456 protein-coding genes, 4 tRNA genes, 1 pseudogene and 3 riboswitches (2 of these 464 running past the window's edge) are annotated in these 461,373 nt (G+C 44.0%); of the genes and pseudogenes, 307 read left to right on the top strand and 154 right to left on the bottom strand.

Annotation, left to right across the window (positions count from 1 at the left end; genetic code table 11):
* Positions 1-778, top strand: partial view of a 2-octaprenyl-6-methoxyphenyl hydroxylase gene (ubiH, locus tag AB1Y31_09670; GenBank protein MEW4983440.1) — the 3' portion only. It extends 422 nt beyond the left edge of the window; only the last 778 of its 1,200 coding nucleotides appear in the window; the start codon falls outside the window, past its left edge; the stop codon is at positions 776-778.
* Positions 778-1,959: a UbiH/UbiF/VisC/COQ6 family ubiquinone biosynthesis hydroxylase gene (locus tag AB1Y31_09665; GenBank protein MEW4983439.1), complete on the top strand. Its 1,182-nt coding sequence runs from the start codon at positions 778-780 to the stop codon at positions 1,957-1,959. The genes ubiH and AB1Y31_09665 overlap by 1 nt, the downstream gene beginning before the upstream one ends.
* Positions 1,960-1,962: 3 nt before the next feature.
* On the opposite strand, the gene AB1Y31_09660 is transcribed toward AB1Y31_09665, so the two are convergent.
* A complete protein-coding gene (locus AB1Y31_09660) occupies positions 1,963-2,199 on the bottom strand; it encodes a TIGR02647 family protein (protein ID MEW4983438.1) in 237 nt (78 codons plus the stop codon).
* 305 nt (positions 2,200-2,504) lie between these two features.
* Between AB1Y31_09660 and AB1Y31_09655 the strand changes: the two genes are divergently transcribed.
* From AB1Y31_09655 to AB1Y31_09625, 7 genes are all read left to right on the top strand, one after another.
* On the top strand, positions 2,505-4,043 hold the full coding sequence (locus AB1Y31_09655) for a methyl-accepting chemotaxis protein (GenBank protein ID MEW4983437.1): 1,539 nt from the start codon (positions 2,505-2,507) through the stop codon (positions 4,041-4,043).
* A 175-nt stretch (positions 4,044-4,218) separates the two neighbouring features.
* Positions 4,219-4,307: riboswitch (glycine riboswitch) on the top strand.
* Positions 4,308-4,322: 15 nt separating this feature from the next.
* A riboswitch (glycine riboswitch) is annotated at positions 4,323-4,417 on the top strand.
* Positions 4,418-4,463: 46 nt separating this feature from the next.
* Positions 4,464-5,555 carry a glycine cleavage system aminomethyltransferase GcvT gene (gene gcvT, locus AB1Y31_09650; GenBank protein MEW4983436.1) on the top strand — a complete coding sequence of 364 codons (1,092 nt, stop codon included), beginning with the start codon at positions 4,464-4,466 and terminating at the stop codon, positions 5,553-5,555.
* Between the two features lie 12 nt (positions 5,556-5,567).
* Entirely contained in the window at positions 5,568-5,957 is a 390-nt protein-coding gene (gene gcvH, locus AB1Y31_09645) for a glycine cleavage system protein GcvH (GenBank protein MEW4983435.1), read from the top strand.
* Between the two features lie 6 nt (positions 5,958-5,963).
* The gene (gene gcvPA, locus AB1Y31_09640; protein MEW4983434.1) at positions 5,964-7,328 is read left to right on the top strand and encodes an aminomethyl-transferring glycine dehydrogenase subunit GcvPA; all 1,365 of its coding nucleotides are present in this window, start codon (positions 5,964-5,966) and stop codon (positions 7,326-7,328) included.
* A 10-nt stretch (positions 7,329-7,338) separates the two neighbouring features.
* Positions 7,339-7,839 carry a thiol peroxidase gene (tpx, locus tag AB1Y31_09635; protein MEW4983433.1) on the top strand — a complete coding sequence of 167 codons (501 nt, stop codon included), beginning with the start codon at positions 7,339-7,341 and terminating at the stop codon, positions 7,837-7,839.
* Between the two features lie 14 nt (positions 7,840-7,853).
* On the top strand, positions 7,854-9,311 hold the full coding sequence (gene gcvPB / locus AB1Y31_09630) for an aminomethyl-transferring glycine dehydrogenase subunit GcvPB (protein MEW4983432.1): 1,458 nt from the start codon (positions 7,854-7,856) through the stop codon (positions 9,309-9,311).
* The gene (locus AB1Y31_09625; protein MEW4983431.1) at positions 9,311-10,243 is read left to right on the top strand and encodes a carbohydrate kinase family protein; all 933 of its coding nucleotides are present in this window, start codon (positions 9,311-9,313) and stop codon (positions 10,241-10,243) included. The genes gcvPB and AB1Y31_09625 overlap by 1 nt, the downstream gene beginning before the upstream one ends.
* Before the next feature lie 51 nt (positions 10,244-10,294).
* Here the strand turns inward: AB1Y31_09625 and AB1Y31_09620 are convergent, their stop codons facing one another.
* The 10 genes from AB1Y31_09620 to rlmKL all read right to left on the bottom strand — a co-directional run bounded on the left by AB1Y31_09620 (position 10,295) and on the right by rlmKL (position 18,430).
* Entirely contained in the window at positions 10,295-10,630 is a 336-nt protein-coding gene (locus AB1Y31_09620; GenBank protein ID MEW4983430.1) for a zinc ribbon domain-containing protein YjdM, read from the bottom strand.
* Positions 10,631-10,768: 138 nt separating this feature from the next.
* Positions 10,769-11,074, bottom strand: a complete 306-nt coding sequence (locus AB1Y31_09615; protein ID MEW4983429.1) for an NIPSNAP family protein — start codon at positions 11,072-11,074, stop codon at positions 10,769-10,771.
* A gap of 202 nt (positions 11,075-11,276) precedes the next feature.
* The gene (gene arfB, locus AB1Y31_09610; protein MEW4983428.1) at positions 11,277-11,690 is read right to left on the bottom strand and encodes an alternative ribosome rescue aminoacyl-tRNA hydrolase ArfB; all 414 of its coding nucleotides are present in this window, start codon (positions 11,688-11,690) and stop codon (positions 11,277-11,279) included.
* 27 nt (positions 11,691-11,717) lie between these two features.
* The gene (locus AB1Y31_09605; GenBank protein MEW4983427.1) at positions 11,718-11,939 is read right to left on the bottom strand and encodes a DUF3622 domain-containing protein; all 222 of its coding nucleotides are present in this window, start codon (positions 11,937-11,939) and stop codon (positions 11,718-11,720) included.
* 27 nt (positions 11,940-11,966) lie between these two features.
* Positions 11,967-12,803, bottom strand: a complete 837-nt coding sequence (locus AB1Y31_09600) for a S1-like domain-containing RNA-binding protein (GenBank protein MEW4983426.1) — start codon at positions 12,801-12,803, stop codon at positions 11,967-11,969.
* Positions 12,804-12,943: 140 nt separating this feature from the next.
* Positions 12,944-13,369: a potassium channel family protein gene (locus AB1Y31_09595; GenBank protein ID MEW4983425.1), complete on the bottom strand. Its 426-nt coding sequence runs from the start codon at positions 13,367-13,369 to the stop codon at positions 12,944-12,946.
* A gap of 149 nt (positions 13,370-13,518) precedes the next feature.
* Positions 13,519-13,812, bottom strand: coding sequence for an antibiotic biosynthesis monooxygenase (locus tag AB1Y31_09590; GenBank protein MEW4983424.1), 294 nt, complete (start codon positions 13,810-13,812; stop codon positions 13,519-13,521).
* 54 nt (positions 13,813-13,866) lie between these two features.
* On the bottom strand, positions 13,867-14,922 hold the full coding sequence (locus tag AB1Y31_09585) for an endonuclease/exonuclease/phosphatase family protein (protein MEW4983423.1): 1,056 nt from the start codon (positions 14,920-14,922) through the stop codon (positions 13,867-13,869).
* Positions 14,922-16,205, bottom strand: coding sequence for a TAXI family TRAP transporter solute-binding subunit (locus AB1Y31_09580; protein ID MEW4983422.1), 1,284 nt, complete (start codon positions 16,203-16,205; stop codon positions 14,922-14,924). Before AB1Y31_09580 ends, AB1Y31_09585 begins: the two co-directional genes overlap by 1 nt.
* Positions 16,206-16,222: 17 nt before the next feature.
* A complete protein-coding gene (gene rlmKL / locus AB1Y31_09575) occupies positions 16,223-18,430 on the bottom strand; it encodes a bifunctional 23S rRNA (guanine(2069)-N(7))-methyltransferase RlmK/23S rRNA (guanine(2445)-N(2))-methyltransferase RlmL (protein MEW4983421.1) in 2,208 nt (735 codons plus the stop codon).
* A 407-nt stretch (positions 18,431-18,837) separates the two neighbouring features.
* On the opposite strand from rlmKL, the gene AB1Y31_09570 reads away from it, so the two are divergent.
* Positions 18,838-19,584 (top strand): MBL fold metallo-hydrolase, encoded by a 747-nt coding sequence (locus AB1Y31_09570; protein ID MEW4983420.1) that lies wholly within the window; start codon positions 18,838-18,840, stop codon positions 19,582-19,584.
* Positions 19,581-21,206: a bifunctional diguanylate cyclase/phosphodiesterase gene (locus AB1Y31_09565; GenBank protein MEW4983419.1), complete on the top strand. Its 1,626-nt coding sequence runs from the start codon at positions 19,581-19,583 to the stop codon at positions 21,204-21,206. Before AB1Y31_09570 ends, AB1Y31_09565 begins: the two co-directional genes overlap by 4 nt.
* A gap of 76 nt (positions 21,207-21,282) precedes the next feature.
* Here the strand turns inward: AB1Y31_09565 and AB1Y31_09560 are convergent, their stop codons facing one another.
* The 5 genes from AB1Y31_09560 to AB1Y31_09540 form a co-directional block, all read right to left on the bottom strand.
* Positions 21,283-23,274: a methyl-accepting chemotaxis protein gene (locus AB1Y31_09560; GenBank protein ID MEW4983418.1), complete on the bottom strand. Its 1,992-nt coding sequence runs from the start codon at positions 23,272-23,274 to the stop codon at positions 21,283-21,285.
* A gap of 315 nt (positions 23,275-23,589) precedes the next feature.
* Positions 23,590-24,672, bottom strand: coding sequence for an endonuclease/exonuclease/phosphatase family protein (locus AB1Y31_09555; protein MEW4983417.1), 1,083 nt, complete (start codon positions 24,670-24,672; stop codon positions 23,590-23,592).
* A 41-nt stretch (positions 24,673-24,713) separates the two neighbouring features.
* Complete coding sequence (locus tag AB1Y31_09550; GenBank protein ID MEW4983416.1) at positions 24,714-25,292, bottom strand: SPOR domain-containing protein; 579 nt, start codon at positions 25,290-25,292, stop codon at positions 24,714-24,716.
* On the bottom strand, positions 25,292-27,049 hold the full coding sequence (gene argS, locus AB1Y31_09545; protein ID MEW4983415.1) for an arginine--tRNA ligase: 1,758 nt from the start codon (positions 27,047-27,049) through the stop codon (positions 25,292-25,294). Before argS ends, AB1Y31_09550 begins: the two co-directional genes overlap by 1 nt.
* A gap of 109 nt (positions 27,050-27,158) precedes the next feature.
* Complete coding sequence (locus tag AB1Y31_09540) at positions 27,159-29,360, bottom strand: primosomal protein N' (protein MEW4983414.1); 2,202 nt, start codon at positions 29,358-29,360, stop codon at positions 27,159-27,161.
* Positions 29,361-29,994: 634 nt separating this feature from the next.
* Between AB1Y31_09540 and AB1Y31_09535 the strand changes: the two genes are divergently transcribed.
* Both AB1Y31_09535 and AB1Y31_09530 read left to right on the top strand, forming a co-directional pair.
* Positions 29,995-30,504, top strand: coding sequence for a sigma-70 family RNA polymerase sigma factor (locus AB1Y31_09535; GenBank protein ID MEW4983413.1), 510 nt, complete (start codon positions 29,995-29,997; stop codon positions 30,502-30,504).
* Complete coding sequence (locus AB1Y31_09530) at positions 30,501-31,202, top strand: DUF3379 family protein (GenBank protein ID MEW4983412.1); 702 nt, start codon at positions 30,501-30,503, stop codon at positions 31,200-31,202. The genes AB1Y31_09535 and AB1Y31_09530 overlap by 4 nt, the downstream gene beginning before the upstream one ends.
* Here AB1Y31_09530 and AB1Y31_09525 read toward each other — a convergent pair.
* The gene (locus AB1Y31_09525; GenBank protein ID MEW4983411.1) at positions 31,199-34,243 is read right to left on the bottom strand and encodes an efflux RND transporter permease subunit; all 3,045 of its coding nucleotides are present in this window, start codon (positions 34,241-34,243) and stop codon (positions 31,199-31,201) included. The two genes, AB1Y31_09530 and AB1Y31_09525, sit on opposite strands and share 4 nt — an antisense overlap.
* An 8-nt stretch (positions 34,244-34,251) precedes the next feature.
* Positions 34,252-35,325, bottom strand: a complete 1,074-nt coding sequence (locus AB1Y31_09520) for an efflux RND transporter periplasmic adaptor subunit (GenBank protein ID MEW4983410.1) — start codon at positions 35,323-35,325, stop codon at positions 34,252-34,254.
* A gap of 193 nt (positions 35,326-35,518) precedes the next feature.
* Here AB1Y31_09520 and AB1Y31_09515 point away from each other — a divergent pair, with 193 nt between their 5' ends.
* Complete coding sequence (locus tag AB1Y31_09515) at positions 35,519-35,929, top strand: hypothetical protein (protein MEW4983409.1); 411 nt, start codon at positions 35,519-35,521, stop codon at positions 35,927-35,929.
* Here the strand turns inward: AB1Y31_09515 and AB1Y31_09510 are convergent.
* Together AB1Y31_09510 and AB1Y31_09505 are read right to left on the bottom strand one after the other, a co-directional pair.
* Entirely contained in the window at positions 35,926-36,525 is a 600-nt protein-coding gene (locus AB1Y31_09510; protein MEW4983408.1) for a hypothetical protein, read from the bottom strand. The two genes, AB1Y31_09515 and AB1Y31_09510, sit on opposite strands and share 4 nt — an antisense overlap.
* On the bottom strand, positions 36,522-37,676 hold the full coding sequence (locus AB1Y31_09505) for a GNAT family N-acetyltransferase (GenBank protein ID MEW4983407.1): 1,155 nt from the start codon (positions 37,674-37,676) through the stop codon (positions 36,522-36,524). Before AB1Y31_09505 ends, AB1Y31_09510 begins: the two co-directional genes overlap by 4 nt.
* Before the next feature lie 87 nt (positions 37,677-37,763).
* Here AB1Y31_09505 and AB1Y31_09500 point away from each other — a divergent pair, with 87 nt between their 5' ends.
* From AB1Y31_09500 to AB1Y31_09480, 5 genes are all read left to right on the top strand, one after another.
* Positions 37,764-39,383 (top strand): hypothetical protein, encoded by a 1,620-nt coding sequence (locus AB1Y31_09500; GenBank protein MEW4983406.1) that lies wholly within the window; start codon positions 37,764-37,766, stop codon positions 39,381-39,383.
* A complete protein-coding gene (locus tag AB1Y31_09495; protein ID MEW4983405.1) occupies positions 39,383-40,156 on the top strand; it encodes an MOSC N-terminal beta barrel domain-containing protein in 774 nt (257 codons plus the stop codon). The genes AB1Y31_09500 and AB1Y31_09495 overlap by 1 nt, the downstream gene beginning before the upstream one ends.
* An 85-nt stretch (positions 40,157-40,241) precedes the next feature.
* Positions 40,242-40,688, top strand: coding sequence for an Rsd/AlgQ family anti-sigma factor (locus AB1Y31_09490; GenBank protein ID MEW4983404.1), 447 nt, complete (start codon positions 40,242-40,244; stop codon positions 40,686-40,688).
* Between the two features lie 7 nt (positions 40,689-40,695).
* Positions 40,696-41,238 (top strand): NUDIX hydrolase, encoded by a 543-nt coding sequence (locus AB1Y31_09485; protein ID MEW4983403.1) that lies wholly within the window; start codon positions 40,696-40,698, stop codon positions 41,236-41,238.
* Between the two features lie 21 nt (positions 41,239-41,259).
* Positions 41,260-41,841 (top strand): CoA pyrophosphatase, encoded by a 582-nt coding sequence (locus AB1Y31_09480; GenBank protein MEW4983402.1) that lies wholly within the window; start codon positions 41,260-41,262, stop codon positions 41,839-41,841.
* A 16-nt stretch (positions 41,842-41,857) separates the two neighbouring features.
* Here the strand turns inward: AB1Y31_09480 and AB1Y31_09475 are convergent, their stop codons facing one another.
* From AB1Y31_09475 to AB1Y31_09445, 7 genes are all read right to left on the bottom strand, one after another.
* On the bottom strand, positions 41,858-42,331 hold the full coding sequence (locus AB1Y31_09475) for a DUF1456 family protein (GenBank protein MEW4983401.1): 474 nt from the start codon (positions 42,329-42,331) through the stop codon (positions 41,858-41,860).
* A gap of 83 nt (positions 42,332-42,414) precedes the next feature.
* A complete protein-coding gene (locus tag AB1Y31_09470) occupies positions 42,415-42,930 on the bottom strand; it encodes a methylated-DNA--[protein]-cysteine S-methyltransferase (GenBank protein ID MEW4983400.1) in 516 nt (171 codons plus the stop codon).
* A 170-nt stretch (positions 42,931-43,100) separates the two neighbouring features.
* A complete protein-coding gene (pepN, locus tag AB1Y31_09465) occupies positions 43,101-45,740 on the bottom strand; it encodes an aminopeptidase N (GenBank protein ID MEW4983399.1) in 2,640 nt (879 codons plus the stop codon).
* Positions 45,741-45,745: 5 nt separating this feature from the next.
* Positions 45,746-46,066 carry a DUF423 domain-containing protein gene (locus tag AB1Y31_09460; GenBank protein ID MEW4983398.1) on the bottom strand — a complete coding sequence of 107 codons (321 nt, stop codon included), beginning with the start codon at positions 46,064-46,066 and terminating at the stop codon, positions 45,746-45,748.
* Between the two features lie 60 nt (positions 46,067-46,126).
* The gene (gene moaB / locus AB1Y31_09455) at positions 46,127-46,651 is read right to left on the bottom strand and encodes a molybdenum cofactor biosynthesis protein B (GenBank protein MEW4983397.1); all 525 of its coding nucleotides are present in this window, start codon (positions 46,649-46,651) and stop codon (positions 46,127-46,129) included.
* A gap of 5 nt (positions 46,652-46,656) precedes the next feature.
* Complete coding sequence (locus AB1Y31_09450; GenBank protein MEW4983396.1) at positions 46,657-48,021, bottom strand: DegQ family serine endoprotease; 1,365 nt, start codon at positions 48,019-48,021, stop codon at positions 46,657-46,659.
* Positions 48,022-48,036: 15 nt separating this feature from the next.
* Complete coding sequence (locus AB1Y31_09445; GenBank protein MEW4983395.1) at positions 48,037-48,456, bottom strand: DUF6524 family protein; 420 nt, start codon at positions 48,454-48,456, stop codon at positions 48,037-48,039.
* Positions 48,457-48,675: 219 nt separating this feature from the next.
* Between AB1Y31_09445 and AB1Y31_09440 the strand changes: the two genes are divergently transcribed.
* Entirely contained in the window at positions 48,676-53,217 is a 4,542-nt protein-coding gene (locus AB1Y31_09440; GenBank protein ID MEW4983394.1) for a cyclic nucleotide-binding domain-containing protein, read from the top strand.
* Entirely contained in the window at positions 53,208-53,606 is a 399-nt protein-coding gene (locus tag AB1Y31_09435; GenBank protein MEW4983393.1) for a Rieske 2Fe-2S domain-containing protein, read from the top strand. The genes AB1Y31_09440 and AB1Y31_09435 overlap by 10 nt, the downstream gene beginning before the upstream one ends.
* Positions 53,607-53,660: 54 nt before the next feature.
* On the opposite strand, the gene rpmG is transcribed toward AB1Y31_09435, so the two are convergent.
* From rpmG to radC, 3 genes are all read right to left on the bottom strand, one after another.
* Entirely contained in the window at positions 53,661-53,816 is a 156-nt protein-coding gene (rpmG, locus tag AB1Y31_09430; GenBank protein ID MEW4983392.1) for a 50S ribosomal protein L33, read from the bottom strand.
* 10 nt (positions 53,817-53,826) lie between these two features.
* Positions 53,827-54,063, bottom strand: a complete 237-nt coding sequence (rpmB, locus tag AB1Y31_09425; GenBank protein MEW4983391.1) for a 50S ribosomal protein L28 — start codon at positions 54,061-54,063, stop codon at positions 53,827-53,829.
* A gap of 127 nt (positions 54,064-54,190) precedes the next feature.
* Positions 54,191-54,865: a DNA repair protein RadC gene (radC, locus tag AB1Y31_09420; protein MEW4983390.1), complete on the bottom strand. Its 675-nt coding sequence runs from the start codon at positions 54,863-54,865 to the stop codon at positions 54,191-54,193.
* A gap of 96 nt (positions 54,866-54,961) precedes the next feature.
* On the opposite strand from radC, the gene coaBC reads away from it, so the two are divergent.
* Genes coaBC through argB form a run of 4 tightly spaced genes read left to right on the top strand, consistent with a single transcriptional unit; the run spans position 54,962 to position 59,922 of the window.
* Complete coding sequence (gene coaBC, locus AB1Y31_09415) at positions 54,962-56,170, top strand: bifunctional phosphopantothenoylcysteine decarboxylase/phosphopantothenate--cysteine ligase CoaBC (GenBank protein MEW4983389.1); 1,209 nt, start codon at positions 54,962-54,964, stop codon at positions 56,168-56,170.
* The gene (dut, locus tag AB1Y31_09410; protein ID MEW4983388.1) at positions 56,151-56,606 is read left to right on the top strand and encodes a dUTP diphosphatase; all 456 of its coding nucleotides are present in this window, start codon (positions 56,151-56,153) and stop codon (positions 56,604-56,606) included. The genes coaBC and dut overlap by 20 nt, the downstream gene beginning before the upstream one ends.
* Positions 56,536-58,992 (top strand): phosphomannomutase/phosphoglucomutase, encoded by a 2,457-nt coding sequence (locus AB1Y31_09405; GenBank protein ID MEW4983387.1) that lies wholly within the window; start codon positions 56,536-56,538, stop codon positions 58,990-58,992. Before dut ends, AB1Y31_09405 begins: the two co-directional genes overlap by 71 nt.
* Positions 58,993-59,028: 36 nt before the next feature.
* Positions 59,029-59,922, top strand: coding sequence for an acetylglutamate kinase (gene argB, locus AB1Y31_09400; protein MEW4983386.1), 894 nt, complete (start codon positions 59,029-59,031; stop codon positions 59,920-59,922).
* Here argB and AB1Y31_09395 read toward each other — a convergent pair.
* Positions 59,919-60,872, bottom strand: a complete 954-nt coding sequence (locus AB1Y31_09395; protein ID MEW4983385.1) for a DUF4124 domain-containing protein — start codon at positions 60,870-60,872, stop codon at positions 59,919-59,921. The two genes, argB and AB1Y31_09395, sit on opposite strands and share 4 nt — an antisense overlap.
* Before the next feature lie 214 nt (positions 60,873-61,086).
* On the opposite strand from AB1Y31_09395, the gene aceE reads away from it, so the two are divergent.
* From aceE to ubiA, 13 genes are all read left to right on the top strand, one after another.
* Positions 61,087-63,765 carry a pyruvate dehydrogenase (acetyl-transferring), homodimeric type gene (gene aceE / locus AB1Y31_09390; protein MEW4983384.1) on the top strand — a complete coding sequence of 893 codons (2,679 nt, stop codon included), beginning with the start codon at positions 61,087-61,089 and terminating at the stop codon, positions 63,763-63,765.
* Between the two features lie 21 nt (positions 63,766-63,786).
* Positions 63,787-65,373, top strand: a complete 1,587-nt coding sequence (gene aceF / locus AB1Y31_09385; protein MEW4983383.1) for a dihydrolipoyllysine-residue acetyltransferase — start codon at positions 63,787-63,789, stop codon at positions 65,371-65,373.
* Between the two features lie 8 nt (positions 65,374-65,381).
* Entirely contained in the window at positions 65,382-67,124 is a 1,743-nt protein-coding gene (lpdA, locus tag AB1Y31_09380) for a dihydrolipoyl dehydrogenase (GenBank protein MEW4983382.1), read from the top strand.
* 22 nt (positions 67,125-67,146) lie between these two features.
* The gene (locus tag AB1Y31_09375; protein ID MEW4983381.1) at positions 67,147-67,917 is read left to right on the top strand and encodes an alpha/beta fold hydrolase; all 771 of its coding nucleotides are present in this window, start codon (positions 67,147-67,149) and stop codon (positions 67,915-67,917) included.
* A gap of 45 nt (positions 67,918-67,962) precedes the next feature.
* Positions 67,963-69,117: an OmpA family protein gene (locus AB1Y31_09370; GenBank protein MEW4983380.1), complete on the top strand. Its 1,155-nt coding sequence runs from the start codon at positions 67,963-67,965 to the stop codon at positions 69,115-69,117.
* Positions 69,118-69,180: 63 nt separating this feature from the next.
* Positions 69,181-70,398, top strand: a complete 1,218-nt coding sequence (locus AB1Y31_09365) for an argininosuccinate synthase (GenBank protein MEW4983379.1) — start codon at positions 69,181-69,183, stop codon at positions 70,396-70,398.
* Between the two features lie 565 nt (positions 70,399-70,963).
* Positions 70,964-71,581 (top strand): guanylate kinase, encoded by a 618-nt coding sequence (gene gmk / locus AB1Y31_09360; protein ID MEW4983378.1) that lies wholly within the window; start codon positions 70,964-70,966, stop codon positions 71,579-71,581.
* 63 nt (positions 71,582-71,644) lie between these two features.
* Complete coding sequence (rpoZ, locus tag AB1Y31_09355; protein MEW4983377.1) at positions 71,645-71,926, top strand: DNA-directed RNA polymerase subunit omega; 282 nt, start codon at positions 71,645-71,647, stop codon at positions 71,924-71,926.
* A gap of 108 nt (positions 71,927-72,034) precedes the next feature.
* A complete protein-coding gene (locus AB1Y31_09350; GenBank protein ID MEW4983376.1) occupies positions 72,035-74,200 on the top strand; it encodes a bifunctional (p)ppGpp synthetase/guanosine-3',5'-bis(diphosphate) 3'-pyrophosphohydrolase in 2,166 nt (721 codons plus the stop codon).
* A 10-nt stretch (positions 74,201-74,210) separates the two neighbouring features.
* Complete coding sequence (locus AB1Y31_09345) at positions 74,211-74,600, top strand: RidA family protein (GenBank protein MEW4983375.1); 390 nt, start codon at positions 74,211-74,213, stop codon at positions 74,598-74,600.
* Between the two features lie 45 nt (positions 74,601-74,645).
* Positions 74,646-76,727, top strand: coding sequence for an ATP-dependent DNA helicase RecG (recG, locus tag AB1Y31_09340; protein ID MEW4983374.1), 2,082 nt, complete (start codon positions 74,646-74,648; stop codon positions 76,725-76,727).
* Positions 76,728-76,742: 15 nt separating this feature from the next.
* Positions 76,743-77,303 carry a chorismate lyase gene (locus tag AB1Y31_09335; GenBank protein ID MEW4983373.1) on the top strand — a complete coding sequence of 187 codons (561 nt, stop codon included), beginning with the start codon at positions 76,743-76,745 and terminating at the stop codon, positions 77,301-77,303.
* Entirely contained in the window at positions 77,300-78,184 is an 885-nt protein-coding gene (gene ubiA, locus AB1Y31_09330) for a 4-hydroxybenzoate octaprenyltransferase (GenBank protein MEW4983372.1), read from the top strand. The genes AB1Y31_09335 and ubiA overlap by 4 nt, the downstream gene beginning before the upstream one ends.
* Here ubiA and AB1Y31_09325 read toward each other — a convergent pair.
* Complete coding sequence (locus tag AB1Y31_09325) at positions 78,181-78,870, bottom strand: ComF family protein (GenBank protein ID MEW4983371.1); 690 nt, start codon at positions 78,868-78,870, stop codon at positions 78,181-78,183. The two genes, ubiA and AB1Y31_09325, sit on opposite strands and share 4 nt — an antisense overlap.
* Positions 78,871-78,948: 78 nt before the next feature.
* On the opposite strand from AB1Y31_09325, the gene bioB reads away from it, so the two are divergent.
* The 9 genes from bioB to AB1Y31_09280 all read left to right on the top strand — a co-directional run bounded on the left by bioB (position 78,949) and on the right by AB1Y31_09280 (position 87,763).
* Complete coding sequence (bioB, locus tag AB1Y31_09320) at positions 78,949-79,944, top strand: biotin synthase BioB (GenBank protein ID MEW4983370.1); 996 nt, start codon at positions 78,949-78,951, stop codon at positions 79,942-79,944.
* An 8-nt stretch (positions 79,945-79,952) separates the two neighbouring features.
* Entirely contained in the window at positions 79,953-81,110 is a 1,158-nt protein-coding gene (gene bioF, locus AB1Y31_09315; protein MEW4983369.1) for an 8-amino-7-oxononanoate synthase, read from the top strand.
* On the top strand, positions 81,107-81,889 hold the full coding sequence (locus AB1Y31_09310; GenBank protein ID MEW4983368.1) for an alpha/beta fold hydrolase: 783 nt from the start codon (positions 81,107-81,109) through the stop codon (positions 81,887-81,889). Before bioF ends, AB1Y31_09310 begins: the two co-directional genes overlap by 4 nt.
* Positions 81,886-82,695: a malonyl-ACP O-methyltransferase BioC gene (gene bioC / locus AB1Y31_09305; GenBank protein ID MEW4983367.1), complete on the top strand. Its 810-nt coding sequence runs from the start codon at positions 81,886-81,888 to the stop codon at positions 82,693-82,695. Before AB1Y31_09310 ends, bioC begins: the two co-directional genes overlap by 4 nt.
* Positions 82,696-82,719: 24 nt before the next feature.
* Positions 82,720-83,418 (top strand): dethiobiotin synthase, encoded by a 699-nt coding sequence (gene bioD, locus AB1Y31_09300; protein ID MEW4983366.1) that lies wholly within the window; start codon positions 82,720-82,722, stop codon positions 83,416-83,418.
* A gap of 41 nt (positions 83,419-83,459) precedes the next feature.
* Positions 83,460-83,939, top strand: coding sequence for a DUF2244 domain-containing protein (locus AB1Y31_09295; GenBank protein ID MEW4983365.1), 480 nt, complete (start codon positions 83,460-83,462; stop codon positions 83,937-83,939).
* A gap of 39 nt (positions 83,940-83,978) precedes the next feature.
* Entirely contained in the window at positions 83,979-85,109 is a 1,131-nt protein-coding gene (gene coxB / locus AB1Y31_09290; GenBank protein ID MEW4983364.1) for a cytochrome c oxidase subunit II, read from the top strand.
* Positions 85,110-85,125: 16 nt separating this feature from the next.
* Complete coding sequence (ctaD, locus tag AB1Y31_09285; protein MEW4983363.1) at positions 85,126-86,706, top strand: cytochrome c oxidase subunit I; 1,581 nt, start codon at positions 85,126-85,128, stop codon at positions 86,704-86,706.
* 193 nt (positions 86,707-86,899) lie between these two features.
* Positions 86,900-87,763 (top strand): cytochrome c oxidase subunit 3, encoded by an 864-nt coding sequence (locus AB1Y31_09280; GenBank protein MEW4983362.1) that lies wholly within the window; start codon positions 86,900-86,902, stop codon positions 87,761-87,763.
* Between the two features lie 54 nt (positions 87,764-87,817).
* Here AB1Y31_09280 and AB1Y31_09275 read toward each other — a convergent pair whose 3' ends face one another.
* Positions 87,818-88,060, bottom strand: coding sequence for a DUF2909 domain-containing protein (locus AB1Y31_09275; protein ID MEW4983361.1), 243 nt, complete (start codon positions 88,058-88,060; stop codon positions 87,818-87,820).
* 73 nt (positions 88,061-88,133) lie between these two features.
* Here AB1Y31_09275 and AB1Y31_09270 point away from each other — a divergent pair, with 73 nt between their 5' ends.
* The 6 genes from AB1Y31_09270 to AB1Y31_09245 are packed head-to-tail and all read left to right on the top strand — an operon-like array spanning position 88,134 to position 92,486.
* Complete coding sequence (locus tag AB1Y31_09270; protein MEW4983360.1) at positions 88,134-88,850, top strand: SURF1 family protein; 717 nt, start codon at positions 88,134-88,136, stop codon at positions 88,848-88,850.
* Positions 88,843-89,424, top strand: a complete 582-nt coding sequence (locus AB1Y31_09265) for a hypothetical protein (GenBank protein ID MEW4983359.1) — start codon at positions 88,843-88,845, stop codon at positions 89,422-89,424. Before AB1Y31_09270 ends, AB1Y31_09265 begins: the two co-directional genes overlap by 8 nt.
* 4 nt (positions 89,425-89,428) lie before the next feature.
* The gene (locus AB1Y31_09260) at positions 89,429-90,400 is read left to right on the top strand and encodes a COX15/CtaA family protein (GenBank protein MEW4983358.1); all 972 of its coding nucleotides are present in this window, start codon (positions 89,429-89,431) and stop codon (positions 90,398-90,400) included.
* A gap of 25 nt (positions 90,401-90,425) precedes the next feature.
* Entirely contained in the window at positions 90,426-91,304 is an 879-nt protein-coding gene (cyoE, locus tag AB1Y31_09255) for a heme o synthase (GenBank protein MEW4983357.1), read from the top strand.
* A 17-nt stretch (positions 91,305-91,321) separates the two neighbouring features.
* Positions 91,322-91,903 carry a tetratricopeptide repeat protein gene (locus AB1Y31_09250; protein MEW4983356.1) on the top strand — a complete coding sequence of 194 codons (582 nt, stop codon included), beginning with the start codon at positions 91,322-91,324 and terminating at the stop codon, positions 91,901-91,903.
* 31 nt (positions 91,904-91,934) lie between these two features.
* Complete coding sequence (locus AB1Y31_09245; protein ID MEW4983355.1) at positions 91,935-92,486, top strand: TIGR02281 family clan AA aspartic protease; 552 nt, start codon at positions 91,935-91,937, stop codon at positions 92,484-92,486.
* On the opposite strand, the gene rpoH is transcribed toward AB1Y31_09245, so the two are convergent.
* Positions 92,483-93,352, bottom strand: coding sequence for an RNA polymerase sigma factor RpoH (gene rpoH, locus AB1Y31_09240; protein MEW4983354.1), 870 nt, complete (start codon positions 93,350-93,352; stop codon positions 92,483-92,485). The two genes, AB1Y31_09245 and rpoH, sit on opposite strands and share 4 nt — an antisense overlap.
* Positions 93,353-93,899: 547 nt before the next feature.
* Between rpoH and AB1Y31_09235 the strand changes: the two genes are divergently transcribed.
* The 3 genes from AB1Y31_09235 (at position 93,900) to AB1Y31_09225 (ending at position 97,196) form a co-directional block, all read left to right on the top strand.
* Positions 93,900-95,042: a hypothetical protein gene (locus AB1Y31_09235; GenBank protein ID MEW4983353.1), complete on the top strand. Its 1,143-nt coding sequence runs from the start codon at positions 93,900-93,902 to the stop codon at positions 95,040-95,042.
* Between the two features lie 11 nt (positions 95,043-95,053).
* Entirely contained in the window at positions 95,054-95,464 is a 411-nt protein-coding gene (locus tag AB1Y31_09230; GenBank protein MEW4983352.1) for a hypothetical protein, read from the top strand.
* 109 nt (positions 95,465-95,573) lie between these two features.
* Positions 95,574-97,196: a methyl-accepting chemotaxis protein gene (locus AB1Y31_09225; GenBank protein ID MEW4983351.1), complete on the top strand. Its 1,623-nt coding sequence runs from the start codon at positions 95,574-95,576 to the stop codon at positions 97,194-97,196.
* A 379-nt stretch (positions 97,197-97,575) separates the two neighbouring features.
* On the opposite strand, the gene ftsX is transcribed toward AB1Y31_09225, so the two are convergent.
* Genes ftsX through ftsY form a run of 3 tightly spaced genes read right to left on the bottom strand, consistent with a single transcriptional unit; the run spans position 97,576 to position 100,195 of the window.
* Positions 97,576-98,535, bottom strand: coding sequence for a permease-like cell division protein FtsX (gene ftsX, locus AB1Y31_09220; protein ID MEW4983350.1), 960 nt, complete (start codon positions 98,533-98,535; stop codon positions 97,576-97,578).
* Complete coding sequence (ftsE, locus tag AB1Y31_09215) at positions 98,528-99,190, bottom strand: cell division ATP-binding protein FtsE (protein ID MEW4983349.1); 663 nt, start codon at positions 99,188-99,190, stop codon at positions 98,528-98,530. The genes ftsX and ftsE overlap by 8 nt, the downstream gene beginning before the upstream one ends.
* A 6-nt stretch (positions 99,191-99,196) precedes the next feature.
* Positions 99,197-100,195 carry a signal recognition particle-docking protein FtsY gene (ftsY, locus tag AB1Y31_09210; protein MEW4983348.1) on the bottom strand — a complete coding sequence of 333 codons (999 nt, stop codon included), beginning with the start codon at positions 100,193-100,195 and terminating at the stop codon, positions 99,197-99,199.
* Positions 100,196-100,270: 75 nt separating this feature from the next.
* On the opposite strand from ftsY, the gene AB1Y31_09205 reads away from it, so the two are divergent.
* The 6 genes from AB1Y31_09205 to ggt are packed head-to-tail and all read left to right on the top strand — an operon-like array spanning position 100,271 to position 105,919.
* On the top strand, positions 100,271-101,623 hold the full coding sequence (locus AB1Y31_09205) for a pitrilysin family protein (GenBank protein ID MEW4983347.1): 1,353 nt from the start codon (positions 100,271-100,273) through the stop codon (positions 101,621-101,623).
* Entirely contained in the window at positions 101,613-102,932 is a 1,320-nt protein-coding gene (locus AB1Y31_09200) for a pitrilysin family protein (protein MEW4983346.1), read from the top strand. Before AB1Y31_09205 ends, AB1Y31_09200 begins: the two co-directional genes overlap by 11 nt.
* A complete protein-coding gene (gene rsmD, locus AB1Y31_09195; protein MEW4983345.1) occupies positions 102,932-103,513 on the top strand; it encodes a 16S rRNA (guanine(966)-N(2))-methyltransferase RsmD in 582 nt (193 codons plus the stop codon). Before AB1Y31_09200 ends, rsmD begins: the two co-directional genes overlap by 1 nt.
* Positions 103,506-103,985, top strand: coding sequence for a pantetheine-phosphate adenylyltransferase (gene coaD, locus AB1Y31_09190; protein ID MEW4983344.1), 480 nt, complete (start codon positions 103,506-103,508; stop codon positions 103,983-103,985). The genes rsmD and coaD overlap by 8 nt, the downstream gene beginning before the upstream one ends.
* 2 nt (positions 103,986-103,987) lie before the next feature.
* On the top strand, positions 103,988-104,245 hold the full coding sequence (locus tag AB1Y31_09185) for a YfhL family 4Fe-4S dicluster ferredoxin (GenBank protein MEW4983343.1): 258 nt from the start codon (positions 103,988-103,990) through the stop codon (positions 104,243-104,245).
* A 3-nt stretch (positions 104,246-104,248) separates the two neighbouring features.
* Positions 104,249-105,919 (top strand): gamma-glutamyltransferase, encoded by a 1,671-nt coding sequence (gene ggt / locus AB1Y31_09180; GenBank protein ID MEW4983342.1) that lies wholly within the window; start codon positions 104,249-104,251, stop codon positions 105,917-105,919.
* Between the two features lie 42 nt (positions 105,920-105,961).
* On the opposite strand, the gene AB1Y31_09175 is transcribed toward ggt, so the two are convergent.
* The 10 genes from AB1Y31_09175 to AB1Y31_09130 form a co-directional block, all read right to left on the bottom strand.
* The gene (locus tag AB1Y31_09175; protein MEW4983341.1) at positions 105,962-106,345 is read right to left on the bottom strand and encodes a hypothetical protein; all 384 of its coding nucleotides are present in this window, start codon (positions 106,343-106,345) and stop codon (positions 105,962-105,964) included.
* 102 nt (positions 106,346-106,447) lie between these two features.
* Complete coding sequence (locus AB1Y31_09170; protein ID MEW4983340.1) at positions 106,448-106,861, bottom strand: CBS domain-containing protein; 414 nt, start codon at positions 106,859-106,861, stop codon at positions 106,448-106,450.
* On the bottom strand, positions 106,858-107,208 hold the full coding sequence (locus AB1Y31_09165) for a P-II family nitrogen regulator (GenBank protein ID MEW4983339.1): 351 nt from the start codon (positions 107,206-107,208) through the stop codon (positions 106,858-106,860). Before AB1Y31_09165 ends, AB1Y31_09170 begins: the two co-directional genes overlap by 4 nt.
* Position 107,209: 1 nt before the next feature.
* Positions 107,210-108,007, bottom strand: coding sequence for a DUF1538 domain-containing protein (locus tag AB1Y31_09160; GenBank protein ID MEW4983338.1), 798 nt, complete (start codon positions 108,005-108,007; stop codon positions 107,210-107,212).
* Positions 108,004-108,738, bottom strand: a complete 735-nt coding sequence (locus AB1Y31_09155) for a DUF1538 domain-containing protein (GenBank protein ID MEW4983337.1) — start codon at positions 108,736-108,738, stop codon at positions 108,004-108,006. The genes AB1Y31_09160 and AB1Y31_09155 overlap by 4 nt, the downstream gene beginning before the upstream one ends.
* A 101-nt stretch (positions 108,739-108,839) precedes the next feature.
* Complete coding sequence (gene mutM, locus AB1Y31_09150; protein ID MEW4983336.1) at positions 108,840-109,655, bottom strand: bifunctional DNA-formamidopyrimidine glycosylase/DNA-(apurinic or apyrimidinic site) lyase; 816 nt, start codon at positions 109,653-109,655, stop codon at positions 108,840-108,842.
* Positions 109,648-110,505, bottom strand: coding sequence for a DUF4340 domain-containing protein (locus AB1Y31_09145; protein MEW4983335.1), 858 nt, complete (start codon positions 110,503-110,505; stop codon positions 109,648-109,650). Before AB1Y31_09145 ends, mutM begins: the two co-directional genes overlap by 8 nt.
* A 3-nt stretch (positions 110,506-110,508) precedes the next feature.
* Positions 110,509-111,759 carry a Gldg family protein gene (locus AB1Y31_09140; protein MEW4983334.1) on the bottom strand — a complete coding sequence of 417 codons (1,251 nt, stop codon included), beginning with the start codon at positions 111,757-111,759 and terminating at the stop codon, positions 110,509-110,511.
* A gap of 95 nt (positions 111,760-111,854) precedes the next feature.
* Positions 111,855-112,610 (bottom strand): ABC transporter permease subunit, encoded by a 756-nt coding sequence (locus tag AB1Y31_09135; protein ID MEW4983333.1) that lies wholly within the window; start codon positions 112,608-112,610, stop codon positions 111,855-111,857.
* Entirely contained in the window at positions 112,603-113,535 is a 933-nt protein-coding gene (locus AB1Y31_09130) for an ATP-binding cassette domain-containing protein (GenBank protein ID MEW4983332.1), read from the bottom strand. The genes AB1Y31_09135 and AB1Y31_09130 overlap by 8 nt, the downstream gene beginning before the upstream one ends.
* A 151-nt stretch (positions 113,536-113,686) precedes the next feature.
* On the opposite strand from AB1Y31_09130, the gene AB1Y31_09125 reads away from it, so the two are divergent.
* Positions 113,687-115,651: a hydantoinase/oxoprolinase family protein gene (locus AB1Y31_09125; GenBank protein MEW4983331.1), complete on the top strand. Its 1,965-nt coding sequence runs from the start codon at positions 113,687-113,689 to the stop codon at positions 115,649-115,651.
* A 96-nt stretch (positions 115,652-115,747) separates the two neighbouring features.
* Here the strand turns inward: AB1Y31_09125 and AB1Y31_09120 are convergent, their stop codons facing one another.
* Entirely contained in the window at positions 115,748-116,275 is a 528-nt protein-coding gene (locus tag AB1Y31_09120; GenBank protein MEW4983330.1) for a hypothetical protein, read from the bottom strand.
* A 268-nt stretch (positions 116,276-116,543) separates the two neighbouring features.
* Between AB1Y31_09120 and AB1Y31_09115 the strand changes: the two genes are divergently transcribed.
* The 4 genes from AB1Y31_09115 to AB1Y31_09100 all read left to right on the top strand — a co-directional run bounded on the left by AB1Y31_09115 (position 116,544) and on the right by AB1Y31_09100 (position 119,495).
* Positions 116,544-116,936, top strand: a complete 393-nt coding sequence (locus tag AB1Y31_09115; GenBank protein MEW4983329.1) for a limonene-1,2-epoxide hydrolase family protein — start codon at positions 116,544-116,546, stop codon at positions 116,934-116,936.
* Between the two features lie 113 nt (positions 116,937-117,049).
* A complete protein-coding gene (locus AB1Y31_09110; protein ID MEW4983328.1) occupies positions 117,050-117,910 on the top strand; it encodes an alpha/beta hydrolase in 861 nt (286 codons plus the stop codon).
* Positions 117,904-118,707, top strand: a complete 804-nt coding sequence (gene hpaH, locus AB1Y31_09105) for a 2-oxo-hept-4-ene-1,7-dioate hydratase (protein ID MEW4983327.1) — start codon at positions 117,904-117,906, stop codon at positions 118,705-118,707. Before AB1Y31_09110 ends, hpaH begins: the two co-directional genes overlap by 7 nt.
* A gap of 23 nt (positions 118,708-118,730) precedes the next feature.
* Complete coding sequence (locus AB1Y31_09100; protein ID MEW4983326.1) at positions 118,731-119,495, top strand: HpcH/HpaI aldolase/citrate lyase family protein; 765 nt, start codon at positions 118,731-118,733, stop codon at positions 119,493-119,495.
* A gap of 83 nt (positions 119,496-119,578) precedes the next feature.
* Here AB1Y31_09100 and AB1Y31_09095 read toward each other — a convergent pair whose 3' ends face one another.
* Both AB1Y31_09095 and AB1Y31_09090 read right to left on the bottom strand, forming a co-directional pair.
* Complete coding sequence (locus AB1Y31_09095; GenBank protein MEW4983325.1) at positions 119,579-120,154, bottom strand: aromatic-ring-hydroxylating dioxygenase subunit beta; 576 nt, start codon at positions 120,152-120,154, stop codon at positions 119,579-119,581.
* 47 nt (positions 120,155-120,201) lie between these two features.
* A complete protein-coding gene (locus tag AB1Y31_09090; protein MEW4983324.1) occupies positions 120,202-121,536 on the bottom strand; it encodes an aromatic ring-hydroxylating dioxygenase subunit alpha in 1,335 nt (444 codons plus the stop codon).
* A gap of 209 nt (positions 121,537-121,745) precedes the next feature.
* Here AB1Y31_09090 and AB1Y31_09085 point away from each other — a divergent pair, with 209 nt between their 5' ends.
* Both AB1Y31_09085 and AB1Y31_09080 read left to right on the top strand, forming a co-directional pair.
* The gene (locus AB1Y31_09085) at positions 121,746-122,633 is read left to right on the top strand and encodes an EamA family transporter (GenBank protein ID MEW4983323.1); all 888 of its coding nucleotides are present in this window, start codon (positions 121,746-121,748) and stop codon (positions 122,631-122,633) included.
* 136 nt (positions 122,634-122,769) lie between these two features.
* Positions 122,770-124,230 carry a 2-hydroxymuconic semialdehyde dehydrogenase gene (locus tag AB1Y31_09080; protein ID MEW4983322.1) on the top strand — a complete coding sequence of 487 codons (1,461 nt, stop codon included), beginning with the start codon at positions 122,770-122,772 and terminating at the stop codon, positions 124,228-124,230.
* 69 nt (positions 124,231-124,299) lie between these two features.
* On the opposite strand, the gene gstA is transcribed toward AB1Y31_09080, so the two are convergent.
* On the bottom strand, positions 124,300-124,905 hold the full coding sequence (gstA, locus tag AB1Y31_09075; protein ID MEW4983321.1) for a glutathione transferase GstA: 606 nt from the start codon (positions 124,903-124,905) through the stop codon (positions 124,300-124,302).
* A 164-nt stretch (positions 124,906-125,069) separates the two neighbouring features.
* Between gstA and AB1Y31_09070 the strand changes: the two genes are divergently transcribed.
* Positions 125,070-125,486, top strand: a complete 417-nt coding sequence (locus tag AB1Y31_09070) for a BphX family protein (GenBank protein ID MEW4983320.1) — start codon at positions 125,070-125,072, stop codon at positions 125,484-125,486.
* 38 nt (positions 125,487-125,524) lie between these two features.
* Entirely contained in the window at positions 125,525-127,957 is a 2,433-nt protein-coding gene (locus AB1Y31_09065; GenBank protein MEW4983319.1) for a heavy metal translocating P-type ATPase, read from the top strand.
* 2 nt (positions 127,958-127,959) lie between these two features.
* Here the strand turns inward: AB1Y31_09065 and AB1Y31_09060 are convergent, their stop codons facing one another.
* A complete protein-coding gene (locus AB1Y31_09060) occupies positions 127,960-129,834 on the bottom strand; it encodes an EAL domain-containing protein (GenBank protein MEW4983318.1) in 1,875 nt (624 codons plus the stop codon).
* A 215-nt stretch (positions 129,835-130,049) separates the two neighbouring features.
* Here AB1Y31_09060 and glnE point away from each other — a divergent pair, with 215 nt between their 5' ends.
* Genes glnE through AB1Y31_09025 form a run of 7 tightly spaced genes read left to right on the top strand, consistent with a single transcriptional unit; the run spans position 130,050 to position 139,708 of the window.
* Positions 130,050-132,905: a bifunctional [glutamate--ammonia ligase]-adenylyl-L-tyrosine phosphorylase/[glutamate--ammonia-ligase] adenylyltransferase gene (glnE, locus tag AB1Y31_09055; GenBank protein MEW4983317.1), complete on the top strand. Its 2,856-nt coding sequence runs from the start codon at positions 130,050-130,052 to the stop codon at positions 132,903-132,905.
* Between the two features lie 44 nt (positions 132,906-132,949).
* On the top strand, positions 132,950-133,870 hold the full coding sequence (locus AB1Y31_09050; protein MEW4983316.1) for a branched-chain amino acid transaminase: 921 nt from the start codon (positions 132,950-132,952) through the stop codon (positions 133,868-133,870).
* Positions 133,871-133,877: 7 nt separating this feature from the next.
* Positions 133,878-134,891 (top strand): lipopolysaccharide heptosyltransferase II, encoded by a 1,014-nt coding sequence (waaF, locus tag AB1Y31_09045; GenBank protein ID MEW4983315.1) that lies wholly within the window; start codon positions 133,878-133,880, stop codon positions 134,889-134,891.
* Positions 134,892-134,900: 9 nt separating this feature from the next.
* Positions 134,901-135,920, top strand: coding sequence for a lipopolysaccharide heptosyltransferase I (gene waaC / locus AB1Y31_09040; GenBank protein MEW4983314.1), 1,020 nt, complete (start codon positions 134,901-134,903; stop codon positions 135,918-135,920).
* Positions 135,887-136,816, top strand: a complete 930-nt coding sequence (locus AB1Y31_09035; GenBank protein MEW4983313.1) for a GNAT family N-acetyltransferase — start codon at positions 135,887-135,889, stop codon at positions 136,814-136,816. Before waaC ends, AB1Y31_09035 begins: the two co-directional genes overlap by 34 nt.
* Complete coding sequence (locus AB1Y31_09030) at positions 136,813-138,258, top strand: PIG-L family deacetylase (GenBank protein ID MEW4983312.1); 1,446 nt, start codon at positions 136,813-136,815, stop codon at positions 138,256-138,258. Before AB1Y31_09035 ends, AB1Y31_09030 begins: the two co-directional genes overlap by 4 nt.
* Positions 138,259-138,274: 16 nt before the next feature.
* Positions 138,275-139,708, top strand: coding sequence for a lipopolysaccharide kinase InaA family protein (locus AB1Y31_09025; protein MEW4983311.1), 1,434 nt, complete (start codon positions 138,275-138,277; stop codon positions 139,706-139,708).
* A 35-nt stretch (positions 139,709-139,743) separates the two neighbouring features.
* On the opposite strand, the gene AB1Y31_09020 is transcribed toward AB1Y31_09025, so the two are convergent.
* Genes AB1Y31_09020 through AB1Y31_09000 form a run of 5 tightly spaced genes read right to left on the bottom strand, consistent with a single transcriptional unit; the run spans position 139,744 to position 144,246 of the window.
* A complete protein-coding gene (locus AB1Y31_09020; protein ID MEW4983310.1) occupies positions 139,744-140,715 on the bottom strand; it encodes a hypothetical protein in 972 nt (323 codons plus the stop codon).
* A gap of 19 nt (positions 140,716-140,734) precedes the next feature.
* A complete protein-coding gene (locus tag AB1Y31_09015) occupies positions 140,735-141,634 on the bottom strand; it encodes an alpha/beta hydrolase (GenBank protein ID MEW4983309.1) in 900 nt (299 codons plus the stop codon).
* 5 nt (positions 141,635-141,639) lie between these two features.
* Positions 141,640-143,019, bottom strand: a complete 1,380-nt coding sequence (cysG, locus tag AB1Y31_09010) for a siroheme synthase CysG (GenBank protein MEW4983308.1) — start codon at positions 143,017-143,019, stop codon at positions 141,640-141,642.
* 3 nt (positions 143,020-143,022) lie between these two features.
* Positions 143,023-143,589: a DNA-3-methyladenine glycosylase I gene (locus AB1Y31_09005; GenBank protein MEW4983307.1), complete on the bottom strand. Its 567-nt coding sequence runs from the start codon at positions 143,587-143,589 to the stop codon at positions 143,023-143,025.
* Between the two features lie 3 nt (positions 143,590-143,592).
* Positions 143,593-144,246 (bottom strand): HAD family hydrolase, encoded by a 654-nt coding sequence (locus AB1Y31_09000; protein MEW4983306.1) that lies wholly within the window; start codon positions 144,244-144,246, stop codon positions 143,593-143,595.
* Between the two features lie 203 nt (positions 144,247-144,449).
* On the opposite strand from AB1Y31_09000, the gene AB1Y31_08995 reads away from it, so the two are divergent.
* Complete coding sequence (locus AB1Y31_08995; GenBank protein ID MEW4983305.1) at positions 144,450-144,950, top strand: RNA pyrophosphohydrolase; 501 nt, start codon at positions 144,450-144,452, stop codon at positions 144,948-144,950.
* Here AB1Y31_08995 and cpdA read toward each other — a convergent pair whose 3' ends face one another.
* The 7 genes from cpdA to AB1Y31_08960 all read right to left on the bottom strand — a co-directional run bounded on the left by cpdA (position 144,951) and on the right by AB1Y31_08960 (position 153,218).
* Positions 144,951-145,772, bottom strand: coding sequence for a 3',5'-cyclic-AMP phosphodiesterase (gene cpdA, locus AB1Y31_08990; GenBank protein MEW4983304.1), 822 nt, complete (start codon positions 145,770-145,772; stop codon positions 144,951-144,953). It abuts the gene before it with no gap.
* 87 nt (positions 145,773-145,859) lie between these two features.
* The gene (argA, locus tag AB1Y31_08985) at positions 145,860-147,413 is read right to left on the bottom strand and encodes an amino-acid N-acetyltransferase (GenBank protein MEW4983303.1); all 1,554 of its coding nucleotides are present in this window, start codon (positions 147,411-147,413) and stop codon (positions 145,860-145,862) included.
* 68 nt (positions 147,414-147,481) lie between these two features.
* Positions 147,482-148,648 carry an acetylornithine deacetylase gene (gene argE, locus AB1Y31_08980; protein MEW4983302.1) on the bottom strand — a complete coding sequence of 389 codons (1,167 nt, stop codon included), beginning with the start codon at positions 148,646-148,648 and terminating at the stop codon, positions 147,482-147,484.
* 53 nt (positions 148,649-148,701) lie between these two features.
* Positions 148,702-150,396, bottom strand: a complete 1,695-nt coding sequence (ilvD, locus tag AB1Y31_08975; GenBank protein MEW4983301.1) for a dihydroxy-acid dehydratase — start codon at positions 150,394-150,396, stop codon at positions 148,702-148,704.
* Between the two features lie 21 nt (positions 150,397-150,417).
* Entirely contained in the window at positions 150,418-151,083 is a 666-nt protein-coding gene (locus AB1Y31_08970; protein MEW4983300.1) for a TIGR04211 family SH3 domain-containing protein, read from the bottom strand.
* Positions 151,084-151,123: 40 nt separating this feature from the next.
* Positions 151,124-152,026: an ornithine carbamoyltransferase gene (gene argF, locus AB1Y31_08965; GenBank protein MEW4983299.1), complete on the bottom strand. Its 903-nt coding sequence runs from the start codon at positions 152,024-152,026 to the stop codon at positions 151,124-151,126.
* 25 nt (positions 152,027-152,051) lie between these two features.
* The gene (locus AB1Y31_08960; protein MEW4983298.1) at positions 152,052-153,218 is read right to left on the bottom strand and encodes an aspartate aminotransferase family protein; all 1,167 of its coding nucleotides are present in this window, start codon (positions 153,216-153,218) and stop codon (positions 152,052-152,054) included.
* A 117-nt stretch (positions 153,219-153,335) separates the two neighbouring features.
* Between AB1Y31_08960 and AB1Y31_08955 the strand changes: the two genes are divergently transcribed.
* Both AB1Y31_08955 and grxD read left to right on the top strand, forming a co-directional pair.
* On the top strand, positions 153,336-154,871 hold the full coding sequence (locus AB1Y31_08955; protein MEW4983297.1) for a hydantoinase B/oxoprolinase family protein: 1,536 nt from the start codon (positions 153,336-153,338) through the stop codon (positions 154,869-154,871).
* A gap of 50 nt (positions 154,872-154,921) precedes the next feature.
* Entirely contained in the window at positions 154,922-155,239 is a 318-nt protein-coding gene (gene grxD, locus AB1Y31_08950; protein MEW4983296.1) for a Grx4 family monothiol glutaredoxin, read from the top strand.
* On the opposite strand, the gene rnt is transcribed toward grxD, so the two are convergent.
* Complete coding sequence (rnt, locus tag AB1Y31_08945; protein ID MEW4983295.1) at positions 155,226-155,849, bottom strand: ribonuclease T; 624 nt, start codon at positions 155,847-155,849, stop codon at positions 155,226-155,228. The two genes, grxD and rnt, sit on opposite strands and share 14 nt — an antisense overlap.
* A 101-nt stretch (positions 155,850-155,950) precedes the next feature.
* Here rnt and AB1Y31_08940 point away from each other — a divergent pair, with 101 nt between their 5' ends.
* Positions 155,951-156,685 (top strand): VacJ family lipoprotein, encoded by a 735-nt coding sequence (locus tag AB1Y31_08940; protein ID MEW4983294.1) that lies wholly within the window; start codon positions 155,951-155,953, stop codon positions 156,683-156,685.
* A gap of 62 nt (positions 156,686-156,747) precedes the next feature.
* On the opposite strand, the gene pyrC is transcribed toward AB1Y31_08940, so the two are convergent.
* Positions 156,748-157,782 (bottom strand): dihydroorotase, encoded by a 1,035-nt coding sequence (gene pyrC / locus AB1Y31_08935; GenBank protein ID MEW4983293.1) that lies wholly within the window; start codon positions 157,780-157,782, stop codon positions 156,748-156,750.
* Between the two features lie 161 nt (positions 157,783-157,943).
* Here pyrC and AB1Y31_08930 point away from each other — a divergent pair, with 161 nt between their 5' ends.
* From AB1Y31_08930 to nadA, 3 genes are read left to right on the top strand one after another with little or no spacing between them, the layout of a single operon-like run.
* Complete coding sequence (locus tag AB1Y31_08930; GenBank protein ID MEW4983292.1) at positions 157,944-158,198, top strand: zinc ribbon domain-containing protein; 255 nt, start codon at positions 157,944-157,946, stop codon at positions 158,196-158,198.
* 59 nt (positions 158,199-158,257) lie between these two features.
* Positions 158,258-160,042, top strand: a complete 1,785-nt coding sequence (aspS, locus tag AB1Y31_08925; GenBank protein ID MEW4983291.1) for an aspartate--tRNA ligase — start codon at positions 158,258-158,260, stop codon at positions 160,040-160,042.
* An 11-nt stretch (positions 160,043-160,053) separates the two neighbouring features.
* Positions 160,054-161,151, top strand: a complete 1,098-nt coding sequence (nadA, locus tag AB1Y31_08920) for a quinolinate synthase NadA (protein ID MEW4983290.1) — start codon at positions 160,054-160,056, stop codon at positions 161,149-161,151.
* A gap of 49 nt (positions 161,152-161,200) precedes the next feature.
* Here nadA and AB1Y31_08915 read toward each other — a convergent pair whose 3' ends face one another.
* The 4 genes from AB1Y31_08915 to AB1Y31_08900 all read right to left on the bottom strand — a co-directional run bounded on the left by AB1Y31_08915 (position 161,201) and on the right by AB1Y31_08900 (position 166,964).
* Positions 161,201-161,989: a hypothetical protein gene (locus AB1Y31_08915; protein ID MEW4983289.1), complete on the bottom strand. Its 789-nt coding sequence runs from the start codon at positions 161,987-161,989 to the stop codon at positions 161,201-161,203.
* 1,170 nt (positions 161,990-163,159) lie between these two features.
* Positions 163,160-163,756, bottom strand: a complete 597-nt coding sequence (locus tag AB1Y31_08910) for a prepilin-type N-terminal cleavage/methylation domain-containing protein (GenBank protein ID MEW4983288.1) — start codon at positions 163,754-163,756, stop codon at positions 163,160-163,162.
* Positions 163,757-163,958: 202 nt separating this feature from the next.
* Entirely contained in the window at positions 163,959-165,326 is a 1,368-nt protein-coding gene (locus AB1Y31_08905; GenBank protein MEW4983287.1) for a sigma-54 dependent transcriptional regulator, read from the bottom strand.
* Between the two features lie 6 nt (positions 165,327-165,332).
* Positions 165,333-166,964: a HAMP domain-containing sensor histidine kinase gene (locus AB1Y31_08900; GenBank protein MEW4983286.1), complete on the bottom strand. Its 1,632-nt coding sequence runs from the start codon at positions 166,962-166,964 to the stop codon at positions 165,333-165,335.
* A 94-nt stretch (positions 166,965-167,058) separates the two neighbouring features.
* On the opposite strand from AB1Y31_08900, the gene sucC reads away from it, so the two are divergent.
* From sucC to AB1Y31_08885, 3 genes are all read left to right on the top strand, one after another.
* Positions 167,059-168,219 (top strand): ADP-forming succinate--CoA ligase subunit beta, encoded by a 1,161-nt coding sequence (sucC, locus tag AB1Y31_08895; protein MEW4983285.1) that lies wholly within the window; start codon positions 167,059-167,061, stop codon positions 168,217-168,219.
* 12 nt (positions 168,220-168,231) lie between these two features.
* Complete coding sequence (sucD, locus tag AB1Y31_08890) at positions 168,232-169,104, top strand: succinate--CoA ligase subunit alpha (GenBank protein MEW4983284.1); 873 nt, start codon at positions 168,232-168,234, stop codon at positions 169,102-169,104.
* Positions 169,105-169,192: 88 nt separating this feature from the next.
* Positions 169,193-170,815 carry an NAD+ synthase gene (locus tag AB1Y31_08885; GenBank protein MEW4983283.1) on the top strand — a complete coding sequence of 541 codons (1,623 nt, stop codon included), beginning with the start codon at positions 169,193-169,195 and terminating at the stop codon, positions 170,813-170,815.
* 24 nt (positions 170,816-170,839) lie between these two features.
* Here the strand turns inward: AB1Y31_08885 and AB1Y31_08880 are convergent, their stop codons facing one another.
* Positions 170,840-171,694 (bottom strand): outer membrane protein assembly factor BamD, encoded by an 855-nt coding sequence (locus tag AB1Y31_08880; GenBank protein MEW4983282.1) that lies wholly within the window; start codon positions 171,692-171,694, stop codon positions 170,840-170,842.
* A 38-nt stretch (positions 171,695-171,732) separates the two neighbouring features.
* Between AB1Y31_08880 and rluD the strand changes: the two genes are divergently transcribed.
* The 4 genes from rluD (at position 171,733) to clpB (ending at position 176,940) form a co-directional block, all read left to right on the top strand.
* The gene (gene rluD, locus AB1Y31_08875) at positions 171,733-172,725 is read left to right on the top strand and encodes a 23S rRNA pseudouridine(1911/1915/1917) synthase RluD (protein ID MEW4983281.1); all 993 of its coding nucleotides are present in this window, start codon (positions 171,733-171,735) and stop codon (positions 172,723-172,725) included.
* A 7-nt stretch (positions 172,726-172,732) separates the two neighbouring features.
* On the top strand, positions 172,733-173,467 hold the full coding sequence (pgeF, locus tag AB1Y31_08870) for a peptidoglycan editing factor PgeF (GenBank protein ID MEW4983280.1): 735 nt from the start codon (positions 172,733-172,735) through the stop codon (positions 173,465-173,467).
* A 10-nt stretch (positions 173,468-173,477) separates the two neighbouring features.
* Positions 173,478-174,257: a ZIP family metal transporter gene (locus tag AB1Y31_08865; protein MEW4983279.1), complete on the top strand. Its 780-nt coding sequence runs from the start codon at positions 173,478-173,480 to the stop codon at positions 174,255-174,257.
* A gap of 88 nt (positions 174,258-174,345) precedes the next feature.
* Entirely contained in the window at positions 174,346-176,940 is a 2,595-nt protein-coding gene (gene clpB, locus AB1Y31_08860; protein ID MEW4983278.1) for an ATP-dependent chaperone ClpB, read from the top strand.
* Here clpB and AB1Y31_08855 read toward each other — a convergent pair.
* Both AB1Y31_08855 and AB1Y31_08850 read right to left on the bottom strand, forming a co-directional pair.
* On the bottom strand, positions 176,937-177,041 hold the full coding sequence (locus tag AB1Y31_08855) for a DUF3047 domain-containing protein (protein ID MEW4983277.1): 105 nt from the start codon (positions 177,039-177,041) through the stop codon (positions 176,937-176,939). The two genes, clpB and AB1Y31_08855, sit on opposite strands and share 4 nt — an antisense overlap.
* A gap of 67 nt (positions 177,042-177,108) precedes the next feature.
* On the bottom strand, positions 177,109-178,899 hold the full coding sequence (locus AB1Y31_08850; GenBank protein ID MEW4983276.1) for a bifunctional diguanylate cyclase/phosphodiesterase: 1,791 nt from the start codon (positions 178,897-178,899) through the stop codon (positions 177,109-177,111).
* Between the two features lie 203 nt (positions 178,900-179,102).
* On the opposite strand from AB1Y31_08850, the gene phoB reads away from it, so the two are divergent.
* The 17 genes from phoB (at position 179,103) to AB1Y31_08765 (ending at position 194,136) form a co-directional block, all read left to right on the top strand.
* Positions 179,103-179,798 (top strand): phosphate regulon transcriptional regulator PhoB, encoded by a 696-nt coding sequence (gene phoB, locus AB1Y31_08845; GenBank protein ID MEW4983275.1) that lies wholly within the window; start codon positions 179,103-179,105, stop codon positions 179,796-179,798.
* A 2-nt stretch (positions 179,799-179,800) separates the two neighbouring features.
* Entirely contained in the window at positions 179,801-181,096 is a 1,296-nt protein-coding gene (gene phoR / locus AB1Y31_08840) for a phosphate regulon sensor histidine kinase PhoR (protein MEW4983274.1), read from the top strand.
* A 116-nt stretch (positions 181,097-181,212) separates the two neighbouring features.
* Complete coding sequence (gene pstS, locus AB1Y31_08835; protein MEW4983273.1) at positions 181,213-182,211, top strand: phosphate ABC transporter substrate-binding protein PstS; 999 nt, start codon at positions 181,213-181,215, stop codon at positions 182,209-182,211.
* Between the two features lie 78 nt (positions 182,212-182,289).
* Positions 182,290-183,312, top strand: coding sequence for a phosphate ABC transporter permease subunit PstC (gene pstC, locus AB1Y31_08830; protein ID MEW4983272.1), 1,023 nt, complete (start codon positions 182,290-182,292; stop codon positions 183,310-183,312).
* On the top strand, positions 183,312-184,121 hold the full coding sequence (gene pstA, locus AB1Y31_08825; protein MEW4983271.1) for a phosphate ABC transporter permease PstA: 810 nt from the start codon (positions 183,312-183,314) through the stop codon (positions 184,119-184,121). Before pstC ends, pstA begins: the two co-directional genes overlap by 1 nt.
* 3 nt (positions 184,122-184,124) lie before the next feature.
* On the top strand, positions 184,125-184,910 hold the full coding sequence (pstB, locus tag AB1Y31_08820; protein ID MEW4983270.1) for a phosphate ABC transporter ATP-binding protein PstB: 786 nt from the start codon (positions 184,125-184,127) through the stop codon (positions 184,908-184,910).
* Positions 184,911-184,920: 10 nt separating this feature from the next.
* Positions 184,921-185,619 carry a phosphate signaling complex protein PhoU gene (gene phoU / locus AB1Y31_08815; GenBank protein ID MEW4983269.1) on the top strand — a complete coding sequence of 233 codons (699 nt, stop codon included), beginning with the start codon at positions 184,921-184,923 and terminating at the stop codon, positions 185,617-185,619.
* A gap of 172 nt (positions 185,620-185,791) precedes the next feature.
* Entirely contained in the window at positions 185,792-187,006 is a 1,215-nt protein-coding gene (locus AB1Y31_08810) for a putative porin (protein ID MEW4983268.1), read from the top strand.
* Positions 187,007-187,130: 124 nt separating this feature from the next.
* Complete coding sequence (locus AB1Y31_08805; GenBank protein MEW4983267.1) at positions 187,131-187,811, top strand: TIGR00153 family protein; 681 nt, start codon at positions 187,131-187,133, stop codon at positions 187,809-187,811.
* A gap of 13 nt (positions 187,812-187,824) precedes the next feature.
* Complete coding sequence (locus AB1Y31_08800) at positions 187,825-189,075, top strand: inorganic phosphate transporter (protein MEW4983266.1); 1,251 nt, start codon at positions 187,825-187,827, stop codon at positions 189,073-189,075.
* A gap of 182 nt (positions 189,076-189,257) precedes the next feature.
* Entirely contained in the window at positions 189,258-190,034 is a 777-nt protein-coding gene (pomA, locus tag AB1Y31_08795; protein MEW4983265.1) for a flagellar motor protein PomA, read from the top strand.
* A 21-nt stretch (positions 190,035-190,055) separates the two neighbouring features.
* Complete coding sequence (locus AB1Y31_08790) at positions 190,056-190,985, top strand: MotB family protein (protein ID MEW4983264.1); 930 nt, start codon at positions 190,056-190,058, stop codon at positions 190,983-190,985.
* The gene (locus AB1Y31_08785; protein MEW4983263.1) at positions 190,982-191,551 is read left to right on the top strand and encodes a PilZ domain-containing protein; all 570 of its coding nucleotides are present in this window, start codon (positions 190,982-190,984) and stop codon (positions 191,549-191,551) included. The genes AB1Y31_08790 and AB1Y31_08785 overlap by 4 nt, the downstream gene beginning before the upstream one ends.
* Before the next feature lie 66 nt (positions 191,552-191,617).
* Positions 191,618-192,613, top strand: a complete 996-nt coding sequence (gene birA, locus AB1Y31_08780; protein ID MEW4983262.1) for a bifunctional biotin--[acetyl-CoA-carboxylase] ligase/biotin operon repressor BirA — start codon at positions 191,618-191,620, stop codon at positions 192,611-192,613.
* Positions 192,614-193,351 (top strand): type III pantothenate kinase, encoded by a 738-nt coding sequence (locus AB1Y31_08775; protein MEW4983261.1) that lies wholly within the window; start codon positions 192,614-192,616, stop codon positions 193,349-193,351.
* A 26-nt stretch (positions 193,352-193,377) separates the two neighbouring features.
* On the top strand, positions 193,378-194,016 hold the full coding sequence (locus tag AB1Y31_08770; protein MEW4983260.1) for a hypothetical protein: 639 nt from the start codon (positions 193,378-193,380) through the stop codon (positions 194,014-194,016).
* A gap of 44 nt (positions 194,017-194,060) precedes the next feature.
* Positions 194,061-194,136, top strand: a tRNA-Thr gene (locus AB1Y31_08765).
* Between the two features lie 74 nt (positions 194,137-194,210).
* On the opposite strand, the gene AB1Y31_08760 is transcribed toward AB1Y31_08765, so the two are convergent.
* Positions 194,211-195,059: an alpha/beta fold hydrolase gene (locus tag AB1Y31_08760; GenBank protein ID MEW4983259.1), complete on the bottom strand. Its 849-nt coding sequence runs from the start codon at positions 195,057-195,059 to the stop codon at positions 194,211-194,213.
* Between the two features lie 378 nt (positions 195,060-195,437).
* Here AB1Y31_08760 and leuC point away from each other — a divergent pair, with 378 nt between their 5' ends.
* Genes leuC through AB1Y31_08745 form a run of 3 tightly spaced genes read left to right on the top strand, consistent with a single transcriptional unit; the run spans position 195,438 to position 199,006 of the window.
* Entirely contained in the window at positions 195,438-196,838 is a 1,401-nt protein-coding gene (leuC, locus tag AB1Y31_08755; GenBank protein MEW4983258.1) for a 3-isopropylmalate dehydratase large subunit, read from the top strand.
* 4 nt (positions 196,839-196,842) lie between these two features.
* Positions 196,843-197,457: a 3-isopropylmalate dehydratase small subunit gene (leuD, locus tag AB1Y31_08750; GenBank protein ID MEW4983257.1), complete on the top strand. Its 615-nt coding sequence runs from the start codon at positions 196,843-196,845 to the stop codon at positions 197,455-197,457.
* Positions 197,458-197,479: 22 nt separating this feature from the next.
* Positions 197,480-199,006: an alpha-isopropylmalate synthase regulatory domain-containing protein gene (locus AB1Y31_08745; GenBank protein ID MEW4983256.1), complete on the top strand. Its 1,527-nt coding sequence runs from the start codon at positions 197,480-197,482 to the stop codon at positions 199,004-199,006.
* Between the two features lie 148 nt (positions 199,007-199,154).
* Here the strand turns inward: AB1Y31_08745 and leuB are convergent, their stop codons facing one another.
* From leuB to AB1Y31_08725, 4 genes are all read right to left on the bottom strand, one after another.
* Positions 199,155-200,261, bottom strand: a complete 1,107-nt coding sequence (gene leuB / locus AB1Y31_08740; protein MEW4983255.1) for a 3-isopropylmalate dehydrogenase — start codon at positions 200,259-200,261, stop codon at positions 199,155-199,157.
* An 85-nt stretch (positions 200,262-200,346) separates the two neighbouring features.
* Entirely contained in the window at positions 200,347-201,444 is a 1,098-nt protein-coding gene (locus AB1Y31_08735) for a ribonucleotide-diphosphate reductase subunit beta (protein MEW4983254.1), read from the bottom strand.
* Between the two features lie 32 nt (positions 201,445-201,476).
* Positions 201,477-204,257, bottom strand: coding sequence for a ribonucleoside-diphosphate reductase subunit alpha (locus AB1Y31_08730; protein MEW4983253.1), 2,781 nt, complete (start codon positions 204,255-204,257; stop codon positions 201,477-201,479).
* A 94-nt stretch (positions 204,258-204,351) separates the two neighbouring features.
* Positions 204,352-204,487: riboswitch (cobalamin riboswitch) on the bottom strand.
* A 33-nt stretch (positions 204,488-204,520) separates the two neighbouring features.
* Positions 204,521-205,417, bottom strand: coding sequence for a LysR family transcriptional regulator (locus tag AB1Y31_08725; protein MEW4983252.1), 897 nt, complete (start codon positions 205,415-205,417; stop codon positions 204,521-204,523).
* A gap of 97 nt (positions 205,418-205,514) precedes the next feature.
* On the opposite strand from AB1Y31_08725, the gene metE reads away from it, so the two are divergent.
* The 4 genes from metE (at position 205,515) to AB1Y31_08705 (ending at position 209,849) form a co-directional block, all read left to right on the top strand.
* On the top strand, positions 205,515-207,818 hold the full coding sequence (gene metE, locus AB1Y31_08720) for a 5-methyltetrahydropteroyltriglutamate--homocysteine S-methyltransferase (protein MEW4983251.1): 2,304 nt from the start codon (positions 205,515-205,517) through the stop codon (positions 207,816-207,818).
* A gap of 105 nt (positions 207,819-207,923) precedes the next feature.
* A complete protein-coding gene (gene ychF / locus AB1Y31_08715; GenBank protein ID MEW4983250.1) occupies positions 207,924-209,015 on the top strand; it encodes a redox-regulated ATPase YchF in 1,092 nt (363 codons plus the stop codon).
* Positions 209,016-209,146: 131 nt separating this feature from the next.
* Positions 209,147-209,223, top strand: a tRNA-Met gene (locus tag AB1Y31_08710).
* 275 nt (positions 209,224-209,498) lie between these two features.
* Positions 209,499-209,849: a hypothetical protein gene (locus tag AB1Y31_08705; GenBank protein MEW4983249.1), complete on the top strand. Its 351-nt coding sequence runs from the start codon at positions 209,499-209,501 to the stop codon at positions 209,847-209,849.
* 102 nt (positions 209,850-209,951) lie between these two features.
* On the opposite strand, the gene AB1Y31_08700 is transcribed toward AB1Y31_08705, so the two are convergent.
* The 3 genes from AB1Y31_08700 to AB1Y31_08690 form a co-directional block, all read right to left on the bottom strand.
* The gene (locus AB1Y31_08700) at positions 209,952-212,222 is read right to left on the bottom strand and encodes a DUF87 domain-containing protein (protein ID MEW4983248.1); all 2,271 of its coding nucleotides are present in this window, start codon (positions 212,220-212,222) and stop codon (positions 209,952-209,954) included.
* Positions 212,223-212,348: 126 nt separating this feature from the next.
* Positions 212,349-213,380 (bottom strand): hypothetical protein, encoded by a 1,032-nt coding sequence (locus tag AB1Y31_08695; protein MEW4983247.1) that lies wholly within the window; start codon positions 213,378-213,380, stop codon positions 212,349-212,351.
* Between the two features lie 232 nt (positions 213,381-213,612).
* Positions 213,613-214,176, bottom strand: a complete 564-nt coding sequence (locus AB1Y31_08690; GenBank protein MEW4983246.1) for a hypothetical protein — start codon at positions 214,174-214,176, stop codon at positions 213,613-213,615.
* Between the two features lie 266 nt (positions 214,177-214,442).
* On the opposite strand from AB1Y31_08690, the gene AB1Y31_08685 reads away from it, so the two are divergent.
* Both AB1Y31_08685 and AB1Y31_08680 read left to right on the top strand, forming a co-directional pair.
* Positions 214,443-215,375 carry a Tim44-like domain-containing protein gene (locus tag AB1Y31_08685; protein ID MEW4983245.1) on the top strand — a complete coding sequence of 311 codons (933 nt, stop codon included), beginning with the start codon at positions 214,443-214,445 and terminating at the stop codon, positions 215,373-215,375.
* A gap of 120 nt (positions 215,376-215,495) precedes the next feature.
* Positions 215,496-215,939, top strand: coding sequence for a YtoQ family protein (locus tag AB1Y31_08680; GenBank protein MEW4983244.1), 444 nt, complete (start codon positions 215,496-215,498; stop codon positions 215,937-215,939).
* 192 nt (positions 215,940-216,131) lie between these two features.
* Here the strand turns inward: AB1Y31_08680 and AB1Y31_08675 are convergent, their stop codons facing one another.
* On the bottom strand, positions 216,132-216,749 hold the full coding sequence (locus tag AB1Y31_08675; protein MEW4983243.1) for a GIY-YIG nuclease family protein: 618 nt from the start codon (positions 216,747-216,749) through the stop codon (positions 216,132-216,134).
* 675 nt (positions 216,750-217,424) lie between these two features.
* Here AB1Y31_08675 and mraZ point away from each other — a divergent pair.
* The 17 genes from mraZ to lpxC all read left to right on the top strand — a co-directional run bounded on the left by mraZ (position 217,425) and on the right by lpxC (position 236,164).
* Entirely contained in the window at positions 217,425-217,928 is a 504-nt protein-coding gene (gene mraZ, locus AB1Y31_08670; protein ID MEW4983242.1) for a division/cell wall cluster transcriptional repressor MraZ, read from the top strand.
* Complete coding sequence (gene rsmH, locus AB1Y31_08665) at positions 217,928-218,863, top strand: 16S rRNA (cytosine(1402)-N(4))-methyltransferase RsmH (protein ID MEW4983241.1); 936 nt, start codon at positions 217,928-217,930, stop codon at positions 218,861-218,863. The genes mraZ and rsmH overlap by 1 nt, the downstream gene beginning before the upstream one ends.
* A complete protein-coding gene (ftsL, locus tag AB1Y31_08660) occupies positions 218,860-219,141 on the top strand; it encodes a cell division protein FtsL (GenBank protein ID MEW4983240.1) in 282 nt (93 codons plus the stop codon). Before rsmH ends, ftsL begins: the two co-directional genes overlap by 4 nt.
* Positions 219,138-220,877: a penicillin-binding protein 2 gene (locus AB1Y31_08655; GenBank protein ID MEW4983239.1), complete on the top strand. Its 1,740-nt coding sequence runs from the start codon at positions 219,138-219,140 to the stop codon at positions 220,875-220,877. Before ftsL ends, AB1Y31_08655 begins: the two co-directional genes overlap by 4 nt.
* A complete protein-coding gene (locus tag AB1Y31_08650; GenBank protein ID MEW4983238.1) occupies positions 220,874-222,436 on the top strand; it encodes a UDP-N-acetylmuramoyl-L-alanyl-D-glutamate--2,6-diaminopimelate ligase in 1,563 nt (520 codons plus the stop codon). Before AB1Y31_08655 ends, AB1Y31_08650 begins: the two co-directional genes overlap by 4 nt.
* The gene (murF, locus tag AB1Y31_08645) at positions 222,433-223,824 is read left to right on the top strand and encodes a UDP-N-acetylmuramoyl-tripeptide--D-alanyl-D-alanine ligase (protein ID MEW4983237.1); all 1,392 of its coding nucleotides are present in this window, start codon (positions 222,433-222,435) and stop codon (positions 223,822-223,824) included. The genes AB1Y31_08650 and murF overlap by 4 nt, the downstream gene beginning before the upstream one ends.
* The gene (gene mraY, locus AB1Y31_08640; protein MEW4983236.1) at positions 223,815-224,897 is read left to right on the top strand and encodes a phospho-N-acetylmuramoyl-pentapeptide-transferase; all 1,083 of its coding nucleotides are present in this window, start codon (positions 223,815-223,817) and stop codon (positions 224,895-224,897) included. Before murF ends, mraY begins: the two co-directional genes overlap by 10 nt.
* Positions 224,898-224,908: 11 nt before the next feature.
* The gene (gene murD, locus AB1Y31_08635; protein MEW4983235.1) at positions 224,909-226,294 is read left to right on the top strand and encodes a UDP-N-acetylmuramoyl-L-alanine--D-glutamate ligase; all 1,386 of its coding nucleotides are present in this window, start codon (positions 224,909-224,911) and stop codon (positions 226,292-226,294) included.
* Positions 226,291-227,493 (top strand): putative lipid II flippase FtsW, encoded by a 1,203-nt coding sequence (gene ftsW, locus AB1Y31_08630; protein MEW4983234.1) that lies wholly within the window; start codon positions 226,291-226,293, stop codon positions 227,491-227,493. Before murD ends, ftsW begins: the two co-directional genes overlap by 4 nt.
* The gene (gene murG, locus AB1Y31_08625) at positions 227,478-228,539 is read left to right on the top strand and encodes an undecaprenyldiphospho-muramoylpentapeptide beta-N-acetylglucosaminyltransferase (GenBank protein MEW4983233.1); all 1,062 of its coding nucleotides are present in this window, start codon (positions 227,478-227,480) and stop codon (positions 228,537-228,539) included. The genes ftsW and murG overlap by 16 nt, the downstream gene beginning before the upstream one ends.
* Positions 228,536-229,990, top strand: coding sequence for a UDP-N-acetylmuramate--L-alanine ligase (gene murC, locus AB1Y31_08620; protein MEW4983232.1), 1,455 nt, complete (start codon positions 228,536-228,538; stop codon positions 229,988-229,990). Before murG ends, murC begins: the two co-directional genes overlap by 4 nt.
* Before the next feature lie 15 nt (positions 229,991-230,005).
* Positions 230,006-230,905: a UDP-N-acetylmuramate dehydrogenase gene (murB, locus tag AB1Y31_08615; protein MEW4983231.1), complete on the top strand. Its 900-nt coding sequence runs from the start codon at positions 230,006-230,008 to the stop codon at positions 230,903-230,905.
* Positions 230,902-231,846, top strand: a complete 945-nt coding sequence (locus AB1Y31_08610) for a D-alanine--D-alanine ligase (protein ID MEW4983230.1) — start codon at positions 230,902-230,904, stop codon at positions 231,844-231,846. Before murB ends, AB1Y31_08610 begins: the two co-directional genes overlap by 4 nt.
* Entirely contained in the window at positions 231,843-232,634 is a 792-nt protein-coding gene (locus AB1Y31_08605; GenBank protein ID MEW4983229.1) for a cell division protein FtsQ/DivIB, read from the top strand. Before AB1Y31_08610 ends, AB1Y31_08605 begins: the two co-directional genes overlap by 4 nt.
* A gap of 5 nt (positions 232,635-232,639) precedes the next feature.
* Positions 232,640-233,869, top strand: coding sequence for a cell division protein FtsA (gene ftsA / locus AB1Y31_08600; GenBank protein MEW4983228.1), 1,230 nt, complete (start codon positions 232,640-232,642; stop codon positions 233,867-233,869).
* Between the two features lie 53 nt (positions 233,870-233,922).
* Entirely contained in the window at positions 233,923-235,086 is a 1,164-nt protein-coding gene (gene ftsZ, locus AB1Y31_08595; GenBank protein ID MEW4983227.1) for a cell division protein FtsZ, read from the top strand.
* A 163-nt stretch (positions 235,087-235,249) separates the two neighbouring features.
* Complete coding sequence (gene lpxC / locus AB1Y31_08590; GenBank protein ID MEW4983226.1) at positions 235,250-236,164, top strand: UDP-3-O-acyl-N-acetylglucosamine deacetylase; 915 nt, start codon at positions 235,250-235,252, stop codon at positions 236,162-236,164.
* Here the strand turns inward: lpxC and AB1Y31_08585 are convergent.
* A complete protein-coding gene (locus AB1Y31_08585) occupies positions 236,161-236,604 on the bottom strand; it encodes a DciA family protein (protein MEW4983225.1) in 444 nt (147 codons plus the stop codon). The genes lpxC and AB1Y31_08585 overlap by 4 nt on opposite strands.
* A gap of 27 nt (positions 236,605-236,631) precedes the next feature.
* Between AB1Y31_08585 and AB1Y31_08580 the strand changes: the two genes are divergently transcribed.
* The 4 genes from AB1Y31_08580 to AB1Y31_08565 all read left to right on the top strand — a co-directional run bounded on the left by AB1Y31_08580 (position 236,632) and on the right by AB1Y31_08565 (position 242,621).
* Positions 236,632-237,543, top strand: a complete 912-nt coding sequence (locus AB1Y31_08580) for a M23 family metallopeptidase (GenBank protein MEW4983224.1) — start codon at positions 236,632-236,634, stop codon at positions 237,541-237,543.
* Positions 237,544-237,688: 145 nt separating this feature from the next.
* Positions 237,689-240,346, top strand: a complete 2,658-nt coding sequence (gene secA, locus AB1Y31_08575) for a preprotein translocase subunit SecA (GenBank protein ID MEW4983223.1) — start codon at positions 237,689-237,691, stop codon at positions 240,344-240,346.
* A gap of 97 nt (positions 240,347-240,443) precedes the next feature.
* Positions 240,444-241,664 (top strand): bifunctional glutamate N-acetyltransferase/amino-acid acetyltransferase ArgJ, encoded by a 1,221-nt coding sequence (argJ, locus tag AB1Y31_08570; GenBank protein MEW4983222.1) that lies wholly within the window; start codon positions 240,444-240,446, stop codon positions 241,662-241,664.
* Positions 241,665-241,691: 27 nt separating this feature from the next.
* On the top strand, positions 241,692-242,621 hold the full coding sequence (locus AB1Y31_08565; protein MEW4983221.1) for a Nudix family hydrolase: 930 nt from the start codon (positions 241,692-241,694) through the stop codon (positions 242,619-242,621).
* A gap of 33 nt (positions 242,622-242,654) precedes the next feature.
* On the opposite strand, the gene yacG is transcribed toward AB1Y31_08565, so the two are convergent.
* Genes yacG through pilB form a run of 6 tightly spaced genes read right to left on the bottom strand, consistent with a single transcriptional unit; the run spans position 242,655 to position 248,111 of the window.
* Entirely contained in the window at positions 242,655-242,843 is a 189-nt protein-coding gene (gene yacG / locus AB1Y31_08560; GenBank protein MEW4983220.1) for a DNA gyrase inhibitor YacG, read from the bottom strand.
* Positions 242,844-242,847: 4 nt separating this feature from the next.
* Positions 242,848-243,615, bottom strand: a complete 768-nt coding sequence (gene zapD, locus AB1Y31_08555; protein ID MEW4983219.1) for a cell division protein ZapD — start codon at positions 243,613-243,615, stop codon at positions 242,848-242,850.
* Between the two features lie 41 nt (positions 243,616-243,656).
* Entirely contained in the window at positions 243,657-244,262 is a 606-nt protein-coding gene (gene coaE / locus AB1Y31_08550) for a dephospho-CoA kinase (protein MEW4983218.1), read from the bottom strand.
* A gap of 6 nt (positions 244,263-244,268) precedes the next feature.
* A complete protein-coding gene (locus tag AB1Y31_08545; protein MEW4983217.1) occupies positions 244,269-245,144 on the bottom strand; it encodes an A24 family peptidase in 876 nt (291 codons plus the stop codon).
* Positions 245,145-245,171: 27 nt separating this feature from the next.
* A complete protein-coding gene (locus AB1Y31_08540; GenBank protein MEW4983216.1) occupies positions 245,172-246,392 on the bottom strand; it encodes a type II secretion system F family protein in 1,221 nt (406 codons plus the stop codon).
* A gap of 6 nt (positions 246,393-246,398) precedes the next feature.
* The gene (gene pilB / locus AB1Y31_08535; protein ID MEW4983215.1) at positions 246,399-248,111 is read right to left on the bottom strand and encodes a type IV-A pilus assembly ATPase PilB; all 1,713 of its coding nucleotides are present in this window, start codon (positions 248,109-248,111) and stop codon (positions 246,399-246,401) included.
* 177 nt (positions 248,112-248,288) lie between these two features.
* Between pilB and AB1Y31_08530 the strand changes: the two genes are divergently transcribed.
* The 9 genes and pseudogenes from AB1Y31_08530 (at position 248,289) to AB1Y31_08490 (ending at position 256,748) form a co-directional block, all read left to right on the top strand.
* Positions 248,289-249,047, top strand: a complete 759-nt coding sequence (locus AB1Y31_08530; GenBank protein MEW4983214.1) for a glycosyltransferase family 2 protein — start codon at positions 248,289-248,291, stop codon at positions 249,045-249,047.
* A gap of 61 nt (positions 249,048-249,108) precedes the next feature.
* Positions 249,109-250,398 (top strand): flippase, encoded by a 1,290-nt coding sequence (locus AB1Y31_08525; protein MEW4983213.1) that lies wholly within the window; start codon positions 249,109-249,111, stop codon positions 250,396-250,398.
* Complete coding sequence (locus AB1Y31_08520; GenBank protein MEW4983212.1) at positions 250,388-251,038, top strand: hypothetical protein; 651 nt, start codon at positions 250,388-250,390, stop codon at positions 251,036-251,038. The genes AB1Y31_08525 and AB1Y31_08520 overlap by 11 nt, the downstream gene beginning before the upstream one ends.
* A gap of 164 nt (positions 251,039-251,202) precedes the next feature.
* Complete coding sequence (locus tag AB1Y31_08515) at positions 251,203-252,399, top strand: NAD-dependent epimerase/dehydratase family protein (GenBank protein ID MEW4983211.1); 1,197 nt, start codon at positions 251,203-251,205, stop codon at positions 252,397-252,399.
* A 2-nt stretch (positions 252,400-252,401) separates the two neighbouring features.
* Positions 252,402-253,364 carry a glycosyltransferase family 2 protein gene (locus tag AB1Y31_08510; GenBank protein ID MEW4983210.1) on the top strand — a complete coding sequence of 321 codons (963 nt, stop codon included), beginning with the start codon at positions 252,402-252,404 and terminating at the stop codon, positions 253,362-253,364.
* Between the two features lie 65 nt (positions 253,365-253,429).
* Positions 253,430-254,335 carry a class I SAM-dependent methyltransferase gene (locus AB1Y31_08505; GenBank protein MEW4983209.1) on the top strand — a complete coding sequence of 302 codons (906 nt, stop codon included), beginning with the start codon at positions 253,430-253,432 and terminating at the stop codon, positions 254,333-254,335.
* A complete protein-coding gene (locus AB1Y31_08500) occupies positions 254,332-255,576 on the top strand; it encodes a glycosyltransferase family 4 protein (GenBank protein MEW4983208.1) in 1,245 nt (414 codons plus the stop codon). The genes AB1Y31_08505 and AB1Y31_08500 overlap by 4 nt, the downstream gene beginning before the upstream one ends.
* Position 255,577: 1 nt before the next feature.
* A pseudogene (locus AB1Y31_08495) lies at positions 255,578-255,721 on the top strand (GDP-mannose 4,6-dehydratase).
* Between the two features lie 19 nt (positions 255,722-255,740).
* Positions 255,741-256,748 (top strand): glycosyltransferase family 4 protein, encoded by a 1,008-nt coding sequence (locus tag AB1Y31_08490; GenBank protein ID MEW4983207.1) that lies wholly within the window; start codon positions 255,741-255,743, stop codon positions 256,746-256,748.
* On the opposite strand, the gene AB1Y31_08485 is transcribed toward AB1Y31_08490, so the two are convergent.
* Genes AB1Y31_08485 through AB1Y31_08475 form a run of 3 tightly spaced genes read right to left on the bottom strand, consistent with a single transcriptional unit; the run spans position 256,735 to position 259,674 of the window.
* Complete coding sequence (locus AB1Y31_08485; protein MEW4983206.1) at positions 256,735-257,964, bottom strand: glycosyltransferase; 1,230 nt, start codon at positions 257,962-257,964, stop codon at positions 256,735-256,737. The two genes, AB1Y31_08490 and AB1Y31_08485, sit on opposite strands and share 14 nt — an antisense overlap.
* A 29-nt stretch (positions 257,965-257,993) precedes the next feature.
* Complete coding sequence (locus tag AB1Y31_08480) at positions 257,994-258,866, bottom strand: glycosyltransferase family 2 protein (protein MEW4983205.1); 873 nt, start codon at positions 258,864-258,866, stop codon at positions 257,994-257,996.
* A gap of 16 nt (positions 258,867-258,882) precedes the next feature.
* Positions 258,883-259,674 (bottom strand): response regulator, encoded by a 792-nt coding sequence (locus AB1Y31_08475; GenBank protein ID MEW4983204.1) that lies wholly within the window; start codon positions 259,672-259,674, stop codon positions 258,883-258,885.
* A gap of 210 nt (positions 259,675-259,884) precedes the next feature.
* Here AB1Y31_08475 and AB1Y31_08470 point away from each other — a divergent pair, with 210 nt between their 5' ends.
* Positions 259,885-260,091 carry a DUF2970 domain-containing protein gene (locus AB1Y31_08470; protein ID MEW4983203.1) on the top strand — a complete coding sequence of 69 codons (207 nt, stop codon included), beginning with the start codon at positions 259,885-259,887 and terminating at the stop codon, positions 260,089-260,091.
* A 195-nt stretch (positions 260,092-260,286) separates the two neighbouring features.
* Here the strand turns inward: AB1Y31_08470 and AB1Y31_08465 are convergent, their stop codons facing one another.
* The 3 genes from AB1Y31_08465 to AB1Y31_08455 form a co-directional block, all read right to left on the bottom strand.
* Positions 260,287-263,052: a valine--tRNA ligase gene (locus AB1Y31_08465; GenBank protein ID MEW4983202.1), complete on the bottom strand. Its 2,766-nt coding sequence runs from the start codon at positions 263,050-263,052 to the stop codon at positions 260,287-260,289.
* A 600-nt stretch (positions 263,053-263,652) separates the two neighbouring features.
* Positions 263,653-264,075, bottom strand: a complete 423-nt coding sequence (locus AB1Y31_08460; protein MEW4983201.1) for a DNA polymerase III subunit chi — start codon at positions 264,073-264,075, stop codon at positions 263,653-263,655.
* A gap of 6 nt (positions 264,076-264,081) precedes the next feature.
* Positions 264,082-265,569, bottom strand: coding sequence for a leucyl aminopeptidase (locus tag AB1Y31_08455; protein ID MEW4983200.1), 1,488 nt, complete (start codon positions 265,567-265,569; stop codon positions 264,082-264,084).
* Positions 265,570-265,677: 108 nt separating this feature from the next.
* Between AB1Y31_08455 and lptF the strand changes: the two genes are divergently transcribed.
* Complete coding sequence (lptF, locus tag AB1Y31_08450; protein ID MEW4983199.1) at positions 265,678-266,784, top strand: LPS export ABC transporter permease LptF; 1,107 nt, start codon at positions 265,678-265,680, stop codon at positions 266,782-266,784.
* On the top strand, positions 266,781-267,845 hold the full coding sequence (gene lptG / locus AB1Y31_08445) for an LPS export ABC transporter permease LptG (protein ID MEW4983198.1): 1,065 nt from the start codon (positions 266,781-266,783) through the stop codon (positions 267,843-267,845). The genes lptF and lptG overlap by 4 nt, the downstream gene beginning before the upstream one ends.
* Here lptG and AB1Y31_08440 read toward each other — a convergent pair whose 3' ends face one another.
* Both AB1Y31_08440 and AB1Y31_08435 read right to left on the bottom strand, forming a co-directional pair.
* Positions 267,846-268,271, bottom strand: a complete 426-nt coding sequence (locus AB1Y31_08440; protein ID MEW4983197.1) for an RDD family protein — start codon at positions 268,269-268,271, stop codon at positions 267,846-267,848. It abuts the gene before it with no gap.
* Between the two features lie 17 nt (positions 268,272-268,288).
* Positions 268,289-269,785, bottom strand: a complete 1,497-nt coding sequence (locus AB1Y31_08435) for a M48 family metalloprotease (protein ID MEW4983196.1) — start codon at positions 269,783-269,785, stop codon at positions 268,289-268,291.
* Positions 269,786-269,824: 39 nt separating this feature from the next.
* On the opposite strand from AB1Y31_08435, the gene tusD reads away from it, so the two are divergent.
* From tusD to AB1Y31_08415, 4 genes are read left to right on the top strand one after another with little or no spacing between them, the layout of a single operon-like run.
* On the top strand, positions 269,825-270,217 hold the full coding sequence (tusD, locus tag AB1Y31_08430; protein ID MEW4983195.1) for a sulfurtransferase complex subunit TusD: 393 nt from the start codon (positions 269,825-269,827) through the stop codon (positions 270,215-270,217).
* A gap of 1 nt (position 270,218) precedes the next feature.
* Positions 270,219-270,575: a sulfurtransferase complex subunit TusC gene (gene tusC, locus AB1Y31_08425; GenBank protein ID MEW4983194.1), complete on the top strand. Its 357-nt coding sequence runs from the start codon at positions 270,219-270,221 to the stop codon at positions 270,573-270,575.
* Positions 270,575-270,865: a sulfurtransferase complex subunit TusB gene (tusB, locus tag AB1Y31_08420; protein MEW4983193.1), complete on the top strand. Its 291-nt coding sequence runs from the start codon at positions 270,575-270,577 to the stop codon at positions 270,863-270,865. Before tusC ends, tusB begins: the two co-directional genes overlap by 1 nt.
* Positions 270,865-271,182 (top strand): TusE/DsrC/DsvC family sulfur relay protein, encoded by a 318-nt coding sequence (locus tag AB1Y31_08415; protein ID MEW4983192.1) that lies wholly within the window; start codon positions 270,865-270,867, stop codon positions 271,180-271,182. The genes tusB and AB1Y31_08415 overlap by 1 nt, the downstream gene beginning before the upstream one ends.
* Positions 271,183-271,186: 4 nt before the next feature.
* On the opposite strand, the gene AB1Y31_08410 is transcribed toward AB1Y31_08415, so the two are convergent.
* Together AB1Y31_08410 and grxC are read right to left on the bottom strand one after the other, a co-directional pair.
* Entirely contained in the window at positions 271,187-271,585 is a 399-nt protein-coding gene (locus AB1Y31_08410) for a S4 domain-containing protein (protein MEW4983191.1), read from the bottom strand.
* A gap of 6 nt (positions 271,586-271,591) precedes the next feature.
* The gene (grxC, locus tag AB1Y31_08405) at positions 271,592-271,843 is read right to left on the bottom strand and encodes a glutaredoxin 3 (GenBank protein ID MEW4983190.1); all 252 of its coding nucleotides are present in this window, start codon (positions 271,841-271,843) and stop codon (positions 271,592-271,594) included.
* A 148-nt stretch (positions 271,844-271,991) separates the two neighbouring features.
* Between grxC and AB1Y31_08400 the strand changes: the two genes are divergently transcribed.
* The 7 genes from AB1Y31_08400 to AB1Y31_08370 all read left to right on the top strand — a co-directional run bounded on the left by AB1Y31_08400 (position 271,992) and on the right by AB1Y31_08370 (position 277,474).
* A complete protein-coding gene (locus tag AB1Y31_08400; protein ID MEW4983189.1) occupies positions 271,992-272,309 on the top strand; it encodes a cytochrome c in 318 nt (105 codons plus the stop codon).
* 33 nt (positions 272,310-272,342) lie between these two features.
* Positions 272,343-272,672 carry a cytochrome c gene (locus tag AB1Y31_08395; GenBank protein MEW4983188.1) on the top strand — a complete coding sequence of 110 codons (330 nt, stop codon included), beginning with the start codon at positions 272,343-272,345 and terminating at the stop codon, positions 272,670-272,672.
* An 80-nt stretch (positions 272,673-272,752) separates the two neighbouring features.
* Positions 272,753-273,118 (top strand): hypothetical protein, encoded by a 366-nt coding sequence (locus AB1Y31_08390; protein MEW4983187.1) that lies wholly within the window; start codon positions 272,753-272,755, stop codon positions 273,116-273,118.
* 94 nt (positions 273,119-273,212) lie between these two features.
* The gene (gene phaC / locus AB1Y31_08385; GenBank protein ID MEW4983186.1) at positions 273,213-274,934 is read left to right on the top strand and encodes a class I poly(R)-hydroxyalkanoic acid synthase; all 1,722 of its coding nucleotides are present in this window, start codon (positions 273,213-273,215) and stop codon (positions 274,932-274,934) included.
* 119 nt (positions 274,935-275,053) lie between these two features.
* Positions 275,054-275,254: a DUF1289 domain-containing protein gene (locus tag AB1Y31_08380; protein ID MEW4983185.1), complete on the top strand. Its 201-nt coding sequence runs from the start codon at positions 275,054-275,056 to the stop codon at positions 275,252-275,254.
* 91 nt (positions 275,255-275,345) lie between these two features.
* The gene (locus tag AB1Y31_08375) at positions 275,346-275,729 is read left to right on the top strand and encodes a DUF6394 family protein (GenBank protein ID MEW4983184.1); all 384 of its coding nucleotides are present in this window, start codon (positions 275,346-275,348) and stop codon (positions 275,727-275,729) included.
* An 11-nt stretch (positions 275,730-275,740) separates the two neighbouring features.
* Entirely contained in the window at positions 275,741-277,474 is a 1,734-nt protein-coding gene (locus tag AB1Y31_08370) for an NAD-binding protein (GenBank protein MEW4983183.1), read from the top strand.
* 257 nt (positions 277,475-277,731) lie between these two features.
* Here AB1Y31_08370 and AB1Y31_08365 read toward each other — a convergent pair whose 3' ends face one another.
* Entirely contained in the window at positions 277,732-278,589 is an 858-nt protein-coding gene (locus tag AB1Y31_08365) for an alpha/beta hydrolase (GenBank protein MEW4983182.1), read from the bottom strand.
* An 81-nt stretch (positions 278,590-278,670) separates the two neighbouring features.
* On the opposite strand from AB1Y31_08365, the gene bktB reads away from it, so the two are divergent.
* Positions 278,671-279,858 carry a beta-ketothiolase BktB gene (bktB, locus tag AB1Y31_08360; GenBank protein ID MEW4983181.1) on the top strand — a complete coding sequence of 396 codons (1,188 nt, stop codon included), beginning with the start codon at positions 278,671-278,673 and terminating at the stop codon, positions 279,856-279,858.
* Positions 279,859-279,922: 64 nt separating this feature from the next.
* On the opposite strand, the gene ispH is transcribed toward bktB, so the two are convergent.
* From ispH to rraA, 3 genes are read right to left on the bottom strand one after another with little or no spacing between them, the layout of a single operon-like run.
* Positions 279,923-280,861 carry a 4-hydroxy-3-methylbut-2-enyl diphosphate reductase gene (ispH, locus tag AB1Y31_08355; GenBank protein MEW4983180.1) on the bottom strand — a complete coding sequence of 313 codons (939 nt, stop codon included), beginning with the start codon at positions 280,859-280,861 and terminating at the stop codon, positions 279,923-279,925.
* Positions 280,862-281,428: a cob(I)yrinic acid a,c-diamide adenosyltransferase gene (locus tag AB1Y31_08350; GenBank protein MEW4983179.1), complete on the bottom strand. Its 567-nt coding sequence runs from the start codon at positions 281,426-281,428 to the stop codon at positions 280,862-280,864.
* A gap of 4 nt (positions 281,429-281,432) precedes the next feature.
* Positions 281,433-281,912 (bottom strand): ribonuclease E activity regulator RraA, encoded by a 480-nt coding sequence (gene rraA, locus AB1Y31_08345; GenBank protein ID MEW4983178.1) that lies wholly within the window; start codon positions 281,910-281,912, stop codon positions 281,433-281,435.
* 132 nt (positions 281,913-282,044) lie between these two features.
* Here rraA and AB1Y31_08340 point away from each other — a divergent pair, with 132 nt between their 5' ends.
* Positions 282,045-282,854, top strand: coding sequence for a hypothetical protein (locus tag AB1Y31_08340; GenBank protein MEW4983177.1), 810 nt, complete (start codon positions 282,045-282,047; stop codon positions 282,852-282,854).
* Positions 282,855-282,863: 9 nt separating this feature from the next.
* Here the strand turns inward: AB1Y31_08340 and AB1Y31_08335 are convergent, their stop codons facing one another.
* The gene (locus tag AB1Y31_08335; protein ID MEW4983176.1) at positions 282,864-283,298 is read right to left on the bottom strand and encodes a hypothetical protein; all 435 of its coding nucleotides are present in this window, start codon (positions 283,296-283,298) and stop codon (positions 282,864-282,866) included.
* Between the two features lie 94 nt (positions 283,299-283,392).
* On the opposite strand from AB1Y31_08335, the gene AB1Y31_08330 reads away from it, so the two are divergent.
* Positions 283,393-284,157 (top strand): hypothetical protein, encoded by a 765-nt coding sequence (locus tag AB1Y31_08330; protein MEW4983175.1) that lies wholly within the window; start codon positions 283,393-283,395, stop codon positions 284,155-284,157.
* Positions 284,158-284,236: 79 nt separating this feature from the next.
* A complete protein-coding gene (locus AB1Y31_08325) occupies positions 284,237-285,280 on the top strand; it encodes an MBL fold metallo-hydrolase (GenBank protein MEW4983174.1) in 1,044 nt (347 codons plus the stop codon).
* A gap of 43 nt (positions 285,281-285,323) precedes the next feature.
* Here the strand turns inward: AB1Y31_08325 and AB1Y31_08320 are convergent, their stop codons facing one another.
* The 10 genes from AB1Y31_08320 to AB1Y31_08275 form a co-directional block, all read right to left on the bottom strand.
* Entirely contained in the window at positions 285,324-285,965 is a 642-nt protein-coding gene (locus AB1Y31_08320) for a hypothetical protein (GenBank protein MEW4983173.1), read from the bottom strand.
* A gap of 2 nt (positions 285,966-285,967) precedes the next feature.
* The gene (gene panD / locus AB1Y31_08315) at positions 285,968-286,348 is read right to left on the bottom strand and encodes an aspartate 1-decarboxylase (GenBank protein MEW4983172.1); all 381 of its coding nucleotides are present in this window, start codon (positions 286,346-286,348) and stop codon (positions 285,968-285,970) included.
* 123 nt (positions 286,349-286,471) lie between these two features.
* Positions 286,472-288,217, bottom strand: a complete 1,746-nt coding sequence (locus AB1Y31_08310; protein ID MEW4983171.1) for a mechanosensitive ion channel family protein — start codon at positions 288,215-288,217, stop codon at positions 286,472-286,474.
* Positions 288,218-288,233: 16 nt separating this feature from the next.
* Positions 288,234-289,085, bottom strand: a complete 852-nt coding sequence (panC, locus tag AB1Y31_08305) for a pantoate--beta-alanine ligase (GenBank protein ID MEW4983170.1) — start codon at positions 289,083-289,085, stop codon at positions 288,234-288,236.
* Between the two features lie 2 nt (positions 289,086-289,087).
* Positions 289,088-289,900 (bottom strand): 3-methyl-2-oxobutanoate hydroxymethyltransferase, encoded by an 813-nt coding sequence (gene panB, locus AB1Y31_08300; protein MEW4983169.1) that lies wholly within the window; start codon positions 289,898-289,900, stop codon positions 289,088-289,090.
* 17 nt (positions 289,901-289,917) lie between these two features.
* Positions 289,918-290,583: a deoxynucleoside kinase gene (locus AB1Y31_08295; GenBank protein ID MEW4983168.1), complete on the bottom strand. Its 666-nt coding sequence runs from the start codon at positions 290,581-290,583 to the stop codon at positions 289,918-289,920.
* Between the two features lie 78 nt (positions 290,584-290,661).
* Positions 290,662-291,150 carry a 2-amino-4-hydroxy-6-hydroxymethyldihydropteridine diphosphokinase gene (gene folK, locus AB1Y31_08290; protein MEW4983167.1) on the bottom strand — a complete coding sequence of 163 codons (489 nt, stop codon included), beginning with the start codon at positions 291,148-291,150 and terminating at the stop codon, positions 290,662-290,664.
* 1 nt (position 291,151) lies between these two features.
* Complete coding sequence (pcnB, locus tag AB1Y31_08285; protein MEW4983166.1) at positions 291,152-292,456, bottom strand: polynucleotide adenylyltransferase PcnB; 1,305 nt, start codon at positions 292,454-292,456, stop codon at positions 291,152-291,154.
* Positions 292,457-292,583: 127 nt separating this feature from the next.
* Positions 292,584-293,465, bottom strand: coding sequence for an alpha/beta hydrolase (locus tag AB1Y31_08280; GenBank protein MEW4983165.1), 882 nt, complete (start codon positions 293,463-293,465; stop codon positions 292,584-292,586).
* Positions 293,462-293,887, bottom strand: coding sequence for a thioesterase family protein (locus AB1Y31_08275; GenBank protein ID MEW4983164.1), 426 nt, complete (start codon positions 293,885-293,887; stop codon positions 293,462-293,464). Before AB1Y31_08275 ends, AB1Y31_08280 begins: the two co-directional genes overlap by 4 nt.
* A gap of 90 nt (positions 293,888-293,977) precedes the next feature.
* On the opposite strand from AB1Y31_08275, the gene AB1Y31_08270 reads away from it, so the two are divergent.
* Positions 293,978-294,868, top strand: a complete 891-nt coding sequence (locus AB1Y31_08270; protein MEW4983163.1) for a DMT family transporter — start codon at positions 293,978-293,980, stop codon at positions 294,866-294,868.
* Here the strand turns inward: AB1Y31_08270 and AB1Y31_08265 are convergent.
* Together AB1Y31_08265 and AB1Y31_08260 are read right to left on the bottom strand one after the other, a co-directional pair.
* Entirely contained in the window at positions 294,865-295,479 is a 615-nt protein-coding gene (locus tag AB1Y31_08265; protein MEW4983162.1) for a hypothetical protein, read from the bottom strand. The genes AB1Y31_08270 and AB1Y31_08265 overlap by 4 nt on opposite strands.
* Before the next feature lie 10 nt (positions 295,480-295,489).
* On the bottom strand, positions 295,490-296,422 hold the full coding sequence (locus AB1Y31_08260) for a cation diffusion facilitator family transporter (protein MEW4983161.1): 933 nt from the start codon (positions 296,420-296,422) through the stop codon (positions 295,490-295,492).
* 130 nt (positions 296,423-296,552) lie between these two features.
* Between AB1Y31_08260 and AB1Y31_08255 the strand changes: the two genes are divergently transcribed.
* The 3 genes from AB1Y31_08255 to AB1Y31_08245 all read left to right on the top strand — a co-directional run bounded on the left by AB1Y31_08255 (position 296,553) and on the right by AB1Y31_08245 (position 298,859).
* Positions 296,553-296,996, top strand: a complete 444-nt coding sequence (locus tag AB1Y31_08255) for a hypothetical protein (GenBank protein ID MEW4983160.1) — start codon at positions 296,553-296,555, stop codon at positions 296,994-296,996.
* A 71-nt stretch (positions 296,997-297,067) separates the two neighbouring features.
* Complete coding sequence (locus AB1Y31_08250; GenBank protein ID MEW4983159.1) at positions 297,068-298,129, top strand: AI-2E family transporter; 1,062 nt, start codon at positions 297,068-297,070, stop codon at positions 298,127-298,129.
* A gap of 31 nt (positions 298,130-298,160) precedes the next feature.
* A complete protein-coding gene (locus AB1Y31_08245; protein ID MEW4983158.1) occupies positions 298,161-298,859 on the top strand; it encodes a BON domain-containing protein in 699 nt (232 codons plus the stop codon).
* Here the strand turns inward: AB1Y31_08245 and AB1Y31_08240 are convergent.
* The gene (locus AB1Y31_08240) at positions 298,856-299,329 is read right to left on the bottom strand and encodes a peroxiredoxin (GenBank protein ID MEW4983157.1); all 474 of its coding nucleotides are present in this window, start codon (positions 299,327-299,329) and stop codon (positions 298,856-298,858) included. The two genes, AB1Y31_08245 and AB1Y31_08240, sit on opposite strands and share 4 nt — an antisense overlap.
* Positions 299,330-299,485: 156 nt before the next feature.
* On the opposite strand from AB1Y31_08240, the gene dapA reads away from it, so the two are divergent.
* The 4 genes from dapA to purL are packed head-to-tail and all read left to right on the top strand — an operon-like array spanning position 299,486 to position 305,629.
* The gene (gene dapA, locus AB1Y31_08235; protein MEW4983156.1) at positions 299,486-300,355 is read left to right on the top strand and encodes a 4-hydroxy-tetrahydrodipicolinate synthase; all 870 of its coding nucleotides are present in this window, start codon (positions 299,486-299,488) and stop codon (positions 300,353-300,355) included.
* Between the two features lie 18 nt (positions 300,356-300,373).
* Positions 300,374-300,994, top strand: coding sequence for an outer membrane protein assembly factor BamC (gene bamC, locus AB1Y31_08230; protein ID MEW4983155.1), 621 nt, complete (start codon positions 300,374-300,376; stop codon positions 300,992-300,994).
* Positions 300,991-301,779: an MBL fold metallo-hydrolase gene (locus tag AB1Y31_08225; GenBank protein ID MEW4983154.1), complete on the top strand. Its 789-nt coding sequence runs from the start codon at positions 300,991-300,993 to the stop codon at positions 301,777-301,779. The genes bamC and AB1Y31_08225 overlap by 4 nt, the downstream gene beginning before the upstream one ends.
* Positions 301,772-305,629 carry a phosphoribosylformylglycinamidine synthase gene (purL, locus tag AB1Y31_08220; protein MEW4983153.1) on the top strand — a complete coding sequence of 1,286 codons (3,858 nt, stop codon included), beginning with the start codon at positions 301,772-301,774 and terminating at the stop codon, positions 305,627-305,629. The genes AB1Y31_08225 and purL overlap by 8 nt, the downstream gene beginning before the upstream one ends.
* A 112-nt stretch (positions 305,630-305,741) precedes the next feature.
* Here purL and AB1Y31_08215 read toward each other — a convergent pair whose 3' ends face one another.
* From AB1Y31_08215 to greB, 4 genes are all read right to left on the bottom strand, one after another.
* Complete coding sequence (locus AB1Y31_08215) at positions 305,742-305,948, bottom strand: SHOCT domain-containing protein (protein ID MEW4983152.1); 207 nt, start codon at positions 305,946-305,948, stop codon at positions 305,742-305,744.
* Between the two features lie 73 nt (positions 305,949-306,021).
* Positions 306,022-307,008, bottom strand: a complete 987-nt coding sequence (locus AB1Y31_08210; protein MEW4983151.1) for a diguanylate cyclase — start codon at positions 307,006-307,008, stop codon at positions 306,022-306,024.
* Between the two features lie 73 nt (positions 307,009-307,081).
* Positions 307,082-307,567, bottom strand: coding sequence for a YchJ family metal-binding protein (locus AB1Y31_08205; protein ID MEW4983150.1), 486 nt, complete (start codon positions 307,565-307,567; stop codon positions 307,082-307,084).
* Positions 307,560-308,054 carry a transcription elongation factor GreB gene (gene greB / locus AB1Y31_08200; protein ID MEW4983149.1) on the bottom strand — a complete coding sequence of 165 codons (495 nt, stop codon included), beginning with the start codon at positions 308,052-308,054 and terminating at the stop codon, positions 307,560-307,562. Before greB ends, AB1Y31_08205 begins: the two co-directional genes overlap by 8 nt.
* A gap of 55 nt (positions 308,055-308,109) precedes the next feature.
* On the opposite strand from greB, the gene AB1Y31_08195 reads away from it, so the two are divergent.
* The 5 genes from AB1Y31_08195 (at position 308,110) to AB1Y31_08175 (ending at position 312,672) form a co-directional block, all read left to right on the top strand.
* On the top strand, positions 308,110-308,586 hold the full coding sequence (locus tag AB1Y31_08195) for a hypothetical protein (protein ID MEW4983148.1): 477 nt from the start codon (positions 308,110-308,112) through the stop codon (positions 308,584-308,586).
* Complete coding sequence (locus AB1Y31_08190) at positions 308,583-309,908, top strand: MFS transporter (protein ID MEW4983147.1); 1,326 nt, start codon at positions 308,583-308,585, stop codon at positions 309,906-309,908. Before AB1Y31_08195 ends, AB1Y31_08190 begins: the two co-directional genes overlap by 4 nt.
* A gap of 167 nt (positions 309,909-310,075) precedes the next feature.
* Positions 310,076-311,044: a protein-methionine-sulfoxide reductase catalytic subunit MsrP gene (gene msrP / locus AB1Y31_08185; GenBank protein ID MEW4983146.1), complete on the top strand. Its 969-nt coding sequence runs from the start codon at positions 310,076-310,078 to the stop codon at positions 311,042-311,044.
* Between the two features lie 114 nt (positions 311,045-311,158).
* Positions 311,159-311,683: a protein-methionine-sulfoxide reductase heme-binding subunit MsrQ gene (locus AB1Y31_08180; protein MEW4983145.1), complete on the top strand. Its 525-nt coding sequence runs from the start codon at positions 311,159-311,161 to the stop codon at positions 311,681-311,683.
* On the top strand, positions 311,683-312,672 hold the full coding sequence (locus tag AB1Y31_08175; GenBank protein ID MEW4983144.1) for a hydrolase: 990 nt from the start codon (positions 311,683-311,685) through the stop codon (positions 312,670-312,672). The genes AB1Y31_08180 and AB1Y31_08175 overlap by 1 nt, the downstream gene beginning before the upstream one ends.
* A gap of 8 nt (positions 312,673-312,680) precedes the next feature.
* Here AB1Y31_08175 and AB1Y31_08170 read toward each other — a convergent pair.
* From AB1Y31_08170 to thiO, 3 genes are all read right to left on the bottom strand, one after another.
* A tRNA-Thr gene (locus AB1Y31_08170) sits at positions 312,681-312,756 on the bottom strand.
* A gap of 48 nt (positions 312,757-312,804) precedes the next feature.
* Positions 312,805-313,218 carry a Fur family transcriptional regulator gene (locus tag AB1Y31_08165; GenBank protein MEW4983143.1) on the bottom strand — a complete coding sequence of 138 codons (414 nt, stop codon included), beginning with the start codon at positions 313,216-313,218 and terminating at the stop codon, positions 312,805-312,807.
* A 53-nt stretch (positions 313,219-313,271) separates the two neighbouring features.
* A complete protein-coding gene (thiO, locus tag AB1Y31_08160; protein ID MEW4983142.1) occupies positions 313,272-314,354 on the bottom strand; it encodes a glycine oxidase ThiO in 1,083 nt (360 codons plus the stop codon).
* 97 nt (positions 314,355-314,451) lie between these two features.
* On the opposite strand from thiO, the gene pip reads away from it, so the two are divergent.
* Both pip and hspQ read left to right on the top strand, forming a co-directional pair.
* A complete protein-coding gene (pip, locus tag AB1Y31_08155; GenBank protein MEW4983141.1) occupies positions 314,452-315,402 on the top strand; it encodes a prolyl aminopeptidase in 951 nt (316 codons plus the stop codon).
* 350 nt (positions 315,403-315,752) lie between these two features.
* Positions 315,753-316,076 carry a heat shock protein HspQ gene (hspQ, locus tag AB1Y31_08150; GenBank protein MEW4983140.1) on the top strand — a complete coding sequence of 108 codons (324 nt, stop codon included), beginning with the start codon at positions 315,753-315,755 and terminating at the stop codon, positions 316,074-316,076.
* 203 nt (positions 316,077-316,279) lie between these two features.
* On the opposite strand, the gene pqqE is transcribed toward hspQ, so the two are convergent.
* From pqqE to AB1Y31_08120, 6 genes are all read right to left on the bottom strand, one after another.
* The gene (gene pqqE / locus AB1Y31_08145; GenBank protein MEW4983139.1) at positions 316,280-317,389 is read right to left on the bottom strand and encodes a pyrroloquinoline quinone biosynthesis protein PqqE; all 1,110 of its coding nucleotides are present in this window, start codon (positions 317,387-317,389) and stop codon (positions 316,280-316,282) included.
* Positions 317,364-317,639, bottom strand: a complete 276-nt coding sequence (pqqD, locus tag AB1Y31_08140; protein ID MEW4983138.1) for a pyrroloquinoline quinone biosynthesis peptide chaperone PqqD — start codon at positions 317,637-317,639, stop codon at positions 317,364-317,366. The genes pqqE and pqqD overlap by 26 nt, the downstream gene beginning before the upstream one ends.
* Positions 317,636-318,361, bottom strand: coding sequence for a pyrroloquinoline-quinone synthase PqqC (pqqC, locus tag AB1Y31_08135; GenBank protein MEW4983137.1), 726 nt, complete (start codon positions 318,359-318,361; stop codon positions 317,636-317,638). The genes pqqD and pqqC overlap by 4 nt, the downstream gene beginning before the upstream one ends.
* 2 nt (positions 318,362-318,363) lie before the next feature.
* The gene (pqqB, locus tag AB1Y31_08130; GenBank protein MEW4983136.1) at positions 318,364-319,272 is read right to left on the bottom strand and encodes a pyrroloquinoline quinone biosynthesis protein PqqB; all 909 of its coding nucleotides are present in this window, start codon (positions 319,270-319,272) and stop codon (positions 318,364-318,366) included.
* Between the two features lie 80 nt (positions 319,273-319,352).
* On the bottom strand, positions 319,353-319,427 hold the full coding sequence (pqqA, locus tag AB1Y31_08125; GenBank protein ID MEW4983135.1) for a pyrroloquinoline quinone precursor peptide PqqA: 75 nt from the start codon (positions 319,425-319,427) through the stop codon (positions 319,353-319,355).
* A 102-nt stretch (positions 319,428-319,529) separates the two neighbouring features.
* Entirely contained in the window at positions 319,530-320,279 is a 750-nt protein-coding gene (locus AB1Y31_08120) for a molybdopterin-synthase adenylyltransferase MoeB (protein MEW4983134.1), read from the bottom strand.
* Positions 320,280-320,573: 294 nt separating this feature from the next.
* Here AB1Y31_08120 and groES point away from each other — a divergent pair, with 294 nt between their 5' ends.
* The 24 genes from groES to AB1Y31_08000 all read left to right on the top strand — a co-directional run bounded on the left by groES (position 320,574) and on the right by AB1Y31_08000 (position 347,125).
* Positions 320,574-320,861, top strand: coding sequence for a co-chaperone GroES (gene groES / locus AB1Y31_08115; GenBank protein ID MEW4983133.1), 288 nt, complete (start codon positions 320,574-320,576; stop codon positions 320,859-320,861).
* 28 nt (positions 320,862-320,889) lie between these two features.
* Positions 320,890-322,551 carry a chaperonin GroEL gene (gene groL, locus AB1Y31_08110; protein ID MEW4983132.1) on the top strand — a complete coding sequence of 554 codons (1,662 nt, stop codon included), beginning with the start codon at positions 320,890-320,892 and terminating at the stop codon, positions 322,549-322,551.
* A gap of 129 nt (positions 322,552-322,680) precedes the next feature.
* Positions 322,681-323,016, top strand: coding sequence for a pentapeptide repeat-containing protein (locus tag AB1Y31_08105; GenBank protein ID MEW4983131.1), 336 nt, complete (start codon positions 322,681-322,683; stop codon positions 323,014-323,016).
* An 81-nt stretch (positions 323,017-323,097) separates the two neighbouring features.
* Positions 323,098-323,844 carry a YebC/PmpR family DNA-binding transcriptional regulator gene (locus AB1Y31_08100; protein MEW4983130.1) on the top strand — a complete coding sequence of 249 codons (747 nt, stop codon included), beginning with the start codon at positions 323,098-323,100 and terminating at the stop codon, positions 323,842-323,844.
* Between the two features lie 2 nt (positions 323,845-323,846).
* Positions 323,847-324,344, top strand: a complete 498-nt coding sequence (gene ruvC, locus AB1Y31_08095; GenBank protein ID MEW4983129.1) for a crossover junction endodeoxyribonuclease RuvC — start codon at positions 323,847-323,849, stop codon at positions 324,342-324,344.
* On the top strand, positions 324,341-324,940 hold the full coding sequence (gene ruvA, locus AB1Y31_08090; GenBank protein MEW4983128.1) for a Holliday junction branch migration protein RuvA: 600 nt from the start codon (positions 324,341-324,343) through the stop codon (positions 324,938-324,940). The genes ruvC and ruvA overlap by 4 nt, the downstream gene beginning before the upstream one ends.
* Before the next feature lie 12 nt (positions 324,941-324,952).
* A complete protein-coding gene (gene ruvB / locus AB1Y31_08085) occupies positions 324,953-325,999 on the top strand; it encodes a Holliday junction branch migration DNA helicase RuvB (GenBank protein ID MEW4983127.1) in 1,047 nt (348 codons plus the stop codon).
* A gap of 23 nt (positions 326,000-326,022) precedes the next feature.
* Entirely contained in the window at positions 326,023-326,433 is a 411-nt protein-coding gene (gene ybgC, locus AB1Y31_08080; protein ID MEW4983126.1) for a tol-pal system-associated acyl-CoA thioesterase, read from the top strand.
* A complete protein-coding gene (gene tolQ, locus AB1Y31_08075; protein MEW4983125.1) occupies positions 326,430-327,131 on the top strand; it encodes a protein TolQ in 702 nt (233 codons plus the stop codon). Before ybgC ends, tolQ begins: the two co-directional genes overlap by 4 nt.
* Before the next feature lie 16 nt (positions 327,132-327,147).
* Positions 327,148-327,537, top strand: coding sequence for a protein TolR (gene tolR / locus AB1Y31_08070; protein ID MEW4983124.1), 390 nt, complete (start codon positions 327,148-327,150; stop codon positions 327,535-327,537).
* 14 nt (positions 327,538-327,551) lie between these two features.
* Complete coding sequence (tolA, locus tag AB1Y31_08065; GenBank protein ID MEW4983123.1) at positions 327,552-328,436, top strand: cell envelope integrity protein TolA; 885 nt, start codon at positions 327,552-327,554, stop codon at positions 328,434-328,436.
* A gap of 6 nt (positions 328,437-328,442) precedes the next feature.
* Entirely contained in the window at positions 328,443-329,744 is a 1,302-nt protein-coding gene (gene tolB / locus AB1Y31_08060) for a Tol-Pal system beta propeller repeat protein TolB (protein MEW4983122.1), read from the top strand.
* A gap of 14 nt (positions 329,745-329,758) precedes the next feature.
* Positions 329,759-330,295 (top strand): peptidoglycan-associated lipoprotein Pal, encoded by a 537-nt coding sequence (gene pal, locus AB1Y31_08055; protein MEW4983121.1) that lies wholly within the window; start codon positions 329,759-329,761, stop codon positions 330,293-330,295.
* Entirely contained in the window at positions 330,295-331,068 is a 774-nt protein-coding gene (gene ybgF / locus AB1Y31_08050; protein MEW4983120.1) for a tol-pal system protein YbgF, read from the top strand. Before pal ends, ybgF begins: the two co-directional genes overlap by 1 nt.
* A gap of 30 nt (positions 331,069-331,098) precedes the next feature.
* On the top strand, positions 331,099-331,746 hold the full coding sequence (gene queE / locus AB1Y31_08045) for a 7-carboxy-7-deazaguanine synthase QueE (protein MEW4983119.1): 648 nt from the start codon (positions 331,099-331,101) through the stop codon (positions 331,744-331,746).
* A 21-nt stretch (positions 331,747-331,767) separates the two neighbouring features.
* Positions 331,768-332,442: a 7-cyano-7-deazaguanine synthase QueC gene (queC, locus tag AB1Y31_08040; GenBank protein ID MEW4983118.1), complete on the top strand. Its 675-nt coding sequence runs from the start codon at positions 331,768-331,770 to the stop codon at positions 332,440-332,442.
* A gap of 88 nt (positions 332,443-332,530) precedes the next feature.
* Positions 332,531-332,606: transfer RNA gene (locus tag AB1Y31_08035), tRNA-Lys, on the top strand.
* Positions 332,607-332,864: 258 nt separating this feature from the next.
* Positions 332,865-333,374: a P-loop NTPase fold protein gene (locus AB1Y31_08030; protein ID MEW4983117.1), complete on the top strand. Its 510-nt coding sequence runs from the start codon at positions 332,865-332,867 to the stop codon at positions 333,372-333,374.
* 47 nt (positions 333,375-333,421) lie between these two features.
* On the top strand, positions 333,422-339,472 hold the full coding sequence (locus AB1Y31_08025; protein ID MEW4983116.1) for a VCBS domain-containing protein: 6,051 nt from the start codon (positions 333,422-333,424) through the stop codon (positions 339,470-339,472).
* 1,288 nt (positions 339,473-340,760) lie between these two features.
* Entirely contained in the window at positions 340,761-342,029 is a 1,269-nt protein-coding gene (locus AB1Y31_08020) for a hypothetical protein (GenBank protein MEW4983115.1), read from the top strand.
* Positions 342,030-342,083: 54 nt separating this feature from the next.
* The gene (locus AB1Y31_08015; protein MEW4983114.1) at positions 342,084-342,662 is read left to right on the top strand and encodes an ANTAR domain-containing protein; all 579 of its coding nucleotides are present in this window, start codon (positions 342,084-342,086) and stop codon (positions 342,660-342,662) included.
* A gap of 160 nt (positions 342,663-342,822) precedes the next feature.
* On the top strand, positions 342,823-344,214 hold the full coding sequence (locus tag AB1Y31_08010) for a CmpA/NrtA family ABC transporter substrate-binding protein (GenBank protein MEW4983113.1): 1,392 nt from the start codon (positions 342,823-342,825) through the stop codon (positions 344,212-344,214).
* A gap of 74 nt (positions 344,215-344,288) precedes the next feature.
* Positions 344,289-345,431: an ABC transporter permease gene (locus tag AB1Y31_08005; GenBank protein MEW4983112.1), complete on the top strand. Its 1,143-nt coding sequence runs from the start codon at positions 344,289-344,291 to the stop codon at positions 345,429-345,431.
* Between the two features lie 14 nt (positions 345,432-345,445).
* Positions 345,446-347,125 (top strand): nitrate ABC transporter ATP-binding protein, encoded by a 1,680-nt coding sequence (locus tag AB1Y31_08000; protein ID MEW4983111.1) that lies wholly within the window; start codon positions 345,446-345,448, stop codon positions 347,123-347,125.
* A gap of 378 nt (positions 347,126-347,503) precedes the next feature.
* Here AB1Y31_08000 and AB1Y31_07995 read toward each other — a convergent pair whose 3' ends face one another.
* Both AB1Y31_07995 and AB1Y31_07990 read right to left on the bottom strand, forming a co-directional pair.
* Positions 347,504-347,836, bottom strand: coding sequence for a hypothetical protein (locus tag AB1Y31_07995; protein ID MEW4983110.1), 333 nt, complete (start codon positions 347,834-347,836; stop codon positions 347,504-347,506).
* The gene (locus tag AB1Y31_07990; GenBank protein MEW4983109.1) at positions 347,817-348,425 is read right to left on the bottom strand and encodes a helix-turn-helix transcriptional regulator; all 609 of its coding nucleotides are present in this window, start codon (positions 348,423-348,425) and stop codon (positions 347,817-347,819) included. Before AB1Y31_07990 ends, AB1Y31_07995 begins: the two co-directional genes overlap by 20 nt.
* Before the next feature lie 124 nt (positions 348,426-348,549).
* Here AB1Y31_07990 and AB1Y31_07985 point away from each other — a divergent pair, with 124 nt between their 5' ends.
* The 68 genes from AB1Y31_07985 to gspD all read left to right on the top strand — a co-directional run bounded on the left by AB1Y31_07985 (position 348,550) and on the right by gspD (position 396,277).
* Entirely contained in the window at positions 348,550-348,831 is a 282-nt protein-coding gene (locus tag AB1Y31_07985; GenBank protein MEW4983108.1) for a hypothetical protein, read from the top strand.
* A gap of 114 nt (positions 348,832-348,945) precedes the next feature.
* Positions 348,946-349,428 (top strand): hypothetical protein, encoded by a 483-nt coding sequence (locus AB1Y31_07980; GenBank protein ID MEW4983107.1) that lies wholly within the window; start codon positions 348,946-348,948, stop codon positions 349,426-349,428.
* Positions 349,425-349,742, top strand: a complete 318-nt coding sequence (locus AB1Y31_07975) for a DNA-binding protein (GenBank protein MEW4983106.1) — start codon at positions 349,425-349,427, stop codon at positions 349,740-349,742. The genes AB1Y31_07980 and AB1Y31_07975 overlap by 4 nt, the downstream gene beginning before the upstream one ends.
* On the top strand, positions 349,739-351,907 hold the full coding sequence (locus tag AB1Y31_07970) for a transposase domain-containing protein (GenBank protein ID MEW4983105.1): 2,169 nt from the start codon (positions 349,739-349,741) through the stop codon (positions 351,905-351,907). The genes AB1Y31_07975 and AB1Y31_07970 overlap by 4 nt, the downstream gene beginning before the upstream one ends.
* 65 nt (positions 351,908-351,972) lie before the next feature.
* The gene (locus AB1Y31_07965) at positions 351,973-352,731 is read left to right on the top strand and encodes an ATP-binding protein (GenBank protein ID MEW4983104.1); all 759 of its coding nucleotides are present in this window, start codon (positions 351,973-351,975) and stop codon (positions 352,729-352,731) included.
* Positions 352,731-353,318 carry a hypothetical protein gene (locus AB1Y31_07960; protein MEW4983103.1) on the top strand — a complete coding sequence of 196 codons (588 nt, stop codon included), beginning with the start codon at positions 352,731-352,733 and terminating at the stop codon, positions 353,316-353,318. The genes AB1Y31_07965 and AB1Y31_07960 overlap by 1 nt, the downstream gene beginning before the upstream one ends.
* Entirely contained in the window at positions 353,311-353,658 is a 348-nt protein-coding gene (locus AB1Y31_07955) for a hypothetical protein (GenBank protein MEW4983102.1), read from the top strand. Before AB1Y31_07960 ends, AB1Y31_07955 begins: the two co-directional genes overlap by 8 nt.
* Positions 353,651-353,911 (top strand): hypothetical protein, encoded by a 261-nt coding sequence (locus AB1Y31_07950; GenBank protein MEW4983101.1) that lies wholly within the window; start codon positions 353,651-353,653, stop codon positions 353,909-353,911. Before AB1Y31_07955 ends, AB1Y31_07950 begins: the two co-directional genes overlap by 8 nt.
* A gap of 22 nt (positions 353,912-353,933) precedes the next feature.
* Positions 353,934-354,545, top strand: a complete 612-nt coding sequence (locus AB1Y31_07945; protein MEW4983100.1) for a DUF3164 family protein — start codon at positions 353,934-353,936, stop codon at positions 354,543-354,545.
* Between the two features lie 132 nt (positions 354,546-354,677).
* The gene (locus tag AB1Y31_07940) at positions 354,678-354,890 is read left to right on the top strand and encodes a hypothetical protein (GenBank protein MEW4983099.1); all 213 of its coding nucleotides are present in this window, start codon (positions 354,678-354,680) and stop codon (positions 354,888-354,890) included.
* A complete protein-coding gene (locus tag AB1Y31_07935; protein MEW4983098.1) occupies positions 354,887-355,351 on the top strand; it encodes a hypothetical protein in 465 nt (154 codons plus the stop codon). The genes AB1Y31_07940 and AB1Y31_07935 overlap by 4 nt, the downstream gene beginning before the upstream one ends.
* Entirely contained in the window at positions 355,348-355,755 is a 408-nt protein-coding gene (locus AB1Y31_07930; protein MEW4983097.1) for a regulatory protein GemA, read from the top strand. The genes AB1Y31_07935 and AB1Y31_07930 overlap by 4 nt, the downstream gene beginning before the upstream one ends.
* A gap of 12 nt (positions 355,756-355,767) precedes the next feature.
* Complete coding sequence (locus AB1Y31_07925; protein ID MEW4983096.1) at positions 355,768-355,953, top strand: hypothetical protein; 186 nt, start codon at positions 355,768-355,770, stop codon at positions 355,951-355,953.
* A complete protein-coding gene (locus tag AB1Y31_07920) occupies positions 355,950-356,171 on the top strand; it encodes a hypothetical protein (GenBank protein ID MEW4983095.1) in 222 nt (73 codons plus the stop codon). Before AB1Y31_07925 ends, AB1Y31_07920 begins: the two co-directional genes overlap by 4 nt.
* 77 nt (positions 356,172-356,248) lie before the next feature.
* On the top strand, positions 356,249-356,437 hold the full coding sequence (locus AB1Y31_07915; protein MEW4983094.1) for a hypothetical protein: 189 nt from the start codon (positions 356,249-356,251) through the stop codon (positions 356,435-356,437).
* 74 nt (positions 356,438-356,511) lie between these two features.
* On the top strand, positions 356,512-356,979 hold the full coding sequence (locus AB1Y31_07910) for a hypothetical protein (protein MEW4983093.1): 468 nt from the start codon (positions 356,512-356,514) through the stop codon (positions 356,977-356,979).
* A 97-nt stretch (positions 356,980-357,076) separates the two neighbouring features.
* A complete protein-coding gene (locus AB1Y31_07905) occupies positions 357,077-357,637 on the top strand; it encodes a hypothetical protein (GenBank protein ID MEW4983092.1) in 561 nt (186 codons plus the stop codon).
* Positions 357,638-357,639: 2 nt separating this feature from the next.
* Positions 357,640-358,017: a helix-turn-helix domain-containing protein gene (locus AB1Y31_07900; protein ID MEW4983091.1), complete on the top strand. Its 378-nt coding sequence runs from the start codon at positions 357,640-357,642 to the stop codon at positions 358,015-358,017.
* Positions 358,018-358,042: 25 nt separating this feature from the next.
* Positions 358,043-358,555: a hypothetical protein gene (locus tag AB1Y31_07895; GenBank protein MEW4983090.1), complete on the top strand. Its 513-nt coding sequence runs from the start codon at positions 358,043-358,045 to the stop codon at positions 358,553-358,555.
* A 162-nt stretch (positions 358,556-358,717) separates the two neighbouring features.
* The gene (locus AB1Y31_07890) at positions 358,718-359,239 is read left to right on the top strand and encodes an N-acetylmuramoyl-L-alanine amidase (protein ID MEW4983089.1); all 522 of its coding nucleotides are present in this window, start codon (positions 358,718-358,720) and stop codon (positions 359,237-359,239) included.
* Complete coding sequence (locus tag AB1Y31_07885; protein ID MEW4983088.1) at positions 359,236-359,721, top strand: hypothetical protein; 486 nt, start codon at positions 359,236-359,238, stop codon at positions 359,719-359,721. Before AB1Y31_07890 ends, AB1Y31_07885 begins: the two co-directional genes overlap by 4 nt.
* Positions 359,714-359,944, top strand: a complete 231-nt coding sequence (locus tag AB1Y31_07880) for a TraR/DksA C4-type zinc finger protein (GenBank protein MEW4983087.1) — start codon at positions 359,714-359,716, stop codon at positions 359,942-359,944. Before AB1Y31_07885 ends, AB1Y31_07880 begins: the two co-directional genes overlap by 8 nt.
* Positions 359,934-360,260, top strand: coding sequence for a DUF2730 family protein (locus AB1Y31_07875; protein ID MEW4983086.1), 327 nt, complete (start codon positions 359,934-359,936; stop codon positions 360,258-360,260). The genes AB1Y31_07880 and AB1Y31_07875 overlap by 11 nt, the downstream gene beginning before the upstream one ends.
* A complete protein-coding gene (locus AB1Y31_07870) occupies positions 360,257-360,553 on the top strand; it encodes a hypothetical protein (GenBank protein ID MEW4983085.1) in 297 nt (98 codons plus the stop codon). The genes AB1Y31_07875 and AB1Y31_07870 overlap by 4 nt, the downstream gene beginning before the upstream one ends.
* 3 nt (positions 360,554-360,556) lie before the next feature.
* The gene (locus AB1Y31_07865) at positions 360,557-362,038 is read left to right on the top strand and encodes a hypothetical protein (GenBank protein ID MEW4983084.1); all 1,482 of its coding nucleotides are present in this window, start codon (positions 360,557-360,559) and stop codon (positions 362,036-362,038) included.
* Between the two features lie 15 nt (positions 362,039-362,053).
* Complete coding sequence (locus AB1Y31_07860; protein MEW4983083.1) at positions 362,054-362,440, top strand: hypothetical protein; 387 nt, start codon at positions 362,054-362,056, stop codon at positions 362,438-362,440.
* Positions 362,441-362,447: 7 nt separating this feature from the next.
* The gene (locus AB1Y31_07855; GenBank protein ID MEW4983082.1) at positions 362,448-362,747 is read left to right on the top strand and encodes a hypothetical protein; all 300 of its coding nucleotides are present in this window, start codon (positions 362,448-362,450) and stop codon (positions 362,745-362,747) included.
* Positions 362,747-363,295 (top strand): DUF3486 family protein, encoded by a 549-nt coding sequence (locus tag AB1Y31_07850; protein ID MEW4983081.1) that lies wholly within the window; start codon positions 362,747-362,749, stop codon positions 363,293-363,295. Before AB1Y31_07855 ends, AB1Y31_07850 begins: the two co-directional genes overlap by 1 nt.
* Entirely contained in the window at positions 363,246-364,805 is a 1,560-nt protein-coding gene (locus tag AB1Y31_07845) for a hypothetical protein (GenBank protein ID MEW4983080.1), read from the top strand. Before AB1Y31_07850 ends, AB1Y31_07845 begins: the two co-directional genes overlap by 50 nt.
* The gene (locus AB1Y31_07840; protein MEW4983079.1) at positions 364,802-366,376 is read left to right on the top strand and encodes a DUF935 domain-containing protein; all 1,575 of its coding nucleotides are present in this window, start codon (positions 364,802-364,804) and stop codon (positions 366,374-366,376) included. Before AB1Y31_07845 ends, AB1Y31_07840 begins: the two co-directional genes overlap by 4 nt.
* 150 nt (positions 366,377-366,526) lie before the next feature.
* Positions 366,527-367,741, top strand: a complete 1,215-nt coding sequence (locus AB1Y31_07835) for a PBECR2 nuclease fold domain-containing protein (protein ID MEW4983078.1) — start codon at positions 366,527-366,529, stop codon at positions 367,739-367,741.
* Positions 367,742-367,840: 99 nt separating this feature from the next.
* Complete coding sequence (locus AB1Y31_07830) at positions 367,841-368,281, top strand: phage virion morphogenesis protein (protein ID MEW4983077.1); 441 nt, start codon at positions 367,841-367,843, stop codon at positions 368,279-368,281.
* Positions 368,282-368,469: 188 nt separating this feature from the next.
* Positions 368,470-369,471 (top strand): phage protease, encoded by a 1,002-nt coding sequence (locus AB1Y31_07825; protein MEW4983076.1) that lies wholly within the window; start codon positions 368,470-368,472, stop codon positions 369,469-369,471.
* Positions 369,471-369,872, top strand: coding sequence for a hypothetical protein (locus tag AB1Y31_07820; protein MEW4983075.1), 402 nt, complete (start codon positions 369,471-369,473; stop codon positions 369,870-369,872). The genes AB1Y31_07825 and AB1Y31_07820 overlap by 1 nt, the downstream gene beginning before the upstream one ends.
* Positions 369,873-369,884: 12 nt before the next feature.
* A complete protein-coding gene (locus AB1Y31_07815) occupies positions 369,885-370,931 on the top strand; it encodes a Mu-like prophage major head subunit gpT family protein (GenBank protein MEW4983074.1) in 1,047 nt (348 codons plus the stop codon).
* Between the two features lie 66 nt (positions 370,932-370,997).
* Positions 370,998-371,273 carry a hypothetical protein gene (locus AB1Y31_07810; GenBank protein ID MEW4983073.1) on the top strand — a complete coding sequence of 92 codons (276 nt, stop codon included), beginning with the start codon at positions 370,998-371,000 and terminating at the stop codon, positions 371,271-371,273.
* Complete coding sequence (locus tag AB1Y31_07805) at positions 371,273-371,692, top strand: phage protein Gp36 family protein (protein MEW4983072.1); 420 nt, start codon at positions 371,273-371,275, stop codon at positions 371,690-371,692. The genes AB1Y31_07810 and AB1Y31_07805 overlap by 1 nt, the downstream gene beginning before the upstream one ends.
* On the top strand, positions 371,692-372,249 hold the full coding sequence (locus AB1Y31_07800; protein ID MEW4983071.1) for a phage protein Gp37: 558 nt from the start codon (positions 371,692-371,694) through the stop codon (positions 372,247-372,249). Before AB1Y31_07805 ends, AB1Y31_07800 begins: the two co-directional genes overlap by 1 nt.
* A gap of 9 nt (positions 372,250-372,258) precedes the next feature.
* Positions 372,259-372,450: a DUF2635 domain-containing protein gene (locus AB1Y31_07795; GenBank protein ID MEW4983070.1), complete on the top strand. Its 192-nt coding sequence runs from the start codon at positions 372,259-372,261 to the stop codon at positions 372,448-372,450.
* 3 nt (positions 372,451-372,453) lie between these two features.
* Complete coding sequence (locus AB1Y31_07790) at positions 372,454-373,920, top strand: phage tail sheath subtilisin-like domain-containing protein (GenBank protein ID MEW4983069.1); 1,467 nt, start codon at positions 372,454-372,456, stop codon at positions 373,918-373,920.
* 21 nt (positions 373,921-373,941) lie between these two features.
* Positions 373,942-374,295 (top strand): phage tail tube protein, encoded by a 354-nt coding sequence (locus tag AB1Y31_07785; GenBank protein MEW4983068.1) that lies wholly within the window; start codon positions 373,942-373,944, stop codon positions 374,293-374,295.
* Positions 374,295-374,684, top strand: a complete 390-nt coding sequence (locus AB1Y31_07780; GenBank protein MEW4983067.1) for a phage tail assembly protein — start codon at positions 374,295-374,297, stop codon at positions 374,682-374,684. The genes AB1Y31_07785 and AB1Y31_07780 overlap by 1 nt, the downstream gene beginning before the upstream one ends.
* A gap of 108 nt (positions 374,685-374,792) precedes the next feature.
* Positions 374,793-376,541 (top strand): phage tail tape measure protein, encoded by a 1,749-nt coding sequence (locus AB1Y31_07775; GenBank protein MEW4983066.1) that lies wholly within the window; start codon positions 374,793-374,795, stop codon positions 376,539-376,541.
* Complete coding sequence (locus tag AB1Y31_07770) at positions 376,541-377,689, top strand: DNA circularization N-terminal domain-containing protein (GenBank protein ID MEW4983065.1); 1,149 nt, start codon at positions 376,541-376,543, stop codon at positions 377,687-377,689. The genes AB1Y31_07775 and AB1Y31_07770 overlap by 1 nt, the downstream gene beginning before the upstream one ends.
* On the top strand, positions 377,682-378,728 hold the full coding sequence (locus AB1Y31_07765; protein ID MEW4983064.1) for a phage baseplate assembly protein: 1,047 nt from the start codon (positions 377,682-377,684) through the stop codon (positions 378,726-378,728). Before AB1Y31_07770 ends, AB1Y31_07765 begins: the two co-directional genes overlap by 8 nt.
* A complete protein-coding gene (locus AB1Y31_07760) occupies positions 378,718-379,170 on the top strand; it encodes a phage baseplate assembly protein (GenBank protein MEW4983063.1) in 453 nt (150 codons plus the stop codon). Before AB1Y31_07765 ends, AB1Y31_07760 begins: the two co-directional genes overlap by 11 nt.
* Positions 379,170-379,439: a hypothetical protein gene (locus tag AB1Y31_07755; protein ID MEW4983062.1), complete on the top strand. Its 270-nt coding sequence runs from the start codon at positions 379,170-379,172 to the stop codon at positions 379,437-379,439. The genes AB1Y31_07760 and AB1Y31_07755 overlap by 1 nt, the downstream gene beginning before the upstream one ends.
* A gap of 1 nt (position 379,440) precedes the next feature.
* Entirely contained in the window at positions 379,441-379,875 is a 435-nt protein-coding gene (locus tag AB1Y31_07750) for a phage GP46 family protein (GenBank protein ID MEW4983061.1), read from the top strand.
* A complete protein-coding gene (locus AB1Y31_07745) occupies positions 379,876-380,952 on the top strand; it encodes a baseplate J/gp47 family protein (GenBank protein ID MEW4983060.1) in 1,077 nt (358 codons plus the stop codon).
* The gene (locus AB1Y31_07740) at positions 380,952-381,539 is read left to right on the top strand and encodes a putative phage tail protein (GenBank protein ID MEW4983059.1); all 588 of its coding nucleotides are present in this window, start codon (positions 380,952-380,954) and stop codon (positions 381,537-381,539) included. Before AB1Y31_07745 ends, AB1Y31_07740 begins: the two co-directional genes overlap by 1 nt.
* A gap of 2 nt (positions 381,540-381,541) precedes the next feature.
* Positions 381,542-382,528 carry a hypothetical protein gene (locus tag AB1Y31_07735; protein ID MEW4983058.1) on the top strand — a complete coding sequence of 329 codons (987 nt, stop codon included), beginning with the start codon at positions 381,542-381,544 and terminating at the stop codon, positions 382,526-382,528.
* Between the two features lies 1 nt (position 382,529).
* A complete protein-coding gene (locus AB1Y31_07730; GenBank protein ID MEW4983057.1) occupies positions 382,530-383,072 on the top strand; it encodes a hypothetical protein in 543 nt (180 codons plus the stop codon).
* 2 nt (positions 383,073-383,074) lie between these two features.
* Positions 383,075-383,452 (top strand): hypothetical protein, encoded by a 378-nt coding sequence (locus AB1Y31_07725; GenBank protein ID MEW4983056.1) that lies wholly within the window; start codon positions 383,075-383,077, stop codon positions 383,450-383,452.
* Between the two features lie 140 nt (positions 383,453-383,592).
* A complete protein-coding gene (locus tag AB1Y31_07720; protein ID MEW4983055.1) occupies positions 383,593-383,733 on the top strand; it encodes a Com family DNA-binding transcriptional regulator in 141 nt (46 codons plus the stop codon).
* A 223-nt stretch (positions 383,734-383,956) separates the two neighbouring features.
* The gene (locus tag AB1Y31_07715) at positions 383,957-384,202 is read left to right on the top strand and encodes a hypothetical protein (GenBank protein MEW4983054.1); all 246 of its coding nucleotides are present in this window, start codon (positions 383,957-383,959) and stop codon (positions 384,200-384,202) included.
* Between the two features lie 2 nt (positions 384,203-384,204).
* A complete protein-coding gene (locus AB1Y31_07710) occupies positions 384,205-384,810 on the top strand; it encodes a DNA-binding domain-containing protein (protein MEW4983053.1) in 606 nt (201 codons plus the stop codon).
* A 626-nt stretch (positions 384,811-385,436) separates the two neighbouring features.
* Complete coding sequence (locus AB1Y31_07705) at positions 385,437-385,592, top strand: hypothetical protein (GenBank protein MEW4983052.1); 156 nt, start codon at positions 385,437-385,439, stop codon at positions 385,590-385,592.
* A gap of 325 nt (positions 385,593-385,917) precedes the next feature.
* Positions 385,918-387,594 (top strand): GspE/PulE family protein, encoded by a 1,677-nt coding sequence (locus AB1Y31_07700; GenBank protein ID MEW4983051.1) that lies wholly within the window; start codon positions 385,918-385,920, stop codon positions 387,592-387,594.
* A 12-nt stretch (positions 387,595-387,606) separates the two neighbouring features.
* Complete coding sequence (locus tag AB1Y31_07695; protein MEW4983050.1) at positions 387,607-388,818, top strand: type II secretion system F family protein; 1,212 nt, start codon at positions 387,607-387,609, stop codon at positions 388,816-388,818.
* 48 nt (positions 388,819-388,866) lie between these two features.
* Positions 388,867-389,310, top strand: a complete 444-nt coding sequence (gspG, locus tag AB1Y31_07690) for a type II secretion system major pseudopilin GspG (GenBank protein MEW4983049.1) — start codon at positions 388,867-388,869, stop codon at positions 389,308-389,310.
* Positions 389,311-389,390: 80 nt separating this feature from the next.
* Positions 389,391-389,837, top strand: coding sequence for a GspH/FimT family pseudopilin (locus AB1Y31_07685; protein MEW4983048.1), 447 nt, complete (start codon positions 389,391-389,393; stop codon positions 389,835-389,837).
* Positions 389,827-390,246, top strand: a complete 420-nt coding sequence (locus tag AB1Y31_07680; GenBank protein MEW4983047.1) for a hypothetical protein — start codon at positions 389,827-389,829, stop codon at positions 390,244-390,246. The genes AB1Y31_07685 and AB1Y31_07680 overlap by 11 nt, the downstream gene beginning before the upstream one ends.
* A complete protein-coding gene (locus AB1Y31_07675) occupies positions 390,233-390,859 on the top strand; it encodes a prepilin-type N-terminal cleavage/methylation domain-containing protein (GenBank protein ID MEW4983046.1) in 627 nt (208 codons plus the stop codon). The genes AB1Y31_07680 and AB1Y31_07675 overlap by 14 nt, the downstream gene beginning before the upstream one ends.
* Positions 390,852-391,835, top strand: a complete 984-nt coding sequence (locus AB1Y31_07670) for a hypothetical protein (GenBank protein MEW4983045.1) — start codon at positions 390,852-390,854, stop codon at positions 391,833-391,835. Before AB1Y31_07675 ends, AB1Y31_07670 begins: the two co-directional genes overlap by 8 nt.
* 26 nt (positions 391,836-391,861) lie before the next feature.
* Complete coding sequence (locus AB1Y31_07665; GenBank protein ID MEW4983044.1) at positions 391,862-392,944, top strand: PilN domain-containing protein; 1,083 nt, start codon at positions 391,862-391,864, stop codon at positions 392,942-392,944.
* Positions 392,941-393,522, top strand: a complete 582-nt coding sequence (gene gspM, locus AB1Y31_07660) for a type II secretion system protein GspM (protein ID MEW4983043.1) — start codon at positions 392,941-392,943, stop codon at positions 393,520-393,522. The genes AB1Y31_07665 and gspM overlap by 4 nt, the downstream gene beginning before the upstream one ends.
* The gene (locus AB1Y31_07655; protein MEW4983042.1) at positions 393,522-394,088 is read left to right on the top strand and encodes a hypothetical protein; all 567 of its coding nucleotides are present in this window, start codon (positions 393,522-393,524) and stop codon (positions 394,086-394,088) included. The genes gspM and AB1Y31_07655 overlap by 1 nt, the downstream gene beginning before the upstream one ends.
* Before the next feature lie 23 nt (positions 394,089-394,111).
* Positions 394,112-396,277, top strand: a complete 2,166-nt coding sequence (gene gspD / locus AB1Y31_07650; GenBank protein ID MEW4983041.1) for a type II secretion system secretin GspD — start codon at positions 394,112-394,114, stop codon at positions 396,275-396,277.
* 307 nt (positions 396,278-396,584) lie between these two features.
* Here gspD and AB1Y31_07645 read toward each other — a convergent pair whose 3' ends face one another.
* From AB1Y31_07645 to AB1Y31_07635, 3 genes are all read right to left on the bottom strand, one after another.
* Positions 396,585-398,498 carry a DUF4105 domain-containing protein gene (locus AB1Y31_07645; protein MEW4983040.1) on the bottom strand — a complete coding sequence of 638 codons (1,914 nt, stop codon included), beginning with the start codon at positions 398,496-398,498 and terminating at the stop codon, positions 396,585-396,587.
* Between the two features lie 67 nt (positions 398,499-398,565).
* Positions 398,566-399,072, bottom strand: coding sequence for a DUF3015 family protein (locus tag AB1Y31_07640; GenBank protein ID MEW4983039.1), 507 nt, complete (start codon positions 399,070-399,072; stop codon positions 398,566-398,568).
* A 282-nt stretch (positions 399,073-399,354) separates the two neighbouring features.
* Entirely contained in the window at positions 399,355-400,548 is a 1,194-nt protein-coding gene (locus AB1Y31_07635; protein ID MEW4983038.1) for a response regulator, read from the bottom strand.
* Positions 400,549-400,997: 449 nt separating this feature from the next.
* On the opposite strand from AB1Y31_07635, the gene AB1Y31_07630 reads away from it, so the two are divergent.
* The 7 genes from AB1Y31_07630 (at position 400,998) to AB1Y31_07600 (ending at position 411,973) form a co-directional block, all read left to right on the top strand.
* Entirely contained in the window at positions 400,998-402,044 is a 1,047-nt protein-coding gene (locus AB1Y31_07630) for an efflux RND transporter periplasmic adaptor subunit (protein MEW4983037.1), read from the top strand.
* Entirely contained in the window at positions 402,037-405,126 is a 3,090-nt protein-coding gene (locus tag AB1Y31_07625; protein MEW4983036.1) for an efflux RND transporter permease subunit, read from the top strand. The genes AB1Y31_07630 and AB1Y31_07625 overlap by 8 nt, the downstream gene beginning before the upstream one ends.
* A gap of 139 nt (positions 405,127-405,265) precedes the next feature.
* Positions 405,266-405,871, top strand: a complete 606-nt coding sequence (locus AB1Y31_07620) for a TetR/AcrR family transcriptional regulator (protein ID MEW4983035.1) — start codon at positions 405,266-405,268, stop codon at positions 405,869-405,871.
* Positions 405,872-405,896: 25 nt separating this feature from the next.
* Positions 405,897-406,991, top strand: a complete 1,095-nt coding sequence (locus AB1Y31_07615) for an efflux RND transporter periplasmic adaptor subunit (GenBank protein ID MEW4983034.1) — start codon at positions 405,897-405,899, stop codon at positions 406,989-406,991.
* On the top strand, positions 406,984-410,259 hold the full coding sequence (locus tag AB1Y31_07610; GenBank protein ID MEW4983033.1) for an efflux RND transporter permease subunit: 3,276 nt from the start codon (positions 406,984-406,986) through the stop codon (positions 410,257-410,259). The genes AB1Y31_07615 and AB1Y31_07610 overlap by 8 nt, the downstream gene beginning before the upstream one ends.
* On the top strand, positions 410,259-411,548 hold the full coding sequence (locus AB1Y31_07605; GenBank protein MEW4983032.1) for a TolC family protein: 1,290 nt from the start codon (positions 410,259-410,261) through the stop codon (positions 411,546-411,548). The genes AB1Y31_07610 and AB1Y31_07605 overlap by 1 nt, the downstream gene beginning before the upstream one ends.
* A 41-nt stretch (positions 411,549-411,589) precedes the next feature.
* Positions 411,590-411,973 carry a DUF2721 domain-containing protein gene (locus AB1Y31_07600; protein MEW4983031.1) on the top strand — a complete coding sequence of 128 codons (384 nt, stop codon included), beginning with the start codon at positions 411,590-411,592 and terminating at the stop codon, positions 411,971-411,973.
* 15 nt (positions 411,974-411,988) lie between these two features.
* Here the strand turns inward: AB1Y31_07600 and can are convergent, their stop codons facing one another.
* Entirely contained in the window at positions 411,989-412,603 is a 615-nt protein-coding gene (gene can / locus AB1Y31_07595; GenBank protein ID MEW4983030.1) for a carbonate dehydratase, read from the bottom strand.
* A gap of 247 nt (positions 412,604-412,850) precedes the next feature.
* Here can and AB1Y31_07590 point away from each other — a divergent pair, with 247 nt between their 5' ends.
* The 3 genes from AB1Y31_07590 (at position 412,851) to AB1Y31_07580 (ending at position 413,896) form a co-directional block, all read left to right on the top strand.
* Complete coding sequence (locus AB1Y31_07590) at positions 412,851-412,967, top strand: DUF3149 domain-containing protein (GenBank protein MEW4983029.1); 117 nt, start codon at positions 412,851-412,853, stop codon at positions 412,965-412,967.
* Positions 412,968-413,177: 210 nt separating this feature from the next.
* Entirely contained in the window at positions 413,178-413,387 is a 210-nt protein-coding gene (locus AB1Y31_07585; protein MEW4983028.1) for a dodecin, read from the top strand.
* 143 nt (positions 413,388-413,530) lie between these two features.
* On the top strand, positions 413,531-413,896 hold the full coding sequence (locus AB1Y31_07580) for a DUF393 domain-containing protein (GenBank protein MEW4983027.1): 366 nt from the start codon (positions 413,531-413,533) through the stop codon (positions 413,894-413,896).
* Positions 413,897-413,902: 6 nt separating this feature from the next.
* On the opposite strand, the gene AB1Y31_07575 is transcribed toward AB1Y31_07580, so the two are convergent.
* From AB1Y31_07575 to AB1Y31_07565, 3 genes are all read right to left on the bottom strand, one after another.
* On the bottom strand, positions 413,903-415,039 hold the full coding sequence (locus tag AB1Y31_07575; GenBank protein ID MEW4983026.1) for a VWA domain-containing protein: 1,137 nt from the start codon (positions 415,037-415,039) through the stop codon (positions 413,903-413,905).
* A gap of 11 nt (positions 415,040-415,050) precedes the next feature.
* Positions 415,051-415,932 carry a MoxR family ATPase gene (locus AB1Y31_07570; protein MEW4983025.1) on the bottom strand — a complete coding sequence of 294 codons (882 nt, stop codon included), beginning with the start codon at positions 415,930-415,932 and terminating at the stop codon, positions 415,051-415,053.
* Between the two features lie 534 nt (positions 415,933-416,466).
* Positions 416,467-417,801, bottom strand: coding sequence for an MFS transporter (locus AB1Y31_07565; GenBank protein MEW4983024.1), 1,335 nt, complete (start codon positions 417,799-417,801; stop codon positions 416,467-416,469).
* A gap of 393 nt (positions 417,802-418,194) precedes the next feature.
* Between AB1Y31_07565 and AB1Y31_07560 the strand changes: the two genes are divergently transcribed.
* The 3 genes from AB1Y31_07560 to AB1Y31_07550 all read left to right on the top strand — a co-directional run bounded on the left by AB1Y31_07560 (position 418,195) and on the right by AB1Y31_07550 (position 421,138).
* Positions 418,195-420,168: a DUF2075 domain-containing protein gene (locus AB1Y31_07560; protein MEW4983023.1), complete on the top strand. Its 1,974-nt coding sequence runs from the start codon at positions 418,195-418,197 to the stop codon at positions 420,166-420,168.
* Between the two features lie 116 nt (positions 420,169-420,284).
* Positions 420,285-420,506: a hypothetical protein gene (locus tag AB1Y31_07555; GenBank protein MEW4983022.1), complete on the top strand. Its 222-nt coding sequence runs from the start codon at positions 420,285-420,287 to the stop codon at positions 420,504-420,506.
* A gap of 146 nt (positions 420,507-420,652) precedes the next feature.
* Positions 420,653-421,138: a hypothetical protein gene (locus AB1Y31_07550; GenBank protein ID MEW4983021.1), complete on the top strand. Its 486-nt coding sequence runs from the start codon at positions 420,653-420,655 to the stop codon at positions 421,136-421,138.
* A gap of 19 nt (positions 421,139-421,157) precedes the next feature.
* Here the strand turns inward: AB1Y31_07550 and AB1Y31_07545 are convergent, their stop codons facing one another.
* The 3 genes from AB1Y31_07545 to AB1Y31_07535 all read right to left on the bottom strand — a co-directional run bounded on the left by AB1Y31_07545 (position 421,158) and on the right by AB1Y31_07535 (position 427,822).
* Positions 421,158-421,769, bottom strand: a complete 612-nt coding sequence (locus AB1Y31_07545) for a DUF3750 domain-containing protein (GenBank protein MEW4983020.1) — start codon at positions 421,767-421,769, stop codon at positions 421,158-421,160.
* Between the two features lie 95 nt (positions 421,770-421,864).
* Positions 421,865-426,763 (bottom strand): CHASE3 domain-containing protein, encoded by a 4,899-nt coding sequence (locus AB1Y31_07540; GenBank protein MEW4983019.1) that lies wholly within the window; start codon positions 426,761-426,763, stop codon positions 421,865-421,867.
* A 447-nt stretch (positions 426,764-427,210) separates the two neighbouring features.
* Positions 427,211-427,822, bottom strand: a complete 612-nt coding sequence (locus tag AB1Y31_07535; GenBank protein MEW4983018.1) for an arylesterase — start codon at positions 427,820-427,822, stop codon at positions 427,211-427,213.
* On the opposite strand from AB1Y31_07535, the gene AB1Y31_07530 reads away from it, so the two are divergent.
* From AB1Y31_07530 to AB1Y31_07515, 4 genes are read left to right on the top strand one after another with little or no spacing between them, the layout of a single operon-like run.
* Positions 427,821-428,498: an ABC transporter ATP-binding protein gene (locus tag AB1Y31_07530; protein MEW4983017.1), complete on the top strand. Its 678-nt coding sequence runs from the start codon at positions 427,821-427,823 to the stop codon at positions 428,496-428,498. The two genes, AB1Y31_07535 and AB1Y31_07530, sit on opposite strands and share 2 nt — an antisense overlap.
* Positions 428,495-430,975 (top strand): FtsX-like permease family protein, encoded by a 2,481-nt coding sequence (locus tag AB1Y31_07525; GenBank protein MEW4983016.1) that lies wholly within the window; start codon positions 428,495-428,497, stop codon positions 430,973-430,975. The genes AB1Y31_07530 and AB1Y31_07525 overlap by 4 nt, the downstream gene beginning before the upstream one ends.
* A gap of 51 nt (positions 430,976-431,026) precedes the next feature.
* The gene (locus AB1Y31_07520) at positions 431,027-431,566 is read left to right on the top strand and encodes a DUF2058 domain-containing protein (protein ID MEW4983015.1); all 540 of its coding nucleotides are present in this window, start codon (positions 431,027-431,029) and stop codon (positions 431,564-431,566) included.
* Positions 431,560-432,114, top strand: a complete 555-nt coding sequence (locus AB1Y31_07515; GenBank protein MEW4983014.1) for a DUF1415 domain-containing protein — start codon at positions 431,560-431,562, stop codon at positions 432,112-432,114. The genes AB1Y31_07520 and AB1Y31_07515 overlap by 7 nt, the downstream gene beginning before the upstream one ends.
* A 65-nt stretch (positions 432,115-432,179) precedes the next feature.
* On the opposite strand, the gene AB1Y31_07510 is transcribed toward AB1Y31_07515, so the two are convergent.
* Positions 432,180-433,793: an ABC-F family ATPase gene (locus AB1Y31_07510; protein MEW4983013.1), complete on the bottom strand. Its 1,614-nt coding sequence runs from the start codon at positions 433,791-433,793 to the stop codon at positions 432,180-432,182.
* Between the two features lie 39 nt (positions 433,794-433,832).
* Complete coding sequence (locus AB1Y31_07505) at positions 433,833-435,164, bottom strand: DEAD/DEAH box helicase (GenBank protein ID MEW4983012.1); 1,332 nt, start codon at positions 435,162-435,164, stop codon at positions 433,833-433,835.
* A 342-nt stretch (positions 435,165-435,506) separates the two neighbouring features.
* On the opposite strand from AB1Y31_07505, the gene AB1Y31_07500 reads away from it, so the two are divergent.
* Both AB1Y31_07500 and AB1Y31_07495 read left to right on the top strand, forming a co-directional pair.
* Positions 435,507-435,707, top strand: coding sequence for a cold-shock protein (locus tag AB1Y31_07500; protein MEW4983011.1), 201 nt, complete (start codon positions 435,507-435,509; stop codon positions 435,705-435,707).
* A gap of 125 nt (positions 435,708-435,832) precedes the next feature.
* Positions 435,833-436,786, top strand: coding sequence for an AEC family transporter (locus tag AB1Y31_07495; GenBank protein ID MEW4983010.1), 954 nt, complete (start codon positions 435,833-435,835; stop codon positions 436,784-436,786).
* Here the strand turns inward: AB1Y31_07495 and tatB are convergent.
* Positions 436,752-437,096: a Sec-independent protein translocase protein TatB gene (gene tatB / locus AB1Y31_07490; protein MEW4983009.1), complete on the bottom strand. Its 345-nt coding sequence runs from the start codon at positions 437,094-437,096 to the stop codon at positions 436,752-436,754. The genes AB1Y31_07495 and tatB overlap by 35 nt on opposite strands.
* A gap of 176 nt (positions 437,097-437,272) precedes the next feature.
* Between tatB and AB1Y31_07485 the strand changes: the two genes are divergently transcribed.
* From AB1Y31_07485 to der, 9 genes are all read left to right on the top strand, one after another.
* A complete protein-coding gene (locus AB1Y31_07485; GenBank protein ID MEW4983008.1) occupies positions 437,273-437,722 on the top strand; it encodes a hypothetical protein in 450 nt (149 codons plus the stop codon).
* Positions 437,723-437,789: 67 nt separating this feature from the next.
* On the top strand, positions 437,790-438,119 hold the full coding sequence (iscA, locus tag AB1Y31_07480; protein ID MEW4983007.1) for an iron-sulfur cluster assembly protein IscA: 330 nt from the start codon (positions 437,790-437,792) through the stop codon (positions 438,117-438,119).
* A 170-nt stretch (positions 438,120-438,289) separates the two neighbouring features.
* On the top strand, positions 438,290-438,721 hold the full coding sequence (gene ndk / locus AB1Y31_07475; GenBank protein MEW4983006.1) for a nucleoside-diphosphate kinase: 432 nt from the start codon (positions 438,290-438,292) through the stop codon (positions 438,719-438,721).
* A gap of 7 nt (positions 438,722-438,728) precedes the next feature.
* Positions 438,729-439,808 (top strand): 23S rRNA (adenine(2503)-C(2))-methyltransferase RlmN, encoded by a 1,080-nt coding sequence (gene rlmN, locus AB1Y31_07470; protein ID MEW4983005.1) that lies wholly within the window; start codon positions 438,729-438,731, stop codon positions 439,806-439,808.
* Positions 439,805-440,587 (top strand): type IV pilus biogenesis/stability protein PilW, encoded by a 783-nt coding sequence (gene pilW, locus AB1Y31_07465; GenBank protein MEW4983004.1) that lies wholly within the window; start codon positions 439,805-439,807, stop codon positions 440,585-440,587. The genes rlmN and pilW overlap by 4 nt, the downstream gene beginning before the upstream one ends.
* 14 nt (positions 440,588-440,601) lie before the next feature.
* Positions 440,602-441,867 carry a histidine--tRNA ligase gene (gene hisS / locus AB1Y31_07460; GenBank protein ID MEW4983003.1) on the top strand — a complete coding sequence of 422 codons (1,266 nt, stop codon included), beginning with the start codon at positions 440,602-440,604 and terminating at the stop codon, positions 441,865-441,867.
* A gap of 13 nt (positions 441,868-441,880) precedes the next feature.
* On the top strand, positions 441,881-442,576 hold the full coding sequence (locus tag AB1Y31_07455) for a tetratricopeptide repeat protein (protein ID MEW4983002.1): 696 nt from the start codon (positions 441,881-441,883) through the stop codon (positions 442,574-442,576).
* Complete coding sequence (gene bamB, locus AB1Y31_07450) at positions 442,573-443,799, top strand: outer membrane protein assembly factor BamB (GenBank protein MEW4983001.1); 1,227 nt, start codon at positions 442,573-442,575, stop codon at positions 443,797-443,799. Before AB1Y31_07455 ends, bamB begins: the two co-directional genes overlap by 4 nt.
* Position 443,800: 1 nt before the next feature.
* Complete coding sequence (gene der, locus AB1Y31_07445) at positions 443,801-445,207, top strand: ribosome biogenesis GTPase Der (GenBank protein ID MEW4983000.1); 1,407 nt, start codon at positions 443,801-443,803, stop codon at positions 445,205-445,207.
* 7 nt (positions 445,208-445,214) lie between these two features.
* On the opposite strand, the gene AB1Y31_07440 is transcribed toward der, so the two are convergent.
* From AB1Y31_07440 to xseA, 3 genes are read right to left on the bottom strand one after another with little or no spacing between them, the layout of a single operon-like run.
* Positions 445,215-445,490, bottom strand: coding sequence for a hypothetical protein (locus AB1Y31_07440; protein MEW4982999.1), 276 nt, complete (start codon positions 445,488-445,490; stop codon positions 445,215-445,217).
* A 5-nt stretch (positions 445,491-445,495) separates the two neighbouring features.
* Entirely contained in the window at positions 445,496-446,341 is an 846-nt protein-coding gene (locus AB1Y31_07435; protein ID MEW4982998.1) for a peptidoglycan DD-metalloendopeptidase family protein, read from the bottom strand.
* Positions 446,328-447,716 carry an exodeoxyribonuclease VII large subunit gene (xseA, locus tag AB1Y31_07430; GenBank protein ID MEW4982997.1) on the bottom strand — a complete coding sequence of 463 codons (1,389 nt, stop codon included), beginning with the start codon at positions 447,714-447,716 and terminating at the stop codon, positions 446,328-446,330. Before xseA ends, AB1Y31_07435 begins: the two co-directional genes overlap by 14 nt.
* Before the next feature lie 44 nt (positions 447,717-447,760).
* On the opposite strand from xseA, the gene guaB reads away from it, so the two are divergent.
* The 4 genes from guaB (at position 447,761) to AB1Y31_07410 (ending at position 452,229) form a co-directional block, all read left to right on the top strand.
* Positions 447,761-449,227, top strand: a complete 1,467-nt coding sequence (guaB, locus tag AB1Y31_07425; protein MEW4982996.1) for an IMP dehydrogenase — start codon at positions 447,761-447,763, stop codon at positions 449,225-449,227.
* Between the two features lie 15 nt (positions 449,228-449,242).
* The gene (gene guaA, locus AB1Y31_07420) at positions 449,243-450,832 is read left to right on the top strand and encodes a glutamine-hydrolyzing GMP synthase (GenBank protein MEW4982995.1); all 1,590 of its coding nucleotides are present in this window, start codon (positions 449,243-449,245) and stop codon (positions 450,830-450,832) included.
* A gap of 9 nt (positions 450,833-450,841) precedes the next feature.
* On the top strand, positions 450,842-451,288 hold the full coding sequence (tadA, locus tag AB1Y31_07415; protein MEW4982994.1) for a tRNA adenosine(34) deaminase TadA: 447 nt from the start codon (positions 450,842-450,844) through the stop codon (positions 451,286-451,288).
* Between the two features lie 107 nt (positions 451,289-451,395).
* Positions 451,396-452,229: a lysophospholipase gene (locus AB1Y31_07410; protein MEW4982993.1), complete on the top strand. Its 834-nt coding sequence runs from the start codon at positions 451,396-451,398 to the stop codon at positions 452,227-452,229.
* Here AB1Y31_07410 and mltF read toward each other — a convergent pair.
* From mltF to AB1Y31_07390, 4 genes are all read right to left on the bottom strand, one after another.
* Positions 452,224-453,645: a membrane-bound lytic murein transglycosylase MltF gene (mltF, locus tag AB1Y31_07405; GenBank protein ID MEW4982992.1), complete on the bottom strand. Its 1,422-nt coding sequence runs from the start codon at positions 453,643-453,645 to the stop codon at positions 452,224-452,226. The two genes, AB1Y31_07410 and mltF, sit on opposite strands and share 6 nt — an antisense overlap.
* A gap of 133 nt (positions 453,646-453,778) precedes the next feature.
* On the bottom strand, positions 453,779-454,699 hold the full coding sequence (ylqF, locus tag AB1Y31_07400; protein MEW4982991.1) for a ribosome biogenesis GTPase YlqF: 921 nt from the start codon (positions 454,697-454,699) through the stop codon (positions 453,779-453,781).
* A gap of 45 nt (positions 454,700-454,744) precedes the next feature.
* Positions 454,745-454,954, bottom strand: coding sequence for a SlyX family protein (locus AB1Y31_07395; protein MEW4982990.1), 210 nt, complete (start codon positions 454,952-454,954; stop codon positions 454,745-454,747).
* A 3-nt stretch (positions 454,955-454,957) separates the two neighbouring features.
* The gene (locus AB1Y31_07390; protein MEW4982989.1) at positions 454,958-456,736 is read right to left on the bottom strand and encodes a DEAD/DEAH box helicase; all 1,779 of its coding nucleotides are present in this window, start codon (positions 456,734-456,736) and stop codon (positions 454,958-454,960) included.
* Positions 456,737-457,108: 372 nt separating this feature from the next.
* On the opposite strand from AB1Y31_07390, the gene AB1Y31_07385 reads away from it, so the two are divergent.
* Positions 457,109-457,567 (top strand): hypothetical protein, encoded by a 459-nt coding sequence (locus AB1Y31_07385; protein ID MEW4982988.1) that lies wholly within the window; start codon positions 457,109-457,111, stop codon positions 457,565-457,567.
* Between the two features lie 103 nt (positions 457,568-457,670).
* Here AB1Y31_07385 and dmpG read toward each other — a convergent pair whose 3' ends face one another.
* Both dmpG and AB1Y31_07375 read right to left on the bottom strand, forming a co-directional pair.
* Positions 457,671-458,741, bottom strand: coding sequence for a 4-hydroxy-2-oxovalerate aldolase (dmpG, locus tag AB1Y31_07380; protein ID MEW4982987.1), 1,071 nt, complete (start codon positions 458,739-458,741; stop codon positions 457,671-457,673).
* A complete protein-coding gene (locus tag AB1Y31_07375) occupies positions 458,741-459,655 on the bottom strand; it encodes an acetaldehyde dehydrogenase (acetylating) (protein ID MEW4982986.1) in 915 nt (304 codons plus the stop codon). Before AB1Y31_07375 ends, dmpG begins: the two co-directional genes overlap by 1 nt.
* 572 nt (positions 459,656-460,227) lie before the next feature.
* Here AB1Y31_07375 and AB1Y31_07370 point away from each other — a divergent pair.
* A protein-coding gene (locus tag AB1Y31_07370) for a sigma 54-interacting transcriptional regulator (protein MEW4982985.1) crosses the window boundary here: on the top strand, positions 460,228-461,373 show its 5' portion. Its footprint extends 279 nt past the window's final position; only the first 1,146 of its 1,425 coding nucleotides appear in the window; its start codon is at positions 460,228-460,230; its stop codon lies off the right edge, out of view.

Raw genomic sequence — 461,373 nt, 5'->3', positions numbered from 1 at the left:
TAGCTCAGCGGTAACAATTAGTTTAGATGGTAAAGAGCAAACCTTATCTTGTCAGTTATTAGTCGGTGCCGATGGTGGCTTGTCGAACGTTCGTCAGCTCGGTGGTTTTGAGCTTAAAGAGTACTCATATGACCAGTATGCTATTACTGGTTTGATTAAGGTTGAGTCGGATGTGAAAGACGTCGCTTATGAGCGATTTACTGCAGAAGGCCCGATTGCGATGTTGCCGCACTTTGATGGCTTATATTCATTGGTTTGGACCATGCCGTCAGCGCTAGTCGAGAAAATTAAATGCTTATCGGAAGAGGCCTTTTTGGAAAGGTTGCAATCACAATTTGGCCACTGGCTGGGTGAGCTATCAGTGTCGGGTGAGCGTCAAACATTTCCATTAAGTTTGTCCTATACGCCGCATAGTACGTGCGCTCGCACAGTGCTCATTGGGAATGCCGCGCATCAGCTTCACCCGGTGGCGGGGCAAGGGTTTAATTTAGGTCTACGAGATGCTGCCATGTTGGCGGATGTACTCATGTCGGCGAAGCAAGATATTGGCACTGACGAGATGCTTGAAGCGTATGCGCGGCAACGAAAAACCGATCAGGCGCTAGTCATTGGATTTACAGACACGGTGATAAAGCTGTTTTCAACAGACAGCGCGCTCTTTAGCGTTGTGCGTAATAGTGGCTTGTTGATGTTAGATAAGGTGCCGGTGTTGAAAAACCAGTTTGCACGACAAACGATGGGCTTAGGCTCTCGCTTTACTAGGTTAGAGGCGAACTAATGGATGTAAAAGCATATCAAGTCGCGATTATAGGCGGCGGCATGGTGGGTGCTACGGTGGCGTGTTTGTTGGCTAAAAGAGATATCTCGGTTGCGTTGATTGATGCGGGAGATCCATTAGTCGCTTGGCCGAAAGATAGCTATGATTTCCGTGTGTCGGCGCTCACTTTGGCGTCTATTAATGTGTTTAAGTCACTGGGCGTGTGGGATGAGATTGTTCGCTTAGGCGAGCAGGCGGTGCAAAAAATGTTTGTATGGGATCATTTTGGTGCTGGCGAATTGGATATTGATTCAGCCGATGCCGGTGAGCGGCAAATGGGCTCGGTGGTGGAGAATCGCATAACGGTGTCGGCACTTTGGAAGAGGTTACAGGATTTAGCTGCTTGCGATATATACAAAACGACGCAATTAAATGGTTTTGATATAAATGATGAAGGCGTTGATATTCAATTATCGAATGATCGGCAGATAACGGCTCAGTTAATAGTCGGTGCCGACGGCTCAAATTCAAAAATACGGCAATTAGCAGGGATAGATGATTACGGTTGGAGCTACCAACAAAAAGCATTAGTGGCGACAGTTAAGTCTGAAAAACCACATCAAAATACCGCGTGGCAGCGATTCTTACCAGAAGGGCCGCTAGCGCTTTTGCCTTTACGTGATGGTTTGATTTCTATTGTGTGGACCTCAAAAACAGAAACCACAGAGGCCAATTTAAAACTATCAGAATCAGCGTTTTGTGATGCCTTAGCCGACGCATCTGAGCATCAGTTGGGTAACTTTGAGTTAATAGGCGAGCGTGGCGGATTTCCCCTAAAGCTACAATTTTCATCAGAATACTGTCAACAGCGGGTGGTGTTAATCGGAGATGCTATTCATACCATTCACCCGTTGGCTGGACAGGGAGTGAACTTGGGGTTGAAAGATGCGGTGGCCTTGGCGGGCGTTGTGTTAACAGCGCAGGAGTCAGGGCGTAGCATAGCTAGTCAACAGGTTTTGCGTCGGTATGAACGTCAACGCAAAGGCGATAACTTGATGATGATGGCCATCATGGATGGTTTTAAGCGACTATTTAGCGCCGATGAACAATTAGTTCAGTTCGCTAGAAGTTCAGGCATGGGTATGGTAAATCAATCGACTTTGTTGAAGAACCAAATCTGCAAGTACGCGATGGGAATTTGAGCGTTAATTAGCGGTCAGTAAGCCAGAAATAGCCTGGGCATGTTCCGCCGTTGTTCTGCCGATAGTCGTTAAATAACCGCCGTCCACTTGATCGATTAAGCCTTTTTCAAACAAGCGCTGCGCTGCGTTGGAAACATTTGAATCTGCGTCGTGATGGATTTTGATGCCTTGCTGCGTGTTAGATAAGTCGAATTGTAAAAGAATATTTAGTTCATCAAGTGTGTTTTGATTCAGTTTCATTTTTCTACCTCGTGTTTTATTGGAATTAGCATAACGCTTTGTTTTATGCGAATGCAACTTGCGTGGTTTGTTTCGATAATGATGTTTCAAGTGTAGCACTGTTACGCAATGATTTTGGCTGAGTTGCTGTCATTAACATGATCAAAAAACATAAAGAGACTGAGGTATAAAAGTCTATCGATTGAATGCTCATTAGCTGCTAAGGTATGAGTGGAAGAAAGGAGAGGTTGACTAGACTGCTTGTTGTTAAAGCTATAGGTGGGGTTGGTCGATAATACCGTTTACATGGAAATAAGAAGAGGGATATGGTGAAGGGATTAAATCTGGAAGCAAAGTTCAAGCTGCAAATTGTAGCGGCTGTGTTGGCTTTGTTAGTTGTTATGTTTGGTGTTCGCTTAATGGGTAAGGTCATAGATTTCGCATACTATGAGCGAGAACATATTGTTGCAATAACTAAAATCAATGAGTCTCTCCTGAAGTCTCCTGTAAAAAGAGACTGGGTAGTTGAGCATGCGCAGAAGGCGCTTCAGCAGACAGCCAATGTCAATGAGGCGGTTTTTGGTGTTGAGAAGCTGCTTTTTAGGTTGCTGGGGCAAGGTTACTTGCTTGATTTAGTTATCGACGATGCAGAGCTGCTTAGAGAGGTTTTGATTTACTTAGAAGAGGTTCCTAGTCATCGCTTAACGATTGAAGAAGTGACTACCCTTGGTGCGATGATGGAGGCACCAAAGGAGCTCACCGCAGCTTTTGGCGCTGGCTTACGTAGCGCAGGAGCGTTTGTTAAAACAGTCGTGATTTTATTGGTTGTGTTGATGCTTGGCGGTGTTATTTTTCTGATTGTCGATCTCATGCGGGCGACGGTGAATCCATTGAAGAAGATCGGATCTATTATTGATGAAATTGCAGAGGGTAACCTTACGGTTGCAATTGATAGTGGAGCAGGTGGTGCGGTTGAACATATAAACCAAGCAGCGATTAAGATGGTTGAAGGCTTGCGCAAAGCGGTTAATGAAATTGATCAGGCATCAGCTGAGTTATCTAGAGAGGCGTCCAGTGCTTCAGATGTTACCGACCAAACGCTTCGGGGTGTTACCGACCAAAAGGCCGAAACGGATAGCCTTGTTGTGGCTCTTGGGCAGATGGGAGCTGCGGTTGCAGATGTTGCCAGTTCATCATTGAGAGCAGTTGATTCCGCAGGAGAAGGCAATGATGCCGCGAATAGAGGTAAGGCAGTTGTTGTAGAGGTCGTAGCGTCGATTAATGCGTTAGCCACTGACGTTGAAAGTTCTGCTCAAGCAATCCGTCGTATTGAGTCAGATAGCGTAAAAATTGGTTCAGTTATAGAAATGATTCAGGGTATTACGGAGCAAACCAATTTGCTTGCATTGAACGCTGCCATCGAAGCGGCTAGAGCTGGGGAGCATGGGCGAGGTTTTGCTGTTGTTGCAGATGAGGTGAGAACTTTAGCGCAGAGAACTCAAAGCTCTACGCAAGAAATACAGGAAATGATTGAAGAGCTGCGTAGTGGGACACGTGAGGCGGTGGAAATTATGGACCGCAGTCGAGAGCGAGCTCAAGCTAGCGTTGAAAAGGCGAACCAGGCCGGCTGCGTGATTGAAGAAATAGCCAGCTCTGTGTCATCTATCGAGGTGTTGAATACACAAATAGCCCAGGCAGCACAAGAGCAAGCGGCGGTTACAGATGAAATTAATAGTAATACGCAAATGATTAAAAACGTTGCTGAGCAGACAGAGGTTGGTGGGAAGCAGGCCGTGCAATCGAATAAGCAACTCGTGGTGTTGTCTCAGCGCTTGAGGCAAGTCGTAGGAGGGTTTGCGCTGTAAAAAAGATCTGCAAAGGCTTTATGCTTTGCCCACTTTAGACGGGTTTGATAAGCATAGCCAAGGCAGTTGGCTAAAGGGCCTCTTCAATATAGAGCTCGAATTAAAATAATGCTCGAGTCTGTTATAGTCAAAACGTAGAAAAAACTGACTTTTCTACGTATAATGCTCGTCTAATTTAACTCTTTTGGGAGAGATCGGCGTTATGCCGACGCCGAAGGCGCAATCCGTCCGGAATCGCTCAGGCAAATGGACCATAAGAGGGAGCGCGTATTAAGGTGCTTAATTAGCTCTGGAGAGCGGTTGAAATAACCCACCGAAGAGGAAAGAGAGCATTATTGCTCTTAAACTTTCAGGTTTTGGACAGAGGGGCGGCATGTGGTTTTCGCGTGCCGCCCTTTTTTTGTGCTGAGAAAATAGATAATGACTAAAAAAACAGTTTTAAATAATGCGCATCGTGAGTTAGGCGCCCGTATGGTGGATTTTGGTGGCTGGGATATGCCGGTGAATTATGGTTCGCAAATTGATGAGCACCATGATGTGAGAAAATCAGTGGGTATGTTTGACGTATCACACATGACAGTGGTTGACGTGGGTGGCGCAAAAGCGAAAGCTTATTTGCAGCATTTGTTGGCGAATGATGTGGCTAAATTAACCCGTCAAGGAAAAGCCTTGTACAGCTGTATGCTGAATGGCGAGGCAGGCATTATTGATGACTTAATTGTCTACTTCCTAGATGAGAAAAACTACCGTTTAGTGGTCAATGCATCAACCCGCGATAAAGATATAGCGTGGTTAGAGAAGCAAGCAGAAAATTTTGATGTAGAAATTAATGAGCGCCCTACGTTAGCGATGATTGCCGTGCAAGGGCCAAAGGCGCGTCAAAAGGTATGTCCTTTACTGCCGGAGCGCTTGGGACTTGCGGCAGCAGAAATAAACCCGTTTAGCGCGTGTTGGCACGGTGAATGGTTTGTGGGCAGAACGGGTTACACCGGTGAGGATGGCTTTGAAATCATGTTGCCGGAAGACAGGGCGGAAGGCTTCTGGAAGCAGCTGCTTGAGGTCGGTGTTAAGCCGTGCGGTTTAGGTGCGCGTGATACATTACGGCTTGAAGCGGGCATGAACTTATACGGCCAAGATATGGATGAAACAAAAAACCCCTTAGAGTCTGGCCTTGCTTGGACAGTGGCTTGGCAGCCAGCAGAGCGTGACTTTGTTGGTAGAGCAGCATTAGAAAAAATAAAAGAAAACGCAAGCAGCGATAAATTTGTTGGTTTATTGTTAGAGGAAAAAGGCGTGTTACGCGGGCATCAAGAAGTTGTTTTGGATGATGGTTCGCGCGGTGAAATTACCAGTGGCGGCTACTCGCCCAGCATGGAACGCTCAATCGCATTGGCACGTGTGCCTGCAAGTATTGGCGAAACATGTAAAATTGATATTCGCGGAAAATTAAAAAACGCAACAGTTGTTAAGCCCTGTTTTGTACGCCAGGGTGCTGTACAAATTAAAATTTAAAGAGGAAATACCATGTCAAATACACCTGATGATAGGAAATACGCTGACTCACACGAGTGGGCTTTATTAGAAGCTGACGGTAATGTTCGAGTCGGCATTACCCACCATGCGCAAGAGCTGTTGGGCGATTTGGTTTTTGTTGAGTTACCTGAGGTCGGCGCAAATGTTGATAAAGGCGACGAGTGCAGCGTTGTTGAATCAGTTAAAGCGGCATCGGATATTTACAGCCCTGTAACAGGTGAAATTATTGCGGTGAACGAAGACTTGGAAGATAGCCCAGAAGCAATTAATAGCTCGCCTTACGCAGATGGTTGGATTTTTGTTATTAAACCAACCGAGGTCAGTGAGTTGGATGATTTATTAGCTGCCGAAGGTTATCAAAGCCTGACAGAAGACGAGTAATCATTTATGCCTTTTATTCCCCATTCCGAACATGATATTTCAAAAATGCTGGCCACTATTGGGGTGGATAGTATTGATGATTTGTTTGATGAAATTCCAGATAATTTACGCTGCGGCGAGTTAGAAAAAATCCCTGCGGGGATGAATGAAATGGAAGTGACGCGTTTATTGCGTGAGCGGGCTGCGCAAGATGGTTTGCCGCTGTGTTTCTTGGGCGCTGGTGCATATGAACATCACATTCCAGCCGCGGTATGGGAAATTACCACGCGTGGTGAATTTTATAGTGCGTACACGCCGTATCAAGCAGAAGCCTCGCAAGGCACCCTGCAATTGTTGTATGAATATCAGTCGATGATGGCAAGTTTGATGGCGATGGATGTGTCGAATGCCTCACTTTACGATGGTGCTTCAGCGTTGGCCGAAGCGGTGTTAATGGCGGTTCGGGCGAATAAAAAGTCCAAATCACGCAAAATTTTAATGCCGTGTACGATCAACCCTGTGTACCGCTCGGTGACCGAGGCGATTGTTAAGAATCAGGATATTGACTTAATTGAGGTGCCGTACGATTCAGCCACAGGGCAAACGGACTTAACCGCATTGGAACAGTTCGCAGCTGATGATTTTGCTGCGTTAGTCATCCCGCAGCCTAACTTTTTTGGTGTGCTGGAAAATGTCGACGCGTTAACGGCATGGGCCGCCGACAACAAAATGCTGTCTATTGCAGTGGTTAACCCAATGGCCATGGCGTTATTGAAACCACCCGGCGAATGGGCGGGTGAAGGCGTTGATATTGTCTGTGGCGAAGGCCAGCCTTTGGGCGTACCTTTGGCGTCCGGCGGGCCTTATTTTGGCTTTATGTGTTGTAAACAAAAACACGTGCGTCAAATGCCAGGGCGTATTATTGGCCGTACCACCGACTTGGATGGAAAAGAAGGCTTTACGTTAACACTGCAAGCACGTGAGCAGCATATTCGGCGCTCTAAAGCGACCTCAAATATCTGTACGAACCAAGGCTTATTGGTAACAGCGGCGACTATTTATATGTCGTTATTGGGGCCGCAAGGGCTTAAAAAGGTGGCGTTAAATTCACATAAGAACACTCAATTATTAGTTAATCGCTTAACTGAAATCAAAGGCGTATCGGCAGTCTTTCAAGCGCCAACCTTTCATGAATGTGTGATTAAAGTTGAGACGGATGCAAAGCAACTGATTGACAAGTTAGCAAAAGAACACCATATTTTAGGCGGCTTTAGTTTATCGGTGGATTATACCGAACTAGGCAACGCACTATTGATTTGCGCGACAGAAACGCGCACAGGCGAAGACATTGAGCGCTTCGCGACAACGTTGGATGCAGTACTTAATAACTAAGGAGAAAATGATGGCAATAATTACGATAAAAGGTGCAGAGTTTCATACGAACGGCCAATTACCCGCAGTAGGCGATAAAGCACCGGATTTTGTTTTAACCACGAAAGAGCTCGCCGACGTGTCTTTGGCGGATTACGCAGGTAAGAAAAAACTGATCAGTATTGTACCAAGTTTGGATACACCTACCTGCCAGTTATCGACCAAGAAAATTAACGAATACGCAAGCAAGCACTCAGATGCAGTATTTCTAGTTGTAGCGGCAGATCTACCTTTTGCAATGGCGCGTTTTTGTGGTGGTGAGGGGCTAGAAAATGTAGTGCCTTTATCGCTGATGCGCGGTCGTAAATTCGCAAAAGATTACGGTGTTTTTATTGAAGATGGCCCTTTTAAGGGTATTACAACAAGAGCGTTATTGGTGTTAGATGAAAATGATGTGGTTATCAGCTCAGAACTTGTTAAAGAAGTAGCTGACGAACCAAATTATGACGCCGCATTCGCTAAACTAAGTTAAGAGAACTTATTTCTATGCTGATATTTGAGCAATCACATACGGGTAGAGCATCGAATGCTCAACTACCTGCCGACAACGATGCACTGTCATCGTTGCCGGCAGATGCTTTAAGAACATCAAAGCCCAATTTGCCTGAAGCGTCTGAAATGCAAGTTGTTAGGCATTTTACGCGCTTGTCACAAAAAAACTTTTCCATCGATACGCACTTCTATCCGCTCGGCTCATGCACGATGAAATACAACCCGCGTGCGTGTAACACCTTGGCGAGTTTGCCAGAATTCTCAGGTCGGCACCCATTAGGCCCAAGTTTGCATGGGCAAGGTTTTTTACAATGCATGTATGAGCTACAAGGCATGTTGAAAGAAGTCACTGGTATGCAAGCGGTGTCCCTGTCGCCTGCGGCCGGTGCGCAAGGTGAGTTTGCGGGTGTGGCCATGATTAAAGCCTATCACGATGACCGTAATGACACGGCGCGTTGTGAAATTTTAGTACCCGATGCGGCGCATGGAACTAACCCTGCGTCAGCAGTGATGTGCGGTTACAAGGTGCGTGAAATTCCTACAGGCGGGAATGGTGACGTCGATATTGACGCGCTAAAAGAAGCGGTCGGCCCAAAAACAGCAGGCATTATGCTGACAAATCCAAGCACGTTAGGTGTTTTTGACCGCAAGATAAAAGAAATTGCCGGCATTGTGCATGAGGCAGGTGGTTTGTTGTATTACGATGGTGCTAACTTAAATGCCATCTTGGGCAAAGTGCGTCCAGGTGACATGGGCTTTGATGTGATTCATATGAATTTACACAAAACCTTCTCAACACCGCACGGCGGTGGCGGCCCTGGTGCCGGACCTGTGGGTGTTAGTAAGCGCTTAAAACCCTATTTGCCGGTGCCGATTGTTGGTAAAAAAGACGAGCAGTATGTATTGTTGGATGAAAACGATTGTCCGCAAACAATTGGCAGAATGTCCGCTTTTGCGGGTAATGCTGGGGTGTTGCTGCGTGCGTATATCTACGCAAGAATGTTAGGCCGTGAAGGAATGCCAAGGGTGGCGGATTTCGCTACGTTAAACGCCAATTACCTATTAAAACGTTTAATGGAAGTCGGTTATGACGCGGCGTATCCAGACAGACGCGCTACGCATGAATTTATTTTAACGCTTAAAAAACAAGCGAAAGAGTTGGGTGTCACGGCAATGGATGTTGCGAAACGCTTGTTGGATTACGACTTCCACGCGCCGACCACGTATTTTCCGTTGTTAATTCCAGAATGTTTGCTGGTTGAGCCGACAGAAACTGAAGCAAAAGAAACGTTAGATGATTTTATCGACACGATGGCAAAAATTTTAGTGGAAGCGGAAGAAGACGCGCAACTATTAAAGCAAGCGCCCTATACATTGCCTGTTAGGCGTTTAGATGATGTGAAAGCTGTTAAGCAGCTCGATGTGGTTTGGAAAAAGGAAGAGGTTAAATAATGAGTGCTTTAATTTGCGGTTCAATGGCGTATGACACCATCATGGTGTTCCAAGATAAATTTAAAAATCACATTTTGCCGGATAAAGTGCATATGTTGAATGTGTCCTTTTTTGTGCCAGATTTGCGCCGTGAGTTCGGGGGGTGTGCGGGTAATATCGCCTACAACTTGCACCTACTGGGGGAAACCGCGCTGCCGATGGCAACAGTGGGTAAAGACTTCGGCCCCTATGCTGACTGGATGACTAAAGCCGGCGTTAGCCAAGAGTATTTAAAAATATTGGCGGATGATTTTACCGGTCAGGCGTACATCACCACCGATGAAGACGATAACCAAATAACCGCGTTTCACCCCGGTGCTATGGGGCGTTCGGAACTGGTTCGGGTGCCGAGTGACGCAGGGGTAAAGATCGGTATTGTGTCGCCCGATGGGAAGGCTGGCATGATTGAGCACGCAGAACAGTTTTTAGAAGCCGGTATTCCTTTTATATTTGATCCGGGTCAAGGCCTGCCGATGTTCGATGGCGAGGAACTGAAAACGTTTATTGGGCAGGCGACATGGGTTACTTTAAATGACTATGAAGCAGCGCTACTACAAGAAAGAACCGGCTTATCACCTCATGAAGTTGCAGAACAAGTAGAGGCATTAATTATTACCAAAGGTGCTGAAGGCTCGTTGATTTATACCAAAGATAAACGAATTGATATTCCAGCGGCAAAAGCGGCAGCGTTAGTTGATCCAACAGGTTGCGGGGATGCTTATCGTGGTGGTTTATTGTATGGCCTAATGAATGACCTAGGTTGGGAAGTAACCGGACGAATCGCAGGTCTAATGGGTGCGATTAAAATTGCTCACGCAGGTACGCAAAATCATGTGGTTACGTTAGATGATGTAAAAGCACAATATCTAGAGCAGTTTGGCGAATCATTCTAGAACAAAGCAATAACAGCACTGGTTTGCCGGTGCTGTTATTTGTATGATGAATTAAGCCTTTTTCACAAACTCTGATTTGAGTTTCATGGGTCCAATACCGCTAACTTTACAGTCAATATCGTGATCGCCTTCAACCAAGCGAATATTTTTCACCTTGGTGCCTACTTTTACGACGGCTGACGAGCCCTTTACTTTAAGGTCTTTAATCACCGTGATGGTGTCGCCATCGTGTAATAAATTTCCGTTTGAGTCCTTTACGATAAGGGTGTCTTCATCGTCGAGCGCCTCCATAGACCATTCGTGCGCGCACTCTGGACAAATGTATAAATTGCTATCCTCGTAAGTATATTCAGAGTTGCATTTAGGGCAGTTAGGTAAAGCGCTCATGATGAATCCTAATTAATAAACAGTGGGCGAATTTTACACTTAAAGTGTATCAGTTACATGCCTAGGCTGAGCCTATGTCGCCTATCAGCGGCGGGTAATCTAGCAAAATATAAGGCTGTAAATGCCCAGCTAAGTTGTTTACTTAAAAACGGGGCGAAAGAAACTGCGTTCATAGCTAACGATACAACTTGTTTCATCTGCGTATGCAAATGCCGCAAGGCAGTCTTTGTCTTTGAACGAGTTTGAACGGTACTGCTCGTACTCAGCCAAACTTGGGAATGAGAATAAGGCTAGGGCAATATTATTGGCACCCTCTGATGGGAGAAAATATCCATGATGTGTTCCCCCATGTTTTTCTATTAGTGGAATCCAAAGCTTTGAATAGTGCTCAAATTCATTTATTTTCTTGGGTTCAATGACGTAACGTATGTAGCAAGTAACCAATTTTTTTCTCCTTTACTTTAAATTTCATGTCCAACGCTGAGAGTTTAGCTGCGTTATTAATGCATAAAAAGGGAAATGGTTTCCCTATAATTCCTATTCATATGCCCAAAAGAATAGTGGGCAGTACGGTGGACTATAGATCCCTGTCATGGGTTATTCAAGCGTAAACCCTGCGCTTTTGTTTACGGAGGTAATGGCAAGCTTAATCAATGATGTTTTTTCGCAGTTGTTTTAGTTTGCCACGCTGAGTTTTATTGTCTACGCGTTTTCGTTTGGCATTTTTGCTGGGTTTAGTCGTACGACGAGGTTTTTGTACGATTGTCGCGCTTTTTATAATAGCGCGCAGGCGCTCTAAAGCATCGGCTCGGTTTTTTTCCTGCGTGCGATATTGCTGAGCTTTGATGATGATCACGCCATCTTTGTTAATACGTTGGTCTTGCCGGGCGAGTAGGCGTTGTTTATAAAAGTTGGGCAGTGAAGAAGCGCTAATATCAAAACGCAGGTGGATGGCCGATGATACTTTGTTAACGTTTTGGCCGCCTGCGCCTTGAGCGCGAATGGCGGTTAGCTCTATTTCCTCGTAAGTGATGGCCAGGTGTTGGGAAATGCGGAGCACGGCAGCAAGTTGTTTGTAAGGCTGAGTTTATTTGCGTTTTTCTGCGCGGCGTTTATTTTGTTCGCTTTGCTTAGCGGTGAATTGAACCAGTTCTTTTTCTGCCCAAGCAATGGCTTCTGCTTCATTGTTAAAGCCGCTTTGAGTTTTTGAGACGATGGTTTTTTTGGCGCTGGCGCGACGAATTACTTCAGCTTTCCAGTTGTCATTTTCTTGAGATGTTTGGATGCTGTATTTTTTGCTTTGTTTCATAATATTTTGATAAATAGGTAATAAAGGTTATTTCTCTAGTAGACGAATGCCGTCTTTAGAGATGCTAAGAATGCGTTGTTTGTATAAACCGCCGATGGCTTTTTTGAAGGCACCTTTGCTCATGCCAAAGGTGTCGGAAATAATTTCTGGGTTGGACTTGTCGTGCAAAGGTGAGAAACCTTCGTGTTTTTCTAAATAGTTAATAATGATTTTGCTGTATTTGTCTCGAGTTTCTTTGCCGCCTTGTAGGCTCAAATCAATTTTCCCGTCAGGCCGTATACGCTTAATAAAGCCTTTTTTGGATTGACCGAAACTTAATTGTTGGAATACGTCGTTTTTATACAAAATACCCCAATGAGAATGATTAATGATGGCTTTAAAGCCAAGTGGCGTGCTATTGGCAACGATTAAGTCTACTTGTTGTTGGGGAGTAAAATCGTGAGGTTCTTCATCATCAATAAACTTGTCTATTTTAGATGAGGCAACAATGCGGCCGTCGTTCTTATCGAGGTATAAATAAACGAGGTAAGACTTATCAACCTCCATCGGGACATGTTGTTCGGCAAAGGGTACTAGAACGTCTTTTTCTAAGCCCCAGTCTAAGAAGGCGCCTACGTGTGTTCGAGCAACTGCTTTTAGGTAAGCAAATTCACCAACTTTGGCTTTGGGAGTTTTAGTGGTGGCAATAGGGCGATCTTCTGAATCAAGATACAGAAAAACATAAAGCGATGAACCTACTGCCAAATCTTTTGGGGCATACTTGCCCGGTAACAGTACCTCGCCTAATTCTTTGGCATCAAGAAAGAAGCCGAAATCGAGTGCTTTAATAACTTCTAATTGATGTGTTTGTCCAAGCTTAACCATGGTGTGTTCCTAATGTGCGGGGTGAGGAGGATTATACAGGTCACGGCGTAAAGAGATGAGTAAAAGAGTCTAACGAAATATATTGCCAGTTCTATCGTATCTAGGCGTTGCCTTATTCATCAAGGAAAGTTAAACGTTCGTTAGTGGTTGTCCCAATAGCGTTGCATTTCGTAATATAAGAATGAAGCGGTCCAAGTGATTAAAACAAGCCCAGTGAGGGATTCGAGGCCGGTTAAATGTCGTAAATCCCCGATTGGTTGGATGTCGCCAAAACCTAAGGTTGTAAACGTTGTGAAGGACAGGTATGTGCAATCGAGCAAACTGCCGTCGAAGTTTCCTTCTAAGTGACCCCAGCCGTCGGCATGGTGCATATAGTAGAAGGCTAAGGCAAAAATCCAGACCTCTACCGCGTGTGCAACTAAAGCAGCAAACACACCGAATAGAATCCTAAGCCGGTGTTTTACGGTCATGTGTGGAATGTATCTGGATATGCGATACAAAAACTCGTAGTGAATCACCACGGCAACGGCGACGACAAACGAATTTAAAGCAAATACAGATATCATGATGTTGAAAAATGAGTTCCAAACGTCATAGGTATGAGCTGATTACATACATATAGGGCACGAATGAGTCATGCCCTATATGTATTAATCGGCAACTGAAATTTAGTTGAGGCTATGCCGACAGTATAGTCGCCGACAGATCAACGCCGTTAAATTGAAACAGCGGTTAGGTAGCTAACAGCGGGTGGCGCTGATAATAGGCTGGCAAGCTTCTCAATGTCACCACGCTCTGTACGCCATGCCATATAACTTTCGTGATCACTACGTTGTTCCCACTTTTCGAGTAAAACAATGTTGTGTGGATCATCTTCATTAGTCGTAACAGTGATCTCTATGCAGCCTTTGTATGCACGGGTGTCCGGTAGGATCGCAGTGAAAACGCCCAATAATTCTTCTCGATTCTCAGCACTTACTTTTAGATCTAAAATAACGTCTACAGCCATTGTGTTCTCCTTTTTATAAGCAATTTTTATTTAAATGAGCAGCTGAGTATATGCCTATAAATTAAAGCTTGCAATAAGCGGGAAGTGATCGGAAATACTGAGCGTGTCGTGTTGACGAATATTTTTGCAATGGCACGTCAGCAAGGGTGAATAAAATAAATAATCTAATGTTCTATCGGGTATTGCAACCTCGGGGTCGTTTGAATAAAAACTGTACCAATCAGATGGATTGGTGCCGATGTCCTTCATCGAGGGGATGCAAGGGAATTGATTGGTTAAGCCGAAAATTTCGGACGCAGCTCGATAGTGGGTGCGTTGCCTTGCGGGAAGCGTCCTGTATTGATTGGGCGGTAGTAGGTTGAAATCACCGCCAATGATCCACGGAATGCCGCGGTCAGTATACTGCGTTAGTAATGAAACAATATGGTCGACTTGTTTTTGTAGCGTATCAGATTGTTTGGAGAATGCTTCGAGGTGTGTGTTGAAGAGTATTAGTTCACCTCCTTCATCATATGGAATGTGTGCTTCAAGTACGGCTCGTTTAATGCCTAAATGCTTGGCAATTATATTGCCCGGTGTTAACGCGAGTTGGTGCCGCTTAGCGAGCGCTATAGGGTGTTTTGATATTGTGCTGAGCTTCATCCCCGCGCGGCCTAATATTTTGGGGTGGGGTACAAAGCCAGATTTCCAATAAAAAGCAGAGGTGTGGTAAGAGTAGTGAGTCGGTAGCAAGTCGAGTAAGGCTTGCAGCTGATCCTGCTTGCCGGTACGTTTCGCCCCATCATCCACTTCTTGTAAAAGGATGAAGTCAGGGTTTTCGTCAATAATGATATTGGCGACATCATGCAGCGTTTTTACAATGGCGCTGGTAGACGGTCTGCTATCTGGGCCATTAACTTCTGGAACGTCAAACCAAAAAACGTAGTCTTTTCCCGCCATAAATTGAACGTTATAGGAAAGAACTTTAATGTCTTTCCCCTTACTGAGTAAGGGAGCGTCGGCGACTTTTACAATGCTTTCTGCTTGTTCATTTTTTGGGTAAAAGCCGGTCGCGAGTATGGCAAAAAGAAGGCATATAAAAAAAATAAATATGACGGCAATGGCGGTCATTACTTATGTAATTTCTGCCTAACTAGGTCGATGTGAACCAGTAATTGATAGACTTTTTCGGCGTAAGACAACGGTGTCTTTACCTTGTTTACCTCGTTTTCAATATGACTAAGTTGTTGCCCCAAGTGTTGGCGCTGTTGCTGTGTGAGTTCATGCCCATGAATTTTATCGTCAACGCTGTGTAGTTCCTCGTACCAACGATAAATGCGCGAGCTGATGCGCCATTGATACAGCGGTGGCATCACCTTAGCTAGCGGCAGTAAGATGGCTAGCAATGGGATGATCATAACAATAAACCTGTCAATCATAATAGCGGTCCAGAAAGGCAAATAGCGCATTAGAAAAGGTGGACCATTCTTATAGAAGCGTTCGGCTACATCGCTGATAGGTGCAGTCAGGTTGTTATTGTTTGGAAACTGATGAGCGGCTGAGAAAATCCCTGATGTTTTATGGGTATCCTGAATAGCTTGTAGCACGAGTATTGATAATGCAGGGTGAAAACCGGCATTCATTAACAAGTTTACAGTGGGTGCGAGTAATGTTTTATCAAGTGATGGTACGTTGCTTTGCAAGTCAATCACGCCTTCGGGCAAGGTTATTTTTGACAAGAATGGGTGCAAGCGTTTGTATGCTTCAGCGCGAGTGAGTGATGCTAACTCAATGGATGGCGTTTGTAGTAACTTGCGAATAACGGGCGATTTAACTGCGCCAATAAAGAACGCGGCATCAATATCGCCAGATAATAATTTGTTAGCCGCAAAAGAGCCGGAGTCATCGGTCAAGGTTACGTTTGAACTGTCGAGTTGGTTGTCGCTCATTAGCAGTAGCGCAAGGCTACGTGTGCCGCTACCTTCAACGCCAATAGCGACTTTTTGTCCGGCAAGGTCGGTTAGTTTTTGTAAGTTTTGCTCTTGACGGTGAAAGAGCCAAGCGGGCTCATAATATAAGCTGCCGAGTGATAATAGCGGCGTGTTGGGTTTGGTCAGCCCGCCCTGTACCAAGGCGAGGTCTGTTTTATTCGCCAATAAACGGTCAATATTTTCTGCGGAACCGGCAGACGTTTCAATGTTTAAGGTGATGCCTTGCTGAGCTAAGTGTTCTTTGTATTGCAGTGCATAGGCGTAATAAGCGCCTTCTTTACTGCCAGTGCTGATGCTGATGGTGGTGGCTGGTGCAGGCTCTACAAATTGATAAGCCAGCCAGAAACCAGCGAGCAATAAAATAATGCCTATGCCAATAGTGGCGATGGAGTCCTTTTGAGAAGTCCTTTCAGAGGAAGCCATTTAACACGTCCTTGAGTTTATGTATTGATCGACAGCTTCCAACAGTAATGTATTTTAGGGTTACGTTCAAAGTCTTTCGATATGGTATGTTTGCTAATGTCTTGAATGTCTAATGTTGTTAGTGCGCTTTTATCTAACTTAAATTTGCGAAAGTTGGTGGAGAATATCAAGGTGCCTTTTTTCGTCAACAGGGTGGCAGCTTTGTTCAGTAGTTCAACGTGGTCGCGTTGAATATCAAACACCTTTTCCATTCGTTTTGAATTTGAAAAAGTGGGTGGATCGATAAAAATCAACTCATATTTTTGTTGTTCTAGTATGGCTTTATCAAGCCACTCCATGCAATTTGCTCGAATGAGTTGGTGTTTGTCTAAGTTCAATTGATTGAGTTCAAAATTATTTTTGGCCCAATCTAAATAGGTTTTTGACATGTCCACCGTTGTTGATGTAGTGGCACCACCAAGAGCGGCGTGCACAGTGGCCGCGCCGGTGTAAGCGAAAAGATTTAAGAACTGTTTACCGTTCGCGTTTTCGCCGATCCATTGGCGTATGGGACGGTGGTCTAAAAATAAACCGGTGTCGAGATAGTCTTTGAAATTAACTAAAAAGAACGCCTCGCCTTCTTGAATTTTATGGAAGCCGCCATCGGTGCCTTGTTTCTCGTATTGCGTGCTGCCTTTTTGTCGGCGACGAATTTTAAGCGATATTTGTTTTGAAGGGACGTCGAGAACCTCAGGCATAACGGCTAAAGCGTCACGTAAGCGTTGTATAGCCTTATTTTCATCGATGGTTTTTGGAGCTTCATATTCCTGTACATGAATCCACTTTTTTTCGCCATTGTAAATATCGATAGCGATGGCGTACTCAGGTAAATCGGCATCGTATAAGCGGTAACACTGAAGGTTATTTTTCTTAACCCAAGATTTAAGCTTTTTAATATTTTTTCGTAGCCGGTTTGCTAGCATCGTAGCGCCGTCACTCCACTCGCCGGAACTGGGCAGTAAGGCTTTTTTTAAGTTGTCGCCGATGTGTTGTTGTTGGCTAGCGTGCTGGCCTTCAAAATGTCGTTCTGGGGTGACTGAAAAGTTAAATACTTTACAGGGGATAGCACCGTTAAATAGTTGGTATGACTTGTGCGATTTCAGAGAAACGTTGAACGCAAGCTCGGTATTGCCGGTAAAAACAGACGCTTGCCAGCCATTAAAGCGGGCTTTTAAGATGCTGCCTATTTCCTGATACAACGGTTCCAGCTGTTTAATTTCGCCGAGTCGTTCACCGTATGGTGGATTGACGACAAATAACCCGGGCTTCCATGATTCGTCAGGCGCCACTTTTGACAGCGGTAAGCTGACGGCTTTTATTTGCCAGATGAGGTTGGCGGCCTTGATATTTGCTTTAGCGATACCGGCGTGTTTGATGCTGATATCGGAGCCCATAATGGGCGGGATTTTTTCCAAGCCTTTTTCGCGACGGTATTCGGCTTCCTTAATCAGCCGTTGCCAAATAGCGGGGCTGAATTGTTTCCAGGCGGTAAAGCCGTAATAGTCGCGGAGCAGGCCGGGGGCGATATCACCCGCCATCATCGCGGCTTCAGTTAATAAGGTGCCTGAGCCACACATTGGGTCATATAAGGCGCCACCTTCAGCGGCTATTTTTGGCCAACCAGCGCGTATTAAAATCGCAGCAGCAAGGTTTTCTTTCAGTGGCGCTTCAACCGATTCGGCGCGGTAATGTCGGCGATGCAAGCTATCACCGGATAAATCTAAGCTCAGTGTTACTTTATCTTCGTTGATATAAGCATTAATGCGTATGTCAGGCTGTTCGCGTTGAACGTTAGGGCGCTCGTCAGTCTTTTCTTTAAATTGATCAACGATAGCGTCTTTTACCACTTGCTCGGCATAACGTGAGTGGTTTATTTTTGACCGACGTATGGAGGCATCAATGGCAAACGTTTTGGACACATCGAAGTGTTTTGACCAGTCTATTTTTAGGCTACCCGCGTATAGTTGATCAGGTGTTTGAGCGGCATATTTTGCAAGCGGCATAAGCACCCGGTTAGCCAGTCTTGACCACAGGCACACGCGCAACGCCATTTCCATATCGCCTTCAAAGTAAGCACCACCGGCAGCGTGTTTGACTTGTTGAGCGCCGATGTGCGTTAGCTCATCAGCAAGGATAAGCTCCATGCCTTTAGCGGTTGTCGCGAAATAGCGGGTGGTTTGTGACATTTACGGTTCCTGTTGGTTTTGTTGACAAAACAGCTAGTAACTAAGACTGCCTTGTTTCGTATGTGCTGAATCCGATGCTCGATACCGTTAAAGATAAGAACGGTATAAAGGTGCATCAGCTAAGACCAGCAATGTGTTTGCGTAGCAACTACTATTTATAAACAGCAGTTTAGTCTTACTGCCTATTTTAATCGTTTTTTCAACCATGTGCTCGCTGTTCTTTGGAGGCAGCGCCGTATCTTTTTGTCCGAATAATAGTAAATGAACTAATTTGGCAGCACTATTGGGTATGGGCTAATACAATTATGGCAACCATAATTGTTTTAACTGGCTCAACTGGTATAAATCTGCTAATTTAACCTCAAAGGAATATATTTTCACCGACAGTTTGTTTAAGGAATGAATAAATGAAAGTGACTTACAGCAACGCGATTGCAGTTACCCGTGAAATATACTGGGTAGGTTTTTATGATGAAGAGGCGCACTTACACTGTAACCCTTATTTAATAATAGATAGGGATGAGGTTGTTTTTATAGACCCAGGATCGGTGCCTCATTTTCCCGTAGTAATGCGCAAAGTCATGGATATCGTCAATCCTGAGGATATCAGTTACATCGTAGTGCAGCACCAAGACCCCGATGTGTGCGGTAACCTTGCGGTAGTTGAGGATGTTATCGGTCATAACGACCTAAAAATTGTTGCGCACTCATCCACCGCGCGGTTAATTCGGCATTTAGGATTTCGCTCAGAAATGTATATTACCGATGAACATGACAACCGGTTGGTACTCAACAGTGGTCGTGAATTACAGTTTATTCCCACACCGTATCTACACTCGCCAGGTGCGATTGTTACTTACGACGTGATTACAAAAAGTCTTTTTACCAGCGATATTTTTGCGGCGTTGTCTCAAGATTGGTCTTTATTCGCCGAAGGTGATTATTTGTCGCCTATGGACCCATTTCATCAACACTACATGCCAAGCAACCGCATTTTAAAACATTGCATGGAAGGTTTTGAGAAGATGGATATTCAACGTATTCTTCCGCAACATGGTTCTGTTCTTGAAGGTGGGCAAGTTGGGAAGGCAATCAATCACTTGAAGCGCTTACCTTGCGGCATCGATCTGATGGATGACGGACCTAGTTTATGACCGAGGATATCGTCAAGGCGGGTGCCCAGCATGTTTCTGACGTTCAGAATATTAATAAAAACCTGACGGAAAAAACGTTACGTATGCGCTGCCTAGCGTATCAGCACCAAGTTAAATCAAAACTGTTGATTGAAACTATTGTCGACATGACCAGCAGTAAAAAACAGCTGGCCTCGATGACTGCTGAAATTAAAAAGCAAAAACATATTATCTCTCAACAGAACGAAATTCTCCGCAAATCAAATCAGACATTAACAACAGACCGTGACTTACTTGAGTTAAAGGTTGAAGAACGAGTCAAAGCTTATGAAAAATTAGCTCACTTTGATACGTTGACAAACCTGCCAAATCGCTTTTTATTTAATGACCGCTTAAAACATGCGCTCGCTAGGGCTGATCGTGAAGAACATAAGGTTTCTTTATTAATTATAGATATAGATCGCTTTAAATACATTAACGATTCGGCTGGCCATCCAGCAGGGGATAAGCTACTCGTTAAAATGGCACAACGCCTCGAAGGAACGGTTCGCGCTGATGACACATTATCAAGGTTAGGAGGGGATGAATTTGCCGTCGTACTTGAAGCGATTGATATAGATGAGCTGACCGCTGCTGTAGCTGAAAAAATCCAGCGGGCGATGTCAAAACCCTTTAGCGTAAACGGTGAAACTATTTACCTGACCGTTAGCGTCGGCATTAGCATTTACCCTAATGATGCGGGTGATGCTGTAGAGCTACTAAAAAACTCAGATGCCGCCATGTACCTTGCAAAATCACAAGGGAAAAACCAATATCAGTTCTACACTCGCGACTTAACCACATCGGCACACTCGCGCTTTTCCCTTGAAACGCAAATGCGTCAGGCATTGGAAAATAATGAGTTTCAGCTCTATTACCAGCCGCAGATTGATTTTAAAAATAATAAAATCTCAGGTGCTGAAGCATTGATCCGTTGGCAACACCGAGAAAGAGGCCTGGTGCCGCCCAGTGAGTTTATTTGGCTAGCCGAGGAAACTGGCTTTATTTTAGAATTGGGTGAATGGGTTTTACGAACGGCTTGTCGACAAACACAGAAATGGGTTGAAATGGGCTTACTTGCTGGAAGAGTATCGGTTAACCTCTCCCCAATACAGTTCTCTCAACCAGATATTGTTGCTACAGTTAAACACATTCTTAGTGAAACAGGCTGTAGCCCATATCATCTAGAAATTGAGATAACCGAAAGTGTCTTAATTGGCCAGCCCGATGAAGTTGCAAGAACGGTTGATGCATTTAAATCAGAGGGTATTGCGCTTGCAATTGATGATTTTGGAACAGGCTACTCATCACTGGCTTACTTAAAGCGTTTCCAAGTTGATTGGTTAAAGATTGATGGTTCTTTTGTTCGGGATGTTACTACCGATGCAAATGATGTAGCCATTATTAGAGCAATTATTGAGATGGGGCATGCGCTGGGTTTGTTAGTAATAGCTGAGTGCGTGGAAACAGAGGCGCAAGCGGAATTCTTAAAATCAGTTGGCTGCGATTGGGGTCAAGGCTATCTTTACGGCAAACCCCTGCCTATAGATGAGTTTGCTGACCTACTAGTAAGTCAAGGGGCAGCAAAGTTATATCAGCGGTGAATGTATTATAAAAAAGCTGGAGCCGATGCCCAATGGCAAAGGAAACGGCAGGTCGCTTGATTTTGTTGAGCCGAGTTTATGTCTTAAAAATACTTACCGCGTTTTTCAGTTCACCCGCTAAGTTTGCTAGCTGAGAATTTCCTGAGGCGCTTTGTTGAGCGGCTTCTGATGCTTGGTGTGAGATTGTAGAAACAGATGCGATTTTACGGCTAATCTCCTCCGTAACCGTGCGTTGTTCTTCTGCGGCATTGGCAACTTGAGTATTCATTTTTGAAATTCGTGAAACGGCAACAGTGATGTCGCTGATGGAACTGGTGGCTTGATTAGAAAGGTCGGAGCTTGATTGCGCCTGCTGACTGCCTTGCTCCATCGCTTTTACAGCAGAAGATGTACCTTGCTGTAGCTTTTCAATCATGCTTTGTATTTCTTCTGTGGACTCCTGAGTTCTGCTAGCAAGGTTTCGTACTTCATCAGCAACGACGGCGAACCCGCGACCATGCTCACCTGCGCGAGCGGCTTCAATGGCTGCATTTAGGGCTAGCAGGTTCGTTTGTTCGGCAATACTGCGAATGACATCCAGTACACTACCAATATTAATTGATCCCTCTTCCAGCTCATGGATGATAGCGGTTGTTCGTTCAATTTCACCTACTAGATTATTAATAGAGCTTGTCGCATCAAGAACTAGGCTGTTGCCAGCATTAGCTTGCTCATTTGCGTTATGCGTTGCGCTGGATGCTTCATTTGCATTAAGTGCAATTTCTTGGCTTGAAGAGCTCATCTGTGTTGAAGCAGTTGTCATTGCCTCTGTTTCTGCCAATTGTTGCATGATGGCTTGCATAGACACTTCGCTGACGATAGACAATTCTTTTGCAGAGGTACTTAACTGTTGACTGGAACGGGTAATATTTTGGATCAGCGTGCTAAAAGTTTGGAGCATTTTATTGAAAGCTTCTCCCATATACGCGATTTCATCATTGCCATCGACATCTGCGCGTAGGGAAAGGTCAGAATCTTTTTCTACATTAGTCATAACAGATTTCAATTGATTAATGGGCCCCGTAACATTTTGACCAATAATAAAGCTGAAATAGAAAGATGCGACTACAATTAAAATCGTGATCGAGGCAAACAGAATCAGGGTGTTTTTTGCTTCATCGGCACTATCTTGGGCAACTTGAAGTAAGCCTGATGCGGTGGAATCTTCTATTTCTTTGAGGTCATTGATTCTTGCCGTAGCGGTGCTAAACCAGTGGTCAACGTCTGTCTGAAAGCCCCCATCTGTTTTTTTGTTATAAACAATCTCCCTCATTCGCTGTAATTCAGCTACCACAGGAAAAGTCAACTTTTCCTGGAAAAGGTCAATTTGAGATTGCGGCGCTATAGATTTAAAACTTTCGAAGAAAACATTCTGCTCGGTGTTTAGTTGGCTGAATTTCTCATAGTCTTTTGATGACATTTCATCGCTTGAAAAAGTTTTACTCAACACGGCTCGTTCGATACCTGCACGTTCCTTACCCTTGAGTAAATTGACATAGGCTGTATTGATATTGCTTACAGTGCTGTTAGTGCTCAAAGCGGAGACTTCCCCGATTAGGTTTAATAGTTTTCCATTGGTTGATGTGTAATAACCGATTGCATCGCTACTAGAAACCTTCAGGTTTATCACTTGACGTCGAATATTGTCGAGTTTAGCAATATCACCGATAACGTCATTTAGCCTTTTCTCAAAGGAGGCGCCATATTCAGATGCATTAAAACCTTGCAAGAAAGTATTGAGTGCTAGGAGAGGAACGTCTGTGTTTGCTCTTTGTGAGATGACTTCCGAGCCATACTTTTCGCCAACACTCCCAAGGTAAACAGCGGTTGCACCTCTTTCCTTTTGTGCTTCGTGAACAAAGGAGCTTGCTTTGGTGGCGAATACTGATAATTCTTCAACCTTGGTCATCTCAAGGTAGACGTTGGCTTTTTCAAATATCCCGTTTGCTGCGAATAATAGCAGCCCTATCAGAGGCAATAGTTGTAAGAACGAGAGTTTTTGTTTAATGCTGAAATTATTTAACGTCATGAAAATTAAATCCATTTAATCAATTCAAGGGAGGCTACCCATTTGGTGCACAGAAATTATTATAGCTTCTTCATTGTGTATTAACGGCAGGAGTGGATGAAACTTTAGGGAAACTAATAAGCTAGCCAATTTGATAAGTATGGCTAGCTCCTTGCTCATAAAGGCGCCGTCACTGCAGAAAAAGAAATAGTTATAACTAATAACAAGACGGCTTGGTATCAACGCCAGAACGCAGTGCTTGAGTTTTGTGTGAATAACACTCCAGCGACGTGATGTCAGACCGTCAAGGTATTATAAAAAGTTGTGGCTCGTGTCCTACGGTAATGAGAAAGTGGCAATGAGCGGTAAATGGTCGCTTAATTTTGTAGATAGTTGATTTTCAACAAAGGCGTGTCGTAAATTCAAGCGCGGACTATGAAAATAATAATCAATGGTGCGGTCAGCATTGGCAACGCGAGGATCATTTGGGATATAGCTAAACCATGAAGGGCGCTGTAGCGACTGGATCTGTTTATAGCTGGGTATAGCAGGGTATTTTTTATACAGCGCGTTAATGGCTGAGGTTGTTTCGTAACCACGGCGTTGTTCTGTTGCTAGTAGCGAGTACGTGTCGGGCGGTAATAAATTGAAATCGCCACCGATAATCCAAGGTGTTTGGGAGGCGTTGAGAGAGCTTAAGCGCTGGTCAATTTGTTTGATTTGTTGTTTAAGTGTGTCGGTACCTTGAGAAAAGGCCGATAGGTGGGTGGTTAAAATGGCCAGTTCATGTGCGCCTTTAATTGGCAGGCGAACGTCGAGTAATGCGCGTTTGAAATTAAATAATTGGCTGATGGGGTCTTGCGGTATCAAGCTGAGTTGAACACGGGTGGCCGCTGTTATTTTGTATTTTGAAATGATGCTCAGCTTTGTGCCCACGGCTCCCATAATGCGCGGGTGAGGCACATAAGCGCCCTGCCAATAAAAGCTGCTGGCGTGGCATGCGTAGTCGTTTGGCAGCAGTGACAGCAACTGTGCTAGTTGGTCTGTGTGATCAGTGCGTTTAGCGCCGTCATCAACTTCTTGTAATAAAATAATGTCTGGGTCTTGTTGCTTGATTAGCCTAGCTAAACCGTGGAGGGTTTTTGTTATATCAGTGCTTGATGGCCGTTCATCAGGTCCTGCGCTATTAGGCAGGTCGTAGAAGAAAACGTAGTTTTTTCCAGCCATAAATTGTACATTTTGATTGTACAGTTTGATGGATTGTCCGGCGGATAAGATCGGTGCGTTCTGGGCGCAATGTATCTTTTCTTGCTGGATGGGGGCCGGGTGAAAGGCGCTAAACCAAACAGCGGCGAATACGCCTGCCAGCAACAGGCTTAGAGAGATTAAGAGTCGATAAAAGATGGTTTTAATGATCATGGCGATGAGTTTTTATATAGATCACCGGCCAGAACACGCAGCTATTTTAGCTTGATAGCGATGCTGTCTATATTATTGTGATGCAGGCGATTTTGGATTTTATCAACTTGCCTAAATGATGTGTATGGGCCCGATTTTACGCGGTGCCAAATGCTGCCGCTTTGGTTGACGGTTTGAACAACAGATTCAATACCAAGCAGGGCGATGCGAGCTTTTAATGTGTCGGCTTGACGGGCTTTTCTAAACGAACCTATTTGAATAATGAAGGTCCCAGGCCGGCTTTTCCCCGTGCCTTCTAGGCGACGCCTTTCTTCAATTTCATGTTCTGGAATAACAATTTCCATGTCGGGCAATATTTGGTAAAAGTCAAAACGTGGTTTGTTGCTTTCAATTGGTTTTGCCACGTTCTGTGTGGGCTTCTTAACATCACGTACATCGTGTTGCATGCTTGGCTTTTTGGTATGAGCGATTGACGTGTTTTCGGTGTCCTCTAGATCAGACAAAAACATGATAAAGCCACCAATCAGTAAGCCAGTTAGGAGCCACCAGTAACCGGGGATGGGTTTCTTTTTTTTGCGTGTGTTATTGCCGTTGACGCGATTTTTATAATCCCTAGGCACTACATCGACTCCGGTGCGTTAACGCCGAGTAAGTGCAAGCCATTAGATAAAACTTGTTTTGTCGCATTGATGAGAGCGAGCCGTGCTTGCATCAGTTGTTCGTCATCAACAATGAATTTATGCGAATTGTAATAACTGTGGAACTGGGTAGAAAGCTCGCGCAAATAATGGTTTAGTTGGTGCGGCTCGTACTGTTGAGCAGCTTGAGTAAGTTTTTCTGGGTATCGGTTTAACGTGTCAATTAGGTTTGTTTCATGCGTTTGCGTTAGCTTTTCTAGGTTGTTTAAGCCTTCAGCTGATACGTAGCTTAAACCTTTTTCAGCGAGTAAGCGCATAACACTACAAACACGGGCGTGCGCGTATTGCACGTAAAACAAGGGGTTTTCATTGGACTGTGAGGTAGCTAGGTCGAGGTCGAAATCCATGTGCTGTTCGGCTTTACGCATGACGTAGAAATAACGTGCGGCATCAGAACCAATTTCTTCTCGCAATTCTCTGAGCGTAACAAACTGACCGGAGCGGGTGGACATTTGCATTTTTTCGCCATTTTTATAGAGCACCGCAAATTGCACGAGAAGTACTTTCATACGTTCTGGGTCTACGCCCATGGCCTGCAAAGCGGCTTTTACACGTGGCACATAGCCGTGATGATCAGAGCCCCATATATCGATAATGTCGTAACCACGTTCGATGGTGTGTAAATGATAAGCAATGTCAGAGGCGAAATAGGTCGTTTGGCCGTTATCGCGAATGACGACACGATCTTTTTCATCGCCAAAATCGGTTGATTTAAACCACCATGCGCCTTCTTTTTGGTACATATGGCCGGACGACTTGAGTTTGTCGATGGCGGTATCAATAGCGCCGCTATCCATCAGTGAACGTTCTGAGAACCAGTCATCGTAATGTACGCCAAAGCCTTCAAGGTCTAGGCGAATATCGCCTAAAATTGATTTAAGCGCAACATCAAAAATAATTCGGTAATTCTCATTGCCGAGGAGTGTTTTGGCGCGAGAAATAAGTGCGTCGATATGCTCTTCTTTGTCACCACCGGCCGGTTCATCAGCGGCTATATTATCGAAAACATCACTGCTTTCCACCAGAAAGGCATCACCACGCGAGTCTTTTATTGTCGTGGCAATGTCGGCAATGTAAGCGCCTTTGTAGCCGTTACTTGGAAAGTTGATGGTTTTGCCGCATACCTCGAGATAACGCAGCCAAACACTGGTTGCGAGGATATTCATTTGGCGACCGGCATCATTGACGTAATATTCGCGGTGAACGTCATAGCCGATGGCGCTAAGTAAATTGGCGACGGTTGCGCCGTATGCTGCGCCACGACCGTGCCCAACGTGAAGGGGGCCAGTCGGATTAGCAGAAACGAACTCAACCTGAACTTTTTTACCCTTTGCAATATCCGATATGCCAAAGTTAGCACCTTGCTCCAGAATGGTTTTGACGACAGCGTGCTGGCTCAGCGGGTTAATAAAAAAGTTAATGAAACCGGGGCCAGCAATGTCTACGGTTGACACGTCATTATCTGCAGGCAAGTGGTCAATAATGGTTTGCGCTATTTGGCGTGGGTTCTTTTTGGCCGGTTTGGCCAACATCATGGCAACGTTGCTCGCGTAATCGCCGTGTGACGGATCACGTGTGTGCTCAATTTGAATATCAAGAGCTAAATCTTCAGGCAACTCGCCTTGGGTTTGTAGCGATGAAATGGCTTGCTGAAGCAAAGAGGCCAAACGTGTTTTCATAGTAAATTAAATGGTCGTGTTATTGCGCTGAAGGAGTGTTAAATGCTGGACACTTATAGTAAGTGCGTATTATCGCTTGTAGGGTAAAACTTGCAAGCCTAACCGGTGGCTAAAAGAGGTCGACGGGGTCGATGTCGATCGACCAGCGGACCTTTCGAGACGACTTAAGTTTTTCCAGTTCAGGTAACAGTTGTTTTAAAAAGACATGGCGAGGTTTGCGTTGCGCTGATTCGATGAGTAGCTGATAACGAAAGCGGCCGGCTCTTTTAAGCATCGGTGCGGGAACGGGGCCTAGAATATTGATGTGCTGCGTATCGCTGTTAGATATTAATTGTTGTGCATCGTTTAGAAATGCTAAGACAGCTTGTTCGTCTAGAGCGTTAACGCGCAGCAGTGCTTGATAATGGTAGGGCGGTAGTTGCGCTTGTTGCCGTTCATCTAACGCGTCTTTTGCAAAGCGAGCATAGCCATGTTGGATCAGTGTGTTTAATAAGGGGTGTTCGGGGTGATGAGTTTGAATAAGTACGCGACCGGGTTTCTCTTCTCGGCCTGCGCGACCAGCGACTTGTGTGATCAGTTGCGACATACGCTCGCTAGCCCTAAAGTCGCAACTAAACAGTCCAGAATCAATATCAACGATGCCCACCAACGTGACGTTTGGGAAATGATGCCCTTTGGCGAGCATTTGTGTGCCGACTAGGATCTGTGCGCCCCCTTCGTGAACCTTGTCGATGACCGCTTGCATTGAGCCTTTGCGTCGCGTGCTATCGCGATCAATTCGAGTGATGGGTATTGTTGGAAAATGTGAGCCTAAGGTTTCCTCAACCCGCTCAGTCCCTAGGCCTAGAGGGAACAGTTCGGCTTGTTGGCAAGACGGACATCTGTTTGGTACGGTGTGTTCCACACCACAATGGTGGCATTTAAGCAGGTTAGATTTTTTATGAATGACTAGGCGCGAGTCGCAACGTCGGCATTGCCCAAGCCAGCCACAGCTATGGCACATCAGTACTGGCGCGAAGCCGCGGCGGTTAACAAATAGAATCACTTGTTCGTTGCGTTGCAGTGTTTTTGTAATCGCCTTTAGCAGCGACTTGCTTAGGTGGTTATCTAGCTTTTGGTTCCTGCAGTCAAGCAATCGAATATCAGGGTGTGTGGCACCGGCAGTGCGTTCAGGTAGAACTAGGTGCGTAAAACGGTTTTGTTGTACGTTATACAGGCTCTCGAATGAGGGCGTTGCGGTGCCTAGAATAATGGGGATGTGGTAGTCTCTTGCGCGCATAATAGCGACGTCTCGAGCGGAGTAGCGGAAGCCTTCTTGTTGTTTGAAGGAGGTGTCGTGCTCTTCATCCAAAATAATCATTCCCGGTCTGCTCATCGGTGTGAAAACAGCCGAACGGGTGCCAAGTAGTATATTCGCTAGCCCTTCTTTTAGGCGTAGCCAAGCTTGAGTGCGTTGCGTGTCGTTGAGCCCAGAATGAGAAATGACCATTTGCGCCGCAAGGCGTTGCCTAAAGCGTTGAGCTAATTGTGGGGTTAAGGTAATTTCAGGCAATAAAATAAGTACTTGTTTGCCCGCTTCAAGCACTTGTTGAATCAGTTGTAGGTAGACTTCAGTTTTTCCACTGCCGGTTACACCATCCAATAGGAAAACTTGAAAGCCTTGCGGCGTATTACTGACCGAGTCAATGGCGGCTTGCTGTGCAAGGTTAGGCGCAAAGCTCGGTGTCGTTGGTTGGCTAATCGCTTGAGCGTCTTCTTGGGAAATAGTAACCCAGCCTTTTTCGATCATGCTGTTTAGCGGTGATCGCCAATCCCACTCTAGCGAAGAAAAAGCGTCGCTTGCAACGGGCTTACTGGATTGCTTTAGCTGATGCCATAGCGTCGATTGTCTGGGTGAGCGTTTTAACTGTCGCTCTTCAATGGCAAGGCCAACTTCAGACAGTGAATATAGCGGTACTCGCTTAATGCTAGGTGACTGCCCTGAACGAAGCTGTTTCGGTAAGGTCTGCGCAAGCACTTCCCCGATCGGGTGGTGGTAGTAATCTGCAGCCCACTTGGCGAGCTTTATATCTTGAGCTGATAATACTGGAACGGCATCCAGTAATTTTGTAATGGATTTCAGCTGCTTGCTATTGAGTAAGGTGGTTGATGATACCCCTAAAATAACGCCCATTTTTTGCGAGCGCCCAAAAGAAACGAGGACACGTTGACCTAAGCGATAATCTGAACGAGCCGATTGCTTAACAGGTCGATAATCGAAGAGACGATTAAGCGGCGTATCAACGGCAATATTTAGATAGAATTCGGGCATCAAATCGGAGTGGTATTTATTTAAGTTCAGTTAGCCTGAAAACATTGAAAAAATCTACAATAAATCGCTAACTTAATGAGTTAGTTATGGTTTTTGTTTTATCCACATTTTCTGTGGATAACTATGTGGATTAACTATTCATAAGGGCTGTGAGTGCCCGTTTAAAAAGGCCTGTCGTCAAATTGTAACAAAACAAACCATTTTCAAATAAGTCTTAAAAAACAAGTAGTTAAATAATTCAAGAGTTATTTTTTTGTTGCGCCGCAGTAAGTTTTTGTCGGCACATTGAATCATTTTTAGCTTGTGTATAAGGAGGCTTTATGTATTAAGGGTTTCAGCTGTTTGTTGAGCAAAAGAGGGCTTATTTAGATCAAGTTATACGCATTGATGCAAGTGCTGTTTTACACTAATTATTTACTGAAATTTTGAAGCTATCAATGGTGGGATTTAATGAGTGTAATTTGAACTGTTTGTTTGTCAGCAGAATGGTCCGTGTTTGCTCTTGTATTCTTCTTTGAGGTGAACCAAAATAATGGTTTTTGAGCCTCTAGATACTGAGTCGTTAAGGGCATATTGCTTGGTATTTATTAAGATTTTTGTTTTGTAAGATAAGGAATGTTGCCAAGGTCTAATAATGCGAGAGAAAAGTAAACAACTGGAATATGAGAGGTTGGTGCTGGCGTATAGCGATGAGCTTTTTCGTTATGCGTTGTGGTTGTGCCGTGATAAGAGCATGGCTGAGGATTTGGTGCAGGAGACCTGTATGCGTGCGTGGAAGTCACTGGAGAAGTTACGTGACACCTCGTCCAGTAAAGCATGGTTGATGACGATCTTGCGAAATGAACATGCCCGCCAATATGTCCGTTACCGGCCTGATATGGTCGATTTGGATTTGGATATGCTGAGTTTGAGAGACACCGATAATGATACTAGCGCTGACGCATTCGCCTTAAAGCAGGCGCTAAATGAGTTAGCCGATGAATATAAAGAGCCGCTCCTATTACAAGTTATTGGCGGTTTGAGTTGTGAGGAAATTGCATCGGTTTGCAATATCACAAAAAGTGCGACGATGACTCGTTTGTTTAGAGCAAAGCAAAAATTAAGAAATGTATTGAGACCTGATGAAGGAAAAGTGGCTGAATGATGAAATGTGATGACTTTAAATTTGAATACACGGTTGCGCCAAAAGAAATAGCGGGTGCTGCTTCTGAGCATTTGCAGTCGTGCGCTGATTGTCAGTCTTTTGTGACGCAGCAACAAGTGTTTGATGAGCAGTTGGCGGGTGTTATCAATGGCGAGGTTCCAGCTGGCTTGCGGCACTCACTGCGTGATTATGTGAAAACACATAAGACGGCATATTGGGGCTTCCCAAAAGCATCTATCGCATTAGTGGCTTCATTGTTGATGGCGGTCGGCGTTGTGAGCATTAACCTTAATTCAAATCAGGATTCTGACTTATTCTTAGATCAATTAGTGGTTGAACATATGGCTCATGATGGTGCTGAATCGATGGCAACATCGAGACCAATCAACCCGCAACAACTAGCACGAGTGGGTCAGCAATTTGGTGTAAAAGTCAGCTTGGCTGAACATATTAGCTTTGCAGAGAAGTGCCCGATTGGCGACAGCTATGGCTTACATATGGTGTATCAATACCATGATCAACCTGTGACGATTATTTATATGCCAGAGATCAGTTTAGACAGCACCTTGCCTTTTCATTATGCGGGTCTGCATGGTTGGGTTAAGCCGCTAAAGAATGGCTCAATAGCAGTGTTAGGCGGCTCAACGATTGAGCTGCCAAATGAAAAATTTACTGACGATGCGATTGAGTGGCTTTAATTATTAGTAATGGAATGATCTCTCGCCAGTATTAAGTAGAACGCAGGGACAACAAACAGAGTAAATAGAGTGCCTATACCTAAGCCGGTTGCTATCACTAGACCGATATCAAATCGACTAACTGCACCGGGGCCTGAGGCAAGCAATAGCGGTAGCATCGCAACGATCATAGATACGGTGGTCATTAAAATAGGCCTTAGGCGAACGGAAGCCGCTTTTTCCACAGCATCACGTAGCGATAGTTTTTCTGTTATTTGTAATTGATTAGCAAACTCGACGATCAAAATACCATTTTTAGTAATTAAGCCAATCAAGGTGATCAGCCCCACTTGGGTATAGATATTCATTGTTGCGGCACCTAGCATTAAAAAGGCGAGTGCACTGGCCAGCGATAATGGCACTGAAATGAGTATGATCAATGGGTCTCGCCAACTTTCAAATTGTGCGGCGAGCACTAAATAAATAACCAGTAAAGACATAAAGAAAGTTAAAACAAGCGCGCTACCTTGCTGCTTGTATTGCCTAGAGCTGCCGGTGTAATCCCATTTAAAACCCTTTGGGAAGGTGTTTCTGGCTTCTTCTTCAAGGTAGCTCAGACCATCACCTAATGTGACGCCGGGGCGAAGAATACCTTCAATGGTTAGACTGTTGAGCTGTTGGAACTGGGTGCGTTTGCTCGGCTCAATTTGCTTAGAGATCGTCATGATGGAACTCAGCGGAACTTGCTGACCAGAGGCGGTTTTAAGGTAGATATTATCTAACTTCTCTATGTCGGCGCGATTTTCATTAGATACCTGCGGAATGACTTTATAGCTGCGGCCTTGCATGCTGAATCGATTAACGTAGCCCTCACCAAAATAGCCGGAGAGGTTGCGACCAATCTCTTCCATGCTGATGCCTAAGTCGGCGGCTCGGTCTTTGTTGATGACTAAGTTTAATTTTGGGCGATCAAATTCGATGCTTTTTTGCAGAAAAATAAAATTACCACTCTGCATCGCTTTGCCGATTAATTCGCCAGCTTGTGTGCTGAGTTGGGAATAAGACACATCAGAAATAACAACAAACTGTACTGGCAAGCCACCGCCAGCACCCGGTAAACCGGGGCGTTGTACGACCGCTGTCCTCAAGCCGGTAATGCTGGCAACTTTTTGTTGTAGCTCGGGTTTTATTTCCATTTGCGTGCGTTCGCGTTCGGATTGGTGGCCCATTTTGAAGCCCCCGAGCATCTTGTTGGTGTCACCACCAAAGCCAAGCAAAATAAAGCTGTGGTCAAATTCTGGAATACTCTCGAAGATGTCGACTAACTTTTTTGTCTGCTCTTTTAAAAAATCTAAGGTCGCTGTTTGCGGTGCGGTACCAAAGGCAATTAAGAGCCCCCTATCTTCTGTAGGCGCTAATTCTTTTTTAGATAATAAATACATGGGGTACAAGCTGAGCAAGACAACCAAGGAAAAAGCGATGGGGATAGACGGGGTAGATAGCAGAGGGTGTAAGGTCTTTTTGTATTGTTGAGTTAGACGCTCAAAGAAAGCTTCAACAGATTTTTCAAAAGGGCCAATTGAGCCAGCTGGTTTTAAAACGCGAGCACTGAGCATGGGCGCCAGCGTCAGCGCCACAATGCCGGAGATGAAGACTGCTGCGGCTAATGAAAATGCAAATTCCGTAAATAAGGTGCCCACTAGACCGCCCATAAAACCAATAGGGAAATAAACGGCAATCAGGGTTGTTGTCATTGCAATAATGGGTAAGCTGAGCTCTTTAGCACCATCAAGGGCCGCTTGAATGCGAGGTTTTCCCATCTCTATGTGCCGGTGAATGTTTTCAACCATCACAATGGCGTCATCAACCACTAGACCGATGGCCAGAATCATTGCCAGCAGTGTGAGTAAGTTTAATGAAAAACCCAGAAGTAACATAATGAAAGAGGCACCGACCAGCGACAAGGGGACTGTAACGGCAGGGATTAACGCTGCTCGCATTGAACCTAAGGAAAGAAAGATGACGACAATCACAATGCTGAGGGCTTCGACTAAGGTAATTCCCACTTCATTGATGGAGTCCTCAATAAATTTACTCGCATTATAAGGTTGGTAAAAGTTTAGTTCGGTGGGTAAGTTTTGTTTGATCTCCACGAGAGCGGTCTGCACTTTTTTTGCTACTTCGAGAGGATTGGAGCCAGGAGATTGGTCAACGGCGATAAAGATAGCCGGTTTGCCGCTGAATAAATTTTCAGTGTCGTAACCTTCGGCGCCTAATTCAATATCAGCTACATCGGATAAGCGGATCAGGGTGTTATTTTGTTTGCCGACAACGAGGTTGTAGAAATCCTTTTCTTCGGCAACATCAGTGGTTGCGCCTAGGTCGATGCTGACTAGGTTGCCCTTAGTTTTTCCTACACTGGATAAGTAGTTGTTGCTCCGAAGCACTCGCGTAACGTCGCCAGCTGTAACCCCCAGAGCTGCCATTCGTTTTGGTTGTAGCCAGATTCGCATGGCGTAGACGCTATTGCCTAAAAGCTTTGCTTGGCCGACGCCTTCAATTGATTGTAGCCTTGGCTGAACAACGCGCAAAAGGTAGTCGGCTATTTGCGTGGGCTTCATCGTGTCACTAAAAAAGGCCAAGTACATTAATGACGTGGTGGAGCCGGTTTTAGAGGTGATAACCGGGTCCCTTGCTTCATCAGGTAAGACGCTTCGCTGGCTAGCCACTTTGGCTTGTATGTCTGCAATAGCGGCATTTGCATCATAGTTTAGGCGCATGTGAGCTTCTATGGATGAGCGACCTTGTGTGCTCGTGGCTGAAAGGTAGTCAATGCCTTCTGCCTGTGCAATGGCTTGTTGAAGAGGCGTGGTGATAAAGCCTTTTACCAGTTCGCTACTCGCACCGGGATAAGAGGTGCTCACCGAAATAACAGTATCTTTTGTTTCTGGGTACTCGCGTATTTCTAATGAGGCGATTGAGCGTAGGCCAAGTACTAGAATGAGTAAGCTAACAACGCTAGCCAGCACGGGGCGAGTGACAAAAATATCAGTAAATTTCAAGGTAAACTCTACGGTTGGTCAAGATTAGCAATAGTGACGGTCAAACCATTTCGTAGTTTAACGTGTCCTTCGTTTACCACTGTTTCAAGGCGGGTTAGGCCCTTTAAAACGGCGACGCGACCATTGCGGTGTTCGCCCGTTTCTATGGTGCGGCGCTCTACAATATTTTTCTCGTCCTTGTTAATTACAACATATACATTTTCCCCATAGGTGCTGTACAGAACGGTTGTTTCAGGAAGCGTTAACGTGGGTTTGGTGCCTGAAGTGAGCACGCTCACCTCCGCGAACATACCCGCTCTTAGTTTTTCGTCAGGGTTTTTGACCACCGCTCGAACGGCAATCGTTCGGGTTTCTTGGTGTAGGCCTGGGTTGATGGCTTGAATTTTTCCCTCGAACACTTCGTTAGGGTAAGCTTGAACCTTAATTTTTACCGTTTGACCAACGCTAAGTTGTGCGAAGTGGCGCTCTGGGAAAGCAAAGTCAGCGATGGTTGATGATAGGGAAACTAAGGGTGCTATTTGAGTGCCTTTATCTAAGTATTGGCCAAGGCTGACTTGTCGAATGCCAACTTTACCGCTGAATGGGGCGCGTATTCTTTTTTTGTCGATAATGCTTTTTTGCGAGATCACGGCCGCTTTTGCAATATCTAATTCTGCTTGCGCCTCATCATGGCTAGAACGTGAGGTGGCTTTGTTTTTTAACAGTTTAATTTGTCGATTAAATTTTATTTGCGCTAGTTTTTCGGCCGCTACTAAGCCGTCTAGATTGGCCCTGTCTGTTGAGGTGTCCAGTTCAAGGATTAGGTCACCTTTGTTTACGGACTGCCCCGATTCAACGTGAAGAACGGTAATAATACCGGCTATTTCATTACTTAAAATAACGCCTAGTACTGGATTAATGGTGCCAACGGAGAGTAAAACATCTTCCCATTGCTCCTCGGTGACATTAGTTGTGGTCACCAAAGGGGGTGGGGGCGGCTTACGGGATGATTTTGCTTGATTGATTTGTAAGAATTTAGAGCCAAATAAGCCACCAAATAGCAGCAGAATAAAAATGACTAGGAATATGATTTTTTTACTCAAAAGGCTCTCCGTAAAATCGTTTTTTAGCGAGTATAAGCGGTACATTGTACGATGATAGTTTGGCTTGCTCAAACCTAATATTAGAAGATTTTAATATAAAAGCCGGATAAAGTTTTCTGACGGCTTTATTAACAGGCATGGAAATGGTCTGTTAAGCAGACTAGACTAGTATGACTAAATACTAAGGTGTCGTATGAAAATGATTAAATGGTTTTGTATGGTTTCGATAATGATGTTGTCGGCTTGCGCGCACTTATCCGAACAAAAAAAGATGGAGCACTTAGAGGCGAAACAAAAACTGTTTATGAAAGCATTGCGTTGGAAGTCATATGAGACGGCAGCAAGTGTTATTCGTTTTAGGAACCCAGCTCGTCAACTTGCTTCAATTGATGGTCTAAATAATATTACGGTGACGTCCTATGATTTGATCGGCTCGGTCGAGAGTAAAAACGATGATTCCACCGTGGCGCAGGTGTTATTTGGCTATATTCAGAATGAGACTGGCCGTGTTTATCAAATAAAACATACTCAAGTTTGGTGGTTTGATGAAGAGTCGAAACAATGGTACTTAGGCAGTGATATGCCAGATTTTAAATTAAACTAGGGCTCTTGTTGGCCCAAATTCGATAACTCAGAACGGAGCTTTTCAGTTTTTTTGTGATAGCTTTCAAAATCCCCAAAGTCTACAAATTGCTGATAGTGTTTGTGGGTACCCAATATTTTTTTAGCGTGTTTAATGGGGCACCAATAGAGCTCAGTTCGTCCAATTATTTCCCGCGTGTAGGCGATAACTGCATTTCCATAACTGCAATAGGCACAATTAAATTTTTCAATAATATTCAAATAGGGGAGCTGCTGTCTATCGGCGATAAAGTAGTCGGCGCGTTTAACCTTGGGGATGTTGTATAAAGGAAAGCAAATGGCCTGATATACCTCAATGGTGATATGCATAAAGGCTATAGGGATTAGCATGCCATATATAAAGGGGATGGATAAAATGGAGCGTATGCTGCTAGCTTTTAGCCATTGAGCTAGGCTCATTTTGAATGCTTTTTGTTGAGCTAGGATGGTTTTTTCAAACTCTATTTTTGCGCCTTTAATGTTGTATAGGAAATCACGTTGTTGTTTTCCAATCAGTGCTTCAAGCTCTTCTTCGAGGTCACGCATTTCGTCGATGATGTTGTTGATTGTTCTGTTCATGAGTGCTCCGATTTGAAGGGTAATAACGTTGTTAGATGATCAATATGTGCGTTAATTTGTATTTTTTCTTCGTCAATAAAGTTATCTATGGCCTGACGAAAGTCGTTATGTAATATGACATGATTAGAGCGTGTTTGGATAGGCTCAAACCCACGTGGAATTTTGTGTTCGCCCTGTGCGCCAGGGTCAAAGCGTTTGAGCTTGTGTTCAATGCAGTATTCAATGCCTTGGTAATAACAGGCTTCGAAATGTAGAAATTCATATTCTTTCTCGCAGCCCCAATAACGACCATATAATGTTTCACTGTCCTGAAAACACAATGCGGCGCCAATGAGCTTGGCGTCTTTTGTGGCACAGACCATCACTAAGTTTTCGCTCATATTGGCGAGTAATAAACGAAAAAACGTTAGGTTTAAATAACCTTGCTGACCACTACGCTTTAAATAGGTGAGGTGATAAAAGCGATAAAACTCGGTCATAAGCTCATCGCTAATCTCAGATCCAATAATGGTACTCAGAGAAATACCTTGCTCAATAACAGATTGTCGCTCTTTGCGGACGGTTTTGCGTTTGCGTGACTTAAACGAATTAAGGAAGCCCTCAAAAGAGTCGTAGTGTTTATTAAACCAGTGATATTGAATGCCGATGCGTTGTTTCCATTGGCTCTGATCGAGAAGTGACGAGAGTGCCGATATAGGGAAAAGGATGTGCCAACTTGATAATTTGGTTGAGATGAACTTATCGCGTATTGCTTGGTCAATGGCCTTTATAACGGCGAGTTGTTCAGGCTCGGATTGGATGTTTTTACTAAATGCCAAGCGTGGGCCGGTGGTGGGTGTAAAGGGGATGGCCGAAAGCAGTTTAGGGTAATAATGCAGGCCGTGTTGATGATAGGCGTTTGCCCAAGCCCAATCAAACACGTATTCGCCGTAGGAATGTGTTTTAAGAAAGCAGGGCATGGCAGCAACAATTTTTCCAGCTTGGTAAACAATAATATGTTGAGGCTCCCAACCAGTTGACTTTTTGGTGCAACCACTTTGTTCGAGTGCAGATAAAAAAGCATGCTGAATGAACGGATAATCGGTATCAAATAGAGCATTCCAGTCGCTCGCCGAGATGTCCGTTATGCTGTGGAGAAATGTTATATTCATAGTGCTAAGATTAACTAAAAACAAAGATCAATGCGCGCGCCTTTTGGGCAAGCATAAGGTCGTATCGTAATGAAGAGGAGTTTGGGATTGAAAAAAGCATTAAAAATGTGCGGATTATTTCGGCATCTTCGCGACTTGATATTGGATGAAAAATCGCTAAGAGGGAATAGTGGTGTGCCTGATGGTGAAGGCCTGATTGACCAGAATTCGTATAGCGTGATTGAGGTCGATAGTTTACTGGATGTGGTCGACCACGCCAAAACATTGATAGGTAAAGATGTTATCCATAAAGTCTTTTCACAGCAAGTTTTAACGCCAGAGCAGGTGGAAGAAAAACACCAGGCGCTGAAAGAATTGGCGGCCGACGATGAACTGCGGGCCGGGCTCGAATCGATATTGAAGAGCGCGGCTAAGCATGAAAACTCATTTTATCGTTTACTATTTTGTAATTTTGTTGGTTATTTGTTTTCACCAGATGAAGATAGGTTGGAAGAGGCGGGTTACGGCTATAAACTTTTTGAAGGTGGCACAAAGTTTTTGCCAGGTGTTGTTGAAGAAACGGAAAAAGTAAAAACGCCTAAAAGCCCCTATTTGAAAGGGCTTCTTGATGAAATTAAAAGCTTCGCTAGCACGCGCCCATTTAAATTAATGAAAGGCCCGGTGTATAGCTGGCTTGGTAAGTTTTATTTAAAGCACGAGAAGACAGGTAAACCAGCGGTTAAGATGAGGCTAACGTTGTTTAAGCCGTTGCTCTTGCCGATCATTTTTATCGTTACTGTCTTTCTGCCCTATATATTGAACGTCAGCATTGCACAGTTTACGGTGTTCTCGTTATTGCCATTTATTTTGCTGGTTTTCTACGTGCCAATAGTGGGTGACTTTGATAAGGATAGCTTTATTGTTCCATTACGACGTATTTTTGTTCGATCAGAAGAAGTGGAACGAGTGGTTAGCGTTATTGGTCAATTAGATGAGTTGATGTCATACCACCTGTATGCCGAGAAAAGTGTACATAACACGATATTGCCGACGATGAGGGTGTCAAATAAACAATATATTGACGTTAAGGCGGCGGTAAACCCTGTGCTAGGTTTTAGTGACAAACATTATGTCGCCAATGATTTTGATACCAGTCAGCATAATTTGGCCTTTTTTACCGGCCCCAATAGTGGCGGTAAAACAGCTTTTTGTAAGACGCTTGCACAAATCCAACTGTTATCGCAAGTAGGCTGTTATGTGCCTGCTAAGTCGGCAACGCTAACAATTGCGGACCGAGTGTTCTATCAAACACCAGAGATTAACTCGCTTGACCATGACGTCGGACGTTTTGGCACAGAACTGAAACGGACACGTGATATTTTTAAGGCCGCAACAACGAATAGTTTGGTGATCCTTGATGAGTTGGCCGAAGGTACGACGCACAAAGAAAAACTAGAAACATCATTGATGATTCTTGAAGCTTTCAAACGTTTAGGCTCATTAACCATTTTGGTGACGCATAACCATGAGTTGGCCGAACATTACCTTGATGGAGATACAGCGGTATTTCGCCAAGTAGAATTTGACGGAGAGCGAGCAACACACCGGTTCGAAAACGGTATTTCTATTATTAGCCACGCAGACCTTGTGGCGCGCTCGGTTGGGTTCTCAAAACAAGATATCGAACGTATATTGGAAGAAAAATTGGCGGCTGGAAGAGCTGGGTGATGAGGCTCAGTAAAATTCTTGTTTACCCGATAAAAGCATTGTCAGGTGTTCAGTTGAATGCTGCCGCCATTACTGATGGCGGCAGCCTGTATAACGACCGTCGCTGGGCAATGGTTGATGAACAAGGTGGATTGGTGAATGGCAAGAATAACAAAAAAATATTTTTGTTGAAGCCGTCTTTTGATTTGGCCTCTGAAACGGTTTGTTTTTTAGAGGATGGGGGGAATAAGCAGAAATTTGCGCTAGACGATGTTGCTGGGCTATCAGAATACTTTACTGACAGGCTGGGCAAGCGAGTATTTGTAAAAGAAGATAAGCGGCAAGGCTTCCCAGATGATATGCAGGCATCGGGGCCAACGGTGGTTTCACAAGCGTCACTTGAAGCGGTTGCTTCGTGGTATCCAGCGTTGTCTATCGATGAGGTTAGGGCGCGATTTCGTATTAATTTAGAAGTATCGTCAGCGCCAGCTTTTTGGGAAGACCAATTGTTCCGACAAAATGAGACGCCTAAAATCATACGAATTGGGGATGTGGAGATTTATGCATCTAATCCCTGTGCTCGCTGTTCTGTTCCGACAAAAGACTCTGAATCGGGTGCATCCTACAGTGATTTTTATGAGGTGTTTGTTCGTAACCGTGAGCAAACAAAGCCGAGTTGGGTGGACGTTGCGTGTTTTGACCATTGGTACAGATTAAGCGCTAATACGACGATCAAACCGGATCAAGTGGGAAAATTGATCGCCTTAGGCGATGTTGTCAGTATTGAAGCTTAAGTAGAAATACTGGAAATTATATATTGTCGAAAAGGCCCTAATGGCATAGAGTGTGGGGCATAAAATAATCTAGATGAGTGTGCCTATGTCCAATGAAAATGTCGTTCAAATAAAAGAAAGAAACCAAACAACTGGCTTGATTAGTGAGTTATTGGAAGAGCGAAAGCAAGTGTGGTCATTGTACTGTGCCGTGTCAGGTATCGAAGAGTATAAGGGGCCGCAATCAATAGAAGAATTAGTGCGGGATTTTTGCCAGCTAGCGGTTGATTATATTTCCTTAGGACACTTTGGTGTTTATCAACGTATTTTAGATGGCACGGAAAGAAGGAAGTCGGTCGTTGTTGCCGCTGAGCGCATTTACCCTAAAATTTCCAAGGCCACTGAGGCGGTGTTGAATTTTAATGATAAATACCAAAAGTTAACGCCAGCTATGATTTTAAACGAGCTGTCGAATGATTTGTCTTTAGTGGGTGAGCACCTAGCTAACCGGATCGAGCACGAAGATGAATTGATAGGCGAAATGCTTGCCTAGATCGATCATGAAATATTGCCCTCAATGCGGCAATAAAACGGAATCAAAAATTCCCGATGGTGATCACCAACTTCGGGATGTTTGCGGCTCATGTGACATCATTCATTACCAAAACCCTCGCATTATTGCGGGTTGTATTCCTGTTTGGGAAGATAAGGTTTTGTTATGTAAGCGTGCGATTAATCCGCAAAAAGGTTTTTGGACCTTACCTGCGGGTTTTATGGAGTTGGGCGAAACGACAGAGCAAGCGGCTATTCGTGAAACGCTAGAAGAAGCTGAAGCGATTGTGCAAGCAGAAGCGTTGTACGCCGTTTTTAATTTACCGCATATCAACCAGGTGTACATGATGTACCGCTCAGTTTTATTAAAGCCTGAATTTTCAAGCGGAATAGAAAGCCTAGACGTTCGCTTATTTGCAGAACATGAAATCCCTTGGCAAGACCTTGCGTTTGAAGCTATACGAATGTCGTTGGAATATTATTTTCAAGATAGAGAGGCGGGCGCTTTTAAGTTTAGGTCTGCGGACATACATAAACGCCTACCCCGATAAAGCGCGGTAGGCAGGTTTTCTATGAAGCGCGAACAGATTATTCAATCGTTAGAACCACTGGCAAACCTTCAAAACTGGTCGCATAAGAAGCGCGATGACGGGCTAAATAATGCGGCTGTACTGATTCCTTTAGTGGCGCGAGAAGAATGGCAGGTGTTGTTAACTAAGCGCACGGACCATTTAAACCACCATGCTGGACAAGTGAGTTTTCCTGGCGGGCGTGCGGATGCGACAGATCTTTCGCCAGTGCATACAGCGCTGCGAGAAACCGAAGAAGAAGTGGGTATTCAGCGAGGTTTAATTGACGTTGTCGGTATTATCGAGCCCTTTTTAACGGTAACAAACTTCAATGTTATTCCTATTGTGGGATTTGTTGACCCTTCTTTTACACTTGATATCGATGAATTTGAAGTAGCCGATGTGTTTGAGGTGCCGCTATCCATTTTGGCAGAGCAATCACGTTATCAGCAAAAAGAAATCTTTTGGCAAGGCCAAAATAGGGTGTATTGGGAGCTGATGTACAACGATTTCCAAATATGGGGTGCTACCGCCGCTATGCTGTACGCCTTTGCCGGTCGCTTAAGCGCTCAGCAGAAAAGGTAGCCTCCCGTTTGTGTGTTTAGTCTTCGGCTGAACTAGGTCGGTACTTCGCTTGTAAGCCTTGTAAAAAATTTCGTAGAACTTGATCTTTACATGGACGGTAGTGTTTGTGGTCTGTACGACGGAAAAATGCGCTGAGCTCATGTTTACTAATGAATAAACCGTTTGACGATAAAAACGCTAAAACATCTTCGTTTTTCATGTCGAAGGCGATTTTAAGTTTGCGTAATACAATATTATTAGTCAGTTTTGCCTCTGGCTTTTGTGCTGGGCCATCCTGCTTGCCACGTCTGTCACTGATGAGGCCGTTTAGAAAAGTTGAAAACTGAATGTCGCCACAGCTAGTGTACGCTTCGTCATCATCTTTTTTTAACCAATTGCTGATCTGTTCGCGGGTGACCTCGCACTCTGCTAACTTGAAAATCTCAATCATTTTTGAGTCATTGAAGTTAAAGGTGTAGCGAAGGCGGCGTAAAATATCGTTATTGGTCACAAGGTTATCCTAATGTTATGGGCTGGTTGGCGCTGCCTATTTTACAATGAGAACGCGTGATGTAGTGTTTTGTCATCATTTATTTAGCCTTGTTCTAGTGCAAGTAAGCGTTTTTTAGCATTTAACCCACCTGCGTAGCCGGTTAATTCACCATTGCTCGCGACGACTCGATGGCAAGGAATGATAATACTGATGGCGTTAGCGCCGTTAGCGCTAGCAACAGCGCGTACAGCTTTTTTATTATTTATGTTGTTGGCTAAGGTTTGATAAGAGATGTTGGCGCCATATGGAATGTTGAGTAGTGCATTCCAAACCTGTTGCTGGAAATCAGTTCCTAACATCAATAAAGGCAGATCAAATTGTTGACGCTTTTTACAGAAGTAATTATTGAGTTGTTCCACAGTATTGTCGGTGACTTGGCAACGCTTTTCGATGTATGTAGCGTTTAAAGCGCTTTGTAGACGCTTATCAATCGTTGTTCGCATGCGACGGTATTGCCAATCACATAAACAAAGTTGATTTTCAAATGCACCGATCAGCAGTTCACCGACGGGGCTTTTGTAATGTTGAATCAGAATTTTTTTGTCTGTTACCGTCATTAAGCGTTAATGCAAATAAGAGGACCTGTTCAGTATAGGCCTACGTTGGCTTTGACGCCAACGTAGGCAAATTTGCAGACTCTTTATGTCGTGTTTTGAACGCAAGGTTACGTGTTTTTGTGTCGTTTATAACTCGTATAGGCGCTTAATTATTAAGGGCCGCGACTGTGCTAAGCGTTTATGCTGCGCGTTACAATTTCTAATACATCGTTTGATAAGGGCCGGTGTGATTGTATGCGTGACAGTTGGGCTTTGATAAGCTGTTGGCGAGCGATATCAAACTTTTTCCAACGACTCAGTGAGTTGGCTAAACGGGCTGCAATTTGTGGATTAATCGCATCAAGAGTAATGATGTTATCCGCTATGAATTTATAACCAGAGCCATCTTTGGCGTTAAAGTGCAAGGGGTTTGCTGAGGCAAAAGCACCAATAAGGCTGCGAACACGGTTGGGTGTTTTCATGTCAAAGAGGGGGTGATCTAGCAGTTTCTTAATACCCTCTAAAGCATCCATTTTTTCAGAACAAGCTTGCAAGGCGAACCATTTGTCGATGACCAAGTCTTCATTTGTCCATTGTTGATAGAACGCATTGAAATAGGCTATGTTTTTAGACGTTTCGAGGTGGCTTAATTGCCCAAGAGCAGCGATTTGATCGGTCATGTTTTGAGCACTTTCAAATTGCTTGATACAGATTGCTCTGCTACCGTCATTATCGAGTGCCATCAAGTAATCTAAACATAAATTTTTGAATGAACGCTGAGCAATGCTTTGCGGGTCGTTACCGGCGACAACTCGGTGGTTATCGTGGTAATGGCTTAGCCATAAATCCTCTAGTGAGGATGCTAGTGCTTGTTTCACGATGTGGTGTGCTTGGTATAGGGCATCGATGTCGATGACCTCCATTTGTTCAGCGAGATAAGCTTTAGCGGGCAGGCTTAATAGCAAAGTTTGGTAGGCTAAGTCAGCCAATGGCTGCTGCAAAATAGTGCGGAACGCGTTAATTAACGCGTCGGGTAATGCTGGCGAAGGCTGCTTTTGTTGTATCGCATCGACGGTATTAAAAATAAAGTGGCTTAAACAGTTTTGCCCCGCTTCCCAGCGGTTAAATGGGTCGCTATCATGTTGGAATAAATGAATTTTCTGCTCAATAGAAAGGGTTTGTTGTAGTTTTATCGGCGCTGAAAAACCGCGTAAAATAGAGGCTGTAGGTTCTGTGCTGATATTGCTGAAGGTGAAGCTTTGTTTTGACTCGGTTAGTTCAAGGACGTTAGATGTTTGTCCATGACCTAAATCCAATTCTTCGCCGTTGTTATTGATCAAGCCAATACTGATAGGTATGTGGAAGGCCTCTTTTATCGGTTGTCCTGCGGTCGTTGTGTCGCGTTGAGTAAAGCTAAGCGTGTAAGTCTTTTTATCCTGATCGTATGTCGTGGATACGGCGACAACAGGCGTGCCTGCCTGACCATACCAGTTTTTAAATTGGCTGAAGTTGATGTCATTCGCATCTTCGAGCGCGGCAATAAAATCCTCGGTGGTGACCGCTTCTCCATCGTGTCGCTGAAAATATAAGTCGCAACCTTTTCTAAAGCCGCTTTCGCCTAACAGGGTGTGAAGCATCCGCACAACTTCGGCACCTTTTTCGTAGATGGTTAGGGTGTAAAAATTATTTATTTCAACGAAAGATTCGGGACGAATAGGGTGCGATAACGGGCTGGCATCTTCTGCGAATTGGTGCGTACGAAGCATATTGACGTCTTTAATACGCTTAACTGCATCGGATGTTTGGTGAGCGGTAAATTGCTGATCTCGAAAGACGGTAAAGCCTTCTTTCAAACTGAGTTGAAACCAGTCGCGACACGTTACGCGGTTGCCAGACCAATTATGGAAGTATTCGTGTCCAATGACCGCTTCGATATTTTCAAAATCGCTGTCAGTTGCGGTTTTTTCACTGGCCAATACATACTTGGTATTGAACACATTGAGCCCTTTGTTTTCCATTGCCCCCATATTGAAGTGGCTAACGGCGACGATCATGTATAAATCAAGGTCGTATTCGCGTCCAAAGGCTTCTTCGTCCCAGCGCATGGCGTTTTTAAGGGATTGCATGGCGTGTTGAGTTTTATCTAAATCATGTTCTTCTACATATACTTCCAAAGCTATATCGCGCCCTGAACAAGTGGTGAAGGTGTCGCTCAAACACGCTAAATCACCAGCAACTAAGGCAAATAAATAGCACGGTTTTGGGAAGGGGTCGTGCCAGCTAGTCCAGTGTTTATTATTCTCTAATTCGCCTGCATTTGAACGACCAGAGCAATTACCGTTCGATAATAAAATCGGGTAATTATCTTTATCTGCAACGATTGTGACGGTAAAAATAGACATCACGTCGGGCCGGTCTAAAAACCACGTGATGCGCCTAAAGCCTTCCGCCTCACATTGTGTGCAGAGCATAGTGTTGGATTCGTACAAACCACTAAGGGCGGTGTTTTTAGAGGGGTTAATGCGGTTGGTAATTTCTAAAATAAACTCATCGCTGGGGTTCTCGATGGTGAGCGTTTTATCGTCCACAGAAAACTTTTCAGAGCTTAGTGTCTCACCGTCTATGCTAATGGAGACGAGACTTAGCTCCTCTCCGACTAGTACTAGGTCTGGGCGATCTTTTTTGCAGTCAGGGTTGCGGTGGATATTCAGGCGAGAGCGCACGTAGGTGTCTTCGGCCGATAAGTCAAAATGCAGTTCGGTATGACTGATGAGAAACTCGGGTACGGTGTAGTCTTTTAAGTAAATGGTTTTTGCAGCAGTGTTAGGCATAAGAGTTATTTGGGTTTGATAGAGTTGTAGGCCAGTAGCGACCAAGCGATAAGAAAAGCCACGCCTCCTATTGGCGTAATAGCACCGAGAATTTTGATGCCGCTTAGGCTGAGTGCATATAAGCTGCCGGAAAAAATAACAATGCCGGCGGACATAAACCAACCGGCTCTGCGCAACAAGCTAGACGGCCTTTGCTGGTGTAATACGCCGATTAGAAGCAGGCCGATGGCGTGCCACATTTGGTAGTCCGTTGCGGTGTGGTAAATGGCTAAAAAATGCGGGGATAAGCTACCTTTTAAGGCATGCGCTCCAAATGCGCCGAACATGACAGCGAGGAAGGCGAATGCAGCGCCAAGAGTAATAAATGGGGATTTAGTCACGTCGGCTTATTTTTCTAATAAACGTGGCATTACTTCAACTAAGTTACAGGGACGCGTGCGGTAATCAAGCTGAGCGTTAATCAGCTTATCCCACGCGGTTCTACAAGCGCCGGATGAGCCTGGGACGCAAAAAATATAATGACCATTAGCGACGCCAGCAATCGCGCGTGATTGGATGGTTGATGTGCCTATTTCATCATATGAAATAGTGCGAAAAACTTCGCCAAAGCCAGTGAGCTCTTTATCCAGTAAAGGTTGCACGGCTTCAGGTGTTCCATCGCGGCCAGTGACGCCGGTGCCGCCGGTCGTAATGATGGCGTTAATATTAGGGTCAGCAACCCAACTGGATATTTTGGCGCGAATGAGATAAATATCATCTACAACGATGGCCTTCTCTGCACATTGGTGACCGGCTTGGGTTAAACGGTCAACGAGGGTTTTTCCTGAGGTATCTGTTTCTTCTGTGCGTGAATCTGACACCACCATAATAGCGATGTTAAGGGGAACAAATTGACGTGAGTTAGTGGACATTTTAGCTACCGAATAATTAAAAAGAATGCGCTATTATCGCGCTGAACATTGAGCAGCAAAGACTTGTGCTTCTTCGTGGCGTTGATTAACTCAATGATGTTGCGTACTTCTACGCGATTGGCTCTAGTGATAATGTCACCTTTGCGTAAGCCGTTGAGCCAGCCCTTGGAGTTAGTGATAGCCTCTATGACCTTAACACCATGTTGAATATTATGTTGCTTATCGTCGTCGGATAAATTTGAAAGTCTAACTCCTTCTAGCTGCCTATGAATGCGTGTTCCATCCACCGATGCGACTTTTCTCTTGCCAATTTTTATCGTCACTTGCAGCTGCTCGCCATTACGTAAAATTTGTAAAGTTGCCTTATCTCCGACAGTCAAAAGACCAAGGCTATTTCTCAAACTTGAGCTGTTTTTGATTAGTTTACCGTTCACGCTTAACACAATGTCTCCAGGGTGTAAGTGCGCTCTTTCAGCCGGAGAATTTGTTTCAACTTGGCTAATGATGACGCCTCGCTTTATGTGCAGGTTAAAGGCTTGAGATAGTTCGGGCGTTAAATCCTGAACACTAATGCCCAACTTTCCGCGATTGACTTTGCCAAATTTAATGAGTTGATCCTTTAAACTAACAGCCATATTGCTTGGGATCGCGAAGCCAATGCCGACATTGCCACCGTTCGGTGCAATGATAGCGGTATTGATACCAATGAGCTCTCCTCTGAGATTAATGAGTGCGCCACCCGAGTTACCCGGGTTGATGGAGGCGTCTGTTTGAATAAAATCTTCGTAACCTTCAATGCCAAGACCAGAACGGCCGAGCGCACTGACAATACCTGACGTTACTGTTTGCCCAAGACCGAATGGGTTGCCAATGGCGATAACAAAATCCCCTACGCGGAGTTTGTCGGAGTCGGCTATTTTGAGATCAGTGAGCCGATCGGCTTTAATTTGAATGACGGCAACGTCTGACTCTGGGTCACTGCCAACCACTTTGGCATTAAAAGAACGTCCATCACGAAGAGTGACGGTAATTTTATCGGCCTTATCAATAACGTGATGGTTGGTGATAATAAGACCCTTTTTTGCATCAACAATAACGCCAGAGCCTAAACTTTGTGTGGAACGCTTTCTTGGAGCATTAGGGATTTGGAAAAAACGACGGAAAAACGGATCTTGTAATAAAGGGTTCTCGCGCTGCTGAACCATATTTTTGGTGGCAATATTAACAACGGCAGGTGTTACCTTTTCTAAAATGGGCGCTAGGCTCGGTAAAGGTTGCTCGTCAATGAAAGCGGGAATCGCCGCGTAAGTTGCGGTGCTTGAAAAGCTAAGTAATAAGCACGCTAACAGGAAATGTTTAAATGTTGGCATAATGAGACCTTTGCTTTACTCGTCAACGTCGTCCGCGTCAATTTGACCACTCATACGACGGCGAATGTGTGACCAAGACATGCCGGTTGCCATGATAAAACATAAAATAGTTTGAATGATGTAAGTAACGACCTGAGTGTTATCCGCTGCAATAATGCCCCAGTCAATGATCATCCAAAAAACGGTGCCAAAAAAAGCGATTGCTAATGAAATGCCGATAATGCCGAGTGAGCGAAGGGTGGCGCGTATATAAACAACCCAGCCAATCAATAAAACTAGGCCTGCGAGAGCCATAACGGGTGTAATGTCCGGTATTTTTGTGATGGCCCAATGGTAATAAGAGATGCCAGCAGGGTTGTAGCTTGCAAAGACGAGTGCCAATGCGATAGATAAACGAATAAAGAAGCTTGAAGAAGAGAATTTATTTGCTTTCAATGGCTTGTCCTTATGTAGCGGTTGTTATGACTTTAGAGTTATTCTAACCGAAAAATACTGAACTCTTAATGAACGTTCAAACTCGTTTTATAAGAAAGGGTGTGATGACGTGATGTAATTGGCAAAATGTCAAATTCTAAAGGAGAAAAAAGATCATTTTTACAGCATGCGCTACACTACATTATGTCTAACCCTAATAGTTGGTCTTAACTGAGTTAAATGAACGCGCGACTACATCAAAGTACTGAAGATATTTTAAAGAATTTTATTCCTTTAAATACCTTGTCGGGTGCGCGCTTGAATAGTATTTGTGATGAGTGCCATATTGAAGAATGCGCGAAAGGAACGGTTCTTTTTGAGCAAGGTGATGATGCAAAGGAATTCATTTATCTGATCAGCGGGATGGTTGGCTTGTATGCAGGTGAAATGGAGGTTGAAACGGTTGTCACTGGATCAGAAGTTGCGCGTTTTGCCATAGCGCACCATATTCCTCGTAAAGTAAAAGCGGTTACCAAATCGAAAGCGCGTATTGTGCGTATTGCTACCTATCTGCTCGACATGGATCGCCCAGAAGATATCAGCCAGACTTATATGGTCGATGAGGTGGAAGAACAGGGCGGCGACTGGATGACAACGATGTTGCAATCACCGGTTTTCCAGCGCTTACCAGCATCAAACTTGCAAAAAGTAATGATGAAAATGGAAGAGATTGCTTTTGAATCTGGCGAAGTAGTCGTTAAGCAAGGTGATGAGGCTGACTATTACTACATAATTAAAACGGGTGATTGCGAACTTATTCGTCAACCATCAGAAGGGGCGAGACCAGTAAAGTTGGCCGAATTGCACAGTTGCGATGCCTTTGGTGAGGATGCCTTGTTGTCTGGTAACCCGAGAAACGTGACGGTTCGGATGAGGGGTAAGGGGCAAATGCTGCGCCTTTCAAAAGCGAACTTTATTGCCTTGGTCAAAGAGCCTGTTCTGCAATATGTCAATTATGATGAAGGGCTGCAAAAAGTCGACGCGGGTGCAAATTGGCTAGACGTTAGAAGTGTTGACGAGTACGCAAACGGCCATATTGATGGCGGTGTCAATATTCCCTTTTTTTCCCTCCGGATGAAAATTTCTGACCTGCGTCATGATCAATTGCAAGTGCTCGTGTGTGAAAAAGGCAGGACGAGCGAAGCGGCGGCTTTCTTATTATTGAAGTTTGGTTTCAATGCGTTGATTTTGAAAGGCGGCATGGCCGGTTTAAGTAAAAGTGTAGCGGCCTCAAATGAATCTGCAACGATTTCGCCTGATGCAGAATTAGAAACGGTAGCGGCTAAGTCGGGTGAGCAGGCGAGTACGGCAGCTAGCGATCAGCAACATGCAGAACGGCTTAAAGAGTCGCAAAGCAAAATAATGGCGCTTGAAAAGTTGTGTGCCCAGTCAAATGAGCAGCTTAATAAGTTGGAGTTGGAGCGTAACGGCTTACAGCAACAAAACGAACAGCAATCAAATTTAGTCGCTAAGCTGCAGGCATCTTCTCAACTTGTGGATGATGAACTTGCGCTCACTCAGCGGCGTAATAAAGAGTGTGATGAGGAAGTGACTCGGACGTTGTTGGCTGAAAAAGAGGAAAACACCGCTCTCACGTTAGAGCTTGAAGGCAAGCTAGTGGCGTTGAGTCAAGCGCGGCAAGAGCTGGCCGGCTTTGTTGAGCAGTCGGGCAATGCAGAAAAAGGCTTTAATGACTTGGCCGCAGAGCTTGTTGTTAAGGATGAGGAGTTAGGCGAGCTTAAAGCAGCCCTAATTAATCACCAAGAGAAGGGCGAAGAGGCTGCTGAAAGGCTGCAGACCGAGTTGTCGGGCGCTAAGCAAGAAGTGGCCGAGCTGATCCACCAGAAAGAGCTGTTGGATAATGGTGCTGATAAGGCAATGCATGAAATTGATGTGCTGTCAGAAGCTAAGGCTGACTTGGAGCAGAAAATAGAGCAGTTGGGCCGGGATTCAATTCAAAGTCATTCAAAGAACGAAGACGATACCCAGTTGCTTAACGCCCAGTTAAGTGAATTACGTTCGAGCTTAGCGGGTTCAGAGCAATCGCAAGAAGCTACAAAGAGTAATTTGTTAGAGGTAGAGGCTGAACTTGATCAAACGCGAGAAAGTAGCAAAACAGCAGAGGAAAAGCTCCAGGCTGACTTGGATGCTGAACGTAAAGAATTTGATGATGAGCGGGGTGTTTTAACGCAACAGCTAAAGGAAAGGACGGGTGCTCTAGAAAAAGAGCAGGAGCGGATTAAATCTTTAGAAGGGGAGCTTCAATCCTTAGGCGATGACAATCGAAGCCGCAACACGGTACTTAGTGAAAAGGAAGCAGATATTGCGGCATTTACTCAGCAACTTAATGAGGCTGAGACTGTCACCTTGCAGTTAAATCAACAGTACTCAGATTTAGAATCGGCATTGTCAGAAAAAGAGGGCCTGCTGGCGCACTCGGCTGAGGAGCTGGCAAAGGTAATAAGTGAGCGAGATACTTCACTGGGAGAAATAGAGCAATTAAATACTGGGTTGTTGAGTCTGTCGAGCGAGCAAACAGAGCTAAAAGATCAACTGAGTACAGCATTACTTTCAGTTGAAGAACTAAGAGAAAAAGAAGGTGACTTGGTTGCTAGCTCTGATAGTTGGCAGCAACGCTACGAGAAGGTAGAAGCTGATTTAGGTGCTACTGCTAAGGAATTAGATGATTCGTGTGAGCATGTAAGAAAACTTGAGCAAGACTCAGAAGTGTTGCGCCAGCAAGTGGTGAACGTTGAAGACTCATTGAATGCTGTTACCTCCGGTAAAGAAACCTTGGAGAGCGAGTTAACACAGCGTTTATCTGAGGCTAAATTGAGTCTTGAAAATGCGCTAGAAAGTAAGGCGGTTTTAGCGCAGCAACTGGGTGGCAGCACGAAAGAAAAAGAGGCGGATCAACAGGCAATATTGGAATTGAAAAATCAGTTAGAGACTGGTTTAGACGAACAGCGGCTATTGACTGAGCAACTAGATCAAGTGCGTAAAGAACTTGATGAGACTGTTCAATCTGGAAACGTCGAGAAAGAGCAATTGAGTCAATCGTTACAGCAAGCGAAGTCGCGTTTTGACGAAACACAGGCTGTGCTCAATGAGCAATCTCAACAGTTAGTGGCAGATGAGCAGAGTCGTGAGCAACAAATTGCTGAGCTTGAACATCAAATTAAATTACTACTAGATAATAAAGTTCAGACTGAGCAGGCGCTAGAAGAGCTAATGTCTAGTAAAGAAGAGGCTCAGCAGGCGTTATTGCTGTCACAGCGCCAAGTTGATGAGGGGCACCATGGTCAGCAACAATTAAACGAGCAATTGTCGCAAGCAGGTCAAAAACTATCTAAGGCAAATCAAGAAGGTGAGGCAGAGCTGGGTAAGTTGTCTGAGGCGTTGCAGCAGGCGCAAGTTCAATTGCAAGCTGCAGAATTGTCATTGGTCGAGCAAGCCAAGCAGGCAGAAAGCGTTCGCATTCAGCAGCTATCTGAGCTAGAGAGCGAATTAGAAAAAGTTCAAGGTCAGAAAAAATCCAGTGCGGAGGATCTTGTTTCAGCTCAAGCAGGAATTGATGCCTTGCAGCAAAAAATGTTGGACGTGGAAACAGCGTTATCTGGATCAACAGGCGACCAAAAAGCGTTGTTGGAAGAGATAGATAAAGCGCGTGTGGAATCGGCTGAACATAAAGAAATGCTTGGCTCGAAACAAACGGAAATAGATGCCGCTGTAAATAGCAAAATTGAATTGGAAGAAGCGTTGGCGTTGTCTAAACAAGCGCTTGAACAAGCACAACTTGCTAATGAGCGCACTGAACGACGCTGTGCTGAATTGTCGAACAATTTAGATGATCAGTCATCAGAGCAGCAAACAGAAGGAGGTTTATTCAAAGAGCAATTGGCCGAGTTGGACAGCAAGCTTCAGCAATCTAAGGCAGAGGTTGCAGTACTTAGTGATAAACTCCAGACAATAGAGTTCAGTTTGTCTACGGCGGCTAACGAGAAAGAGAAAACGATTTTAGAGTTAGATCAGTTAAAACAAGGGCAAGTGTCGGATAAAGATGATGCAAAAGTTTTACAGCAGAAAATTGATTCTCTAGAGCAATCGTTAAAACGAAGTGAAGAGGAAAAACAGCAGACTCTTGCGAATGCAGGTAAAGACAACGACGATAAGGTGGGTCAACTATCAGAACAGTTGTTAGCAGCGCAAGATGAGGCGAGGAGCTCGTTAAAACGTGTGGACGAAATAGTGGCTTCTCAAAAAGCAGAGGAAAAAGCTAAAGAGGCGATTGAAGAAAAGTTGCTAGCCGCTGACAAAGAAAATGCAAATATGCGACGTCGTATTGCGGATGTTGAGAGAAAAGCGTCTAAAGACGTTGAAAACCAGGTGGATGAAACGCGAATAAAAGAGCTGGAAAAACAATTAGACGAAGCGTCGACGATGTTGCTTGATTTAGAAATTAAAATGGAGTCTGCGTCTGTCGATGTGAATGAGGAGCCGAGTGAAGAAGAGAATAATGAATTAAAAGCCCTTCAGTCGGAATTGAATTTAGTGAGAGAGCAAACTGAAAAAGATATTCAAGCGATGCAGGCAAAAGTAGAAAATAGCGAGAAAATGAATTTAGCATTGAAGAAAAAAATACTGTCTATGCAGACGCTAGCGAATCAGGATGTGCTAGTGGAAGAACCAACTAAAGAAAAGAAAAAAAGCTGGTGGAAATAAAAGAAATAGAAGTCGATGGGGTTCACTATGTGCAAGCGGTAGAAGTGGGCTCGCTGGCAAGTTTGAGTTCTAGAGCGTTTGAGATTGACCTTGGCGAACGAGGGGCCTGTAGTGGTTTTCTTTTGCGTGAAGAGGGTCAGACATTACGTGCGTATAAAAACAGTTGCCCGCATACCGGCGCACCTTTGAATTGGACGCCAGATCAGTTCTTGACCAAAGCCGGCTTATATATTCAGTGCTCGATTCATGGTGCGATGTTTAAAACAGACGATGGAGAATGTTTTGCTGGGCCATGCAGTGGTAAGTTTTTAAAGCCTTTGCGGTTTGTTGAACAAGAAGGGATGTCTTATATTGCTTTATTAGATATCGAAAAAAGCCCGTCAAGTTGACGGGCTTTTTAAATTCGAGCTCTTTAAGTGTTAACTTAAGAGCGAGTACTGAAACTATTTGATTTTAGCTTCTTTGTACATAACGTGCTGTCTGATGGTTGGATCAAATTTTTTGATTTCCATTTTTTCAGGCATGTTGCGTTTGTTTTTAGTCGTTGTATAAAAATGACCGGTTTTAGCGCTCGATACTAATTTGATTATATCTCTCATTTTTCAATCCTTAAACTTTTTCGCCGCGTGAGCGAATGTCTGCCAAAATAACGTCGATGCCTTTTTTGTCAATAGTACGCATGCCATTTGCTGAAACACGTAAGCGAACAAAGCGGTTTTCGCTTTCTACCCAAAAACGGTGGTGGTGAAGGTTTGGCTCAAAACGGCGACGAGTTCTATTTTTCGCGTGAGAAACATTGTTTCCCGACATTGGGCGCTTGCCAGTGACTTGGCATACTTTAGACATGATAAAACCTCTATTAAAATTAATTGATTGGCAGCATACTGCGAAACGGTGCGAATTTATACCAGAATACGGCGCTTGAGTAAAGAAAAAGGTAAATTATAGGCTTAAATAAACCTGAGCACATCACTTAAATATGACCCAGTTCAGCTAACGAGGTAGCTTCGCCATTGCCGATGATTAAATGGTCTAGTACCCGTATATCAACAAGCTTTAGAGCGCTAATTAATTGTTGGGTGATATCGATATCGGATTGACTTGCTGTTGCGTCGCCGGATGGGTGGTTGTGAGCAAAAATAACTGCAGCTGCGTTATGTTGAAGTGCGCTTTTAACCACTTCGCGTGGGTGTACGCTGGCGCTATCAATGGTACCAAAAAACAATTCTTTAAAGGTAATCACTTTGTGTTTGGTATCCAAATAAAGGCAGGCAAAGACCTCACGTTGTTGATGTGCTAATTGGCTTTTTAAAAACCGTTTAGTATCGTCAGGGTTGCTTAATACATTTTTATTGCTGATGTTTTCATGCAGGTATCGGCGAGCCATTTCTAATACGGCTTGTAATTGAGCATACTTTGCATTGCCCAACCCGTGTCCGTCGCAAAACTCAGTTTGGCTGGCGTGCATTAGGGCATTTAATGAGCCAAATTGTTTCAGCAAAAGACGAGATAAATCGACGGCGGTAACGCCTTTCGTACCGGTGCGTAAAAAAATGGCTAGAAGTTCGGCGTCAGATAAAGAGAAGGCGCCTCGGTTTAGAAGTTTTTCGCGCGGCCTCTCCTGTTCTGGCCAATCAGTAATAGACATAATCAATCCTTGATAACGTTAATAGTTTGGAGCATAGAATATATCGTGTTGTGTGACATAATGGGTTATTAGTTAAATCAATAAGTAAAACGTATCGTGAACAAACTTCAAAATAGGCGTGTATTACTGGGCGTCACGGGGGGCATAGCGGCATATAAGGCGGCTGAAGTGTTGCGCTTATGTCAATCGATGGGTGCTGAAGTTCGCGTTGTGATGACGCCAGCAGCGACGGAGTTTATTACTCCTTTAACCTTCCAAGCCTTATCAGGTATGCCTGTGCATACTCAATTGCTCGATGCTGAGGAAGAAGCTGGGATGGGTCATATTAATTTGGCGCGTTGGGCTGATGTGATTTTAGTTGCGCCGGCTAGCGCAGACTTTATTGCGCGCTTAGCCTCGGGTATGGCCAATGATTTACTAACGACGCTTTTGTTAGCGACGGAAAAGACAGTGATGTTAGCGCCCGCAATGAACCGTGCAATGTTTGATGACCCTAATACTCAAAAAAACATTAGTCAGCTTGAATCGCAAGGCGTCTTTATTCTTGGCCCGGGTGAAGGTGTTCAAGCGTGTGGTGAAGTTGGCTTGGGCAGGATGCTTGAGCCAGAGGAATTAGCTCAATCGGTTGCAGAGCACTTTCAAACAGGTGAATTGGCTGGTTTGAATGTTTTGTTAAACGCCGGGCCAACGAGAGAGGCGATTGACCCAGTTCGATACATCAGCAATCACAGCTCAGGAAAGATGGGCTTTGCTCTCGCGCAAGCGTGTGTTGAAGCGGGGGCGCATGTCACCTTGGTCGCTGGGCCCGTGCAGATTCCAACACCGTCGGGTGTTGAGCGTATTGATGTCATCAGTGCAAGTGAGATGGCTGCTGCGGTGATGTCGAAATCTGAACCGGCTGATATCTTTATAGCATCGGCCGCGGTAGTGGATTACACGCCGGTCGAAATCGCTGACAATAAAATAAAGAAAAATGCATCGGAGATGCAGTTAACTTTGGTTAAAACGATTGATATTTTGACCAATGTTGCAACACAGGACGATACAACCTTTTGTGTTGGTTTTGCGGCTGAAACCGACAACTTAGAGGAGTACGCAAAAGGGAAGCTTGAGAGGAAATCGCTAGATATGATTGCGGCGAACTGGGTTGGCCGAGACACTGGTGGTTTCAACAGCGAACAGAACGCTTTAACAGTGTATTGGAAAGGTGGCGAGCAGGAATTTGGCAGCATGCCAAAGCCAGAATTAGCCAGAGAATTAGTGACATTAATAGCAAAAAGGTACCATGAAAAAAATACAGCTTAAATTACTGGATGATCGCCTAGGTCAATCCATCCCTTTACCAGAATATGCAACAACCGGCTCGGCTGGGTTGGACATGCGTGCATGTTTAGACGAGGCTTTATTGCTTAAGCCGGGAGAAACTAAACTGATCCCTACCGGCATGGCGGTTCATATCAGCGATGCAAATTTAGCCGCTGTTATTTTGCCAAGGTCGGGCTTGGGGCATAAACATGGCATCGTATTGGGTAACTTAGTGGGGCTGATTGATTCGGACTATCAAGGTCAGTTATTTGTCTCGTGTTGGAATCGTGGAAACACAGAATTCACCATTGAGATTGGTGACCGTATTGCGCAACTGGTATTTGTGCCGGTTGAGCAGGTTGAGTTTGAGCAAGTCGACAGTTTCGATGACAGTCATCGTGGTGAAGGCGGGTTTGGCCATACTGGGACAGGGTAAACGCATGGTAAAAAAAGTTGTACTCTTTTTGATGCTGCTTATTATTGCGACAGCGGGTGCTGGCTATGTTTATATCAGCCAGGTCGGCCAGCAGAATGTTGAAGAGGCTGAACAATTAAAAGCACGGGTACAACAAGCGAGTGGCGTTTTATCGGTGACAGTGAAGAAGTGGCGGAAAGAGTTAGAGCTGCTTGCGAACGACCCTGCCTTGATTGCCAGTTTAAATGATGGTCGGCCAGCACTAACTGACTGGATCGCCGAGAATAGAGCCATCGTTAATGATGCGGCCATGTTGAGAGTTGTTCTCCCTGGTTTGATGCATGTTGATACATCCGTTAAGCCGCCGTTGGGCTATGCAGGATTAGACTTGATTAGGAAAGCCGAGGCTTCAAAGAAAATTCAAATGCCTGAAGTGCATATGATGGGTGGTGATGACCGCCATTTTGCCATTACGGCTCCTGTTCTAGACGATAATAAGTTACTGGCGGTGATTTTAATTAGTTTTGAGGTTAACACCATACAGGCAGCTTTTAAATCAGTACTAGCGAATGAAAAATCTGCTTGGTTAATGCTGAAACAAGGGAGTTTAAAAGTTGCGGATCACGGTGTCGCTTCTCATAAAACAGGGGTGGACTTAGGCGCAGTGCAAGTAGCCGGTACTCGTTGGAGAATTGTCATTAAGCAACGAGAGATAATCGCGCCTATTTCTGAAGCTGAGTTACTTATGTATGCAGCAAGCCTGTTAGTTGTTGTGTTGATATTTGGTGTGCTTGTTAGTGTGTTATCGAACAAAGGTAAGCGTCAAATGCTGGGTAATTCGATTAGAAAAAGGAAAAAGAAGGTGGCAAAGGAATTACCAATGGCTGAAAACGAATCTATTTCATGGGCAGAAGATGAAGAAGGGAGTCGGGAAAAATTAGCCGAAGCTATAAAAGAAAATATGGGCAAACCAAGCGAAGAGGCACGAAGCCCAATTTTTATGAAGGATGACGCAATTGAAGTCGAGACTCAAACTGATGTGCCGCAGTCTATTTTTAGAGCTTACGATATTCGAGGGATTGTCGATGAAAGCTTGACTGAGCAAGGCGTCTTTTCAATCGGTCAGGCGATTGCTAGTGAGGCGTTGAATGCGGGTCAAAAGAGCGTAGCGATTGCACGCGACGGGCGTTTGCACAGCCCTAGGCTCAGTGAGTCGCTGGCTAAAGGCATTCAAGCGACGGGCTGTGATGTGATTGATGTGGGCCAAGTGCCAACGCCGGTGTTGTATTTTGCAACGCATCAGTTAGATACTCAATCGGGCGTGATGGTTACCGGTAGCCACAACCCAGCAAATTATAATGGGCTCAAAATTGTTATAGCGGGCAATACGTTATCTGGTGACGCCATTCAACAACTGTATCAGCGCATCGAACGAGACGATTTCGACAAGGGCGTAGGGTCTTACCAAGAACAAAGGATGTTGCCAGAATATATTGGCGCTATTACCAATGATGTTCGCTTAGGGCGAATGATGAAGGTGGTGGTGGATTGCGGTAATGGTGTGGCGGGAGAAGCAGCGCCAATGCTTTTGTCTACGCTTGGCTGTGACGTAATTCCATTGTACTGTGAGATTGATGGCAACTTTCCAAATCATCACCCTGACCCGAGCAAGCCTGAGAACCTGCAAGAGCTTATTGATAAAGTGCGCGAAGAAGAGGCCGAGTTGGGCTTGGCTTTTGATGGCGATGGCGACCGTTTGGGCGTTGTGGATTCTAGCGGGAATGTTATTTGGCCTGATCGACAAATGATGTTGTACGCGATGGATGTATTGTCGAGACAAGCTGGGGCAGACATTATTTATGACGTAAAATGCACACGCAATTTAGCTAAAGTGATTGCGAAACATGGCGGCAAACCGATTATGTCTAAAACAGGGCACTCGCTCATCAAGGCTAAAATGAAAGAAACGAATGCTGAGTTAGCGGGTGAGATGAGTGGGCACATCTTCTTTAAAGAGAGATGGTTCGGCTTTGATGATGCGTTATATACGGCGTCACGTTTATTGGAAATTGTAACCGCAGAATTTAGGTCAACCACAGAAATTTTTGCCGAGTTACCCGATAGCGTCAGTACGCCCGAATTAAACGTTAGCCTAGAAGAAGGTGAGAACTTCAGTTTTGTAGAGCAGTTGCAATCGCAAGCAACGTTTGAAGATGCCAAAATTATCACGATTGACGGTGTGCGAGTTGAATTTAAAGACGGCTGGGGCTTAGTTAGGGCGTCTAACACAACGCCATCGTTGGTATTACGTTTTGAAGCAGATGATGAGTTGGCATTAGAGCGAATTAAAGAAGTGTTCCGTGAGCAAATGTTAAAAATTGACGCCGATATTGCGTTACCTTTTTAGTCCCACAATTTAGTAATTTGACCATATAAGAAAATAATGAAGAATCAAAAAATTGACCCCATACAAACCGCGCACGTCTTAAGCGAGGCGCTTCCGTATATCCAAAAGTTTTCAGGTAAAACCATCGTTATTAAATATGGTGGAAACGCAATGGTGGACGAGGACTTAAAAAGTGGTTTCGCCCGAGATATTGTTTTATTGAAACAGGTGGGTTTAAACCCAGTTGTGGTGCATGGCGGCGGGCCACAAATTGGTCAGCATTTAGAAAAACTGGGGATGAAGAGTCAATTTGTTGATGGTATTCGAGTGACCGATAGCGACACCATGGATGTTGTTGAGATGGTGCTTGGGGGTCTGGTCAATAAAGAAATTGTTAGCCTGATTAATCAACATGGTGGTTCAGCTGTTGGTTTAACGGGCAAAGATGGTGACCTCATTCGGGCCAAGAAAATTTCAGATAAAGAAGCTGCATCAGAGCAGGCTTCAGAATTAATCGATATGGGTCATGTGGGTCATGTTGATAGTATTGACCCTGCTGTTGTTGATATGTTGGTTCAGGGTGATTTTATTCCAGTCATTGCGCCGATTGGCGTGGGTAAGGACGGCGCCTCCTATAATATCAACGCAGATATAGTCGCTGGCAAAATGGCGGAAATTCTGTGTGCGGAAAAGCTGTTGTTATTAACCAATACGTCAGGCTTACTGAGTAAAGACGATGAGTTGTTAACGGGCCTATCTATCGCTGAAGTTAATGGTCTTATAGATGACGGTACTATTTTCGGCGGCATGCTACCAAAGATTCAATGTGCGATGGATGCGTTAAATGGCGGAGTCAACAGCGCGCATATCATTGATGGACGGGTTCCACATGTGGTTCTGTTGGAGTTATTAACAGATAAGGGCATGGGGACTTTGCTGGTTAGAAGTTAGCGGCTCAGCTGGTTAAACTCACCTACCAGTTGCGCGGTTTTTTCATTCTTACAGGTCGCTTTGCCGCCTTTTGAATCAGCGCAACGGATATCAAGCGTGAGAGTGGCGTGCTCTCCGTCTTTGGTTTTAGTTAAAGAAACTCCTCTATCCTTACTCAGACTGGGTGTTTTAGTGAGTATTAAGCTGTCCGAACGGTAGGTGATTTTAGCGCCGGCTTTGCCGATAAACGACACTGCCTTTGCCCATAAAGCCTCGCAAGGGCTTTTGCTACAGGTTAGCTCGCCTAATAAAAGACTTGGTATGGTCTCGCTATGAATGCGTGGTGTGCCTGTTGATTGGGTTTTTAGCGTGTTAAAGCGTGATTTGTCCTTCGCTAGTTGTTCTGCCAGTTCTACCTTCCGTAATTTAAAGTCAGCAATCTCATCTTGATTTTTACTAAATTGGCTTTGTGCTAACTCGATGTTAGACAGGTTCTTTTTTGGTATGGCTTTGCCGGAGCGCTCAAAATTGGCCGCTGCTTTTTGATGAAGAATAAGCTGTTTTTTCAATATTTCAGACTGATCTGTGGCGATGGCAATATGGGAGTCGATCATCTCTAGTTTGCTTTTTGCTAAGGCATCGATGTCTTCTTCCGAGCGAAAAGTTTTTAGTAGGGCGGCGTCTTGCGCCAGTTGTGCTTGCAGTAATTTTTCTTGTGTTTTTTGTAAAGCAGCTATCTTTTTGAGCTGTTTTATTTGCTGAGGCGTTTTAGCGGCGTCTTTTACGGCAATCGTACGGCCTGTTTCGTTTAACTCTTCACGTTCGCGCCTTGCGTCCTTTGGCGGCACTTTATCAGAAAAAGATATTTCTCCGTTTTCGTCGACCCATTTATATAACTTCCCAGCAATAGCGCTGTTGGACAGCGTGAATAGGATCAAAGAGAGAATTAAAAGATTGTTTTTTTTCATCATATTTTCAACGTATTTTTTATCAAAAGATCAACTCAATAACAGGTATCATAGGCATATACTAAAAGTTTAGGTGACACATAGTCTAATATTCAATCTGGTTATAGGTGTTGCTTTTGGTATATGAATTGCTATTGAGTATAGTTCAGAATAAGGCATTTGTGAAAATGCCAAGCCGGTACTGGCTTTTTTAATATTTGATTAATTTGGAGTAAGCATGTCTGTCGATAAATTTTCTTCTCACCTTAGTGCTAGCGATAGCGACCCTCAGGAAACAAAAGAGTGGATCGAAGCACTTGCTGCGGTCATTGAACATGAGGGTGAAGAACGCGCTCACTTCTTATTAGAAACATTAATTGAAAAGGCCCGATTTGCTGGAGCGGATATTCCGTTTAGTGCGGCCACTGCCTATATTAATACGCTCTCAGTTCCCCAGCAAGCACAGTATGTAGGGGATACTTCCATAGAGCATAAAATTCGTTCTTATGTTCGGTGGAACGCGATGGTGATGGTGCTTCGGGCTAATAAAGGTACAAATGTAGGCGGGCATATAGCCAGTTTTGCTTCATCGGCTACTCTATACGACGTGGGTTATAATCATTTTTGGCACGCGGCGAGTGAAACGCATGGCGGTGACTTGGTCTATGTGCAAGGCCATGTTGCAACAGGCATCTATGCACGCGCCTTTATGCTAGGGCGTTTGAGTGAAGAGCAAATGGACGGCTTCCGCCAAGAGGTTGATGGCGGTGGTCTTTCGTCATACCCGCATCCTTGGCTGATGCCGGACTTTTGGCAATTCCCGACCGTATCGATGGGGCTAGGCCCCATTATGGCGATTTATCAGGCGCGCTTTATGAAGTACGTTGAAGATCGGGGCTTTGCTAAAACGGACGATAGAAAAGTTTGGGCATTTCTGGGCGATGGTGAAACCGATGAGCCGGAATCATTAGGTGCGATTGGTATGGCTGGGCGAGAAAACCTAGACAACCTCGTGTTTGTTATTAATTGTAATTTACAGCGACTCGATGGCCCTGTTCGAGGTAACGGTAAAATTATTCAAGAGCTTGAGTCTGAATTTAGGGGCGCAGGCTGGAATGTCATCAAAGTTATTTGGGGTAATCGCTGGGACGCGTTGTTAGCACGTGATACAGAAGGGCATCTACGCCGACGCATGATGAATTGTGTGGATGGCGATTATCAAACAATGAAAGCCAAAGACGGCGCGTATGTTCGAGAAAACTTCTTTAATACGCCGGAATTAAAAGCGATGGTGGCGGACTGGTCTGATAAAGATATTTGGGACTTAAACCGCGGTGGGCACGACCCAGCAAAAGTATTTGCTGCCTATGATGCAGCGTGCAAGGAAACAACAAGGCCAACCGTTATTTTAGCCAAAACGATAAAAGGCTATGGCATGGGTGAGTCGGGTGAGGCGCAAAACACCACACACCAGCAAAAGAAAATGAGCCACGATTCGCTACTGCATTTTAGAGATAAATTTGAATTACCTATCTCAGATGAAGACGTTGATGATTTGGCCTACCTGACCTTTGAAGAAGGCTCGGCAGAACAACAATACATGAAGAAGAAACGGATGGATTTGGGTGGTTACCTGCCTGCTCGTCGTGAAAAGTCCGATTCGTTAACGATCCCCGACTTAGCGGTATTCGAACCGATGTTGAAAGGCACCTCTAAGGGGCGTGAAATTTCAACGACGATGGCCTTTGTTCGTTTATTAAATATTCTCTTAAAAGACAAAGAAATTGGTAAGCGTATTGTGCCGATTGTACCGGATGAGTCTCGCACCTTTGGTATGGAAGGTTTATTCCGCCAGTTAGGTATTTGGTCGCAAGTGGGGCAGTTGTACACACCACAAGATTCAGATCAATTGATGTTTTATAAAGAAGACAAAAATGGTCAAGTGCTGCAAGAAGGCATCAATGAGGCCGGTGGTATGTGTGACTGGATTGCCGCGGGTACGTCGTATTCGACTAGTGATGTGCCAATGATCCCGTTCTACATTTTCTACTCGATGTTTGGCTTTCAGCGTATTGGTGATTTGATTTGGGCAGCAGCAGATCAACGCGCACGTGGTTTCTTATTAGGTGGAACGGCAGGGCGCACAACCCTTAATGGTGAAGGGCTTCAACACGAGGATGGGCACAGCTTATTGTGGGCATCATCGGTACCAAACTGTATTTCATATGATCCAACGTTCAATTATGAATTGGCTGTTATCATGCACGACGGTCTGAAACGCATGTTTCAAGAGCAAGAAGATGTGTTTTATTACTTAACTGTAATGAATGAAAACTACGTACATCCGGCGATGCCAGAAGGTGTTGAAGAAGGCATTATCAAAGGCATGTACTTATTCAAGCAAGGTGCTGAAAAAAGTAAATTGCGGGTTCAATTACTGGGCTCCGGTACTATCTTTAATGAAGTCATCGCCGCATCTGAATTGCTTGAAGCAGACTGGGGTGTCGCGTCTGATTTGTGGAGTTGCACCAGCTTTACTGAGCTGGCTCGTGAAGGACAAGCGTGTGAACGAAATAATCGTTTGAACCCAACGCAAGAGAAAGAAATCCCGTATGTTTCGCAGTGTTTGAATGACCGCGAGGGGCCGGTTATTGTGTCAACAGATTACGTGCGTTTATTGGCGGACTCAATTCGACCCTTTATCCGTAAGCATTGCTCCGTTTTAGGGACCGATGGATTTGGTCGTTCAGATACACGAGAAAACCTGCGCCGTTTCTTCGAAGTTGACCGTTATTACGTTGCCGTTACCGCGTTGAATTCATTAGCTGATTTAGGGCAGATTGATAAATCTGTTGTTGAGCAGGCTATAGAAAAGTATGGCTTAGACGCTTCAAAACCCGCACCGTGGTTAGTTTAAAGAGGCCAACAGGAGAATTTGATGAGTGATTTAATAGATGTAGCGGTGCCCGATATTGGCGACTTTGATGCGGTTGAGGTGATTGAAGTATTGGTTTCTGTTGGCGATACAGTTGAAGTAGAGCAAGCTTTACTAACGCTTGAAAGCGATAAAGCGAGCATGGAGATTCCCTCTTCATCGGCCGGTGTGGTTGAAGAGATTTTGGTAACGGTGGGTGACTCGGTGGCAGAAGGCACGGTTGTTGTTCGCCTAAAACAGGTGAGTGCTATAGAAGAAATCAGTGCTCCATCCGTAAAGGAAACGGCACAAGAAGAGGCGGCGTCGGTAGCAGATATCAACATCCTTGTTCCCGATATTGGTGATTTCGACTCGGTTGAAGTGATCGAGGTGAATGTTGCTGTGGGTGATGTGGTCGAAGAAGAGCAATCGTTGCTCACGCTTGAAAGTGATAAAGCCAGTATGGAGATCCCTTCAACTGCGGCCGGTACGGTAAAAGAAATAAAAGTTGTGGTGGGCGACTCAGTATCTGAAGGCGGTTTAATTGTCGTCTTGTCTGGGCAAGTGGCTATCACAACTGGGAAGAGTGATTCAGTGTCTGAGCCTCAAACTTCGGAAAAGGTAGTGGCTTCTTCGCCGTCGCCAAAACAACCTGCGCAACTGGCTAGCACTGCGCCAGCGCCTGTTAGCTCTAAGCCTATGGGGCATATTCACGCGAGTCCGACGGTGCGTAAGTTTGCAAGAGAACTGGGTGTCGATTTATCAACGATCTCAAAGGCATCAGGACCGAAAGGTCGGCTGTTAAAAGAAGACATTAAAAATCACGTTAAACAAATTATATCGGGCGCATCTACGTTAGCTGCACCGACGGGCTCAGGCATACCGCCCATCCCAGCGATTGATTTTTCAAAGTTTGGTGAGATTGAAGAGAAGCCACTTAGCAAGATTAAACGCTTAACGGGCACTAACCTTACAAGAGCTTGGCTGAATGTGCCGATGGTGACGCACCATGAATTAGCTGATATTACAGAGATGGAAGCGTTTCGGAAATCATTAAAGGCGGACGCCGAAAAGCGTGGCGTTAAGGTGACTTTCCTCGCTTTTATTATGAAAGCTCTAGTAGCGGCTTTGAAAGAATTTCCACAATTTAATGCATCATTGTCGCCTGATGGGCAGAGCCTTATTTACAAGAAGTATTACAACATAGGGATAGCGGTGGCAACGCCGAATGGGCTAGTAGTACCTGTGTTCAAAGATGTTGATAAAACCAATATTTTTGAATTGGCGGAACAAATGGGTGCGATCAGTAAAAAAGCGCGAGATGGCAAACTGTCACCGAAAGAAATGCAGGGTGCTTGTATGACCATTTCGAGTTTAGGCGGCATTGGTGGTACGGCTTTTACACCCATCGTTAATGCGCCTGAAGTGGCAATACTTGGGGCGACTCGTGCTGATATTCAGCCTGTTTGGAATGGCAAAGAGTTTGCTCCACGATTAATGCTTCCGTTAGATATGACATATGACCATCGAGTGATCGACGGTGCCGATGCGGCGGCTTTCATGATGGCTTTATCTGGTTATCTGAACGATATCCGTCGTGTGTTGTTGTAGGAGGCGTTATGACTGATTTTATAGATATAAATGTTCCCGATATTGGTGAGTTTGACGAGGGTGTCGAAGTGATAGATATTGCTGTTTCAGTGGGTGATATCGTTGCTATCGAAGATAGTATCGTGACGCTCGAGAGCGATAAGGCGTCGATGGATATTCCCAGCACCGGCGCCGGAGTCGTTAAAGAAATTATGGTTGCTTTGGGTGATAAAGTGCTCGAAGGCGATATGCTCATTAAGCTTGAAGTTATGGCGTCCGCTTCTACGCAAGACAAAGCCGCTTCTGACGATATCCCAGTGGCCAAGCCTGTTTCTACGCCGGTCATTCCTGCAAACGCTAACGCCGACCTACACGCTGAAGTGTTAGTGATGGGGGCGGGTCCCGGCGGTTATACCGCAGCATTTCGCGCGGCAGATTTAGGCAAGAAAGTAGTGTTGATTGAGCGTTATTCTTCATTAGGCGGCGTTTGTTTGAACGTGGGCTGTATTCCATCAAAAGCCTTGTTGCACCAAGCTCAAGTGATTCATGAAGCGGCGGAGATGTCGGCTCATGGTGTTACATTTGAACCGCCAACGTTAGACATTGATGGCATTCGTGGTAATAAAGAAAAGATCATTCAGCGCTTAACAGGTGGTTTGGCGGGTCTGGCAAAACAGCGAAACGTGACGGTAGTGACGGGGTATGCAAATTTTGCCTCAAGTCATTCGGTGGTTGTTGAGCGTGATGGTGCTAGTCAAACAATATCATTTGATAATGCGATTATTGCGGCAGGTTCTCAGCCAGTAAAAATTCCAGGCTTTCCATATGACGATGAGCGACTAATGGACTCAACGGGTGCGTTAGCGCTAGCGGATGTGCCTGAAACAATGTTAGTCATAGGTGGCGGTATTATTGGGCTTGAAATGGCGACGGTTTATCACGCCCTAGGCTCCAAAATAAGCGTTATAGAGTTAATGGATCAGTTGGTGGCGGGCTGTGATAAAGATTTAGTTAAACCCTTGCACAAACGCCTTTCAAAGCAGCTAGAAAATATTTACTTAAAAGCAAAAGTGACAGCCATTGAATCCACCGATGCCGGTTTAAAAGTGACATTTGAAGGTGAGGGTGTGCCCGAGTCGGCAGTGTACGATCGAGTCTTATTATCGGTGGGTCGACGAGCCAATGGTGGGTTGATCAGTGCGGATAAAGCAGGCGTGAAAGTGGATGAACGCGGCTTTATTTCGGTGGATAAACAAATGCGAAGCAATGTGCCGCATATTTTTGCTATCGGCGATGTCGTCGGCAACCCAATGTTAGCGCATAAAGCGGTACACGAAGCCAAAGTAGCGGCAGAAGTGATAGCCGGTGAAAAGGCGGCGTTTGACCCGATGACGATCCCATCAGTAGCGTATACCGACCCTGAAATATCATGGATGGGTTTAACTGAAACTACGGCAAAAGCGGATGGCATTAAATACGAAAAATCAGTGTTCGCGTGGGCAGCAAGTGGCCGTGCCTTGAGTATTGGTCGCGATGAAGGCATGACTAAAATTCTTTGGGATCCACAGACAAAGCGTATATTAGGCGCGGGTATCGTGGGGACAAATGCTGGTGAACTCATCGCTGAAGCGGTTCTGGCATTGGAAATGGGCGCTGATGTTGAAGATATGAGCTTAACCATTCATCCGCACCCTACGCTGTCCGAAACCTTGTGCTTTGCGGCAGAAATGCAAGCAGGCTCGATTACGGATTTATACATTAAGAAGAAATAAGCGCCAGCATTCAGTGAATACAGTGACTTTAAATTACGCGCAACACGGTGAATTAGGCGAGCCGCTAATTATTTTGCATGGTCTATTTGGTAGTGCTCGGAACTGGCAGGGTATTGCCAAGCAGCTATCGGATCGTTATACCGTATATGCGCTAGATTTACGTAACCATGGCGGATCGCCACATTCAGACATAATGGACTATTCATCTATGTCAGCCGATGTGTTGGCGTTTATGGAGCTGCATCAAATAAAATGCGCGACGGTGCTTGGGCACAGTATGGGCGGAAAAGTGGCTATGCAGTTTGCCTTATCATCGCCAGAGAAAATAAGCAAACTAGTGTTGGTGGATATAGCGCCAGTGGCGTATACGCACAATTTTGACGACGTTTTGGCGGGCTTTTATCACGTGCCGCTAGATCATGTGAATTCAAGGAAAGAGGCGGAGCGATACTTAGCGGAAAAAATAGCCGTGCCAAGTTTGCGGCAGTTTTTATTACAAAATTTAGTGAAAGGTGAGACTGGCGGCTACCAGTGGCGTGTAAACTTAGCGAGCATTGAAGAAAACATGCTGGCGATTATGGGCTTCCCCGCGAATGAGGCGGTAGCGGCGTATACCGATCCAGCCTTGTTTATTAATGGTGGCAAGTCCAGCTACTTAGCCTTGCGTTACCAAGGCGTGGCGAAAGATATGTTCCCTAATGCTGAATTTCAAACAATAGAAAGGGCAGGGCATTGGCCACACATCGAGTCACCAACAGAATTTATGCAGATGCTCAATCATTTTCTAGGCTAACGGAAAAGCTATAAAGTTTTGCTTTTATCGGCCGATACAAGCGGCATGAAAGTAATTAATCACACGTTATCAATATTAGCGGTCATATTATTTAGCGCTAGTACGCAGGCGCAACAGTATCAAGCGCCGATTACTCATTCACAATGGCAATTTTCAGGTAACAAGGTGGCATGCTCAATAACGCATACCATTCCGCAGTATGGTGTGGGTGTTTTTGAACAAAAATCGGGCGAACGCGTTAACTTTACCTTACAAGCCAAGTCGTATGTGCCGCCAATTCAAACGGCCATGTTGAGTTCTGTGGCGCCGGTTTGGATGCATGATGCACCATCGTTAAAGTTAGCGACAGTTGAAGCTTCGGCGCATCAAGTAGAGGTCAATAGTGATGTGTCTGAAAGGATGTTACAGGAACTTTCTAACGGGCGTTTTCCGCAATTTAACTATGAAACTAAGCAAGGTGGCGCTGCGGTAAGTGTCGTTGTATCGTCAGTTAATTTTTTGGATGTGATGGCTCTGTTTGAGGCATGTCGTCAAAACTTACTGCCATTTAGTCGAAAAGATGTGCATCAAAAACTATCGTTATTCAATAATTTAAGTACAACAATCACACATAAAAACCGCAAACTTTTGAGTAAGGCGGTGACGTATGTGAGAGAGGCGGGCCCTACTGAGCGGATTGACCTTATTCGTGGTACAGACGGTTTTTCAGTCAAAGATGGCCGGCGAGTTTATGATAAGCGTGTGCAAACGTTACGTGACTTCTTAATTAAAGAAGGTATGCCCGCGGAGCAAGTTATTGCGCTTGATGACCCTGAAGCATTAGATACGCCTGAGGGCAGTGTGCGCATTAAGGTGGCTGGGCCAGAACCTTTCAGCCATATTTATTTTAGGTCGGGCTCAACTCAGTTAAATAAGCGTGACAATACAAAATTGGACTATTTGTTGGACTATTTGCGCCTACAAAAACCAGAAGGTACCCTCGTGCTTAAGGGGTATAGTGATAGTGAAGGGCCGCGTCAGGCTAATATGGCGGTGTCTAAAAAACGTATTAATGTGATTAAGCAATATTTGCTAGCAAAAGGGGTTAAGTCCGAGCAAATTATTACGAAAGCGTATGGCGAAAGTAGGCCAACCAGCAGCAATCGTTATCCAACAGGACGCCAATTGAATAGGCGCGTTGATATTTCAATTTCAGGGTAGCGCCAAGCGGTCATCCAATCAGGTATAATTCGCGCATTATTTTTTTAAGTCGCGAGTTAGCCCATGTCAAAGCAAGAAGTGAATAAAGTTGTTTTAGCCTATTCAGGTGGATTAGATACGTCCGTTATTCTTAAGTGGTTGGAAGATGTATACGGTTGTGAAGTGGTTACATTTACGGCCGATTTGGGTCAAGGCGAAGAAGTTGAGCCAGCTCGCGCAAAAGCGGTGTCGTATGGTATCAAAGAAATTTATATCGATGATCTGAAAGAAGAGTTCGTTCGTGACTTTGTGTTTCCAATGTTTAGAGCCAATACCATTTATGAAGGTGAGTACCTTCTTGGTACGTCTATTGCGCGGCCGCTTATTTCCAAACGTTTAATTGAAATTGCCAACGAAACGGGTGCTGATGCTATTTCGCATGGCGCAACTGGAAAAGGCAATGACCAAGTGCGTTTTGAACTCGGTGCGTATGCGCTGAAACCAGACGTAAAAATTATCGCGCCATGGCGTGAATGGGATTTAACCTCACGTGAGTCGCTATTGGACTATGCTGAAAAAGCAGGTATTGCGGTTGAAATGAAACGCGGTAAAAAATCACCGTATTCAATGGATGCCAATTTGCTACATATTTCCTATGAAGGCGATATTTTAGAAGACCCATGGGTTGAGCCTGAAGAAGACATGTGGCGTTGGTCGGTATCGCCAGAAGCGGCGCCGAGCGACGCAACGTACATTGAACTTGAGTACAAAGCGGGTGATATTGTTGCGATTGATGGGCAGGCGATGTCTCCCGCAACAGTGCTGGCAGAGTTGAACAGAGTCGGTGGTGCTAATGGTATTGGTCGTGCAGATATAGTAGAAAATCGCTATGTCGGTATGAAAGCCCGTGGTTGCTACGAAACACCGGGTGGCACCATTATGCTCAAAGCGCACAGAGCTATCGAGTCGATTACCTTGGATCGTGAGGTGACTCACCTTAAAGATGAGTTAATGCCGCGTTACGCTAGCCTTATCTATAATGGCTACTGGTGGAGCCCAGAGCGCGAAATGTTGCAAACCATGATCGATGCATCGCAAGTGACGGTGAATGGGCGTATTCGTTTGAAGCTTTATAAAGGGAATGTGATCGTTGTGGGGCGTGAGTCGTCAACAGATAGCTTGTTTGATGAAAATATTGCAACCTTCGAAGATGATGGTGGTGCATATGATCAAAAAGACGCAGAAGGCTTTATTAAATTAAATGCCCTGCGTATGCGCATTGCGGCAAGAAAGCGATCTTAGAATCAAAAAAAACGCCCTCAGATGGACAGAGGGCGATATAGGAACTCTTAAAGATTTGAGGTCGACAAGCAGCAACAAAGGGAGACTTCTTGAAACTGCTGTAAGAGTTGATGATAGCTTAACGAGTTATTTCGGCCTTTGGAATGTGGCAAATTGTCGCATCTCATTACAGGGTGGTTCGGTTTAATAAGACAGCTGGGTTCAAGTAGGTTGCTTAGATGATGGTGAATAGCGATTCTGGGCATACGATAATAATATTCGTAACTGCCAATGGGCGAAACATTACATCGGTAGTGCCGGTAAGAAGTTTAGGCGCTATTTTGGCTTTGCCAACTAATGAAAGTTAGTGCTGAGCGGCATTGCTTTAAGTGCGGTTCTTGTTCTATTAGGTAAAGACGTTTTTAACATAGTAAAAAAACGTCTCAAGGTGATAAAGCCTTCACCTCAGTTGTTTTAGTAATGATAGGCTAGTGGTTTCTGATATGAATTTTGAAAAAATTCGCTGTTTTAACGGCTCATTGGCACATAAAGAAAACAAATTTAACGTATAGAATAAATGGAAAATATGACGACAGTAGGGCAATTGTTTATCGTGTCAGCACCATCGGGTGCGGGTAAAACAAGCCTAGTGAAAGCGTTGTTAGAGTCGGTTTCTGGTGTAGAAGTCTCGGTTTCTCATACGACGAGGGCAGCAAGGTCGGGCGAAACAGAAGGTGTGGATTACAATTTCATCGACGCAGATGGCTTTCAGCGGCTTGTTGAGCATCATGGTTTTTTAGAGCACGCGAGTGTTTTTGGTAATTCATACGGTACATCGAAAGCACTGGTTGAAGCGAAACTGGCCCAAGGTATCGATATTATTCTTGAGATAGATTGGCAAGGAGCGCAACAAATACGTGATGTCATGGAAAATTGCTGCTCGATCTTTGTTTTACCGCCGTCTAAGCAAGTGCTAGAAGAGCGGTTGAGAAGGCGTGGGCAAGACAGTGATGACATCATCGAAGAACGGATGTGCACAGCGGTTGATGAAATGTCACATTACAATGAATATGACTTTCTAGTTGTTAACGATGATTTCGAGATTGCGTTGAACGAAATAGTGGGGGTTGTGAAGTCGCAGCGACTACTGATACAACGAGGAAGCCACACCCATTCAGCATTGATAAATCAGCTACTTAATTAATAGGGTGAAATAGGGTACAATGCTCGGCTATTCAAATTATTTAATATTTTATAAGGGGCTCAAATGGCACGTGTAACAGTTTCTGATTGTCTTGAAAAAGTAGACAACCGTTTTGATTTGGTTTTATTGGCTTCAAGACGTGCGCGCCAAATTATGGATGGCGCAGAGCCAAGCCTTGAGCTTGAAAATGATAAGCCAACCGTTGTTGCCTTAAGAGAGATTGCGGCAGGGAATATTACAGAAGACGTTTTGGATTTAGTGGATAACCCACCAATTGAAGAACTGTTTATCGATGAAGAAGACTCTACTGAACAAGCAGTTACAGAAGAAGGCTCAGTCAGCTAAAACTGTTTGGAAATACCTTCTATTCACCAACAGAGTTTTGGTGATAGACTCGAATGCTCATGATGTTATTCATGGGCATTTTTTATATGTGTTGGAAAATAATCATTAATGGAAGTAGAGACAAAAAAAACAAGTGAACTACCACAAGTAGTGTTGTTAGCCGAATTAATGTCGGTGCTGACTGAGTACCTGCCTGTGGCCCAATTAGAACAAGTGGAAAAGGCGTACCAAGTGGCGAGCGACGCTCACCTTGGTCAGTATCGCTTAAGTGGTGAAGATTATATTTGTCACCCGGTTGCCGTTGCACTCATTTTGAGTCATATGAAATTGGATGTTGACTGTATTATGGCGGCACTTATGCACGACGTGTTAGAGGATACGGAGACAACATTTGATGACCTAGAGGCTTCTTTTAACAAGGACGTTGCGGGTCTTGTTGAGGCGGTTAGTAAGCTAACGAAAATTAATTTTAAAACCCGCGAAGAGGCGCAAGCTGAAAATATGCGCAAGATGTTTTTGGCCATGGCAAAAGACTTACGGGTGATTATTATTAAGCTCGCTGATCGTTTACATAATATGCGAACAATTAGCGTTATGAAGCCGGCGAGTAAGCGGCGTATTGCCAAAGAAACACTCGATATTTATGCGCCGATCGCACATAGATTAGGTATGCATGAGTTTCGACTTGAGTTAGAGGACTTAAGTTTTGAGGCGATGTTCCCTCGGCGTAAAGCCATCATCTCCAAAAGCATTAAAAAAGCCCGAGGAAACAGAAAAGAGGTCGTTGATAAAGTTGAAAAGTTACTGATAGATGGTTTTTTAGAGACTAACTTTCCTGGCGTGATAAGCGGTCGTGAAAAGAATTTGTATAGCATTTATCGGAAGATGAAGCGACAAAGCATACCGTTTAACGAAGTGTTTGATGTGTACGCGTTTAGGGTGATTGTAGAAACCAAGGGGGAGTGCTATCAAGCACTCGGTGTGCTACATAATTTATTTAAACCTATCCCGGGAAAGTTTAAAGATTACATTGCATTGCCAAAGAGTAATGGCTATCAGTCATTGCATACCGTTTTAGTGGGACCTTTCGGCGTACCAATCGAGCTTCAAATTAGAACCCTTGAGATGAATAGGGTAGCTGAATCAGGTATTGCCGCACACTGGCTATATAAAACAACAGATGTTGTGCATGACACTCAAGTTAGAGCGCATGAGTGGCTAAGGAATTTGTTAGAAACCCAAAAAGACTCAGAGGACTCGTTTGAGTTTATTGATACCTTAAAGGTGGCTTTATTTCCGACAGAGATTTTTGTTTTTTCTCCAAAAGGGAAAATTGTTAAATTGCCTAAAGGTTCAACTGCCGTTGATTTTGCATTTGCGGTACATACGGATGTTGGTATGACCTGCGCTGGGGCGAAAATAAATAGAAGAATGGAACCTTTGCATACGGTGCTTAGAAATGGGCAAACGGTTGAAATCATGACCAGTGACTTTGCTGTCTGTAACCCTAACTGGTTGAACTTTGTTGTTACAAATAAGGCGAGGCACGCTATTCGTCATCACCTAAAAGAATTTAAAGAGCGTGATGCCATCGCCTTAGGTGGTCAACTGTTGAATGCTGAGTTTACAAGCGCGGGCTTGAATTTTGGTGAGCTCGACCCTGAGCAGCTGAACGCATTTTTGGATGAACAACAAATCGGCTCGCTGGACGCCTTGCTGATGGATTTGGGGTTTGGTAATCGTATGCCCTTATTAGTCGCTCAGCATCTAATGATGGCGGCAGGCGCGGAGGAATCGCCGATAGATATTGCTAAAGGCAAACAGTCCACGGCAACACTCAATATTCACGGTGCAGACGGTATGCTTATTAACCTAGGTACCTGCTGTAGGCCCGTTCCGGGTGATAAAATTATTGGCTTCTTTAACCCTGGACGAGGTGTCGTGGTGCACCGAATTCATTGCAAAAACACCAGGGAGTTCAAGCGTAAACATAAAAACTGGTTGAGCGTGCAATGGTCAGACCTAGTTGAAGGTGATTTTAGTTCAGACCTTGCTTTAGAATTAAAGAATGAACGCGGTGTTTTAGCGGCCATTACTTCAATATTCTCATCATATGATTGTAATATTGAAAACATAAAAATAGCGTCGCGTTCAGAAGATGCTTCAAGTGATGTTTTTACTATTACAGTGCGTGATCGGAAACATTTGGCTCGAGTGATGCGCCGTTTACGGGGACTTTCGGCACTGACAAAAATAACTCGAATTAGGAACTAAGGGGGGAGCTTTGCAAAAAATAGTTATTCATACGGATTCAGCGCCGGAAGCGATAGGCACGTATTCTCAAGCGATTAAAATTGATCAGACTGTTTACTTGTCAGGGCAGATTCCATTGGTAGCAGAAACAATGGTGCTGGTTACGGGTGATATTGGAGATCAAATAGAGCAGGTGTTGAAGAACTTAACCTCTGTAGCGCAAGCGGCGGGTGGCTCACTATCAGACATTGTTAAGCTTAATATTTATTTAACAGATATGGCCGATTTTCCTGTGGTAAATGAAAAAATGGCCGAGTATTTTTCACAACCGTACCCAGCTCGAGCGGCGATAGGTGTCGCGGCGTTACCAAAAGATTGTAGCGTCGAAATGGATGCCGTTATGGTGCTAGGTAACGACTAATGGAAGCTGCTTGACGTTAGAAAAGCATTGATAGCATTGATAGCAGTGAAAAGTTGTTTGGATGATTTGCCCATTACCCAGCTAAAGGGGGTCGGCGAAAAAGTGTCGGCTAAGTTACAGCGCTTAGGCATCGTAACAGTCGCGGATATCTTATTTCACCTGCCATTTAGGTACGAAGACAGAAGCAAGCTGGTGGCGATAGGGTCTTTGCCAGTTGGCGAGTCGTGCTTATTTGAAGGCCAAGTTGAATTGGCAGAAGTCGTGTTCAGAGGGCGCCGCTCAATGTTAGTTCGGGTAAGCGATGGTACCGGCTTCGTCACTCTACGATTCTTTCATTTCTCAAATACTCAAAAACAAGCGATGAAGCGCGGCCAGTGGTTACGCTGTTTTGGCGATATCAAAGCCCACAATAAATCGGGCGCTGCTGATGTTGTTCACCCAGAATACAGGCTTATTTCTGAGGGGCAACGTGGTCAGATTGAAGAAGGTCTGCTGGCCGTCTACCCAGTAACCGAGGGTTTGCATCAGGCGTCTTTTAGGAAGTTAATAAAGCAAGCGTTTTTGCTGCTTCAACAAGGGGCGGTGGTGCGCGATTGTTTACCTCAACAGGTTATAAATGATCGTTATTTGCCGACATTAGCAGATAGTTTGCAACAATTACATTACCCCGAAACGATGCCGCCACTGGACGCTAGTAAAATCCCCGCGTTTAAACGTTTAATATTCGAAGAGTTATTGGCTCATCATTTGAGTTTAAGTCGCTTAAAGGAAGGCGTGCAACTTAATACCGCGCCAAGTTTCAGTTCGGATGGAAAAGATAGACGACATTTTTTAAACTCTTTAGGCTTTGATTTAACGGGTGCGCAACATCGCGTTATTCAGGAGATAGAGTTGGACTTAGCTCAGCAACGTCCTATGCAGCGTTTGTTGCAAGGAGATGTGGGTTCGGGCAAGACGATTGTTGCGGCCTGCGCTGCACTAGCGGCAACAGAGGCCGGCTTTCAAGTCGCTATTATGGCGCCGACAGAATTACTGGCCGAGCAGCACTTTAAGAATTTCAAGTCGTGGCTAGCAGATCTGGGTGTTCAGGTGGATTGGTTAGTGGGGCAGCATAAGGGGAAAACCTACGATGCGATTACGGCAGATATCAGAGAAGGACGTTCTGGCATTGTGATTGGTACGCAGGCGTTGTTTCAGGAAAAGGTGACTTTTGCTAAATTAGGCTTGGTCATTATTGATGAGCAGCACCGATTTGGCGTGCACCAACGGTTAGCATTGCGTGACAAAGGTGCTGCGAATGGTTTGCACCCGCATCAGCTGGTCATGACGGCAACGCCTATCCCGAGAACACTGGCGATGCTTGGCTATGCTGATCTAGATTTATCGGTGATTGATGAATTACCGCCTGGGCGCACCGCGGTGACCACATCGGTGGTGCCAGTATCAAAACGAGAACGGGTTATTGAACGAATTAAACAGGGTGTTGAAGACGGCCGGCAAGTGTACTGGGTCTGTACCCTTATCGAAGAATCTGAAGCCTTACAATGTCAAGCGGCTGAGGTGGCGGCCGAGTTGTTGCGAGAAAGATTAACAAATTTAAAAATCGGCTTAGTGCATGGGCGGATGAAAGCGGATGAAAAGCAGGCCGTTATGCAACAATTCAAACAACGTGAGTTACATATATTGGTTGCTACAACGGTTATTGAAGTGGGTGTTGATGTACCCAATGCCAGTTTGATGGTGATTGAAAATGCGGAACGATTAGGCTTGGCACAACTGCATCAGTTGCGTGGTAGAGTGGGCAGAGGGCAGCGCGCTAGCCATTGTGTATTGATGTATAAGCCGCCATTATCAAAAAATGCCAACGAGCGATTATCGATTATGCGTGAAACGACGGATGGTTTTAAAATTGCCGAAAAAGATATGCAATTACGCGGTCCAGGTGAGTTGCTGGGCAAACGTCAGGCTGGATTTATGCAATTTAAAGTAGCGGATATGGAGCGTGATGCAGATGTGTTGGAACAAGTCAGTGAATGTGCGGACAATATTTTGCGAAAACAGCCAGAGTTAGTAGAACCTTTAGTTCACCGTTGGGTAGCTAATTCAGTAGAATATGCGCAAGTTTGATTAAGTAGAGCCACGTTGAAGAGTATTAATAATTTTTTCGTCAAAGAACCCGCGTGGCGTGAGCTGAGTCAGTGGCCTTTGCGTACGATGCCGAAACATGTGGTCGATTGGTTGCTTGAGCCTAATTCGCTGACAAATCGTATAAAAACGACGTTTCATAAACCGTTTAGTGTCAGTTTGAAAGGGCAAGGCCTAGCAAAATCATTTTTGGCTGACGCTCAACGTTTAAATCAACCTCCGTACCGGTATGCATTAACTCGCGAAGTTGAATTGAATATAGGCGGCAAGCCCTTCGTATTTGCACGCACGACCTTGCCTAGAAAAGTAGCCCATAACCTACAAGAACTAACACATTTGGGCAGTAAGCCACTCGGTGAAGTTATTTTTAGCTACCCAGATCTCAAAAGAGTAAGACTTGATTTGGCTAAGATTGATGCGGCTCAATTAAATATAACAACGCGAAAGCTGCTTGCTGGACAGCCATATATCTGGGCGCGTCGAAATACTTATCAGATAAACAAGTGTACCTTCCTTGTGAGTGAGTTTTTCTTACCTGCCTTGTTTGAGAGCGCATGAGGCTTCATTTAAAAAAATCAAATCTTGAGGCGTATTGGTTGTTAACGCGAATGCATAAGCCGATAGGTAGTTTGTTATTACTTTGGCCAATGTATTGGGCGCTTTGGATCGCCAGTAACGGTCAGCCAGATTTGCTTGTCTTCATTGTTTTTACTCTAGGTGTGGTGTTTATGCGTTCGGCGGGCTGCGTCATTAATGATTATGCCGACCGGCATATAGACCCATATGTGTCGCGCACAAAAGATAGGCCGATTGCTTCAGGCCAAGTAGAACCGATAGAGGCTTTGCAATTATTCGCGGTGCTGATTTTTGCATCGTTTCTATTGGTGTTATTGATGAACGCGCTAACGATTTGGTTGTCATTAGGAGCTGTTTTTTTGGCGAGCTTGTACCCGTTTATGAAACGTCATACGCATTTGCCACAGGTGTTTCTAGGGATGGCGTTTGGTTGGGCCGTGCCGATGGTCTTCGCAGCTCAAACAAACGCAGTGCCACCGATAGCATGGCTGGTATTTGTGGCAACGGTGATTTGGGCGGTTGTATACGACACCATGTATGCAATGGTTGACCGCGAAGACGATTTAAAAATAGGAGTGAAGTCCACCGCTATTTTATTTGGCGATATGGACAGGGTGTTGATCGGTTTTTTCCAATTCTTATTTTTTATTGCGCTGATTATGATTGGGCAAAAAACGGACATGGGTTTGGCTTATTCTGCGGCAGTGTTTATGGCACTCTTATTATCTATCTACCATCAATATTTGATTAGGGATCGAGAGCCAGCAAAATGCATGGTCGCGTTTTTAAATAATAACTGGCTAGGGCTGGTTGTTTTTGTCGGTATAGCGACAGACTATGCTGTCAGGGGCTATATAAGTTAGGCTCGGGCAAAGGCCCAAATTTCAACGCGTTGTACGCCTTGTTGCTTTAACGTTTTGGCAATTTCATTGGCGGTGGCCCCTGTTGTCACTACGTCGTCGATAATGGCGACCGATTTTATCTTCCCCGTTGCTTCATAATAAAAAGCATTATTTAAATTTTTCCGACGTTCAGCGGCCTTCAACGTCGCTTGGCTAGTGGTATTGACAACTCTTTTAAGCGCTTGATGAATAAGCGGGATGTTGAGTTCCTTGTGAATATATCGCGCGATATACGTCGATTGGTTGAAACCGCGTTCTCTTAGCCGTTTTGGGTGTAACGGAACAGCGATAAGGGCGTCTGGCTGTTTGTCGAGCCTGTTGAAGTGGCGAGCCATTAATGTGCCCATTGTTCTAGCGCAGCTATGCTTGGCTTGAAACTTGAGTGACTGGATTAAAAACTGTGCGATACCGTCATATCGGTATAGCGAGGTGACTTGATCAAAATAGGGTGCGGTTTTTAAGCACCTGCCACAGGTGGACGATTCGGTCGTTAGCTCAATATCACAGATGTTACAACTTAGTTCAATTGATTGCAGGTCCAGTAAACAAGGCTGGCAAAGGTCAAGCTCATTATGGCCAGTCTGATTACAGATAAAACAAGTTAATGGATAAAGGGTTGATTGAGCAATATTTGACCAGTTGTTCATTTTTATTTAAATTAATTTTGACAACTTTTCTGTCTAATGTACCATGACTCTTTTTAAGGTTGGAAAGGGTGTTTTCAAATGAGCATATCATCAGAAGCGATCGGTGAGCAAAAAAGAGCGTCGGTTAATATAGTAAGAAATACGTGGCCGCTGAAGAAAATTCAAGCGTTGTTTGATTTGCCCTTCAATGACTTACTTTTTAAAGCGCACACCATACACCGAGAAAACTTTGACCCCAACGCGGTTCAAATCAGTACCTTATTGAGCATCAAAACCGGTGCCTGCCCTGAGGATTGTTCTTATTGCCCGCAAAGTGTTCGTTACGACACCGGGCTTGAGAAAGAGGCGTTAATGGAAATTAGAGCGGTTGTTGACGCCGCCAAAGAGGCTAAAGCCAACGGCGCAAGTCGTTTTTGTATGGGCGCTGCATGGCGTAGCCCAAAGGACCGTGATTTAGATAAAGTGACGCGCATGGTCGAAGAAGTGAAGGCATTGGGAATGGAAACATGCGTGACCTTGGGTATGTTGGAGGACAGTCAAGCAAAGCGTTTAAAAGACGCGGGCTTAGACTATTACAATCATAATATTGATACCTCTGAAGAGTACTATAAAGAGGTGATTACCACGCGTACTTACCAAGACCGGTTGGATACCATTGAGACCGTTCGCGGTGCGGGAATTAATGTTTGTAGTGGCGGGATTGTGGGCATGGGTGAGGTCAGTGATGATCGAGCTAAGATGTTGCAAACCTTGGCCAATATGGAGCACCCACCTGAGAGTGTGCCAATTAACAAGCTGGTGCAAGTGGAAGGAACGCCGTTAGACGGTGCGGCGGCCATTGATTCGCTAGAATTTATAAAAACAATCGCAGTGGCGCGTATTTTAATGCCTAAGTCACAAGTAAGGTTGTCGGCTGGCCGCTCTGATATGACGGATGAAATGCAGGCGATGTGCTTTTTTGCCGGCGCGAACTCCATTTTTTATGGTGATCAATTACTCACTACAGAAAACCCATCAGAAAGCGCGGATCATCAGTTGTTTAAACGCTTAGGGATCCATCCCGCAACGGCGTAATTGTTTGTATGAGTCAGTGGGAGTTCTCCAGCGAGCTTGATGAGTTAAAGCGTCAGCAGCTTTATCGATCGCGTCAGCTAATCGACAGCCCGCAAGGTGCTAAAGTTGAAATAGATGGGGCCTTGTTCGATAATTTTTCGAGCAATGATTACCTCGGTTTGGCAAACCATCCAAGCGTGGTAAAAGCATTCCAACAGGCGGCTGAGAAGTATGGTGTGGGCAGTGGTTCGGCACATCTTATTTGCGGGCATAGCCATGAACATCACGCTTTAGAAGAGGAGTTAGCCGAGTTTACTGGGCGTCAGCGAGCCTTGGTTTTTTCAACCGGCTATATGGCGAATATCGGTGCAATAGCAGCGCTAGTGCAAAAAGGCGATGACGTTTTTCAGGATAAACTCAATCACGCGTCGCTCATCGATGGTGGAAAAATATCGGGCGCTCAAGTAAAGCGCTTTTCGCACGGTGATATGAATCGTTTAAGGCAATTACTCGAAAAATCATCAGCCAAAAAGAAACTTGTTGTTAGTGACGGTGTTTTTAGCATGGATGGCGATGAAGCTAAGATCAATGAGTTGGCAACGTTGGCCGAGCAGGCAAGCGCTATGCTGATGATTGATGATGCGCATGGTTTCGGTGTCATCGGAAAACGCGGTGGCGGTTTGTTGGAAAAGTACGACTTGAGTCAGCAACAAGTGCCTATTCTAATGGCAACGTTTGGTAAGGGCCTAGGCACTTCTGGGGCTTTTATAGCCGGTAGTGAGGAGTTGATTGAAACGCTTATTCAGCGTGCTCGAACGTATGTTTTCACAACGGCAATGCCGCCTGCGATTATGGCTGCCACTAGGCAAAGCTTAAAAATATGTCAACAAGAGTCTTGGCGGCGCGAAAAGCTGAGCTCTTTAGTCGCTCGGTTTCGGCAAGGTGCGGAGCAACTGGGCTTAAGTTTGATGCCATCTGAGACGCCGATTCAGCCGGTTATTTTGGGCAGTAATAAAGCGGTCATGTCGGCGAGCAGTTATCTAAAAGAGAGGAACATATTGGTTGCTGCTATTCGCCATCCAACGGTTAAAAAATCCAGCGAACGCTTGAGAATAACACTCTCGGCGACACACACCGAATCGCAAGTTGATGCATTGCTGCTTGCGCTTGAAGGAGCGGTCTGTTGATTAAATTGAATATGCATGTGTCGGGTAAGGGGCCAAATCTTGTCTTGATACACGGCTGGGCAATGAGTCCTTTAGTTTGGCAGGAGTGGTTGCTTGATCTGGCAAAATCATACCGTGTTATCTGTGTTGAGCTGCCGGGCCACGGTGACAGTGACTACCGTGAGCGCTGGCAGATGAATGAGTTGTTAGAGGCGATGGCCGAACAGTTGCCAGACAGTTGTAGTGTGCTGGGTTGGTCGTTGGGAGGAATGGTTGCGTTAGCTTACGCGGGAGCATATCCGCAACGCGTTAATAAGCTCCTTATGCTGGCGAGTTCTCCTAAGTTTGTACAAGCAGATGATTGGCAATGTGCGACGACTAATAGTGCGTTTGACGCCTTCTCTTTGGGTATAAATGATAAGCCAGCGATGACAATTAAGCGCTTTATTAAGCTGCAAACGCAAGGTGTGGAGCAATCTAAAGAGATGAATGCTTTCCTTAGGGGCTTGGTGAAAACGAATGTCGACGATTCGCATGAAGGGCTTGTTAGCGGCTTAGATATTTTGCGCACGAATGACCTTCGTGGCGTATTAAAAAGTCTCACTTGCCGAATATTAATGGTGTTGGGTAAGAAAGATCAGCTAGTACCGGTCGAAGCGGGGCAGCGTTCAATGAGTCTCAATCCTAATATCGATTTATGCGTGATAAATAACGCGTCGCACGTGCCGTTTCTTTCGCACCCGTTACAAGTATCTCAGGCAATAGATCGCTTTATGCGCGCCGGTGAGGGTTTGTTGTGAGTACTGATGTGTTTCAAACGCAAGCATTTAGCAAAGAGATGGTGCGGCAATCCTTTGATGATGCCTCACAAGGCTATAATCGATTTACCTCGCTACAACGATTGATTGGTGATCGTTTGCTCGCGCAATGTGGCGCGAAAACGCAGACGTTTAAGCGCGTTCTTGATATCGGTTCTGGGACAGGTTACTTAACCAAAAAACTAAGTGAGTTAGAGGCTGTTGAAAATTTGTATGCGCTGGATATTGCTGCGGGCATGCTGCAACAGACAAAACGTAATTTAGGTGATTATCAGGTCAAAGGGCTTATTTGTGCTGACGCAGAAAAGCTGCCGCTGACAGATAAAGTGATGACGACCATCTGCTCTAATGTGGCCTTTCAGTGGTGCGATGATTTGGCGAAGGTTTTTGGTCAGGCTCATAGAGTGTTAGAAACAGGAGGTTCTTTTGTGTTCAGTACGTTCGGGCCGTCAACCTTGCATGAATTGAAGGCATCATGGCAAACAATTGACAAGGCTGTACACGTGAACTCGTTTGTCAATGAGAGTGAAATAAGAGAAAACTTGCTACTGGCGGGGTTTAAAAACATCTCAATTGTTAGTGAGGATATTGTGAAATATTATGACTCACCAAAACAACTGATGTTAGATCTAAAGGGAATGGGTGCGCACAATATAAATCGAGGGCGCCGACTCGGGTTGACGGGTGTTCAGCGCTTCAAATCTATGTTGCTCGAGTATGAGGCTTTACGCACAAAGCAAGGGATTCCTGCCACATTCCAAGCCGTCTACGTTTATGCTGAAAAGTAAACTGTGTCAGAAGAGGCCGCTTTGATGGCAACAGGATTCTTTATAACGGGTACCGATACGGATGTTGGAAAAACCTATGTTGCAACGGAGCTAATCAAAGGTTTTCGAAGGCGTCAGGTCAAAGTGTCGGGCTTTAAGCCGGTAGCGGCCGGCGCAAGTTGGATTGATGGCCAGTTAAAAAACCAAGATGCACTTGATCTAATGCAAGCGGCGTCAGAACCGTTCTTATATAACGACGTTAACCCTTATTGCTTTGAGCCTGCAATAGCACCACATTTAGCAGCGCAACAGGCGAATGTGGTGATGGAGCTATCAGCTATTCAATCTATCTATGCTAAGCATAAAGCGACATCGGAAGTGGTTATTGTTGAAGGGGCGGGTGGATGGATGGTTCCGCTAGATAATAATGTGGGCTTTGATGAACTGGCTTTAGCGCTGGATCTCCCTGTTATTCTTGTGGTCGGCTTAAAGTTAGGCTGCATTAATCATGCGCTATTAACAGAGGCGGCCATCATCAATAAAGGTTGTCGAATAGCAGGTTGGGTTGGGAATGACATTGGCGGTGAGTTTGAAGAAATCGATGAAAATATCCTGACATTAAAAAATCAAATGACTTCGCAATGTATTGGTTATGTTGAACACCAATCACAGAAAGAAAGGAACAGCGTACGTAGCCAAAGAAATATAGAGAGTCTACTTGATTATTTAACTGGTTTTCGTTAAATTGCTGAGCCATAATGCCTTGACTAAAGAGAGGTAGAGAAATGGTGGATTATGGTAATGGAGGCGCAGGAATACGGTATATCGTATTAATGCCTAATTCTTCATTGCCGTTTAGACAAGCGATAATTTTTTTTGTTGGAATATCCGTTGTTTCTTTATCTGTTGCGCTGTTGTTTTATTTTATGGGGCTGTGGTTGATACTGCCTTTTTCTGGCATAGAGCTTTTATTGCTAGGGTACTGCTTAGTAATAACGATGAAAAAATGCGGTGTTAGAGAAGTCATTACCATCAGTGATAAAGTAATACGGGTAGAGCGCGGATCAAAAAAGGCGGAAAGCAAGAGTGAATTACCGTTAGGTTGGGTTCGGGTTGAATTAGAGAAGCCAAAATATAAAGGCTATCCAAAAAACCTTGTGTTGAGTTCGCACGGTAAAAAGATTGAGGTTGGGCGCTTTTTAGTTGAAAGCGAACGAGAAAAGTTGGCGATACAGCTTAAGAAAATGCTGACCAAGCCAACATAGTTAAGTTTTGAAAGTTAAAAAATAAGGGAGACAGTTTCTGTGATTAAACTAAAGCAACTTTTTGCTAGTGGCGCTGTACTGACGTTTATGTCCAGCATCGCGCATGCGGAATATGGGTTGAATTTACCTGTAGGTGTAACTGAGACGAGCAAGCAGGTTTATGATTTGCATATGTTGATCCTTTGGGTCTGTGTTGCTATCGGTGTGGTTGTTTTCGGTGCAATGATTTATTCGATGATTTATCACCGTAAATCACAGGGGGCGGTGGCGTCACAGTTTCATGAAAGTATGACCGCTGAGCTGGTTTGGACTGTTATCCCATTCGTTATTTTAGTTGTTATGGCAATACCGGCGACTAAGGTATTGATCGAAATGCATGACACTTCAGAAGCGGACATGAAAATTAAAATAACGGGCTATCAATGGAAGTGGCGTTATGAGTATATTGGAGAAGATGTAGACTTTTTTAGTACATTGGATGCTGAGAGCAACAAGGCGCGTCAAGTTGGCTCAGATATAGACCCTTCAACAGTAGAGAATTACCTGTTGAATGTCGATCATCCGTTAGTTATTCCAGTGGGTAAGAAAGTAAGTTTCTTATTAACGGCTAGCGATGTTATTCATTCGTGGTGGGTCCCCGATTTCGGTTGGAAAAAAGATGCTATTCCCGGTTATATAAACGAAGCATGGGTGAAAGTTGATGAGCCAGGTATTTATCGTGGCCAATGTGCGGAACTATGTGGGCGTGATCATGGCTTTATGCCAATCGTTGTTGAAGTTAAATCTGAAGCTGATTATGCAATATGGTTGGCTGAGCAAAAAGCAGGTTCGGCGGCAGAAAAATTAGCAGCAATTGAAGAGCTTGCTCCAATAGAGCTGAAAAGGAAGGGCAAAAAAGTTTATCGTGCTAATTGCGTGGCCTGCCATCAGAAAAAAGGTGAGGGTGTCGAGGGTGTGTTTCCTGCGATCACCGGAAGTGCTGTCGCGACAGGTGATATCAATACGCATATTGACTTGATAATGAACGGTAAGGCAGGCACTGCGATGGCAGCATTTAAAGACCAATTAAGCGACGTTGAATTGGCAGCTGTTATTACTTACCAACGTAATTCATTAGGTAATAAAGTAGGCGATGCTGTTCAGCCTGCGGACATTGCAGCATTAAGATAATTAGGAGATTTAGATAATGACGACTGTTACAGATTCACATGACGATCATCACGATCACGGTCCAGCAAAAGGCTTAATGCGTTGGGTAACCACAACCAATCATAAGGACATTGGTACACTTTACTTAATATTTGCGTTAGTGATGTTCATGGTTGGTGGCGCGATGGCGATGGTCATCCGTTTGGAATTGTTCCAACCAGGCCTACAGTTTGTTGACCCTGGTTTCTTTAACCAAATGACAACGGTTCATGCATTGGTTATGATTTTTGGTGGTGTGATGCCGGCTTTTGTTGGCTTAGCGAATTGGATGTTGCCGATTATGATTGGCGGTCCAGATATGGCGTTGCCGAGAATGAACAACTGGAGTTTCTGGATTCTTCCTTTCGCATTTGCCATGTTATTGTCTACCTTCTTTATGGACGGTGGTGCACCAGCAGGTGGCTGGACACTTTATCCTCCATTAGTCTTACAAGGCGGAAACGGCTTTCCCTTTATGATTTTTGCTATTCATATGATGGGGATCTCCTCAGTGATGGGCGCAATCAATGTGATTGTGACTATTTTAAATATGCGGGCGCCCGGCATGACATTGATGAAAATGCCTTTGTTCGTGTGGACATGGTTCATTACAGCTTATTTGCTAATTGCTGTGATGCCTGTGCTAGCAGGTGCGGTAACGATGTTGCTGACAGATCGTTTTTATGACACAACATTTTTTAGTGCTACAGGTGGTGGCGACCCAGTTTTGTTCCAACATATTTTTTGGTTCTTTGGACACCCTGAAGTATATATTTTGATTTTGCCAGCCTTTGGCATAGTGTCAGCTATTATCCCAACATTTGCTCGCAAGCCACTATTTGGGTATAGCTCAATGGTTTACGCGACGTCATCAATTGCATTCCTTTCGTTCATTGTTTGGGCGCATCATATGTTTACTGTCGGTCTGCCGCTAGAGGGTGAACTGTTCTTTATGTATGCGACTATGTTGATTGCTGTGCCAACGGGTGTAAAAGTGTTTAACTGGATCTCCACTATGTGGAAAGGTTCTATGACGTTTGAAACACCGATGTTATTTGCGATTGGTTTTGTCATTATGTTTACGATAGGTGGTTTCTCTGGCCTAATGCTGGCGATTGCACCTGCTGACTTCCAATATCATGATACTTACTTCGTGGTTGCGCATTTCCATTACGTACTGGTTACTGGTGCTGTTTACTCAATTATGGCGTCTGTTTATTACTGGATCCCTAAATGGACTGGCAATATGTACAATGAAAAGATGGGTCAATGGCACTTTTGGTTGTCTACAATTTCAGTTAACGTCCTTTTCTTTCCTCAGCACTTTTTAGGGCTTGCGGGTATGCCGCGTCGTATTCCTGACTATTCAGTTCAGTTTGCAGAATTTAATATGTGGTCTAGCATTGGTGGTTTTGCCTTTGGTTTATCTCAGGTGTTCTTCTGCTTCATTGTTTATAAAACAATAAAAGGTGGTGAGAAAGCGACTGACGAAGTTTGGGAAGGAGCAGAAGGTCTTGAATGGACTTTATCTTCACCTCCGCCATACCATAGTTTTTCAACGGCACCTGAAATTAAATAATTGTTTGCGCCTAGCGAACCTAGGCGCAGTATTATTAATATGAAAAAACAACGAACAAAAAATTTAATCACAGTCGCTATTTTGGTGACAGTAGCCATCAGTTTTTATGTGGGTTCGTTTATATTTCTAACTGAATAAATAGGGTATTGAATAAATACTTCTTTAAGAATAAATAATTGGAATAGGTAAATTTATGTCTTCAGAAAATGCGTATTACGTTCCTCATGATGCTAAATGGCCCATTGTTGGTTCAATTGGCTTAACATTGTTTTTGGGTGGGTTTGCTGGCCAATTAAATGATGCTTCATCGGCCTCAATCATTATGATGATTGGCTTTTTAGTATTGGTCTATATGATGTTTGGCTGGTTTGGTGATGTAATTAATGAGAGCGAATCTGGCGCGTACAACAGTGCTGAAGATGCTTCATTTCGTATCGGAATGATTTGGTTTATTTTTTCTGAAGTTATGTTTTTTGCCGCTTTCTTTGGTGCTTTATATTACATTCGAGTCTTCTCAGTACCCTGGTTAGCTGGTGAAGGTTCTGGGGCTGCGACAAATGAGTTTATCTGGAGTGGCTTTGAGGCAATCTGGCCTACCAATGGCCCAGCTGAAGTGGGCGGCGTATATGAAAAAATGGGTCCCTGGGGCTTGCCGGCCATTAATACTCTGCTTTTATTGAGTAGCGGCGTTACGGTAACATGGGCGCATTGGGGTTTAATCGCAAATAAACGTAAGCAGCTTATTATTGGCTTAGCACTAACTGTATTTCTAGGTTTTTTGTTTGTCTGTTTACAGGTTTTAGAATATAGCCATGGTTACAACGAATTAAACTTAACAATGGGCTCAGGTGTTTATGGCTCAACCTTTTATATGTTGACCGGCTTTCATGGCTTTCATGTAACGGTTGGTGCGATTATGTTAGCGGTGATGCTCGTTCGTAGTATAAAGGGGCACTTCACACCAGAAAATCATTTTGCATTCGAAGCGGCTGCTTGGTACTGGCACTTTGTTGATGTGGTTTGGTTAGGGCTGTTTATATTCGTATACTGGTTATAGCAAGCCTAAACAGTTTAATGAGGCGCTACACTGTAGCGCCTTTTTTATTGCTAGTTAGCGTGTTTCTTCTATCTCTTGTGGAACCGGTGTGATGCCATGAGGTTTAATGAAACCAAGGTATGAAGCCAATAGTAATGAGGCGAATAAGGTCAAAGAGAGCCCGACACGTAGGGCTAATGACTTAACAACTTCTTTCGGTGCGGATTTTCTTCTAGACAGATGGTAAAACGCTTTAAATAAGTTGTAGATAATGAAGCACAACGTAAAAATAACTAAGTATTTGATTAATGGCGGCATAATGCGGGTCTCATTTAATAATGTTTGTATTGTCTTTTAAACTTACGCTAAAAACCAATAATAGTTTTAATTAATGCAGTTTAAAGCCAATTTATTGTTAACGATTCTTGCTGTCCTAGTTTTGGCTTTGTTGCTTAGTTTGGCAAATTGGCAGCTAGACAGAGCGCAGCAAAAACAAGATATGTTAGATTTGCAATCAGCAAGAATACAGTTGCCAGCTGTTGAATTAGAAACGATTCAACTTGAAGATAAAAGCCTACGCTATTTGCCCGTTAAGGTGAGCGGTTGGCTCGATACAAACAAGCAAATTTTGATTGATAATCAAGTAAAAGGTGGCCGAGCGGGATATTTTGTATTAACACCGATAAAAGTGAATGCGACACAAGCCATTCTGCTGAATAGAGGTTGGGTTGTACTGGGTTCAGATAGAAGAGTGTTGCCTGAGGTGAGGTTAAGCGCTAGCAATGTTTCAATTGTAGGCAAGTTAGATTACTTCCCGAGTGTAGGTATAAAATTAGATGGCGCGGATGAGCTTTCTGAAGGTTGGCCATCTGTTACTCAAATAGTTGATGTAATAAAAGTGTCGGAACGGTTGGGGTATGATATTTGGCCCTATCAAATTTTATTAAATAAGAGTGAGCCCAATGGTTATGATCGTGATTGGGAGCCGATGAAGATGGGCCCCGAGAAGCATCATGGTTATGCATTCCAGTGGTTTGCATTGGCGACGGCCTGGGTCATTCTTTATTTTGTAGTAACAGTGAAACTAGGTAAAAAGAAAAATGGATAAAGTAACAAAAAATAGATTAAAACTGATCTTTATTGCAGGCTTATTTGCATTACCTGTTATGTCTGCATGGCTTGTTTTTGAAAACCCCCAATGGCTAGAAGGAGGGGAAACCAAAAATTATGGCGAATTGATCAGCCCAGCAATTGCAACAAAACTTAGTAACTATGTTATCAATGGATCAGAAGTAAATATGGATGACCTAAAAGGTCGTTGGGTCCTTGTTCATTTAGACGTTGATGGGCAATGTGCAGAATCATGTGAGAAATCAGTACATATTGTTCATCAATTAAATGTGTTGCTTAACAAAGATGCAAAGCGTTTAAAGCGAGTGTATTTAGATCAATCTAATGGATCAATTGCCCCTTTTTTATCTGAAGCCCCTGAGCTCCATGTATTTAAATGGAATCATGAAAACTTTACTGCGTTGAGCCAACAAGTTAAGCAGACTGAAGATGGTGATATGTTGTTAATGGACCCGTTAGGAAACATTATGATGAGATATCGGCAAGATGCCGACCCTTATGGTATTCAGAAAGATTTAAAGCTCCTATTCAAAGCCTCACAAATAGGCTAGGGAGATGTTTAGGAATTTAACTATTGTTGCCATTTTATTGGCGCTGTTAGTCGTTGTTTTAGGTGCCTATGTCCGATTGTCGGATGCCGGTCTAGGCTGTCCGGACTGGCCAGGCTGCTATGGGAGTTTAATTTTAGATGAGTCTCATGAAGGTATCGCAAACGCGGCTGAGAATTATGATCGTCCCTTAGAAGCATCAAAAGCGTGGAAAGAAATGATCCACCGATACTTTGCCAGCACATTGGGTCTACTCATCCTTATCTTGACTGTGATGGCGTGGAAGCGGCCCGAACTAGGTCAGCGTGGATTAACGACCTTTTTATCATTACTGGTGATGTTCCAAGGTGCCTTAGGGATGTGGACAGTGACCTTACTGGTTAAACCGGTCATTGTGATGAGCCACCTTTTAGGAGGCTTAGCGACACTGAGTTTATTGCTTCTATTGTTGTTAAGAATTAGAAAAAAACGCCTAGCGGATAAGAAAAAAACTGGGTTAGTAAAGACGTTAGCAACGGTTGCTTTGATCGTGTTAGTGGCGCAAATTGCACTAGGCGGCTGGACGAGTACTAATTATGCGGCGCTAGCTTGTCCTGAATTCCCAACCTGCTTTGGCGATACTTGGAACCCCAGTGTTGACTACAAGGAAGGGTTTGTACTATGGCGCGGTCTAGGTGTGGATTATGAGTTTGGTGTACTGGCTAACGAGGCGAGAGCCGCTATCCATTGGGTACACCGTATCGGTGCATTAGTGACGGCAGTCATATTTGGCCTTTTGGCATATTGCCTCTTCAGACTAAGCGCAATTAAAGAATTTTTAATGGTAAGCGGACTATTGCTAACGCAGATAATGCTTGGCATATTGAATGTTGTACTAAATTTGCCACTGCATGTTGCTGTAGCGCATAATGCGGTAGCGGCATTGCTGCTACTGAGTGTGGTTTACGTGAATTTTAGGCTTAACAAAACGACACGGTAATTAGGGTATTATTTTGACAGAACAAATGAGCAATCACTCGATAACTACGGCTAACTGGAAAAGCTATTACGAGCTATGTAAGCCGAAAGTAGTCATGCTAATTGTCTTTACAGCGGTTGTAGGGATGTTTTTAGCAGTACCGGGCATGGTGCCTTGGCAGCCGTTAATTTTTGGAACTATCGGTATTGGGCTTGCAGCATCGTCGGCGGCGGCCATTAATCATTATTTAGATCAAAAGTTCGATGCAAAAATGGCGCGCACAAAAGGGCGTCCATTACCACATGGCGATTTGAACGGAACACAAGTACTGGGTTTTGCTTTCACCATCGGTGCTATTGCCATGCTAGTACTGATGTTTTTGGTCAATGAGTTAACGGCTTTTTTAACGTTTCTGTCATTAATTGGTTACGCCGTTGTTTATACAGTTTATTTGAAGCATGCGACGCCACAAAATATTGTCATTGGTGGTGCTGCCGGTGCGGCTCCACCGGTATTAGGCTGGAGTGCGGTAACCGCAACTATCGATCCACACGCGTTATTACTGTTTTTAATTATTTTTATATGGACGCCGCCTCATTTCTGGGCCTTGGCAGTCGCTCGTCGAGAAGAATACGCCAAGGCGGATATTCCGATGTTGCCAGTAACCCATGGCGCTGAGTTCACTAGGCTGCATATTGTTTTTTACACGATTTTATTAATATTAGTTAGCGTATTGCCATTTCTAACGGGAATGAGTGGCCTGCTTTATCTAGTGGTAGCAATCGGGTTGGGTTTTGGGTTTCTATACTATGCGGTGCTTCTCAAGAAAACAGCAGATGATGTTATTGCGATGAAAGCCTTCAGGTATTCTATTGTCTATTTGATGGTATTGTTTGCTACTTTATTAGTCGACCATTACATTTAATTTAAAGGGAGAAATAGATGAAGCATCCATTTATTTCTTGTTTAGTTTTATTGTTTTGCTGTGTTAACCCAGCGTATTCAAATGACTTTGAAGATGGGCGTGATGAAAATAGCGTTCAAGCGATTCAATCGTTAGAAGCCTATGCAAAATATAAAATGGGGAACTACCAAGAAGCGCGTGAAATCTGGTTGATGTTAGCTGCAAAAAGCAATACAACGGCCATGATTAATCTGGCTAACCTCTATGATCAGGGGCAAGGCGTAGAGCGAGATTTAGCTAAATCAGTTATATGGCTAAAGAAAGCTGCAGAATTAAACGATACTAGAGGTCAATATCAATTAGCGATGGCTTATGAAAATGGCCTGGGTGTTGAGAGAGATTTGAGCCAAGCAGCCTATTGGTTAGAAAAAGCAGCGAAGCAAGGCGATGAAACAGCGCAGTTTAACCTCGGTGTGATGTTGGCAACTAATTATGGCGAGGGTTTAGCGAGCAGTTCAGACGAACAGCGCATAGCAGCTAAAAAGTGGTTACAAAAAGCAGATGAAAATGGTGTTGATGAAGCCAAAGACTTCTTGAAATTACTATCTACCATGATGTGACCCTATCACTAGATCGTGTTAACAGTTGTGTATGAAAAACGTAGAACCAAATAATAAAATATCAAAAATGATGGTGTCGTTAGCGTGGCTTGGTTTTCTAGCGATGTTAGTGATTGGCTTTGACCGTTATCTAGAAAAGCAGTCAAACCCCAATGAACGCCCTGACGTTATTTATGACTCTGATGGCAGTGCTGAAGTGACATTAAAACAAAACCGACAGGGCCATTATATCGCGGACGGTAAATTGAATGGCCACTGGGTAACATTTGTACTGGATACGGGTGCAACCAATATCAGCATTCCAGCAAAAGTAGCGGGAGCGATGAATTTAACGAAGGGGCGCCCAGAAGGGACGCGAACGGCAAACGGAGACATTATTGTTTACCGAATTACGCTTGATTCGGTTGAACTGGGTTCTATCAAACTAAAGAATGTTGCCGCGCATATTAATCCGCATATGGATGGCAGTGCTGTTCTATTGGGAATGAGCTTTCTAAAGCACGTCGAAATGACGCAAAAAGATGAGCAATTAACCTTACGTCTAAAGCCGAAGAAGAAAGCGTCGGCTACGAGAAGCTTTTAACTAGGGTGTAACTCTAGTAATTCTTGCTTAACTTTATTCATCGCATTTTTTTCAAGTTGACGAATACGCTCGGCGGATACTTGATACTTATCCGCTAGTTCATGCAAGGTTGATTTTTCTTCGCTCAACCAGCGTTCAGCTAAAATTACACGGCTTCGATCATCAAGATTACTTAATGCCTTATTTAATCTAGAAGAATTGTGAGCCTTATCGTTATGCGTTTCGACAACGCTGGCAGGGTCGTGTTCTTCTTTTGTGACGAAAGTCGCAGGCGTATGAATCAGTTCGTCTGATTCTGTGTTGTCATCTTGATGACCATCAAACGCCATGTCGAAATTGCTTAAACGTTTTTCCATCTCATAGACGGCTGACTTATCAACGCCAAGGTCATTGGCGATGGCATCTGCTTCATGTTCGTTTAACCAGGCTAAGTTCTTTTTATGTTTTCTTAAGTTGAAGAATAATTTACGCTGGGCTTTGGTGGTGGCGATTTTAACGATGCGCCAGTTTTTGATAACAAACTCATGGATCTCGGATTTAATCCAATGTACGGCGTAAGACACAAGGCGTACACCCATGTCAGGGTCAAAGCGTTTAACCGCTTTCATCAAGCCAATGCTGCCTTCTTGAATAAGGTCTGGAAGTGCTAGTCCATAGCCGCTATAGCTTCTAGCAATATGAATAACATAACGCATGTGGGATAACACGAGTGTGCGCGCAGCTTCTAAATCGTTGTCATTACGTAAACGATTCGCTAAATCTCTTTCTTGCTCAACCGTTAGAGCGGGCGCAGAAGAAACAGAAGCGATATACGCATCTAAAGATCCAGCTGATAACTGATTAGGTAATGCCAAAGCACGTGTCATAGTATCCCTCCATTATTGGTGCTGATGGATGTAGCACTCGCAACATAAGACTGCTAAGTATAGCAAAAGTTCAGTTTGTAAAGCAATTCGGAGGGCTAAAGAAGCGACAGATACGTCACCTTTCTCAGTCAAATAAATAGCGGCTAATGACTACCTAGGAGCGAATTCTATTGTAAATAAATAGAGAATAAAACGCCATAAAATGGCGCTAACGAATGGCAACGCAAGGCCTGATCCCGTTATTGCAGCGTTTTATTTAAGTCCCCAATGCCGGCTAATGTAATAAGAAGACTGTAATGCAACGAAGTCGAATTTACGGAAGGGGAGGGCCTCAACCGCGCTATTCTTTATAAGTGATTGTCATATTAAATACAGCAAAAAAGCAAATATTAGAATATTTTAATGTTTTTTATAGGAAAACACAGCAAAATAAAAAACCTCAACTATGCTGTTGTACGAACAGGGTGATCTTAAGGATGCATTACTCGTTTAATGGACTAAACCGCTCTGCCTATAATTCCTATTTACACTAAAACGAAGGCAAAGAATGAAAAACAAATTATTAGCAGCAGCTATTATCGCGGCTCTCCCATTAACATCACAAGCGGTAGATTTTAGCTACAAGGGCTTTGGCTCTCTCGTCGGTGGTCTGACAACCGATAAAGCGGATTACCAACCATCTGTAAAACATGGTGATGGTTATTACGACCAAAGCTTTGATATCGATGCTGAAAGCCGCTTGGCTGTACAATTTACTGCTCAGTTTAATAGCGATCTTTCTGTTGTTGGTCAAGTGATAACTCGTGGAGCAAGGGATTGGGAACTTGAACTACCGTGGCTGTATGTTAATTATCAAGCAACTGACGCGGTACAAATTCGAGTGGGACGTATGAAAGCCCCTTACTACCCTTACTCAGACTTCCAAGACGTGGGCTTTGCCTTACCTTGGATCAGTGCCCCTACAAATGCTTATATCGTACCTGCTGACCATATCACGGGTATTAACGTACTCACGACCTTTTCTACTGGTGCCATTGATCATACGCTTGAAATGTATGCTTCTGTTATGGAAGATACGCTTGAGCTTCGTTCACCTACGCCTGATATCGCGTTTGATGATTCCGAAGTATACGGTGTGTCATTGACATCAAACTACGACTGGCTAACCACGCGTGTTACTTATAATGAAGGGCACCTTGATCTTGATTCTGATTCACTTGAGGGGCTTAACGCAGCAGCGGTGGGCATCTTCGGTGCTGGTTCTTCAATGGATAAGAAAACAAAAGGCGACCAGTTAGGCATCTTTATGGGGTTCCACGCTCGCGCCGATTTTGAAAAAGTATTTTTTATCGCTGAGTACAACATCCTTAGCTTTGACGACCTGTTGTTCCCTCATCAAGAACGCGCCTATATCACTACGGGCTACCGTGTGACAGAAAAGTTTACGCCTTACTTAACGCTTAGTAAGAATGATGATAATAATACGACGGTAACAGCAACAGGAGATCCTGCGCTAGATGCGGGCTTCAATGCGTTGTCTGCAGGTTCTAATGCCGAAGGTTGGGCTATTGGTGGTCGTTATGACTTGACGTCCGATATCGCGCTAAAAGCAGAGTATTCATCGACTGATTATGACAATAATGTTAATGACGAAAACACATTCCGCTTTGCCGTGGACTTTATCTTTTAAGGAATTAAACAATGAAAAAACTTAATCAAGTACTTACTCTAGCGGCTTTGCTTCTTGCTGCTTCCGTGGCCTCTGCTGAAGTGTCTGTTATCGTCCACCCATCTAATGCGGATGTGATAGATAAAGCGGCTGTTTCAAAGATATTTCTCGGTAAGACAAAGTCATTTCCTAGTGGCGGAGCCATTATTCCGTTAACACAAAGCGGTACGATCTCTGATGAGTTTAATACTAAACTACTGGGTAAATCGTCGAGTCAATTGAAAGCTTATTGGGCTAAACTCGTCTTTACGGGTAAGGCTAAACCCCCTAAAAGTGTTTCTTCTGATGAAATGTTAGAGTTGGTTAAAAGCAACCCTAGCACTATTGGTTTTGTCGATAGTGCAAAAGTAACGGCTGATGTTAAAGTCGTTGGTACGTTTTAAACTAAACGTTTAAAAAAAATCGTTATCGCCTCCTCTCTTTTTGTTGAGGGGAGGTGAGTAACGAAAGTATGATCTATTAAAGTTTGCTATTACCGAAGGTAAGAAAATCATGTTTTCTCTCAATAATTTAAAACTATCTTATAAAATTGCTCTTATTACTGCTCTGGCGGTCACCACTTTTTTAGTGACTTTGGCTGTTAGCATCTATGGGGCAAACCAGGTTAAATCAAACCTGAATAATTTACAGACTAATATCTATCCTTTAATTAGACTATCTAATGAAAATAGCCTGCAAATTCAACGTGTAGAAGAGCTTTATACCCAAGCCGTTTCGACGGCCGAGGCGGAATTGCTTGATCAGGCGGGGGCGACCAATCGATTAATTAAAAAAAATATTGATGAGTTAATTAAATTTGACCCAAAATCTGCCGCCTCATTAAAGCAAATTAAAAAGCGCCTTAACCAATATGAAGCCCTCAATGTTGATATTGCAACTGCAATGCTCAGTGAAGAGATAGATTTTGAGAAAATTACGGCGAAGGCAGGGGTCAAAGCAAAGTTGTATGAACAATTAACTGAAGGCGTTTTAGCTTATCAAAAAGATACAGATCTCTCTTTCCGCAAAGTGATTAGTAACTCTATTGATTCTTCTGAGAAATCTATTTATACAACAATTATTATTGGTATTGTTCTTTTAGCAATGATGATTTTTATCGCTACATTCGTTAGTAGGAATATCGTGAAAGCGGCCGGTGATATTGCGGGATCTTTGTTAGATTTATCTAACGGTGAAGGTGACTTAAATCAGCAGTTGAATGTTAGCGGCACAGATGAGCTTGGGCAATTATCAACTCACTTTAATAAATTTATGAAGCTTTTGCGCTCTTCTATATCTGATGTTGTGAGTGTAGCGAACCCACTGAGTAGCGCCTCTAACGACCTTAAAGGAAAGATGAGCGCGGTTAATTTATTAACGAATGAGCAAGAAAGTGAAGTTTCTACTGTTAATCAGGCGATGCATGAAATGCAGGAAAATGTTCATGGCATGGCTGATAATGCTAGTAAAGCGGTCGATTCAACTAAGCAGGTTGAAAATGAAGTCAAAAAAGGCCAGGCTATTATTAATAGCACGATAGAAATCTCTAATGCGCTCAACCATGAAATGGATCAAGCGACGATCTTAATCAATACACTCGCTAACGATGCCAAGGACGTAGATCAATTCCTTAACGTTATTGATGATATTTCTGATCAAACCAATCTGCTCGCGTTAAATGCTGCCATTGAAGCGGCTAGAGCAGGGGAACATGGGCGCGGATTTGCGGTGGTGGCCGATGAGGTTCGAACGTTAGCGTCAAGGACTTCCGAGGCGACTAATAATATTAAAGAGCTAGTCGTTAAGCTCAGTAATGCAGCTCAGCAATCTGTTGAGTCGATGGTCTCTGCGACTGAAAAGTCAAAAAATAATGCCGAACAAACACGAATTGCGGGTGATGCATTAAGTAGTATTCAGCAGCAAGTATTTGGCATTTCCACATTGAGCAGTGATATTTCTTCCAGTACGAAAGAGCAAGCAACCGTAGCAAATACAGTGATGGTGAATATGAGTGTGATGATCAACTCTGTTGAAGCTACTCGTCTTAACATTCAAGAGGTTGAAGGGATTGTTGAAAAACTCACTTCTTTTTCAGAGAGCTTACAACACACTACTTCGCAATTTAAGTTAGGTTAAAAGCCCAGCTATGGATTACCGCCCCTTTAAAAAAGGGGCGTTTCATTTTTCTTATGCATCATTAATAAATAACGTATTTTGGTGAAATACGCTGCCACCAGCCTGCTCTTAACGTGATAAATATAGACAGCTTTGGATTGGGCAATGGCCTAAAGAAAGACGAAGTTGAACAGCGCTTTTTGCAAGATTTCAGGTAGCTAACTCAAAGGCGTAAACAGGACCTTATTCGGCCGATCACTGGGGCTTTTTTGAAAAAGTCCTTATGATTCATTCAATCTTTATATCTCAACCGAGGTTTTACTTGAGCTAACTGGCTATATCGCCTAATTGCTCAAAAAGACTACCGCCGGTGCTTTCGGTCTGCCTGTGGCTAGAAACGTCAGCTTTCTAAATCAGATAAATAACGGCTAACGACGACCCAAGAGCCGGTTATTCCTAATGAAATAGAGAATAATATCCATAACACCGCATGCCCGAATGACATAAAGGAAAGGTTGAAGGAGCTGTTGTATAAAGTAGCTAATGAGCTTGTTGGGCCATCGATAAGCCAAATGGATAAGTTGACCAGTAGGCAAGCAAACACACCACCAAGAAAGCCATACCAAAAGCCGCTGTAAATGAATGGGCGCATAATAAAGGCGCGTGTCGCACCGACAAGTCGGGTAATATCAATTTCGTCTCGTCGGTTTTGAAGTTCAAGTCGAATGGTGTTACTGACGATCAGCAGCACAGCAAAACCCAATAAAATAGTAATAATACTCACACCGCGCTGGGCGATATTGAGAATGCCATTTAAGCGATCCAGCCAGCCCATATCCATTTGTATTAATTGGATGTCTGCTCGTTGCTTGAGTTCGTTAATTAATGATTGAAGCGCTGCTTGGTTATCAATATCTGCAATGGGTGTTATTTGAATGACGTGCGGTAACGGGTTGTCTCCAAGCGCGCTGATCGCCGAGCCGAATCCGCTGTATTGGCGGAACTCTTCCAATGCGGATTGTTTATCAATTAAAACGGCTTGTTGTATTTTCTCGTTATGCTTTAAAGCGCTTGATAATTCCGTGGCGTGTTCAAGGGTGACGGATTGGTTAAGAAAAAGAGAGATATTATTGTTTAGGTCAATCTGACCGCTCAGCGATTGGAAATTACTAATGGAGACCAACAAGCCAGATGGCAGAGACAGGGTAATGGCGATAACGCTGACCGTCATCATGAAATTGAAAGGTGCTCTTGAAAAACGCCCAAGACTGGCAAAAAAAGTGTGTAGGTGTATCAACAGATACGAGCGTAGGTTGAATCGGCTTGTGGGGCGTTGAAGATTGCTACGGCGACTAGCCATGATGATTCACCATTTCACCGCGTGAAAGTTGCAGTGTTCGATAGCCCATTTGCTGAATAAGAGAAACATCATGGCTAGCAATGAGCACGGTTACACCGACTTGATTGAACTGTTCAAATAATTGCATGATTTCTTCAGATAATGCAGGGTCAAGGTTGCCCGTTGGTTCGTCGGCTAAGATCATTGGCGGTCTGTTCACCACGGCGCGTGCTATGCCAATACGTTGTTGTTCGCCGCCGGATAGGGTGATCGGGTAGCGTTGCTCTTTGCCGAGTAGCCCAACCTTATCGAGAGCAGCGCGAACACGTCGTTGGATGTCATGGCGGTCAAGGCCTGCAATAATAAGCGGTAGGGCAACATTATCAAAGACGGTGCGATCATGTAGCAAGCGGTGATCTTGAAAGATCATGCCGATTTTACGGCGGGCGTACGGCACATGGTGTTTTGAAATACGGCCGATATTCTGGTTATCCAACATTACTTGGCCCTGAGTGCTGCGTTCAAGAATGGCAATCAGTTTTAGTAACGTACTTTTACCTGCACCAGAGTGTCCGGTAAGAAAAGCCATCTCACCTTTTTTTAATTCAAAATTAACGTTTCTAAGTGCATCAGCGCCGCCAGGGTATCGTTTGCTAACGTTAATAAATTGGAGCATAGCGAATTAAGCGTCGTGGTCTGACTTTTCAAATAAAGCGCTGGTGAATTCTGAGGCATTAAATGGGCGTAAATCATCGATGCCTTCACCAATACCTATAAAGCGAATGGGCAGTTTAAATTGGTTAGCCATGGCGAAAATAATGCCGCCTTTGGCTGTGCCATCAAGCTTGGTTAAGGTGATACCCGTAAGAGGCGTGGCTTTGTCGAAGTTTTTTGCCTGAGCCAATGCGTTTTGCCCGGTACCGGCATCCACCACGAGCATGGTTTCATGCGGCGCACTTTCATCAATTTTCTTGATGACGCGGTTAATTTTACTTAATTCGTTCATCAAGTTTGTTTGAGTATGCAAGCGACCGGCAGTGTCTGCGAGTAGAACATCAATCTTGCGAGCTTTTGCTTTTTCAAAGGCATCGTAAATAACGGAGGCCGAATCGGCACCTGTATGCTGGGCGACAACGTCAATATCGTTACGTTTTCCCCATTCTTGAAGTTGTTCAATAGCGGCGGCTCTGAAGGTGTCGCCAGCAGCCAGCATGACGCTTTTACCTTCAGCCTGAAGGCGCTTAGCAAGCTTGCCGATGGTTGTTGTTTTGCCCATGCCGTTGACGCCAACAACTAAAATGACGAAGGGCTCGTCACTCTCAGGAATCTTTAAAGCTTGCTGGTTAGGCTCTAGAATCGAGAGCATTTCTTCTTGCAGTGCTTGTGTTAACGCTTGCGGATCTGACAGCTGCTTGCGAGCAACGCGCTCGGTGAGGTTGCTAATAATCTGTTGCGTCGCTTCGATGCCAACATCAGCCATCAGCAGTAGCATCTCTAACTCTTCAAACAAATCATCATCAATTTGTTTTTTGCCTAAAAATAAGTTGCCTAAGCCGCCGGTTAGGCCGCTACGTGTTTTTGAAAGTTGATTCTTTAAGCGCCCAAAAAAACCTTCTTTAGATTTTTCGACTGGAGCGTGCTTTGGAGCATCGTTGTCTTTTTTCTTGCCAAATCCAAACATGATATTGTGTCTTTCCGAGGGAATTTTGTCGTAAAATCCCTGTTTTAAATTCGTTTAAGGTTATGTGAGAACAAAATGAGAAAGTTATCTGCAGCGCTTTTTATTCTGAATATTGTTTATTCGTCGAACAGTTTTGCCTCGCCAGAAAATCTGCCTAATATGGTACACGAAAAAGTGCTAAAAAATGGCTTAAAAGTACTGGTTAAGGAAGACCATCGAGCCCCCGTTATGGTGTCACAAATTTGGTATAAAGTAGGGGCGAGCTATGAGCACGATGGGATAACCGGTTTATCTCATGTATTAGAGCACATGATGTTTCAAGGGACCGATAACCTTGAGCCGGGTGAGTTTTCTAAAATAATTGCTGAAAATGGTGGGCGTGAAAATGCATTTACCGGTGCCGACTACACCGCCTATTTTCAAACAATGGAAGCCTCGCGTCTTGAGGTGAGCATAAAGCTCGAGGCGGAGCGGATGCAAAAACTTAAGCTTCAAGAAAAAGAGTTTGTGAAAGAGCTACAAGTGGTGATGGAAGAGCGACGTATGCGCACCGAAGATAAGCCGCAAGGGCAAACCTATGAGTACTTTAAAGCGTTAGCTTATACGAGTAGTCCTTATAGAAATCCTATTATCGGTTGGATGCAGGATTTAGCCGATATGACGCTAACGGATTTAGCGGATTGGTATAAGCAATGGTATTCACCGAATAATGCAACCTTAGTCATCGTCGGTGATGTTCAAGCAGAGCGGGTATTTGAGCTGGCAGAAAGATACTTTGGCCCCATTCCGCAGGCGGTTTTTAAAGCGGTTAAAAAACGAGTTGAAGTTCCTCAAGTAGGTGTTCGGCGGAGCATTATTAAGCAGCAAGCAAAAGTACCCTATTTATTAATGGGTTATAAAGTGCCGGTACTCAACTCAGTTGAGGATGACGCCGATGTGTATGCACTGGAGGTGTTATCAGGTATTTTAAGCGGTGGTAGGAGTGCCAGATTAGCGTCAAACTTAGTACGTGGTTCGCAAGTAGCCTCTAACGTTAGTGCCGGTTATGACATGAATGCGCGTTTACCCACCTTGTTCTTATTTGATGGCTCACCGGTGCAAGGCATGAGTGCTGAACAACTTGAGACTGCGATACTCGGGCAAGTGGCTAAGCTGCAAACTGATTTGGTGGAGCAAAAAGAATTGAATAGGATTAAGGCACAAGTGATCGCTTCGTCGGTGTACGAAAAAGATTCGAATTTTTATCAAGGGATGCAATTAGGTATGTTGGAAACAGTCGGTATTGGTTGGCGAAAAGCTGATGAGTACGTTGATAAGGTGAAAGCGGTTACGGCAGAACAAGTGCGCGCAGTGGCTAAGACGTACCTTATTGAAGATCATTTGACCGTGGTGCACATGTTGCCGCAGGAGTTGCGCCATGCGAACTAACGCTCAGGTATTTTCTGGTTTTATTCTGCTACTCGTTAGCACGTTGGCTGTGGCGGTTCCAACTATTCAACATTGGCAAACAGATAACGGCGCGAAAGTTTACTTTGTGCCAACGCAAGGGCTACCCATTCTGGATGCTCGATTAGTGTTTGATGCCGGTAGTGCAAGAGACGGTGAGAAAAAAGGCGTCGCGGCATTAACCGCTGCCTTACTTAATCAGGGCGCAGCTGGCTATAGCGCGCAAGAAATTGCCGAGCGGTTTGAAAGTGTTGGGGCAGAATTAGCTGTTTCTACCTCGCGCGATTTTACGAGCATTTCGTTTAGAAGCCTCACGGATAAACGTGCCTTACAAACATCATGGGGTGTTCTAAAGGAGTTGGTGAATAAGCCTGATTTCCCAGCAATAGATTTTAAGCGTGAAAAAGAACGCACTTTATTGGGTATTAAGCGGCGGGAAGAATCACCCGGAACCTTAGCCCAGCTAGCGCTTTATCAACAGATGTTTAAAGGTCACCCGTATGCCAACGCGATACAGGGTGTTGAAGGTTCTGTGAACGAGATCCAGCTGAACGACCTAAAGACATTTTACCAACGCTACTACGTTGCGAATAATCTCGTCGTTGTGCTTGTCGGTGGCGTGTCACGCGAGCAGGCGGAGCATATGGTAAAGGATTTGCTTGCTGACTTGGCGACAGGTGAGACAGCGAGGGCGATACCTTCAGTGGCTGTGCAAGCCGAGGCTGAAGCGATTCACCAAGAGTACCCGTCACAACAAACACACTTAATGTACAGCTTGCCAGTATTGAAGCATAACGATCCCGACTACTTTGCCTTGTATGTCGGTAATCACATTCTTGGTGGCAGTGGTTTTAGTTCACGTATTGTTAAAGAAATTCGCGAGGAGCGAGGCTTGGCGTACAGTGCCTATAGTTATTTTCACCCGATGGTGCAAAAAGGCCCTTTCCTTATCGGCTTGCAAACGCGTAATGAGAAAGTGAAAGAAGCATCGGATGCGGTGAAAAAAACACTGCAAGATTTTATAGAGCATGGCCCAACTGAAGAAGAACTCACCGCAGCTAAAAAGAATATCATTGGTGGGTTTGCGCTAAAACTGGACAGTAACAATAAACTTCTAAGTAACGTAGTCGGCATCGTGGTGAGCGGTACACCGTTGGATTACCTCAACAGCTACATAAAAAGGGTAAAGGCGGTCACGCAAGAGCAAATAACGCAGGCGTTTCAGCGACGTATTTTGATGGATAAAATGGTGATGGTAACGGTGGGTCAGTCGGTGGAGCAAAAAGACTGATGGCGGCCAAGGGCAATCGCGTACGTATTATTGGTGGGCAATGGCGGGGGCGTAAAATTGAATTCCCCAGTCTTGACGGCTTACGGCCGACCACAGATCCCATTCGAGAAACCTTGTTTAATTGGTTGCAGCCCTATTTACCGCAAGCAAACTGTTTAGATTTGTATGCTGGCAGTGGTGCATTAGGTTTTGAGGCGGCATCAAGAGGTGCGCGTAATGTACTGATGGTTGAGAAGGATATTAAAGCAATCAAAGCGTTGCGCACTAATAAGGCATTGCTACAGGCGGATAATGTTCAATTGATGCATCGGATGGCCTTAGATGTTTTAAAAGATAAGAGTAAAGGCATAGCTGCCTTGTTTGATGTTGTTTTTCTTGATCCGCCTTTCAAGCAAGGTGAGTTGAGCGACTGCGCGAAACGCCTTGAAGAAAGTGGCTGCTTATCGGATGATGCTGTTATCTATTTAGAATGCGAAGGTAAATTAGATTTGAGTTTTTTACCTAATAACTGGGTTCAGCACCGACGTAAAAAAGCGGGCCAAGTGGCCTATTACCTATACCACCGAGAAGGCAATGACTAAAAAAGCAATTTATCCCGGCACGTTCGATCCGATTACGAATGGTCACATCAATATTATTCAGCGATCGAGTGAGCTGTTTGATACGGTGCTGGTTGCGGTAGCAAGAAGTGCGGGTAAATCGCCGTTATTTGATGCGCAGGAGCGTCTCGATATGACAAAGGCCGCCTTCTCATCCTATTCAAATATTGATGTGGTTTTTTTTGATGGCTTGTTGGTTGATGTAGCGAAACAACATCAGGCAAACGTCGTTGTCAGAGGTATCCGTAGTATTGCAGATTTCGAATATGAAGCACAAATGGCGGGGATGAATAGACAAATGATGCCTGAACTCGATACTGTGTTTTTAACAACAGACCCTGAATGGGGCGCGGTGTCTTCTACGTTAGTGCGTGATATTGCGCGTTTCCACGGTAATATTACGAGTTTTGTTCCTGCCAGTGTTGAACAAGCTATTTTGGATAAATTGAGTTAAATATGTCGTTAATAATTACTGATGAATGCATTAATTGCGATGTGTGCGAACCAGAATGCCCGAATGATGCGATTTTTATGGGCGAAGAAATCTATGAAATACACACTCATTTGTGCACAGAATGCGTTGGCCATTACGATACGCCGCAGTGCGTAGAAGTGTGTCCGGTTGAATGCATACCAAAAGATCCAGACAACGTAGAATCAGAAGAGCAACTGCAACTGAAGTACCAACGCTTAATGGCAGGAAATGAGGCTTAAACAGTGAAACACTTATTACTCATAAGCCTTATTTTTCTTTCGCTAACAGCGAACGCCTCAACAAAATATCATGAGCAAGCCATTGCCAGTGCACACCCAGCGGCGACGCAAGCGGGCCTTGCTGTTTTGAACCAAGGTGGTAATGCGTTTGATGCCGCTGTTGCCATTAGTGCAGCGTTGGCAGTGGTCGAGCCATTTGGTTCGGGTATGGGCGGTGGTGGATTTTGGTTGCTACATCGACAAAGTGACGGCATGCAGGTGATGCTTGATGGCCGGGAAGTAGCGCCGCTTGCTGCGCATCGCGATATGTATTTGGATCAACAGGGTGAGCCGGTTAAAAGCGCCTCAGTTAATGGTGCCTTGGCGGCCGGTATTCCTGGTCTGCCAGCAGCCTTGGTTCAGTTGTCCAAAAAATATGGACAATTGCCGTTACTGGATAGTTTAAAACCAGCGATTAGGTTGGCCAAGCAAGGCTTTTTGGTGAATGAGCACTACCGACGTTTAGCTAAGTTCCGTCATGCTGTATTAGCCTCTAATAAATCGGCGAGTACTATTTTTCTTGTTGATGGGAAAGTGCCAGAACTAGGCGCGCTCATCAAGCAAATGGATTTAGCTGATACCTTGCAATTGCTCGCAGAGCACGGCTTTGACGGGTTCTATAAAGGAGACTTAGCGAGTAAGTTGGTTCGTGGCGTGCAACTAAATGGTGGCATTTGGAGTATGCAAGATTTGGCGAACTATACGGTTAAAGAACGCGCTCCGGTTGTGATTGATTACAAAAACATAAAGGTGACGAGCGCGGCGTTACCCTCATCGGGTGGCCTAGTGCTAGCCATTACGTTGAATATTTTAGAACAATACGACTTGTCGGCGATGGACGAAACAACGCGTGTTCACGTTGTGGTTGAGGCGATGAGAAGGGCATATCGTGACCGTGTCTTGTACATGGGCGATAGTGATTTTGTGGAGGTGCCAGTGGTAGAGCTAAGCAAAAAATCATATGCGCGTGAGGCATCAACGAATTTAAGTTTAGACAAGGCAACGCCCAGTCAGCAATTAACGGGTTTAAATCAAATAGAAGGCCATGACACCACGCATTTTTCGGTGATTGATAAAGATGGCAACCGAGTGGCTGCGACGCTGTCAATTAACTACCCGTTTGGTTCAGGGTTTGTACCAAGCGGCACAGGGGTGTTATTGAATGATGAAATGGACGACTTTTCAATTAAACCGGGTACGCCGAATGTTTATGGCTTAGTGGGCGGTGAGGCGAACGCGATAAAAGCGGGTAAGCGAATGTTATCCAGTATGTCACCAACATTTATTGAAACCGATAACAAAGTAGGGGTGCTCGGTACACCGGGTGGTAGCAGGATTATCAGTATGGTGCTGCTTGCTATTTTGGATGCTGAGAAAGGCCAGTCTTCTGAATCTTGGGTTAACCTGCCACGTTATCACCATCAATATTTACCGGACGCTATTCAACACGAGCCGGATACGTTTAAAGATGAAGTTGCGTTGGGCTTAAAGCAAAAAGGCCACACATTGAAATCTGTTGGCAGACATTATGGCAATATGCACGCTATTTTATGGGATAAAAAGAACAATAAATTAATGGCGGCCAGTGACCGCAGAGGCTCTGGTTCAGCGATTGTTGAACAAGTGACTCAATAGCGATGAGCGTGTCGTTTCTGCAATGTTTAATTAGCTAAGAGTTTAGAGTTTTTCAATTTTCAGTAACCAACCGTCAATCCCCTGACAGCTACTGCTTGTTGTTGCGTCAACATCAATTCGTACATATTTCTTTTTTATCGAAGCTGGAAGCTTGCCTGAAACAATGAGGCCGGCTTTTGTTTCTTGAATATTAACCTCAACGGGAATCTTGTTGGCAGTCACTCGGATACTGTGAGGCAATGTTAGTTTAGACGTTTGAAAAGAAAAACCTGCTTCGGCTGAAACAGCGGATAAGTGAGTAGGTGTTATTTGCGTTAACGTGGGTTTTTTGCAGGCTTTTTTACTGCTACTTGTGCTGCCATATGCCAATGAGTTTGTGCTAAAGACGACAAGAAAGAAAATGATCGATAGTTTGATGGTATTCATAAGGTCTCCAGAATATATTTCAAGGTAAGACGTTTAACCCCTAAAGCTCTCGTGTTTCGACTAAGCCAAGGTTAGCGAAAACGTTAACGAATGTAAATGGAACTAGCAGATACCGGTTAATTCACATAAGCCTTCTAAAACAAGCTGGATGGGGCTAACCACTCCGATGATCTTTCCTTGTTCCATAACGGGTGCGCGCATTAAATCGTAGCGTGCGAATAGGCGGGAGCAGTAGCGAATGTCCATGTCAGGGTGTGCGTTGATCAGTGGTTTTTCATTAATTTCATACACATGAACTCGATCGGGAGCCCTGTCTTTAGCGAGGACAAGCTTTGCGATAGTGCCAGCATTGATGACGCCGTATTCGTCATGTTCATGAAATTTATCAACAAACAGGACCGATGTTTGTTGCTTCTTCATCATTCTGATGGCCTCTGTAATGGTGGCCGTTCCATCAATCATATGGACGTCGATTTTCATCACATCACGGACCGTAATTAATTTTTTGTCACTCATAAGTCCCCCTCAATTGTTTGTGTTATTTCTTTTGCTTGATGTAACACGCCGATTGCATCTTCAACATCGATTTGTAGAGCAATGCCGCTACCAGGTTCTTCGTCAAATAAGCCAGCACGAGCGACCTCTTCGATGATGGCCCGAGATAAGTGCTCTTCGACTAAAAACAGTAAAACGTCGCGTTGTGTTTCAAGGTTTAGACCTAAAAATGTTTTTTGTTTCTTTATACCTTCGCCACGTGCATTATTGATAATGGTCGCGCCGGTCGCGCCAACAGCTCGCGCGGCTTCAAGCACTTTGTCAGTCTTGTTGTCATCGACGAAGACGATAATTAATTTAAAATGCATTTTATTCTCCTTCTTTATCCAGTTGTTTGAGTTGAGCACGTCGGTTTATCCAATCGGCAATTTGAGCGTAGGCGAGTACCGCCATAATGGGGAAAAGGCTGGCAAAGGCAATAAGGCCAAAGCCATCAAGTAATGGGTTTCTACCGGGGATACTAGACGCTAGCCCAATACCTAAGGCGGTTACTAAGGGCACCGTTACGGTGGATGTGGTAACGCCACCTGAATCATAGGCGAGGCCGATGATGAGTTTGGGCGAGAAAACTGTTTGAATAATCACGACGATATATCCGGCGATAATAAACATGTAAAGGTCTATACCGGACACTATTCGATAGGTGCCGAGAGAAATCCCAACGGCAACCCCAATAGACACAGCTAGTCTTAGGTACCATGCTTTAATGCTGCCGCCGGAAATTTGTTGAGCTTTGATCGCAACGGCGATTAAAGCGGGTTCGGCTAAGGTGGTTGCAAAGCCAATGCATGCGCCGAATATATAGACCCAATAATAGTCTTGCCATGCAATCCGAATGCTTTGGTCGGTAGATGGGTTAATGAAATCGTGGCTTGTTAGTTGCTCCGCCATTGAGGTTCCTAGTGGGAACAGCGCTTTGTCTAAGCCAACGAGAAAGAAGGTCATGCCTAAGACGACGTAAAACATGCCGCTGACTAAATTTTTGAAATGACTAAAGGGTCGCCTAATGACAACTAACTGAAAGAAAACGATGACAAAAACGATGGGGGCCACGTCGCGCAATGTATTCAAGAACGTGTTGAAGACCTCGTTCATTAAATCGATCATAAAATCATGCCGTAGGCCATTACAAAAATCATCGGCGTAAGGGATGCAAAGGCGATAAGGCCAAAGCCATCAGTCATGGGATTACGACCACTAATCGCAGATGCTAGGCCAACGCCTAGCGCGGTCACTAAGGGGACTGTAATGGTCGATGTGGTCACGCCGCCTGAATCATAAGCGATGCCAATAATGGCATCTGGGGCAAAGAAGGTCATTATGACAACGCCCATATAGCCTGGAATAATCAAATAATGCAGTGGCCAACCGCGAATAATCCTAAGTACGCCTAATAAAATAGCGAAACCGACTGAGAAGGCCACCGTAAAACGAAGGCCAAAGGCATAATCATTTTTTGCGGTATCCGTTTGTTCGATCATGCCACCTTCGGCTGCGATGCGGGCGGCTTCATCGGCAACGGCAATTAACGCAGGTTCAGCGGCTGTTGTGCCAAAACCCAAGGCAAAGGCAAATAACAGTAGCCATAATAAGCTGCCCTTTTTTGCAAAGGCGTATGCCATAGTTTCGCCGATGGGGAATAAGCTTTTCTCAAGTCCTTGGATAAATAGAGTGAGGCCAAGAACGACAAATGCCGTGCCAACGGCAATGTCCGCAATATTGGGAATAGGTTGGCGAAGAATGAATAGCTGGAAAACAAAGATCACCGCAAAAATCGGCAGTAAGTCTAAAAAACTGCCAAACAATTGCCTTAAAAACTTATTTTTTACTTGAAACAAACACCCCTCCTTGAGTCTTAACTTTATAGGAATTGACGACGTATTCCCAATAAAGAATTATATTTTATGCGTCCTTGGATAAAATTTATAAATCCGCGGCCTTAGCGTTGGCAGTGTGGGCAATAAAAAGTAGATCGTTGCGCAATAACGATTTGCTTGATGGGCGTTTTACAAGTTGGGCAGGGCAGCTTGCCGCGCCCGTACACATTGAGCGTTTGCTGAAAATAGCCGGGCTTGCCTTCGCTATTAACGAAGTCTTTCAGTGTCGTACCGCCTTGCTCAATGGCTTTCGCCAAAATGGTCTTAATGGCAGCGACCAGATCTTTAAGCCGCTTTTTAGAAATATTATTAGCGGCTCGTTTGGGGTGAATCCCTGATTGGAATAGTGCTTCACTGGCATAAATATTACCCACCCCGACGACGACGTGCCCATCCATGATGAGACTTTTAATGGGCGTTTTTCTCATCTGAGTTTTTGGGTAAAAATCATCAATATTGAATAGCTCGGACAGCGGCTCTGGGCCTAACTGTTGGATTAATTTATGATCTTCTACAGGGCCAGATGCCCATAACATAGAGCCAAAACGACGGGGGTCTTTATAACGTAAGCACATGTTATTAGTGAAAATAATATCGATGTGTTCGTGTTTTTCGGGCTCAATTGAAGCGTTTATGACGCGTAGACTGCCGGACATGCCAAGGTGAATAATCAAGGTGCCTTTGTCGGTGTCAAGAAGCAGGTATTTTGCTCGGCGCCTTACGTGGTTAATGCGAAGGCCAGGCAGTAAGGTTGATAATTCCTCGCTAACGGGCCAACGTAGTTTTCCTTGTCGAATAATAACGTTTGATACCTGCTGGCCTTCGATATGTGGGGCGATACCGCGACGAGTTGTTTCTACTTCAGGTAATTCAGGCATTAGAGTCTTCGAGTTTAGGCAGGGTGGTCATCTTTTTATATTTCACGCTACTAAAGGTGTACGCCAGTTTTGTCTCTTGAGAAATTAAAATGATGTTGTCTTTTTGTTTAATGAGATTAAAGTGCATTTTTTGATGTTGCTTGAATGAGATGATAATCATTCCATCAGCGGGTTCGTGAGTTTGAGTGCTAACGTTCATAGCGCGTGCAAACCGCCATTCATCCAGTAACATTTGAACGGAGTCAGATGATAACTCGTCGGTTGGCGTATTAAGGTTTTGCCAAGTGTTATCGTCATTTATTTGCAGGGATGTTTGTGGGGTTTGTAAATGGGTGATTTGAATATTATCGGGTAGTAATCGTGTGTCGATATAGGCGTTAATGGGCGCTGTTAAATGGTGTAAGAAGGTGTCGTCGAGCAAAAAAAGCTGTTCGTTCTTACTGACGTAACGGCGTGAATGAACACTTTCGGTGGAACCGATGTTGAGTGTTTGCTGGTTAAAGGAAAGCTGTACGGTGGGTGGCTTAAGCCCGAATTGATTTAAAGAAGAGCTATCTAAGGTGTAGCTAACAGGCGGTTCTATTTGAGAAATTTTGAGTAGACGCTCTACTTTTCCTGTGAGTGCGGGTGCCTTAATGGGCTGTGTCAGTAGCCAATGGCTTTCTTCACGTTGTAATTCAATAAAGCTAGCGTCTTTGCGTTCAATACGAATCGTGTTGATCGCCGCCATATCAAGTGAGGTGATTCGTGCTGCTTTGCCGCTGACCTGCCCCGGTTTTAGCCATGCGACCAGGCCGAGTGTGACGACAAGTAATGCCAGCAACAGGTTAATGAGTAATCGACTTTTCATTGTTTAACGCTTTTTACGCTTCAACCAAATAACAATGCCGCTGATAATAAAGGCGGCAGGCAGAATGAATAAAAACCCGATGCCGAAGATGATTAACCAAGTTTGATTAATCTCTAATGAAGTATCGGCTGCGGTTTTTGCTGGAATATCAATCAGAGAGTCGTCGTGATTCAACCATTGTATAAGGCTTAAGCCAAGGTCTAAATTGGCACCGTTGCCAAGAAATGAGTTAGATAAAAAATCTGCGTCGCCAATGACGGCAATTCGCTGTTGTGAACGGGTTTTGTTAGCCTGAGTGAGAGCATAGCCAATGGCAATGGGGCCTTGCTGCTCATCGCTATCGGCATCAAATTTAATTTGCCCTTCGATCTGCCCAATTTCTGTCCATGAACGCTCAAGCGTCGACAGTAATGCTTCGGCGGTGTATTTATTGTCCGCTGATATGGTGAAGCCAGCCGTGCCTGGAAACAAGCTCATTGCCTGTAGATGTTGAGTGGCGAGGTGGTTTGGGTATTGTGTGACCAGTGCAAACGTTGGGTCATCTATGCCGAACATTTGTGTTGTTGCATCGACTACCGTACCGGGTAATTGGCTGATGCCGAGGAGTTCAATTAATGGTTGGATAATAGCGGCCTGATTTGGTTCGCTAAGTAGTAAAAGTGGCAGGCCGTTTTCAAGGTAGCGCTTGATAATGTTAATTTCACCCTTGAGTAGCGGCGCCTCTGGAGCGGCGATAACGAGTAACGATGTGTTATTTGGAATCGAAGGGGTCTCAACTAGGTTGATTGTTTGACTATTAATGCCCTTGTTTTTAAGTTCGCCTGCAAACACGCTAAAGTCAAAATTTGAGTTGTTGGCTGGGTTTCGTTCGCCGTGCCCAGTCAGGAAAACAACCCAGCGTTGTTCGCTATTAGCAAGGCGCTGCAACGCATTTGTGAGCGCTTGCTCGTTTAGTTGTTGTAATGCTTCGCGCTTCTCGTTATATCGAATAATGAGCTCGCCATCAGTCGTGATGCCTTCTTCACGTGCCTGATCGGGGCGCATATCAGGGTTAATAATAGTCAGCGAAATGTCGCTTTTATGACGGCTATACTTAGCAACGAGCTCGGAGATTTGTCGACGTAAAACCTGATTTTCAGATGCGTAAGCGGTTATTTCAATAGGCAGTTTGATTTTCTTAAGTAGCTGAATACTCGGGGCAGATAGGGAGTTCCTAGCGTTAGCTGTCCAGTCGGACTGAAAGGTATACTGCATACTCAGCCATGCCAGAAGAGCTAAAGTACCGAGAAATAAGGCTGTGAAAACGACATTTTGTAGCCGAATAAACTGATGGGCTTTGCGAGTAATTTTCAATTTTGTAACCGGTCGTTATCAAGTCGACGAATGCTGAGAATTAGAAAGCCAGCGATGAATAATACAAAGTAAAAAATATCGCTTGTATTCACTAAACCGCGTAATAAATTTTCGAAATGGCGCATGATAGAAATGTATTCAAGCAAGCTGCTACTGTTACCGCTGTTGCTGCCAGCCCAATCAATAATCCACAATAATAATAACGCGCCAAAGCTACCGACTGCAGCAACGGTTGGTTGTGACGCGACAGCAGACATATATAGTCCCAGTGCGTTGAAGGATGCCATGAGCAATGTCATGCCGAGTAGGCAGGCAAAGAATTTACCCATATCTAGCTCGCCGATGGTTAATAAAGATAAGGGCATCAGTGTGATTGAACACAGAATGATCAGTGAAAACGCCAAGATGGCGAGAAATTTTCCAAGTACGATCTCAGTCAGGCTGATCGGTGCAGAAAATAACAGGCTGATGGTTTTATTGCGTCGTTCATCGCTAATGGTACGCATGGTTAATAGTGGCGTAATCAGCAATAAAATAACGGCAGCATTTCCAAACAAGGGAGCAACCACAAGGTCCGTCACGCCGGGTGCGCCAGGTATGCCAAGCAATTTTGCTTGTATCGTCAGGTAGTAATCAATTTGCGTTAAAAACATATACGCCAGAATGAGCTGGGTAACGCCGAGGATGGTCCAAGCAAGCGGCGATAAAAATAAGCTACGCAGTTCGCGCCCAGCAATGATTAGACTACTCATGGTTATTTGGGTCTTGGGTAATTGAGAGGAATATTTGTTCCATGTCGTGTTTCTCAGGCATTAATTCGAGTATGCCCCAATCATTATTAACGGCAAGTTTGGCGACGGTTTCGGCAATGCTGAAGCCTTGTTCGTGGTGAATACGGTATTGTTGTTTCTCCAGTTCCTCAATGGCCGTTACTTGCGCTATATCTTGAAATAACCCTAATTCGGGTTGTTCACAAAAGCGAACCCTTAAGCTAGATGAAGTCATGCGGCGTGAGAGACCTTCGATGCTTTCGTTTAAGACCAGTTTACCGTGATGAATAATTTGCACTCGGCTACACGATTGCTGCACTTCAGGCAAAATGTGGGTGGATAAAATCACACTGTGTTCATTGCCTAGTTCACGAATGAGTTCACGAATTTCTAAAATTTGAATGGGGTCAAGACCAACGGTCGGCTCATCTAAAATAATAACCGACGGATTATGCAAAATGGCCTGTGCAATGCCAACGCGTTGCTGGTAGCCCTTTGATAAGTTTGTGATTAATCGCGTACCCATATCTGCAAGGCCACATTTTAATTTCCCACGTAGCACTGTTTTTTTTATCGCCGTTTTGCGGATGCCATGCAGTTTGGCGCAATAGGTTAGAAATTCATCTACCGTCAAATCGGGATAAAGGGGAGGGATTTCAGGTAAAAAACCTAATTCAGCTTTTGCCAGTTTAGGCTGCTCGATAATGTCATAGCCGTTAATCTTAATTTCACCAATCGTGGGCGTTAGATTGCCGCAGATCATTTTCATGGTGGTTGATTTGCCGGCACCATTTGGCCCCAAAAAGCCAAGAACTTCACCCTTGTCGAGTGAAAAACTCACGTCATCGACAGCACAATGATCGCCGAATTGACGAGATAAATGATTGACTTCGATTAATGTGCTCATCGAGTAAGTATACGTGATGTTGTGAGGCTGAATAAGCGAAAGAGTCTAATACGCGACGGCATCTCTTTCAAGCAACCAGCGGCGTATAAATAAACGTGAATCTATTATTTAGGCGTGTAAAAATAAGGCCTTTAAAAGCAGAGTTTTTTCGATGTTATTAGGCATAGATACGGGCGGTACATTTACCGATTTCGTTTATATTGACGATAAAGGTGTACGTATTCACAAGGTGCTGTCTACACCCAGCGCACCTGAGAAAGCTATTTTGCAAGGTATAGATGAGTTAGCTGTTGACGACGGAAGTCTGTTGATCGTTCATGGTTCAACAGTGGCAACTAATGCGCTACTTGAGAAAAAAGGGGTGCGTTGCTGTTTTGTGACGAATCATGGTTTAGCGGATATGTTAACGATAGGTCGTCAAGCAAGGAAAGAGTTGTATAACTTGAACCCTGCACCGCAACAGCCTCCTGTGCCATCGAGTCTTTGCTTGGAAACGGGTGGGCGTGTGTCTGCAACCGGTGAACTGGTTGAGCCATTAACCGAAGAGCAGGTGAGCGAGCTTGTTTCAACGATAAAAAAATTGGCACCCGAAGCAGTCGCAATCAACTTATTATTTTCCTTCCTCGACTCTAGCGCAGAAAAACGGCTTGAAGCGGCGATGCCGGCCAATATGTTCGTTTCTCGTTCATCAAAGGTGCTGGCCGAGTATAAAGAATACGAACGTGGTATGGCGACTTGGCTCAATGCCTATGTTGGCCCATTGGTGATTGGTTATTTAGATAGGCTAACTAAGTCGGTTAAAGCCTCATCTGTGTCAGTGATGCAAAGTTCGGGAGGTACTATTGCCGCCGAACAAGCGGGTGAACAAGCTGTACGTATGTTGCTATCAGGCCCGGCTGGAGGGTTGATGGCGGCGCTACATATTGGTCAATTAGCGGGATTTAACCGGCTGTTAACCTTAGATATGGGGGGTACATCAACCGATGTGGCGTTGCTGAATGGTGCGATCTCACTGACAAATGAAGGGAAAATAGAAGGCTATCCGGTCGCTGTGCCGATGGTTGATATGCATACGATTGGTGCCGGTGGTGGTTCCATTGCTCACATTGATATAGGTGGCTTGTTGTGTGTGGGGCCGCAATCAGCCGGCGCATCCCCCGGCCCTGCTTGCTACGGGAAAGGTGGGCAAAAAGCCACGGTGACCGATGCCAATGTGTATTTAAGTAGGATTAGTGCGCGCTACTTCTTAGGTGGTGAAATGTCACTGGATGAAGTTGCATCTGCCAAGGCCATAGAACAATTGGCCAACGAGCTTGGTTGTGAGCCTCGGCAAGCGGCTGAAGGTGTTATTAGGCTAGCCAACGAACATATGGCGCGTGCATTGCGCGTTATTTCAATTCAACGGGGCATTGATCCAAGGCCTTATACATTGATGACGTTTGGTGGTGCAGGTGGTTTACACGTGTGTGCACTGGCGGACGCGTTGGGTATGAAAACAGCGGTTGTGCCGGTTAATTCGGGGGTGCTGTCTGCTTTTGGTATGTTGGCGGCACCACGTTCACGTGAATTATCTCGAAGTTTATTAGGGGTATTATCAGAGGTGTCTATTGAGAAAATAGAAAAAGGTTTTGCAACGATGGTTAGGCAGGGGCAGGCGGAACTGGTGGCTGAAGGGGTATCGCCAGACGATATAACAATCAGTTATTTAGTCGACTTAAGGTACGTTGGCCAGTCGTACACACTGCCAATCCCCTGGCAGAATGAGGCGTTAGCGATAAAGGATTTTCACGCCATGCATAAAAGTCGTTATGGCCATGATTTAGATTTGGCCGTTGAATTGGTGAATTTACGTGCATCCTTGTCGGGTGAAATGCCAACGCCTCATTTAACGCAACAATCGGAACGCCTGGTGGGTGACGAAGTTCCTGTTGAGTCGGATAAGGGAGTGCGCATTTATCAGCGAGAGAAACTCATGCTAAACGATGTTGTTAAAGGTGAAGCGCTGATAGTGGAGCAAGTTGCCACCACCTATCTCGCGCCGAACTGGCAATGTAAGGTGGATGCTTTTGGCAACTTGGTTTTGTCTAAGTTGAATGCGGTTGAGCCTTCAAGCTAAGTAAAAAAGCATCTTGTTAAAGTGTTGAACTTGCGCGCAATCGCACCTCGCGCTTTGGCGAAAGGCAGACAAATAGCAAGCCGGACGAGCTAAATACTAATAAATCCCGCCTAATGGGTGAGCCGGTATCTCCGGATCACAAGCATGAATTTCGGTATCTGGGTGATGTGCTTTCACGCTTTTGGTTATTTCGGCCACTTTTTTAATCGGCACGTCTACCATCATCAGATATTGGCCTTCTTCTATGGCTGCTTCGAATGCTTTAAGTCTAGAATTAGGTGCGCTAATGCCAATCATGGCAGAAGCCCAAGACCCAACACCAGCCCCTGCAAGGGCAATACCAAGAACAGCGCCACCACCAAGTACTAACCCAGCTGGCGGAAAAGTCATTGCGGCAAGTCCGGCCAAAATTCCCGTTACGCCGCCTAATGCTGCACCAGTTTCTACACTGTGAATGAAATCACTGGATTGAAGTAAGTTGGCTTCGGGTAAAGCGGCCATGTCGGCGCCAGATTTGGCGAGGATGTGGATATTTGATTCAGTTATGCGAGCGATTAACATCTCGTTAACAACTTGTTCAGAGGTGTCGTGATCAGGTAACAAAAAATATAAACGTCTTTTCATTAAAAACTACCTCCCATATCATAATGGAAATATCAACTTAACATAAGATTGGGCTATTGAGGTACTGTTTAGTTCAATTCGATTTTTTATGCATAATGGATGATAATTTTTTTATCGACTATCAGTGATCAAAGGCATTGATTTCATGAACATAAGTAGTTAATAATATTTGAAGATATTCAAGAATCAAATGTTAGGTAGTTTTAAACCGAGTATTGCTGGGATTCAGTGTCGCGATACAAAAAATTAGAATTGAATAGGGAAGATAATGACTTTAAAAAGTAATGAAGAAACGGTTAGAAGTTTTTGTACAGCATGGGATGCAATGGATATTGACGGTGTTGTATCCCTCATGAGCGAAGACGCTGTTTATCACAACTTACCGGTAGAGCCGATTATGGGTCTACAGCAGATAACTGGCTTTATAGAAGGCTTCTTTCAGGCCACAGAGAGTGCAAGGTTTGAGATATTAACCTTAGTGGCTGATGACGAACGTGTGGTAACGGAACGGCTTGATACGTTTGGCTTCAAAGACGGATCAATCATGAAAGAATTGCCGGTGTTAGGAATTTTTGAATTCGATGATGATGGAAAAATAAGCTCATGGCGCGAATATTGGGATTTGCAGGATTGGGTCAAACGTGGCGGGCCAGCACTGTAGCGATCGCAGCGCAATATGAGTAAAGATTTTTATTGGTGAATAAAGTAAGTGGCTTATAGGGCTACGAAAAGACGTGTTGTAGATATTCTTAAAACTAAAAGAGGAAGAGAAAGATGAGTTTTGAAATGGTAGAAAAAATGATCCCGTCAGGGGAATTGGCAAGTAACTGTCTTATAGCCGGTAACCCTAAAAACCCACCGCTTTTGTTGCTACATGGTGCAGGGCCTGGCGCAAGTGCAGCTTCTAACTGGACGCAATGTACGCCGATTTTGGCGGAGCACTTTTATGTGATTGCACCAGACGCTATCGGTTTTGGTGGTTCAGAAATGCCTAAAGAAATTCCACAAAAAATTGCTCGCTGGATGGGTTACCGCGTGGAGCAGGTTAAAGGTTTATTAGATGAGTTAGGGATTGAGAAAACACACGTTATTGGTAACTCAATGGGTGGTGCGCTTGCCTTACAATGTGTGGTTGAAATGCCAGACAGATTTGATAAATGTATGCTAATGGGTGCAATTGGTGCGCCGTTCACCAAGTCGGCGACACTCGCACGTATGATGAGCTTCTATGATGACCCGCGCGTTACTCGCTACCGTGAGTTAATTCAAAGTTTTGTTTATGATCCTAGCATTTTCGAAGATCTAGAAGCCGTGATGCAAGACCGTTTTGAAAAAGCGATGGACCCTAAAATGCGCCCTATTCAAGAAGTTATGTTTAGAGCGATGAACGAAGACATGGATAAATTAATTATTCCACCACCAGTGCTTGCAGCGATGGATCAAGAGTGGGCCATTGTTCATGGACGCCAAGATAAAGTTGTGCCACTAGAAACGAGCATGTACTTCTTAGAGCATTTAAAACGTGCTGAGCTACACGTGCTGGATCGTTGTGGCCATTGGGCGCAAACACAACGCTGGGATGGCATGTACCCTATTATTATGTCTCACTTCTTGGGTAAAGAAATCAGGTGTTAGACCAGAAAATATTAGAAGCCTCTGCGCTAGCGCTTGATAAAGCGCTAGCCAGTGGTAAGACTATTCCACAGTTCTCACATTTGTACCCAGAGATGACCATCGAAGATGGTTATGCGATTCAAGCAGAGTGGACAAAGTTAAGACTGGCTCAAGGCAGAAAAATTGTTGGTCGGAAAATTGGCCTTACATCTCGTGCTATGCAAATGGCGTCGCAAATAACGGAACCGGATTACGGTACCTTGATGGACGATATGGTATTTTCCGATAATTCTGAAATACCATTCGACCGTTTTATTGCGCCACTGGTTGAGGTGGAAATTGCCTTTGTACTGGGTAAGCGTTTAGAAGGGGAGAACATTACCTTGATGGACGTGTTAGATGCCACGGACTATGTATGCCCTGCTGTTGAAATTGTGGATTCACGTGTGATACGTGTTGATCCAGAAACGGGTCGACGTCGTAAGGTATTTGATACGATCGCAGACAATGCGGCTTGCGCAGGCCTTATTACCGGCGGTCGCCCGGTTAGGCCAATGGACGTTGATTTGAGGTGGATTGGCGCCATTGTTTCACGTAATGGGTTGATTGAAGAAACCGGTGTCTCAGCCGGTGTGTTGAATCACCCTGGTAATGGTATTGTTTGGTTATCAAGGCGTTTTGCGCCGCATGGTATAGCATTAGAGCCGGGCCAAGTCATTTTAGGCGGTTCGTTTACGCGCTTATTATCGGTTGAGCGAGGTGATACTTTTCACGCCGACTTTGGTAAATTAGGCAGTATTGGTTTCCGTTTTGTTTAAGGCTTTAATGGTTTGTACTGACTATGATTGAAAATACATTTAAACAGGCTCTTCATAAAGGCACCCGACAGTTGGGTGCCTTTATGGCTTTAGCCGATAATACCGCTGCTGAGCTTATGGCAACTACGGGCTTTGACTGGTTGTTAATTGACGGTGAGCATGGACCTAATGACATTAAATCCATTATGGGGCAATTACAGTCATTAGCCGCTTATCCCGTTAATTCAGTAGTTCGTTTGCCCGACCATAATGAGGCAACCATCAAGCGTGTATTGGATATAGGCGCGCAAAGCTTGCTTATTCCAATGGTTGATTCAGCCGAACAAGCTGAACTGTTAGCGCAGGCCGTTAGATTTCCCCCAAAAGGTATTCGTGGCTTAGGTGGTGGTTTAACACGTGCAACACGATGGGGCTCGTTCCCCGACTATTTTGAAAAAGCAGATGATAATGTCTGCCTCATCTTGCAAATAGAAAGTTTAGAAGGGGTCGCTAACCTAGATGCAATTACCCAGACTGAGGGTGTTGATGCGATTTTTGTTGGCCCCGCTGATTTAGCAGCAGCGATGGGATATATTGGGCAGCCAGCACACCCAGAAGTGCGTCGTGTTGTTGAAGACGCGATACAAAGAATTCATGCGCTTGGCAAACCGGTGGGTGTGTATTGTGCCGACCCTAAGCAATTGGCTTCTTATCAACAAATGGGCGCGAACTTTTTTCTAATAGCGGCAGATACTTTGTTATTGAAGGGAGCCGCTAATAGTTTATTGGGGCGCTTTAATGCAGATTAATTTTTACCGGTTATAAACTAAAAAAGCTTATGGCCGTAATGACCATAAGCTTTTTTTATACCTGCTTATTGCTAGCTGTTAGCCTAAAAGAAGATACTGATGTTGTTTGACAAAATAGTGCTTTGATCGATAAGGATAGTGCGCTTTGCTATTTTAAACCCCAGTTCATTATCAGCACGGCGTAATACGTCGTGACGCTCACCGGCAAATATGTCCACCTGTGTTTCCAGCCTGTTGCGATAAACGATAAAGGCAGAACAGATATTTAAAGTGTTCTCTTCTTCGCCTTTGCTAATAATAACGTTTGAAACAGTATGCCGAGTACGTGAAGCTGGGTTTTCCGACCAACTATAATCGCTAAGTAGTTTTGTTAAACGGCCTTGCATGGCTGTTTTATCTTCATCGAAATGAGCAAACTCATGTTGGTTTGTGTATTCAGATAAATCGCTAGCTCTTACTTTGCCACGACGTTGCATACGGTTTCGTCTAATCGGCATGTAGTAATGGATATCATCATCCAATAGTGCAAACCAATCTTCGTATCGAATGTTGTCTAGAAGAAGTGCTTCGCGATAGTAAAATTGTTCAACTTCATGTTGTAGCGCAAGATCAGCCGCTGGGTTTGAAATAATGCCTGTTATATTTATATTAGATGCCATGATTTGTTCCAAAAAAATGATTGTTAGTGAATAATGCAGCTCTTAAATTAAGGTTTAAGTGTTTCCCAATCTGGTTCAGTCATCATTCTTAACCAATGTTGGTACATGCCGCGTGCGGCGTCTTCACTATAAACGTCACCAATTCGTCCGGGGAAATCTGGGTGGTCTGTTACCGAGTCACCTAACCCCATTTGGACATTTAATTTGGTTTTTCTGGCTTTATTGCCTTTGAAAACTTTTTGTACTTCTACCCAGTTTTCGCCGTCATCTTGTTCAAAAACACCGCCGGCAGAGAAGGTGCGTATGTTTTGTTTACGAAACTCTTCTTTAATGTCGTCAGGTGCGTCTGCATCCACCACTATCCAAGCCCAAACTTCAACTTCATTTGGCCCGCGTGGGTGCCATGTGCGGATGGTGTTAATACCAGGCAAGAATGAACAGGTGGGAAAGATAGTCATATGTTGTGCCATCATGCGTTGGCCAAACAAGTCACTGCCTAATCGCTCAGAAGCTTTCTTAGCTTGTGGGCTGGCTGTCATATACTCGGTGATCTTTGGTCCCATAATGGCGTATAAAAGACCGGGCTCGTCAATAAAGTAGCCGGTACCATGGCCGCCCCACTTTGCTCTAAATTGATGACCATTGGTTGGAATTTCAATATCATTAAGTCCAACACCTTCTGGTAAACCTGCTGCAACACCTGATAAATGCGACATAGTGCCAGCATGGTACATATCACTACAGAATTGTTCCGCTGCAAACTTCCAGTTGCTGGGGACTATCCACTTTTGTATGCCGCCAATGGCAACAGTACCGGCCTCGGTGCGATTAAACATCGTGTCAATGTAAGGTTTTGAATCTGATAGATAGTCATCTAAAGAAGGTGCTTCTTGATCCCAGTTGGCAAAAATAAGCCCACGGTAAGTATCTACGCGTGCCTGTAATGGCGCCCATTCTGATTTATCAAGTCGGTCACAATGCCCTTGTTTCTCAAAAGGTACGTCAACTAAGTTGCCGCCAATATCATGAGCCCAGCCGTGATAAGTGCAAACGAAAGCCTTGGCGTTACCAGAATCATCACGGGATAATTTCATACCACGGTGGCGGCACTGATTTAGGAAAACACGAATGCTGTTATCTTTTTGGCGAACCACCAGCACAGGGTCTTCACCAATATAAGTATTTAAAAAATCACCTGGGTTAGGGATGTGGCTGTCGTGCCCCATTAGAATCCACGAGCGAGAAAAGACGCGTTCTAATTCAATTTGATACAGTTCTTCATCATTATAAATGCGGGCATCTAATACGCCGTTTTCGTCACTGATTAAATTTTTAATATCTTCTTCAGACCACGATGGGCTGGTATTGTTAGGGGGATTCATTTTGTTGTGTTCTCCGACTAAATAGCTTGCTTGCGTTAATGGGTAAGAGTATGTGGAATTATCAAATTATTTAATTTATTTTTAATAAATATAGCTTGTCCGTGATGCAAGTCATCTTACATCAAGTAACTTACGTCATTCATGTTTTATTATTGCTCTACTTGGACTATCATTATTAGCTTTTGCTTATGTAAATAGAGGTTTCATCGTTGACTTTATTAATACCGTCTTATATTTGGCTAGCACTGATTGCTTCTGTGCTTCATGCCTTTAGTTTCACCTATACGAAACAGTTTTTAGCGCACTCTACTAATCGCCTAAAACTGGCTTTTTATAGTCAGTTTGCGGTGGGGCTAATTTGTGTGTTTTTTCTGCCCTTTATTGATCTAAATAATGTCTGGGAATATATCTGGTTTATTATTTTTATGTGTTCTTTTGTGCTGCTTGGTCAGACTTGTTATATGAATGCACTTCAATACGGCGATGCTTCGTTTGTGGTCCCCATGTTGGGTTGTAAGATGTTTGCAGTAGCTGTGCTATCGGTGCTGTTGTTTGATATTACGTATGATTGGGTTGTTTATGCTGGAGCGGTTGGTGCGCTAGTGAGTTTGTTTTTATTGAATGATGGCAAGCTCCATGGTTCACCAAAGGCGCTGACCTATATTTTGCTGACCTGCGTTTTCTTTGCGTGTGCAGATATGATGGTTGTTTACCTGTTAAACCAAGGCATGAGTGGTCTTGAGGTGGCAATTTGCGCCTTCCTTGTTCCCACCGTTTTTTTAATGCCTTTTTCAGGCGTGCTATTCAGAGGGGATTGGCAGGTGTCGATGCCGTTTACAAAAACATTGGGTATCTATGCAGTGGTGCAGTTAATCGGCATTATTATTTTGATGGTGGCTTTTAAACAAGCAGGAGAGGCGACCATTATTAATATTGTGCAGTCTTCAAGGGGCTTGATCGCCATAGTAGTCGTTTATTTGATGGCGCGTTTTGGTTTTAGTCATATCGAAAAGTTAAGCCGGCAGCAGCTAAAAAGCAGGTTTTTTGGAGGCTTATTGATGTTTGCCTCGCTAACCGCAGCCGTGTTGGCGGTATAAGAAAATAAGAATGGAAGCGAGGCTCTTCTACTTTACTGGCCGCCGAAGATTTGCTGCGAGCCAAGGCCAAAATAGTTTTCAACGACGCTGCAAACAATTTTTTAATGAAGCAATACATAAATTTTAGAGGTAATACATGCAACAAATTAAGCATTTTATAAATGGTGAGTTCGTATCGGCTATTGATGGCAAGCAGTTTGAAAAAAGGTCACCTGTTGATCGGCGGATTATTGCCAATGTTTCTGAAGCGGGAAAGATTGATGTAGATCGTGCGGTTAAAGCGGCAAGAGCGGCATTAACTGGTGAGTGGGGCCTGTTAAGTATGGAGCAACGCGTGGATATTTTATACGCGGTTGCGGATGAGATTACACGACGGTTTGATGATTTTGTTGAGGCCGAAATGGCGGATACGGGACAGCCGAAAAGCATCATGACGCACGCCTTTATTCCTAGAGGCGCGGCGAACTTCAAAATCTTTGCCGATGTGATAAAAAATGTACCTAACGAATCATTTCAAACGACCACGCCGGATGGGCTAGGCGCACTTAACTATGCTGTGCGTGTGCCGAAAGGTGTTATTGGTGTTGTGTCACCTTGGAATGCGCCCTTTTTATTAATGACGTGGAAAGTAGGACCGGCACTTGCTTGTGGTAACACGGTGGTGGTCAAGCCGTCTGAGGAAACACCGTTAACAACGGCGTTGTTGGGCGAGGTGATGAATACAGTCGGCGTGCCAAAGGGTGTATTTAATGTTGTGCATGGTTTTGGGCCAGATTCTACGGGTGAGTTTTTAACGCACCACCCTGAAGTCGATGCGATTACCTTTACCGGCGAAACTTGTACAGGAACCGCCATTATGAAAGCAGCGGCTGATGGTATGCGAGATGTATCGTTCGAATTGGGCGGTAAAAATGCGGGTATTGTATTTGCTGATTGCGATTTTGATAAAGCAGTTGACGGTATTTATCGCTCATCCTTTTTGAATTCTGGCCAAGTCTGCTTAGGCACGGAACGGGTCTACGTGGAACGGCCTATTTTTGACAAATTTGTGGAAGCGCTTAAACAAAAAGTAGAAAAAGTGCGTCACGGCAAACCTGATGATGAGAGTTGTAATTATGGCCCGATGATCAGTCAAGAGCACCAATCTAAGGTGCTATCGTATTATGCAAAAGCCGTGGAAGAGGGTGCTACAGTTGTTATCGGCGGGGGTGTTCCTAACATGTCCGACGAATTAAAAGATGGCGCTTGGGTAGAGCCGACTATTTGGACTGGTTTGGATGAGGGCGCAACGGTTATGAAGGAAGAAATTTTTGGTCCGTGCTGTCATATTGCACCGTTTGATGAAGAACAACAGGTGATCGGCCTAGCGAATAATACAGAGTATGGTCTTTCTACAACAATATGGACTCAAGATTTGTCACGTGCGCACCGTGTAGCGGCAAAAATTGATGTTGGAATTACTTGGGTTAATAGTTGGTTTCTACGTGATTTAAGAACGGCGTTTGGCGGTTCTAAACAATCAGGTATCGGCCGTGAAGGTGGTGTCCATTCACTGGAGTTTTATACTGAAACGCGGAATATCTGCGTTAAGCTTTAATAGAGTTTAGCATCAGGCAATAAAAAACCGAGACAGCTCAACGGCTATCTCGGTTTTTTTGTATTAGGTTTAAGCTAAACCTTCTTCTTTTAATGCTTGCTGGACAGCTGGACGAGCACCAATACGATCTTGGAAAGCTTTCAATGTTGGCCAAGGTGATGCGTCAAAGTCAAAGAATGGGTGCCAACTTAAAATAACAAATAAATAAACATCGGCTAATGAGTATTCGTCACCCAGTAGGTAATCGTTATCGCCGAGTATCTTTGTTAATTGGTCTAAACGGTTGCTGTAACCTTCAATAAAGGTGCCTTTTACTTCATCCGGTATTGCTGGGTTGAAAAGCGGGCCTAGAGTCTTGTGTAGTTCAGCTGATAGGAAGTTTAACCACTGCTGCACTTTGGCGCGCTCAAATGTAGCCGCCGCAGGTAGTAGGTTCTTTTCAGGCGCTAATTCAGCTAAATACTGAATAATCGCAGGGCCTTCGTACAAAAACTCACCGTTATCAAGCTCAAGTGCTGGTACGTAACCATACGGGTTAATGTCTAGGTAGTCGTCGCCATTTTCAAGTGTATGTGATTGTAAATCTACTTTAACTAACTCGACAGGTAGAGATGTTTCGCAAACGACAATATGTGGTGATAAAGAGCACGAAGCTGGAGAATAATATAATTTCATGAAGATAATTCCTTAGGTTGTAAATTAAAAATATTTGTTGAACAGTAAAAAGTTGATTAGCGGTAGCAACTGCAATCAATTAGCAAATTATTATATAATCAAGTTTGTTTTTTATGTAAGTACCTTTACGGGGTTTTATTCAAATATTTATAGAAGGAGTTAGTATGCAAGGGTTAAAGAGATGGATGGTTTGTGTCGGTGTTTTTTACATATTGAATTTAGTTTTATTGTGGCCATCTATTTGGGCTCCTCAGATGCAGGGTATGTATCCGGGCGTTAATCTTTATCAAGATGATACTGTGTTTCAATTATTGTTAGATGCATGGCTGATTGTTGGCCTTGGCTTGTTTGCTATAGGCGTGGTTCTGATCGTAGGAGCTAAAAACCCTATGCGCTATTACCCAGCGCTAATCCCGGTGGTGCTGATAACGGAAACAATATTTGGTATTTGGGATATATACAGTGCGATGGGTCATGAGGAACTGGTCATCGCGATGATTACGCTTGTTATTCATGTCATCATCATTGTGACGGGCGTTTGGGTTTGGAAAAAAGCGTTAGCACTAGAAGCTACGGTATAATTGACCGACCAATAATAGATTTTTAAGAGGCGAAGAGTGTGAGCGATTGTTGTCATGGGGCTAAGCTGGCAAGCGACGCCGCTTATAAAGACCCAGTCTGTGGGATGAGTGTTACCAAAGATGCTAAGCACCACGCGCAATACAACGATCAGTGGTATGGCTTTTGTTGTGATGGCTGTTTGACGAAATTTAGTAAAGATCCTGAAATCTATTTATCGGATAAACCACGCCCAGAACCAGACCTTATCCCCGGTGCTAAATATATTTGTCCTATGTGCCCGGGTATCGAAAGTGATGGGCCGGACATTTGCTCCAAGTGCGGCATGGCATTGGAGCCAGAAGCCTTTGTAGCCCCTTCTACACACACGGACTACATCTGTCCGATGCATGCTGAGGTGGTTGAAGAATCCCCCGGACTGTGCTCAATTTGCGGTATGGCTTTAGAAGCACGAACGGTTGTTTTGGAAGATGAAAATCCAGAATTAGATGACATGAGTCGGCGTTTTAAAATCAGCCTTGTCTTTACGCTGCCATTATTTATTGTCGCCATGTCGGAGATGGTTGTTGGTGATAGCTTGTTACAGTTTGCTTCAGCCAAAACCTTGCAGTGGATCCAGCTCTTGTTGGCAGCACCGGTTGTATTGTGGGCAGGTTGGCCATTTTTTGAACGTGCGGTGCAATCGGTTAAAAGCTGGAATTTGAACATGTTTACGCTGATTGGTTTGGGCGTCACGGTCGCGTGGTTCTACAGTTTAGTTGCCGTGTTTGCACCTAGCTTATTTCCCGAAACGATGTTAAATGAACACGCTGTTGTAGCGGTGTATTTTGAAGCGGCAGCGGTGATCATTACCTTAGTTTTACTTGGACAAGTGTTGGAGTTAAAAGCACGAGGGCAAACGAATAAGGCGATTCATTTATTGTTGGGTTTGTCGCCTAATACCGCGCGACGGGTTAATGCACAGGGTGATGAGGAAGATGTTCCGCTTGAGGACGTAGCTGTTGGGGATTTGCTGCGTGTGCGACCGGGTGAAAAAGTACCGGTGGATGGCATATTGATTGAAGGCAGTAGCTCAATCGATGAGTCGATGGTAACCGGTGAACCGATTCCTGCTGAAAAACTGACAGGTGATACAGTCGTTGGCGGTACGGTTAATGGTAGCGGCACGTTTATATTTAAAGCGCAAAAGGTCGGTGGCGAAACACTGCTGTCGCAAATTATTCAAATGGTTAGTGAAGCGCAACGCAGTCGTGCGCCGATTCAACGCGTAGCGGATGTGGTGGCGTCTTGGTTTGTGCCAATAGTCGTGGCTATTTCTATTGTCACTTTCTTTGCCTGGTATTTCTTGGCGGCCGAACACGCGCTAGGCTTGGCGGTTGTTAATGCGGTGGCGGTGCTGATTATTGCCTGCCCGTGTGCGTTAGGTTTGGCGACACCGATGTCGATTATGGTTGGAATGGGGCGTGGCGCAAGCATGGGTGTGTTGATTAAAGATGCGGCCGTGTTGGAAACAATGGAAAAAGTTGATGTTCTGGTGGTTGATAAAACGGGCACGTTAACAGAGGGTAAGCCCAGCGTGGTGAACGTTGAAACGTTTGGTAATTTCAGCAAAGAAGATGCATTAGTGTTAGCAGCCAGTTTGGAAAAAGTAAGCGAACACCCGTTGGCAGAAGCGGTGGTTCGTGCAGCAGAAGGAAAAACATTATTCGAAGTGAGTGATTTTTCAGCTACACCAGGTAAAGGTGTGGTGGGTGTAGTGAAGCAGCAAACAATATTGTTAGGTAACTTACGCTTTTTAGAAGAAAAGAAGGTTGATATTGCTCGCTTAAAAGCACGCCAAAAGGCACCTGAATCAGGCGGTGAAACAGCGCTTTATATGGCGGTTGACGGTCAAGCATCCTGTGTTTTCTTGCTAAAAGATGAAATTAAGGCATCGACACCTGATGCGATTCATCGCCTACATAAAAGTGGGATTAAAGTGGTGATGTTGACCGGCGATCAACAAGGTGCGGCGGAACAAGTCGCGACCCAACTGGGTATTGATGAATACAGGGCGGGTGTGTTGCCAGCAGAAAAAGCAGAGTTTGTTAAAGAACTGCAAGCAGCAGGAAATATTGTTGCAATGGCGGGTGATGGGGTAAACGACGCACCGGCTTTGGCGCAGGCAAATGTTGGTATTGCTATGGGTAATGGTTCTGATATTGCGATTGAAAGTACCGGCGTCGTGCTGGTAAAAGGTGATTTACAAGGTATTGTTAGAGCGCAAAAACTCAGTGCCGCAACGATGCGAAATATTCGCCAAAACTTAGTATTTGCCTTTCTTTATAATAGTTTGGGTGTGCCGGTAGCGGCGGGTGTGTTGTACCCATTGCTGGGCGTGTTGCTATCACCCATGTTGGCGGCGGCGGCGATGAGCTTAAGCTCGGTGTCGGTTATTGGTAATGCCTTGCGTTTAAGGCGTGCGAAGTTATAGTTTTATTGTAGGTGTTTAATAAGGGACTCAATGGGTTCTGGTTTTGCAATGTAATAGCCTTGAACATAATCAACGCCAATTTCTTTAAGTAGTTGAAGTATTTCAGGCCCTTCAACAAATTCAGCGATGGTTTGCATGCCCATAACGTGGCCAATATCATTAATCGAACGGGTCATGGCTAAATCAATAGGGTCTTTTGCTATGTCGCGGACAAATGTTCCGTCAATTTTGAGCTTATTAACGGGCAGTTGTTTAAGGTACGAGAAAGATGACATGCCTGTTCCAAAATCATCTAGTGCGAAGATGCAGCCTTGATCTTGTAATTCCATCATGAACTTCTTAGCAATATTAAGGTGTTGAATGACCGATGTCTCAGTGATTTCAAAACAGATCTTTTCAAAAGGAATGTTGTATTGCTCAAAGCAATAGCTGACAAAATTAGGTAAACCTGGGTCGGACAGCGAGGGCCCAGACAAATTAATAGAGCATTGTTTGGTAGCAGCAAGGATATCGGGGTGCTCTGCAAGCCAGTGGAATGTTGTCCTAATAACGTAACGGTCAATTGAGTTGATAATGTTGAAGCGCTCAGCAGCCGGTAAAAATGCACCCGGCGGGATAAGGTTGCCGTTGGTATCGAGGATACGGATTAAAATTTCATAATTGGCCTTCTCTGAAGATGTTAGGTCGATGGGTGCGATGGTTTGTTGGTACAAAACGAGACGCTTTTCAGTGATGGCATTATTAATTTCAACCACCCATTCCTTTTCATCAAGTGGCTCATTATTGACCGTCTTGTTGGCGAAGAAGCTCACTTCGTGTATGCGATTGCGCCCAAGCTCTTTTGCTTTATAGCAGGCGACATCAGCGAGGCTAAGAGGGTTATGGGAAGTAATGCCGGATAATGAGAAGTATAAAACGCCCAAGCTTGCACCAACATCAAAGGCTTTTTCTTGCCAAGTAAAGCGGAAATCTTGGATGGTGCGTAATAAGGTTTGGGCGATCTTTAGGCTGACTTTTTGTGGGCAATGTTCCAGCAGGACCGCAAATTCATCACCCCCGATTCTTGCCAGCGTGTCACGGCCACGCACTTGCCTTGACATAATGGAAGATAGTTGTCTCAACAATTCATCTCCCGCTTGGTGCCCGCAAGCATCGTTGACAATTTTGAATTGGTCTAAGTCGATGTAGATAAGCGCATGCGTTGCGTTTTGATTGTGTGATGAGCCGATGAGGTTGGTGAGTCGTCGATCAAACTCTATACGGTTATATAGACCGGTAAGGCCGTCGTGAGTAGCTTGGTGTTTGAGTTGCTGTTTTAAATTGTGTGCGTGAGTAATATCGTCAAAGAAAAAAACCAACCCGATCGGCTCTTCTGCTTTATTAATGATGAAGGAGCGGCTCCATTCAAACGTACATTTAAGGCCGCGGTCGTTGGAGAAAAAGGCGAGCTGGTTTCTAAGGGGGGCTAAATTTTTTTGAGTTGGTATAAGGTCAATCAATATCGACTCATTGGTTTCTATTCTAAATATTTCATTGATGGTTTTATGGCGGCTTGCCCCCTTTTTTAAATTTAGTATTTTACGTCCAGCGGGGTTAACGTAAAAAATTGAACCGCTTAAGTCGGTGGTAATGATGCCGGTGCTCAAGGAATTCATGGTGGAGCGCATGAAGCTTTTATCATTTTCCAGTTCGACACTGGTTTTCTCGGCCGCTAAGTTGGCTTTTTCGAGCGCAACAGATTTGGCGCCTAATTGCTCCTTAAGTGTATTAACGCTATCGGCGTTTGCAAGTATTTCAACGCGCTTAGATAGAGAAGCAATGGTTTTATTTTGCTTGTTAATGACCTCTTGGAGACGCTTGTTTGAGTCGTCAGCCACGCGAGGGGGAGGGCAAGACTTTCTTGCTGAATTTGTTGGTCAATCCTCGAACAGCACCTATCGAGTCCTTGATTGTGCTCGAGTTCGTTTTAGTATGCATACTAAACTGCCTCGTGCTAATTATTGTTGTGACTCGAGTATATCACGGTTTATAGCTGCGTTTTGATTTGAGGAATTTAGTTAGATTTACCGCAGATTATGTTTAAGATGTTGTTATGCATGAGATAAATAAAAATAAATTACTTCAGACGATCCCAACAGAGTTTCACGAAGAGGTCGGGGCTGTTTTGTGTGAATTGCCTTTACAGCTTGAGGATATCCCACTCAATGTGGGTCACTATCGGATAGAGCAATTGGCTCGCGTTCTTGCTTGTAGTCGTTTTGTGCAATCTCAGATGAAAAGGTTCCCTGAGGTTGCTATGAAGGGTCTAACGGGTGACATTAGTGAGTTTAACCAAGCAGCACTGGTTGGGTTGATGGCTGAGGTGGTGGCGACGGCTGAAGAAGCTACTGTGATGCGAATATTAAGGCGCTATCGCAATCAAACAATGGCAGAAATTGCTTGGCAAGATATATCAGGCGAAGAACTTGAGAGCATCTTGCATCAACTTTCAGCGTTGGCCGATGTCTTGATTCAATGTGCTGTTGCTTGGTCGTATCAACTCTATAGTGGGCGCTTTGGCATACCTCGTGACGAGCTGGGTAAACAGCAACAATTAATGGTTATCGGCATGGGTAAATTAGGCGCGAATGAGCTTAATTTTTCGTCGGATATTGATCTTATATTTTGCTACCCAGCGGCAGGCGAAACAGATGGTTCACGCGCGATTAGTAACGAAGAATTTTTTACGCGAATGTGCCGTCTTATTGTAAAGCTATTGGACCAGCAAACAGTGGATGGTTTTGTGTTTCGTGTGGACACACGATTGCGACCATTTGGCGATAGTGGTGCCTTGGTGTTAAACAGCGATGCGATGGAAATTTATTACCAAAGCCATGCGCGTGAATGGGAACGCTACGCGATGGTTAAGGCGCGCGTAATTACCGGGTGTGAAAACGATAAAGCAGAGCTTCAGTCGATGATTAAGTCATTCGTTTTTCGTCGCTATTTGGACTATGGGGTGTTTGACTCGATTCGTGTTATGAAGCGACAAATTGAATCGCAGTTACAGCAAAAAGGTGTCAAGCATAACGTTAAATTGGGCCCAGGAGGGATTCGAGAAATTGAGTTTATAGGCCAAGCTTTCCAACTTATTCGAGGAGGGCGTGATAAGTCACTTCAAGAGCGGGGTATTTTAAAAGTATTGGAGCTATTGGCTGAAAAAGGTCAAATACCAAGGTTAGCGGCACAGCAGTTGACCGACGATTATCGCTACTTACGCCGCTTAGAAAATCATATTCAAGAAATAGATGATAAACAAACGCACGACTTGCCAAAAGATGAGATAAATCGAGCGCGCTTGGCCTTGTCGATGGAGTTTGACTGCTGGGAAAAACTATTTGAAAAAACGCATCAAACGATGCAACGCGTGCACCAACATTTTGAAAGCCTAGTGGATTTTGTGTCACCAAATGAGTTGGATGACGGTGTTGACTGGTTAGAGCTTGATACGGACGCTCTAGATGCCTTCTTTAAATTGAAGGGTGTGATCGTTAGTGATGAGGTGACGCGAGATATTCTTCATTTTTGCCAAAGTTACCCAGTTCGACAATTACAAGAAAAAGGCCGGCAGTATATGAGCAAGCTTTTGCCCAAGTTGGTGGACGCCTTGTTAATTGATGAGTCACACGAAAGAACATTGTCCGCTTTTTTAAAGATGCTGGAGAAAATTTGTAATCGGGTGGTTTATTTGGTTTTGCTGGTTGAGAACCCTGCGGTTTTTAAGCAGTTGACTCAACTGGCCATCTTAAGCCCTTGGATTGTGACTCAAGTAACGCGCTGGCCTATTTTATTGGACGAACTGATTGACCCTCAAAGTTTATTTTATCCGCCGTCAAAAGTAGAGCTACAAGCAGATTTAAATGCCATTCTATCTTCGATAGAGGTTGATGATATAGAAGGCCAAATGGAGGCACTGCGGCTTTTTAAACAGGTCAATGTGTTACGTATAGCGGCCTCAGATTTAACGGGCGTTCTTCCGGTGATGGTGGTGAGCGATAAATTGACTGATATTGCGGAAGTGATGACTGAAAAAGTGCTGGCGTTGAGCTGGCAATCGGTTTGTGCGCGGTATGGGGTGCCTGCTGATGCTAGTGCAGATGTGGTGAGTGGTTTTGCGGTGGTTGGTTTTGGAAAAATGGGTGGTATTGAGTTGGGTTTTGGCTCGGATCTAGACCTCATATTTCTGCATAAAGACGCAGCAACCGATGAGCTAACCGTGGGTGATAGGCCAACGTCTTTAAGTGAGTTTTATATGCGTTTAGGCCGAAAAATTATTACGTTTATGGCCACTCGTACATTTTCTGGCGAGCTCTATGAAGTCGATTTACGCTTACGGCCTAATGGTCAATCTGGTTTACTTGTTACGGGCGAATCTGCCTTTGAGCGTTATCAAAAAAATAACGCCTGGACGTGGGAGCATCAAGCCTTAATCCGTGCGCGGTTTGTTGCTGGGAGTGCTGAGGTCGCGGCGCGGTTTAAGTTAATTCGTGACCAAGTATTAGCGAATCCCCGCGATACGGATGTCTTGCGAAATGATGTGATTGAGATGCGAGAAAAAATGCGTGCATCGTTATTAAAAGCCAAGGAAGGCTGTTTTGATTTAAAACATGGTGTTGGAGGTATTGTCGATATTGAGTTTATTGTACAATTCGGTGTATTGGCTAATGCTAGTCGACACGACGCACTATTGAAGTACACAGATAATATTCGTTTGCTGCAAGAGTTGGGAAAGGTTGGCTTTTTATCGAGCTTGCAACAGCAAGGGTTGAATGATGCTTACAAGGCTTTCCGTGAAGCCACCCATCATGCTTCGTTAGCCGAAAGTTCAATGATGAAGAATGCTGATTTAGTCGAGGATCACGTCAGGCTAGTTAGTTCAGTATGGAATGAAATAATTTTAAATAGCTAAATGTATTGTACGTTTAGTTTTCACAAACAAGTTAGGAGTTAACTATGGGAATGGATGACAGAGATGGCGTCATCTGGTTGGATGGTGAGTGGGTAGATTGGCGTGAAGCCAAGGTCCACGTGCTAACGCATACCTTGCATTATGGCATGGGTGTGTTTGAAGGCACGCGTGCTTATGAAACGCCTGAAGGTACAGCTATTTTTAGATTGCAAGATCATACAGACCGTTTGTTCCGTTCGGCTCATATTTTGAATATGAAAATCCCGTTCGATAAGGACACGCTAAACCAAGTTCAACGCGAGGCTGTTTCTAAAAATAAGTTAAAGTCTGCTTATCTGCGCCCTATGTGTTTTTACGGTTCAGAAGGCATGGGTATTCGTGCTGATAGCTTAAAAGTTCACGTCATGGTGGCTGCTTGGGAGTGGGGAAAATACCTCGGCGAAGACGGGATTGAAAAAGGCATCAGGATTCGTACGTCTTCATATACTCGTAATCACGTTAATAGTGTGATGTGTAAAGCCAAGGCGAATGGTAACTACATGAACTCAATCCTAGCGCTACAAGAGGCCATCTCTTGTGGTTATGACGAAGCGATGTTGCTCGATCATGAGGGCTATGTGGCAGAGGGTAGTGGCGAAAATATCTTTCTTGTGCGTAACGGTAAACTGATTACGCCTGACTTAACATCAGCACTTGAAGGCATTACCCGCGAAACTATTTTCCAACTGGCTGAAGAATGCGGTTTGCAAGTAGTAGAAAAGAGAATCACGCGTGATGAAGTATACGTTGCAGATGAAGCTTTTTTTACCGGCACAGCAGCAGAAGTCACGCCCATTCGCGAAGTGGATGACCGTACGATTGGTAATGGTGGCAGAGGCCCTATTACTGAGCGTTTACAAACACTGTATTTTGATGCAGTTCAAGGTCGTTCGCCAGAGCATAACGACTGGTTAACACTGGTCTAAGTATTTCTTGAGCCAGCCGTATCGCATACTTGTCGTTGGCCCGTCGTGGGTGGGCGATATGGTGATGGCGCAAAGTTTGTTTATGGCGCTAAAACAGCAGCATGAACAGTGTTTGATTGACGTATTGGCACCGGAATGGTCGCTAGCTATCCTAGAACGAATGCCAGAAGTTCGTAAGGCGATTGTTATGCCATTAGGGCATGGGCAGTTTGATTTTAAGGGACGTAAAGCACTTGGGAAAAGCTTAAGAAGTGAGCGATACGATCAAGCGATCGTGTTACCCAATTCGTGGAAGTCAGCGCTCATTCCTTATTTTTCAAATATACCGAAACGAACCGGTTATTTAGGTGAGGTGCGTTGGGGTTTGTTAAATGACTCTCGCCGCTTGAATAAAGAATTCTTAACTAAAACGGTGCAACGTTTTGTTGCCTTAGCAACGGCACCGTGTGCGGTCCTTCCTGATATTCCACAGCCACGCTTACTTATTGATCCGGCTAGCGTTGATGCTGTTAAACGTGCATTTGGTATCGTCGAGGCTAAGGGGAAAGTGCTTGGCCTGTGCCCCGGCGCAGAATACGGGCCCGCTAAACGCTGGCCTGAAGAGCATTACGCAAATGTTGCCAAGCAGGCGCTAGCAAAAGGTTGGCAGGTTTATTTGTTTGGATCGGCAAAAGATGAACCTGTAACAGCAACCATTAACGAATTGGCGGGTGGAAGTTGTCGTGATTTTGCGGGTCAAACCAGCCTAACCGAAGCGTTAGATTTAATGTCCTTATGCGATGCAGTGGTGAGCAATGATTCGGGTCTTATGCACGTAGCCGCAGCGCTGAATATAAAAACAGTGGCGCTGTATGGCTCATCCGATCCTAACTTCACACCGCCCCTTCACCCCGATGCGGAAGTAATCAGTTTGCACTTATCGTGCTCGCCGTGTTTTAAGCGTGAATGTCCGTTGGGGCATTTAGATTGCCTGACAAAAATTTCACCCGATCGTGTTTTTGCCTTACTGGATGCATCGTAACTTTTACGAATGAAAGTTCTCGTTATTAAAACGTCTTCACTCGGCGATGTTATTCATACATTGCCAGCATTGACGGATGCTGCCAACGCGATTCCCGATATTTCTTTCGACTGGGTGGTTGAGGAACCTTTCCAAGACATTCCTAAATTACACCCGTTTGTTAACCGTGTTATTCCCGTTGCGATTCGTCGCTGGCGTAAAAATTTATGGCAGTGCCGTGCGGAAATTAAGGCGGCTATTAATGATATTCAACAGCATGAATATGATGCGGTGATTGATGCGCAAGGCTTGATTAAAAGCGCCTTTTTAACACGCAAGGCACGGGGCAAAAAGTTTGGATTGTCAAAAACCAGTTGCCGAGAGCCGTTAGCGTCGATGGCGTACCAGCATAAAATAGATATTCCCAAGGGCCAACATGCCATTGACCGTGTTCGCCAATTATTTGCGAAGAGTCTTGGCTACGAATTTGTAAATGAGCAAATATCGTATGGTCTTAACAAAGAAGCTTGCAAAGCCTCTGAATCGTTGCAACAGCCTTATCTCATCTTCTTACACGGTACAACGTGGGCAAGCAAACATTGGCCAAATGAATATTGGAAAAACTTGGCTTCGTTGGCTACCGAACAAGGGTTTAATGTGTACTTACCTTGGGGTAACGAACAAGAGCATGGGCGAGCGACAATGATATCCGATGCCTCAGAAAAAGCACACGTATTGCCACGTTCATCCATTAAAGAGCTATCAGCCATATTGATGCACGCCAAAGGCGTAGTGGGGGTTGATAGTGGCTTAGCGCATTTAACCGCAGCTTGCGGTACGCCAGCGGTAACAATTTATGGTTCAACCAGTGCCAAATTAACGGGTACTATGGGCGAGAATAATCAATGCCTGCAAACAGAATTTGATTGTTCGCCGTGCTTAAAAAAAGAATGTGCTTACACTCAACTATCTGACGTAAAGCCGGCGTGTTATGGAACACTCAGCGCTGAGAAAGTATGGCGAACATTAAACGGATTAATGGCCGTTTAATGCAGTCATTTTTTCAAAACAGGCGGATGAAGGGCTGGTATGAAGTGGATCAAGCGATCTATGCAGCGGCTTATGAAAAATTTGGTGGCAGTGTTTTAACTCATCCTGTTTCATTGAACGCTATCGCAGCAATGGTTGGACTGCCTATGCAATTTTTTGCATTTGGCGAAGGTGCCGACTTACAAGCGGTCATTCCTGTTTGGAAAAAGTGGCTTGCTGGTAGTAAACGTGGCTTAAAGCAGACGTCACGTCAGGGCATTGTTGATTTTGGTAATGCGGAACTGATATTGCCTATTGCAGCAACATCGCCAATTAAGTTGCCGGTACAGGTGGATAATTTGTCAGCGCTTCATATGGCAAATATCAGTAACTTAAAGCCCAGTACGATGGATATCTGTTTAGCTAAAGCACCGAGTGAGTTTTCTAAAAAATTCAGATATAACCGTAAAAGAGAATTACGTTTGTTGCATGAACAAGGTGGGATTATCCGAACGGTTGATTCTATGTCTAATGCAGAGCTTGCTGGGGTTTATACGCGCTTATTTGAGCTACGTTGGGGTTTTAAGCCAAAGGGCTATCAGCAATTAGAGCAACTATTGGGTTATTTGCGGCCCTTGTTATTTGGTTCGGTGATAGAGATGGAAGGCAAAGCCATCGCTATTCAACTGGTTTATAAAGTAGAGTGCCCATCACATATCTCGATGGAATATATCAATGGCGGGGTTGATCCTGCGTATAAATCATTAAGTTCGGGTAGCGTACTAACGTATATAAATACACAGCAGGCGTGGGAGTTAAGTAAGGCTCAAGGTAAAACATTGCGCTATTCGTTTGGTAAAGCCGATAATGAATATAAAGACAGGTGGTGCTGTCGCAGCGCAGTTTATTCGGTATGAACAAAAAACTAAATAAGGGCTTTAAACAAAAAAAACGTTTAGCGCTGATACGCTTAGTATTGTTGATTTTGTTATCAGTGTATTTACTGTTTAACGGTCAGTTTCTAATGCTAATAGGGCTACTGCTGTTGTTATTTGTTGTGAACGAATTATTCCTAGCAGACCATAATTTTTATGACCCCTGTGCTGATTATTTATACCAATTTGATGCAGCGGACAGACTTAAGCCAAATTGGCTGGCTGGCGATACTGCTTTTCAATGTTTGAACTGCGATGAAGCGTATGACTCGGCAATATTGGCGATTAATGTTCGGCACAGCTGGCGCGGCAAGTTTTTAGACCCCTTTGTCATCATACGCTCTGGTTCTATCGAGAGGCGGCAATATTTTGAACGGGCTGTTAACGGCTTGCGCTACCTTAATATTAGCGAATTTATTCATTCTAGCGAAACGATATCTATCGAAACGAGGTATTGTAATTTATCAACAAAGACCGCTGAAGTCTTACTTTTTTCCAACCCCAGCTTAGATAAAAAGAAGGTGTTGGTGATCGCGCCTCATGCCGACGATGCTGAAATTGCAGCCTTCGGTTTATACAGCACGCACGATAGCGCTATCGTTACGGTGACCGCGGGTGAGCTGGAGGCGAAGGCATATGAATCGCATTTAACCAACGCTGAAGAGGCTTCATTATTAAAAGGGCGTTTAAGGTCTTGGGATAGTGTTGCGGTACCGCAATGGGCGGGCTTGAAGTCGACAGATATAATCCAACTCGGCTATTTTTGTATGCAGTTAAAAGCGATGCAAAACGCCCCTGATGAGCCGGTAGCCTCGAAAACGGCTGCTGTGAAGGATACTCGAGTATTTAGGGAATTTAATGCGCTAGCGCTGGACAGTGATAAACACGGCACACCCAGTTGGAATACTTTAATTGCAGACCTGGTTGAATGTATCGAACGCATTAAGCCGGATTGTATTGTGATGCCGCATATGAAGCTTGATCCGCATCAAGATCACTACTACAGCAGCTTGGCTGTTAAAGAAGCGCTGTTACAAGCCGCACATAAACCGGCGGAGATTTACCTGTATGCCAATCATTTAATTTATAGCGATATGTTTCCATTTGGAAGCAGTCACACCTTGGCTTCCTTACCTCCTAATATGGGAAAGAATCTATCGGCTGGCTCGCTCGTTTCTATATCGTTAACCTTAGATCAGCAAAGAAATAAAGCGATGGCCCTGGCCATGATGCATGACTTACAAACGCCCTTGCGTTGGAAGAAGAGACTTCGGTTCCAATTACAGGCTTGGTTGATTGGCAGACCCCTGTCACCCTACGGTGACGATGAATACTTTAGAAAAGCGGTCCGTTCAAATGAGATATTCTTTAGTTACAGTACTCAGCAGTTTTTAGAGGCTGACGAGGACGCTATTCAAGCATGATATTGGTATCGTATAAATGATGACAAACCAAGGGATGACGGTGGCGAGATTGCTTCAGTTTAAAGAAGCTGTGGAGATTCCTTTCCCCTTCACCCTGAGGTTGAATAAAGCACCTGATGAGTTTGTCATCGCTGAGGAATTGAACCGTTTTCTGCCGCATAAAAGGCTTGCTTGTAAGGCGACTTATCAAGGCAAAGCCGTGTTTATAAAGGTTTTCTTTGGGAAAGGATATAAGCAACGAGCAAAAAGGGAGTTTGATGGGGCTCAATTAATGAGTAAGGCGGGCGTTCCAACGCCAGAAATTATTGATTTTGTCATCAATGAGTCGGCAAGTTTTTCACTCGTTATTTTTCAATTTATTGACCAGGCTGAAACGCTAGGGCAAAAATTGGCCAGTTTGAATTCAGTTGAAGAACGTGAAGCTGTTTTTAGAACAGCGTTGACATTTATTTGTAAGATGCACGATCAGTCTTGTTATCAACAAGATGTTCATTTGGATAACTTCCTTGATGATGGCAATAAGCTATATCTCATTGATGGCGATCAGGTCAATGGTGAGCAAAAAGGCCGCTGCTTATCTGAAAAGTGGGCCAGTAGAAACTTAGCGATGTTTTTAACTCAATTGCCGCAATGGGAAAAGGCCAGTATCAATAAGCTGCTTGATAGTTATATTAAGCTTCGCGACACAACATTATCGCCTAACTTTCGTCAAGGAGTGCTTCGACAGCTCAGTATTTATAGAGACTGGCGTGAGGATAAATATATTAATAAGAAGGTATTTCGTCGATGCACTGCCTTTGAGATTATAAAGAATTGGAAACAGTTTTGTGTGTTTTCAAGAGCACTGGATAAACAGGATGTTGATCAATTTATAGCTAACCCCGATTCATTTATTAATGAAGGGCAGGTTTTGAAAAGTGGCAGGAGCGCAACGGTAGCTAAGGTCGATATAGCTGGGAAATTGTATATCGTTAAACGCTATAACAAAAAGAGTACATTACATCAGTTTGCGCGATCTGTTATGGAAAGCAGAGCTGCGGTAAGTTGGAGAAACGGACATTTGCTTGATTTTAATGGTATCGAGACAGCTAAGCCACTGTTGCTGCTGGAGAATCGGTTTGGCAAATTAAGAGGTCGTTCATATTTTGTGACAGAGTATTTAGAAGGCATACACGCATATGAATACTTTCATTCAGCCGTGTGTAGAGCAGATGCAATGACGATGGCAGAAAAAATCCATTGCTTGATTCAGCACTTACATGCATGTGGGTATGCGCACGGTGATCTTAAGGCTCATAATATTTGGATTACCAACAACAGCCCGGTTTTGATTGACCTTGATGGCATGAGAAAAGTGAGCAAAGCGAAGCTAGGCCTTGTGAATAAGGATTGGTCGAGGCTGCAAAAAGACCTAGGAACAAGTGATATAGCCGAGGCTTTATTTAAATAAATCTGAGAGTCATAACTCTATGACGATGCGGCGCTTTATTTTTTTGCTATTGTCCATTTTTGCGCGATACCGCTAGAGGCTTCGCTGAAAATATTGCGCCCATTGCGTGAGAAAGCTAGGGCAACAATAGCGGCGGCATCGTTGCCCCAGACGAAGTCTTTCGCCGGTATCCAAGTGCGTATTAAATCACCTGTTTTAACGTCCCATAAATCGATGCGTTGGTTGGGTCGGCCAGTTAATAGCGTTTGAGAGTCAGGCGAAAATACACTGGCTGAAACAGTCATGTACCTCATCGGGAGTTGACTAAGCCTCTCTCCCGTTTTGGTGTCCCATAAGCGGGTCTTGCCTAAAGAGGCGTTGCTCATCGCATAACGGCCATCATCGGATAAGGCGACATTGTAAATTTTAAAATTCTGACGCCAGCGTTGGGTGAGCTCTCCAGTTTCAAGGCTCCACAGCTTTGCATACTGATCATTGCCGCCAGTGAGGGCGTATTGACCGTTGTTTGAGAGCGCAACGGTATTAATAATGCCGTCGTGTTTGAAGGTATGAATGATTCTTCCATGATAAAGGTCGAAGTAATAGGCCTTATTAGACGCCATGCCGATGACTGCGCGTCTGCCATTCGCCGAGAGGCTAATATCGGTTATGGTTGGGAAGTCCCAATAGCCGATGATCTTACCGCTTTTAATTTCCCATAAAGCGAGTGAATTACTTTCTGCGGTGATGGCAAACTGATTATTAGCCGATATGGCGGATGCAATGATACCGTCATTGCTATCGGTGTGTTGCCACTGGTGAAGTACTTTGTTGGTGACGACTTTGATGAGTTGCGCTACACCGCCGGTTATCGAGACAAGAGCAAGAGAGCCATCTTTAGAAAAGCTAGCGGCTAGTAGGCCGGCTTTATCATGTTCCCAAGTTTGTTCGGGCACACTTTCATATTGGCAGGCAGAAAGAAGAAGGGCAATGCTGAGTAGGTAAATGCTTTTTAGTAAATGACACATCTTAATAAGCGCAGCCCAATTATTTGAATAAACCTTTTAATTTGAGCTTTAATTGACTGAATATATTGAGAGGCTTTTTGAATACATTATCACTAATAGTTTCAATTTCATGACCGTGTAAAAAGCCGCGCAGTAATTTATTAAAGGCTTTAGTGTGTTCTAGCTGAGGTGAATGACCAACATTGCGAAAGGTATGAAAGCGACAGTCTTTAATTTGTTGCTGCATATTCTTCAAAGGCTGCAAGGGTATGACGCTGTCAAGCTCACCGTGCATGATCAAGACTGGAAAATCGAAGCGTTTTAATAAATGGACCCCGTTCCAGTTTTTTAGGGCCATTAAAAAGCCATCGAAAGCTTTAATGTCCATTTTAAGGGCATCGTTAACAACGAGATTTAAATAACCCTTGTTGTTATTTAATCTAGGCATTGTTTTTTTTAAGGTGGTAGATAGAAACCTTCTTTTTAGACCAATAGTCGCTAAGAACTGAAAGATGTTTTTAGCGGAAAAGAATGAATCTGATACCGACACATTAGTTAGTGATGCCATTCCTTCCGCTGGCGCGGGTGCAACTAATGTAAGCGTGAGTATGCGTTCAGGGATAGTGCCTGCCAACTCTTGAGCGACAGCGCCGCCTAATGAGTGTCCAACTAAATGGAATGTGTCGATTTTTAGTCGGTCAGCAAATTGTGCTACATCTTGGCTTAGCGTTTTTATGTCGTATCCATTGTCGGTTACTTCGCTGTCGCCACAGCCTCTAAAATCTGGCGCATAGCCGCAGTAACCGCTGGGCAGGTCTTGCAGAAAGGGTTGCCAATAATGCCAACTGCCAAAGTTGCCGTGTAAAAAGATAATGGGCGTGTCACCGTTCGACTGGTATTCGTAATGTAGTTCAAGGTCTTCCAGTGATATAAAGGGCATGAGTGTTAATTTATCCAGTTCAATTTATTATGTAGTGAAACGACAGACCCAATAATAATTAATGTGGGCGGTTTAGGTTTCAGCTCTTCTACTTTGTCGGCAATACCCAATAAATCTGAAATAATCACACGGTGTTCAGGCGTTGTGCCTTTTTGAATCAGCGCAACGGGCGTACTACTGGGTAAGTTTCGTTCTATGAGTTTTTCTGCGATTTGGCGAAGGCCAAGTAGCCCCATGTAAATAACGATTGTTTGGTTAGGCTTGGCGAGCTGGTCCCAATCAAGATTAACGGTATTATCTTTTAGGTGCCCAGTAACAAACATGCAGGATTGGGCGTGATCCCGGTGGGTTAATGGAATGCCCGAGTAACTCGCGCAACCTGAAGCGGCGGTGATGCCGGGTACCACCTCAAAGCTTATGTTTTCATCGATTAACGTTTCAATTTCTTCACCGCCGCGACCAAACATAAACGGATCGCCACCCTTTAGTCGAACAACGCGCTTACCTTGTTTAGCCAGTTTTATCAGCAAGGCATTAATGTCTTCTTGTGGCACGCTATGGTCGCTACGTTGTTTGCCAACGTAGATGCGTTCGGCGTCACGACGGGCAAGCTCTAGCACCTCATTTGATACTAAGCGATCGTAGACAATAATGTCGGCGAGTTGAAGCAGGCGCAGCGCCTTTAGCGTTAGCAATTCAGGGTCGCCGGGGCCGCCACCTACAAGGTAAACTTTACCGATAGTCGCTGTGTCTTGGCTTTGATTGAGTGTTTGAATGAGCTCTTTCTTAGCTTCTTCATGCCGGCCTTGATAGCTAAGGTCTGCGATTGGACCGTTAAAAATGCCCTCCCAAAAAATTCGTCGCTGTTTGGTATTACTGAAGTGATCCTTAACCGTTTGGCGAAACTCAGCGGCGAGCTTTGCAAGCTTGCCCAACTGTTGCGGAAGCAAGGTCTCTAGTTTAGCGCGGGTGAGTCTAGACAGCACCGGTGCAACGCCACCACTTGAAATAGCAATCGTCATCGGCGAGCGGTCTACTATCGCAGGGAAAATAAAGCTACATAACTCTGGTTGGTCGACGACATTAACGGGGATATTGTTCAACTGGGCTTCGGCAGAGACGTCGGCGTTGGTTATAAGGTCATTTGTTGCGCAGATAACAAAATTGAAGCTAGAGGTATCATTGGCTTTAAAAGAGCGCTCAATATGCGTTATTTTTTTATCACTAAGAAGCTGCGTAAGTTCTTCAGATAAGTGCGGCGCGATAACTGTGATGTTAGCGCGGGCCTCTAATAAGAGGCGTACTTTACGAGTGGCGACTGAGCCACCGCCGATAAGCAGGCAGTTTTTATTATCGAGTTTATGAAAAAGAGGAAGATAGTTCATGGCTTATTTTAACTCTGAATGCCTAAAACAGGTAGTGAGATGATCATTAACTAGACCGGTCGCCTGCATGAGCGCATAACAAATGGTCGGGCCAACAAAACTAAAGCCTCTTTTTTTTAAGTCACGACTGAGGCGAATGGACGTATCTGTCTGATTAGGTACTTGTTCGGGGTGCTCCCAATGGTTAATGATAGGAACGTTGTCTACAAAGGCCCACAGATAGCTAGAAAAACTGCCAAAGTCGTTTTGTATTTGAAGAAATGAAATGGCATTTTTTACACTAGCATTTATTTTGAGCTTGTTGCGTATCAGCCTAGCGTCCTGCATTAAGCGATCAATTTTTTGTGAGTTGTATTTAGCGACAATGTTTGGATCAAAAGCATCGTACAGTTCGCGGTAGTCCTCACGCCGTTGCAACACTGTAGACCAGCTTAGCCCAGCTTGAACACCTTCTAAAATGAGAAACTCAAAGAGTCTGTTTTCATCTGTTAAAGGGACGCCCCATTCTTGATCATGGTAAAGAATATCAAGCGGTTTTTTAGCCCAAGCACAGCGCTTCTTATCGCTCATAGGTTAACGTAAGCTGATGATTGACCAGCCGTTTTCAGCTGCGTGACGCTGCAATTGCTCATCGGGATCAACCGCAACGGGGTGAGTTACCTTTTCCAATAAAGGAATGTCGTTATGGGAGTCACTATAAAAAGTGCTATCGCTGAGGTCAATGCTGCTATCAGCCAGCCAACTCGTTAAACGGATTACTTTTCCTTCCTGATAGCATGGCTCGCCGACATATCGCCCTGTGTATTGTCCCGCAATGAGTTCGGGCTCGGTTGCCAACATGGTTTGGATGCCAAATAAGTTAACGATAGGTTCTGTGACAAAGCGGTTTGTTGCGGTAATAACCATTAAGGTGTCACCTTTTTGCCGGTGTTGTTCTATCAACGCTTGCGCGGCCGGTAGGATGAGAGGGCGTATTTTTTCTTCAATAAACTGTGCGCGCCATTGATGTAACTTTTCTAATGGGTGCTCCGCTAGGAATGATAAGGCGAATCGTAGGTATTCATCGATATCCAGTTTTCCTTGGCAATAATCATTGTAAAACTGTGTGTTTGCTCTTGCGTAATCATCCGTATCGACGAGCTGATGTTCGACAAGAAATTCCCCCCAAAGGTGGTCACTGTCATCGCTAATTAAGGTGTTGTCTAAATCAAAAATCGTTAAGCTCATGTGTGTATTAGGGTGTCGTATTGTATTGGAAGGACGGTATCTCAGGTCGCCTGCTGCTTTGCTAAGGCTTATGGTATATGGCGCTAAAAGCGCAAGTCTGACATAAATGTTAGTGATTCCCAATCATTTTGTGAAGGAAGGTCGCGCTGTGATAAAACGTGGCTATAATAATCAGTAATAAACTTAAGTGACACGAATGAATCATGATTGATGACGATGGTTACCGACTTAATGTTGGCATCATTTTATGTAGCCAACATAATAAATTATTTTGGGCTAGGCGGGCGAACCAAAACGGTTGGCAGTTTCCACAAGGTGGTATGGATGAGGGTGAGACACACGAAGAAGCAATGTATCGTGAATTGTACGAGGAAATTGGCTTAAAGCCCGAACACGTGGAAGTTGTTGGGAAAACAAGAGAGTGGGTTTATTACGATTTGCCTAGACACTTTATTCGTATGGATAGCTTTCCAATATGCAAGGGGCAAAAGCAAATATGGTTTATGTTGCGTTTAGTGGGCGATGAAAAAAACATCTCATTTGATACGACGGACACGCCAGAATTTGATAGTTGGCGGTGGGCCGATTATTGGGAGCCTGCCTTTGATGTGGTGCATTTTAAACGCAATGTTTACTTAAGTGCGTTAACAGAAATGTGGTCTTGCTTGTTCCCTGGTATTACGCCTAATATTTTTAAAAAATAGTTAATAACCGGCTGAGTTTTGGTCCAGATTATCGGGTGTAGTATCTAACCTAATGACTCCCGTGTGAATGTCTCCATCTTCGGTTAAACGTAACCAGCGGTAGCCGGGGGCAACGCTATCGATGGCGAATTCTTTACTCAATGGTTTGAATTGGAAACAGGTTGAGGGTGCCCCATACAGAGGTTTGTTGGCTACGAGAGTATTGAAGGACTGATGAATATGCCCATGAATAACACCTCGTACATTAGGGTAATCCGTTATCACTTTAATCAATGAATCAGGGTTTGCTACACACATGCTATCCAACCACTCACTGCCAATGGGTATTAGCTGGTGATGTAAGCAAATGAGCACTTGTTTGTTCGGATGGGCGCTTATTTCTTGTCGAAGCTTTTCAACCGCTGCCTCATCGAGTGTGCCTCCTTCCTCATTGGGCGTTTCCGAATCGAGAAACGCGAACAGCCACTGTTTGTAATGTAGCAAGGGTTGATATGTTAACAGTGGGGTTTCAAAAAGCTCTGTGAGCATGGCGGGCGTATCATGATTGCCGGGTAACACATAACAAGGAATATTTAGTTTTGTCATGTGTTCAATCAGCCGTGTGTAAGACTCGGTTGAGCTGTCTTGGCTTAGATCGCCAGTAAGGAAAATAAGGTCGGGTGGCCAGCTGGCTTCTTGCGCGAGCTGCAAAACAGATAAAAAGCTATCTTCAGTATTAACGCCCACTAACTCTTTATCAACGGACGCAAATAGGTGCATATCAGAGATTTGTAATATCTTTAAATCTGAATCATTGCAGCTATCAGGTAAAAAAACGTTCATGTTATTGTAAAAACCCTTCGGGTATTCCCTATTTCCAATTAAGTATAGACGTTGATGGTAAAAATGCTTTGAAAATTAATGGCTTTACTAGGACAGCTTTTTGATCATCACATTAGAGCGACGAGTTTGGTTGTAATGGTCGCGTTTTAGTTTCGGTAAATCGTTAAGTGTTGCGGCCTGAAAACCTTTTTCTGCAAACCAGTGGCTGCTTTGTGTGGTGAGTACAAATAATTGAGTAAGCCCTGCGGAACGCGCCTTTTTTTCGATCATACTTAATAGGTATTCTCCACGTTCGCCGGTACGATAATTGGGATGAACAGCAACGCAAGCGAGCTCGCCCATTGACTCGTGTGGGTACTGATACAGTGCGGCGCAGGTAGTGATCAAGCCGTCTTGTTCAATAACGTGAAACTGCTCAATATCCATCTCAATGGTTTCAGCGGAACGGTAGGCGAGTAAACCACGAGCTTCTAACGGGCGAATAAGTTCAATGATGCCATGAATGTCATTAAAATTAGCAGGGCGAGCATCCTCAAACGGCTGAATACTAATCAGCGTCCCTGAGCCTTGTCGTGTAAACAGTTCTAATGGTAGGCCACCGTTTATTTTTCGATTAATTAAATGGATGCGCTTTACGCCCAGTTTGCTGGCGCGAATGGCTTCTTGCAAATGCAGGTAGGTGTCATCTTGCTGATCATCCGTAGTGTCTAAAATAGTTTGTGCTTGCTCGGTTGTTAATTGACGGATGAGCTTGTTCTTGTCAGTTAGAAGCTCTGTCCGTTCGGTCATTAAAATAAGTTTGTCGGCCTTTATGGTGGTGGCAATAGCAGTGGCTATTTCTTCGCTACGAAGATTGAAAACATCGCCAGTGGGTGAGTATCCGAGTGGTGATACTAGAATAATATGGCCAGAATCAAGAGTGTTGGCTATCGTCTCGCCATCAACTCGGCGCACTTCACCGGTAAATTGGTAATCAACACCATCAATAATGCCGAGTGGTTTAGCAACAATAAAGTTTCCGGAGGCAACGCGAATACCCGAGCCAGACATTGGGGTGTTAGTTAAGCTGGTGGAGAGCCTTGCTTCAATATTGGTGCGAACAGTGCCCGAGGCTTCTTTTGCCATTTCAAGCGTTGGTTTGTCGGTCACCCGTAAATGTTGAAAAACTTGACTAGGGTGCTTATTGTCGATGAGTTTTTTTTCCAACTGAGGGCGAATACCATGTACAAGAATGAGACGGATGCCGAGGCTATTTAGTAAGGCAAAATCTTCAATCAAAGAGCGAAATAGTGCGTCATCGACCGCTTCACCGCTAAAGTTTATAACGAACGTCTTGCCGCGATGGGCGTGTATATAAGGCGCAGTACTTCTAAACCAGTTAATAAATTGATGGGGGTGTGTTAATTCCTCTGTTGGAAGAGGAAGTGATGTAAGTTCCTTAGCTTCATCAAGAGCGATACCCAGCAACTTCGCGGCTTCGTATATGCTTTTTAAAGCAGAGGATGGTACCAGTCCGCCAGTGCCATTTTTGCTTTTAGGGTATGTCCAGCGATAAACGGTAGCAGGGTCTTTATTGATGGCATTGGCGAGTCGTTTGACGCCACCAAATTGTTGGATAATAAAATTTGCATCATTTAGCATGCGTAAATATTAGTCTTTATTTGCGTAAAACGCAAAGAAACTAATAATTGTTGCAATACTATGAATATTTACTGATTAATGCAAATTTTTTGTATTAATTTTTGCAGAAAGTTGCAGTATGGCTCAATTTGGTTGCTGGGAATGTATTCATTTGGCTGATGTGCTTGATCAATATTGCCTGGGCCGATAACGATGGTGTCGAGCCCGAGATTGTTTAAGTAGGGAGCTTCTGTACCAAATGCGACAGCTGCGGAGGCTTTGCCGGTAATGTGTTCGATCATTTGCGTGAGTTTTGCATCGGCGGCTGTTTCAAACGGCGGAACGCCACAAAAAATGGGCCGGTAGGCGAGCTTGAGTTTGCTTTCTTCAGGTAACACAGCACTTAAGCGTTTTTGCAAATCAGCACGTAATGAATCAATACTCATGCCAGGGAGTGGCCGTATATCTATTTGTGTTTCACAATGAGAGCAAATTCTATTTGGGTTGTCGCCACCGTGAATGGAGCCAATATTCATCGTCGGTGAGGAAACATCAAAGACTGGGTTTTGGTGCTTTCTTTGTAGTTCTTCTCGCCAGCGCAGCAACTCATTAATAATTTGATGCATTCCTTCGGTGGCGCTGGCACCTAAATTTGGGTTGCTTGAATGCCCAGCATGCCCGGTGACGATCAAGGACTCCATCATGACGCCTTTGTGCATACGGATAGGCGTTAAGCCTGTGGGCTCGCCAATAATGGCGTACTTTGCGTGTTGAAATTGTTCTTTAACGAGCGCCTGTGCGCCACTCATGGCGCTTTCCTCATCGGCGGTGGCCAGTATGGTTAAAGGCCGTTTGAAGTCGCTGGCTTTAAACCGGGTGGCTACCTCAATAGCTAACGCGAAGAATGATTTCATGTCCGTACTGCCTAGGCCATAAAAATTATTATCTCTTTCGGTTAGTTTAAAGGGGTCTTGTTGCCAATGGCGATTATCATAGGGAACTGTATCGGTGTGGCCTGATAAAACGAGTCCGTTAGCGCCCTTGTACTGTGGGCCAATGGTGGCGATTAGGTTGGCTTTCCCGCTTTGATCTGAAAGCGGCTCGATGCTGACCTTAAATCCGATGTTTTCTAACCAATCAGCCAATAGGTTAATAACGGCTAGGTTGCTTTGATCGTAAGACGCATTAGTACTGCTGACTGATGGCGTGCCGATTAAGGCACGCATCATGTCGAGAGTGTTAAGGGGTTTGATCAAAGTGTATAACCGTTACTCATGGTGTTAATTAACTGAAGGTAGACGAGTCACTTTCAATCAACTTTATCGGTAACAGCGCCTTCAGAGGCGGAGCTCACTAATCTTGCATATTTTGCTAAAACGCCACGTGTGTAACGAGGCTCGGGTCGAGTCCAGTTAGCAAGGCGTTGTTGAATGACATCGTCGTCTAAATGGAGTCGTAACTCATTTTTAACACTATCAATGGTGATGGTGTCACCGTCTTCAACAATTGCGATAGCGCCACCTTGGTAAGCCTCAGGTGTAATGTGGCCAACCACAAAACCGTGTGTTCCCCCAGAGAATCGACCGTCGGTAATAAAAGCAACTTTATCACCAAGCCCGCGACCCATAATAGCGGATGTTGGTGCCAACATTTCTCTCATGCCAGGACCGCCTTTTGGGCCTTCGTAGCGAATAACGAGCACGTCGCCTTCTTTAATGGAGCCATTGAGGATGCTCGTCATCGACTCTTCTTCAGAATCAAAGACACGCGCGGTTCCTGTAAAGCCGAGGCCTTCTTTGCCAGTGATTTTCGCGACAGAGCCTTCTTTTGCTAAATTGCCGTGTAATATCACTAAATGACTGTCTTTTTTAATGGCGTTATCAAGCGAACGAATAACATCTTGGTTATCTGGGTAAGGTGCTACATCAGCTAAGTTTTCCGCCAGTGTTTTGCCGGTAACGGTTAGGCAATCACCGTGCAGTAAGCCTGCATCCAAGAGGATTTTCATAAGCGGTTGAATGCCACCAATTTCAATGAGCTCGCCCATGGAGTATTTGCCACTGGGTTTCAAGTCGGCAACCATCGGTACGCGCTGGCCGATCTCGGTGAAATCGTTCAGTTCTAGTTCAACGTCGGCACTGTGTGCCATGGCCAATAAATGTAGAACGGCGTTAGTCGACCCGCCTAGAGCGATAACAACGGTAATGGCGTTTTCAAAGGCTTTGCGCGTCATAATGTCACGCGGTTTAATGTCTAGTTCCAATAGCTTTAGAACGGCTTCACCTGCGTCCTCGCAATCTTTCTTCTTATCAGCAGAAATAGCCGCCTGAGCTGAGCTGTTTGGTAAACTCATGCCCATCGCTTCAATCGCCGATGCCATGGTGTTAGCGGTGTACATACCGCCACAAGAACCGGCGCCTGGAATAGCCTTTGATTCAATGGCGTGCAATTCTTCGTCATCGATAAGGTTGTTTGCGCGTGCGCCAACCGCTTCAAATACTGAGATAACATCTAGCTTGCGCTGTTTGTGGCAGCCAGACAGAATGGTGCCGCCGTATACAAAAATAGCTGGGCGATTAAGGCGTGCGAGGGCGATCATACAGCCGGGCATATTTTTGTCGCAGCCGCCGATGGCAACAACGCCGTCAAAGCCTTGGCAGCCGACAACGGTTTCAATCGAATCAGCAATGACTTCGCGCGATGTTAGTGAGTACTTCATACCTTCCGTACCCATTGAGATACCATCAGAAATTGTAATGGTATTAAAAATAACTCCTTTGCCGCCAGCAGCATTTACGCCTTGAACCGCGTCATCGGCTAAGCCATTAATGTGCATATTACACGGTGTTACCATCGCCCATGTGGACGCTACACCCACTTGAGGTTTTTTGAAATCAGCATCATTAAAGCCAACGGCATGTAGCATCGCTCGGCTCGGCGCGCGTTCCATACCATCCACTACTTGAGAAGAAAATTTTCTACTATCGTTTTTTTTATCAGACATATTGTGCTCGTATATAAAGGTTTAAAATGAAGATTGCCAAGATGACTTTTTACGCCAGCTTATTTTAGGAAGGATGAACCCAAGCATGATGCCGAGCAGTAAAACGCCCGAGCCGATTAAAAACCAATCTAGGGCTTCGCTGTTGAGGAGGGTATCATTTTCTCTTTTCAAGCTTTCCAGTTCGCGTTCAATAGTCACTACACGCTGCTGAAGCTGGTTACGCTCGGCAAGAATTTGAACCGCATTGTTAGAGGTTTTTCTCAACTGTTCTAAATCACGTGACAAAGTGGTGTTGCGTTTCTTAAGCTCACTTGTTTCGCTGTCCAAGCTTCCTTTTTCTTCGCCCAGTTGGCTTAACTTTTGACTGGAATCGTTGAATTTTGTTTTCAGTAACTCTAGGGCAGCTTCAGCTTTGGCTAAGCGAGATTTTGCAGATGGCGTTTTATTTAGTAACCGTGACAGTACCCAGCCTTCACGCGTAGGGCTCAGTTTTATTTTTGAATAACCGGATGCTTGATCGCGCTCAATGATGTTGACTTTTTTGCCACTTTTTAGTGTGGCGATGATGCGATGGCCCGAGCTTTTGCCAGAACGAATCATAATGTCTAGTTCATCAGAGACGTAGGCGGGTTCGGCGATGACAGCAGAACTGGTTAAGAGGGCGAGTACTAAGAATATTTTTTTCACTAATGGTCCTTAAGGTATTGGGCTGAATATATCTAAGGTGTTACTTCATTAAGAATTCTAATAGGGCTTTTTGGGCGTGTAAGCGATTTTCCGCTTCATCCCAAATAACGCTTTGTTTTCCATCGAGCACTTCCGCGCTAACCTCTTCACCGCGATGCGCTGGTAAGCAGTGCATGAACAGTGCGTCGGGGTTTGCAACAGACATAAGCGACGAGTTGACTTGAAAATTCTCGAAGTCCTGCTCACGAATTTTTTGTTCTTCTTCTTGACCCATACTGGCCCAAACATCGGTGACCACGAGGTCGGCATTGTTGGCCGCTAGTTTAGGGTCGTGGAATAACTCAACGTGGCTGGCTGTGGCCGCTAGCAATTCTTGTTCTGGCTCATAGCCAACAGGGCAAGCGATGGCTAGGTTGAAATCGAGTAGCTTTGCAGCATTCATGTAAGATTGGCACATATTATTTCCGTCACCAATCCAGCAGACGCGTTTGCCTTTTATGTCGCCACGTTGCTCAAACCAAGTTTGTAGGTCGGCCAGCAGCTGGCAAGGGTGAAAACGGTCAGTTAAGCCGTTAATGACGGGTACGCTGGAGTTTTTTGCGAAAGTGCTAACGGTCTCATGGTCATTCGTGCGTAACATGATGCCGTCGACCATTCGAGAAATAACGCGTGCGGAATCTTCGATCGGCTCACCTCTGCCCAGTTGAGTGTCGCGAGGTGATAAGAATAGTGCACTGCCGCCGAAATGAGTCATCCCCGCCTCAAAAGAAATTCGAGTGCGTGTTGATGATTTTTCAAAAATCATCGCGAGAGCTTTATTTTTTAACGGCTCATAAATAATGCCATCTGCTCGCATCTTCTTTAGCTCAATAGCGCGCTGGATAATTGAGCGCAACTCGTCGGCGCTTAGGTCGTTTAGGGTAATAAAGTGGCGTGGCTTCATGCTCATACTGTACAGAAAGAATGGGTTAGTGGGCAATAATTAAGTCGCTAACAAGCTCGGTAATGTTAGCGGCTTCATCGTCGCTAATCGTAAGTGGTGGTAGTAGTCGTACCGTGTTACCGCCGGCAACGTTGATTAGCAGGTTTTTTTCTAAAGCCTTGCTCACAAGCTCGCTGCAAGGCGTTGATAATTCAATACCGATCATTAGGCCTTTTTGCCTGATTTCAACAACGTGCGCACAAGATTGTAACTTTTCCTTGAAGGCATTAGCCATGTTATTGCCGAGTTGTTCGGCGCGTAGCGCGAGTTGGTCGCGTTCTACGATCTCTATAACCTTCAGAGCAGCGGCGCAAGCTAATGGGTTGCCGCCAAAAGTAGAGCCATGCGTCCCAGCGGTTAGCAAGCCGGTCGCCTTGTTAGAGGTTAGGCAAGCGCCAATCGGTACGCCATTGCCGAGTGCTTTTGCCATTGTAACGACGTCTGCGGTAACGTTGTTTTGTTGGCTGGCTAAAAAGCTGCCGGTGCGGCCAACACCGGTTTGGATTTCATCCAGCATGAGCAACCAGTCATTTTTATCGCAAATATCACGCAGTTTATTCAGGTAATCAGTTGCGGGAATATTAATACCGCTTTCGCCTTGGATGGGCTCGACCAGTACGGCAACGATATTGGCATGCTGTTTAGCCAGTGTCTCTAGCGCGCTAACGTCGTCGTATGGAATATGACAAAAACCGTCAGGAAGTGGTGCAAAGCCTTCTTTAACTTTTGGGTTGCCTGTGGCCGTTAAGGTGGCTAGTGTTCGACCGTGGAAGCTATCATTCATGGTGACGATGATAGGATTTTGTATGCCTTTAGCGTGGGCAAAGCGACGTGCGACTTTGATCGCGGCCTCATTAGCCTCAGCGCCGGAATTGCTAAAAAACACATCGTTCATGCCGGTTAGTTCGCAAAGCTTGTCGGCTAGTTTCTCTTGTTTCTCAATGTAGTAAAGGTTTGAGGTGTGCATTAAGGTATTAGCCTGTTCGCTAATAGCAGCGGCTATTTCTGGGTGCGCGTGACCTAAACCACAAACGGCGATGCCGGATAACGCGTCAAGGTACTTGTTGCCTTTGTCGTCCCAAAGCCATGCACCTTCGCCTTTAACAAAGCGAACAGGTAAGGATGCGTAGGTTGGCATAATGTGGTGGTGCATAACAGGCCTTAATAATTAAGTTAAATTTGTATAAAAACAAAGGCAGCCTAATCCGGCTGCCTATTTTGTTAATAGATCATTATAATTCCCTATATGAGAATCAGCAACTAATCAACCATGGACGCCATTGAGTTAAGTATTTTTTCCAGTCGAATTGAGTCTGTTTGCGATGAAATGGGTGCGGTTTTACAACGGGCCGCCTTTTCTCCGAATATTAAAGACCGGCTGGATTTTTCCTGTGCAGTTTTTGATGCACAAGGGCAATTGTGCGCGCAGGCGGCACACATCCCTGTTCATTTAGGGAGCATGGCCTATGCGATGCAAGATATTGTCGATCAATTTGACTGGCAAGTAGGTGATATGGTGGCTTTTAATGACCCATACTTAGGCGGTACACACTTGCCCGATGTCACCTTAGTATGCCCTGTGCATGTGAGCTCGGTATTGGTCGGGTTTGTTGCTAATCGTGCGCATCACGCAGATATTGGCTCAGATACGCCCGGTTCAATGCCATTAGCGAAGCGGTTGGACGAAGAGGGTTTGATTATTTCGCCTATCAAAATTATGCGAAATAATGTGGCGTCTGCAGAGTTTGATGAGATAAAGGAGGCCTTAAGAAATACGGTCGAATCGACCGGTGACTTTAATGCGCAAATTAGTTCAAATCAGCGCGGCGCAAAGCGTTTATTGTCGATTGTAGCGGAGGCGGGTGTTGAGCAATATCGGCGTGCACTTGAACATCTAAATAATTATGGCGACCGTTTGATGCGTCAGTTATTAGATAGCATTCCTGATGGCGATTATGATTTTGTTGATCTGATGGACGATGATGGTCTAGGCGCTCAAGATATTGAAATTAAACTCAGCCTGATGGTGAAAAAAGGCGCGGTATTAGCGAATTTTACTGGCACATCGCCACAAGTTAATGGCAATATTAACTGCCCGTTATCAGTGGTGGCGGCCGCCGTTTATTATGTTTTTAGATGTTTAATGCCGGCTAATACACCGGCGTGTTTTGGTGTATATAAGCGAATTAAAATAAAAGCGCCTCACGGTTCGTTGATTAACGCGATTAAACCCGCAGCGGTGGCAGCGGGTAATGTGGAAACGAGTACGCGCCTTGTTGATGTTGTGATGGGTGCGTTAGCGAAAGCCATCCCAGAGAAAATCCCAGCAGCGAGTCATGGCAGTATGAATAACTTAGCAATGGGCGCTCGAACAGAAATAGGCAGTTGGAATTATTACGAAACAATAGGTGGCGGCATGGGGGCCGGTCGTCAGTATGCTGGCTTGTCAGGCGTGCAAACGCATATGACGAATACCCTTAATACGCCGATTGAGTCATTAGAGATGCACTACCCTTTACGGGTGAGTAGTTATCAAATTCGCAAAAACTCAGGTGGTGCAGGTGAACATCAAGGCGGAGACGGCTTAATTCGAGAATTACTGTTTTTACAGCCGGCAAATGTCACGTTGTTAACAGAAAGAAGGCGACATCAGCCTTGGGGTTTAAAGGGTGCTGATAATGGGAAATGTGGTGAAAACTGGTTGAATAATGAACCGTTGGCAGGAAAAGTAAGTGTTGATGTTAGCGCCGGCGATCGCTTGACTGTTAAAACACCGGGCGGTGGCGGTTACGGAATTAAATCTTAAATTTAAGTATTCGGGTATAATTAACTTACAATTTTTTTGAAGGTATAGATATGAGTATTAATGAACGAATAGAAGAGCAGCTCAATAGTCACACTGTTCTGTTGTACATGAAAGGGACGCCTTATTTCCCACAATGTGGCTTTTCAAGCAAAGTGGTTCAAATTCTACAGGCGTGTGAAGTCGAATTTGCCTACGTTAATATTTTTGACGATAATGATATTAGAGAAGGGCTAAAAGTTTATTCAAACTGGCCAACTTTCCCACAATTATATGTGAATGGTGAGTTAGTCGGCGGCGCTGATATTTTGATCGAAATGTTTGAAAGCGGTGAATTGAAAGCGTTATTAGATAACATTAAAGCTGCTTAGCGAACTCATCCCACTGATTAACAATCTTGCAAAATAAAACGGCGGTTTGCTCGGCGTCATACAACGCCGAGTGAGCTTGCTCGCTATCCCATTCAATGCCTGCGGCTTTCGCCGCCTTAGCCAATACAGTTTGCCCATAAGCCAAACCACCTAGCGTGGCAGTATCGAAGGTACTAAAAGGGTGAAATGGGTTTCGCTTAAAATTAGTGCGTTGTACGGCTGCATTCATAAAAGCAATGTCAAAAGCGGGGTTGTGCCCCACTAAAATAGCGCGAGTGCATTGCTGAGCTTTAACCGCTTCTCTCACTGGAGCAAATAATTTTCTAAGCGCCTCTTTTTCATCAATGGCCATGCGAAATGGGTGGTATGGATCGATGCCATTGAACTTTAAAGCGGCAGGGTCTAGGTTGGCACCCTCAAAAGGGACCACGTGTTCACGGTGAGATGATTGAATAACCAGCTGGCCAGATTCATCCATAGCTGGAATAACAACTGCCATTTCCAATAAAGCATCGGTCTTTGCGTTAAACCCTGCTGTTTCAATATCTACGACCACTGGCAGATAGCTACGAAAACGATTGGACATGGTTTTTACATCGGGATTTGGCATCTGTTGTCTGCTAACAATTTAAAAATATACCCGCTATAATAAATCAACGACCATCGGGTGGCGTGATAAAGTTGCCTCAAAATTAATTGGAGAGAGTTTCAATGGGATTAGCGGTTTATTTAAAAAAAGGAATGGTGTGTACAGTTATTGCCACGACGGCTATGTTGTCTGGTTGTGCATCACTGACATCGCAAGAAGAGAATGACCCTTTAGAGTACGTCAATAGAGGCATTTATCAATTCAATGAAAAAGCGGATGAATACATTCTTGAACCTGCAGCTAAAGGTTATCAGTATGTAACGCCGGAGATTGTCGATACAAGCATTACTAACTTTTTTAGCAACTTAGATGACGTGGTTGTTTTTGTAAATGACGTATTGCAACTTAAATTTAACCAAGCGATATCAGATGCTGGCCGTGTAGCAGTGAATACGACAGTGGGTATACTTGGCTTTGTTGATGTGGCGACCGATATGGGCATGCCAAAGCACAAAGAAGACTTTGGTCAGACACTCGGTGCCTATGGATTGGGTACAGGCCCATACGTCGTGTTGCCAATATTGGGATCAAGTACCTTACGTGATACGGTCGGTCTTTATGCGGATGCATTTGTAGATCCTATTCAGCAAATTAACGACTCTGATGCAATGTGGGCGACTATCGCGCTGAAAGGTGTTGACCTTCGAGCCGACTTAATAATGACAAAAAAGATCGTTGATCAAGCATCGTTAGATCCATATGAGTTTGAAAGGAGTGCTTATTTTCAACGCCGTAATTACTTGATTTACGATGGCAACCCACCGCTGGATGATGAAGATATATTCGATGATGAGTAAATAAGAACGCAAATAAAAAGCCCCGTAATCGGGGCTTTTTATTGTCTATTGTCTGATGCGCTTTAACGTTTTATTGTCCAGCTCAAAGGAGTTTCTTGTCTGAAGGGCGTGAGTGTTTGTTCGTTAAATGAGTAATGAGTAGGTGCTTGCCACTGTTTTTTAAGCAAGGTTATTGTTTGCTCGTTTCTCGCTAATTGATAGAAATCTGGCCCATGAAAACTGCTGAAACCCTCCAGTTTATCTAAGGCGTTTTCCTTATCAAATATTTCAGCATAAAGCTCAATTGCGGCGTGAGCTGTAAAGCAACCGGCGCAACCACAGCTGGCTTCTTTTGCGTTAGTGGCATGTGGCGCGCTATCTGTTCCAAGGAAAAACTTGGGGTTGCCACTGACAGCAGCTTTTACCAGTGCTTTTCGGTGTGTTTCGCGTTTTAGAATAGGTAGGCAGTAATTGTGCGGGCGAATACCGCCAGCCAATAAGTCATTTCGGTTAAATAAAAGGTGCTGTGGCGTTAGCGTAGCCGCGGTGTGATTATTTTCTTCTACAAAGTGAATGGCTTGTTCAGTAGTTGCGTGCTCCAGTACGATTCGTAGTTCTGGGAAGTTACGCCTAATAGCGCTTAAGTGTCTGTCGATAAACGCCTGTTCGCGATCAAAAATATCGATGTCAGAGTCAGTTACTTCGGCATGAACGAGTAATGGAAGGTCGCATTTTTGCATTTCCTGCAAAACTGGGGCTAATTTTTCTACGTCAGTAACACCATTGGATGAGTTGGTTGTGGCGCCGGCAGGGTATAGTTTCGCAGCAAAAATATGTTCGTTTAAGCTTGCTTGCCTAATATCATCGACGCTGGTGTTGTTTGTTAGGTAAATCGTCATCAACGGTTGAAAGCTGCTGCCCTTAGGTATGGCATTTAAAATTCGCTGCCGATAAGCAGTGGCTAATTCTGCGTTGACAATAGGCTGCGCTAAATTAGGCATGATGATAGCCCGTTGAAATTGGTTGGCCGTAAACGCAACGGTAGTGCTTAGTGCATCGCCATCACGTAGGTGCAAGTGCCAATCATCTGGTTTAGTAATGGTTAGTTGAGCTGTCATATTTGCCTGAATTAGATCGTATTCGCTATAAATTCAGCTTATTTTACATACATTGCTTGCTATAGACCTTGTAAATCGCCGAAAATAGCGAGTTCAGTTAAGTGCTTGTGTGTTTTTGCGCGCGGGTCAACATTTTAGTATTGTCGGAGCGAAATTAAAACATGCCTATTTATGAATACAAATGCGGTGCGTGCGAGCATCGTTGTGAGGCGTTGCGAAAAATCAGTGACGCACCTTTAACAAAGTGCCCAGAGTGTGGCGAAGAAACATTGACTAAAATGATTTCCGCGGCAGGCTTTCGATTAAAAGGCAATGGCTGGTACGAAACAGATTTTAAAAGCGGTAATAAGAAAAACTTAGCGGAAGGCTCGTCAAAGAGCACGAGTGAAAAGAAAACATCGAGTGAGAGTAAATAAGAGCTTTCGGCTCTTATTGCTAACGATTCAATAAAACATGACAGTAAGGAATAAAATAAATGCGTAGTCATTATTGCGGCGACATTAACGAAAAAGACCTAGATCAAGAAGTAGAAATTTGCGGATGGGTGCATAGACGACGCGATCACGGTGGCGTTATTTTTATTGACTTGCGTGATCGCGAGGGCATTGTTCAAGTGGTTTACGACCCTGATCGTGCAGATTCGTTTGCGATTGCCGAAAGTGTGCGTGGCGAATACGTGTTGAAACTTCGTGGCCGTGTACGCCGTCGTCCAGAAGGCACGGTAAACCCTAAAATGAAGACTGGTCAAATCGAACTGTTAGGCTTGAACTTAGAAGTGCTTAACGAATCTAAAACACCGCCTATTCAAGTAGATGGCGATATTGAAGTAAACGAAGAACTGCGCCTGCGCTACCGTTATATCGATTTACGTCGTCCAGAAATGCTGGAAAAAATTCGCATGCGTCGCGAAGCAACATTAAACCTTCGCCGTTTTCTAGAAGATGAAGGTTTTTACGAAATTGAAACACCATTCTTAACCAAAGCAACACCAGAAGGCGCGCGTGATTATTTAGTCCCTAGTCGTACCCACGAAAATAGCTTTTTTGCCTTGCCGCAATCACCGCAGTTATTTAAACAATTGTTAATGATTGCCGGTATGGATCGTTATTATCAGGTAGTGCGTTGCTTCCGTGATGAAGATTTACGTGCGGATCGTCAGCCAGAATTTACCCAATTGGATATTGAAACCTCGTTTATGGACGAGACTCAAATTATGGCAATGATGGAAGGCATGATTCGCCGACTATTTAGTGAAGTGATTGATGTGACGTTACCAGAACAATTCCCAACGATTACTTATGCCGATGCGATGGATCTGTATGGCACAGATCGCCCAGATTTACGTAACCCATTAGTATTAAAAGACGTGGGCGACTTAATGGCAGGTGTTGAATTTAAGGTATTCTCTGGCCCTGCAAACAGTGAAACAGGCCGTGTAGCCGCATTGCGCGTACCGGGCGCTGGTTCACTAAGCCGTAAAAACATTGATGAATATACAAAATTCGTCAGCATCTATGGCGCGAAAGGGTTGGCGTATATTAAAGTGAATGACCGCGCGGCTGGCATTGACGGCTTGCAGTCACCGATTCTGAAATTTTTGCCGGATGATGTTGTTGAATCCATCATGCAACGAACAGAAGCGCAAACGGGCGACATCGTCTTTTTTGGTGCAGACAGCATTAAAGTAGTTAACGAAGCATTGGGCGCCTTGCGTGACAAAATTGGCAAAGACCAAGGCTTATTAGAAGGTGACTGGGAACCTGTTTGGGTTATCGACTTTCCTATGTTCGATTGGGATGAAAAATCAAACCGCTGGACAGCCCTGCACCATCCGTTTACAGCACCTGCTGGAGATATTGCAGCATTGCAAGCTAACCCGGGTCAAACAATCTCAAGAGCTTACGATTTAGTGCTTAATGGTACCGAAGTAGGTGGTGGTTCTATCCGTATTCATAAAACTGATATGCAACAAGCGGTGTTTAATCTACTAGGCCTTGAAGAGGAAGAATCTAAAGAAAAATTTGGTTTCTTACTGGATGCGCTAGAGTACGGCTGTCCACCACACGGTGGTATTGCTTTTGGCATGGATCGCTTGGTTATGTTGATGTCCGGTGCGAGTACAATCCGCGACGTGATGGCATTCCCGAAAACGCAAACAGCGGCGTGTCCATTAACATCAGCGCCGGCAATGGTGAGCGACGCGCAGCTTAAAGAGCTGGGTATTCGTTTAAGAAAACCACCTGTGGTTGAAGAAAAATAAGGTTATTTGTTATGTCTACACCTGTACGCAATATTCAAGATTATTCATTGCTCAGTGATGAAGAGTGCGATCAACGTATTCAAGCCGCGAAAGAAACGTTAGGTGATCGCTGCGTTATTTTGGGCCATCACTACCAGCGTAATGAAGTGTTTAAACACGCAGATGTTAGTGGTGATTCGTTAAAGCTTTCCGCTTATGCGGCTGACTCAAAAGCAGAATTCATCGTTTTTTGTGGCGTACATTTTATGGCAGAAGTGTCCGATATTTTGTCACGTCCAGAGCAAATTACTATCTTGCCCGACCTTGCTGCAGGTTGTTCAATGGCAGACATGGCTAATTTGAAAAATGTTGAGCGTAGCTGGAAAGAATTAAATGCAGTTCTTAATGCTGATGAGATGGTGACACCGGTCACCTATATCAACTCAGCAGCAGACTTAAAAGCTTTCTGCGGTCGTCATGAGGGTATCGTATGTACTTCGTCAAACGCCGAGAAAGTACTCAATTGGTGTTTTGAGAAACGTGAAAAGATATTGTTCTTCCCAGATGAGCATCTTGGTAGAAACACTGGTTATAGAATGGGTATCCCACAAGAAGAAATGGTCGTGTGGGATTTCAATCAGCCGATGGGCGGGTTAACAAAAGAACAAATTAACAATGCAAAAATGATTTTGTGGAAAGGTTTTTGTTCGGTTCATCAAATGTTTCAAGCCAATCAAATTGATGATTTTAAAAAGCAATATCCAGAAACAATCGTTATTGCACACCCAGAGGCTAATTTTGAAGTGTGTGAAAAAGCCGATTATGTTGGCTCAACAGAAGCCATTCTAAAAACCGTTCGTGAAGCAAAATCAAATACACGCTGGTTGATTGCAACAGAGCTTAATTTGGTTAACCGCTTAAAAGAAGAGGTGAAGGACCAAGGCAAGCACGTCCACTTTATGTCACCTACCGTGGCGATGTGTTCCACCATGTTTAGAACCGATCCGCAGCATTTGGCATGGGTGCTTGAGAATTTGGTTGAAGGAAATTTGGTTAATCAAATTCAAGTGGCAGAAGACGATAAGGTTATGGCTAAAAAGTCGCTAGATAGTATGCTGTCGATTTTTTAGAATGATTAAAGGATTTGCTTTATATTGAGAGTAGGCCGGCCCCTTGGTTTTACTTAGTGGTGTTTGTTGGAGCGCTTTTCATCAATTCTGTAATTCCTTCTCGTAGCTTTCTGAGGTCCTCAGTATGAGGAATTTCAACAGTTTTGTTTTTTTCTTCTGCCCATTGTAAAACCTCTTCTGCTTGCCGTAGTTGACCATTTTTTATTAAAATGATAATCATACTGATCAGTGGGTCTAAGTAGTTTTTATCCAATAAATGCGATTTTTGAAATTCATTTAGTGCTTGCAAACTATTGCCCTTAGCCTCAAAACCTTTGCCGTATAGGTAATGAAAGAGGGAGCTATCTGGGTGATTGGTCAAAATCAATTTTAACCACGCCATGTAGTTGCTGACTATTCCTTTACAGGACTCTTTTGTCAGGCAAGTAGAAATACTCATTAAGGCGCCTCGTGTTGACGGCGTTAATGTGTGTTGGTTCAACCTTCTTAATGTCTCGTTTTGCAGTGTAGGTGGAACACTCTGCCCTATTTCAGTCAGCATATGCTGATAATGTAGCGTGTATGTTGCTTCTTCTGGCGCGAGTAGCATCGCTTTTTTTATAGATTCAATAGCGGATTCTATATTGCCAATTTTATGATTAATATTACTATTAAGTGCTTGTGCAGCAGCAGATTGCGGGTGATGTTTAGCTTCAAAAAAAGCAAGCCTTTCAAAGCTGCCCCATTGATAGGCTCTAGTCGCGGTTGTGAGGCTGCATAGTACGCATAAAGAGAGTATGGCAAAAAGGTTTTTTTTGTCAGTGATTTTATTTAAGTTAACCAATGAGTATGCGGACAATATGAGCCCTAATGAAGGGAGATAGTTCCTATGCTCATGAGCCATTTCTAAAGGAATTATTGTTGACTCGATCAAGTGACCTATAAAAAACCATAGTACACCTAGTGAAAACAAAGGGTTCTTGTGTTTAAAGTAGAATGCGGACACAAGTAATGCTGTGATAAATGCAATTGAAGGGATTGCTGTGAGGGGGGTAATTAGTGATGTGGAAATTAGTATGTCATCGTGAAATAGGCCAAAAGCATCTAATCTGGGGATGAAAATTAAAGAAACATAGAAAGTTAATACACGGCTTTGCGTTAGCAGTCTCTCAAACATCGTAAAATCTCGTGAACCATAGCCGTTATAAGCAAATATAAAGAGCTCATAGAGCAAGTAACAAGCTGCGAGGCAGAATGTTATTTTTAAGCCGCTAGTTGCCTTTTTAAAATAGCCCAGAAGAAAATTATTGTTAAAAACAATGCTTTCTATTGTAAGTAGAATCAAAGGAATAACCGCTGCATTTTCTTTGCTGTATAAGGCAAAAACCCAGCATGTAAAGCTGGATTTGCTATAGAGAATAGCTTTAAAGGTGGAGTTTTTTTCCGTATGGGTCTGTCTCGCAGATAAGTAAAAAATAATGCACAGTAAACTGAACAGAGCACTTAAAGAGGTCATTCTTTGAACGATGTAAAGAACGCTTGTTAGGTTGATAGGGTGAACCAGCCAAAGAGCCGAGATTGAGGCTGCAATAATGAATCTTTGTCTTGGGGTTGAACTTTTTTTATATAGAAGCTGAATTAGCTGCCGGCATAAAACAAAAACAAGTAAGCCATTGATAGCGTGAATAACTATGTTGGTTATTTTAAAGGTAGAAGCTTGGTATTTGCCGTTCCATAAATAGTTAAGCGCGAAACTCATCATTGGAATGGGCCTTTTAAGGGGGCCTGCGTGCCCTGATTGTGCGCTTGCAACTAGGCTGTCGCTGTTAAGAGTTGTTATTCGTAGAAGCGAATTTTTTGTAATACTGCTTTGGTCGTCAAATATAAATGGCCCGCTTACACCAGGGCCATATATTAAAGCGCTAATGAGTAGAGCCGGTAGACCGATTAATAATAATGATTTCCAGCTCATAAAAAAGGCGACCTTTCGGCCGCCTTTGCATTTTGTTAATAGACTCAATTGTTATTATTAACGTCTTGGTTTGTATTTGCTTTTAATTCCGTCGGCAACCGCGCAAGCATTATTACCTACAGCTTCAACGACGATGTCGGATGCAGCAAAGGCAGTAGACTTGTCAACATCTGTTGAGCTAGCTGTGATGGCGTCTGATGGTGCTACTTCGCCCGCTACTGCCCAAGTTAAATTAGATGCTTGACCACCATCAATATAAGGAATGTATTGGAAGCACTTACCTGATGCCTCACCAAGGTCGTTTAGTGTTCGTAATGCTACCGTAATACGCGGGAATGTCGTGTCACCTGTTATTGAAATTTCGGATACATATTGTGATGCAACAGTGCTTACGCCTAGGGATTCATGTCCAAAAATTGAAGTGGAAAGGTATGCATTTGTGAGGTTTCCTTTTTCACTCCAGTACACTTCCATTGCTGTTTTAACGGCGCCACTAACAGAGGCACCTTCGTTTACACGTGCTTTAATGGTGTAATCTTTGTAAGCGGGAATCGCTAACGCAGCCAAAATACCAATAATCGCGACTACGATCATTAGTTCGATCAGGGTGAAACCCTTTTGACCGTTTTGTTTCATTGTTTGTAGGTTTTTCATGTTTATATCCTTATTAAGATGTAATAAATTTTACTTGCAGGTAGATTAATGCATAGACTATGCCATGTCATATTTTATTGATTTATTTTTTATAACCTTATGATTGCAAAGTTGTTTTATTTGATGAGCTTTTAGGGTTTTTTAAAGCAGCAGGGGTCTAATGATTTTTTTGTCATAAAGTGACGCTGAAGGTCACTTATTTTTAGTCTTCCAGCTCTAGTTTTTTTAAACGATAACGTAATGCGCGAAATGTAATCCCAAGCTCTTTGGCTGCTGCAGTTTTGTTCCAGCGTGTTTTTTCTAGTGCGTTAACAATGGCCTCTTTTTCCAATATGCCAAGATAATCTTCTAATGGCGCGTCTGCTTGTAGGGCGGTGTTTTTTTGTGCGATTGGCTTTGCTTCGCTAGAGAGGCTTGTTCTGCTGTCAAGTTTGGGTAATTGTAAATCGCTTTGCTGGATGACATTGTCATCACATAATGTGAAGGCGCGTTCTAATATGTTCTCCAGCTCACGAACATTACCGGGAAAACTGTATTGCTCAAGTGCCTTTAAGGCATCCTTCGTGAGCTTTATGGTGTCATGTTGAGCGCTATTTAATTTATTGAGTATGTGGCTCACGAGTTGTTTAATGTCTTCTTTACGCTCACTCAGTTTGGGTAGTGGTAATTCGATAACATTGATACGGTAATATAAGTCTTGTCGAAAATAGCCCAGTTCCACGAGGGTGCTTAAATTTTTGTGGGTTGCACTGAGGATTCTTACGTCAACAGGTATTTCTGTGTCGCTACCGACAGGTCGAATGGATTTTTCTTGAATGGCTCGCAGTAGCTTTACTTGCAGATGTAGTGGTAAGTCGGCTATTTCGTCTAAAAATAGCGTGCCACCACTGGCGGTTTGAAATAAGCCTTTTTTATCAGCAATCGCACCGGTAAAGCTGCCTTTCTTGTGCCCAAAAAACTCGCTTTCCATGAGTTCATGTGGAATCGCACCACAGTTAATAGGGACGAAGGCTTGCGTTGCTCGTGGGCCCTTTTCGTGTATTAGTTTTGCCACCAGTTCTTTGCCGGTACCAGATGCACCACTTATATATATAGGTGCTTGGCTGCGCGCGAGTTTTGTAATGCTAGCGCGTACTTTTGCCATCACAACAGAATCGCCCAATAATTGATCTCGGCTACGCCGGTCAACAGGTTCGATAGTGTCATTTATTTTTATGGCGGAGCTGACAAGGCTTTTTAGGCTTTTTAGATCAACAGGTTTTGAGACAAAATCAAAAGCGCCCAACTTTAATGCTTTGATAGCAACTTCCATACTTCCAAAGGCGGTGATGACGGCGGTGGGAATACTGGGGCAGTGCTTTTGAATATGTTCCACGAGTTCAAGTCCATCCCCATCTGGCAGTTGAAGATCGGTTAGGCAAATATCGAAGGTATGTTTTTTCAGTAGTAGCTTTGCTTCGCCCAAATCTTGAGCGGCTTTGCTTGCGATGCCCATGCGGGATAAAGTGATTTCTAGTAATTCTAGAATATCGGGTTCATCGTCAACAATTAGTGCAAGTGCTTGGGTCATTTGGTTTTAATGGGCTGTAAAAAGAAGGGTGAAACAACTACCGCCTGTCGGTCTGTTAGCATAGCTTAATTTAGCATGGTTAAGGTCTGCAAGTTGATTTGAAATGTAGAGGCCAAGTCCTGTTCCGGACGGCGATGTTGTGAAAAATGGCTCGAAAACTTGTTGTGCAATTTTTTCTTCCATGCCTTTGCCGTCGTCACAAATAGTTATAAAGACTTGTTGGCTCTGTGGGTGTTTGTCTACTTGTATATAAATGATTGGCAAATTATTAGGGAGTTGACCGTACTTTAGTGCGTTGCTACAAAGGTTATCAATGATCTGTTTAAGGTGATTCTTATCGAAAAGAATTGTCTTTGTGTCATCGTTGATTGTTATCTCTATGGGTGAGTTTGAAAGCCCAAATTGTTCTTTAAAGTCACTCTCGAATTCCTCCAGCCATGTATGTAACGTGATAGTTTCGATATGACTTTCTTCTTGGCGTGATAATTGAAGGATGCTTTTGACTATGCTGTTTACGCGTCCGGTGTGATTGTGAATGATATCGAGAAGTCGTCGGTCTTCATTCTCAATGGAATTCGATTCGGAGAGTAATTCACCCGCGTGGCTAATGGCGCCTAAAGGGTTGCGAATCTCGTGAGCAATGCTAGCGGTTAGCCTGCCAAGTGAAGCTAGTTTGCCTTGTTGAATTTGTATATCAATAGTTGATAAATCATCGAGGAAGATAATGTAAGCATTCTCTGCAAGCATATCTAGCTGGCTAAAACGAAGTTTGGTTCTTGGTAAATCAACACTAGCGGCGATATCAGCGGTGTTTTCTGCCGGGTCTCTTTGCCAGCGTTTAAATAGCTGCCAACATTCGGTGGACGCGTCAGATAGAGGCTTGCCAAGCGTAATTGGGTGGCCAAGTAAGGTGTTGGCTGCATCGTTAGCAAGACGTACATTATTCTGCTGGTCAACAACAATAATACCTGACTGAAGGTGCTTGATCACGTAGTCATTCAGTTGCACGAGGTCATCAATTTCACGGCTTCGTTGCTGGGCGATTTGTTCGGAGGTTTCAACGCGCTTTGCTAAGACCAGTGCCAGTATAGAGATAGTAAAAAAGGAGGCGCTTAAAACACCCGCGTAGGTATAGGCCGTTTTAGCGAAGGCATGTGTTATGTCGGCATAGCTTTGTTCCCCTAAGACCGCAAATGTAGCGATAGCCGCAAAAACTAAGGTACATTGACCGCCCGCCAATAAGCCACCCGCCGCAACGCTGACGGCTAGTAGAATACCTAGGCCGCTAGTGATGCCTCCGCTAGCATGCATTAGTAAGGTAAGAAAAATAACATCGGAGATGATTTTGAACTGAACTTGCCGAGTGTAAGGAATATAGGGTTTGCGGATAAAAACGGTGCTAAAAGTGGTGATGGCTAGGTAAGCCAAGCTTACAGATTGAAATAAACTAGGGTTAGTCTGACCGAAAATAGAGGGTCCGGTATGGCTAATGAACAAACCAAAGAAAGCGGCAGACAGCACTAATTGATAAGCATGAAAAACCTTGAGTGTTCGCCAGGCTTGCTCAGCGGGCAGCTGAAAGCCGTTACCGAAAGGGCAAGTTTTTACTAAAAGGTCGGGTATATGAGTTGCGGACATATGCTTATTATAGATCTTTGGCTGATTTTTTTAGAAAAATCACCTAGAATAGTTTGGTTAATTTCGCTGTTTAATTAAATATTAGGAAAGATGAATGAATTTACATGAGTATCAAGCAAAACAAGTGTTTGCTGAATATGGCGTGCCAGTACCACTAGGAAAGCCAGCGCGGTCGGTAAAAGAGGCCATTAATGTCGCCAAAGAGTTGGGCGGTGATTGTTGGGTTGTAAAGGCGCAGGTACATGCAGGCGGTCGTGGTAAAGCGGGTGGTGTAAAGCTTTGCAAAGGTATGGATGAAGTTGAAGCGTTCAGCAAAAAGCTATTAGGCTCACGTTTGGTGACGCCACAAACTGACGCTGAAGGTTTGCCGATTGAAACGTTGATCGTTGAAGAAGTGAAGCCAATTGATCGCGAATTATATTTAAGCGCCGTTGTTGACCGTGGTACCAAGCGCATTATGTTTATGGCGTCTGAAGCAGGCGGTATGGATATTGAGGAAGTGGCTGAAGAAACGCCAGAAAAAATCTTGCTCGCTGAGATTGACCCAGTCGCTGGTTTACAAGCCTACCAATGCCGTAACATTGCATTCAAAATGGGTTTAGAAGGCAAGCAGATTGGTCAATTACAGAAAGTAATGGCTGGCATTTTGGCGGTTTTTCACGCAAAAGATGCGAGTCAAGTGGAAATTAACCCGTTAATCGTTAATGGCGATGGCGATTTAATCGCACTAGATGCAAAAGTTAACCTTGATGATAATGCGGCTTACCGTCACCCAGATATGGTCGCAATGCGTGATCCTTCGCAAGAAGATGAAAAAGAACACGCTGCACAACAACACGACCTTAACTACATCACATTGAATGGCAGTATTGGCTGCATGGTGAACGGTGCTGGCTTGGCTATGGCGACGATGGATTTGGTTAAATTAGAAGGCGGTTTCCCAGCAAACTTTTTAGACGTAGGTGGTGGTGCAACGGCTGAACGAGTAGCTGAAGCATTCAAATTGATTTTGTCTGACAAAAAAGTGAAAGTTGTTTTGGTTAATATCTTCGGCGGCATTGTGCGTTGTAACTTAATTGCTGACGGTATTATTCAAGCGGTTAAAGAGGTGGGTGTAGAAGTACCAGTTGTCGTTCGTTTAGAAGGTACAAATGCTGACCAAGGTCGCCAAATATTGAAAGACTCTGGTCTTGATATTATTGCTGCGGATGATTTAACGCTAGCAGCTCAAGCAGCTGTAAAAGCAGCGTCTTAATAAGGAACAAAGATGAGTATTTTAATTAATAAAGACACAAAAGTAATTTGCCAAGGCTTTACCGGCAAACAAGGCACTTTCCATTCAGAGCAAGCGATTGCTTATGGAACGAAAGTTGTTGGTGGCGTAACGCCGGGCCGTGGTGGTGAAACACATTTAGATCTACCGGTATTCAATACGGTAGAAGATGCTGTTAACGCAACCGGTGCCACAGCAACGATGATTTATGTGCCACCTCCATTTGCTGCGGATGCTATTTTAGAAGCGGCTGCTAGCGGCATTAAGATCATTGTGTGTATTACCGAAGGTATTCCTGTATTGGATATGCTGAAAGTAAAAGCAACATTAGATACATATGAAGATACTGTTCTTATTGGCCCTAACTGCCCAGGTGTTATCACCCCGGGTGAATGTAAAATTGGCATTATGCCTGGCTTTATTCACCAAGCCGGTAGCATTGGTGTGGTCTCACGTTCTGGTACTTTAACGTATGAAGCAGTTCATCAAACAACAACGGCTGGTTTAGGCCAAAGCACCTGTGTTGGTATCGGTGGTGATCCAATCCACGGCATGAACTTTATCGATGTTATTTCACGTTTTGAAGCTGATGAAAATACCAAGGGTATTATCATGGTGGGTGAAATTGGTGGCACGGCGGAAGAAGAAGCAGCTGAATACATCAAAGAGCACGTAACTAAACCAGTAGTTGGTTATATTGCTGGTGTTACAGCGCCTCCTGGAAAACGCATGGGTCATGCAGGTGCTATCGTGTCAGGCGGTAAAGGCACGGCTGATGCTAAGTTTGAAGCGTTAGAAGCAGCCGGTGTGCACATTGTTAAATCACCGACCGAAATGGGCGCAAAAATGAAAGAAATTTTAGGCTAATATCGCTTAAAGTTTTAGAGTAGTGGAAAAGGGCTGTAAACTATACAGCCCTTTTTTATGCCTGCAATTAATGAGCAAATAAGTCGTTATGAAGATAGCTTTAGTACAATTTAACCCCGTTGTTGGTGATTTAATCGGCAATGCAGACCGAATCATTGCTTATTGTCATCGGGCCATTGAGCAGCAAGCGATGGCTATTGTTTTTCCGGAGTTAGCCATAACGGGTTACCCACCTGAAGATTTATTGCTGCGTGATGATTTTATAAATGCTGTTGAAAAACAGTTGGAAAGAATATCGATTGAGTGTCCGTTATTAACGGTTATTATCGGCTACCCAGAAAAGGGTGAAGGTGTTTTATACAATAGCGTCGCGGTGGTTCAGGCGGGTGAATTGGTTGCAAATTATCGAAAACAGCAATTGCCGAATTATGGCGTCTTTGATGAAAAGCGCTATTTTCAAGCGGGTACCAAAGCGCGTACCTTTAAATTAGGTGCTGAACGGGTGGGGCTGAGTATTTGTGAGGATATTTGGACGCCGGCAGTGTGCGGCCAGTTAAAACAAGCAGGGGCCTCGCTTATTATTAACCTTAATGCGTCACCTTTTGAAATTAATAAATCAGATAAGCGTGAAGAAACCGTGCGGACTCGGGTTGAAGAGACTGGTTTACCTATCGTTTACGTCAATCAAGTTGGTGGGCAAGATGAGTTGGTGTTTGATGGTGGCTCTTTTGCAATAAATGCTGAGGGGCTTGTTGTGCAACGAATCCCCGAGTTTGTTGAGGCGATAGACTATATTGACCTAGCAGCGCTGCATCAGCCGGCAGGAAATAAAAGTCCTGTGGTGACTCAGACCGGATTAGAAAGTATTTACCAAGCTTTGGTATTGGGCGTTCGAGACTACGTTACAAAAAATGGGTTTAAAGGCGCAGTGCTTGGCTTGTCTGGCGGCATAGATTCTGCGTTAGTGTTGGCTATCGCGGCAGATGCATTGGGTGGGGATTGTGTTGAGGTGGTGTTAATGCCATCGAAATATACCGCGGATATGAGTAATGAAGACGCCATAAAGCAGGCAGAAAAATTAGCTGTTAAGCACCAAAGTATTCCCATCGAACCCGCTGTTTCAGCTTTTTCATCTATGTTGGAAGGGGCTTTTGAGGGGCTAGAGGCTGACGTAACAGAAGAGAATATTCAGGCACGAAGCCGCGGTGTATTGCTTATGGCTCTGTCTAACAAAAAAAGAAAAATACTGCTTACGACGGGTAATAAAAGTGAAATGAGTGTGGGCTATGCCACCTTGTACGGTGATATGGCGGGTGGTTTTGCACCAATAAAAGACGTACCTAAAATGATGGTTTACGCCTTGGCTAAATACCGTAATCAAATCTCGCCGGTGATCCCTGAAAGGGTCATTGTGCGTCCGCCCTCTGCGGAATTAGCGCCGGATCAAAAAGATGAGGACAGTTTGCCGCCATACCCAGTATTGGATGATATTCTTGAACGTTATATTGAGTTGGATCAATCGAGGCGTCAGATACTAGACGCGGGCTATGAGCAAGCGGTTGTGGATCGAGTATTGAGGCTGGTTGAGCAGAATGAATATAAGCGTCGCCAAGCGCCGCCTGGGGTTAAAATTACCTCGCGTGCCTTTGGTCGGGAACGTAGGTTCCCGATGACATCAGGCTTTAGTAAGGTTCTTTTTTCGACGGATTAGCGCTGCTCTAGCCGCTCGAATACTTTATTCGTCGAGCTCAAGGAAATCCCAAATTTTCTCAGAGGTTGTTTTTTCGTGTGCATATTTAGGGTTATCCAAAGGCGGTAAGCCATGTGGGTAGTTTAGATCATAAATGCGCTGCGCATCTGCTGCCAAGTCATTCATCTCAATTTGCTGATAAGCATCGATCATCAGCAATAACGCACGCGGAACAGCGGTACTGTTTTGATACTGCTCGATGATGTTTTTGGCACGATTTATTGCTGCAACATACGCTTTACGCTTCATGTAATACTTAGCGACATTTAAATCATGAAGAGCAAGGTTCGATTTAAGCGCAACTATACGTTGTTTGGAATCTGCAGCGTATTGGCTGTTTGGGAAGCGCCTAATGAGTGTTGCAAAGTCATCTAACGATTCAATAGCCGCGCCAGGGTCACGTTGAGATTTATCGGTCGGCAAATAGCGTTCTAAAAATCCAATGCCCCGATTAAAATTAATGAGGCCTTTAAGATAATAAATATAATCAATATTTTTATGGCGCGGGTGAATTCGAATAAAGCGATTAGCCGTGGCAATCGCTGATTCTGGTTCGTCATTTTTATAATAAGCAAAGGTTAAGTCAATTTGAGCTTGTTGAGCATACTGGCCAAATGGATAGCGAGATTCCAAGCCTTCATACAGTTCGATGGCGTTGACGTAGCTTTCATCATCCAAAGAGGCTTTGGCTTCATTATAAAAGTCGGCGGCAGACCAAGTTGCCTTGTCATCAGGGGCTTCGATAGGTGTAACAATGTCCATTACGCTGCAAGCGCTCAACGTAGAGAACATTAGGGCCAGTAAAACTTGTTTGATGGGTCGGCAATTAATTAAAGTCATGAGTTAAATAACGAGTTAAGGGAAATTAAGCGGTTATAATGCCGCAGCACATCAATTATTACAATGTTATTAGCTTGAAAACTGAACAACAAATAGAATTAATTATTCCTCCCGAAATGGCTGGGCTTAGGCTTGATCAGGCGTTGGCTGAGTTATGTCCTGAGTATTCTCGTAGCCGCCTAAAAAGCTGGGTTAATAGCGGCAATATTCTGGTCGACAATAAACGTTATCGACCACGCGATAAAGTGAACGGCGGCGAACAGGTCGTTATCAATCCGATTGCAGATAGCTCACTAAATGTTGAGGCCGAGCCGATTGAACTGAATATCGTTTACGAAGATGAATCGATACTAGTGGTCAATAAGCCTGCTGGTTTAGTGGTGCACCCTGCGGCGGGCAATTGGGGCGGTACCTTACAAAACGCACTACTACACTATGACCCTGATCTAGAAGGTTTGCCAAGGGCGGGCTTAGTACATCGAATTGATAAAGAAACCAGTGGTTTATTGATGGTAGCGAGAACCTTAACCGCGCATAAGACCTTGGTAGATCAGTTGCAGGCGCGTGCCTTTGAAAGAGAATATGTGACCGTGGTTCGAGGTTATATGACGGCAGGTGGAACGGTGGTTGAACCGTTGGCCCGGCATCCAACAGACCGAAAGAAATACGCGGTGAGAGCGGGTGGTAAAGAAGCGGTAACGCACTATCGAGTGAAAAAACGCTTTGCTAAGCACACCTTGTTGAAAGTTAATCTTGAAACAGGTCGTACGCATCAAATCAGAGTCCATATGAGCCATATAAAACACCCCATTGTCGGCGACCAGGTTTATGGTGGCCGCTATAGGGCACTGGCGAATGCGAGTGAATTGCTCACCGAGACGCTGCGTAATTTTAAGCGCCAAGCGCTACATGCTGCGAGGTTGGGTGTGGTACATCCCGTGTCGGGCGAAGAGGTCGCTTGGGAATGTGAAATGCCGGCGGATATGGCGAATTTAGTTGACGTGTTGGCGCAAGAAACGCCCGTCAAATAAAGAGCACATGGAGTTTATTACGCCTGACTGGCCAGCACCTATGCAAGTTCAGGCGCTCACAACGTGCCGTGAAGCTGGCGTAAGTCAACTGGCGTATTCGAGTTTAAATTTGGCCAGTCACGTCGGCGATAACCCGCAGGCGGTTGAGCAAAACAGGTCTGCACTAGTTCGTGAATTTGAGTTACCGGCTGCCCCGGTTTGGTTGGAGCAAACCCATGGCACAAAGGTTGTGGAGTTAGAGTGCGTTGAGAAGGCGCTAGCGATCCAAGCGGATGCTGCTATATCAAGAAGCTCCAAATCCGTTTGTGCCGTGATGACGGCAGACTGTTTACCTGTTTTATTGTGTAACGAAGAGGGTACGGCCGTTGCAGCTGTACACGCAGGTTGGCGTGGTTTAATCGCGGGTGTTATAGAAAACACGGTTTCGCAACTAGGCTCGACAAACAAGATAATGGCGTGGTTAGGCCCAGCAATAGGCCCCAGCTGCTTTGAAGTAGGTGAAGAGGTTCAACAAGCTTTTGTTAATAAGAAGTTGGTGCTGCGGCAGGGCTTTCAACAAGTTGATAGTACGCATTACCTCGCTGATTTATACGCATTAGCAAGAATGACCTTGCTTCATTGTGGTGTAAAAAGAATTTATGGTGGTGAACATTGTACGTATAATCAGCCGGATCAGTTTTATTCGTATCGGCGTGAGCCGGTGACCGGCCGGATGGCTTCGTTAATTTGGCTTCAACCTTAATTTATCAACCATGACAGTACTTACTTGGATCATTTTGTTTACCATATTTGGCGGTGTGCTGAGTGTTCTAGGTGCCTCATTGGTGCTTTTCTTACCGAAGAAAGTTATTAGCAAAGCCTTGCCCTTTAGTGTGAGTTTTGCAACAGGCGCCTTATTAAGTGTGTCGTTTGTCGGTTTGATTCCGCACGCCTTAGAAGAAGTAGGCTCAGAGAATTTCCATACTTTATCGATCACGATACTGGGCGGTCTGATGTTCTTTTTTGCGTTAGAAAAAATGGTGCTATGGCGACACTGTCACCATGATGACTGTGAAACGCACGTCGATGTTCACGCACACAGCCATAAGTCGGCGGGTACCTTAATTTTGGTTGGTGATAGCGTACACAACTTTGTCGATGGCGTTCTCATTGCGGCTGCGTTTTTAACCGATATTCACCTTGGTGTGGTGACGGCGTTGGCAGTAACGGCCCATGAAATCCCACAAGAAGTCGGTGATTTTGCGATCTTATTACAGAGCGGCTTTACTCGTAAAAAAGCTATTATCTATAACGTTATTTCAAGTATTGCGACGTTAGTGGGCGGCTTACTGGCATATTTTTGGTTGGCAGATTTCGAACATATTTTGCCTTATGTTTTGGCGTTTGCTGCCGCAAGCTTTATTTATATCGCAGTGGCAGATCTAATTCCCACGTTGCATAAACGCGTCAGCCCAGCCGCCGCCGTTGAGCAGATCTTGCTGATGTTTGCGGGTATCGGTTTGATCGGTTGGCTGCATAGTTTTATTCATTAGAACAAACACCTCAGCCCTCAGCGCCTTGTAAAACAGCTGTTTTACCCCCATTAATTAGGCATCAAATACAATTAATGAGGATTGAAATATGCGAATGGATAAACTCACCAGTCAGTTTCAAGCGGCACTTTCAGATGCGCAAAGTTTAGCGCTGGGCAAAGACCATCAATTTATAGAACCGGCTCATTTGTTGATTGCAATGCTAGATCAGCAAGGCGCGAGCGTGCGTCATTTACTGCAATTAGCGGGTGTTAATGTAAATCAGCTACGTTCATCTTTAGCTGAAACTCTTGGTCGCTTAGCAACAGTTGAAGGTGCGGCAGGCGACGTGCAAATGTCTAATGACTTGGGCCGTATTCTGAATATCACCGACAAGCTTTCTCAGCAGCGCAAAGATGCCTATGTTTCAAGTGAGTTATTTGTCTTAGCAGCGCTTGACGATAAAGGTCAAACAGGAAAAGCTTTACAGAAAGCGGGTGCGACTAAAAATGTATTGGAAAAAGCGATAGACGATATACGTGGAGGCGAGGCCGTCAACGATCAAAATGCCGAAGAAAATCGTCAAGCACTGGAAAAATACAGTATCGATTTAACAGAGCGTGCGGAACAGGGAAAATTAGACCCAGTGATTGGCCGTGACGAAGAAATCCGCCGAACCATTCAAGTGCTACAACGGCGCACAAAAAATAATCCAGTTCTTATCGGCGAGCCGGGGGTGGGTAAAACCGCTATCGTAGAAGGTTTGGCGCAACGTATTGTTAACGGCGAAGTGCCAGAAAGCTTAAAATCCAAGCGCTTACTGTCGCTGGATATGGCGGCGCTTATCGCGGGTGCTAAGTTCCGCGGCGAATTTGAAGAGCGTTTAAAAGCGGTGTTGAACGACGTGTCAAAGCAAGAAGGTCAAATCATCTTGTTTATTGATGAATTGCACACCATGGTGGGGGCGGGCAAAGGCGATGGAGCGATGGATGCGGGCAATATGCTTAAACCTGCTCTCGCCCGAGGCGAATTACATTGCGTAGGCGCAACCACGTTGGACGAGTATCGCCAATATATTGAAAAAGATGCGGCGCTGGAACGGCGTTTTCAAAAAGTATTGGTCGAAGAACCAACGGTTGAAGACACTATTGCTATTTTGCGTGGTTTAAAAGAACGTTACGAAGTGCATCACAGTGTGGATATTACCGATCCCGCCATTGTGTCGGCGGCTATGTTGTCGCATCGTTATATAACGGATCGTCAATTACCGGATAAGGCGATTGATTTAATCGATGAATCGGCCAGTCGCATCCGCATGGAAATGGATTCGAAACCAGAATCAATGGATCGTTTAGAACGCCGCTTAATTCAACTAAAAATTGAACGTGAAGCGTTAAAAAGAGAAAGCGATGAGGCGTCTATTAAACGATTGCAATTACTCGAATCTGAAATTAACGAGCTGGAAAAAGACTATGCTGATTTAGAGGAAATATGGAAATCTGAAAAAGCAGCAATGCAAGGCAGTGCGCAACATAAAGAAGAGTTGGAGCGTGTAAAGCTCGAGATGGAAACAGCGCGCCGTGCGGGTGACTTAACGCGCATGTCTGAATTGCAATACGGTGAAATTCCACGCTTAGAAAAAGCGATTAAAGCGGCCGAAGACGGTGCTGATGAGCAGGTATTTACGCTGCTGCGTAATAAAGTGACCGAGGAAGAAATTGCTGAAGTGGTGTCTAAATGGACGGGGATTCCCGTGTCTAAAATGCTTGAAGGTGAACGCGAAAAATTATTGCAAATGGAGGGTAATTTAAGTCAACGTGTTATCGGTCAAGAAGAAGCGGTAAAAGCGGTGAGTGATGCCATTCGTCGTTCACGTGCAGGCTTGTCAGACCCTAATCGCCCTAATGGCTCTTTCTTATTTTTAGGCCCAACGGGTGTAGGTAAAACAGAGTTATGTAAGGCGTTAGCTGAATTTTTATTTGATACCGAAGAAGCGATTGTGCGTATCGATATGTCTGAATTTATGGAAAAGCATTCGGTCGCACGGTTGATTGGTGCGCCCCCAGGCTACGTGGGATACGAGGAGGGTGGTTATTTAACGGAGGCCATTCGGCGTAGACCTTACAGCGTTATCTTGATGGACGAAGTGGAAAAAGCGCACCCTGATGTATTCAATATATTGTTACAAGTATTGGATGATGGCCGCTTAACAGATGGTCAAGGTCGCACGGTTGATTTTAGAAATACCGTGATCGTGATGACATCGAATTTAGGCTCTGACCGCATTCAAGAATTAGCGGGTGAAGCGAACTACGATGAAATGAAAGCGGCTGTCATGGACGTAGTAGGTCGCCATTTTCGTCCGGAATTTATTAACCGTATTGACGAGTCGGTGGTGTTTCATCCTTTAGGGCGCTCACAAATTCGAGCAATTACGACCATTCAGGTAGATATTTTGCGTCAGCGTTTACAAGAACGTGAGATTGGATTGAAGGTGTCAGAAGCGGCCATGGATAAGCTAGGTGAAGCAGGCTTTGACCCAGTGTATGGAGCACGGCCTTTAAAACGTGCGATTCAGCAACGTCTTGAAAACTCCCTTGCGCAAGACTTATTAGCGGGTCGATTTGTGCCGGGTGAGGTTATCAATATCGAGCTGGAAAAAGAAGCACTCGTGTTTAATAAGGGAGAAGTTGTCGATGATTAGCGATCGCTAAACCATATGTCACCAAAGTAAGCTTGCGTGGCGGCACCTGTTTGGTCGGTGTCCGCCATGATGGCAACGGCGCTTATTTCTGTAATACTCATTCCCAATATTCATTGAATATCTTGCAAAACATCTCTGCTTTCGTTGCGTCATTGGTTTGCATGCTCATTACCTGGTTGAGTTGTAGACAGCCGCTACTTCTGGTTGCAACTGGTATAGACTGTTACCGACGATCTTTTTCGCTTGGGACTTGGCTGTGCTGGCTGCAGCAACTAGATCATCTTCTGATTCAATGCTGTCAAAGTCATAGGGCCTGATGGCTCCTATGGAGATGGATAATAACGGAAAAAAAACGGATTTTGAGTTTCTATCCAAAGCAGCAATGCCTTTCATCGAGAAGTGCTCCTGGGAATATAATTCAGCGTGAAAAGTAGTGAAGTCATGCAGGATTTTTTCACAGCGTTTTTTCCAGTCTTTACTGCTAAAGATAATAATAAAATCGTCCCCGCCAACGTGGCCAACAAAGTCGAGGTCCTCATTTGCGTATTGGCATAGCAGTCGTGCCGTTTTGCGTAGCACTTTATCGCCCTTACCGAAGCCATAGGTATCGTTATAGGGCTTGAAATTATCGAGATCGAAATAACAGATAACAACGTCTTGCCGGCTATTGATACAAGAGCGAATTTTTTGGCTAATGGGGACGTTGCCAGGCAGGTTGCTCAGTGGGTTCATGTGTCGTGCAAAGCTGATCTGCATGTCGGTGATAGCTTTTAGCAAATCAATTAATTTCCCCATGCCTTTGTAACGGCCTGAAGCGGTGATAATAAAGTCATCGTGTATTATGTCGGTGCTTTGGCTGGTGACCTGCTGGCTTAATTTGCTAAGAGTAAGGTCACTTTTGACAGTCAGTGGTTTTTTGTCGATAAAAAAGGAAGCTTGATTCTTTTTGTATAGTTCTTTGCCGTAGCGGCTGGCATAGATGGTTAAAAAATCCGTTCTCCAAATAATGCCAGCGATGCTTGAGTCGGTGTTAATAACGGGTAGTGCAGACAATTCTTTAGATGATTGAAAGCGTTCGCCAATGTCGTCAAATAAAGTATGGATTGATATGGGTTTGACGTAAAAAAGTAGTGTTGAAACAGTGGTGGTAGACCTTTCGATATTCAACGGTGCTTTGTATGGCGTGTTTCGAGTTTTAAATAGTCTTGGGTTAATAGTACGTTCGGGGTGCTTAGCAGGCCGAGCAAAATAATAACCTTGGGCGAAACCGATATTCATTTCATTGGCGGTTATGTACTCTTCTCGAACCTCAATTCCTTCGCCAATGACTTTGCAATTAAAAGCTTTCGAATGCTCAATGATAGATTTTAAAAATTGCTGTTTTATGGTGTCTTCGTGAATATTTTGCAAAAAGTGGCGGTCAATTTTTACAAAATCAGGTCTGATTTCTGACCACGTTCTTAGTCCCGAATAGCCAGCGCCTAGATCATCAAGGGCGATCGAAAAGCCCATTTCTTGATAGTGCTTGGTTGCGTTTACCATTAGCTCGTAATCATCGATCGGGTACTGCTCCGTTATTTCAATGACAACTTGACTCGCTTCCATACCGGCCTGTTTTAAGTATTTAAGGGTTAAACCGTGTTTGTAATCATTCTGTAATAAAACTTGAGGAGTAGTGTTAACAAATAATTTAGCATTGAGTTTCATCTGACCAAATTTTTTAATCGTGACCTGCCTACAAAGTAAATCTAAATCTGCTAGTCGCCCATGTTTAGCTGCCACATTAAAAAGCTTGATAGGAGAGTGGAGTGGGCTATTCGATGGGCCGCGTATTAAGCCCTCATAACCGTAAATCTTGTTATCTTTGAGGGAAATAATGGGTTGGAAAACAGGGGTTAGTGACGAAGTAGCTAGAATGTGCGTCAGAGTTTGGTAGTGTGATAATTCTTCTTTTGTCATGTCCTTATGTTAATAACTGTTGTAAACAATAACAGTATCTTCTTGGAAGATGACAACAGTATGACAACGGTAATACTGGCGGTGCTTTATGTTTGAAAAACAAGGAGATGTTGTAGGCTGAATTGTCTGTTGTGATGTAATTGTCATCATGTCGTCATAAATTTTATGTACCCTATGGCTAAATAAATGCTAAACGACTTTTTATGGAAAAAATAAATGTACTGCTGGTTGAGGATGATGAAGACATCGGAGAGATGTTACAGCTGTCTCTTCAGTCAAATAATATTGGAGTAACATGGTGCGTAGATGTGATGAAAGCACAAGATTCTTTACGTGACGCGACGCCCGATATAATTTTGTTGGATTGGATGTTGCCGGGTATTAGTGGGCCGGAGTGGCTTAAATTCTTGAAGAACCAGGAAGACAATAAGCGCATCCCGATTATTATGCTGACGGCGAGAAGTTCAGAGGAAGATAAAATAACTGGGCTAGAAACGGGCGCTGATGACTACGTGACGAAGCCTTTTTCGGTGCAAGAGTTAATTGCTAGGATGAAAGCAGTGTTAAGACGAGCTGGGGCAAAGACGCAGACAGAGATCATTTCTGTCGGGCCTTTGTTTATTGACCCTGAAAGTCACCGTGTGGCGATTAATGATGTCGACGTTATGATGAGCCCGACGGAATATAAATTACTTTACTTTTTTGCATCAAGCCCCAACAAAGTATTTTCGCGTAATCAATTGCTAGATAACGTGTGGGGTGACAATGTATATGTGGAAGATCGGACCGTTGATGTTCACATTAGGCGTTTAAGGCGAATTTTAGACGCTCAAGGCTGTGCGGATTTGGTGCAAACAGTACGTGGTTTTGGCTACAAATTGGTGAGTGTTAAGCCGTGAATATGAGTCGTCAGTATGAGCGCAATATGTTGCTAATATGTTTGTTAGTTATTGGCGTGATAGGCGCGGCGATTGGATACTTCGCCGAGTTAATGGCGGCTTCTTTATTGGCCTACGTGGTATTTTTCTATCGTCGTTTATTGCGACTTTATGACTGGTCAAAAGCCCCCGTTTCTAACAAGGTGCCTTTTGAGGGTGGCTTATTTGGTCAAATTGCTGAAGATGTTTACCGCTCTAAGAAACAGCGTTTGGCACAGAAGGAAAGTGTTAAATACCAGTTGGAGCGTTTTAAAAAGCTGATTTCAGTTTTTCCTGATGGTGTTGTTATTTTGTCATTATCCAATGAAATTCAATGGTTTAACGGTCAGGCATCTCGCTTATTGGTGTTGAAGAAAGAAGACACCGGACAGTTGATTAATCACTTAGTACGTCACCCGCGTTTCGCGCACTTTCTTAAAAATCGTACGGATGATGACGCCATTGTTATGGAGGCACCTATCGTAGAAACTAATTGGTCGGCTGAAAAAATCGAAATACGCTTGCTGTCCTATGGCGACGATGAACGCTTATTATTAGTTCGCGATGTCACCAAGGTTGAGCGTACCAATCAAGTGAGAAAAGACTTTGTATCGAATGCCTCGCATGAGTTAAGAACACCGTTAACGGTGATGAAAGGCTATGTGGAAATGTTGTTAGCATCGACAGTGGACGACAAAGGGCAAGTAGGTGCTTCGCTGCGAAAGGTTGATCAGCAAGTCATTAAAATGCAGACAATGATCGAAGAACTTCTAGCGCTCAGTCGGCTTGAAGAAGGCAGCGTAGAAAACTCAAACAGCCTTGTTAATGTGCGCGCACTGTGTGAGCACGTTAAGGGGGAACTGCAAACTGCAGCGACAGAACGCGAGCAAACGTTAATTTTTGATATCCCGTCTAACCTTAGGCTTCAGGGTAATAAGGCTTCAATTTTGACCGTGTTGAGAAACCTAGTCGCTAACGCGATAAATTATTCGAATAAGAAAGCAGATATTCGAATTGGCTGGTCTATCAACGACCAAGGCGATGGTGCCCTTTTTGTTAAGGATTCGGGTAAAGGTATTGCCGCTAGACATTTGGCCAGATTAACCGAGCGTTTTTACAGAGTAGCTGAAAATAACGTGATGAATAAAACGGGTACGGGCCTTGGCTTAGCGATTGTTAAACATGAGCTCGAGCGGCACGAAGCGCACCTTATCATCGACAGTAAAGAAGGCGAAGGCAGCTGCTTTCAATGTGTTTTTCCATCCGCAAGAATCAAATAGTAAATGCTGTCATTAAACTGTCACATTACGTTCATTATAATGCCATATATCAACAATAAACTGCACTACATGGTAGAGCACAGGCTTTGCCGGTAATTCAACTAATTGGAAGACATATGAAAATGAAAAAAGTACTAGCATTAGGACTACTGAGTTTGTCAATTGGCACAGCCGCATACGCTGCCAAAATTGAAGGTACAGGTTCAAGTTTTGCTTACCCAGCCTACAAAACTTGGAGCAAGGCGTATTACGACGAAACAGGCAATCAAGTGAATTACACGCCAACAGGCAGTGGTTCAGGTATTAAAGAAGTAATGGCTCGTCACGTTGACTTTGGTGGTTCTGATAAGCCTTTGAAATCGGCAGTGCTGGCTAAAGCGGGCTTAATTATGTTTCCAACAGCGATTGGTGCAGTCACATTTGCATATAACATTGAAGGCGTGAGCGGCATGAAGCTAAGTGAAGCGGCTATTTCAGGTATTATGCTTGGAAAAATCACCCACTGGGATGACGAGGCCATTGCTCGCGAGAACGTAGGCATTAAATTACCAGCTGAAAAAATCTTATTTGTTCACCGTAGTGATAAGTCGGGTACGACATTCGCATTCACATACTATTTAAGCAAAATGAATCTAGAGTGGCGTAGAACAATTGGCGCTAAAAAAGTAGTGGCATGGCCATCTAAAAACCGCATTGCGGGCAAAGGCAATTTCGGCGTGGCGACAGCGATCAAAAACAACGCGTTCTCAATTGGTTATGTGGATTACGCCGATGCAAAAAAGAATGGCTTGGATATGGCGATTGTTGAGAACCGCGCGAAGGTGTTTGTTAATCCAGAACCGGCTACTTTTGAAGCGGCTGCGGTCTATGCCGACTTAGACCCTAAGAAGGATTTTTATGCAAACATTGCGTACCCGCCAAAAGGTTACCCTATTGTGACTGCAACGTTCGCTTTGGTGCCCAAGGAAGGCAAAAATTCAAAAGAAGTGATTAAATTCTTTGACTATGCGCTGACTAAAAAGAACAAGTTAATCGAAGCCGTTGGTTATGTGGCGCTTCCAGAAGCAGTGGTCAAAAAAGTGCAGGGCTATTGGCTAGAAAAGGGTTTAAAATAACTCGGGTCCTTATTTAGGTTCGTTAAAACCTTCTCAATATAGTGTTGAGAAGGTTTTTGTATATTACGGAAGGCAGTAATGGAATTAATTTTTAGAAAAATTGCTCAGCTTAGCGCTAGTTTGGTTTTTGTTATTTTGGCAGCTACAGCCATCGTGCTTTATATATCGGCAAAGCCTGCGATAGAAGAATTTGGCGTGAATTTTTTGTTTGAATCGCGCTGGGGTGTTAGCGAAAAAGTTGAGCTGTCTCCGAGTGAACAAGAGCAGCTCGAGTCGGTACAAGGCATGCAAGGGTCATCTGCTAGCCAGGGCGATATAGACGATGAAGAAGACTTCATTATGGATGACGAGGACGACTTCATTATGGACGATGATGACTTTATCACTGATGATGATATGGAGCCGGGCGGTAAGCAACCCAAAGTGATTTATGGTGCATTGGTGCCGATTGTCGGCACCGCATTTTCTACATTAATCGCCATGTTCTTTTCCATTCCAATTGCGATGGGTATCGCTGTTTTTCTCTCAGAAATTGCGCCTAGCGCAATTGCTAAGTCTATTGGGGTGGCGATTGAGTTGTTAGCGTCTATTCCTAGTATTATTTACGGCATGTGGGGCTTGTTCTATTTCGGCCCCTTTATCGCAAACTTGTTTGGCGGCAATACGGTGTCATTACTCGTCGCGGGGCTTATTTTAGGTATTATGGTTATTCCCTTTATGGCTGCGCTTAGCAGAGATGCGATAAGCACAGTACCCGATATGCTAAAAGAATCGGCTTATGCGATGGGAGCCACTAAATTAGAAGTGATTAAAGACGTGGTTTTCCCGTATGCAAAATCGGGCATTATTGGTTCCATTATCTTGTCTTTTGGACGAGCTTTAGGTGAAACGATGGCGGTAGCGTTTGTTATTGGCGGTGTTTATCAATTCGCTGGAAAAGTGACGGACCCAACCAACTCGATTCCAGTGGTGCTGGCTAATAGCTTTGCTGAATCTAGCGGGCTGAGCTTATCGGTACTGTTCTATTTGGCGCTGGTTCTATTTGTGATGAGCTTTGCGGTGATCGCGATTGCTAAATTTTACTTCTTGAGGAGAAAATAATGCGTTTATTACTGAATCGTTTATTTCTCATATTTTCCACACTGGCTGCGCTAATAGGCCTGTTTTTCTTAAGCTGGATTTTATTCACGCTTTGCGCAAAAGGCTTGGAAGGCTTGAGCTTAGACGTCTTCACCAAGGACTTGATAGATGGCGGCTTACGAAATGTGATTGTTGGCCAAATCATGATGTCCGGGGTGGCCACGGTTATCGGTATTCCCGTTGGTATTCTGGCGGGCGTTTATTTGCAAGAATACGGCGGTAATACAAAAATGACAGAATTTATGCGTGATTTGAGTGACGTTATGATGTCTGCACCATCCATCGTGGTGGGCACGTTTGTGTACGCGATTGTGGTGGTGCCAACAGGGCATACCAGTGGTTGGGCGGGCGTTTTGGCGCTGTTTATTTTAATGGTGCCTATTATCGTTAGGACAACGGACGATATGCTGAAGCTCGTTCCTATCGAATTACGCGAAGCCGGCATTGCGATTGGCGCGTCTAAGTACCATGTAACGATGAATATCGTTATTCGATACGCTAAAGCGGGTATTTTGACCGGTATTTTGCTTGCTTTCGCAAGAGTCGTGGGTGAAACAGCTCCATTGATATACACCAGTGGCTCTAGTGAGTTCTGGTCAACGGACCTAAGTAGCACTTTTCCCTCTTTAACCGTATCAATATACAACCTTGCAACGATGCCGGACGATGAAATGGTTCAGTTGGGCTGGACAGGGGCGTTTTTACTAACGGCCATGGTGTTAATAATTAATTTGCTAGGCAGGTACGCTAGCAATAGAAAGAGAGTTTAGATAATGAAGAACATGATGGAAGTTCAAGACTTAACTTTTACTTACAGTGGTGCGAGCGAGCCGTCACTAAAGAGTATTTCGTTACCGATTGAAAAAAATAAAGTAACAGCGCTGATTGGCCCAAGTGGTTGCGGCAAGTCGACATTATTACGCGGTATGAATCGCATTCATGATTTGTATCCGGGCCACCGCTATGAAGGTGTTATAAATTTGTTGGACTCCGATGAGAATGGCTACACGAATATATTAGCCATTAAAAAAGAAGCGGAAATGATTCGTTTACGCCAGCGTGTGGGTATGATTTTCCAAAAGCCGACACCGTTCCCAATGACAATTTTTGAAAATATTGCGTACGGTTTAAGACTCTCAGGCGTTAAAAAAAGAATAGATATTCAGGAAATAGTAGAACAGTCTTTGCGTGACGCGGCGCTTTGGGATGAGGCAAAGGATCGGTTGGGTCATGATGCGCGTGGCCTCAGTGGCGGTCAGCAACAACGGTTGTGTATTGCGCGTGCAATAGCCTTAAAACCAGAAGTTATTTTGTTTGATGAACCAACCAGTGCGCTAGATCCTATTTCAACCTTAGCGATTGAAGAAATGATTTCGGTACTACGGGAAAAATACAGTATTTGTATCGTGACCCATAATATGCAACAAGCGGCGCGTATTTCGGACTACACCGGTTTTATGTATCTGGGTGAAATGGTTGAATACGATCAAACGGATACGATTTTTATGAAGCCATCACAAAAGCAAACGGAAGACTACATTAGTGGCCGATTCGGCTAAGGAGAAAATAATGAGCACAGGTCAACATATTTCACATAAATTTGATGAAGAAGTCGATGCAGTAATGAGCGGTGTTTTGAGCATGGGTGGTTTGGTGCTTGAGCAAATTGACCGAGCCGTTAAAGCGTTATTAACAAGCGATGAAGTACTGGCAAAATCGGTGATAGCAGATGATGTGAAGGTGAATGCATTTGATGTGGACATTGATGAAATGTGTAATCGCATTATTGTTATGCGCCAGCCGACAGCGACAGATTTACGTCTGATCATGACCATTATCAAGACCACCAATGACCTGGAAAGAATGGGCGATGAAGCAAAAAGGATTGCCAGGCAGGCGGTTGATGTTGCTAAGCAAGGAGCTTTGCCCGAGCAGTTTGAGAGAATTGAGCAAATGGCGATTCGTGTTAAAGATATGCTCAATAGGAGCCTGGATGCGTTTGCTCGTAAAGATGTAGACGAAGCGCTTGAAGTGATTGGCTTGGATCGAAAAGTGGATAAGGATTATGAGAGTCTAGTTCGCCAGCAAATCACCTATATGATGGAAGACCCAAGAAAAATCCCCGTGGCTATCGATCTTTTATGGTCTTCAAGATCGTTAGAGCGAATTGGTGATCGGTCTTGTAATATTTGTGAGTACGTTATTTATCTGGTTAAGGGAAAGGATGTGCGACACATAAAAATGAAGGATTTAAAGGCGCAGCTGTAATAGCGCTTAGCCTAGTTAATCTTTTTAAAAAGCCCGCTGAGCAGCGGGCTTTTTGTTGTTAGGCTGCAAAAAAACAACAATTGTCACCGGCTTGTCATCTGGCTGTCATCTAGTCGATCTAAGATTCTCCCGTGTTAAAGAATGACTCAAATTTAAAAACTAGGGATATAAAATGAAACAATCAACATTATCAATTGCCGTTAAGGCCGCCGTATTAGGTGCTTCAATTGCACTTGCACCTGCTGCTTTTTCAGCAGATAAAGAATTATTGGATATCTTAAAAGCCAATGGCGCTATTACTGAAGATCAGTACACAGAGCTATCTATGTCAAACATGATGAATAAAAATAATAGACCGTCTGATGAGCTGCTTAAAAAAATGGCATGGGCAGGAAAAATCAAAGTGAAAGGTGACTTGCGTATTCGTAACGAAAACCGCAGCACATCAAATGATATCAGCACAAAAGGCCGTACACGTTACCGTGCGCGTATTGGAGTATATGCTGATGTAACTGAAAATGTAAAAGCAGGTATTCGTATATCTTCAGGTAAAAATAACACGGCGACATCAACAAATGAAACAACAGAAGACTACTTTCAAAAAGATGATGTTGGTATTGATTTAGCCTATATTAACTGGACAGCGTTGGAAGGCTTAGAGTTAATTGGCGGTAAATTTAAACAGCCTTGGCAGCAAGTTAGCGGTGGCATGGTATGGGATGGTGATTTAAACCCTGAAGGTGTGGCGGCTCGTTATACAACAAAATTGGGTAGCGCAAAAATGATTGCTTCAGCGGGTTATTTAACATTGGATGACAATGGCTCAAGTAGTTCAGAAGACGAAAGTATTAACTTTGCACAATTAGCGGCTAAATTTAACGTGGCGGGCGCAAAAAGCATGTTGGGTGTGAGTGTTTATGACTTTTCTGAAGGTGATAATAATCCACTAGACCTAGATGCTCTATCGAAGGCTAAAGGCAACGATTCAACTGAATATCAATTAACAGAGGTTTTTGCTCAAACAGAACTAAAGTTGGGTTTACCTATCAAGTTGTACGGTCACTACGTAGTCAATAACGATGCTAATGGCGTGAATAAAAGTGAAGATACAGCGTGGTTATTAGGTGTTGGTACAAAAATGGGTAATTGGAAAGCCAGTTATGATTACCGTGAAGTTGAGTTGAACTCGGTGTTTGCAGCGTTTAATGATTCTGATTTTGCAGATGGTTATAGCGATTCAGAAGGTAGCCGCTGGAAATTATCTTATGAAATTAATAAAAACTTCAGCGTAGCAACAACGTACCTTGATACTGAAATGGGTAATTTAACCAGTAAAGGTAAAGGCGATGTTGATACGTGGCAAATTGACTTAAAAGCTAAGTTCTAAAAACGTAATAATAGAAGCTTGTTTTAGCCCTGACGTGATGTCAGGGCTTTTTTATACCTATCGCTAACTGATATAATTAGCAACTCTTACATTGCGCGCAATTAACGATAAAGGTTTAACGAGTATGGCATCTAAAAATTATCTGTCCGGTTTATTCGGAGCATCCCCAGTTGCACCACTGCAAGCACATATGAAACTGGTTGATGAGTGTGTGGGCAAACTGATTCAATTGTTTGAAAACATGGCCAATGGCGACACCGCTGCTGTTGAACTGGTTTATCACGAAATCGCCGCGCTAGAACAAAAGGCCGATGATAAAAAGCATATGTTACGTGAGCAATTACCCACCAATCTTTTTATGCCCATTGAGCGACAAGATTTACTGGGCGCGTTACGTGTGCAAGACCTTTTAGCTAATCGTGCTAGAGACATTGCAGGTATTATAGTTGGGCGTAAACTTCAGTTTCCAGAGCCGGCAAGTCGACGCGTGATCGAGCTGGTGAAAGCCACGGTGGATACTTGCCATCAAGCATTGAAAGTTGTTAATGAATTAGACGAATTGGTTGAAACAGGCTTTAGAGGCCATGCCGTTCGCGTGGTTGAAGAATTGTTAATAGAGCTTGATAACTTAGAATCCGTTACGGACCGAATTCAAGTTGACCTGCGTGCTGATTTGTTTTCTGTTGAACAAGACTTATATGCCGTTGATGTGATGTTTATGTATCGCATTATCGAATCTATCGCTGAGATTGCTGATGATGCCGAGCGTGTGGGACGTCGTTTTCAATTAATGTTATCTAAATAAAGGAGTTTCTAAGATGGATTACGGGACGACTTATTTAGTACTGGCGGTGGTTTTTGGTTTGTTCATGGCGTGGGGTATCGGCGCGAATGACGTGGCGAATGCGATGGCGACCTCAGTGGGTTCAAAAGCAATAACGATTAAACAGGCGATTATTATTGCCGCTATTTTTGAGTTTGCAGGTGCGATTTTGGCGGGTGGTCAAGTCACCTCAACAATTCGTAAAGGCATTATTGATGTGAGCGACCTCGGCGCGACACCGGAAATATTGGTGTTAGGGATGCTGGCGGCTTTGCTGGCGGCTGGCACTTGGTTGTTAATTGCGTCGCATAAAGGCTGGCCGGTATCAACAACCCATTCCATTGTGGGTTCAATTATTGGGTTTGCCATTGTTGGAATTGGTATGGATGCCGTTCAATGGGGCAAAGTCGGTACGATTGTCATAAGCTGGGTCACTTCACCATTATTGGCGGCTGTGTTGGCATTCTTTATTTTTAGAAGTGTACAAAAATTAATTTTAGAAACAGAAAACCCATTAGAGAATGCTAAGAAATACGTGCCGATGTACATTTTCTTTGTGGGCTTTATTCTTTCCATGGTGACGATGGTGAAGGGGTTAAAGCATATTGGTCTAGACGTAAAAGGCATGGAAGCGGTCTACATTTCTATAGGTATTGGTGTGTTGCTGATGCTATTGGGTAAGTTCTTAATCAACCGCTTGAAGTTTGAAGCGTCAGACGACATCAACTTTCATTACACGAATGTCGAAAAAATATTCAGTATGTTAATGTTGTTGACGGCGTGCGCGATGGCGTTCGCACACGGGTCGAATGATGTGGCCAATGCGATTGGTCCTTTAGCTGCCGTTGCTAGTATTGTTGAATCAGGTGAGCTGTCTCAAAAATCGGCGTTGCCGATCTGGATTTTATTTGTCGGTGGTGTAGGCATCGTACTGGGCCTTGCAATGTATGGTCGAAAAGTTATTGAAACCGTAGGAACTAAAATCACAGAATTAACTCCAAGTCGTGGGTTTTGTTGTGAAGTGTCTGCAGCAACGACTGTTGTATTGGCGTCAGGTATTGGTTTGCCAATATCAACGACACATACATTAGTTGGCGCCGTATTAGGTGTCGGTATGGCCAGAGGCATGTCTGCATTAAACCTTAGCGTCGTACGGGGTATTTTTATGTCGTGGATTGTTACGTTACCAATTGGTGGCGTGCTGGCGATTATTTTCTTCTACATACTTAAAAGTGCCTTTTCATAAGGCCTTGCTGTAGGAGTTATTAACTGTAGCGGTTTATTATGACTAGGCTTGGTGGTTGTTAACTAACAAGCTCTAAATTTTGAAGGCTTCACTTTAAAAAATTGTTTTATCTGCTAAAGTTTAAGGAATACATTGCCGATTATTTAATCGGCGACAATTAGAATCTGAATAAGGGAAATACATTGGATTTTGCAACAATAATAGGTTTTGTGGGCGGCTTGGGCATCATTATTGCCGCTATCGCAACAGGTGGTGACGTGATGATGTTTGTTGATGTGCCATCAATCTTAATCGTTATTGTGGGTACATTTATGGTGACATTGATGCAACTCTCGATTGCTGAGTTTTTGAGCTCGTTTAAAGTAGCGATTAAAGCCTTTATGAATAAAAATGATGACCCAGTGGCATTGATTGAAAAAGCAGTGGAGTTATCTGATATCGCACGGAAAAACGGCTTGTTGGCCTTAGAGGATCAAGAAGTAGACAATGAATTCCTTAAGCGAGGCTTGAGTCTTTGTGTCGATGGACATGATACGGTGATGGTGCAAAAATTATTGGGCCGAGATATGGATTTGGCTATTGGTCGCCACGAAGTAGGTCAAACGATGTGGAAGGCGGTAGGCGACATGGCGCCGGCAATGGGTATGATCGGAACACTCGTGGGTTTGGTGCAAATGTTAGCGAATATGGCTGATCCAGCGGCGATTGGCCCTGCGATGGCGGTGGCGTTATTGACAACGCTGTACGGTGCGGTAATTGCGAATGCGTTTGCGTTGCCAATGTCTGCAAAACTAGCCAGTATTTGTAATAACGAACGACTTAATAAAACACTGATTTTAGAGACAGTTCAAAGTATTCAAGAGGGTATGAATCCGCGTGTTTTAGAAACCTTGCTCAAGACGTACTTGCCAGAAAACAAACGATCTTCGGTGGGTGAGCCTGAAGCAGCTGAAGGGTAATGACCCAGTAGGGGTGTAACAATGAATGATGACAATTGTCCGAAGTGCGTTGAAGGACTGCCTGCATGGATGGGAACATTTGCAGATTTAATGTCTTTGTTGATGTGCTTTTTCGTCTTGCTACTATCCATGGCAACGATGGATGCTAACCGTTTTAAGAAGATGGCTGAATCGTTAAATGATGCGTTTGGTGTACAACGACAAGTGATCGCCTATGAAATTGTGAAGGGTACAACTGTAGTGGCGCAGCACTTTAGCCCAGCAGCGGGTGATCCAACAATTTTAGATGAGGTTCGGCAGCAAACAACCGATTCAGAAAGGGAGTTTTTAGGTAAAGATTCTGAGCAGGAATCAGAAGAAAGTAAACAAGAGCAAGCTAAAAAGCAGCAAGAAATAGAAGCAAAAGCGCAAATTGTGACCGAGTATGTTGAAGCGACAGAACAGAAAATCAATGATGCGAAGGACTTAGCCGAAGAAGTAAAAGAGTTTATGGTCGAGGAGATTGAGCAGAACATGGTCAGTGTTGAAACGGATCTTGCTCGGGTGATAATTAGGATACACGAGAACGGTTCTTTTCCTTCAGGTAGCGCTGAGTTTAACCCTGATTTCTTACCCATCATGGATAAAATAACGGCGGTTGTAAATGGTAGTGTAGGCACTGTAACCGTTGCTGGACACACGGATAATATTCCAATTAAGGCAGGCTTGTATCGGTCAAATTGGGAGTTATCAGCGGCGCGTGCCGTTACGGTTGCTCAAACGCTGCTGAACGATGGCACGGTAGATGAAACTAGGATGGTTATTGAAGGGCACGCCGATACCGTGCCGTTAACCGATAATGAGACACCGGAAAATAGAGCGATGAATCGGCGTGTAGAAATTATTTTAATTCAGGGCGAAATGCCGCAAGATTTAAATGACCCAATTTTAGAAGTGGTGAGACAACAATGAGCCAAGAAGAAGGGCAAGAACGTAGGCGGTTTTTTAGGATAAATGATGAGGTCGCTTTAAGCTATCGTCTGGTTCCTGATAACGGGCTGAGTAACAGCAGTGGGTTGACGACTGCTGAAAGAGCGCCTGTCTCTCTGGCGAATGAATTGGAAAAAATGAACGAAGTGTCTCGAATACATTTCCGCCATGTGGAAAAAGAGTCGCAAGAAGTGGCGCGTTATTTTTCTTTTATAGAGGCTAAGATTAATTTATTAGCACATCACTTGATGATGGGCAGCGACGAGTTGTTTGTGAAGACTACGCAGCCTGTTAACCTCAGTGGCTCGGGGGTTTCGTTTACAGTTGAAGAGGCGTTAAAGGTCGGCGATTATCTTGAAATAAAATTCATCCTTACACCGTCTTTAGCCAGCATTAAAACTTTTTCAAGCGTTGTTTCCTGCAAACCTGAAGGTAAGCAGTTTCGAGTGGCTGTTGAATACAACCAATTGAGTGACGATGATAGGGATCTGTTGATTCGTCATGTGGTTAAAAAGCAGATGAATGATATTCGTGAGCAAAAAGATTAGCCTCTATTACCGTATTTTTTAGATACCTTCCTTCAGCCATTTGTTTGAAGCTGTTATGCTTTTTCTATGGAACTATTAACAGCACATAAAACAATCATAAAACGGATGGCCGATGGCCAGTTTTTTTCCGGCCAGCAATTAGCTAATGAGCTCAATGTTAGCCGTGCATCCATTTGGAATTACCTTAAAACACTGGAAGCTGCCGGCTTCGAATTTCACGCAGTTAAAGGCAAAGGCACGCGCCTAAAGTTACCCATAGAACTGCTTGATAAGCAGCGTATTATCTCGAGTCTATCTGTAGAGAGACGGCACTTTGTTGAGCAATTAGACGTATTAGATGTGTGTACATCAACTAACCAATATATCGCTCAACGACATAGCCTTGAGTCACTGCCTAATGGTTCGATTTGTATGGCCGAAATGCAAACAATGGGGCGAGGTCGGTTAGGTAAAGCGTGGGTTTCACCTTATGGGCAGAACTTATACGTCTCTTTTTTATGGAACTTTAAGGGTGGAATATCGGCTTTATCGGGATTAAGTTTGGCCTGTGGGCTGGCTGTCTGTCATGCGCTTAAAGAACTTGGTATGGAAAATCACGGCTTGAAATGGCCAAACGATATTTTATGGCAAGGTGAAAAGCTAGGTGGGGTATTGGTAGAGATTCAAGGGGAAAGCCAAGGTGGGTATACAGCGATTATTGGTATAGGGCTTAATTACCGCATGAGCTTTCAATCGTCCACTGAGATAGACCAACCATGGGTTGATGTGCATAAAGCTTATGCTGGGACGATGGGACGAAATGAACTAGCTGGGAGACTAATTGATAACGTCTTAAGCGTGCTGGAAGGGTACGAAGAGGGTGGTTTGGTGCCGCATGTTGAGCAGTGGAACAGCTATGATTGTTATCGAGATAAGAAGGTTAAAATCATATCGGGTGGGCAATATGAAGAAGGGCTTGCTAAAGGTATTTCAAGCACCGGAGAACTGCTTTTATTAAAGGCTGATGGTCAAGTGAAAAAAATTATATCTGGCGAAGTTAGTTTGCGACTAAGTGATCAATAAATGCTTCAGTTATTTATAGATAAGGGTAATACAGCGCTCAAATGGCAGCTTGTTGAGAAAACTTCTTTAGTGGGAGAGGGTGTTGTTAGCAACGAAAGACTATTAGAGGATGAATGGAATACGCTGGCGACACAGAGGCTATCTGGTATTTATGTTTCAAGCGTGGGCTCTGATAACTTCTGTCGTGATTTGACAGTGTGGGCTAAAAAATATAGTCAGCCTTTACCCGTGTTTATTGAAAGTACGCGTGAAGTTTGCGGTGTGGTTAATGCGTATAAAGAGCCAGAACGGTTGGGTGTGGACCGTTGGTTAGCCATGATTGCTGCGCACAATAAATATCCTGGGATGCTATGTGTGGTGGATAGTGGTACAGCGTTAACGATGGATTTTTTGTTAGGAAATGGCGAACATTTGGGTGGCTTTATTGTTCCCGGTGCTGCGTTAATGACAAAAAGCTTGCTCGACAATACGCAGAAAATACAGCTTGACGATACGGCGAAGCAGGGTCAGTTAGGGAAGAATACAAAAGAAGCAGTGAGCTTTGGTATTGAACAAATGTTACAGGCCTTTGTACGAGGAAAAGTGGTCGAGATTGAATCCAAATATCAACAAAAAGTCACCGTTGTTTTAACCGGTGGTCACGCGAACGACTTACTTGATGGCTTGGTTGTTTCGGTGGAGTTAGAAGGGGACCTCGTGTTGCAGGGTCTGAAATTGATCGTTAAACAGTCGCAATGAAAAGGCTCTTCTTCTTGCTAGTGTTTGTGAATATCGTTTATTTCTTTTGGGGAATGACCGCCAGTAAAGAAACGCTATTGGTGAAACAGCAAGCACCGTTGTATAACGCAAGTAAGCTTGAGAAGCTGCTGGCTATTTCAAAAGAAGACGCGGCTCAGCTGATTGCAGGGCAAGCATATTCAAACCAGGAACCAGAAGTAAAGAAAGTCGAGCTGGATAAAGAGTGCTTTTTGATTGGAGATTTTGATAATGAAAATAAGGCTAGCGAGTCAGCAGCAGTCTTAAATGGTTTAGAGGGCGTGGTGTCAATCGTCCCATCTACAGTGCTCGAAGAGTTTTGGGTTGTGTATCCTGCGGATGAAGATTGGAACCAGTCTTTGCTTAATGTGGAGCAACTACAAGCCAAAGGGGTGACAGATTTCTGGTTAGTTCCTAATGGTACTTACATGGGAACGGTTTCTCTGGGTCTATTTATAACAATTGATAGAGCCAATAAAAGACTAGGTGAGCTAAGAAAAAAGGAAGTTGAAGCGGAGATTATTCGTCGGGAAAAATATCGCTATAGCATTAAGGTGGAAACTAAGGGTGGAATAGAGCTAATTCAGCACTATCTAAGGAGCGTTCCGGTGAACAAGAAAAATAGTATACGTAAAATTAGCTGTTAAGCATTGCCCGAAATTTTTATATGCATTAGAATACCGGCCCTGACGCTGGTGTAGCTCAGTCGGTAGAGCAGCTGATTTGTAATCAGCCGGTCGGTGGTTCGAATCCTCTCACCAGCTCCATGTTATAAAAAAGGCCTTAGATCATGATCTAAGGCCTTTTTTATTATTCGCGAGGTGAACTCTAATTAAAGGTTCTAACGGGCTAAAAAGTCTAGAGTTAGTGTGTTGAACTTTTCTGCATGTTCCCACTGAGCCCAATGTCCGCATTGGCTAAGAATATGTAAGTCAGCACTGGGAATGCCCCATAAAAACTTGAGTCCATGGTCGAGTGGGCAGAAGCGATCATCACGACCCCATATAATGAATGTTTCTGCTCCAATCTTGCTAAGGTTTGGCGTGAAATCAGTGACAATAAGCTTTGATTTTGCAAAACTTTTCATGAAATTTTCTAGATGTTCTGGTTTTCTCATCATGTTTTCAAAGCGACTTTCAATGAGCTCATCACTCATAAGAGACGGGTCATAAACGAAAACTTCAATCATTTTCTTGAGCGCTTCTAATGATGGGTTTTGGTAAAGGGTAACCAGTAATTTTATGCCTTCTAAGGGCATGGGTGAAAACATGCTTTGTCCGCCACCACCAGCGCCCATAAGGACCATTTTGTCTAAGCGGTCTGCAAATTCGAGTGAAAAACTAAGTGCGCTTGCGCCACCCATGGAGTTGCCTACTAAGTGGGCTTTCTCGATGTTAAGTTCGTCCATCAAGCCTTTTATCGCACGAGCATTCAAGACATCGCGTGCATCACCAGTGATGATGGTGTCAGATTTATTAAAGCCAGGGCAGTCTAATAAAATAGTGCGATATTTTTCTGAGAATGCGTCAATATTGCGCGAGAAGTTACTCCAACCCGCTGCGCCTGGACCACCGCCATGCAGCATAATAACGGTTTCTTTTCCGTTGCCAGCCTCATTGTAATGGAGGTTCAGATCCAAATTTTTAATCTTGACGTATTTACTGGTGTTTTGTTCGGTGAGAGTAGCCATGTGTTTCCTTATTGTTTAGATCTGTATTGAATAATGCCACTAAGCAATAGAAGCTAGCAGCAAGAAGAATATCACTGAGCGATGAATTAGATTGTACTAATGTTTAAAAATAAATTCCATTAGAAGCGGAGGACTGATTTGTTTGCGCAAGGTCATGAAGCGCACAATAAATTTTTCTAATGTTCAAACCGGTGTACATAAATTACGGCCAGTTAAAGAAAATATGCATCATTAACCCGAGTTACGATGTTATTCGTGCGAAGTCAATTGCAAAATTTGGTTAAATTAGCGAAAATACACGGTTCATTCGGCATAGTGCCGATCATTTCTCTTCTTTGAATTGTCAAAGTAGACGAAGAGCTAGCTTTGGAAAGAATTATGAAAAAAACAATGTACGAAAAAATCTGGGAAAGTCACTTTGTTCACCAAGAACCAGGACAGGCCCCTTTGTTATATGTTGATAGACACTTAATGCACGAGGTGACTAGCCCGCAAGCGTTTGAAGGTTTGCGCATGTCGAAGAGAAAAGTGCGGAATCCCCACAGTATTTTGGCCACCATGGACCATTGTGTGCCGACGAAAGATCGTGATCTTCCTATTGCTGACCCTATTGCTAAAAAACAAATTGAAACAATGGCGGACAACTGTGCAGAAAACGGTTTAAACCTGTATGACATGGAAAGCCCAGATAACGGCGTTATTCACGTGGTTGTGCCAGAACACGGTTTTGTACACCCAGGCATGGTAGTTGTTTGTGGCGATAGCCATACAGCGACACACGGTGCATTTGGTGCGTTGGCATTTGGTATAGGCACGTCAGAAGTAGAACACGTGATGGCAACACAAACATTGCCGCAACAAAAATCAAAAACAATGCTGGTACAAGTGAACGGCAAATTGTCTAAACACTGTACGGCTAAAGACATTGCCTTGGCGATTGTTGGTGTAACCGGAACAGCGGGTGGCACAGGCTATGTATTTGAGTATGCAGGCGAGGCAATTGAGGCGCTTTCAATGGAAGGCCGTATGACAGTCTGTAATATGGCGATTGAAGCGGGTGCGCGTGCCGGTATGGTGGCACCAGATCAAAAGACCTTTGATTTCTTGGCGGGCAAAGAATTTGCACCTAAAGAAGAGCATTGGGATCAAGCATTAACGTACTGGAAATCATTAGTAACCGACGAAGGTGCTGAATATGATGCTGTTATTACGTTAGAGGCAGGCGATATTGCACCACAAGTAACTTGGGGTACGTCACCTGAGCAAGTGGTTGGTGTTAACGGCGTTGTGCCTGCTCCAGCAAGTTTTGATAACAAAGGTAAAAGCCTTGCGTGTGAAGGTGCCTTAGCCTATATGGACCTTGAAGCGAATACAAAAATAACGGATATCAATATCGATTACGTGTTTATTGGTTCTTGTACCAATGGCCGTATTGAAGATTTCCGTGATGCTGCCGAAATGGCAAAAGGCACGCAAGTGGCTAGTGGTGTAACAGCGATTGCCGTACCGGGTTCTTTTCACGTGAAAATTCAGGCAGAAAAAGAAGGTTTGGATAAAATCTTTAAAGACGCGGGTTGGGAATGGCGCGAACCGGGCTGTTCCATGTGTTTAGCAATGAATGGCGATGAGCTTAAAGACGGCCAACGTTGCGCATCAACATCAAACCGTAACTTCGAAGGGCGTCAAGGTAAAGGCGGTCGCACGCATTTGGTGTCTCCTGCAATGGCAGCGGCGGCAGCGGCAGCGGGTCATTTCGTTGACATCAGTAAATTAGGTTAAGACTATGGAACAATATAAAACACACGAAAGCATCGCGGCGTTGATGAATAGAAACAACGTTGATACCGATCAAATTATTCCTAAACAGTTTTTGAAAAAAGTTGAACGTACCGGTTTTGGTGTGCACTTGTTTCACGATTGGCGCTACAACGATGATGGCGTAACCGATAATCCAGACTTTGAATTAAACAAGCCAGCTTTTAAAGGCGCAAAAGTTCTTGTGGCGGGTGATAACTTTGGTTGTGGTTCATCGCGTGAGCATGCGCCGTGGGCGATTGCCGATTATGGTTTTAACACAATAATTTCAACCAGTTATGCTGATATTTTTTATAACAACTGTTTTAAAAATGGCATTTTGGCTATTAAAGTGAACGAAGCGCAGTTAAATGCATTAATGGAAGAAATTAATGCGAACGAAGGCGTTAGTTTTTCTGTTGATCTTGAAAACCAAAAAGTGACAACACCTGCGGGTAATGGTTTTGACTTTGAAATTGATCCCTTCCGTAAAGAGAATATGATAAAAGGGCTTGATGATATTGGTTTAACTTTGAAGCACGAAGCTAAAATTGGTACCTACGAAGAGCAGCACAAACAACGCTTTCCTTGGCTCTGGGCATAAGGCCTTTTTGAAAGCTAACACGATGGATTCTCGATATATCCAAATAATGGATACCACCTTGCGTGATGGTGAGCAAACGCAGGGTGTGTCGTTTTCGCCTGCCGAAAAAGTCAGTATTGCTAAAGCCCTGCTTGAATCTCTGCGCGTTGATCGTGTAGAAGTTGCTTCTGCCTGTGTTTCTGAGGGAGAGCAAGAGGCCGTTCGTAATATCAACGAATGGGCGCAGTCTGAAGGATTAGGCGATGCCGTTGAAGTGCTGGGTTTTGCCGATCATAAGCGCAGTGTGGATTGGATTGTTGCCGCTAACGGTAAAGTGATTAACCTGTTGACTAAGGGCAGTGAAAAACATTGCCGGGAACAGCTAGGTAAAACGCTTGAACAGCATGTTGAGCAAGTGCTTAACACGATCAATTACGCTTTAGAGCAAGGCTTGAAGGTTAATGTGTACCTTGAAGACTGGTCGAATGGTTATGCCGATAGCCCAGACTATGTGTTTGCCTTTATGGACAGCATTAAAGACTCTGGCATAGAACATTTTATGTTGCCTGATACCTTGGGTGTTATGTCGCCAGATGAAGTGTTCTCAGCGTTGAGTGACATGTGTGAACGCTACCCAGAGGTGCAATTCGATTTCCACCCGCATAACGATTATGGCTTAGGAACAGCCAATATAATGGCCGCAGTTCGTGCCGGCGTGAGCGCAATTCACTGTACAGTTAACTGCTTGGGCGAGCGCGCGGGTAATGCATCGGTGTCGGAAGTGACCGTTGTGTTACGCGATAAGATGGGTATGAAATTAGCGATTGATGAAAGTAATATTGTTCGTTTGAGTAATATGGTGGAAAATTTTTCCGGTAAATGGGTGTCAGCCAATGCGCCTATTATTGGAGAAGATGTGTTTACCCAAACGGCGGGCATTCATGCCGATGGCGATAAAAAAGGCGGTTTGTACGAAAGCAAACTCAGCCCTGAACGTTTCTCAAGAATACGCAGTTACGCGCTCGGTAAAATGAGTGGCAAAGCATCGCTAAGTAAAAATTTAGAGCGATTGGGTATTACGTTATCAGATGAAAATCAAAAGAAAGTACTCGAACGCATCGTCCGCTTAGGAGACTCTAAGCAAACCATCACCACCGAAGACTTGCCGTTTATTATCGCTGATGTATTGGAAAGTGAGAGCTATAAGCACATTAAACTGCTCGACTGTTCGGTTACAAGTCGGTTAGATCAGTCGTCAGTCGCCAATATTAAGGTCAATATAAAAGGCAAAGATCATGAGTCATCAGGGTCGGGTAACGGCGGGTTTGATGCCTTTATAGACGCCGTTAATAAGGTTCTTTCTGAGTATGATGCGGTGTTGCCTGAGTTAGCAGATTATGAAGTGCGTATTCCTAAAGGCGGGCATACTAACGCATTAACGGAATGTGTTATCACTTGGGATAATGACATAAAAATGCGTAAAACGCGTGGTGTGCATGCCAATCAGGTGTTTGCTTCTATTTTGGCAGCGCTACGGATGATTAACATTCAGTTGCACGAAAAAGTTTAGACTTTAAAAAAGTATTATAAAAAAGGCTTACCTTGGGTAAGCCTTTTTTATGTGTATTAGTAATGAAACTTATACCCAAGGGGCATAAGTTTCACCCTGCGGGCACTTCGCATTGAATCGTATAAAACGCTATACGATTAATTCAGCTTTATACCTTTGGCATTGCTTTTAATTTCTCAACAACCTTGTCACCAAATTCAACCGTGCTGATCATATTCACGCCAGAACCCGGTTTCGATAAATCGGCGGTCGAGTAACCATCGGCAAACACGCCTTGCATGGCAGCCCAAACGTTTTTCGCTTCATCGACCATACCAAAGCTGTATTCCAACATCATCGCGACAGAGCCAATCATGGAATAAGGATTCGCCATATTCTTGCCAGCAATGTCGGGCGCAGAACCGTGAGAAGGTTCGTAGTAAGCTTTTTCGTCGCCTAAACACGCTGAAGGCATAAGGCCTAAAGAGCCTAAAATTCCGCCGCCTTGGTCGCTTAAAATGTCGCCAAACATGTTTTCCATTACCATCACGTCAAACTGCGTTGGTTTTAAGCAAAGCAAGGTAGCAACAGCGTCGACTAAGATATTAATCACCTCAACCTCTGGGTATTCGGTAGCCACTTCTTCCATAACTTCGTTCCACAGTACAGACGATTTCAGTACGTTGCTTTTGTGGATATTATGTAAAACTTTCTTACGGCTGTTAGCCAATTTAAACGCGTGATGCATGATCTGGCGAATTTGCGCTTCGTCATATTCCAACGTTTCTTTAACGTAGCGAAGACCTTGATCGTTTACGCCAACTTCTTTTTTACCAAAATATAAGCCGCCAACTAATTCGCGAATCATGATCAGGTCAATGCCGTCACCAATAATTTCAGGCTTTAACGGCGAGAAGTGAGCGAGTGTTTGAGGTAGTGAAACTGGGCGGTAGTTAGCGTAGGTGTTATAGCGTTTACGCATCGGTAACAAGGCACCACGTTCAGGCTGTTTATCAATAGGAATCTTTTTAGACTCTTCGTGGCTTAAACCAATAGGGCCTTTAATGATGGCATCAGCTGCGTCACAAATGTCTTTTGTTTCTTGTGGGAATGCATCGCCTGTTTCAAAGTAAGCACACGCGCCAAATAGCGCAGGCATTAATTCAAACGTCACGTCATTGCGTTCTTCAACCAATTTAAGAACCTTAACGGCTTCTTGCATAATTTCTGGGCCAATGCCGTCCCCTGCCATAACGGCAATTTTGTAATTTTTCATGAACTTACCTGTTGATTTTATTTGAGAGAAAGCGAGCTATTTTACGCGACTAAGCTAAAGTTCGCTACAAACAGCGTATAAACACTTACCAACTAAGAGCGCCGCCAGTTTGATACTCTGTCACCCGAGTTTCAAAGAAGTTTTTCTCTTTTCTTAAGTTTGCTTGTTCATCTAACCACGTTAAGGTGTTTTTTGCGCCGGGGAAGGGCTCGGGCATCTCTAATGAACGTGCACGTCGATTGGCAATAAAGCGGAACTGCTCCATGTGGTCTTCTTTGTTGTAACCCAAAATAGGATTTTCAAAAAGATACTCGGCATAATCGTTTTCTGCCGCTTCTGCTTCTTCCCACAGTTCTTGCGCGGCTTTTGGGTCGATCGCTATATTCTCTTCGAGCATTATTTGTTTGATCACCCGTAGCCCAAAAGAGCAGTGCATTACTTCATCGCGCATGATGTATTGCAGTTGTTCGGCGGTGCCTTTCATTAGACCACGGCGTTGTAGGGCAAAAATGGGGCTAAAGCCATTGTAAAACCAGGTGCCTTCAAAAATAGCTGCAAAAAAGAAATACGACATCAGGAAGTTTTCTAATTCGGCGCGGTCGGATAGGTCTATATCTGGGCGCATAATCGATCCAAGCCGCTCGCTGCATAATTGAATTTTACGGTTTATTTGCGGAACCACGCGGTAGCGGTTATAAATTTCCCCTTGATCTAGTCCGATGGTTTCAATGCAATGTTGGTATGTCCAAGTGTGCATGGCTTCTTCATACACCTGCCGTGCTTGGTATATTTGCAGCTCAGGCGCGCTCATTTTTTCCATCACGGCTAAGCCAATATTACGCATTGCGAGAATATCGGAGGTGGTTAAGTAAGCCAGAACATTTTCATAAACATGGCGTTCTTCCAAGGTCAGATTATGATGATAATCGTGAATATCTTGGGTCATATTCACATCCAGCGGCGTCCAATGATTTTTATTGGCGTTTAAGAAATAATTCCACGCCCATTGGTACTTGAATGGCGCGAGTTGATTGATGTCCGCAAAACCATTCACCACGCGTTTATCTTCTGGATTGATCGGTTTTACGGAGCCATTTTGTGAATGAGTCACGATGACATCAGGTTTTTGCACAATCTTGGCGGTCGGTTTTTGGTTTGAAAAAGGGTCGTCCCAATTAAGCATCTGAATTCCTGTTTGGTTTATTAATGGGGTGCTTATTGGCAAGCATCGCAATCGGGGTCTAGGATGGAGCAAACACTGGCCTCAACAATTTCTGTTGCATCATTGCTGCTTGGCGTTAAGGTTTGCTCTACATGTGTTGCGCCCATAGAACGTAGATAATAAGTGCACTTTAAGCCGCGCGCCCAAGCCAGTTTGTAGAGGCTGTCTAGCTTTTGGCCTGATGTTTCAGCCATGTACAAATTGAGGCTTTGTGATTGGTCTAGCCATTTTTGGCGACGGCTAGCGGCTTCAACTAACCAACGCGAGTCAATTTCAAACGCGGTGGCATAGAGAGTCTTTAGCTCGTCTGGCACACGTTCAATTTGTTGAATTGAACCTTCGTAGTATTTAAGGTCGTTAATCATCACCTCATCCCACAGTCCTTGTTTTTTCAAGTCATTAACCAACTGGTTATTAATCACCACAAATTCGCCAGACAAGTTCGATTTAACGTACATGTTTTGATAAGTGGGTTCGATAGACTGAGAAATGCCGCAAATATTAGAAATAGTGGCGGTAGGCGCTATCGCTAGGCAATTACTGTTACGCAGTCCGCTTTGAATGATTTGCTGGCGCAAGCTATCCCAATCAAGTGTTTGGCTTTGGTCTACGTTTAAATATTCGCCACGGATATCGGCGAGTGTTTGCAATGAGTCAATCGGTAAAATGCCTTGGCTCCATAAAGAGCCTTGGAACGTTGGGTATGCACCGCGTTCTTTGGCTAATTCGCACGACGCTTTTATCGCAAGGTAGCTGATCAGCTCCATTGAGGTATCGGCAAATTCAACCGCCTGCTCGCTGGCATAAGCGATGTTTAGTTGTTGCAAGCAGTCATGAAAACCCATAATACCAAGGCCCACCGGACGGTGTTTTAAGTTGGAATTACGCGCTTGCGGAACGCTGTAAAAATTGTAATCAATCACATTATCGAGCATCCGCATGGCAGTATTGATGGTTTTTTCTAGACTGTCTTTATCCAGTTGGCCATTTTTAATATGCGCAGGCAGGTTGATAGATCCAAGGTTACACACGGCAATTTCGTTTTCATTGGTGTGTAGGGTTATTTCTGTGCAAAGGTTTGAGCTGTGCACAACCCCAACATGTTGGTTGGTGTAGCGAATGTTACAAGGGTCTTTGAAGGTGATCCACGGGTGGCCTGTTTCAAATAACATGCCGAGCATTTTTCGCCATAACTCGACTGCCCTGATGGTTTTATGCAGCTTGATCTCACCTTTTTCTGATTTTTCTTCACAGACTCGGTAGGCTGCTTCAAATTCCTTGCCAGTTAAGTCATGTAAGTGCGGCACTTCTTCGGGTGAAAAGAGCGTCCAATCGGCTTCTTCAATAACCCGTTGCATAAATAAATCGGGAATCCAGTTGGCGGTGTTCATATCGTGGGTGCGGCGGCGTTCATCACCGGTGTTTTTGCGCAGTTCCAAGAAGTGTTCAATATCAATATGCCAAGTTTCTAAGTAAGCACACACAGCGCCTTTGCGTTTGCCGCCTTGGTTTACCGCCACAGCGGTGTCATTAGCAACTTTTAAGAAAGGAATAACCCCTTGTGATTTTCCGTTGGTGCCTTTAATTGCGGCGCCTAAACCTCTGACAGGCGTCCAGTCATTACCTAAACCACCGGCGTATTTTGACAGTAGTGCGTTGTCTTTAAGGGCAGAATAAATATCGCCCAAATCATCACCCAGCGTGGTTAAGTAACAGCTTGAAAGTTGTGGCCTAGGAGTTCCAGAGTTAAACAAGGTTGGGGTGGAACTCATAAAGTCGAAAGATGACAGTAATGTGTAGAACTCAATGGCCTTGCTTTCACGTTCCACTTCGTTAATCGCCAAGCCCATGGCTACGCGCATAAAAAAGGCTTGGGGTAGCTCAAAACGAATATCGTCATGATGAATGAAGTAGCGGTCGTACAAGGTTTGTAGGCCAAGGTAGCTAAAGTTAGCATCTTGATCTGACTGTATTGCGCTGGCCAGTTTTTGTAGATCAAAACGGCCTAGCTCTTCGTCGACCAGCTCTAGTGAAATGGCTTTTTTAATGTAATTAACGAAATACTCAGGGTAAAGAGCGGCCATTTCTGATGGTAAAACAGCGGCATTATGTTGCTGGGTAAAATTGAGCGCCTCAGTTCTGGCGTTATTTAAAAGCAAACGCGCGGCTAAGCGGCTGTAGTCAGGCTGTTGGTCGATCAAGCCTCTTGCACCCATGACTATCGCTTGCTCAAAAGCATGCTGCGGAATTTCATCAAATAGATTTTTTTGAATAGCCTCTAACACCGCGCTGCTTGAAATATCTTCAAGCCCAGCTGCGCATTCATCTATCAAGGCCACTAATTGCTGTTTGTTATAGGGGCTTAGACTGCCGTCGGTAGCTTTTATCTGGATTGCTGGTGACGCTTGTTGGTCTTGCTCTTGTTCGGAGCGTTCATTGGAGCGTTTTTCACGGTATAGAACATAAGCACGTGCCACTTTGTGGTGGTCGGCTCGCATTAGGGCGAGTTCAACTTGGTCTTGAATTTGCTCGATATGGATGGTGTCGTTGACGGATAAATTTCTAAACGTTGCTTGTTGAATTTGCTTCGTTAATTGCGTGGCAATGTCGTGAATATGGCTGGATTGCTGGCTGTGTTCGCCTTCAACCGCTAAAAAAGCTTTACTGATGGCGATATAAATTTTATTACTATCAAACTGGGTGGCTTTGCCATTGCGGCGAATGACCATGGTGGTGCTGTGTTCGGTGGCAGGGCTGGTAGCAGCTAAGCTCATTGTTATGTCCTCTTTAGGTTATTAAAACCTCGGGCAATAACAGCGAAGGCGAACTGATACGGAAGTATCAACTCACTTACACAACCTTTGACGCGAGGTTTGGTGAAATTTAGGAGGGTATCGGACTGAGTGAATAGCTTATTCACAACACCGTTGCGCGACAGTTCTGGATTTTAACCAGATTCCCCTCAAGCACTATATCTAGTGCTTATTAAAAATTAGGCAACAAGATAAGGTGTTTTTATTGAGTTGGCAAGTATTATTTATTTGGGGGCTTTAAATTGCCTAGCCAAGTCAATAAAAGCGCTGATGTAAGGAATTTGGCTATCGGCTGTACGGCAGGCCGCGTGTAAAACACCGTGCATACCATTGGCGCTCAACGGTTTGCTGATCAATGATTGAGCATTGCTTGACGTTTCAAGAACCCAATCAGGAAGTGCAGCAACACCTTGGTCAATAGCAATTAATTGCAAGATCATGGTCGTCAGCTCAACCTGCCGAATATGGGCCGGTTCTACATTGGCGGGTTCTAAGTAATGCTTAAAAATATCCAAGCGACTACGTTCAACGGGGTAGGTGATGAGGGTTTGATCGGCTAGATCACTAGGGGAAATAAAAGGCTTATCTTTTAAGGCATGTTGCTTATTAATAACCAACATCGCTTGATATGGAAATAAGGGTAAAAATTCAATGCCTGGTTTGTCCACCGGGTCGGTGCTTATAACGAGATCAATTTCGCCACGGGTCAGCGCTGGCAAGGGGTTAAAGCTCATGCCAAGTTTAATATCAATGGTGATATCGGGCCATTGTTGACGGTAGGTTTCTAAGGTGGGTAGTAACCACTCAAAACAGGCGTGACACTCAATGGTGATGAACAGCCGTCCTACTTTGCCCGCTGAAATTTGCTCTAATTCGTACTCAGTTTCTTCAATCAAGGGCAATGTTTTTTGTGCCAAGCGTAATAGGCGTTGCCCTGCATCGGTTAGGCGTAAGGGTTTATGTTGGCGAAAGAAAATAGCGGTTTCAAAATAAGTCTCAATGGTTTTAATTTGATGTGACAGCGCCGATGGCGTGAGGTGGAGTTGTTGAGCGGCTTGGTTAAGGCTTTTGCTTTGGGCGATAACATTGATGGTCCTTAGGTGACGAATTTCTAAAAACATAGTGAATTTGATTCAGGTAAATTGTGAAAATTATGAGATTGATTCAATTCTATACTTGCAAGATACTCTCCGCAACTTAAATCAAGAGAGCACGATGATGATCAAAACACACAATTTGGGTTTCCCAAGAATCGGTGAAAACCGAGAACTAAAACATTCCCTAGAAGCTTTTTGGAAAGGCGGCATCACTGAAGAAGCGTTGTTAGAAGACGCTGAGATACTGCGCGCGAAACATTGGCAAGCACAGTCAGAATCTGGTTTAGACTTAATCCCAGTAGGAGATTTCTCAATGTATGACCAAGTGTTAGACACCAGTGTCATGCTTGGCTGCATCCCAGAGCGTTTTAACCATAATGAGCAAAAGGTTAGCCTTGAAACGTATTTTCGTATGGCGCGTGGGCGTTCTGCCACTGGGGAAGGCGTTAGCGCCTGCGAAATGACCAAATGGTTTGATACGAATTACCATTACATCGTGCCAGAGTTTACGCAACATCAGTATTTTCAACTCTCTAGCGATAAGCTTTTTGATGAGGTTGAAGAAGCCTTAACGCAAGGTCATTCTGTCAAACCCGTTATTTTAGGCCCACTTAGCTATCTTTGGTTAGGGCAGGTGAAGGGCGATAATTTTAATAAACTAGATTTATTAGAGGGCCTACTGGCGACCTATGAGGACATCTTAAACCGCTTGTCAGATTTAGGCGTAGAGTGGGTGCAAGTTGATGAGCCAATATTGGTATTAGACTTACCTATTGAATGGAAAACTGCTTTTGAGAGGGCATACAACAAAATACAGCGCGGTGATTTAAAGTTGTTACTGACCAGCTATTTCGGTGACTTATCTGAAAACTTAAGGCTGGCTTGCGAGCTACCCGTTGCTGGGCTGCATATTGATTTGCTTAGAGCACCAGAACAACTGCATAAAGTGTTGGACTGGTTGCCTCAGTACAAGGTGTTGTCATTAGGCATCATTGATGGGCGAAACATATGGAAAAGTGATTTAGATGATCGTTTGGCGCTGATTAAATCAGTAATTGAGCGTACCTCAGCAACGGTTTGGTTAGCTCCCTCGTGTTCCTTATTACACGTGCCGGTTAGCCTTAAGCAGGAGCAAAAGTTAGCGGCGGATATTCAACAATGGTTGGCCTTCGCGCTTGAAAAACTAACGGAAATCAATCTGCTAAAACAAGCGGTTAAAGACCCAGGCGTCACTCAACAAGAGGCTTTCAGTCAGAACCGTCTAGCCGCCGAGTCTAGGAAAAAATCAAATCTCGTACATAACGAACAGGTACAGCAACGGTTAACAGCAGAGGCTTCTGTTAGCTTACAGCGGCCACTCGGCTTTGCAGCGCGTCGTCCATTACAACAAAAAGAATTAAACCTGCCATTATTCCCAACAACAACCATTGGTTCTTTCCCCCAAACCGCAGGTATTAGAACGAGTAGGCGGCGCTATAAAGCGGGGGAAATAAGCACCGAGGCGTACACCCAGCAAATGCAACAAGAGATAGCTAGCGATATTGCGAAGCAAGAAGCCTTGGGTATTGATGTGCTAGTTCACGGTGAAGCGGAAAGAAACGATATGGTGGAATACTTTGGCGAGCAACTAAACGGCTTTGTTTTTAGTCAATATGGCTGGGTTCAATCATATGGTTCTCGTTGTGTTAAGCCGCCGATTATTTATGGTGATGTATCACGGCCGCAACCCATGACCGTGAGTTGGGCCAGTTACGCGCAATCATTAACGAATAAACCCATGAAAGGCATGTTGACCGGGCCGGTGACGATCTTAAACTGGTCTTTTGTACGAGATGATCAAGAGCGTGCGTTAACCTGCCGACAAATCGCCTTCGCTATCAGAGACGAAGTGCTAGATCTTGAGCAAGCCGGTATAAAAATCATTCAAATTGATGAAGCGGCTCTGCGCGAAGGACTACCGTTGAGGAAGAGCGAGTGGGATAACTATTTAACATGGGCGATAGCGGCTTTTTGTTTAACCACCTCAGGGGTGCAGAACAAGACCCAAATTCACACCCATATGTGCTATTCCAACTTCAATGACATTATGCAGGCCGTGGCGGCAATGGATGCCGATGTTATTACCATTGAAACATCCCGTTCGGACATGAAATTACTGGATGTGTTTGAAAGCTTTAGCTACCCCAACGAAATAGGCCCGGGTGTTTATGATATTCATTCACCGAATGTACCGAGTGTTGAACAGATGACTGCGTTGATCAAATTGGCGGCTAAACGGATACCATTAGAAAACTTATGGGTTAATCCAGATTGCGGCTTAAAAACACGTGGCTGGAAAGAAGTAGAGTTGGCACTTTCCAATATGGTGAGCGCCGCTGAGCAGCTACGGCAGTGGAGCAAACAAGAGTCTGAGGAAGCAGTGTGAAACAACCGAGTATCTTTACGGCAACGAACAACTTGAGATAGTTTTTAAGTCTGTAGGTGCTTAACGTATAATCACCGCCTTCACAGAATTTCAAAGAGAATAACTATGGCTTTAAATTGTGGCATTGTCGGCTTGCCGAACGTGGGTAAATCAACCCTTTTTAATGCATTAACCAAGGCAACTATTGCAGCAGAAAACTACCCTTTCTGCACGATTGAACCGAACACCGGCATAGTGCCGGTGCCGGATTCACGTTTAGATAAATTAGCCGATATCGTCAAACCAGAACGCGTGTTACCCACCACGTTTGAATTTGTAGATATTGCCGGTTTAGTCGCAGGTGCCTCAAAAGGTGAAGGCTTAGGAAACCAGTTTTTAGCAAATATTCGTGAGTCCGACGCGATTGCCCACGTGGTTCGTTGTTTTGAAGATGATGACGTTATTCATGTCGCTGGGACAATAGACCCGTTGGCTGATATCGAGGTTATTCAAACAGAACTTGCATTGGCAGACATGGCATCGCTGGATAAGGCATTAATCAAAGCAACCAAAGCGTCTAAGTCAGGCAATAAAGATGAGCTAAAGCGTAAAGCGTTGATAGAAAAGTCGTTAAAACATTTAGACGCCGACATTACCTTAAGAACGCTAGATTTAAGTGAAGATGATTTAAAAGACCTAGCAGGTTTTCAACTGCTAACCTTAAAGCCCATGTTGTATATTGCAAACGTGCAAGAAGACGGTTTTGAAAACAATCCGCATTTAGACGCTGTAAGCAAACTGGCTAAAGAAGAAGGCGCAGAAATTGTCGCTGTGTGTGCGGCGATGGAAGCGGAAATTATTCAACTAGAAGAAGATGAACGCGCCGAGTTTTTATCAGAAATGGGCTTAACAGAACCGGGTTTAAACCGTGTTATTAGAGCGGGTTATCACTTGCTTGGTTTGCAAACGTACTTCACCGCAGGTGAAAAAGAAGTTAGAGCATGGACCATCAAAAAAGGTGCGACCGCTCCCCAAGCAGCCGGTGTAATTCATACCGATTTTGAAAAAGGCTTTATTCGCGCAGAAATTACCGCCTATGACGACTTTGTTGAATATAACGGCGAAAAAGGCGCAAAAGAAGCCGGAAAATTAACCGTGCAAGGCAAGGAATACATCATGCAAGACGGAGACGTCACTCACTTTAGGTTTAATGTATAGAGTTGAAGTGCGGTAGGTATTTTCCTATCTCGATGAAACATATGCCTTATGGCACAAAAAATAGCCCTTGTGCGATGGTTCAGCTTGACAAAATGAGCTGAAACCACGAGAATTCACATCCTTCAAAGTATGGTCATGTAGCTCAGCTGGTTAGAGCACAGCATTCATAATGCTGGGGTCGGTGGTTCAAGTCCACCCATGACCACCATTTCAAGCCTTCCCCCTTAAAAATCACGCGACTTTTACGCGATTCTACGCGACTCGTAAAAAGTGGTGCTGGGTTCGGTTGGCTACAATATTCGCTATCCACTTTCTTGCGAATCAAAGGGTAGTGTCCTCTTTAACTAGCCACTACATTCCGAAACATGTTTCACCCTTTAAATTTGATTTCACCCCCCCATGAGGGCTAACCCAAAAATTAATTTATTAATAATAGTTATACTTGTATAGCGTACCAAACTAAATTTTTAACAAGGAAGAAAAATGAAACAGGGAATTAATTACGTTGCGCTATGCATTACGCTAGCAATAGCTATTTTTTTAGGCAATGGGATGCTATTAGTTGTAGGAAAAGTGTGGACGAATTATGAGTTAAGAGTCGTTGCTCAAATGATGCAAAAATCTGCTGAAAAGGGGAAAGTTGAGTCTGCTAAACGAATAAAAGAAATGCAAATTCAGAATCGAGAAAGAAAGAGAGTTGCCGTCATTGAATCAGCAAACAAAAAAAACACTCAAAGAGTTAAGAGGGAAACTTGTGATTTTTGGGTGACTGAATACAGGAAGTTAAGGTCATCGGGTAACAAAACAATGATGGATGCAGCATGTAGTCGGTAGCATAACGCCTCACACACCGGCTTGGTGAAGTTGGCGGATTTTTTAGAACAAAAAAGTGACGGCTTTATCAAGTCCGAGTGCTTTGGCTTGTTACACGTTGCTTCAGAACGGAATGTCATTATCAAACTCAGTGGCTGTCTGTTGTTCTTCCACTACGGGAATAGCTGCTTCTGGATGAGGAAATACAGGGAGGCGATGTGCTTCTCTGAATATTCTTCGGAAGTCATCCCTATCGTTCACTTTTATCAAAACTGGATTTTCACAACTAGAACCTCTGCCAAAAAATACTGCATGACGTTCTTTTACTGAAGATAACGATTGAGCATAATCTCGACCGATATAGTTTCCTAGAAAATCCTTACCAGTATCATCAAACGTGCGCATGGCAAATATGGTGTTGCATTGATTGAGAATGGTTTTTGTCACGTTAGCCGTTCTTTGGGTAATAAGAAGGCAGCCTAAACCAAATTTCCGACCTTGCAAAATAGCTCTAGCTGTGCCGCTAGTAGCGTGTTTGTCACCTTCTGCGACAACAGAATTCCATTCAGGAACCAGTGAATGTGCCTCTTCATAAACCAGACAAACCCTAGCATTGTCTGACATTTCGGAAGACAAAATATCAAGAACGGTCTCCGAAACAATTTTTGTGATCTCTACAGGCGTAACACTAAATAGAGCAGCGCCGCGCTGCCACTGACCTGCGGCTTGAAAGCTGCCTGGCGCACGCTCTTGGCGTGTAGCAACAAACTCCGCTGGGTTATAAATTTTTAGGAGACGCCCATCTGTATTGTGAATAAATTCATTTAGATCATCAAAAAATGCATTCTTTAAATTAGGTAAACTACCGCCTTGCTCTGGATTTTCCTGCCACACGTCCCGATCATCTTCTGTAGCTGTTCTAAGCTTTGCAAGGCATGCCTCTTCGTGAGGTGTATCATAGTAATCAGATAGCTCTGATGAATATTGATCCGTTAAATCTAGGCACACGACTTTTATGCCTTCTGACATCATTCTCTCTAGCAACTCAATGGCGAGCATAGACTTTCCCACACCGAGAATACCAAGGATCGCGGTATTATGAGTTACTAAATGATTAATATTCCCGATTTTTACTTGGTAATTACTATTAGGGAAGTGCCCTATTGCATCAGGTTCAATAACATGGTTTTCTTGGGCTTCAAGGTATACTGGTTCATTAATGTTAGGCAGCCAACTAAATTGAGTAAACTTTCTGTGGTCTTCATTCCAAATTCCTATCTGTTGAGCTTGAGCACGTAAATAACCATAAGTATTCTTTTGGTGAACAACCTCTTCCTTGGTCAAGCCTCCAACTATTTGATACAGAACCTTTTGATTTTGAACGATGACTGTAACAAGTCGACCCTCCTCAATATTAGAGTTATCAACGACTTCAAAAAACAGCCTTTCTATTGAAGAGTCGGGTGCAACAATCCCGATAACGTTATCTTTTTGTGCTAAGTCTATATTTTCTGAAGTACAAATTTCTTGGAGGTAGTCATCATCGATTAAAACGGCAGAATCATTTGAAACAATTGATTCAAGCTCCCTGTATCGACTAGACGAAAGGTTTGTAATTTCAACTGCCCGGATTAAAACACCATTATCTCGGCCAACCAAATCAAGTGTTAGCGCCAATTTTGAGTTCGAATGCTTATCTTTGACGTAAACGATCTTTTTAAGCGGCAAATTGTTGTCTTTGACTTGGCGAAGCAGAATAATATTTGGCTGCTGATAAGCAGCAATTTCTGCAAAGTTAGATACGCGCTGTCCAATTTTGGTTGTTTTTCGAATTCTGTTGAATGTTTTAACTACTGCGTCACCCGCCGACATAGCAACGGTAAGTATTATAGCAATAGATATTAATATTAATTCGTTTGGCTTTCCTATGTGATAGGCATACATTGCAAAAATTATTATTGGGGTATAAATAACCTGAGGCTTTGCCAATATTTCAAGAACTATTCTTATTTTATTTGATATTTCTTGTAGCTTTTCATTTCCCCAATTATTCAAAATAATAGCCAATAAGGCAGAAGCTAGAACTGTTGCGGACAATGCCGAAACCGCAACAAAAGAAACCTTTGTTTCTATAGACCATGTCCCCCAACTGTTTACAAGCATTAATGATACAAATGCAGGAACTGCGTATGAAATTGCATCAACAGGTTTAACGTAGAATGGTGTGACTATCTTTGAACCAACAAGAACGCTTAACAAAGCTGTATAAAACCAAAAACCGCTATCACCAACAGGTGGGTAAAGGTTACCAAACGCTAAGGCGCATATTAGTAAAAGTAGAAGGAGGTCTATCGCTAGTGATACGACCCTTTCTTTTTGGGAAAGCCTATTCATCTGTGATGTCCATATTTTGGTTGATACTTCATAGTGTAATTGACGTGTAACGCCAGCTATAACCGGCGCATTTGTAGTGAGCGTAGCGAACGAAAAATGCGTCCGCGTTTATGGCCTTGTTAGGGCTTACTGATGCAGACATACTTCACCACATCCTTGCTCGCATTCCAGAGATCCACTCTCGTAAAACAAGGATATATTCCTTTGGTGAAACTGAAATTCTGCTCCGCATTTTGGGCAGTTCAACCCCGCCTCCTGGAGTGTTGCACCGAAATCAGAAATAGCCTCAGCCATATCGGATTCCCATGGAGGATTTTCGAGGTATAACATCATTCCCGCGACTGTTCTCAGGGATATGATGTCCGCTTCCTCAATTTCCCTTCTTGCAAAGCTCTTAAGAAGTGCCTCGATGACCTCGACCGCATGGAAAAGAAGTATGGGAACAAATTGATAGAACCCTAACCATTGTGAGTAATGTGCATCAGAGTCAGAAAACAAAAAATTGAGATTGCACTCTTCTGTTTCCATGTGCTTGAAGGTAGTCACAAGATGATTTGCTTTTTGCCAAAGCGGTTCTAGGCTGATTAGAGAATTTTTCTTGAAACGTAGTTCGTGAATAAACTCTGGCTCCATCCATTTCCCGGTTTTTGTATTCTCTAAGGCCTCTCTAATAATCGCTATGTGCTCAGACTCCGTCGGTTCCTCTGGAAAAGGTAGTTTAAACCTTTGAGGATTTTCTTTTTCAAACCTTTCTAGGAAGTCGTCTGGACGTGCTAACAGCCACTCCAGATAGAATAAGTTTTCTTTTAAAGGCTTTCTCAATAGAGCATAAGCAACGGTAAGCTTCCCTTTTCGACTGCATTTTAAAGACTCATATATGAAATGCAGAAAATCCGACAACAAGGCTGCGCACAACTGTTTGTAGTAGATAACCAGAACTTCTTCTTTATATCCGTTTCCCTCAAGCCACAAAATGAAATCCTCGCCAGATAAGCCCTCAACTGCCTTGCCGTGAGATTCATCTTTGAACTGAATTGTTGAATTGAACACTTCTGCTTCTTCAGCAGATTTAAGTGTTTCTACCAGTTGATCGTGCAAAAAAAAGCTATACCAATGGCTGAACTCAAATTCTTCAGGAAGATGTGAAATCTCGTCCATTTTTCAGCCCTAATAGTGTTAATAAGCGGGAGCTATTGTCCGCGTATTAACTGTATGTAGGCGGATAGTACTTCCATGTATTGTGATATTAATATAACAAATGTGGATAGTCTTTTATATGGTTGTGATAGGTAACCAGTTGGTTACAAAGAATCAGTGTTTACAATCCTGAGTTTGCATTTACGCGACTCTACGGGGCACGTAAAACAACAGTCGCTTAATAAGCCAATTCTTAGCGTTCATTCTTGCTGCCTGATCGTTTTTTTGATTCCCAAGCGTCGATGCGGCTTAGCGGCCCTACTGGGCAATGGTGTTCAAGCGGAGGGCGATTACGCATGATTGCTAAAAGGTGTGGTAACGCCCGCATTTCGCAACCTGGAGTAGCAAGAATGGCCGATAAGAAAAATGAGATTGCCAAGTGCGTATAAACGTAGAAAAGCCACGCAATAATAAACCAAGCCAGTGGTGCGCCCCAGACGTTATTATCAATCGTATAGCTAAGAATTGACGCTACACAACCACAGGCAATAACTATTAGCTGAGGCCGTCGGCCCCAGTCCCTACCAAACCCAATGTTGATCACATAAGGGAATAAATACAACGCTAGCAACGCCCAAAGCCACAGCTCGATAATATATGGAAATTGAGCAGCAAGCTGTGCGGGGCCAGCTAAAATCAGCCACACTAAAAACCACCCGCACACCGCAGCAAAGAGCAGCCGTACCAACCTGCCAATAGGGCCGGGTCGTTTCAGTGTTCCTTGCTCAACAAAGCTGTGTTCCAAATCAGTCTCCATGCTTCTCGGCTAACGTCTTGCTAAGCGTTGGCCTTGTGCAAAGCACGCTTGAAGCTGCCTAGTGTATTTAAGCTGGCGCTAGCCTTTGATTCTATAGCGTGTTGAAAATAAATACTTTTTTTTAATCTGAAGAGATACCTCGTAGCGGCATAAACAATCAGTTCGCTTGCCAATAGGCGATAGACCTCATCACCCCGCATAATAATTGAGTTGCTGTAGAATGCGCGGCTCCTTAACTTTATTAACGACAATTAACCGCATAACCTATGAATAAATTATCTGCCGCATTTTTTACCTTCGTGCTGAGCTTTACTCTTTTAATCGGAGGCATACCCGATGCTGAAGCTAAGCGATTTGGGGGCATGAAATCATTTGGTAGTAAGTCTGTTTACAGTAAACCTTATAGTAAGAAGTCGACTGCAACTGCGCCAAAAACCGCGAGCCAACAAAAAGCTTATCAGCAAAACCAAACTGCTCGGCAAACCATGTCTAAACGGGGTGGGTTTATGGGCATACTCGGAGGGTTAGCGTTAGGCGGTTTATTGGGTTCGCTATTTTTTGGTGGTGCGTTTGAAAATTTCAATTTCATGGATCTACTGGTTTTCGGCGGGATTGCTTTTCTGCTATTTAAATTGTTTGCCGCAAAGAACAAGCCGCAGCAACAAACGGCATTCAGCGAAAGCAATTATCGCGAAGGGGAAAGCGATAGTTTCTCTAAGCTAGATAATAACTACCTGCGTAATAGCCAAGATAATGATGCAAAATTTGATAGTGAATTACCGCCTGCATCCGCTGCTATTAGTGAAGAAAAAAGCGCGGTTTTACCGGAAGGCTTTAATGAGCAAGAGTTTTTAGACGGCGCAAAAATGGCGTATGAAATATTGCAAAGCGCATGGGATGATAAAGAATTAGCGGAAATTCGTGGCCTCACGACAGACAAAGTATTTGCAGAAATACAGTCTCAAATACAAGCCGATGACGGCGAAAACAAAACGGATGTGTTGAGTGTTAAGGTGACGTTATTAGAGGTGCGTGAAATCGGCAATGAGCTAGAAGCGAGTGTTTTATTCGATACATTATTGCGTGAAGACGAGGGTGCAAGGCCGCAACAGGTACGTGAGGTGTGGACTTTTACCAAAGCTAAAAACAGTTTGCAGCCTAAGTGGTTCTTAGACGGTTTGCAGCAACTCGAAGAATAAGACCTTTAGCTACGGCTAAAGAGCTAGCAGCTTGTAGTTAGCAGACGCAGGAAATATCGCTGATAGTTATTATTAGCGCTAATAAAGATGATTGATTAAACAAATAATATAGGAAAAAACATGAGCTGGAATGTATACCTATCGGGTGAAATACACACAGATTGGCGACAACAGATAAAACAAGCTTGTGAGGCGCTAGAGCTGGATATTACATTCACGTCGGCGGTAACCGATCACGCGGCTAGTGATGGCGCGGGGGATGTACTTGGTTCAGAAGATAATAACTTTTGGCGTGACCATAAATCGGCGAAGGTCAATGCGATAAGAACTAAAACCCTGATTGAGAATTGTGATATCGCGGTGATACGTTTTGGCGATAAGTATAAGCAATGGAATGCCGCTTTTGATGCAGGGAGCTGCGCCGCATTAGGTAAACCCTATATAACGCTACACGCCGACGATATTATTCACCCATTAAAAGAGGTAGACGCTTCGGCGATGGCGTGGGCAACGAGCGCAGAGCAAGTGGTCGAAATATTAAAATACGTCATTTCAAAGGACTGAAGATGTAGCAAGCGTTTAAAGTGGCTGAAGGTTCCTGCTGAGGTCACTTAGTTTTAATGTCGGCCTTTAAACCCAGCCCAGAGCGCCGTTAATCTGTTGTATTGCAAGTCTAGGTTTGCTGGTGGCTTTATCTCTATTCGCTCCGCCTCGTCGCTTGCAAGGGCCTAGCATAGGAATCAAAGAAGTTTGCCCCTATTGGTACGTGTCATTGTAAATATCATTTAGGCACCGTCCATTGAAAAACCAATGTGGTGAAGGCTGAAGAGGGCGGTCGGTATCAAGTAACTTTTTGGTAAGAGCAGTTAATGAAATTTCTTCACCGTTATAGCAAACCTTCCGACCATTTATTACGGTACAGCTTTCCTCCCCTTGTGAAAACCGTAGGATTCCACCCTCTGGAATGCCCATTTCAAAGAAATTCTGATTAGGTCGTCGAGCTTTTAGCTTGTCGGCTCCTGATTTTGCTTCTATATCTACCTTTTCGGCTTCTGCTTGAAGTGTTGGTGTTACGTCTTCGATAATCATTAATGCCAACAATGCAATTGCTTGTTCAGGCTCTATTGTAAAAAACTCCCTTTTTGGGTTTAGGCGATATGGGCCAAAAGCCAAATGAAATGCTCTCTCAACTTTTGACTCGTCCGAAACTCGACCGGCAAAAGCGCATTCAAAAGGAACGGGGACTCCTGTGGAGTAAAGTTCTCTTAATCGTGCATCTACTGAACCACGAGATGTTTTTCCAATTTTGACAACCCCAGGCATTGCAGGGTTGGTTAAAACATAAACGATTCCTGTGTTTAAATCATTTTCCATAACTTTCTCGATTGGCTCATAACAGTGTTAATAACCGAAAGCTATTGCCCAAGTATGAATTGTATATATGCGGACAGTACTTCCATGTATTGTGAAATTAATATAACAAAAGTGGGCAATACTTCATACGGTCGTGATGGATAATCAATTGAGCTAAAAAACAATTGGCTTTTACAGTACTGAGTTCATTTTTACGCGATAAACGCAGCTTGTGTGTTTTCTGTTACTTCCCATTTAATGGTTATTATTGGGGTGAAAGAGTCGTTTTTTTTGCCTCTATAAGTGCAAAATTGTTGTGAATTTATATTGCAATTGAGCGCTATTTTCTGGCGGTTAAATGGCTTGGTGGCTCTTTTTTTTTGCGTGACGTAGCCATAAACTAAAGTTGTTTTTTAATATCCTTAATATTCAATAAGTTAGCTTGTTTTCGGCAGTGCTTGCCGTTGATTGTCGTCGTCTTTGATATTTCTTTGTTGAGTGCGTGTGTTAACTAAATAAAGAGTATTTTCTTTAATAAAGCACTGCAACATGATGATTTTTATTGCCTTTATTTTTTGTTTTCCTGTGCCTTCAGTATTTTGCTATGAAGTGTTGCTAAGTGTTTGTTCGTAAAGAAAGTATTTATGGAATGCGAAGCTTGACAGAGTGGTATTTTCATCCTTATAGTGCAAAAAAGTGGGGCAAAGTGGTAATAAAGGGAAAATACCGAGTAAGGGGAAGGATTTGTTCAGAGGAGTTAATAACGTTACGTTGGATGCTAAGGGACGGTTGTCTATCCCTACGCGTTACCGTGCGCAATTGAAAACTTCTTGCGATGGGCAAATGGTGATGACGGTTGATCGTGAGCATAGCCTTTTATTGTATCCACTACCTGTTTGGGAAGATATAGAGCGTAAATTGATAAAGCTACCAACGTTAAATAAACAAGCTAGGCGTCTACAACGTTTACTGATTGGGCACGCAACGGAATGTGAGTTAGACGGGCAGGGTCGAGTGCTGGTTTCGCCTCCGCTACGTGAGTTTGCTGATCTGAATAAAAAGACGGTGATGATTGGGCAAGGAAACAAGTTCGAAATTTGGAATGAACAAACATGGATTATTAAGCGTGATATGTGGTTTGAAGAGGAGAATGCAGAAGAAGGTGAACTCTCACCCGAACTGGGAATGTTGTCACTGTAATGTCCAATAGCTTATTACATAAACCGGTTTTATTGGACGAAGCGATAAATGGGCTAATACGACAAACTGATGGGGTTTATATCGATGGAACCTTTGGTCGTGGTGGACATAGCGGGTCAATATTACGGGCGTTGTCGCCTCAAGGGCGGTTGCTCGCCATTGATAAGGATGTGGACGCTGTGAATTCTCCAGAGGCTCTGACATTATCAGCAGATGAACGGTTTGAACTGGTGCATAGCAGTTTTGCGTGCATGGATGAATTAGTTGAGCAGCGGCAATTGGATGGAAAGGTCGATGGGATTTTGCTCGACCTTGGTGTCTCTTCGCCGCAGTTGGACATAGCCGAACGCGGTTTTAGTTTTATGAAAGATGGACCGCTGGATATGAGGATGGACTCTACCCAAGGCGAATCTGCCGCACAGTGGTTGTCTCATGTTGAAGAAAGTGAGTTAGTCAACGTCTTACGAGTTTATGGTGAAGAGAAGTTTGCGCGCAAAATTGCGGCGGAAATTGTTCTTCAGCGAGAAGAAAAATCAATTGAAACAACGGCCCAGTTGGCGGCGCTCATCGGAAATACTGTGAGCAGACGTGAGCCAGGCAAGCATCCTGCGACACGGAGCTTTCAAGCTATTCGAATCAAAATCAATAAAGAGCTGGATGACCTTGAAGAGGCATTGGCAAACTCGATTGATATTCTTAAGCCAGGTGGGCGGTTGGCGGTGATCAGCTTTCATTCATTGGAAGACAGAATTGTAAAAAGGTTTATGCGTGTGAAATCACGTGGCGTAGTAGTGCCTCGTCATTTACCGATGCCGTTGGATGCTGAAAAGCCAGCTTTAAAGTGTATCGGCAAGGCGATTAAAGCCTCTGCAGGCGAAGTGGCGGAAAATGTGCGAAGCCGTAGTGCCGTGTTACGTATCGCGGAGAAACTATGATGGCCGATCATAGTCTAATGGGCCTGATGGTGTTGTTATTGGCTTTAGTCATGATGTCGGCATTGACGGTTGTGTATGTGAAATACGATGCGCGTTTAATGTTTAACCAGTTGCAACAAGAGCTACGCGAGCAAGACAGATTAGGTGTTGAATGGAGTCGCTTGCAGTTGGAGCAAAACACTTGGGCATCAAATAATCGGATAGAAAAACTAGCGCGCACTACATTGAATTTACAAGCGCCTAAGCCTGAACAAATAATCTACATGAAGGTTAAATGAGTTACGGGCATCCACAATCTAACGATAAAGCGCAAAAGGTCGTGGTGCCGGAACTTGCTGGGCGTCGTCGGTTTATTCTTGCGTGTTTTATGTTAGTGATGTGTGGGCTTATTTACCGTGCCGTCGACCTTCAGGTGTTAAACAACAGTTACCTTCAAAAGCGTGGTGAAGCGGTTCACCTGCGTGACATTAAGTTACCTGCTTATCGCGGGAAAATCACAGACGCTGACGGCCATGCCTTGGCGATTAGTGCACCGGTTAGTTCGGTTTGGGTGAACCCACAAGAGTTGAATTTAGACGGCAAGAAAAAGGAATTTGCCAAGCTGATTGGGTTAAGCGTAAACAGCTTAGATAAGAAATTAAAAAAAGTAGCATCAAGACGGTTTGTTTATTTGCGTCGACATATGGACCCACAAGTTGCCGCCTTGGTTGATGAATTGCAATTACCGGGTGTGTATCTGCAAAAAGAATATAGACGTTACTACCCAGACGGTGAAGTCGCTGGGCACCTTGTCGGCTTTACAAACATCGATGATGAAGGGCAAGAAGGCCTTGAGCTGGCGTATAACGATCAATTACAAGGAACGGCTGGGGTTGAGCGTGTGCTTCGCGATGGCAAGCGTAGAATGGTGAAACACGTTGATGACATTCGTGCGCCGATTCCAGGCCAAGATATCCAGTTGTCGATTGATAGGCGTTTACAGTATTTGGCATACCGAGAACTTAAGGCGGCTGTTGCACAGCAAAAAGCATCTTCAGGTTCGTTGGTGTTGTTAAACCCTAAAACCGGCGAAGTGTTGGCGGTTGCTAATCAGCCGGCGTTTAACCCAAATGACCGTTCGAAGTTTAAAGCAAGCCATGTTCGCAACCGTGCTTTTGTGGATGTGTTTGAGCCAGGTTCAACAATGAAACCGTTTACCGTCGCGGCAGGGATGCAGTCGGGCTTATTTGATACTTCAACAATTATCGATACTAACCCAGGTTATATGCGAGTAGGGCGAAGCCAAGTGCGAGACCATCGTAATTATGGCGAAATTGATTTGGCAACCTTGTTGCTCAAGTCCAGTAACGTAGCGTCTGCAAAAATAGCGCTGGGTATTCCGCCAGAGGGCTTATGGGGTTTACTCAATGGGCTGGGGTTTGGTCATGCGGCCAACTTAGGTTTTCCGGGTGAAGCGCGTGGAAAATTAGTGGGGTATGAACAATGGCGTCCGATTGAAACGGCAACATTGGCATTTGGTTATGGCCTGTCGATGTCTGCTCTTCAGCTGGCGCATGGCTATGCGGCGATTGCAAATGATGGCGTGTTGGAACCTGTTTCGTTGGTGGCGAATGCGCCGCATACGGCGGGCGAAAAAGTGATGAGCCCAGCGGTGGCGAAAAGTGTCCGTGAGATGTTGAAAGGGGTGGTGAGTAAAACCGGTACCGCGCCAAGAGCAAAAGTTTATGGCTATTCGGTTGCCGGTAAAACGGGCACCGTTAAGAAAGCGGTGGCTGGTGGTTATTCAGAAGATAAATACTTAGGTATTTTTGCAGGCATGGCACCCGCTAATGACCCTAAATTAGTGATGGTTGTGGTTATAGATGAGCCCAAAGCCGGTGATTATTATGGCGGCTTAGTCGCTGCGCCGGTGTTTTCTAGAGTGATGGCCGGTGCGCTACGGTTGATGAATGTTGCTCCAGATAATCTTGAAAAAGCAACGGTGTTAGCGTCACTCGAACGAGGTATCCAATGATGCCTGCGAAACAAAACCGTTCACTGGTGTCGCTGGAATCTTTACTAGGCGACATGGTGCAAATGAGTTCGGATATCTTAGTTGCAAATTTAAGGCTAGATACACGAAATATTGAGGCCAATGACGTGTTTTTAGCGGTGGCGGGTTCTCAAACACACGGCATGATGTATGCGGATCAGGCGATAAAAATGGGCGCGATAGCCATTATTTATGACCCCGCGGCAGGTGGAGAGTTTTTAGCTGAGAAAGTCAAAAAAGAACATAATGTTTGCTTATTTGAGCTGCCTAATTTGCAGATAAATATCAGTACCATTGCAGCGCGTTTTTATCAGCACCCAACACGTGAATTATCCGTGATTGGCATTACCGGCACCAATGGGAAGACATCGGTCAGTCACTTTATTGCGCAGGCGCTTAATTCGAACAAAAATGCAGCTGAGGCTTGCGGTGTTATTGGTACGTTGGGTTGGGGTTCGGTTGAAAATTTAAAGAAAACGATCAATACCACGCCTGATGCAGTGAGTGTTCAGCGACAGCTAGCGACATTATTGGAAGACGGTACAAATGCGGTAGCGATGGAAGTTTCGTCGCATGGTTTGGATCAAGGTAGAGTCAATGCCGTTGAGTTTAAAGGCGCGGTGTTTACCAATTTAAGCCACGATCATCTAGATTATCATCAAACATTAGAAGCGTATGGTGAGGCTAAGTTAGCATTATTCAAAAGCCCTTCATTAGAATTTGTTGTGCTCAATAGCGATGATGCGTTTTATGCAACTATTCTTCAAACCTTGTCATCAACGATTAAGGTGTATACCTTTTCGCGTTCGCTAAAGCGCGCTGATGTTAAGCATTGTTTGTTTATTTCAAATACGCAATTGAGCGCAATGGGTTTATTGTTTGACCTGTCTTTCAACGGTCAAAAAGCACGTATTCAATCAGCATTATTTGGTGATTTTAATATCGACAATATCTGTGCAACTATCGGAGTATTGCTTGCGATGGGTCACTCGTTTGACGTGGCTATTAGCAAGGTCAAAGCGGTTAGGGGTGTGCTAGGGCGGATGCAGCTTGTTTCTGTTAAAGACTCAGAGCCAACGGTTATTGTTGATTATGCACACACGCCTGAGGCCTTGAAATTGGCGCTACTCAGTCTGCGTGAGCACTGTGAAGGTAGCTTGAGACTGGTGTTTGGCTGTGGTGGTAATCGCGATGAGAGAAAAAGACCTCTAATGGGCTCTATTGCCGCTGAGCTAGCCGATAGTATCGTTATTACGAATGATAATCCACGATTAGAATCTGCTGAAGGTATCGCTGAACAAATCGCAGTAGGGGCGCATAGCGCGGCTGACCTAACGGTTATTCTTGACCGCCAACAGGCGATACGCCAGAGCATTGCAACGGCGGATGCTAAAGACATTATTTTAGTGGCGGGTAAGGGTCACGAAGACTATCAGCAAATCGGTCATGAGAAAATTGCGTTCAATGATATTGCCCAAGTTGAAGCAGCGTTAAAACTGAGATCGTTGTCAGATAGTGGGGAAGACGGATGCAAGCCATGAGTCTACAACAGCTAGCGGCTAGCGTGAACGGTCACCTTGTGGGTGAGAACGTGAGTTTTAGTGCGATCAGTACTGATACGCGAAGTATCAAAAAAGGTGACTTGTTTGTGGCCTTACAAGGTGAAAACTTTAATGCCAACGACTTTGTCCAGCGAGCCAGCGAGCAAGGCGCGATAGCAGCCGTGGTGAGTGAAGACATGGTTGTTAACCTACCGTATGTGAAGGTTGATGACACCTTGCAAGCCTTAACGCAGATGGCTAAAGAGCAACGTGAGGCGCTAGATATTCCGTTAGTGGCGATTACTGGGAGTAATGGCAAAACCAGCGTGAAGGAAATGCTAGCGAGCATTTTAGGGCTTTCAAGAAATGTGTTAGCGACAGAAGGTAATTTGAATAATCAAATTGGTGTGCCTTTAACGTTATTAAAGCTAACGCAGGAACACGAGGTTGCGGTGATTGAAATGGGTGCTAGCCAGTCTGGCGACATCGCGCATTTATGTGATATTGCATCACCAACCGTGGCGATTTTGAACAATATTGGCGCAGCTCATTTAGAAGGTTTTGGCGATATTCAAGGCGTCGCTAGGGCGAAGGGCGAGATCATATCGGGCTTGGCTGAATCGGGTACAGCTGTTTTAAATCGTGAAGAACCTTGGCTTGATCAATGGTTGGAATTACTCGGTGAAAGAAAGTTGATCAGTTTTGGTTGGTCAAAAGAAGCAGACGTTTGGGCGGACATTAATTCGGTTAAGAGCGGCATGCTTAACGGTCGATTCACGACAAATTTTGTACTGAATTACCAGCAAGAACAAATAGAGGTTCAGTTGAACCTGATGGGTGAGCATAACGTTTTAAATGCCCTTGCTGCTGCAAGTGCGGCGATTAGTTTAGACGAGCCACTCAGTAATATTAAGGAAGGTTTGAGCCAGTTGATGGCCGTAAAAGGGCGGATGCAGGCGTTACAGGGTGTTGCGGGCAGCGTGATTATCAACGATTGCTATAACGCAAATCCAAAGTCATTTGAGGCCGCTATGGCGTGTCTGCAAAAAATACAACAGCCGGTGTGGTTGGTACTTGGAGACTTTGCCGAACTGGGTGCGGACAGTGAGCAAATTCACCGTCAAATAGGTCTTCAGGTTCTACAAAGTGAGGTGCAGCGGTTTTATGCCGTCGGTCAGCAAATGAAGGAAGCGGCTAACGCGTTTAATGCGGAATCAGCGTCAGCAAATAGGCAGGCGATGCACTTTGCCACTAAGGAAGCGTTGGCGGATCATTTGGAAGGTGAATTAAAGTCGGGAGTGGTTGTGTTGGTAAAGGGCTCGCGTTCACAAGCGCTTGAGAAGGTTGTAGAAAAGATAACAATAACGGAGGCCGTCGCATGTTGCTAATACTCGCAGAGTGGTTGTCTAACTATCACAGCGGCTTTAGGGTTTTTCAATACCTGACCATGCGCTCAATTTTAGGTACATTAACGGCGTTATTCATTGCCTTTCTCGTGGGGCCGACCATGATACGTCGCCTTACCTTTCATAAAATTGGTCAAGCGATTCGTGACGATGGCCCAGAAACACACTTTCAAAAGGCAGGCACGCCAACGATGGGCGGCACACTGATTTTGGTGGCGGTGGGTCTCAGCACTTTATTATGGGCTGACCTCACTAACCGTTACGTTTGGGTGGTACTGCTGGTTACGTTGTTAACGGGCGTTGTTGGTTTTATTGATGATTATAAAAAAGTAGCGTTGCAAGACCCAAAAGGTTTATCGGCAGGTAAGAAATATTTAGGACTGTCGGTGATTGCGTTGGCGGCGGCGGTATTTTTGTATTGCACAGCGACCTCACCGCTAGAGACAACGCTGTTTGTACCGTTTTTCAAAGACGTGAGTATCCAGTTGGGCTGGTTTTTTATTCCGCTAACCTACTTTGTTATCGTTGGTACGAGTAATGCGGTCAATTTAACCGATGGCTTGGACGGTTTAGCGATCATGCCGACGGTGTTAGTAGCGGGAGCCTTAGGTATCTTTGCTTACTTATCAGGTAATGTGCAATTTGCTCAATATTTGGCGATTCCAAACTTACAAGGCACGGGTGAGTTGGTCGTGTTTTCTGGGGCAATCGTCGGCGCAGGCCTTGGTTTTTTATGGTTCAACGCCTATCCAGCGATGGTTTTTATGGGCGATGTGGGTGCCTTAGCTTTAGGTGCGGCCTTGGGTATATTGGCTGTGTTGGTGCGTCAAGAATTGGTGCTGGTGATTATGGGTGGTGTTTTCGTGATGGAAACAGTATCGGTTATTTTGCAGGTAGCATCCTATAAATTGACGGGTAAGCGGATTTTTAGAATGGCACCGATTCACCACCACTTCGAATTAAAGGGCTGGCCTGAACCTAGGATTATCGTACGTTTTTGGATCATTACCGTTATTTTGGTCCTCATCGGCCTATCAACTTTGAAACTAAGATGATGGAAGCATTGATGCGCAATGAAACATACAATCAACGTTTAGGTTTAGCCCGTTTGGGTTTAGATCAAAACGGTGTGCGGGTGCTCGTTGTGGGGCTGGGCGTTACCGGTTTATCAGTGATTAAGTTTCTTCAGCAGAACTTTATTGAGGTAGCGGTGATCGACAGCCGTGATAACCCACCGAATTTAGACATAATTGAAGAGTCTTTTCGCGATATTGCAGTCTTTACCGGCAGTTTTGATCATGCGGTATTTGATGCCGCAACGCATCTCATCGTCAGCCCTGGTATTAGCCTAGACGAAGCAGAGATTCAAGCGGCGGCGGAGCGTGGCATTCCCGTGTTTGGCGACATTGATGTTTTTGCTGTTTGTGTAGACGCGCCAGTCGCAAGTATTACCGGTTCAAACGGCAAAAGTACCGTCACTACTTTGCTCGGCAATATGGCTGCAAATGCTGATTGGGATGTACGTGTTGGTGGCAACCTTGGGACGCCTGCGCTAGACCTTTTAACGGATAAAACAGCTGATTTGTATGTGTTGGAGCTGTCCAGTTTCCAGCTTGAAAGAACCTCGCAGCTTAAATCGGATGTAGTGACGATATTAAATATTAGTGCCGATCATATGGATCGTTACCGAACTATTGCAGATTATTGTGAAGCGAAAGAACGTATTCTTTTTGGTGATGGCGTGGCTATTTTAAACCGTCAAGATGACATCGTGGCAGCGACCACTTTACCTCTAGGGAGAACGGCTGTTTCGTTTGGCTTGGATCAACCAAAAGCAGGTGACTATGGCATTGCTTCATTGGATAACAATGAATTTATGGCCAAAGGTGATGAGCTGATTATGCCGGTGTCGGCGATAAAAGTTAAAGGAACGCATAATGTTCAAAACGCACTAACGGCTACCGCGATGGCTGATGCGTTAGGTATTCCTCGAGCCGCTCAAAAGAAAGCGTTAACCGAGTTCTCAGGCTTGGCGCATAGGACGCAGTGGGTAGCGGATATCAACGGCGTTACGTGGATAAATGATTCGAAGGCGACTAACCCCGGGGCGTGTTTAGCGGCGCTAGAGGGTTTGACTGCGCCGATTATTCTTATTGCAGGGGGTGACGGCAAAGATGCGGATTTCAGTTTATTGGCCAGTGCTATTCAAGCAAATGTCTCATTCGTTATTTTAATAGGACGCGATGCAAAAAGACTGCAACAAGAAGCGATTGCTTCAACACCTTGTGAGTTTGCTGCCAATATAGAAGCGGCCGTTCAATTGGCGGCTGCACGAGCTACCTCTGGTGATACGGTTTTGTTGTCGCCAGCCTGTGCTTCATTAGATCAATTTGCAAATTATCAGCAACGAGGTGATCGTTTTGTGGCGGCTGTAGAGGCGCTTGAATCATGAGTGTAGTGATGCCTAATCCTAATACGGCCGAATCAGCGTTGCCAGCAAGGCGTACTCGCTATTACCTAGACGGTTGGTTGTTGTTAGCGGCAATGAGTTTATTATCGATCGGTTATGTGATTGTGGTGTCGGCGTCATTACACCTTGGTGATAGAGTGTTTGACAATATTTGGCATTACCCATTTCGTCAGGCAGCACATATTTTGATTGGCTTGTTGATGGCGTTAGTTATGGCCAATATCCCGTTAACCGTATGGGAAAAAACGGGGCCGAGTTTAATTCTGGTTGCCGTTGCTTTACTTGTTCTGGTGTTTATTCCAGGGATCGGTGTGAAAGTAAATGGCAGTTATCGCTGGATTAACTTGGGTGTGGCTCGGTTGCAAGTTTCAGAAATTGTGAAGCTAATTTGTATCTTATATATGGCTGGCTTTTTAACTCGTCACGTAAACGATGTGCGTGAATCGATTAAAGGTTTGGTTCGACCTATGTTGCCATTAGGCGTGGTATTCGGCTTGTTATTGGCCGAACCCGATTTTGGTGCAACTTTTGTGATCGGTTTCAGCGTGATTTGTATGATGTTCTTAGGTGGCGCACGCTTAATTGAGTTTTTGGTACTGGTATTGATAGGAATCGTTTTAGGTGTGATTGCTGTTGGATCATCAGCTTATAGGATGGAGCGTGTGACGGCTTTTATGGACCCTTGGGCTGATCATTTAGGCTCTGGTTTTCAGCTGGTGCAATCGTTAATCGCCATGGGGCGCGGTGAGTGGTTCGGTGTTGGCTTAGGAAGTAGCATTCAAAAGTTATTTTATTTACCAGAAGCGCATACCGATTTTATTTTTGCGGTGTTGGGCGAGGAGCTGGGTTTTGCTGGGTCTTGTAGCGTTATTTTGTTGTTTGGCGTATTGATTTGGCGCGCTTTTCAAATGGGTAAGGCGGCGGAACGATTGAATTTAAGATTCTATTCGCTATTGGCGTATGGCTTAGGTGCTTGGTTAGGTCTTCAGTCTTTTGTGAATATAGCCGTCAATATGGGCGCATTACCAACCAAAGGTTTAACTTTACCGTTAATGAGTTATGGCGGTAGTAGCATGATTATTATGTGCATGGTGGTGGGGCTGTTATGCCGTATTCATCACGAAACACAGAAAGAATATGTGGCGCAATTGAAAGGGAGGTCAGCATGGCAATACGCGTGATGATCATGGCTGGTGGCACGGGCGGGCACGTGTTTCCAGCGTTAGCGGTCGCTAATTATTTGCTTGAGGCTGGACATCAGGTCAGCTGGTTGGGTACCAAAAAAGGTATTGAAGCGCGAGTCGTGCCAGAAGCCGGTATCGCTATTGATTGGTTAAGTGTCTCGGGCTTGCGAGGCAAAGGTGCCATTAGTTTATTGTTGGCACCACTTATGTTGTTAAAGGCTTGCTATCAGGCGTCGGTCATTATCCGTCAACGTCAGCCCGATGTGGTATTGGGGCTGGGTGGTTTTGCGTCAGGGCCGGGTGGTTTAATGAGTTGGTTGCATGGCAGGCCCTTGGTTATTCACGAGCAAAATCGTGTGCCCGGCACGACAAATCGCTTGTTAAAAGGCTTCGCTAAGCGCGTGTTGGAAGCATTTCCTAATAGTTTTGATGAAAAAGTTAAGGCTGTTTTTACAGGTAACCCCGTCAGAAAAGCATTACTTGAGCAGGTAGAAGGTCAAACAAAGAAAGGGACGAATGTGCTAGTGGTCGGTGGCAGTTTAGGCGCGTCGATATTAAATGAGGTTGTACCAAATGCACTTAAAGGTTTGCAAGAAGGGCTGGATTTAAACGTTATTCATCAAGCCGGTAAGACGACGATTGAAACAGCTAAGGAGCAATATAAATTGGCCGATGTAAATGCTGATGTCCGTTCATTTATAAATGACATGAATCAGGCTTACCAATGGGCCGATATAGTGATTTGCAGAGCAGGTGCGATGACGGTTTCAGAATTAGCCATCATGGGTTTGCCTTCTATTTTGGTGCCGCTTCCTCACGCGATTGATGATCATCAAACAAAAAATGCGGCGTATCTTGCCGATGCAGGGGCGGCGGTATTAATGCCTCAGCCATCGTTTACGTCTCAGGCTTTATGCGAAACATTAAAAAGCCTGTTATCTAATAAAAGTAGGTTAACTAAAATGGGCTCGACTGCACGATCATTGGCTAAGCCAGAGGCAACAAAACTTGTCGCAAACGTTTGTTTGGAGGTGGCGCTATGATGCCGGACACACATAAGCATTATTCGGCTCACTTGGGCTTTGGTAAGTTGAAGCGTATTCATTTTATCGGTATTGGCGGTGCTGGCATGAGCGGTATTGCTGAAGTGCTCATCAATCTTGGATACGACGTGTCGGGCTCAGATATTCGCGAGAGTAAGGTGACGCAACGCCTTGTAGCTCAAGGCGCGAGTGTTTATATCGGCCATACTGCGGAAAATATAAAAGGCTGTGATGTTGTGGTCACTTCCACTGCCGTTCAAAAAGACAACGTAGAAGTTGCGGCGGCGAATGAACAACGTATACCGGTTATTCCACGCGCAGAAATGTTGGCTGAACTGATGCGCTTCAGGTTCGGCATTGCGATTGCGGGTACACACGGTAAAACCACCACCACCAGTTTATTAGCCGTACTGATGACAGAGGGACAGCTAGACCCTACCTTTGTGATTGGCGGATTACTAAATAGCGCAGGCACTAATGCGAAATTGGGCGAAAGCCATTATTTGGTGGCGGAAGCCGATGAAAGTGATGCGTCCTTTTTGCACCTTCAGCCGATGATCGCGGTGGTGACGAATATCGATGAAGACCACATGAGTACCTATGGTGGCGACTTTCAGCAAGTTAAAGATGCTTTTAAGTCATTTTTACACCAGTTACCGTTTTATGGCTTAGCGGTGATGTGTGTTGATGATGAGAACATTCGAGAACTATCCCCTTCAATTGGTAAGCCGATTTTAAGTTACGGTATTGAACAAGCGGCTGACTTTCAAGCGCTTGATGTGCAGCAGGAAGGTTTTCGTACGCACTTTAATTTGAAGCGCTTAGGGCAAACTGAGTTGTTGCCGTTAACGTTGAATATGCCGGGTAGACACAATGTGCTGAATGCCTTGGCTGCCATTGCTGTAGCTAGTGAATTAGGCGTGTCTGACGAAGCGATTGCCGCGGGTCTTAATCAATTCAAAGGAGTGGGCCGTCGTTTCCAAGTTAATGGTGAAATAAACTTACCTAATGGCTCTGCTTTACTGCTCGATGATTATGGGCATCATCCACGTGAAGTGATGGCAACAATTGACGCGATCCGTGAGGGTTGGCCAGAAAGGCGCTTGGTGTTGGCTTTTCAGCCGCACCGTTATTCACGAACACACGATTTATTTGAAGACTTCGTAGAGGTGTTAAACAAAGTAGATGTGTTGGTGTTGCTCGATGTGTTTGCTGCAGGTGAAAAACCAATCATTGGCTCAGACGGGCCGGCACTGAGTAAAGCGATTCGCCAGCGCGGAAAATTAATCCCTATTTTTGTCAGAGAGATTGATCAATTAGCGAATATTTTAAAAGACGTATTGCAAGCGGGTGACATTGTGATGACGTCAGGTGCGGGTGATATAGGCGCGGCATCAGCAACATTAGAAGTGCAGTTAAATAGCATGCTTAATTCTAAAGAAGCGACTTAAGGAATAATGCAAGCGATGATGAAAACGACGAACCAACTAACGGGACAATTGATGAAAAGTGAGCTTTTAGCTCGTTATACATCATGGCGCGTGGGTGGTCCGGCGGATAATTTTTATAAGCCAAGCAACATTGAAGATACCCAGCGTTACCTGCAATCACGTCCCACTGATGAGCCTGTTCTTTGGTTGGGGTTGGGCAGTAATGTATTGATTCGTGATGGTGGCGTGCGTGGCTCTGTTATTTACACACGCGGTTGTTTAAAACAGATGCAAGAAACGACCGACGGAATGCTGAAGGTTGATGCGGGTGTGCCGTGTGCTTTAGTGGCCAAATTAGCTGCTGAGAAAGGCCTGTCGGGAGCTGAATTTTTAGCGGGTATTCCCGGTACTATGGGTGGTGCATTGGCGATGAATGCAGGTGCGTTTGGTGGTGAAACGTGGAATTTGGTTAACAAGGTGATCATGATGAATCGTCAAGGTGACTTGACCGAACGCCAATCGAATGAATTTGAGGTGGGTTATCGTTCAGTGTCCGTTGCAGAGGATGAATGGTTTGTTGCGTGTTATTTAGATATTCCAAGCGGCGGTAATGAAGAAAGCAGAGGTAAAATTCGTCAATTACTGGCAAAACGTTCGCAAACACAACCAACTAATATCCCCAGTGGTGGTTCGGTTTTTAAAAACCCGCCAGGTGATCATGCAGCACGTTTAGTTGAAGCGACGGGTTTGAAAGGCTATGCAATAGGCGGCGCACAGGTATCTGAGAAACACTCGAATTTTATATTAAACACCGGTAACGCAACGGCTAAAGATATTGAAAGCCTGATTAACTATGTCAGAGATCAGGTGCAGGAAAAACAGGGTGTTTTATTGGCAACAGAGGTGCGCATTATTGGTGAGGAGTTGACGCAATGAGTACCGTGCAATCAGCCAATCAATTTGGCAAAGTAGCAGTGCTTATGGGCGGCAACGCAGCCGAACGAGAAATTTCCCTATTGAGTGGGCAGGCTGTGTTGACGGCTTTACAAGCTCAGGGTGTGGATGCGGTTAAGTTTGATTTGCAAACTTCGTCCCTAAGTGAGTTGAAAGAAATGCGTATAGATCGCGTTTTCAATATCGTGCATGGGCGCGGTGGTGAAGATGGCCAATTGCAAGGTGCGCTGGAATTACTCGATATTCCATACACGGGAAGCGGTGTGTTGGGCTCGGCGCTAGGAATGGACAAGTTAAGAACGAAACTTTGCTGGTTGGGTGCGGGTATACCAACGCCAGCGTGGATGGAGCTAACATCAGAAGCAGATGTAGAGCGATGCGTACAAAAGCTCGCTTTCCCTGTGATGGTTAAGCCAGCGCTAGAAGGTTCTAGTTTGGGGATGGCCAAAGCTGAAAATATTGAGCAATTACACAAAGCGTACAAACAGGCGTCAACATTTGCTTGCGAGGTGATGGCCGAACAATGGGTCGAAGGTGACGAGTATACGGTTGCGATTTTAGGTGATAGCGCGTTACCAATGATCCGTTTAGAAACGCCGAATGATTTTTATGACTACGCAGCAAAATACGAGGTAAATACCACACAATACCATTGCCCTTGTGGTTTAGATGCTGAGCAAGAGCGTGCATTGCAAGACTTGTCGATTAAAGCATTCAAAATATTAGGCGGTAGTGGTTGGGGTAGGGTCGACTTCATGTTGGATCAAATGGGCGTGCCGCAATTACTGGAAATAAACACTGTGCCGGGGATGACTGATCATAGCTTGGTGCCAATGGCTGCAAAGCAAGCGGGTATCGATTTTAATGCATTGGTTTGGGGTATTTTAGAGACCAGTTTTGATAACATGGCGGTGCTGAAATGAAAGACCTGAGCAGCATCTTCATTGAGCACTCAAGACCGTGGGTAAAAAGTGCTTTTCTGTTGCTACTGGTGGCATGTGCTTGCTGGCAGTTAATGGCGTGGTTAGAAAAACCCACCACGATGCCGATTAAACACGTGCGTATTGAAGGTGCGTTGAATTATATAACGCATGATGAAATATCACAGTCGTTATCCCAGTTGGTGCAGACGGGGTATTTTGCAATGGACGCTGATGCCATTATTAAAAATGTAACCGCAATAGAGTGGGTGGAAAAAGCACGCGTAAGACGTGTTTGGCCGGATATGATGGTGTTGTCTTTGCAAGAGCAGCAGCCAGTCGCAGTGTGGAATGAAACGGCGTTATTGAACCCACAAGGTGAGGTGTTTCAACCCGTGTTTGATGCCGCGTTACTAAAGCTGCCTCATTTATCAGGCATTACTAGCGACAGTAAAAAACTACTGGCAGAACAAGAAAAAATAGACCGCTCTATCGAGAGTATCGGCGTTTCAATTAAACGGCTTGCTTTAGCGGAACATGGCAGTTGGTCGGCAGTGATGAGTAACGGCGTAAAGATTAAAGCAGGCAATCAACGACCCGATCAAAAAATAAGTAAATCGTTAATGCTTTTAGCATCACTTGACGGCGACTTGATAGAGCACATTGAGTTGATAGATTTGCGTTACCCAAATGGCATGGCCGTGACCTGGAGAAGCGGGTATGAGTTTAATGAATTGGGTGTGAAAACAGCGGTTATAGCAATGAACAAGGATTGGCCAAATAAAGGCTAGGAACGATGAAGAAAAATAGTGATAAAAATTTAATTGTTGGTTTAGATATCGGAACATCGAAGGTAGCGGCGATTGTCGGCGAAATAACGCCGGATGGCACGATTGATGTGATTGGTATTGGGACTAACAGTTCACGAGGATTGAAAAAAGGCGTCGTGGTCAATCTCGAGTCTACCGTGCATTCGATCCAGCGCGCTATTGAAGAAGCTGAGTTGATGGCGGGTTGCCAAATTAACTCCGTATTTGTTGGTATTGCTGGGAGTCATATCAGCAGCTTGAACTCCAGCGGTGTTGTCGGAATTAAAGAAAGTGAAGTGATTCAGTCGGATATTGAGCGGGTGATTGATGCTGCTAGGGCGGTGGTTATTCCTGCGGATCAAAAAATACTGCATATTATGCCGCAAGAATTCATTATTGATGGGCAAGAAGGGATCAAAGAACCAGTGGGAATGGCTGGTATTAGACTTGAGGCAAAAGTGCATATCGTGACCGGTGCGGTTAGTGCGGCTCAGAACATTATTAAGTGTGTGCGTCGCTGCGGCTTGGAAGTAGACGATATTATTTTGGAGCAATTAGCATCGAGCAGTTCTGTGTTAACAGATGATGAGAAAGAGTTGGGTGTTTGCTTGGTTGATATTGGCGGTGGAACCACAGACATCGCCGTATTTTGCGATGGGTTTATACGCCATACCGCAGTGATCCCAATTGCCGGTGATCAAGTGACCAATGATATTGCCGTGGCGCTTCGGACGCCGACACAACACGCAGATGAAATTAAGTTGAAGTACGCCTGTGCGCTGACTCAGCTGGTGCAAGATGATGAAATGATCGATGTGCCAAGTATTGGTGACCGTCCAACGCGAAAAATATCACGCGGTAATTTGGCAGAAATAATTGAGCCACGTTATGAAGAACTCATGATGTTAGTGCAAGCCGAGCTAAGGCGCTCGGGTTATGAAGATATTGTTGCCGCAGGCATCGTATTGACGGGCGGTAGTGCAAAAGTTGAAGGTTTGGTTGAGCTGGCAGAAGAGGTATTTCATATGCCAGTTCGTTTGGGTTATCCACAGTATGTGTCTGGCTTGAGTGACGTGGTGCGAAACCCAATTTATGCCACGGGTGTGGGCTTGTTGTTATTTGGCCAGCAAAATACTGTGGCAAGTAGTAGCGAAATGAAGAATGGTTTTGAAGCGATGTGGGAAAAAATGAAAAGCTGGTTTCAGGGTAATTTTTAACGTTAAGAATTTATTAAGATTTAAGTAATAGACAAACAATATAGGGGAATAACATGTTCGAATTAATGGATGCACACACACAAAATGCGGTAATTAAAGTAATTGGCGTTGGCGGTGGAGGTGGCAATGCCGTTAACCATATGGTGAGTAGCGAAATAGATGGGGTTGAGTTCATCTGTGCGAACACCGATGCACAAGCACTAAAAAACACGCCGGTCAAAACTGTTTTGCAGTTAGGGCATAACAGCACAAAGGGTCTGGGCGCAGGTGCTAACCCAGAAGTGGGGCGTCAAGCAGCAATTGAAGATAGAGAGCGAATACAAGAAGTGATCGCAGGCTCAGATATGGTGTTTATCACAGCCGGTATGGGCGGTGGAACGGGCACAGGTGCGGCGCCGATAGTCGCTGAAATAGCAAAAGAAATGGGCATTTTAACGGTGGCCGTTGTTACTAAACCATTCCCGTTCGAAGGCAAGAAAAGAATGCTATTAGCGGAAAATGGGATTGAGGAGTTGGCGCTACATGTTGATTCGTTGATAACGATTCCAAATGAAAAGCTGTTGCACGTATTGGGTAAAGAAATGAGCTTGCTCAACGCGTTTAAAGCAGCCAATGACGTGTTGCTCGGCGCAGTTCAGGGCATTGCAGAATTGATTACTTGCCCAGGCTTGATCAACGTCGATTTCGCCGATGTTAGGACGGTAATGTCAGAGATGGGTGATGCGATGATGGGTACTGGTACGGCTAGCGGCGAGTCAAGAGCCCGAGATGCAGCGGAAGCTGCGATTCATAGTCCATTGTTAGAAGATATTAATGTACAAGGTGCTCGTGGTATCTTGGTTAATATTACGGCCGGTCTAGATATGTCTATTGGTGAGTTTGAAGAAGTGGGTCAGGCAATTAGAGACTTTGCTTCAGACGATGCAAATGTAGTTGTCGGCACGGTTATTGATCCGGATTTATCAGATGAAATGCGCGTAACAGTGGTTGCGACAGGTTTAGGCGGGAAAGTTGCTGCGGTTGAACCAACGCCGATTGTTCAAGTGAAAAGAGAGCCAATTAAAGTGGCCGAACTAAATGAAGAAGACCTTGATATTCCGACGATTATGCGCGACAAAAAATCTGCTGTTGCGTCACAAAAAACAGCTAGCTTAGATAATACATTAGATCCGTCATACCTAGATATACCCGCATTTTTAAGAAGACAAGCGGACTAGTCTGCTAATCAATACCGCCACCAGAAAGGGTGTTTTCTAGTGGCGGTAAAAGGGCAGTCGGTATTATTTAGATGTGGTTGCTTTTTCGTTAAAATGCAAAATGTGTTAATATCCCGAAAAAATAATACTAAAAATAAATTCGTTATCTGCTTGGGAGTCTTAAATGATTAAACAACGAACGCTGAAAAATGTGATTCGTGCCACTGGTGTTGGTTTACATAGTGGCGAAAAGGTTTATCTAACGTTACGTCCTGCTGGCATTGATGCAGGTATTGTTTTTCGTCGGGTCGACTTTGACGAACCCGTTGTTATTCCTGCAAAAGCTGAAAATGTGGGAGATACCCAGCTATCAACAACGCTTATTCAAGGCGGGGTCAGGGTGTCTACTGTAGAACACTTGCTGTCAGCTATTGCGGGTTTAGGCATCGATAATATTTATATTGATTTGAGTGCTGCCGAAGTGCCGATTATGGACGGTAGCGCGGGCCCATTTGTTTTTCTACTGCAATCTGCAGGAATAGAAGAGCAGCATGCTGCAAAACGTTATATCCGCATTAAAAAAGAAGTTCGCGTCGAAGACGGTGACAAGTGGGCAAGCTTTGTGCCATTTGAAGGATTTAAAGTTGGTTTTAGCATTGAGTTTGACCACCCTGTCTTCAAGTCTCGGGTACAAGAAGCCACCATTGATTTTTCTTCAACCTCTTTCGTTAAAGAAATTAGTCGCGCAAGAACCTTTGGTTTTATGAAAGATATTGAAATGCTGCGTCAACGTAACCTTGCGTTAGGCGGTAGTATGGATAACGCAATTGTTGTCGATGACTTTAGAGTGTTGAACGAAGATGGCCTGCGTTACGAAGATGAATTTGTAAAACATAAGATTTTGGATGCTATCGGCGACTTGTATTTATTAGGCCACAGTTTAATCGGTGAATTCCATGGTCACAAATCCGGCCATGAATTGAATAATAAATTGTTGAGAGAGCTACTAATCCAACCAGAAGCTTGGGAAGAAGTCACCTTTGACGACAACGACGAATTTCCTATTTCGTATATGGAACCGTTACCGGCATCAGTTTAAGAAGATAGCTTGTTTTTTTTTAGTGTCTTAATGAGCTTGCTCATAGAGATGCTGAGACTATCGGTTGGCTTGGATTGATTGGCTTCAGAAAGGAGCCTAAGGGCATTAGCGGATGGTGATTTAGGCAAGAGGTCGCTTTTTACCGTGTGCTTGGCTAACACCTTAATCTTTAAAGTATGGACTCGTTCTCCGAAGTGCTCAAAGAGAGCCTTTAGAATGGTTTGACGCAAATACAATAACTTAGATGCCCAAACAGAAGAGTCAGTGAATAGAGTAATGTTGTTTTTATTCGCGGTAATATGTATGCAGTGTGTAGCTAAATCAGTGGTTAAGCATGCTTGGACTACCTGAAGAAGCCGTCGTTGTTGGTTTAGATTCTGCTGAATATACTGCAAGCCATTCAACGGTAGATTTTTATTTTTGAATGGTTGTTTAAACATAACGTTATTAAGCTTAAAAAGAAGAATATGCAAATTATACTGTTAACAAAAGGCAAAAAGAAAACGATCAGTTTTTCAGACCGCCAAAAAAAGGCAATAGCCGTTTTAATCGGTGGCTTTACGTTGTCTTTAGCAGGGTATTTATTTCTCCCCAATACCGATGAGTCGGTATTGGCAAGCCAATCAAACAGCGTGAATCAAGAATTACTGGCTCAGCGTGCTGAACTTGAGCGGATACGCGAAAAAACTAGAAACACCCTAGACAGCATTGCATTACGTGTTGGGCAAATGCAAGCTCAGCTCACTAGACTGAATGCAGTGGGTGAACATTTGGCCAAAAAAGCAAAACTTAATTCTCCAGAGTTTAACTTTGATGAGTTACCTGCAATAGGCAGTGCTGAGGTTGAGGGTTCATTAGAGAGTTTTACAGAAAGTCAGCTATTGCATGATATTCAAGTGCTTGATGATCAGTTCTCATTGCGTGAGAAACAATTGAAATTACTCGGTACCTTTTCGGCTAATAAACGACTTTCAAAAGAAGTGCGTCCTGCTGGGTTACCGGTTCAGAAAGGTTGGCTATCGTCGTATTACGGTTACCGAGCCGATCCTTTTAGCGGTAAGAGGAAGTTCCACCATGGCGTTGATATTGCGGGTAAAGATGGTACCAACGTATTGGCAGCAGCGTCAGGCATGGTGACGTGGGCTGGGAAGAGTGGCGGCTATGGTAATCTAGTGGAGGTTGACCACGGCTCAGGTTATGTCACACGTTATGGGCACAATAAAGAAATCGTTGTTAAAACCGGCGACCTCGTTAAGCAAAATGATGTGATCGCCAAAATGGGGTCAACAGGTCGTTCAACAGGGCCTCATGTGCACTTTGAAGTCTTACGTCACGGTAAGAAAGTAAACCCCCGTAAGTACCTATACAGCTCTCGATAAGCCAATACATCAACCGTCCTAACTAATTCCTTATTGCGATTGATCTATCGCAATGCATCAAACTCCTAAGGGTGTAAAAATCACGCTTACTAGGGTTATATGCGGTATCATTTGCGCTTTCGTTTTACACTAAAATTTATCTGCAATGATCTCAAATATCGTAAAGAAAGTTTTTGGCAGTCGAAATGACCGATTTGTCAAAACAAAGCAAAAAACTGTTAAAAAAATTAACGAAATCGAAGAGTCAATTAAGGCACTAGATGATGACGCGTTAAAAGCCAAGACAGAAGAGTTTAGAGGTCGGCTTACAAACGGTGAAACACTTGAATCGTTAATAACAGAAGCATTTGCGGTAGTAAGAGAAGCCGGCATACGTTCGTTAGGCATGCGTCACTTTGATGTCCAATTGATTGGCGGCATGGTGCTAAACGATGGGCGCATCGCCGAGATGAAAACGGGTGAAGGGAAAACCTTAGTTGCAACGCTATCGGCCTATTTAAATGCGCTGCCAGGAAAAGGCGTTCACATGGTGACAGTGAATGATTACTTGGCTGAGCGTGACTCAGAATGGATGGGCCAGTTATTTGAATTCTTAGGCATGACAACGGGTGTGATTGTTAATGTAATGAGCCCCGAGCAACGTCGTGAGGCCTACGCCGCAGATATTACTTACGGCACGAATAACGAGTTCGGCTTCGACTACCTTCGTGACAATATGGCGTTTGGCGTTGAAGATAAAGTTCAGCGCGAACTCAATTACGCGATTGTGGATGAGGTTGATTCGATTCTTATTGATGAGGCCAGAACGCCGCTCATTATTTCAGGGCCGACAGACGATAAAAGCGAGTTATACATAAAGCTTAATGACTTAGTTAAAGATTTAACACAGGAAGTTGAAGGGCAAGAGGGTGGTGAGTACACGGTCGATGAGAAGTCAAAGCAAGCCTTTTTAACAGAGCTAGGGCATGAAAAAATCGAAGAATTGCTCACTAATAGTGGTCTATTAAGTGAGCACGAGAGCTTATACGATGCCTCTAACATTGGATTGATGCACCATGTTTATGCTGCATTACGTGCGAGTTCCTTGTATCAAAAAGACGTTGATTACATTATCCAAAACGGACAAGTGGTTATTGTTGATGAGTTTACAGGGCGAACGATGCCTGGCAGACGTTGGGGTGAAGGCCTGCACCAAGCGGTCGAAGCGAAAGAAAATGTAAAGATCCAAAGTGAAAACCAAACGATGGCGTCCATTACATTCCAGAACTTTTTTAGAATGTATAACAAACTATCGGGGATGACCGGTACAGCCGATACCGAAGCGTTCGAATTTCAACAAATTTATGGCTTAGAAGTTATTGTCATTCCAACCCATCGTGATATGGCGCGAGACGATGCTGGCGACCTTGTGTATTTAACGGCAGAAGAAAAGTACGAAGCCGTTATTGATGATATCGAAGACTGTTTTAAACGTAAGCAGCCTGTTTTGGTCGGTACAACGTCGATTGAAGTGTCGGAGCATCTCTCATCGAGTTTGAATAAAAAGAAAGTACCTCACGAAGTGTTGAATGCTAAACAGCATGAGCGTGAGGCTCAAATTATTGCGAATGCCGGTGCTTTAGGCTCTGTCACCATTGCAACTAATATGGCGGGTCGTGGCACGGATATCGTGTTAGGTGGTAAGAAAGATGAAAGTGAGGCATCGGCCGATTGGGAAGACAAGCATCAGGCTGTATTAGATGTTGGCGGCCTACGTGTTATTGGTACAGAGCGCCACGAATCACGCCGTATCGATAACCAGCTCAGAGGTCGTTCAGGACGTCAAGGCGATCCTGGTGCCAGTCGTTTTTATCTATCGTTAGAAGATAGTTTGATGCGGATTTTTGCCTCTGAGCGTGTGTCAGGTTTAATGCAGAAACTCGGTTTAGAAAAGGGTGAGTCTATCGAACACCCTTGGGTCAGCAAGGCGATTGAGAATGCACAAAGAAAAGTAGAAGGGCATAACTTCGATATTCGTAAGCAGTTGCTTCAATACGACGATGTTGCAAATGATCAGCGTAAAGTGATCTATGAGCAGCGCAACGAAATTATGGAAGCGTCTAATATTGCCGACACGATTGTGTCAATTCGTGACGATGTTGTTACTGATTTAATCGATCAGTATATTCCGTTGCAGTCAGTGGAAGAACAATGGGACTTAACTGGTTTGCAAACGGCACTTGAAGATGAGTTTTACTGCAAACTTAATATTAAAGAACAGTTGGATGAAGATGAGAGTTTGCACGAAGAAAGTTTGCGTGAATTAATATCAAAGTCCATTAATGAAGATTATGCGAAAAAAGAGATCTTAGCTGGCGCTGAAGTGCTTAGACATTTTGAAAAATCCGTTATGTTACAAACGCTTGATTCAATGTGGAGAGAGCACCTAGGTGCAATGGATCATTTGAGACAAGGGATTCATCTTCGGGGCTATGCGCAAAAAGACCCTAAGCAAGAATATAAACGTGAAGCTTTTGAGTTGTTTACGGCCATGCTAGACACATTAAAACGTGAAGTGGTTATGTTGGTAACTAAAGTGCAAGTTCGAGCTGAAGAGGATGTTCAAGCTGTTGAGCAGCAACGCCGTATTCAGCAAAAAATGGAATTTAAACACGCAGATGTCAATGCGCTTGAGGGTGAATCTGAGGCGGAGGCCGCTGAAAAAGGTCAGCCGTTTCAACGCACAGATAAAAAAGTTGGCCGCAATGAACCGTGTCCATGTGGTTCAGGTAAGAAATTTAAGCAGTGTCACGGCAAGCTATAAGCTTGAATTAAACAGGGATTCTACCTCCCGTTTTGATGGAACCTGTGACAATGAAGATAACGCCCTTTGGGTATAAAAGACTGTTAGGAGTTAGCATATGCCGGTTGGTGGTAATGTTGCATTAAATTTAAAAGCGGTGTCGGGTATTCGCATCGGCACTGCATCAGCCGGTATTTCACAAACAGAACGTGATGACCTAACCATTTTTGAGTTAGCTCAGGGCACGCAAGTGGCGGCTGTTTTTACAAACAATAAGTTTTGCGCAGCGCCGGTCTTGTTGGCAAAAAAGCATTTAGCTGAAGGCTCTCCGCGTTATCTATTGATCAACTCTGGCAATGCAAATGCAGGCTTAGGTGAGCCGGGGTTACAGGCAGCGCAAACGTGCTGCATTGAACTGGCAGATAGAGTTTCCTCTCATAACGCCCAAATATTGCCGTTTTCAACGGGGGTGATTGGTGAGCCATTGCCGGTTGATAAACTAGTGAGTGGCTTACAAGCTGCGGTAGACACGCTTAGTATAGGTAACTGGTCAAAAGCGGCTACAGCCATTATGACAACGGATACACGTGAAAAGGGCTGTTCTCGTACGGTAGAGCTTGGCGGTGCGTCAATAACCATTACCGGTATCGCTAAGGGTTCAGGAATGATTGAACCGAATATGGCGACCATGCTGTCTTATATCGCTACCGATATGGCTATTAGTCAACCACTACTCCAACAAATGTTGAACGAGGCGGCTGATCTGTCTTTTAATAGCATTTCGGTGGATGGCGACACTTCAACAAACGACGCGCTTGTATTGATGGCAACCGCCAGTGCGAATACAACGCCTATTAATTCAGCTGAAGACCCAAGGTATCCGCAATTTTTATCGGCGTTAAAAGAAGTATGCTACTTCTTAGCGGAGGCGATTGTGCGCGATGGAGAAGGCGCTACTAAGTTGATTAAGATAACAGTTGAGCAAGCGGATAGTGTTGACGATGCAAAGGAAGTCGCTTATACAGTTGCTCAATCGCCATTGGTTAAGACTGCATTTTTTGCGTCTGACCCAAACTGGGGAAGAATCTTAGCGGCAGTGGGGCGAGCCGATATAGAACACCTAAATGTTGATACTATTTCTATCCACCTAGACGATACGTGTATTGTTGATGCGGGCAAACGTGCACCTAGCTATACCGAAGAGATGGGGCAAGCCGTGATGGATAAAGAAGAAATTCTTGTCCGAATTAGTTTGGCGCAAGGCACACAGTCTGCCACTGTGCTGACCTGTGATTTGTCTTACGATTACGTCAAAATCAACGCCGAGTATCGTTCTTAAAACAATTTCTAGACTGATCAATCGACAATGCTGAAGGTAGCCGTTGGAGTTATAAAAAACAAGCGAGGTGAGGTGCTTATTAGTAAACGTGCTAATGATGTTCACCAAGGCGGCCTATGGGAGTTTCCAGGCGGTAAGCATGAAGAAGGCGAAGACACATCTCAGGCGTTAGAAAGAGAACTGCGTGAAGAGCTCAATATAAGCGTGCAGGCATCTACGCCATTTGTTGAGATAAAGCACTGTTATAGCGATGTGTCGGTTCACCTTGATGTGCATATCGTTGAAAAATTTGAAGGTGAGGCCTGTGGGATGGAAGGTCAACTCATTAAATGGGTTGCTATCTCGGCTTTAGAAGAACATTCATTTCCTGCAGCAAATGTCGCTATTATTGACGCTTTAAAGCTGCCCCAGTATTATCCAATTGTCGATGAATGTATTGGCGATGAGCAGTTGATGCTAGAGCACTTAAAGCGGCTGATTGCAGCTGGTTATACAATGATTCAATTGCGCGTAAAGTCATTCAGTAAGGAACGATTTAAAAAGCTAGCAAGACGTGCAATAGAGTTGTGTGAAGAAAATGAAGTTCGTTTATTTGTTAATACGGATATCGCTATGGCGTTGGAAATTAATGCCAGAGCTGTTCATCTGAGTGTCAAAGAAATGATGAAGATAAAAAATCAGTCCTTATTGCCAAAAGGGCTCATATTTGCCGCCTCTTGTCATAATAAAAAAGAATTATGCTTGGCAAAAGAACTGGGTGCATTGTTTGCCGTATTGTCTCCCGTTTGTAAATCACAAACTCATCCAGACGCTCAGCCATTGGGTTGGGAGAGGTTTAAAGGCTTGGCCGAATCATCTGCAATACCGGTGTTCGCCTTAGGAGGGCTCGGTCCAGACGATATGGATAAGGCGCAATCCAATGGAGCACATGGCGTGGCGGGTATTAGAGGTTTTTGAAGAGGAGCAGTAGCTCTATAGATTAGAAGTGCTCTAATAATCTAGTGATTGTTCGTCATCAGCGGCTAGGTAAACTTTTTCTCCGGCAATCGAGTGATTTTCTGCAGCCCATTCACCAAGGTCAATTAATTTGCAGCGTTCACTACAAAACGGTCTAAAGGTTGAGATCTTGCTCCATGCTACTGTTTTCTGGCAGGTAGGGCAGTTAACGGTTGTTTTCATTATCTTAGAGTTGGCAAATACTTAACGTAAAATTAATGTCATCACTTGTTTGACTTGGCCTTTCAGTGTCAAGTGGAACCATAAAGCGAACACTAAAGCGGTGTTTTCCGCCACTTATTTCAGCAAAGTAAAGCGAGTTCAGTTCTAAGGAAACACGCAGTAAGTGAACGGGGTGACTGCTATCTAAGCTTTGTTGATAGAAGCCTGAGTGCGCGATTCTTGTAGTGGGTGTGGCGCTAAAACGGATGAACTGTAGTAATAACGAGATTGATTGTTGGATAGGCTTTAAGTGATTCGTCCAACAATGAATTTGTTCGCGACGCTCGCTGAGCGGTTTATTTAACCAAAAATGATACGCTGGAAGGTCAAAGTCACATGTACCGCCAGGGATGCTGTTACGTTGTGATAAACATTTTAGTAAGTCCACTTGGCCAAGTATCTGATCAATCCTTCCGCTACTGGATATTAATTGTCGGTTGAGCCGGTTAAGTTGATCAATGCTTTGCTCAAGTTTTTCACGGTCCACTTTTGGGTTTTTGGCGAAAATAATAAGGGACTTGGTATGGCGCTCAATTTCTTTGGTGATCTCGTTTCTTAAATCGGTCCGACTTGAGATGGCAAGAATGTCGAGAAGACAACTGAGTTCTGCTCTATTTTGCCACTCACCGTCGTGTTGTGAGAAGTGTTGCATTTGTTCAAATAAGTCCTCTAACCTTAGAAAGGTACGGATGCGTTCGCTTAGAGGGAGTTCGTATGTTATTTGTTCAGACACAAGAGTGTAATTAGGCCGTAAAGTTGCTATTTTGCAGGATATTAGTTGTTTTTTCCAGCGCTCATTTTTAAGTAAAAGTTATGTAGCTTTTGAACCTTGGCGTCTAGGCTTTCTAACGACTCATTATTAACGAGAATATCATCGGCATTACTTAGTCGAATTGAGCGAGAACACTGAGAGTGCATAATTGAGGCGATCATGGCATCATTTAATTTATCACGTTTTTTTACTCGTTCGATTTGAACTGCCTCGGGACAGTCAATCACTAATACACGATCAACCTTATCTTGATGCTGAGTTTCTAATAATAATGGAATACTGAGAATGCCGTATGGGTAATCAATTTTCTCTAATGCTTGATACATTGTGGTGTAAATGATCGGGTGTAAAATATTTTCTAAGGTTTCTTTTTTATGCGGATCATTAAAAACTAACTCACGTAGATAATTTCTATTGAGTGAGCCGTTAGGTAATAGTATTTGCTCACCGAATGATTTTTTTAAGATGAGGAGTGCCGGTTGACCAGGTTGTACGATGGCGTGCGAGATAACGTCAGCATCAACGACAGGTACGTTTCTTTTTTCAAATAGTTGAGTGATGGTGGTTTTGCCACAGCCAATACCCCCCGTTAACCCAATGGTTAGCATAATGTTCTATAAGCCAACAAATTGAAGGTAAGCGGTATTAATTTGATTACCCCAAACAAGAGCAATAAATGCAGCAACGGATAAGTAAGGGCCAAACGGTATAGGGATGTTTTTATCGCGGCCCTTGATGACGATGAGTGTTAAGCCAATAACGGCACCAACAAAAGCAGATAACATGATAACCAGGGGTAGCATTGTCCAGCCCAAAAAAGCACCAATGGCGGCTAACAACTTAAAGTCGCCATATCCCATGCCTTCTTTGCCAGTGACTAGCTTAAAAAGCCAAAACACCGACCAAAGGCTAAGGTAACCGGCGACAGCGCCTAGAAGGGCTGTTTGAGGCGACGTAAAAATACCGAAAAGGCTGATAGATAAGGCAAACCAAAGCAGTGGAAGGGTGATGGAGTCGGGTAATAGTTGGGTGTCAAAATCTATCAACGTTAAACAAATTAATACCCATATAAAAACTAAAGCAGCGCACGTTTGTAGTGATACGCCGAATTGAATGGCGACAATAATGGATAAAGTAGCAGTGATTAACTCAACTACGGGGTACCTAATTGAAATAGTTGCTTTACAGTTTTTGCATTTACCCTTCAAAAATAGATAACTTAAGACAGGAATATTTTCGAGTGCGCTAATAGTATGATTGCAAGAAGGGCACCGTGAACGAGGTTGTGATAGATTGAACGTTTCAGTTAATTCAGCCTGAGACTCTTCTTGCTCCAGAAAGCTTAAGCATTCTTGCCGCCAGCCTTTTTGCAACATAATGGGGAGGCGGTACGCGACAACATTGAGAAAACTGCCAATCAAAAGTCCTAGCAGACCAACAGATAGGTATAAAAAGCTGGCGCTTTGTTCAAGCGCTTGAATAATATTCATGTGTAGAGCAACGAATTTGTATTTTCGCTAGAAAACAGTTCCTAGCATAAAGATAGGTAAGTACATGGCCACAATTAAGCCACCGACTAAAACACCCAAAATCGCCATAATAAGCGGTTCAATTAAACTGGCGAGCGAATCCACAGCGTTGTCGACTTCTTCTTCGAAAAAATCGGCCACTTTACCTAACATAGTTTCAACAGAGCCTGCTTCTTCACCAATGGCGACCATTTGCACCACCATGTGCGGGAATAAGCCGACATTTTTCATAGCTTGTTGTAGTTGAATCCCAGTGGCTACTTGCTCTCTCATTTGTAAAACAGCTTCAGAGTAGACGATGTTGCCGGTTGCACCTGCAACTGACTCAAGTGCCTCGACTAGAGGCACGCCAGCGGCAGACATGGTTGATAAGGTTCTAGCATACCTTGCAATCGCGGCCTTGTTTAAAATGTCGCCAATAATAGGCATTTTAAGAACCACTCTATCGAGTAAATGGTTGAATTTTCGCGAGCGTTTTTTGACCTGCATGATGGCAAATACAACGCCACCGATGATACCAAACACAGCCCACCACCATTCTTGCATAAAGCGTGATAATTCAACGACCATCTGGGTGAAAGCAGGAAGGTCCGCGCCAAAGCCAGTAAATAAACTTTCAAATTGTGGTACTACAAACACCAGCAAGATGGATGTAACGATAATCGCCACAATTAAAACAGAAATGGGGTAAGTAAGGGCCTTTTTGATTTTAGCTTTTAGGCTTTCAGTTTTTTCCTTGTACTCGGCGATTTTAACCAACAGTTCTTCCAAAATACCAGCGTGTTCACCGGCTTCTACTAGGTTACAAAACAGTTCGTCAAATTGAAAAGGGAATTTACTAAGGCTTTCGGCTAGCGTCGAGCCGCCTTCAATGTCGGCTTTAATGGCTGCCAGCATGTCTTGCATGGCAGGTTTTTCGTGTCCTTTGCCGATGATGTCAAATGATTGAACTAACGGAATACCAGCAGCCATCATCGTGGCAAGTTGGCGACTAAAGATGGCAATATCTTTGGGTACGATCGGTTTTTGCCCCATGTTGCCAAACAAAGCTTGAGGTTTTTTCTTAACTTTTATTGGGCGAATGCCTTGTCGGCGTAATTCAGCTTTAACAATGGCGTCACTACGGGCATTAATTTCGCCTTTGTTACGGTTGCCCTTGTTGTCGGTTCCTTCCCAGAGATATGTAACTTTTGATGAATTAGCAGCCATAATATTTTAGTCTTTTGTAATTCGGTTAATTTCTTCAATACTGGTAATGCCAGCTTTAATCTTTTCTAAACCTGACTCACGGAGTGTCAAAACACCTTCTTTTGCAGATTGATTTTCAAGGTCTTTAGTCGAACACCCGTGAATGATGAGGTCTTCCATTGCTTCAGAAACAGGCATTACTTGAAAGATTCCAATACGACCTTTATAGCCGTTGACACAGTAATCACAGCCGACGGCCTTATAAGTTGTAAGTCCTTCAGCATCCTCTGCTTTGAAACCCTCTTTTATTAGCAAGTCAGCGGGTAATTCTTCTTCTTTTTTACACCGTTTACATAACTTTCTAGCCAAACGTTGCGCCATAATTAGCAGGACAGATGCAGCGATATTATAGGGTGGGATGCCCATTTGGTTTAAGCGGTTTAGTGTTTGAGGTGCGTCGTTCGTATGCAGGGTAGACAGCACCAAGTGACCGGTTTGAGCGGCCTTAACTGAAATCTCAGCGGTCTCAAGGTCACGAATCTCACCGACCATGATGATATCAGGATCTTGTCGCAAAAACGCGCGAAGCGCTTCAGCAAAGGTTAGCCCAGTTTTAGTGTTAACGTTAACTTGGTTGATGCCTGCAACTGTTATCTCAACGGGATCTTCAGCGGTCGATATATTGATATCCGGCTCATTTAGAATATTAAGAGCAGTATATAAACTAACGGTCTTACCACTACCGGTTGGGCCGGTAACTAAAATCATGCCGTAAGGTTTTTCAATGGCCTTCAAAAAAGCAGCTTGTTGATTCGGATCAAAACCCAATTGTTCAATGCCTACTTGTGCACTGGTCGGGTCGAGAATACGCAATACAATCTTCTCTCCGTATAGCGTCGGGCATGTGTTTACACGAAAGTCGATGGCTCTTTTTTTCGATAGCGCCATTTTAATACGACCATCTTGAGGAATGCGTCGTTCAGATATATTCATACGCGACATGACCTTAATGCGCGATGTCAGCTTGTTAGCAATATTCATCGGAGGCGATGCCACCTCTTTCAAAATACCGTCTTGACGCGTCCGTATTCTGAAGCTTTTTTCATAAGGCTCAAAGTGAATGTCAGACGCACCTTTTTTAATGGCGTCCAGTAAAATTTTATTAACAAAGCGAACAACCGGCGCATCGTCAATATCACTGTCTAAGTCGTCTTCAGCGGGTGCGGCGTCAGCGTCATCGAAGTTGATGTTGTCGAGATCATCATCAAGTAAGTCATCCATGGATGTATCTTCATCATCCATGGCGGTTTCAATAACGCGGGTTAATTTGTCTTCTTCAACAAGAATAGCCTCGGTGCTCATTCTTGTTTGGAACTTTATTTCATCTAGAGCTTGCAGGTTTGTTGGGTCAGACACCGCAACAAACAACTTATTGCCGCGTTTATACATGGGTAGCGCGTGGTGTTTACGAACTAACTTTTCATCCACCAAACCCTTAGGGATAACTTCTTTGTTGAGTGCATTAATATCAAAAAGCGGAACGCCAAACTCTTCAGAAGCAGAAAGAGCAATGGTTTGGCTGTCTAAGATTTTTTGTTCAACGAGAAAACTAACAAAAGACTTTTTCTTTTTACGAGCGTCCTCAAAGTGCTTGCGAGCAGCCTCTTCGGTAATCAAGCCGTCTAGTACCAGCCGCCGTGCTAAACCGCCTAAATAAATTTTTTCGCTCGTTACTGCCATATTTCCTTTTAGTTTAATATCCTTGATGAAGAAGCTATGTCCTTATCTACTATAGTTTAGTATATATCGTGGCTTTGTCTAGCGTTAGCGTGTGCTACCTGGTAGTACTATTGTGTGTGGGCGCTGTTTAGTCACAATTAATCTATACTAGATTGAGACCTAGATAATAGCCCGTATATGCCTAAAATAACCATAATTACTGTTTGCTTTAATGCTGAGCAATACATAGAACAAACAATACAAAGTGTTATCAGCCAAAAGAGTTGTGAATTTGAATACATTATTGTTGATGGCGCTTCAACGGATAAAACCAAGCGTATTATTCAACAGTATGAATCGCAGCTAACCAGTTGGGTATCTGAGCCTGACGGGGGTATTGCCGATGCGATGAATAAAGGGGTGGAATTAGCAACAGGGGAGTATTTATTGTTCCTGCACGCGGATGATTATTTAGCAGATGACGCAGTATTGTCAAAAGTAATTAGCCGCATGCAAACTAATGTTGATATACACGCGTTTGATATTTTATTTAAAACAAAAAGTAAGGAAATACTAAAAAGTACAAAACCTTTGGGAATGCGCACATACTTTAAAACCCCCGTAATGCATCAAGGAGCCTTTTGTAAAAAAACATTGTTTGAACAATTGGGCGGCTTTAATACAGATTTTAAAATAGCAATGGATTATGACTTTTTCTATAGATCCTTTCAGCATAATGTGACAATGGATATTTATACTGATTTAACGGTTTCCGTTATGCGTGATACAGGTGTGAGTTCGAGGCAAGACTGGGTAAGTTTAAAACAGCGGTTTTCAGAAGAAAAAAGAGTTCATTTAGAAAATAATACCTCAACTGCTATGCGTGTTATTTATGCGGTTTATTGGGCGTTATATCTACCGTATCGTAAGGTGCGGTTTTTTGTTAAGCACTTATAAAAGGAATGCATACGATCACGTGCTAAAAAAAATAAAACAACTTAAACAGAATGCTGGCTTCATGCGTTATTTTCATAACACATCATGGCTAATGGGGGAAAGAATATTACGCATGGGCGTTGGCCTATTTGTAGGTATATGGGTCGCACGTTATTTAGGGCCAGAAAAATTTGGTTTACTAAGTTACGCTCAAAGCTTTGTCTTTCTTTTTACCGCCATTGCTACCCTAGGCTTAGATGGAATAGTCGTTAGGGAGTTGGTAAAAGATGAAAGCAAACGGGATGTCTTATTGGGCACGGCATTTGGCTTAAAACTAATAGGCGCTATCATCATCTTGCCCGTTTTATTTTTAGCCGTGCAATTTACCAATAATGATGACTACACCAACCTGTTAGTTTTCATTATCGCCTCAGCGACCATATTCCAAAGCTTTAATGTCATTGATTTTTACTATCAGTCTAAAGTGTTATCTAAATATGTAGCGCTTGCTAATGCTGTGGCTTTGGCATTATCAAGTGCTATTAAAATAATGCTTCTTTTAAATGAAGCACCGTTACTGGCTTTTGCGTTAATGACAATATTTGATGGGCTTGTATTGGCTATAGGCTTGGTTTATTTTTATATAAAAACGAGCGGGTTTAAATTGTCTAGCTGGAGTTTTAATTGGGCAATGGCTAAAGGTTTGCTTAATGATTCATGGCCGTTGATATTAAGTAGTTTTGCTATTTCTATTTATGTGAAGGCTGATCAAATAATGATTATGAAAATGCTTGGTGTTGAGTCGGTTGGGCAATATGCGGCTGCGGTAAAAATTAGTGAAGCTTGGTATTTTATCCCTGTAGTTGTAGCTAATTCAATGTTTCCAGCCATTGTTAATGCAAAAGAAATTAGTGAAGGTTTTTATGTTAAGAGACTCCAGTTTTTTTTTGATTTAATGGTGCTGTTATCATTGTTGATTGTTGTGCCCTTGGTTTTTTTGTCAGAAGATATGGTTCGACTCTTGTATGGAAATGATTACGCCCAAGCAACCAGTATTTTAATGGTGCATGCCTGTGCGATACTTTTTGTTTTTATGGGGGTTGCAAGTGGAAGGTGGCTACTAAATGAGAATTTACAGATTTATTCGAGTATCAATACAGTAATCGGCATGATTTCAAACATAGTTATCAACTATTTTCTTATTAATAAGGTGGGTTTAATTGGTGCGGCTATTGCGACAGTAATTTCATATGCAATTTCTGGCTATGGATTGTTACTTGTTCATGGGAGAACAAGGGATGTTTTTTTTATGTTAACAAAAAGCATGTTTTTAATTGGTTTGTTACAAAGGCGTTATCGAAATGGAATATGAGTTGAATGTTAAAAGTTTGGCCATCTTTGAACTAAAGAGCCTTTTGGGTCGGTGTTTCTTGAAGACGACGCCTAAGTTATACGGGAAGAGTAACTATTTGAACCTAGGCTGTGGAAGTAACATTATCAAGGGATATGTTAACGCTGATTTTTTTGGTCCTTTTAAGTTTTGGAAAAAAACATTCAAGAAAGAATGGTATTTAGACTTAAGGTATCCGCTTAATTGTGAGGGGGAGGTCTTTGAAGGTGTGTATTCAGAGCATACATTGGAGCACTTGTATCCACGTCAAGCTGATGCGCTGTTAAGAGAACTATATAGAGTATCAAAAAAAGGTGCCGTCATTAGAATTACGGTGCCAGATATAGAAAGATACGTTAATTTCTATATTGCTGATGATGAAATCTTTGACCATCGTGAGTTTAATAAAAGGTATAAGAATGGTTGCTTAGCCATTAGAAATATCACGCAAAATTACTTCCATAATTCAACTTGGGACTATGAGTTGTTGAGCAGCTCTTTAGCTGAAGCGGGGTTTGTAGATATAAAAAGAATGTCATTCAATAAGAGCCGTGACCAAAAATTAGAGCTTGATATTAAAGAGAGAAAATGGGAGACCTTATATGTTGAAGGGGTCAAGTGAAATCATATGAGTTTTTTGATACCTCCTTAAGATTCTATGAGAGTGCTTTTGTAAAGGGGCTTAACAAATGGAAAGTTGGGCGGTTCTGAAATTGTAATTATTCAATATGAAAACTCTAAAAGGGGGGCATATTGAATAGTGGTGAGGAAAATAGAGAGTAATTCATGAATAAAAAAATTATTATATTAGGTGGTGACGGGTTTTGCGGATGGCCAACAAGCTTACATTTATCTGAACAAGGGTATGAGGTAATTATTGTGGATAATTTCTCACGGAGAAATATCGATAATGAATTAGAAACGAACAGTTTAACGCCAATAAGGCCAATGGGTGTTCGTTTGTTAGCATGGAGTCAGGTATCAGGAAAGAAAATTGAATTCTGTAATATAGATGTCGCTCAAGACTATGATGGACTTTTGAGATTAATAGAGAAAGTTCAGCCAGAGGCTATCATCCACTTTGCAGAACAAAGAGCAGCCCCTTACTCAATGAAAAGTTCTCAACACAAAAGATACACTGTCAATAATAACTTAAATGGTACTAATAACCTTCTGGCCGCAGTTGTTGAGTCAGGGCAAGATATTCATATTGTTCACTTGGGAACAATGGGAGTTTATGGCTATGGGACAGCTGGGATGAAAATACCTGAGGGGTATTTGACTGTTAAATTAGAAAAAGATTCAGGTGAGATTGTTGAGCGAGAAATACTATACCCAGTAAATCCTGGCAGTATCTACCATATGACGAAGACCCAAGATCAGTTAATGTTCGCCTACTACAATAAAAATGATGAAGTTAGAGTTACTGATTTACACCAAGGTATTGTGTGGGGGACACAAACTGAAGAAACTAAAAAGGATGTAAGGCTAATTAATCGCTTTGATTATGATGGAGATTATGGAACTGTGCTTAATCGTTTTTTAATGCAGGCTGCTGTTAAGTACCCATTAACCGTCCATGGGACAGGTGGACAAACGCGGGCTTTTATTCATATACAAGATACTGTTAGGTGTATAAAAATTGCTATTGAGACTGCTCCTAAGAAAGGTGAGCGAGTTAAGATCTATAATCAAATGACGGAAACTCATAAAGTGAGAGAGTTGGCGAAATTAATTTCTGAAATTACGGGTTCAGTAATAGAGCTTATTCCTAATCCTAGGAAGGAAGATAATGAAAATGAATTACATGTTACAAATGAAAGTTTCCTTGGGCATGGGTTAAAACCAATAAAACTAGAAGATAGTTTAATGGAAGAAGTTGTAAGTATTACGAGAAAATATATTGATAGATGTGATTTAGATAAGATTCCATGTGATTCATATTGGAATAAGCAGCAAGAGTTTCAAGCAGGTATTAAATAAGTATGGGTAGCCAACTATTTGAGGTGCCGATATCATTTCATATTTTCAATCGTCCAGAAGTAACAAAAATAGTATTCGATGAAATACGAAAAATAAAGCCTAAGAAATTGTTTATTACGGCAGATGGTGCTAGAAGAGGTAACCCTGATGATGAAGCGAAGTGTCAGAAAACAAGGGAAATTGTAAGTAAGATTGATTGGGATTGTGACCTCTACAAAAATTTCTCTGATACTAATAAAGGTAGTTTTAAATCGACGTCTGAGGGTATAACTTGGGTTTTTTCACATGTAGATAGGGCGATAATATTAGAGGACGACTGTATTCCACACTGCTCATTCTTTACGTTTTGTAGTGAGTTACTTGAGTATTATGAAAAAGATACACGAATAGCATTAATTTCAGGTAATAATTTTCAGTTGGGAACCAATAAAACGAAAGAGAGTTATTACTTTTCAAGGTATACGCATATTTGGGGGTGGGCAACTTGGAAGAGAACTTGGGAGCAAGTTGATTTTTCTATGAAAGCTTGGCCAGAATATAAAGAAATTAATGGTCTTAGAAGTTCTTTTTTTAATAAAAAAGAGATTGGCCACTGGAGGGGTATTTATCAGGAAATGTTTGATAAAAAAAGGAGGCTACATTGGGACTACCTGCTTTCTTTAGCCTCTTATATGAATAACACAGTGACAATCTTACCTAATGTGAATTTGGTCTCGAATGTTGGTTTCGGCCCTGATGCTAGTAATTGTAAGGTCAAGGGGAGGTTTCAATCTTTAGAAGTAAAGGGCCTTAGTTTCCCGCTTAAGCATCCAAATTTTGTGTGTACATTTGTTGATGCTGATGATTTTACAGAGAAAAACATATTTAGTGGTACGAAAAGCCCATGGTTGAATCTGGTATTGAAGTTTATTCCAAATATTCTCTACTTGAAGCTTAGAAAATTGAAGAGATTTATAAAATGTTAGTTAATAAACAGCTTTGGGGCGCGGATATAGAAATGATTTTATTCAATGAGTCCAAGCGGTGATATATGCGATGTCCCTTATGCGAAAGTAATAAAATAAATATCATTGAGTTAATTGGGCGAGAAAGCCTAATAAATTTAGTTAAAAAACTTACTGATGAAGATGTGTCGTATTTATTTGATAGCGATCTAAATTATTGTGCGTGCAACAGATGTAAACTTAAGTTTTTTAATCCGCTTATTGTAGGTGACGAGAAGTTTTATAACTCACTTCAAAAACTTGATTGGTATTATGTAGATGAAAAAGCGGAATATTTAGAGGCCTCAAAATATATTACAAAAACAGACAGAGTCTTAGAAGTAGGTGGTGGAAAAGGAGCTTTTGTTAAATTTTTACAAACTAAGCACTATGTCGGCCTTGACTCTAGCACTAAGGCTAAAGAGATGGCTTTGAAAGATGGAGTTACTATAGAAAATGAGTTGGTGCAGGATTATGCTACTAAAAATTTGAATAAATTTGATGTGGTTGTCAGTTTTCAGGTATTGGAGCACGTATCAAATCCGCAGTCATTTATACAAGCAAAAGTTGATGCTTTAAAAGTTGGAGGGAGGCTTATTATTGCTGTTCCTAGTGAGGATTCTTTTTTAAAATATGCAACTAATAATATATTGAATATGCCGCCACATCACGTAACACGCTGGCCTTCTGAAACCCTTTACTATATTGCTGAGAAATATAATTTACAGGTGTTAGATATTCATTATGAGAAATTACAACGTATTCATAAATTATGGTTCGTAAAGTTACTCATAAACAATAGCATTATGGACTCTAAATTATTAAGTCGGTCATTAATTCGGAAATTTACGTCTGTGCTATCGTTAATTCTAGCGAGAATATTGGTTAAGGGGCTAAAAGATGAGATGTTGCCAAATGGTCATACTGTAATAGCTATTTATCAGAAGAAGTGAAAGTATTAATTATTAATTTTTCTGATATTCAAGGTGGTGCATCTCGCGCTGCATATCGCTTGCATCAAGCCCTACTGGATTCGAGTGTTAAGTCTCAAATGCTAGTTAATGTCAAATTTAGTGATGATTATAGAGTTGTTGAATCAGAATCAAATATTGGAAAAGGAGTCTCATTGTTGCGCCGTATTATGGATGCTCTTCCCTTAGGCTTATATAAGCATAGATCAAAAACTTATTTTTCTCCTAATCTGGTGCCCTTTTCAGGTTTGGTTGCTCGTGTTAATAAAATTAACCCCGATGTGGTTCATTTGCATTGGGTTAATAAGGTGATGTTGTCTATGTCAGATATAGCAAAAATAAAAGCACCTATTATTTGGAGTTTGCATGATATGTGGGCGTTTACAGGTGGCTGTCATTATGATGAAGAATGTGGAGCTTATATAGATTCATGTGGTTCATGTAGGGTACTGGGTTCACTTAAAGGCTATGATTTAAGCCGATACATATTTAAGAGAAAGCTTGCCAGTTATTCAAAACATAAAAACCTGACGATCGTTGGATTGAGTCGCTGGCTTGCTAGTTGTGCTAAGCAAAGCCGGTTATTTAAGGGAAAGAAGGTTGTGTGTTTGCCGAACCCTATTGATACATCAGTTTATTTACCACTGGAAAAAATAGTTGCTCGTGACTTATTATGTTTACCGCGAGATAAAACTCTAGTTTTGTTTGGTGCAATGGCTGCAACCTCTGACCCTCGTAAAGGTTTTAAAGAGTTAAGTGAAGCATTACAGCAATTGGAGAGTGAAAATATTGAGCTTGTTGTCTTTGGAAGTAGTGAGCCTAAAGTACCGGAATGTTTTAAATTTAAAGCTCATTATTTAGGGCCGCTATATGATGATGTAACCTTGCGTGCGCTTTATAGCGCAGCAGATGTGATGGTGATCCCTAGTATCCAAGAAAATTTATCAAATGCGATTATGGAAGGCATTGCTTGTGGAACACCTGTTGTGGCTTTTGATGTGGGTGGGAATGGCGATATGATTGAGCATAAAACAAATGGCTATTTAGCTAAACCGTTTGATACAGAGGATTTGGCAGTAGGTATTGAATGGGTTTTAAATGCTCCGAACTACGATGAACTTTCGGCTAATGCTCGTAATAAAGTTGTGCGTGAGTTTGATAGCCGTGTGGTTGCAAAACGTTATATTGCTCTTTATGAATCAGTTTTAGAAAAGAAAGAATGATATAAAAGCATTAATAACAGGCATAACAAGCCAAGCTGGCTCTTATTGATCTGAGTTTTTACACTATGGTGATTTAATAGGCAGTTCTAATTTAACGCGTACCCTGCAAGAGGTTCAGCTTGATGAAATTTATAACCTAGGCGCGCATAAAAGGTCGGTACGACGTGGAAAAAATAATTAGCCCAATAGCGACAGGCAACGGCGCATACATTATTCATAAGAATATAGAACACGCCATAAAAAAGTACCAAGTGGTGCCTTATCACCCTTACCTTACATTATTCCCCCCCAGTTTATGGTCGTTAGGGCGTAAATTGAAACCGAGTATTATCCATACTACTCCTGACTACGCTCGTTTTCATAAGCAAAAGGGTGTTCCGTTGGTAGTAACGTTTCATAACTACGTATTAGACACCTTTATGCGTGAGTACAGCACGAGGTTGCAGAGTATTCATTATCAAACAGATCTAAAGTGGTTCACCAAGAAAGCAGTGGTTTTTGCGGATGAGATAACGACGGTCAGTCAGTATACGGCGGATTTAGTTCAGCGTGAATTAGGCATCAGTAAAAAAATTAGAGTAATTTACAATGGTGTTGATGAATCAACTTTTGTTCCTTCGTTAGATAAAACTCGGAACAGCGGTGAGATTAAGGTACTGTTTAGCGGAAATCTCAGCAACCGAAAGGGCGCGCAATGGCTTATTCCGATTTTAAATAAATTAAATGAAAATGTTACTATTCTATATACATCTGGTTTACGTGGTACTGGAGGTTTAGCTGAACACCCGCGATTGGTCAATGTTGGGCGAGTGCCCTATAAAGATATGCCTCGGTTGTATCAATCGGTTGATATTCTTTTATTTCCAACGGTGCGCGAAGGATTCGGTTTGGCTGCAGCAGAAGCTATGTCTTGTGGTTTGCCCGTGGTGGCAACAAATTGTTCTTCACTTCCTGAATTGGTTGATGGGGGGCAAGGCGGCTTTTTATGTGGGTTAGGGGGTGTTGATGATTTTGCAACTAAAATTAACCTTTTAGCTGAAAATAAGACGCTTTGTAAAGAAATGGGTGAATATAATCGAGCAAAAGTTGAGCACTTGTTTACGTTAAATAGGATGGTTTTTGAATATAAAAATTTATTTCAACAAGTGTTAGATGATGCTAGCTCTCAATAGAGGGTTGTTTTACGTGTCTAAAAGTTGAAATAAATTGTTGAGAAATAAGCGCCCAAGAATAAGTTTCTTCGGCTTTAATTAGCGCTTTCTCAGTACAGTTATTAGTAAAACTTTTATTGTTAAGCATGTAATGAATAGAAGTTGATAATTTATCTGAGTTATTAGGAGGAATGAGTAGGCCAGTTTCACCATGAGTAATTACTTCTGAAATTCCACCGACAGTTGTGGCAATTATAGGGGTCTTACTCGCCATAGCTTCCAATAAAATAACACCCTGTCCCTCTGTATCCCCTTTTGAGTCGATGACAGATGGAGCTACAAATAATGAGGCCGCAGCATAAAAGTCGGGGAGTTGTTTGTTTTGCACTTGCCCCCAAAATTTTATATTTTGCACGCCTAAGCGTTGCGCTTGTTTTTCAAGCTCGATACGTTCATCGCCATCACCAATAACCCATAAAATGGATGCATCTTGAAATTTTTTAGGGAGCATCGAAAATGCTTCAATGAGGTACTTAACGCCTTTCTTTTCGACAAGGCGGCCGACGAACAGAATGATATTTCTGTTTTCATTATTTAATAATTTATCTGCGTTGCCGGATTGGAAGTGTTCTATATCTACCCCCATGGGGATAATGCTAGGGTTAGGTATTTCGCATGCCTTACCAAAGGCGTTAGCTGTAGCAGATGTGTTCGATGTCCAACCGTGGCAATGCTTTAAAGTGAATTTTTTTAACCGGCTAAGAGCGCCTGTATTTAGTGAAAAAGCGTCCCCGCCATGGGCTGTCGCGATAACAGGTATTTTTAATAGCTTGCCGGCTATGATGGCTATAAACCCTTGGGGAATAACCCAATGCGCATGAATAACATCCGGCTTTATTTTTCTACATAAAAAGATCAAAGAGGTAAACATTGCTAGTAGAAAAAAAGGAACTTGTAGATAGAGGAGTTTATTTCTTTTTAAATTTGGAAGTATTCCCGAACTATAGGCGAGTAGCTGCCATCGATTTGGAAGGTATCGGAACCAATGATTTTTTATTCTTATATCAAGGTCTGTAGCGTTAACAAGAGGGTGATCGGGCGCTAAAACATGAACATCCACATCATGTTTGGCTAAATTAGTAGCGAGGTAGCGTAAGAATACAGAACTGTTGTCGGTATCGTTTCTTGGATAGCTCGATGTTAACATCAAGACTTTTAATGGATCTGGGGATTTCATTAAGGCTTAATAATGAGTAAGGAAAAAAGTTATTCTTTATCTGTATTTCTATAATGCAACGACGAAATTTGTTCAGACAATATCCCCATCAAAAAGATAAACACCGAGGCGACGTACAGTAATAAGCTACCGTTGCTGAACGAGCCGGAGGTTGCATAGCTATGAACATGGTTGATGACACCGAGAAGAAAAAACACGCCGCTGGTGGGTAGAAAAAGCCGCATCGGTGAGAACAGTGCACCAATTTTTAAAATAATAACAAAGAAACGTATGCCATCTTTTAATAGTTTAATTTTGCTTTTGCCTTCTCGTTTGCCCGCCTTGATGGGGATGTAGGCGACGGGTAGGGCAGAGCGAAAAAACGCCATGGTGGATGTGGTTGGGTATGAAAAGCCATTCGGTAATAGGTATAGAAACTTTTTAAAGTGTACTGTTCGAACTGCGCGAAAGCCCGATGTGAGGTCTTCTATTTTTTGACCGGTCATAAACGAGGCGAGTTTGTTAAAGACGGTATTACCAAATAGGCGTTTTTTTGAAGCGTGGGAACTAGCTTCTCTTGCGCCGACGACCATGTCGTAACCTTCGTCTAATTTATCGAGTAGTCGTTGGATATCTTCGGGGCCGTGTTGTCCGTCTGAATCCATGAATACGATGATATCGCCCGTTGCGTTACGTGCGCCGGTTTTAATGGCTGCGCCGTTGCCTAAGGGTTCGGGGTGTGACACGACGCGTATGCCGTGTTGTTCGCAAATTTCAAGGGAACGATCCGTCGAGCCATCATTTACCACCATAATTTCCGCGGTTGGTTGCGCTTGTTTTAGTTTTGGCAGTAAGGCTTCTAGGTTTTCGGCTCCATTTAAACACGGCATTACGATGCTGATAGAAGGTTTGTTTTTGGCCATGTTGGAAGCGACGGAGTTAATTAATTAATTGTTGGATTAATTGTCTCACACTTTCAGGTTCGAAGGGTTTGTTGCAAATGGCCGATACGCCAGCTTGTTGTACAGCGGCAAGGCGACTGCTATTTTGTTCGCTAGTCACCATGATGATAGGCACCGAGGATTGATTACTTTGTTCTCTAATATAGGCGGATAATTCACGACCATCCATTTCAGGCATGTTGTAGTCGGTAACGATTAGATCAAACAAGGACTCGCTCAAAATGCTAACGGCTTCAATTCCATTTTCGGCTTCGGTCACATTGTCCAACCCCATGGAGGTGAGGGTTCGTTTGATGTGCTTGCGGGCGAGTGCGCTATCGTCTACGAGTAGGATTCGAAGGTCGTCGATATCGGTGTTTTCTAAGGAAATATCTTCAGGGTTGAGGTGGCTGACGGTGCTTTTTAATGCGAACTCTAGATCCTGTGCGGCAAAGGGTTTGGGTAGAATGGCGACGACACCCGCTTGACGAACAGCATCGAGTTGCCTGATGTCGGTAACGCTTGATACCAATACGAAGCAAATGCCTTGGTTGCTCTTATCTTCTCTTAGCGAGTGTAGCAACTCATTGCCGGTCATATCACTTAGGTAATAGGCGCTTAGAATAAGATCTGGAGCGCCTTCTTGAATGTAATGCAGAGCTTCCTCAGCGGTGGAAACGGAATCAATTTTATCAATGGATAAGCTGTTTAATTCACGCTCAATAATACGTTGCTGGGTTTTTGATGGCTCCACGATGAGTACATTCAGGTCGTTTAAATCAATATTCATAAGTCCTCGTAGTATTTTGCAGCCGTTGCGTGTCAGTTCTTTTTTTGTTGAATTAAGTTAAAGCGTTTGTCAGTGTCGTGTTGATAAAACAACATTCACTTGAAAGCTCAAATGTAATAAACAGAAGTGTAGTTGGTTTTTTGAAATCTGCTGAGAAATGAACCATCTGCGGGTGATAAAATGACCGGACTAACTTTATAAGGACAAAACATGGAAAAAGATAAAGATGTCGTGCCAACTTTTTGGCAAATGGTCGGAAGCACGATGCTGTCTTTTCTGGGTGTGTCGAAAGAGTCACGTAGGAAACGTGATTTTCAACACGGCAACCCTAAGGTGTTTATTGCGACGGGTTTTATTTTGGCCTTTATGTTTATTATGGTGGTGATTGGCGTTGTGCAGCTGGTGTTGCCAGACTGATTTTTTTACAAAATGTCGCTGCCACGGCAGTCATCAGCAGTTTTGAAACGGTTTTAATATTCCAATGGCCGGGAACTACACGGCGCCGTATCGCCTAACGGGTATACGTTAGGCGATACGGTACGAGCAAGAGTGTTGTGTTGGTGGGAATTTGGCTTATTTATAGCCTGTGTATGGATATTGTCAGCGCTTTCATTACAAAGAAGCTATTTTCTCTTTTTGCTCGTTTAAGTTATTTAGCTTGGATGAAATATCGCGTTGCTTGTCTTTTTCCTTTTCTACAACAGCTGCCGGCGCTTTATCAATAAAAGAAGCATTGGATAGTTTTCCGCTAATTCTAGCGATTTCCTTTGCTAACTTGTCGATTTCTTTATTGAGTCTATTTAGTTCGGCTTGTTTGTCGATTAATCCGGCCATTGGAATCAATACCTGCATGTCTCCAACTAAGGCGATGGCGGATTGCGGGGCGTCATCAGTCGTCGATAAGACGCTGATGGATTCCAAGCGCGCCAATTTCTCAAGTAAGCGTGAGTTGCTGTTAAGACGTAGCTGATCTTGTTCGCTGCTGTTGTTGAGCAGTACCGGTAAAGGTTTGCTTGGCGGTATATTCATTTCTCCGCGAATTTTCCGAATGCCCATCACAAAATCCATGACCCATTGCATGCTGTCTTCTGCATCCGCTGATATTTTACTCTCATCGGGTTTTGGATAAGCCTGCAACATAATGGTGTCGCCGGTTTTGCCCGCCATAGGAGCAATTTGTTGCCAAATCTCTTCGGTGATGAAAGGCATCATGGGGTGAAGTAGACGAAGTACCGTTTCCAATACACGAATAAGCGTTTGGCGAGTGCCGCGTTTTTGTTCTGTTGAGCTATTTTCGTCCAATAAAATAGGTTTTGAAAGTTCTAGGTACCAATCGCAATATTCATTCCAAACAAATTCGTATAAGGACTGAGCCGCTAAATCGAAGCGGTATTTTTCAATGGAGCTGATAACGCTGGCTTCTGTTTTTTGCAAACGAGAAACGATCCATTGGTCAGGCAAGCTATAGTCGCACGGTTCATTACTTAGGCCGGTGTCTTCACCTTCTGTATTCATTAAGACGTAACGCGTGGCATTCCACAGCTTGTTACAGAAGTTTCGGTTACCTTCGATGCGGTTTAAATCAAAACGAATGTCGCGCCCAGTAGAGGCAAGTGTTGCAAAGGTGAAACGTAACGCATCAGTGCCAAAGGCAGGGATACCATCGGGGAAATGTTTGCGGGTATCTTTTTCGATTTTAGCGGCCATTTTAGGCTGCATGAGGCCTTTAGTGCGTTTTTCTAATAGCGCATCGAGCGTAATGCCGTCGATAAGGTCAATCGGGTCAAGCACGTTGCCTTTGGATTTGGACATTTTTTGACCTTCCGCATCGCGTACAAGGCCGTGAATGTATATTTCTTTGAACGGCACGTCGTCCATAAATTTCAAGCCCATCATAATCATTCGGGCAACCCAGAAGAAGATGATGTCGAACCCAGTTACCAATACACTGGTAGGGTAGAAGGTATCTAGCTCAGGTGTTTTATCCGGCCAGCCAAGAGTTGAAAATGGCCATAAGGCTGATGAGAACCAAGTGTCGAGTACGTCTTCATCTTGTCTTAAGATGAGGTCGTCTGCGAGATTGTTCTTCTCACGTACTTCGGTTTCATCCCGCCCTACGTAAATATTGCCGTCTGCATCGTACCAAGCGGGAATTCTGTGGCCCCACCAAATTTGCCGTGAAATACACCAGTCCTGAATATCGTTCATCCAGTTGTAATAGGTTTTATCCCAATTTTCAGGCACAAATTTAATTTTGCCACTTTTAACTGCTTCAATGGCAGGTTCTGCCAAAGGCTTAGCTTTTACAAACCATTGGTCAGTCAGTAGTGGTTCGATAATCACGCCGGAACGGTCACCACGAGGGATCATCAGTTTGTGATCTTCTACCTTTACTAATAAGCCTAAATCGTCTAAATCTTGTACGATTTGTTTACGTGCCTTAACGCGATCCATGCCTTGGTATTTTTCTGGCATCTCGTCATTAATGCTGGCATCAATGGTGAAGATGTTAATTAATGGCATATCGTGACGCTGGCCGACTTCGTAATCATTAAAGTCGTGCGCAGGTGTTATTTTTACGCAACCGGTACCAAATTCTGGGTCTACATAGTCATCAGCAATAATGGGGATTTCACGGTCACATAAGGGTAACGTAATGGTTTTTCCAATAAGGTCTTGGTAACGCTCATCACTTGGGTGAACAGCTACGCAAGCATCGCCGAGCATGGTTTCGGGGCGGGTTGTGGCAACTACTAGCTCGCCACTGCCATCGGCTAATGGGTAGCGCATATGCCACATATGGCCTTGTTCTTCTTGTGAAAGCACTTCTAAATCAGATACTGCGGTGTGTAATTTAGGGTCCCAGTTGACGAGGCGTTTGCCGCGATAAATAAGGCCTTCTTCGTGTAGTTTTACAAATACTTCGTTAACGGCTTTGGACAAGCCTTCGTCCATGGTAAAGCGTTCGCGAGACCAATCCAAAGATGTGCCCATGCGACGCAATTGTTGTGAAATGGTGTTGCCCGATTCTTCTTTCCAATCCCAGATGCGTTCGACAAATTTATCACGGCCTAAGTCATGGCGCGTCTTTCCTTCGGCGTTTAATTGACGCTCAACTACCATTTGTGTGGCGATACCGGCATGGTCGCTGCCTGCCTGCCAAAGTGTGTTATTACCCTGCATGCGATGGTAACGGGTGAGCGAATCCATGATCGTATCTTGGAAAGCATGGCCCATATGTAGACTGCCGGTAACATTGGGCGGCGGAATCATAATGCAATAAGCAGCATCGCCACCTTGTGGCTGAAAGTAACCTTGTTGTTCCCATTGGCTATACCAGCGAGATTCAATGTCGTGCGGGGCGTATGTCTTTTCCATCTTGAATGTTATGCATTGATGATTTTAATAGCTGGGTATTATAGCTTTGTTGGTGGGGTGAGGACTTTGTTTTTTTATGTAACAGCTTTCGCCCTATAGGTGAAAGGGGTCCTATTTCGCTGCCGCGAGGGCATTCATTTCTTTTGTACGACCAAAAGAAACGAATCAAAGAAAAGGTCGCCCAATCGCAAATTATTAAATCATTTCGGGCGAGCGCTAAACTCGCCAAAAGGCGGCTCAGACAACGCACTCACTTATCCGAAATACTTTAATAATTTAAACGCGAACAAGGGTAGAAGCTCGGTTCATTTTTTTGACTTTAGGTTCCATGTAGCCTCGCCGAAGCATTGTTCAGTTTTACAAAGCTTTCTACTGTGGTTGTGTGAACCCGTGCTTTGTCGGGTGAGTTCCACAGTAGTTGTAAAAATGAATGGTGCAGAGGGAACCGCAGGTGAGACTTTAGGGCGGCATTTTTCTGGTTACTCTTTTTTTGCTGAAGCAAAAAGAGTAACTCGCCTATAGGGCGAAAGCTGTTATATAAAAAAGCGTTTTTTCACGGCAGGGAATAGGAAAAGGCAAGCGCATGGGTTGCTATTAAAATCAAATTTTATGCGTATTCAAAGGATATCCTCGACTTTTATAAAACTTAAAGCGTTCACGCCCTGCTTGTTTGATGGCCTCATCTTGATTGACTAGTTCTACAAGTCGTTCAAAACGGCCAAAGCAATCGGGTGTTTGAGCTGTCAGGTTGATGAGCACGTCATGTATATCTAAAGGGTCGCCACTGTGGTTGATATACACGGGGTTCTTGGCGCACTCATCGGCTTTTATGGTGTGTGGCACAAAGCTGGTGGGCGAAAATGACCATAACAAATCATCTAACTCTTTAGACTGTTCTGCGGACTCGGTGTGAATATATACCCGATGACCTTGCTTGCTGGCTTTTTGTGCAAGGCGACAAGCAAAAACATGCTGCTGTTGAATGCTTGCATCGGGTAAAACGTAGAAATCAATTCGCGTCATATTTGCTTAGCAACGGTCTAAGATAAATTGACTTAACATGTGAACAGGCCGACCTGTTGCGCCTTTTTCAGCGCCAGATTTCCACGCGGTTCCTGCAATGTCTAGATGAGCCCATTTATAATCTTCCGTGAAGCGCGATAAGAAGCACGCTGCGGTTATCGTGCCACCGGTAGGGCCGCCAATATTAGCGAGATCCGCGAAATTACTTTTCAGTTGTGGGCGGTATTCATCCCACAGGGGCAGTTGCCATGCTTTGTCGCCGGCTTTAATGCCCGCGCCTAATAGTTCATTTGCTAATTCATCGTTATTGCCAAGTAGGCCGGTGGCATGTTTGCCAAGGGCTACTACACAAGCGCCGGTAAGGGTGGCGATATCAATAACGACATCGGGTTTGAATTTGGCGCAATAGGTCAACGCATCACATAAAATTAGGCGGCCTTCAGCGTCGGTATTAAGAATTTCAATGGTTAAACCCGCCATGCTGGTGACGATATCACCGGGTTTGTTAGCATCCCCATCGGGGAGATTTTCTGAAGATGGCACGACGCCTACCACGTTAATCGGTAGGTTCAATTCGGCGCACATTTGCATAACACCGAATACACTGGCGCCACCGCACATGTCGTACTTCATTTCATCCATGCCAGATGATGGTTTTATCGAGATGCCGCCGGCGTCGAACGTTAAGCCTTTACCCACGATAACAATCGGTTTTTGCGATTTAGCCGCGCCGTTGTGTTCCATAGTGATCAGTTTGGCCGGTTGGCGTGAACCACGTGAGACGGATAGTAAGGAACCCATGCCCAGTTTTTCCATTTTTGCCTCGTCTAGCACGGTAACTTTAAGTGACTTGTGCTGCTTGCCAAGCGCTTTCGCGGTGTCGGCTAAGTAGCTCGGTGTGCATATATTGCCCGGCAAATTAGATAGTCTCTTTGAGCTATCAATGCCGTTGGCAATGCTCGTGGCGATAGCGGCGGCATGGTCTATTTCTTTTGTAGATAAATCACTTTCGGCAAGAATTTGGTAGGTATCCAGTTTGTTCGCTTCGGGCGCTGATGTGGTGAGCGTTTCTGTGTACTGATAGAAGACTTCACGAGATTTAAGAACCAATTGACGTACTTTCCAATCGTCGTCTTTGTCGATAACGTCAATAGCGAGTAATGCAGAACAAACGGTTTTAACCGGTAGTTTTTTAAGCGTGCTAACCGTGGCGCTAACGGCTTTGTTGAAATCTTCAGCCGTTGTTTTGCCTTGTTCACCCGCGCCAACCAGTAAAACGCGTTTGGTTTTGCTGCCAGCGGGCATTTGTAGTAGCAGCGTATCACCGGCTTTGCCCGTCGCATCGCCTTGTTTTAGTACGTTAGCAATTTGTTTGTCATGCGCTTGGTCGAACATGTCGGTCACGCTCGCTTGTTGGCCTTTGCTAAAGACCGGCAAAATAACGCAAGGCGTAGAGAGTTTATCGATTTGGGCGTTTTTTGAAACAAATTGCATGTTGTGACCTCGGTGATTAGTAATGTTTTTATTTGGCTTTTCCGTTAGGATACGACAGCATGATCCACACAGATTTATAAGCCTAACTATAAGCCAAATCCCCCATTGATGTCTGCGTTTAAATTAAAAATTGTCGACCGATTATTTGTTATCCAATTGAGCAAAATGATGTTGGGTGTGATGACGGTATTATCAGTTATTTTGTTGAGTCAGCGGCTGGTGCGTTTGTTCTCTAAGGTGACGGCGGGTGAGTTATCAACGGATGCTGTGTTGGCCTTAATTAGCTTTAACATGATGCTGCTGATCATTAAAATTCTTCCGGTGGCCTTATTGTTGTCCATATTATTAGTGTTGGGCAGGATGTATCGTGATCATGAAATGACCGCATTGTTTTCCGCGGGCATTGGTTTGACGAGGGTTTATCGTTCTATATTTATTTTTGTTGCGCCTGTATTTCTGTTGACACTTTATTTGTCTTTGGTCGCAACACCGACCCTTATGCAGGAGATTGAACGGGTTAAAAATGATGATCAATCCAATCTAGATATTCGTGGCATTACTGATGGACGTTTTAATGAGTACAGCCGAGGTGATTTGGTTTTTTACGTCGAAGAGATAACCGACGATAACAAAATGTTGAACGTTTTTATCCAAAATCGTCAGCATGGAAAGTTAGGTATTACCTCATCTAAAAGCGGCGAAATAAAAATAGACCCTAAAACGGGTGATCGTTTTATTATTCTGACGGATGGAAATCGTTACGAGGGCGTGCCTGGTCAAGCGGACTATAAGGTGACTAAGTTCGAAGAGTACGGCGTTGTGGTTGCCGAAAAATCGAATACGAAATTAGCATTTGGTACAAAAGAGAAATCTACCGCTGAGCTGATGGATATGAAATCACCTCGGGCGATGAGTGAGCTGCAAAGGCGTTGGTCTTTACCCTTAGCGATGATTACGTTTGCCTTACTGGCTGTTCCCATTAGTCGTGTTTCGCCGCGGGCGGGCATGTATGGAAATTTATTAACGGCGCTGCTGATTTATATTATTTTTGAAAACTTTATGAGCCTGTCTCATTCATGGCTAGTAAAAGGTGTAACGCCAGCTTGGGTAGGTGTTTGGTGGGTTCACCTCGTGATGCTTGGGCTATCGGGTGTCATGGTGGTTAGAATGCACGGCTTTGGTTACGTCAAAAAGACACTACGGTTGAAAAAATGAGAGTCATCAATAAATACATAGCCGTCGAAATACTGAAAAGCACTGCTATTGCGCAGTTGTTTCTACTGTCGTTGGTTTTGGTGATTACATTTGCCGATGAGCTGGACGATATGGGGAGTGGGCAGTACGGTCTGGTTGAGATTTTCAAATATTTAGGGTTGATTGCGCCGCGTAACTTTTATGAATTGCTGCCATCAGCCACTTTACTGGGTGCGCTGATTACACTGGGCGGTATGGCTAACAGTTATGAACTAACGGCGATGAGAGCGGCGGGTATTAGCCGTTGGCAGATTATTTTCGCCACGCTGCGAGTGGGTGTGATGTTGGTGGTAATTTCTTTATTTGTTAGTGAAGTGATTGCGCCGACAACTGAGCAAGCTGCACAAATGCTAAAGTTTACCGCGAAAAATGAGCAAGTTGCATTGAGAACGAAGTATGGCTTCTGGACCCGAGATGGTGATACTTATTTGAATATTCGTGAAATTTTAAATTCATCTGAGCTCAAGGATGTGAGTATTTATGAGATGACGGATAAAAATGAATTGAAATACGCTACGCACGCTGCCAGCGCTAGTTTTATCGATAATAGGTGGCAGTTGAAGGGTATTCAACAAACCACGGTGACAGAGAAGGGCGTGGAAGTGTCTAATTCTGATTCGGCGCAATTAGATTCGTTGTTAGATCCAGGGTTGTTGGATGTTATCGTGGTTAAACCCGAGCGGTTATCTATTATAGGTTTGGCGAGTTATATTCAATTTCTTAATAAAAATGGGCAAGATGCCACGCGCTTTGTTGTAGCTATCACCAGTAAGTTGATTCGTCCCTTTGTGATTTTAGTGATGTTACTGATAGCGATTCCGATGGTATTAAGTGTTAAACGGGCTAGTAGTACAGGCACTCGGATTCTGGTTGGTGCGTTGATTGGTATTGGCTTTAGTTTGGTTGATAGGTTGTTTGGCAGCGTAGGTGTTTTATACGGTTTGAACCCTGTTATCGCCGCTTCATTGCCATTCTTATTAGCTTTGTCGGTCTCTATAGTTACGATTCGCCGGATGGGTTAATTATTCGCTGTCTTTCCACTGTAGCCGACTGTTTGATGCGATGTCGTGCCAAGTTAGTCGATCTTTGTTAACGAGAATCCATAAGATACCCAAGCCAAAAATCCCCCAAGAAAAGATGGCGACGATGAAGCGGACTAAGGCTTGTTGCCAATTGATATTGCGCCCATCTTCATCGGCCACTTGAAGTTTCCACGCAACAAGCCCCAAGGTTTGTCCGCTTTTAGTCCAAAACCAGCCATAAAAAAGAAAACTTACCACTAATAGATAAACAGAATATTGCCACGAATTGGGTTGGAATAAATTCTCGTCTTGGAATGGTAGTAGAACCAAAGTGGCTAAAAATAGGACGGCAATCAGTAATAGCAAGTCATAAACAATAACGGCTAGTCGCTTAAAAATGTTTGGCGGGTTTTTAGAAGGAGTCATGAGTTACAAAGTGGTGGTTAAAGTAGTCTTGGTGCTCTTAGTTCGGCACGCAGTTGGTTAATACGGTTTTCGATTTGGCTGCTCAAGTAGAAATTATTATTAGCGGCGCGTAAGGCTTGCTCAAGCTGAATAATGGCGTCTTTAGTGAGGCCTAGAGAATAAAAATACTCGGCTCTATATTGGAAACCTCTAACGGGGTTGTTGACTTGGCCATTGGCGATTGAAAGCAGGTCGTAAACATTAGGTGTTGGATTGAAATGTTGTATATCTTGGTTCAAGTAGGCTAAAGCTTGCTGTGGTTTACCGTTGTGCAAGAGCACCTTGGCATACAGTAGGTTAACTGCGCGACTGTTAGGGAATAGTTGTGTTGCTTGGCGAAATAAACTTAAAGAACGTTGTGGTTTATTGTCGCGGTAATCATTAAGCGCCAGAGCGGTTAGATAGTGCTGCTGCGCTGGGTTTTGTTTTGTTAGGGCGGTCAAAATGACTCGGGCCTTCTCAAATTGCCTGCCTTTCGCTAACGACAGTGCAAGGCCGTAACGGGCGGCGTCTTTTATCTGTTGAGTACCTTGCTGTGATTCATTATTGAGGGCTGTTATAAGCTCGTTAATGGATGATTTGGGCTGTTTGCCGACCCGAATTTTCATCCGAATTAAACGAAAGTCTTGCGAATCTTCAACCTGCTTATACGGAAATTTTTCTGCTCGTGCTGCCGTGTCCGAAATTCGTGAAACGGGTGCTGGATGAGTCAGTAATATTTCAGGAACCTTTTGACCATATTGAGTGGTGGCGGTTTGTAGCCGGCCAAAAAAGATAGGCATGCTTCTCGGGTCGAAGCCTGCGTCGGCCAAGTTTTGTACGCCGACACGGTCAGCTTCAGCCTCGTGGCTGCGCGTGAAATTGATTTGTTTTTGTACTTGCCCTGCTTGCACCGCCATGAGTGCGGCCGCTCCAACACCGGGAACCGCGACACCTAAAACAATGGCGGCGAGTGTTGCCGCAGCACTGGGCAGTGACATTTGGCTAGCGGTTTCAATGGCGCGTTGCAAATGTTGCTGAGTTACGTGTGCGACTTCGTGGGCAACAACGGAGGCTAACTCACTTTCAGATTCGGCCGCTAGAATAAGCCCAGAGTTAAGTCCGATATTTGCATCGGGGCCAGCAAACGCATTGATTCGGTAATCCCTGACGACAAAGAAGTTAAAGTGTCGGTCAGGTTGCTCACTGAATTTGGCGACTTTGTTCCCTAACGCTTGTGCGTAATCGTTAATTTCTTGGTCGTTACTCAGCGGTACTCTTAGGCGGATGCTTCTGAGAAAAGCTTTACCAAGTTTTTTTTCAAGCTCACCCGAAATGATGATATTTGATGTGTTGCCTATATCAGGCAGCTTGATTCGATTGTTTGCGATGCTTTCGTTAGACCAAATAACGGCGCTACCTACGATAATGTAAGTAAAAGTGGAGGCCAGCAGTACGGTGAGAAAACGGCGCATGATATTATGGTGTTCATTCATAAGCGGGTCTCAGTTTAATTGAGTTTAAAAACAAGTTAAATGAAAATTTCTATTCAAATTAATGCGAGCCCTTATCAGCATCAAGCAGCCGATACAGCATGGCATTTTATTCAAGCTGCTATGGCGAGCGGCCACGAGGTGTACCGTGTTTTTTTCTACCATGATGGCATTTATAACGCCTGTCGAGACTCTCGGCCTCCGGGTGATGAAAGAGATATCGTGAAAAGATGGAGTGAATTGCATTCTAACAACGGTGTTGATTTGGTAGTCTGTGTATCGTCGGCGCAACGTAGGGGCTTGCTGGAACAGTCAGTTGCAAAAAAAGTGGGTGGCTATGAAAGAGCGTTAGCCAACGGGTTTCGAATCGCAGGCCTCGGTTTGTTAATGGAGGCGATTATAGACTCTGATCGTCATATCACCTTTGGCGCTTAAGATGAAAACGTTGTTTTTTATTATCGATAAGGCCATGCATGGCAATGTTTGCGCCCAAGAATTCTTCGATATAGCGTTGATGGCAGCTGCTTTTGATCAAAAGGTGGTGTTATTATTTGAGGCCGATGGTGTGGATGCGTTGGTAAAAAACCAGCAACCTGAAGCGCTTCAGTTAAAAAATATAACGCCTATTTTAAATGCCTTAGAAATTTACGATATCAAAGAGGTGCTGGTTGAAAAAGAATCGATGGAAGCGCGCGGCTTGGCTGAACGTCAACTGGCGATAGCCGTTAAGGTGAAATCTCGGCGCGAGATTCAACGACAAATAAATTCAGCCGACCATATCTTCAGTTTCTAATGTTATATATTGTTAATAAAAAGGGTGAGGCGCTAACAAATTGTGTCGCAAGGGCGTCGGCTAACGATGTGATCTTATTGATTGAGGACGCTGTGTTTGCCGCGCTGGTGACAAAAGAACCTTCTGTTTTAGCTGCACTTGGCAGCGATGTGCTGGTCTATGCGCTGATGCCGGATATCCTCGCAAGGGGTATAGCTGAGGAACGTTGTTATGCGCATATTCAATACCTTGATTATGCAGGGTTTGTAGCCTTGGTCGAGCAGCATAACCCGATTAGGTCTTGCTTTTAGTGTTGGATAATCTCGAACGAGATGAATATGGTTTCTTAAGCAATAGAAATCAGTGGAATGAATCTGTTGCAGAAGCGTTAGCGGTTGAAGACGGGTTAATGCTGACACCGGCACATTGGGAAATTATTCATTTTATGCGTGGATATTATGCTGAGTTTAATCATCAGCCCAATGCGCGGCTATTTGGCCAAGCGATTAAGAAAAGGTTGGGTGCTGCGAAAGGCGCGTCTATTTATTTGTACAAACTGTTCCCTGATGGGCCGCTGAAATATGCTAATAAGTATGCCGGCTTGCCTATTCCGCCTTCTTGTATTTAGGTGATTAATCAGACTGCTTAAAACGATGGATTTGTCGCCTTTGTTTTTTATTGGGGCGTTCTGATTGTGGTGCTGATGCGTGAATGTCTTTATTAAGGGCGATCAAGGCTTGTCTTCGTTGAACACTTTGTTCCTGTTCACTGTATAAAAGGCATGCTTCCTTAGCGGGTCGGCGTTGTGCGTTTAAGCCGAGAAGGTTTACTTCCCAGCTGTACCCTGCTTTGTTGATTTGAATGATGTCGTCAATACGCACTTCTTTGCTGGGCTTAGCTCGTTGGCCATTAACGTGTACTTTTCCACCGGAAATTGCCTCGGTTGCTAGTCGCCGTGTTTTGAAAAAACGAGCCGCCCATAACCACGTGTCTAAACGTTGTTTTGTTAAGGCTTGTTTTTCTTTTGCCATTGTTGTTTAAGCCAGTAAATCGTCGAGCTTTCCCGCGCTTTCAAAGCCATAAATTTCCATGCAATCACCAATGTGAGTCTCGCCGTTAAAGATCTGAGGAACAGTTGTTCGTTGGCTTTTTTGTATCATTTCAGCCCTTTTCTCTGGTTCTTGGCTAATGGAAATTTCAGTAAACTCGATGTTCTTCTTATTTAGCAGGCGTATCGCCTGGGTGCAGTAGGGGCAAAAAGAAGAGGTATAGATGGTGATGTTAGACATAATTTGTTTTTAGAATTAAAAAAGAAAGTCTAACAGAGTTGCTTGATTATTCGGGCTGATTAACAGGTTTATGCTAGCGCAACGGGAATGTTTTCAGTAGAATTGCGAGAATTCAAATGATTCAGCAAAAACCAAGAGAGATGAAGCAATGAAGCGATTATTAGCGGGTGTACTAGTGTTGGGAATGGCGTTTTCTGTAACGGCAAACGCAGCGGGTGACGCTGCATCGGGCGCGATCAAAGGGCAAACCTGTCTAGGTTGTCATGGCGTGAAAAACTATAATAATGCATACCCTACTTACCACGTGCCTAAATTGGCTGGTCAGCATGCAGGCTATTTAGTGGCTGCAATGAAAGCGTATAAAGCAGGCGCACGTACACATGAAACGATGTATGGAAATGTTGTGGATTTATCAGAGCAAGATATGCAGGATATTGCTGCATACTTTGAACAAGACGGTAAATAAGCACCTAATAACACAGATCAATTGAGGAAGAAAATGAAACAATTAATTAAAATGGTTTTCGCAATCGCGTTGGTTGCGGCATCGACTAGTGTTTTGGCGCTAGGTGATATTGAAGCAGGTAAAGACAAGTCAACAGCCTGTGCTGCGTGCCATGGTGTATACGGAGTTAGCGCTAGCGCAATGTTCCCTACGTTGGCAGGTCAACATGCCGATTACATGATTCAAGCGTTAAAAGCGTATAAAACAGGTAAGCGTAATAACCCTATTATGCAAGGCAGTGTCGCTGGTTTGAGTGATGAAGATATGGTTAATTTGGCGGCTTATTTTGCCAGCCAAACAGGGCTAAAAACACTGAAAAAATAAGCGCTTAGCTGTGAAGCTAAACGACGTAAAAACGCGCATTTTTGCGCGTTTTTTGTATCCGTAAATAAAAGGAAACGATGATGAGTCAAAAGATAACGCTTAAAGTTAAAAAGAATGATGATGGGCAGGTGATAGAAGAATGTGAGTACTTGGATCAGAAAATGCACGGAAAGCGCACGATTTGGCATCCATCAGGTGTGAAGATATCGCAAACCGATTTTATCAATGGTGCCATGCATGGTGAGCATATCTCGTGGTATTTGAGCGGGAAAGCTGCACTGAAGGCAGCAGTTGTTGATGGTCACTATCATGGTCTATTTACGGCGTATTGGCCTAATGGTGAAAAACGTGAAGAAGGCTTTTTGGATAAAGGGGAGCGTATAGGCGTATTTAAGTCATGGTCTGATAGTGGTGAGTTACTGGCTGAGAAAAACCATGACAATTAAAAGCTAGGCGTTTAAGCTTGATCTAGCAAAAGGAGAAAATAAAGTCTACAATGCGGCAGTGCAATAAAAAAAATTAATTAACTAAGGCGAACTAATGAACGATAAAACCCCACAAGAGTTATTCGAGAAAATGGCAAGCAAAGGCCATAGTATGTTTAAAGATTTTTCAGCGTCAGAATCAAAAGAAATGATGTCTCAGTTTGGAAATTCATGGAATACGATTATGACGCGTGCTATGGAAAGCCCTGAAGAGTGGGTTAAAACAATGTCTGGCTTCTATCAAGATCAATTCAATCTTTGGGTTAATATGTTTAATCCGGCGAGTCAGTCAACGGTACAGCCGGAACGTGGGGATCGCCGTTTCTCAGGTGATGAGTGGGAAGAAAGCCCAGTGCACAACTATATAAAACAGTCTTACTTGTTATCTAGCCGCTGGTTAACGGGTATGGTTGAAGATTCAACACTAGACGACAAAACGAAGAAAAAATGTGATTTCTATACGCGTCAGTTTATTGATGCTATGTCACCGTCAAACTTTGCATTAACAAATCCCGAAGTATTGAAAGAAACGGTAGAAACTAAGGGGCAAAACCTAGTTGCAGGCCTTGAGAATTTAATGAAGGACATGGATAAGGGCAGCATTTCCATGACGGATGAATCAAAGTTTACCTTAGGTGAAAACTTGGCAACAACGCCGGGATCAGTTGTTTTTGAAAACAAACTGATCCAATTGGTTCGTTTTAAACCAATGACTGAAAAAGTTAATGAACGCCCAATTTTGATTGTTCCTCCTTGCATCAATAAATACTATGTTTTGGATTTATCGGAGCACAATTCATACGTTCGTTATTGCCTAGAACAGGGTAATGATGTGTATATTGTTTCTTGGCGTAACCCAGATGAAACATTGGGTGATGTAACGTGGGATGAGTATATTTCAGAAGGAACTATTCCTGCGATTGACGCTGTTAAAGAAATCTCTAACGCTAAGAAAATCAATGGTGTTGCTTGGTGTATTGGCGGAACCATGTTGGCAACGACTATGGCTGTATTAGCGACTAAACGTAAAAAACCATTTGCAACAGCAACATTCTTTACAACATTGCTAGACTTCTCTGATCCGGGTGAATTGGGCGTATTTATCGATGAGTCTCAGGTACAACAACATGAACATAAATTAAAAGAAGGTGGCGTGATGCCGGGTAAGCAATTGGCATCAACGTTTGCCATGTTACGCGCTAACGACCTTATTTGGAGCTACGTTGTTAATAATTACCTAAAAGGTAAAACACCGCCACCGTTTGATATTCTTTATTGGAATGGCGACTCAACAAATATGACGGCTGCTATGTACACATGGTACTTGCGTAATATGTACTTGGAAAACAAATTGGCGGAACCAAATGGCGTTCAACTTTGTGGTGTAAATATTGATTTGGGCAAAATTGACTGCCCTGTGTATTTCTTGTCTGCGATTGAAGACCATATTGCACCGTGGAAAACAACGTTCATTGGAACGGAGTTGGTTAAAGGCGAGGTTGAGTTTGTATTGGCAGCGAGTGGTCATATTGCAGGCGTTATCAACCCAGCTAATAAAAACAAACGTCATTTTTGGAAAAATGGTGAACTAGGCAAAGGCTCTGAACATTGGCTAGAATCTGCTGAAGAAGTACCTGGCAGTTGGTGGAATCATTGGGATGCTTGGTTGAAAAGCCAAGGTGATAAAACAGTAGCAGCACCTACTACCTTAGGCACAGATAAGTTTCCGGAGTTGGAAGCGGCACCTGGGTCATTTGTTTTGGCAAAAGCTAGTTAGTCTAAAGCAATAGCTAATGGATGCCTGACAAGTCAGGTGATCTGTGTAAATATGAAAGCCACCGTTTATACGGTGGCTTTTTTAATGCCGAAGAAACAGTAAAGTAATTGGAAAAAAAGATGGAATCTCCTTGTGTCCGAAAGTGCACGTTAAATGAAGAAGATATGTGTTTGGGCTGTGGCCGAGAGCTTAATGAGATCACAGCATGGACCTCTTATTCAGAAAAGCAGCGTGCTGAAATAATAAAAGACTGTGTGCAGCGTATAGCGTTGTTTGGAACTCAGACGACACTTAAAGAGTTAGTCAAAAAGGGCGTGTAGAAGCCGTCTGAATTAATCATCAATGGGGTCTTGATTACGAGTGCCTTAAGGGTAAACTAAATGACATTAAAGTCATCAATGGAGAGTTAGCATGAATTCGGAAAAAGTTGTTTTTAGTTTCTTTATCGTTTTAGCGCTAACACTAAATTTTGGCTTTTTTATGGGTGAATTAGATGACTTTAGGCATCATAATATTTATGAGTTGTTTGCCACTATTTTTGTAAATCTAGTGGCAATGGGCCTTAAGTTAGGGGATCGTACTCAAGTAGGAGCGGTTCTATTATCAACTAGCATGGTCGCAAATCTACAATTGATAGCCGGTGCGCTCGTTTGGGGCTACGTAACGCAAATTTCGGGGACAGGATTGAATGCAGAAAGTACCTCTGTCATTGTGTCATTGTCAGGTGGTGCGTTAATTGCTAATGTCGTTTCTGTGGTGATGTTGGTGTCAGAAACACTCATGTCTCGCCGATAGGCGTTCAGTCTATGTCTGACTCATCACTGGGCAGAGTATCGTTCATTGTTTTGCGCCACATGCGCACGCCAATTATTGTTTTTATATGCGTGTATGCAATATGTATATTGGGTATGGTCTTGGTTCCAGGCTTGCCTGACGCAAATGGACAGACGACGTATATGTCATTTTTCCATGCCTATTATTTCTTGGCGTATACCGCCACGACGACGGGCTTTGGTGAGTTACCAACAGCTTTCAGTAATGCGCAAAGGGTGTGGGCGATTTGTTGTTTATACATTAGTGTCATCACTTGGCTGTATACGGTTGGTAAGATTATTTCGTTATTAAGAAACCCTTACTTACAGTCGGCGTTTGCTGAGGAAAAATTTACCAGAGCGGTTAGAAAAAAAACCAATGATTATTACTTGGTATGCGGCTTTGGTGACACCGGTAGTCTCCTATTGCGAGGTTTAACGGAAGCCGGTTACTCCGCGGTTGTGTTAGAGCTGGATGATGAGCGAATTAAAGCACTGGACTTACGTGATTACCCAGCCAAGGTATTGGGGCTTTGTGCTGACGCGACGGTTCCACGCTATTTGTTAGATGCCGGCATTGAAAGTAAAAAATGTATCGGTGTTTTAATTTTATCAAATGACGAGGAGGCCAATTTAAAGGTAGCTGTATCCGCGAGAATATTAAGGCCAGGTATAAAAATTATCTGCCGTTCAACGTCTGTCGATAATGAAAGTGAAATATTGGCAATTGGCGGGGATACCCACGTTGTTGACCCTTTTCGTGTGTTTGCTAGCTACCTTAGTTTAATTATTTATAACCCAACAATACAAACCTTAAACGAATGGATGTCGGGTGAGCCTGGAGCAAAATTAGACCGTAATATCTGCCCATTGAAGGGTGGGAAATGGATTTTGTGTGGACATGGCAGGATGGGGCGAGTTGTTTATAAGGAGCTAACTGAAAGAGAGGTTGATATAACGGTTGTTGAGCCCCTTGTTGAGAATATTGAGGATATTGCTGATCACGCTGTATTAGGGCGTGCCAATTTGGAAAATTTGAAGCGGGCCGGCCTATCAGATTGTGTTGGCATTATTGCGGGCACAAATAACGACACATTTAATTTAAGCATGGTGCATCAAGCCAATAGGGCGAATTCTTCATTATTCTCTATCGTTCGGCAAAATAGGCACACGAATGAAATTCTCTTCAAAAGAGCAGATGTGAATTTTATTTTGCAGCCCAGCTTGGTTATCGCTCGAATGGTGCTTTTTATGTTGACGGCACCTTTATTGAAGTCGTTTTTCACCCATTTACGATTATTGTACGAGAATGATCCATCCAGGCTTGCCGATATTACAAATAAATTAGAGCTTGAGGTGGGCGGTGAATCACCAACAATAAAGACATATATCATCGGCCAGAATATAACGCCAGCGGTATGCCAGAAACTCTCAGAGCGTGCGATAGTTTGTTTGGGAGATATTTACCGGGATCCTTCGGGAAGAGATAGTTTCTTAAAAATGGTGCCCTTGGTGCACAGGCGAGGAAAAACTATAAAAGTTTTGCCTCCTAATGACCTTGCCTTAATGGAAGGTGATGAAATTCTCTTTTGTATGAGACCGGAACACAAAGTATTACTGGAAGCAAATTTACTCAATGCGTATACCTTAGATTATCTATTAACGGGGGTAGAACCTGCTAGAGGTGCTTTTTTCAGGTGGCTTGAAACTAGAAATACCGCTAACTAAGTCCTTTCCCGCTAAAAGGGCATAAGTCTTACTCAAACGATTCAACTGTTTGCTTCGGCTTTACACCCAAAGGGCATAAGTCTCACTCAAACGATTCAACTATTTGGTTCGGCTTTATACCCAAGGGGCATAAGTCTCACTCAAACGATTCAACTATTTGGTTCGGCTTTATACCCAAGGGGCATAAGTCTCACTCAAACGATTTAACTGTTTGGTTCGGCTTTATACCCAAGGGGCATAAGTCTCACTCAAACGATTTAACTGTTTGGTTCGGCTTTATCAAGCCATGCCTCGATTGAGTTAATGTCTTTAGCGTTCATAAGCGCCGGTGAATGAGCTGTATTGGCAATCTCTAATAGCTCTGAATTAACGTTTTTTTCGATCATTTCTTCTGCCGTTGAGGTTCCTAATAAGTCGGAGTTTTCGCCGCGAATGATTAAAGTCTGCAGTTGAATGTTGTTCCATACCGGCCACAAATCGATATCTGCGAGCGGTTTGTTTGTGAAAGCTTGTGATATGTCGGGGTCATAATTGAGAGTTATTTGGCCGTTATCTAAGGTTCGCTGCCCATAGCGCAATATGTGTTGCCATTGTTCGTCTGTCAGCTTGCCAAAGCCGACATAAACGGCCCTAAGATAAGCCTCAAGTTCGGCTGCGGTATCAAAAGAAGGTTGTTTGCCAACGTAATTAGCAATGCGCATCAATGCAGCTTTAGGAATAAAAGGCCCCACATCATTTAGGATTAACCTCTGTATAGGTGACTGTTTTAAAGAAGCCAAGGCCATGCCAAGTAGTCCGCCCATTGATGTGCCCAACCAATCGACTGTCTCGGCGCCGGTTCTGGCGATAATCATTAACGCGTCGATGGTGTATTGGTGATAGTCATAAGCCATTTTATTCGTTAGCCAATCACTTTCACCGCGGCCTGGCAAATCAAAGCAGATAACGCGTCGTTTAGAGGATAGTTTTTTTGCTAACGCATCAAAGTCGTGTCTATTTCGGGTTAAACCGTGCGAACAGATAAGAATGTTTGGATTCTCTATATCTCCCCAATCAGTATAAGCAAGTTGATGTAACCCATCAGTTGAGCAGCTGGTAACGTATTGAGTTCTCATGTTATCGGGTGATTTATTGTTGCAATGCATCTATAATTATAGGCTTGGACTTAAAGAATAACCTAAAACTTGGAGAGAAGCATGAGTGGAGTAAGAGAAGTTGTCGTACTAAGCGCTGTTAGAACTGCGATTGGTGATTTTGGTGGAAGTTTAAAGTCAGTAACGCCTAGTGCACTAGCGGCTATTACGTTGAAAGAAAGTGTTGCCAGAGCTGGCGTTGCACCTGCAGAAGTAGGCATGGTGGTTATGGGAACAGTAATTCCATCAGAAGAAAGAACACCTTACACAGCGCGTGTTGCTCAAATCGACGCAGGTATTCCGTGTGAAACGTCATGTGTTACGGTAAACCGTTTATGTGGAAGTGGTATGCAAGCGATTGTAGATGCTGCTCAAGGCATTATGTTGGGTGATTATGATGTTGCTATCGGCGCTGGTGTGGAGTCTATGAGTAACTCATACTACGTATTGCCAGGTGCACGTTGGGGTCAAAAAATGGGCCACGGCCAAATGATTGATTTAATGATTTCTGCGCTAACTGACCCATTCGGCACAGGCCACATGGGCATGACAGCTGAAAATTTAGCAGATAAATACAATGTTTCTCGTGAAGATCAAGACGCTTTAGCGGTAACGAGTCATCAAAATGCAGCACGCGCGCAAGCAGAAGGCCGTTTTGATACGCAAATTGTTCCTGTTGAAATGAAGACACGTAAAGGTGTGACCATTTTTGATAAAGACGAACACGTTCGTGGCGACATCACTGTTGAGAAATTATCAGGTATGCGTCCAGCCTTCAAAAAAGGCGGTTCAATCACAGCGGGTAACGCGTCAGGTATTAATGATGCGTCTTCAGCTATCGTGATGATGGAAAAAGATGCGGCAGAAGCACGTGGTTTAAAGCCAATGGCACGTTTAGTGGCTTATTCACATGCCGGTGTTGAACCAGAGATTATGGGTATTGGCCCTGTTCCTGCTGTTGAGAAAATTCTTGAAAAGACAGGCTTAACCATTGCTGATATTGACGTGTTTGAAGTAAATGAAGCATTCGCAGCGCAGGCTTTAAGTGTGTGTCGTGAATTAGACCTTCCAATGGACAAAGTTAACGTTAATGGCAGTGGTATTTCACTAGGTCACCCTATTGGTGCTTCTGCAAATATTATCGTTGTTAAAGCGCTTCATGAATTAGAGCGTGTACAAGGTAAATATGCACTAGCTACTTTATGTATCGGTGGTGGGCAAGGAATTGCTACTATTTGGGAACGTATGTAATTTAATGCTTCTTAGATAAAAAAAGCGGGCTTTAAGCCCGCTTTTTTTATGGCTTAAATAACTGTTATTTTTTTAGCGCCTTTGGCAGAGAAAAAGTAACCATTTCTTGGATGCCATGGTTTTCAGTGACGGTTTCCCCACCCCATTCCATTAGTTGTGAAATAACACGTTGGACGAGCTCCTCTGGAGCAGATGCGCCAGCAGTAACGCCAATATTATTAACGCCGTTTAGCCAGCTTTTATCAATATCTTCAGCGCCATCGATAAGGTAAGCCTTTTTGCCTAACTTATCGGCAATTTCGCGCAATCTATTGGAGTTTGAACTATTGGGAGAACCGACAACCAATACTAAATCAGATTTTTTAGCGAGTTTTTTAACAGCATCTTGGCGGTTTTGAGTGGCATAACAAATATCACTTTTTTTAGGGCCGGATATATGTGGAAACTTTTTACGTAAAGCATCAATAATTGACCCAGTATCATCCATAGAAAGAGTCGTTTGGGTAACGTATGAAACTCCAATGTCCTTTGATAAGTCGAGTGCCTTAACATCGTCGGGTGATTCAACCAGAATAATGCTTACATTTGGATTTTGCTGTACATACCGCCCCATGGTGCCTTCTACTTCAGGGTGACCCTTGTGGCCAATCAAGATAACGCAGCGCCCTTTTTTGGCGTTACTAATCACTTCCATATGCACCTTTGTGACTAAGGGGCAAGTAGCGTCAAAGACATTCAATTGACGGCGCTTAGCCTCGTCTTCTACAGCTTTTGAGACACCGTGGGCGCTAAAAATAACGGTAGAATCGTCAGGAACTTCGCTTAACTCTTCAACAAAAACGGCGCCCCTTTTTTTAAGGTTTTCAACAACAAATCGGTTGTGCACGACTTCGTGCCGAACGTAGATGGGTGCGCCCAATAAATCGAGTGCCCTTTCTACAATTTCGATGGCGCGGTCAACACCGGCACAAAAACCACGTGGATTAGCTAATAATATTTGCATCTATTTATTATCGTTTGATGAGTGGCGTTTTTTATCCCAAAGGATCTCTGATTGACCATCTTGACGGGCAAGTACCCGGCATAAAACAAATAGCAAATCAGATAATCGGTTGAGATATTTTACGACGGGTGGGTTGATATTTTCTTCTTTTGCAAGGCTAACGACAATACGTTCAGATCTCCTACACACCGTTCTTGCGACATGGCAGCTGGCAGCTGGTAGGTTGCCGCCAGGTAAAATAAATTCTTTTAGCGAGGGTAAGTCAGCGTTGTGCTCGTCGAGTATTTTTTCAAGCTTTTCAATGTTGGCATCGTTAATTGCACTATAACCCGGCACGCAAAGCTCGCTCCCTAAGTCAAATAAATCATGTTGTATGTCGAGTAGCTGATCGGCTATTTTTTCATCGGTGCCAAACGCCATCACGAGACCTATTTGACTGTTGAGTTCGTCGACAGTGCCATAAGCTTCAACACGTAGGGAGTCTTTGTCGACACGGCTACCGTCACCTAACCCTGTTGTACCAGAGTCGCCTGTTCGAGTGTAAATTTTAGATAGTCTATGACCCATAAGATTAAATGATAGCTGTTTTAGATAGGATGATGCCGTCTTCATCGGCGTAGAGATGTTCGCCCGGGTTAAAGGTCGCGCCGGCAAACGTGACTGAGATGTTTTTATCCCCCCAACCTTTTTTAATACTCTTTAGCGGGTTGGTTTGTAGTGCGCGTACGCCAATAGGCATATCGTTTATATCAACTGAATCTCTGATGCAGCCGTAAACAACAACACCAGACCAACCATTTTTGTACCCCATTTCTGCCAACATGTCACCAAGCAGAGCGCAACGTAATGATCCACCACCATCAACCACTAAAACATCACCGTTAACTTTTTCAGATAGCATCTCACGAACTAATACATTGTCTTCGAAAATTTTAACGGTTTGAATGCTTCCGCTAAAACGGCTATGACCGCCAAAGGGTTGAAATAGCGGCGCTACAATTTGAAGCTTATCCGAAAAATCATCGCATAGGTCTGCTGTTTTGAAAGTCATGTCATTTGTTTTTGTTTAAAGCGTTTTATTATTATAAACCAGTTTTTTTTGTCGGCGCAGGGACTTTGCCTTGATTGCAAAGGCGGCAAACGGTATCTTAAATGGATAATAAATAAGGGGGAGTGGTGAGCTATGATTTATCGTTTAAGTAGTATCTTGATAATGGTGTTTTTGTCGGGCTGTGTGTTAACAGAAAATACGCGTGAAGCTGCGTTTCGTTTACCTGCTTTAGAGTTGCAAGGGGGTAGTTCTAACGCCGTTGTGGTGGGTGTCTTAGATGAAAGGCCATACGTTCTTTCTGGACAGAAAAAAGCAAAATATATTGGTGAATTTGAATTATCAATGGGTGGTCCATACGATGCTTTTACAGATTCCAAGCAGCCCATGGCGCATGAGTTTACAAATAAACTACCGCTATTATTGAGTACAAAGTTTCCTCAAATTAAAACGGTTAATTTAGCTGTTGGCCTGTCAAAGGGTGACGCCATTGACGAGTTATTGAAATTGGGTACGAATAAAGTCATTTTGATTACGCTAAAAGAGTGGAAAAGCCATACGGCGATTGATACCTCATTGTGGTTTGATGCACAGCTTGAAACATTTAATAGCAAGAAGCAATTACTCGCGTATAAACGAACACAAGGGCACGATACCTTTGGTGGCGCATCTATTGCGGGGCCAATTACTAATGCCAAAAGAACGTTACCGCATGCCTTTAGGCAGAAAATGCAAGCACTGTTCAGTGACCCTCTTGTGATGGCGTCATTAACGACAGAAAAGGCATTGCCTATATCAGTGCGTGCAATTGATGATACAACAGCGCCCGATGTGGACTCATTCAAGCCACAAGCGTGTACCGTTGAGTTGATTCTATATTGGAAAAATGCGGGTATGCCAGACCAGGAAATCCTAAGTAAATGTAACGCGGTTAAACAACCCTAGCCTGTAAGGTTATTGGTCGTGTTGTGTCCAATTGTCAGACCGTCGGTCCATATGTGAACGACGGTCAGATATTTCTTCAAACCTAATGCTGCCTCGTCGATCATTTGTTTTGCGCCGCTGAGTAAGCGGGGTTCTTTTTTCAACTAGACCGAGATGTTTGCATTGGCATCGGTTCTTAGTGCAATCATCTAACGGCAATGCAGGAACACTATTGATTGGGAAGTTTTTTTTCTTAAGATTCAGTGCCGCTTGGCAGCACTGCACTTCGTTGATGGAGCTAATTTTGAAGCCCCAGTATTTCTTTGAATCAATCAGCGATTGAAGCTGTTCTTGCTGAGTTTTAATCGAAGTATTGATGCTGCTTGAAGCCTTTTGAGAGTTTTTATGTTTATAGTAAAAGAATATTGAGACGACTAATATGAGTAGAATTAAAAACGCAAGCATTGGGTTTTCCCTTATTAATCCATGATTACTTAATTATATGTTCTTTGAAAAATATCGCAAATTCAACTGCTTGTAAGGAAGGGTTAAATAAAATATGAAGGCATTGAGAATTATATTGCTGCTATGTGTTTTTGGTTTCGTGGCTTTTTATACAAAGTTGCAACGCCTCGAAAGCATGGCTTGGACGGAAACACTAGCGGTTTTAATTTACCCCATCAATGGTGACGGAGCACCTTTAACAGAGCAATATATAGCGCAGCTATCTAAGAAAAACTTTAGCAGTGTGGATGAATTCTTCAAGAAACAATGGGGACTTTATAGTGAATTCGATTTTAACCCGGTTGAGGTAAGGTTGCAGTCCGCGGTAATGTCTCAGCCGCCAGAACCGCCAGTAGATGGAAACACATTAAAAGTTATTTTCTGGAGTTTACGCTTGAGGCTTTGGGCGTATCAAAACTCCATTACGAGTGATATGAGCACCGTCAATATTTTTGTGCGCTTTCACCAAACGGATAGCGGTAAGCGTTTGGCGCATTCATTGGGGCTTCAAAAGGGCTTAATTGGTGTCGTGAATGGCTATGCTTCAGCAGCGCACCAAGAGCGCAATAACATCGTTATCGCGCATGAGTTGTTACATACGGTAGGGGCATCGGATAAGTATGATTTAGTGACAGGACAGCCCATTTATCCAAACGGCTTTGCGATGCCTAATAGCAACTATAACCAATCAAAGGCTGAAATAATGGCGGGTAGAATTCCGTTGAATAAAAGTGAGTCGGTGATGGCGCAGTCATTGAGGCAGTGTATGGTTGGTCATAAAACGGCCACAGAGATTGGCTGGGTAAGTACACTTAATTGATTCAAATCAATGATGACAGTCCGTTAATGCGTTAAAATAGATATAAGCTAATGATCTAATAGAATAACCAGGTGGATTTATGTTTTTTCAAGAACTTAACAATATTCAATGTAAGTCATATTTAATTGCAGATCTAGAGGCCGGGGAAGCGGCTATTATCGACCCCATAGAAAGCAATATTGACAGGTACCTTGCGGTGCTTGGCTACCATCGTCTAAGATTAAAATTTGTAGCAGATACGCATACCCATGCCGACCACCGCTCTGCCTGTACGGCCATAAGGAAACTCACCAATTGCAAAGTGATGATGCATGAGTTGTCGCCACAGCCGAGTGTGGATGAACGTTATACCGATGGTGATGAATTAAGCGTCGGCAATATTAAGCTCAAAGTGCTTTATACGCCTGGACATACACCAGATAGCGTTAGTCTTTATGTTAATGAAGACCGTGTTTTAACAGGTGACGTTATTCTAATTCAAGGAACGGGTCGATCAGACTTTGCTGGCGGTAACGCAGGTGATCAATTTGATTCAATCGTTAATAAGATATTTACGTTACCGGGTGATACGTTGATATTCCCAGGACACGACTACCGTGGCCATACACAATCAACCGTTGAACAAGAAAGGTTAACGAATCCGCGTGTGGCTGGAAAAACACGTGAAGAATATATTAATATTATGGCCAATTTGAATTTACCGCTGCCTGAGAAAATTCAAGAAGTGTTGCAAATTAATCAGAGTGAGGTCGATGATGACGTCATTAAATTCCCAATGGTGGCGGAACTTAATCAAGTATTACAAATGGATCCGACAGCGGTAAAAAGTCGCATCGAGGAAGTAGGGCATGACAGCGTTATTATTGATGTAAGAGAAGAAGCGGAGTTTATTGGTGAATTAGGGCATATAGCCGGTAGTCGTTTAGTCCCATTAGCCACCATACCTAACGCATTAGAAGAGTTGGAATCGCTGAAAAATAAAGAGGTTATTTTGGTGTGCCGTTCCGGTGCTAGGAGCACAACCTCAGCGGCTATTTTGAAGGGGCTAGGGTTCCATGATGTTAAGAATATGAAGGGTGGTATGTTGCAGTGGAATAAATGTGGTTACTCTGTCGAGCGATAAGCGTTTCAGTGAAAACAAAAAAGGCGCCGATGGCGCTTTTTTATTACCTGTGAGGATTTAGGTTAGATAATAGCTCTAATTGTCCAATGCTGTATAAGGCCTCATTTTTCAATTTATTTTTTATTAATATTGGCCCGATAAGAGGCGGGACCCAGAAGTCTGGGGTGAGTTCACTTGAGAAAAGTATGACGCTATCAGCCTTGTCATCGGCTAGTTGCCATTTCATCGAGCCGGATTTGAAATCACTGTGTTCAGGGATAATATGTCCTACGATAGAATGCTCTGAGACGTCTAATGATAAGGTTTGCTGTTTATCGAAACAAATAAAGATAAAACAGACTTTCAGCCTGAGCAATAAATGCCCATTTGTTAATAGCTCACTTTTATAAATGAGTCGACTATATAAGTGCAAGTGATCGTAGGCTGTTAATAAGCTATAAACACGGTCGCGCGGTGCATGAATGGTCGTAGAGAGAGAGGTAGTATAAATGTTGTTATCGTACTCAACGTTGATAGTCAGTGGCTCACTCGCGGTGGAGTTGGTTGATACGAAGAGGAAAATAATAAGGCAGACAATACTCGTCAGTTGAATAGATTTTTGTAGAGATTGGATATGGTGTCGATTGTTTTTTTTAGGCATAAAAAAGCCCGATGATGAATCATCGGGCTGTAGTGTTTTTTTCATGCTTAGGCTGCTTGAACAGGGATCGCATTTTTTGTTTCTTTAACGCCGTTGTTATCATCGAGATAGATAAGGCGTGGTTTGAATGTGGCCAACTCAGCTTCGTTGTACTCAGAATAAGCGCAAATAATTAAGATGTCGCCCTCGGTCGCACGGCGTGCAGCAGCTCCGTTTACAGAGATGATACCGCTGTTGTTTTCAGCTCGGATAGCGTACGTTGTAAAACGCTCGCCATTATTAACATTATAGATATCGATTTGTTGATACTCTTGGATGCCTGAAAGGTCAAGGAGATTCCCATCAATTGCACACGAGCCTTCGTAATGAAGTTCACTGTGAGTCACAGTGGCTCTGTGTAACTTGGTTTGTAACATCGTTGAACGCATAAATATTAGATTGGTTTAACTAAACGGATGGGAATTATGCCTGATATGTTGTTTTTCATCAACATTTATGTGCAAATGCAATAATACGTTAGGAATCATACAGCTATAAATTTCAAATACGGCTTAGAATTTAACAGGCGGCGGTTTATTATCAAGGCCAGTTGACTGTGAAACGATATCTTTTGCGGTGTTTCTAAACTGCTCTGAAAGGGCGTCATTAGAGGGTTTGTGAGGCGCTGAAGCTGTAACATCAGTGGCGCTTTGCTGGTCGCTTGGTGTTAATAAATGTAATGTCTGCGTTGGGAATGCCATATCAATTTCTTGAGCTTTTGCGAGGCGTAGGATATCCAATAAAAAACGTTGGCGTTCACGTAATTCGGTACTCCAGTCAGGCGTCTCCCAGAAAACATAGACAAGAACATCTAAGGAGGAGGCACCCAGTGAGTTGAGGTAGACGTGAAAGTAGTCCTTTCTCATATAAGGGTGAAGCCGAACCAGCTCTCTAATGCCTTCACAAAACGCTTCAATTTTATCCGGAGGGGTGTCGTACGTTAATGAAACGTTGCATTTAAGGCGACGGTACCTACGTTGCCCCATATTATCGACTTTTGCGGTAATAAAAATGGCGTTGGGAAGCGTAATAAGCGAATCATAAAAGGTACGAATCTTAGTACTTCTTAAGCCCACCTCTTCTACGCTGCCTTCAATATCGTTAACGACGATCCAATCTCCGTTATGGAAAGTCTGATCTAAAATAACGGTGATTGAGCCAAATAAATTTTGTACAACATCTTTTGCTGCTAAGGCAAATGCTAAACCGCCTAAGCCAAGACTTGCGAGGAGGCTTGAGACGTTTAAATTTAAATTCGATGCAACAAAGGTGATGCCAATAACGGTGACGAAAACTTTTAAAGTTTTTCTGATTAAAGGTACCAAAACATCGTCGACTTTATTATCGGTTTGACTGGCTTGATAACGTAAATAAAGCGTGACTAAGTCAACCAACCGGTAAGCACCCCAAACACCAGCAATACCCGCTAACATTTTGACTGCAACGAGTAAAATTATCATCGCTTGATCCGGCAGAGCGAGTAAGTTCAGCCCAGCCCACCAAATACCCGCCATGACGAGCATAGCCAGTGGTCGGAGCATATCTTCAGGGGTATCTTTAAAGGCGGGCGTTTGAGTCTTGTTGCGGAATTTTTTAACGACAAGTTGCAGTATGAACGAGGCAACTTTATCGGCAATAACACCTAATGCAATAGTCAGTAAAATACCCAGCCACTTCCAGTTTTCGAGTAAAAAAGAACGGCTTCTAAGAGACTCTGGTAATTGCTGACGCAGTTGAATATGCCACGGTATGAACTGAGCATTTTGCTCGTCTATTTTCAGACTTTTTTTAGAGGCCAGTTCTTCAATGATGGCAGGCAAGGAAGACAAGCTGGCTTGGGTAAACAACCAACGACCATTGCTTGATAGCTGAATACTGATGATGCCATTTCGATATTGTGCAAAGACGTAAGGTTTGCCGGTTTTTTTAGAAGGAATTTTGCTGAGATTAACAATCTTAGTTTTATCGATTGCTTCCAATAGCATCCAGGCGAGGTCACGGCCTTTTTCTTCTCGAATAAGCGGGTTAATGGCGGATAAATCTAAGGTGCTTGTTGCGCTGTCTATACGCGCCGCCTTTCCCCGCTTAATGTCATTCATGCTGTGCAGGAATGTTGTCAGGGTATCCCGTGGTGAGCTTAGACCGAGCGATTCAGCGGTTATGCTAGGTGCCAGCTCCGCTGTGGCTGTTGTTTCTTCTTGAGCAAGGCAGACGCTGATATTTAAAATTAGAACGAGGGCGAATAGTGTCTTCTTCATAATAAGTAGTAGTGGGTTATATGCGATCTACATTTAAATTATCAATCAGCCTAGTCGCGCCAAGAAAGGCCGCTACTAAGATAACAAGCTCAGTATCGTCTTCAGTCGCGGGTCTTAATTGATTACGTTGGTAAATATGCAGGTAGTCAGGTTTAAAACCGGCTGCGCTTAACGTCGTTTTAGCGTTAATTTCTAAGGAATTGAAGTCGTCTTCGCCATTCAAAATAGCCTGTTTAATACGCTGTAATGTTTCCTGAAGGGTGGGCGCGAGTGTGCGTTCTTCATCCGTTAAATAGCCATTACGGGAACTCATGGCGAGACCATCTTGCTCACGCACAATGGGTTCGCCTACTATTTTTATGGGGATATTTAAATCGTCGACCATTCGGCGAATAACTGCGATTTGCTGATAATCTTTTTCGCCAAAAATAGCGACATCAGCACGGGTGAGGTTAAACAGCTTACAAACGATGGTGGTAACACCATCAAAGTGGCCGGGGCGAGATGCGCCACATAATACATTGGTGATACTCGGCACGTGTACGTGTGTTGTGTTGCCGCCACCGAGTGGGTAAATTTCATCGTTACTTGGCGCAAATAGAATGTTCGTATCGAGCGCCTCAAGTTTGTCACAATCGTCTTGAAAGGTACGCGGGTAACTGTCTAAATCTTCATTTTCACCAAACTGGGTTGGGTTTACAAATAAGGTGACAACCACGACATCGGCGTATTGTTGAGCCGTTTTAACGAGTTGAAGATGACCTTGGTGTAAATTACCCATGGTTGGCACTAGGGCGATAGACTGCCCTGACTGCCTGTGTTGGCTCAGTTTCTCTTGAAGTTCTTTAACAGTGCGTACTACAAGCATGATTAGAAAGAATGTTCGTCAGCAGGGAACTGCTTGTTTTTAACGGCATGAACGTAAGCGCTAACGGCATCTGCAATATTGCCGGCTTCAAGCATAAAGTTTTTACTGAATTTTGGGCGTTTACCAAACGTAATATCTAACATGTCATAGCTTACTAATACTTGCCCGTCACAATCAACACCGGCACCAATACCAATAATAGGGATATTGACGGCAGCGGCTAATGTCTTAGCTAATGAAGAAGGAATGCACTCAACCACGATGGCGCTGGCACCCGCTTGTTCAAGGCATTTAGCGTCTTCAATGATAATATTTGCTTGGGTTTCTTCCTTGCCTTGTACCCGATAACCACCGAGCTGGTTGACAGATTGCGGCAGTAGCCCCAAGTGCCCACACACGGGAATGCCTTGATTGACAATGTGTTGAACGCTATCGAGGATTTTTTGACCACCCTCGAGTTTGACCATGTTGGCGTAGCCTTGTTGCATCAAGATAGCTGCATTATCAACCGCTATTTGTGGGTCGGGGTAGCTCATAAATGGCAGGTCGGTGACCAATAAAGCACGCTCTAGTCCGCGAGAAACGATCTTGGAATGGTAGGCCATTTCATCCACCGTAACCGGCACAGTGCTGGATTGCCCTTGAACGACCATGCCAAGCGAATCGCCGACAAGGATCATTTCAACACCGGCGTTATCTAAAATATGGGCAAAACTAGCATCGTATGCGGTGAGACTGACGATTTTTTCGCCACGAGCCTTCATGGCTGATAATTCAGTATTGGTGATTTGTTTGCTGCTTGAATGTTGGCTCATATCGATCTCGAAAGAGGTTATAAAATGGGTAATGGATTTAAAAAATGACGACCTGCGCGAGTTGAACAGATGTGTTTAAGCAACTGCTGGTAGTCTTCATCGTTATCAACGGGATTAATATCACTTGCATTAACAATTAATAATGGCCCCGCATCGTAATGATGAAAAAACTCTGTGTAAGCATCGGATAGTTTCTGTAGGTACTTTCCACTGATATTTTTCTCGTGTTTGATGCCGCGTTTTCTAATTCGAGATTGTAAAGCATCAACAGGTGCTTGCAAGTAGACGACTAAATCTGCCTTAATCGGTTGTATTGCAAGCGATTGATACATCTGGTCGTACAGTTTGAATTCTTCGTTCGTTAAGGTGAGTTTTGCAAACAAACGATCTTTTTCAAGCATGAAGTCGGAGACGACACCGATCGAAAACAGGTCATCTTGGCCTAATTCATTCCACTGTTTTGCGCGTTCGGTCAAAAAATGCAGTTGTACTGGTAAGGCAGATTGGTTGGTGTGGGTGTAAAAGTGCTCCAGAAAAGGGTTTTCATCCGCTTTTTCTTTAACAATATCGCAGGTAAAACTTTTAGCCAGCTTTTGAGCCAGACTGCTTTTACCAACGCCGATGGGTCCTTCAACAACAATGAATTTAGGTGGCTGAGAAGTTTCTAAGATATGTGTGTCCAAAGTGAGTTTCTTATATTAAATGTGTGAGAACTTTGCACGATACGGCATTATGTTTCAAGCCTTTATCGGTTGAATTGTTTATTGATAGACGATGCGTGGTGGCACTTCATCAAGTTCTTCAATCAGCTGTTGAAGAGGGGCTAGGTTTGGCAGTTTCAGCTGGCGATCAATTTCAATTAAAGGGTATAAAACAAATGCTCTAGACGCTAAGCCGGGGTGGGGCAGGGTCAGTCGAGGGTCGTGAGAAATGATGTCATCGTAAATCAATATGTCTAAGTCTAGCGTTCTAGCGCCCCATCTGCCGGTATCGCGGGTTCTGCCGTGCTGATTTTCAATGCTTTGTAAGGCGTCTAACAGCTCATATGGCTTGAGCGAAGTGCTGATTTTTACCACAGCGTTTATATAGTTGGGCTGATCTTGAGGGCCCATCGGGGGCGTTTCGTATAAACTCGACGCTACCTCCAGCGAGCATTGCTCTAATGCGCTGATGTCTTGTATGGCCTTAATAATTTGCTGAACGGGGTTAGATAAATTGCTACCCAGCCCAATAAAAACATGAATGGGCATGTTAGCTCGAAGGCGGCGTGCTTTTAGCTGCTTTTTTACGTGGTTTTCTTTTATGCTTGAACTGGTTGGGGCGGGTCATTAATTTCTGTTCAGCAGGCTCTAACGTTTGGATATGGGTCCACCACTCAGCAATATTCGCGTCGACTTCACCATATTGTGATCTCAGCAACATAAAATCATAAGCCGCTCGAAAACGTGGATGTTCTAAAAAGCGCAGGCAGCGAACACCAACTTGTTTATGAAACCGTGGTTGTAATGCCCACACTTCGCGCATCGGTGTTGTCATGCGCTTTGGAATGGCGATACGACTCACTTGGTGTGCAATAACCTCATGTGCGGCGGCGTGGATAGCCTGGGTGTCACTACTGAAAGACGGCCTGTTTTGCTCAGTCAGTCGACGAACCGGTTCCCATAATAAAGTCGCCAGTAAAAAATAAGGCGTGACGTGTTGATCGTTCTTTAACCGTGTTTCGGTGTTTTCCATCGCTTGTTTGATCAACAACAGCGGTGCGTCAGAATCGGCATTTTTTAGGCATAATTCTGTTTGAGGAAAAAGCGCTTCAAACAAACCATATTGACGCAGTGTGTCGAAAACTTGATTTGCATGGGTATTTAAGAAAAGTTTGATGATTTCATCGTATAAGCGCGCAGACGGTATGTCTTTTAACGATGACGCCATTTCTGCCATCGGTGCTTCGGTGCCAGCCTCTATCTGAAAGTTTAATTTTGCTTTAAACCGCACCGCGCGAATTAATCTAACGGGGTCTTCTTTAAAGCGGGTCAGAGGGTCGCCCATCAGACGCAGCACCCTGTTTTGATGGTCTTCAATGCCGCCGACGTAATCTATAACGGTTTTCTTTTGGGCGTCAAGGTATAAGGCGTTAACGGTGAAGTCACGACGCCATGCGTCTTCTTCTAAGGTGCCGTATACATTATCGCGTAATAGGCGGCCGTCTTTGTGCGCGTGACTGTCGTTTTTATCGTGCTTGAGGTGTGGCCCACGAAATGTTGCCACTTCAATAATATGTCGGCCGAAATGGATGTGCGCTAATCGAAACCGGCGGCCAATCAGGCGACAGTTTTTAAATAAGGCTTGCACCTGTTCCGGCTCGGCATTGGTGGCGACATCAAAATCTTTTGGGTGCATACCCAATAACAAATCGCGAACACAGCCGCCGACTAAATAGGCCTTAAAGCCTGCTTTAACGAGGCGGTCGGTAATGGAAACGGCGTGACGGTCTAGCCTATCAGCTGGTAAGCCTAGTTCACGTAGTGTGTATGATGCTGGTTTGTGATGAGTCGACAAATTGATTTTTAAATGTAATGAATATAAAAGGTATTGCTAATACAAGCGCAGGTATTGTAACGCATATTTAATAGATGGTTTTATTGGACGGCATTTAGCGATAATTAGCAATGTTGTTTATTGTAAATTAGAAAAAATTTAGCAGGTTTTCTAAGGTTTCACTGGCGGCTTCTTCAGCCAAGAAGTGCCCACTATCTAGCGCTTTTCCGGTCACGTTATCCGCTTTTTGTTGCCAAATATCGAGCATATCGAAGTGCTTACCCATGATGCCGTGCTTGCCCCAGAGGACAAGTAAAGGACAGCCGACCTTTTTGTCTAAATCAGCTTCATCGTGTTCAAGGTCGATACTGGCAGCGGCGCGATAATCTTCGCAAGTGGCGTGAATGGTTGCCGGGTCCTTAAAGCAGCGCAAGTACTGATTAACAATCGCGTTATCAAATTGTTCTGGGTATTGGCTCCATCTATTGAGTTTATCGTTTAGGTAAAAATCTGGGTCTAGCCCGATAAGGTGCTCAGGAACGCCCTTATCTTGGATCAAGAAAAACCAGTGGTAGTAGCTCGTAGCGATGGTCTGGTCGATTTGTTTAAACATCTCATAGGTTGGAATTATGTCTAAAAAGGCGGCTTTTAAAATCTTTGCTGGAAAATCTAACGCCATGCGGTGGGCAACGCGTGCGCCTCTATCGTGTCCCACAACGAAAAAACGTTCGTATCCCATTTGCCTCATCACTTCGATCATATCGTTGGCCATTTCCCGCTTGCTGTATGGCCGATGTTGAGCGTCACTGTCAGGTTTCGAGCTATCGCCATAGCCGCGTAAATCAGGGCAAATAATGTGATGTTTCTTAGCCAGAGACGGTGCGATTTTATGCCACATCAAATGGGTTTGTGGGTAGCCGTGTAACAACAGTAGTGCGGGACCACTTCCAGCGCTGGCGACATTAATGGTGGCGCCTTGAGTAATGACTGTTTGGTAATCAAAGCCGTGAAGTTTCAATGGCGTTGTCATTGACTGAGTAGTTGTTTAAATTCATTCGGCATGCTGGCAACTTTTTTCTTGTCGTAATCAAAAAACACCAACCCCGTTTTTGCAGTAGCGACGACAGTTTCGCCATTATCCCGAGTTATTTGGTAAATCATATTGCAGCCACAGCGGCTAGGCTCATCTAACGCCATTTCAATCCTAAGTATGTCGGGGTAAAACGATTCGGCTTGGTAGCTAATCGATAGATCGGCCAAGATAATGCCCAATCCGGCGATATTGGATTCTTGCATATTAAAATGAAGGAAGAACTGCGCGCGGGCTTCGTGAATCATTGAAATGAGTTTGTCGTGCGCTAGATGTTGCCCGTAATTAATGTCAGTAATGCGAACGGGTAATGCGCAACTAAATAGTGTCCGTTGTGGGTATGTTATTGATAATCTAGCCATGTTGCTCTCTTAAAATACGGGATGATTTCACATTATAGACGGGCAATATGTAATGCTATGACGTGTTTTTTCAAATTAAAAGAATGGACTGTGAAAAAAATATTATCGTCTGCGTGGGTTTTGTTGGTGCTAGTGGTGGTTATATGGGGCTCAAACTGGCCTATTATGAAAATTGGCCTAAGGTCGATTGACCCGCTTTGGTTTACCGCTGCAAGATTGGGCATAGCCTTGATCGCTATTTCGATTTTATTGCTGTTTTTAGGGCGTTTTAAGCGACCACATAGGCAAGACTTTCCTATCGTGCTGGGCGTAGGAGTGATGCAATTTGCGGCATTCGTGACCTTAATAAACTTAGGTTTAACCGAGGTTAATGCAGGCAGGGCGGCTTTATTGGCTTATACCACGCCATTGTGGGTAACACCTGGCGCTTACTTTTTTTTAAAAGAGCCGATTTCTCGTATGAAGTTGGTGGGCGCGAGTGTAGGGCTTTGTGGTCTACTAATTTTATTTAACCCGTTAGGTTTTGATTGGAGTGACGCTTCGGTGGTTAAAGGCAACGGATTATTATTGTTGGCGGCCTTAGTGTGGGCATTATCAATTTTGCACATTAGAAAGCATGAGTGGAAAGGCAGTGTATTGGAGTTAACGCCTTGGCAGATTATGGTGGCGTTGCTGATTGTGGTGCCATACGCATGGTTTTCAAATACAAAGCCTGTTATTTGGAGTACCGAGTTAATAATTATTTTATTGTATAACGGTGTGATGGCAACGGCACTGGCGCAATGGGCTTCAATGCGTGTGACGCAGATTCTACCCGCGGTGACCGTTTCGTTAGGGTTTTTAATGGTGCCATTAATGGGAATACTATCGTCCATTTTGTGGCTAGATGAGCCATTCACAATGACATTGGGGTTGGGAGCGGCGCTAATTGTAGGTGGTTTGTTGCTGCAGATAAATTTGAGCAAGCAGTCGTCTAGCTAGTCGATTGTTTGCCATAAATGCCAAGCAGCAACGGTACGATATGGCTGCCATTTTTTGGCAATAATACGGCATTCATCGGCTGAAGGAAGTTCTTTAAGCTTATGTAGCTGCTTAACTGCTTTGCGAAGTCCGAGGTCGCCTGCGGCAAACACATCGAGTCGTTTTAAGCCGAACATTAAAAATATATCGGCAGTCCACGGCCCAACGCCCTTTAATGCACAGAGTTGGCGTTTAACTTCTTGATTCGGCAATTTATGTAAAACGTCAAAGCGGTTGCTCTCAGCTAAAGCAAATTCAATAAGGCTTTCGACGGTGCGGACTTTTGCAGCTGACATGCCTGCTTTTTTCAATTGTTCGGCTGATATCCGGCCAAACGCATACGCTGACACATCTCCGGTAGCGAGTAAGCGGTGAACTCTTTGTTGAATAGCGGATGCCGACTTGACAGAGAGTTGCTGCGAAATCACCGCCTGAACAAGTGCCTCGAACGGTTCTTTATTAAAAACCTTGTAAGATAACGATGGCCCGTTGCTAATAATGGCGCCAAGGAGTGGGTCGTTGGCAGATAACCATGACTCGGCTTCTTGCAAGGTCCTCGTTAAATCCTGCATCGGTCATTAATTAACGCTGTTGATGTTTTGCCGTTAGTGCGCTCCATGCTTCGGCTTCAATAAAAACGCGCTTAACGCTGGGGCAACGTTGCTTAATTTGTAGGTCTATATCGGCAACGGTTTGTTCTAGTTGTCCGGCAGTCATATCATCCTTGAAATCGACATTCAGCGTGGCTAAAACAAAATCGGGCCCCATGTGCATGGTGAGTAGTTCGTTCACAGATTCAACCACGTTATAGTCACTAACAATGTTTCGGATCTCGGTCACTAATTCTGGGTTAGCGCTTTCGCCAATCAGTAGGCTTTTTGTTTCATAGGCGAGCCAGATAGCGGTGCCACCCAAAATTAAACCGATAATGACAGAGGCGATACCGTCGTATAAAGGGTTGCCAGTATAGTGAGCAATACCAATGCCAATAAAGGCGACTATTAATCCTAGCATAGCAGCAGAATCTTCGAATAAGACGACAAACATGGATGGGTCTTTGCCGCGTTTGACGGCGTCAATAAAGCCCCATTTTCCCTTGCTGCGGGTAAATTCGCGTAGGGCAAAAAACCATGCGGCCCCTTCGAATAGTAGGGCTAAGCCGAGAACGTAGAAGCTTAATGTTGGGTCGCCCATTGGGGTCGGTGAAATAATATGGTGAATGCCTTCATAAACAGAGACGCCGGCACCAACAGCAAAAATAAGAATAGCAACGACAAAACTCCAAAAGTAAATTTCTTTACCGTGGCCAAAAGGGAATTGTTCGTCGGCGGGTTGTTGAGCTTTTTTTAAGCCGTACAAAAGCAGGACTTGGTTGCCGGTATCGACCAATGAATGGATACCTTCAGATAACATGGCAGAACTTCCTGAATAAAACGCAGCGAAAAATTTGGTAATGGAAATGAGCGCGTTACCTGCAAGTGCCGCATAAATGACTTTTTTGGAAGATGATGACATGGTTTTTATAGGTTGATTTTAAAATGGCAAGTGTCGCTATATTTTGCCTAGCTGTAAAGTTTTATCAGGCTTGAAACTACAGTAATAAAGCGTACTATTAGTGAAAAATAATAATAACGGAGCGTAGCGAATGCGCGAATTACGGTTGGCAAGGTACCAAGCGGGTCTATATACACTTTTAGCCATGCTTGTTTTAATAGCGCCTTTATGTGGCCTATTGTTTGATTGTGGTTGTACGTGGCCATGGCAAGGGCTTGACAGTCATTGCAATATACATAATCCAGAAGCAGCGCATCAATGCCCTTGGTGCGCTTCAGTGCTCATGGGTACCATCTCGGTTGGCTTGGCTTTTTTGGTGGGTTTTTTGTTGGCAATGAAACCGATAAAATCGAGTTATGATGTGAGGGACTCTGCCATGGCTGGAGTGCAGAGAATATCAATAGCAGCTGAACTAGTTAAGCGAGTGCTTGTTGGCATGCTCGGTTTCTTCATCGTGGCGGTTATAACGGGCTGGCTGTCGGGTTATGTGCAAGAATACCCCTATTTCTTTCTTGTTGGTGGCGGCTCTGTTTAGTTGGCAGTGCTGATTTAATAGCTGTGTGCACTTATGGAAGGATGTCTTTGATTACAAAGGTTAAGAGTTAAATGGAACATATAAAGCAGTGGTTTAATAGAGTATTAGCAAATCCCGAAGCGTTAGCTTTGGCGGGTACATTGCTGTTTGGGCTTTTAGCTATTTTGTGGGTAGGCGATGTGCTTTCGCCAGTCTTAGCGAGTATTGTTATTGCCTATTTATTAGAAGGCATGGTGGTTAAGTTTCAGTCTGTGGGCTTGTCCAGAAAGTTAGCGGTGATCGGTTCGTTTAGTTTGTTTATGGCGCTATTGTCGTATATGGTTTTTGGGCTTATTCCGCTGTTATCGATCCAGACTGTTCAATTGGCTCAACAATTACCCAGTATGTTGAATCAAGGCATTGATTTGTTTATGGCGCTGCCACAAAAGTACCCTAACTTTATTAGCGAAGAACAAGTGACATTGATTTTCGGTCAAGTGAGTTCAGAGGCGATAAAATACGGCCAGAATTTATTATCGTTCTCGGCAGCGTCGGTGCTAAACATTGTTGCGTTGATTATCTACCTATTATTGGTTCCAATGATGGTGTTCTTTTTTCTCATGGATAAGCAGCAAATTACTCAATGGTTTACGAGTTTCTTGCCTAGCAACAGGCGCTTAACGAAAGAAGTGTGGGCGACGGTGAACCTACAAATAGCCAATTATGTCAGAGGTAAAATATGGGAAATATTAATTGTTTGGGTAGCGTGTTTTATCGCCTTTAATTTATTAGGCTTACATTACGCAGTACTGCTGAGTTTTTTGGTCGGCTTGTCAGTTCTTGTGCCTTATGTTGGCGCAACGGTGGTAACAATTCCAGTGCTGCTTGTCGCTTATTTCCAGTGGCAATGGGGTAATGAGTTCGTCTATTTGATGAGTGTTTTCTTAATTATTCAAGCCTTAGATGGTTATGTATTGGTGCCATTATTGTTTTCAGAAGTGGTTAATATTCACCCCGTTGCCATTATTGTCGCCATTTTATTTTTTGGTGGGGTTTGGGGGTTTTGGGGTGTGTTTTTCGCCATACCTTTGGCGACGCTGGTACAAGCGGTTTTAGTTGCCTGGCTTAATCGTCAAACCGTTTCAAGCAGCTGATTTTTAATAATTTAATGTACAAAGGAAATAAATGAAATTGATTCAACGTGTGTTTTTTGGCTTATTGTTTTTAACAAGTGCGGCAGAAGCATTTGAAATGTCAGATATTACGGATCGACTATTTGAAGATAAGGCCACGGGGATTGAAGGCCAACTAAAAGATGCGGCATTCGAGTTTAAAGTTAACTCTGCTCTGTTGCGTGATGAAGCGCTTCGGGAAAATACCTACATTGCTGTGTCAAGAAACCGTGGTTCGGTGCTGATTGCCGGACAGGCAAGGACGCAGGAATTAAAACAAAGGGTGCAACGTATTGTGCTTAATGCGGCTCATCTCCAATGGACGCAGGGTGATGTTAACCATGTGGAGCCTTCAAACGCCCAAGTATGTGGTCAAAAAGCGTCTAAGAAAGCAGCAAATGATAAGCGCCGATTTAACTTAAAAACGGTCGAAGAGTGCAGCACCGTGAATCGTTTTTATAATGAAGTTCGGGTATCAAAACCGATGAGTGAAACGGAACAAAGTGATGATGATCTGCTCCGCGCAACCATACTCAATAAACTGTTGCACGCCGCCATTATCGATAAGGCAGAGACGATCAAAGTTGTGGTGTCAGATAACCACGTGTATTTATTAGGTGACCAACTAAGTCAGTCAACCGCGCAGCAAGCCACGCGGTTTGTTAATGAAGTAGCCGGTGTGGAGAAAGTCGTTCCGCTATTTAGGTTTTAAGCGCTTAACGCTTTTACTTCAGTTAGCACTTCAGCCACGTGCACTTTTACTTTAACCTTGCGCCATTGGTTGATTAATATACCGTCGGCATTAATTAGGAAAGTACTGCGTTCGATGCCCATGTATTCTTTGCCGTAAAGTTTTTTAAGTTTGATGACATCGAATAATTCACACAAGGATTCGTCGGGATCACTGATGAGCTCAAATGGGAAACTGTGTTTGCTCTTAAAGCCGGTATGGACACGAACGGAATCACGAGAGACGCCGAAGATTTCTGTGTTGGCTGCTTGAAATTCGTCGTAATGATCACGAAAATCTTGCCCCTCTTGGGTGCAGCCTGGCGTGTTGTCTTTTGGGTAAAAGTAGATGACGATATTTTTACCTTTTAGACTAGCAAGCGTTAAAGCTTCTTCGGCCGTTGTTGCACAAGAAAATTCAGGAACAGCTTGGTTGAGTTCTACGGTGTTCATTAACGATAATCCTATAAAAAATGAGTGATTTCGCTAGCATTTTAACAGACTGATTTTTAGTTGTAGCATTGATGTATGTATAATGCCCAATTCAGTTGGTTATTTGAATAAGCACGTTAAAATAGCCGTTAAATTTCGTTTAAATTGGATTCAACTATGTTTCAAGGCAGTATTGTTGCACTCGTTACCCCCATGCATGAAGACGGCTCGTTAGACGAGGCAAGTTTACGGAAGTTGCTTGAGTTTCATATTGAAGAAGGTACCGATGCCATTGTGGCAATGGGTACCACGGGTGAATCTGCAACCCTAGATGAAAAAGAACATTGCCACGTTATTCGCCAAGTGGTTGACATAGTGGCTGGTCGAATTCCGGTTATTGCAGGAACGGGTGCAAATTCCACCACAGAAGCGATTGACTTAACACGCTGCGCCGCCGAAGCAGGTGCAGATGCCTGTTTGCTGGTAACGCCATACTACAATAAACCAACTCAAGAAGGCTTGGTATTGCATTACAAGGCCATCGCTGAAGCGGTGGATATTCCACAAATTTTATACAATGTGCCCGGCCGAACGGCTTGTAATATGCTGCCAGAAACGGTTGCAAAATTAAAAGACGTGGCAAATATTGTTGGTGTTAAAGATGCAACAGGGGACATGGCTATTGGTCAAGCACTCATCGATTTAAGCGACGAGAATTTTGCCGTTTACTCTGGTGACGATGCAACATCCTGTGAATTAATTTTAATGGGTGCAAAAGGCTCTATCACCGTGACCGGAAATGTTGCCCCAGCAAAAAATCACCGGATGTGTGAAAAAGCATTAGCGGGTGATGCGGAAGCTGCGAAGGCGATTGATGAGACACTTCAGCCGCTGCACAATGACTTGTTTGTACAGTCTAGCCCAATCCCGGTGAAGTGGGCCGTGCACGAGTTAGGCTTAATCGAGAAGGGTATTCGTTTGCCGATGACATGGTTAAGTCCCGACTGCGAGAGTGTCGTCAAAAAAGCAATGGCAGCAGCCCAATAAACTTAAAGAGTTAACGTAATGAAAATGAGAAGAGTGGTTAAATTAATTCCTTTACTAATGCTAGGTTCTGTCTTAACCGCTTGCGGCATGATGCCTGCGGTAGATGACGTCTTTGTCGATCAAAAAGAGGACTATAAAAGAGCGCATGAATTACCATCCTTAGAAATACCCCCAGGCTTATCTGGTGGCGTGATTAAAGATGAGTACGATGGTGGTACGAAAAGTACGGTTTCCGCGCCAACGGCTACTGCCGTCGTTGAAACAACGCCGTTGAGCGATAATCAACCAGAAGCGGAGTTAATAGCTAGCGGCGTAGACAGCCATTTGCTAGTGAGAGACAGTTTGCGTAATACGTGGCGTAAGACGATCGGTGTGCTTGAAGAACAGGGCTATGATATTGAAGATAAGAATCGCCAAACGGGTCAGGTGTATCTAAATATTGCCGAAGATGATAGTTCAAGCAGTATGCTTTCAAGTTTATCTTTCTGGAAAAAAGCTGACACCAGCGTGTATGTCCTAGTGTTACAGGCGGTAGAAAATGGCGTAGAAGTACGCGTGTTGGACGAAGAAAAAAACCGTATAGATAACAAGGTGTCTAAAGAAATACTGGCAGATTTATTCGCTCAGTTAGCACCGTGAGGTTTGCCTCCCTAGGCAGTGGTAGCCGAGGGAACTCAACGCTCGTTCAGTTCGGCGAAACGATGTTGATGATAGATAATGGCTTTTCTATAAAAGAAACCGATAAACGGATGGCACGGCTGGGCATAACTGGCGATGACATTAGCGCTATCCTTGTTACCCACGAGCACGGTGACCACGTAGGTGGTGTTGCCCGCTATGCGCGCCGTTATAATGTTCCGGTTTGGGCCAGTCATGGCACGGCCGCGATGATAAAAAACGTTGAAACGTTACACTGTTTTAATAGCCACAAGGTGTTTGAATTGGGCGATATCTCAGTGGAACCGATTTTAGTTCCGCACGATGCACGTGAACCAACACAGTTTGTCTTTAGCTCTAATAATTTAAAGCTCGGTGTGATGACGGATACCGGCTCTATTACGCCACATATGGTGGAGGCGTTAATGGACTGTGACGGTCTGCTACTCGAGTGTAATTATGATCGAGAGATGCTAATCAATGGTGCTTATCCCGAATCCTTAAAACGACGAGTGCTGGGCGATTGGGGACACCTAGATAATCAACAATCAATTGAATTATTACAGCGTGTGAATACAGACGATTTGCAACACTTAGTGCTGGCGCACGTCAGTGAAAAGAATAATAGCCATGAACTGGTCTTAGACAGTGTGAGCAGGGCTATAGGATGCGACCGAGCGTGGTTAAAAGTCATCGATCAAAATGATGGTTTGCCTTGGTGCACATTACAAACAAATATTAAAGTTAAAGAGACAATACATGCTTGAACTCATTGGCAGCAAGGCCTTATCTGCTTTCCGTCAGCAGCGTTTACTGAATAAACTAAACAAAGTCGTGCCTCAGGTAACGGCCATTCGTGCAGAATTTATACATTTTGCAGATGTATCGGGCAGTTTATCTGAGATGGATTTAGATAAGTTAAAGCAGCTGCTAACGTACGGACCTAAAAGTGAGGCGGTTGAACACCAGGGCGCACGCCTATTGGTTGCACCACGCGCTAGCACTTTATCACCGTGGTCGAGCAAGGCGACAGATATTGCCCAGCACTGTGGTTTAACTCAGGTTAAGCGTTTAGAGCGCGGTGTTGCGTATTACGTGCAAGGGGCATTAAACGATGCTCAATTAAGCCAAGTGGCTGAGCTACTTTACGATCGCATGACTGAGCGCGTATTGCGTGATGGTCGGCAGCCAGACGATATGTTTGAGCAGGCAGAACCTTCGGTTTTAGAATCAGTCGATATTTTAGCGACAGGCCGTCAAGCCTTGGTTGATGCAAACCAGTCAATGGGCTTGGCCTTATCAGACGATGAGATTGATTATCTGGTGGATAATTTTACCGCCTTGGGTAGAAACCCAAATGATATCGAACTGATGATGTTTGCGCAGGCAAACTCAGAGCATTGTCGACATAAAATTTTCAATGCCGATTGGCAGATCGACGGCGAAGAAAAACAGCAGAGTCTGTTCGGTATGATCAAAAATACCGCCGCTGAAAGCCCGAAAGGCATTATTTCAAAATACAGCGATAACGCCGCGGTGGCTGAAGGCAGTGATGCCGATGTAATGATTCGTGATCCGCAAAGCCGTCGCTACCATTTTGTGGAAGAGCATGTGCCGTATTTAATGAAAGTTGAAACGCATAATCACCCCACCGCCATTTCACCTTACCCCGGCGCGGCAACCGGTTCGGGTGGTGAAATCCGCGATGAAGGCGCAACCGGCCGTGGTTCACGTACCAAGGCGGGGTTAACAGGCTTTACCGTCTCGCATTTGAATATTCCTGGTTATGCACAACCTTGGGAACAAAGTATTGGCAAGCCGGAGCGTATCGCCTCAGCACTCGATATTATGTTGGAAGGCCCGCTAGGTGGCGCAGCGTTTAATAATGAATTTGGTCGACCAAACCTAACTGGCTACTTCAGGACCTTCGAGCAAAATGTACCCGGCAGCGAAGGCGCGAAGGCGCGTGGTTACCATAAACCAATTATGTTGGCTGGCGGGGTTGGCTCGGTACGCCCGATGCACGCTCTAAAACAACGCATTGAACCGGGTTCACCGATTATTGTCTTGGGTGGCCCCTCGATGTTAATCGGCTTGGGTGGTGGCGCAGCATCGTCACAAACCTCTAGCGAGGGCTCAGAAGATTTAGATTTTGCCTCGGTGCAGCGTGAAAATCCAGAAATGCAACGCCGTTGCCAAGAGGTGATCGAAGCCTGTAACGCAATGGGCGACAACACCCCGGTTATTTCTATCCACGACGTGGGTGCGGGTGGTTTATCTAACGCCGTGCCTGAAATTATTCACGATTGTGACTTGGGCGGACGGTTTGAATTACGTGATATTTTATGCGCAGATAGCAGTTTATCGCCGATGCAAATTTGGTGTAATGAATCTCAAGAACGCTATGTGATTGCGCTAAAAGCCGATCGTTTAGAAGAATTTAAGGCGATGTGCGCACGCGAGCGCTGCTTATTTGCCCATATTGGTGAAGCCACGGCAGATGAGCAATTGGTACTGAATGATCGTTTGTTTGATAATCAGCCGATTGATTTACCGATGTCCTTATTATTCGGTAAACCACCGAAAATGGAGCGTAGCGTTAGCCACGTGGCAAGCAATGTGCCGACGTTTGATGCGCAAGCCTTCGACCTAAAACAAGCCGCTTACCAAGTGCTGCGTTTCCCCGCGGTGGCCGATAAATCCTTTTTGATTCATATCGGTGACCGTTCGGTGACCGGCTTAGTGGCGCGAGATCAAATGGTTGGCCCTTGGCAAATTCCAGTAGCCGATGTGGCGGTGACTAACAGTGGTTTTAATCACTATACTGGCGAAGCGATGTCATTGGGTGAGCGCACGCCGTTGGCGTTGATTGATGGCCCAGCATCCGGTCGAATGGCGATAGGTGAAGCCCTAACCAACTTAGCAGCGGCAAGTATTAAAGGTCTCGATGAAGTTTGTTTATCCGCTAACTGGATGGCCGCTTGTGGCGAGCCAGGTGAAGACGCGAGCTTGTTTGATACCGTGCAAACCGTGGGTATGGAACTGTGTCCAAGTTTAGGCTTGGCGATTCCAGTAGGCAAAGACTCTATGTCAATGAGAATGTCGTGGAAGGAGCAGGGTGAGGAAAAAACCGTTAGCTCTCCGTTGTCGTTGATTATTACCGCCTTTTCTCCAGTTAAAGACGTACGTAAAACACTTACGCCGCAGTTAATATTAGAGCAAGAATCTAGCCTGGTATTGATTGACTTAGGTGCGGGTAAAAATCGCATGGGTGGGTCGGTATTAGCACAAACACAGCAAATGCTGGGTGAACAAGCACCGGATTTAGATAATGCGGAAACCTTCAAAGTCTTCTTCAATGGCATTCAGCAATTAAATGAAGACGGGAAATTATTGGCCTATCATGACCGTTCCGATGGTGGTTTATGGGCAACCGTAACAGAAATGGCCTTTGCCGGCCGTTGTGGCATTGAGTTAGAACTACAAGCAGATTTACTCGGTGGCTTATTTAACGAAGAGCTGGGCGCGGTTATTCAAGTTCGTAAGACGGATGAAGCAGCCGTTGTTGCAACTCTATCAGCAGGGGGCTTAGCTCAATGCGTGTCTGTTATTGGTTCAGTTAATCAATCGCAACGTATCGTCGTTAAACACGAGGGTAGCGTGTTGCTAGATGAGTCGCGTGCAGACTTACAACAAGCGTGGTCTGAAACCAGTTATAAAATTCAATCGTTACGGGATAACCCAAATTGCGCGCAACAAGAGTTTGATCGAATTAACAACAATGACGATAACGGTTTGTTTTCAGCGTTAAGTTTTGATCCGCAAAATAATATTGTTAAAGATTTAATTGAATCGAAAAGTCGTCCAAAAGTTTGTATATTACGCGAACAGGGCGTTAACGGGCACGTTGAAATGGCGGCAGCCTTTGATAAGGCAGGCTTTGAGTCCGTCGATATTCATATGAGTGAACTTATTTCAGGGCAAAAAGACCTCTCTGAATTTGTCGGTCTGGCGGCGTGCGGAGGCTTCTCATACGGTGATGTTTTAGGTGCTGGTGAAGGTTGGGCGAAATCCATCTTATTTAACGAGCAAGCGCGTACGACATTTAGCGACTTCTTTAATCGCCCAGATACGTTTGGATTAGGCGTGTGTAATGGCTGCCAAATGTTATCCAATTTGCGTGAACTTATTCCGGGCGCACAAGCTTGGCCGCATTTTGTAAGAAATGAATCCGAGCAATTTGAAGCACGAGTTGCAATGGTTGAAATTCAGCAATCTCCCTCTATTTTATTGTCTGGCATGGAAGGTTCACAAATGCCGGTTGCGATAGCACACGGCGAGGGTCGCGCGGAGTTCAAAAATGAAGGCGTAAAGGGCCATATCGCTCTGAGATACATCGATCACGAAGGTGAAGTAACGGAGCAGTTCCCGTTTAATCCGAATGGATCGGCGCAAGGCGTTACCGGCTTAACCACGGATGATGGTCGCTTTACTATTATGATGCCGCACCCAGAACGTTGCTTCAGAGCCGTACAAAATAGCTGGTCACCAGATGATTGGTCAGAAGACGGTGCGTGGATGAGAATGTTTAGGAATGCCCGTCAGTGGGTGGGTTAGTAAGCACTCGTTAGCGGATAAATTTTGCATTAAATAGAATAATGCGCAGAGGTGTTGGTTGGGGCTGAGGTTATGAAGCCCCGCATGCGATGTTTCGTTGACAGAGCGTGGCTTAGAGATCACGTAGGCGACGTTGATACTCTTCTTCGCTTATTTCGCCTTCCGCTAATCGTTTCTTGAGTGACTCGATAATGATAGATGGTGGTGCGGGGCTTTTTTTGCCCCTTTTATTCGCCCACTTAATTGCGAGCATAATGCCTCCAATAGCACTAGCCCAAAAGGCAAACATTGCCCATAACCCAAAGTCGTTAGAATCCATATTTTCTACGTTTCGTCATCGATGATGTAATGCTCACTTGCTAGGGTAAGCCTGATTGTATTTAAAAGTGTGCTTAATCAGCAATGGTGATTTTATTTTTGCCAGCAGATTTTGACTGGTACATGGCCTTATCTGCTCTTTTAATCAAACTGTCTTTACCTTCTTTAGAGCCATAAGTGGCAAGGCCAGCGCTAGTCGTTACATTAATAACGGCGTTGTCATCAGTTTTGAAGTCAACTTGTTCAAATTGAACTCGAATTTTTTCAACTACGGTGGCGGCGTGATTGGCGATAACAAAGGGGAATAAGATAATAAATTCTTCACCGCCGTAGCGAAAGGCTATATCAACCTGGCGGATATTTGTTTTTATAATTTTCGCAAACTCGGTGAGGATGAGGTTTCCAAATTGATGACCGTACGCGTCATTAATACCTTTAAAGTTATCTAAATCTAACATACAAATAGATAAAGTCTGACTGTAACGGTTACAACGGTCAATTTCTTCTTCTATTTTTACAAAGAAATGCCGAGGGTTAAATAATTGAGTTAAATCATCTAAGGTACTGAGTTCACGATATTTCTGTTGGCTAATAATTAATTCTAGTTCAGCGTGTTTTCGGTCGCTAATAATGGTTAACGTTTCAACGGCACCTATAATGTTGTTGTCAGTATCCAGTATGGGTGCTGCGGTGAACGAAAGCCATTCACCGCTACCCATTGCAGGGAAAAAATCTTCAGCTTCGTATGCGTTTTCTAGAACGTTAGACTTGTGAAATTTATTTGTATAAAAGCGTTCAACGGACTCATCTTTGGCGCCCTCGACGATAAGGTCGGACATGGTGGGACGAGGGTTAGGGTAGAATGGTTTCCATTGGTTTGTGGTGCCAATCATATCTTTAGCAAGTAGGCCTGACGCCTTCTCGATGGCTCTATTCCAATGCGTTATTTTATGTTCAACATTAATCGCAAAGGTTGGAATAGCAATGCTGTCTAAAACACTTGATGCTGCAAAAGTGTCATGTTTTTTTGATGACGTTACTTTTTTATTATGTTGGTTCATGGTTCATGAAAGTAAGTGTTTGCGACTTGATTATGCGCGTTCGGGCGAAGGATTCAAGTACAAATACAATTACTTACATCATTGCATGGCATTTTTTATATTTTTTTCCGCTACGACACCAACACGGGGAATTTCTCTTGAACGTAAGGTTAATGGCTTGGATGGCAGACTTACCATCTAGATAAAACCAAGTGCCATTTTCATTGGCAAATTGTGATGTTTCTCGCAGTTCATAAAACTGGTTGTTTTCATTAAAGAAAGCGGAGAATTCAACCATGCCGTCTGTATCTTCTTGTGATCCACCGGCTGTTCGATGAATGATCAGTTGAATCCAAGTGATGCCGCTTTGATCTTTTTTTAGCTCGGATATGTCGGTATTGTGTCGTTTAGACACGTGTTCCGTATCAACGATGTATTGAAATTTAGCGAGGTAAAAAGCACTAAAGCGTGAACGCATTAACTGTTCAGCTGTTTTAGGGCTAAGCCCTTTGCTAATGAATAAGCCGCAGCAATCATCGTACGGTCTTAAGGAACCACAAGGGCAATTGACCTTATTCATATTGGATATCAATGATGACGTAGCTGATCTTGCCAGCAGGCGTGGTGACGGTTACTTCGTCATCCAAGCGCTTTTTGAATAATGCCTTGGCAACGGGTGAGTCCATGCTAATGTAGTTCGCTTGCTGGTCGACTTCATCTGGGCCGACGATGCGGTAAGTCGTTTCATTACCTTCTTCATCCTCTAATGTCGTGATGGCGGAAAAGAAAATTTGATCTAAATTAGTTGGCTTTTCCGAAACCACTGTTAAATTCGGTAAGCGCTTTTGCAAGTATCGAATACGTCGGTCAATTTCGCGAAGCTCCTTTTTGCGGTAAATGAACTCGGCATTTTCAGAGCGATCGCCTTCTGCGGCGGCGGCAGATAAGGCTGTAACTACCGGACGGCGTTTGAGCCATAAGCTCTTTTCTTCGGCTTGTAATTGTTCGAAACCTTTTTTTGTAATGTAAGGTGATTTTGGCGGTGCAGGTGGGCGGTAACGACTCATAAGATAATGATAATATATGTTAAATTTTTGTTACATCAAATTATAAAACACAAACATGCTAAATATACCCGTTAGAGAAGGGGAACGTCCGGAAACGACTAACACCAATCCTCATGAGCAGTTGACGCAAAACCCTGATATTGAAATGCATCAACAATTTAAAGAACAGTTGTTTAAGCTAGATCATGTGTCTCGCAGGCCCAGTATTATTTCAGTGCCCGGTGCCGAGGCGCTCTGGTTGAATGAAGGTCAAGCGTGCAATTGCGCAGACAGTTTTATGATTGGCCGCGAGTTTGCACACGTTCACCCTGCCTATGACGGCAGCTTGCATATGGTTTTGTCAGCAGCGGATTTCCATCAGGTGATCGATAAACAATGGGGTGAGAAGCACCCATTGGCTGGAATGGGGCCAATTCCTGAAACGGTTGTGTTGGTGTACGGACCAAGAAATAGTGAAGAAATTGCAACGGTGTTAAGCATCGTTGAAGCGTCATTTAATAATGCAATTAAAAAAAACGAGAGGGGTGTATGAAACAAGAAGTATTAGAAATGGGCGACATTATTGAGCAAAGCCCACTCGGAACTTTTCAAAAAGTAGTCATGTTTTTTTGTGCCTTGGTTATTGTGTTTGATGGCTTTGATGTATTAGCGATTGCTTTTGCAGCGCCTGCCATCAGCGAGGCTTTGCAGATAGAAAAAAGTGAATTGGGTTTCGTTTTTTCTGCTGGTTTAGCCGGGATGATGATAGGTGCATTAATACTAGGGCCAATAGGTGATAAATATGGCCGGCGTAATGCTGTTATTGGTAGCGTATTTATATTTGGTTTATGTACGCTATTAACGGGCTTTGTTAAAACCTATGATGAATTACTGGTTTTAAGATTCGTTACGGGCTTGGGTCTAGGTGGTGCAATGCCAAATGTGACCGCGCTAATAACTGAATATGTATCAACTAAACACCGAAATTTGGCGGTAGCGGTTATTTTTTTAGGTATGCCAATTGGTGGTATCACCGGTGGCTTGTTAGCGGGCCAACTTATTCCAATGTTTGGTTGGTCATCCTTGTTTTATGTCGGCGGTTTAATGCCAGTAATATTAGCCTTTGTGTTACTGATATGGCTGCCTGAATCGCCGCGCTTTTTAGTTGAACACGCCAGTGATAATGATGATTTGTTGCGGAAAATAGCCCGTAAAATTGATTCTAATGAGGTGGTGTCTGATACATCAGTCTTTGCTCACCATATTGAGGAAGAAAAGCACTTTAGCGTTAAGGCCTTGTTTTTGGAGGGAAGGGCAAGAGATACCTTGCTGTTATGGAGTGTGTTTTTCTTTAATTTGATGGTTGCGTACTTTTTATACAGTTGGATTCCAACTTTGTTGGTTCAGGCTGGCTATGATTTAAGTCAAGCGACTATAACGGTGGTGGTGCTAAATATAGGCGGGGCGGTTGCACCGTTTGTATTTTCTAGGTTAGTCCGTGTTATAGGGACTAAAGCGTTACTATCAAGCTGCTTTGTCTTGGGTGGGGTCAGCATGATAGCGGTTGGTCAATTAGGCTCTTCAATAAACTTGGTGATGCTATTGAGTTTTTTTGCTGGGTTTTTTATCGTTGGAGGCCAGGTCAGTTTAAATGCATTATCCAGTTATATGTATCCCACGCATATTCGTTCAACGGGTGTGGGTTGGGCTCTTGGTGTTGGGCGTGCGGGCTCGATCATAGGCCCATTGGTTGCTGGCGCACTCGTTACCGCTTCGTTTGGGCTGAATATTAATTTCATTGTTTTTGGTGGCCTGTGCTTCATCACTGCAGCGGCATCATTTCTAATTCGTAATCATGAGAAGAAATCAATTTAGTACCTGGAAATATAACCAGCGCTTCCATAGCGCATTAAAGTTAGCAATAAGGGCTAATTGTATGCATAACGGAGAAAGTGGAGCTGCAGCTCCGTTTTATTCTGTGTGAAAGGATTTGCGGTAGGATAGGGTCTACAGAATAACCCCATGACGTATTAGGAAAACAAATGCTCATAAAAAAACCGGCCTTATTCAGTGAAAATGATATAACGCCCAAGGAAGATTTTTATAGTAGCCGCTCGCTCATATCTAAATCACGCCGACAGTTTTTGGCGCAGAGCTCAAGCATTATGTTAGCGAGTGGTTTGGCACCAAGCACCTTATGGGCAGGCAATAAAATAGAGAACTATAAAAAAAGTATTTTCTCGCTTAATGAAAAACTCACCCCCTACGAATATGTAACAACCTATAATAATTTTTACGAATTTGGCACGGCAAAAGGTGACCCTGCTGTTAATGCGCATTTGCTTAAAACTAAGCCTTGGAGTGTGACCGTCGAAGGTGAAGTAGGTAAACCGGGCATCTATAACTTAGAAGATATTTTGAAGCGCCAGCAGTTAGAAGAACGCATCTATCGTTTACGCTGCGTGGAGGCGTGGTCAATGGTTGTGCCGTGGATAGGGTTTTCTTTGTCTGAACTGATTAGACAAATGGAGCCAACATCGAAAGCAAAATACGTTGAATTTACTACCCTGTATGACCCTGAACAGATGCCAGGGCAAAAGCGCCGTACCTTAAAATGGCCCTATGTTGAAGGGTTGCGAATGGACGAAGCAATGAACCCACTCACATTGATGGCAACGGGGCTGTATGGAGAAGAAATGCCGAATCAAAACGGTGCACCGTTGAGACTGATTGTGCCTTGGAAGTACGGCTTTAAAAGTATCAAATCCATCGTAAAAATCAGGTTAACCGAACACATGCCAAAAACATCATGGAATGAGGGGGCTAAAAACGAATACGGTTTTTTTGCGAATGTGAACCCGCAGGTGCCTCACCCAAGGTGGAGCCAACGTCGCGAACGTATCATTGGTGCGTCATTGTTTACGCCCAAAAGGGAGACAGAAATATTTAATGGCTATGGTGAACAGGTGGCGAGTTTATACAAAGGCATGAACTTAAAAAAATTCTTCTAAAAGGCTATCAAGTCAGTGGCAAGAAAAAGGCTTTCTAAGACTCAATTAGCTGGTTTAAAAACGGTCGTTTTTAGTGTGTGTTTACTGCCGTCTTGTCTTATCACGTGGGATACGGTGAACAACTTACTTGGCGCAGACCCCATTCAAACACTACACTTTAGAACGGGTGATTGGACCCTACGTTTTCTGCTCATCACATTGGCTATGACGCCGTTACAACGCTTGTTGCATTCACCGGTGCCGATACGTTTCCGCCGCATGTTCGGCTTATTTAGTTTCTTTTATGCCAGTTTGCACATGCTGGTTTGGTTGGTGCTGGATCAGTCGCTTAATCTTGCTAATATGATCGAAGATGTGCCTGAAAGCCCCTATATTATTTTAGGCATACTTGCGTACTTATTACTGATACCGCTAGCAGTAACCTCGACGGCCGGCATGATGCGCAGGATGGGGAAGTCATGGTCCTCGCTGCATAAAGTTATCTATTTGGTGGGCATTCTGGGGGTTGTCCATTTCTTCTGGTTAACAAAACTAGATTACGTCGAGCCGTTAATTTACGCCGTCTTACTATCAATTTTGTTAGCCTTTAGGTGGCCAATGTTTAAGAAAATGTTTCAAGCCTTTTCGGAAAAGGCCTAATGATGTCAGATAGTTTCACGCCTGCTAAATGGTTATCGAACGGACATGTTCAAACGATGTGGCCCTTTATTTTTAGAAAGGTACCCAATTTAATTCGTCAAAGAGAGCGCTGTGTAACGCCCGATGACGACTTTTTTGATGTGGATTGGTACGGAGATGGCGAAAAAGGAATCGTTATCTTAATGCACGGTCTAACGGGGTGTTCTAGCTCTCATTATATTTTAGGCATGCAAGATATATTAACGCAGGAGGGCTATACAACGGCAGCCATTAATTTCCGTGCATGTAGTGGTGAACCCAACCTAAAAGCGGCAAGTTATCATGCTGGCTTTACGCAAGACATCAATCAACTGTATCAAAATATTCGAAATAAAAATCCACAAACGGCCATCTACACCGTGGGTTTCTCATTGGGAGGAAATATCATGCTTAAGTGGTTAGCCGAAAAAGCCAGCGAGTTAGACATAAGCGGGGCGGTCGCCATTTCCGTGCCGTTCAAGTTAGCCAATTGTGCGGATAGAGTTGATCAGGGCTTATCTAGAATCTATCGTTATCATCTAATTAGCGAGATGAAAAAGAAGTTATTAAATAAATTAAATTTCTTTAAAGCAAATAACTTGTTAAATGAGGCAAAGAAGTTGGAAGCTTTGGGTGATATTTCTTGGATAAAGTCATTCTGGGAGTTTGATGACCATGTTGTCGCTCGTCTACATGCCTTTGATGATGTGCATGACTATTACAAAAAAAACAGTTCGATTGGCTTTTTAAAAGACATCCAAACCAACACATTATTGGTTCAAGCAAAGGACGACCCATTTCTAACACCGTCTGTTATACCTGAGCTAGAATTGCTGTCGCCAACCACGCAATTAGAGGTAGTGGATAACGGTGGGCATGTGGGTTTTATAAGTCGATTAGAAAACGACGAGTTGGGCTTTTGGTTAGAGCAAAGAGTCCCTAATTTTTTGGATAGTTTGAAGAAACGATAAGGTTAGCGTGGAGCCAATGGGCGGATTCGAACCGCCGACCTACTCATTACGAATGAGGTGCTCTACCAACTGAGCTACATCGGCCAAAAGGACGTGAAAGTATAGGGAAATATTAAAGGAACGACAAGTTGTTTACTTATTGCGGACTTTAATGATTACATCAACGGATTGAAAGTCAGTTCCGGCTGGAAGTTTGGGCAGATTTTCGATGATGATGTCAGTATTTTTTATATCCGTTAATGTACTGGTGGCGGTATTATAAAAATGGTGGTGATGCTTGGTGTTGGTGTCGTAAAAAACTTTGTTGGGGTCGATAATGACTTCACGTAGCAAACCTTTATCGGCGAATAAGCCGAGAGTGTTGTACACAGTGGCTTTTGAGACGGGCTGATCCCCCTGATTGAGATTGGATAATATTTGATCCGCACTGACGTGTTGTTGCTTTTGGAATAAAAAATTTGCAATCTCAACACGCTGCTGAGTAGGCGTAATGCCATGTTCTCTCAGTAAATATTTAACAGACTGTATATTTGTTTTATTGACCATTGTCATCACCTTGATCCTGTTTTAGGAGTATAGCACAAGGTTTTTTGAGAACGTTATCGCATTATTTGGTAGGGTAAATGGTCAATTTTAGTGGCTCTGTTTAACACGATGTCCGCCATCAGTTCGGCGCTAGCCGGTGCTGTGACGATTCCGTTTCTGTAATGCCCTGCATTAAGGCTTAGGTTCTTGAAAGGCTCGACCCTACAAATATAAGGAATACTATCCGGTGAAGACGGCCTTAGCCCAGCCCAATGTGCGTCAGGCTCAATATTGGAAAGTGCGGGGTACAATTGTTGAGCAAAATTCCGTAATTCATTGAAGGCAACTTGGGTTGTTGTAGCATCAAATTCGGTATGTTCTCGTGTGCTGCCAACAACGACTCGGCCGTCTTTTCTGGGGATAATGTAGCGGTCACCATCCATCACCATGCAGAGGTTATGGGTATCAACAGGTGGAAAGCAAATCATTTGCCCCTTAACGGGATTAATAGTGGGTTGTTGAGCAATTTGGGGTACTAATTGTGGGCTCCATGCGCCACCACAAATAATGTATTCTTTGGCTTGGAGGGTGGAGTTATCCAGCTGAACGCCTGTGATCACGTTGTTTTTTATCAGTAATTTATTGGCTGCTTGACCGTTATAAAAAGTAACGCCGTTATCGGCGAGATACCGGTTCAGTGCCTTTAATAATTTATGTGGGCGAATGGTCGCCACATCTGCGCGATAAAGAGCGGGTTCGTTTAACGGCTTAAGATGAGAGAACTGTTGCTTGAGTTGCTCAACAGATAACATTTCATTTGGGGCATTGTGCTGTTGACACCATTGGGTGGCCTCTGTCATCTCGTCATCGTTTAACACCAACATGCCAGACAGTAGCCATTCGGGATCTATGCCTGTTTCGTCGTACATTTCGCTCGCTAGTTGCTGATATATTGCTTGGCTAGGCGAACTAATGGCATTAACCGGTTCAGAATAATGCCACGGACGCATCGGGGATAAGATGCCGCCAGCGGCCCAAGTTGCTTGTTGCCCGGGGCTGTTTTTTTCGACAATGGCAACGTTTTCGCCGCTTTTTTGTAGCTCTTTAGCGGTTAACAAACCAATGATGCCGCCACCAATAATAAGAAAATCGAACATGTAGGAGTTAAGTTTCAAAAACGCTCAGTATAGCGTAGTCTAATTCGGTATTTGCTGAGCCTTATCAGCTTTAATAGATGAAGTTAAAGGATGTGTGATGTTGAAAACGCTGTACCCCGAAATAGAGCCATTCGCGACGGATTGGCTTGAAACCGCTGATGGGCATGAGATTTACGTTGAACAAATAGGCAATTCAAATGGCCAACCAGTTATCTTCTTACATGGAGGGCCGGGCTCTAGTTGCAAAGATCATCATCGTTGTTTTTTTAACCCAGAAAAATATCATATTATTTTAATGGATCAACGTGGGGCAGGGCGTTCAAAGCCATCTGGCGAGCTACGCAATAATACAACGCAATATCTAATGGCTGATATGGAGTTGATTCGTCAGCGTTTAGACATCGAGCAATGGTTGTTATTCGGTGGCTCTTGGGGCGCTACATTAGCACTTTTGTATGCGCAACAGCATAATCATCGAGTCTCGGGTTTGGTATTGCGCGGAACGTTCCTAGCGCGCTCATGCGATGCAGAGTGGTTCTTTAAAGATGGTGGCGCTAATCAATTATTTCCAGAAGCATGGCAACGTTTTATCAAACACGTATCCAAACCAGAGCAGGAAAATTTGTTAGCCGCTTACCATCGACGGCTAAATAGTGACGACCCACAAGTGCAGCAAGCAGCAACACGTGAATGGGATGCATGGGGAGGCGCTGTGGTGTTGGGGGATGATTTTAATGCAGCTGAATTAGACGGTGACGTGCCAGAAACGGCGGTGGCGCAAGCGCGTATCGAAACACACTATGGAATGAACCGCTATTTTATTGAAGAGAACGAAATTATAAATAATGCCGCCAGTTTACAAAATATCCCCTGTACGATTATTCACGGTGAAAAAGACTTTATGTGCCCAATAGGATCATCCATAACGCTTTCAAAAGTGTTGCCCAATGCAACCCTTATTAAGCTGGTAAACTCAACGCACCTAGCGCACGGTGAAGAAATGATTGATGCCTTAGTGACAGCAACAGATTCCATTTTTAAAGGTTAATATTAAAGGTTGCTATCCTAGATAACTAATCTAATTTCTCTTTAACAGATTGATTTAGTTGCTTTAACTGGTTTTTGTATCACGATTTGTTAAATCACTATTTTTAAAAAGAACTGGAAATGGTTTTTTGGTGCGCCGTTAAACTTTCGCATATGTCGCTTTGCTTGAGTGCTGGTGAATTTATTAAGCGTTGCTTATCGGTGTTACTCAAAAAAATCCAAATGACCAAAGCTCTTTAATTTAACGGCATTAGCAAGTAAGGTGGTAAAAAGCCCAAAGCATACGGTTAAAAACAAATCATTTTAAATAACGGTATTAAGCGAGTTTAGGGCAGCAAGGAATATATGACCATGGCGACCAGTATTAGCAAGGCAAAGTTTTCCATCGGTGATGTAGTCCATCACCAACTTTTCGATTATCGCGGTGTTATTGCAGATGTTGATGCGACATTCCGGTCAACTGATGAATGGTACGAAACGGTTGCGAGGTCGCGTCCACCGAAAGATAAGCCTTGGTATCAGGTTTTGGTTCACGGTGCGAGCCATGTCACGTACGTGGCTGAGCAAAATCTAGAGCTTGATTTGAGTGGTGAGCCGATCAGGCATCCGATGCTAGCTGGGATCTTTTCACGCTTTGAAGGTGGTCGCTATATCCGTGAAGGCCGGGCCAATTAGTGATCCAACACATCAATAGAAAAGCTAATCGACTTTTCCATATCAAATGTTTCTAGCTATAGTTGTCAAAGTCTAAGGGCTTGAATGGAGAGCGTGTAGGTCGTTACTCAATAAATATTAAGATCGCTCGCTATTGCTTACTGGGCTGCGCAAAAGCGGCGAGTCGCTTTTGGTAAATAGCAGTTTTAGCTCAAATAATTAATTTAAAATAACTTCGAATTCTTGCTGTTTCTAAAGAGCAAGGGTTGTTCGGCGGGTTTTTCTGCCGTTGCGATTGCATCCGTCACGATGTGATGTTGTGGTGATAAATCACAAACGGGGTCAGCATTTGTTGCGTCGCCGGTAAGTAAAAATGCTTGGCAATGGCAACCACCAAAATCTTTGTCTTTTTCTGGACAGCTTCTGCAGGGTTCTTTCATCCAATCATCACCGCGGAAGTAGTTAAACGCGGTGGATTCGTTCCATATTTCGTTAATAGAGTAGTCGCGTACGCTGGGGCAATCGAAATTGGGTAATTGTCGTGCGGAATGGCAAGGCAGTGCTAGGCCATCAGGTGCTATTGTTAAGAAAGTGGTTCCCCAGCCGTTCATGCAGGCTTTTGGGCGGCCTTCAAAATAATCGGGAATCACGTAGTAAATCTTCATTTTTCCAGCTTGTGATTCTTGGTATTCCTTTGCTATCGCTTCGGCTTCTTTTAGCTGTTCTTGGGTGGGAAGCAGCTGGTCGCGGTTGTGTTGTGCCCAGCCATAGTATTGTGTATTGGCGAGCTCGACAAAATCAGCACCCAGTTCTATCGCCATCTCCAAAATGTCTTTCATTTGGTGGATGTTTTCGCGGTGTAATACGACACACAAGACCATTGGGTAGCCGTGTTTTTTGATTAACTTAGCGACTACTTTTTTGTGCTCAAAGCTTTCTGTACCGGCAATATAATCGTTCAATTCTTTGGAGCTGGCTTGTAAACTTATTTGAATATGGTCCAGTCCGGCTTCTTTTAATTCAATAATTTTAGCCTCATCCATGTTGTAACCGGAGGTGATGAGGTTGATGTAATAACCAAGATCGTGTGAATAACGCACCAGCTCAGTGAGGTCTTTTCTAACGAGGGGTTCACCACCTGAAAAACCGAGTTGAACCGCGCCCATTTCGCGTGATTGCTTGAGTACACGCTTCCATTCGTCGGTGTTGAGCTCGTTGGTGAAGTTAGCGTAGTCGAGCGGATTAGAGCAGTACGGACACTGCAACGGGCAGGCATAGGTTAGCTCGGCTAATAACCAGCGTGGTGGGCTAGGCGCTTTGAGTGATCCAGCCATTGCCGAGTGCCGTGTTTAAAAAATTGCTGATGTCATTTTTCAAGCCAGTCGCTGAGAATTTTTCTTCAAGAATGCGCACAATGTCGCTGAGTTTATTTTTGCCATCACATACTTGTAAAATTTCTGCTGAGCTTTGGTTAAGTTCAATAAGGCCTTCTGGGTAGAGTAGAACAAACATATTTTGCGCCTCTTCCCATTGCAGACGGTAGGTGGGCGAAAGCTGAAAAGCTTTGCTATTGTCTAAGCTCATGATTTTACCGTGAAGTAAGGCGGCATTTTATGCACGTAGGCCATGTGCATGGCATCGGCCATTGTCCAAAGTATGTCGAGCTTGAACTTTAGAATACCGAGCATTCTTTCTTGTTGCTCGCGTGTTTTGTAGTAATCAAGCGTGATGCGCAAACCGTGTTCAACGTCACGTCGTGCCTCAGAGAGTCTTTTTTGGAAATAAGTAAGGCCTTTTAAATCAATCCACGGATAATGCTCAGGCCAATTGTCTAGGCGCTGTTGGTGAATTTTAGGCGCAAATAACTCCGTTAACGACGAACTTGCCGCTTCGTGCCAATCGGCGCGTCGTGCAAAGTTCACGTAAGCGTCTACTGCAAAACGAACACCGGGTAGTACGTGTTCTTCTGACAATACTTCCTCGCGTGTTAAACCAACCGCTTCGCCGAGTTGCAGCCACGCTTCGATACCACCGATTTCTCCGGGTGCGCCATCGTGGTCGATAATGCGTTGAATCCACTGGGCACGTGTATCACGGTCTGGGCAATTCGCCATAATGGCGGCATCTTTCAATGGAATATTAATTTGATAGTAAAAACGGTTTGCCACCCAGCCACGGATTTGTTCTTTGCTTAGCGTGCCTTCGTGCATCATCACGTGGTACGGGTGGTTGATATGGTAAAAACGCTCCATATCACGAATGCGTTGTTCAAATTCTTGTGGTGACCACGGGGCTTTATCTGTCATGTTTACAGCTCGATATTCATATTGTCGTACGACACTTCAATGCCGTGTTGAGTCAGTATATCGCGTTCTTCTGATTCCTCGTTCAAAATGGGGTTGGTATTATTGATGTGGATCAGAATTTTGCGCGGTTTATCGAGCGTATCTAAGAACTCAATCATGCCACCTTCACCGGATTGCGGTAAATGGCCGATCTTTCTGGCGAGTAATGGGCGGCCAACCGAGGCCAGTTCATCATCTGTCCAAAATGTGCCGTCTACTAAGACGCAATTAGCGTCGCTCATAGCTTTTTCAACATGCGGTTCAATAACACCTAAACCAGGTGCGTAGAAGGTTGTTTTGCCCGTTGAAATTTGGCGAATAATCATGCCGATGTTATCGCCCTCGTGAGGGTCGTTCCTATGCGGCGAATATGGCGGTGCTTTGCTTTTAAGTGGTAGGGCGGTGAACTCTAAATCGTCTATGTTTGGGATGGTAAACGCGTCTCCGTTAAGCGGAATAGGGTGATCTTCCACACCACAAAAATGCTCTAGAATATTAAAAATAGGGAAGCCAGTCGAAAGGTCTTGTTTTACCATTTCGGTGCAGTAAACCGTCAACGGGTCACCTTCGCGCAATATCAGCAAGCCCGTTGCATGGTCGATTTGTGAATCGAACATCACAATCGCTTCTATGCCGGTGCCGCGGACTTTGTTCTTAGGATGGATTTCCGGAAAGTTTTCTAATTGTGCGCGCACATCGGGGGAGGCGTTAAATAACGCCCAATGCTCACCATCGGATGAGATGGCGATGGATGATTGATTACGAGTAGACGCTTTGATTGAGCCTTCTCTTACCGCCTTACAATTTGGGCAGCTACAATTCCATTGGGGGAAGCCGCCGCCTGCACCAGAACCTAAAACACGAATTTGCATAATGAGTAAATTTTTAAATATTGACAGAAATAAAAAAGGGGTTCCGATTGGAACCCCCTTTTCAACTGGAAATCTTTTATCTATCGGTTATAGATGTACATCGTTACTTCAAAACCGAAACGTAAATCTTTATATGTTGGTGTTTCCCACTTCATGATGTATCTCCTTCGATTGCATTTTTAATAGTTATTGAGACAGTTCTTCACTGAATTGGTTCCAAGTATAAGTTTTTTGGTGATGATTGCAAGTGCTTTAGGTCAGGCGTTGCTGGAGCAAGTGGGGCAATTAGGGTTGCGTGGCAACTGCATACTTTGCCATTCCATGGATAATCCATCGAGCAATAAAACACGGCCCTGTAATGATTCGCCAGCACCGGTGATGACTTTGATCGTTTCCAAGGCTTGCATGCTACCAATAATCCCAGTGATGGGTGCAATAACGCCATTTTCAGAGCAGGTTTGAGCAACACTGCCATCGCGAGGGTAGAGGCAGTTGTAACAAGGGCATTGTTCATCGCGTGGGTCAAAAACGGATATTTGCCCTTCAAAACGAATCGCAGCGCCTGAAACCAACGGTGTTTTAGCGGCAACGCAAGCATCATTGACAGCGAAGCGTGTTTCAAAATTGTCGCAACAATCCACAACAATGTCGGCCAGATGGACTTGTTCTAATAAGGTGTCGGGGGTAAATTTTTTATTAATTGTCGTTATATTAATGTGTGGGTTGATAGCATGAAACGTTTGCTTTGCAGAGTCTACTTTAGACATACCAATGCTGTTGCTTGTATGAGCGATCTGCCGCTGAAGATTGGAAAGGTCTACTTCGTCAAAATCGCTAATAACCAAATGGCCAACGCCTGCAGCGGCCAAATAGAGGCCCACTGGGCTACCTAATCCGCCCATGCCAATAATAAGAACGCGAGAATTAAGGAGTGCTTGTTGGCCTTCAATGTCGATTGAAGGCAGCATGATTTGTCGGCTGTATCTTAAGAGTTGTTCGTCATTCATGATGAATCTTTAAGGATATTGTTATGGCAATTATGGTAACCGAGTTTGATGATTATTAACCATAACTTTCACCGAAGAAGAATAAAAGCGAGGTCAGTTTCTTCGAATAGGCTCGTCTACTTGACACAACAGCATCTGTCGCTATTATTAGCAGTCTTAAAGAAAGAGTGCTAATAGTTTTAAGAGACATTAATTTTAAAGGTGTGGGGGGGTTGATTTAGTGATACATCGCCCCATATCTATTTTGCTAGCCGGAATGGCTATATCAATTTTAATAATAGGAGACTTAAAGAAATGAACTTACGTCCATTAAACGACCGCGTCATCATCAAACGCGTTGAAGAAGAAGCAGTTAGCGCAGGCGGTATTGTACTTCCAGATTCTGCAAAAGAAAAACCAAGCCGTGGTGAAATTATTGCCGTAGGTAATGGTGCGGTAAATGACAAAGGTGACTTACGTCCAATGTCTGTAAAAGTTGGCGACAACGTGTTGTTTGGCAAATATGCAGGCACGGAAGTTGAAGTAGAGGGCGACGAATTATTAGTGATGAGCGAAAGCGACGTCATTGCTGTTGTTGAATAAAAACACGAATTAATTAAGGAATATACAGATGGCAAAGCAAGTTAAATTTGGAGATGACGCACGCAGCTTAATGGTTGAAGGCGTTAATATACTAGCAAAAGCAGTTAAAGTAACATTAGGTCCTAAAGGCCGTAACGTTGTTTTAGATAAAGGTTTCGGCGGCCCAACGATCACTAAAGATGGTGTGTCTGTTGCGAAAGAAATCGAATTAAAAGACAAGTTCCAAAACATGGGCGCGCAAATGGTTAAAGAAGTTGCCGCTAAAACATCAGACGTTGCCGGTGACGGAACAACAACAGCGACCGTATTGGCACAAGCTATTTTGGTTGAAGGTATGAAGTCTGTTGCTGCGGGCATGAACCCAATGGATCTAAAGCGTGGTATTGATAAAGCAGTGGTTGCTGCTGTTGCAGCGATTGAAGAATTAGCCGTTCCTTGTGCAGACACGAAAGCGATTGCTCAAGTGGGTACTATTTCTGCTAACTCTGACGAGTCTGTTGGTGAAATCATCGCTGAAGCAATGGATAAAGTGGGCAAAGAAGGTGTTATCACCGTTGAAGAAGGTTCAGGTTTAGAAAATGAACTAGACGTGGTTGAAGGCATGGAATTTGACCGTGGCTACCTCTCTCCATACTTCATCAACAACCAAGAAAGCATGAGTGTTGACTTAGAAGAACCTGTGATTTTATTGCACGACAAAAAAATCTCAAATATCCGCGATTTACTACCAATTTTAGAAGGCGTTGCAAAAGCAGGCCGTCCATTATTGATTATTGCTGAAGATATCGAAGGCGAAGCGTTAGCAACATTGGTTGTTAACAATATGCGCGGTATTGTTAAAGTTGCGGCTGTTAAAGCACCTGGATTTGGCGATCGTCGTAAAGCAATGTTAGAAGATATCGCTATCTTAACTGGCGGTACAGTGATTGCTGAAGAAGTGGGCTTAACACTAGAAAAAGCAACCTTAGAAGACCTGGGTTCTGCAAAGCGCGTAACCATTACTAAAGACAGCACAGTTGTTGTTGATGGTGCTGGCCAAGCAGCTGATATTGAAGCACGTGTTGCACAAATTCGCACACAAGCAGAAGAAGCTAGCTCTGACTACGATAAAGAAAAACTTCAAGAACGCATGGCTAAACTAGCTGGCGGTGTTGCGGTTATTAAAGTAGGCGCGACCACAGAAGTTGAAATGAAAGAGAAAAAAGCTCGCGTAGAAGACGCGTTGCATTCAACTCGCGCAGCGGTTGAAGAAGGTGTGGTTCCTGGTGGCGGTACAGCGTTAATTCGCGTATTAGGTGCTGCGAGTGAAGCAAAAGGCGCTAACCACGATCAAGACATCGGTATTAAAATTGCGTTACGCGCAATGGAAGCACCGTTACGTCAAATCGTAACTAACGCAGGCGAAGAAGCTTCAGTTGTCCTACAAGCTGTTAAACAAGCCAGTGGCAACGAAGGTTACAACGCTGCAACCGGCGAATACGGCGACATGATTGCAATGGGTATTCTTGATCCAGCTAAAGTAACTAGAACAGCATTGCAAAATGCAGCTTCTATCGCTGGCTTGATGATTACTACCGAAGCCATGATTACCGATGAACCTGAAGAAGCTGGTGCAGCTGCTGGTGGTATGCCAGATATGGGCGGCATGGGTGGAATGGGCGGCATGGGTGGAATGGGCGGCATGATGTAAATCGACCTCCACGTCGTTAGATCTAAGAACCCCGCTTATGCGGGGTTTTTTATGCGCCTAGAGGAGGCGTGCTATTTTTTTTTAATGGACTACACTTACTAAAAAACATGGGTAATAAGGCTGGAAGCGATGCTAGAAGACAAACAAAGTGAAATGTACGGTTATTTGCTACATGATGATGCAGAGTCCTTTAATAAAGGTCGAGAAGAAGGAAAGGCGCTTGACCTAGTAAACGCTAAATTTCGTGCGTTTGACCTCAAAGGCGTGAACTTAAACGGTTTGGATTTATCCGGTGCTTATTTCAAGAATGCAGATTTAAGGGGTGCGGATTTACGTGATTGTAAACTAGAGGGCTGTAGTTTTTTCAATGCGAAAATCAGTGGCGTGTACTTTCCTAAAAATATTAGCCCTGAAGAAATAACACTTTCCTTAATGCATGGTACGCGCATCCGAATATCAGGTTAATTGAGCACGAGTTTCGCTTAATCAAAAATCCCGAGAGTGATACACTCTTCACCTTTAGAAGGCGATGGAAGAGGGTAGGTTATGGCGGGTCATAGTAAGTGGGCAAACATCCGGTTTCGAAAGGGTGCGCAAGACGCTAAACGCGGAAAACTATTTACTAAACTGATCCGTGAAATCACTGTAGCGACAAAAGCAGGCGGGCCAGATCCAGCTAACAACCCCCGTTTAAGATCAGCCGTTGATAAAGGGCTGTCTAACAACATGAAACGGGACACCATCGAAACAGCCATTAAAAAAGGCGATGGCTCGACTGATTCAGAAAACTTTGATGAAATTCGTTATGAAGGCTATGGCCCTGCGGGTACGGCGGTGATTGTTGATTGCTTGACGGATAATAAAAATAGAACGGTGGCTGAAGTGCGACACGCATTTAATAAAGCGGGTGGTAACTTGGGCACCAGTGGTTCAGTTGATTATATGTTCCAGAAACTTGGTGTCATTAACCTCTCTAGCGAGTTGGACGAAGATGCATTAATGGAGGCGGCATTAGAAGCGGGTGCGGATGATGTGGTGACGCATGATGATGGTTCGTTTGAAGTGCTAACTCAGCCTGAAGATTTTATGAAAATTCGTGATGCCCTCGTTGAGGCTGAGTTTCCTCATGAGCATGCAGAAGTGACTTTGCGCGCTGACAACCTGTCGCCAGTGAGTGCAAAAGATGCAGAAAAAATTCTGCGCTTATTGGATGTGTTGGAAGACTTGGATGATGTGCAAAACGTTTATTCAAATGCTGACTTTCCCAATGACATGCCAGAGCTGTCAGAGTAATTATGCTGCGAATATTAGGCATTGATCCGGGTTCTAGAGTCACGGGCTACGGTGTTATTGAGGTGTCCGGTAGAGAGGCCAAATACGTTGACAGCGGTTGCATTCGAACCGGCGGCGGCGACTTGCCCGACAGATTAAAAAAAATTTACTTAGGCGTGCGCGAAATAACCGACCACTATAAACCGCAACAAATGGCGGTTGAACAGGTGTTTATGGGGCGTAATGCTGACTCAGCGCTTAAATTAGGGCAAGCAAGGGCATCGGCTATATGTGCTGTATTTGATCACGATATTAGTGTTTTTGAATATGCCGCGCGTCAAATTAAGCTCGCAATAGCCGGTAAAGGAAGTGCGGATAAAACACAGGTTCAACATATGGTGAAGGTTTTGTTAAAACTACAAGGCGACCCGCAAATGGATGCGAGTGATGCGCTAGCGGTTGCGCTTTGTCACTTCCATACAGATCAAACAAATCAAACAACTTCAAGGGCGTTCGCATGATTGGCTTTCTAAGTGGTACGGTGCATGAAAAACAAGCACCGCATGTGATCATAGACGTAAATGGTGTGGGCTACGATATTGAAACACCGATGTCGAGCTTCTTTAATTTGCCCGGATTAGGTGAAAAGGTGTTGATGCGAACACACCTCGTGGTGCGCGAGGATGCGCATATCTTGTACGGCTTTTTAACCGAGCAAGAGCGGGCGTTATTTAGAAGTTTAATTAAGGTTAATGGCGTTGGGCCTAAGGTGGCGCTGGGTATTTTATCGGGCGTGAGTGTCGATGATTTTTGTTTGTGGGTGAGCGAAAATAACGTGGTTGCGATGGTTCGTTTGCCGGGTATTGGCAAAAAAACGGCCGAGCGACTTATCATCGATATGCGAGATCGTTTGCCAGAAAAAATAGCTGGCGACAGCAAGTTGGCTTCAGCCAGCTTAACGCAACAAGCCTCGCCAATTGATGAAGCCGTTAGTGCCTTAGTGGCATTAGGTTATAAACCACAAGATGCTGAGAAACGTGCGCGGGCCGTTGCGAATGATGATGCAAGCAGTGAACAAATTATCCGTTCTGCCTTACAATCAGCGGCAAAAAAATAAGAAGCCATAAGTATGATAGAAAGTGACCGACTCATTAGTTCTGATAACTTGCTTGATGATGAAGCAATAGACCGGGCTATTCGCCCTAAAACATTAGTAGATTATATCGGCCAGCCTGCTATTCGTGAGCAGATGGAAATTTTTATGTCGGCGGCAAAGGCGCGTTCTGAAGCCTTGGATCACGTATTAATTTTTGGCCCACCCGGTTTAGGCAAAACGACACTGTCGCACATTATTGCGCATGAAATGGGGGTGAATTTGCGGCAGACATCCGGCCCTGTTTTAGAAAAAGCCGGCGATCTGGCGGCGTTACTAACTAATCTTGAAGAAGGCGACGTATTGTTTATCGATGAAATACATCGTCTTAGTCCGGTGGTGGAAGAAATTCTCTACCCAGCGATGGAAGATTACCAATTAGACATTATGATTGGCGAGGGTCCTGCCGCGCGTTCTATTAAATTAGACTTACCGCCATTCACCTTAGTGGGCGCAACCACGCGGGCGGGCTTGCTCACCTCGCCCTTACGTGACAGGTTCGGTATTACTCAACGCTTAGAGTTTTATAATGATGCCGATTTATCGCATATCGTTCAGCGTTCAATGGATATTTTGGCGTTGCGCTCAGACAGTGATGGCGCAAGGGAAATTGCCGTAAGGTCACGCGGCACACCTCGAATTGCGAATCGTTTGCTCAGACGGGTGAGGGATTATGCGGACGTCAAAGGTGACGGCGTGATTACGGCCGATATGGCCAATAAAGCCTTAACGATGCTTGAGGTGGATAAGAGTGGTTTTGACAAGATGGATCGTCGTTTGTTAAAGACGCTAATAGAAACCTTCGATGGTGGCCCGGTGGGTGTAGATAGCTTGGCTGCGGCACTTAGCGAAGAACGCGGAACCGTCGAAGATGTGCTCGAACCGTACCTAATTCAAAAGGGTTACATTATGAGAACGCCGCGCGGGCGAATGGCAACACGTCATGCGTATGAACACTTAGGTTTAAAGGTGCCCAGTAAAAGCGATGCGGATGCAGAAAATGCTTCGTTTGACGCTGAGTAAGTCAATACACCTTAGTTGACCTTATGACAGACAAAAATCACCAATGGCCTATTAGGATTTATTACGAAGATACCGATATGCAAGGTATTGTGTACTATGCCAACTATCTAAAATACTTAGAAAGAGCGCGTACCGAATTTTTACGCAGCGAAGGGTTTGAACAAGGCGCGTTGATAGACGAGCAAGGTGTTGCGTTTGCCGTTAGGGCTGTTCAAATGGATTATCTAAAGCCAGCCAAATTTGACGATAATTTAACAGTACAGACCCACATAGCAGAATTAAAACGCGCTTCATTGATTTTTCATCAAACGATCATACGAGAGCAGCCGAACCGTGAAATAATAAACAAAGCGGTAATAAAAGTCGCTTGCCTCGATGCACACAGCATGAAGGTTAAAGCTATTCCAAAATTAATGATTGAGCAATTAACATGACTAATGATTTATCTATCGTACACCTGATTTCTCAAGCAGGGCCCATCGTAAAGTTAGTAATGCTGATACTGGTGATGGCATCGGTTGTTTCGTGGACGTTTATTTTTGCAAAATATAAAGAGTTTCAATTCGCCTTTAAAGTAACCAATACCTTTGAAAAACGCTTTTGGTCTGGTATCGACCTGAACGAACTGTCACGTCAAGTCAGTTCAGATCACTACGACAAAAGTGGTATGGAAAGTATTTTTCACACGGGCTTTGTGGAATATAAGCGCTTAAACGAACAAAAAGGCATGGAACCGATGCACGTGGTTGAGGGTGCGCGCCGTGCGATGCAGGCTCAATACAACCGAGAAATGGACCTGCTAGACAACCACTTGCCATTTTTAGCCACCGTCGGCTCAACCAGTCCCTATGTTGGCTTGTTTGGCACTGTGTGGGGCATTATGAGTTCGTTCCAAGCACTTGGAAATATGAAGCAAGCAACGCTGGCCTTAGTGGCTCCGGGTATTTCAGAAGCGCTAGTAGCAACAGCCATGGGCTTGTTTGCAGCGATCCCAGCGGTGGTGGCGTATAACCGGTTTTCAACGAATGCAGACCGCTTAGCAACGCGTTATGAAACGTTTATGGATGACTTTACGACCGTGTTACAACGTCAAGCTCATATCAGTATGCACGAGAAAAACAGTGGCGCGTAGTACTAAACGTCGCCCGATGGGTGAAATTAATGTGGTGCCTTATATCGACGTCATGTTGGTGTTGCTGATTATTTTTATGATCACCGCGCCACTTATTCAGCAGGGTGTAGAGATCGACTTGCCGCAAGCAGATGCGGAGCAAGTTGATGACAATAATATTCAACCCTTGGTCGTTACAGTGGATCGACAAGGTCAATATTATTTGGATGTTGGCGAGAATACGGATCAAGCTATTTCGAGCGAAACATTGCAAATTAAGGTGGCCGCGGTGTTGCGTAACAAACCTAAAACCTCGGTGATGATTCGAGGGGATAAAGGCGTAGCGTATGGTGAAGTGGTGCGTGCCATGACGACCTTGCAAGCGGCGGGTGTTCCTAGCGTTGGTTTGCTAACCGACCCCAGTTAAGTAGTGATATTGCAATGATAGGTATATTTAAAAAGCACCCTTTAGCGGTTGTCTTGTCAGTTACTTTCCATTTGCTGCTAGTGGCGTTTTTTGTGTTTGGCATCGATTTTACAGATGATGAAATACACTCAAAGCCGCCGGTTAATATCGTTAAAGCAACGGTTATCGACGAATCAAAAATTAAGGCAGCAGCTGAAGAGCTTAAAAAATTAGAAAAGAAAAAGAAGCTACAAGACAAAAAGCGGGTTGATGATTTAAGGAAGAAACGATTAGCTGAAGAAAAGAAAATTGCCGACCTTAAAAAGAAAAAGGCCAGCCAAGAGAAAAAGTTAGCACAACAAAAAGCCGACGAAGCAGCAAGACAAGCTAAGTTAAAGAAGCAAAAATCGCTGGCTAAAAAGAAAAAGGCTGAAGCAGCAAAGAAAAAGAAACTGGCGCAAGCTAAAGAGCTAAAACAGCGCTTGGCGAGGGAAAAAGCCGAAAAAATTAAAGCAGCGGCGGAAGCTAAAGCAGCGCAAGAACAGGCTGAACGAGAACAGGCTGAACGAGAACAGGCTGAACGAGAACAGGATTTGCGTGAACAGGCGGCATTGGAAGAACAACAAATGCGTGCACAAGTAGCGGTTGCCAGTTATACCGACTTGATTAGACAAAAAGTGGAACGCAATTGGATACAGCCACCGGGTGATATTATGGGCTTAAATTGCGTTGTGCGAGTCCGCTTGATTCCTGGCGGCGATGTGATTGATGCGCAGGTGATTAAATCGAGTGGTAATACGTTTTTTGACCGCTCTGTTGAACGCGCTACAAGAAAGGCCGCACCACTGCCACTGCCAAGCGACCCCAGTATGTTTAATTACTTTCGAACACTTGAATTTTATTTTAGGCCAGGAGGCTGATAACGAATGACCAGAATGATTAAAGCCAGTTTATTGTTATGCGTGTTGTTGAGTTTTTCTGCCGTGGCTGACGCCTTGAGAATTGAAATAACGCAAGGCGTTTCATCCGCTCAACCGATTGTCGTTGTGCCGTTTTCAAGCGCGCAGGTTATGGGTGGTTTGCCGGTTGATATAGCTCAAATTATTGCTGATGACTTGGCGCGAAGTGGTCGTTTTAAGGCATTGCCGCGTACCGACATGTTGAGCAAACCATCATCGGCTGAACAGGTGAATTTTCGTAACTGGCAGGCGTTGGGGCAAGATAACCTAGTTATTGGCAAGGTAACGTCCGCTGCGAATGGTAGCTTATCGGTTCAATTTCAATTGTTTGATGTGTATAAAGGAGAGCAGTTAACGGGGTTTAGTATTCCTGCTAACCGCTCGAGTTTGCGGGGTGTCGCGCATCGAATTAGTGATTTGATCTATGAAAAATTAACCGGTCAAAAAGGTGCCTTTAGTACCAGAATGGCCTACGTCACATCGATGCCTGGAGCGAATGGTCAAACGGAATATAAAATTCAAGTAGCGGATGCTGATGGCTACGGCGCGAAAACAATAGTGACCTCATCTGAACCGGTTATGTCACCGGCTTGGTCGCCAACAGGCGATAAGATTTCTTACGTGTCGTATGAACAGCGACGTTCCTCGATCTATACACAAACACTTAGGACCGGGCAACGTGAGAAGTTACATTCATTCAAAGGGATCAATGGCGCACCCTCATGGTCGCCAGACGGTAGCCAATTAGCGTTAACGCTTTCTAAAGACGGGAGCGCCGATATTTATATTTATAATGTGATCACTCGCTCATTTCGTCGTTTAACGAGAAGTTATGCTATTGATACGGAGCCGGATTGGTCGCCTGATGGGCGTCAGATTATTTTCACCTCTGACCGAGGTGGTAAGCCACAAATTTACCGAATTTCGGCAAACGGTGGGCAGGCAGGTCGAATAACTTTCGAAGGCTCGTATAACGCGAGAGCCAGTTATTCACCAGATGGAAAATACATTACGATGGTGCATCGAGTTAACGGCCAGTACCGAATTGCTACAATGGATTTGAAGACCGGTTTCACTAATATTTTAACGAATGGAAAATTAGATGAATCACCGAGTTACGCGCCTAATGGCAGTATGATTTTATATTCAACCAATGATGGCTTGAAATCCATTTTAGCTGCGGTATCATCTGACGGTAAAGTTCGTCAAAAGCTTCGTCTGCAAGGTGGTGAAGTGAGAGAACCAGCGTGGTCGCCTTTTAAATATTAACGTAAGGAATAAAAATGAAAATCTGTAAGAATTTATTAACTGCTCTTTTGCTTTCAACGGTTTTAGCGGGTTGTAGTATGTTTGGTGGCGACGAAGACGCCGGCTCAGGAATAGCAGGTAGTGCGAACGGTAGTGCGAGCGGTGGTGCAACAACAAGTGGTGTTGGCGATGGCAGTAGTTTTTCAGGGCACCCGCTTGATAATCCATCAAGCCCCTTGTCAACAAAGGTTATTTACTTTGCGTTTGATAGCAGTGCGGTACAGCCTCAATACGAAGCAGTATTGGCAGCACATGGTGCGTATTTAGCTGCAAACAGCAATGTTTCAGTTATTGTTGAAGGCCATGCCGACGAACGTGGAACGCGTGAATACAACGTAGCGTTGAGTGAAAAACGTGCGAAAACGGTTCAAAATCTATTATCACTTCAAGGTGCGTCGGCTCACCAAACCGAAGCGGTAGCTCTTGGTGAAGAAAAGCCAGTTGCAAGAGGACATGATGAATCAGCTTGGCATTTAAACCGCCGTGTTGAACTTATTTACCCAGCACATTGATGAGTAAAAAAACAATAGGGCGGTTTGCCGCCTTAATGCTTATGAGTGGGGCTGCTTCGGCAGCCCTACCGCCAGTTGTGGATGGCACTAGTGGGCGCTTATCGGTAGCACCCGCGCAAACATCGGCTGCTAGCTTGTTAGGTATGTACAACCGGCTTGAGCAGCTTCAGCGTGAAGTTCAGCAAATGCGTGGTCAAATTGAAGAGCAAAACTACCTAATTGAAACGCTGAAAAAACGTCAGCGTGATTTATATCTTGATACCGATAGACGAATTGTCCAATTAGAAGCCGGTAAAAAAACCTTGCCAAACATCGGGCAGCTAACGCCAGTCGAAGCGCAAAATGGCGTACCGGCTCAAACGGTTCAGTCATCAGTGGTGGCAGGCGGGCACGATAAGCTGGCATACGATAAGGCATTTTCAAGCTTAAAGTCGGGTCGATATCAGCAGTCAATTACCGACTTTACGGAGTTTGTTTCTAGTTTTCCTAACAGTATTTATATACCCAATGCTCTGTATTGGTTAGGCGAAGCGAGTTATGTAAACCGCGATTTTAAGCGTGCGTTTGATGAGTTTAGCAAAGTGATATCGCAGTACCCCGCACATTCAAAGGCAAAAGATGCGATGTTGAAAGTCGGCTTTATTCAATACGAAAATAAACAATGGCAACAAGCAACGGTAACGTTAGAAAAAGTGACTGCAGCGTACCCAGGAACCACCGTAGCCAGCCTCGCCAAGAAAAGGCTTGCCAAAATGCGGCAAGATAAACATTAATCACTTACTTAAGGCCCAGTTGTAATCGCTATGTCGAAAGATAGTTTACGTATTACGGAAATTTTTTATTCACTGCAAGGGGAAGGTAAAACAGTGGGCTTGCCTACGACCTTTATCCGCCTAACGGGCTGCCCTTTGCGGTGTGGTTACTGTGATACAGAGTATGCATTTCATGGCGGTGAAACTCGCCGCATTGACGACATTCTTGAAGAAGTTGATAAGCAGGGTGCACAGTATATTAATGTAACCGGTGGTGAGCCATTGGCGCAAAAACGGGTGCATGATTTGATGCGCCAATTATGCGATGCTGGCTACCATGTTTCATTAGAAACCAGCGGTGCATTGAGTGTCTCTGAGGTCGACCAGCGTGTTATTAAAGTACTAGACGTTAAAACCCCGGGTTCTGGTGAGATGGCTAAAAACCTTCATGAAAATTATCAATACCTAGCAAAAGGTGATCAAGTAAAATACGTTATTTGTGATAAAACAGATTTTGATTGGTCGAAACAACACATGCAAGAGCATGAGCTGGCCGATAAATGCGAAATACTGTTTTCACCGGTGCAAGGGCAGCTTCAAGCAGTAGATCTTGCAAATTGGGTGATAGAGGAAAAGCTGCCAGTAAGATTTCAGATTCAGCTCCATAAATACTTGTGGGGCGACACGCCCGGTAAGTAACAAACCATAAAAGATTAAGTGATGTCTAAAAAAGCAGTAGTATTAGTTTCCGGTGGGTTAGATTCAGCCACCGTTTTGGCGATCGCCAAAGAACAAGGTTATGAGTGTTATGCACTCAGTTTTGATTACGGGCAGCGCCATAATTCTGAATTGGAGGCGGCTAGCCAGTTAGCTAAAACTTTTAATGTCTCAGAACACAAAACAATAAAATTAGGAATGGGTGAATTTGGTGGCTCTGCGCTAACAGATGAAAACATAAACGTTCCGATTGAAAAGTCAGCGGGCATTCCTGTCACCTACGTACCAGCGAGAAATACGGTTTTTCTTTCTATAGCACTAGGTTGGGCAGAAGTGCTAGATGCGTGGGATATCTTTATTGGCGTTAATGCGGTGGATTACTCGGGCTACCCCGATTGCCGCCCTGAGTTTATTAAGGCGTTTGAGAGCTTGGCTAACTTAGCCACTAAAGCAGGCGTTGAACAAGGTAAGTTTAAAATACACACACCGCTAATTAACCTCAGTAAGGCTCAAATAATAGCAAAAGGTGATGCCTTAAAGGTCGATTACAGCGCAACGGTGTCTTGTTATCAAGCCAATGCAAAGGGTGAAGCATGTGGTGAATGCGAATCGTGCCGTTTACGTAAGCAAGGTTTTGAAAAGGCGCATCTAGCCGACGTCACCCGCTATCAGTACTAAAGTTAGTAGTAGTATAAAAATTAACATTTAAAGTCGCAAATTCGACTTGTCTTTTTGCGTCAATCCGGTATCATGCACCGCTCTTGGAGGGTCGTTAGCTCAGCCGGTAGAGCACCGCACTTTTAATGCGATGGTCGCGCGTTCGAATCGCGCACGACCCACCATCTAATACATGAAAAACCAGCTTTTTAAGCTGGTTTTTTTGTGCTCATGGGACACTGGTGGGACATTTCAAGGCAAGAAACTACAACTAATTACAGCGTGTTTATGTGTTGAGCTGCCATCTTTTTAAGGTGTTTGTTTTTGACTTGTTGGTCTTTATTATTCTTTTTCAACAGTATTCATTCATTGAATACTTTTATCTACAAGAAGTGTTTTAAATGATATATTTGCTAGCTACTGGATTTTAAAAAGAAGTTGAAGTGGCTAGTATAATTGACAAAGCAAAAGAGCCTAATCAAGGCGACTTGTTAGAGATTGAAAAATATACGAACGGACTCATACGTTTTATAGAAACCTCTGCCACCCCTATTACTATTGGGATTCAAGGGAAGTGGGGGAGTGGGAAGACCTTGTTATTAAATACAATTCGAGGTGAGTTGTGTGACCAAGAAGGAACAAAGCATTATCCTGTATGGCTAAATACTTGGGAATATTCCATATTATCTGAGCCCGATGAAACGTTAGTTAAAATCATTATTGGTTTAATCGACCAAATTGGCTTACTTACCAAGAAATCCTCTAAAGATTCATTCAAAAAAGTCTCAGCTATTGGCAAATCATTATTATCTAGGGCTTCAAAAGCGGGTGACGTAATAGGTATGGCTGCTGGCGTTGCTAGTGATGCTGTTGATATGAGTGCTTCTGAATGTTCTAGTACAATTGGAAGAAACAGGTCCAGATCAGTGGCTTATTCAAGGGCAGTATACTAATTTGACCATCTTACGATTCATCACTCTTTAAAGTAAAACAAATATCTATGGCGACTAATATTGGAATTGTAAAATTTATTAACGGTACTGTTACAGCTAAATCAGCTGATGGTCAAATCCGCACTTTGAAAGAAGGTGACATTGTTTTTGCTGGTGATGTGGTGATGACGGGGTTACATGGAGTAGTGGTTATTACCTTGAACGATGGGCGATCGGTTAACTTAGGTAATGATGTTGAGGTTCCCTTTGATGAGGTGTCATTAACAGCCTTTGAAACAAAAGGGGGTAAGGTAGCCTTCGCTAAGTCGCCATTATTTGGGCCTAGTACAGTGCCTGAACAAGATGAAGGCACTAGTTTTATGGACATCCCATACCTTGAGCCTGAAGGCACTCCTGATGCAGGGCATGAGACCGAAGAAATCATTAAAAAGTTCGACTCTTCATTAGAAATACTATATACAAATAATAGCGAAGAGCTTGTTCTTAGTGTGGAGAGCGCTATTGTCGACATTACTATTGGTAACAGCAACGGCATTGCAGCGGGCGATATCAGCGTGCCTGAAACAGAACAGATTAGCAGCGCAACATTTGCAGTGACATCAGAAAGCTTAATGTCAATTTCAATTGCCGGTAGGGCCGTATCATTAGCTGAATTAAAAGCAAGCAATGCATCTAATGTTCTAGTAACAACAGATGAAGGCACGTTAACAGTTACAGGATTTGATCATACTACAGGTGTTGTTACTTATGACTATGACCCAAGTGGAATCAGTAAAGATCATACGGGTGGTGAAGTTTTAGACCTTATTTCTATTGTTGCTGCCTATACTGGTGGTGTTAAAGCACAAGCCAGTTTAAACATCTTAATTACCGATGTTGATTCGACCGCCAACCCTGATCAAGCAACCGTAACCGAAGATGGTGTATCTACTTCGACAGGTAACGTTATAACAGGTGCGGGTGATGCAACTGCTGATGCAGTCCCTTTAGGGGCTGTCGTTGTAGGTGTTGCTGTTGGAGATACCTCTGCTGCACTTGATGGTTCGGGTGTAGGGGTCTTACTTGAAGGCGTATACGGCTCAATTACGATTGAGACTAATGGAAGTTATACCTATACGTTAAACAACTCTGACCCTGATACGAATGCATTATCAGATGGCGATACAGCCACAGATGTATTCACATACACCATTAAAGATACAGATGGCGATTTAAGGTACACCACGGTAACTATAAATATTAATGGCTCGACAGATATTATTACCGTGAACGCGCCTGTGTTTGATGCTGTTAGTTATTCTTTTAACTATGCTGAGAACACTCCCTCCTCTAATGTATTAGGCACCGTCTCTGCTACCGATGACGATATTAGCGATACGGTTAGCTATAGTATTACGACCAACGTCGACGATGGTTTGGGTAGCGATGTTTATGCGATCAATAGCACGACAGGTGAAATTAGCTTAACAGCCGCAGGTGTAGCATCCTTTGCTAACAACTTTGAAGCCGCTAGCAATGCACACAGCGTTGTTGTTAGAGCAACAGATGGTGCTAACAATACTGATATAAGTGTTTCACTTAATGAGACTAATATAAATGAAGCGCCAACGCTTGATTTAGACTTTAATGATTCAACCGTCAATGGCACCGGTCACGTCACATCGTATGCGCTTGGGCAGGAAGGTATCAGCATCGGCGACCTTGATGTCTCTATAATCGATGTGGATAGTACGATCCAAAGCGCAACGATTACACTTACGAATGCTCAAACAGGTGATTTACTTTTTGTAGGATTACTACCAAGCGGAATCAGTGCAAGTGCTTATGACTCGGGAACCGGCCTTATTACACTAACGGGCAGCGGGTCATTATCAGATTATCAATCAGCTATTGAAGCGGTAACATTTTATAACGCCAATACTGGGGCGAGCGTGCTTGATCGTGATATTGATATTGTCGTAACTGACAGCGATGGCGCAAACTCAAATACAGCAAGTACGGTAATAGGTATTATTATCGTGAACGCGCCTGTGTTTGATGCTGTTAGTTATTCTTTTAACTATGCTGAGAACACTCCCTCCTCTAATGTATTAGGCACCGTCTCTGCTACCGATGACGATATTAGCGATACGGTTAGCTATAGTATTACGACCAACGTCGACGATGGTTTAGGTAACGATGTTTATGCGATCAATAGCACGACAGGTGAAATTAGCTTAACCGCCGCAGGTGTAGCATCCTTTGCTAACAACTTTGAAGCCGCTAGCAATGCACACAGCGTTGTTGTTAGAGCAACAGATGGTGCTAACAATACGGATATAAGTGTTTCACTTAATGAGACTAATATAAATGAAGCGCCAACGCTTGATTTAGACTTTAATGATTCAACCGTCAATGGCACCGGTCACGTCACATCGTATGCGCTTGGACAGGAAGGTATCAGCATCGGAGATATTGACGTTTCTATAACCGATGTGGACAGTACTATTCAAAGCGCAACGATTACACTGACCAATGCTCAAGCAGGTGATTTACTTTTCGTAGGGTCTCTACCAAGTGGCATCAGTGCAAGTGCTTATGACTCGGGAACAGGCCTTATTACACTAACGGGCAGTGGGTCACTATCAGATTATCAATCAGCTATTGAAGCGGTAACATTTTATAACGCCAATACTGGGGCGAGCGTGCTTGATCGTGATATTGATATTGTCGTAACTGACAGCGATGGCGCAAGCTCTAATACAGCAAGCACGGTAATTAGCGTTGCAAGCAATAGCTTATCTGTTTCATCTCAAGCGGTGGTTGAAGAAGGTAATTCTGCTATTTTTAGAATTGAGTTAGCTGACAGTAGAGTTGATGCGACAAAAATAATCCTTACTGTCTCTGGAGAAGCGACAGCCGGTGATGATTTTTATGATTTTGGTGATGTATCACGCGATATTCAATATGAAAGCTCGCCAGGTGTTTGGTCAGACGTGTTATTCGACGGTACAAACTATTATGTACAGATAGCGGAGTCTGCAACATTAAATCCTGTAACCGGACTTCCGTATACGCATGTTGATATTAAAATCAAAACAAAAGCGGACGCCCTATCTGATGATAATGAAGATTTGATACTAAACGCTAATATTGATGTTTCTTCATCTGGCAATCTAGCTGCTATGGCAAATACATCTGCCGCAGCAAGCACACTTATCTCTGAACTTCCCCAGCTTTTTGTATCCGCACCAACATCAGTGACAGAAGGAAGTGATGCTATATTTGAAATTGGTTTAAGTAATATTAAAATAACAGATACGCTTGTTCAGCTGGACCTAAGCGGTGATTTTAGCGCGCTTGATTATGATCAAGCCTCTTTTGAATATTCTACGGATGACGGAGCAACCTGGATAACAAGTAATTCTGATATTCAAGGTTCAAGCCTCTCTATTTTAGGCGATGTAGGTGTCGCAAAATCAATCCTAGTAAAAATAACTACGATCACCGACGTTATTTCTGAAAGTGTTGAGAGTTTAGTTTTAACAGCAACGACTGTTGACGCTGGAGTATCAACTTTCGGTAACAGTGCAAGCGACAACACGACTATTATTGACCCAATTATTCTAGCAATAAACGAAGAAAAAGACGGTCTTTCAACAGGGACTACAAGCATTACGACGACCGTTGACCCTAACTTTAATTACATTAAAGTGGGCGATGGTGCAAATGGCACAGTTGTAGACAACGGTGACGGCACATTAAGCTATACAGCACATACAGATTTTTCTGGTTCAGATAGCTTTGCGTTTACTAAGGTTGATACGGTAACAGGAGAATCATTTACTGCCACAGCACAAGTCAATGTAACTGCAATTGCTGATGCTCCTATCATTACGATGACTATCAATAATAAAGTCGTATCAACAGGTGTTAATGAATTAGTAAATGGTACTTTTGATAGTGCTCTAAGTGCTGATGCCGGTGTTGATGGGAATTGGTATGGGAAGGAGTCACCTGGTGCATCAGTGAAGGCCATCCTAGATGCAAAAGATACGACACTTACCTTGACCGATGATGGTTCTGGCACCAGTAGTCAGGTTGATTTGAGCGATCAATGGCTGATTCAAAATGTAAATGTACCCTTAAGTGAAGACAGTGCAAATTACAGTATTACATTTACGATGACGGGTACTGGTAGTGATGGCCAAATATCATGGATTGGCGATATATCTGATGGTGCGACAGAAGTAATAATTGCGTCAGGGCTTTCAGCGGGTACGCATACTTATGCCATATCAAATACAGCCACGATAGGGAGTAATGCATCATTAAATGCATTTGTTTTATCCGGTACAGATATTTCTATAGATAATGTCAGTGCCTTTTCAGATGCTCATGTTTCATATACTTATGATGTTACTATTGATTTTGCTAACAGTGACATAGACGGCAGTGAATTTATTCAAGACTCCATTTCCATCAGTGGTGCACCTGTTGGCGCAACGTTTAGTAATACGTCTGGTAGCGTAGGCACAAACCTTGGAGCTGGTAATTGGAGTTTTACCCAAGCTCAAGTAGAGGGACTTAAAATAACCGTTTCAGAAACTGTAGCCACTACCGGATCTGGCTTCACACTGACTGCTACTGTTACCTCAGAGGAAACTGTCGGAAGCTCTACAGCAACAAGTAGCGCAGTGGCTGTTAAGCTTGATACAGTGTCCTCTAATGATGTTCCTATTATCGGCAACAATACTCTGATCATGGCAAATGAGGCAGGTTTTGTCGGTACGTTAGTCGATACCATTGATACTTATTTTTCAGCTGATGGCGGCAATGTATTCTCATGGGATCAAGATGCATCGACCTTGCCCGTGATTTATGTAGATGGTGAGTTAGTCACTTTAACTTATTCTGTTACAGGAACAGATCAAGGAACGCTTACCGGAACAGTCGATGGCGGCTCAACAACAGTATTTACAGTTCAAATTAACATGGCCGATGGAAATACTACCGATGTTATCTATACTCAAGCATCGGAGTTATTAGGTATCAAAGAAACATTTGATGGTGGCATTGTGCTGCCTGGCGGTGGAAATAATGACACTATATTTCTTGGTTTTAATGATGCTAGCGGTTCAGCCTCTGGTGTTAATGCCATCGTTACCGCCCATAACCTTATTGAAGATACGGCGGCTGAATTATTAAGCCCTGCGGCAGAACACACCGTTAATACCAATAATTATTATATTGGTGTTAATAGTAATAATATGAATGCAGGGCAACAGTTGGTTTTTGATTTCGCCACAATAGCTTCAGATGGGGATAGTAATACGACTAATAAAAATGATGTGATTGCAATGGACATCACCTTATTTAACTTTGGTTCAGAAAAATCAGGAGACGAGCTATTTATTACCGTTTTAACTGGAGACAGTATTGCTACAGCAACGAGAGAAGAAATTATTTTAACGGGTGACCCGGATTTAACGGAACAGCATTACACCGTAACAAGTAGCACCGGTGGTGCTTTTATTGGCGTGGAATTTCTAGCTGGTAATGAAAGTTCTTATAAGCTAGGTATAGACTCGATTAGCTCAATTAGTTACAACACTGATTTTGATATGGATTTAGCGTACACCATTACTGATACTGATGGCGATAATGATTCTGGTAACGTAGTTATAAGCCTTGATGGTGATGAAGTTATTGTCTATGACGCAAGTAAAACAGCCATTGATGCCGGCGATGAGCAGTCAAGCTCGGGGGGTGTAGACACATTAGTTTTTAATACAGACGACAGTATTAACTTCTCACTCGATCATCCTGAGATATTAAATTTTGAAGCCCTTGATTTAACTAATGATGCCGATACAGGCTTATCTGGTGCTCACTCATTAACATCTATTACGATGCAAGATGTACTGGACCTAACCGATACCGGCAATGAGTTGAGAGTTTTTGGAGACAATGCTGATACAGTAACCTTACTGAATGAAGCCAGCAATACATGGACTAATACGGGAACAGTTACTGAAGATTTAGTGGCATTCGATGTTTATAGCAGTGGCGCAGCAACCATCAAAATACAAGAAAGTATTATTGATTCGATTATCTAGTTTTAGCTAGTCGTGCATGCAGAATTTCAAGAAACCTGGCTAAGTGTAACCTGTAGAAGCCCTGACTTAGAGCTAGCAGTTACCTGTTTTTACAGACTACCAGTTAGAGTTTTTGTGCCTGCGATTCCTGAGAGGGTCTGGGTAAGCTCGCTATAGTTCCTTCTTCCAAGTGAAGTGTCAGGCTTTGAACTCTGTATGGTAAGGGTTTAGCTCTGCGCTCTGATTGCTTCTTGGCGTTGATTGAGTTTGTCCGTTGTTTGTTCGTCATTAGGTGACTCCGTTCGAGTTTTACTTCTTGATAATATCACGCCCTCGGACTTTTCTACGATGCTGTGAGTATCGATAACCTTAGACAATAAACGAATGTTGGCTTTATAGCTAACTGAGCGTTCACCACCAAGGCCAAGCGACTCTAGTTCCGGCCTGTATGACTCCCCTAAGTCGAAGAAAGCTAATGGTTTTTACTTATGAGTTGCCCCTGTTTTTGGAAATACGAGACTATTCAGAACTTCTATGTCGGGATATTTATATGAAGTCCCTACAAGCCGAAGAAACGTAAGGAGTTTTCAAAACCGAACTTTGACCCGATACCGAAACTTGCAGCTGGAATCCAAGATTTGGCCATTTGCTCTGAGCCGTCACCTCTCGGCGCTTTTCTCCACCGGATGGCCATGGGTTAGACCCATCTGGGTTTTTGCCGATAGGGTGCCAGAGCGGGACGACTCGAATTGAGTTTGGGGGTGAAATCGAAAAAATAGGGAAGGGTGGCGAACCAACGAAAGCGTGAGCTCTCATCGGTTGACCAGTTTGTTGTTACGATACTTTCTTTAATGCCCGTTCCATACAATCTGAAGCGCTATCAGCGGCTGATTGCAATGATTTAGTACTCAGGTGAGCATAACGAAGAGTCGTGTTAGGTGATGTGGATGTGTAAGGCTATAAAATCAGGCAAGGTTACCCGTCTTTCAAAAGGGCGGAATCGCAGGTGGGGTAGAAATTATTGCACTTAGATGGTGCGGGGCCGTGGCTGTTATGGTGTGTCGCAGCAAAAGCTGTAATTTTATTCTCCTATTAAGTCTTTGTAATTTAAAAGTTAATGCATGTTGGCACGTAATCTGCTTGCCCTAGGTCATGTGTTTTTTGTAATTCTTTTGCAAGAGCCACAACTGTAACGGCGCAGTGAATACAGAACAAATCAAAATAAATAAAGCAATGTAGCTAACTCGAATACTAATCGTGTTGGCTTTTTTATTTGTATGGTTTTTATTAACTAATTTAGAGATTTAAAATGAAAATTAAAAAAAATATATTCTTAGGTTTGCTGGTAGGGGTTACTACAGTCTGTGCTGCGCCACTGGTAAGTGCAGAAGAGTCGTTTATTAATGCGTTAACAAATGGTAAAGCGAGTTTCAGTGCGCGTTTACGCTATGAAAACGTAGATCAAGAAAACAAGCCAGAAGACGCTAATGCTTACACTGCTAGAATAACCGCTGCATATAAAACAGGTACTTACTACGGTTTTGGTGCTTTTGGTGAGATTGAAAGCGTACACAGTTTATTTAGCAATAACTACGCACATAAATCACAATCTAAAGGCGGAACATACCCTGTTATTGCCGATCCTAACGAAACGGAACTAAACCAAGGCTATTTGTTTTACACCGGCCTTACAGACACTTCTATCAAATTAGGCCGTCAAGCGCTTACTTATCGTGATGCTCCATTTCACCGGCATATTGGTACTGTTGCATGGCGTCAAAACTGGCAAACACTAGATGCTTTGTCTGTTTCAAACAAATCAATCGAAGATACAACCATTAGTTATGCTTATGTATGGAACGTTAACCGAATATTTGGTGAAGATGCTCCAGAAGCATGGGATGATTTTGAGAGTGACTCACACTTATTCAATGCCCAATACACGGGGTTCAAAGCAGCAAAAATTGAAGCTTATGCTTATTTGTATGATTTTGATAATGCAGACCAGTTTTCAACCAACACATACGGTTTAAGAGCCAGCGGTGCTACGCCAATAGCAGATGGTGTTAACGCTATTTATACTGCGGAATACGCGACCCAATCAGATGCGGCTGACAATCCAAACTCTATTGATGCGGATTATTTCTTAGGTGAAGTTGGTGCAAAAATGACATTCAACGGTCCAGTTAAAATGTTATTGGTTAAAGCCAGCTACGAACTTCAAGAAGGCAATGGTGGTGCCGATCGTTTTGTAACTATCTTAGGTACTAACCACGCTTATCAAGGTTGGGCTGATCAGTTTTTAGTTACGCCAAGTGATGGCGTTAAAGACATTTACCTAACGGCCGTTGCAAAAGCGTACGGCATGAAATTTGTTACTGCTTATCACGACTTTAGTTCAGAGAATAACAGTTACGATTACGGTACTGAGTTCAATATATTGGCAACAAAGAAAGTGGCTAAAAACTACACCGTTGGTTTTAAATATGCGGACTACAATGCCGATAAAAATAGCATGAATACGGCGGCAGCTAACGATGTCACTAAATTATGGGCATTTGTTCAAGCTAAGTTTTAATTAACGCCTGCATCAGCTGACTTATTAATGACCGACAAAACATAATAGATTTCGATGAAAACAAAAGTTCTATTATTTAACACAACCGCCGATGAACTGCTTGATATTCAAGAGCGTTTGTCTGAAACAAGCTACGAAATAATAGCGATCACCTCAGACTTGAGTGATATCAGCCAAGCAGCGTTATCGGGTTCTGTGGATCTTGTTATGGCGGTCACTGATAAACGGTTCGGTCAATTATTTACCTGTGTACAGCAGATTAATTTGCATAAGCCAATCCCTGTTGTTGTCTTCACTTACGACGACAGCAGGGATGTTATTCAATTAGCCATTAAAGCAGGTGTTAGCGCTTATATAGTTGACGGTCTTCAAGCCAAACGGATGCTGTCTATTTTGGACACAGCTCGCTTTCGTTTTAACGAGCAACAAAGTATTAAAAACGAACTTGAAAAGACCAAAAATACCTTAAGCGAACGTAAATTTATTGATAAAGCTAAAGGAATTTTGATGCAACGTTCAAATATTAATGAAGATGCAGCCTATAAAGCCATGCGTAAGATGGCAATGGATAAGAATATTAAGATGGCTGAGTTGGCAAAAAGTGTTATTTCAGCCAGTGAATTAATCACATAGGAAAAAAATCAGTTAGTTATGCCCCAATGGTGGGGAAGTAAAAAAATTTAACCCGATCGTTTCGATCATTTTGGACAAAGGCGTCCGCAAGTCATTTTTTCTGATGAGGGAATAGACTGCGGGCGTTTTTTTTTGGATTTTTAAATAGAAAGGAAAATAAATGAATAGTTATAAAAAGAAATTTATTAACAAAGAGATGGGTGCGCTTTTTAAGAGTTGCATGGTCGGTTTGGCCTTAACAGTCGCCGGTGGTATATCGACGGCTTACGCAGCAGGGGAGCTTGAAAAAGATGAATTGAAATTCGGCTTTATTAAATTAACCGACATGGCACCACTGGCTGTTGCATACGAAAAAGGTTTTTTTGAAGACGAAGGCCTTTATGTCACCATCGAGCCGCAAGCCAACTGGAAGGTGCTATTAGATCGCGTGATTGATGGTGAGTTAGACGGTGCACATATGTTAGCCGGTCAACCCTTAGGTGCAACCATAGGTTTCGGCACAAAAGCAGATATTATTACCGCCTTCAGTATGGATTTAAACGGTAACGCTATTACCGTTTCTAACGATGTATGGGCTGAGATGAAGCCAAATATCCCTAAAATGGCTGATGGCAGACCGGTTCACCCGATTAAAGCGGATGCCTTAAAGCCAGTCGTTGATCGATTCAAAGATGAGGGTAAACAATTTAAAATGGGGATGGTATTCCCAGTTTCTACCCATAACTACGAGTTACGTTATTGGTTGGCAGCAGGTGGTATTCACCCAGGGTATTACTCTAAAACTGATATCACCGGGCAAATTGATGCAGACGCATTATTGTCTGTAACCCCGCCACCTCAAATGCCTTCAACGCTTGAGGCGGGTACTATCTTTGGTTATTGCGTAGGCGAACCTTGGAACCAGCAAGCAGTGATTAAAGGCATTGGGGTGCCAGTGGTCACCGATTACGAAATTTGGAAGAACAACCCAGAAAAAGTATTTGGCGTGAGCGCAGCATGGGCTAAAGCCAACCCAAATACACATATAGCGGTTCTTAAAGCATTGATTCGTGCTGCTAAATGGCTTGATGACAATAACGATGCTAATCGCCCAGAAGCAGTAGAAATTCTTTCTCAATCAGAATACGTTGGTGCTGATTACGATGTTATTGCAAACAGCATGACAGGTACATTTGAATACGAAAAGGGTGACAAAAGAGAGTTACCAGACTTCAACGTATTTTACCGCTACTACGCAACGTACCCTTACTATTCAGATGCTATTTGGTACTTAACGCAAATGCGTCGTTGGGGACAAATCACCGACGAGAAATCTGATGAATGGTTCCATGAGATTGCTAAGAAAGTATACCGTCCTGATATTTATTTAGCAGCCGCTAAAGAGTTACTCGAAGAAGGCAAAATTTCTAAGGAAGACATGCCTTGGGATACAGACGGCTATCGCGCACCACAAAAACACTTTATCGATGATATTACCTACGATGGGCGCACACCTAATGCTTATTTAGAAAAATTCACAATCGGCCTTAAAGCCAACGATATTGTTAAGTAAGTAACGTAAATAAAGAATGAGTGGACACTCGTGATGACGCGAGTGTCCATTGATATTAAAAAGAGGTTTTTAAAATGTCTGCCAATACAGCAAATAAAGAAGGAAATATGGACAATAAATCTACAGCTGAAATAAGTGATGAGATAGTCAAACCAACAGCAGCAAGCACCGCTGAAAAAGTCGCTAATGATGGCGTTAAAGTATCAGTAAAAATCAATAACGTCCTTGAGTTAATTGGTTTTACTTGGTTTATCCCGATCGTTAACTTATTAGCTGGCGAAAACCCAGCCGAACAATTTAAAGAAATATTAAAGGTCATCGGCGTGCCGGTACTCGCGATGCTGATTTTTGTCGGTTTTTGGGGCTGGGGCGCGTCAAAGATACACACCAGTTTGGGTGCTATTCCTGGGCCTGTGGCTGTTTGGGAAGAAACTAAAAGTCTTGCCGATGACCATTACAAGGAAAAAGCAAAAGAAGTCGCTTTCTATCAACGTCAGGACGTACGGAATGCTAAAAAGCTTGAGAAGAATCCAGATGCGGTGATAAAAATTCGTGCTTACACCGGAAAAGCAACCTATCCTCAACAAATAGTGACAAGCCTTGTTACCGTATTTGCGGGTTTCGTATTAGCCTCCATTGTCGCTATTCCTTTAGGTGTTATTTGCGGCTTAAGCCCCGCCTTTAACTCCGCTATAAACCCTATCATCCAAATATTTAAGCCTGTCTCCCCCTTAGCGTGGCTACCGATTGTCACCTTAATTGTCAGTGCTTTGTATACCTCTGGTGATGATGCCTCCTTTAGCAAGTCATTTCTTGTTTCAGCGATTACGGTTACTTTATGTTCGCTGTGGCCAACACTCATTAATACAGCTGTTGGTGTAGCAACGATAGACAAGGATTTAATGAACGTTTCAAAAGTATTGCAGCTTGGCTGGTGGAAAACGGTTACTAAAATTGTATTACCTAGTTCGTTACCAATGATTTTTACTGGCCTACGCCTCTCTCTAGGTGTGGGTTGGATGGTGCTGATTGCTGCAGAAATGTTGGCGCAAAACCCAGGGTTAGGAAAATTTGTTTGGGATGAATTTCAAAATGGTAGTCAGCATTCGCTAGGCAAGATCATGGTTGCTGTGTTCACTATTGGTATTATCGGGTTTATGCTCGATCGTATTATGTTGACACTGCAAAAGTATTTTTCATACGGCGATGCAATGTAAGGGGGGGAACAAATATGTCATTTTTATCACTTAAAAACATTAGTAAATCGTACGGCACTGGAAATAATAAATCAGAGGTCTTGAGTAACATAAATTTAGAGATTGGAAAGGGTGAGTTCGTTGCTATCGTTGGGTTTTCAGGGTCAGGAAAGACCACTCTCATCTCAACGATTGCCGGTTTAATTGCTCCTGATGAGGGTGAAATTATCATGGGTGGCAATTTAGTAACGGGCCCCAGTTCTGAAAGAGGAGTTGTCTTTCAAAGTTACTCGTTAATGCCTTGGCTAACGGTGTTTGGCAATGTGGCTCTTGCTGTAGATTCAGCCTTTAAAACGCTCTCGGCAGTTGAAAGACAAGAGCGTATTGAGAAGTATATTGATATGGTTGGTTTATCTCATGCAACTCATCGTCATCCTTCGGAACTCTCTGGCGGAATGAGGCAGCGCGTAAATGTGGCGCGCGCTCTTGCGGCTAGTCCTGACGTTTTGTTGCTGGATGAGCCTCTCAGTGCATTAGATGCGTTAACGCGTGCGAACTTACAAGATGAAATTATTCGTATTTGGGAGCAGGAAAAGAAAACGGTTGTGCTTATTACAAATGATGTGGATGAAGGTCTCATTATGGCGGATAGGGTCATACCATTGAACCCCGGACCAAACGCAACTTTTGGCCCAGAATTCATTGTTGATTTACCTCGCCCACGTGATAGAACAGCGATGAACCATGATGAGAAATTCAAAGCATTGCGCAGCGATATTACTCAATATCTAATGAATGTGGGTATGAACGATTCATCGGCTTCAAAAGGGAATGTTTATCAACTGCCTAATGTGCAACCCAATACAGCGAATGATTATGGATTAATTGAAGACGCTCAACCCAGGGTTTTAAAAAGCTATCAGGAAGGTGTTGGAGATAAGAAATACCTAGAATACTTTAACCTCACTAAGGTGTATCCAACGCCTAACGGCCCTTTAACGGTTGTTGATGGCTTTAATATTAATATTAAGAAAGGAGAGTTTGTTTCTATTATTGGACATTCGGGTTGCGGGAAATCGACGGTTTTATCAATGACTGCAGGTTTGACGGATATTAGCGATGGCGGCATCGTACTTGATAAAAAAGAGGTTGATGCAGCTGGCCCAGATAGAGCGGTAGTTTTTCAAGCACCAAGCCTCTTCCCTTGGTTAAGTGCAAAAGAGAATGTAGCTCTTGGCGTCGAGCGTGTGTATCCACATGGTTCAAAAGCTGAGAGGAATGATATTGTTGAATACTACCTCAGTAAGGTCGGTTTAGGAGATTCATTCAATAAGAAAGCGGCGGAGCTATCCAATGGTATGAAGCAACGAGTTGGCATCGCACGTGCTTTTGCCTTGTCACCAAAGCTTTTGCTCTTAGATGAACCCTTTGGCATGCTAGATGCTCTTACACGATGGGAATTGCAAGAAGTTTTAATGGAAGTTTGGACGCGTACAAAAGTGACTGCAATTATGGTGACGCATGATGTGGATGAAGCGATTCTTTTAGCGGATCGCGTGGTTATGATGACTAATGGGCCTAACGCAAAAGTAGGTAAAGTAATGAATGTTGATTTGCCTAGACCACGCACACGTAAAGAGCTTGTTGCGCACCCCGATTATTATAAATACCGTGAAGAATTGCTTACGTTTCTAGCAGATTGTGACAAGCATTAGTTTAAGTGGGTTTGAATAATTTCTTGTTAGCTTTAATGGTTAAGAGGACCAAAATAAAAAAGCACAAACAACGTTAAGTATTGAGGCTAATTTATATGGTGGACCTGCACGGACTTGAGCCGCGGACAAAGGAATTTATGAGTCCGTTGCCCTGTATGCTTTATGTATGTACATGAAATTAAGACATGAGAAGAGTGTAAGGAGACACATGAATAGTGATGCGGGATTATATGGGAAAAATCGGTTTTTTTTGGGATCAATGCATGCGTAACGCGGGGTTAAGAGGTATTTAAGTGATTTTTAAGCTTTTTTTAGATTTGCGACGAAAATATGAATTTTAATGAAAAAGGCTTTTTACGACACATGAATAGCGATTACTTACCCTTCTATTTCAGAAAGAAGCTGTTGCAATCTTACCAATGCTCCTGATGCGCGAATATTGTCATCATACGCATTACCGCTTGCCAATAGAACCACGCGACCATCAGGACGCAGCGCTATAGCTGCTAACCCCGTGATATCGCGATCTCTAGCCATTTGTCGTAAATCGTCAATAACTCTTAACGTGTCCGTATCAACGCGCTTGTCTGGTTGATGGATTGATTTATCGTCGACATAGGTGTTCGCCATCAACTGTTGACGATTAGACCACGATGCGGGGCGGTGCTCTTCCCACAGCACCTTTTGTGTTTTACTCTTTCTTCGATTCATCAGTAAGCGTGGATGTTGCTTTACGCTTCTTGTGCGGCTTTTTTTCTTCCTTGAATTGCTCTGAAACCATCATGTGCGCTATCTCTGCGCCTTTTAGGGCTGACATTATTGCACTTTGCATTTCCGTGCCGTGGGTATGAAAAACATTTGACCAGGCGTCGAAAAAACGCTTCCCAAGCTCGGCTAATTCATCAATTGAGAGATTTTCGCTGGGTTTAACCAATTCTTCTTTAATTGCTCCGGTAGGTGACGCTTCAAGGGGTGAAGCGTCACTTTTTGTGAAACTTGAGTTATCAGGGTGACTGTTATCGCAACTTATTGAATCTAAAGGCTTATTTGTAACCTCATCTGTTTCTGGGTAAATCATTAGTTCTGACTGCAATTCACCCCCTGTCAGGATGAAATAGATATCAAAATCATTCTCAAAAAGCACAGTTAGCTGGTTTGAAGGTATAGGGCTGCCTTTCTCCCAAAAGCCAATCGTCTTTCCTGTCACACCGCATAACTCACCTACTTCTGGCTGCGTTAATTTCAGCTGTTTTCGCTGTAATAAAAACCTATGACCAACATATTTATCTTCTTCTTTCATAGTGACCTCAAAAACAATTTGCAAAGTAACATATATATCTGTTACTCTTATTTGGAATCGGGATATATTTGTTATCAAGTAACATTTATGTCACTTATAAATATATAAGCTAATAGGTAATTATATGACGTATTCAGGTATACACAAAGCTTTAAAAGGTAAAGGGCTAACGTGGGCTATCGCAGCTAAAGCGATGGGGTGTACCCCCCAGCATCTTATGAGTGTGTGCGCTCGTAGAATAGATAGTCCGCGCATTGCGAAAGCTGTTTCTTTGTTAATTGGCAAAGAGGTTGGGGATGTTTTTGACGATAAACCTAAATACCTAATTGATAAGAAACAAGCACGTGAAGAAAAGATATCGGCTGCAACCGCATTACTAAAAGAAGCGGGCTTAGCGGCAGCGTGATGAGCAATAGAACGTACATGAATCATTTTTTATCCCTTGGTTTAGTGAGTGATGATTTCAGCTTATCGCTGAATTTCGGAACGCGCAATCAAACAATTTAGAACTGATATCGCGATGCAAATTCCAAAAACACAAACAGCTTGGAAACGTCTTCAGCCATCTAATTTACGCGATGCGCTTAGGTTAACTAAACAGTATGCAAGAGCATTCAAACGTTTAACTGTTCCGGCCATTGCTGAGCTTATGGGGGAGACGGAAGAAACGCTTTATAAATGGCTTTCAACGGGGCGCATGCCCGTTACTCTTGTGCCTGTTTATGAGCATATTTGCGGCATTGATTATGTGACTCAATATCTCGCATATCGCAATTACAAACTGATTATTGATATACCCACAGGAAAGGCTGCGAGCGAAGTTGGAATGGCTGAATTGCAAAAAGTTTCAGCCGAGGCAATGAGTCTTTTAATTGCGCATTATCAAGATGGCGACAACCTCGAAAAAACCACCGAAACACTCACGCAACTAATGGGCGGGGTTGCCTACCATCGTGAAAACATTCAGGCACAACCTGATTTATTCGCAGGTGAGGAAAAATGATGAATGAATGGTATTCAGCATCGTTTTTAGAAGGTATGAAAGGCATGTCAATTAGCAGGCGTGTAATTTTTGATAGAGCAAAAAAAGAAGGCTGGAAATCACGCCCAAGAAAAGCACGTGGTGGTGGTAGTGAATACCATATTTCAAGCTTACCTAGAGTAACTGTCAATCAGCTTCATAAAATACATTTGGCTAATAAAAAGGTTGATTTAAAGCACGTAAAGCAATGCCCATTACTACCGCTGCGTCTATTTGTGAATAGGGTTAAATCGTGGCTTTTTAATATTCGTATCGTCGGTAGGGGAAAGCTATGAATGAATGGTATTCAGCCTCGTTATTGGCAGGGCTTCCAGGCATGTCACAAAACAAACGCGTCATCATCAAAAAAGCCACCAAAGAAGGTTGGGAATCACGCCCAAGAAAAGCTCAGGGCGGCGGAAAAGAATATTTCCTTGGCAGTTTACCGATACAAACACAAGCAGCTTTGGTTGGCATGCACGGGAGTGAACAATCCTCCCAAACGAGTGACGCTGCAAGCGACAAAAAATCAGCAGCGTCACTCACCCCTTTTAACTATGACAGCGACACACTTTGGAGCCGATACGATAAAAAACCAGCCAGCCAAAAAGATGAAGCAAACCGCCGATTCACACTCTTGCAAAGCGTTTTAACGCTCACTAAAAACAAGGTTTCATTAGTGGCCGCGATGAAAGCGGTGGGTGAGCAAAACAATGTCAGCTGGCGAACAATTCAAGGCTGGTATCACGGCAAAAATGGTAAGCCAGGTATAAAGCATTACAACGCATCAGATTGGCTCCCAGCGTTGTGCCCTGAGCATGTCGGTAGAACATCAAAAGCTAGCTGTGATGAACGTGCATGGGAATTCATAAAAGCTGACTATTTACGGCCCGAAAAACCCACAGCAAGCGCCTGTTTTTGGCGTCTAAAAAGAGCAGCTGAAGAACATGTCTGGGCAATACCAGCTCAGCGCACATTAGAACGTCGCCTTAATGATATACCTCGCACAATTAGAGTGCTCAAACGGGAAGGAGAAAGCGCACTCGTCGCACTTTATCCAGCCCAAGAACGTACCGTAAAAGACATCCATGCATTGCAATGGATCAACGGCGATGGCTACCAACATAACGTGTTCGTTAAATGGCCAGGCGAAGACAAACCCGTACGTCCAAAAACATGGTTCTGGCAGGATATTCACAGCCGCAAAATACTGGCATATCGGGTCGATTTATCAGAAAACACCGACAGCATTAGATTGTCATTTGGTGACCTCGTTGATAACTACGGAATCCCCGAACATGTCGTCATCGATAACACCCGAGCAGCGGCTAACAAATGGATGACCGGTGGGGTCAAAAATCGTTATCGTTTTAAGGTCAAAGAAGATGATCCGCTCGGCTTATTCCCAACACTTGGAATCACCATTCACTGGACATCAGTCATCGCTGGAAAAGGCCACGGCCAAGCCAAGCCGATTGAACGCTCATTCGGTGTCGGTGGCATCGGTGAATACGTCGACAAACACCCAAAGTTTGCAGGGGCTTATACGGGTGAAAACCCAATGGTAAAACCTGAAAATTACGGCAAAACAGCCGTGCCAGTTGAAACGTTTTTAACAACCCTTCAAGAAGAAATAACAGCGTGGAATTCACGCCAAAAAAGACGCACAGAAATGTGCGCAGGAATCAAATCATACGACCAAGCATTTAATGACTCATACGAGACATCAATCGTCCAAAAAGCCAATCCCGAACAACGCCGATTATGGATGCTAACAGCCGAAGCGATCAGAGTTAAAAAAGACGGCTCATTTACATTAGATGCTGGCTCCGCAAAAGGCATCTCAAAGAACCGCTACAGCGCACTAGAACTACTCGAATATGTCGGTCATAAAATCGTCGTCCGATTCGATCCACAAGATCTGCATGGCATCGTTTACGCCTACACATTAGATAACCGATTTATCGGCCATGCCGCTTGTATTTCCACTACCGGATTTGGCGACACAGAAGCAGCAAGATCATTCAACCGCCAGCGTGAACGCTTTGTAAAAGCCAGTAAATTAGCCGCTAAGGCAGAAACACAAATGAACATTATCGATGTTGCTGATCGACTACCCGTAATAGAGCAAACAAAAACACCCGCAGCAACCGTCGTGCGTCCATTAAGGCCCGACCTAAAACTTGGTCGCCCAGTGCCAGAGCCACAATTATCAAACCAAGATGAAGCCGATATTTTGGACTTCCAAAAAAGCTTTGAAACAAAAGAAGTGGATGTACGTGAAGACGGCCCACACGAACGTTATGAACGCTGGGCACTGTTAAATAATCAGCGTAGCGCCAGTGAACAATTAAACGAAAAAGACGAGAAGTTTTGGCGTGTATACCCCAAGGGTGACGAATACAGGTCAATGAGAGATTTCTACGCAGATTTTGAAGGAGTCATGGATCTTGATGCGTAAAAAAAGGAACCCACCGAAGTGGGCAATAAAAAGATAGCTATCTGCAAATAGCTGAGGAAATTTTGATGCAAAAAACAAACGTTGTCAACATTGATGAGTTACAAACAACATCCACAACAGCGCCATTAAAGAATGTTGCTCTATGCAACAGACTATTAGAAATGGCCATCAACAGACCCACCCACTTACCGGGCATGGTCTGTTTTTACGGGCCACCAGGTTGGGGTAAATCATTCGCTGCTGCGTACACGGCTAATAAGCACAGTGCGTATTACATTGAGTGCAAATCCACTTGGACACGTAAAGCCATATTGATCGCAATTCTAAAAGAAATGGGCATTGTGCCAGCAACGGCCATTTATGAAATGACAGATCAAGTCAGCGAGCAGCTGGCTGTATCGGGCAGACCATTAATAGTCGATGAAATGGATCATATCGTTAACAAAAAAGCCGTTGAAATTGTTCGCGATATATACGAAGGATCTAACGCCGCTATTTTAATGATCGGCGAAGAAAGCATTGAAACCAAACTACGCAAATGGGAACGCTTTCACTCTCGCATGCTCGCATGGCAACCAGCCCAACCAGCGGATCTAGCAGACGCCATGCATTTGGCGCGGCTGTATTGCAAGGACGTAACAATAGCAGACGACTTAATGAAGCTGATACAACAACAAAGCGGCGGTGTGGTGAGACGTATATGCGTCAATCTTAATCTAGTAGAACAAACAGCCATCAACATGGGTGTGGATAGCATCACCAAAAAAGACTGGGCAAATAGAGACATGTACACCGGATCGGCTCCAACAAGGAGGGTCTGCTAATGCCTAGTAAACCCGTACACCTAACTGCAGCTGGTGATAAAAATGACCGCCAAGCAGTCTGGGAAGTGATAAGAGCACTCGGAAAAAATGGTGCTAAATTCACCCTAAAAGACATCGGTAAGAAAATGCAGTGGGCAGCACAGGACAACCGCCTGTTCACTTACTTACGCTGTCTAGAAAAAGGGGACTATCTTGAGGTTGTTAAAAAGCCTTATCAAGAGAATATTTACACACTCTTAATTGATAAAGGCGTTGATGCGCCAAGGCTAAAATACGATGGCACAAAAGTCACGCAGGGCACAGGCCGCGAGCAAATGTGGCGAACAATGCGAATATTAAAAACGTTCAGCGCCAAAGACCTTAGCGTATCGGCTAGCAGCGAAGCGCATTCAGTCAAACTGGCTGAGGCAAAAGACTATTGCCACCACCTAAGAAAGGCAGGTTATTTGAAAGGTGGCCCAAAAGAAGGCTACGTATTTTTAGCATCACGTTATACAGGGCCAAGGCCACCCCAAATACAGCGCACAAAATCAGTGTTTGATCCTAACTTAGGCAAAGTCGTCTGGCCGGAGGTTGATCATGAATAGTAAAAACTGGCTAGAAGTGTTGGCGGACGCTTGCGCGGAAACATCACAATCACGTGTGTCCATGCGCCTAAAACAACCGGACGGCTTCCCATCCCCAACCGTCATTAATCAGGTGTTAAAGGACAAATATCCGGGCCGTAAAGACCGCTTAAAAGCCCTCGTCGAAGGCGTTTATATGAACAGAACGGTTATCTGCCCCGTATCCGATGAAATTAGTAGCGACGTGTGCGAAGAAAATCAATCACGCCCATTTATCAACACCAACCCGATCCGCGTGCGGCTATTCAAAGCCTGCCGTGGAGGCTGTCCGCATTCAAGACTGGAGAAAGACCATGCATAAAGCACATGAGCACTTATTTAAAAACCTAACCGCAGCACGCAAATGTGTCAGAGCGCTCGATGAGATGGATATCGTCATAACGTCGCTCGATTTGTCGGGCAGCAAGCCGCGAGTTGTAGTCGTTAACGACGCAAAGTGTCGGCAGCTAAAAGCTGTTGGTAGAACATTTAAAAACAGCCATTTTAACCATGAGCGCTGCATGACAACCGTGCTCGAAGGTTGCCAAGTTGACTACACCGTTCGCGGCCACTAATTAAAACCAAAGGAAAAAAACAATGATACCCACAGAACCTCAATACAAAACAAACGCCCTAGGCCACCTAGTCCCGCTGCACATGGTTAAAGAAATAGACCAAGATCGCGACCAACTCATCAGCGAACTATTTGATCAAGCCAGCGTACTGCAAAAACAAATGCAAACCTTCAAAACCCACTCAATGGGCGACGTAACCGCCTTCGTAGAACTTGTCGCTGAAAAATACCAAGCCAAACTAGGCGGCAAAAAAGGCAACATCAGCCTACTTAGTTTTAATGGTTGTCAGAAAATACAAATATCCATCCAAGAACACCTCCATTTTGACGAACGCATACTCGCCGCCAAAGAAGTTATCTACGCCTGCGTAGCAAAATGGACAAAAGACTCAAACGACAACGTAAAAGCCCTAATAGACCTCGCCTTCAAAGCCGACAAAGACGGCAGGCTTGCCACGGGGAAAATCCTCAGCCTCCTTAGGCTAGAAATAAACGACCCCGACTGGGAAAACGCCATGGAAGCCCTAAAAGACTCCATCCAAATAATCGGCAGCACCTCCTACATACGTTTTTACCAGCGGCCAAATGCCGACGCAAAATTTCAACAAATAGGCCTAGACCTAGCCGCCATGTAACAAACAAACGTTAGCACACTGAGCGCCAAGGAAACCGTGGCGATAAACGGAACCAGCAGAGGCAGCTCTCCGGTTGTTGATCTGCCGCCTAGCCCGCGTCACGGGCAACTTACTCAATAGCGAGAGATAAACATGAACGCAGCAATACTTGGCAAAAGCGCACGACTACAAAAAGTATATAACTTATTAGCCGATGGTCGAGAGTACTCAACCCGCGAAATCATCGCCCATGCGGATGTTTGTGCGGTTAACTCAATCATCTGTGAGCTAAGAAGCAATGGATGCGAGATAACCTGTCGCCGCGATTGTGATGCGTGGTATTACAAAATGGAGCCAGCAAAATGAGCCAGCCAAGCAAAGAACAGTGGGTAGAAATAACCGAACAAATGGATTCGCTTTATTCATCAGTTTTCTTGCGTTGTGATGGGTATCTATTGGTTACCAGCATGGGGCGTAACAAAAATAAGCTGGAGATTAATATCTACATCAACGGCGTTATGAAAGGTGAATGGATCGGCTGTTATAGAACAGACAATGAGTTTAGCGATATTCAGCGGAAATTTTGCAAAGTATCAAAAATGGCTATTTGGAGCAAAAAAGAGCTCGCATCTCTAGAGAAGATATGGGGTAAGCGCGAAGCGAAAAAGCGAGGTTATTACAATAAGAATCTCTTTGTCTCGCCATCTTGGGGTTCTGCAAAACGCCTAGTCAGTCACCTCAAAAAACACAATCAAAACATCGAAGTCCTAACGCCTGAAGAATATGAAAAGGCCATCGAAGCACTTCCCAAAGAGGACGCAGCGTGAACAGGGCCACCCTAATAAAACTCGTTCACGCAGGTGCGCGCCATGCCTTTAATGATGAAGATGCACGTAAAAACTGGCAAGAAAGCAGGACGGGGCACCGTAGCTGTAAAGACATGACAGATGCACAGCTAGAAAACCTAGTGGCAGAACTGAGGCGTAAAAAAGCCCTTAAGCCCTTGCAGAGAAAAGCCCAGACAGCAAAAAAAACACCGGCTGACAAAATCCGAGCGTTATGGATCGACATGCATACCAGCGGCTTACTGCACGATGGGTCAGAAAAAGCACTGGGGAAATACCTATACCGCATGACCGGTCGCTATAAAGCCGAATGGATCCCCTTACCTGATGCCATGCGAGTAATTGAAAGCCTGAAGAAATGGCGTATTAGATTAGAAGATAAATAGGAGATGATCACCATGCGTACCCCGACAGTTATTTACGAAGCATTACCCAATATCTACCTCTTTCTGGCCGTACTAACCGCCTATAAATTGCCCAGCGCCTTGGTCTCCGTTGTTATGTTTTTAGCCGCAGCTTACCTGGTTAAAAAATGGCGAACAAATAACCGTAACAAACGAACAGTCAAACGGCGAGTCAGATGATTCAAGTCGCGATCCTTATTAGTGGGCTAGCCGCCATCTGGTTAGCAACGCATAAATGCCCTAAGCATCAGCGTTACGCCTGTTTGTTTGGCTTGGCTGGGCAACCCTTTTGGATCGTTAGCGCATATACCACCGAGCAATGGGGAATCTTAGTGCTCGCTATTATGCACGTGATTGTATGGGCGTCATCGTTCCATCGGCATTGGTTGAAAATATAACGCCTGTTAATAAGCTGCTGCGCTCTTTGCAGTCGGTTTGATAAACCTTGTTATACGATTAATTTTAAGGAGTTTTTATGGAATATATGGAGAGAAGAATGCAGGATATTTATGATGGTTTTGATGCAAAGGTTTCTCAATTAGACCCGTTCATTAATGATTTGTTAGTTGCTTGTAAAAAGCACGGTATTGATAACGATGATCTCAATTTTGTTACGGAGCTATTTAATAAGGGCTACATGCCTAAATTAAATGGGGACGTATAACGCCCACATATAAGCGGTGGCGTCTTTTGCCATCCGCTTGATTAGCTTGTTAGGCATTTTAAAGGATAAGAAAAATGAAAATTGAAAGTACACAGATAACAAAATTAACACTAAGTGACCTTGATAATTTAGACCCCGTTTCTGTTATTGCGGAAGACATTGCAAATGGTAGGGGGAAAATAAGTTTCGAATGTTACGGCAAAGCATTTAGCGCATATTGGGGAGGAATGGGCGACAACACGATTGCTGAGTTTTTTTGCTCTTGTGACGAACACTATATTGCCAGCAACGTAAGCGGTATGGATTCAGAGGTTTATGACATTGACGCTATTCGAAAGGCGGCAGAAGAAAAAGGCATTGAATGCCACCGAGATGACCCTTGGAATGATTACGAGTTTATGGATGCCATGTATGGCGGCGACATGAGTGACTGGCACTACAACCTACCTAGAATGCCGAACCACGAATACGAATATTTATGCCGAATCATAAAAGCAGTGCAGGTAGGACTTACGGAGCAAGCGGCCTGCAAGGCTGCCTAACAGCGTATTAAGCGGCATTAAATTCCCCTTAATACGATATTAAAGCCCCAAAGCGGGAATAACCCAGTATAAAAAACATAAAGGCCGCAACAAAAAAATGAGCAAAAAAAGATTCATCCAAAGCGCATCAGCCATACTACTTTTTCAAACAGGTGAAAAACCTTGTGTTGATAAAGCCGTTAGATATGCCGAAAAGCTATGGGAAAAGCTCACCGAAAAAGGCTATGGCGCGTCAACAAAAGAGCACCGGCCGCGCAGCAGCAGAGACTACTACAAACTGTTAAGCGAGCATCAGCGCAAAGCCTTTAACTTGTTCTGGAACGCCTTTGGCCATAAGCATGGGCGTGATGGAGCCGCTATGCGCTTTGGGCAATTGGGCGAACTAACATCAGCCGAGTATAAAATTATTATAGAGGCAGCAAAAAAAGAATCACTTAGGCAATTGCCGTACGGGCAAAGCCGAATCATGGCTCAAGGCTGGCTAGAAGAAAAACGCTATAACGACTACACCCCAGCACAAAAATCAAAAGCCTCAAGTCAGGTCGGAAAAAGTAATCTGCGCAATGAGATGGCCAGTTTGAACCAGCTGCAATCAGCAGCGCCTTCGCCAACTATGGCTAAACGAATTAAAGAAATTGAGCGAAAGCTTAAGGCATAGTGATGGAGTTGCCTGATTACCTTTCACAAAACTCACGATATATTGCCGAAGAAATAGGCTTAGACGGCCTGATGAGGCTAGTAAAGCGCTATGGTGGATTAGTGATAAGAGTTTCAGAAAAAAGCGACTTAAAAGAAACGCTCACCGAGGGTCAATACAAACATTTCTTGCATATTTTTCGTAATGAAAAGCTATTTATTCCACGTCTACAGGCAAAGAAAAATCAACTAACAAAAGCAGAAACGCAACGTCTAGCGCAGCAAGGCATGACCAGAGCAGCTATTGCAAGAAAGCTCTGCGTGACTGAGCGTACCGTTTATAATCGCTTGTCGTCTGATGCGGATGAAAACGACAAGCATCAAGGTGATATTTTCAAATAAACGTCAAAATGACAAGGAGCAAAAAATGATGTGGTTTTATGTTTTTTTAGCATTATGGGCAGTCGCGGCAATAGCCTTTCGCATGAATAAGCAAAGCGTGGTTATCACCATTGGCGGTGGTTTTTTAGTGGGGTTATTGCTTTTTATGGTGGGTTACTTCATTAATAGTTTGATAACACCGGATGAAATTAAAAGTAAGGCAATAAAGCCCCAAGGTAACGCTGAGGCCATCCAACATATACGCAACAATTGGGGCAAGTTAACTAACTATTGCCCGGGTATAAACAAATATCAAAAAGACCTCACCTTTAAGCGTGTTGAGTTTACCGGTCTTGACCAGTGGGCAACGGCTGTATTGCGTGTAAATGACAATCCAGACAGAGAGTTAAGGCGTTATAGAGCCGCAGGCCATAACTGCTTTTTTGCTATTTCACCCGATGGGCGTGAACTGACTATTTCGAAAAGTATGTGTGTTGCCTTATGCCTAGATAAAGAGGTGCCTTATTCAAGCGGTGCTGACTATGTTACAAAGTTTTAATGAAAAAATTAATATGCAAACTAGTCGGTTATTGGCAATAACAAAATTGCCCATAGTTGCACTCGAACTCGTGACGTGCTTAACTAAAAAAAGGTAAGTAAACACACACACCCTGAACTCTTTCAGGGTGTTTTCACATGCTCATTTTGCCATCATGATTCCATGAGCAAATTTAGAGCAATTACCCGCATTCAATCCATTGTTATTCACTGTTCGGCTACGCCTAATGGTCGCCGAACAACCGTTGAAGATATTGACGACTGGCATAAAAATCGGAATTTTAAGCGTAACCCAGAGCTAGCAGGCAATCATATGCCGCACTTGGGCAGCATTGGCTATCACCATGTCATTTACGCTAATGGCGCAACGGGCAATGGCCGTCGTTATTGTGAAACAGGCGCGCATACGCTTGATGTCAGCTACCCAAAAGGCGATGGTCGCCGCTACCAATACAACAATAATTCGATCGGTATTTGCATGGTGGGCACAGACCTATTTAGTTTTGAGCAATGGGAAACGTTGCGCGTGTTGATTAAAGCGTTAAAAGATGAATTCCCGAGCATTACCAAAGTGATTGGCCATCGGTCAATTAACCCAAATAAAACCTGCCCAGGGTTTAACGTTAAAACATGGTTGAGTGGCGGCATGCTCGCCCCAGCAATGCATATTTTGGAGTCGCCATGAGGTTGGCATTTTATAAGGGTAAAAGCCTTTCTTCACGATTAATACGTCGGAAAACACGAGGCAAATATTCACATGTTGGCATTATTTTTAGCGATGGGCGAATTTTGGAAGCATGGTTTTCAACAAATTCTGTGCGTTGGATCGACAACTTGTCCGATGGGCACACCGAAGGAACAGAGGTCGATATATTCGAAATTAATGGGCAAGTTGATGAAGCGGCGGGGCTTAAGTTTGCTTTAAAGCAAGTCGGTATGCCATATGGCCATATGAAAATCATTCGGTTTATGACCTACACCAATCGCGGCAACCCTTTTAACTGGATATGCTCTGAAATTGCTCTCGCGCTGGTTCGAACGGCAGGCGTTAGCTTGTTGGCGCGGGTAGAAGCATACAAAGTGTCGCCGTCCATGCTGTCTTGGTCTCCCTATTTAATCTTTAGCGAGACGATTACAACGACCAAAGCAGGTAAAAAAATTGGATGACATAGATCGCGCTAATGCGCTTGCTGAAACACGCAGAAAGGCAGCGATCAGCAATATTGTTAACCGACCCCAATTAGCTCAGCAATGTGTTGATGGTGAAGTTGTATGCCTTGATTGCTGTGAAGAGATCCCCTTGGATCGACTAGAAAAAACACCAACGGCGGCGCTGTGTGTGCCATGTAAAGAAAAAAGGGAATTGAAAGGTAAACAGTATGGACGTTGAAAAAATAGGTTTGGCCATTAAGGTTTTAGAGTTTGCGCTGGTTGTTTCCGGTTGTATTTATGCATGGTGGAACTCAAAAACCCGTGCAACTAAGCAAGGGTTTGATGAGGTTAATGGGCGTGTAAATGGCCATGAAAACCGCCTTAATTTAATTAAGCAACGACTTGATAGCTCACCGAGCCATAAAGAAATAGGTGAAGTGCATCAGCGTGTAGATCAAATAGGTCAAGCAGTCACCGGCATTCAGGGGGAAATGAAGCAAATGAACAATACATTGCAACTTATTCAGCAATCATTACTGGAAGCTAAACGATGAGCTACGCGAAAATAGTATCAGAAGATATTCGACGAAGGGTTCTCGAAATCCTTGAGTCTGACCCCGATTTTTCACACAACGAAGGGATTATCCAGCAAGCCTTGGGCTTTGTTGGCCACAACATTAGTAGTGATAAATTACGCACAGAACTGGCGTGGCTTAACGAGCAAGGGTTAATCAGCACGCAAGATGTGTCTGGCGTGGTGATTGCGAAGCTTACCACGCGTGGTGAAGATATAGCGCTGAATCGTGGCAGTGCGCCCGGCGTTGCAAGGTCTAGGCCGCAGGGTTAAGTTGTGTCTTTAGAAACACTATCTCCCGATGCATTACTTGCTAACGTAGGCTTTTCAAGCTGCACACTTGGCGATTTAACCAGTGATCCCGATGCGGGGGATGCCAGTTGGTGTATTGCCAGCGATAACAATACGAATACAGAAGTTCGTGTTTCATTCCCCACCCCGTCCGGCGCACCTAATATTGGGGCAGCGTTACAAAATGCCAAAGCCGAAGTACGTCGAACCACCGGATCAGGTACAACTGACCCTACCGCACATCTTGAATTATGGGAAAACGGTGTGTTGGTTCGTGCTGGGTCTGATGTTGCTATTTCATCAGATGTGGCGCAGATTTTACAATTTGATTTTGATGCCAGTGAGCTCGCTAATGCAGACGGTTCTTTAGTTGAACTTCGAGTTGTTGCCACTAAATCAGGTGGTTCACCCGCAAAACGCTCTGCCGTTGATGTTGGCGGTATCGAATGGAACGCCGATGTTGCAGCAGCGGCGATAAATTTAACCGCAGCGGATAGCGATTCAACCCCCTCTATTGATAGTGGCGCCATTACTCAAACTCACGGATTAACCGGTTCAGATGCCACCGAAACAGGCACAACCGATAACGGTACCATCAGTCAAACTCACGGATTAAGCGGAACCGATGCCGATCAAACAGGCGAGGCAACCACAGGCGTGGCCAGCCAAACGCACGGATTAACAGGAACCGATGCAGATGCCACACCAGCGGCCGATACGGGCGCGGTTAGCCAAACAATTTCACACAACCTGGTAGCGCAAGATGCAACATCAACCCCAACGATTGATACCGCTGGCATTGCTCAGTCTCATGCTTTATCCGGCAGTGATTCAAGCGCAACCGGCGATAATGAAGCTGCAAACATCTCACAAGCACAGCAACTATCAGGAGTGGATGCTGACAGTTCAACCAGTGCCGATACCTCGGCCATTACGCAACAACATGATGTTCTTGCTCAGGGCGCAGACGCAACACCCTTGGCGGACACTGGCCAAATCAGTCAAGGGCACGGTTTATCTGGAGCCGATGCGAGCGAAACCGGCGCTCTCGACAACGGCAATATCTCCCAAACTCATACGCTATCTGGTAGCGATGCCGAGGCCACCGCCAGTGCTGACACCGGAATAATTATCTCGTCAGGTGCGCATGAATTAACGGCAGCTGACTTAATAGCGACCCCGTCTATTGATGGGGCCGCTATTACTCAAACTCATACATTGACTGGAGCTGATGCCGAACAAACTGGCGAAGCAGCAGCAGGCCAAACTAGCCAAACACACCAACTTTCAGCAACCGATGCGCAAGCAACAGCCAGTGCCGGTAGCGCTAATCTAGCAGACATTGGCATTGGCAAAATAACAAACCCCAGCATCGTCAATATCAGCAGCTTTAAAGCGACCAAAGCCTTAAAGCAGCTTAAAGCCGTACAAAACATAGCCTCTCAACGAACCATTAAAGCAGCTTAAAACAGGAGTTAAATCATGCCTAAGTACTTCCATCCAGACGTTTTAGATAGCGGACTGAACAACATTAAAACCAATGCAGATAATCTGCATTTAATTAAAAACTACGCGGCTGCAGATAGCTATGCAACCGTTATTGGTAATAGCGTTGCTAGTGCCGCCACTGTTTCTGGTGATTACGTTCTTGGCAACCAAGGTGTTAATGGTCGCCAATTAGCAACACCGGCTAAAGCGCCAAGTGCTTCCGCTTCATCAATAGGTGGCGATGATTTGCATATTGCCTATGTGGATAGCGTCGGTTTAAAAGTATTAGCGGTAACCGATGAGACATCGGATCAGGTGATCACATCGGGTAACGCGGTAAACATCCCGACATTAAATCTTAAAATGAATCAGCCCGTTTAATTGATCAATGCACTATATCTGGCTGGGGCGTGACAATGCGTTAGAACTGCAACTGCAAGATGCTGGCGCAGTCATTGATCACTCGGCTATCACGCGTGTGGAAGTTGATTTGGGCGGTGGAACCGTATTGGACAGTGATACGAATGCAGCGTGGTTTGACCTAACTAAAACCGACAGACTTGTTTTTAAGTTGGGTCAGTCAAGTGTTGCAGCGGGTCAGTATCGTGCCCGACTCATTATATATACCCCAGATTATCCAAATGGCCTGATCTGGGGCGATCAACCTGAAGACATGGTATTTAACTAATGGCCAGACAATCCTCAATAGACAAATTACCCCCCGAGTTTCGTGATGCGCTGAATGAATTGCTGCGAGACCCTCGTGTCACCCAGCTTGATGCCGCTCAACGCGTTAATGAAATGCTTGAGCAATCGGGTGAAGACGAGCGCGTTAGCAAAAGTGCGGTAAATCGTTATGCCATTCAAATGGATAAGGTGGGCGCAAAGCTGCGCCAAAGCCGCCAAGTGGCTGAAATGTGGATCGGAAAGCTCGGTAGCGAGCCGTCCGGTCAGGTCGGACACCTGTTGAACGAGGTGGTTAGGAACCTTGCTTTTGATACTGCTATTGCGCTATCAGAAGGTGATGAGCCGGTAGAGCCGAAGCTGATTAAAGAGCTGTCTATTGCCATTGAACGGCTAGAAAAAGCCAGCTCAGAGAATGAGAAACGTGCAGCTGAAATACGCCGTAAAACGGCAGAGGAAGCGGCTGATAAAGCAAGTGAAAAAATGTCCGAGCAAGGCATGAGTGCCGAATCAATTGCAACGATTAAGCGTGACATTCTGGGTATCGCTTAACGTGGGTATTTCAGACAGCATTTTATTGCCGTATCAAAAGGCATGGGTCGCAGATGATTCCGAGCTAAAGATTGCTGAAAAATCACGGCGTACAGGTTTAACCTGGGCTGAAGCGGCCGATGCTGTTTTATGTGCGAGTGCAAACAAATCTGCCGGAGGATGTAATCATTTCTACGTTGGCTCTAATAAAGAGATGGCGATTGAATTTATCGATGCCTGTGCAATGTGGGCTAAAGCATTTAATAAAGCAGCCAGCGAAATAGAAGAGGGGATTTTTGAAGATGAAGATAAAGACATTCTCACCTTTACCATTCGTTTTACCTCAGGTTTTAAAATACAGGCGCTTAGTTCAAGGCCATCAAACTTGCGGGGCCGTCAAGGTAACGTAACCATTGACGAAGCGGCATTTCATGAGCACCTAGATGAAGTATTAAAAGCCGCGTTAGCATTAACCATGTGGGGCAGCAAAGTTCGTCTTATCTCTACGCACAACGGCTACGACAACACATTCAATGAAATAATACAGGACAGTCGGGCGGGTAAAAAACGTTACTCCGTGCATCGAATCACACTGGATGATGCGTGTGAGCAAGGCCTGTACAAACGTATTTGTAAAGTGCGCGGCGTCGAGTGGTCTCAGTCATTAGAAGATCAATGGATTAAAAATCTACTCAGTGACACGGCATCAACCGAAGATGCGTTAGAGGAATATGGTTGTGTCCCAAAACAAGGCGGCGGTGCTTACTTGTCCAGGGCATTAATTGAATCCCGTATGTATGGCGCGCCCGTTATCCGCTACAGCGCCACAGATGACTTTAACAATTGGCCAGAGCATTTACGTGAAGCTGAAATACGTGACTGGTGTGAGCAAAACTTACTGCCTTTATTATCGAAACTAGATAAAGAATGCACCAGTGCCTATGGTGAGGATTTCGGTAGAACAGGCGATTTAACGGTTCTAGCACCTATGCTGACAGACAAGCAACTTAGGCGAACAGTTCCGTTCTTCATTGAGCTGCGTAATATGCCATTTAAGCAACAAGAGCAGATCCTTTTTTACCTTGTAGATAGGTTGCCTCGTTTACGGGGTGGTGCTTTAGATGCACGTGGTAACGGTCAGTATTTAGCGGAGCAAGCACGTCATCGATATGGCTCATCATACGGTGAAGAAATAATGTTAAGCCAGTCCTGGTACTTGGAAAACATGCCGCGCATGAAAGCAGGTTTTGAAGATGATTTGATTCGATTGCCTCGCGACCAAGATGTTCTGAACGACTTGCGAGCCATTCAGGTTATTAAAGGCATTCCAAAAATTCCGGATGGCAAAACAGCCAGTAAATCTGGTCAACGACATGGTGATGCGGCCGTGGCTGTTTGTTTAGCCTGGTATGCCAGTTGTTCAGATGCAGCCCCCATTGAATTCACCCCAGCACCCGATAAAGCCAGCCGTTGGGATGTTAATCCAGACGATGACGACGATATCAGTTCAAACATAGGAGGAGCGTGGTGAAAACACGTGAGCAATTAAGAGATTATCTAGGGCGCTCAGTTAAGCGCCGTGAATTAGATGAAGACCAAACATCACGCATTCAGGGTTTAAACCGTGAATTTGCAGAGCATCCATCGCGTGGTCTAACACCTGGTCGATTAGCGTCTATTTTATCAAATGCTGAACAAGGCAATCTGATCGAGCAATGCGATTTGTTTGAAGATATGGAAGAAAAAGATTCTCATATCTTCACTGAGCTATCTAAACGTAAAAAGGCGTTAGTTGGGCTTGATTACCACATTAAAGCCCCACGAAATGCCAGTAAAGCAGAAGAAAAAGCAGTCGATCAGTTAGCAGAGTGGTTTGACGATATTGATGACTTTGAAGACTTATTATTGAACATGGCTGATGCAATAGGTAAAGGCTACTCAATGCACACAATCGAGTGGCAGCATGTCGGCTCGTTGCGCTTGCCGAAGTTTCACCATAAGCCACCTCGTTGGTTTACGGTGGATCCAGAAGAGCAAGACAAGCTGCTGTTGCGTACTAACGATGGCAAGAATGAGGAGCTAATCCCGTTCGGCTGGGTTAAACATGTTCACAAAGCAAAATCGGGCTATCTGGCCCGTGGTGGTTTGCACAGGGTTTTAGCGTGGCCCTTCTTGTTTAAGAATTACTCAGTGCGTGATTTGGCTGAGTTTTTAGAGATTTACGGCATACCGGCAAGGCTGGGAACCTACCCACGTGGCGCAACACCTAATGAAAAAATGACACTGTTACGCGCAGTGACAAGTATTGGCCACAATGCCGCTGGGATTATCCCAGAAGGCATGATGATGGAATTCAAAGAAGCCGCCAAAGGCTCCGGCGAAGCGTTTAAGATCATGATGGACTGGTGCGAAGAGTCGGTATCAAAAGCGGTGCTCGGTGGCACATTAACCACTACGGCGCAATCAACCGGCTTGGGGTCAGGTCTCGGTGATATCCATAACGAAGTACGTCATGACATCTTAACCAGCGATGCCCTGCAAGTTGCTAGCACGTTAACACGCGATGTGGTCTGGCCCATGTGCGCATTGAATTTGAACGGCATTGATCCACGTCGGGTGCCTAAGGTTGTTTTTGAAACCGAAGAAGCTGAAGATATTGTAATGATGTCGGAAGCGCTGCCAAAGCTAGTTGGAATTGGAATGCGGATTCAATCAAAGTGGGCGCATAAGAAAATGCAGATCCCCGAAGCTGAAGAAGGCGAGGAAGTTTTATCGGTGACGCCCGTTAACCTTGCCCCACCCGTGCCAACAAAATTAGCGGCGGCAAAAGCAACGGTAGGCAATGGTGAGGCATTGGATGAAATTGATCAATTTAACCAGCAGCTATTAAAAGAGGGCCAGCCGATTATCGATAACATGATCGATACCGTGAAGCGTTTGCTCGATGACTCCATTGAACAAGGCCACGATATGCAACAGTTTCAAAACAGGCTGCTAAGCGTTTATGGCGATATGGATTCAGACGAATTAGCCAGCGTGATGCAACTCGGTTTAGCAGCGGCAGATTTGGCGGGTCGGTTTGATGTTAATCAGCAAAATTAAAAAGCGCGTGAGCGCGCGTTTAAGCGACGATAATAAAAAACTGCTATCAACGTACGTGTTTTTTAAGAACGCAAAATTTAAACGGGAGTTAAATGGGTCGTCGTCGATGTTTAAAAGCTGCTCACCCCTCAATTTGCAGGTTTCAGCCTAATGCCTGCAAAATACGGCTCATTAGCATTTCAAGAAGCGATTGATTTCTTTCGTGACAAAGTTCGTGTGCCAACGGCAGCGTGGACAGATATTTGGGAAGGCCAACATGCTCGGGCATTTACTATTGCCGGGGCGATGAAAGATGATATTTTACTGGATTTTCAAACCGCCCTGGATAAAAGCATTGCTGATGGTGGCAGCTTAAGAGATTTTCGTAAAGATTTTGATAGCATTGTCGATAAGCATGGCTGGGGCTATAACGGTGGCCGAGATTGGCGAACGCGAGTAATCTACGAAACAAATCTATATCAGGCGCATAACTCAGGTCGCTACACTCAAATGCAGAAAGTGAAGCGGTCGCGTCCTTATTGGCGTTACCGTCATAATGATGCGGTAGAGCATCCGAGGCCAGAGCACCTAGCGTGGGATGGTTTGATATTAAGTGCAGAGGACCCATTTTGGGATACGCATTTCCCAGCTAATGGGTGGGGGTGTAAGTGTTTCGTCCAGAGCCTAAACGAGCGTGACATTAACAAGTTGGGTAAAACCATCCCAGACAAAGCGCCCGCTATTAAATATGAAGAAAAAACAGTCGGTATTAGAGGTCCGTCACCCAGAAAAGTAAAAGTGCCCCAAGGTATTGACCCCGGCTTTGCCTATAATCCCGGCAAGGCTGCTTTTGGAGAAGCGCTGTCTGATGATGTAATGGCTGAGTGGAAAAAAACCAAGAATGCGTGGCAGCCGCTAAATACTGCTGGTTGGGCAGAAGCTGGGCGTCCAAAGCAGATACCCCTGAATGCTACTCCAGTGAAGCTGGCTGCAAGACTAAAAACAAAAGCAGAGGTGTTGGAGCTGCTGCAAAAACAGCAAGGCGATCAGAAATTGTATTCGCCAGGTGGTATTCCGGTCACCGTCAGGTCTAAACAACTCGCTAGTCATATTGATCCAAACCGCTCAGAGTATTTACCATTGATTGATGATCTATTAACAAATCCATATGAAGTCTGGCTGTCTTTCGAGAAGCACAAAGGCACGGGGAAAATCAACTTGCGCGCAAGATTTATCAAAGGTTATGAGTTTAAGAAAGGTAAGTTTGTATTGTTGGTAGCCAACGCGAGAAAGGGACAGCTAGAAGGTTTTACCTTTATACCAACATCAGATAATAAGTATATCCAGAACCAGCGTTTAGGAGAATTGGTGTATGGGGATGAATAATAGAATAGGGCCCTCGCTCCCAACGTACCAGGCGGGCGGGCTTTCAATGCTATGGGTGTACGCACCAGCATATCAGCCGAACCTTCATAGTAAAGCGTAATGGCTGGCGCATCAATAAGTATTAACGCAGAGTTTAACGATCAACAAGTGGTAGATGCGTTCAGGCGTTTGGTAGACAAGGCTGAAAACTTAGAACCTGTGTTTGCAGATATTGGTGAAGCACTATTAAATAGTCACCGTGATCGTTGGGACCGGCAAGAGTCGCCCGATGGCGAACCGTGGGCTAAGCTAGATCCGAAATATCAGGCACGTAAGAAAAAGAACGCGGGGAAAGTTCTTGTATTGGAAGGGTTAATGCGTGACACACTGGCTTACAACGTAAGCGCCTCAAGGCTAGAGCTGGGAACAAACTTTGTCCAGGGCGCAACACACCAATTCGGCGATAAAAGCCGTGGTATACCAGCGAGACCTTTTCTAGGTATAAGCGATGAAGATGAAGTTGAAATATTAGAAATATTGCGCGATCATTTTACCTTGTAAAAGTGATGGCTTGCCTTAGATGGTAATTGAAGTTAATCTAATTTAAGGCGTGAGCAAAAAACCCTGAAACTCTTCAGGGTTTTTTTGTGCCTTGCATACTGTAATTTACGCTCATGACTATACGCAAGAGCCCCTCACAGACAACCGCAATCGCAGTTTGCAGTTTTGCCATTAAACCAGGTAACGCTTTGCAGATTTTTCCTGCGTCTGATTTTCGTGGTTCTAGCGGTCGACCTCTTGGTTTAAAGTCGTGGAAAATTAATGGCGACATTGCACAAAAAATAATCACTCTCGTGGCTGCAAAAGCTAACGACCTACTGATTGATTACGAACACCAAACATTAGAAACCGAAAACAACGGCCAAGAAGCCCCCGCGTCTGGCTGGATAAAGCGCGCGTCGCTTGAATGGCGTGAAGGTGAAGGTTTATTTGCTAACGACTACAAGTGGACGGCAAAAGCTAAAGGCTATATCGATGGCGATGAATACCGCTATCTATCCCCCGTTTTCTCATACAACAAAAAAACTGGCGAAATTATCGACCTGCTGCATATCGGCTTAGTAAATACCGCTGATATCGATGGCATGGATCAAGTGGCCGCCGCTAAATTTTCCAACCAACCCAATAATCAGGAGATCCAAATGGATGAAGAGCTGAAGAAATTACTGGGGCTAAGCAAAGACGCGACACAGGAAGAAGTGATCGCAGCTTGTAAAGCTATCCAGGATAAAAACGAAGCGAACGAAACAGAAATTGTCGCATTAAAAGCAAAAGTGCAAGAAGGCAACACGGAAGTGGCTGCGTTAAAAGCAACATCAGGCATAGTCGACCCGGCTAAATTCACCCCCAATGAAGTGGTTGAAGAGCTGAAAACACAGGTAGCAGCACTCAAGCTATCGGTTGATAAAGGCGAAGTTGATGACCTAGTAACGGTTGCATTGAAAAACGGCCAACTCATTCCTGCGCAAGAAAAATGGGCGCGTGACCTTGCAAAGCAGCACGGCGTTGCCGCGCTAAAAAGTTATGTCGATTCAGCGCCAGAAATTGCCGCTTTAAAAGGCCAGCAAACCGATGGCCGCACGTTTGATAAAGATGGCAAAGCAACCTTGACGGCAGATGAAATTGCAATTTGTAAGCAGCTGAACATCTCGGAAGACGATTACGCAAACTCACTAGAGGATGAAAAATAATGACTGCTCTAAATAAAGATAGAAACACGGCCAAGCGTGCGGGAGCGGTTCATAACGACCCTGTAGCAGCCAGCGCCACCATTTTTGCCGGTTCCATTACGGTGCTAAATGCTACTGGATATGCCGCCCCTGGCACAACCGCGATAGGTTTAACAGCTCGCGGACTTTGTCAGAAACAAGTTGATAACAGCGCCGGTGCCGATGGTGATTTAGCCGTTGATACGCAGCCAGGCATTTATCAATTAGCGAATGACGGTTCAGTCACACGTACTGACATTGGCGGTACAGCGTACATCGTTGATGACCAAACGGTTGCTAATACAGACGGCACAAATACTCGTTCAGCAGCGGGAATAATCACAGACGTAGATGCCGATGGTGTCTGGGTTCAAATCGGTTAATCGGAGAAATTCATGAAAAAAATTAAATATGTTATTTGGTCGCTACTAGCTTGCATTGTAATAGCTGCATGCGCGGGGCCAGTTTTCGCATCACCAGAAATGGGGGTGGGTGCGGTTCCGCTTGAAATGGGTTCGGCCATTGGCATGCTCGGTATGCTGGTTAACAGTGCATCCATTAAGACCATTTTTACCGGCCTTAAAACGATCTTTAATCAGGCGTTAAAGGCTAAAACAGGTGAGTGGCAAAAAACCACCATGGAAGTGCCGTCAAGCGCCGCTGGGGAAGATTACGCTTGGTTGTCACGTTTCCCTCGCTTTCGCAAATGGGTGGGTGATAAGCAGATTAAAAATATTGCCGCTGGCAAGTACTACGTTAAAAACGAAGACTGGGAAGCAACGGTTGCAGTAGATCGTAATCATATTGAAGACGATCGATTGGGTATCTATAACATTCAGGCGCAATCAGCCGGTGATTCAGCTGCTGAGTTACACGATATTATTTCTGATGATTTAAAGAATAATGCGTTTGTAAACACTTGCCTCGATGGCCAGTACTTCTATGACACAGATCATGACGTTAACGGTGCATCAGTCAGCAATAAAATGACCAAAGCCTTATCGAATGCAACATTGGCATTAGCCGAGGCAAGCATTGGCGCGGCACGTGTGGCCATCGGTAAATTGACGGACGAAGAAGGTGCGCCTTTACGCATGAAAGCAGACTTGCTTGAAGTGCCCCCTGCGCTGGAAACGATAGCGAACATGTTGGCTAATTCAGACAAATTAGCGGATGACACGCCCAACCCATATAAGGGCACGTTCACCGTATTAGTAAACCCTGGTCTGGTAAGTGATACCGCTTGGTTCCTACACGTGACCACCAATGTGGTTAAGCCTTTCATTGTTCAAATGCGTAAGCGCCCTGTGTTTGTTAACCAAACGAGTATGGAAAACGACGATGTATTCAATAAGCGTGAATACAAGTTTGGGGCCGAAGCGCGAGCAACCGGTGCTTATGGCCTATGGCAGTTAAGTCACGGTTCCACGGGTACGACTTAATCGTTAACCGGTAAATCAACGGGCGGTATGACACCGCCCGTCTTTTAAATCTAGAGGACTAAGATTATGACGTCAAGAAGCCCAAAACCAGCGACTAAAAAAGTTAACCAGGTAACGGATGATTCTAAGGTGACTAAAGCACCAGAAGCACCAGAAGCTAAAGAGGTAGATGTTTTATTCATCCAATCAAAAGGTGAACGCTTTAGACGCTGTGGCCGTGAGTTCAATAAAAACGGCGAAGGCATCCCATTGGATAGCTTAACCGAAGAAGAAATTGCCACGTTAGAAAGCGAGCCGCAGCTAAGCTGCCAACGTACGACGGCTGAAAAAGCGGCTGAATAATGAGTTATTGCACGCTACAGGATCTACGTGATCGATACGGTGATGATGAGCTGATACAGCTCACAGATCGCACCAATATCGGCACGATCAATGAATCGGTTGTTAACCGCGCCGTTGCCGATGCAGACGGTGAAATTGATGGTTATTTAGGTGGTCGTTTCAATGTTCCAGCAGATCCGATCACTAAATCATTAGTCCGTGTAGCGTGCGACATTTCTCGTTATTACTTATATGACGACGGTGCAACTGAGGCAGTTGTCCGTCGTTATAACGATGCGGTGAAGTTCGTTAAATCAATCGGCAAAGGCGAAATATCCATCGGTGTGGATGCTGCTGGCGAAGCTCAAGAAAGCGAAAGCCTAGCCATTATGCAATCAGGCGGCAGTGTGTTTAACCGCAAAGACAAGAGCTTTATCTGATGAGTATAGTCGCTGTTGAGGATCACTTGATCAGTAAAACCAAAGCAATGTTTGGCGGCTATTTGAATAAGGTTCAAGTGTTACCTAACGCACTTAATTTAGGTGTTTTGAAAACCATGTTGCCCGCTGCACCAGCGGTTTATTTTGCGTTTCTTGGTGGGAGCGCCGGCGAAGGTGACGCAAGAATAAATGGGCGTTTTGATGCCTACGTAATCACGCGACATGTAGGCAATGATGAGGCCCGTAGGCGCGGTGACAGCACTACTATTGGGGCTTATGACATTATTCAAGGACTGATACCAGAATTGCACGGGAGCACGGTTGATGGTGTTGGGACTCTACAGTTTAAGAGCGTGAGTAATCTTTTCTCAATCCAGCTGGAAGAAACATTTAAGGCTGCATTTTATGCGCTAAGTTTTGAACTTCCAAATATGCCATTTCCAGATGTCGTTGATGACACGCTGGAAAACTTTATCACCTACCACGCAGAACACTCAATGACCGAGGGCGATAAAGAGCCACTGGCCATTGATGAATTAACTTTACCTCAAGAATAGGAACCCAATATGAGCAAGCAAGATGGAAAGATTTTTGTAAAACCCACCAACCCAAAAGTGATGGTTCGCAACCCTGAACGTGGTGGTCACTTAAACAGCGACGGCGAATATGTGCCTAAAAATGCTTATTGGCAACGTCGTATCAACGATGGCGATATCGCTGAAGCAAAACCATCCACTAAAAAAAGTATTAAGGAGTAAACCATGCCTATTTCATTTAATGAAATCCCCGCCGCACTTCGTATCCCTGGTACGTATGTTGAATTTGATAACCGCCTTGCCGGTAATGCAGCCATTGATTTTAAAGTATTGGTTATTGGCCAACGTTTAGCTGCCGGTAGCGTAGCCGCGGGCATTGCGACACGCGTTAATACACAAGAGCAAGCCGAGGAGTACTTTGGCCGCGGTTCAATGCTTGCCGAACAAATTAAAGCGATTAAAAACGCTGAACAATTTATTGAAACCTATGCCATTGCACTGGATGAAGATGGCGCAGGTGCTGAAGCAGCTGGCACCCTGACCGCTACCGGCCCGGCAACCGCAAATGGAACGTTGGCTATTTATATAGGTGGAACCCGTGTGTTAGTGGGCGTTCAATCCGGCGATGTGCAAGATGATATTGCCACCGCAATAGCGGCTGCGATAAATGCCGACACTACATTATCGGTTACAGCCGTTGTCAACGGTGTTACCACCAATCAAGTGGATATCACGTGCCGTTGGAAAGGTGAAACCGGTAACGACATCGATCTGCGAATGAATTACTTTGACGAGTCAATACCAGAAGGTGTTGGCGTAACCATCGTAGCGATGGCCGGTGGAGCAACAAACCCAGATATCAGCACCACCATCGCCGCATTAGGCGACGAATGGTACAACTGGATGGTAATGCCGTTTACCGATGCGGCCAATTTAACCTTGCTCGATGCTGAACTCGATTCACGTTGGGGGCCTATGCGTCAAATCGGCGCACGTGCTTTTACTGCATATCGTGGGTCACACGCGGTTAGCGGCACCTTTGGCAATACACGCAACAACCCACATGTGACATGCATGGCGACCAATACATCGCCACAGCCTCCTTATATATGGGCGAGTGTGAATGCGATTATTGGCGCCAAGTACTTGTCGATTGACCCAGCGCGTCCTTTGCAACGTTTAAAGCTCACAGGCATTAAAGCCCCGGTTAAAGAAATTCGCTGGACAGACACTGAGCGCAACCAATTATTGTTTGATGGTATTGCTACTTACACCGTTGCACACGATGGCAGCGTGATAATCGAGCGTCAAATTACGATGTATCAAAAGAATGCGTCCGGCATTTCGGATGATTCATATCTCGATATCAACACACCGGAAACCTTAGAGCGCATTCGCTTTGAGCAACGTGCCATGTTTGCTCAAAAATACCCACGCCACAAATTGGCTGAAGACAGTATGCGTGTTGCGCCTGGTCAAGCGATTATGCAGCCGAAAATCGCAAAGTCTGAATTGTTGGTGCTGTACACCGAGATGGAACAAAAAGGCTGGGTGCAAGACTACGAAGGTTATAAAGAAGCCTTATTAACTGAGGTTGATGTTGATGATCGCTCGCGTTTAAACATCTACGACTCACCGCAGTTGGTTGGCCAAATGCGCGTAACAGCAATTCATAACGAATTTCGTCGTTAGACAACAATAAGGAAAAAGATCATGAGTGGACAAATAACAGGAAAAGTCGTTATACGCGTTGACGGTGCTGTGTTACCGACTGAAAACAAAGCAACGCTTGCGGGGGCTGGTGTCACCAGAACCCCAGAAGCGCACGGTGGGAAGACTTACTTCAGCGAAGAAGAGACACCGCCATCGTTAGAAGCAACGGTGTTAATCACAAAGGATACGGATGTTTTTGCATTAAACAAAATCACCAATGCAACCGTGTTTTTTGAAGCCGATACAGGCCAGCAATACATTATGCGTAATGCGTTTACTACCGAGGTGGTGCCACACGATGGCAGCGGTAAAACGCCGTTAAAAATGTCGGCTGAAAGTGTGGATAAAATTTAATGAGCATCGTTGAGGTTCCTCTAGAACACGGCCTTAAGCTAGGTGAAGCTATTTTAAAAGTAGCTACCTTACGTGAGTCCACTGCCGGTGATGTTATTGAAGCGCAGGAAGAAGCAGAGAAATTAATCATGGTACCGGATGAAAATGGTCAGCTTCAGCCGCAACTTGTGCCCAGCCCAACAATGGTGGGCGTACATGTGCTGAGGCGGCAAATTAAGTCGATCGATGATGTGTCTGGCCCGTTGTCATTGGAGCAATTAAAAACCCTGCACCCTGAAGACCTGAATGCCCTACAAAACATGGCCAATAAATTAGATCAGGCGGCAGAAGTCGTTGCGGAGGCAATAGAAACGCGGGGGCGATCTGATCAGTCTGGCGAAAACGCTTGATCGGTTAACACTGGTTATTGCCATTCGCACAGGCTGGCAGCAACAGCAGCTGCATAAACTGAGTATTCGACGTTATTTAACTTATTTAGGGCATTTAAAAACAATTCAATGAATGATATCAAGACCAGTGTCGTTGTTGATCTATCGGGCAACCTAGCTCGCAACGCTAAAAAGTATGAAAATTCTTTGGGAAACTTCTCAAAGAATGGACAGCGGCACTTGTCACGCTTAAGCCGTGTGGCCGGTTCTACTGGCCGCATGCTTAGTAGAGCCGGTAATCGTTATACCGCCTTAATTGGCGGGGTTGCGGGTGTTGCGGTGGGCAAACAACTCATTAGCCTGGAACGACGCTTTACACGTTTAGGCATTCAGTCTAATAAATCAGCTGATGATATGAACAGGCTGAAGAATGAAATTTATGACGTAGCCAATGCACCGAATATACGCGTTGATCCATCTGAAATAACATCGGCTATTGAAGCGATAGTTGAAAAAACAGGTGATCTGGATTTTGCTCGTCGTAATATCGATAATATCGGCCTTGCGATACAGGCCACCGGTGCAAGTGGCTCAGCCATTGGCGAAATTATGGCCGAGTTCCAAAAAATGGGCATAGTGATTGATAAGGACGTTATCACTGCACTGGATACGTTAAATGTACAAGGCAAAGAAGGTGCGTTCACCTTAGAAAACCTAGCGGCGCTTGGGCCACGTGTAGTAACTGCTTACACCTCTATGGGGCGTGGTGGTGTTCAAGCAATTCGCGAAATGGGTGCAGCTTTGCAAGTTATTCGTCAAGGCACAGGCACGTCAGAAATGGCCGCCACTGCCTTTGAGGCAATGCTACGGACGCTGGGTGATGATAAAAAAGTAAAGATGCTGCAAAAAGGTGGCATCAAAGTATTTGATGTTGAAGCGTTAAAGCGAGGCGAAGAAATACTACGACCAATTAACGAATTGATGGTCGAGATTGTTGAAAAAACAGGTGGTAAGAAAACGTTACTGAGTAAGGTTTTTGAAGCGGAAGCAGTTCGTGCTTTTAATGCCGCGAGTTCTGAGTTTCAAAGAACGGGTGCAGTGGCCAGCATGGATAAATTCATGCAAGTGCATGCCGATGGAACCACGACCTTAGATGATTCGTCACGTGCCGCTAAAGATGCTGCAGGCAGTGTGGAAATGCTATCAACGGCATGGAAATCATTTGCCGACAAAACATTCTCTGGCCCCCTTAAAGATGCATCCGAATTACTCGACAAATTAGGCAGCGAGAGAACTGGGAAAATCATCAAGGGAGCCGCCATTGGTGTTGGTGGCTTGATTGCAGGTTCATTGGCTGTGAAAAGCGTGGGTGTTGTTAAAGATGTCGCTGGCTTATTTGGTAAAGGTAAAAAATCGGGCATTGCTGGTGCGTTAAGCAGTGCTGGCGCCACGCCTGTTTATGTGGTGAATATGCCAGGTGATGGTTTAAGAAAAGGCGCGAAAAAAGGCTTTAGAACAGGCTCATCATTGAAAGACAGAGTGGCTAAAAAAGCATCTTTATTCAATACCAAAAGCACATTGAAATTAGGTGCCGCTGGTTTAGGTACCGCTTCTTTAGCGGCGACTGCAGCGGGCGCTGTTGGCTATGGCGTAGGCACGGGCATTTATTCACTGATAGACGAAACATCGTTTGCAGATACATTGGGTTCTGTTATTGCTAAAACGCTGGCCGCATTGGGTAACAACGAAGCACAAGCAGCGGTTGCTGCATCAAAATTGCACATCGAGGTGAGTGACAAACGGGTGCAGGTTAAAAAAATACAAGGCGAAAACTTAGACATTCAAGTTGATGCCGGCATGGCAATGGCGGCTGGCTAATGAGTTGGCGAGATAGCTATACCGGTGGCGGTAAATTCCGCAATGTTGAGTTCCTGGTCAAATCATCCAGTACTCAATTTGGCCGCCGCAAAGTGGTGCATGAATATCCAAAAAGAGATACTCCTTACGTAGAAGATATGGGTTTGAAAGCCCGTGAGTTCACGCTTGAGGCGTTTGTGATAGGTGAAAATTACCACACGCAGCGCGATGCGTTAATGGACGCAATTGATAAGGCTGGCGCGGCTACTTTAGTACATCCTTACCTCGGTACCATGCGTGTTGATGTGCTAGATGCGCGTCAACGTGAAGACAGTCAACACGGTGGCCGTTGTCAATTCACCCTTACGTTGGTGATAGCAGGTAAAAACAAATACCCTGATCAACAGATTGATACTCAAGCGGTGGTTGATGCACAAGCTAACTTGTCACTTATTGAAATAAAGAATGACTTCATTAACGCGTTTAACGCAGTCGGTTTAGTGGCGGCTCATGCACAAGAGCTTGAAGCCGAATTAGACCAGATTATTACACTCATCAGTGGTCAGATTGGATCTGTTTTAGAACCTATCACGTCATTGATTTATACCCCTGCAAGTCTTGCAACGGCATTACTCGGTTCGGTGAGCAAAATAAGCGCCGCTGCGAGCAGTCCAACATCTGCATTTAAGTTGTACCGCCCCTTGCTAAATAGCGACACCAACAGCCCGTCTATTCCAGCGACAACGGCCAGTCGCATTCAACAAACAACCAGTGCAGCCGCGGTGCATGCTTTGGTTAAGCGCAGTGCCTTGGTTGAAGCTGCCAGAGTATCTAGCCAAATAGATTATTTGACGTATGACGATGCGATTACCATGCGTAATGTGCTGCTTGATGAGCTCGATGTGCAAATGCGTACCGATGACGTGAGCGACGTTGTTTTTAATAGCCTATTAGATTTACGAGCTGCCGTTGTTAACGATATTCGTACACGCGGTGCTGATTTATCACGCTTGAGCACACATGTCGCACAGGCCGTTCAACCTGCTTTGGTGATCGCTCATCAGCTATACGGTGATGCGAATCGTGAAGCTGAATTGATTAGCCGCAACAACATTCACCACGCTGGGTTTATGCCAGCCAGTGAGCCGTTGGAGGTGCTGAATGTCTAATGTTCGGTTAAAAGTGGATGGTGTTATTCACACGGGCTGGCTGAAAGTTCGCTTGTCTTTTTCAATGGAAAGCATTGCCAATCGTTTTAGCTTAACCCTCACCGACAAATGGTCGTCAGGTTCTTCACCACGGGCTATTAACATGGGTGCGGCGTGTGAAGTGTGGATTGATAATACAAAGGTGATCACCGGTTACATTGATGACGTAACGCCCAATTACAATGCAAGCCAGCATACGATTGTGGTCACTGGGCGCTCTAAAGCGGGTGATTTGGTGGATTGTACGCACAAGGATGGACAGTCCTTTGATACTCAAACTTTAAAGCAAGTAGCTGACACGTTATGTAAGCCATTTGGTATTAAGGTTTTAGTTTCTGAAGGTGTGGATATTGGCAAGCCGTTTGGTATAGCTGATGCGATTGAAACAGGTGAGAGCATTTTCGAGTTTCTTGAGCAAAAAGCACGTATCCGGGCATTGCGTATTGTGAGCAATATTGAAGGCGATATTGTGATTACCCGAGCCAGCAAAAACCGTATTAATACACCTTTGATATTGGGTGAAAACATTCTTAGTGCTTCCGGTGAATTTAGCCAACGTGACCGCTTTAGTGAGGTCTCTGTATTAGGTTCCCAAAGTGGTGATGATAATACTTGGGGGGCAAGTGCAGCTCATATTAAAGGTACGTATTCAGATAAGGCAATCGGCAGACACCGCCCATTAGCGATACTTGCTGATAGCAGCTTAACGCTTGACGATGCAAAAAAACGCGCTCAGTGGGAAGTTAATACACGTTATGGCCGTAGCAAAGGCATTGTTTATACCGTCAATGGTTGGCAGCACAAAACCGGCTTATGGCAACCTAATTTTTTAGTGTCTGTGCAAGACAGCTATACCGATATTGATGGCGACTTATTAATCAGTGAGGTTGTTTTAGTCATCGATGACGGCGGCGAACTGGCAGAAATAAAAGTGATGCCTACAGAAGCGTTTGAGTTGATCGAATTACCTGAACCTGCGGAGGATGTCAGTGGATTCTAAATCAATGTCTCGCTTATTAAATAACATGCTTAAGCCGCTGTATCGTCGTATTCGTTTATTGCAACGCCGTGGTGTTTTAACCAATAGCAATAGCGCGCCGAAAATGCAAACCGTACAGGTTCAACTGACGCCTGAACTGATTTTGGAAATGGAACATTTTGAACCGTATGGTTTTAGCTCTAACCCTCAAAATGGTGCGGAGCCTATTGTGTCCAACATCGAAGGTAAGAGCCACCCTATTTGCTTGATTGTTGCGGATCGCCGGTATCGGTTAAGCGGTATGAAAAAAGGTGAAGTGGCTTTATCAGATGATCTTGGTCAGAAAATACATTTAACACGTGATGGTATTGAAATGGTATCTGCTTCAGGTGCGTCATCCATAGTCATATCAGATGCCGGTATTGTTATTACGACACCCTCATTTGATTTAAACGAGGGTTAATGATGCCAGGAATAGCATGTAAATCAGTCGATAGCGCAGGTGGCGTACAGTTGAATGGGGGGCAAGGTTTTTGCCGAATCAACGGGGACAACATTGTGCTGCTAGGTGACCCTGTTCAAGGGCATGGCAACGCGCCACATGCGTCGCCTGTGATGGTAGAGGCGTCTTCGTTTGTTCGTATTAATGGTGTCGCTGTTTGTATTGAAGGTAACGCAGCATCGTGTGGGCATACAAGCACTGGGCGCGGTTTCGCAAGGATAAGTAATTGATATGGATGCTGCATTAATACAAACAGGTGGTCGCTTTGATATTGCTTTGGATGGCCCCGATTTAAAACACGACGATGGTTTACGGACGACTATTTTAATCAGTTTATTTACCGATGCTCGCGCACATGAAGACGATGTGTTGCCGAGCGATGACGGGGATCGTCGAGGTCACTGGGCGGATAGTTTTAGTGAAACAAGTCTGGGTTCAAGGCTCTGGTTATTAGAGCGTGAGAAGACCTTAGACGATGTTTTACAACGCGCACAAGAATATGCCAGTGAAGCTTTGGAATGGCTAATTGATGATGATATTGCAGAGGCTATTAATGTAACTACTGATTGGTTTGAAACAGGCAAATTAGGCATCTACATCACGTTGACTAAAGGCGATGGAAGTACCTGGCAAGACACATTTAACTATGAATTAAAGGCAGCTTAAATGGCATTTAATAGACCAAAAATTACCGAAATAATGAGTCGTATTGAAGCGGATATTGATTCACGCTTAGATGGTTCTGATCCTAAATTACGAGCAGCCTTATTGAATGCGGTAATGAACGGTGTTGCAGCTGTATCGCATGGCTTACACGGCCATTTAGATTGGCTAAGCCTGCAGATTATTCCTGATACGGCAGACTCTGAAATATTAGAGCGACATGCCAGCTGGTGGGGCATTACGCGCAATAAAGCAACCAGCGCGATTGGCTTAATTGATTTTGTAGGCACCGATGGTGCTGTTATCGGCACAGATATTCTCTGGGTGCGATCTGATGGCGTTGAGTTTGAAATTGACCAAGAAGTAACCATCGTTGCAGGGGTTGCCTCGGTATCTGTTACTGCGGTGATTGCCGGTAGCGATGGCAATACGGCGGCAGGATCTAAATTAACACCGATAACGCCATTGGCAGGTATCAATAGTGAAGCGATCGTTGATGCATCTGGCTTAACTGGCGGCACCGAGATTGAAAGTCTTGATTCATTGGGTGATCGTTTGCAAGAACGCGTACAGCAAACCCCGCAAGGTGGTGCAAAGGTTGACTATATTAAATGGGCAAAAGAAGTACCTGGCGTAACCCGTGTTTGGCCGTTTGGCCTATGGATGGGCGATGGCACAGTAGGCGTGTTCTTTACCCGCGACGATGATGTTACGTTGATACCCGATGCAGGCGAAGTAACAACAGTACAAGACTATATAGATAGCGTTCGTCCTGTAACCGCTGATGTGATCGTCATGGCGCCAACAGAAGCGGCCCAGGCGATGACCATTCAGCTATCACCTAACACCACAGCTGTTCAAGCGGCCATTGAAGATTCCTTAAACGACCTGTTTAGGGTAGAGGCTCAAGTTGAAGACGGCACTGGGTCGGGTACAGTTTTAATTAGCCATGTCCGCGAAGCAATCTCCATTGCTACCGGTGAAAACAACCATATTCTAGTGTCACCGAGTACGGATATAACCCTAAGCGCAGGTGAGCTATCAACGCTTGGCGCAATCACTTGGCAGGCGATTCCTTAATGCATAACGCGCAAGAATACACCCATCAGCTAGGCCAGCTTATGCCGCGAGGCGTTCTATGGGATGACCTCACACAATCAGATTCTGAGTTCATGAATTGGATGGGCACATTGGCGCAAGAGTTTGCGCGTATTGATGCCCGTGTATCTGATTTGATCGATGAAACAGACCCTCGCAGCATGTTTGAAATGTTGTACGACTGGGAGCAATACTTAGGCTTGCCAGACAAATGTATTGGACAGGCTGAAACGCTCGAACAACGCCGTGAAGCCGTACTTGAATTACTCACATCCGTAGGTGGTCAGTCACGCCAATATTTTATTGATCTGGCCTTAAAAATCGGCTTTGTAATCACCATTATCGAATTTGACCCGTTTACGGTAGCAGGTTCAGTTAATGAATTAATTTATGGCCAAAACTGGCAGTTCGCTTGGCAGGTTAATGCCCCGGCTGAAACGGTCACTGAACTAACAATATCCAGCGATGTTAATACCGCACTCGCAAGCTGGGGGAATACCCGACTTGAGTGCGTTCTTACACGCTTAAAACCCGCTCACACAATAATTTTATTCAGCTATGGAGGCTAATAATGGAACCACGTAATTACGAAGATGGAGCAGCTGGAACACCGCCGCTTGTTCCGTCTACACCATCAACTGGATACCCAACAGAGGGCAACCCTCAGTCGGCCATTCCAGCTACTAAACCAGGAGCACATTGGTTTTACAAAATAGGTGAGTCACTGAGAAATGTCATCACAACGGCAGGGTTAACACCTGACGATGGCGACCTTAATTTGGTACAAAAAGCGATTGTTAAAATTGTTGGCCAAAGCAACCATGTGGTGCGTTTGGACGGTGCGACATTCGCCCCCGCAGTAGCCGACGGAAATGCTGTTTATTGGGATGAAGGTAACAGCCGATACGATAAAGCCATTGCAGATGCTACCGATAAACAAGACGTTGTCGGCTTTGCTGATGTGACCAATAGCCTTGTGGAAGCCTTTGGACGCTCTGATCTATTTAGTGGATTAACGGCAGGCTCTCGGTATTACTTATCGGATGCTACAGCAGGGGCTATTACGACGGTGGCGCCTGCTGAAAAAGTGATGCTAGGACTGGCTAAGTCAGCAACCACATTGTTTGTGGATATCGACCCTGATTCATCTGTTGTTGCTGCAAGCGAAACGGAGGCGGGTGTGGTCGAGAGGTCATCGCAAGCTGAAACAGATAATTTAACCGATGACATACGCTATGTGTCGCCACTTAAAATGGGGTTTGGTTTTTCAAGTTTGTTGGCTACCAATGGTTATATTGTTTTCCCTTCGTGGCTTGGCGGATTAATTATTCAATGGGGGAAAGAAATGGCATCTGCGAGTGTTACTAAAACAGTTACATTTCCAATAGCTTTCCCTACTGAAATATTTATTGCGACAGCGACAGACGGGTCGGCTTCTGGGTCATTATATGTTGTAGGTATTGATATTTTAGATTCTGTTTCTAATAAATCAAGCATGCTCATTCGCGGGAGTTCTACAGGTTTAGGTACGTTTTATTGGACGGCGATAGGTAAATAATATGAAAAAAATCACACTAAAACAAAACGGTACATTTGACCACGTTTGGCTTAAATCAATTCACACTATCCCAGAGTCAGCCATTGAAGTAAGCAATGCTGATTTTATGTTGCTGTCTCAAAACACGAACAGCAAACGCTATGACATTGCCACTGCTACGGTGCTAGATTATGTGCCTGATTTCGTGATTGGGGATGCAAAAAACATTAAACACAGTGAAATTAGAACCGCGTTTAATACCGGTTCTGTATTACCGGTAACCGATGCCAATAGTGATGTGTGGAGCGGTGGTTTTGATTCTGCTTTAAAAATTGATGCGGCGAAACGGATGGCGGAAATGGCGGGGTTAACGGCTGTTTCTATATTTGATGCGGCGAATGTGGAGCATGCGTTAAGCCTTGCTGAAGCGGATGTAGTTATTTTGACCTTGGGCGCGGATTACCAAACAAAATTCGCACAAAAACAGGCATTAATGACGGCGGTTGATGCGTTGGGCGAAACAGCCACACAGGCTGATTTGGATGCGATTGTGGTGGCGTTTTAATTATGTGCCAATGTGAACCCGTTCGCTGGTCTGAACTATCAGCAGCAGAACAAGAAAAATACGGCAATGGTTGTGGCCCACGTCGGTTCCCAAGATGGTTGATCAATTGGCTGTTCGGCTGGTTATTTGAAGCCAGCTGCAGAAGGCACGATTTCGGTTATGCACGAGGTGGATCCAAAGCGGATAAAACAGCGAGCGATAAAGGCTTATACAACGCCATGATTCGCGATGCTGCGGTTCTGCTTAAAGACCGTAAATTACTGCAATACCTAGCCGCGCTATTAGTCGCAGTCGTGTTTTATTTAATAGTGGTGGCGCTCGGATGGGTCAGATTTGAATACGGCCCATACAAAACCAAAGAACAAATACTCAAGCAATAAAAGAAAAGAAGCGACCAGTCTGATGCATCAACATCGGACTGGTCACCAACCCACAGGAATACAGCCTGTGAGCCAGTCAAGGCTTCCCGCCGCGTCGACGCAGCAAAGGAAGCCTAGCACAAATATAAATAAAGGCTCACATGATCGAAGTACGATGCAATCGCTGCAGTAAATTATTAGCTAAAGCGTTATTCAAACAGATAGAAATTAAATGCACCCGCTGCAAAACAATTAATTTTCTGAAGGCCAATGAGCCTACCGTCACGATATGGGTTAATTGAGCCATATGAATAATTATATATTGACACATGAAAAGTTAAGGATTAGTATTCACTTACTATCGTCATATTGTTCATGTGTTATCCTCCTTATGGTGGGATGAGAAAGGGAAATATAAAACCTTCGGGAAATACCCTTCGCCGAGCACTTTTTGACGGTAGTTGAGTCCTGCCACTCCTTATTTATGATGGTGGCAAAACTACTAAAATCAAAAAGGAGGCCATCATGGCTAGTAATTCAACAGATATTATCGAAGCGCTTGACCGCTTACACGAAACCCAGCACTCATATGCCGCCATAAGAGATTTGCTTAATCAGGCTGCAAATTCTTCCAACCATGAGAGCTGCCTCGATAGCGTGGGAACCAACAACTTACTCAATTTATTTTGCCTAGTTTACGACTCAATGGAAGAAGCAATTACAAAATTAGATGATGCTCACAGGCTTGGAAACTTTCGAGTGGTGAGCTGATTATGAGCGCTAAACAGCCTTCAGCGGAAAAGCGTTGCCAAGCTATTGAGGCTGGACTGGTGTTGATTAAATCCGGATTGCCACCCACGAAGGCATGGGAGACTGTAGGCAAGCAGTTTAATGTTCATAAGAACGTTGTTTATCGGTGGTATGGAGCAGTGCGTGGTAAGCCTCGACAGGAATGGTTGGATATATTGACGGCGAAACATAAAGGACGGACAGTAACCGCGCCTTTTAGTGAGAAAGCTTGGGACTATTTTCTTGATGCTTACAGCAAGAGTAGCCCGCCCAGCATGTCAGAGGCTTATGAAAAAACGCTTGTAGAATCACGTCTGCAAAACTGGTCATTTCCCTCGGTCAGAACTGTCCAGCGTAGAGCTAAATTATCAGGCATTTCTAGGCGGTATATGTATGACATTCACGATGACGTTTGGGAGTGCTTTTTAAAGATCTATAAGGCGATGTCACAGCCTAGTTTTTCATTAGCTTATAAGGAGACGTCTGAGGTAGCTAAAAAGAACGGTTGGCAGATGCCATCATATGATGCGTTTCGACTGCTATATAACATGAAGGGTTTCGAGTTAAGGACTATTTACGACAACGATTAAGTGTTTATTAAGCCGCCCTTAAACGGGCGGTAATCCCTCTTTAATCGTTACCGATTCAAGAGGCGCGGTCACTTAACGAGCTACGAAAAGTGTATTTTCATCACTATTCATGTGTCCGGCTACAAAGAGGGTGTTTAGAGTTCGTAATACTCTCTAAAGCCAGCCAAAATAAAAAAGCCCCAACGTCGAAAAACGCTAAGGCTTTGATATATGGCTCCTCCGACTGGACTCGAACCAGTGCCCCAATGATTAACAGACATTGGTAATTTAGGGAGCCTTCAAAACTACAGTGGTTTATTCTCCTGCATACGTTTTAATACTTCTTTACAATGGTCGCGCGTTCGAATCGCGCACGACCCACCATCTATACAATAAAAGCCAGCTTTCAAGCTGGCTTTTTTGTGCCTGTAGGGCACTCATGGAACACTTCAGAATAAAAAAACGACAACAAAATACAACTCATTTATGTGTTGAGTGCGCCTCCACTTATTCAAATTTCTAAGCATCATTGTTGAACTTTATTTTAAGGAAAATTCTTGCGTTATCGGCGCTATCTTGTCTCTTAGGTTTCCCAAAATTGAAATAGAGGAGTATGTAACCCCGACGCGTGAAGAGCTTGATGAACCTTGGCAAGGTTTTCGAGTTTATCTTCTCCAATTAATATAGTTGGCGGGCAGGAAGCGCTAAAGAAGAAACGCAACAAGGGACAAGTGCAGCGCGTTAATGTCGCATCAGGTGGTCAAGCTGATGTGGGTAATGTAACTACCTATGGTAGTGACTAAAGAGTAACCAGAAAAATTCCGTCCCAAATGCTCACCCCGCGGGTTTCATCGTCACAATTAATTTCATGTAGCCGTTGTGGAACACGCTAAAAAAAGTTCAAATAAGCAAGGCATGCTTACAATGTCTCTACCTCTCATACAACCGTTATTTATGGCGCTAAATTAAGACTGGAATTAAGATACAAGCCAGCTTGAATTTCTTCAAGCTGATGGAGGGGGGAGCTTTTAATGATGAGTAACTCACTTTTCTCCTATTTTCTTAAATACTCCACGGGTATAGTTATACTTTCAGGTAGATGATTCAATGCACGATGGATAAGGGCACATGGGTATTAATGACTGTTATCAAGGTTTTTTAAAAGCACTGTTAGATAAGGGCTTGCTAAGTGATATGGATGTCGCAAAGGCTGAGCGCCTAGCCAATACCAATTCAGTATTGAGCTTGCCACAGCTACTGCTAGATTTGGGCATGTTGTCTGAAGTGGATCTGGCCGATCAATTAGCGGAGCTTAGTCTTCGGTCGCGTGTTTATGCCAAAGATTTTCCTGACAATGCGATATTGGATGGTGTATCTCCTCGTTTCTTAAAAGAGTTTTCGATTGCCGGTTTGTATGTTGATGAGCAACGCGTGGGTGTTGCGCTGATGGATCCTTTGGATGACTATGTTGCGGTGGCGTTGGCGTTGGCGTTGAATAAACAAATTGATGTTCATGTCGGTGTGCGTTCAGAGATTGAAAAGGCGGTTGCTCAACAATTGGAAGATGGCACTGAGGTGAGTGCCAGCGATGTTAATGGTAACGATGACGCAGACATTGAACGTTTGCGCGATATTGCTAGCGAAGCGCCGGTGATTCGTTTTGTTAATGCCTTGTTTCAGCAAGCGGTGGATGCTGGCGCGTCTGATATTCATATAGAGTCGATCGATAAAAGCTTAAAGCTTCGATTGCGGATAGATGGTGTACTGAAGGATATTGATTTAGCAATGGCTGGTACCGCTGTTGGGGTGATTTCTCGCGTTAAACTATTGGCCAAACTGAATATCGCTGAACGACGGATACCTCAGGATGGTCGTATTCGTTATCAGCTTAATGCAAAAGACTTTGATATGCGTGTTTCGACAAGCCCAACGATACACGGCGAAGGGGTGGTCATTCGCCTATTAGACCGCTCGCAAATTGATCTTGATTTTGAAACATTGGGCTTCGAAGGTCAGTCTTTAGAACGTTTTCTTGATGTGCTGGCGCAACCGAATGGGATTATTTTAATAACAGGACCTACTGGCAGTGGTAAAACCACAACGCTGTACACGGCCTTAACTCGGCTTAATACACCAGAGTCAAAAATTATTACAGTGGAAGATCCTGTTGAGTATGAACTGGAAGGGATTAACCAAATTCAAGTTAAAGCCGACATTGATTTAACGTTTTCTAACGTCTTACGATCCATCGTACGGCAAGACCCCGATATCATTATGGTGGGTGAAATGCGTGATACGGAAACTGCGAATATTGCGGTGCAATCTGCTCTAACGGGGCATTTGGTGTTGACCACCTTGCACACCAATGATGCGGCTTCAGGAATGATCCGTTTGCTTGATATGGGGGTTGATGACTTTTTGTTGGCTTCAACGGTAACCGGGATTTTAGCGCAACGCTTGATGAGGCGCTTATGTGATCATTGCAAGCAAGCTTATATGCCCGCTAAGGAACTAATAGAAGAATTAGCGATGCAGGCAGTGATTGACTCTGAAGGCAGCAACTTTTATGCAGCGACGGGTTGCGAACATTGCGGAAACACGGGATATAAGGGGCGGTTAGCGATGGTTGAATTTTTAGACGTATCAGAGACGATTAAAAAGCAGGTGATGGCGAGAGCGGATGCGTTTGAGATGAATGAATCTGCCTTATCAGAGGGCATGGAGTCAATGCTGGTGAATGGTCTTAAGAAAGCGGCGCGCGGTTTGACAACACTGGAAGAAGTTGTACGACTAACTAAAAAATGATGAGCTCTGCGTATGGCATCTTATTACTGTAAAGCGGTACACTCTGACGGGGGGCTAATCGACGAAGTGCGTGAAGCACCAAGTATTGAAAGTATTGTTAGCGATTTGCAAGAGCACGGCTATGTTCCTATTCGTGTGGTTCCCGCAAACACGGTTTCAGTCCGGTTCTTTTCGGGCGCTAAACAAGGTTTAAAGAATAAGCAGGTACTACTGTTTACCCAACAACTCGCAACACTGTTACAAGCTGGCTTGCCGATGGATCAAGCACTTAACATGCTGCTTGAGCTTACTGAAAGCTTGCCAGAAATTCATGGTGTTACAGAGCAGGTATTTAAGAAAATAAAACAAGGCGTGCCTTTATCCAATGCTTTACAGCAACAAGACTGTGGTTTTTCGCGTTTTTATATTGGCATTATCAAATCGGGTGAAGCGAGCGGAGACGTTGCTGGCTCATTGTCGCATTTAGCTGAATACTTGGAACGCATCGAGGCGTTACGTAGCACGGTGGTATCGGCATTGGTGTACCCCGCCATTTTATTGTTGACCTCTGTCGCATCGATTGTTTTATTAATGACCTTAGTGTTACCGCAGTTTGCCGAATTATTTGCCAGTGGGGGGAAAGAGCTTCCTTTATCTACGGCCATTGTTATGGGTATTGCGAGTGGTTTAGAATCGTATTGGTGGGTGTTGGTGCTCATTTTTATTGGCTGCGTTTCGCTGGTTCAACATATTTTAAGAACACCTGAGTTACGCTACCGTTGGGATCGGCGCTGTTTGGAAATTCCCTTAGTGGGGGATTTGGTTAAAAAAGTAGAAGTGACGCGTTTCAGTTACACACTGGCAAGCTTACTTAGCAATGGCTTGCCATTGCTTGAGGCATTATCAATTGTTAAAAATACCCTTACTAACCGGGTACTTGTTGAGCAGGTTGAGCTGGCCCGAGAGAGTTTGAAGCAAGGAACAATGATGTCGTCGGTATTTGATAGCCATGACCACTTTCCGAAGATGGTTGTACGCATGATTCGCTTGGGTGAGGAAACAGGCAACTTACAGCAAGTTCTTGATAAGTTAGCGTCTACTTATGATCAAGAAGTGAAGGTGAGTTTGCAACGATTGTTATCCTTGTTTGAGCCGGTGTTGATTTTAGTCTTGGGGCTTATTATTTCGGGCATTATTTTTTCTGTGTTACTGGCCCTTGTCAGCATTAATGATTTTGCTTTTTAGTTGCTTAAGGGCACATTATATTTTTATACAACGATGGTGATGGGTTTGATGATGAGAAAAACGAGTAGGCTGCTTCGTGGTGGCGAAAAGAAGGGTTTTACACTGATTGAAATATTGGTGGTGTTAGCAATAATTGGTCTATTGGCTGGGTTAATTGGCCCGCAAGTGATGAAGCAATTCAGTTCTTCAAAACCAAAGGCAGCACGGGTGCAAATAGAGGGCTTGGTGTCTGCATTAGAGCTCTATAGGCTAGACATCGGACGATACCCAAGTACAGATCAAGGCTTGGCCGCGCTGATTCGCTTACCCGATGACGTTAAGAATTGGAACGGCCCTTATTTGCGTAAATCGGTAATTCCGGCTGACCCTTGGGATGCGCAGTATCATTATGTCTATCCTGGGCTCAAGTCTGAGGTTGATGTGTTTTCATTTGGGGCAGATGGCCGGTCTGGTGGTGCTGATGATAATGCTGATATTAATAGTTGGGAGTAGTCTTATTTTTAATAACTCAGGCATGCTGATTTTTAATAACTCAGGCATGCTGAACAACGTTTAGAACGTGTTTATATCAAATGTATAAAAGGAATGGCTTTACCTTACTGGAAATATTGCTGGTGCTGACAATATCGTCAGTTTTATTGGTGTTTGTTGCCCCCGATATGTATCGAACTATTAGCGGAATGACGCTACCGAAAGCGACGCAAGAGCTGGCAACCGCACTTCGGCGTAGTAGTAGTCAGGCAGTTAATGCCTCCACGCCAGCTTCGTTGTTGCTTAACGTAAAGGAGCGAAGTTACCAATTAAGTGGTAGTGAGAAAGTTTACCAATTACCTAAAGACTTAGACGTAACAATTTTAACAGGCGCAGGTCTAGTGCGGGGTGCTAGTTCAGGCGCTATATTTTTCTACCCTGATGGCTCTTCAAGTGGTGGGCGTATAAGCTTACAGCAAGGGGAACGAGAGCAACAAATTCATATTAATTGGCTGACCGGTGAGGTAGACATTGATAGTGAAGTGTAAACACCATAAATGGCTGGGGTTCACCTTGTTAGAAGTGCTGGTGGCTTTTGTTATTGCTGCAGTAGCATTAACACTTCTAATCCGCGCTTTTTCAGGTGGCCTACGATTAACGGCGACGGCAGAAGACTATGGTAAAGCAACGATATTAGCGCAGTCATTAATGGCACAAGTGGGGGTCGAATATGGCGTAAAAGATTCCCCCATAAGCGGTCGTTTTGCTGATCGATTTGATTGGGCGGTGAACATGACGCCGTATATGATTGATGTTGAGTTGCTAGATGAAGAGCCCGTTGTTATGGCATTTAAGTGCGTTATTAGCATCACCTGGTTTGAAGGCATCAAAAAGCGACATTATGAGTTGTCTAATTTACGGTTGATGGAAAAAGAGCAAAACAATGTTAACGGCTAAACAAGAAAGTGCGCGGGGTTTTACGTTACTTGAATTACTGGTTGGCCTGACCTTATTCAGCGTTATTTCGATTGCTTTGTACAGCGGTTTGAGCATGGCCATAAAAAGCACGGCGACAGGCGAAAAGCGTTCGCATGAAGTACGACAAGTTATGGCGCTTCAAACATTATTAAATACTAAGGTTTATGCGGCGAAATTAGCAAAACAGTCCACTACAAGTGCTGAGCTGGCATTTAGTGGTGAACCACATAACCTTAGTTTCGTTTCCAGTATGCCGCAATCAATTAAGCAGGGGGGCGATGGGGTTTATTCGATAAGTATGCAGGCTGACGCGTCGGAGCCAGTATTGCAAATAGCCTTAAAAACGTATGTGAAAATTGGTGAGGCTCCGTTGAATGACGCGATAAATGAAATTGTACAATTGGCTGATATTACTAATGTCACCTTGAAATATTTCGGGGTGCTCAATGCGGAAAAAGAATCTGCTTGGCATTCTAGTTGGGTCGAGCAAAAGAGCTTGCCACTGTTAGTTAAGGTTGATTTAACGACTAAATCGGGTTCAGCTTGGCCGCCTATTGTTATAGCGCTACGAGAAGCGAAAAAAAATGGCTAATCTACCTGCACGAGTTGTTATGGGCAATTGGCAAGGTGCTAGGTTTTTTAGCATGGATAATCAACCAATACCTCAGGGGCAGACGGGTGTCGTTTTAGTATTTGTTTTGCTAATGATGGTTCTATTGTCGGTGATGGCAGCTAGTTTCAGCAGTAGTATGCGTGGCGGGGCTAGCCTTATGCATAACAAAAAATCACAGTTACGTGCCGAAGAATTAGTTAACACAGGGGTTTTATACGCGTCATACATGATGACGCAACCGGTTGAGGAAGCGCGTTGGTATGCGCGTGATGCGGACTACCAAATCAAGTTTGAGGGTGAGTTGATAGGTATTAGAATTCATGATGAAGTGGGTAAATTCAATATTAATCTGTTGGATAAAAAAATCTTATTGGGGCTACTAATATCGGCGGGTGCCGAGCCCCTGCAAGCTGAACAGTTAGCCGACTGTATTTTAGACTGGAGGGATGTAGATGATCTTGTCCGTGAACATGGAGCAGAGCGGCAGTTGGAAAATGACTCGCAGATATTAGATGCTTCAATAGAGGTGGAATATATCCCTGCAAACCGTCCATTTAACCACTTGCGTGAATTGTTGCATGTTAAGGGCATGACCGATTCTTTTTATCGGAAAATACGGCCGTTACTAACGGTACAGCCGATAAAAAAGCTTGACCTAGGTGTGGCGACAGAGCCCGTATTAAATGTATTTTCTGAGCTATTTGATGTTGGGGATGTTTGGGTTCAGCAAGTACTATCAGATCGTTTAGTAAAGAGAGCGGGTGTTTTTGTATCAGAAGCAATGCGAAAGTATGCTAATATCAAAACACCTAGCAGGGGGTATTGGATAGAGATGTCCATTAAAGTCAATAGCTTAAACGGTAAGCCATCAGTCACAAATGTATTGATGCGTAGAAATGAAGACAGTTTACTGCCTCTGTTTTTGGAAGTTGATAGGTATCACATTAGTGGGTAAAAAATAAAACCCAAGGATGTAAATGAATGCTGGGACCGATTAATCAATCAATAAAACAATTCTTCACCTGGTGGGGTAAAGAATTGTTTGCGCTGCTCCCTATGGCTTGGCAACGTAAACTCCAAGCTGCAGATAACACCTTATTGCTAGAGCTTGGTTCAGATGGCCTAAGGGCGATTTGGGTCAATGCATCACAACGCGTTGAGCTTGGTGTCTTTGCAGTGAATGATTCGGGCCGTACTGCTTGGCAGGAAACGCTGTCAATACATGTCGGGGTATCTAAGGCCGATTGTGTTTTAGTGTTGTCCCACGAGCAGTGTATTAACCGTCACATTTTTTTGCCTAAGCAAGCAAGTACAAACTTGCATCAGGTGATGGGCTTTGAAATGGATCGTTATACTCCATTTAAGGCTGAACTTACGTTTTTTGATGTGTTAGTCACTAAGGTATCTGCACCGGAAAATCAGGTAGGCGTGTTTTTTGTTGCAACACCAAAAAATGTTTTGGAGCCCATGCTTGATCAGTGTCGTTTTTTTGGCCTATCACCAAATAAAGCCAGTTGTTCGCCAACATTGGCATTGCCAGCGGATGCGGCAAGAATTAACTTACTACCTGAAAGTATGCGACCCATTGTTAACCAAAAGGAGCGCTTATTGACGGCCGCCATAGCGCTTCTGTTGTTATTGGAAGTATCCGCTTCATTAATCTACCCCTCGTGGGTGGTGGAAGGCGAGGTTACTGAGTTGAAAACTAGAATTGCTGCGATTAAGGATGACGTGAAATTAGTCGGTCAAATGCGAACAAGCATTGAGCATTCCAAAGCGCAAATAACAAGTTTATTAAACAAAAAAACAAGCCAGCCCTACGCTATTGATATTTTGGCTGAACTCACGAAGCGACTTCCGGCGGATAGTTGGTTAACAGATCTACGCTTGTCAGGTAACCAATTGAACATACAAGGGTATTCAGAGAATGCGACTGATTTAATTCAATTATTAGAGGACTCGCCGCTATTTTCAAACACGAGGTTTACTTCACCGCTTGCCAGTAATAAGGGGCTCCAGCAAGCATTCAAAATTGGCATAAATATTGTTGAGGTGTCTCAATGATGTTCGAAAGCCTAACGAATAAACAGCAACGTTATCTAGCGGTTGAATTGCTGGTAGTGGTTGTATTACTAGTCATTTGGCTGTTTATTGCACCCTTATGGAAAGTGCAGGGGGAGTATGCTGAACAGGCCTCTGATTTACGTTTCCAGCTTAGCAAATACGAGCAGGTTATCAGTAATAAGCGAGTTATTTCTAATAACAAAACCGAGCTACAGACATCACTTAAAGAAGCGAGGTTGTTTCATGACAATCTGGCGCACGGTGTTGTGGCGGCACAGGTGCAAAATACAATTCGTGAAATAGTTGAAAAATCGCAGGGCAGTTTAGTGAGTACTCGGATACTACCCGAGAAGCAGGAAGGGCAGCTAACTCGGCTTGCTATTAATGTACGGTTAACGGGTGATGACTTGGTTTTACAGCAATTGCTTTTTGACCTTGAAATGGCAAGGCCATTGCTCTTAATAGAAAAACTAACGGTCTCATCAAGAAAACGCTCTAGGCGACGGAACAGTGGTTCGGTAGGAGCGCATAATATAACGCTAGAAATAGCCAGTTATTTAATGCGGGATGGTGCGTAATGGTACTTAAAGCACATTTGGTCAGACAGCTTACATTAAGGCTGTGCGGGGTTTTTCTACTGATTCTTATACTTGAATGGGGTATTTTAAATATAAAAAATTCTGACGATGTGCCCTCGTCAATTCCATCTGACTTTTCACAAGAGACTGAGCAATTATTGTCCAGCTTATCCATTGTGCAAGCTGAAGACTACACTGTTTTATCTGCAACGCCATTGTTCGTTGAAGGAAGAAGCCCCATTGAGAAGGGTGCTAATGAGTCAAGTCAAAGTGGCGCAAACTCATCAGGAAGTGTCGCATCAAAAATGCGCTTAATGGGTTTAACCATTTCAGCAGAGAAGTCTTTAGCGTTGGTAGTTGATGCGAAAGGTACTTATTATCGTTTATTCGTAGGTGATGAGTCTTTGGGTTGGACGTTAAAGTCGGTTCAGGAGCATAGTGCCACCTTTAGCAGACTAGGGAAAATCATAACGCTTACGTTGGAAAAGCATAAGATTGGAAGAGCCAGTAAAACCCGTAAACGACGAGCACCCATTATAAAGTCTCAGCCACGTTTAAAAAAATAATAACTTAACCAGGGAAGCATAAAATGAGAAATACTGCATTTATGATTGTTAAAACGGCACTTATTGGAAGTGCTTTGTTCATCCAAGGGTGTGAAACATTAGGACCCAATTTATCAGAAAAACGAATAATTAATGGTTCGTTTCCTTCTGAAATAAGTCCAAAGGCTCAAAAAGAAGATCCCATATTAGTAATAGCACCCGTTGAAGATAATTTGCCTAGACAAAAGGCTGAAATTTATCGAGCGGATAGTGAATTCTTAGCCCTTAACAATACGACAAAAGGTGCGCTAAGCGTAGAAGATGACGGTAGTTACACCTTTAATTTTAGTAATGTAGATGTGTCTGAAGTTGTTAAGGTTATATTAGGGGACACGTTAAAGAAAAACTTTACGATTAGTCCTAACGTAGGCGGCAACGTCTCCATGCAAACCAGTAATCCCTTAACAACGCAGGCGTTATTGCCAACATTACAGATGTTGTTAGCAATGAATAATGCAGTGCTGATTGAAGAATCGGGTCTATATCGGGTGGAGCCACTGAATACGGCTCTGGTTGCTGGTAATGTTCCCCTAACCTTGGGCGGCGCGGCGCTAAATGGTTATCAAATAAATGTTATTTCCCTTCAGTACATGGGAGCTAAGGACATGAAGAAAATTCTAGAACCTGTGCTGCCTAAGAAAGCGATTGTACAAATTGACGAGAATAGAAATTTATTATTAGTAGCCGGTAGTCCTGCAGATCTGATTAATACGAAGGAACTGATTGGCTTATTTGATGTGGATGTTTTACAGGGTAAATCTGTTGGCTTATTTCCGCTGACTTACGTTGAAGCGGAGACGGTACAAAAAGAATTAATGGAAATTTTTGGCGCTGAGGGCAATAAGGATCTCTCCGGTATGTTGCAACTGTTGCCGATAGAGAGAATGAATGCCTTGATGGTCATTACATCTCAAGTAAAGTATTTGGAGAGTATTAAACAATGGCTTGCCCGCCTAGATCGTAGTGGAGCACAGGGTCAAGCAGGGCATATTCATGTTTACTCCGTACAAAATGTGGATGCAGTGAGCTTAGCAGCGATTTTAGAGCAAATTTATCCACAGCAGGAAGCCTCTAGTCGTCCTAGACGTACATCAGTCATCGCACCGGGGCTTAAGCCAGTTAGACTTAGCAGTGAGCCGTTAGCAAAAGCGGCAATAAAACCGGTAGAGATGAAAAGGCGCGTAGCTGTTAGCAGTACAGTGAGCAGTGAAACAAGTGGGGCAGTTCGAATTATTCCTGATGAAATGAATAACGCGTTGGTTATTGTTGCCAGTGCGCAAGATTATGAACCGATTAAAAAAGTCATTAAACAGTTAGATGTTGTGCCATTGCAGGTATTAGTGGATGCAACAATAATTGAAGTAAGCCTGACCGATGAACTACATTACGGATTGCAGTGGTTTTTTAACAATAAATCGGGGCGTTATAGCGGGGCGGGTAGAGTGGGAGATGCTAATTTTAACGCGGCAGGCTTTGGTGGTTTCTCGTACTCAATCGTTAATAGTGCAGACTTTGTGCGGGCAGAATTAAATGCCTTAGCGAACGATTCTAAAATTAATGTTATTTCTTCACCGTCATTGATGGTGCTGAATAATCAGGAAGCCATCATAAAAGTTGGTGACCAAGTGCCAATCAGAACCTCGGAATCGGCCAATACGAGCGCTGCGGTGGGTGATTCTGCCATCATTACGAGTACCATCGACATGCGGGATTCTGGAGTCACCTTAAAAGTTAAGCCTCGGGTAAATGCAGGCGGCTTGGTTATTATGGAGGTTGAGCAAAATGTAGACGGAGTATCGCGAACAGAAAGCTCGGAGATAGACTCACCGACCATTCAACAACGACAAATAAAAACATCAGTTGCTGTAGCAAGTGGCGAAACAATTATTTTGGGTGGGCTGATAACTGAGCAAAGAGAGCTGGGCAGAAGTGGGGTGCCTATCTTGAGTCGCTTGCCTATAATAGGCAGTCTGTTTGGTAAAACAGATAAGGTGCTAGATAGAACAGAGTTGGTTGTGCTCTTGACACCTAGGGTGATTAAAAATGAATTAGATGCGAGGCTTGTCACTCGAGAATTCAAGCGGAAGTTAACGGGTATATACCAAGAACTTGAAAATAAAGAGAGTGTGAATTTTCGTACAAAAGACTAAATATTATCAAACCTAGGAGTTGCGTATTGTTAGTGAAGGTGAGCGCTGGCGTGTCACCAAGGCAGTTAATGAAGGCGGATTAATCTCTACTTAAAACGTCGATTATTAATGAAGGGGTAAAACAAGGTGTTATTTTTAGGCGCTTTAAGGCAATATAAAAGAGCACTGAAATAGAGCCGTAAATTAACAAGTCAGACGAAGGGTGTTAATTATCAGCGGTTATTAAAAGCTGCAAAAGAGTGGGGCGTAAAAGCAGGCCTGAGCCTATAAACTTCCGCTCTAGATTTTAACTATTACCTAAATATGCTTAAAAGTAATACCCAATATAAACTGAATACTGCTTAGCTTTGTTTTTCTCATATAAGAAACGAAGGTCTGTATTAACGGCCAGACTCTGCCTCGCTTCTAAAGTGTAAGAGTTACTTAATCCACCAGAACCATCAATTTGTTTTGGTAATTCAAAATATAGTTTCATATTTAAATTATTTGTAACTTGGACATGTGAAAAAACTGAAGCCCTGATAAATGCATTGCCATTACCTTGCCGGTTATCTTGGATACCAGCACCAGCATATACGCCGACTAATAAGTCGCGATTTACGTTAGTAGTATAGCCATAATCACCCTCAAGACGCGTAACCAAGCAGCTTAAGCAAGATAAATCATTTTGTTCGATTCCAAGTTTAATATTCCACGCAGGGCCAATGTCAACTGATGGCTTTGAATAAGAGCTATTTATACTTTCAATTTTTAAAAGATTTAAATAATTGATATACGCATTTCCAGACTGGAAAAAGAGCTTTAGCTCACCCATTGATAATGCGGAGTTTTTTACCTGCCCTGAGGTTGCATCTAACACATCATAATAAGCAGGTCTAAGGAACAACGAAAGGCCATCGCCCAACAGGTTATTAGAGCTGAAACCAACGCGGATATTGCTAGATTTACGCCCGGAATGTGGAGGCTGGTTGGTTGAAGGTAGCTTTTTATTGCTGCTTACCGGTAGTTTAAATCGTTCTTTAATCATGGCATGATAATTTTCATCAGCCTCTTTTTCAGGCAACCACTTTGCAGTTTTGCTGAACTGGTAATAATCTATTAAAGCTTCTACAACGTTAGTTTTTGAATTTGAAGGCAACGCAGCATACTGCGACGAACCTATAGGCTTTATTTTGTCTAGAGCCCCCTTAACTACGCTTTTTTCAGATTCAATCAGCGCATTGAATTTATCATAAAACCTAGCTTCCCTTGATGCACGGAATGTTACGTTTCGCACTAAGGGTTTACCGTGAACCTTACTTTGCGCAATGTTCTGTAATAAAGCCCTTGGTAAAGTAAAAAATGGGTTTTTAGGAATAATATTCACGCCGTCAATAATCTCCAATATTTCTGCCAAACGGTATGCGCAATTTTTTCTAAAAAAGTAATATTTATACTGTTTACCGAGGACCTCCCAGGCGTGCGCTACGACTAAATCAATTTCTGTCTGCGTTAACTTCACCTCATATTCCCAAAGGTTCCTTAATTCCAGCTCTCCATAATTATGGTTATGGTAATAGTAATCCGCCTGACTGAACCTACCATCGTAACCACCAAAAATTCCTTTAAAAATGTATGTAAAAGGGTTCTCACCTGAAGGAACAATTGCGCCGTAATTTATACTCGGGTCAAACAACCTTGCATGTCTGTTGACCTTTTTTGAATTTAGCTTTAAAAGAATATGTCCGTAGTATGAAGCGGGGTTTCCCAAGAAGCCAGACGCATAAACAATGCTTACAGATGTTATTGAATTTTGTAGTGTCCAATCATGAAATTTCGGACAGTTAACGAATGGAATTGATTCTGGTGAAATATTCAGTGACTTCCTCAACCAATGAAAACGAGCTGGAAATTTGCATTGAGTATGCTCATCATCACCAACCATTTTGGGTGGCTGAGTTAGCCCTCTTATTGTCGATTCAAGTTCAGCTGCAGGGTTGGTTGCCCCATCGATGGCATTAAAAAAACCTTCGTCATGGATAGCACTGACGAACTGATGCTTTCCTAAAGCATGTTCTTCATAATGTATTAGCTTATGCCAGACAGGTTGCTGGCTTAACTTAAGCTTTTTAGCAAGCTCAATTAACCCATCGGTATTAAATTTATTATCACTAGCTTCGGAAACAATAGGTACTCCGATAGTCAGTACTAATATAATTCTTAGTATGAAAAAAAATCTCACGCAAAGTTTCAAGCAGAAAAGGGAAGGGTAAAGGTGGGAATATATTCCCACCTTACAAAATTACATTTTAAATAGTACAGGTGGATGCAGCAGAAACCACAGCCTTGTAATAATCAAATGCTCTGTCTACTGGCTCCGTTTGTGAATACGCAGTAGCGGTCACTTTATTGCTTATATTAGAGCGAATTGTTGCAATTACCCCAGGTTGTACATTAGAAGAGCAACCTTCAATATCAAGAACAGCGACTAAATGTTCGCCTTCGCCCTTGGCTACATCCTCAATTAAATTATCGTAATTATCGATAATAAATTTGGCCGTTTTTGCATGCGTTCTAGAACAGGTTTCAGGGCTCCATGTGGCCGATGTGACAGCAGTAGTACCCAAGTCCCATATTATATTTGATGTTGCTGCAGCCCATCCAGTATCAGCAAATATTGCCGCCCCTATACCGCAGTCCCGAAAAGGATTCGGCCCGGTACCAACCTTTCCATGACCATGTTCAGCTGATGCTACAAAAGACAATAGTAATGTCAGCGCAATCAAAGACCTTGTTAAGTGCTTTTTATTTTCCATAAACCTAAAACTCCCTGTTGTTATTTTATTAATTAATAAATGCTTACGTATAAAACGGTTGGGACTCTAACACTTTCTTGCGCTATTTATATAGTAATATTTTGAGCGTTTTACGCGAAAGCGGAGGATTTAGGAAAGGACGTAAAAAGTGGGCAGGAGCCAACCATTAACTAGTTTTTTTAGACGGTATAAAGCTCTTTTTTAATGAACCGTTAGCGTTCACTAGGTATTCGATGCAAAATAAGTTATCCGCTTAACGACGTTGTTTTTCATAGGTTGTATTTAAAATAACGTCAGCGTTTCGTCATCCATTTCTTCTTCAGTCTCTTCGTCATTCTCAATAAGGCTCGCTTTTAACGCTTCATCAATTTGCTTAAGAATGCCTGCAAATTCACTTTCAAGGTTTAAACCTGACTCGAAAATAGAACTGATTTTTACTTCAGCTGCTTCAATAAACCCGCGGAGATAATCCTCTTGCTCGCCTGATAAGGCCAAGCCCATGAATGAGTCTTCAAGCGACTCACTAACAGAAGCTAAAATAGATTCGCTTGAGGCTTGTTGTGATTTATAGTCTGTATCAATCTTCATTACCGTTGCTTCAATCTGGCCAATGATGTTAAGTAAGCTTTCTCTTTGCGTTTTGACGGCTATTGCAGACTGTAGCGCTTTAACTTTAGAGTCTGCACCTTGCCCAATAAGCGCCACGTGATCTCTAATTCGACCATGAAAACCTGGGTTATCGACCGGCATATTTCGCACAATAATGCTGACGTATGGGAAATTAACTGCGGTACGCTGACCAAAGTCAATTAAGCGTCCTTTACTGCGGACATATTCAAAAACGCTATCCTCAAGTGGGTTTTCTACATCGTCGGTAAAATATTGTTTCTTTTCATCGTTCACGATAATTTGCACGGCCACCTCTAGCCCTAAATCTCGGTGCGCCCTAATGACCTTTTTCGCTAACGAGTCATAACTATCGCAGTGGCAGGTTCCTTGCAAAAAGTGAACAACCGCGCTCATTTCGCCCATCGATGTCATGATATCCATCGTCGACAAGGTCACATCGCTCACTTCTTTTCTGGCTAGATTAAGGGTTTGGTTTCGTTTGAGTGTTGCCTTTACTTTGGCTTTTAGTTCATTCTCTTCAAAAGGTTTAATAACATAGTCATCGCCACCAGCTGCATAGCTATGCAGCCGTGTTTCAATGGATGCATCAGCAGAAATAAAGATAACGGGTGTGTGGTTCAGTTGCGAACTGTCTCTAATCTTTTGGCAGGTTTCATAACCGTCTAAATTAGGCGTCATAACATCCAGCAAAAATAAGTCCGGCGGTGAATTTTGTGCGGCATCTAAACATGCCTGTCCTGACTCTAGAAAAGTAACCTCATACCCCTCTACATTTAAGACGCTTTCTTTAATTAGGTGGTTGCCATCACCATCATCTACACAGTAGATCGTAATAGAATTGCTCATGTGTTTTATTCCTTTATTCGTTATCAATAACCAACATATCAAGATCCATCTTGTCCTAATAAAAAATCAAGCAAGCTCAATGATAGCTTTATACGTTTTTTATTCTTCAGCCATAAATATAGAAGGTATTTTGAAAAAAAGTAGGTTCTGCGGGAATTTTGCTTTTTAAAAACTCAGTTATTCATATCGAGGCCATGTCATGGAATCGTGCCAAGGTGTTAATTAAGTCCTCTATGCGCCGCCTTTCTAAGAAAAGGGGGTGCTAAATGAAGCAATGAATATTATTCTTGGCAGTAGGTACTGGTTAAGTTATGTTTATAGACTTATATGGAAACTCATGAAGAGTTTGGTGATACATGGAGCGCGGCTGATTGCAGTTCCAAATTTCTTTTAAGATACGGAGCTTCTTTCAAATAGAATTCATTATGCGGATATTACGATATATTTCGATGGCCATATTAATGGCCACCCTCGGTGCGTGTGGAAATAAAGTACCTGAAGAGTTAGTAGGTCGTCTGGTTGAAGTGAAAACATTTTCATATCAGTCTGTTACCCAAAGGATGGATTACCCGGGGCGCACTCAAGCACGTTACGAGACCGAGCTGGCCTTCCAAGTGGAAGGACGGTTGATAAAACGCTTGGTTGAGGTGGGTGATTATGTGAAACAAGGTCAGCCAATAGCGAGACTCGACCCCAAAGATTATATTTTGAGTAGTGAGCGCTTTTTGAATCAAAAACGGGCTGCGCAAGCGAATTATAAGCGAGCAAAAAGCGACTTGATTCGTGCAAAAGAGTTACGACAGAAGAACTTTATCGGTCAGTCTGAGTTAGATAAAGTCGTTAACCTTGAAAAAGCGGCGCAAGCAGCATTGAAGGCGTTAAAGGCCGAACATGCTCAAAGCGTAAACCAGCGTGGTTATACACAAATATTGGCCGCGGCTGATGGTATTGTTATAGCGCTTTACGCAGAAGTCGGCGATGTCATACAGGCTGGGACTGCTGTCGCAAAATTGGCGTGGGCGAATGATTGGGAGTTTGTTACCGCCGTGGCAGAAACGGATGTGAATCAGTTGTCCATAGGGCAAGCAGCAGAGGTCAAATTTTGGGCTTATGCTGATAAAACATATTCTTCATTGGTGCGTGAAATTAGCCCCATTTCAGGCACAGAATCTCCATCGTATAAAGTCAAGCTGAGCCTAGTAGAAAGGCCCGATTCATTGAAGTTAGGGATGACGGGGCACGTGTTATTTTCAAGCGTGGACAAAAAGCTTGGCTTGTTGCCGACTGCGTCGTTAGTGCAATCTGCCGGTCACAGCAGTGTGCTTATAGTTGACCCAGACACTCACCAAACACGCTTGCAAGCGGTGATATTTGGTCCAGCAGTCGGGAATCAAATTAGTATTCTTAGCGGCTTAAGCGAAGGCCAACTTATTGTCGTAGCGGGTGCAAACCTGATTGTTGAAGGTAGTACGGTTAGACTTCTAGCAAATGAGTGATAAAGAACCGGTCAATCTAGCCCGTTGGGGCATAGAACATTCACAGGTGTTGATCTATTTTATGATCGTTATTTTGATCACAGGTACGGTCGCTTTTTTCAAATTAGGGCAACGTGATTTACCTGTTTTCGCCATCAAAACAATGGTCGTTAGTGTGCAATGGCCGGGTGCATCTGCTGAAGAAATGTCTCAGTTTGTTACCGATCCGATAGAAACCAAATTACTCGAAGTGCCTTGGCTTAAGGATGTCGTTTCTTTCAGTAAGCCAGGTGAAGCGTGGCTGATCGTTAACACAGAAGACTTTATGCCTGATGCGGCAGTAAGAATGAAGGATCGCTTTTACGAGGTTCGCAAAAAGATTGGTGATATATCCCACCGTTTGCCAGCTGGTATTCAGGGGCCTTTCTTTAACGATGAGTTTGGCGATATTTTCTCAATGGTCTACAGCTTTAACAGTAAGGATTATTCCTTTGCTGAGATCAAAGACTATGCAGAGAAAGCACGTAATGCGCTTATCCGTGTTGAGTCGGTTGAGAAAGCTATTTTGTATGGTGTTCAGGATGAAAAAGTGTTCGTCGAAATGGACGACAAACGGTTGTCGGCACTTGGCTTGGATCCACTGCAAATAGGCTTGTTATTGAACACCCATAATAAGGTGCAGAATAGTGGGCGTATTGAGGGTCAACAGAGTTATTACCGGCTACGTTTGAATGATCGTTTTCGTTCCATTGATGACATTAAAAAAATGCCTATTGGTTTAAAGGACGGGCGTGTTATCAAACTTGAAAGTGTTGCCACAATCTACCGAGGGTATGATGATCCGCCACTTTTTAGAATGCGCGTTAATGGCAAAGCTTCAATTGGCCTGGGCGTTACTATGCGAGAAGGCTCTCAATTATTAGCTATGTCAGGGCAAGTCAAAGAAGTGATGGCCGACTTTAAAGCGCACTTGCCGGCTGGAATAAACCTTGCTTTAGTGGCGGATCAACCGAAATCAGTCGCGGCACAAATCAATCGCTTTGTTTTAAAGCTGCTGCTTGCCATTGTTATTGTTCTTATCGTTTGTTATTTCTCGCTTGGGCTGCGAACAGGATTGGTCGTTGCCTTGGCAATTCCTATTGTCTTGGGCGTTGTGTTTGCCATGATGTACATCTGGGATATCGGCTTAAACAGGGTCTCGCTCGGCGCGCTCGTTATTTCACTGGGTTTATTGGTTGATGATGCCATGATTGTTGTGGAGTTGGTGCACGTTAAGCTTGAGCAAGGTTGGGATAGAATGAAAGCGGCAACGTTTGCTTATACGGCAACATCAAAGCCAATGCTTACCGGTACGCTAATAGCTGCTGTTGGCTTTCTGCCCGTTTTTCTCGTTAATGCATCGCCGCATGAGATATTAGGTAATCTTTTTGTGGTTATCAGTACGGCATTAATATCCTCATGGATGGTGGCTGTTTTATTAACCCCTTACCTGTCGTTTAAATTGCTAAAAGTAAACCATGTGCCCAAAACGAATGTACAGCAGTCTAGCAATGATATTGCGGCAATGTATCAAACGCCATTTTATAAGAAGTTTCGCTCGTTAATCGCATGGTGCATGAAGCATAAAAAGAGTGTGATCGGGGTGACGCTGCTGCTTTTTGCGTTAACGATAGTGGGGATGCAGCACGTTAAAATGGAATTTTTCCCAGGTAATGATCGGCCGGAGGCATTGGTTGATATTTGGTTTCCTGAAGGCACAAGCTATCAACAGATGGAACGCCAAGTGGCGGATATTGAAAAAGAGTTAACTAAAGAGCAGCAAATAGAAAACTACATCATTTATGTGGGTGGCGATTCTTTACGTGTACAAAATGATATGTATATCGAGCAGCCCAATGCCAACTACAGCAAGATTATTGTTGTTGCGAAAGATTTACAGGCACGTGAACAGATTAAACATATGCTACGGGGCTATTTTGCAACGCATCAGCCGAACTTACGTACACGAGTGTATAGCTTAGCGTACGGCTTACCGTTTAATTACCCCGTGCAATACCTCATCACCGGTGATGACCCTGAGGTGTTGGCGACCTTTTCTGAACAGTTAAAAACGATTGTGACGAGCCATGCCTCAACGCGAGATGTCCACGATAATCGTCGTGAAAAGCGTCTACTTGTTGATATTACGCTTGATCTTCCACGGGTAGCGGCTAGTGGAACGGACCCAGCTCAATTAAGCCAAACCCTAAGTGCGATGCTAGATGGTTTACCGGTTACGCAATACAGAGAAGGTAATGACCTTATTAATGTCGTACTACGTAACCAGCCAGAGAACCGTCAGCAGCTAGATCGCATAAAGTTTTTACAAGTGCCCATTGCTAACGGTGAAACGGTTGCCTTGTCTGAGTTGGCTAATATCAGTTTTCATTTCGAAGAGGGTGTGATTTGGCGCTACAACGGTTATCGCTCGATTATTGTTCAATCACTGTTGGCAGATGGCGTCTTAAACTTTGATGTGGTTAAAGAGCTTGAGCACAAGGTTAATAAATTAAGAGAAAAATTACCTAGCGGCTATCAAATTGAGGTGTTTGGTGAAATTGATATTTCGCAAGAAGTGGATGCGCAATTAGCTAAAACCTTGCCCGTTATGCTGATCGCCATTTTAACGCTGTTGATGTTTGAGCTTAATAGTATGCGAAAAATGACGCTTGTTCTGATGACCGTGCCTTTGGGGTTGATTGGTGTTGTTTCTATTTTACTATTGTTGGATTTATCATTTGGCTTGGTCGCACGTTTAGGCATGTTAGCGTTGGTGGGCATCATTATCCGCAACACCATTATTTTAATGGACCAAATAGATCAAGACCTCGCCGCAGGGTTGTCACCTTGGGATGCCGTATTAGAATCAACCGTACGTCGTGCTCGGCCCATTATTCTGGCTGCATTGGCGGCTATCTTTGCGATGGTACCACTGACCAGTGATTATTTTTGGGGCCCAATGGCAATTACGATGATGAACGGCTTATGGGTGGCTACTTTGCTGACGTTGTTTGTATTTCCAGCGATGTATACCGCTTGGTTTAAGGTAAAAGCGCCGACCTAGTGATACTAGGATGTTGTTTATGCCGTATGCGATGTTTTGGCTATTTCTTTAGTCGATACTAAGCGAATAAACTGCTTTATATTGCGTCGCAAGATTTTTTGCATTAAAGTATTGCTTAACGAACGTTAAGTAAGTCCTAATGAAAAACGCCAATACGAAAGAAATTAATACGCGCATCCATATATTGGATGAAGCTACGCCGCTGTTTGCAGCACAAGGCTATAACGGCGTTTCGATGCGGGCTTTATCAAAAGCGGTTGGCTTTAGCGCAGCGGCGCTGTATCACCATTTTCCCGATAAGCACACGCTGTACCTTGAAGTGATGAAGCATTCTTTTGTTAACAAAGCGACGGCTATTACACGCTCGATCAGTAGAACTGGCACGGCTATGGAGCGTCTCGAAGAGTTGGTCGAGCACTTTACGTTAATGATAAATCAGGAGCAAAACTTCAGGTCATTGGTGATGTGGGAATTACTGGATGGCGATGAAAGCAGGTTGAAGTTAGTGGCTGAAGAGGTATTGTTAGAGCCTTTTAAAGCCATGCATGCATTGATTAAGGAAATAGCACCGAATGTGAACCACACTATGCTGACTATCTCTACTCTTTGGCTAGTGATATCGCATTCTGCAACGACACCAATGTGCCGGTTTCTACCCGGTTGGGATGAGTCATATAGTGATGCAAGTGTTATTTCTGAACATGTTTTCCAGATTATAAGAAAAAGTATTAATACAACGGTTTAACTGGCTAGATGAGGGAGCCTAAATAATGAGTTTGATAAAAAAACAGATTTTCCTATGGGTGTTAGTGAGCTTACTAACGGGGTTATTCGGCTGCGCTGAGCAGCAGGCTGATGGGCTTGAAAAGGCGCAGAAGGAACAGTGGCCACTATCAACGGTGCTGGTAAAGGTAGAGGATTTATCGGTGGATTATCGCACCACAGGCTCTGTTGTTTCCGACCACAGAGTTGATGTGGCGTCGAGAACGACGGGTTATATTCGAAAAATATTGGTACATGAAGGTGACCAAGTAAAAAAAGGTCAAGCATTAGTGATACTGGATGGCGCTGATGTAGAAGGTGCTATTAGGCAGGTGTCCGCTTCGGTGGATAAGGCAGTTTCTGCGTTAAAGGATGCGCAAACTGATCTGGATAGCTTCCAAGCACTGTTTAAGCGTGGCAGCGTGTCGGAAAATAAGTTGAGAAAAATAAAATTACAACGTGACATTGCTCAAGACACATTACGCGCCGCAAAAGCAACGCTACAAACCACGCAGTCACAACGTCAATATACTCAAATTAGCAGCCCAGTAACGGGCGTCGTGGTTGAACGTCATAAACGTGAAGGGGATTTAGCAGCGCCAGCGGTGCCGTTATTGACAGTCGAGTCCAGTGAAGGCTTGTTATTCGAAACGTATATCGCAGAAGGACAAATAAAAAATATCCAACAAGGCGGCAAGGTTAAGGTTGTTATTGATGCGATTGATCAGCCGATTCAAGGCGCGGTTGTTCGTGTTGTTCCATCGGGTGACCCAGTAACACGTAAATCACGCGTTAAGGTGTCTTTGCCAGAAGGCAATAAGCTATTACCGGGGATGTTTGGTCGCACGCATTTTAAAGTAGGTACTAAATCAGTGCCGGTTGTTCGTGTTGAATCAGTGATAACGCGCGCTGGGTTAAGTGGTGTTTTTACGGTTGATGATGAGCAACGTATCAGTTTTAGATGGTTACGACTGGGCAAGCTAATGGATGGCCAATTTGAGGTGTTAGTGGGGTTAAGCGGTGGAGAACGAATCGTTTTGACACCTGATGAACGCCTCCGTGACGGCGACTTTATTCAACGAAAGGATGCAGTTGGTGAATAACAAACAATTAAATCCAGCCGGGTGGGTTGCTCAAGCATTTGTTACCTCAAAACTGACGGTTTTATTTATGCTCAGTTGCGTGTTACTGGGCGTCATGGCTATTTTATTAACGCCACGTGAAGAAAATCCTCAAATTGTCGTGCCCGGTGCAGAAATCTTTGTCAGCATGCCCGGTGCAACGCCAAAGGAAATAGAAGAATTGGTGATTAACCCTCTGGAAGGCATTGTGCGTGAGATTTCGGGTGTGGATCATACGTATGCGACTGCACTGAATTCCATCGCTGTGGTCAGGGTGCAGTTTGAAGTGGGGCTTGATAAAGAACGTTCTTTACTTAAATTGTATGATCGAGTGCTTGGCAAACAAGACCAACTGCCCGCTGACGCATCTGTGCCGTTGATTAGAAGTGTCGATGTTGATGACGTACCCATTATGGCGATTACTCTGGCGTCGGAAAAATATGATGACTATGCACTAAAGCGCTTGGCCGATCATATGGTGGATCGTTTGCGTAGTCTCAATGAAGTATCTGTGGCTTATGTGAAAGGCGGTAGAGACCGAGAAGTGAGAGTGGAACTTGATCCAGAGAGGTTGCTGGCTTTTGGTATTACCCTTGATCAAATGCAAGCGACCTTGCAAGCGGGTAACCTGTCGGCACCGGTTGGTTCACAGGTGCACCAAGGAAAAGTGAGTAGTATTTATTTGGATGGATTTTTAACCTCGGCCGATCAAGTTAAAAAATTAATTGTGGGTAGCTTTAATAAACAAGCTATTTATATGGAAGACGTGGCCGATATTATTGATGGCCCTAGACAAGAACGGGATAAGCTTTCGCGCTTTGCTTATGGCCCCGCCGATCCACGTTTTGGTTCAACTGCCTCGCCCGAAATCCCAGCTGTTTCTATTGCCGTGGCAAAGAAAGTAGGGACCAATGCGGTGGTGGTGGCAGATGATATTTTAGAACGGGTAGAGCGGATGAAGAAAAACTTCATCCCAGCCGGTGTGGATATTATTATCACCCGTAATGATGGGAAAAAGGCAGATGCGGCTGTAAACAACCTTATTGAACACATGGGGATCGCCATTCTTTCTGTGTTTTTAGTGATCGTGCTCTTTCTAGGCTTTAAAGAAGCGCTGATTGTAGGTATTACGGTGCCGTTTATTCTGGCGCTAACGCTGGGTGCTGATTACCTTTTTGGCCCCACAATAAATCGCGTGACACTGTTTGCCTTGATTCTGTCCCTCGGCTTGTTGGTGGATTCGGCGATTGTGGTGATTGAGAATATTCACAGACACTATAAAAACTTATGGTTGAAGGATAAAGTTGACGTCACCGTTATCGCTACGAATGAAATTGGCAACCCAACTAACTTAGCTACCTTTGCCGTTATGTTGGTATTTGGTTCGTTAATGGTTGTTACAGGCATGTCAGGCCAATATTTCTACCCAATTGCGTTTAACGTGCCGGTTGCTATGTTTGCATCCTTATTGGTGGCGTATATTGTTACACCTTGGGCCGCTAACCGTTGGCTTCAGCCGGGTGAGGGTGAGGATTTAGAAACGCATGATGCGGATGACAAACTGCATAAGTTTTACTACAAAATTATCACGCCACTGTTAGATAACAGGCGTTATCGTTACATCACAATATCAGTTATTGTGCTGACGATTGTTTTATCGATGTTACAGCCTGCTTGGCAGTTTATTCGCCCTGCTGGAGTGGGTGGCCCGCTTTCATCAGGCGGGGTGGCTTTAGTTCTGCTGCCAAAAGACAACAAGAATACCTTCAACGTAACGATAGACATGCCAGAGTATACGCCGGTGGAAGTGACCGACCGTGTGACGAGAGAAGTTGGCAATATTTTACGCAATAACGAAAACGTGCTTAATTATCAAAGCTGGGTTGGGCAAATAGGCGTCATTGACTTTAATGGGCTATTAAGAGGGGCTCAGAATAAAAAGGGCGGGTTTGTGGCTGAAGTACGGGTCAATTTAACCGACAAAAAAAGCCGTGATGAGAGCTCTATTGATTTAGTTAAGCAGTTGCGCCCAGCAATGGTGGAACTTCAACAGCGTTACCCTGGCAGCGTTATTCAATTGGTGGAGGACCTTCCTGGGCCACCATTACGCTCGACCGTGTTAGCAGAAATTTACGGTCAAGACAGCGAAAAGCTTCGGGAAATATCCGCTAAAGTGAGCGATGTGTTTAAAAATACTTACGGAGTGATTGAAGTTCATGACTCCGAAGTGGCCGATGTGCCACGAATCCGAGTGGTTGTTGATAAAGAAAAGGCAGCGTTATCGGGTGTCTCTGTAGCGCAAGTTGTACAAGCCCTTCGACGCATGGTTGATGGTGGCGAGATGGGCCGTTTACATATTGCATCGGAGAAAAAAATCGTGCCGATACGCTTACACATTCCCCATAAATATCAGATAGACCCGATTATGTTATCCAGTATTTATTTAACCAATAGACAAGGAAAACGAGTCCCGCTATCTGAGTTAACTCGAGTGATGAAGGATACACAAGACAGACCTATCTTGCATAAGGACTACGAGCGGGTTACGTATGTCGGCGCAGAATTATCCAATACGACACCGGTTAATGCCGTAATGGATATAGATCAACAGATAGATAATATGCAGGTTAGTGCTGGCGAAAGATTAACCACCGGCAACTTGCGTCTGCAATCGATCACGCCAGATACGATTGATGGCTATCAATTATTGTGGGACGGAGAAATTCGACTGACCTTGGATGCTTTTCGTGACATGTTAGGTGCGCTTGGTATCGCTTTAGTGTTTATTTATCTGTTGTTGGTGGGTTATTACGCATCATTTAGAATTTCACTAATTGCCATGTCGGCTATTCCACTCGCCCTTATCGGGGTTTTTCCTGGCCATTGGATAATGGGTGAGCCGTTCACCTCAACATCAATGATTGGGGTGATAGCGTTAGCCGGTGTTGTGGTTCGTAATTCATTGTTAATTATTGATTTTGTTCAAGATTATATGAAGCAAGGGATGTCTGCGCACGCCGCAATTAGGGAAGCAGGTGCCGTTCGTCTAAGGCCTATTCTATTAACCGCACTGGCTATCGTGTTGGGTTCGGCGGTGATGCTGTCTGACCCCGTGTTTGGTGGCTTGGCCATTTCATTAATATTTGGCACGATCGTTTCAACCGCGCTAACACTGGTTGTTATACCCATGTTGTTGTACTCAATGTACCGTCGTCAGTCGTTAAAAAGTAATGCCTTAGGAGATGATTAATGTTATTTAAAAACCACCAGCGTCAAGGCTCTTTATTACTCCTCGGCTTGATATTTTCAGTGTCCGTTAATGCGGAAACACTTCAGCAAGCATGGGATGTGGCCATTGGCTTTGATCACGGCTTAAAGGCCGTGCAAGAAAATACGCAAGCCAGTCAACACCAGCTTAACGCGGCAAAAGCGGCTCGTTTGCCGAGTGTGAGCATTGGCGCGGGCTATACAGCAATGGAGAAGGACCCAGAAGCAAAGGTGAATTTTGGCGGTTTGCCGATTCAATTCCCGTTGGCTGAAAGGGAGAGTTATTCATATCAAGCGATGACGACGTTACCCATTTATACCGGTGGACAAATTAGTAGTCATATCGACGCGGCGAGCTCGTCGTTACAAGCATCAAGAAGCTTTGAGGCAGGCAAGGTGTTAGACCTGAAGCTAGCGGTTGCAGAGACCTATATTGGAGTTTTACGCTCGTCTAAAGCGCTGGAGGTGGCCAATAGCCACGTGACGAGCCTTAAGTCGCATGGGGTAGACGTGGCAAACCTATATGAACAAGGTATGGTGTCACGCAATGATTTGTTAGCCGCGCAGGTTGCATTGGCTGATGCAGTACAGTCGTCGCTCCAAGTGGCTAATAGGGTTGATATTAGTCAGTCTGCCTATAATCGCCTACTAGGCCGTCAGTTCGAAGAGGCTGTTTTATTAGATGAATTAAAGCCGGAAGTGATAGCAAGCTCACTAGATTCGCTAATGGCTCAAGCGATTGAAAAGCGCTATGAACTGCGTGTTTTGAAAGAGCAATCAGACGCATTGAGCTCCAAGGCAGGCGCTATTCGAGCAAAAAATGGCCCCCAAGTTGCGTTGAGTGGTGGTTACGCTTTTCAAGAAAATGAATTCCAAGCATATGAGGGACAATGGCTTGTCGGTGTTGGGATGACATGGACATTATTTGATGCCGGGCTCATTCGAAACCAAGCGTCAGCAACTGAGCGGCAAGCACGTGGATTAGAGCAACAATATGATGACGTGTTGAGCCGGGTGACGCTTCAAGTTAGGCAGTATTGGTTGAATGTGCAAGAAACTCGAAAACGCCTAAGTGTTACTGAACAGTCAATTAGTCAGGCAGAAGAAAATTTGAAAGTTAACCGTGACCGTTATGAACACGGTTTGTCGACCAATACGGATGTGTTAAGTGCAGAAACGTTACGGACCGGCAGTCAATATAATCATGCGAATGCAATTTATGATGCGGTGTTAGCAAGGATTAGGTTAAAACGTGCCATCAGTGACTTATAATTTACGCTAAATGAAAACGGCGACTAACTAAACAATTGATGATGGAACTGTCCACACCAGCACTTTTATTCCCAGCGATATCGCTTTTGCTATTGGCCTACACCAATCGGTTTATGGGCTTAGCGAGTGTCATTCGTGGCCTCCACCGACAGATTAATGAGACAAATAAAGACCTCATTGCGCGTCAGATTATTAGTTTGCGCTTACGTATTAAACTGATTATTTGGATGCAGGTATTGGGCGTACTGAGTATTAGTTTTTGCGTGGCGGCGATGTTTTTCTTATTTCTTGAGTCTGTTCAGTTAGGACAGATTACGTTCATTATCAGTTTGATAATGATGATGTCATCGCTCACCGTTTCACTGTATGAGCTGATTATTTCAGGCCATGCACTTAATATTGAACTAGAAGATATAGAACGTTAAGAAAGGCGTGACCCTTTAAGCTTGAACGGCTTTTTCTGCAGAAATTGGGTTTTGGGTAATGTCTTTTAAAATACCGTTCTCAATGTTGTAAATCCAACCGTGGACGAATAATTCCGCGCCACTTTTCCAAGCATTTTTTACAATAGTGGTGTCGCAAACATTGCTAACTTGCTCAATAACATTTAGCTCACATAAACGATGCTGCATTTCGTTTTCGCTGAGCGTACTTAATTCGTCTTTGTGCAGGCGGTAGACATCTTTAATATGGCCCAGCCAATTATCGATCAGGCCGTGATCCTGATTCTCAAGCGCTGCTTTTATGCCGCCGCAACCATAATGGCCACAAACAATAATATGTTTAACTTTTAAAACTTCAATGGCGTATTGAATAACCGACAGGCAGTTTAAATCGGTGTGAACCACCATATTAGCGATATTACGATGAACAAAAACCTCACCAGGCGCAAGATTGATCAGTTCATTTGACGGTACGCGGCTGTCAGAACAACCAATCCAAAGGTACTCAGGTGCTTGTAATTTAGATAGATTCTTGAAAAAATCCGGGTCTTCTTTGGTAATGGATTCGGCCCAATCTTTATTATTTTTAAACAGGTGTTCCAAAGTTTTCATGTTAGTTAGCCATCGTTGTTTGTTAACTGCTTTATCCAGATTTAAATTCTACCTTAATAACGAAATAAGCTCACCCTTGAGTTGCGCTATTAGTGTGCAATATAGGTTTATTCCAATAACCATATTGGAGTTGAAAAACACGCTAGAAAATATTTTAGAGGAAGGTAAAGGTCAATTATTTGTGCTAAATAAGTAGGTATGCTGAATTGGTCGCCGTGATGTTTGATACTTTATATGAAGTGTTTTTATGGGTCTTTGGAGTGACTTGTTAGGTCGTTGGGGTGGTGTTTTATCACTACGGGTTATTCTTTTTATATTGAGCATAGCGGGGTTTATTGCTTGGTTTGTAAAGAATAGTGGGTGATGGTTTGCTCTGTTACTTTGTTAGCGGTAGTGAGTAACCCGCTTTTTGTAATTCCGCAGTCATCAGGAGCGGGTGAGTTGCATAAGCTAAAAAGCCTTGAGCCTGTCTAAAAAATAGCTTCTTTATCGACAGGCAGGTAGATATTTAGTTATTGTCGGCATTAGGTTTAAGGTATATGCTAAAAGTCTCAAACACTGACAGGAGGTTCGGATGAGTCATCATACCTATAAACATATCGAGTTGACGGGCAGTTCAGAAGTGGGGTCAGATGACGCCATCAAAAATGCTGTTGAAGCGGCCTCCCAAACTGTTAAAAACATGGATTGGTTTGAAGTCGTTGAGACCAGAGGGCATATCGTTGATGGTGGTGTAAAACACTGGCAAGTCACGTTGAAAATAGGGTTTAGACTAGAAAGCTAATACGTGGTTTCTACTGTTGCTCCGTGACAGCGGGCGGTATATAGACGTGGCGAAAGTAATGGCTATATTAGCCAAATAAGTTGCGTCTGAACACCTGAGCGGTGGTTGCTGTTGGTTAGATAGTTGGTCGATGAAAGGCAAACGTGGAAAAATATAAACAAATTACCGTGTATTACGACCAGTCGTGCCCTAGTTGTGTGGAAGACAGGCGGGTGTTTGAACGACTGGCAGGGAAGAGGGCTTCACGTTTCATTTGGTTTGACATTACCCATCAAGACGAAGCCTTGCTTGAATTGGGTATCCAACCGATGAAAGCGCTGAGGGAGCTACATATTAAAACTGCCAATGGCGAGATCTACTCTGAAATGGACGCCTATAGCATCATCATGAAACAAATACCGTTGTTATGGCCATTGGGCGTGGTTATTTGCTTACCCATTATAAAACCGATATTGAGTCATTTTTATCGTAAATCTGTCGATAAGCGGCTAGCTTGTCAGCTGCCTTAAGGGCTTTCAACCGACTTGGGCAATATAGTTTATCGCTTGTTTTAACGAATCTAAACTATGCGCAGAGGCGTGTTTATCAATATACAGTTGTATATCCAGCATCGTGCCCTTGTTTGGGTTGTAGCCCTCTCGCCCCAGCATAGGGTTTAGCCATACAATTTTTTTACAGGCGTCTTTTATGACCTTTAATTCGTCTACCAGTTGTTCGGGTTTATTGGTGTCAAAACCATCGCTGATAATAATAAAGATGGTTTTAGAATTCAGCGTCTTAGCCGCGTATTTCGCGTTAAAACGGTGTAGAGAATCAGCGATACAGGTGCCGCCTTTCCAAAGGTTATTGCGTGCTTCAAATTGAATACGCATTTTCTCGATAGATGGCTCTCGGTAAAAGTCCGTCACCTTAAATAACTCGGTATGAAAGGCGAACGCCTCGCTGGATTTAAATGCCCGTATCAAGCCACGCGCAAAGCGGAATAACAGAGGGTTATTCCACGCCATAGAATGCGAAACATCGTGCAAAATAACTAGATGGACGGGTTTACGTACACGCTGTTTATAGAATATCTGTTTCGGGTGGCCGCCGTGCGATAGGTTGCGCCGAATCGTTTGGCGAATATCAATTTTGCTCCCCTTTGTGCGGATTACGTGTTGGTGGCTAAGCCGCTTGCTAAGTTTTTGCGCCAGTAGCTCTGCCAAGCGCTCAATCTCCATCATCGCTTTTTGGTCTTTTAAAAACCTAAAGTCCATTGTAGAAAAAGTGTTTTGCTTGCCGGCGCCAACACAAGTCTCATTCGACATGTCTTTAACTAGCTCGGGCACCTCGTGCGAACTACCGCTAAAGCCCGTTACCTTATTTACAGGAGGCATGTGCTGCAAGTCTTTTGAAGGGGCGCTATCTTGGGTGCCGTCCTCAATTTCTTTGGATTGCCAATACAGGTTAAATAGCAGCTCGTATTGCTGCCATTCCAAATAGCTGTGGCAGGTAAGCGACCTTAAAACATGTTTGATGGAGGTCTTATCAAAAGGCAATTTCCCAAGGCTAGAAAGCGCATCCAAAATTTCTTGAATACCCACCGTGTAACCTTTTTCACGAAGAAAATGGATAAAGCCAATAATGCGGTCTGTGGGTTGGGCGGTGTCCACCGGTTGAGTCTTTAAGACAACGTGTTTAAGATTTTGCTCACTTCAGTGCTATCCAAGCGAGTAACGTCATCCTGCGTTTTAAGCAAACAACTACGCGATGAGTTAATTATAAAATCATCGCTAATCAGTGTCTCAATGCTTTGTTCCATCAACGCGCTGGCCCAATCCAAGGTTTCAGCAATGCCGGGTTGTTTGCGTAAGTCATAGTCACGAAGTTTTTGTAAAAACTCCGCCACTTGCTGCGCCAGCGTATCGTGAATATCAGGCAAACGCGCATGAATAATACGTAGCTCTTTTTCAAAGTTCGGGTATTCCATGTAGTGGTATAAACAGCGGCGGCGTAGCGCATCGCTTAATTCACGCGTACCGTTGGACGTTAAAACAACCATAGGAATAGTCGTCGCCTGCATCGTACCCAATTCAGGAATGGTAATTTGGAAGTCGGATAAGAGTTCCAATAAAAACGCCTCGAATGCCTCGTCAGCGCGATCAATCTCGTCAATCAAAAGCACCGGTGTTTTGCTTTGGCGTATCGCTTGCAACAAAGGCCGTTCCAACAAAAATGTCTCGTTAAAAATACCAGCGTCTTTTTGTTCGTAACTCGCGTTACCGTCTTCCATCATCTTAATAGATAGCAATTGATGCGAATAATTCCACTCATACATCGCCGTACTGGCGTCCAAGCCCTCATAACACTGCAAGCGAATCAGCGAGCAATCATGTATCTGTGCTAACACCTTAGCAATTTCGGTTTTACCCACACCGGCTTCACCCTCAATCAATAAAGGCCGCTCCAAAGTTTCCATTAAAGAAAGCGTCGTTACCAAATCTGCATCGGCAATGTAGCTGTGCTGTTCTAACTGTTGACCTAGTTGTTCAAATTTATTGGGCATAAAAAATATTTACTGATTTAGTGAATTTATCTTAGGAAGGTTTTGGGGGTATTGCAAACGTAATACTCCCGTTGTTAGCTATTAAATAGCCAACAACTGTTAACGTAAGGCACTTTTATTAAATATGAATAAAAGTGACCCAGTTGTATAAGAACGCGGCATTGAAGCGTTTGATATTGTAGTAACCGACTATCACTAGGAGTCTATGATGATTAACAGCCCATTCTACCCCGGTGTTTTCCTCCAAGAACTACTGGAAGAAATGAACATAACCCGTATCGTTTAGCAAAAGACACACTTATGCCTGCAACCCGAATGTGAGACCTTACGGAAAGACGTTCGATTACGCCAGATACAGCAATTAAGGTTGGCTAAATACTTCAATACCACGCCCGATTATTGGGTAAGCCTACAAAGTAGCTACGACTTAAGCCAGTGCCACCCGCAGCATATAGAAGATATTCAGGCGATAGCTTAAATGAGTTTGTGGAAATGCAGAATCAAGTTGGCTTGTATCTAACCCCTTGAATTATATTAAGTCGCATAATGGCCCTTTTTGGCATAATTAGCTTTTTTATGCAGAAAGATAACGGCCACACCCGCCAAAAAAGAACCTGACGCCATAATAATGGCTACGTTTTCAAAGGCTAAGCCAGCTGCGAATAAAAAACCAGGAATCATAGGGCCAATAACAGCGCCACCACGACCAACACCGAGCACTATGCCCGAACCTGAGCCTAAAACCGAAGAAGGAAAACTGCTTGCAAATAGTCCAAAAAAACCTGAAATAGCGGCCATGACAAAGGTGCCAGCAAAGAAGCCCATCAATTTCATATTTACCATGCTGTCCGTAAAGTGTGGGAATAGAGCCACGCCTACTGCTGTCAGCATAAGGCTTGCTAACATCAAAGACCTAATTGGTATAAATCGAGCACATAAACTTATGCCTATAGATCCAAGGATGCCGCCTAAACTGACAACACCTAGAATTTCAGTAGCTTGAGAGACTGTGTAACCTAAATCCGTAACAGCCGTTGGCAGCCACTTTACAAAGTAATAGTACGTCATTACATTTCCGAAATACGCAAAGCATAATAGCAAAGTAATATACCGCAAGTTTGGACTAAACAAACTTTTCATCCCAACGACTTCCGCTTCTTGTTCAGCCACTGACGGTAAGGATTCAGGTGGTGTATGCCCTAAGCGACGCATGATTTTTTGTATCTGTTCTAAAGCATCTGTAGGGCGCTTACGATTTAAAAATGAAACCGTTTCTGGTACATAAAAGTAAACAAGAGGGATGAACAGAAAGCTCAAAAAGGTACCCAGATAAAAGGCAATACGCCAGTCATATTGTTTAAGTAAAGGGGCGAGAAAGGTTGCGCCAATATAAATGCCAAGTGGAAACCCACCCGCAACGAGAGAGACCGACATAACTCGGTTTTTATTATTACAAAACTCCGAACATGTCGCTGTTGCTGTTGCCATAATGCCACCTATCCCTAAACCAGTAAACAAACGAGCCGCTCCCAGTACGTAGATGTTTGGCGCAAGACCAGCAACGAACATACCAAGAGTAACAATAGTGATTCCTGACAACATGGTAAAACGCCGTCCATTATTATCGGCAAATGAGCCGAATAAAACCGCCCCCCCGGCCATACCAGCTAATTCAATCGACAACACAATGCCAAGGACAGATTTCGACAGACCCCACTCTTGTGTAATACCCGGAGCAGCAAACGCGATGGATAAAACATCATAGCCATCCAGTGCCAATGTGCCGATACAAATCGCAACAATGACCCATTGCCCAAAGCCCATAGGATCCGATTTCAACCGTTCAAGTGCAGTTACGTCGCTTACCATCTTGTTTCCTTATTTTATTTAAAATTAATTTTGCCGCGTCCAAAATCAAGCTGGCTGACTTCTTGATACGCCCTTTCGCAATTTGTGTTTTACCTACACCTGCTTCACCTTTAATTTATAAAGGCCGTTCCAAAGTTTACATTAAAGAAAGCGTCGTCACCAAATTTGTATCAGAAATGTAGCTGTGCTGTTCTAACTGCTGGACTAGTTGTTCAAATTTGTTGGGCATGAAATTAACTTTGATTACATTAAATTTAGTGTGGAAATTATTACGGTATAAATCAACAACGTTTGGATATGATCTAATAAGATATATATTTGTTTGTGGCCTTAGGATGCAGAGTGTCTTGAAATGGAGTTCCTGAGTATGAAAAAAGTTTCGGTGAGTTTTCAATGAAACGCGCCTATTATTCTTCGACTATTTTTGAGTTTTGCGAACAAGAGCTAGATCAGATTCTTGGTCAAATGGCGCGAGAGCACTCGTTTGATTTGACAGGCTTGCAAAGAGACGCATGGGTTGAGCAAACAGTATTGTTAAAAAAAATATTGTTTACTCATAAAGGAAAAATATATTTCGAATTTTCAATTCCTCGGATGGGTAGGCGAGTTGATGCTGTAGTTATTGTTGGCCCTGTTGTGTTTGTTATTGAGTTTAAAGTTGGGGCAAAAAGCTTTGAGTCTGCTGATTTAGATCAGGTCATGGATTACGCGTTAGATTTGCATAACTTTCATGAGGGTAGCCATAGAGCAATACTTATACCGATACTAGTCGCAACTAATGCGCCAACCTTTGAGGGGCAACCTAATAAGCTTCCAGATGAGGGTGTATTGTCGCCGATTCGTTGCAATAGTAAGAATCTGGAAGACGTTATAACTAGAGTTTTAAATTTACAGCTTGGACAGTTGATTGATTGTGGTGCTTGGGAAGCTAGCGGTTATAAGCCAACTCCGACTATTATTGAAGCAACGTTGGCTCTTTACAATGGCCATTCAGTGAGCGAGATTTCACGTAGTGATGCAAGCACTTTAAATTTGTCAGAAACGTCTAATACTGTTGCGGAGATTATTGCTCGTTCGAAAACAAACGCTGAGAAATCTATAGTGTTCTTGACAGGCGTACCTGGTGCAGGCAAAACATTAGTGGGGCTTGATATTGCCACATTGCATATAGAGCCTAAAGATGAGCTTTATAGTGTATTTCTTTCAGGTAATGGCCCATTAGTAAAAATCCTACAGGAGGCCTTAGCGCGTGACAAAGTTGCTAGGGTGAAGGCGAAAGGTGAAAAGATACGCAAAGGTGATGCGTTAAGTGAGGTTAAGGCCTTTATCCAAAACGTTCATCACTTTCGTGATGAAGGCCTGCTGGATATTTCGAAACCTCCTATTGAACATGTTGTGCTATTTGATGAAGCCCAAAGGGCATGGACAAAAGCTCAAACAATTAAATTTATGCGTGCGAAGAAGAATCAACCTGATTTCGACCAGTCTGAGCCTGAGTTCTTGATTTCATGTATGGATAGGCATGATGATTGGGCAACAGTTGTTTGTTTGGTAGGTGGGGGTCAGGAAATAAATACGGGTGAAGCAGGTATTAGTGAGTGGTTTAATGCAGTCGAGAAGTCTTTTCCTCATTGGAAAATTTACCTTTCTGAGCACTTGACCGACAGTGAATACGGTGCAGGTGAAATTGTTGAGCATGCTAGAAAAAATGCGATGGTTACTTTTCGGCCAGAACTACATTTAAGAACGTCTGTACGTTCTTTTCGTAGTGAAAAAGTATCACTATTTGTAAAACAACTGCTGGACCTAGATGAAGAAGCTGCGCGTGAAAATTTATCGAATATTCATAACAAGTATCCTATCGTACTTACAAGGGACCTTGATACAGCTAAAAGTTGGGTTAAAACACAAGCGCGAGGTTCAGAGCGTTATGGAATGGTGGTCTCATCTCAAGCAGAGCGCTTGAGACCACACGCGATAGATGTACGCGTAAAATCTAACCCAGTGCATTGGTTTTTAAATGGTAAGGATGATGTCCGTTCATCTTATTATCTTGAAGATGCTGCAACTGAATTCGATGTGCAAGGGCTTGAGTTAGATTGGGTATGTATGGCTTGGGATGCGGACTTTCGTTATGACCAAGAAAGTTGGAAAAACTGGTCATTTCGCGGCAGTCGATGGCAGCGAATAAATAAGCTTGAACGGCAAACATATCAAAAGAATGCTTATCGTGTTTTGTTAACTAGAGCGAGACAAGGCATGGTGATATTTGTGCCAGAGGGAGATGATACCGACCACACTAGGCCAAGCAAATATTATGACGCGACATTTAATTATTTGAAAAATTTGGGTTTAAGGATGCTTTGATGGTTCAAAGAAACTTGATAATAAGCAAAGTTGGCTGATTGGGTAAAACTAAGTTATGAAGAACTGATGGGCATGCATAATATCCATGAAAATTTTTATTCAAAGTAGGAGAGTCTGTGCTTGATCAAATAGATGCTGGATTTTCTTTATGGGACAGGTTTAAAAAACATCGTACTAAAAGCGGGGGTAAATACTCTGTTGCTGGTCGTTTTATTAAGCTATTTGAAGGGCATAATGTACATAAAAATCAGATACCTCGGTTCTTTGGTAGGGGTTTAACGTTAGAAGATGTTAGTACAGAAAAAGACCTTATGCCTAAATTGAATCAGAGCTGCTAACTGATGCCGCGGAGCTTTTCGCTGTTCGATTAGAATGGCTAGAAGGTGTAGATGATCAATTGTATGAGACGCATTGTTTTTATAAACAACCGAAGGCGTATTCAAGGTTTCTGGATGAGTTATTAAAACCCCCTTCAGAGCATTATGTGCACGCGCTACTTGTGCTTTCAACTGATGTAGAGCAAGAGAATACAATTCTAGTTCTGGATGAAGTGATAGGGAATATAGGTGAAAAGAGTATTTACCGACATCACTTGTGTGCTGGTTGGAGTCATAATTATTGGAAGTGCCGAGCAGATTTGGCTGCCTGTGTGGCGATAACTTTAAATCGGCCAGTTAGTTTTAAGGGGTTTAAAACGAAGAGCAATGTTTCAAGTTTGTGCGAGGGCAACGAGTTTGTAGGTGAGCTGATGGAACACCGTAGACGGACTGTAAATAGTGGGCAATGGCACCCTGAGGATTGGTTGTTTAGCCCTGACAGTTTTTTAGAAGGTGTAACTGAAGGTGATTTTGGTACAAAGAATGCTTTAACACGCTGGCTCAGTTACGAAGAGGATGGGGTGATGGAAGTAGGCTATGCTCGCGGAAGCGCCAGAAATAAATTTGAAGAAGCCCTTAAAAATTTGGAGTAAATATTAGGCTCGCCTTGAATCAGTTTGTACTTATTATCTCCTCATAATTCCTAATCATCCAATCTTTACCAATAGCGGAAAACGGTAACTTTAAGCCCAGTTCAGGTACTTCAAGGCTAATCCACGCGGTAAACGAATTGCTGTTTGGTCCCGGCCAAAGTGTGTATTCATTTGGGAATGGGTAGCTTTTAACGGCTTGTTCTACCTTTGGGATAAGTTGACTGGCTTGTTCACCGCGGTAGTCGGCGAGTAGTTTGGGGTCTGAGCCAAACCAGAAGCGATCTGGAATGTCTTCTGTAACGACGAGTACGGGGCGATTACGACGTTGGTTCCAGCCGAATACTTGATAGGTGGTGTAGGTGTGCGCCCCAGCGGGTTTGATGGCTATCCACGTATGTATGGCGAAGATGCCGCGCCATCCGTAGGCGTCTGCGGCGTACACTTGCAGCACGGCCTCGCTGGTTTCGCTAGGCAATGGTGCAATATTGGCCGAGTGGCGTTTGTTGAAATCAGAATAGCTGAATGACATGGCCATGCTCAGAATGGGTAGGATAACCATAATGGCCAGTACGGTGATGAGTATCCATGCGGGTCTTATTAGCCATTTGTTTGATGTGGTTTTGTTCGTCATTTAGATTCCGCTGAATAACTTGGACGCCGTGTAGTTGCAATCAAGTTGGCTAACCCCTTGATTTCATGCACAAGTTGGCCGACCCTTGATTTCACTTAAGTTAATGTGTTTGATATCGCTTTTTGTAATCGTTCAAAGCCGACTTCTAATGAAGGCAATAAGTTAGCCAGACTTTCAAGCTTTCCATCTTTACCTAGTATCTCCATGTTTTTAGCAATTCTAGCAACCTCACTGCCACCAATACTTGCTGAAGCCCCCTTAAGTCTATGCGCAATAGCGGCGGCTTGTTTTACGTCATCCGTTTCAATGGCTGTTTTTAATTGCGCCAGTTGCTCCACGGTGTCATCGATAAAAGCACTTGTTATTTTACGAATTTGATCAGTATCGCTAGCGAATAATTCTTGTAACGTCTCAACGTCGAAATCTTGTAGCTTGCTTGTTATTTCATTCGTCTCGGTATCTATTTGGGTGTCAGGCGTATTTGCATCACGGCGACTGTCATCGGTGTCCGTTTGAGCGTCTTGTTGTTTCTGACAATATTGGGGGAGCCATTTACTCAGTGCCTCGTGGAGTAGTGTTGGGTTGACGGGCTTAGCTATGTGAGCGTTCATACCGGCATCAAGGCACTGTTTGACGTCTTCGGCCATTGCATTGGCGGTCATCGCGATAATCGGAATGTCGTGTTGTAAAACGTTTGATTTAGAATGGCGAATCGCCTTGGTAGCCTCAAATCCATCCATAACGGGCATCTGACAATCCATAAACACTAAATCGTAGCGTTGTCTGTTAAGTGCCTCAATGGCCTCTCGTCCATTAGCCGCTATTTCAACGCGGAGGCTAAACTTTTCAAGCATACCTCTGGCGACTAATTGATTAGTAATATTATCTTCGACGACGAGCACTTTCGCGTCAAATAATTGCATTTCACGTGCGGTATGCCGGGTAATTAGGCGGTCGTCGTCGCCTTCAAGTCCATTGACTTGAAGAATGGCGTTATAAAGCTCCGATTGATTGACTGGTTTAGTCAAGAAGGCATTAAAGCCAATGGCTTGCATCTTTTTTGCATCTCCGCGTCGCGCTTGTGAGGTAAGAAGCATTAAGTGTAAGCCTTTAAAGGCCTTATTATCTCGGATAGCCTTAGCTAATTGTACGCCATCCATTTCAGGCATTTGCATATCGATAATAACGGTTGTAAAAGGCCGGCCTTCGTCAAAAGCTGCACTCAACGTTAATAGAGCGTCTTTTGCACTTTCAACCTCGTCGCTATCCATTTTCCAAAGAGTAAATAACTGTGTTAGTAACGAGCGGTTGGTGTAATTATCGTCAACAATTAGAATTCGTCCGTCATTCAAAGCGGCTGATGGAGGAGGCGCCATTTTACGTTGACTATGTTCGAGCTCAACAGTGAAAAAGAAGGTGGAACCATCATTAATTGTGCTTTCCACGGTTAACTCACCGCCCATCATTTCTACTAACTGTTTTGAGATGGCTAAACCTAAACCTGTACCGCCAAACTTACGGGTAGTGGAATTGTCAGCTTGGGTAAAACGTTCAAAAAGCCCACTTTGTTGTTCAGACGTTAAGCCAATGCCGGTGTCTGTTATCTCTGCAAGAAGATAAAATTTTTCGCCATCAGCAACGACTTTAGCGCTAACGGATACTTCGCCATGTTCGGTAAACTTAATAGCATTGCCGATGAGGTTGGAGAAGACTTGACGAATACGACCGGGGTCGCCTCTGTACCAATTCATCGGTACAGGGTTGGAGGGGCAAATGAACTCAAGTTGTTTTTCTTCGGCTCGGTATGCAAAAGATTCAGCAATATCTGACATGAGCGTTCTAAGGTCAAAGTCGATGAATTCCAAATCGAGCTGGCCGGCCTCTACTTTAGAGAAGTCGAGGATGTCATTAATAATGCTCAATAAATTAGTGGCGCTATTTGAAACAATTCTTGCACGACTAAATTGCTCTTGGTTTAGTTCGCTGTCTAGTAATAAATTTGCCATACCAATCACACCATTTAACGGTGTACGAATCTCATGGCTCATGTTGGCTAAGAAGGCGCTTTTGGCAAGAGAGGCTTCTTCGGCTTCCGCTCTTTTGGCAACCAAATCGCTTTGTGCCAGTTCCATCTCTTCTATTGTCACTTGGAGTTGCTGGGTCATAGCATTGAATGACTCGGCTAAACGTCCGATTTCATCATTGCTGACAATTTCTATATGATGAAAATAATCGCCGTCCGCCACACGCCGAGTTCCATCGCTAATGATGTTGAGGGAACTTAAGATCGTGCGTAATAAATAATACGCAGCTCCGAAGGCTAAGAGGATAGAGAGAACGGTGATAATGATCGATTGATAGAAAGCTTTTGAGGCGGCGTCTGCCGCTTCCTTCTCTCTGCTTTGTACCAGTGCTTTTTCAACGGCGACAAATTCGCCGATCTTGGCTCTTATTGAGTCAACGATCTTCTTGCCGGTTTCCCTTTCAATTAAACGGGTAACATCGGTCATGGTTGCGGCTGTCTGATCAAGTGTTTTTCGTAACCCTATTTCTGGTTCACTTGCTTGCTCGCGCCATTGCTCAACTTTTTTTCTTAAGGTATTAATTTTCACCAGCATGGCATGACTGTTATACCCTGCTTTAATAAGCTGACGAATCTCTGCTAGATGCAGCCTTACGTTGGCCTTGCCTTGATCGAAGGGTTGTAAGAATTCTTTTTTACCCGTTATTAGGTAGCCTCTTTGCCCTGTTTCCATATCCACAATGTCTTTTTCAAGCGACATAATGAGTCCTTGTGCTGGCTCATTCTGCGCTTTGACGAACATATGATTTAGCTCGTCTTGTAAACGCCGAATGTTATCTAAGACACCTTTTCCAATACCTTTCGACACAACGGATTCAATCTGTCTAAACTTTTTCTTTCCCGCGTTCACTTGATGGCGTAACAAAATTTCAGGTTCGCCAGCAACCTTCTGCCACTTTTCTATTTCAGATTCTATCTTGTTGATTTGAGTCAATGCACTATCAACATCAAAGGCCTGTGTCGCCGTATTTGATAGCGCTGCGGTTGACCTTCGGAGGTTCTTGATGCCGTTGTAGTAGGGCTCTAAGAAGGAGTTTTCTCCTGTTATGATGTAGCCACGCTGCCCTGTTTCTTGGTCAACTAAGAACTTTGCAATTTGCAAAATTAAGTATTCTCCCTTCAAGTTCTTGGCAGCTATAAAATCAGCCTTTATCTCGTCAAGGAGAGACCGAGTTTCATCGAGAATACGTTTTCCTTTGCCTTGCTTAAGAACATTTTGTATTTGCGTGGCGGCAGCGGACCGGCTTTTGTCGACGTATTGTCGGCTAGTAAAGGTGGGTTCAAGAATAGATTGGTACCACGCTAACATGTTTAACCTTAGCGCTTCGATATCCGCTTGCATCTCGGGTAGGTCATTAGCTTTATATGATTTGGCAACATAAACGGAGAGGTTTATGAGAAGTTTTGTGGCCATGTCTCGATGATGCTTTAAACGCTCATATTGCTCCGTGTCACCGCTAACCATAAACCGGAGAAAGCTGGTTTCTTGGCTGCTGATATTATGATCAATATTAGTAACAATCGATTTGCCTCTTGCTTGACCGGTCAGGTTAAACTTTTCCCCAATTTTCTTGATGCTTGCTCGACTTTGAGATAAATCAGACTCTTGACTAACAGTCCGCTGCAGGAATTCTATAGGCGATAGCCCAGACTCATTGACTTCTCGACGGATTTTTATTTCAACCTTCGCGGCCTTTTCTTGCCACTCACTTAATGCGAGCTCAATGCTTTCTACTTTACGAAAAACATCATTTTTGTCGTAAGCATTTTGGGTGATACTTTTGAGGGTCGCAATGTTTTCCTTAAAACTGGCTTGACCTAGCTCGTAAGGCTTGAGGAACTCTTGCTGGCCTGTAATAAGGTAGCCACGTTGCCCCGTTTCTTGGTCAACCATATCTTTCGCTAAAGACAATACGACAATCTGCGCGGTGTTGTTCCCAGAAGTAATAAATATGTCTTGTAGTTTCTTTAACGTTAGCCTCAATTTGTCAAGAATGCCTTTACCAACGCCGGTTGAAAGTACTTTCTCCATTTGGTAAAATAAGGCTTCGGCTTCGGCTTCGGCTTTTTTTGTCATCACTTGCCGACGAATATTAATTTCGGGGATAGCCGCTTTTTCACGCCAATTTGCAGCGAGCTGTTCTGTTCTTGCAATAAGAGACGAGACTTCATCGGCGGACGGTGAGTTGAGAATAAGCGATTTTAGTTCGCTCACATGTTGATTGAAGTTCGCTTGTCCTTGCTGGTACGGTTCAAGAAACTCGTCCTCTCCTGTAATAAGAAACCCGCGTTCACCGGTTTCCTGATCAACAATATCCTTAAGGATTGCAACTAATAGATTTGATGCTTTCTGATTTTTTGATAAAAGAAATGTTTCATTGAGCTCATCGGCAATCGTCCGAATTTTATCAAGAATTTTTTTGCCAGTTTCCTTTTGCAGAATGGTTTGAATATGATCTAGGCTTATAGACTCTATTCGTACTTTTCTTCGCTGATTTATTTCGGGCGTTGCCGCAAGTTCTAACCACTGCTGTTTTAACTCATTAATCTTCTTAATATTACTGACTTGTTGAAGGTTATCGGATACCAGTTTCTGTAGAACACTTATCTTCTTACCCCATTGTTCGTTTGCAGCAACGAAGGGTTCCAAAAACACCTCTTTACCGGTAATCAAGAAGCCGCGTTCACCTGTCTCCATGTCGACCATTAATTTTTCTAAGGAATTGACTTCTGAGATGACCTCTTGGGTGTGCTGAACCCATTTTCCAGTTTCAATTAGAGCTTGCGAGTTGCGATGATTAATAAGGGATGCTGCTGTCATCAGCACGATAGGCAAGGCAAAACCTATAATGATTTTTGTGCTAATGCTTAGTGTGTTTAGCCAGTGTAGGGGGCGTTGTGGGGCATTCATAAATAATTACTTACTTATAAGCGAGTTTAGGGTGTGCTCATGCAGATGATGCGTGAACGTGTTTTTGATAGTTGCGGCCATCCTAGCTCGATACATTTGGACTGATCCCAATAAACAGTTTATTAACTATAGTAGAAAAAAGAATAACTGGGTAAGCTTTATTGTGAAGGTCTGAGCCAAATATAAAAAACCAACGTCGATACGTTAAGGCTTTGATAATGGGCTCCTCCGACAGGGCTCGAACTAGTGCTCGAAGGGTTAACAGTCATTTATGCTGTGCTCTAGACTAGGCCTAATGATCATTTGTTAACAACCGCCTCATGATTCCTAATCACCCAACCCTTAGCAATAGCGGAGAAGGGCAACTTTAAGTCCTGTTCATGTGTTATCCATGGAATAACTTGGAAGCTGTGCAATTACAAAATTTCATCGTAAAATCTTAGTGGCTCAATTTTTATTCGTTAATAGCGGGTGTAAATGCTCCCAAACCTTATCAGCAATAAGCGGCTGTGCTTTTTCATTAGGGTGTAGGCCATCTGATTGCATCATACCTTGCGCTAGGGCCACGTCTTCTAAAATAAAGGGGACGAAAGGGATCTCCATTTCTTCGGCTAAATCAGGGTAGTTGTTGTAGAACATATCGGTATAGCGTTTGCCATAATTAGAAGGGATACGCATGCTGAGCAACAGTACGCCAGCGCCTGTTTCTTGGATTCGGTGGATGAGTTTACGTAGGTTCTGCTTAATTAAAACTGGCGGCATACCGCGTAAACCATCGTTTGCGCCAAGTTCTAGTAGAACTATCTCGGGCTTATATTGTTCTAAGGCTTTGTCGATTCGGGCAAGCCCACCTGCCGTTGTATCACCACTAATACTTTTGTTAATTAGTGTGTAAGGGCTGTTTTGTTCGTTAAGTGTTTGTTGTAATACGCTTACCCAACCTTTGTTGATGGGCATACCGTAACCAGCGCTTATACTATCGCCTAATACCATGATGGTTTTGGCGAAAGACGCTGAAGAAAATAATACGATTATTAATATTAAATGAAGTCTTATCATGTCGAAAAACACTAGCCCTATTATTGAAACAAAAAACTTGGGAAAAACAGTAGCGGTCGCAGATGGGGATTTAAGTATTTTAGCCTCTGTTGATTTAACAATTAACCGCGGAGAAAGTATAGCGATTGTGGGGGCGTCTGGCTCGGGTAAATCGACCTTACTGGGTTTGCTTGCGGGCTTGGATAGTCCAACTGACGGTACTATAAAGCTAAACGGTGAAGAACTGACCGCCTTAGATGAGGACGGACGGGCTGATGTTAGAAATAAATTAGTGGGTTTTGTTTTTCAATCCTTTCAATTAATGCCGCGTTTTACGGCACTTGAAAATGTGATGTTGCCGCTGGAATTGCGCGGCGATAAGCAAGCAAAGCAAACCGCTATAGATCTGCTGGAGCGGGTTGGGCTGGGGCGTCGCTTAGACCATACGCCAATGAAGCTGTCGGGTGGTGAGCAGCAGCGCGTCGCACTGGCGCGTGCCTTTGTAACGCAACCGGCTATTTTATTTGCCGATGAACCCACTGGAAATTTAGACAGTAAAACGGGTGAGCAAATTATCGAGCTGTTATTTGAACTGAATCAGGAAAAACACACCACCTTGGTGTTAGTCACGCACGATACGGCGCTAGCCTCACGCTGTCAGCGCAGTGTGCTCATTGATGCGGGTCGGCTTGTATGAATAGGTTAAGTTTAGCGTTACGTTTTTTAAGGCGTGATGCTCGACACGGGGAATTAACGCTGCTTATTTTGGCTTTAATCATCGCGGTAACGAGTTCAACGGCGATTAGCCTATTTGCCGATCGCCTACACCGAACGATGAATCTTCAGGCGGCAGAGTTTTTAGCGGCTGATTTGGTGGTGACCAGTTCTGACGTCATTCCAAAAAGCTGGTTTGAGACAGCCAGCCAGATGGGGCTAAAACAAGCCAGAACGGCTGAATTTTCAACGGTGCTGATCGAAAATGATGAGCTACTATTGGCGGGGATAAAAGCCGTTAGTGATGCGTACCCATTACGCGGGCATTTGAAAACGATGGCAGCGGCTGATGCGCAAGAGCTGGTGCAGCAACAAGGGCCGCAAGCGGGCTCGGCGTGGGTGGATAAACGCGTGCTGTCGGCCTTAAAACTTGAGATTGGTGATTCGCTAACGGTGGGTGAAAAGTCGTTAGTCGTGAGCCATATTATTAGCTATGAGCCCGATAAACGTGGCGATATTTATAGCTTGTCGCCCCGTGTGTTGATGAATGATGCTGACCTGCAAGCCGCCAACGTGCTGCAGCCGGGAAGCCACGTTCATTACTTTTTCCAATTTAGCGGCGAGGCGGATGCGATTAAACGCTTTAATGCGTGGGTAAAGCCGTTGTTAGAAGTCTCGCAGCGATTAATGGATGTACAAGATGACCGGCCTGAGATAGGCAGTGCCTTGTCGCGGGCAGAACGCTATTTAGGCTTATCAAGTATCTTGGTTATCTTGATTGCGGGCGTGGCGATTGCCATGTCCAGTCGCCGATACAGTGAGCGGCATTTTAATTCAACGGCGGTGTTACGCTGTTTGGGTTGTCAGCAAAACGATATTTTGGTGATTTTTCTGTACCAATTTTTGGTGTTGGGCTTAGTGGCGTGTTCTATCGGCTTATTGCTGGGCTGGTTTACGCAAGAGGCGTTGTTTCACCTGTTGCGTAGTTTATTGCCGGCAAAGGTATCGCAGCCTAGTTTGATTGCTGTGCTGCTGGGTTTTTTGACCGGGTTTGCTATTTTGATAGGTTTCTCATTGCCGCCGTTACTGCGCTTAAAACGGGTGTCGCCTTTGCGTGTTTTGCGTCGTGAGCTAGAACCGCTAAGTAATAGTGCTTGGCTGGTGTATGGCTTGGCCCTAATGTTAATCGCAGGGTTAATTTTTCAATATACCCATGACTTGGCATTAATGCTGTCGATTATCGGGGGTGGCCTGCTAGCGGTGCTGTTGTCGGCGGGGTTGTTATACACAGTATTATTGCAATGTCGACGGTTGTTGCCTCACGTTGGGCTGGGCTCGCGATTGGGTTTGCAAGGCGTACTGAGAGAGCCGAAGGCGAGCGTGACCCAAATTCTGGCGTTCAGTATTACCTTGTTAGCGATGTTACTTAGTTTTACCGTAAGAAACGATTTGCTAAGTGATTGGCAGCAACAATTGCCGGATGAAGCGCCGAACTACTTCGCCATTAATATCTTCCCCAACCAAGTCGCTTCCTTTGAAGAGCAATTGAAGGCGCATCATATTCCGGCTGCAAATTTTTACCCTATCGTACGTGGGCGTTTGGTGGGCATCAATGGTACGCCGGTGCAGCAAATTGTCAGTAAAGACTCGCAGGGGGAACGGGCAACGCACCGCGATTTAAGTTTAACCTGGGGTGATACCCTGCCATCAGATAATAAGACGCTTGCTGGGCAGTGGGGCAACGCAAAAAAAGGTGAGGTGTCTATTGAAAGCAAGTTAGCGGACAGTTTGAATGTGACGTTGGGCGATAAGCTGACCTTCAGTATAGGCAGTGAGCAGATTCAAGCCGTTGTGACACACGTACGCAGTGTGCAGTGGGATACGATGAAGCCTAACTTTTACATGGTTTTTTCTGAACAAACGTTAGCAGGTCACCCGACAACGTATATCACCAGCTTTTACTTATCCGACAGTCATAAAAAGTTACTGAACGGTTTGGTGAAGCAATTTCCGGCGATGACCGTGTTGGAAGTGGATGCAATGTTAAAGCAAATTAAAATGATCCTAACGCAATTAACCGCAGCCATTAATTACTTATTATATTTCGCGCTATTGGCAGGGTTCACGGTACTGTTCGCCTCTATTTATTCAACGTTAGACCAGCGAATTTCTGAAGGCGCATTAATGCGAACCTTGGGTGCCAGCCGGGAATTGTTGAGGAGTGCTCATTTAGTCGAGTTCGCCATAATTGGCCTGATGTCAGGCTTAATTGCTGTGTTGATGTTCCAGCTGGTGTTGTTTGGTCTATATACCTATGTTTTGCATTTAGATTTCCACTTTAATGTATGGCTGAGCATAAGTGTGCCGCTATTAAGCGCCATTTGCGTGATGCTGGCCGGTTTGTGGGGCGTAAGAGCCGCTGTTAATAAACCACCGATGCTGGTGTTAAGAGAAGCTTAAGTTAGCGTCAATGCATTGCTTATTTTTAATTAATTTCTTTAAACTGATGACATGAAAAATATCTCCCTCCAAGATCAATTACTAAAGGCTGGCTTAACGAGTAAGTCTAAAGCGCATAAGGCTAAATCTCAGAAACAGAAGCAGCTTAAACAGAAACAAAAAAACAAGGTTGAGGTGGTAAATGAAGCCGCTTTGCTGGCTAAGGAGGCGCAAGCGAAGCACTTAGAAAAAGACCGTCTGTTGAATGAACAGCGTAATCAACAAGCGGAAAAAAACCAAATTTCGGCGCAAATAACACAGTTGATTGAGTTGAATAAACTAGCGAAAGAAGACGATGGGGATGCGTTTAATTTTACCCACGATAATAAAGTAAAAACTATTTATATCGACGATGCTTTGCGGCAACGTATTGTTACGGGCACGGCGCTTATCGTTGATTTGGCTAAAACCTACGAAGTGGTACCGGCTGCGGTTGCAGAAAAGATCGCGCAACGTGATAAAGATCGAGTGATTTATTTAGACGATGTCACGTCACAGTCTGACGATGATGACTATGCTGATTATGTCGTACCCGATGATTTAATGTGGTGAGGAATTTAGACGAAAGCATTGTTGAGAGCTGTCGCCAGTGGGTGGCGAAGGTCATTGTCGGGTTGAATTTTTGCCCGTTTGCAAAGCCTGTGGTTGAGACAAACCGTGTCAGTTATAAAGTAATTAACGAGCGTTCGCTGGCGCACTGTTTGATGGCGTTGAGCGATGAGCTAACCGAGCTTGCTGCAAATGATGAAACGGAGACCAGTTTGTTGATTTATCCGCACGGCTTCGAGTCTTTTGAGGATTATCTCGACCTTGTCGACGTGGCAGACGCTTTGTTGGTTGACGAGGGTTACGAAGGCATTTTTCAACTGGCGAGTTTTCACCCTGACTATTGTTTTGATGGGCAAAAATATGATGATGCGGCCAATTATACAAATCGTTCGCCGTACCCGATCTTACATATTTTGCGCGAGGCGAGTATTGAAAAAGCACTGGAAAGTATCGCTAATCCAGAGAAAATTCCCAATAGGAATATTGAGTTTGCTCGGGCCAAGGGCTTGGAGCAAATGCAGGCGTTGTTGAAGGCTTGTCGGCCTGAGTAGGTTTTAAGAATAAAAAAAGCCCGCCTTAATTATTAAGGCGGGCTTTTTTGTGTCAAACGTTTACTTTAACGCGTACCGGTTTTAAGGCCTTCAATCTCTTGGCTCTTAAGGTACTCATCATAAGTACCGTGGAAATCAATGATGCCTGTTGGCGTGATTTCAACAATTCGGTTAGCCAACGATGAAACAAATTCACGATCATGGCTGACAAAAACTAAGGTGCCTTCGTAGTTTGCAAGCGCCAAGTTAAGTGACTCAATAGACTCCATGTCCAAATGGTTTGTTGGTTCATCCATTAGCAGCACATTCGTTTCGCCCAGCGTTAACTTACCGAATAACAAGCGGTTTTTCTCACCACCAGAACAAACGGCGACCTTTTTATTAAAGTCATCTGATGAAAAGAGTAATCGGCCTAGTGTCATACGAACCACTTGATCGTTATGGCTCGGCTTGCGCCATTGGCTCATCCAGTCAAACAAGGTCATATCAACATCGAACTCAGCGCTAGCGTCTTGAGGGCAATAGCCTAAGGTGGCATTTTCAGCCCATTGGATAGTACCGTTATTGGGGCTTAATTCATCCATTAAACAACGCAAGAAGGTGGTCTTGCCGGCACCATTTTCACCAATCACGGCTACGCGTGTGCCTGCTTGTAAAATCATATTGGAATTTTCAAACAAGGTCTCATCGTCGAAGCCATGGCCTAAGTTTTCAAGAGTAACCGCTTCACGGTGCAGCTTTTTAATTTGTGTGAAACGAATAAACGGGTTAATACGCGACGACGGCTTGATATCAGCGAGTTCGATTTTTTCTAATTTCTTAGCGCGTGAAGTGGCTTGTTTAGCTTTCGATGCGTTAGCTGAGAAGCGACTAACAAACTGTTGAAGTTCCGCAATTTGTGTTTTCTTCTTGGCATTTTCTGACTGTAATAACTCACGTGCCTGCGTTGATGCGGTCATGAAGTCGTCATAGTTGCCCGGGTAGAGTCGCAATTCACCGTAATCAATATCGGCCATGTGTGTGCAAACAGCGTTTAAAAAGTGTCGATCATGCGAGATGATGATCATCGTACTTTTAGACTGGTTGATAATATCTTCTAGCCAACGAATGGTGTTGATGTCCAAGTTGTTGGTTGGTTCGTCGAGTAGCAAAATGTCAGGTTCAGAGAACAACGCTTGGGCCAGTAGCACACGTAGTTTCCAGCCCGGCGCAACGTTACTCATTAAGCCATAGTGGAACTCTTGTTCGATGCCGGCGCTCATGAGTAATTCTTCAGCGCGACTTTCTGCGCTGTAGCCATCCATTTCGGCAAATTCAACTTCTAATTCGGCGACTTTCATGCCTTCATCTTCAGTCATCTCAGGCAATGAGTAGAGGCGTTCACGCTCTTGCTTAATGGTCCATAATTCGGCATGTCCCATAATGACGGTGTCAACGACGGTGTATTCTTCAAAGGCAAACTGGTCTTGGCCTAATTTACCGATGCGTTCGCCCGGGTCTTTTGAAACGTTGCCGGCTGTGGGTTCTAAGTCACCGCCTAGAATCTTCATATAAGTCGATTTGCCACAACCGTTTGCCCCAATGAGGCCGTAACGGTTGCCATTACCAAACTTGGCGGAAACGTTTTCAAATAATGGCTTAGAGCCAAATTGCATGGTGATATTTGCGCTAATTAACATAGTGATTGCTCGTCATAAATAAAGTGTGTGAAAGTATGCTTATCTATTGCCAAAATTGTCAGGGCGGCTAGCCGAACTGCTTTGGGTGTTGCGTCGTTTGGGGCGCGAAGAGTTTGCTTTAGAGCCTGAACCTGAACCTGCCTTAGGCTTGGAATGTGAGTGTTTTTTTGCTGATGTATTGCGTGGGCGTTGGTTATTACGACCGTTCTGGATTGGTTCGGGTTTGATGCTTGGATCAGGCTCGTAGCCTTCAAAAGTAACTTTTCTAATGTCACTTTTTATCAGGTGCTCAATACCCTTTAGTAATTTTAATTCGTCAACACAAACTAGCGACATGGCTTCGCCTAGGCTGCCAGCACGACCGGTACGGCCAATACGGTGAACATAATCTTCAGGCACATTTGGCAGTTCAAAGTTGACGACATGCGGTAATTGGTCGATATCTAAACCACGTGCGGCGATATCGGTGGCCACTAATACGCGAATATCATTTGTTTTAAAGTTAGCCAATGCTTTTGTACGTGCGCCTTGGCTTTTATTGCCATGAATGGCGGCAGCAGTAATACCATCTTTGTTGAGCTGTTCAGCCAGTTTGTTTGCGCCGTGCTTTGTGCGGGTGAACACTAAAACTTGTTTCCAGTCATTTGAGCCAATAAGAAATGAAAGGAGCTCGCGTTTGCGTTTTTTGTCGACGGGGTGAACCACTTGCGAGATGAGTTCAGATGTGGAGTTCTCTTGAGCAACTTCAATCAAGGCAGGGTTATGTAATAAGCTGCTAGATAGCTTTTTAATGTCGTTAGAGAAGGTAGCGGAAAACAAAAGTGTTTGTTTTTGTTTCGGCAATAATGCCAGCACTTTCCTGATGTCTCGAATAAAACCCATGTCGAGCATGCGATCGGCTTCATCTAATACAAGAATTTCAACGGATGACAGGTCTACTGTTTTTTGGCTAACGTGGTCGAGAAGGCGGCCAGGGGTGGCAACTAAAATATCAACGCCTTTACGAAGTTTTTGTTTTTGTGGGTTAATGTTTACGCCACCAAAAATAACGAAAGATGATAACGGTAATTGATTGCCGTAATCTTTAACGCTTTCAGCTACTTGCGCGGCTAATTCACGTGTGGGGGTTAAGATTAGGGCGCGCACTTTAGATGCTTTGGTTTTGCCTTCGCCGGTTTCCATAAGGCGTTGTAATACTGGCAGCGTAAAGCTGGCTGTTTTGCCGGTGCCGGTTTGGGCGCCGCCCATTAAATCGCGACCTTCTAAGATAAGAGGGATGGATTGAGATTGAATGGAAGTGGGTGAGGTGTAGCCTTTTTTGGATACAGCACTGACTAATTCGGCTCTAAGGCCGAGGGAATCGAACGACATATAATTTTCTCCGTGAGTCCAGCCGCCAGTAATTTCATGGCACGGTCGAGGTGGAAACGTTGCTTAATAATGCTGGGCAGTTATTGTAAATTGCCGCAGTTTGAGGTGGGGTGCAGACCGATCAGCACAACCTTTTGAGGGTGCATATTGTACCCGATTGTTGAGAGTCTTGTAGGCTTAAGTCTAATTAAAGGTTAAGAAAATGCTGTTTTTCTAAAGAAAGTGCGTTAGAATTTGTTCCGCTACATTCTCTACTGGTTTTTTTAAGATCTGCTCTTGTTAATTTCCTTGTAAGATTTGTAACATTTTTTAATTTTTTTAATTTTATTTGAGGTAATTATCATGGCAACAGGAACAGTTAAATGGTTCAACGAATCTAAAGGCTTCGGCTTTATCACTCCAGAAGATGGCAGCAAAGATGTATTCGTACATTTTTCAGCAATCGCAAGCGAAGGTTTTCGTACATTAAACGAAGGCCAACAAGTGAATTTTGACGTAGAAAATGGCCCTAAAGGCCCACAAGCAGTTAACGTAACTGCTTAAGTTTCTATACGAACTTGGAAAAGCCTCGCTTTAAGCGAGGCTTTTTTTTGTCCAAAGGTTTAATAGCCACACGCTTATTATAAGTATGACTTTAGGTTTGAACAACGTGGGTAGTGAAAAACACAATGACTGAGATACTTGATCAAGTTAACGCAGCGCTGTTGCCTAGCGCATTTATTATCTTAATGGGCGTTGTATTGAGGCATTGGGAGCCAGCGGGGCTGACTTTGTTGGAAACCCGTCGTGTGATCAGCACCTTGGTTATCAATCTGTTTTATCCAGCACTTATTTTTTCGGTGATCCCTAAGGTGGCATTATCGGGTGATATTTTTAGCGCTCCAATGGTGTCAAATGTTGGTATTGCGGTTGGGATGTTAGCGTGTTGGATTTTTTACCCGTGGCTAAAAAGTCAAGGTTGGGGTAAGCCGGAGCTCGGTGCGCTAATGTTAGTGTGTGGGCTTGGGAATATTATTTCTCTCGGCGTGCCGCTACTGCAAGCTATGCAAGGTGATGATGCAGCGCGGTTTGCTATTTATATCGACATTATGGCGATAACGCCAATGTTATGGATTGTGGGCTTATGGATAGCGATAGAGTGGGGAGAGAATAATGAACAAAAGCAAACACCGTTAAGGTTTTTTAAATCGTTGATGAGCCTGCCGCCGATTTGGGCGTTTATTGTTTCAATTTTGATGAATATCTATGGGCTTAGCTTGCCTGGATTTCTACAGAAGGGAACCACCATGCTTGGCAATGTGACGATGTCGGGTATGTTGTTAGTGGTTGGTATGTCGCTTTCATTTGCGAGCCTTAAAAAGCATAAAGTGATTGCTGTTTTAGCGTCTGCAATAAAACTACTTATTGTTCCAGCAGTGGTTTACTTTACCGCAGGGGCGACAATGCACGATGTCAAGGTAATACAGGCAACGGTACTGATGGCTGCAACGCCTTCGATGATGGCGACGATGATTCTGAGTGAGCGCTATGGTCTAAATACGGAGTTGTTGTCTACCGTGTTAGTTGCGAGTACGGCGCTATTTTTTGTTACTTTGCCGATTTGGCTGATGGTGTTGGCGTAGTCTCTTTGGTCTCGCTTTGGTTTGTTGTGTTCTGAATGTCGTCTTGTAGGTCGTTGAAGGACGTTTCAACCTCTTCCAAGGAATCATTCAGTTGACTGTCGACGCTATTTTTAGCTCGTTCCATAGATTGTTTTAGTTCTTCAAGGCGAATTTGTTCGTCAATTTCATACTTAACGGTCTTTACCATACCGCGAGCTTTGCCGAGCCAAAGCCCCGTTGTGCGAGCCACGCGTGGGAGCTTCTCTGGGCCAATGACCAAAAGAGCTATAATGCCGATGAGACATATTTCGAAAAAACCGATATCAAACATAACTATTGAGGGGCGAAGGCCATTTTTAAAGTATTTGTGTGCTTAGTATAAGATAAACGTTGCGTGCTAACCAAGGGAGAAGGTTTTTATCGTTTATGGATAAATACCTTTTGAAAAATTGATCATGTAAGATGATCTTTTTTATATAAATATAATAAAAAGTTTGAGGAGTCAGTATGTTCGATTGGTTAGATTGGGGTCATAATATGGAGATCACCACCAACGAGTTGGCGGGTGTTAACCCCTTTATGGGCTATGCGGGTGGTGTGTTTTTTGTTATTGCTGCGCTGATAGGTGCTTATATGCTGACAAAAGTGATACAAAAAAAAGAGAACGGTATGTTCGTTACGTTGTTACACTTCGTTAGTGGCGCAACGGTATTTATGATGATGGTAATGCAGTTGGTTGCGGGCAGTGCCAGTGGTGACCCTATGCAGCCAGTAGAGTCTGGTTGGTTGCCGCAAGCGTTGCTTCTATCGGGTGTTATGTTGGTGTTGGGTGGTGTTATTTGGCGCGATAGGCTGAGACAAAAGAGGTCGCTGATATTGATTTATTCACATGTAGCGATGGGGTTGGTAACGGGGGGTGTTTTAACGCTCGCCTTACTGGACTTGTCTGAGATGTAATAACTGAACCTATTGCTTTTTAAAGGTTCCAAGAACCTGTAAGTATTAATAATTATTGAGGATAAGTATGTCTGTTAAGTTAACTGAAAGTGCGGCAATTCAAGTGCAAGACCAATTGAATAAGCGAGGAAAGGGCTTAGGCTTACGATTGGGTGTTCGTGAATCTGGTTGTTCTGGTTATGCTTATGTTATTGATTTTGCGGACGAAATTGATTCTGAAGACACTGTCTTTGAGGCGCATGGCGTGAAGGTGATTATTAATAAAGACTCACTAAGTTTTTTGGATGGTTTAGAGCTGGACTTTGCTAGAGAAGGCATTAACTCAGCGTTTAAATTTAATAACCCAAACGTTAAAGATGCTTGTGGCTGTGGTGAAAGTTTCACGGTTGAATCATAAGGTTTTTCTCAATTAGCTGTTCGGGCTGATTAAAGCAGTGTTTACTGGATTGCTAGATAGCGCTGCAATCTGTAAACTACACACTTTGTGGTGGCCTGCTGCCAGATAACCTAATGCCGTGAATTTACACGGTTTTTTCTAAAATTAATTTTTATTGTTGGAGTAATACTATGGCGCTTGAGCGTACTTTTTCTATTGTAAAACCAGATGCAGTTGCAAAAAATGTGATTGGACAAATTTATGCGCGTTTTGAAGCAGCGGGTTTAAACATTGTGGCGTCAAAAATGTTGCAACTTTCTCGCGAACAAGTGGAAGGCTTCTATGCTGTCCACAAAGAGCGTCCATTCTATAACGACTTGGTTGAATTTATGATTTCTGGGCCGGTTATGGTTCAAGTGCTTGAGGGCGAAAATGCTATCCTAAAAAACCGTGAAGTTATGGGTGCTACAAATCCTGCTGAAGCTGACGCAGGCACGATCCGCAAAGACTTTGCTGACAGCATTGATGAAAATTCAGTACATGGCTCTGATGCGCCTGAAACAGCAGCTGAAGAAATCAAGTTCTTCTTTAGCGATGAAGAGCTTTGCAAACGTCTTCGTTAATAATTAAATGAGCTCAAAACAAAACCTGCTGAACTTAGACCGTAAAGGTCTAGAAGAATTTTTCACCGAAATGGGTGAAAAGCCATTTCGTGCAACGCAGGTTTTAAAGTGGATTCACCAAGAGGGTGTGTCCGATTTTGAGTTAATGACCAATATCAGTAAGGCGTTGCGAGTACGCCTTGCTGATATCGCTGAAATACGTGTCCCCGAGATTGTTTTCGAGCAAAAATCCGATGATGGAACCTATAAATGGGTGCTTGAGTTGGATGGCCAAAACCGGATAGAAACGGTCTTTATTCCAGAAGATGGTCGCGGTACCTTGTGTGTGTCATCACAAGTAGGTTGTGCGCTGGAATGTACCTTTTGTTCAACGGCGCAACAAGGCTTTAATCGTAATTTATCAGCAGCCGAAATCATCGGTCAAGTATGGGTGGCGGCAAGGGCGTTGGAAGGTAAGGCGAATTTAACCAATGTTGTGATGATGGGCATGGGTGAGCCATTGCTTAATTTTAATAATACTGTGACGGCGTTAAACCTAATGTTGGATGACTTTGCCTACGGCCTCGCGAAACGTAGAGTAACCGTGAGTACCTCTGGTGTTGTGCCGGCTATGTATCGGCTAGCTGAGGTTAGCGATGTGAGCTTGGCGGTGTCTCTCCATGCGCCGAATGACGAGTTACGAAATGAATTGGTACCCCTGAATAAAAAATACCCAATCGCGGAATTATTAGAGGCGTGTAAGCACTACATAAAAGGCGAAAAACGGCGCAAAATAACATTCGAATACGTTATGTTAAGTGGTGTTAATGATTCAGTTGAACATGCACATGAATTAAAGCGGTTGCTCGCTGATGTGCCTTCAAAAGTGAATTTAATTCCTTTTAATCCATTCCCAAGTACCCAGTATAAACGATCAAGTAATAACGCCATACATCGCTTTACTGACGTATTGAAAGAGGCCGGCCTAGTAACGACAACGCGTAAAACACGCGGTGATGATATCGATGCGGCTTGTGGTCAGTTAGTGGGTAAGGTAAAAGATAAAACAAAACGGCAGCTAAAGAAGCGACAGGCAGCAGAACTATGAAAAAATGGATTTTTCGTGTATTGCTCGCGTTAGCAATGGTCGTACTCACTGCTTGCCAGCCTCAGCAGGTGAAAGAAAGCAAAGCCTCTTCCATACAGGGTGCTGAGAAAAGTCCAGCGGATGTCTATATTTCACTTGGCATGGAATATATGAATAGAGGAATGAGTGAGGTGGCGTTAGAAAAATTAACGACAGCTATCAAAATTGATCCGTACTCTAGTAATGCTCACAACGTCATCGCGGTGCTTTATGACCGACTAGGTGAGAAGTCGTTGGCCGGTCAGCATTATACAAAGGCGGTGAGTCTAAGCCCTAACAACTCAAGTGCGCAGAATAACTACGCACGCTACTTATGTGGTAACAACGAATTTGATTCGGCGGATAAACATTTCAATCGAGCGTTAAAAAACCCATTATACAAATCGCCAATTTTGGCGTTAACAAACGCGGGCACTTGCGCTTGGAAAGCTGGGCAGTTAGACAAAGCAGAATCCTATTACCGCACCGCGTTACAACGTAATAACCGTGCAGCGGTTACGCTGTTACAAATGGCGAAATTAAAATTTGAGATGGAGAATTATTTGTCTGTACGGGCGTATCTCCAACGTTTTAAAGCTATAAATAAGCATACGGCCGCTTCGTTATGGCTCGGTATTCAAGCAGAAGATAAGTTGGGTGATACGAGTGGTGTTGCCAGCTATATTTTGCAATTAAAACAATTGTATCCAGATTCACACGAAGTGGGTTTGTTAGAAAAAAGTAAGTTTAACCGTTCCTAAGCTGTATAAGATTTATGAGTAAAAAGTTACAAGCCATTCGCGGCATGCATGATATTTTGCCGGATAAAACGCCATTGTGGCAGATGTTAGAAAAAGCGATGTTCGAGGTGTGCCAACAATACGGCTACTCTGAAATACGGATGCCTTTGGTAGAAAGTACGGATCTTTTTTGTCGCTCTATTGGTGAAGTGACCGATATCGTGGAAAAAGAGATGTACACGTTTGCTGACCGCAATGGTGATTTATTAAGCTTGCGTCCAGAAGGCACCGCTAGTTGTGTTAGAGCTGGGTTGGAAAATGGTTTGTTTTACAACCAGATACAGCGGTTGTGGTATCAAGGCCCTATGTTTCGTCACGAACGCCCACAAAAAGGCCGCTATCGACAGTTTCACCAAATCGGTCTTGAATGCTTTGGCATGTCGGGTGCTGAAATTGAGGCAGAAATTATCTTAATGTCGTACCGTTTGTGGAAAAAGATCGGCATAGCGGATGAGCTAACACTAGAAATAAACACGCTGGGTACAAGTGAAGAACGTGCGATATATAAAGGCGTTCTTGTTGAATATCTGGAGCGATATTTAGAGCAATTAGACGAAGACAGTATTCGTCGACTAAAAACTAACCCTTTACGCATTTTGGACAGCAAAAACCCGGCTATGCAAAAGCTCATTGAGGGCGCTCCTTGTCTGATCGATTCGTTAGGTGAGGCGTCAATTCAGCACTTCGAGCAGCTACAAGGCTATTTAGACGATGCGAATATTAGCTTTACGTATAATCCTCGTTTGGTACGTGGATTAGATTACTATTCACACACAGTATTTGAATGGACAACCAGCTCGCTAGGTGCCCAAGGGACCGTGTGCGCGGGTGGCCGCTACGACGGGCTTATCGACCAGCTAGGTGGCAAGAAAACAGCGGCTGTGGGTCTTGCAATGGGTGTTGAAAGGTTGGTGTTGTTACTAGAGCAGCACGAATGGGGTGATGTAAAGCCATTGGCCTATATTGTTTACCAAGGTGATGAGGCAAAAAAAGAGGCGATTCAGCTGGCCGAAAGGTTGCGTGACCGCTTGCCAGAGAGTGGCTTTGTGTTGCACTGTGGAGAAGGCAGTTTAAAAAGCCAATTTAAAAAAGCCGATAAAACAGGCGCTAAATTAGCGCTAATTCTAGGTGAAGAAGAAGTCGCAGAAAACAAAGTGAGTATCAAGTTTTTGCGTGACCGACAAGAACAACAACAATTGCCGCAAAATGAATTAGCAGCATTTTTACAAAATAATAGTTAAAACGGAAAATACGATGGACGTTTATCAAACAGAAGAAGAGCAAGTTGAAAGTATAAAAAAATGGTGGGCTGAGAATTCACGCTCAATTATTTTTGGCGTTGGCTTAGGCTTAATTAGTATTTTTGGCTGGCAAAGTTGGAAGGAGCGAGCTCATACGCACGCGCTGGAGGCATCGGATGTTTACCAGCAACTCGCTATGTCGATGAAAGACTCAAAATTTGGCGCGGCCATTTTATTAGCCGATGAGATCGATACAACCTATGCTGACACACCGTACGCTGCTTTAGCGGGTATGCAAAAAGCGAAAGCACAAATTGAAAAAGGTGATCGCAAAGGCGCTGTTGAGTCATTAGAGAAAGTAGCGGCGGCAGATGGTAATAATTCAATTCAACATATTGCGCGTGTTCGTGCATTTAGAATTCGAATTGGAGATGGCGAAATGAAAGGTGTTATTGAGGACGTTGATTCAGTGATTGCTGAAGAAAATGGCATTAACCCAGGTGAGTTTATCGGTCAATATGAGGCATTAAAAGGCGACGCATACCGTTTGTTAGGCGATATTGAAAAAGCTCGATACGGTTATATTGCGGCACTTAGAACGGCGACTTTAGATCGTCGCTTAATTCAGTTAAAACTTGATGACTTAGGTCCTCCACCCGCTAACTTTGTAGGTGATAGTTCAGAGCCTACTGCAGAGATAACAGAATGATACGATTAGGTTTAGCGCTATTTGTAGTTACCTTGGCGGGGTGTGCTGGTATGGCTGAAACGACCAAGTCTGCGAGCAAAAGTTTAGAAAGTGGAATCATCGATATGATGAGTGCTTCAAGTGAGGATGAGTCCGCGCCACCTCGGCCACTTGAAGAGATAGTCAATGAAGTTGTTCTGACGCCAGTCTGGCAAGAAAAAGTAACAGAAGGCAAGGGTGACCAATTTCTAAAACTAGAGATGGTGCTGTCGGATGGCAAGCTTTTTGTTGCTGACCGAAGAGGGCAGGTGATCGCGCTGGATCAAAAAACAGGTGCAAGGCTGTGGGAAGTTGAAACAGAATTACCCATTTCCGGCGGTTTAGAAGTAGGTTATGAACATGTGTTTTTTGGAACGACCGATGCTGATGTCGTCGCATTAAAATTAAGCGATGGTGATACCGCATGGACAACACAAGTTTCAAGCGAAGTATTGTCAACGCCGAGATTTTCAGATGGCTTTGTTGTTGTTCGAAGTATTGATGGAGCGATTAATTCGCTTGACGCAGCCGAAGGTAAAGAACTTTGGTCTTATGTTAGGGATGTACCAGCGCTGAGCTTACGCGGCACCAGTTCACCAGTCGTTAAAAGTGGTGGTGTGATCAGTGGTTACGCTAACGGTAAACTGGTTGTCTTACGCTTAAAGGATGGCTTGCAAATTTGGGAAACCAGCGTTGCGGTAGCAAGAGGCCGTGGTGCACTATCTCGTATGGTTGATGTGGATTCAGACCCATTAGCTGGTGAGCGATATATTTATGCCGCTACGTTTAATGGCGGTGTTGTTGCTGTTGACGTAAGGTCAGGAAAAATTGCATGGCGCCGATCAGAAATGTCTTCTTATAAAAAGATGATAGCTGATTGGGTGTCGATCTTTGTTGTCGATGTAAATAATCATGTTTGGTCAGCGGATCAGAATGATGGAAGTCTTAACTGGCAGCAAGATAGTCTAGAAAACCGTCAGTTAACGCCGCTTGTGCAAGTAGGTGGGCGTCTATTAACGGCTGATTATGAAGGCTATGTGCATGTATTAAATGCGTCTGATGGCGCGCTAGTCGGTCGCTTGAAGGTGAGTGATGTGGCGATTTCAGCGGCACCACTCCTTGATGATGGCTTAATTTATGTACAAGATATCAACGGCAAAATAACGGCGCTGAGCTTAGCTGAACTAGGTCAAACGGAAGAATAAAATGTTACCGGTTATCGCACTTGTTGGTCGACCTAATGTCGGCAAATCAACCCTGTTTAATTATTTAACGCGAACACGCGATGCACTTGTTGCCGACTACCCTGGGCTTACCCGCGATCGTCAGTATGGACTGGTTAAACGGGCCGATATTAAATCGCTGGTAGTTGATACAGGCGGTATTACCGCCACCTCAGATGGCATTGATGGTGTTGCCGTAGAGCAAGTAGAGCGCGCGTTGGAAGAGGCGGATGTAGTTCTATTTCTGGTCGATACGCGTCATGGCATCCACCCTATTGACGAAGAAATAGGCAAGAATCTACGTAAACTTGGCAAACAAGTCGTGCTGGTTGCGAATAAAATCGATGGGCTTGATGCAAATACTCATGTTGCAGAATTCCATAAAATGGGCTTCGAAAAGCCGTGGCCCATTGCCGCGACACACGGCCGAGGTGTGCTTGAGTTACTGAAGCATGTTATGAGTATTTTGCCGAAGATTGAGTCTTTTGACGACGCATTGGCTGGAGATGGAATTAGGGTGGCCGTTATTGGTCGTCCTAATGTAGGCAAGTCAACACTGATTAACCGCCTACTAGGTGAAGAGAGAGTGGTCGTATTCGATCAGCCAGGCACCACGCGTGATAGTGTTTTTATTCCATTTGAACGCGACGGCACAAAATACACGCTGATTGATACAGCCGGCGTGCGTCGTCGAGCTAAAGTCTCTGAAGTGATCGAGAAATTTAGCATCGTGCAAACATTGCGTGCTATCGACGATACACATGTGGTTATTTACCTTATCGATGCCAGTGAAGGTGTGACTGATCAAGATGCTAGCTTATTAGGCATGGTGTTGGAAACGGGTCGAGCACTAGTGATTGGTCTAAATAAATGGGACGGGTTATCAGAAGATCAGCGAGATAAGGTAAAACGCCAGATTGATGTGAAACTTAGTTTCCTTGAATACGCAGAGCGTTATTTTATTTCCGCCTTGCACGGCAGCGGAGTGGGTAAACTGTTCGAATCTATTGGTGCGTTATATCGTTCAGCGATGATTGATATGTCGACGCCACGTTTGACAGAAATTCTCGAAAACGCAATTAAAGCGCATCAGCCACCGCTAGTAGGTGGCCGCCGCATTAAACTTAAATTTGCACACCAAGGTGGGCAAAACCCGCCCGTTGTCATCATTCATGGCAACCAAACGGTGGCGGTTCCTGGCAGCTATAAACGTTATTTGATGAATGCGTTTAGAGAAAAGCTAGGTCTGGTAGGAACGCCGATAAGAATCGAATTTAAATCGCCTGATAACCCTTACTTGAAGAAAACTAGAAAGTCAGCAAAGAATATTGAAAAAGGTAAGGTGGCTAAACTGAAAGAGAAGAAGCGAAGCAGGCCTAAACATCGTTAAGTGATTGTTATTTACAAGCTCGAGGGCTTTTTGGTTTGTCTGCCCTTTCTTCAAGTTTAACAGCATCGCCTTCGTACTTTAGTCCTACAAGCTCAGGGTATTTCTTGGTGCGTTTCTTTAAGCTGTGTCGAATAGAACGAATAAGAAACCGCGTATTAGTGTCCCAAGGTAAGTCGAAGGAGTTTTTACAGTGTGTACAGGTAAATGTGGCGACTTTTCCATCATGGACTATTGTTGTAATAGTCCAGTGGTCACAATGAGTACAGAGGTCTTTAATATGCATGTGGCTTATTTTTTCTTTGTAGCGAGTTTGTGTATATGGTCGCTAATAAAGAAGGCAGGGTCAACCTTGGTGTTGTTTAAATAAACATTCCAATGTAGATGTGGGCCCGTTACACGGCCTGTGGCACCAATTTCAGCAATTTTTTGTCCCTGATGGATAGTATCCCCAATGTTTACGAGCGTTTTACTTAAATGGAAGTAACCACTAATAAGCCCTTGCCCATGATCGACAAGAACGGTATTGCCGTTAAAAAAATAGTGTCCAACATCAATAACAGTTCCAGCGGCAGGAGCAACAACAGCTGAACCGGTGGGCGCGGCTATATCAAGGCCGCTATGTGGCTTTCGTGCTTGCTTGTTGAAGAAACGTTTCAGTCCAAAGGGGCTGCTTAGGCGGCCGTGAGCAGGCAAAATAAAATCAACTTGTGGAACGTCGTTACTCCAAGTTGCTAAAGCGCTAGAAAGCGTTTTTCGCTCGCGATTTATTCGTTCCATATCCATTTTGTTTGGGTTGATCATGCGCTTGTTCTTAGCTGTTTTCTTTAAGTTTATATATTGCGCTGGATAGGTCTTGTCGGTCACGCTGAAAGGCGTTGATTGAGCCGTTTTTCTATCGACTAAAGCATAGTTGCCCGGTTTTGTTGATAAAGGTATGCCGACTATGGCCAACCATTTATCATTTTTGAGCACGGTTAAAACTTTACGCTTGTTATAGTAAACATTGGGTGGTGTTTTGCCGTCGAGCGCAACGATCGCAATACCACCAGGTACAGGGCTTTGTTGTGGAAATGCGTTGGCAATATTGGCCATTAGTAAGCCACTGATTAACAGGTAAAAATTAAGAACTCTCATTGATGGCTTCCAAATTTGTTTTCAATGTTCCATCGGTCAATTGAATATTTATTGTTTCACCTAGCGTAAGCTGATGAATACTCTTAATGATTGCACCATCGCTATCACGTTTGCTGATGCTGTACCCCCTAGATAAGGTTGCTAAAGGACTCAGTGTCTCTAGCCCCTTATTACAATCTGTAAAGCGAATACGTGCCTGTTGTAACCGGCGTTGAATCGGTGTTGATAAGCGTTGCTGCGCCGATGATAAACGCTGTTGTAAGGCATGTGTTCGCTGAATAGGGTTGTTGTTTAGTAAGCGAGCACTCAGCTGGGATAGACGCAATTTCCCTTGTTGAATAATACGCTGTGGCGATTGTTGTAAACGTGCTTGGCAATCGTCCAAGCGTTGTGCGTGCATTTGGAGTTGTGCGCCTGGGTGGCTATGTTTTAAACGGTGCTGAAGATGCTCTAGGCGTCGGTTTTTATCAGAGATATCAGCCGTTAAGGCAGTGCTTAGTTGTTTTGCTAAATAACTAAAATGACTAAGCCATTGCTGTTGATCCGGGCTAACGGCTTCGGCCGCAGCCGATGGCGTAGGTGCGCGGTAATCAGCAACAAAGTCAGCGATGGTGAAATCAACTTCATGACCAATAGCGCTAATAATGGGTATTGATGATTGGTGGATCGCCCGAGCAACAATTTCCTCGTTAAAGGCCCATAAATCTTCTAAGGAACCACCACCACGAGCAAGAATAATCACGTCGCAGTCTTGTCGTTTGTTAGCTAGCTCGATCGCCGCTACCGCCTCGTGTTTAGCGCTATCCCCTTGCACGCTAATGGGGTAAATGAGCACCGGCAAGGCGGGAAAGCGATTATTCAGAACGCTCAAAATATCATGAATAGCCGCGCCGCTAGAAGAGGTGATGACGCCCACCTTGTTGGCTAATTCAGGTAATGCTCTTTTATACGCCTGATCATATAGCCCCTCGTCAGCAAGCTTTTGTTTCAATATTTCAAATTGTTGTCGCAGCGCGCCTTCGCCAGCGGCTTCCATCTGTTCGACGATCAATTGGAAATTGCCTCGTGCTTCATACAAGCTAACGCGAGCCTTTAGCGTAATACGGCTGCCGTTGACTGGTTTGAAACCAACCTTACGAAGTTGTGCGCGAAACATCGCGCATTGCACTTGGGCCTTATCATCTTTTAAAGTGAAGTAAATATGCCCAGAAGCGGGGCGCGATAGGTTAGATATTTCACCCTCAATGGTGAGTGTTAAAAATGTTCCTTCAAGTAAAAGGCGGGTTTCTCGGCAAAGCTCGGAGACGCTGTAAATATGTGTGTTTTCGTGCATAAAGCCAGAATAATATCTATTAGATGATAAATAGTGGAGCATACCTTATAATGAGCTGCTTTTTCTACGACAAGCCTAAAGATAATATGCGATTCGAACAAGAAGCCTTAACATTTGATGATGTTTTGTTAGTGCCGGCACATTCAACGGTACTTCCTCGTGACGTTAGTCTACAAACACAGCTTACGCGCGGTATTTCTCTTAACATCCCAGTTCTTTCTGCGGCAATGGATACGGTGACAGAAGCCCGTTTAGCCATCGCCTTGGCACAAGAAGGTGGGATTGGTATTATCCACAAAAACATGACAGCCGAGCAACAAGCGTTGGAAGTGTTGAAAGTGAAACGCTTTGAAAGTGGTGTGATTAAAGACCCTATCACAGTCACCTCGCGAACCAGCATTCGTGATGTGATGGCGCTGACCCGCCAGCATAATATCTCTGGGGTGCCCGTTGTTAACGGTAGCGACCTTGTTGGGATTGTGACGAGTCGTGATTTACGTTTTGAAACACATTTAGATGCGCTGATTGAGTCGGCGATGACGCCTAAAGAAAAACTGGTGACCGTTCAAGAAGGTGCGAGTAAAGCCGAAGTGATTGGGCTACTTCATAAGCACCGCATTGAAAAAGTACTGGTCGTTGATAAAAACTTCCAACTTCGCGGCATGATTACCGTTAAAGATATTCAGAAAGCGAGAGACTACCCGCAAGCCTGTAAAGATAACCAAGAGCGTCTTAGGGTTGGTGCGGCAGTGGGCACTGGATATGGAACCGAAGACCGTATCGGCGCGCTGGTCGATGCAGGTGTCGACGTAGTGATTGTTGATACTGCGCATGGCCACTCGCAAGGCGTGTTGGATCGCGTAACATGGGTGAAAAAGAATTACCCAGAGCTACAGGTTATTGGTGGCAATATCGCCACGGCTGATGCGGCGTTGGCGCTTGCCGATGCAGGCGTAGATGCTGTGAAAGTAGGTATTGGCCCCGGTTCAATTTGTACCACACGTATCGTTGCCGGTGTTGGTGTGCCGCAAATCACCGCTGTTGATAATGCAGTACAAGCACTGAAAGGGACGGGTATTCCGGTTATTTCAGATGGCGGTGTGCGTTTCTCTGGGGACGTCGCTAAAGTGATCGCCGCGGGTGCTAGCTCAGTGATGTTGGGCAGTTTATTAGCCGGTACCGAAGAAGCACCGGGTGAGGTGGAGCTGTTTCAAGGGCGTTCGTACAAGAGTTACCGAGGTATGGGCTCGCTAGGTGCGATGTCGCAGCAAGAAGGTTCAAGTGACCGATATTTCCAAGAAAGTAGCGAAACCGAAAAATTGGTGCCTGAAGGTATCGAGGGTCGTGTGGCTTACAAAGGTACGATGGTGAACATTGTTCATCAACTGGTCGGTGGTTTACGTTCCAGCATGGGTTATACCGGCTGTGAAAGCATTGAAGAAATGCGACATAAAGCAAAATTTGTCCGAGTGACGAGCGCCGGCATGCGAGAAAGTCACGTTCACGACGTCACCATTACTAAAGAAGCACCCAATTATCGTATTGAACGATAAACAAAGAGGTTTAGTTTGAATACACAACAGCACGAGGATATCCATTCTCATAAAATCCTTATTTTAGATTTTGGTTCGCAATACACGCAGTTGATAGCAAGGCGTGTGCGTGAGATTGGCGTTTATTGTGAGATTTATCCGTATGACGTAGAGCCGCTAGCGATTAGTGACTTTAAGGCTAATGGAATTATTTTATCGGGTGGGCCAGAAACGGTCACAGAAGGTGACGCGCCGCAAGCGCCGCAAGTAGTGTTTGAGCTTGGCGTGCCAGTACTTGGTATTTGTTACGGCATGCAAACAATGGCTGCTCAACTGGGCGGTCGTGTTGAAGCGTCAGAGCATAAAGAATTTGGTTATGCGAGTATTCGTGCGCGAGGCCATACTGAATTGCTCAGAGATATTGAAGACCACACGACGCCAGAAGGCTATGGCATGTTAGATGTGTGGATGAGTCATGGCGATAAAGTGGTTGAGTTGCCAGATAACTTCAAACTAATGGCAAGTACTGACAGTGCGCCTATTGCAGGAATGGCTGATGAGCAGAGGAAATTTTACGGTCTGCAATTCCATCCAGAGGTCACGCATACAAAACAAGGTGGACGAATATTAAGTCGCTTTGTGTTGGATATTTGTCAATGCGACCCTTTATGGACATCAAAAAATATTATCGATAGTAGTATTGAATCAGTCCGCCAGCAAGTGGGTACAGACCAAGTAATTCTTGGCTTATCCGGTGGTGTAGACTCCTCAGTTGTTGCCGCTTTATTGCACAAAGCGATTGGCGATCAATTAATCTGTGTGTTTGTTGATACGGGATTATTACGCCTTAACGAAGGTGACCAAGTAATGGCCATGTTTGCCGAACATATGGGCGTTCATGTCATTCGCGTTAATGCAGAACAACGTTACCTTGATAAGCTTAAAGGTGAATCAGACCCCGAGAAAAAGAGAAAAATTATCGGTAATTTGTTCATTGAAATTTTTGATGAAGAATCAGCTAAGTTAACTAATGCAAAATGGCTGGCGCAAGGCACAATTTACCCAGATGTTATTGAATCTGCTGGCGCTAAAACGGGCAAAGCACACCTTATTAAATCGCATCATAACGTGGGTGGCTTGCCTGATGATATGAAGCTAAAGCTTGTTGAACCCTTGCGCGAGTTATTCAAAGATGAAGTCCGGCAAATGGGTGTTGAGCTTGGCTTGCCATCAGACATGGTTTACCGTCATCCGTTTCCAGGGCCAGGGTTAGGCGTTCGCATCCTCGGCGAAGTTAAAAAAGAATACGCGGATCTATTACGTCTCGCTGATGATATTTTTATCAGTGAGCTTTATAAACATGATTTGTATCACAAGACCAGTCAGGCGTTTGCCGTCTTTTTACCGATCAAATCGGTGGGCGTGACGGGTGATGGCCGCCGTTACGAATACGTAATTGCCTTGCGCGCAGTTGAAACAGTTGACTTTATGACGGCTCATTGGGCGCACTTGCCGTATGAATTTTTAGGTCATGTGTCAAATCGAATCATCAATGAAATATCAGGTATTTCTCGCGTTACTTACGACATTTCAGGAAAGCCGCCTGCAACGATTGAGTGGGAATAATAAACATCAATGGATGATCAGGCTTGGATGCGCCGAGCTATTGCGTTGGCGCATAGGGCAGAAGAAGTTGGTGAGGTGCCGGTTGGCGCGATTATAGTAAAAGACCAGCAATGTATCGGCGAAGGCTATAACCTGCCAATAAGAAACAGTGACCCAACGGCGCATGCGGAAATAGTCGCCATTCGTCAAGCCAGTCAATTGCTAGGTAATTATCGCTTAGTTGATACAACACTTTACGTTACCCTCGAGCCCTGCGTTATGTGCATGGGGGCTATTCAACACGCAAGAATTAAACGTATCGTGTTTGGCGCTTTAGATGCGAAGCGTGGCGCAATCTGCAGCGCTCTGTCATTAACTAAAGCCAATTATGCAAACCACCATGTTGAATGGTCTGGGGAAATACTGGCTGATGAGTGCTCGCATTTATTGACGTCTTTCTTCAAGAAGAGGCGTTAGCACGCACGTTGTTAACGCATTAGTCTATTCTCAAAAATAATTTTTAGGTCTTGCCTTCACTTTCAATATATAGGTTTAATATGTTGATAATGGAGATAAGGTGAACAATGGCGATACACACTGAAACTAAATGGCTAGCGTCTGATGGCACACCCATGCATGCGGTTAGATGGCAGACTGAGGGCGAGCCCAGTATGGTTGTTTGTCTTATTCACGGCTTGGGTGAGCACAGTGGTCGCTATGCCACTATGGCAGAATACTATGTATCCCATGGCGTCGAGGTTGTTTCGTTTGATTTGCGCGGGCATGGGAGGTCGGATGGACAACGCGGACATTGTGACGACTTTCAGCAAATGGTGCGAGACATAGAGCATTTTTTATACAAGGGCGCGCGGGTCGACTTGGAAAAACCTCACTTTATTTATGGTCACAGCTTAGGAGGGACATTAGCGCTAAAGTATATTTTGTCGAACCCTGGCGAATTTAAAGGCGTTATTTTAAGCGCACCTATGTTTAAACCAGCCTTCGAGCCGCCCAAGTGGAAGGTGATTATGGGGCGATATTTACAGTCTATTTGGCCAACATTATCGTTGTCTAATGAGGTTGATAGAAATGCGTTAACAAGAGATAAGACGCTGTTAGCAAGTTATAAGAGTGACTCGTTAAATCACGATAGAATTTCAGCTAAATTTGGAACGCAGCTATTGGAAGAGGGTGAGGGGTTGTTGGAGGATGCATCGCTAGTGAACCTTCCGATGTTAATGATGCACGGTGATGCTGATGAATTGACGTGTCATAAGGCAAGCACATTGTTTGCTGATTGTGCTGGCCAGCAGTGCACATTAAAGATCTGGGAAGATTTTTATCACGAACTTCATCATGAACCTAAAAAAGAAGATGTATTTGATTACAGTATTGCTTGGATGAGGGGGCGGCTATAATGCGGGCAGTTTTATATCTAAAGTTGTACCTGTGTTGATCGTACTTTCTTCAATGTCTGCGGTAGCTGAATTCAGCTGATTTAACATTTTAAGGTATTGACGAACGTTCTCAACGTAGGTCACCGGTTCCTTGCCGCGGGCGTAACCATACTTGGTTTTTTTGTACCATTTTTTCTCTGCTAGCAGGGGTAACCGCTGTTTTACATCAATCCATCTGTCTGGATTAGCACCTTGCCGTTGGGTCAAAATACGTGCGTCTTCCAAATGCCCTAGGCCTATATTATAGGAGGCAAGTGCCATCCAAGTTCTGTCAGGTTCAGCGATACGTTTAGGAATTTTTTTAATACGCGTTGAGAGATAATGGGCGCCACCATCGATGCTTTGCTCGGGGTCTAATCGGTTAGTCACTTTCATCTGTTTAGCGGTTGCTCTGGTTAGCATCATAATGCCACGGACACCGGTTGGGGAGATGGCGTGTTTGTTCCAATGGGATTCTTGGTAGGCGACTGCGGCGAGGAGCTTCCAGTCAAGTTTATATTTGTCAGCGGCAACGTGAAAATAGTCGAGTAATTTGGGTAGTCTAGCTTGCGAGTGTTGCCTGAAAGTACAAATTCCCACATAGTTCAATTGCTTGGAATAACCAAAGTGTTTATCTTTGAGCTGCTCTAACACACCCGTTTTTTTAAGTTCATCAAGAAACCTTACGGCTTCGTTGTATAAGCTGTGGTCATCACTGATAGGGAAAGCCCAGGCAATTTTTTCAGGTTTGGAAATATCAAAAGCGCGGTTGAGTTTCGGGAACTGACTGCGAATAATTTGAAACTGATTGGAGTCTACAATGGTGTAATCCAGTAAGTGATCGTTCACCATGGAAACTAACTCTAGAACACTTGTATTGCTGGCTTCAATCCAAGAAAGTTTAGGGTATGACGTTTTAAGTTCTCGAAGGTTCTCGGCGTGGCTAGAGCCGGCTAATACTTCAAAAAAAGAGCTAGTAAGCTGGCTAATTGATTTCGGTCGACGTGTTCTGTAATGATAAATAACCTGTTGTGTTACCTCGTAATACGGTTGCGTGAAATTTAGTAAGCCCTCGCGGCCCGGTGTAATGCTCAGTCCCGCCGCTATAAAATCGGCTTCGTTTTTTTCTGTTAGTTGTAAAAGATGCTGGAATTGTTCAGGAAAGATGAAGCGTATATTGACGCCTAGACTATCTGCAAATAAGGATGCTAATTCGTATTCAAAACCATGCGTGCCAGATTCGTCGACCATATAGGTAGTCGGGTCTAACCGTGTCAGCACCACCAATTCACCGCGCTCTATAACAGTCTCTAATGTTGACGAGGGCGTTGTACAGCTCGACAAGAAATATGCAGAAATAAGAAGAAATGCATATTTGATAGTGGGTGCTCTAAACATAACCTATAGATTAGCTGAGTTTCTAATAAAAAATGCTGAAAATTAAAATACTATAGGGGTTAAAGAAGAAGCTTTTTATAAAACTGAATGGAATCGACTGTTTTGCTTAACGGCAGAAAGTTATTTAGGTGGGCTATTTTTTGTTCTTCCAGTTTTTCTTACGGGTCGCTTTTAATGCAGCTTTATCAGCGATTCTTTTTTCGGTTTTAGCGACTTCAACTTCAACTTTTTCTGGGGTTTCGAGTGTGATGGGACCCAACGCGCCGCTCCGGTAATCGTGGATAAAGATAGCGGATGTTTTGTTTAGGTTAATTCGGCCGCCACTGACGAGGGCACCCCTTTTTTTTCCGATGGCCTCAAGTAGAGCGGTCTCGTCTCTGGGTGGTTCGTCTAAAGAGTACCTCTCCATTAACGCGTTTAAGTGTCCTTTTAGAAAGTACTCCGCTGCGTAATATGCAATATCGTCATATTCAATGGCGGTGTCTTTTATTGCACCGGTGACCGCTAAGCGATAACCACTGTCTTCGTTTTCTACTTTTGGCCAAAGTAAACCGGGGGTATCAAATAGAATAATATTATTGCCAAGATCAATGCGTTGTTGAGTTTGGGTCACGGCAGGCTCGTTACCTGTCTTTGCAATAGTTCTTCCAGCTAAGGCATTGATTAACGTAGATTTCCCAACATTTGGAATGCCAGTAATCAAACAAGTGATGGGGGTGATTACCGTGCCTTTATTAGGTACAAGCTTATGGCACAGTGAAAATATTTGCTCACTTTTATTGGGTTGGTTTAAATTAAGAGCGAGTGTTTTCGTGTTCTTTTTTTGCTCTAGGTAGCGTTGCCATTCCTTTGTTTTATCATCCTCAGCAAGGTCCGTTTTGTTTAAAATTTTAATACAGGGCTTGTCACCACGGATTTCAGCCAGCATTGGATTTTCGCTGCTGTATGGAATCCTAGCATCCAATACTTCAATGAACATATCAACATCGGGGAGACGCTTTTTAATCTCCTTCTGGGCTTTGTGCATATGCCCTGGGTACCAGTTAATGCTCATAATAGATAGTTACCGTTTAATATGGAGTGATGTTAAGCGTGCTGTTTAGTAGTGCGGTGGAACTTCATCTATTGCAGAGAATAGGCTCTTAGCTTCTTCATTTGGATCTTGGGCGTTTTGTGCCAGCTGTTTAAATTGCTTTTTTAGTGAGTCTATTTGATCTTGCTGTTGGCAAATAACACGATCCAACTGCTGGATCGTGTCTTCTTGGTAAGCCACTTTTATTTCAAGCTCAGTGATTCTCTTTTCCATCATGCGTTATGAAGTCTTTTTAGTTTTTTTCTTTTTAGGTTTCTTAGTGTATGTTTTTTTCTTGCCTTTATCAGGTTTAGCTGAGGTTGCAGCCGGTTTTGCTACGTGGTCTGTTAGTTCGATATTGAGCGGTTGGTTGCGTACGCGAATTTTTTTAAGGCTTTCGAATACTACCTTTGGCATTCCAACAGGCAATTCAATGTAACTATGGTCGCCTAGTATTTCAATGTGGCCAATATTTCTAGGTTCTACATCGGCTTCGTTGGCAATAGCGCCGACGATGTCGCCCGGCACAACGTTGTGGTCTTTACCGACTTCAATGCGATAATTGTCCTTAGGCACTTTTGGGTTGCCACGCTTGCTTTTAGGCAAGTCATCTTTGCTCGGCCTTAGCGACTTGCTTTGACGTTCTTTAGTCGGTCTTTCGCTACCAGCACGGCCTTCTTTAGAAGATCTCTTCGAGCCTTCTTGCAGTATAAGGGGTTTACCCTTTTGCGCCATATAGGCAAGTGCACCCGCCAATTGAATAGGGTCGGCGTCGTGTTCTTCTAAATATGACTGAATAACTTGGTGAAAGAAACCTAAGTCTTCACTGCTTAATGTGTTGGTAATGGACTGCTTGAATTGACTTGCGCGCTTTTCATTAACTTGCTGGCGCGTTGGCAATTCCATCGCTGTAATAGGTTGGCGCGTTGCTTTTTCAATGGCCCGTAGTAGGCGACGTTCGCGTGGCGCAACAAATAAGATGGCTTTACCGGTACGGCCAGCACGACCAGTACGGCCAATACGGTGTACATAGGCTTCTGTGTCGTATGGTATGTCGTAATTAACAACGTGACTGATGCGCTTAACATCAATGCCGCGAGCGGCGACGTCGGTGGCGACTAAAATATCAATTTGGCCTTTTTTTAATTGCGCAATGGTTCTTTCACGCAAAGCCTGTGTCATATCGCCATTAATGGCCGAAGCTGAATAACCGCGTGCTTCCAGTTTTTCTGCAAGCTCTACGGTGAGTGCTTTGGTGCGAACGAACATAATAATGCCGTCAAACTCTTCTACTTCTAAAATACGTGTCAAGGCATCTAGTTTATGCAGTCCACTGACCATCCAAAAACGTTGCTCAATACTTTCAACGGTTGATGTTTTGGAAATAATTTTGACCACTTTTGGCGAATTTAGGTATTTATCCGCGACACGCCTAATTGGAGCTGGCATGGTGGCTGAAAACAGCGCTACCTGACGTTGTTCAGGAGTTTGATCTAAAATCCACTCTACGTCATCGATAAAGCCCATGCGTAACATTTCGTCGCCTTCATCCAGTACGATGGTTTGCAGGCTATTTAGCTTTAATGTTTTGCGGCGTAAATGGTCCATAACACGACCGGGTGTGCCGACCACCACGTGTACACCACGGCGAAGTTGGCGTAATTGTGTATCCATGCTTTGGCCGCCGTATATTGGTAGCACGTTGAAGCCTTTCATAGCGCTGGCGTAGGTTTTGAATGCCTCGGCGACTTGAATAGCCAGTTCACGAGTGGGTGCCAATACAAGAACTTGCGGTTCAGCCTTTTTCAGGTCAATTTTAGACAGAAGTGGGAGTGCAAAGGCGGCTGTTTTGCCCGTTCCAGTTTGTGCTGTACCAATGAGGTCAAAGCCCCCTAAGAGGTGTGGAATTGCTTCAGCTTGAATAGGGGAAGGTTGCTCATAACCGATGTGTTTTAGAGCGTCCATTACGGGGGCAGACAACGCTAAGTCAGCGAAGCCTATGGTTGTTTCGGATGTCATTTTAGGGCCTTAAATTGGGACAGTGGATGCGTTAGGCGATTTATAACCTATGGCTTTCTATCAGGGATAATCGGGTATTATAAACTTTTATGGACAGAAGTTGGAAATTAACCTTGTCAGTTGGAAAATATGATGCTGTGGTTGCTTATTTAACACATTAAATATAAGCAAATCCGTCATAATCGGCTATTCTCTAAGTTAAGTTAACAACAATAATAGCCGTAAAAGGATGTTGAAATGAAACAGGGTTCATTAAATTACTTGACTCGAATGCTCACGTTGTCGGTCTTTTTGTTGTTATCAGCATGTGGGAGCCCGCTTCCTAGGACTGAGGAGATAACAAAGTCGCCTTGGGATAGTTTCAATGCAGTAATGTCAGCATATGATCAGGTCATTCTTAAGCAAACGACGGTCAAAGAGTTAAAAAAACTGGGTTTTGACCCTTATTCAACGCCGAATGTGAAAATACTGTCTTACTTGGACGTTATTCGGAAGTTCATGCCCACTAATTCCGTTAAGTTGGAACATTTACCTGTCAGTGTCAGGGATTGCTTAGCTAAACAGGAAGCATGTATCGCGTATGAGGCGCACCCAGGCATTATTAAGAGGAAACGTGTGGGCGGGATGTTTAAGGACTTATTAGGTTTTAAGCGTAAAACACTTGAAACTGGCTGGCGTTTTGATGCCCTGATTGTGCTGGATAATGGTGTGGCCGTGTATAAAATTTGGAGTGGGGTGCCATTTATGGATTCTGAAAAATCACGCAAAAACCCATTGGGGCCTTTGCAAGGGTCAGGCGGTTCGTTAACCAGAGATGCGCTTGGTGTTTAAGCTTTAAAAAAACTTATTTGGAAATTTCTTTGTTTTCGTGAACAAAAAAGCCTCGCCAATAAATGGCGAGGCTTTTTTATTAAAGCAAGGTCTGGTTTTATCCTTACGCGCTAGTAACTATTTTTATGCCTCGTTTTTTCGCCATTGTCATCGCGGTATCTACGATCATATCTTCTTGACCGGCGATCATTTTCTTTTTGCCAAGTTCAACTAAAATATCTCGAGCAGGGATGCCAAAACGTTCTGCTGCACGTTTGGCATGTAGCAAGAAGGTTGAATAAACACCCGCATAACCTAATGTTAACGACTCTCTATCGACACGAATAATATGATCCATCATAGGAAGAATAATATTCTCAGACAGATCCATCAGTTTGAAAAGGTCAACGCCGGTTTCAATGCCCATGCGTTCGCAAACGGCAGCAAAAACTTCTAGCGGTGTATTACCCGCACCAGCACCAAGACCAGCCGCTGAACCATCAATGCGGCTAGCGCCAGCTTCAATAGCGGCAATAGAGTTAGCTATACCCATACCCAAGTTATGATGGCCATGAAAACCAATTTCTGTTTCAGGTTTCAAGGTATCACGTAACCTAGAAATACAACGTGTTACGTCTTCAGGCAACATATAACCAGCAGAATCAGTTAGGTAAACAGTTTGCGCACCATATGACTCCATTAGCGCCGCTTGCTCAGCAAGCCCTTTGGCATCATTTAAATGGGCCATCATTAAGAAGCCAGTGGTATCCATACCCAGCTCACGTGCAAAGGCCATATGCTGAGGTGATGTATTAGCTTCCGTACAATGGGTTGCTACATGGACACTTCGCGCACCGCAATCATAAGCTGATTGCAATTCCTTCATTGTTCCCATACCTGGAATCAACAAAACAGAGACAATCGCTTGCTTCATTTTTTCTGCAACGGCAGTGATGTATTCCTCGTTACTGGCCAGTGAGAAGCCGTGCTGAAGCGAGTTACCACCAAGGCCGGCACCGTGAGTTACTTGAATATAAGGAACGCCAGCATCGTCTAACGCTGTCGCAACAGTCACCATTTCTTCAACAGAAATCTGTTCACGCTTGGCGTGCATGCCATCACGTAAACACATATCATGCAGAATAACTTTACGACCGTCTAACGAGCTTAGCTTTTCGGTTGTTGACTCAGACATTACGAAGCCTCCACAGGTTTAAGTGTTATTTTTCCAGTTTGAATTTCTTCGGCAAACATCTCTGCTGTTCGGGTGGCTGCTGCGGTCATCACATCGAGGTTGCCTGCATATTTAGGTAAGTAATCACCAAGACCTTCAACTTCCATAAAAACAGAGATTTTATTGCCATCAAAAATAGGGCCGTTAATGAGTTTATAACCAGGAACGTACTTTTTAACCTCTTCGATCATATTGAGTATTGATTCAATAATCTTTTCCTCTTGGGGTTTGTCATCCGTAATGCAGTAAATGGTATTACGCATAATGAGAGGAGGCTCAGCGGGGTTGATAATAGCCAAGGCTTTACCTTTGCGTGCGCCGCCGACTGTTTCAATGGCGTTAGACGTCGTGTAAGTAAATTCATCAAGGTTTTCACGGGTACCCATGCCGACAGATTTTGAGGCTAGACTGGCAACAATTTCTGCGTATTCAACAGATTGCAGACTTGAAACCGCACTAATAATGGGTATTGTTGCTTGCCCTGCACATGAAATCATATTCACGTTCATTTCAAGCTTTTCAGTATGTTGACTTAGGTTGACCGGGGGAACGCATAAAGGCCCAATAGCCGCAGGTGTTAAATCAATCATCAGCACGCCAAGCTCATTAAGTTTACGGCTGTTGTCAGCGTGAACATAAGCACTTGTTGCGTCAAACGCTATTTGAATATTGTCCTCAAGCACGTGAGGCAATAAACCGTCTACACCTTCAGAGGTCACTTTTAGGCCCATATCTTTAGCACGGACTAAACCTTCGGACTCGGGGTCAATCCCTACCATCCAAACGGGTTCAAGATAAGGGCTTCGTTGAATTTTATAGATTAGGTCGGTGCCAATATTGCCGGACCCTATCAATGCACACTTGATTTTTTCCATAGTATTCTCAATTGTTAATAGTGGAGTGTTTGTAGGAGGTTTGGTTGTTCTTGCTACTTGTCAGTAGTAGCTGTAGATAACCAAACGCTAATGTTACTATCAGCGCTACTAAAAAACTAGGTTTTTATGGTTTCTTATGGGCTGCTATCGGCATAAAAGCCTTGTAACACCAACCTTTGTTCTTATTGGGTTTTATATGTCCTCATTGGGTTATGTAGTGTCGATGACTAGGCGGTATATTTGGAATACCTGGCCCCAGTGATTTGTTGATGATGAGTGTTTGGCTGATGCGCTAGTTGAGGGAGGTAAGTAGTTCGGCGCTGGTGCAAAGTGGTGAAATAGTTATTCTAGGCTGTCTGAGTGCAGAGGGAGAAAGGACTTACATGATGCACAAAGCTCCTTCATCTTTTTGGTAGATTATCGCTGGATACAAGAGTATCATTCTTAGCATATAACTTTGAGTAATACAATAATTAAGATTCCCTTTTGATGAAGGGGCATCTTAATTTCTGCATGAATTGCTCGACTGTCCTATAAGTGTTACATGGAAGAGACAGGGAAAAGGAGAGAGTATGCACACCAACAACAGGCGGGGGTCATGGAAGCCAGAGCGTTGTTCCGACATTGCGCCTAATCTGATAGTCGAAAGGAATATGCTTTGCTACTGGCCAGATGGTAGCGTTGACAACAAGCTGAAAGATGAACTGGCCGCCGCTAAGTGGGGTGTTTTCACCGCCGACAACCCGGCAATGGCCAGCACGCTGGGAGACGGTCACACGATCCATGTCGGTATAGTATCCATTGGCAGCGATATGTCCGGTGAGTCACTTAATGACATTTATAATGTGGTCACGTCTGCTGGGCATGTCTTTTGGCACATTGTCTGGATTGGGCTTCTTAGAGATAGGCAGCGCATGAATGACCACGTGTGTGCCTTGGTCGCAGACTACTGTTATGATTTTTTCACACCGCCTTATGATACTAAACGTATACTTGATACGCTGGGCCATGCGGATGGCATGTCACGTATCCTGCATCGATGTATGGGGCAACGAAAATTCACCACCGCTTTTCAGGGTATGGTGGGTGAAAGCTCCCGAATGCATACACTGTTCAGGCAGATAAATAAAGTTGCAAAGTCTGATGCGCCGGTGCTATTGACGGGTGAGAGCGGCACGGGTAAGGAGTTGACCGCCCGCGCTATTCACCGTTTGTCGCGCCGCTCCAACGGACCTTTTATTGCGGTTAATTGCGCGGCATTACCGGCTAGTCTTATTCAGTCAGAGTTATTCGGCCATGAAAAAGGAGCTTTCACTGGGGCAAGCCAACGTCATATTGGCCGTCTTGAGTCCGCCGTTGGAGGCACCATTTTCCTTGATGAGATCAGCGATATGCCCTTGGAGCTACAGGTTAATTTACTGCGTTTTCTCGAGGAAAAGGTTATCGAACGTCTAGGGGGTAATGGCCATACAAACGTTGATGCACGCGTTATTTGTGCGACACATGACAATCTCGATTTGGCTGCACACCGTGGCGATTTCCGTGAAGACTTATATTACCGTTTAAATGTATTGCAATTGGAGCTTCCCAGCTTGCGAGAGCGGGTAGCGGATATCGAGTTATTGGCAAATTTTGTGGTGGAAAAATTTGCAGAAGAAAGTGGCAGTCGCATCAAAGGTTTTGCAAAGCATGCCTTGCAAGCGATGACGGCATATCCA

The organism is Cycloclasticus sp., from assembly GCA_040743155.1.
GTDB lineage: Bacteria > Pseudomonadota > Gammaproteobacteria > Methylococcales > Cycloclasticaceae > Cycloclasticus.
This window is presented reverse-complemented; position numbering and strand designations above follow the sequence as displayed.

Excerpts from the sequence above, each read along its gene's own strand:
- greB (MEW4983149.1), bottom strand. The coding sequence starts at position 308,054 with ATGAGTCGTTACCGCCCACCTGCACCGCCAAAATCACCTTACATTACA.
- AB1Y31_09130 (MEW4983332.1), bottom strand. The coding sequence starts at position 113,535 with ATGAGCACATTAATCGAAGTCAATCATTTATCTCGTCAATTCGGCGAT.
- AB1Y31_09015 (MEW4983309.1), bottom strand. The coding sequence starts at position 141,634 with ATGCCCTTTATATCACTGGAAGACCTTGAACTACATTACGAATACCAG.
- AB1Y31_09125 (MEW4983331.1), top strand. The coding sequence starts at position 113,687 with ATGTTATTAGGCATAGATACGGGCGGTACATTTACCGATTTCGTTTAT.
- gcvT (MEW4983436.1), top strand. The coding sequence starts at position 4,464 with ATGACTAAAAAAACAGTTTTAAATAATGCGCATCGTGAGTTAGGCGCC.
- AB1Y31_09120 (MEW4983330.1), bottom strand. The coding sequence starts at position 116,275 with ATGAAAAGACGTTTATATTTTTTGTTACCTGATCACGACACCTCTGAA.
- AB1Y31_08440 (MEW4983197.1), bottom strand. The coding sequence starts at position 268,271 with ATGACTCCTTCTAAAAACCCGCCAAACATTTTTAAGCGACTAGCCGTT.
- AB1Y31_07835 (MEW4983078.1), top strand. The coding sequence starts at position 366,527 with ATGCCTGCAAAATACGGCTCATTAGCATTTCAAGAAGCGATTGATTTC.
- AB1Y31_09030 (MEW4983312.1), top strand. The coding sequence starts at position 136,813 with ATGAACAAAAAACTAAATAAGGGCTTTAAACAAAAAAAACGTTTAGCG.
- rlmN (MEW4983005.1), top strand. The coding sequence starts at position 438,729 with ATGAGCTCAAAACAAAACCTGCTGAACTTAGACCGTAAAGGTCTAGAA.
- murC (MEW4983232.1), top strand. The coding sequence starts at position 228,536 with ATGATGCCGGACACACATAAGCATTATTCGGCTCACTTGGGCTTTGGT.
- AB1Y31_09205 (MEW4983347.1), top strand. The coding sequence starts at position 100,271 with ATGAGAAAGTTATCTGCAGCGCTTTTTATTCTGAATATTGTTTATTCG.
- AB1Y31_07670 (MEW4983045.1), top strand. The coding sequence starts at position 390,852 with ATGGCTAATCTACCTGCACGAGTTGTTATGGGCAATTGGCAAGGTGCT.
- argA (MEW4983303.1), bottom strand. The coding sequence starts at position 147,413 with ATGCTAAATGATGCAAATTTTATTATCCAACAATTTGGTGGCGTCAAA.
- AB1Y31_07375 (MEW4982986.1), bottom strand. The coding sequence starts at position 459,655 with ATGGAAAAAATCAAGTGTGCATTGATAGGGTCCGGCAATATTGGCACC.
- ispH (MEW4983180.1), bottom strand. The coding sequence starts at position 280,861 with ATGCAAATATTATTAGCTAATCCACGTGGTTTTTGTGCCGGTGTTGAC.
- AB1Y31_07830 (MEW4983077.1), top strand. The coding sequence starts at position 367,841 with ATGGCTGGCGCATCAATAAGTATTAACGCAGAGTTTAACGATCAACAA.
- AB1Y31_09595 (MEW4983425.1), bottom strand. The coding sequence starts at position 13,369 with ATGATATCTGTATTTGCTTTAAATTCGTTTGTCGTCGCCGTTGCCGTG.
- AB1Y31_09590 (MEW4983424.1), bottom strand. The coding sequence starts at position 13,812 with ATGGCTGTAGACGTTATTTTAGATCTAAAAGTAAGTGCTGAGAATCGA.
- AB1Y31_08205 (MEW4983150.1), bottom strand. The coding sequence starts at position 307,567 with ATGAATAAGGTCAATTGCCCTTGTGGTTCCTTAAGACCGTACGATGAT.
- AB1Y31_08000 (MEW4983111.1), top strand. The coding sequence starts at position 345,446 with ATGTCATTTTTATCACTTAAAAACATTAGTAAATCGTACGGCACTGGA.
- ftsA (MEW4983228.1), top strand. The coding sequence starts at position 232,640 with ATGAAGAAAAATAGTGATAAAAATTTAATTGTTGGTTTAGATATCGGA.
- pqqB (MEW4983136.1), bottom strand. The coding sequence starts at position 319,272 with ATGCAAATTCGTGTTTTAGGTTCTGGTGCAGGCGGCGGCTTCCCCCAA.
- AB1Y31_09580 (MEW4983422.1), bottom strand. The coding sequence starts at position 16,205 with ATGGCTTCCTCTGAAAGGACTTCTCAAAAGGACTCCATCGCCACTATT.
- queC (MEW4983118.1), top strand. The coding sequence starts at position 331,768 with ATGTCTAAAAAAGCAGTAGTATTAGTTTCCGGTGGGTTAGATTCAGCC.
- AB1Y31_08940 (MEW4983294.1), top strand. The coding sequence starts at position 155,951 with ATGGGATTAGCGGTTTATTTAAAAAAAGGAATGGTGTGTACAGTTATT.
- lptF (MEW4983199.1), top strand. The coding sequence starts at position 265,678 with ATGTCTGCGTTTAAATTAAAAATTGTCGACCGATTATTTGTTATCCAA.
- AB1Y31_07990 (MEW4983109.1), bottom strand. The coding sequence starts at position 348,425 with ATGAAAGAAGAAGATAAATATGTTGGTCATAGGTTTTTATTACAGCGA.
- AB1Y31_09655 (MEW4983437.1), top strand. The coding sequence starts at position 2,505 with ATGGTGAAGGGATTAAATCTGGAAGCAAAGTTCAAGCTGCAAATTGTA.
- AB1Y31_09270 (MEW4983360.1), top strand. The coding sequence starts at position 88,134 with ATGCAGTTTAAAGCCAATTTATTGTTAACGATTCTTGCTGTCCTAGTT.
- AB1Y31_08455 (MEW4983200.1), bottom strand. The coding sequence starts at position 265,569 with ATGCAATTTGTTTCAAAAAACGCCCAAATCGATAAACTCTCTACGCCT.
- AB1Y31_08685 (MEW4983245.1), top strand. The coding sequence starts at position 214,443 with ATGAATAAATTATCTGCCGCATTTTTTACCTTCGTGCTGAGCTTTACT.
- AB1Y31_08325 (MEW4983174.1), top strand. The coding sequence starts at position 284,237 with ATGTTTTTTCAAGAACTTAACAATATTCAATGTAAGTCATATTTAATT.
- AB1Y31_08585 (MEW4983225.1), bottom strand. The coding sequence starts at position 236,604 with ATGTTTAAACAACCATTCAAAAATAAAAATCTACCGTTGAATGGCTTG.
- groL (MEW4983132.1), top strand. The coding sequence starts at position 320,890 with ATGGCAAAGCAAGTTAAATTTGGAGATGACGCACGCAGCTTAATGGTT.
- AB1Y31_09560 (MEW4983418.1), bottom strand. The coding sequence starts at position 23,274 with ATGACGTTAAATAATTTCAGCATTAAACAAAAACTCTCGTTCTTACAA.
- AB1Y31_07590 (MEW4983029.1), top strand. The coding sequence starts at position 412,851 with ATGGGTCTTTGGAGTGACTTGTTAGGTCGTTGGGGTGGTGTTTTATCA.
- AB1Y31_09605 (MEW4983427.1), bottom strand. The coding sequence starts at position 11,939 with ATGAAACAAAGCAAAAAATACAGCATCCAAACATCTCAAGAAAATGAC.
- AB1Y31_08850 (MEW4983276.1), bottom strand. The coding sequence starts at position 178,899 with ATGACAAAAGAAGAATTATCACACTACCAAACTCTGACGCACATTCTA.
- AB1Y31_08400 (MEW4983189.1), top strand. The coding sequence starts at position 271,992 with ATGAAGCGATTATTAGCGGGTGTACTAGTGTTGGGAATGGCGTTTTCT.
- AB1Y31_08775 (MEW4983261.1), top strand. The coding sequence starts at position 192,614 with ATGCTTCAGTTATTTATAGATAAGGGTAATACAGCGCTCAAATGGCAG.
- AB1Y31_08465 (MEW4983202.1), bottom strand. The coding sequence starts at position 263,052 with ATGGAAAAGACATACGCCCCGCACGACATTGAATCTCGCTGGTATAGC.
- AB1Y31_08175 (MEW4983144.1), top strand. The coding sequence starts at position 311,683 with ATGATGTCAGATAGTTTCACGCCTGCTAAATGGTTATCGAACGGACAT.
- AB1Y31_07585 (MEW4983028.1), top strand. The coding sequence starts at position 413,178 with ATGAGTCATCATACCTATAAACATATCGAGTTGACGGGCAGTTCAGAA.
- AB1Y31_07820 (MEW4983075.1), top strand. The coding sequence starts at position 369,471 with ATGACTGCTCTAAATAAAGATAGAAACACGGCCAAGCGTGCGGGAGCG.
- AB1Y31_08910 (MEW4983288.1), bottom strand. The coding sequence starts at position 163,756 with ATGAAAAACCTACAAACAATGAAACAAAACGGTCAAAAGGGTTTCACC.
- AB1Y31_07925 (MEW4983096.1), top strand. The coding sequence starts at position 355,768 with ATGCGTACCCCGACAGTTATTTACGAAGCATTACCCAATATCTACCTC.
- AB1Y31_09090 (MEW4983324.1), bottom strand. The coding sequence starts at position 121,536 with ATGAATCCCCCTAACAATACCAGCCCATCGTGGTCTGAAGAAGATATT.
- AB1Y31_09585 (MEW4983423.1), bottom strand. The coding sequence starts at position 14,922 with ATGACCGCCATTGCCGTCATATTTATTTTTTTTATATGCCTTCTTTTT.
- queE (MEW4983119.1), top strand. The coding sequence starts at position 331,099 with ATGTCGAAAGATAGTTTACGTATTACGGAAATTTTTTATTCACTGCAA.
- leuC (MEW4983258.1), top strand. The coding sequence starts at position 195,438 with ATGAAAAAAACAATGTACGAAAAAATCTGGGAAAGTCACTTTGTTCAC.
- der (MEW4983000.1), top strand. The coding sequence starts at position 443,801 with ATGTTACCGGTTATCGCACTTGTTGGTCGACCTAATGTCGGCAAATCA.
- AB1Y31_08565 (MEW4983221.1), top strand. The coding sequence starts at position 241,692 with ATGCTGAAGGTAGCCGTTGGAGTTATAAAAAACAAGCGAGGTGAGGTG.
- rsmH (MEW4983241.1), top strand. The coding sequence starts at position 217,928 with ATGTCCAATAGCTTATTACATAAACCGGTTTTATTGGACGAAGCGATA.
- AB1Y31_07715 (MEW4983054.1), top strand. The coding sequence starts at position 383,957 with ATGGCTAGTAATTCAACAGATATTATCGAAGCGCTTGACCGCTTACAC.
- AB1Y31_08510 (MEW4983210.1), top strand. The coding sequence starts at position 252,402 with ATGGGTAGCCAACTATTTGAGGTGCCGATATCATTTCATATTTTCAAT.
- AB1Y31_07435 (MEW4982998.1), bottom strand. The coding sequence starts at position 446,341 with ATGAGAGTTCTTAATTTTTACCTGTTAATCAGTGGCTTACTAATGGCC.
- AB1Y31_09510 (MEW4983408.1), bottom strand. The coding sequence starts at position 36,525 with ATGAACAGAACAATCAACAACATCATCGACGAAATGCGTGACCTCGAA.
- pilB (MEW4983215.1), bottom strand. The coding sequence starts at position 248,111 with ATGGCAGTAACGAGCGAAAAAATTTATTTAGGCGGTTTAGCACGGCGG.
- AB1Y31_07440 (MEW4982999.1), bottom strand. The coding sequence starts at position 445,490 with ATGCATATTAAAGACCTCTGTACTCATTGTGACCACTGGACTATTACA.
- AB1Y31_08525 (MEW4983213.1), top strand. The coding sequence starts at position 249,109 with ATGCGTTATTTTCATAACACATCATGGCTAATGGGGGAAAGAATATTA.
- AB1Y31_07810 (MEW4983073.1), top strand. The coding sequence starts at position 370,998 with ATGACGTCAAGAAGCCCAAAACCAGCGACTAAAAAAGTTAACCAGGTA.
- AB1Y31_09110 (MEW4983328.1), top strand. The coding sequence starts at position 117,050 with ATGAGTTTTGAAATGGTAGAAAAAATGATCCCGTCAGGGGAATTGGCA.
- AB1Y31_07535 (MEW4983018.1), bottom strand. The coding sequence starts at position 427,822 with ATGATAAGACTTCATTTAATATTAATAATCGTATTATTTTCTTCAGCG.
- coaD (MEW4983344.1), top strand. The coding sequence starts at position 103,506 with ATGACTAAAAAAGCAATTTATCCCGGCACGTTCGATCCGATTACGAAT.
- AB1Y31_07805 (MEW4983072.1), top strand. The coding sequence starts at position 371,273 with ATGAGTTATTGCACGCTACAGGATCTACGTGATCGATACGGTGATGAT.
- clpB (MEW4983278.1), top strand. The coding sequence starts at position 174,346 with ATGCGAATGGATAAACTCACCAGTCAGTTTCAAGCGGCACTTTCAGAT.
- AB1Y31_08240 (MEW4983157.1), bottom strand. The coding sequence starts at position 299,329 with ATGAACACCGTAGAACTCAACCAAGCTGTTCCTGAATTTTCTTGTGCA.
- AB1Y31_09665 (MEW4983439.1), top strand. The coding sequence starts at position 778 with ATGGATGTAAAAGCATATCAAGTCGCGATTATAGGCGGCGGCATGGTG.
- tatB (MEW4983009.1), bottom strand. The coding sequence starts at position 437,096 with ATGTTTGATATCGGTTTTTTCGAAATATGTCTCATCGGCATTATAGCT.
- AB1Y31_08310 (MEW4983171.1), bottom strand. The coding sequence starts at position 288,217 with ATGAAGAAGACACTATTCGCCCTCGTTCTAATTTTAAATATCAGCGTC.
- AB1Y31_07695 (MEW4983050.1), top strand. The coding sequence starts at position 387,607 with ATGGCATCTTATTACTGTAAAGCGGTACACTCTGACGGGGGGCTAATC.
- AB1Y31_07735 (MEW4983058.1), top strand. The coding sequence starts at position 381,542 with ATGGAACCACGTAATTACGAAGATGGAGCAGCTGGAACACCGCCGCTT.
- phoU (MEW4983269.1), top strand. The coding sequence starts at position 184,921 with ATGAGCACAGGTCAACATATTTCACATAAATTTGATGAAGAAGTCGAT.
- ftsL (MEW4983240.1), top strand. The coding sequence starts at position 218,860 with ATGATGGCCGATCATAGTCTAATGGGCCTGATGGTGTTGTTATTGGCT.
- AB1Y31_09660 (MEW4983438.1), bottom strand. The coding sequence starts at position 2,199 with ATGAAACTGAATCAAAACACACTTGATGAACTAAATATTCTTTTACAA.
- ruvB (MEW4983127.1), top strand. The coding sequence starts at position 324,953 with ATGATAGAAAGTGACCGACTCATTAGTTCTGATAACTTGCTTGATGAT.
- AB1Y31_07850 (MEW4983081.1), top strand. The coding sequence starts at position 362,747 with ATGGCCAGACAATCCTCAATAGACAAATTACCCCCCGAGTTTCGTGAT.
- AB1Y31_08100 (MEW4983130.1), top strand. The coding sequence starts at position 323,098 with ATGGCGGGTCATAGTAAGTGGGCAAACATCCGGTTTCGAAAGGGTGCG.
- AB1Y31_07780 (MEW4983067.1), top strand. The coding sequence starts at position 374,295 with ATGAGCATCGTTGAGGTTCCTCTAGAACACGGCCTTAAGCTAGGTGAA.
- panD (MEW4983172.1), bottom strand. The coding sequence starts at position 286,348 with ATGCGTTCAACGATGTTACAAACCAAGTTACACAGAGCCACTGTGACT.
- AB1Y31_07785 (MEW4983068.1), top strand. The coding sequence starts at position 373,942 with ATGAGTGGACAAATAACAGGAAAAGTCGTTATACGCGTTGACGGTGCT.
- AB1Y31_09165 (MEW4983339.1), bottom strand. The coding sequence starts at position 107,208 with ATGCATTTTAAATTAATTATCGTCTTCGTCGATGACAACAAGACTGAC.
- AB1Y31_08470 (MEW4983203.1), top strand. The coding sequence starts at position 259,885 with ATGGAAAAAGATAAAGATGTCGTGCCAACTTTTTGGCAAATGGTCGGA.
- AB1Y31_08260 (MEW4983161.1), bottom strand. The coding sequence starts at position 296,422 with ATGTCATCATCTTCCAAAAAAGTCATTTATGCGGCACTTGCAGGTAAC.
- coaE (MEW4983218.1), bottom strand. The coding sequence starts at position 244,262 with ATGCTAACCATTGGGTTAACGGGGGGTATTGGCTGTGGCAAAACCACC.
- AB1Y31_07885 (MEW4983088.1), top strand. The coding sequence starts at position 359,236 with ATGAGGTTGGCATTTTATAAGGGTAAAAGCCTTTCTTCACGATTAATA.
- AB1Y31_07675 (MEW4983046.1), top strand. The coding sequence starts at position 390,233 with ATGTTAACGGCTAAACAAGAAAGTGCGCGGGGTTTTACGTTACTTGAA.
- pstS (MEW4983273.1), top strand. The coding sequence starts at position 181,213 with ATGAAAATGAAAAAAGTACTAGCATTAGGACTACTGAGTTTGTCAATT.
- AB1Y31_09025 (MEW4983311.1), top strand. The coding sequence starts at position 138,275 with ATGATGACAAACCAAGGGATGACGGTGGCGAGATTGCTTCAGTTTAAA.
- AB1Y31_09135 (MEW4983333.1), bottom strand. The coding sequence starts at position 112,610 with ATGAGTAGTCTAATCATTGCTGGGCGCGAACTGCGTAGCTTATTTTTA.
- AB1Y31_08805 (MEW4983267.1), top strand. The coding sequence starts at position 187,131 with ATGGCATCTAAAAATTATCTGTCCGGTTTATTCGGAGCATCCCCAGTT.
- AB1Y31_07750 (MEW4983061.1), top strand. The coding sequence starts at position 379,441 with ATGGATGCTGCATTAATACAAACAGGTGGTCGCTTTGATATTGCTTTG.
- AB1Y31_09505 (MEW4983407.1), bottom strand. The coding sequence starts at position 37,676 with ATGAATATAACATTTCTCCACAGCATAACGGACATCTCGGCGAGCGAC.
- tolQ (MEW4983125.1), top strand. The coding sequence starts at position 326,430 with ATGACTAATGATTTATCTATCGTACACCTGATTTCTCAAGCAGGGCCC.
- murB (MEW4983231.1), top strand. The coding sequence starts at position 230,006 with ATGATGAAAACGACGAACCAACTAACGGGACAATTGATGAAAAGTGAG.
- AB1Y31_09565 (MEW4983419.1), top strand. The coding sequence starts at position 19,581 with ATGACCGAGGATATCGTCAAGGCGGGTGCCCAGCATGTTTCTGACGTT.
- guaB (MEW4982996.1), top strand. The coding sequence starts at position 447,761 with ATGCGATTCGAACAAGAAGCCTTAACATTTGATGATGTTTTGTTAGTG.
- AB1Y31_07710 (MEW4983053.1), top strand. The coding sequence starts at position 384,205 with ATGAGCGCTAAACAGCCTTCAGCGGAAAAGCGTTGCCAAGCTATTGAG.
- ruvA (MEW4983128.1), top strand. The coding sequence starts at position 324,341 with ATGATTGGCTTTCTAAGTGGTACGGTGCATGAAAAACAAGCACCGCAT.
- AB1Y31_07915 (MEW4983094.1), top strand. The coding sequence starts at position 356,249 with ATGGAATATATGGAGAGAAGAATGCAGGATATTTATGATGGTTTTGAT.
- AB1Y31_09020 (MEW4983310.1), bottom strand. The coding sequence starts at position 140,715 with ATGTGTCATTTACTAAAAAGCATTTACCTACTCAGCATTGCCCTTCTT.
- AB1Y31_08255 (MEW4983160.1), top strand. The coding sequence starts at position 296,553 with ATGCGCGAATTACGGTTGGCAAGGTACCAAGCGGGTCTATATACACTT.
- aceE (MEW4983384.1), top strand. The coding sequence starts at position 61,087 with ATGTCTGTCGATAAATTTTCTTCTCACCTTAGTGCTAGCGATAGCGAC.
- gspD (MEW4983041.1), top strand. The coding sequence starts at position 394,112 with ATGAGAAATACTGCATTTATGATTGTTAAAACGGCACTTATTGGAAGT.
- gcvH (MEW4983435.1), top strand. The coding sequence starts at position 5,568 with ATGTCAAATACACCTGATGATAGGAAATACGCTGACTCACACGAGTGG.
- AB1Y31_09530 (MEW4983412.1), top strand. The coding sequence starts at position 30,501 with ATGATGAAATGTGATGACTTTAAATTTGAATACACGGTTGCGCCAAAA.
- AB1Y31_07385 (MEW4982988.1), top strand. The coding sequence starts at position 457,109 with ATGTCAGCATATGATCAGGTCATTCTTAAGCAAACGACGGTCAAAGAG.
- AB1Y31_07635 (MEW4983038.1), bottom strand. The coding sequence starts at position 400,548 with ATGAGCAATTCTATTACGATCTACTGTGTAGATGATGGTGATGGCAAC.
- ychF (MEW4983250.1), top strand. The coding sequence starts at position 207,924 with ATGGCTTTAAATTGTGGCATTGTCGGCTTGCCGAACGTGGGTAAATCA.
- gspG (MEW4983049.1), top strand. The coding sequence starts at position 388,867 with ATGATGAGAAAAACGAGTAGGCTGCTTCGTGGTGGCGAAAAGAAGGGT.
- ilvD (MEW4983301.1), bottom strand. The coding sequence starts at position 150,396 with ATGTCTGATAAAAAAAACGATAGTAGAAAATTTTCTTCTCAAGTAGTG.
- AB1Y31_08120 (MEW4983134.1), bottom strand. The coding sequence starts at position 320,279 with ATGAATGACGAACAACTCTTAAGATACAGCCGACAAATCATGCTGCCT.
- hisS (MEW4983003.1), top strand. The coding sequence starts at position 440,602 with ATGAGTAAAAAGTTACAAGCCATTCGCGGCATGCATGATATTTTGCCG.
- AB1Y31_08680 (MEW4983244.1), top strand. The coding sequence starts at position 215,496 with ATGAGCTGGAATGTATACCTATCGGGTGAAATACACACAGATTGGCGA.
- AB1Y31_07940 (MEW4983099.1), top strand. The coding sequence starts at position 354,678 with ATGAACGCAGCAATACTTGGCAAAAGCGCACGACTACAAAAAGTATAT.
- AB1Y31_07965 (MEW4983104.1), top strand. The coding sequence starts at position 351,973 with ATGCAAAAAACAAACGTTGTCAACATTGATGAGTTACAAACAACATCC.
- AB1Y31_09495 (MEW4983405.1), top strand. The coding sequence starts at position 39,383 with ATGAGGCTCAGTAAAATTCTTGTTTACCCGATAAAAGCATTGTCAGGT.
- thiO (MEW4983142.1), bottom strand. The coding sequence starts at position 314,354 with ATGTTCGATTTTCTTATTATTGGTGGCGGCATCATTGGTTTGTTAACC.
- AB1Y31_08880 (MEW4983282.1), bottom strand. The coding sequence starts at position 171,694 with ATGACTTTAATTAATTGCCGACCCATCAAACAAGTTTTACTGGCCCTA.
- AB1Y31_09095 (MEW4983325.1), bottom strand. The coding sequence starts at position 120,154 with ATGGCATCTAATATAAATATAACAGGCATTATTTCAAACCCAGCGGCT.
- aspS (MEW4983291.1), top strand. The coding sequence starts at position 158,258 with ATGCGTAGTCATTATTGCGGCGACATTAACGAAAAAGACCTAGATCAA.
- AB1Y31_07540 (MEW4983019.1), bottom strand. The coding sequence starts at position 426,763 with ATGAATGCCCCACAACGCCCCCTACACTGGCTAAACACACTAAGCATT.
- ndk (MEW4983006.1), top strand. The coding sequence starts at position 438,290 with ATGGCGCTTGAGCGTACTTTTTCTATTGTAAAACCAGATGCAGTTGCA.
- AB1Y31_07815 (MEW4983074.1), top strand. The coding sequence starts at position 369,885 with ATGAAAAAAATTAAATATGTTATTTGGTCGCTACTAGCTTGCATTGTA.
- AB1Y31_07950 (MEW4983101.1), top strand. The coding sequence starts at position 353,651 with ATGCATAAAGCACATGAGCACTTATTTAAAAACCTAACCGCAGCACGC.
- AB1Y31_08855 (MEW4983277.1), bottom strand. The coding sequence starts at position 177,041 with ATGAGTATTACAGAAATAAGCGCCGTTGCCATCATGGCGGACACCGAC.
- AB1Y31_07775 (MEW4983066.1), top strand. The coding sequence starts at position 374,793 with ATGAATGATATCAAGACCAGTGTCGTTGTTGATCTATCGGGCAACCTA.
- rnt (MEW4983295.1), bottom strand. The coding sequence starts at position 155,849 with ATGCCAAATCCCGATGTAAAAACCATGTCCAATCGTTTTCGTAGCTAT.
- birA (MEW4983262.1), top strand. The coding sequence starts at position 191,618 with ATGGAACTATTAACAGCACATAAAACAATCATAAAACGGATGGCCGAT.
- AB1Y31_07945 (MEW4983100.1), top strand. The coding sequence starts at position 353,934 with ATGATACCCACAGAACCTCAATACAAAACAAACGCCCTAGGCCACCTA.
- AB1Y31_07890 (MEW4983089.1), top strand. The coding sequence starts at position 358,718 with ATGAGCAAATTTAGAGCAATTACCCGCATTCAATCCATTGTTATTCAC.
- grxD (MEW4983296.1), top strand. The coding sequence starts at position 154,922 with ATGAGTATTAATGAACGAATAGAAGAGCAGCTCAATAGTCACACTGTT.
- bioD (MEW4983366.1), top strand. The coding sequence starts at position 82,720 with ATGGCAACAGGATTCTTTATAACGGGTACCGATACGGATGTTGGAAAA.
- AB1Y31_07495 (MEW4983010.1), top strand. The coding sequence starts at position 435,833 with ATGACTGAGATACTTGATCAAGTTAACGCAGCGCTGTTGCCTAGCGCA.
- AB1Y31_07510 (MEW4983013.1), bottom strand. The coding sequence starts at position 433,793 with ATGTTAATTAGCGCAAATATCACCATGCAATTTGGCTCTAAGCCATTA.
- AB1Y31_08475 (MEW4983204.1), bottom strand. The coding sequence starts at position 259,674 with ATGAATATTGATTTAAACGACCTGAATGTACTCATCGTGGAGCCATCA.
- pstB (MEW4983270.1), top strand. The coding sequence starts at position 184,125 with ATGAAGAACATGATGGAAGTTCAAGACTTAACTTTTACTTACAGTGGT.
- AB1Y31_07800 (MEW4983071.1), top strand. The coding sequence starts at position 371,692 with ATGAGTATAGTCGCTGTTGAGGATCACTTGATCAGTAAAACCAAAGCA.
- AB1Y31_07665 (MEW4983044.1), top strand. The coding sequence starts at position 391,862 with ATGCTGGGACCGATTAATCAATCAATAAAACAATTCTTCACCTGGTGG.
- AB1Y31_08365 (MEW4983182.1), bottom strand. The coding sequence starts at position 278,589 with ATGAGAACTCAATACGTTACCAGCTGCTCAACTGATGGGTTACATCAA.
- AB1Y31_07395 (MEW4982990.1), bottom strand. The coding sequence starts at position 454,954 with ATGATGGAAAAGAGAATCACTGAGCTTGAAATAAAAGTGGCTTACCAA.
- AB1Y31_08025 (MEW4983116.1), top strand. The coding sequence starts at position 333,422 with ATGGCGACTAATATTGGAATTGTAAAATTTATTAACGGTACTGTTACA.
- AB1Y31_08540 (MEW4983216.1), bottom strand. The coding sequence starts at position 246,392 with ATGGCTGCTAATTCATCAAAAGTTACATATCTCTGGGAAGGAACCGAC.
- ubiA (MEW4983372.1), top strand. The coding sequence starts at position 77,300 with ATGAGGCTTCATTTAAAAAAATCAAATCTTGAGGCGTATTGGTTGTTA.
- panC (MEW4983170.1), bottom strand. The coding sequence starts at position 289,085 with ATGCTTGTAGTACGCACTGTTAAAGAACTTCAAGAGAAACTGAGCCAA.
- pqqE (MEW4983139.1), bottom strand. The coding sequence starts at position 317,389 with ATGGCTGGATCACTCAAAGCGCCTAGCCCACCACGCTGGTTATTAGCC.
- radC (MEW4983390.1), bottom strand. The coding sequence starts at position 54,865 with ATGTCTATTACTGATTGGCCAGAACAGGAGAGGCCGCGCGAAAAACTT.
- ftsZ (MEW4983227.1), top strand. The coding sequence starts at position 233,923 with ATGTTCGAATTAATGGATGCACACACACAAAATGCGGTAATTAAAGTA.
- AB1Y31_07900 (MEW4983091.1), top strand. The coding sequence starts at position 357,640 with ATGGAGTTGCCTGATTACCTTTCACAAAACTCACGATATATTGCCGAA.
- AB1Y31_07875 (MEW4983086.1), top strand. The coding sequence starts at position 359,934 with ATGGACGTTGAAAAAATAGGTTTGGCCATTAAGGTTTTAGAGTTTGCG.
- purL (MEW4983153.1), top strand. The coding sequence starts at position 301,772 with ATGCTTGAACTCATTGGCAGCAAGGCCTTATCTGCTTTCCGTCAGCAG.
- AB1Y31_07870 (MEW4983085.1), top strand. The coding sequence starts at position 360,257 with ATGAGCTACGCGAAAATAGTATCAGAAGATATTCGACGAAGGGTTCTC.
- AB1Y31_07895 (MEW4983090.1), top strand. The coding sequence starts at position 358,043 with ATGATGTGGTTTTATGTTTTTTTAGCATTATGGGCAGTCGCGGCAATA.
- murF (MEW4983237.1), top strand. The coding sequence starts at position 222,433 with ATGAGTCTACAACAGCTAGCGGCTAGCGTGAACGGTCACCTTGTGGGT.
- AB1Y31_08960 (MEW4983298.1), bottom strand. The coding sequence starts at position 153,218 with ATGCACCACCACATTATGCCAACCTACGCATCCTTACCTGTTCGCTTT.
- tolB (MEW4983122.1), top strand. The coding sequence starts at position 328,443 with ATGACCAGAATGATTAAAGCCAGTTTATTGTTATGCGTGTTGTTGAGT.
- cysG (MEW4983308.1), bottom strand. The coding sequence starts at position 143,019 with ATGAACTATCTTCCTCTTTTTCATAAACTCGATAATAAAAACTGCCTG.
- AB1Y31_09535 (MEW4983413.1), top strand. The coding sequence starts at position 29,995 with ATGCGAGAGAAAAGTAAACAACTGGAATATGAGAGGTTGGTGCTGGCG.
- AB1Y31_09005 (MEW4983307.1), bottom strand. The coding sequence starts at position 143,589 with ATGAGCGATAAGAAGCGCTGTGCTTGGGCTAAAAAACCGCTTGATATT.
- argS (MEW4983415.1), bottom strand. The coding sequence starts at position 27,049 with ATGAAAACACGTTTGGCCTCTTTGCTTCAGCAAGCCATTTCATCGCTA.
- tadA (MEW4982994.1), top strand. The coding sequence starts at position 450,842 with ATGGATGATCAGGCTTGGATGCGCCGAGCTATTGCGTTGGCGCATAGG.
- AB1Y31_09275 (MEW4983361.1), bottom strand. The coding sequence starts at position 88,060 with ATGCCGCCATTAATCAAATACTTAGTTATTTTTACGTTGTGCTTCATT.
- lptG (MEW4983198.1), top strand. The coding sequence starts at position 266,781 with ATGAGAGTCATCAATAAATACATAGCCGTCGAAATACTGAAAAGCACT.
- AB1Y31_09145 (MEW4983335.1), bottom strand. The coding sequence starts at position 110,505 with ATGAAAAGTCGATTACTCATTAACCTGTTGCTGGCATTACTTGTCGTC.
- AB1Y31_08020 (MEW4983115.1), top strand. The coding sequence starts at position 340,761 with ATGAAAATTAAAAAAAATATATTCTTAGGTTTGCTGGTAGGGGTTACT.
- AB1Y31_07560 (MEW4983023.1), top strand. The coding sequence starts at position 418,195 with ATGAAACGCGCCTATTATTCTTCGACTATTTTTGAGTTTTGCGAACAA.
- bioF (MEW4983369.1), top strand. The coding sequence starts at position 79,953 with ATGAGTCAGTGGGAGTTCTCCAGCGAGCTTGATGAGTTAAAGCGTCAG.
- ruvC (MEW4983129.1), top strand. The coding sequence starts at position 323,847 with ATGCTGCGAATATTAGGCATTGATCCGGGTTCTAGAGTCACGGGCTAC.
- AB1Y31_09235 (MEW4983353.1), top strand. The coding sequence starts at position 93,900 with ATGAAAAACAAATTATTAGCAGCAGCTATTATCGCGGCTCTCCCATTA.
- bioB (MEW4983370.1), top strand. The coding sequence starts at position 78,949 with ATGAGCATATCATCAGAAGCGATCGGTGAGCAAAAAAGAGCGTCGGTT.
- AB1Y31_09370 (MEW4983380.1), top strand. The coding sequence starts at position 67,963 with ATGAAAGTAATTAATCACACGTTATCAATATTAGCGGTCATATTATTT.
- msrP (MEW4983146.1), top strand. The coding sequence starts at position 310,076 with ATGCTCATAAAAAAACCGGCCTTATTCAGTGAAAATGATATAACGCCC.
- AB1Y31_08955 (MEW4983297.1), top strand. The coding sequence starts at position 153,336 with ATGGACGCCATTGAGTTAAGTATTTTTTCCAGTCGAATTGAGTCTGTT.
- AB1Y31_09440 (MEW4983394.1), top strand. The coding sequence starts at position 48,676 with ATGAACGCGCGACTACATCAAAGTACTGAAGATATTTTAAAGAATTTT.
- cpdA (MEW4983304.1), bottom strand. The coding sequence starts at position 145,772 with ATGAACGTTTTTTTACCTGATAGCTGCAATGATTCAGATTTAAAGATA.
- AB1Y31_07855 (MEW4983082.1), top strand. The coding sequence starts at position 362,448 with ATGCACTATATCTGGCTGGGGCGTGACAATGCGTTAGAACTGCAACTG.
- AB1Y31_09035 (MEW4983313.1), top strand. The coding sequence starts at position 135,887 with ATGGCGAACATTAAACGGATTAATGGCCGTTTAATGCAGTCATTTTTT.
- AB1Y31_08760 (MEW4983259.1), bottom strand. The coding sequence starts at position 195,059 with ATGGCTACTCTCACCGAACAAAACACCAGTAAATACGTCAAGATTAAA.
- AB1Y31_08610 (MEW4983230.1), top strand. The coding sequence starts at position 230,902 with ATGAGTACCGTGCAATCAGCCAATCAATTTGGCAAAGTAGCAGTGCTT.
- mraY (MEW4983236.1), top strand. The coding sequence starts at position 223,815 with ATGTTGCTAATACTCGCAGAGTGGTTGTCTAACTATCACAGCGGCTTT.
- dmpG (MEW4982987.1), bottom strand. The coding sequence starts at position 458,741 with ATGTCTGAGTCAACAACCGAAAAGCTAAGCTCGTTAGACGGTCGTAAA.
- AB1Y31_08650 (MEW4983238.1), top strand. The coding sequence starts at position 220,874 with ATGATGCCTGCGAAACAAAACCGTTCACTGGTGTCGCTGGAATCTTTA.
- AB1Y31_08320 (MEW4983173.1), bottom strand. The coding sequence starts at position 285,965 with ATGAAAAAAACACTACAGCCCGATGATTCATCATCGGGCTTTTTTATG.
- AB1Y31_08010 (MEW4983113.1), top strand. The coding sequence starts at position 342,823 with ATGAATAGTTATAAAAAGAAATTTATTAACAAAGAGATGGGTGCGCTT.
- AB1Y31_07630 (MEW4983037.1), top strand. The coding sequence starts at position 400,998 with ATGGCCATATTAATGGCCACCCTCGGTGCGTGTGGAAATAAAGTACCT.
- AB1Y31_07620 (MEW4983035.1), top strand. The coding sequence starts at position 405,266 with ATGAAAAACGCCAATACGAAAGAAATTAATACGCGCATCCATATATTG.
- AB1Y31_09050 (MEW4983316.1), top strand. The coding sequence starts at position 132,950 with ATGGGAATGGATGACAGAGATGGCGTCATCTGGTTGGATGGTGAGTGG.
- pqqC (MEW4983137.1), bottom strand. The coding sequence starts at position 318,361 with ATGACAGATAAAGCCCCGTGGTCACCACAAGAATTTGAACAACGCATT.
- AB1Y31_07725 (MEW4983056.1), top strand. The coding sequence starts at position 383,075 with ATGTGCCAATGTGAACCCGTTCGCTGGTCTGAACTATCAGCAGCAGAA.
- AB1Y31_07685 (MEW4983048.1), top strand. The coding sequence starts at position 389,391 with ATGTATAAAAGGAATGGCTTTACCTTACTGGAAATATTGCTGGTGCTG.
- AB1Y31_08190 (MEW4983147.1), top strand. The coding sequence starts at position 308,583 with ATGAAACAAGAAGTATTAGAAATGGGCGACATTATTGAGCAAAGCCCA.
- pilW (MEW4983004.1), top strand. The coding sequence starts at position 439,805 with ATGAAAAAATGGATTTTTCGTGTATTGCTCGCGTTAGCAATGGTCGTA.
- lpdA (MEW4983382.1), top strand. The coding sequence starts at position 65,382 with ATGACTGATTTTATAGATATAAATGTTCCCGATATTGGTGAGTTTGAC.
- AB1Y31_07485 (MEW4983008.1), top strand. The coding sequence starts at position 437,273 with ATGTTCGATTGGTTAGATTGGGGTCATAATATGGAGATCACCACCAAC.
- AB1Y31_09100 (MEW4983326.1), top strand. The coding sequence starts at position 118,731 with ATGATTGAAAATACATTTAAACAGGCTCTTCATAAAGGCACCCGACAG.
- lpxC (MEW4983226.1), top strand. The coding sequence starts at position 235,250 with ATGATTAAACAACGAACGCTGAAAAATGTGATTCGTGCCACTGGTGTT.
- AB1Y31_07745 (MEW4983060.1), top strand. The coding sequence starts at position 379,876 with ATGGCATTTAATAGACCAAAAATTACCGAAATAATGAGTCGTATTGAA.
- AB1Y31_07545 (MEW4983020.1), bottom strand. The coding sequence starts at position 421,769 with ATGACGAACAAAACCACATCAAACAAATGGCTAATAAGACCCGCATGG.
- AB1Y31_08335 (MEW4983176.1), bottom strand. The coding sequence starts at position 283,298 with ATGCTTGCGTTTTTAATTCTACTCATATTAGTCGTCTCAATATTCTTT.
- AB1Y31_09350 (MEW4983376.1), top strand. The coding sequence starts at position 72,035 with ATGGAAGTAGAGACAAAAAAAACAAGTGAACTACCACAAGTAGTGTTG.
- tusD (MEW4983195.1), top strand. The coding sequence starts at position 269,825 with ATGAAAATTTCTATTCAAATTAATGCGAGCCCTTATCAGCATCAAGCA.
- AB1Y31_07655 (MEW4983042.1), top strand. The coding sequence starts at position 393,522 with ATGGTACTTAAAGCACATTTGGTCAGACAGCTTACATTAAGGCTGTGC.
- ftsX (MEW4983350.1), bottom strand. The coding sequence starts at position 98,535 with ATGGCTAGTCGCCGTAGCAATCTTCAACGCCCCACAAGCCGATTCAAC.
- AB1Y31_09555 (MEW4983417.1), bottom strand. The coding sequence starts at position 24,672 with ATGATCATTAAAACCATCTTTTATCGACTCTTAATCTCTCTAAGCCTG.
- sucD (MEW4983284.1), top strand. The coding sequence starts at position 168,232 with ATGAGTATTTTAATTAATAAAGACACAAAAGTAATTTGCCAAGGCTTT.
- AB1Y31_08580 (MEW4983224.1), top strand. The coding sequence starts at position 236,632 with ATGCAAATTATACTGTTAACAAAAGGCAAAAAGAAAACGATCAGTTTT.
- AB1Y31_07720 (MEW4983055.1), top strand. The coding sequence starts at position 383,593 with ATGATCGAAGTACGATGCAATCGCTGCAGTAAATTATTAGCTAAAGCG.
- AB1Y31_08995 (MEW4983305.1), top strand. The coding sequence starts at position 144,450 with ATGATTGATGACGATGGTTACCGACTTAATGTTGGCATCATTTTATGT.
- AB1Y31_08005 (MEW4983112.1), top strand. The coding sequence starts at position 344,289 with ATGTCTGCCAATACAGCAAATAAAGAAGGAAATATGGACAATAAATCT.
- dapA (MEW4983156.1), top strand. The coding sequence starts at position 299,486 with ATGTTTCAAGGCAGTATTGTTGCACTCGTTACCCCCATGCATGAAGAC.
- argB (MEW4983386.1), top strand. The coding sequence starts at position 59,029 with ATGAAGAATCAAAAAATTGACCCCATACAAACCGCGCACGTCTTAAGC.
- dut (MEW4983388.1), top strand. The coding sequence starts at position 56,151 with ATGAAAAAAATACAGCTTAAATTACTGGATGATCGCCTAGGTCAATCC.
- AB1Y31_09000 (MEW4983306.1), bottom strand. The coding sequence starts at position 144,246 with ATGAGCTTAACGATTTTTGATTTAGACAACACCTTAATTAGCGATGAC.
- bamC (MEW4983155.1), top strand. The coding sequence starts at position 300,374 with ATGAAAATGAGAAGAGTGGTTAAATTAATTCCTTTACTAATGCTAGGT.
- AB1Y31_08265 (MEW4983162.1), bottom strand. The coding sequence starts at position 295,479 with ATGCAGGATTTAACGAGGACCTTGCAAGAAGCCGAGTCATGGTTATCT.
- leuD (MEW4983257.1), top strand. The coding sequence starts at position 196,843 with ATGGAACAATATAAAACACACGAAAGCATCGCGGCGTTGATGAATAGA.
- AB1Y31_09280 (MEW4983362.1), top strand. The coding sequence starts at position 86,900 with ATGTCTTCAGAAAATGCGTATTACGTTCCTCATGATGCTAAATGGCCC.
- AB1Y31_07910 (MEW4983093.1), top strand. The coding sequence starts at position 356,512 with ATGAAAATTGAAAGTACACAGATAACAAAATTAACACTAAGTGACCTT.
- AB1Y31_07755 (MEW4983062.1), top strand. The coding sequence starts at position 379,170 with ATGATGCCAGGAATAGCATGTAAATCAGTCGATAGCGCAGGTGGCGTA.
- AB1Y31_07410 (MEW4982993.1), top strand. The coding sequence starts at position 451,396 with ATGGCGATACACACTGAAACTAAATGGCTAGCGTCTGATGGCACACCC.
- AB1Y31_09225 (MEW4983351.1), top strand. The coding sequence starts at position 95,574 with ATGTTTTCTCTCAATAATTTAAAACTATCTTATAAAATTGCTCTTATT.
- AB1Y31_09115 (MEW4983329.1), top strand. The coding sequence starts at position 116,544 with ATGACTTTAAAAAGTAATGAAGAAACGGTTAGAAGTTTTTGTACAGCA.
- folK (MEW4983167.1), bottom strand. The coding sequence starts at position 291,150 with ATGCCCATTCATGTTTTTATTGGGCTGGGTAGCAATTTATCTAACCCC.
- AB1Y31_08480 (MEW4983205.1), bottom strand. The coding sequence starts at position 258,866 with ATGGCCAAAAACAAACCTTCTATCAGCATCGTAATGCCGTGTTTAAAT.
- AB1Y31_07700 (MEW4983051.1), top strand. The coding sequence starts at position 385,918 with ATGGGTATTAATGACTGTTATCAAGGTTTTTTAAAAGCACTGTTAGAT.
- AB1Y31_09325 (MEW4983371.1), bottom strand. The coding sequence starts at position 78,870 with ATGAACAACTGGTCAAATATTGCTCAATCAACCCTTTATCCATTAACT.
- AB1Y31_08545 (MEW4983217.1), bottom strand. The coding sequence starts at position 245,144 with ATGAATATTATTCAAGCGCTTGAACAAAGCGCCAGCTTTTTATACCTA.
- ftsW (MEW4983234.1), top strand. The coding sequence starts at position 226,291 with ATGAGTGTAGTGATGCCTAATCCTAATACGGCCGAATCAGCGTTGCCA.
- pgeF (MEW4983280.1), top strand. The coding sequence starts at position 172,733 with ATGGAGTTTATTACGCCTGACTGGCCAGCACCTATGCAAGTTCAGGCG.
- argF (MEW4983299.1), bottom strand. The coding sequence starts at position 152,026 with ATGAAGCCACGCCACTTTATTACCCTAAACGACCTAAGCGCCGACGAG.
- yacG (MEW4983220.1), bottom strand. The coding sequence starts at position 242,843 with ATGAAAACAACCGTTAACTGCCCTACCTGCCAGAAAACAGTAGCATGG.
- AB1Y31_09515 (MEW4983409.1), top strand. The coding sequence starts at position 35,519 with ATGAAAATGATTAAATGGTTTTGTATGGTTTCGATAATGATGTTGTCG.
- AB1Y31_08250 (MEW4983159.1), top strand. The coding sequence starts at position 297,068 with ATGGAACATATAAAGCAGTGGTTTAATAGAGTATTAGCAAATCCCGAA.
- pyrC (MEW4983293.1), bottom strand. The coding sequence starts at position 157,782 with ATGACAGCTCAACTAACCATTACTAAACCAGATGATTGGCACTTGCAC.
- sucC (MEW4983285.1), top strand. The coding sequence starts at position 167,059 with ATGAATTTACATGAGTATCAAGCAAAACAAGTGTTTGCTGAATATGGC.
- AB1Y31_08375 (MEW4983184.1), top strand. The coding sequence starts at position 275,346 with ATGAATTCGGAAAAAGTTGTTTTTAGTTTCTTTATCGTTTTAGCGCTA.
- AB1Y31_08790 (MEW4983264.1), top strand. The coding sequence starts at position 190,056 with ATGAATGATGACAATTGTCCGAAGTGCGTTGAAGGACTGCCTGCATGG.
- AB1Y31_09540 (MEW4983414.1), bottom strand. The coding sequence starts at position 29,360 with ATGCCCGAATTCTATCTAAATATTGCCGTTGATACGCCGCTTAATCGT.
- AB1Y31_07935 (MEW4983098.1), top strand. The coding sequence starts at position 354,887 with ATGAGCCAGCCAAGCAAAGAACAGTGGGTAGAAATAACCGAACAAATG.
- groES (MEW4983133.1), top strand. The coding sequence starts at position 320,574 with ATGAACTTACGTCCATTAAACGACCGCGTCATCATCAAACGCGTTGAA.
- AB1Y31_08900 (MEW4983286.1), bottom strand. The coding sequence starts at position 166,964 with ATGTCCGCAACTCATATACCCGACCTTTTAGTAAAAACTTGCCCTTTC.
- ftsY (MEW4983348.1), bottom strand. The coding sequence starts at position 100,195 with ATGTTTGGATTTGGCAAGAAAAAAGACAACGATGCTCCAAAGCACGCT.
- AB1Y31_07795 (MEW4983070.1), top strand. The coding sequence starts at position 372,259 with ATGAGCAAGCAAGATGGAAAGATTTTTGTAAAACCCACCAACCCAAAA.
- AB1Y31_08460 (MEW4983201.1), bottom strand. The coding sequence starts at position 264,075 with ATGACGCGAATTGATTTCTACGTTTTACCCGATGCAAGCATTCAACAG.
- AB1Y31_08520 (MEW4983212.1), top strand. The coding sequence starts at position 250,388 with ATGGAATATGAGTTGAATGTTAAAAGTTTGGCCATCTTTGAACTAAAG.
- AB1Y31_09265 (MEW4983359.1), top strand. The coding sequence starts at position 88,843 with ATGGATAAAGTAACAAAAAATAGATTAAAACTGATCTTTATTGCAGGC.
- AB1Y31_08800 (MEW4983266.1), top strand. The coding sequence starts at position 187,825 with ATGGATTACGGGACGACTTATTTAGTACTGGCGGTGGTTTTTGGTTTG.
- AB1Y31_08905 (MEW4983287.1), bottom strand. The coding sequence starts at position 165,326 with ATGACCCAAGCACTTGCACTAATTGTTGACGATGAACCCGATATTCTA.
- AB1Y31_09620 (MEW4983430.1), bottom strand. The coding sequence starts at position 10,630 with ATGAGCGCTTTACCTAACTGCCCTAAATGCAACTCTGAATATACTTAC.
- AB1Y31_09080 (MEW4983322.1), top strand. The coding sequence starts at position 122,770 with ATGCAACAAATTAAGCATTTTATAAATGGTGAGTTCGTATCGGCTATT.
- AB1Y31_09200 (MEW4983346.1), top strand. The coding sequence starts at position 101,613 with ATGCGAACTAACGCTCAGGTATTTTCTGGTTTTATTCTGCTACTCGTT.
- AB1Y31_09490 (MEW4983404.1), top strand. The coding sequence starts at position 40,242 with ATGTCCAATGAAAATGTCGTTCAAATAAAAGAAAGAAACCAAACAACT.
- AB1Y31_08690 (MEW4983246.1), bottom strand. The coding sequence starts at position 214,176 with ATGGAGACTGATTTGGAACACAGCTTTGTTGAGCAAGGAACACTGAAA.
- mutM (MEW4983336.1), bottom strand. The coding sequence starts at position 109,655 with ATGCCTGAATTACCTGAAGTAGAAACAACTCGTCGCGGTATCGCCCCA.
- AB1Y31_07455 (MEW4983002.1), top strand. The coding sequence starts at position 441,881 with ATGGACGTTTATCAAACAGAAGAAGAGCAAGTTGAAAGTATAAAAAAA.
- AB1Y31_09365 (MEW4983379.1), top strand. The coding sequence starts at position 69,181 with ATGTCAAAGCAAGAAGTGAATAAAGTTGTTTTAGCCTATTCAGGTGGA.
- AB1Y31_08700 (MEW4983248.1), bottom strand. The coding sequence starts at position 212,222 with ATGAATAGGCTTTCCCAAAAAGAAAGGGTCGTATCACTAGCGATAGAC.
- AB1Y31_09245 (MEW4983355.1), top strand. The coding sequence starts at position 91,935 with ATGAAAAACGTAGAACCAAATAATAAAATATCAAAAATGATGGTGTCG.
- AB1Y31_08865 (MEW4983279.1), top strand. The coding sequence starts at position 173,478 with ATGACAGTACTTACTTGGATCATTTTGTTTACCATATTTGGCGGTGTG.
- AB1Y31_08395 (MEW4983188.1), top strand. The coding sequence starts at position 272,343 with ATGAAACAATTAATTAAAATGGTTTTCGCAATCGCGTTGGTTGCGGCA.
- AB1Y31_07615 (MEW4983034.1), top strand. The coding sequence starts at position 405,897 with ATGAGTTTGATAAAAAAACAGATTTTCCTATGGGTGTTAGTGAGCTTA.
- AB1Y31_09570 (MEW4983420.1), top strand. The coding sequence starts at position 18,838 with ATGAAAGTGACTTACAGCAACGCGATTGCAGTTACCCGTGAAATATAC.
- rpoZ (MEW4983377.1), top strand. The coding sequence starts at position 71,645 with ATGGCACGTGTAACAGTTTCTGATTGTCTTGAAAAAGTAGACAACCGT.
- AB1Y31_09295 (MEW4983365.1), top strand. The coding sequence starts at position 83,460 with ATGGTGGATTATGGTAATGGAGGCGCAGGAATACGGTATATCGTATTA.
- phoB (MEW4983275.1), top strand. The coding sequence starts at position 179,103 with ATGGAAAAAATAAATGTACTGCTGGTTGAGGATGATGAAGACATCGGA.
- tusC (MEW4983194.1), top strand. The coding sequence starts at position 270,219 with ATGAAAACGTTGTTTTTTATTATCGATAAGGCCATGCATGGCAATGTT.
- ybgC (MEW4983126.1), top strand. The coding sequence starts at position 326,023 with ATGACAGACAAAAATCACCAATGGCCTATTAGGATTTATTACGAAGAT.
- AB1Y31_08695 (MEW4983247.1), bottom strand. The coding sequence starts at position 213,380 with ATGGACGAGATTTCACATCTTCCTGAAGAATTTGAGTTCAGCCATTGG.
- can (MEW4983030.1), bottom strand. The coding sequence starts at position 412,603 with ATGAAAACTTTGGAACACCTGTTTAAAAATAATAAAGATTGGGCCGAA.
- ylqF (MEW4982991.1), bottom strand. The coding sequence starts at position 454,699 with ATGAGCATTAACTGGTACCCAGGGCATATGCACAAAGCCCAGAAGGAG.
- iscA (MEW4983007.1), top strand. The coding sequence starts at position 437,790 with ATGTCTGTTAAGTTAACTGAAAGTGCGGCAATTCAAGTGCAAGACCAA.
- AB1Y31_07770 (MEW4983065.1), top strand. The coding sequence starts at position 376,541 with ATGAGTTGGCGAGATAGCTATACCGGTGGCGGTAAATTCCGCAATGTT.
- AB1Y31_08810 (MEW4983268.1), top strand. The coding sequence starts at position 185,792 with ATGAAACAATCAACATTATCAATTGCCGTTAAGGCCGCCGTATTAGGT.
- gcvPB (MEW4983432.1), top strand. The coding sequence starts at position 7,854 with ATGCTGATATTTGAGCAATCACATACGGGTAGAGCATCGAATGCTCAA.
- AB1Y31_09485 (MEW4983403.1), top strand. The coding sequence starts at position 40,696 with ATGAAATATTGCCCTCAATGCGGCAATAAAACGGAATCAAAAATTCCC.
- rluD (MEW4983281.1), top strand. The coding sequence starts at position 171,733 with ATGCCGCAGCACATCAATTATTACAATGTTATTAGCTTGAAAACTGAA.
- secA (MEW4983223.1), top strand. The coding sequence starts at position 237,689 with ATGATCTCAAATATCGTAAAGAAAGTTTTTGGCAGTCGAAATGACCGA.
- AB1Y31_08485 (MEW4983206.1), bottom strand. The coding sequence starts at position 257,964 with ATGAAATCCCCAGATCCATTAAAAGTCTTGATGTTAACATCGAGCTAT.
- AB1Y31_07980 (MEW4983107.1), top strand. The coding sequence starts at position 348,946 with ATGCAAATTCCAAAAACACAAACAGCTTGGAAACGTCTTCAGCCATCT.
- AB1Y31_08195 (MEW4983148.1), top strand. The coding sequence starts at position 308,110 with ATGCTAAATATACCCGTTAGAGAAGGGGAACGTCCGGAAACGACTAAC.
- gstA (MEW4983321.1), bottom strand. The coding sequence starts at position 124,905 with ATGAAATTATATTATTCTCCAGCTTCGTGCTCTTTATCACCACATATT.
- xseA (MEW4982997.1), bottom strand. The coding sequence starts at position 447,716 with ATGCTCCACTATTTATCATCTAATAGATATTATTCTGGCTTTATGCAC.
- murG (MEW4983233.1), top strand. The coding sequence starts at position 227,478 with ATGGCAATACGCGTGATGATCATGGCTGGTGGCACGGGCGGGCACGTG.
- pstC (MEW4983272.1), top strand. The coding sequence starts at position 182,290 with ATGGAATTAATTTTTAGAAAAATTGCTCAGCTTAGCGCTAGTTTGGTT.
- AB1Y31_07970 (MEW4983105.1), top strand. The coding sequence starts at position 349,739 with ATGAATGAATGGTATTCAGCCTCGTTATTGGCAGGGCTTCCAGGCATG.
- AB1Y31_08105 (MEW4983131.1), top strand. The coding sequence starts at position 322,681 with ATGCTAGAAGACAAACAAAGTGAAATGTACGGTTATTTGCTACATGAT.
- AB1Y31_07525 (MEW4983016.1), top strand. The coding sequence starts at position 428,495 with ATGAATAGGTTAAGTTTAGCGTTACGTTTTTTAAGGCGTGATGCTCGA.
- AB1Y31_07920 (MEW4983095.1), top strand. The coding sequence starts at position 355,950 with ATGATTCAAGTCGCGATCCTTATTAGTGGGCTAGCCGCCATCTGGTTA.
- moaB (MEW4983397.1), bottom strand. The coding sequence starts at position 46,651 with ATGTCCACTAACTCACGTCAATTTGTTCCCCTTAACATCGCTATTATG.
- AB1Y31_07605 (MEW4983032.1), top strand. The coding sequence starts at position 410,259 with ATGTTATTTAAAAACCACCAGCGTCAAGGCTCTTTATTACTCCTCGGC.
- AB1Y31_07520 (MEW4983015.1), top strand. The coding sequence starts at position 431,027 with ATGAAAAATATCTCCCTCCAAGATCAATTACTAAAGGCTGGCTTAACG.
- bktB (MEW4983181.1), top strand. The coding sequence starts at position 278,671 with ATGAGTGGAGTAAGAGAAGTTGTCGTACTAAGCGCTGTTAGAACTGCG.
- AB1Y31_08015 (MEW4983114.1), top strand. The coding sequence starts at position 342,084 with ATGAAAACAAAAGTTCTATTATTTAACACAACCGCCGATGAACTGCTT.
- nadA (MEW4983290.1), top strand. The coding sequence starts at position 160,054 with ATGTCTACACCTGTACGCAATATTCAAGATTATTCATTGCTCAGTGAT.
- AB1Y31_09470 (MEW4983400.1), bottom strand. The coding sequence starts at position 42,930 with ATGACGGTAACAGACAAAAAAATTCTGATTCAACATTACAAAAGCCCC.
- AB1Y31_08675 (MEW4983243.1), bottom strand. The coding sequence starts at position 216,749 with ATGGAAAATGATTTAAACACAGGAATCGTTTATGTTTTAACCAACCCT.
- AB1Y31_08215 (MEW4983152.1), bottom strand. The coding sequence starts at position 305,948 with ATGGATTCTAACGACTTTGGGTTATGGGCAATGTTTGCCTTTTGGGCT.
- mltF (MEW4982992.1), bottom strand. The coding sequence starts at position 453,645 with ATGTTTAGAGCACCCACTATCAAATATGCATTTCTTCTTATTTCTGCA.
- tusB (MEW4983193.1), top strand. The coding sequence starts at position 270,575 with ATGTTATATATTGTTAATAAAAAGGGTGAGGCGCTAACAAATTGTGTC.
- rpmG (MEW4983392.1), bottom strand. The coding sequence starts at position 53,816 with ATGAGAGATATAATCAAATTAGTATCGAGCGCTAAAACCGGTCATTTT.
- rraA (MEW4983178.1), bottom strand. The coding sequence starts at position 281,912 with ATGACTTTCAAAACAGCAGACCTATGCGATGATTTTTCGGATAAGCTT.
- AB1Y31_08730 (MEW4983253.1), bottom strand. The coding sequence starts at position 204,257 with ATGAGCTTAGCTGCTACCAGCCCTGCCACCGAACACAGCACCACCATG.
- AB1Y31_08655 (MEW4983239.1), top strand. The coding sequence starts at position 219,138 with ATGAGTTACGGGCATCCACAATCTAACGATAAAGCGCAAAAGGTCGTG.
- AB1Y31_07765 (MEW4983064.1), top strand. The coding sequence starts at position 377,682 with ATGTCTAATGTTCGGTTAAAAGTGGATGGTGTTATTCACACGGGCTGG.
- tolA (MEW4983123.1), top strand. The coding sequence starts at position 327,552 with ATGATAGGTATATTTAAAAAGCACCCTTTAGCGGTTGTCTTGTCAGTT.
- AB1Y31_08705 (MEW4983249.1), top strand. The coding sequence starts at position 209,499 with ATGAAACAGGGAATTAATTACGTTGCGCTATGCATTACGCTAGCAATA.
- AB1Y31_08410 (MEW4983191.1), bottom strand. The coding sequence starts at position 271,585 with ATGGCAAAAGAAAAACAAGCCTTAACAAAACAACGTTTAGACACGTGG.
- AB1Y31_09625 (MEW4983431.1), top strand. The coding sequence starts at position 9,311 with ATGAGTGCTTTAATTTGCGGTTCAATGGCGTATGACACCATCATGGTG.
- gcvPA (MEW4983434.1), top strand. The coding sequence starts at position 5,964 with ATGCCTTTTATTCCCCATTCCGAACATGATATTTCAAAAATGCTGGCC.
- AB1Y31_08330 (MEW4983175.1), top strand. The coding sequence starts at position 283,393 with ATGAAGGCATTGAGAATTATATTGCTGCTATGTGTTTTTGGTTTCGTG.
- AB1Y31_09230 (MEW4983352.1), top strand. The coding sequence starts at position 95,054 with ATGAAAAAACTTAATCAAGTACTTACTCTAGCGGCTTTGCTTCTTGCT.
- AB1Y31_07500 (MEW4983011.1), top strand. The coding sequence starts at position 435,507 with ATGGCAACAGGAACAGTTAAATGGTTCAACGAATCTAAAGGCTTCGGC.
- AB1Y31_09160 (MEW4983338.1), bottom strand. The coding sequence starts at position 108,007 with ATGATCGATTTAATGAACGAGGTCTTCAACACGTTCTTGAATACATTG.
- AB1Y31_08515 (MEW4983211.1), top strand. The coding sequence starts at position 251,203 with ATGAATAAAAAAATTATTATATTAGGTGGTGACGGGTTTTGCGGATGG.
- gmk (MEW4983378.1), top strand. The coding sequence starts at position 70,964 with ATGACGACAGTAGGGCAATTGTTTATCGTGTCAGCACCATCGGGTGCG.
- AB1Y31_08370 (MEW4983183.1), top strand. The coding sequence starts at position 275,741 with ATGTCTGACTCATCACTGGGCAGAGTATCGTTCATTGTTTTGCGCCAC.
- AB1Y31_08280 (MEW4983165.1), bottom strand. The coding sequence starts at position 293,465 with ATGACAACGCCATTGAAACTTCACGGCTTTGATTACCAAACAGTCATT.
- ybgF (MEW4983120.1), top strand. The coding sequence starts at position 330,295 with ATGAGTAAAAAAACAATAGGGCGGTTTGCCGCCTTAATGCTTATGAGT.
- AB1Y31_07390 (MEW4982989.1), bottom strand. The coding sequence starts at position 456,736 with ATGACATCCGAAACAACCATAGGCTTCGCTGACTTAGCGTTGTCTGCC.
- glnE (MEW4983317.1), top strand. The coding sequence starts at position 130,050 with ATGCATGAGATAAATAAAAATAAATTACTTCAGACGATCCCAACAGAG.
- pstA (MEW4983271.1), top strand. The coding sequence starts at position 183,312 with ATGCGTTTATTACTGAATCGTTTATTTCTCATATTTTCCACACTGGCT.
- AB1Y31_09070 (MEW4983320.1), top strand. The coding sequence starts at position 125,070 with ATGCAAGGGTTAAAGAGATGGATGGTTTGTGTCGGTGTTTTTTACATA.
- AB1Y31_09250 (MEW4983356.1), top strand. The coding sequence starts at position 91,322 with ATGAAGCATCCATTTATTTCTTGTTTAGTTTTATTGTTTTGCTGTGTT.
- bamB (MEW4983001.1), top strand. The coding sequence starts at position 442,573 with ATGATACGATTAGGTTTAGCGCTATTTGTAGTTACCTTGGCGGGGTGT.
- hspQ (MEW4983140.1), top strand. The coding sequence starts at position 315,753 with ATGGCGACCAGTATTAGCAAGGCAAAGTTTTCCATCGGTGATGTAGTC.
- pqqD (MEW4983138.1), bottom strand. The coding sequence starts at position 317,639 with ATGAGCTTAGACAATAGCAAAGCTTTTCAGCTTTCGCCCACCTACCGT.
- gspM (MEW4983043.1), top strand. The coding sequence starts at position 392,941 with ATGATGTTCGAAAGCCTAACGAATAAACAGCAACGTTATCTAGCGGTT.
- AB1Y31_08340 (MEW4983177.1), top strand. The coding sequence starts at position 282,045 with ATGATTTATCGTTTAAGTAGTATCTTGATAATGGTGTTTTTGTCGGGC.
- murD (MEW4983235.1), top strand. The coding sequence starts at position 224,909 with ATGCGCAATGAAACATACAATCAACGTTTAGGTTTAGCCCGTTTGGGT.
- AB1Y31_08735 (MEW4983254.1), bottom strand. The coding sequence starts at position 201,444 with ATGCTTAATTGGGACGACCCTTTTTCAAACCAAAAACCGACCGCCAAG.
- AB1Y31_07505 (MEW4983012.1), bottom strand. The coding sequence starts at position 435,164 with ATGTCGTTCGATTCCCTCGGCCTTAGAGCCGAATTAGTCAGTGCTGTA.
- AB1Y31_08435 (MEW4983196.1), bottom strand. The coding sequence starts at position 269,785 with ATGAATGAACACCATAATATCATGCGCCGTTTTCTCACCGTACTGCTG.
- AB1Y31_08210 (MEW4983151.1), bottom strand. The coding sequence starts at position 307,008 with ATGAACCAACATAATAAAAAAGTAACGTCATCAAAAAAACATGACACT.
- AB1Y31_08725 (MEW4983252.1), bottom strand. The coding sequence starts at position 205,417 with ATGTTTTTAGAAATTCGTCACCTAAGGACCATCAATGTTATCGCCCAA.
- AB1Y31_09600 (MEW4983426.1), bottom strand. The coding sequence starts at position 12,803 with ATGGTTAAGCTTGGACAAACACATCAATTAGAAGTTATTAAAGCACTC.
- AB1Y31_09175 (MEW4983341.1), bottom strand. The coding sequence starts at position 106,345 with ATGAATACCATCAAACTATCGATCATTTTCTTTCTTGTCGTCTTTAGC.
- AB1Y31_07570 (MEW4983025.1), bottom strand. The coding sequence starts at position 415,932 with ATGCCCAATAAATTTGAACAACTAGGTCAACAGTTAGAACAGCACAGC.
- AB1Y31_08885 (MEW4983283.1), top strand. The coding sequence starts at position 169,193 with ATGAAGATAGCTTTAGTACAATTTAACCCCGTTGTTGGTGATTTAATC.
- panB (MEW4983169.1), bottom strand. The coding sequence starts at position 289,900 with ATGAGCCAACATTCAAGCAGCAAACAAATCACCAATACTGAATTATCA.
- AB1Y31_07955 (MEW4983102.1), top strand. The coding sequence starts at position 353,311 with ATGAATAGTAAAAACTGGCTAGAAGTGTTGGCGGACGCTTGCGCGGAA.
- pal (MEW4983121.1), top strand. The coding sequence starts at position 329,759 with ATGAAAATCTGTAAGAATTTATTAACTGCTCTTTTGCTTTCAACGGTT.
- AB1Y31_07625 (MEW4983036.1), top strand. The coding sequence starts at position 402,037 with ATGAGTGATAAAGAACCGGTCAATCTAGCCCGTTGGGGCATAGAACAT.
- AB1Y31_08275 (MEW4983164.1), bottom strand. The coding sequence starts at position 293,887 with ATGGCTAGATTATCAATAACATACCCACAACGGACACTATTTAGTTGC.
- AB1Y31_08505 (MEW4983209.1), top strand. The coding sequence starts at position 253,430 with ATGCGATGTCCCTTATGCGAAAGTAATAAAATAAATATCATTGAGTTA.
- AB1Y31_07985 (MEW4983108.1), top strand. The coding sequence starts at position 348,550 with ATGACGTATTCAGGTATACACAAAGCTTTAAAAGGTAAAGGGCTAACG.
- AB1Y31_08390 (MEW4983187.1), top strand. The coding sequence starts at position 272,753 with ATGAGTCAAAAGATAACGCTTAAAGTTAAAAAGAATGATGATGGGCAG.
- AB1Y31_08930 (MEW4983292.1), top strand. The coding sequence starts at position 157,944 with ATGCCTATTTATGAATACAAATGCGGTGCGTGCGAGCATCGTTGTGAG.
- AB1Y31_08785 (MEW4983263.1), top strand. The coding sequence starts at position 190,982 with ATGAGCCAAGAAGAAGGGCAAGAACGTAGGCGGTTTTTTAGGATAAAT.
- pip (MEW4983141.1), top strand. The coding sequence starts at position 314,452 with ATGTTGAAAACGCTGTACCCCGAAATAGAGCCATTCGCGACGGATTGG.
- aceF (MEW4983383.1), top strand. The coding sequence starts at position 63,787 with ATGAGTGATTTAATAGATGTAGCGGTGCCCGATATTGGCGACTTTGAT.
- AB1Y31_09260 (MEW4983358.1), top strand. The coding sequence starts at position 89,429 with ATGTTTAGGAATTTAACTATTGTTGCCATTTTATTGGCGCTGTTAGTC.
- rpoH (MEW4983354.1), bottom strand. The coding sequence starts at position 93,352 with ATGACACGTGCTTTGGCATTACCTAATCAGTTATCAGCTGGATCTTTA.
- rlmKL (MEW4983421.1), bottom strand. The coding sequence starts at position 18,430 with ATGTCACAAACCACCCGCTATTTCGCGACAACCGCTAAAGGCATGGAG.
- AB1Y31_08530 (MEW4983214.1), top strand. The coding sequence starts at position 248,289 with ATGCCTAAAATAACCATAATTACTGTTTGCTTTAATGCTGAGCAATAC.
- rpmB (MEW4983391.1), bottom strand. The coding sequence starts at position 54,063 with ATGTCTAAAGTATGCCAAGTCACTGGCAAGCGCCCAATGTCGGGAAAC.
- AB1Y31_08380 (MEW4983185.1), top strand. The coding sequence starts at position 275,054 with ATGGAATCTCCTTGTGTCCGAAAGTGCACGTTAAATGAAGAAGATATG.
- AB1Y31_09140 (MEW4983334.1), bottom strand. The coding sequence starts at position 111,759 with ATGCAGTATACCTTTCAGTCCGACTGGACAGCTAACGCTAGGAACTCC.
- metE (MEW4983251.1), top strand. The coding sequence starts at position 205,515 with ATGATCAAAACACACAATTTGGGTTTCCCAAGAATCGGTGAAAACCGA.
- rsmD (MEW4983345.1), top strand. The coding sequence starts at position 102,932 with ATGGCGGCCAAGGGCAATCGCGTACGTATTATTGGTGGGCAATGGCGG.
- phoR (MEW4983274.1), top strand. The coding sequence starts at position 179,801 with ATGAGTCGTCAGTATGAGCGCAATATGTTGCTAATATGTTTGTTAGTT.
- AB1Y31_07730 (MEW4983057.1), top strand. The coding sequence starts at position 382,530 with ATGAAAAAAATCACACTAAAACAAAACGGTACATTTGACCACGTTTGG.
- AB1Y31_07995 (MEW4983110.1), bottom strand. The coding sequence starts at position 347,836 with ATGAATCGAAGAAAGAGTAAAACACAAAAGGTGCTGTGGGAAGAGCAC.
- argJ (MEW4983222.1), top strand. The coding sequence starts at position 240,444 with ATGCCGGTTGGTGGTAATGTTGCATTAAATTTAAAAGCGGTGTCGGGT.
- grxC (MEW4983190.1), bottom strand. The coding sequence starts at position 271,843 with ATGTCTAACATCACCATCTATACCTCTTCTTTTTGCCCCTACTGCACC.
- AB1Y31_09450 (MEW4983396.1), bottom strand. The coding sequence starts at position 48,021 with ATGCCAACATTTAAACATTTCCTGTTAGCGTGCTTATTACTTAGCTTT.
- AB1Y31_09480 (MEW4983402.1), top strand. The coding sequence starts at position 41,260 with ATGAAGCGCGAACAGATTATTCAATCGTTAGAACCACTGGCAAACCTT.
- ctaD (MEW4983363.1), top strand. The coding sequence starts at position 85,126 with ATGACGACTGTTACAGATTCACATGACGATCATCACGATCACGGTCCA.
- tpx (MEW4983433.1), top strand. The coding sequence starts at position 7,339 with ATGGCAATAATTACGATAAAAGGTGCAGAGTTTCATACGAACGGCCAA.
- AB1Y31_07600 (MEW4983031.1), top strand. The coding sequence starts at position 411,590 with ATGGAACTGTCCACACCAGCACTTTTATTCCCAGCGATATCGCTTTTG.
- AB1Y31_09170 (MEW4983340.1), bottom strand. The coding sequence starts at position 106,861 with ATGAGTGACAAAAAATTAATTACGGTCCGTGATGTGATGAAAATCGAC.
- AB1Y31_09395 (MEW4983385.1), bottom strand. The coding sequence starts at position 60,872 with ATGATGAAAAAAAACAATCTTTTAATTCTCTCTTTGATCCTATTCACG.
- AB1Y31_09185 (MEW4983343.1), top strand. The coding sequence starts at position 103,988 with ATGTCGTTAATAATTACTGATGAATGCATTAATTGCGATGTGTGCGAA.
- AB1Y31_07565 (MEW4983024.1), bottom strand. The coding sequence starts at position 417,801 with ATGGTAAGCGACGTAACTGCACTTGAACGGTTGAAATCGGATCCTATG.
- cyoE (MEW4983357.1), top strand. The coding sequence starts at position 90,426 with ATGAGCAATCACTCGATAACTACGGCTAACTGGAAAAGCTATTACGAG.
- AB1Y31_07740 (MEW4983059.1), top strand. The coding sequence starts at position 380,952 with ATGCATAACGCGCAAGAATACACCCATCAGCTAGGCCAGCTTATGCCG.
- waaC (MEW4983314.1), top strand. The coding sequence starts at position 134,901 with ATGAAAGTTCTCGTTATTAAAACGTCTTCACTCGGCGATGTTATTCAT.
- phaC (MEW4983186.1), top strand. The coding sequence starts at position 273,213 with ATGAACGATAAAACCCCACAAGAGTTATTCGAGAAAATGGCAAGCAAA.
- AB1Y31_07860 (MEW4983083.1), top strand. The coding sequence starts at position 362,054 with ATGCCTAAGTACTTCCATCCAGACGTTTTAGATAGCGGACTGAACAAC.
- AB1Y31_07530 (MEW4983017.1), top strand. The coding sequence starts at position 427,821 with ATGTCGAAAAACACTAGCCCTATTATTGAAACAAAAAACTTGGGAAAA.
- AB1Y31_08745 (MEW4983256.1), top strand. The coding sequence starts at position 197,480 with ATGGATTCTCGATATATCCAAATAATGGATACCACCTTGCGTGATGGT.
- AB1Y31_07790 (MEW4983069.1), top strand. The coding sequence starts at position 372,454 with ATGCCTATTTCATTTAATGAAATCCCCGCCGCACTTCGTATCCCTGGT.
- AB1Y31_07960 (MEW4983103.1), top strand. The coding sequence starts at position 352,731 with ATGCCTAGTAAACCCGTACACCTAACTGCAGCTGGTGATAAAAATGAC.
- AB1Y31_07640 (MEW4983039.1), bottom strand. The coding sequence starts at position 399,072 with ATGGAAAATAAAAAGCACTTAACAAGGTCTTTGATTGCGCTGACATTA.
- leuB (MEW4983255.1), bottom strand. The coding sequence starts at position 200,261 with ATGAAAAATTACAAAATTGCCGTTATGGCAGGGGACGGCATTGGCCCA.
- AB1Y31_07975 (MEW4983106.1), top strand. The coding sequence starts at position 349,425 with ATGATGAATGAATGGTATTCAGCATCGTTTTTAGAAGGTATGAAAGGC.
- AB1Y31_08605 (MEW4983229.1), top strand. The coding sequence starts at position 231,843 with ATGAAAGACCTGAGCAGCATCTTCATTGAGCACTCAAGACCGTGGGTA.
- pepN (MEW4983399.1), bottom strand. The coding sequence starts at position 45,740 with ATGCCTAACACTGCTGCAAAAACCATTTACTTAAAAGACTACACCGTA.
- tolR (MEW4983124.1), top strand. The coding sequence starts at position 327,148 with ATGGGTGAAATTAATGTGGTGCCTTATATCGACGTCATGTTGGTGTTG.
- AB1Y31_08165 (MEW4983143.1), bottom strand. The coding sequence starts at position 313,218 with ATGGTCAATAAAACAAATATACAGTCTGTTAAATATTTACTGAGAGAA.
- AB1Y31_08350 (MEW4983179.1), bottom strand. The coding sequence starts at position 281,428 with ATGGGTCATAGACTATCTAAAATTTACACTCGAACAGGCGACTCTGGT.
- AB1Y31_07905 (MEW4983092.1), top strand. The coding sequence starts at position 357,077 with ATGAGCAAAAAAAGATTCATCCAAAGCGCATCAGCCATACTACTTTTT.
- AB1Y31_09460 (MEW4983398.1), bottom strand. The coding sequence starts at position 46,066 with ATGTTCGGCGCATTTGGAGCGCATGCCTTAAAAGGTAGCTTATCCCCG.
- ftsE (MEW4983349.1), bottom strand. The coding sequence starts at position 99,190 with ATGCTCCAATTTATTAACGTTAGCAAACGATACCCTGGCGGCGCTGAT.
- AB1Y31_08245 (MEW4983158.1), top strand. The coding sequence starts at position 298,161 with ATGAAATTGATTCAACGTGTGTTTTTTGGCTTATTGTTTTTAACAAGT.